Genomic DNA, 461,373 nt, shown 5'->3' with positions numbered 1-461,373 from the left:
TTCCCAGACGATGGGATTGAGATGGAGGTGAAAACGGGTGAAAACTTCGCTGTCGATCAGCAGCAGGGTCATGCCGACAGTGGCGAGAATTGCGGATAAAAACCGCATCAGCCTCTGCGACATCACGATAAACGTCAGAGGGAACAGAATCAGCAGATAGGTGGCGAAGACCAAAAAGCTAAAGTGCCCGACAACGCTTATCCAGGAGTAAATGCGCCCGGTTAAGGTCGTCGGCCAGTCGGCCACTAACAGATAACGGCTGCCGAGAACCATGGCCAACAGAATGTTGAACAAGGCAAACCAGTGCCCCCAGCTAACCATCTGGGAGACTTTTTCACGGTAGCGCTGACGATTCGTCACCATAGACTGTCGTTCGTTTCCCTTAATGCGCCTGGTCGTCGCTGACGGATGACTGCAACGCGTGGGCGAATGATTTTGCGATCGCCTGACGTTGGGCCGGAGCAACGCTGGTATTGATAAGGTTGGTGACCATATTTCCCAGAACCATCAGGGAGAGATCGGTCGGCGTTTTATGTTTTTCAAGTACGTTGACCAGCTCACTGAGCAGTTGTTCAACGTGTTCATCACTATAGCGGGAATGTTGTGGCATAAATCGAAATCAGTTTGTTGATGAGAGGGCAACATATTACCGTAGCAACAGCTTTTTTTCCCCTTTTTTATCTTCTATTGCACACATGCGTGGGTGGTGGTTGAATACCGCCCGGTCTTAAAGGAGAGTTTATCATGAGTCTGGATATCAACCAGATTGCCTTGCACCAGCTTATCAAGCGTGATGAGCAAACCCTGGAGCTGGTGCTTCGCGATTCGTTACTGGAACCAACGCCTACCGTTACGGAAATGATGGCGGAGCTACACCGCGTCTACAGCGCTAAAAATAAAGCCTATGGCATGTTCAACGACGAGAGTGAGCTGGCCGAAAGCCTGCGTCTGCAACGCCAGGGCGAAGAGGATTTTCTGGCGTTTAGCCGCGCGGCAACCGGGCGTCTGCGTGACGAGCTGGCAAAATATCCGTTCGCAGACGGCGGTATCGTACTGTTTTGTCAGTACCGCTATCTCGCCGTGGAGTACCTGCTGGTCACGGTGCTCAGCAATCTGAGCAGCATGCGTGTCAACGAGCAGATGGATATCAGCTCCACACATTATCTGGATATCAACCACGCCGATATCGTGGCGCGAATCGATCTGACCGAATGGGAAACCAACCCGGAATCGACGCGATATCTGACGTTCCTGAAAGGGCGCGTGGGCCGCAAAGTCGCCGATTTCTTCATGGACTTCCTCGGCGCCAGCGAAGGTCTGAACGCGAAAGCGCAGAACAAAGGGCTGCTGCAGGCCGTGGATGATTTCACCGCAGAAGCGCAGCTCGATAAATCCGAGCGTCAGAACGTGCGTCAGCAGGTTTACAGCTACTGCAACGAACAGCTGCAGGCGGGCGAAGAGATTGAACTGGAGTCGCTGTCGAAAGAGCTTTCTGGCGTCAGCGAGGTCAGCTTCCATGAGTTTACGGCGGATAAAGGCTACGAGCTGGAAGAGAGCTTCCCGGCGGATCGCAGCACCCTGCGTCAGCTCACCAAATTTGCCGGTAGCGGCGGCGGGTTAACGGTGAACTTCGATGCCATGCTGCTCGGCGAGCGCATTTTCTGGGACCCGGCGACGGACACCTTAACCATCAAAGGTACACCGCCGAACCTGCGCGACCAGCTGCAACGCCGTACGTCTGGCGGTAAATAACAGCCATAAAAAAACCCCGCAATGCGGGGTTTTTCTCAACTTGTTGGCGATTAAGCGCGAACGAAGTCGACGTGAGACAGTTTTGGCTTGAACGGGTGACGCTGAACAGCCTGAACTTTCACTTTTTCTTCTTTGCCATCGATAACGATAGTCAGAACTTCGGTGTAGAAACCTTCTTTAGTCTGCTGGTTCCAGACTTTGTCCTGGTCCATCTCGATTGCTACTGGAGCAGCATCTCCACCATAGATGATAGCCGGGAATTTGTTAGCTGCGCGCAGGCGGCGGCTCGCACCCTTACCCTGCACAGAACGTACTTCTGCATTGATAGTAAACATTGATTTCTCTCTGTAAATAAGTCCTGCTACAGGCGACCCAGCAGCAGGTGAGTGTTCTGCCTCACGGATGTGAAGCGGGCGGCATTTTATACTCAAACGCCCGTCACATCAATCAAAAGTGCCCTTAACCGCGCAATTCATTGGCCCGACGGAAACGCCCTTCGTAATCGAAGACCTTCTCGCGCACCTGCCAGAATTGGCCTTTTTTGCGCGCGACGACAAAATCCGGATGGCGCAACAATACCTGCTGATGGACGATGTCGGCGACCGTTATCCAGCGCAACGGCACGCCTGGCGTGCGGGTATGCGGGCGAATAAACAGCTGTTCAAAAGCCGTGCGCTGGGCGGGCGTATGCAGACGAAAACGCTCGCTGACGTCCGCACCGTCCTCATCGTAATAGGTGATTTTCAGCCATTCGCCTTTCTCGTCGGCGCCGGGTTGCAGCGCCATGCCCGAGCAGCGTAGCACCAGCGCGTCTTTCAGCTTCAGCGCGGCTTTCAGCATGTCATCAGGATCGACCAGCACCGTGTCACATTCGCGACAGCGCCGCGCAGCAATATCATTTTCGGCGTTACACTGCGGGCAGTTTTTAAAGCGAAAGCGGTAATCGCACTGCTCGCGATGACCGTCATCATCCTCAAACCAGCCCTGACAGCGGCGGCCAAAATGCTCGATCAGGGTTCCGTCGGCAGTGGTTTTCCCCCAGAAGGTATTGGCGAAACCGCAGCCAGGACAGAAAACCTGCACCGGGACGTTCCCGCTTTTGCCCTTTGGCGTACCCACTTCCGGTGAATAGAGATCGTGCGGGTTCCCCGCGTAATCAAGAATCAGACAGTCGGTCTTGCCGGGAGACAGCCGCAGCCCACGGCCGACAATCTGCTGATACAGGCTGACGGATTCGGTCGGGCGCAAAATCGCAATCAGATCCACGTGCGGGGCGTCAAACCCGGTGGTCAGCACCGAGACATTCACCAGATAGCGGAACTGCTGTGCTTTAAAGGCGTCGATCAGCGTGTCGCGCTCGGGCCCTGGCGTTTCACCGGTGATCAGTGCCGCGTCTTCGGCCGGAAGCAGGCCGGTTATCTCTCTGGCGTGCTCGACGGTGGCCGCGAAAATCATCACCCCTTTGCGCGTCTGGGCGAACTCTTCGATCTGGCTGATGATATGCGGGGTGATGCGCTGCTGTTTTTTCAGCTCCTGGTTCATATCCGCTTCGCTAAACAGCCCGTTACTCTGGGCCTGCAAGCGGCTGAAATCATACTGCACGACCGGCATATCCAGCCGCTCGGGTGGTGTCAGATAACCGTGCTTAATCATGTAGCGCAGGGGCAGCTCATAGATGCAATCGCGGAACAGGGCTTTTTCGTCGCCACGCACCATGCCGTGATAATGGAACTGATAGATCCAGCCTTTGCCGAGGCGGAAGGGCGTAGCGGTCAGCCCCAGCAGGCGAACCTGCGGGTTTACCGTTTTCAGATGATTAAGGATTTGCTGATACTGGCTCTCATCGTCATCGCTGATCCGATGACACTCGTCGACAATCAATAGTGAGAATTCACTGCGAAAATGCGCCAGGTTTCGTGCGACCGACTGCACGCTGCCAAACACCACTTTGCCGTGGCTCTCTTTGCGTTTCAGCCCGGCGGCGAAGATATCGGCCTCAAGACCCAGAGCACAGTATTTGGCATGGTTTTGCGCTACCAGCTCTTTGACGTGGGCCAGTACCAACACCCGGCCACGCGCCAGCCGTGCCAGTTCGGCAATTACCAGGCTTTTGCCCGCTCCGGTGGGCAGGACGATGGCGGCAGGTTCAGTGTGCTTGCGAAACCAGGCGAGGGTGGCGTCAACGGCTTCCTGCTGATAGGGGCGAAGTGTAAAAGTCATGAGCTCTCGATTTTGTTATCACGCACATAGTATGCCACGAAACTTTTTCCCTTGAGTGGCGCAACCAGACCGCTATACTGGACCGTTCTTGACTGCTTATTTTTCGGACATGTTGTCCGACTTCCAGCACCATAAAGGCTATAAGATTTCATGCGACTTGATAAGTTTATCGCTCAGCAACTCGGCGTAAGCCGCGCTATTGCCGGGCGTGAAATTCGCGCCAGCCGCGTTACCGTGGATGGCGATATTGTGAAAGAGAGCGCTTTCAAACTCCAGCCAGAACATGAGGTGGAGTACGACGGCAACACGCTGACCCAGCAGAATGGCCCGCGCTATTTCATGCTCAATAAGCCGGAAGGGTACGTGTGCTCGACGGATGACCCGGATCACCCGACGGTGCTCTATTTCCTGGATGAACCTGTCGCGCACAAGCTGCATGCGGCGGGGCGTCTGGATATTGATACCACCGGTCTGGTGCTGATGACCGACGACGGCCAGTGGTCGCACCGCATTACGTCTCCGCGTCATCACTGCGAAAAGACCTATCTGGTTACGCTCGAATCACCGGTGTCTGACGATACCGCCGAGCAGTTTACCAAAGGCGTGCAGCTGCATAATGAAAAAGATCTGACCAAACCCGCGCAGCTGGACGTGATCACCCCGACCGAAGTGCGTCTGACCATTAGCGAAGGCCGTTACCATCAGGTGAAGCGAATGTTCGCCGCCGTCGGCAACCGTGTGGTTGGGCTGCACCGCGAACGTATTGGTGAAATCGCCCTCGATCCCGAGCTTGAACCCGGTGAATACCGCCCGTTGACGGAAGAAGAGATTGCCAGCGTTGGCATGCCTTCCCGCTAATTTCAGGAGCACACTGTGACCACCAGGCCACACTCGTCAATTAGCATCGTATTTATTCTTGGCCTGCTGGCCATGCTGATGCCGCTGTCGATCGATATGTACCTGCCCGCACTGCCGGTGATTTCCGCGCAGTTTGGCGTTCCGGCAGGCAGCGCGCAAATGACGCTCAGTACCTATATCCTCGGTTTCGCTGTCGGGCAGTTATTGTACGGCCCGATGGCAGACAGCATTGGCCGCAAGCCGGTGATCCTCGGGGGAACGCTGGTGTTTGCAGGGGCGGCGGTGGCCTGTGCGCTGGCGCAGACCATCGATCATCTGATTATCATGCGATTCTTCCACGGCCTGGCGGCAGCGGCGGCGAGCGTGGTGATTAACGCCCTGATGCGCGATATCTATCCGAAAGAAGAGTTCTCGCGCATGATGTCCTTCGTCATGCTGGTCACTACCATTGCGCCACTGCTGGCGCCGATGATCGGTGGCGCAGTGCTGGTGTGGTTTAGCTGGCACGCCATCTTCTGGATCCTGGCGATCGCGGCGCTGCTGGCGTCGGCGATGATCTTCTTCTTTATTGACGAAACCTTGCCGGTGGAACGTCGGCAGAAGTTTCATATTCGCACCACCATCGGCAACTTCGCCTCACTGTTCCGCCATAAACGTGTGCTGAGCTATATGCTGGCGAGCGGTTTCAGCTTTGCGGGGATGTTCTCATTCCTGAGCGCCGGGCCGTTTGTTTACATCGAGATCAACCACGTTTCGCCGCAGCATTTTGGCTACTACTTCGCCCTGAACATCGTGTTCCTGTTTGTGATGACCATCATTAACAGCCGCTTTGTTCGCCGGGCAGGGGCGCTGAATATGTTCCGCGCCGGGCTGTGGATCCAGTTTGTGATGGCTGTCTGGATGGTGCTCAGCGCCTTCTTTGGCGTCGGTTTCTGGGCGCTGGTGGTCGGCGTGGCGGCGTTTGTTGGCTGCGTGTCAATGGTGTCATCCAATGCGATGGCCGTTATCCTTGATGAGTTTCCGCATATGGCGGGGACGGCCTCATCGCTGGCGGGAACCTTCCGCTTCGGGATTGGTGCGATTGTCGGGGCACTGCTCTCCATGGCGACCTTTAACACCGCCTGGCCGATGATTTGGTCAATCGCGTTTTGCGCGACCTGCTCCATTCTCTTCTATCTTTACGCCAGCCGGCCGCGAAAAACGGCAAGCTGATAACAGAAAAGGGGCCAATGCGGCCCCTTTTTTTGATACGCGTCAACCAAACCTGCGTTTGTTTACCCCTTGTTTGTTTCTTTTATGTAAAATCTATTTATGTAAAAAGTCACATCGTTGTAGTTAAAAAGGTTGAGTTAGATCGCAGAAACGGGTACATATACCGCCAAAGCGAGCCTGTAACTCACTAAATAATGCCCTGAAAAATGAGACGCTAAAGCCCGTAACATACGGCTGTGAACGGTTTTTCAGGAAAATAACGGCAGGTTAGCAACGATGTGTTACTATAAATGTAAATAAATTGTGAAGACTTTTTTGGCTTCCGGGGAAAGAACGTGAATACATTACAACTCTCCATAGTCCATCGCTTGCCCCAGAGCTATCGCTGGTCGGCGGGTTTTGCAGGTTCGAAAGTTGAACCGATTCCGCAAAGTGGAAAAGAGGGCGATAACTGTCTGGTGGCGCTGAAATTGCTCAGCCCGGACGATGAAAACGCATGGCCGGTGATGGAGCGTTTGAGCCAGGCACTGACCGATATCGAAGTCGTCAGCTCCGTGCTGGAGTGTGAAGGCGAACCCTGCCTGTTTGTGAACAGCCAGGATGAATTTGCGGCGACCTGCCGCCTGAAAAACTTTGGCGTCGCGATCGCCGAGCCGTTCTCCGGCCAGCATCCTTTCTGAGCGTCAGCGCAGCGCTAACAGCTGACGCGTGTAGTCATGCGTCGGCGCGGCAAACACGCGCTGACAATCCCCTTGCTCGACCACCTCTCCCTGTCGCAGCACTATCACCTGATGGCATAACGCCCGCACCACCTGCAGATCGTGGCTGATAAAAATATAGGCCAGGCGATGCTTTTCCTGGAGTCCCTTCAATAGCGCCAGAATCTGCGCCTGCACGGTGCGGTCCAGGGACGATGTCGGCTCATCCAGAATAATCAGTTCCGGTTTCAGGATCAGGGCCCTGGAGATGGCGATGCGCTGGCGTTGACCACCGGAAAAAGCCGCCGGGTAGCGATAGCGCGTTTCCGGATCCAGCCCCACCTCCTGCATCACCCGAATCACTTCCTCTTCCCGCTGGCGGGCGCTCAGCGCAGGCTGATGAACGCGCAACCCCTCCTCGATGATTTGCAGCACGTTCAGCCGGGGATTGAGAGACGAGTTCGGGTCCTGAAACACCACCTGCATCCGTGGGCGAACGGGCAGCATCTGGCGACGGTTCCAGCTGTGCAACGGTTTGCCGTCGAACAGAATCATCCCCTGAGAATTAATCAGGCGTAACAGCGCCAGACCGGTAGTGCTTTTCCCCGAACCCGATTCCCCCACCAGCCCCAGCGTTTCGCCTGGACGCAGAGAAAAGCTGACGTTCTTCAGCACCGTATTCTCCGCCACCACGCGTCGGAAAATGCCTTTACGCACCGGGAACGCGACGGCCAGGTTTTCGACGTTCAGCAGCGGTTTGCTGCCAGCGGTCAGCGGGACGGGATCGCCCGACGGCTCGCTGTCGAGCAAACGCTGGGTGTAAGGGTGCTGCGGCGCGTGGAACAGGGCGGTCGCCGTGTTCTGCTCCACACAGCGACCGTTTTGCATCACCGCCACGTTATCCGCGAGTTTCTTCACGATGCTGAGGTTATGAGTGATAAACAGCAGGCTCATATTCAGCTCTTCGCGCAGTTCGCGCAAAAGCTGCAGGATTTGCGCCTGCACGGTGACATCCAGAGCAGTCGTCGGCTCATCGGCAATCAGCAGCTCCGGGCGCGTCAGCAGCGCCATCGCAATCATCACACGCTGGCGCTCACCGCCCGACAGCTGATGCGGGAAATCGGTCAGGCGTCTGGCGGCGTTGCGGATCCCGGTACGCTCAAGGCAGTCCAGAATCTCGCCGCGTGCGGCCTCTTTGCGCATTCCCCGGTGCAGGGAAAGCACCTCGTAGAGCTGTTTTTCCAGAGTATGCAGCGGGTTGAGGGAGACCATCGGCTCCTGGAAAATCATCGCGATTTTATTCCCGCGCACGCCGCGAAGAGTGTGTTCATCGGCGTGAAGCAGTGACTGGCCGTGAAACAGAATATCGCCTTGCGGATAGACCACCGGCGGGGAGGGGAGCAGGCGCAGAACAGACAGTGCCGAGACGCTTTTGCCAGAGCCGGATTCGCCCACCAGCGCCAGCGTCTCGCCCGCCTGGATTTGCAGGGATAAATCGCTTACCACTTCGCGCGTTTCACCTTGCTGAGTGAACGCGATGGAGAGATTTTCGATGCTAAGCAGAGGCTGCGTCATCTTATACCGCCTTATTAGGATCAAAGGCATCGCGGACCGCTTCGCCAATAAAAATCAGTAACGAGAGCAGTATGGCCACCGACAGAAACGCCGTAATGCCAAGCCAGGGCGCCTGAAGATTGTTTTTCCCCTGCAGCAACAGCTCGCCCAGTGACGGTGAACCAAGCGGCAAGCCGAAACCGAGAAAATCAAGAGAGGTGAGGGTGGTGATCGAACTGCACAGAATAAAGGGCAGGAAGGTCAGGGTCGCGACCACCGCGTTGGGCAGCATGTGGCGGAAAATGATGCTGCGATCGCTCACCCCCAGCGCCTGCGCCGCACGAATGTAATCAAAGTTACGGGTGCGCAAAAACTCGGCGCGCACCACGCCCACCAGCGCCATCCAGCCAAACAGCACAGTGATACCGAGCAGCCACCAGAAGTTGGGCTGTAACACGCTTGAGAGCAAGATAATCAAAAACAGCGTCGGCATGCCCGACCAGACCTCGATAAAACGCTGGCCCCACAGATCGATTTTACCGCCGTAATAACCCTGCACCGCGCCCGCGACAACTCCCATTACGCTCGAAAACAGCGTTAGCATCAGGCCGAAGAGAATAGATATCCGCGTGCCGTAGAGGATGCGTGCCAGCACATCGCCGCCGTTGGCATCCGTCCCCAGCCAGTTTTGCGCGGAGGGCGCAGAAGGGAAGGGGGTTGAGGTGGAGAAGTTGATACTGTTCGCGCCAAAGCGAATGGGCGCCCACAGCACCCAGCCGTGGTTGTCGAGCTGATCGCGCAGCCACGGGTCCTGATAGTCAGCCGGTGTGGCAAAGGGCCCGCCAAAATCACTTTCGCTGTAGTTGGTGAGTACCGGCGTGTACCAGCGATCGTTGAAATGCACCAGCAGCGGTTTGTCGTTGGCAATCAGCTCTGAACAGAGGCTCAGGATAAACAGGACGGCGAAGATCCACAGCGACCAGTAGCCGCGACGATTGTGGCGAAAACGTGCCCAGCGGGCCTGGTTGACGGGGCTTAAATGCGGCATCAGCGGCCCTCAAAATCAATGCGAGGATCGACCAGCGTATAGCTGATATCGCTGACAATATTCAGCAGCAGGCCAATCAGGGTGAAAATGTAGAGTGTGCCAAACATCACGGGATAGTCGCGCGACACGGTGGCTTCATAGCCGAGCAGGCCGAGGCCATTGAGGGAGAACATCACCTCAATCAGCAGCGAGCCGGTGAAAAACATGCTGATAAAAGTGGCCGGGAAGCCGGCGATAACCAGCAGCATGGCGTTGCGGAACACATGTTTCCACATGATCTGTTTTTCGCTCACCCCTTTAGCCCGCGCGGTGACCACGTACTGTTTGCGGATCTCATCCAGAAAGGCGTTTTTGGTCAGCATCGTCAGGGCGGCAAACCCGCCAATCACCGTCGCCAGCACCGGCAGGGTGATATGCCAGAGATAATCGGTGATTTTCTGATACCAGGGCAGCGAGCTGAAATCAGCTGACACCAGCCCACGCAAAGGGAAGAGGTCGAAATAGCTGCCGCCAGCGAAAAAGACAATTAACAGCACGGCGAACAGAAACGCCGGGATCGCGTACCCGATAATGATAAAGGTGCTACTCCAGATATCGAAGCGGCTGCCGTTGTGCACCGCTTTGCGGATCCCAAGCGGAATCGACACCAGGTAGATAATCAGCGTCCCCCACAATCCGAGGGTGATCGACACCGGCAGGCTGTCTTTAATAAGCTGGATCACCGAGGCGCTGCGGAACAGGCTGTCGCCGAAATCGAAGCGGATATAGTCCCAGAGCATTTTGAAATAGCGCTCGTGAATGGGTTTGTCGAAACCGTAGCGGTGAGTGATCTCTGCGATCACCTCAGGATCTAATCCGCGCCCCCCGCGATAATGGCTTTCACTGATATTTCCTGTGCCGGTTTGTGCGTGGCTGGCGCGCAGGCCTTCGCCTCCGCCGCCCGGTAGGCCGCTGCTGTTACCAAACTCAATGGCGGCAATGGCCTGATCGACCGGGCCGCCCGGCGCAATCTGCACAATGAAAAAGTTAATGGTGATAATCGCCCACAGGGTGGGGATTATCAGCAGTAAACGGCGAATCAGGTAAGCACCCATCTGTATTCCTTAACGCCGTTCAGCGGGCAGTTTGGCGGCTTTATTGACGTCATACCACCAGTTATCTAGCCCCAGGGAATAGATCGGGCGAATGGATGGCTGAGAGAATTTGTCCCAGTAGGCCAGCCGGTCTTCCCCCATAAACCACATCGGCAGCATGTAGTAGTTCCAGGTCAGGACGCGATCGAGCGCACGGCCCAGAGGGACCAGCTTCGTCTTATCGCCCTGCGCGGCAATGATTTGGTTTATCAGGTTGTCGATGACCGGGCTTTTAACGCCCGGCGCGTTGTAGGTCGAGTTGATGTATTCCGACGCCCACGAGATGCGCAGATTGGTGTTTGGCCACGGCTGTGCCTGCCAGACGCGCGGCATCATGTCGTAATCGCGGTTGCGCATTCGGTTGGTGATTTGCGCGTTATCGACCTGGCGAATCTCCACGGTGACGCCCAAACGCTCCAGATTGTGCTGGAACGGCAGTACCCACTGATTATTACCGGCGGAGGAGAGCAGCAGCTCAAAGCTGAGGGGTTTACCGGTCTGCGTATTCACCCGTTTCTGATTTTTAAGCACCCAGCCCGCGTCGTCGAGCAGTTTGCTGGCTTTAAGCAAGTTGTCACGGTCGTAGCCATCCCCTTTTGAGGTTGGTGGCTCAAAGATGCTGGTGAAAACTTCCGGCGGCACTTCAGCTTTCAGCGGCGCAAGCAGGGTCAGCTCGGCGGCATCGGGATACTGGCGAGCTGCGTATTCCGTATTCTGGAAATAGCTGTTGGTGCGGCTGTAAGCCCCGTAAAACAGCGCCTTGTTCATCCACTCAAAGTCAAACGCCAGCGTGATTGCCTGACGCACGCGCCTGTCGGCAAAGACCGGACGCTGAATATTAAATGCGAGCCAGCGCGTATCTTGCGCGGATTCATTTTTTTGCTCGTCTTTGACGATGAAATGGTTAGAAAAATTCTTGCCTATATAGCGCGTCGCCCAGTTTTTCGGGCTGACTTCTGCACGCAGGTCAAACGCCCCGGCCTTGAAGGCTTCGAAGGCGACATTGTCGTCCAGATAGTAGTCGTAGCGAATCGTATCGAAATTCCAGCGCCCCCGGTTGACCGGCAAATTGGCCGCCCAGTAGTCTTTGACGCGGGAATAGACCAGATATTGCCCCATTTTCCAGTGGGTGATGCGGTAAGGGCCACCCGCCAGCGGAGGCGTGGCGATCGGTTCGCTCAGCTTATGATTTTTCCAGAACGATTCAGGCATTACCGGGAGTGAGAAAAGACTCAGCATGCTCTCTTTACCCGGCTCTGCCAGCTCGATGCGCACGGTCAGCGGAGCGATGGCTTTGACGGTCGCGCCCTTGAATACCAGGCGGAACTGCGGCACCCCTTCGGTCATAAACTTGTGGAAGGTAAAGGCCACATCGCTGGCTTTTACCGGGGAACCGTCGTGAAAACGGGCGCGTGGGTTGAGGGTGACTTCCGCCCAGGAAAAATCATCCGCATAGCGCGCGGAATCGGCGATCAGCGGGTAGTAACTGCCTGGCTCATCATCTGAAGTGACAAACAGCGTGTCATACAGGGCATCGGTGCGTTCGGCGGCGACACCGCGCAGGGCGAAACGGTTAAAGTTGTCAAACGTCCCGAGGGCGGAGAGGGTGAGGGTTCCGCCTTTGGGAGCCGCAGGATTGACGTAATCGAAGTGGGTAAAGTTCGCTTCATACTTCGGCTCGCCGAGCACGGCGAACGCGTAGCTCTCTTTAATACTCTGCGCCTGGCAGGTCACGCTGAATAACGCCATTAACAGCAAAACAAAGCGCATAGTCATTGGCAGCGTATCCCTCTTTTATTCTGGCTCACCCATAGTGAGGCGTCTGGTGTAGCTGAATCATAAGTGACGAAACGGTCATTGTGAAATTATTCACTGTCCTTGACGAAATCGGGCTGCCATTTCAGGAATTGTGCCAGCGGCATTGGGCGGCTGATCCAGTAGCCCTGCAGGTAGTTTACCCCATGCTGGCGTAGCCAGGCGGCCTGCTCCGGCGTTTCAACACCTTCAGCAACGGTGACCATGTTCAGCCGTCGGGCGAGCGTCAGCACGGCATCCAGCACCGGAGACGTGACCGTTTCCGTACCAATGGCGTTCACAAAACCGCGATCGATTTTCAGGTAATCCATCGTGAACCGCTCCAGATAAATCAGCGCGCTGTGGCCAGTACCAAAATCATCTATCGCGATTTCAAAGCCTTCATGATGCAACCATTCGAATAACGGGGCCGCTTCGAGCTGATTAATCATGTCGCGTTCGGTAATTTCCAGAACCACCTGGAAGTGGTCTGGCGGCAGCGACGCCGCGAAGTTGCGCATGTCATCTTTAAAACTGTCCGAATGCAGATGGCCCGGTGCGATGTTAATGCCCAGCTTGGCGCCCGGCGGCAGCACGGTTTGCAGCAGCGCCGCGTCGCGGATGATCAGATCGAAAAGGTGCAGCGTCAGCGGGACAATCAGCCTTTGCGCTTCAGCGAAATTGATAAAGGCATCCGGCGGTATTTCACCCATCGTCGGGTGTTTCCAGCGCATCAGCACTTCGCAGCCCTGCATCTTCAGCTCTTTTGTATCAACAACCGGCTGATACACCACATAGAACTGACCGTGCTTGATGGCTGAAAGGATCTCTTTCCCGGGATGCAAACGGATGGTGAGAATATAAAAAGAGAGGGTTCCCGCCGCAATACCGCATATCAGGCCGAAGAGCAGGGCGAACAGAATTTCATAGGGCGTCCACTTTTGCGCATACACCTTGATGGTGAGCGGAACCGTTTTCAGCATAGCGGTGCGGATAGCGGTTTCATGCATATCCTGAACGTTCAGCAGATGGTTCGAGAAGGTGGATAACGCCTTATTGCCAATCATCACCGCAATACCGGCAAACTCATCCTGACGTGAGGTATAGAGCAGATAGGGCGTTAAATTGATGTTGATTGACGTAAATACCCCGTCGTCTTTGACCAGCGGGTTTTGATACCAGATGGCGATAGCGGGCTTGTCTGGCAGCATTGGCGTACCGGGCAGCAGCACCATATCAACGGATTTGGTGGTATCCAGATCGGGTATCAGCTCCTTCATCGTGACACGCATTGGCCCGGTAGCGGAAGAACAAAATGCGGTGTTATCGCGGACCAGTAAAAATGCGCGCACGTTAACGCTAAAGGCGGCGCGGGACGTTAGCTCCGCACTCACATCCTGGCAACTGCTCAGCGTGAAGGGTTGGAGGGTATCAATCGAGGTTTTCAGCTCAGAGAAATAGCTCTCCATGTAGACCCGAAGGTCAACGATCAGGGTATCGAATTTCGCTTCCCGCTTATGATAGCTCAGAAAAAACTGCAACATTCCGCAGAGTAGGGCAACGATAATGCCCGCGAGGATGCTGCCTGTCAGAACTTTGCGGCTGGTGGAAAAGAAACGAGTGAGCATAAACGTCATTGTTCCTGGATCGTCGTGATTCCGGCAGGACGACTAATCTTACGTATTTACAAGACTATAGCCTGGTTTTTTGCAACCAGTCATCTGTGAAGGCAGAGCGCACGGGGTTAAACGGGCAAAAAAAAACACTGCCGAAGCAGTGCTTATTTTTTATTGTGTTGCCAGCCAAGGGATAACCAACAACACAACAGATTAACTGCGACTCAGTACCCGGCGCGCTTCGTTGTAGCGCTTCTTCCAGTAGGGTTCATTCATGCTGGAAATCGTGACACCGCTGCTGGTGGAAGCATGAACAAACTGGTCGTTGCCGATGTAGATACCCACGTGTCGGCCCGTAGAACCTGCACGGAACAGAACCAAATCACCGGTACGCAATTTTGTACGCGAGATGGATTTACCCATTTCCTGCTGTTCGTAAGTCGAACGAGGCAGATCTAAACCAAACTGCTCGCGGAATGTACGCTGTACAAAACCGGAACAATCGATACCTTTTTTGGTGCTGCCGCCAAGGCGATAGCGCACACCTTTCCAGTCAGCATACTGGTCCATAATGCGGGACTTCACGTCCAGATTACGTACCATGTTCTCAAATTCATCCTGAGAGGCTTGCAGTGACGAGGCATCTTCCATGCCCACAACACGCGTCTCAGGATGCATATTCTTCGCGGTGTTTGTCGAACTACATGCAGACAGCAGTACCGCAACTGCTATTGCCGGGATTCCCCGCAAGATATATCTCAAAATCGGTTGAGATTTGACCATTTTGATTATTTTCCCTTGAAGTCCTTAACGATAAATATCGTTATAAAAATGCCAAACGTGACGAGACTAAATACCTGCGCACAATGAGACAATTCTTTATGGTCAAATCTGTGCTCTAACGCACAAACTTATTCACCCTGAGAATAATTATCTCTGTGAGGCAAAACGAGTTCGAGATTACCCGATCGCCTTAGTCAATGCGAGCAAAAATATCCGATTTTTTATAAGAAATTGTGATAGAGAAAGTGATTAATCGGGATTGCTTAAAATAGCGGCAGTTTAGGTTAAAACTCACGCAACGCATTCATTTAGCTGATGAATGATATTACGAGAAGATGACAAAATAGGGCGGCGGTGGCGGGAAAAACATCAGGGATCGAAAATGATCCCTGATGGATGATGTTAATTTAGGTTGGTTATTTGTTTTCTGTTTGTTGCATTTTGCCCGGAAGATAGCGATCAAATAGCGCAATCAGACGGTCGCTGAGTGGTGTCATTAAGACCCACGGTACACCAATCAGCACAGCAGAAAGTGAACCGACGACAATATCCGTTAGCCAGTGAGCGCCGATCATTACGCGCGGGAAGGCAAAAACCACAACAATAATCAGGGCAACCGCAAAGGCTTTTTTGCCAAAATAGCGCAGCATGAAAGAGGCAAAAATAAGCAGCATCATTCCGTGATCGCCCGGGAAACTGTCTTTCGATGCGTCTTTGGTCGAGATATTCAGTAATTCACTCACCCGATGAATATTTGGGAAGAAGAGTGAAGGGCTGGAACGCTTGACCGGCATCAGCCCTTGCGCCAGCTGGTTAATCACCACGGCGGTGAGCAGCATCACCAGGCCAATCAGGATGATTCGGCGGCGTCCTGTCGCATCTTCTTTCAGCCAGAATGAGAGCATTAAGCAGCCCATCGCCAGCAGAGAACAGCCATCGAAGGCGCGATTGTTGGTGATTGCCACCAGCCACAGGATCACCTTGCTCTTCACCAGCTGTTCATTGAAGAAGTGGAAAATACCGGAATCCACCGGGAACCAGAAACCATGGTTCACTGGCAAATACCAGGATAAGAAGAGCGCCAGACCGGCGGCGTTAAGCAGTAATATCAGGGAGATTTTTTTAATCATCGTCATATGCATAGCAGTTAAGTCCCGGCAACGTTAGTGGCTCGAACTTAAACGAAGCTTCAACAAGCTGGCCTGAAGTGCGTTCCAGTCCGTATTAACCGCACTAATTAACTCTATTCGACTGTCGGGCGGGGCGACATTTTGCGTTTCAATGAAAAAATCGGCGCCCTGACGGTTAATGCGCACCAGCCCGTCCGGTGTGCGCATCACGCCTTTCACGCGATCCACCGGCGCGAGGCGTGCCCATTCCAGAATGCCAATGGTGTCAAAGCAGGTATCGGCATCAAAAATCCAGCCACAGGCCTGATAACCTTGCCCGCTGTTGAGGCTGCGACGCCAGCGCTGATGTTCCGGCAGGCTCAGGGCTGCCAGCCCTTTTTGCGCCACATGCGCGTGTGAGTGCGCGGCACTGGCAGGCAGTTCGGTCAAATTCCGACGCGGCAAGTCTAGCAGGGCATTATCAATTTTCCCCTGGGTGGCCAGCACGAACTGGCGATCGTGACCAAAATTCTGCCACCAGAAGTCAAAGGCATCACGGCTCTCCTGTGATGCGCGATCCTCTTTATTCGCCACAATGACATCGGCGGCAGCCAGCTGGTCACGGAAGTTTTCATTGCGTACCACTTTCTCGTCCAGTAGCTGGCGTGGGTCGAGGATACACAGCGTTGCACGCAGATCGATCCAGGGCTCATACACCGGAGCGGTAAGCAGATCGAGAATTTGTTTGGGATGGCCTAAACCGGTCGGCTCAATGATTAAGCGGTCCGGTTTGCCCTGACGCAGCAGGGTGTTGAGACCGACCTGCATCGGCAAGCCGTTGACGCAGCACATGCATCCGCCGGGGATCTCTTTGACCAGCGCGCCCGAGTCAGCCAGCAGCGCGCCGTCAATCCCAATCTCGCCGAATTCGTTAACCAGTATGGCCCATTTCTCCGCGGGATTTTTGTTAGCCAGCAGATGAAGGATTGAGGTGGTTTTACCGCTGCCGAGAAAGCCGGTTACCAGGTTAGTTTTGGTCACGTGAACTCCAGGAGATAATCATCATGCACGAACAATGATTATTATCCTGGCGAAAAAAGAGAGTATTGGGAAGGGCAGGAGCGAACGGAGTGTCCCCCGTCCGCTTTAAGCGCATGATCGGTTAAATCATCACGGCGTCAATCACAGCCTGGCGCGCTCCGTGCTGAGCAATATGTTGATACGCCTGACGAATGGCCTCGACGAACTGCGGATGCTGGGGCAGATCGGTGCCAAAAATTTCACCCAACGTCAGCAGGGCGTTGACGCGCTCCTCTTCGCTACTGGTTTCTACGAGTGCACGAATTTTATCGCTGAGAGGATCGCGAATATCAATGGCGTTGCCGTTGTCATCCACACCGCTGACGTAGCGCATCCAGCCCGCGATACCCAGCGCCAGCAGCGGCCAGGCGCTCTCACGTGCTAAATGAACCCGTACGCCTTCAAGCATACGTTGAGGCAATTTCTGGCTGCCATCCATCGCGATCTGCCAGGTGCGATGCTGCAGAGCAGGATTGGCAAAGCGGTCGATCAGGCTGTCGGCATATCCCGTCAGGTCAACGTCAGTAATCCGCAGAGTGGGTGCCTGTTCATCCAGCATCAGGCGGCGCGCGGCTTCGCGGAGCGCGTCGTCCTCCATACACTCATTAATGTGAGCATAACCGGCAAGATAACCGAGATACGCCAGGAACGAGTGGCTGCCGTTAAGCATACGCAGCTTCATCTGTTCCCAGGGTAAAACGTCCTGCACCATCTGCACGCCCGCCAGTTCCCACTCCGGACGACCGGCAACGAAGTTATCTTCCACCACCCACTGGATAAACGGCTCGCAGCTGATGGCGCAAGGGTCTTCCACGCCGAGTTCCTGGGTGATTTCAGCCAGCGATGTGTCGGTGGCGGCAGGAACAATGCGGTCAACCATGGTACCGGGGAAGCTGACGTGCTCAGCAATCCAGGCGGCAAGTTCAGGCGAGCGTTTCTCCGCCATCCCCAGCACCGCGTTTTTCACGACATGACCGTTGTCCGGAATATTGTCGCAAGAGAGCACGGTAAAGGGTGCCAGCCCGCGCGCGTGGCGACGGTATAAGGCTTCAACCAGAATCCCCGGCGCCGAGTGCGGCTCAGACGGATTTTCCAGATCGTGAACGATGCGCGCATTTTGCGTATCCAGTCGGCCCGTCGCCGGATCGATGCAATAGCCTTTTTCGGTGATGGTGAGCGACACAATCGCCACCTGCGGCTCGCAGAACTTTTCAATAATGGCTGCCAGCGAATCGAGTTTTGCATTGAGGCACTCATGCACCGCCCCGACGATAATCGGGTGATTACCCTCGGCCCCTTTCTCCAGCACCGTAAACAGATGATCCTGGGCGCGCAGCTGGCTCATCAGCGTATCGCCGCTGAACAGGCTAATTTCACAGATCCCCCAGTCGCCCCCTTTGGCGTTAAGCACGCGGTTTGTTAACAACGCCTGATGCGCGCGATGGAAGGCACCAAAACCGAAATGAACGATGCGGGAGCGCAGCTGGTGACGATCGAACTGCGGCAGTTGCACATATGAGGGGAGCGCGGTGGAGGCAATTGTCTTCATGAAATACACACCTGATTAACCATTAATTAACAATGGCAGTGTAAAGTTATATGACAGCAAATTGAATTGGTAAGCCGTAAATATCCAGATTCTGTGAGTTCGATCAATCAATGCTGCAGCCTGTATTGACCGTCTAAAACAAACATGTATGGTAGTCGTCATTGCAATAATCATATTGGTATAACAACTTTAGAGGGTGAGGCAATGGAACAAACCTGGCGTTGGTACGGGCCGAATGATCCGGTTTCTCTTGATGATGTGCGTCAGGCTGGCGCAACGGGTGTTGTCACGGCACTGCACCATATTCCGAACGGTCAGGTCTGGCCGCTGGAAGAGATTAATAAACGCCAGGCTTTGCTGGCGGAAAAAGGGCTGACCTGGTCAGTCGTTGAAAGTATCCCGGTGCACGAAGACATCAAAACCCATTCCGGCGAGTTTGACACCTGGATTGCCAACTATCAGCAAAGCATCCGCAATCTGGCGGCCTGCGGTATTGATACCGTGTGCTACAACTTTATGCCGATTCTGGACTGGACGCGCACCGACCTTGAGTACCAGATGCCAGACGGCTCTAAAGCCCTGCGTTTCGACCAGATTGCTTTTGCCGCTTTTGAGCTGCACATCCTCAAGCGTCCTGGCGCCGACGCGGACTATTCCGCCGAAGAGCAGCACCAGGCGCTGAAATGGTTTAACGAGGCGACGGAAGCGGATATTGAGAAGCTGACCCGCAATATCATTGCCGGCCTGCCGGGTGCGGAAGAGGGTTACACGCTGGATCAGTTCCGCGCACGTCTGGCGGAATACGGCGACATCGACAAAAATCAGCTGCGCGAAAACATGGCCTACTTCCTGCGCGCGATTGTGCCGGTGGCGGAAGCCTGCGGTTTACGCCTGGCGGTTCATCCGGACGATCCACCGCGCCCAATCCTCGGCCTGCCGCGCATCGTGTCTACTATTGAAGATATGCAATGGCTGAAAGAGACCGTCGACAGCATTAACAATGGTTTCACCATGTGCACCGGTTCTTACGGCGTACGCGCGGATAACGATCTGGTACGTATGATTGAAACCTTCGGCGACCGCATTCACTTCACCCACTTGCGCGCGACCTGTCGCGAAGATAACCCGAAAACCTTCCACGAAGCGGCGCATCTCGGCGGTGACGTGAATATGGTGGCGGTGGTTGATGCGATTCTGGGTGAAGAGCAGCGTCGTAAGAAAGCGGGTGATTTGCGTCCGATTCCGTTCCGTCCAGACCACGGACATCAGATGCTGGACGATCTGCGTAAGAAAACCAACCCAGGCTATTCGGCGATTGGTCGCCTGAAAGGCATGGCGGAAGTGCGCGGCGTGGAGCTGGCGCTGAAGATGACGAAGTACCCTGAGCTGTTGTAACTGGCATTAATGCCCGGCGGCGCTACGCTGAACGGGCCTACAAAAAAACCGGCGAATTCGCCGGTTTTTTTATGCGTTTTTTATGTGAGCCGGATAAGACAAAGCCGCCATCCGGCAAAACAGAATTAGTCAGCACGACCCATATAACGTTTTTCTTCGATATGGATGCGGATCTTCTCGCCGGCAGACAGATATTCCGGAACCTGCACCACCAGACCCGTAGTCAGCGTCGCAGGTTTGTTACGTGCGCTGGCAGAGGCCCCTTTAATGCCCGGTGACGTTTCCACGATTTCGAGATCCACGGTCTGCGGCAGTTCGAGTGCCAGCAGCTGGCCATCCCAGGTCAGAACCTGCATATCCGGCATACCGCCTTCAGGAATAAACTGCAGCTCGTCTTCAATCTGGTCTTTGGTGAAGATATACGGCGTGTAGTCTTCTTTATCCATGAACACGTATTCGTTGCCGTCGATGTAGGAGAAATCAACGAAACGGCGGGTCAGGGTCACGGTATCAACGATATCATCGCCTTTAAAACGCTCTTCGACTTTCAGACCGGTACGCACATCGGCAAAGCGCATTTTGTACAGTGTGGCTGCGCCACGGGCGCTTGGGGACTGAACATCGATATCTTTCACAATCAGCAGTTTGCTGTTGTAGTTCAGTACCATACCTTTCTTAATTTCGTTCGCTCTTGGCATTGCAATAATCCTGTCTACTGGGAGGTAAAAAATATCGCGCCAAATTACTCGCGCGCAGCCTTTCAGGCAAGCGGAATTAGTGGCTTTTGCTATCAATACACAAAAGGTGTTACTGTGCGCGCCACGCCCGACCATACGGGCATCCGCCACTGACAGAGAGGGTTTATGGATTGTCGTCCAGACTGTGGCGCGTGCTGCACCGCGCCGTCCATTTCAAGCCCGATCCCAGGCATGCCAGAGGGCAAGCCTGCCAACACCCGCTGTGTTCAGCTTTCTGACACCAATCTATGCAATATCTTTGGCTCGCCGCTGCGCCCGAAAGTCTGCGGTGCGCTTCAGCCGTTAAAAGAGATGTGCGGCAGCACGCGCGAGCAGGCGATGATCTATTTGATTGAGCTGGAAGCGCTCACCGCGCCCTAGACATCTTTAATTCGCGTCAGACAGCCGGTGGTAATGATGCACATCACCAGCGCAATCCAGAACACTGTGTGATAGCTCCAGATTTCCGCCACAACCCCCGCCAGCGAGCCCGCAATGATCCAGCCCACGCGGGTGGTATTAGTATAAAGTGTCGTTGCTGCCCCTGCCTGGCGAGGCATTAAGTCCTGGAAATAGAGCATGCCGATCCCTGCGAGAATGCCAATATAAATGGCGTTCAGCAGCTGCAATGCCAGCAGCAACGCCGGGGTGTGCACTGTCAGCATTCCGATGTAAAACAGCAAACCAGCCACGGCCGCAATCCGCATCAAAAAACGCTTTCCGAAACGTTTCGCGTAATAACCGGCGATCAGCATTGTCGGGATTTCCAGGCCTGCCGCTGTACCCATCATGATGCCTGCCAGTTTTTCCGGCAGATGCAGCTCGTCAATAATAAACAGCGGCATATTGATGATATAGAGGCTGTTGGTGCCCCACATCAGCGTGCAGACAATAAACAGAAGAAGGGCGTCGCGGCGGTTGCGACGCGGCGCTTCCAGCGTGCCGGTCGACAGTTTTGGCTCCTTGCGCATGGTGGGCAGGAAAAACCAGACCATAATCCCACACACGACAAACGCCACGGCGGCGCTCAGATACATCACCGTGAAACCAAAGCCCATCGCCAGCGCGTAAGCCAGCGGCGGGCCGATCACCCACGCCAGCGACACCTGGGCGCGCAGTATCGAGCTGAACATTACCGCTTCGCGCCCCGTGTGATCCGCGTGTTCCCGTGCAAGGGCAAACATCTGCGGGTTCGCGGTGGAACCAAAGCTACTCAAGAACACGCCGACAAACAGCAGGATAAAATAGTTGCGGTTCCAGGCGAACAGCACGCAGGCAAACACGCCGAGCAGGCAGCAGAAAACAATCAGGCTTTTGCGATCGCCTTTTCGGTCGGAGCGGCCTGCCAGAAACTGGCTGACGAGAATGCCGATAATGGCACTGCCGGTAAAGAAGAAGCCAACCATCGCCGGACGGGCATGAACTTCGTTGGTCAGGAACAGGCTCAGCGTTGGCGTCTGTAACGCACCGGCGATACCGGTGAGAAATGCAACAATCAAAAACGCCGATGACGTCAAATCAAAGGGTTTTGGTGAGGCGGCAGCGGGGGAGTTGTGCATGGTTCGCTATCGGTAATGTGAAGAGTCGCGGAGTTTACGCCGCTTGTCAGAAAATAAACAGGTGGTGCGGTCAAATTCCCCACGAAAAATCAAAATGGCATTTCAAAATCATTGTGGCTGAAGTGTGCTGAAGCTGAAGGATGTACGTGCCTGTCACGTCAGCAAATGTGGGAGAAATGTGCTGCACTTCTAAATTCTGAAACAGGAAACACGACTTTTCTTGCAAGGCTGAACATTAAGCGTAAGACTTCTTGAAACGTTTCAGCGCTATCTTGTTTTAACTGACGGAGCAGGTTAGCGCATTTTTTCTCATTAAGGCTGAAACGATTCAATTCAGCGAGAGAGGAGAACTATGTTCCAGTTATCAGTGCAAGATATTCATCCGGGCGAACAGGCCGGTAATAAAGAAGAGGCCATTCGCAAGATTGCCGCTGCCCTCGTGCAGGCAGGCAACGTGGCGGACGGTTATGTAGACGGCATGCTGGCGCGTGAACAGCAAACCTCCACCTTCCTCGGCAATGGCATTGCCATTCCGCACGGTACAACGGATACCCGCGACCAGGTGCTGAAAACCGGCGTTCAGGTTTATCAGTTCCCGCAGGGGATTTTGTGGGGCGAAGGGCAGGTGGCTTACGTTGCCATCGGGATTGCCGCCAGCAGCGATGAGCATCTGGGCCTGCTGCGTCAGCTGACGCACGTGCTGAGCGATGACTCCGTGGCTGAACAGCTGCAATCTGCCACCACCGCAGAAGAGCTGCGTGCGCTACTGATGGGTGAAAAACAGAGCGACGCGCTGAAGCTGGATAACGACACGCTGACGCTGGACGTGGTGGCCACCGATCTGGTGACCCTGCAGGCGTTGAACGCCGGTCGTCTGAAAGAGGCGGGTGCTGTTGACACCGCCTTCGTTGCCCGCGTGATTAATGATAAGCCGCTGAACCTGGGTCAGGGCGTCTGGCTGAACGACAGTGCGGAAGGTAACCTGCGCAGTGCGATTGCTGTAAGCCGTGCCGCGAGCGCATTTGAAGCCGATGGTGAACACGCCGCGCTGCTGGTCACTGTTGCGATGGCCGATGAACAGCCAGTTGCCGTGCTGAAGCGCCTGAGCGATCTGCTGCTGAACAACAAAGCTGAACATTTGCTGAAAGCGGATGCCGCCACGTTGCTGGCGCTGCTGACCAGTGATGACGCACTGACCGACGACCTGCTGAGCGCTGAGTTTGTGGTGCGTAACGAACATGGCCTGCACGCCCGTCCTGGCACTCTGCTGGTCAACACCATCAAGCAATTCGAAAGTGATATTACCGTGACCAACCTCGATGGGTCCGGCAAACCCGCCAATGGCCGCAGCCTGATGAAAGTCGTCGCGCTGGGTGTGAAAAAAGGCCACCGCCTGCGCTTTACCGCTCAGGGTGCGGATGCTGAACAGGCGCTGAAAGCGATTGGCGAAGCCATCGCGGCAGGTCTGGGGGAGGGCGCATAATGAGCAGACGTGTCGCCACTATTACGCTGAACCCGGCTTACGATCTCGTCGGTTTTTGCCCTGAAATTGAGCGCGGTGAGGTCAACCTCGTGCGCACCACCGGCCTGCACGCAGCCGGTAAAGGCATCAACGTTGCGAAAGTGCTGAAAGACTTAGGCATTGACGTGACCGTGGGTGGTTTCCTTGGGAAAGACAACCAGGACGGTTTTCAGCAGCTGTTCAGCGAGCTGGGCATCGCCAACCGTTTCCAGGTCGTTCAGGGCCGTACCCGTATTAACGTCAAGCTGACGGAAAAAGACGGCGAAGTTACCGATCTGAACTTCTCCGGTTTTGAAGTCACGGGCGCGGATTGGGAGCGTTTCGTGAATGACTCTCTGAGCTGGCTGGGTCAGTTCGACATGGTCTGCGTCAGCGGCAGTCTGCCGTCAGGCGTCAGCCCGGAAGCCTTCACCGACTGGATGCTGCGTCTGCGTAGCCAGTGCCCGTGCATTATTTTCGACAGCAGCCGTGAAGCGCTGGTGGCGGGTCTGAAAGCCTCTCCGTGGCTGGTGAAACCAAATCGCCGCGAACTGGAGATCTGGGCGGGCCGTAAGCTGCCAGAATTGAAAGATGTGATTGAAGCGGCCCATGCGCTGCGTGAACAGGGTATCGCTCACGTGGTGATTTCGCTGGGTGCAGAAGGCGCGCTGTGGGTTAACGCGTCTGGCGAATGGATCGCCAAGCCACCGTCGGTGGAAGTGGTCAGCACCGTAGGTGCCGGGGATTCAATGGTGGGCGGTCTGATCTACGGCCTGCTGATGCGTGAATCCAGTGAGCATACCTTACGTCTTGCTACCGCTGTTGCCGCCCTGGCCGTGAGTCAGAGCAATGTTGGAATTACCGAACGTACCCAGTTGGCCGCGATGATGGCGCGCGTTGACTTAAAACCTTTTAACTAACAGCAGGAGAGGCATAATGAAAACGCTGCTGATCATTGATTCCGGACTTGGACAAGCTCGCGCCTATATGGCGAAGACCTTGCTGGGCGCGGCGGCACACAAAGCGCATGTTGAACTCGTCGACAACCCAAATGACGCCGAACTGGCGATTGTTCTGGGTGATAAAGTCCCGGCTGACAGTGCGCTGAACGGCAAAAAAGTGTGGCTGGGCGATATCAATCGCGCGGTGGCACATCCCGAACTGTTCCTGAGCGAAGCGAAAGGCCACGCAACTGTTTACAGCGCACCTGTTGCTACCGCAGCAGTGGCGACGGCAACCGGCCCGAAACGCATCGTGGCGATTACTGCCTGCCCGACGGGCGTGGCGCACACCTTTATGGCGGCTGAAGCCATCGAAACCGAAGCGAAAAAACGCGGCTGGTGGGTGAAGGTCGAAACCCGTGGTTCCGTGGGCGCAGGCAATGCGATCACCCCGGAAGAGGTGGCGGAAGCGGATCTGGTCATGGTGGCGGCAGATATTGAAGTGGACCTGGCGAAATTCGCCGGTAAGCCGATGTATCGCACCTCTACCGGCCTGGCGCTGAAGAAAACGGCGCAGGAATTTGATAAAGCACTGGCTGAAGCGAAACCTTATCAGCCAACGGGCAAATCAGAGTCCACCGCCAGCGAAGGCAAAAAAGAGTCTGCGGGCGCTTATCGTCACCTGCTGACCGGCGTGTCTTACATGCTGCCGATGGTGGTTGCGGGTGGTCTGTGTATCGCACTCTCCTTCGCTTTCGGTATCGAAGCCTTTAAAGAGCCAGGTACGCTGGCGGCGGCGTTGATGCAGATTGGTGGTGGCTCGGCGTTCGCGCTGATGGTGCCTGTTCTGGCAGGTTATATTGCGTTCTCCATTGCTGATCGTCCGGGCCTGACGCCGGGTCTTATCGGCGGTATGCTGGCCGTGAGCACTGGCTCGGGCTTTATCGGCGGTATCATCGCCGGTTTCCTGGCCGGTTACGTCGCGAAGGCCATCAGCTCGAAGCTGAAGCTGCCGCAAAGTATGGAAGCACTGAAACCGATCCTGATCATTCCACTGATCTCAAGCCTGGTGGTTGGCCTGGGTATGATTTACCTGATTGGTAAGCCGGTTGCGGGTATCCTGGAAGGTCTGACCCACTGGCTGCAAACCATGGGTACGGCGAACGCGGTACTGCTGGGCGCAATCCTTGGCGGCATGATGTGTACTGATATGGGTGGTCCGGTCAACAAAGCGGCTTACGCGTTTGGTGTTGGTCTGCTGAGTACTCAGACGTATGCCCCGATGGCCGCTATCATGGCTGCCGGTATGGTGCCACCGCTGGCGCTGGGTCTGGCGACCATTATTGCACGCCGTAAGTTCGATAAGGCGCAGCAAGAGGGCGGTAAAGCGGCGCTGGTACTGGGACTGTGCTTCATCACCGAAGGTGCGATTCCGTTCGCAGCGCGTGATCCGATGCGTGTTCTGCCTTGCTGTATCGCAGGCGGCGCGGTAACTGGTGCTATCTCTATGGCGATTGGCGCGAAACTGATGGCGCCGCACGGCGGTCTGTTTGTTCTGCTGATTCCTGGCGCGATTACCCCGGTACTGGGTTATCTGTTCGCGATTATCGCCGGTACGCTGGTGGCGGGTCTGTCTTACGCGGTGCTGAAACGCCCGGAAGCAGAAGTGGTTGCGAAAGTAGCGTAAACGTCTTGTCGGGTGGCGCTTCGCTTACCCGACCGACAAAGTAAAAAGCCGGGTGCTTACGCGACCCGGCTTTTTTTATGCGGCTTGTTCAGCCGTTTGCTGTGCTTTCAGCCAGGCGATCTCTTCCGCCCAGATATCCGGATTCACCGTTTCAAGCACCATTGGGATGTCGTCAAAGCGGGCGTCCTGCATGATAAAGCGGAACGCGTCGTGGCCAATATTGCCCTCACCCAAACTGTGATGGCGGTCGACGCGGCTGCCGAACGCGCTTTTGGCATCGTTCAAATGCATGCCGCGCAAATACTTAAAGCCGACAATACGTTCAAACTCCGCGAAGGTTTTCTCGCACTTTTCAACGGTGCGCAGGTCATACCCGGCGGCAAAGGCGTGGCAGGTATCAATGCAGACGCCGACGCGGGATTTATCTTCCACACCGTCGATAATCGCCGCCAGATGCTCAAACTTGAATCCCAGATTGCTGCCCTGGCCTGCGGTGTTTTCGATTACCGCGGTGACGCCGGTGGTCTGCGCCAGCGCAATATTGATGGATTCGGCGATCCGTGCCAGACACGCATCTTCCTCGATTTGCATCAGATGGCTACCAGGATGGAAGTTCAGCAGCGTCAGGCCAAGCTGTTCGCAGCGCTGAAGTTCATCCAGAAACGCCTCGCGCGATTTATCCACCGCCTCCTGAACCGGATGGCCCAGGTTGATGAGGTAACTGTCATGCGGAAGGATCTGGCCCGGCCCGAAGTGATACTTCTCGCAGGCGGCTTTGAAATCATCAATCACTTCAGTGGTGAGCGGCGCAGCGCGCCACTGGCGCTGATTTTTGGTGAACAGGGCGAAAGCGGTCGCCTCGATTTCGGCGGCGCGAATGGCGGCATTCGCAAGACCACCTGCTGCGCTCACGTGCGCTCCAACGTATTTCATAAGGGACTCCTGTTAACCCGAAACGCTTATGATAGCGGGTTAACAGATTTTTTACGCCCCCCAACAAGAAGATCTTAGTAGCCGCCAGACCCTCGTTGCTTACATATCTCTTTGCTTTTGGCATAGCGACTGCCGGAGGAAATAATGCTTGTCGAGTGGCACTTAGAGTAGTCAGTGCCGAGAGGGTGAAAGAAGATAATAAAACAGTCGCTCCTACCTGCCCGGTTGGGACGGTAAAAAATGAAAAACTGCCGCCTTCAAAGAAGACGGCAGTTCAACATGGTTACCCGAGCAAAACTGAGAGTGGTTTACGAGATAGTCGCAATTCAGAATTTATTTATATTCATCAAATGGATGCATTAAGCTAACGCATAATGTACCGCCAGGTTGATCGCCCCGCCGCCCACAATCAGCCAGACAAACAGTACCAGTGCCATCAGTAGCGGTTTGGCCCCGGCTTTTTTCAGCGCGCTGACGTGGGTGGTGACGCCCAGAGCGGCCATCGCCATCGCCAGCATGACGGTATCCAGTGTAATCAGCATATCGACCACTGCTTTTGGCAGCAGATGGAACGAGTTAAACACCGCCACCACAATAAACAGAACGGCGAACCAGGGAATGGTGATTTTGCTTTTCTCGCCTTTGCCTGCTGGCGAAAGTTGTTTTACGCGTGCCGCCAGAATAATCAGGAACGGGGCCAGCATCATCACGCGCAGCATTTTGGCAATCACCGCCGCATTTTCGGCATCCGGGTTGATGGCATGACCGGCCGCCACAACCTGCGCCACTTCATGCATGGTCGAACCAATATAGATCCCGTAGGCCTCCGGCGTGAACCAGTGCGCCAGCAGCGGGTACATGGCCGGATAAAGGAATATCGCCAGCGTACCGAAGATCACCACCGTCGCCACCGCAACGGTCACTTTACTCGACTCGGCTTTCACCACTGGTTCTGTTGCCAGCACGGCCGCGGCCCCACAAATACTGCTCCCCGCGCCAATCAGCCAGCTGGTTTGTTTGTCGAGGCCAAAGACCTTTTGCCCGATAAAGCAGGCCAGCATAAAGGTGCTGGTCAGCGTTAACACGTCGATGGCAATGCCGCTCACGCCGACGTCGGCAATCTGCGCAAAGGTGAGGCGAAAACCATAAAGAATGATGCCCAGGCGCAGCAAATGTTGTTTGGCAAACAGCACCCCCCCGTCGCAGGCGGACCAGATTTTTGGGTAGACCGTATTGCCGACCACCATCCCAAGCAGGATCGCCAGCGTCAATGCGCTAAATCCTGCCCCGGCGACGGCCGGAATACTGCCACCCCATAATGCCACCCCGGTGATCAATGCACTTAGCGCAAGCCCAGGAACGTAATGCCACAGTGTTCGATGATGATGCACAGTGAGTTCAGTCATAGCCTTCTCCTTTCAATGGTTAAAAGGTTACGGCGCTCTGGCTTAAAAATAAAATTGATTATATATTTATAATTAATCTTTATAAGTGGTAAGCGGCGCGCTTACCGGGTGGAAGGCCACGATGCACATAACATTACGTCAACTGGAAGTTTTCGCCGAAGTGCTGAAAAGCGGGTCGACCACCCAGGCTTCGCAGCGGCTGGCCTTGTCTCAGTCGGCGGTCAGCGCCGCGCTGACGGATCTAGAAGGGCAGCTCGGGGTGCAGCTTTTCGACAGGGTAGGGAAGCGGCTGGTGGTGAACGAACACGGACGTCTGCTTTACCCGCGCGCGCTGGCGCTACTGGAGCAGGCTGTCGAAATTGAACAGCTGTTCCGGGAAGACAACGGGGCGATCCGTGTGTATGCCAGCAGCACCATTGGCAACTATATTCTTCCGGAAGTGATTGCCCGCTATCGCCGCGATTTCCCGGCATTGCCGCTGGAGATGAGCGTCGGCAACAGCCAGGATGTGATTAATGCGATTATTGATTTCCGCGTGGACATCGGGCTTATCGAAGGGCCGTGCCATAACGTGGATATCATTGCGGAACCCTGGCTGGAAGATGAGCTGGTGGTATTTGCCTCTCCCGCCTCTTCCTTATTACAGGGCGAGGTGACGCTGGAACGCCTGGCGCAGGCGCCGTGGATTTTACGCGAGCACGGTTCAGGCACGCGCGAAATCGTCGATTATCTTTTGCTCTCGCATTTGCCGCAGTTTCAGCTGGGCATGGAGCTGGGTAATTCCGAGGCGATTAAACACGCCGTGCGGCACGGTCTTGGGATCAGCTGTCTCTCCCGTCGCGTCATCGCCGAGCAGCTCGAAAGCGGTTCCTTGATTGAAATTCCGGTTCCACTGCCGAAGCTGGTGCGCACCCTGTGGTGTATTCATCACCGCCAAAAACACCTTTCGAATTCGTTGCAGCGGTTTTTGCGCTATTGCGAAATCTAGTCCAGGCTCTGCTTTACTTATAATTCCGGAGCCGTCATGAAGCTCTCTTATAACAGAGCATTTCTGCCGGAAGGTTCGCGGATCGTCTGCTACAATCTCGCCTCATTTTTTGAATGGACAGCATTTTCATATGGTTTCCGAAACTAAAACCACAGAAGCGCCCGCGCTACGCCGCGAACTCAAGGCGCGTCACCTGACGATGATCGCCATTGGCGGTTCTATCGGTACAGGTCTTTTTGTTGCCTCTGGTGCAACTATTTCAGCGGCAGGCCCGGGTGGCGCGCTGTTTTCTTACATGCTGATTGGCCTGATGGTGTACTTCCTGATGACCAGTCTGGGCGAACTGGCAGCTTACATGCCGGTATCCGGCTCTTTCTCCACTTACGGCCAAAAATACGTTGAAGAAGGCTTCGGCTTCGCGCTGGGCTGGAACTACTGGTACAACTGGGCGGTGACCATCGCCGTTGACCTCGTGGCCGCACAGCTGGTCATGAACTGGTGGTTCCCGGACACGCCAGGCTGGATCTGGAGCGCGCTCTTCCTGGCCGTTATTTTCCTGCTGAACTACATCTCCGTGCGCGGTTTTGGCGAAGCGGAGTACTGGTTCTCACTGATTAAAGTCGCGACCGTTATCATCTTTATCGTCGTCGGTGTGGCGATGATTGTCGGCATCTTCAAAGGGGCGCAGCCAGCGGGTTGGAGCAACTGGCAGATTGGCGAAGCGCCGTTCGCCGGTGGTTTTGCGGCAATGATCGGTGTGGCGATGATTGTCGGCTTCTCCTTCCAGGGCACCGAGCTGATTGGTATCGCGGCGGGTGAATCTGAAGATCCAGAGAAAAACATTCCGCGTGCCGTGCGTCAGGTGTTCTGGCGTATCCTGCTGTTCTATGTGTTCGCGATCCTGATTATCAGCCTGATTATTCCTTACACCGATCCAAGCCTGCTGCGTAACGATGTCAAAGACATCAGCGTCAGCCCGTTCACGCTGGTCTTCCAGCATGCCGGTCTGCTCTCTGCGGCAGCGGTGATGAACGCGGTGATCCTGACGGCGGTGCTGTCGGCGGGGAACTCAGGGATGTACGCTTCAACGCGTATGCTCTACACCCTGGCCTGCGACGGTAAAGCGCCACGTATTTTCTCTAAACTGTCTCGCGGCGGTGTACCGCGCAACGCGCTGTATGCAACCACGGTGGTGGCGGGCCTGTGCTTCCTGACGTCGATGTTCGGCAACCAGACGGTTTACCTGTGGCTGCTGAACACCTCCGGTATGACCGGCTTTATCGCCTGGCTGGGGATTGCGATTAGCCACTATCGTTTCCGCCGCGGCTATGTGAAGCAGGGGCATGATATTAACGATCTGCCGTACCGCTCTGGTTTCTTCCCGTTAGGGCCAATCTTCGCCTTCATTCTGTGCCTGATCATCACGCTCGGCCAGAACTACGAAGCCTTCCTGTCAGACACCATCGACTGGGGCGGCGTCATGGCGACGTACATTGGTATCCCTCTGTTCCTGATCATCTGGTTTGGTTACAAACTGACGAAAGGAACCCGATTCGTCCGCTACAGCGAAATGGAATTCCCTGGACGAATCAAACAATAATTGCACTTCCTCTCTTTTAGCCCGCTCATTCGAGCGGGTTTTTTTATCCCCACAGTATGCATAAATGACATAATTGTTAACAATTGAATTGATAATAATTATCGTTTGTTTTATCGTTATCGCCGTTATCAAAAGGATGAAGGAGTCAGCGTCGCGTTTTTGAAAGGACGATGACGTTACTGCCACACCTGCAAAGAAACACACAGCCGACTGGCCAAAGAAGCCGGCGGTATGCAATGCACTGTGAGCAATAATTATTTGATATTGTTGTGTTTACCTCATGGAGATATGGAATGTTTAGGTTAAATCCCTTCGTACGGGGAGGACTCTGTGCGTCTGCACTGTCCCTGGCGTTACCGGTTATTGCGGCTGAGTCCGGCGATACCCTGGTTGTCACGGCGTCTGCCACTGAACAAAACCTCAAAGATGCACCGGCCAGTATCAGCGTCATTACTCAGGAAGATCTGCAGCGTAAACCCGTTCAGAACCTGAAAGATGTGTTACAGGACGTGCCAGGTGTGCAACTCACCAACGAAGGGGATAACCGTAAAGGGGTCAGTATCCGTGGGCTGGATAGCAGCTACACCCTGATTCTGGTGGACGGTAAGCGCGTCAACTCCCGCAACGCCGTCTTCCGCCATAACGATTTCGATCTCAACTGGGTTCCGGTCGATGCCATCGAGCGTATCGAGGTGGTGCGCGGCCCGATGTCATCGCTGTACGGGTCCGATGCGCTGGGCGGGGTGGTAAACATCATCACCAAAAAAATCGGCCAGAAATGGACCGGCACCTTGACCGCCGACACCACGATTCAGGAACATCGCGATCGCGGTGACACCTACAACGGTCAGTTCTTTACCAGCGGTCCGCTGGTGGATGGCGTGCTGGGGCTGAAAGCCTACGGTAGCCTCTCTAAACGCGAAAAAGATGACCAGCAGGAATCCTCAACCTCTGCGACGGGCGAAACGCCGCGCATTGAAGGGTTCACCAGCCGCGACGCTAACGTCGAATTCGTCTGGACGCCGAATCAAAACCACGATTTCACCGCAGGCTACGGTTTCGACCGTCAGGACCGCGATTCAGACTCTCTCGATCAGAACCGCCTCGAGCGCCAGAACTACTCCCTGAGCCACAACGGGCGCTGGGATGTCGGCAACAGCGAGCTGAAATTCTACGGCGAGAAAGTCGATAACAAAAATCCTGGCAACCGCAGCCCGATTACCTCCGAAAGCAACAGTATCGACGGGAAATATGTCCTGCCGCTTGGTGAAATTAACCAGCTGCTGACCTTCGGCGGCGAATGGCGACACGATAAACTGAAAGATCCGGTGAACCTGACCGGCGGCTCCAGCAGCAACACCTCTGCCAGCCAGTACGCGCTGTTTATTGAAAACGAATGGCGTATTTTTGAACCGCTGGCGTTGACCACTGGCGTGCGTATGGACGATCACGAAACCTACGGCGACCACTGGAGCCCGCGTGCGTATCTGGTCTATAGCGCAACCGACACCGTGACGGTGAAAGGCGGCTGGGCGACGGCCTTCAAAGCTCCCTCCTTACTGCAGTTAAGCCCGGACTGGACCACCGGCTCGTGCCGTGGTGCCTGTGAAATTGTCGGTAGCCCGGATCTGAAACCAGAAACCAGCGAAAGCTTCGAGCTGGGTCTTTACTATGCCGGGGAAGAGGGCTGGTTAGAGGGCGTTCAGGCCAGTATTACCACCTTCCAGAACGATGTGGATGACCGTATCAGCATCCTCCGCACCGCAAACGTAAATCAGGCGCAGAACTATCCAAACTACGTTGGACTGAATGCCGATGGTGAGCCGATTTTCCGCTACTACAACGTCAACAAAGCGCGTATTCGCGGCGTGGAAACCGAGCTGAAATTCCCGCTGGCCGAAGACTGGAAAGTGACGCTGAATTACACCTACAACGACGGACGTGATATCAGCAACGGCGGCAACAAACCGCTCTCCGAGCTGCCATTCCATACCGCGAACGGAACCGTGGACTGGCAGGCAACGCAGGACTGGTCCTTCTATATGCAGGGTAACTACTCTGGCGAAAAACGTGCCATCACCGCCGGCGATGCAACGCCAGGGGGGTATGTTGTCTGGAATACCGGTGCAGCGTGGCAGGCAACGAAAAATGTCAAACTGCGTGCAGGCGTGCAAAACCTGCTGGATAAAGATCTCAGCCGCGACGATTACAGCTATACGGAAGATGGCCGCCGTTACTTTATGGCAGTGGATTACCGCTTCTGATAGCGAGCTGGCCGGGTGAAGGTTATGCCTTTCCCGGCCAACGCTTGCGCTCAGTATTGGCCCGGTTTGCGTAGCTCACCGGGCAACAGGCTGGGTTATTTCAGTAAATACTCTGCATGGAAGCGGAGATGATCTTCGATAAACGAGGCAATAAAGTAATAGCTATGATCGTGCCCCGGCTGGATACGCAGGGTCAAAGGCCAGCTTTTCTGTCGCGCCACTTCCGCCAGCACTGCGGGCTGCAGTTGATCGGCGAGGAACTGATCGGCATCACCCTGATCGATAAGCGTCGGGATCGCCTGTTCCGGAAGGCTTGCCTGCATCAGCGCACAGCTATCCCATTCCTGCCATGTGGTGACATCATCGCCCAGATAATTCGAAAACGCTTTCTGCCCCCAGGGTACCTGAGTCGGGTTCACAATCGGCGCAAAGGCGGAGACGCTGGTGAATTGACCCGGATTTTTAAGCGCCATAATTAACGCGCCGTGTCCGCCCATCGAATGCCCGCTGATGGCCGCGCGGTCACTCACGGCAAACTGCGCCTGGATTAGAGCAGGCAGCTCGTCGCGAATGTAATCGTACATCCGGTAGTGGCTCGCCCAGGGCTGTTGGGTCGCATTCAGATAAAAACCCGCGCCTTTACCCAGATCGTATCCGGCGTCGTCAGCGACATCATCGCCGCGCGGGCTGGTGTCGGGCATCACCAGCGCAATGCCTAATTCAGCCGCAACGCGCTGTGCACCCGCTTTAGTGGTGAAGTTCTCATCGTTGCAGGTCAGGCCGGAGAGCCAGTACAGCACCGGTGGCTTAACGTTACCGGTGACCGGTGGCAGAAAGATGCTGAACGTCATCGCGCAGTTCAGCGTGGTGGAGTCGTGCCGCCAGCGCTGCTGCCGACCTTCAAAACAACGGTGCTCTTCGAGCAGTTCCATGCAAGGCTCCTGATTTTGTGTCGATATTCACTCAATCCATAATACAGATTATTCATTCACCTGTGAGCAACTTTCACTTCCGCATTAAGTCGATATGTTGCATCATGAATTAACTAAATTTTAACAATTGGGGCGATCATGGCGCTGCGTATCGCGCTCAGCGGATTTGTGGTTTTGGTGGTGGCGATGGGGATAGGGCGCTTTGCTTTTACGCCTCAGGTTCCGCTGATGATTTCGGCCGGACAGCTGACGCTGACCAGCGCCGGGCTGGTGGCCGCCATGAACTATCTGGGCTATTTAGTTGGCGCGTGGGATGCCATGCGGGCGCACCGGTTTGTTGAAGGGCGTCTCTATCTCGGGATCTTCGGCGCGGTAGCGCTGACGCTGCTGTCAGCCGTCGCGGATAACGCCATCATTCACGGCCTGATTCGTTTCGCGATCGGCTGCATGAGCGGCTGGTCGATGGTGCTGATTGCCGCCTGGACCAACGAACGGCTGGCTCATTTTGGTAAGCCGGGGCTTAGCGCGGCGGTCTTTGCCGGGCCGGGGGCGGGCATTGCCTTAAGCGGCCTGCTGGCGGTCTATATTCAGGCACGCTCGCTTTCAGCAGGCGCGGCGTGGCAGATTTATGGCGTGCTGGCGCTGATTCTCATCGTGCTGGTGGCGCGCTATCTTCCGCGCGGCGGGCAGTTGCATCGGCCGGGAACGGCGCCGGAGCCGCTGGTGCTGACCACCGATTTACGTCGCCTGGTCTGGAGCTACAGCCTGGCAGGGTTTGGCTACATTCTTCCGGCTACCTTTTTATCGCAAATGGCGGCCGTGCGTTTCCCTGGCAGCCTGTTTGCGCAGTTTGTCTGGCCCGTCTTTGGCGCGGCGTCTGTCATCGGGATTGCGCTGAGCATCGCCCTGCGCCACGTCTCGACATCGAACCGCCGTCTGTCGATTGTCCTGTGGTTGCAGGGGCTGGGCGTGTTTGCCGCCTGGTTGATGCCAGGGATCGGTGGCCTGATAACGGGCGCACTGCTGGTGGGCGGTGGGTTCCTCTGTGCCGTGCAGCTCTCCCTGCTGTGCGGCCGCGAACTGGCCCCGAACCACACCCGTTATATGGCCGGTTTACTGACTACGGGGTATGCGCTCGGTCAATTGGTTGGGCCGGTCACGTCGGCACTCTCGACCTGGCTTACCCATCAGCTTGAGCCGGCGCTGGGCCTTGCAGGGCTGGCGTTGTTTGTCGGCGGAGCACTGGTCTGGGATCGTCAGGCCGAAAGGCAGCAGCAATTGCAATAATTATCGCTGTGAATACTGGATTATGTGCGCCACCTCACGCACAATGAGCGCACACTTTTGCTTCAAAGAGGGCAAAAGGCAGCCACACCTGCAGGAGAAAAATAATGCCATCACTCAGTAAAGAAGCCGCTCTCGTTCACGAAGCTTTAGTCGCGCGTGGTCTTGAAACCCCGCTGCGTCCGCCTGTTAATGAACTGGACAACGAAACACGCAAACGTCTTATTTCCGGGCACATGACCGAGATCATGCAGTTGCTGAATCTCGACCTGAGCGACGACAGCCTGATGGAAACTCCGAATCGCATCGCCAAGATGTATGTCGATGAGATTTTTTCCGGTCTCGATTACGCCAATTTCCCAAAAATCACCGTCATCGAAAATAAAATGAAAGTCGATGAAATGGTGACTGTGCGTGATATCACTCTGACCAGCACCTGCGAACACCATTTCGTGACTATCGACGGCAAAGCGACCGTGGCCTATATCCCGAAAGATACGGTGATTGGTCTGTCCAAGATCAACCGCATTGTGCAGTTCTTTGCCCAGCGTCCGCAGGTACAAGAGCGCTTAACGCAGCAGATTCTGACGGCGCTGCAAACGCTGCTTGGCACCAACAATGTGGCTGTATCTATTGATGCCGTCCATTATTGCGTCAAAGCGCGCGGCGTTCGCGATGCAACCAGCGCGACCACCACCACGTCGCTGGGTGGCCTGTTTAAATCCAGCCAGAACACCCGCCAGGAGTTCCTGCGCGCCGTGCGTCACCACAACTAACCACAGGGCAGGATAGATGGAGCGTAATGTCACGCTGGATTTTGTACGTGGCGTTGCCATTCTCGGTATCCTGCTACTGAATATCGCCGCTTTTGGACTGCCCAAAGCGGCGTATCTCAATCCCGCCTGGTATGGCGATATTACCCGCAGCGACGCCTGGACATGGGCGATTCTCGATCTTTTCGCGCAGGTTAAATTCCTCACGCTCTTTGCGCTCCTCTTCGGCGCAGGGCTGCAGCTGCTCCTCAAACGTGGCAAACGCTGGATACAGTCGCGGCTGACGCTGCTGGTACTGCTCGGCTTTATCCATGGCCTGTTTTTCTGGGATGGCGATATTCTGCTGGCCTATGGATTAGTCGGACTGATTTGCTGGCGGATGATCCGCGATGCCCACGACGTAAAAAACCTGTTCAATACGGGGGCGATCCTCTACCTGATTGGCATCGGCGTACTGTTGCTGCTGGGAATGATCTCTGGCGGGTCGACCAACCGCTCATGGATCCCGGATGCAGCGAATCTGCAGTATGAACAGTTCTGGAAGCTGAAAGGCGGCGTGGAGGCGATCAGCAATCGCGCGGATATGCTCGGCGATAACCTGATCGCCCTCGGCGCGCAGTACGGCTGGCAGCTGGCGGGAATGATGCTGATGGGCGCGGCACTAATGCGCACCGGCTGGCTGAAAGGGGAATTTAGTCTCGCTCATTACCGCCGGACCGGGTGTGCGCTGGTGCTGACTGGCGTCATCATCAATCTGCCCGCAATTGTCGCGCAGTGGATGCTGGGCTGGGATTACCGCTGGTGCGCGTTCCTGTTACAGGCCCCGCGTGAGCTGAGCGCCCCGTTCCAGACCATCGGCTACGCGGCGTTGATTTACGGCTTCTGGCCGCAAATGGTCCGTTTCCGACTGGCGGCTGCCGTGGCCTGCGTTGGCCGGATGGCGCTGAGCAATTATCTGCTGCAAACCCTGATCTGCACCACGCTGTTCTATCATTTCGGCCTGTTTATGAAATTCGACCGCCTTCATCTGCTGGCGTTTGTTATTCCGGTCTGGGCAGTGAATCTGGTGTTTTCGGTCATCTGGCTGCGTTTCTTCCGCCAGGGACCGCTGGAATGGTTGTGGCGTCAATTAACCGTACGTGCTGCAGGTGTATCATTGACTAATACATCCAGATAACGATCTGGATCACAATCATTAACAAAACGGATGTAAACGTTTTCATCTGTGTGAGCTTCTTCACGTAGTCCCCTCCTTGTCACTGCCAGAATAGCCTCCTTGCTAAACACAGGGGGTGTCTGTGAGTTGCTGCAATCCTTTTAAGGATGGTGAATATGATCACCATTCGTGACGTAGCCCGCATCGCGGGTGTTTCTGTTGCTACCGTCTCCCGCGTGCTGAATAACAGCGCGCTGGTCAGCCCTGAAACGCGTGAAACCGTGATGAAAGCGGTGACGCAGCTCGGCTATCGGCCCAACGCCAATGCGCAGGCCCTCGCCACCCAGGTGAGCGACACCATTGGCGTGGTGGTGATGGATGTATCGGATGCCTTCTTTGGTGCGCTGGTTAAAGCCGTGGACGTTGTCGCCCAGCAGCACCACAAATATGTGCTGATCGGTAACAGCTACCACGAGGCTGAAAAAGAGCGTCACGCCATTGAGGTGTTGATCCGCCAGCGATGTAACGCCCTGATTGTCCACTCAAAAGCCTTGAGCGATGAGGAGCTGGCGGGGTTTATGGATCAAATCCCAGGCATGGTTCTCATCAACCGCGTGGTGCCGGGGTACGCCCACCGCTGTGTCACGCTGGACAACGTCAGCGGGGCGATGATGGCGACGCGCATGCTGCTCAATAACGGCCATCAGCGCATCGGTTATCTCGCCTCCAGCCACCATATTGAAGATGACGATATGCGACGGGAAGGCTGGCAAAACGCCCTGAAAGAAGCCGGGATTGTGCCGTCAGACAGCTGGATTGGCACCGGTTCGCCGGATATGCCGGGAGGGGAGGCCGCGATGGTCGAACTGCTCGGACGGAATCTGCAACTGACCGCCGTCTTTGCCTACAACGACAGTATGGCCGCCGGGGCGCTCACTGCGCTGAAAGACAACGGCATTGCGGTGCCGCAGCATCTGTCGTTGATTGGTTTTGATGATATTCCGATTGCCCGTTACACGGACCCGCAGCTCACAACCGTGCGCTATCCGATTGCGTCCATGGCCCGTCTGGCAACGGAGCTGGCGTTACAGGGCGCCGCAGGGCAGCAGGATTTGAGCGCAACACACTGTTTCATGCCGACTTTAGTACGCCGCCATTCTGTGGCTGTTAAACAAATTGTGGCTCCGATCACTAACTGATTACGTCAGGTGATGTAACCGTTTTCAATCTGTGAGTAAATTCACAGTATCTTAACAAGCCGCTGACTATGATGTCAGCGTTTTAGGAGCTGAAACGCTATGTAACGGTGATTAATCACTTTCACTATAGCCAAAGTGCCCCAAACGACAAATAAAACGCATTACTGGAGCGTTACCGAACACGGAAGATAGAAATTTTATAAGTGAACTTCGGCTGTCAGTAACGTTTTTCTAACATCTGCCCGCCGACCGTTATTCACAAGAACTACCCTGCATAAAAAAAACCGGAGATACCATGAATAAGAAGGTGTTGACTCTGTCTGCTGTTATGGCAAGCATGCTTTTTGGTGCAGCTGCGCACGCTGCGGATACCCGTATTGGTGTGACAATCTATAAATACGACGACAACTTTATGTCTGTTGTTCGTAAAGCTATCGAGAAAGATGCTAAAGCAGCGCCAGACGTTCAGCTGCTGATGAATGACTCCCAGAACGACCAGTCCAAACAGAACGACCAGATCGACGTTCTGCTGGCGAAAGGCGTGAAAGCCCTGGCCATCAACCTGGTTGACCCGGCAGCTGCAGGCACCGTTATTGAAAAAGCACGTGGCCAGAATGTGCCTATCGTCTTCTTCAACAAAGAGCCTTCCCGCAAAGCGCTGGACAGCTATGACAAAGCCTTCTATGTCGGTACTGACTCTAAAGAGTCCGGTATTATTCAGGGCGATCTGATCGCGAAACACTGGGCTGCGAACCCGAACTGGGACCTGAACAAAGACGGTCAGATTCAGTTCGTTCTGCTGAAAGGCGAGCCGGGCCACCCGGATGCTGAAGCACGTACCACGTATGTGATCAAAGAGCTTAACGACAAAGGTCTGAAAACCCAGCAGCTGGCGTTAGATACCGCGATGTGGGATACCGCTCAGGCGAAAGATAAGATGGACGCATGGCTGTCTGGTCCGAACGCTAACAAAATCGAAGTGGTTATCGCCAACAACGATGCGATGGCAATGGGTGCTGTTGAAGCACTGAAAGCCCACAACAAATCGTCTATCCCTGTCTTCGGCGTGGATGCCCTGCCAGAAGCGCTGGCACTGGTTAAGTCTGGCGCAATGGCCGGTACCGTTCTGAACGATGCGAATAACCAAGCTAAAGCAACCTTCGATCTGGCGAAAAACCTGGCCGATGGCAAAGGTGCGGCTGATGGCACCAACTGGAAAATCGAGAACAAAATCGTTCGCGTTCCTTACGTGGGCGTAGACCAGTCAAACCTGGCTGAGTTTATCGGTAAATAAGTTAGAGATTGCATGTTCTCACAGGGCGCAATTCGTTGCGCCCTTTTATAACGCGATATGCGAGGCCGTCAAGGTATAATTATGGTCAGCACAAATACTCAGTCGTCAGGCGAATTCTTGTTAGAAATGAGCAATATTAACAAGTCTTTTCCCGGCGTTAAGGCTCTCGACAATGTTAATTTAAAAGTACGTCCTCACTCTATTCATGCGTTGATGGGGGAGAATGGTGCGGGTAAATCAACATTATTAAAATGCCTTTTTGGGATCTATCAAAAAGATTCTGGTAGCATTCTTTTTCAGGGGAAAGAGATCGACTTCCATTCCGCCAAGGAAGCACTGGAGAATGGTATTTCGATGGTTCACCAGGAATTAAACCTGGTGCTTCAGCGTTCTGTTATGGACAATATGTGGCTGGGTCGTTACCCAACCAAAGGCGTATTTGTCGATCAGGACAAAATGTATCGCGACACCAAAGCGATTTTTGATGAACTGGATATTGATATTGACCCGCGCGCCCGCGTAGGCACCTTATCCGTTTCACAAATGCAGATGATTGAAATTGCCAAGGCTTTCTCCTATAACGCGAAAATCGTGATTATGGATGAGCCAACGTCATCCCTGACGGAAAAAGAGGTGAACCACCTTTTCACCATTATCCGTAAGCTGAAAGAGCGTGGCTGTGGCATCGTCTATATCTCGCATAAAATGGAAGAGATCTTCCAGCTGTGCGATGAAATCACCATTCTGCGTGACGGCCAGTGGATCACCACTCAGCCTCTCGAAGGGCTGGATATGGACAAGATCATCGCCATGATGGTCGGCCGCTCCCTGAACCAGCGCTTCCCGGACAAAGAGAACAAGCCGGGCGAAGTGATTCTGGAAGTTCGCAACCTTACGTCTTTGCGCCAGCCCTCTATCCGCGATGTCTCCTTCGACCTGCATAAGGGCGAAATTCTGGGTATCGCAGGCCTGGTTGGTGCGAAACGTACCGATATCGTGGAAACCTTATTTGGTATCCGTGAAAAATCGGACGGCACCATTACGCTGCACGGTAAGCGCATTAATAACCATAACGCCAACGAAGCGATTAACCATGGCTTTGCCCTGGTGACCGAAGAGCGTCGTTCGACGGGGATTTATGCTTATCTGGATATTAACTTCAACTCGTTAATCTCCAATATTCGTAACTATAAAAATAAAATGGGCCTACTGGATACTTCCCGCATGAAAAGCGATACCCAGTGGGTTATCGACTCGATGCGTGTAAAAACCCCAGGGCACCAGACGCAAATCGGTTCACTTTCCGGCGGTAACCAGCAGAAGGTTATTATTGGTCGCTGGTTATTAACGCAGCCAGAAATTTTAATGCTTGATGAACCGACGCGCGGTATTGACGTAGGTGCAAAATTTGAAATCTATCAGCTGATTGCTGAACTGGCTAAAAAGAATAAAGGGATCATTATTATTTCTTCCGAAATGCCGGAATTGTTAGGGATCACAGATCGTATTCTGGTTATGAGCAATGGTCTCGTTGCCGGAATTGTTGACACCAAAACGACAACGCAAAACGAAATTCTCCGTCTTGCGTCTTTGCACCTTTAAGATCAGGGGCTCCTCATGAGTGCGTTAAATAAAAAAAGTTTTCTCACTTATCTGAAAGAGGGCGGTATTTACGTCGTTCTTTTAGTATTACTGGCCATTATTATTTTCCAGGACCCTACGTTCTTAAGTTTGCTTAACTTGAGTAACATTTTGACCCAGTCCTCCGTGCGTATCATCATCGCGCTGGGCGTGGCGGGGCTGATTGTGACTCAGGGTACGGACCTGTCAGCAGGGCGCCAGGTAGGTCTGGCGGCGGTTGTGGCCGCCACGCTGTTGCAGTCGATGGAAAACGCCAACAAGGTGTTCCCGGAGATGGCCACCATGCCAATTATCGTGGTGGTGCTGATTGTCTGTGTGGTGGGTGCCATCATCGGTCTGATCAACGGTATTATCATCGCCTATCTCAACGTGACGCCGTTTATCACCACGCTGGGTACGATGATTATCGTTTACGGTATCAACTCCCTGTACTACGACTTCGTGGGCGCATCCCCGATTTCTGGTTTCGACAGCGGCTTCTCGACCTTCGCGCAGGGCTTTGTGGCGCTGGGCAGTTTCCGTCTCTCCTACATCACCTTCTACGCGCTGATCGCCGTGGCCTTTGTCTGGGTGCTGTGGAACAAAACGCGCTTCGGTAAAAACATCTTCGCTATCGGCGGCAACCCGGAAGCAGCAAAAGTGTCCGGCGTTAACGTGGCCCTGAACCTGCTGATGATTTATGCCCTGTCCGGCGTGTTCTATGCCTTCGGCGGTTTGCTGGAAGCGGGTCGTATCGGCTCAGCGACGAACAACCTCGGCTTCATGTACGAACTGGATGCTATCGCAGCCTGTGTGGTAGGCGGCGTCTCCTTCAGCGGCGGTGTAGGTACGGTCGTCGGCGTGGTGACGGGTGTAATCATCTTTACCGTTATCAACTACGGATTGACCTATATCGGTGTGAACCCGTACTGGCAGTACATCATCAAAGGTGCGATTATCATCTTTGCGGTGGCGTTGGATTCCCTGAAATACGCCCGTAAGAAGTAATCTTTCCAAAACGAAAAACCCGCTCACGAGCGGGTTTTTTTTATTTCTTCTCTTTCTTCTGCAATTCCAGCAGTTGGTCCGGGGTAACCGCCGGATAATCCTGCGCATCCTCAGGCACCTGATGCATCTCCGGAATCGGCACCAGCGGGCCTAAAAAGCGCGGTTCACGTTTGAAGAGATAGAGATCCGCCAGCGCGCCAAAGCGTGCGCCAAACTCACGCACACGAACGCTCCACATATCTTTCGGAGAAGGGACCGCGTAGCACTGCGCCTGAATCCCCATATGCAGGGCAATAAACAGCGCGCGCTCGCAGTGGAAGCGCTGGGTAATGATAATAAAATCGTTAGTATCAAAGACTTTACGCGTACGCACAATGGAGTCCAGGGTGCGGAATCCGGCATAGTCGAGAACGATATCCGCCGGATCGACGCCTGCGGCAATCAAATCTTTGCGCATGGTCATCGGCTCGTTATAGCTTTGCTGGGCGTTATCGCCGCTTAGCAGCAGGTAATTGACCTTGCCGCTGTTGTAGGCGTTTAGCGCCCCCTGAATGCGGTAGCGGTAGTACTGATTAATCACGCCGGTGCGATAATACTTGGCCGTCCCCAGCACCACACCCACCTGGCGATAAGGCAAATCCTGCAGATCGTCAAAGATATAGGGGGCGGTTTTCCAGCTCATCCAGCGGTCGAGGCCGAGCACAGTCAACAGCAGAATGCCGACCAGGACACACAGGCTGTAAAACACGCGCTTTAACATGAAGATGGCTCGTTCCGTGGAGGGAAATTTCACTCAGGCTACTTTACCCGCCTGGTAATCGCAAGAAACAGCGGTTTGATTGGGGGGAATTTCATCAGCAGGCGGGCATTTCTGCCCGCACAGTTCAATTACGCCAGCAGCGTACGGTCGATACTGGTACAGCCGAGTGCCTTGAGGGTGGCGGCGGTGGCGTCCCACTGGATCAGCGGCGCATCGGCTTTTTCTGCCAGAATCGCACGCTGAATATCCGGATAGTCGTACCCGTTGAGGCTCAGCAGGTTCAGGGCGCCTTGCAGCGGTGGCAGCGTTGGGTTGAATGCCGCGTTTTCGGCATAGCTGCCGCTGAAGATTTTGCCATCACGCAGCTCCAGCGCCACGCCGCTCGGCGACTTGCTGTACGGCGTATGACTTTTGTTTGCCGCGGCAATGGCCGCTTGCGCCAGTTCATCGCCCGCTAACGCATAGCCATGATCCTGGTCGTCCATCAGCAGGGTTTTAATATCCAGGTCTTTCGGACCAAAGGCATCCGGCAGGTAATCGCCCAGCGTATGCGGCTCACGGCCTGGCAGGTTGATGCGCAGTTGCAGACCGCTGTTCAGCTCATTCATAAACTGACGGCAGTGACCGCAAGGGGTGTAGTTCACGGTGATAGCCTGCAGCGCTTTCTCACCACGCAGCCAGGCATGGCTGATGGCGCTCTGTTCTGCATGGACGGTCTGTTGCATGGTCGCACCAAGGAACTCCATGTTCCCGCCGAAATACCAGGTCCCGCTCACGCCGCGCGCAATCGCGCCAACGTTAAAGTGGGAGAGATCGGCTCTGGCGCAGGCGGCAGCCAGCGGCAGTAGTGCGAAAGCCAGCGCGTCTTCGTCCAGTCCCGTAGCCTGTTTAAGCGTCGTGACCTGCTCCGCAGTCAGCAGGGCGGGGAAGTGCGTATCCGCCAGAACCGGAGCCAGGGCTGATTGCAAATTCTCTGCGAGCTGGGCAAAAGCAGTTTGAAAACGTGGGTGCATGGCAATGCCTCATAAAGGTTAATGGATCGGTAGTGTACGGAGCCAATAGCGCTTTATATGTGATCTAGTTCTCATTATGTTTGCAACTTATGAAAACAAAATGAAATTTGCGCGACGCATCGCAAATTTTAGCCCATTACCGCCAGAATAATTGGGAACAGGAACGGAGCGATCAGCGAGGTCATGATCCCGCAAATCACCAGCGCCAGCGAACTGAACGCGCCTTCCTGATAGTCCAGCTCGGCGCAGCGCGCAGTGCCGAGGGCGTGGGAGGCCGTACCCATCGCCAGCCCGCGGGCGGCTTTGGTACGGATACGCATGACATTGAGCAACGTATGGCCAAACACCGCACCCAGGATCCCGACAAAAATCACGCACATGGCGCTAATGGCCGGGATACCACCGATGCTGCCGCCCACGGCCATCGCAATCGGCGTGGTCACGGATTTCGGCAGAATAGAGGCGGCGATTTGCGGCGACGCCCCCATCAGCAGCGCCACTGACGTCCCCGTTACCATGGCGACGACGCTACCAATCAGACAGATGGTAATGATCGATTTCCAGCGCGCGCGGATCTGATGCAGCTGCTCATAAAGCGGAAACGCCAGCGCCACGACGGCAGGCTGGAGCAGATCGTTTAAAATTTTGCTGCCCGCAAAATAGCGTTCGTAAGGAATGCCGGTGAGCAGCAGGAACGGAATAATCACCACCATCGCCACCAGCAGCGGGTTGAGAAGCGGCATCTTGAAACGCGCGGCAAGTTTACGTGCGGCGAAAAATACCACCAGTGTTAGTGGCAGAGACCACCAGATATTGGCCATCATTTTTTACTTCCTTTCTGCCCAACGACTTTGCGTTCGCCATGTACCAGATGCGAACTCCAGCTCACGACCAGGAACACGACCAGCGTACTCACCGCGCAGGAGACCAGAATCGGGCCGTACTGGGCTTTAAGCAGATCGTAATATTGCATCACGCCCACGCCTATCGGCACAAACAGCAGCGCCATATAGCGGATCAGCACGAAGCAGCCAGGGTTGACCCACTTCGCGGGCAGAATTTGCAGCGCCAGCAGCAGAAAAAGAATCAGCATGCCGATAATGCTGCCGGGAATGGTGATCGGTAGCAGGGACGAAATGAAAATCCCGGCATACAGGCAGGCATAGATCAGAATAAAAGCACGCAGATACTGCCAGAGGGTATTCAGAGTTTTGATCATGGTGAAAGTCCTTGATGGAACGCATTCATCATACAATTAAACATAGAAACGTGCTACGGATCACATCATGATTTTTGAGCATACCAGACATTCCTATTTGGAACGTTAGGCAATTCCCCAGCATTCATAGCAAAAGCCATACAAAACAGTGTAGTTGCGGTGACTATTTTTGAAGCAGTGATATGATAAAAGCCATTCCCGCGATCAGGAGATTCTAATGTCAGAATTCATTTTTTTCCGGAAAGGGACACAGATTTTCGCCGTGGAGAAGGGCAATGCGGAAGGTTCATCGCACCTGGAAGCACAGGGCTATGAGCAGGAGTTTGAAGAGATCACGGCGCCCGATGCCCAAAGTGCGCTGGCGCGTTACAACGATATCAAAAAAGAAGATGAGCTGAACGTCTACGCCTTCGCGCTGGGCCCGACATTCACGCTGCTCATCGTGGTCGTTCTGACGGCGGTGGCCTACGTCGTAATGAAATAGACGCGCGTTAAGCCCTTTGCACCTTTATAGAGAGCGGCTACTATAGCGGGTCTTTTTCCACAGGGTTTTAGAATGCGTGTTTTACTGGCGCCGATGGAAGGCGTGCTCGACTCATTAGTGCGCGAGCTGCTGACTGAGGTAAATGATTACGATCTCTGCGTCACCGAGTTTTTGCGGGTGGTCGATATGCTGTTGCCAGTAAAGTCGTTTTACCGACTCTGCCCGGAGCTGCATCGTCAGAGCCGGACCACCTCCGGTACGTTGGTGCGTATCCAGCTGCTGGGGCAATACCCGGAATGGCTGGCGGAGAACGCGGCCCGTGCGGTAGAACTGGGTTCCTACGGTGTCGATCTCAACTGCGGCTGTCCGTCGAAAATGGTCAACGGCAGCGGCGGGGGCGCAACGTTGCTAAAAGATCCTGAGCTGATCTATCGCGGCGCGAAAGCGATGCGTGAGGCGGTGCCAGCCCATCTCCCGGTGACGGTAAAAGTGCGTCTGGGCTGGGACAGTCACGACCGCCAGTTTGAGATTGCCGATGCGGTGCAGCAGGCCGGGGCGACGGAGCTGGTGGTTCACGGGCGCACCAAAGACGACGGCTATAAAGCAGATCGCATCAACTGGCAGGCGATTGGGGAAATCCGCAAGCGTCTGTCGATTCCGGTGATCGCGAATGGCGAAATCTGGGACTACGAAAGTGCGCAGGCCTGTATAAAAGAGACGGGCTGCGATTCGGTGATGATTGGGCGCGGGGCGCTGAACGTGCCTAACCTGAGCCGGGTGGTGAAGTACAACGAGCCTCGTATGCCGTGGCCGGATGTGGTCACGCTGCTGCAAAAATATTCGCGTCTGGAAAAGCAGGGCGACACCGGGTTATACCATGTGGCACGTATCAAACAGTGGCTGAGCTATTTACGCAAAGAATATGACGAAGCGCTGGGGTTATTTCAGGAAATTCGGACTCTGCAAACATCAGCCGACATTGCGCGGGTCATTCAGGCCAAATAATAGCGTCGGGATCGTCGCGTTACTGCCCTCGCAGGCTTTCATAGGGCATAAAAATTTCACTAAAGGCGATGTGCGCTACGTTTAGCGATATGTTCCGCTGGCGCAAGGGAGTTGGGTGGCGGAACTGAAAACCGCCTCAATAACGATCTGTATCACGTTTTTACGCGTAGTACATTGAGGCTGCGATTGAAACTGATAGAGTGCAAAAACTGGATTGTTACTGCTGCGGCAGGCAAAACCTGATTTTCTGGCATCTGCCGGAGGTCAGGTTTTTTTGTTTCTGGGGTTCTGATGAAAATCGCCAAAATTCTCAATAATAATGTGGTGGTTGTTCTGGATGAGCACATGCGCGAACAGGTCGTGATGGGGCGCGGGCTGGCCTTCCAGAAACGCATCGGTGACGATCTTGACGCTGAGAAAGTGGAAAAGGTTTTCGCACTGCAAAGCGATGAGCTGGCGCGTCGATTAGGGGAATTACTCAGTCAGATCCCCCTTGAGGTAATGACCACCTGCGACCGCATTATTGGGCTGGCGGCGCAGCGGCTGGGGAAATTGCAGGACAGCCTCTACATCACCTTGACCGACCACTGCCATTTTGCCATCGAACGGCAAAAGAAAGGCCTGGCGATCAAAAACGTGCTGTTGTGGGAGATCAAACGTCTGTACCCGAAGGAGTTTGAGCTGGGGCAGGAAGCAAGGGCGATTATCGCCAGCAGGCTGGGGGTGGAGCTTGCCGAAGATGAGGCGGGGTTTATCGCGCTTCACCTGGTCACGGCGCAACTGAACAGCGAAATGCCCGAAGTGATGCATGTCACCCGCGTTATGCAGGAGATCCTGCAACTGGTGAAGTATCAGCTTCAGCTGGAATATGACGAAGAGTCGCTTAGCTATCAGCGCTTTGTCACCCACCTGAAGTTCTTTGCTCAACGGATGCTGACCCGCACCGTGGTGGAAGATGACGATGTGACGCTGCATACGGCGGTATAAAGATAACTACGCGAAAGCCTGGATTTGCGCCGAGAAAATCGCGCAGTATCTGCAGAAAAGTTATCAGCGCGAGCTGACGACGGAAGAAATTATGTTTCTCACCATTCATATTGAGCGAGTGAGAAAAGAGGGGCGTTAAGCTCCAAAATCTGGATTGTTACTGCATAACGCAGGCAAAACCTGAGCGCGGCATCTGAAGAGATGCCGTTCTCGGGTTTTTTTTATTTTTAAACTCAGTCACCAGATGTCTGCGGGCATCGAAGAAAGGAAATCGAGATGGAATATCAAGCTTTGGCGAAGGATATTCTCGGCCACGTAGGGGGCAAAGAGAACATCATCAGTCTGGTTCATTGCGCCACCCGGCTTCGCTTCAAACTGAAAGAAAATCAAAAAGCGGATGCCGAAGGGCTGAAGAAAAATCCGGGCGTGATCATGGTCGTCGAAAGCGGCGGGCAGTTTCAGGTGGTGATTGGAAACCATGTAAATGATGTCTGGAAAGCGGTGCGGGCTGAAGCCGGTTTGCATGACGATACGCCAGTGGCAGCAGACGAGAACGGAGACAAGAGTCATCTTCTCGGACGCTTGATTGACGTTGTCTCCGGCATTTTTACGCCGTTTATTGGCATTCTGGCGGCATCCGGTATTTTGAAAGGATTGCTGGCGCTGGCCGTGGTTTGCGGCTGGCTCAGCCCCGACAGCGGAACCTACAAAATCTGGTTTGCGGCAAGCGATGCCTTGTTCTTCTTCTTTCCGCTGGTGCTGGGCTACACGGCCGGGAAGAAATTTGGCGGCAATCCGTTTATCACCATGGTCATCGGTGGCGCACTGACCCATCCGATGATGATTCAGGCGTTTGAGGCCAGCCAACAAGCCGGGGCCGTAACGGACGCGTTTCTCGGTATTCCGGTCACCTGGTTCAACTACAGCGCATCGGTTATCCCGATTATTCTCGCGGCGTGGGTCAGCTGCTGGCTGGAAAACAAGAGCGGCAAACTGCTGCCGTCGTCGATGAAAAACTTCTTTACGCCGCTGATCTGTTTAGCGGTTACCGTCCCGCTAACCTTCCTGGTGATTGGGCCGGTAGCGACCTGGCTGAGCCAGCTGCTGGCTAACGGATATCAGGTGATTTATGTCCTGGCCCCGTGGCTGGCGGGCGCCGCGATGGGTGCGCTGTGGCAGGTGTGCGTGATCTTCGGCCTGCACTGGGGGCTGGTGCCGCTGATGATCAATAACCTGGCGGTACTGGGGCATGACTCAATGCTGCCGATGCTGCTGCCTGCGGTGATGGGGCAGGTGGGTGCCGCGCTGGGGGTCTTCCTGCGCACTCACGATGCGCGTCTGAAAATGCTGGCGGGCTCATCGGTAACAGCGGGGATTTTTGGCATCACCGAGCCTGCGGTGTATGGCGTGAACTTGCCGCTGCGTCGACCGTTCATCTTTGGCTGCGTGGCCGGGTCGATTGGCGGGGCCATTGTGGGCCTGAGCCAGACCTACGTCTACTCCTTCGGGTTCGCCAATATCTTTACCATTGCGCAGATGATCCCGCCGGGCGGCATTGATGCTTCGCTGTGGGGGGGCATTATCGGAACCGTAGTTGCCCTGATGTTGAGTTGCGTGCTGACGCTGGTTGCAGGGATGCCGGGGCGCGCAGTTGAGACGACGCCGGTCACGGTCACCGCAGGCGAAGACGAGGTACTTTCGCCAATGAGCGGAACGGTGCTGGCCCTGAGTCAGGTGCCGGATGCCACCTTCGCGAGCGGTCTTCTCGGTCACGGCGCGGCCATTATCCCGTCCGACAACAACGTTTTCGCCCCGTTTGCGGGTGAGGTTGCCTCACTATTCCAGACCAAACACGCGATTGGCCTGCTAAGCGAGAGCGGCATTGAAGTGCTGATCCACGTCGGTATCGACACCGTCAAGCTCGACGGCAAGCATTTCACCGCTCACGTGAACGTGGGCGATAAAGTGAAGCCTGGCGATCTGCTGCTGGAATTCGACAGACAGGCCATTCTTGACGCCGGATACGATCTGGCCACCCCGATTATTATCAGTAACAGCGACAGTTATGCAGAGGTGATCACCGTGGCGGCCAGCGCCGTCAACGCCGGTTCGCCGCTGCTGACCGTAAGCCATCAATAACAGGAGAACGTGATGAAAACTTTCCCGGATACATTTTTATGGGGCGGCGCGGTTGCTGCTAACCAGGTAGAAGGCGCTTACCTTGAAGATGGCAAAGGCCTGTCAACGTCGGACGTCCAGCCGAAAGGGGTATTTGGCCCGGTGGTAGAGCGCGTACCGGGCGACAGCGGAATTAAGGATGTGGCGATCGATTTTTATCATCGCTACCCGGACGATATTAAGCTGTTTGCTGAAATGGGATTTAGCTGCCTGCGCGTCTCTATCGCCTGGACGCGTATTTTCCCGAACGGGGATGAGCCGCAGCCGAATGAAGCGGGTCTGGCGTTTTACGACAAACTCTTTGACGAACTGGCCGCGCACAACATCACTCCACTGGTAACGCTGTCGCACTATGAGATGCCGTGGGGCCTGGTGAAACAGTATGGTGGCTGGGGCAGCCGTCAGGTGATTGGCTTCTTCGAGCGGTATGCGCGCACGGTGTTTACCCGCTACAAAGAGAAAGTGAAGCTGTGGCTGACATTTAACGAAATCAATATGTCCCTGCATGCGCCAATGACGGGCGTCGGCCTGCCGGAAACCAGCAGTAAAGCGGAAGTCTATCAGGCAATCCATCATCAGCTGGTGGCCAGCGCATTGGCGGTTAACGCCTGTCATGAGATTGTCCCGGAAGGCAAAATTGGCAATATGCTGCTGGGAGGGCTGGTCTATCCGCTGACCTGCAAGCCGGACGATGTGCTGGAAGCGTTGCAGGAGAACCGTGCATGGCAGTTCTTCGGTGATGTGCAGTGTCGTGGCGCTTATCCGGGCTACATGTTGCGTTTCTTCCGTGATAACGGTATCCAGCTTGACGTAACCGATGCCGATCGCGAGGCGCTGAAATCGACCGTAGATTTTATCTCTTTCAGCTATTACATGACCGGTTGTGTGACCACGGATGAAGAGCTAAACCAGCAGGCGCGCGGCAACATTTTAAGCATGGTGCCAAACCCGCATCTCGCAAGCTCAGAGTGGGGCTGGCAGATTGACCCGGTCGGCCTGCGTACTCTGCTGAATGTGCTGTGGGATCGCTATCAGAAGCCGCTGTTTATTGTCGAAAATGGTCTGGGTGCGAAAGATAAACCCGATGCCAAGGGTGTCGTGCAGGATGACTACCGTATTGCCTATCTCAACGATCATCTGGTGCAGGTGCGTGAAGCAATGGAAGACGGTGTCGAGGTGATGGGCTACACCAGTTGGGGACCTATCGATCTGGTGAGCGCGTCGAAAGCTGAGTTGTCCAAACGCTACGGCTTTATTTACGTCGATCGCGACGACAGCGGTAATGGCACGCTGGCCCGCAGCCGTAAGAAAAGCTTCTACTGGTACAAAGAGGTCATTTCGACCAAAGGCGCTTCGCTAAAAGCGTAATGGAACGACGCTTTGCCCGACCGGCAAAAATCGGTCGGGCAAATCATCAGAAAATCATTTTAAATACGCCCGTCACCACCAGTAAACCAATTAAGAAAATAATCAAAATAACCCACAGTAATATTTTCATTCCCTTCTCCTTCAACTTTGCTATTGGGCTTACGTCTATTTAAGTGTAGCAGCCGCTTCAAATGCTTAATCAATAAGTGCTGTGAATGAATGTAATTATCTAATTCATAAGGGGAATATTTTTCTGAGTGTGTGAATATATGACAAAGTAAGGGTTGCCACGCGTTACTAAAAAAAAGAGAAGCAGCAGGCGTAATTTGCCCCTTTCTTTTTTGTGTGAATGGCGTAATGAAACGTTCAATTATTTTCTCTTTTAGCTTACCTCTCTCTTTATTGCTGGTGGCCTGTGCGCCGGGCCACGATACGGCGGCGTCTCTGCATCAGCAGGCTCCCGAGGCGAAAATCAACACTCAGCTGGCCCACACCCAGTGGCCGAAAAATGAGTGGTGGAAAGAGTTCCACGATCCGGAGCTGAACGCCCTGATTGCCAAAGCGCTGGCCGATGCACCGGATATGCAGATTGCCCACCAGCGTATCGCCCTCGCGGAAGCTCAGGCCAAAATGGCTGTGGCTGCGGGGGGTCCGCAGATTGATTTTTCGGCGGACGCCGAGCGGCAAAAAATGTCGGCAGAAGGGCTGATGGGACCGTTCGCCGAGACCGATCCTGCGGCGGGCACCACCGGGCCGTGGTACACCAACGGCACCTTCGGTCTGACGGCGGGATGGGATCTGGATTTGTGGGGGAAAAACCGCTCCCAGGTCGAGGCCCGGATCGGCAAAGTCAATGCGCAGAAAGCGGAGATGGAACAGACCCGCCAGCTTCTCGCCAGCAGCGTGGCGCGCCTGTACTGGGAGTGGCAAACGCAGGCCGAGATTGGTCATGTGCTGACGGACATCAAACAGGAACAAGAGTCGATTATTGCCGTCGATCGTGAACTCTACCAGCACGGCATTACCTCCTCCGTAGAAGGTGTCGTCACCGATATCAATGCCAGCAAAACGCAGGAACAGAGGGCGGAAGTCAGTGGCAAAATGAAAGCCATTGAGGCGCGGCTGCAGGCGCTGACCAATACCACCTTAGTGACGCTCACACCGCACCCGCTGCCGAAAATCGACGCTTCGCTACCGCCGACGCTGGGCTATGACCTGCTGGCCCGTCGTCCCGATCTTCAGGAGGCGCACTGGTACATTGAGGCGTCCATGAATGACGTGGATGCAGCGAAAGCCGCGTTTTATCCGGATGTTAATCTGATGGCTTTTCTGCAACAGGACGCCCTGCATTTAAGCGATCTGTTCCGCTCATCGGCCCAGCAGATCGGGGTCACTGCCGGACTGACGCTGCCGATCTTCGACAGCGGTCGCCTCAATGCGAATCTCGACATCGCCCAGGCACAGAGCAATCTGTCCGTCGCGAACTACAACAAAGCGGTTGTCGATGCAGTGAATCAGGTGGCGCGCACGGCCAGCGAAGTGGAGACGCTGATGAACAAAAATCAGCAACAGCAGCAGGTTGAAGCCGATACCGCACGGGTGGTGGCCCAGGCGCAGGCCCGTTTTCGTGCGGGGATCATCGCCGGCTCACGCGTGAGCGAAGCGAAAATTCCGGCGTTGCAGGAGCACATCGCGAGTCTGACGCTTCAGGGGCAATATGTGGACGCCACCCTGCAGCTGACCTCCGCCCTGGGCGGCGGGTATCACCACGGTTAACAGGACGTTATCTATACTTACCTTTTTGCGTTATGGCGGAGGTAGGTATGGCATCAGTTCAGCGCGTGGCCATTGTTACGGCATCAGATTCCGGAATCGGTAAAACAACGGCGCTACTTCTGGCTGAGCGCGGGTTTGATATTGGCGTGACCTGGCATTCGGATGAAGAGGGGGCACTCCAGACCTGTCATGAAATCGAAGCCCTGGGGCGCCGCGCCGAGGCGATACAGCTGGATCTCAGCCACCTGCCCGAGGGGGCGAAAGCCATTGAGACGCTTATCGCCCGCTTTGGTCGGCTGGATGCGCTGGTCAACAACGCCGGCGCCATGGCCAAAGCCCCGTTTCTTGATATGACGTTTGACGACTGGCGCGGGATTTTTACCGTGGATGTGGATGGCGCGTTTCTCTGTTCACAACTTGCCGCCCGGCAGATGGTGAAGCAGGGGCAGGGTGGACGGATTGTGAATATTACCTCGGTGCATGAGCATACACCGCTACCGGAGGCCAGCGCCTATACCGCAGCAAAACACGCGCTGGGCGGCCTGACAAAATCGATGGCCCTTGAGCTGGTGCAGCATAAGATCCTGGTCAATGCGGTTGCCCCTGGCGCTATCGCCACGCCGATGAACGGCATGGATGACAGCGAAGTCGAAGAAGGCTCCATGCCCGAGATCCCCCTCGGTCGGCCTGGGCAAACCCATGAGATCGCAAGCCTTGTCGCGTGGCTGTGCGACACGGACGCCAGCTACACCACGGGGCAATCGTTTATTGTCGACGGTGGCTTTATGCTGGCGAATCCGCAGTTTAAACCGGCGGAATAACGACGCTAGTCGCGATCGTTTTCCCGATGCTTGCGCCACAGTCGCCAGATAATGACGCCTGCCACCACCAGTACCAGCCAGATCCAGTGCTTCAGATGCTGGTCGAGGTTGTGCAGCCAGGGGCCAATCACTTCGCCGCCCACATAGCCGAGCGAAGTGAATATCAGCGCCCAGGCGATGGCACCAATGATGTTTAGCGGCAGAAAGATTTTCGGCGGCAGGCGGCTGGCGCCAATCAGCAGCGGGCCGATAATGCGAAAGCCGTACATAAACCGGGTACCGATCACAAACAGATAAGGGTGACGCTGAATCAGCCGCTGCGCGCGGTTGATTTTTTTCTGATGCCGGGCAAAACGTTTGAGCAGCGTTGGGCCAAAGCGCAATCCCAGCAGATAGAGCAACTGATCGCCAATCATCCCACCCAGCGCTACCGCGGCGACCACCAGCGGGAAACGAAGCAGCCCCTGATGTGCGGCCACCCCGCCTAGCAGGGTGATGGTTTCCCCTTCCGCCACGCTCCCTATCACCAGCGCCGCATATCCGTACTGTTCAATCAGACTGTTGATATCCATGAGTTCAGCGGTGTCTCCCTGTGTAAACCTTCCTTAAGCATACACCCTGTGAATCAATGGTGTGGCAACCAGGACGATTTCCCCGAAGCGGCAATTTTGCCGCTGGTCATAAAATAATCTAAAGCTGCATTATACTTACAGTATCGCCTTGCGGGCCGACAATGAGGGGGCTGTATGAACCATGTCTGGGGGCTGTTTTCCCATCCCGATCGTGAGATGCATGTCATCAGAAGCGAGAACGAAACGGTCGCGCATCACTACACGCACCATGTCCTGCTCATGGCTGCCGTACCGGTGATCTGCGCGTTTATTGGCACAACACAAATCGGCTGGAATTTTGGCGATGGCAACGTCGTGACGCTCTCATGGATGACGGGGCTGGCACTGGCGGTGGTCTTCTACGGTTTAATGCTGGCAGGCGTCGCGGTGATGGGGCGGGTGATCTACTGGATGGCGCGAAACTATCCTCAGCGTCCCTCGCTCACCCTGTGCATGGTTTTTGCCGGATACGTGGCAACACCGCTGTTTATGAGCGGCATCGTGGCGCTCTATCCGCTGGTCTGGCTGTGTGCGCTGGTCGGTACCATCGCGCTGTTTTACACCGGTTATCTGCTTTACGTGGGTATTCCGACCTTCCTCAACATTAACAAAGAAGAAGGCTTAAGTTTCTCCAGTTCAACCCTCGCGATTGGCGTGCTGGTGCTGGAGGCGCTGCTGGCGCTTACGGTGATCCTGTGGGGCTACGGCTATCGTCTCTTCTGAGGTAAATGCATTGCTGGCGTAAATGCCAGCAATGCAGCATCTGTTCACGATTCTCCGCTGGCGACAACTCAGCAGGGCAGCTATGATGCCTTTGCCAGCCTGTTTCGCTCGTTGTAACGGGAGGCGTACGTCATCACGTGCATGAATAATTATCAGAAGTCTCACCATGCTGAAATTCCGAGTTTCTTTACTTAGCCTTGCGCTGATTCTGGCTGTGCCCGTTGCCGCGCCAGCAATTGCCAAAACAACCGCAGTGACCACTGCCGCTCAGCCGGAAATCGCCTCCGGAAGCGCGATGATTGTCGATCTGAATACCAACAAGGTGATCTATTCCAGTCACCCGGATCTGGTGCGTCCGATCGCGTCGATTACCAAATTAATGACCGCGATGGTGGTGCTCGATGCACGACTGCCGCTGGATGAGAAACTGAAAGTCGATATCAGCCAGACGCCAGAGATGAAAGGGATATACTCCCGCGTGCGTCTGAACAGCGAAATCAGCCGTAAAAATATGCTGCTGCTGGCGCTGATGTCCTCGGAAAACCGGGCTGCCGCGAGCCTCGCGCACCATTATCCAGGCGGATACAACGCATTTATCCGGGCGATGAATGCCAAAGCCAAATCCCTTGGCATGACCAACACCCGTTTTGTCGAGCCAACCGGGCTGTCGATTCACAACGTCTCCACCGCACGCGACCTGACCCACCTGCTGATCGCCAGCAAACAGTACCCGCTGATCGGTCAGCTGAGTACCACGCGTGAAGAGATGGCGACCTTTGCGAATCCGGCGTACACCTTACCGTTCCGCAATACTAACCATCTGGTGTATCGCGAAAACTGGAATATCCAGCTGACGAAAACAGGCTTTACCAATGCGGCTGGTCACTGTCTGGTGATGCGTACCGTGTTTAACGGCAAACCGGTGGCGCTGGTGGTGATGGATGCGTTTGGCAAATACACTCACTTCGCTGATGCCAGCCGTTTGCGTACCTGGATTGAAACCGGAAAAGTGATGCCAGTTCCGGCGGCGGCGTTGAGCTATAAAAAACAAAAAGCGGCGCAGATGGAAACCGCGCAGAACGACTGATCGCGTGGCAGGTGAATCCACGGTTTGCAGGCCGGGCAGGCGCAGTGCCGCCCGGCAAAACGTTTTGCCTCGCGAATTACTCCGGCAGCGTCCAGTCACCGTCGTTCAGGGGGCGCTGCATAATCAGCGTATCCCGCCAGTTTCCCTTCTTATAGCCCACGCTTCTTAACTGCCCGGCCACCTCGAATCCATGCTTTTTATGCAGCCGAATCGAACCGGCATTGTTATGCCCGTCGCCGACCACGGCAATCATCTGCCGCCACGGACCCTGCTCACAACGTTCAATCAGGGCATCCATCAGCGAGCTGCCAAAACCGCGTCCGGTGGCGCTGGCATCCACATAGATCGACTCTTCAAGCGTATAGCGATAGGCAGGGCGCGCGCGATACAGCGCCGCATAGCAGTATCCCACCACCACGCCGCGATAGAGCGCCACCAGCCACGGCAAACCGTCGGCGGCAATCGTGCTCATGCGCTGGCGCATCTCTTCGATGGTGGGGGGAACTTCTTCAAACGATGCACGCCCGTTAAGCACATGCCAGGCATAGATCGCGGCAATGGCATGTACGTCGTCAGGTTGGGCGTCGCGCACCTCGACTTCGGAAGCGGACAGGATATCAACGGCCGACATGATGAGCGGGCTCCTCAGGAAAAAAAAGCCGGAGAAGCGGTTCTCCGGCGGGGTGAGATTACTCTAGTACGATTGTTACTGGCTTAACAATAATTTCAGTGTGGCTATAGTGTTTGATCAGAGGGTTGCGTCTCGTCGCGCTCTGTCTGTACCGCTTCTTTCCAGTATTTATGCTTCGTCGTCTTACCAATGCCGGGATTCATGCTGTTTGTCGGGTCATTCTCGCGATAAAAACGTTTAAGCGTTTCTGGCGCTTCATACAGGTGCCCGACGTTATGTTCGGCCGGGTATTGTGCCCCGCGCGCGCGCAGCAGTTCGAGCATCTGCTCCTTCAGGGCATGCGCATCAACGCCTTTTTTAACGATGTAATCCTGGTGGAAAACGTGGCACATAAAGTGGCCGTAGTAGAGCTTATGCACCAGCTTACTGTCGATTTCCGGCGGCAGGTGTTCAAACCACTCCGTATCGTTACGACGCAGGGCGATATCCAGCGCCAGAATATCTTCCACTTCGTCGGCGTGAACCGCCTGATAGCGAATCGCGGCACCCGCTGCGGCGAAGCGGTGTAAGAACGCCTTGTTGCCTTCTTCCGGCGTACAGGCAAAGAAATCGCCCTCGGCTGTTTTAAAGTATTCCGCCAGCCAGGTTTGCGCCTCGGCAATCCCGTCGCCCGACATTTTGAGCAGCAGGTGGTGTTCGTACTTATCGCGCCAGCTCTTCATGCGCGGCGGCAGGTGCGGCGGGAAAGCCGTGCCCAGCTTCTGCATAAAGCGATCGGTGAAGTGCGGTTTGAACAGGGACACTTTGCCGAGCATGGCGTCGGCGCGGCCTTTCATCGTAAAGAAGAACGGCATTTTGTCGGTGCCGAGCTTATCGATCATCAGGAAGGTGTCTTTGCCGTAGCGCTCGGCGATATCGTAAATATCGCGATGCATATACTCACCCGCGACCGGCAGATTTGTGAACTCGCCCAGAATATGACGACGGATCTCGGTCAGCACCTCCGGCTGGTTGGTACCGATATAAAAGACCTGCTGATTTTTCTGCGCCGGGAAGGTGTCCAGACGTACGGCAAACACCGCCAGTTTGCCCGCGCAGCCGGAAGATTCAAACAGACGATCCGGATCGGCGTTGTAGCGCGCCGGGGTATCGGCTTCAATGTCGCGCACACGTTCGACGTAATCGTGATCGTGGGCGTGACGGCCATCGTGCTGCACATCGGCGTCGTTCACGCGCTCGTCGTCAAGCTTGCTCAGGATCTGCTCCGGCGTGACACCCAGGTTAATCCCCAGATGATTCACCAGCTGTAATTTTCCGTTCTCATCAATGCGTGCAAACAGGGACATTTCCGTATACGCCGGGCCGCGCTGCACCAGCGATCCGCCGGAGTTGTTGCAGATCCCGCCGATCACCGACGCGCCAATGCAGGAGGAGCCAATCACCGAGTGCGGCTCGCGACCCAGCGGCTTGAGCGCTTTTTCCAGCGAATAAAGGGTCGTGCCAGGATAGGCCAGCACCTGCTCACCTTTGTCCAGCAGATGCAGTTTATCGAGACGCAGGGTGCTGATAATGACGATATCCCGGTCGTAGTCATTGCCGTTTGGCGTCGAGCCTTCCGTCAGGCCGGTATTGGCCGCCTGCATCAGAATGATTTTGTCGGCGTTGACGCAGGCGCTCAGTACACGCCACAGCTCCAGCAGCGTGCCGGGGAAGACTACCGCCAGCGCTTCACCCTGGCCGGAACGGAAGCCCTTGCGATAGCGGGCGGTTTTTTCCGGGTCCGTCAGCAGGTGTGAGTGACCGACCAGGCGAGACAGTTCGTTAATAAAAGTGTTGTTATTTTGTGTGCGAACAGAAGTCATCTTCCACTCCTTGTGGTGGGGCAAATTTCTCGCTGTAAAGCATAGCGCGATTAACTGTTAAGCGAACAAGTATTCATGAGAAAAATCAGAGAATAACCCTGCAAGGTTGAAAGGGTTTGTGGCACACTGCGCTTTTCGCACGGTCTGGCCGAGTTTTCCGGCGGTTGATGATGAGAGAGTACAACACATGAAATGGCTTTGTTCTGTAGCTGTCGCAGTAAGCCTGGCGCTGCAACCCGCGCTGGCTGAAGATCTGTTTGGCAACCACCCATTAACCCCGGAAGCCCGCGACGCCTTCGTCACGGACTTGCTCACCAAAATGACGGTCGATGAAAAAATCGGCCAGCTGCGTCTCATCAGCGTCGGGCCGGATAACCCGAAAGAGGCGATCCGCGAGATGATCAAGGAGAGCCAGGTCGGGGCGATTTTTAACACCGTCACCCGCGAAGATATCCGCAAAATGCAGGACCAGGTGATGCAGCTCAGCCGCCTGAAAATTCCGCTTTTCTTCGCCTACGACGTGGTCCACGGCCAGCGTACCGTCTTCCCGATTAGCCTCGGTTTAGCCTCTTCCTTTAACCTGGATGCGGTCAGAACCGTCGGGCGCATTTCGGCCTATGAAGCCGCCGATGACGGTCTGAACATGACCTGGGCGCCGATGGTCGACGTCTCGCGCGATCCGCGCTGGGGCCGTGCTTCAGAAGGCTTTGGTGAAGACACCTATTTAACCGCCACCCTTGGCAAAACCATGGTCGAAGCGATGCAGGGCAAAAGTCCGGCGGATCGCTATTCGGTGATGACCAGCGTCAAACACTTTGCCGCCTACGGCGCGGTAGAGGGCGGGAAAGAGTACAACACTGTTGACATGAGCTCGCAGCGCCTGTTCAACGACTATATGCCGCCGTACAAAGCCGGGCTGGATGCAGGCAGCGGTGCGGTGATGGTGGCCCTGAACTCCCTCAACGGCACCCCGGCGACCTCCGATTCCTGGCTGCTGAAAGATGTATTGCGCGACCAGTGGGGCTTCAAAGGCATTACCGTGTCCGATCACGGCGCGATTAAAGAGCTGATCAAACACGGCACCGCCTCCGATCCGGAAGACGCCGTGCGCGTGGCGCTCAAAGCCGGTATCAACATGAGCATGAGCGACGAGTATTACAGCAAATACCTGCCTGACCTGGTGAAAACCGGCAAAGTGACCATGGCAGAGCTGGACGACGCCACACGCCATGTGCTGAACGTGAAATATGACATGGGGCTGTTTAACGATCCGTACAGCCACTTAGGGCCGAAAGAGTCCGACCCGGCGGATACCAATGCCGAAAGCCGTCTGCATCGTAAAGAGGCCCGTGAAGTGGCGCGCGAAAGTCTCGTGCTGCTGAAAAACCGTCTCGAAACGCTGCCGCTGAAAAAATCCGGCACCCTCGCCGTGGTTGGCCCACTGGCTGACAGCAAGCGTGACGTGATGGGCAGTTGGTCCGCTGCGGGCGTGGCCGATCAGTCCGTCACCGTACTCACGGGCATCAAAAATGCGCTGGGTGAAAAGGGCAAAGTGATTTACGCCAAAGGCGCTAACGTCACTAACGACAACGATATCGTCACCTTCCTGAACCAGTACGAAGAGGCGGTGAAGGTTGATCCGCGTTCGGCGAAAGAGATGATCGACGAAGCGGTCAACGCGGCGAAACAGGCTGATGTGGTGGTGGCGGTCGTCGGTGAAGCGCAGGGCATGGCCCATGAAGCGTCGAGCCGTACCGATATCACCCTCCCGCAGAGCCAGCGCGATCTGATCAGCGCCCTGAAAGCGACGGGTAAACCGCTGGTGCTGGTGCTGATGAACGGCCGCCCGCTGGCGCTGGTGAAAGAGGATCAGCAGGCTGATGCCCTGCTCGAAACCTGGTTCGCCGGGACCGAGGGCGGTAACGCCATTGCCGATGTACTGTTTGGTGATTACAACCCGTCCGGCAAACTGCCGATGTCCTTCCCGCGCTCAGTCGGCCAAATTCCGGTTTACTACAGCCACCTGAACACCGGTCGCCCGTACAACGCCGATAAGCCGAACAAGTACACCTCACGCTATTTCGATGAAGCCAATGGCCCGCTTTATCCGTTTGGTTATGGGCTGAGCTACACCACCTTCAAGGTTTCTGACGTGAAAATGTCTGCACCCACCCTGAAGCGTGACGGCAAAGTCACCGCCAGCGTGGAAGTGACCAACACCGGTAAACGTGACGGTGCCACGGTCATTCAGATGTACGTGCAGGATGTAACGGCCTCCATGAGCCGCCCGGTGAAACAGCTGCGCGGCTTCGAGAAGGTTGATCTGAAGCCTGGCGAGACCAAAACCGTTAGCTTCCCGATTGACGTCGATGCGCTGAAGTTCTGGAACCAGCAGATGAAATATGACGCGGAACCAGGGAAGTTTAACGTCTTTATCGGCGTAGACTCTGCGCGAGTGAATAAAGGCGAGTTCGACCTGCTTTAACGACAAGAGACGAAACCCGCCGTTGTGCGGGTTTCGTGACGCATCCCGCAAGGTTTCGCGCCTTTCCTGCCTGATTGCTTTGATTCCCTCTTTTCTCGTCTCTTACTCGCCGTTAAATGTGACCTTTTTCACACTTCATTTTTATCCCGCAGATGAAATCGTGAGGACGATCAAAACTCACTCCCGCTACACCCGGCAGGCGTGACTCTCTTCACTCTTCGCGAAAAAGCCCGGTAAACACGCCACAAACACGCCGCAGAAAAGCCGTGTAATGCCTGTCACATCACAGCTGACAGGTAATCACATGAAGCTCTCATTAGAAAACATCTCCCTCGATCGAAGCGGGTCGACCCCCGTCACCACCGCGCTGCAGGAACTCATCGATACGCTTGCCGTGAACGGAGGAGGCACGCTGGTGGTCACGCCAGGCATCTACCTGACCGGAACGCTGGTGCTGCCGTCGAATTTCACCCTGCATCTGGAAGCGGGCGCGCGCCTGCTCGCCAGCCAGAATGTGGATGATTACCGCGCCGCAGAAACCCAAAGCACAGCCGAGCTGTCGCGCATGGCGCTCATCTACGCCCGCGATGCGCGCAACCTGACGCTCAGCGGCGCGGGCTGCATCGACGGCAACGCCACGGCCTGGTTTGCCGCAGAGATGGATGACCAGGGTTATCGCCAGCCGAAACCCCAGCGCCCACGCCTGCTGGTGCTGGAAGGGTGCGAACAGGTACGCCTGACGGATATCACCCTGTGCGACTCGCCAATGTGGACCGCGCATCTGGTGAGCTGCAACCATGTTTTCATCCGCAATATCACCATTGATAACGATCTGGCGCTGGCTAACACCGACGCGCTGGACATCGACAGCTGCCAGCACGTGCTCATCAGCGACAGCTACTTCAGCGCCGCCGACGACGGCATCTGCCTGAAGACCACGGCCAAAGCGCCCGAACTCCAGCAGCCTATCTACAACGTCACGATCAGTAACTGCATCATTCGCTCCAAAAGCTGCGCAATTAAAGTCGGGACCGAAACCTTCGCCGACATCACCCATCTGGCGGTCAGCAACTGCGTGATTTTCGACTCCAATCGCGGCATCGGCCTGATCTCCCGCGACGGCGGCCATTTCAGCAAGATGAGCTTTAACAACATTCTCTTCGACTGCCGCCACGGCCATCCGTGTCACTGGGGCAAAGCCGACCCGGTGTTTATCTCTGTGCGTCATCGCGCGCCGGACATCACGCCAGGCACGATCAGCCAGATCACCTTCTCGGGCCTGAACGGGACGGGAGAGGGGGCGATAAATCTGCACAGCGAAACGCCCGGTGCGATCCGCGATATCACCTTCAACGGCCTGGCGTTCAGCCAGCTTGCCTCCCGATCCGATGAACAGGGCTGCTACGACGTGCGCCCGCCGTGTAACCCAGAGCGCCCGACCGGAATGGGGCTGGACAACGCCTATCGCGTGAATACGCAAACCGGGCGCGCTCACGGCGTGGAGTTATATCCGCACGGGCTGCCGGCCCTTTACGCCTGCGGCGTCGAAGGGTTGCATCTGCATGCCATCACCATTACGCGCCCGTCGCCGCTGCCTGCGGGCTGGGATACTGAAAAAATCCGGAGTGCAAAATGATCAAAAAAGTGCGGGAAATAAAGCTGCGGAACTACGTGTGCTACGGGCTGGCGGATGTGATTGGCTCGGGGGCCTTTACCCTGGTCAGCGCCTGGCTGCTGTTTTTCTTAACCACCTTTTGTGGCCTGACGCCGATCCAGGCCGGGTCCCTGTTTGCGGTGGCGAGAATTGTCGATGTGATCATGTGTCCGGTGATCGGCTACGTTTCTGATAACTTCCACAAAACGCGCCTGGGGCGCCGCTTTGGCCGTCGCCGTTTCTTCCTGCTGGCCAGTATTCCGCTGGTGTCGGTCTACAGCCTGCTGTGGGTGGAAGGGTTCAACTACTGGATGTACCTGCTGTTCTACATCCTGTTTGAAATCGTCTACACCATGATCATTATTCCGTACGACACGCTCTCGGCTGAGATGACGTCGGATTTCAAAAAGCGCTCAAAACTGACCAGCGCACGTATGTATATCGCCCAGCTCGCAGGCTTTGCGGCGGCGTTCCTGCCGGGGCGTCTGGTAGCGTACTTCGGCCCGGACTCTTCCGACTCCTTCTTCTATACCGGGGCGATTTTCACCGTCTCCTTTATGATTGTGCTGTTCTTTGTCTATTTCGGCACCTGGGAGCGCTCGCTGGAAGAGATCCAGCAGAATGAGCACCACGACGAAGACGACGAAAAAGAGCCGTTCGCCACGCGCGCATACCATATCTATTACGATTTCGTCTCAACGTTAAAAATCAAAACCTTCCGCTCGCATCTGGGGATGTATCTCGGCGGCTCGGTGGCGCAGGACATTTTTAACTCGGTCTTTACCTACTTTGTGGTCTTCGCCCTGATGACCTCGTCTGTGATGGCCTCCAATCTGCTGGGCGTCGTAAACGGGCTGCAGTTCTTTGGCGTGGGAATTGCCACCTGGCTGACCCTGCGCTACTCCCCGTCGCGCGCCTTTGCGACCCAGGCCACGATGGCGCTGGTGGCGTTTGCCCTGTTTGTGTCCGCGTACTTCAGCGGCACCGGCGGGATGACCCTGCTGTACGTCGGTGCGGCGGTCGCCGGGCTGGCGCGCGGCGGTATCTACGCTATTCCGTGGAATAACTACACCTTTGTCGCCGACGTGGATGAGATCCTCACCTGCCGTCGCCGCGAGGGGATTTTCGCGGGCTTTATGAGCCTGCTGCGTAAGGCGTCGCAGGCCCTGTCGATTTTCCTCGTCGGCGTGGCCCTGCAGATGTCCGGGTTTGTCTCCGGACAAAATGCCCAGCCGCAGTCGGCCATCAACATGATTTTAATCATCATGATTGTGCTGCCGGTCGCACTGACGCTGTGGGGGATCTGGTCGGCGTTCCAGTTTAAGGTCAACAGCCGTACCCACGCGATTCTGAACGAAGAAGTGGCGCGTCTGAAACAGGGCGGCAGCAAGGCGACCGTCAGCGCGGAAAACAAAGCGGTGATCGAAAGCCTCACCGGTATGCCGTACGACCACTGCTGGGGGGAAAACAGCGTCGGCTATCTGAATCGTAAACGCATGAATGTGCGCGCACTGCGAGACAAAATGGCATGACGGAGCAGAGCGTATTTATCCAGCAGGGCCTGTGGGCCCGGCTGGGATTGCCTCGTGAACTGTGCTGGGGCTTTGTCGGGATTTTCCTGTTTATCACCGGCGCCACCATCGAGCAAAGCTGGCTGGCGTCGATGCTTCAGCATCGCGGTTTTGATGCCATGCACATCAGCCTGCTGTCGTCGGTGTTTGGGCTGTGTGTCGCGGCGGTATCGTGGTTTTCCGGAATAGGGGCGGGCGTACTCGGCCTGCGCCGCCTGATGTGGGCGGCGACGCTGTTCTACTTTATCGGTTCAATTCCCTTTATCGCTTACGCGCTGCCGCAGGGCAATTATCCCCTGATGGTGGCGAGCTACGCCCTGCGCGGCGTGGCGTATCCGCTGTTCGCCTATTCGTTTCTGGTGTGGATTAACCAACGCTGCGCGCCGGCTATTCTCGGGCGCGCCGTCTCCTGGTTCTGGATTGCGTTTGGCGTGGGCATGACCATCGTCGGACCGTGGTACTCAAGCCTGATGCTGCCCCTGATCGGCGAAACCTCGACGCTGCTGAGCGGGTTTATCTTTGTGGCACTCGGTGCATTCTGCGCGCTGGTGCTCAACCGCGATCGCCCGCACGTTCAAAGCAATGGGCATCTCGGCGCAGCCTTTGCCGAAGGGATGATGGTGCTGGTGCGCGAGCCGAAAATGCGTCTGGCGGTAATCGTCAAAACCATCAACGATATCGGCAAGTTTTCGCTGGTGATCCTGATGCCGGTCTACCTGCCGCGTTTCGGATTTAGCATCGCCGAGTGGCTGACTATCTGGGGGCTGGTGAATGTGGTCAATCTCTTCGCCAGCTACTTCTTTGGCTGGCTCGGCGATACCATCGGCTGGCGCAAGACGGTGGTCTGGTTCTCCGGCACCCTGTGCGGTCTGGCGATGCTGGCGGTGTGCTACGCGCCGGTACTGTTTGGTGACAGCGAAACGGCGCTGTTTCTGGCTCTGGCCCTGTACGCCATCGGGCTGGGTGCTTTTGGCCCGCTGAGCGCGCTGATTCCGTCCCTGCTGCCGGAGAACAAAGGCGCTGCCATCTCCTGCCTGAATCTCGGGTCGGGGCTGAGCAATTTTGCCGGTCCGCTTATCGTCACGCTCTGCGTTTCGCCGTTTGGCGTGGAGGGGACGTTGTGGGTGATCGCGCTGCTCTATTTTGCCGCCAGCCTGCTAACCGTTCCGCTGAGGTTGCCGGAAGAAGGATGATTCCTCAATTTTAGGCTACGCTTTTCTCTCAAGCCCCTGATAAAGGCGGCAAATTAATGAGGAAAGCAGAATGACAATCACAAAGGGGATATGGGGTTCAGCGGCGTTACTGGCGGCGCTGAGCCTGCCTTTACAGGCGGCAGAGCCGGTAAAGGTGGGGTCTAAGATCGATACGGAAGGGGCGTTGCTCGGCAATATCATCCTGCAGGTGCTGGAAAGCCACGGGGTGAAAACAGTCAATAAAGTCCAGCTGGGTACCACGCCCGTGGTGCGCGGAGCCATCACCTCCGGCGAGCTGGATATCTACCCGGAATACACCGGTAATGGCGCGTTTTTCTTTAAAGATGAAAACGATGCGGCATGGAAAAACGCCAGCGCAGGCTACGAGAAAGTGAAAAAACTCGACGCCGAGCAGAACAAGCTTATCTGGCTGACCCCTGCGCCCGCCAACAACACCTGGACCATCGCCGTGCGCAAGGATATCGCTGAGAAAGGCAAACTGACCTCTCTTGACGATCTGAGTCGCTATCTGAAAGATAAGGGCGATTTCAAACTGGCGGCCTCGGCGGAATTTATCGAACGTCCGGACGCGCTTCCGGCCTTTGAAAAAGCCTACGATTTTAAACTCGACCAGAGCCAGCTGCTGTCGCTCGCGGGCGGTGATACAGCGGTGACGATCAAAGCTGCGGCTCAGAAAACCTCCGGCGTAAATGCGGCGATGGCCTACGGTACTGACGGCCCGGTGGCGGCGCTCGGTCTGCAAACCCTGACCGATCCGAAAGGCGTTCAGCCGATCTATGCCCCTACGCCTGTGGTGCGTGAAGCGGTGCTGAAAGCCTATCCGCAGATCGGCGACTGGCTAAAGCCGGTGTTTGAAACTCTCGATGAGAAAACCCTGCAACAGCTCAATGCGAGCATTGCGGTGGAAGGGCTGGATGCCAAAAAAGTGGCGGCAGATTATCTGAAGCAAAAAGGACTTGTGAAGTAACAGGATAATGCTGTGCCGATAACCTGTCATAACCGCGTACTGCTGCTGCTCGCGTTTGTCGCGCTGGCGGCGTGCGCGCTTCCGTTTGTGAATTTTGCCCCTAATCGGCTGGTGTCCGGCGAGGGGCTGTCCGTCTGGCAGGTGTGGGCGTTTTCGCCTCTCCTGCTGGCCCTGTCCCTTCTACTGGCTGCGGTGCTGGCGTTTTGCCGTGGGCGCTTGCCGCTCATTTTCACGCTGATCCTCTGCGAAGCGTTAGTTGTGCTGCTGACCTGGAGTGCCGGGCAGGCGGCGACGCATCTCGCCACCGCCGAAACACCGCTGGCGCGCACCTCGGCAGGCAGCGGGCTGTGGCTGTGGATGGCCCTGTGCCTGCTCGCCTGTAGCGATGTAATCCGCCGTCTGACGCAACACCCGCTCTGGCGCTGGCTGCTCCACGCGCAGATCTGGGTTCTACCGCTGGCGCTGCTGTTTAGCGGCGAACTGAATACCCTTTCTCTGCTCAAAGAGTACGCTAACCGGCAGGAAATTTTTAACGATGCGCTGTTGCAACATCTGACGATCCTGTTTGGCACGCTGGTGCCTGCGCTGCTTATCGGCGTGCCCATCGGCCTGTGGTGCTACCGCCACCCCACGCGTCAGGGACCGGTATTTACCGTGCTGAACGTGATTCAGACGATCCCTTCCGTGGCGCTGTTCGGCTTGCTGATCGCGCCGCTTGCCGGGCTGGTGAAAAGCTTTCCTGCGCTCGCCTCGCTCGGTATCGCCGGAACCGGATTGACGCCCGCGCTCATTGCGCTGGTGCTGTACGCGCTGCTGCCTCTGGCGCGCGGCGTGCTGGCGGGGCTAAGCCAGGTCTCTCCGGAGGTGCTGGAGAGCGCCAGCGCGATGGGGATGAGCGCCCGCCAGCGATTCTGGAAAATCCAGCTGCCGCTGGCACTGCCGCTGCTGCTGCGCAGCCTGCGGGTGGTGGCAGTGCAAACCGTCGGCATGGCGGTGATTGCGGCGCTGATCGGCGCTGGCGGCTTTGGGGCACTGGTATTCCAGGGCTTGCTGAGCAGTGCCCTGGATTTGGTCTTACTCGGTGTGATCCCTACCATCGCGCTGGCGGTGGTGGTGGATGCGCTTTTTGCCCTGTGGCTGGCCCTGCTGAAGGGGAAAAATGATGATTGAATTTCACGATGTGAACAAAAAATTTGCCGGGCAGATGGCTGTCAGCAACCTGAATCTGCGTTTTGAAGAAGGGGCCTTTTCGGTGCTGATCGGCACTTCCGGCTCGGGAAAATCGACCACCCTGAAGATGATAAACCGGCTGGTGGAGCATGACAGTGGGCTGATTCGTTTTGCCGGCGAGGAGATCCGCAGCCTGCCGGTGCTGGAACTGCGCCGCCGGATGGGGTACGCCATTCAGTCCATCGGCCTGTTCCCGCACTGGACGGTGGCGCAGAATATCGCCACCGTGCCGCAGCTGCAAAAATGGTCGCGGCAGAAGATTGCGGATCGCGTGGACGAACTGATGGCGCTGCTGGGGCTGGAGCCTGCCCTGCGCGAGCGCTATCCGCATCAGCTTTCCGGCGGGCAACAGCAGCGCGTCGGCGTGGCGCGCGCGCTGGCTGCGAATCCTGAAGTGCTGCTGATGGATGAGCCTTTTGGCGCGCTGGACCCGGTTACTCGCAGCGCGCTGCAAACGGAGATGATCCGTATCCACCGCATTCTGGGGCGCACGATTATTCTGGTGACTCACGATATCGACGAAGCCCTGCGCCTCGCCGACCGCCTGGTTTTGATGGACAACGGCGAAGTGGTGCAGCAGGGGACGCCGCTGGAGCTGTTAACCCATCCGGCGACGGATTTTGTGCGCGAATTCTTTGGCCGCAGCGAACTGGGCGTACGCCTGCTGTCGCTGCGCACGGTCGGGGAGTATCTGCGCCGCGAAGATCCTGCCGTTAACGGCGAACCCCTTCAGGCGCAAATGAGCCTGCGCGATGCGCTCTCTGCGTTTGTCGCGCGGCAGTGCGAGGTGTTACCGGTGGTCGATGAGCACGGCGCGCCCTGCGGCACCCTGCATTTTCGCGATTTACTGGCAGGGGAGGTGGAACGTGAAATGGCTACGTGATCCGCTCCTGTGGCTGGTGCTGCTGTTTGTCGCGCTGCTGTGGCTGATGCCCTACAGCGGCGGGCTGTTTGGCGCGTTGTTTCCAGGCCTTCCGCGTCCCGTTTATCTGCAGGAGAGTTTTATCAGCCTGACGCTGGCCCATTTCTGGCTGGTGGGGGTTTCAAGCGCTGTGGCGATTGTGATCGGCGTCGGGGCCGGGATTGCGGTGACGCGCCCGGCGGGCCGAGAGTTTCGCCCGCTGGTGGAGACCATTGCCGCTATCGGGCAGACGTTCCCGCCGGTGGCGGTGCTGGCGATTGCGGTGCCGGTGATCGGTTTTGGTCAGGAGCCGGCGATCATTGCATTGATTCTGTACGGCGTCCTGCCGATTTTACAGGCGACACTGGCCGGGCTGACAGCGGTTCCGGCGGCGGTGAGCAGCGTGGCGGAAGGCATGGGGATGAGTGCGGGGCAGCGTCTGCGTAAAGTTGAGCTGCCGCTTGCCGCGCCGGTGATTCTGGCGGGTGTGCGCACGTCGGTAATTATCAATATCGGGACGGCGACCATTGCCTCAACGGTCGGGGCCAATACCTTAGGCACGCCGATCATTATCGGCCTGAGCGGGTTTAACTCGGCTTATATTGTGCAGGGTGCGGTGCTGGTTGCGCTGGCGGCGATCGTGGTTGATCGCGGATTTGAACGGCTGGCGCAGTATCTCAGCCGACACCGCCACGTACGATAAATGAGTAGCCAGCCAGCATAACGCCGCCAATGCCGCTGATAGCCATTAAGGCGAAGAGGGTAATTACGGCCACTTTGGTTGCCTTCATAATGTGCTCCTTTTGTTAACCGCCCAATTATACGGTGAAGCACACCTGTTAATGAACCATTAAATGCCGTTAAGACATTTACGGACCGAGGGTAATGACGGGGTAGCCGTGTTCGCGCCATTCGCTCAGAAGCTGCTGTTGGGCGGCAGTGGGGATTTCTCCGCACCAGACCAGCAGGGTTTGCCCTTCGAAAAGCTCCGGGCGAAACTGCGCTAATGAATGTGCCAGCACGTCAACTCGCCAGCCTTGCTGCGTGGCGATCCAGGCTTCGAGCCATAAGCGGGTGGTGTCGTGAATATTCCAGCCGACCACCAGCGCGTCCTTTCCGCTCTTCTTGCGTGCCGTCGACAGGCACACGGAAATGTAATTGATTAACGCGCCATCCAGCATGCTTAGCAGCGTCTGTAATGCCGGCTGCTGAGACTGCAGACGGCGGCGAAGCGGTATAAACAGATGAGCAATTAACGTCTGGGCGGGATAATCCCGACCCTGCTCCTTGATCCAGGTTCGCAGACGTTGAAAGTTACCGGCCTGCAACAGGCGAAGCAGGGTTTCCTGATGTTCGCGCCACTCGGCCAGGCTGTCGGGATCGTGTTCGCATAAGAGCGATTTGACCTTACTGACCTGCACACCGTTGTCGATCCAGCTTTTGATTTCGCGAATGCGATCGATATCCGCCTCGTTAAACAGGCGGTGCCCTCCGTCCGTTCGCTGAGGTTTAAGCAGCTCGTACCGCCGCTGCCATGCCCGCAGCGTCACAGGATTGATATCACAAAGCAGTGCCACTTCACCTATCGTGTAAAGCGCCATGTTCGCCCCCTGGCTTGCGCATCCCCAGAGTAACTGTAGTCGTTGATTCGCGAACCAGGAAGAATCGACCGTTTTTTGAACAAATAATGCGAAGGGTGGAATATCTTGCGCTAAACGATGTGATGACGGGCACGAATTGCAGCTTTTTTGGAATGCTTCAAAGAAAGTTAATGTGTATCAGTGTATGTTACGCGTTTTTAGAAAGTGCGGTTTGCGGTCATGTACGAATTTAATCTGGTGTTGCTGCTGCTTCAGCAGATGTGCGTTTTTCTGGTCATCGCGTGGCTGATGAGCAAAACGCGGCTGTTCATTCCGCTGATGCAGGTGACGGTACGCCTGCCGCACAAGCTTCTCTGCTACGTCACCTTCTCGATTTTCTGCATTCTCGGCACCTATTTTGGTCTGCACATTGAAGACTCGATCGCCAATACGCGCGCCATCGGTGCGGTGATGGGCGGGCTGCTGGGTGGCCCGGTGGTCGGCGGTTTAGTCGGGTTAACGGGCGGATTGCATCGATACTCCATGGGCGGCATGACGGCCCTGAGCTGCATGATCTCGACGATTGTCGAAGGGCTGCTCGGCGGCCTGGTTCACAGCTACATGATTAAGCGTGGCCGCCCGGATAAAGTCTTTAGCCCGCTCACCGCCGGGGCAATAACTCTGGTGGCAGAGCTGGCGCAAATGCTGATTATTCTGCTGATTGCGCGTCCCTTTGAAGATGCCCTGCATCTGGTGAGCAGCATCGCCGCACCGATGATGGTCACCAATACCGTCGGCGCGGCGCTGTTTATGCGCATCCTGCTAGATAAACGCGCGATGTTTGAAAAATACACCTCGGCGTTCTCGGCCACGGCGCTTAAGGTCGCCGCCTCGACGGAAGGCATTCTGCGCCAGGGCTTTAACGAAGAGAACAGCATGAAAGTGGCTCAGGTGCTCTATCAGGAGCTGGATATCGGCGCGGTGGCGATCACCGATCGCGAACGGCTGCTGGCGTTTACCGGCACCGGTGACGATCACCATCTGCCCGGCAAACCGATCTCTTCGACGTATACGCTGCGCGCCATTGAAACGGGCGAAGTGGTGTATGCCGACGGGAATGAAGTGCCGTACCGCTGCTCGCTGCACCCGCAGTGCAAACTCGGTTCGACGCTGGTGATCCCGCTGCGCGGTGAGAATCAGCGGGTGATGGGGACGATCAAGCTCTACGAAGCCAAAAACCGGTTGTTCAGCTCCATTAACCGCACGCTGGGGGAGGGGATCGCCCAGCTGCTGTCGGCGCAAATTCTGGCGGGGCAGTACGAGCGGCAAAAGGCGCTGCTGACCCAGTCGGAAATCAAACTCCTGCACGCCCAGGTGAATCCGCATTTTCTGTTTAATGCGCTGAACACGCTCAAGGCAGTGATCCGCCACGACAGCGATCAGGCGACGCAGCTGGTGCAGTTTCTGTCGACCTTTTTCCGCAAAAACCTGAAGCGCCCTTCAGAGATTGTGACCCTCGCCGATGAGATCGAACATGTGAATGCCTATCTGCAAATCGAAAAGGCGCGATTCCAGTCGAGACTGCAGGTGTCACTGTTCGTGCCGGACGAACTGGCGCATCAGCATCTTCCGGCGTTTACCCTGCAGCCGATTGTGGAAAACGCCATTAAACACGGCACCTCGCAGCTGCTGGGCACCGGCGAAATCCATATTTCTGCCAGCCGTTTTAATCACCATCTGGTGCTGGACATTGAAGATAACGCCGGGCTTTATCAGCCTGGCGCCGAATCGGGCGGGCTGGGGATGAGCCTCGTCGACAAACGTCTGCGCGCGCATTTCGGTGATGATTGCGGTATCACCGTCGACTGCGAGCCGGACAGTTTTACCCGTATTACCTTACGATTGCCCCTGGAGGAAAACGCATGCTAAGAGTGCTGATTGTCGATGATGAGCCGTTAGCGCGGGAAAACCTGCGGGTTCTGTTGCAGGAACAGAGCGACATTGAGGTGGTGGGCGAGTGCGCCAACGCCATCGAAGCCATTGGTGCGGTACATAAATTGCGCCCGGACGTGCTGTTTCTCGATATCCAGATGCCGCGCATTAGCGGCCTGGAGATGGTCGGTATGCTCGACCCGGAGCATCGTCCGTACATCGTTTTTCTGACGGCGTTTGATGAATATGCGGTGAAAGCGTTTGAAGAGCATGCGTTCGATTATCTGCTAAAACCCATCGAAGAGAAGCGGCTGGAGAAAACCCTCAACCGCCTGCGCCAGGAGCGCAGCGTGCAGGACGTTTCGCTTCTGCCGGAAAACCAGCAGGCGCTAAAATTTATCCCCTGTACCGGCCATAGCCGCATCTACCTGTTGCAGATGGACGACGTGGCGTTTGTCAGTAGCCGCATGAGCGGGGTGTTCGTCACCAGCGCTGAAGGCAAGGAGGGCTTTACGGAGCTGACGCTGCGCACGCTGGAGAGCCGTACGCCGCTGATCCGCTGTCACCGCCAGTATCTGGTGAACATGGCGCATCTGAAAGAAATTCGTCTGGAAGAGAACGGTCAGGCGGAGCTGGTGCTGCGTGCCGGGCAGACGGTGCCGGTGAGTCGGCGCTATCTGAAGAGCCTGAAAGAGGCGATTGGATTGTAAAACTGGTACACTGCGCCCCATCGCATCACCGACAGCTGAAGGCTCTATGTTAAGTAACGATATTCTTCGTAGCGTGCGCTACATCCTGAAATCCAACAATAACGATTTGGTTCGTATTCTGGCGCTGGCCGAGGTCGAGACCACGCCGGCGAATATCGCCAGCTGGATCACCAAAGAGGACGAAGAGGGCTTTGTTCGCTGCCCGGATATCATTCTCTCTTCGTTTTTAAATGGGCTGATTTACGATAAACGCGGCAAGGATGAGTCTGCCCCGGTGCTGTCGCCTGAGCGTCGCGTGAATAACAACATCGTACTGAAAAAACTGCGTATCGCATTTTCCCTCAAATCTGACGATGTGCTGGCGATCATGACCGAGCAAAAATTCCGCGTGTCGATGCCGGAAATCACCGCCATGATGCGCGCGCCGGATCATAAGAACTACCGTGAGTGCGGCGATCAGTTTATGCGCTACTTCCTGCGCGGGCTGACTCACCGTGTGCATAGCGCGAAGCCGTCAGCCTGAGTTTGTTGGCGCTACGCTACGCTTTGTAGGCCGGGAACCGGTAAACAAGGCATAAAAAAAGCCGGAGAACGCTCCGGCTTTTTTGTTTATTTCACCTGCTGACCCGGTTTCGCCCCGTCGTCCGGGCTTAACAGGAAGATATCCTTCCCGCCAGGACCGGCGGCCATCACCATCCCTTCCGAGATGCCGAAGCGCATTTTGCGCGGCGCAAGGTTGGCGACCATCACCGTCTGGCGACCGATCAGCACCTGCGGGTCCGGATACGCAGAGCGAATGCCAGAGAAGACGTTACGTTTCTCACCGCCCAGATCCAGCGTCAGGCGCAGCAGTTTGTCAGAGCCTTCGACGAATTCCGCGTTTTCAATCAGCGCAACGCGCATATCAACTTTGGCGAAGTCATCAAAAGTGATGGTTTCCTGAATCGGATCGTCTGCCAGCGGGCCAGTGACTGGCGCAGCGGCGGCTTTCACCTCTTCTTTCGACGCTTCAACCAGCGCTTCAACCTGTTTCATCTCAATGCGGTTATACAGCGCTTTGAAGGTGTTCACTTTATGGCTGAGCAGCGGCTGCTGGATAGCATCCCAGGTCAGCTCGGTGTTCAGGAAGGCTTCTGCACGTTCCGTCAGCTGCGGCAGAACCGGCTTCAGGTAGGTCATCAGCACGCGGAACAGGTTGATGCCCATGGAGCAGATCGCTTGCAGATCCGCATCGCGGCCTTCCTGCTTCGCGACGACCCACGGTGCCTGCTCATCCACATAGCGGTTCGCCAGATCGGCCAGAGCCATGATTTCGCGCACTGCTTTACCGAACTCGCGTGCTTCCCACGCGTCGCCGATAGTGGCGGCCGCGTCGGTAAAGGTTTTATACAGTTCTGGATCGGCCAGTTCAGCTGCCATCACGCCGTCGAAACGCTTGGCGATAAAGCCCGCGTTACGGGACGCCAGGTTGACCACTTTATTCACGATGTCTGCGTTCACGCGCTGCACGAAATCTTCCAGATTCAGGTCGATATCATCGATGCGGGAAGAGAGCTTCGCGGTGTAGTAGTAGCGCAGGCTGTCGGCGTCGAAGTGGTTCAGCCAGGTGCTGGCTTTAATGAAGGTGCCGCGTGATTTGGACATCTTCGCGCCGTTCACCGTCACGTAGCCGTGAACAAACAGGTTGGTTGGCTTACGGAAACCGCTGCCTTCCAGCATCGCAGGCCAGAACAGGCTGTGGAAATAGACGATGTCTTTGCCGATGAAGTGGTACAGCTCTGCGTCGGAATCTTTTTTCCAGTACTCTTCGAAGCTCTGGGTGTCGCCGCGCTTGTCGCACAGGTTCTTGAAGGAACCCATGTAGCCGATTGGCGCATCCAGCCAGACGTAGAAATATTTGCCCGGCGCGTTCGGGATTTCGAAACCGAAGTACGGCGCATCGCGGGAGATATCCCACTGCTGCAGACCGGATTCGAACCACTCCTGCATTTTATTCGCCACCTGCTCCTGCAGCGCGCCGCTGCGGGTCCACGCCTGCAGCATTTCGCTGAAGGACGGCAGATCGAAGAAGAAGTGTTCAGAATCGCGCATGACAGGTGTCGCGCCGGACACCACGGATTTCGGCTCGATAAGCTCGGTCGGGCTGTAGGTCGCGCCGCACACTTCGCAGTTATCGCCGTACTGATCCGGGGATTTACACTTCGGACAGGTGCCTTTCACAAAACGGTCCGGCAGGAACATGCCTTTTTCCGGATCGTACAGCTGAGAGATAGTGCGGTTTTTGATAAAACCGTTCTCTTTCAGGCGGGTGTAGATAAGCTCCGACAGCTCGCGGTTCTCGTCGCTGTGCGTCGAGTGATAGTTGTCGTAGCTGATGTCAAAGCCAGCAAAATCAGTCTGATGCTCCTGACTCATCTCGGTAATCATCTGCTCCGGGGAGATCCCCAGCTGCTGTGCTTTCAGCATGATTGGCGTGCCGTGAGCATCGTCCGCGCAGATGAAGTTTACCTGGTGGCCGCGCATTCGCTGGTAACGGACCCAGACATCAGCCTGGATATGCTCCAGCATGTGGCCGAGGTGGATTGAACCGTTTGCGTACGGCAGAGCGCACGTTACCAGAATTTTTTTCGCGACTTGAGTCATAGTGGGCATTACTTCTTTAACAGTAAAAAGGGTTTTTGATAGTAACAAAAGGGCCATTATTAAGTAAGCACAAACCACGGCCTTTCAGGTAAACTTGTTCAACTAAGGTCTTATTCACAAGAACAAAGGAGTCGGGATGAGTTCTCAATCCCAGGCCAAATCACCGGAAGCCTTACGAGCAATGGTTGCCGGGACGCTGGCTAATTTTCAGCATCCAACCCTGAAGCACAATCTGACCACGCTAAAAGCGCTGCACCACGTGGCATGGCTGGATGACACGCTGCACGTTGAACTGCAGATGCCGTTTGTCTGGACCAGCGCCTTCGAAACCCTGAAAGAGCAGTGCAGTTCCGATCTGCTGCGTATTACCGGGGCGAAGGCGATTGACTGGAAGCTGACGCACACTATCGCCACGCTCAAACGCGTGAAAAATCAGCCGGGCATTAACGGCGTGAAGAATATTATTGCCATCAGCTCCGGCAAGGGTGGGGTGGGGAAATCCTCCACCGCCGTGAACCTTGCGCTGGCGCTGGCCGCAGAAGGGGCTAAAGTCGGAATTCTGGATGCCGATATTTACGGTCCGTCGATTCCCAATATGCTGGGTGCGGAAAACCAACGTCCAACCTCCCCAGACGGCACCCACATGGCGCCAATCATGGCCTACGGCCTGGCGACTAACTCCATTGGCTATCTGGTGACGGACGATAACGCGATGGTCTGGCGTGGCCCGATGGCCAGCAAGGCGCTGCTGCAGATGCTGCAGGAGACCATGTGGCCGGATCTCGATTACCTGGTGCTGGATATGCCGCCAGGCACGGGCGATATCCAGCTGACGCTGGCGCAAAATATCCCGGTGACGGGGGCGGTTGTGGTTACTACCCCGCAGGATATCGCGCTGATCGACGCCAAAAAAGGCATCGTGATGTTCGAGAAAGTGGACGTGCCGGTGCTCGGCGTGGTCGAGAACATGAGCGTGCATATTTGCAGCAACTGCGGTCATCACGAGCCGATTTTTGGCACCGGTGGCGCAGAGAAACTGGCGGCGCAGTATCACACTCAGCTGCTGGGGCAGATGCCGCTGCATATCACGCTGCGTGAAGATCTCGACCGTGGCAAGCCGACCGTGGTGGGCCGTCCGGAGAGTGAATTTGCGGGAATGTACCGCCAGCTGGCAGGGCGCGTGGCCGCGCAGCTGTACTGGCAGGGTGAAGTGATTCCGAGCGAGATCGCGTTCCGCGCAGTCTAAGCATTAGCCGTAATGGGCCGGGGGCACTCGCTTACCCGGCCTGCAACAGGCTGTTCCGTGAGCCTGCGCAAGCGCAGCGCCTGCGGGCAATTACCGCAAAACGTAATGCATCAGGTAATACTCTCCGTCCGGAGAATCTCCCGTCGCCTCAATATGCCAGCCGTGTCGCTGGTAAAATGCCACCGCACGTTCATTTCTGACCAGACACTTCAGCGAACCGGTGCTGGTGAATGTTTCCTGCACATGTTTGAGCAACAGGCTGCCAGCGCCCGCACGCTGATACTGCGGGTCAACAAACAGATTGTGCAGAAAATTATCGTTGCTCCAGACCGACGCAAACCCGACGCGATGGCCGTCTTGCATCGCCACCCAGATTTGCTCGTCACGCGTTGCCGCGTCGAAATCTTCTAGCTGCCAGTCGCTGCTGTCCAGCCACGGCCAGGCTTCACGCCGGGCGTGTAAGTAGAGGGTGCGCAGGAAAGGGCGATCGCTTTCCTGCCAGGCCCGGACGATGAGGGGATCAGCGGTGATAGAAGATATCTCCGTTGTAGGCTTTACGGATTTTACCGTCGGCATCACCAATCAGAACGTAGTTCTCACCCATGTAAGTCCAGTGTGTACCCGCGTCAGGCGCAGGGAGGTTACGCAGCTGGTACTGTTTAATGGTGTATTCAGGCGTTTGATACTGAGCTGGTGCGGTGTCGCCAATTTTGAATTTGGTGAAATCGGCAATGAACTCTTGTTCTTCGTATGCCTGGATACCAGAAGGGGCAGCGGCAGGCTGCGGCGCGGCGTATACGGCACCCGCCAGTGACATCAACACACCCAGAAGCAGCAATTTACTCTTAGCCATTTTTTCTCCAGTTAAACCGTTTTGCTGATACTTCAGCCCGCTGTGGCGTCACAGCGTGGCAAGCAGCCCATTTTAGGGGGCACAGTCCCACTTGTTTGAAAAAAAAATGTAACAAATCTGAACAGCTTTGCCCACGAATTCTTAACCACGTCGCTCAATGACGTATCGCATCTCAATATTCAGAGAAAATAACGAATTAGAGGTGTGCGAATTTATGGGTAAGCTGGTCGGGGAAAATCGCAGTGGCAAAGGAAAAAGCGGAATAGCAAAATTGTCCCCGCACCAGAGGGTGCGGGGAGCAAGGACTTACTTCGCCAGAATCTCGTACGCGGTGCGTTCAACCAGCGACAGCAGGACTTTCACGTCGTCCAGCGTCACCGTTGGGTTCAGCAGCGTCAGTTTCAGGCAAGTCACGCCGTTGTGCTCGGTCACGCCGACGTTTGCACGGCCAGAGTCGAGCAGGGCGTCACCAATTTTCTGGTTCAGCAGCGCGATATCCGCATCGTTCAGCGCCTGCTCAGGGTGGAAGCGGAACAGCACGCTCGCCAGCTGAGGCTGCATTACCAGCTCCAGCACCGCCTGATCTTTCACGTACGCGGCAACGTCCTGCGCCAGCGTCACACCGTGATCGATAATGGCCGCATATTGCTCCTGACCCAGTGCTTCCAGGCTCATCCACAGCTTCAGCGCGTCGAAACGGCGCGTAGTCTGCAGTGATTTGGAGACCAGATTCGGCACGCCCGCTTCTTCGTCAAACTCAGAGTTCAGGTAGGCCGCCTGGTAGCGCATCAGCTCGTAATGGCGCGCTTCTTTCAGCAGGAATGCGCCGCAGCTGATGGTCTGGAAGAACTGCTTGTGGAAGTCCAGGGTGATGGAATCCACCAGTTCGATGCCGTCCAGGTAGTCGCGATACTTATCGGACATCAGCAGTGCGCCGCCCCAGGCCGCATCCACGTGCACCCAAATCTGCTGCTCTGCGGCCATCTCTGCGATAGCGCGCAGCGGATCGATCGCACCCGCGTCGGTGGTCCCGGCGGTGGCAACGATCGCCAGAATCTGCTCACCGTTGGCATTGCACTGGGCAATTTTCGCCGCCAGATCGTTCAGATCCATGCGTGAGCACTCGTCGGTTTTCACCTGAATGACCGACTGGTAGCCCAGACCGAGCAGCGCCATGTTCTTCTGCACGGAGAAGTGCGCGTTTTCAGAACAGAGTACGCGGATCTTACGCAGATCACCGATCAGACCATCCTGCTGGATGGAGTGGCCCTGACGCGCGAAGAACGCGTCACGTGCCAGCATCAGGCCCATCAGATTGCTCTGGGTGCCACCGCTGGTGAACACGCCCGCATCCCCGGCCTGATAACCCACGCGGGTACGCAGCCAGTCGATCAGCTTCATCTCAATGATGGTTGCTGACGGGCTTTGATCCCAGGAGTCCATGCTCTGGTTGGTGGCGTTGATCAGCACTTCCGCCGCCTGGCTCACAACCAGGCTCGGGCAGTGCAGGTGCGCCACACACTGCGGGTGGTGAACCGACAGGCTGTCTTTCAGGAAGTACTCGACCGCGCGGGCAATCGCCGCTTCGTTGCCGAGGCCTTTCTGACCGAAGTTCAGGGAGATATTCTCGCGCAGCTCGGCGACGGTTTTCCCCTGATACATCTCAGACTGCTGCAGCCACTGCATCACCGCCTGAGAGCTTTGCTCGATGGCCTGCTGATAGGCCTCGATGCTTTGCGCCGACGACGACAGAATTGGGTTTGACTCAGACATCTTTTTCCTAACTCCGTTAGACCGGGCGAACGCCCGCAGCAAGCAGCGCCTGCTCGAATTTATCCAGGAAGACTTTCAGTTCCTGATCGCTAATCAGCAGGGATGGCAGCAGACGCAGAACCACGCCGTTACGACCACCGCGCTCCAGAATCAGGCCTGCTTCGAAGCATTTCTTCTGGATCAGGGCAGAGAGATCGCCGTCGCCTGGGAAACAGCCCATGTGATCTGCCGCTTCGTTCGGTTTCACGATCTCGATACCGATCATCAGGCCCAGACCGCGCACGTGGCCGATCACCGGATAACGCTGCTGCAGCTCAACCAGCTGGCCTTTCAGCCATTCGCCCTGAGCGGCCACTTTGTCAGCGATATTCTGATCTTTCAGAATTTTCAGCGTGGTCAGGCCGGTTGCCATCGCCAGCTGGTTGCCACGGAAGGTGCCGGTGTGATGACCTGGTGCCCAGGCATCAAACTGCTTTTTAATGCCGAGAACAGCCAGTGGCAGACCACCGCCGACAGCTTTAGACATCACGATGATGTCTGGCTCGATACCCGCGTGTTCGAAGGCAAACTGCTTGCCGGTACGGCAGAAGCCAGCCTGAACTTCGTCGAGGATCAGCAGAATGCCGTGTTCCTGAGTCACTTTACGAATGCGCTGCAGCCACTCAGCCGGAGCCGGGTTCACGCCGCCTTCGCCCTGAACCGCTTCCAGAATCACGGCTGCAGGTTTACGCACGCCGCTTTCGACGTCGTTGATCAGGTTATCAAAGTAGTAGGTCAGCGCTTTCACGCCCGCGTCACCGCCGATACCCAGCGGGCAGCGGTACTGGTGTGGGTAAGGCATGAACTGCACTTCTGGCATCATGTTATCGACCGCTTCTTTCGGCGACAGGTTACCTGTCACAGAGAGCGCGCCGTGGGTCATCCCGTGATAGCCGCCGGAGAAGCTGATAATGCTGCTGCGACCGGTGACTTTTTTCGCCAGTTTCAGCGCGGCTTCTACCGCATCGGCACCGGATGGGCCGGTGAACTGCAGGCAATATTCTTTGCCCTGGCCTGGCAGCAGGGAGAGCAGATACTCAGAGAACTCGTCTTTCAACGGTGTTGTCAGATCGAGGGTATGTAACGGCAAGCCGCTGGTAATGACATTTTGGATGCTTTTCAGCACATCAGGATGGTTATGGCCAAGCGCGAGGGTGCCAGCGCCGGCAAGACAGTCAAGGTATTCTTTATTATCTGCATCGGTAATCCACACGCCATCTGCTTTAGCGATCGCTAAAGGCAGTTTGCGAGGATAACTCCTGACGTTCGATTCAAACTCGGCCTGACGGGCCAGATAGGTTTCGTTGCTTTTGCGGGCATCTGCGGTGTCAATACGGACTTTATCCGTCATCATATCACTCCCACAACCGGGGCAGCCTTATGCGCCTCGATTGAATAAATAGTTAGTAAAGGATAGGGCGAGTAAAAAACGCGGCCAATATAGAGCCTTTTGGCGCGTGGCTCAATGGTTAATTTGTTTACTGTTTTGTTACAAAAGAGGGGGGTTAAAGAGCGTTCAATAACCCGATGTTTTTGATAACAAAAATCTGCCGCTTCGACGCGAAAAGCCCTCACCCCGCGCAATACAAAAAAGGCGGCACGTTAGCCGCCTTAACATTACTTCTGCGTGAACTGCAATAAGCCATGATCGCGGCCATGGGTTTTATTCCATGACGCATCGGTAATACCGTCTTCATCAAGGGTGATGGAGAGTACGTAACCCGCGCCTTTAATCTCATAACTATTCGCATTAAAACGCTTTATCGTCGCCTGCTTACCGTTGATTTTGGCGGTGAAAAAGCCGTTGCTGACGCTGGCTTTGATCCCGTTTGCCGTGAACGAGGCTTCACGCAGCGGGTCATGCACTTTGGCGCTCTGACCGTGCTGCACGGCGTTGGCGGCATTTTCAAGCGCCTGTTTTTCGGCCACGGCGTTCATCGTCGTGGTGCGGTTTTGCTCCGCTAAATAACAGGTATCGCGGCTGACGCCTTGCGCTTCACACTTCGCCATACGCTCAGCCGGAGAGGAACAGGCCGAAAGCGCAGAGACAGCAATGGCGACCATCATTAATTTCTTCATTTAATAACCTCTAACACATTGGATACAATTTAAAGATGAGATGAGATCGCGACAGGAGAAATAATCTCTGTACATCGTCCCGAGCCAAAATCCGGTCAGTATTAATAAAATATAAAGCACAGCTGAAAATATTATTATTTTTATCATGATGGCTATCATCAACAGGTACAAAATCACTCTTTAATAACGATGAGCAGATTTATCAGAAGCCAATTCCGATACCCGCGCCCATCGCGAAATCGTTGTTGGTAGAATCACTGACACCCGCTTTAATCACCGTTGCGTCGCCTGCATGGAATGATGCGCCCACGCTCAGCGCCTGCTCATTTTTGAATGTCCCGACGCCTGCGGAAAACATCACCTGCTGGCCCACCTGCACCTGAGGCATCGATGCAATAGCGATGGCAGATGCCGCCCCGCTGCGGGATTCTTTCTTGTTATCGTCCACTTCATCTTTCAGGTTTTTGAACTGACTATTGCTGGCGGACTGCTGTTGAGCAAACGACTGTTTCGCGTCTTGCAGGTCTTTCTCGACGCTCGCCGACTGCTGGGCAGCGGCACTCTGCAGATGGTTAATCTGCTGATTCACATCCTGTTTAGTCTGCTGAAGATCTTTATTCAGGCTGGCCGACTGCTGCGTGCTGGCGTTCTTCACCGTCGAAATCTGCTGATTCACATCCTGCTTAGTCTGCTGAAGATCTTTTTCAATATTGGTTGTTTGCTGCGTGGTGGTATTTGTTACCGTCGTAATCTGGTTAGTGATGTTCGTGTTTGTCTGCTGAAGCGCATTATCGATGTCGATTTTCTGCTGAGTGACCGCATTATTCGTATTATCAATTTGCGTGTTTAAATCTGTTCGCGTCTGCTGGAGATCATAGTTGACCACAAGTACCGCATCTTTAGTGCTATTCAGATCGTCATCTACACTACTGATACGCGTATTCAGTCCCTGAATTGCCTGTTCGCTATCGACTTTATTTTGGGTGATCTGGTCCTGATGCTCGTTCAGAAGATCAATAGCCCCCTGGTTAGCGGTTTCAACGGTATGTCCCCACGCTTGAGAATAATCTATTGGTGCAGCAAATACACTTCCGGCGCAGATCAGCGTCAACGTAAATACAGCGACAGGGGTTTTACGAGTAAGCATTAATTTCACGGTCTCAATCTCAACAATAAATGCAAAAATTCTTAGATATAACGCAGCTAAAAACCGACGCGAAAAATCGAGTCGAGTAAGTCTGCTCCAGAGGGTGTATTTCTTCGATGGTCACAATCTTATTAACTGGGCTGAACTATCGTCTAACTGACGCGCGTGAACTTTGACGCAGATCACGTGCAGTGCATATATCTAAGTTGCTGAAAGTAAACATTAATTTTGCATAAAGCGTTGTTTTTATTTGTATTGTTACCCTGGTTTGCGAGGTGGTAGTTCGAAGAGAAGCGGAGAGTTAAAAACATTAAATCTGAATAATCAAAGAGATTAAATGTATACACAGTAAATGAATGTTGAGGCTATTTTTTTAATATTTTTGGCCTGACGCGCGACAGAAATCGGCTCGCGAAGGCTTGCCTGAGGCGATGGCTTGCTCTACCCTGCTAAAATTACTGAACTGCTCAGTAAGTTGACTCGGGGTGCCCTTCTTTGTGAAGGCTGAGAAATACCCGTACCACCTGATCTGGATAATGCCAGCGTAGGGAAGTCAGATGCCCCTCACGGCTATCGCTTCTTGACGCAAGGCAGGAGCGAAACCATGCAGCCTGACCTGCTCGATTTACACGTCTTACACCACTTCCGTACCCGTTCTCCGCTTACTCACTGCATGACTAACGATGTAGTGCAGGCCTTTACCGCGAACGTTTTACTGGCCCTCGGGGCCTCTCCGGCGATGGTTATCGAAGCCGAAGAGGCGGAGCAGTTTGCCGGGATAGCCGATGCGCTGTTAATCAATGTCGGTACGCTCACCTCGCCGCGCGCGCAGGCCATGCGCCGGGCAATTGAACGTGCGGTTGCCGCAGGCAAGCCCTGGACGCTCGATCCGGTGGCGGTCGGTGCGCTGGCGTTTCGCACCCGCTTTTGCCAGCAAATTCTCACTCTGAAACCCGCCGCCATCCGTGGGAATGCCTCAGAAATCCTTGCCCTTGCCGGCATGAGCGCGGGTGGTCGCGGGGTAGACACCACCGATACCGCTGCCAGCGCGTTGTCCGCAGCCCAGGCACTGGCACGCCAGACCAACGCCATTGTTGCGGTCACGGGGGAGGTGGATTACGTCACCGACGGGCAGCGAACGAAAACCATCGCTGGCGGCGATCCGATGATGACACGCGTGGTCGGCACCGGCTGTGCCCTGTCGGCGGTGGTTGCGGCAAGCTGCTCGCTGCCGGGCGATCGGCTGGATAATGTGGCTGCCGCCTGTGGATGGATGAAGCGCGCGGGAGGCGTAGCCGCCGCACACAGCGCCGGGCCGGGCAGTTTTGCCAGCGCCTTTATCGACGCCCTCTGGAATCTGGAGGCGCAGGCATGAAACGCATCAACGCATTAACTATCGCAGGCACCGATCCGAGCGGCGGCGCGGGTATTCAGGCCGATCTCAAAACGTTCTCCGCTCTCGGGGCTTATGGCTGTTCGGTCATCACCGCGCTGGTGGCGCAAAATACCCGTGGCGTGCAGTCGGTCTATCGCATTGAGCCAGATTTTGTCGCGGCTCAGCTCGATTCCGTGTTCAGCGACGTACGCATTGATACCACCAAAATCGGCATGCTGGCCGAAACCGATATCGTTGAAGCGGTGGCCGAGCGGCTGAAGCGTTATCAGGTGCAAAACGTGGTGCTTGATACGGTGATGCTGGCAAAAAGCGGCGATCCGCTGCTTTCAACGTCTGCCGTTGAAACCCTGCGTAAAAAGCTGTTGCCGCAGGTTTCGCTCATCACGCCGAATCTGCCGGAAGCGGCGGCGCTGCTCGATGCGCCGCACGCCCGCAGCGAACAGGAGATGAAAGAGCAGGGCCGTGCATTACTGGCGCTGGGCTGTGAAGCGGTGCTGATGAAGGGCGGTCATCTGGACGATGCCGAAAGCCCGGACTGGCTCTTTACCCGCGACGGTGCGCAGCGATTTACCGCCCCGCGCGTCATCACCAAAAACACCCACGGCACCGGCTGCACCCTGTCGGCGGCACTGGCGGCGCTGCGCCCGCGCCATGAAAACTGGGCCGATACGGTGCAGGATGCCAAAGCCTGGCTCTCACTGGCGCTCGCCAAAGCCGATACTCTGGAAGTCGGTCACGGCATTGGCCCGGTTCACCATTTTCATGCATGGTGGTAAAGCGCTGAAGGAGTATACTGAATAAGGACTTTCTGCCAGGAAAACAGAGATGGAACAAGCGCATACCCGGTTAATTGCTCAACTGAATGAACGGTTTGCGGCGGTAGATAATACCCCGCTTTATCTGAGATTCGCCGAGACGGTAAAAAACGCCGTGCGCAGCGGAATGCTGGAGCATGGCAACATTTTGCCGGGCGAGCGCGATCTGAGCCAGTTGACCGGGGTGTCGCGCATTACCGTGCGCAAAGCGTTGCAGGCGCTGGAAGAGGAGGGCGTGGTGACGCGATCTCAGGGCTATGGCACGCAGATTAATAACATCTTTGAGTATTCCCTCAAGGAGGCGCGCGGGTTTTCTCAGCAGGTGGTCCTGCGCGGCAAAAAGCCTGACACTCTGTGGGTGAACAAACGGATCGTCAAATGCCCGGATGAAGTGGCGTCGGAGCTATCAATCGCACCGCAAAGCGATGTGTTTATGCTCAAACGCATTCGTTACGTCGACGACGACGCCGTGTCGATTGAAGAGTCCTGGGTGCCGGTTGGGCTGATCCACGACCCCGATGCCATCGGTATTTCTCTGTACGACTATTTCCGCAGCCAGAACATTTTCCCGCAGCGTACCCGCTCGCGCGTCAGCGCCCGGATGCCGGACAGCGAATTCCAGATGCACATCAAAATGGACGAAAAAATACCGGTGCTGGTGATCAAGCAAGTCGCGCTTGACCAGCAAGACCGGCCGATTGAGTACAGTATTAGCTACTGCCGTAGCGATTTATACGTCTTTGTGTGCGAGGAGTAGTTCCTCGCGCGTCGGCGCACAGTCGCCGCCGCGATGGCTGACTACCCACGCGGCTACCGCATTACCGAGTAATACCGCATCTGGCAGCGCCCAGCCCGCCGCCAGCCCGGCCAGCGTTCCACCTGCGTGGCTGTCGCCTGCACCAATGGTATCCACCACCGTGGCGGGAAATGCCGGAACATGCCCGGCATTTTCACCGTCGTAATACTCTGCGCCGTCTTTATCGTGCCGCACAATCAGCGGGCAGCCGTAATGCGCCTGCCACGCCTTGCCGAGCGCTTCCACGGGCACATCAAGACGCTCCGCCGCAATAACGGCTTCCTGGCGATTCAGCGACACAATCGGTTTGCATGCCATGATACGTGCCATCAATGCATCAGGAATATCTGCGATGCGTGGCCCAAAATCGATAAACGCCGTTACGTCTCTAAGCCCTTCCAGCCAGTGCGTCAGCAGGTCTCCGCACGGCGAGGCCAGCTGGTAGCCTGAGAGCGATACCAGGCTGTGAGGCGGCACCACAAGCGCGTCCAGCCAGCTCTGCTGCCACTGGTTTTCCACGCCGCTGAAAGACATAAATGTGCGCTCGCCGTCCGGCTCCACCAGCGCCAGGCACCAGCCGTTATCACCGCTTTCGGCTTCCACCGCGCTGTGCAGATCCTGCTTTGTCATGGCGTTACGAATGATATCGGCCCACACGCCGTGCCCGACCGGCAGCGCGTTTTGCGCCGTGATCCCGAGGCGTTTCAGGGCGATAGCGATGTTCAGCGCACAGCCGCCAATGTTCACGCCCTGCTGTTTTAATTCGATATCACACCCGCGCCAGGGCAGGGCGTAGGCATCGGCGATCACGTCGATGACCGCCGCACCCAGTACCGTTACCGGACGCTGGGCCGTTAAGGTTTCAAGCTGGTGAGAAAGTTTGGTTCTCATGCGCCCTCTCTTTCTTCCCGATAGTGCAGCAGATGCTCGCAGTAGTAGCCAAAGTCCAGCTGATTCACCGCATCCAGCTCGGCTTTCAGGGCCGGATCAATCGCCTGCACGCCGTGCAGCGCGCCGCAAATCGCGGTCGCCATCGCACCGATAGTGTCCGTATCCCCGCCGAGATTCGCGCATAAAATTGCGCAGCGGTTCGGGTCTGTCCCGGCCAATTCCACCATCGCAATCGCCGCCGGAACGGACTCAATGGTGCTGGTGCCTGCGCCGACGAGCTGGTAAATCTGCTCGCTGGCGGAGTCGATGCCGTTGGCCTCGCGCACGGTTTTAAGGGCCAGCTCCAGACGCGCAGCCAGAGAAGCGCTGAACGTGGTGGATCTGGACTCCTGGGCATAACGCGCGATGCCGGGCAGGGCGTCGACGATGTTCTGCCAGCTTTCCCCGTCAATGGCGCGGGAGATTGCCCAGGCGATCACTACCGCACCGGCAATCGCCAGATCCGATTTGTGCGTCGGACTTGAAGCGAGCGCCACCTGCTCAACAAAATGCTCAAGGCGAGTGGCCGGGAGCAGGCAGCCGAGCGGTGAGGCGCGCATCGCCGCGCCGTTGGTGACGCCATTATTTTCCAGCTCGCTCACCGGTTTACCGCTGCGGATGGCGTTCAGGGCAATTTTTGACGTTGGGCCGAGCACGTTCTTATTAAAAGCATCAAACTCTTCGGCCCACAGCAGGATATGCCTGCCGATGGCGTCGGGATCAATCTGCCCGTCGCATTCGATAATGGCATCCGCCAGGCTCAGGGCCATGGAGGTATCATCCGTAAACTCCGCCCGGCCAAAATAACAGGCGGCATTATTCTCTACCGGGCCGGGCAAAAAGCGGTCGATCCAGCCAAAATGGGCCTTCACGCGGCTTCTTGGCCACAGCTCTGACGGCATGCCCATCGCATCCCCCAACATCTGCCCGTACAGGGCACCGAGAATACGTTCTGCTTTCATTTTACTTCCCCTCGTGTCAGCGCAGTATCGGCATCATCCACCTCAATGGCGGTGATCTCTTTATCCGATTCGCGGAAAAACAGCATAAACAGCACGGCGATAACGGCGATCATAATGCCGCCGAACGCCCACATTCCGGCCCAGTTGAAGGTCAACCCGTTCACAGGCTCTTTATAGGCAAACATTTTTTCCATCATCACGCCGCCCAGACGGTAGCCCAGCAGGCTGCCAAAGCCCTGGCAGCAGAGTGTGATCAGCCCTTGCGCTGCGGTACGCATATGCACAGGCGCTTTTTTGTCCACGTAGATATACGCGGTGACGTAATAGAAGTCGTAGCTTACGCCGTGGAGCAAAATGCCCAGGAACAGCAGGGCATAGGTGAAGTACTGGTCTGCGCCACCGAAGACAAAGAAGCCGTAGCGGATGGCGGCGGTGATCAGGCCCAGCAGCAGGACCTTTTTAATACCAAAGCGCTTGGTGAAGAAAGGCAGCGCCAGCATAAAGAAGATTTCAGAGAACTGGCCTAGGGTCATCCAGCCGGTGGCGTTTTTCATGCCTACTTCCGTGAGATAACCGTTCGCAAAGATGTAGTAGAACGCCAGCGGCATCGCGAACAGGAACGAGCAGAAGAAGAACACGAGGAAGTTTTTATCGCGCAGTAAAATGAGCGCATCCAGCCCCAGCATCACTTTGATATCCAGCTTGCCGGTGCTCTTCGGCGGTGTATTCGGCAGGAACAGGGCAAACACACCCAGTAGCGCAGAGCTGGCCGCCGTCATCAGCAGGGGAATATTGGTGTCAGAAATATCGTTGTAGCCGAGCATTTGCGGCAGGAATCCGCAGGCCAGGCCCGAGGCGATCCAGCCAATCGTCCCCATCACGCGGATGCGCGGAAAATCGGCCTCCACGTCGTCGACGTTCGCAAAGGCAATGCTGTTGGTCAGGGCGATGGTCGGCATGTAGGTCAGAGAGTAGAGCAGCAGCAACGGGAAGAAGGCGCTGAACTGCGTTTGCTGAGCGGCAAAGTACATCAGAATTGCCCCGGCAAACATCAGCACCGCCAGCACTTTTTGCGCGGCAAAGAAGCGGTCTGTCAGCGAGCCAACGAGGATCGGCGAGAGGATCGCGGCGATAGCGGTACAGGCATACGACCAGCCAATTTCCCCGGCGGTAAAGCCGCTTTTACTCAGCCACAGCCACAGCGGCACAAACCACGCGCCCCAGATAAACCATTCAACAAACATCATGAATGACAGTTGGACTTTCGTTTTCATTGTTTAATCCTGCATGTCAGAGAGGGTACGCCTTTAACATACCACTCAATAATACCTTTTAAATACCTTTGCGGTGAATGTTTGATCAATGTAACAGTTTTGTTGTACACGAAACGAGCCAGCAGATTGTGCTGAAAAAAATGACTCAGGCTGGAAAATAGGCTAAGACGGGTCCAGGCTTAGTCTGCTCACAAAAATGTGGGTATGGATATCACGCTCCGACACGATGTCGGAACTTACGGGAGCATCGCTATGACTGATATTGCGCAGCTGCTTGGCAAAGACGCCGACAGCCTTTTACAGCATCGTTGTATGACTATTCCAGCCGATCAGCTCTACCTGCCGGGCCACGACTACGTTGATCGGGTGATGATTGATAACAATCGCCCGCCTGCGGTTCTGCGAAACATGCAGACGCTTTACAACACCGGGCGCCTCGCCGGAACAGGCTATCTGTCCATTCTGCCCGTTGATCAGGGCGTCGAGCACTCTGCGGGAGCGTCTTTTGCCGCCAATCCGCTCTATTTTGATCCGAAGAATATTGTTGAGCTGGCGATTGAAGCCGGCTGTAACTGCGTGGCGTCAACTTACGGCGTGCTGGCCTCCGTGTCGCGCCGCTACGCGCACCGCATTCCCTTCCTCGTAAAACTGAACCATAACGAAACCCTGAGCTACCCAACCGAATACGACCAGACACTGTACGCCAGCGTCGAGCAGGCGTTTAACATGGGCGCGGTGGCGGTAGGGGCGACGATTTACTTCGGCTCCGAACAGTCCCGTCGTCAGATTGAGGAGATCTCTGCGGCGTTCGAGCGTGCCCACGAGCTGGGGATGGTCACGGTGCTGTGGGCCTATCTGCGTAACAACGCCTTTAAGAAAGATGGCGTGGATTACCACGTTTCTGCGGATCTCACCGGCCAGGCGAACCATCTGGCGGCGACCATTGGCGCGGATATCGTGAAGCAGAAAATGGCCGAAAATAACGGCGGCTATAAGGCGGTAAACTTTGGTTACACCGACGACCGTGTCTACAGCAAACTGACCAGCGAGAACCCGATTGATCTGGTGCGCTACCAGCTCGCCAACTGCTACATGGGCCGCGCGGGGCTGATTAACTCCGGCGGTGCGGCAGGCGGCGAAACGGATCTGACCGATGCGGTGCGCACGGCGGTGATCAATAAACGCGCGGGCGGTATGGGCCTGATTCTGGGCCGTAAGGCGTTTAAAAAATCGATGACCGAAGGCGTTAAGCTGATCAACGCGGTGCAGGACGTGTATCTGGATACCAAAGTCACTATCGCGTAGGTTTACTGCAATCCCTTCTCCGAACGGAGAGGGGATTTATCAGAGCCGCTAATTTCCCTCTCATTTCTATGGGAAAAGAGATAACCCAAAACCCCGTTTCATTTCAGCCAAACCCTTATCCCGATCAACTTCACATTTCCCCTCTCTTTTGTGAAAACTGTCACTCCTCACCGTGCATATGCCCAATAAATGGTCGATGCTTAGCGGAATTTGTCTAAGGCAGCGGACGAATTTTGCGCTTAAAGTTACTTTCGAAACAGCTTTTCAAATTACGAAGTCGCTGAACCTCTGTTGTTTTAAGGACTGATAATGAAAATTGAATCTGTAAACGTCACCGTCTTCCAGTACCCGACGCGCCGGGTCTCCGACAGCGCCGGGCACTCGCACCCTGGCCCGGAAAGTATGGCCAAAATGGCGATGCTCTCGATCACGGCAGACGATGGCACCAAAGGGTACTCTTTCGCGCCGCCGGAAGTGGTGCGCCCCTTTGTGGTCAATACCTTCTTTCGCAAAGTGCTGGTCGGCCAGGATGCGTTCAATCGCGAGAAAATCTGGCAGGAGCTGGCGCACTGGCAGCGTGGAAGCGCGCACCAGCTCACCGAGCGCGCGCTTGGGTTCGTCGAGCAGGCGCTGTGGGATCTGATTGGCCGCAAACTGAATATGCCGGTCTGGAAACTGCTTGGCGGCTATCGCGATAAAGTTCCGGCCTACGGCAGTACCATGTGTGGCGACGATCTGCCAGGCGGCCTGTCGACGCCGGATGAGTACGCGAGCTTCGCTGAAACCCTGGTGGCGCGCGGATACAAAGCCATCAAACTTCACACCTGGATGCCGCCCGTCTCGTTTGCGCCGAACCCGAAAATGGACGTCAAAGCCTGCGCCGCCGTGCGTGAAGCGGTCGGGCCGGATATCGATCTGATGATCGACGGCTATCACTGGTACAGCCGTACTGAAGCGTTGTACATCGGCAAAGAACTGGAAAAACTCAACTTCGCCTGGTTCGAAGAGCCGATGGAAGAGGAGAGCATGGCCTCCTACGCCTGGCTTGCGGAAAACCTGTCGATCCCGATTATCGGCCCGGAAAGCCTGGGCGGAAAACACCACAGCCGCGCCGACTGGGTGAAAGCGGGGGCGTGCGACATTCTGCGCGCGGGCGCTAACGGCGTGGGCGGGATCTCACCGACGCTGAAAGTGGCGAACCTTGCGGAGTCCTTCGGCATGGACTGTGAAATACACGGTAACGGCGCGGCAAGCCTCGCGGTGATTGGCGCCATTAAAAACTGCCGCTGGTATGAGCGCGGCCTGCTGCACCCGTTCCTTGATTACGACCAACCGGCGGCGTATCTCCACAGCCTGGTCGACCCGATGGATGAACATGGCATGGTCAGCCTGCCGAATCGCCCTGGACTCGGCGAAGACATTAATTTTGCGTATATCGAAGCCAATATCGTCAGCCACGACTGACACATAAAAACGTACCCTACAGGCGATATATACATGAAACAAACTCCGCTGTGCAGAGCGTGTGTACTCGCGCTCTCGCTGATGATGGGGAGCGGTGCGGCGTACGCGAAAACGCCGCCCGACCAGCTCATCATCGGCATGAACATGAACAACCTGCTGACCCTCGACCCGGCGGCGATGACCGGCAACGAAGTGGTTGGCATCGTGGTGAATCTCTACGATTCGCTGGTGGAGCTGGATCCGAACGAACTCACACACGTCAGGCCCGCGCTGGCGAAATCCTGGGATATTGCGCCAGACGGCAAAACCCTGACTTTCCATCTGCGCGATAACGTCAAATTCCACTCGGGCAACCCGCTCACGGCGCAGGATGTGGTGTGGTCGATGCGCCGTCTGCTGCACCTCAATCTGGCGCAGGCGTCCGTCTGGAAATCCTACGGCTTTTCGAAGAAAAACATCGACCAGCAAATCCGCGCGACCGACGACTACACCGTGCAGATCGTGCTGCCTAAGCCTAACGATCCGCAGCTGGTGATTTACTCTCTCGGGGCGCTCGGCAATCTGGGCGTGCTCGACAGCAAAACGGTGCAGTCCCATGAGGTGAATAACGACTGGGGTAACCGCTGGCTGACCACCAACGAGGCCGGTTCTGGCCCGTTTATGCTGGAAACCTGGCAGGCGAAAGATGTGCTGCGCATGCAGCGCAACCCGCACTACTGGCGCGATGAACCGAAAATGAACCGCGTCGTGCTGCGCCACTTCCAGGAATCACAAACCCTGCGCCTGATGATTGAGAAAGGCGATCTGGATATTGCCAGTAACATGGCGGTATCGGATATCAACGCCCTGCGCAAAGACCCCCAGCTTACGGTTGAAGCCGTGCAGAAGGGGACGGTCTATTACGTGGCGATGAGCATGAAAGAGGCGCACTTCGCCAACCCGAAAGTGCGCGAAGCGGTGCGCTATCTGATTGATTATCAGGGCATCAACAAAGCCCTGATGCCGGGCTACGGTGTGCTGCATCAGCGCCCAATCAAAGCCGGTATGCCGTCGACGCTCCCTGATCCGGGCTACCGGCTGGATATTCCGCGCGCCAAAAAGCTGCTGGCAGAGGCGGGCTATCCGGAGGGTTTCGACACCACCCTGCGCGTGCTGGCGGATCAGCCGTTCCTCAATATTGCCATCGCGGTGCAGTCGACGCTGATGCAGGCGGGAATCAACGCCAAAATCATCACCGGTACCGGCAATCAGATCTACGGCGCCATGCGCGAGCGTAAGTTCGACATGCTGGTCGGGCGCGGCGGGAGCGGCGTCGAACCGCACCCGCACTCCAGCCTGCGTGCGCTGGTCTATAACCCGGACAACAGTGACGAAGCGCGGCTCACCAACTTCCAGGGCTGGCGCACCAGTTTCTACGACAAGCCGCTGAACGAGATGATCGACAAAGCGCTGCTGGAGCGCGATCCGCAGAAGCAAGTGGCGGATTATCAGCAAATCCAGGTGCGCTACGACGAACTCATTCCGGCGATGGTCCCGCTGTCGCAGATGGTGGATTCCGTTGTCGTGCGTAATGAAGTGAAAAACTTCCAGTCGCACCCGTCGGCCACCACTTTCCTGCGTGAAGTCTACAAAACCGGAGGTGAAAAATGAGCGTCGCGATCCTCTCTCCCGGCTCCCGGACCCGCCGTTTCTCAAAGCGACTGACGCAGGTGCTGGTGACGCTGTTTGGCCTGCTGCTGCTGACGTTCTTTATTGGCCGCGTGATGCCGGTCGATCCGGTGCTGGCGATTGTCGGCCCGGATGCCGACCACAGCACCTATCAGCAGGTGTATCACCAGTTGGGTTTTGACCAGTCGTTGCTGACGCAGTTTGGCATCTATCTGAACAACCTGCTGCACGGCGATCTGGGTAACGCGCTGCTGACGGGTAAACCGGTCACAGACGATATTCTGCGCGTCTTCCCGGCAACGCTGGAGCTGGCGACGATGGCGATTATCGTCGGCGCGGGGTTAGGCATTCCGCTTGGCGTGCTGGCGGCGGCGCGTCGCAACAGTCTTTCCGATTACGTGGTGCGCATTATCAGCCTTGCGGGCTACTCCACGCCGATCTTTTGGGTCGGGATGATGGGGCTGCTGCTGTTCTACGCCTGGCTCGGCTGGGTGGGCGGCGCGGGACGGCTCGATTTAGGGCTGGACGGTATTGTGCCGCGTCGGACCGGGCTTATGACCATCGATGCGCTGCTGGCCGGAAACAGCGCCGTGTTCTGGAATGCGATCAACCACCTGGTCCTGCCCGCGTCGTTACTGGGCTTCCATTCGCTGGCCTATATCAGCCGCATGACGCGCAGCTTTATGCTGGCGCAGCTCTCCCAGGAGTTCATCATCACCGCGCGGGTGAAAGGCTTAACCGAGCGTCAGGTGATCTGGAATCACGCGTTTCGCAATATCCTCGTGCAGCTGTTAACCGTCGTGGCGCTGGCCTATGGCTCGCTGCTGGAAGGGGCGGTGCTGATTGAAACCGTCTTCTCCTGGCCGGGCTTTGGCTCCTATCTCACCGGCAGCCTGCTGCTCGGCGACATGAATGCGGTGATGGGCTGTGTGCTGCTGGTGGGGCTGATCTTCGTGATGCTCAACCTGCTCTCCGACATGCTGTATCAACTCTTCGACCCGAGGACGAAATCATGACCGTTTCTCTGGATTCGCCGCTGGGGGCGCGCAACAGCGAAAGCCGCCAGCGTATTAAACGCACCCTGAACCGGGCGGGCGGTTTTGTCGGCAAAATGGCGCGCAATCCGCTGACCGCCATCGGCGGCGGAATTGTTCTGCTACTGCTGATCGTGGCCGCCTTTGCGCCGCTGATTGCGCCCTACAACCCGCTGGTGCAGGACCTCAACAATGCGCTGGTCGCGCCGAATGCGCAGCACTGGTTCGGCACCGACGAGTTTGGCCGCGATATTTTCAGCCGCCTGGTGTACGGCTCGCGCATCACGCTCTATATCGTGCTGCTGGTGTCGGTCACCGTCGGGCCGCTCGGTTTGCTGCTGGGCGTCACCGCCGGGTATTTCGGTGGCAAAGTGGATGCGGTGCTGATGCGGGTGACGGATATCTTTATCTCGTTCCCGAGCCTGGTGCTGGCGCTGGCGTTCGTGGCGGCGCTCGGTCCGGGGCTGGAGCACGTGGTGATTGCCATTACGCTTACCGCCTGGCCGCCGATAGCGCGCCTGGCGCGTGCGGAAACGCTCTCTCTGCGTCAGGCCGATTTTATCTCGGCGGTACGCCTGCAGGGCGCGTCCCCCGTCCGCGTGCTGTGGCGTCATATCGTGCCGCTGTGTCTGCCGTCGGTGATTATCCGTATCACCATGAACATGGCGGGGATCATCCTGACCGCTGCCGGTCTGGGCTTCCTCGGCCTGGGCGCGCAGCCGCCGGAGCCGGAGTGGGGCGCGATGATCTCCAGCGGGCGCACTTACATGATGGAGTGCTGGTGGGTAGTGACTATTCCGGGGCTGGCGATTCTGATCAACAGCCTGGCGTTCAACTTCTTAGGAGATGGCCTACGTGACATCCTCGATCCTCGCAGCGAATAACGCTCCACTGCTCGATGTGCGCGATCTGCACGTCGATTTTATCAACGGCGGCGCGGTGACCCATGCCGTGCGCGGCGTCTCCTTCCAGCTAGGACGCGAAAAGCTGGCGATTGTCGGTGAGTCCGGCTCCGGGAAATCCACCGTCGGGCGCGCGCTATTACGCCTGCACCCGGCAAAAGCGCGGATCAGCGCAACCAGGATGCAGTTTGGTGATGTCGATCTGCGCAGCGTCAGCGAAGCGCAAATGCGCGGCATTCGCGGCAAGCGCATCTCAATGATCATGCAGGACCCGAAATACTCTCTCAATCCGGTCGTCTGCGTGGGCGATCAGATTGCTGAAGCCTGGCTGTCGCACCATCCTGGGCGCAAAGCCGAGGCCAAAGCCAAAGTGCTGGAGATGCTCGACGTGGTGCGCATTCGCCAGCCGGAGCGGGTCTATCACCTCTATCCACATGAAATTTCCGGCGGCCAAGGGCAACGCATCATGATCGCCATGATGCTGATCACCGATCCCGAGCTTGTGATCGCCGATGAACCGACCTCCGCACTGGACGTCTCTGTGCGTTTGCAGGTGCTGGGATTGCTGGACGATCTGGTGAAATCCCGCGGACTGGGGCTAATTTTTATCAGCCACGATATCAACCTGGTGCGCAGTTTCTGTGACCGGGTGCTGGTGATGTACGCCGGTCGGGTGGTGGAATCCATCGCCGCCTGCGATCTGCACAAAGCGCAGCATCCTTATACCCAGGGGTTAATCAGTGCCCTGCCGGAACTTAACCACCGCCGTCCGGTGCTGCCGGTATTGCAGCGTCAGGCCAGCTGGCTTACGGAGTAAGGAGCCGAGATGATCGAGATTAACAACCTCAACCTGGCCTTTGGCGAGGGTGAAAAGCGCAATCAGGTGCTGAGCGATGTGAATATTCACGTCGGCGAAGGGGAAATTTACGGGCTGGTGGGGGAGTCGGGTTCCGGCAAAACCACGGTGCTGAAATGTCTGGCCGGGCTGTTCACCCACTGGGACGGCGAACTTGCCATCGCCGGGAAACCGCTGGGGCGAAAGATTAACGCTGAGCGATGCCGTCGCGTGCAGATGGTCTTTCAGGACCCGTACGGATCGCTGCATCCGCGTCATACTATTGGCGATATTCTGGAAGAGCCGCTGCAAATCCACGGCATTCAGGATCGCGACCGGCGTATCCACGGTTTGCTGGATAAAGTGGGGCTGAACCAGGCGTTTCGCGATCGCTATCCGCATCAGCTGTCCGGTGGGCAGCGTCAGCGCGTGGCCATCGCCAGAGCACTGATTCTGGAGCCGCAGGTGTTGCTGCTGGATGAACCGACATCGGCGCTGGACGTGTCAGTGCAGGCGGAGATCCTGAATTTACTGGCGGAACTCCAGCGCGAATCGAATCTCACCTATTTAATGGTGACGCACGATCTGGGCGTGATTGCGCACCTGTGCCAGAAAGTGGCGGTGATGCAGTACGGCAAGATCCTGGAGACCCTGAGCGTGGATGAACTGGTCGCCGGAAACGCCAAAACCGACTATACGCGGATGCTGGTCAATGCCAGCCAGCAGTACAGCCGGGAGATGGCGCGCGAGGTGGCGGCGTATTGAGTGGCGTGGGTGCCGGGTGGTAGCTGCGCCTTTGCGGGCCTACGGGTGTGCAGGCTCGTGCAAGGAAAGCGCCGCCTGGCAAAACAGTCACCGCAGAAGCGCACAATCCGGCGGCAAACGGCACTCCAGCGCACCGGGAAGCAGGGAAATACGGAAATGCTCCCCGCTGAGCGGCTCGCCGTCGAGATTAAAGGTCATGCCGTGTGGGGCGATAATTTCAAACCACGCGGACTGTCCGTCGAGCACATTCGGGCTCTCTTCCGGGCGGGTCAGTGTGGTGAACAGGGCAGGCAGCATGCCATCGCTGGTAAAGATACGCAGCTGTAACAGCCCATCGTTGATCAACGCGTCCGGACACAGCTGCTGTCCGCCGCCCGCCTGACGCCCGTTTCCGATACCGATCACCAGCGCATCGCCCTGCCAGTGGAAGTTTTCTCCGTTAATTTCGCAGCGATCGGGCTTGAGCATATCCATGCGCATCAGACCGTGAATCAGATACGACACACCGCCAAGGGCGGCTTTCAGTTTTTCCGGCGTTTCGCTGGTAATGCGCGTACCAAATCCGCCCGTCGCCATATTGATAAAACAGGTTTTATCATTCACCTGGGCAATATCCACCGCTGCCGGTTTCCCGACAATAGCCAGCTGGAGCGCCTTGTCCAGCGTCTCCGGAATGCCTGCGCTGGTGGCGAAATCATTGGCGGTACCGAGCGGTAAAATGCCCATTACCGGGCGCTGAGCACTATCGTGTTCAATCAGCGCCGTCGCGACTTCGTTAATGGTGCCATCGCCGCCCCCGGCGATCACCGTCGCCACCCCAAGCCGACAGGCTTCGTCGATATACCGCGCGGCATCGCCTTTTTCCCAGGTCACACGAACGTGAATGTTCGCGCCAGTATCACGCAGGTCGGCAATCGCCTGGCGCAGAAGGTCGTTGCCTGCACTTTTGCCGTTGAGGATCAATAAACTATCCGGATATGTCGCCATTCAGCGTTGCTCCCTTTTTTAGCACTAACAAGAGTGTATCCCAGCGAGGGAAAAAGCGGGTAAGAACAGGATGAAAGGGCAAAAAATAAGCCTGCGTAAGGGAGATTACGCAGGCTAAGGAGGTGGTTCCTGGTACAGCTAGCATTTATGGGTTATGTTTTTCAGCGCAGGGGATAATACCCGTATTGAACGAAGCGGTATGTGATCCGATTCTAAGAATTATCCCATGCTGAAAAAATCCCGACAGTTGACTATTTACTGTGCGGATTACGGGTGCTTTCGCCAGCAAAATTGCGCATCAGCAGCGCGTATTCCAGCTCCACCTCTTCCGGTACCGGCAGCCACACGGTGTGACCATCCCCAGGGGCGACGGTGATTGCTTCGCCTTTGCCGTTTTCCAGATGCTCCAGCGTGAAGTTGATATTGCCCTGCGGGGTCATCAGCTCCAGGCTGTCGCCTTTGGTGAATTTGTTCTTCACTGCCACTGCCGCCAGCGGGCCTTTGCGCGCGCCGGTAAAGTCGCCGACAAACTGCTGGCGCTCGGAGATGGAGTAGCCGTGCTCGTAGTTCTGATAATCGTCATGAGTATGACGACGCAGGAAGCCTTCGGTGTAGCCGCGATGGGCCAGGCCTTCCAGGGTTTCCAGCAGGCTGGTATCAAACGGTTTTCCCGCTGCGGCGTCGTCGATGGCTTTTCGGTACACCTGGGCGGTACGGGCGCAGTAGTAGTAAGACTTGGTGCGGCCTTCGATTTTCAGCGAGTGCACGCCCATCTGCGTCAGACGCTCGACGTGCGCAATCGCGCGCAGGTCTTTGGAGTTCATGATGTAGGTGCCGTGTTCGTCTTCAAACGCCGTCATGTATTCGCCCGGACGTTTGGCCTCTTCAATCATAAACACGCTGTCGGTTGGTGCGCCCACGCCCAGCGTCGGCTCCACGGTTTTCACCGGAATAGGTTCATGCTTGTGCACGATGTTGCCCACATCATCTTCTTTCCCTTCCTGGACGTTATATTCCCAGCGGCAGGCGTTGGTGCAGGTTCCCTGGTTCGGGTCGCGCTTGTTGATGTAGCCGGAGAGCAGGCAGCGGCCAGAGTAGGCCATGCACAGGGCGCCGTGAACGAAGATTTCGAGTTCCATTTCCGGCACCTGGGTGCGGATCTCTTCGATCTCTTCAAGAGACAGCTCGCGCGACAGAATCACACGCGTCAGGCCCATCTGTTTCCAGAATTTGACCGTCGCCCAGTTGACGGCGTTGGCCTGCACGGAAAGATGGATATCCATTTCCGGGAAGTTCTCACGTACCAGCATGATTAAACCGGGATCGGACATAATCAGCGCATCAGGACCCATTTCCACAACCGGCTTCAGATCGCGAATAAACGTTTTCAGCTTGGCGTTGTGCGGCGCGATGTTCACGACCACGTAGAATTTTTTGCCCAGGGCATGCGCTTCGTTGATGCCGAGCTGTAAATTCTCGTGGTTGAATTCGTTATTACGCACGCGCAGAGAGTAACGCGGCTGGCCCGCATACACCGCATCGGCACCGTAAGCGAAAGCGTAACGCATATTCTGCAGCGTTCCCGCCGGGGAAAGGAGTTCTGGTTTAAACATGTTTGTTCTCGTTCTGATGACAGGTCAGATCCGCGTGCACCTGGTGCAGCGGTAAGGGGAGATCCCCTACTTTAAGGGCGGGCATTGTAGCGCTGCGGGGGAGGGAGGTAAAGCGCCGGTTGGCTGCAAAGCCTGCCCGGCGGGTCTGGCGGGTCAGGTTAAATCTTTCACCGTCTGGCTGGTGCCATTATTTTTCACCGAGGCAATACCACTTTCCCGCGTCTGCTCGGAAGCATAAAGCTGGCTTGAACCGATCACCTGGTGGTTTGCCGCCTTAAGGTTGAAGTGATATTTCCCGTTGGTCGCCGTTTTTTTCTCATAGCGCTCGTCGTGCGGGCTATTGGTACGCACGGAGGCAATGCCGTTTTCTGCTGCGGATTTGGTGGTGTACAGCTCACTGGTGAGGATAATTTCTCCGTTTCCTGCTTTCAGAACAAATCTGAACTGCCCGTCACTGCTTTTGCTTAGTTCGAACCAACCAGCCATAAAACACTCCTTGAGGAAAGTTAACGAGAAACAGGCGACAGCTAAACGCACCGACAAGAAGAGTATGGATGATAATGTGAGACTTTCTAGTGAAGAAAAACCCGCCAGCGGGCGGGTCAGATTTGATGGGGGAAATTCTTTTACGCGATCCGACAGGCATCCGCCTCCCAGCGATACCCCACGCCGTACACCGCGCGGATAAACGACTGATCGGCGTCGAGCGCTTCCAGTTTACGGCGCAGGTTCTTGATATGGCTGTCGATGGTGCGGTCCGTCACCACGCGGTAATCGTCATAGAGATGATTCAGCAGCTGTTCGCGGGAGAACACTTTCCCCGGCTCGTGAGAGAGGGTTTTCAGCAAGCGGAATTCCGCCGGCGTCAGGTCCAACAGTTTGCTACGCCAGCTTGCCTGGAAGCGGCTCTCATCGACAATCAGCGGGCTTTCGGCGTCGAGCACCTGAAGTTCGCGCTGTGGACGGCAGCGGCGCAGAATCGTTTTCACGCGGGCGACCACTTCACGCGGGCTGTAGGGTTTGCAGATGTAATCATCGGCACCGATTTCCAGCCCCAGCAGGCGATCGATCTCTTCGATTTTCGCCGTCACCATCACAATCGGTACGTCGGAAAAACGGCGGATTTCGCGGCACAGCGTCAGGCCGTCGGTGCCTGGGAGCATGAGATCCAGCAGAATCAGATGCGGCGGCGTCTGGCGCACATAGGGCAGCACCTGATCGCCGTGATTAATCAGCGTGGGGGCATAGCTTGCCGCGCGTAAATAGTCGATCAATAACTGCCCAAGCTTAGGCTCGTCCTCCACGATCAGAATGCGTGGCGTGTTTTCGTCAATGGGTAACTCAGTCATACTTCTCTCGATAAATCGCGTTCCAGCGGTAACTCTACTGTAATGCTAACCCCGCCAAAAGGCGAATGGGCGGCGCGGATAGTGCCGCCGTGCGCCTCGACGATGTTAACGCAAATCGCCAGCCCCAGACCCGAACCGCCGCTGGCACGGTTGCGCGAACCTTCGGTGCGGTAAAAGCGCTCGAACAGTTTCTCCAGCTGCGCGTCCTGCACTCCCGGCGCGGAATCGGCAAAGGTAAGGGCGAAGCGCCCGTCTTCGACGCGACCAGAAATGCGCAGTGCGCCGCCGCCGTCCGTATAGCGCAGGCTGTTTTCCAGCAGGTTATTAAACAGCTGCATCAGACGGTCCGGATCGCCGAAGACCACGGCGCTATCCGGCAGGGAGAGTTCAATTTTCAGATTCCGGCTGGCGAAGCGTTCGCGGAACGCGCCGCTGACCACCTCCAGAATATTGATCACATCGACAGGCGCTTTTTGATAGGCCAGCGCGCCCTCATCGGACATGGAAAGCTGATGCAGATCGTCCACCAGCTTGGTCAGGGTGCCCACTTCTGCCTGCAACGAGGTGACGGATTCGGGCGTAAACTGACGCACGCCGTCCTGAATGGCTTCCAGTTCACCGCGCAGCACCGCCAGCGGCGTGCGCAGCTCGTGGGAAATATCAGCCATAAAATCGCGGCGCATCTGCTGGTTTTTCTCAAGCGTACTGGCGAGCTGGTTGAAGTCCTGTGCCAGTTTGCCCAGTTCGTCCTGGCTACGGGTATCCACGCGGGTGGTAAAGTCTCCTGCCGCCAGCTTGTGCGTGCCTTCCACCAGCCGTTTGACGGGGGCCAGCAGGCCGCGCGCCAGCGGGAACGTCGCCAGTGCCGCAAGCAGGGTGGAGAGGGCGACAATCAGCCAGCTGGTCTGGCGTTGCTGGCGATCAAAGTTGATATCCGTGTTGCGCGTCAGCCGTTCGACCGGCGAGGCGATCACCCAACCGACAGTGGCACCGTTAAACATAATGGCCCGCCGCGTGCCGTCTGGTGGAACCGGCGCGCGAGGCCCAACCAGCACGTATTTATCCTCGTCGATCACCCAGAACTGCGTGCGCCAGCCGTGCGGCGGCATACCCGGTCCCGGACGATCGTCGTCGTTATCATGCTCAAGCGATTTGAGGATCTGGAATACAAAGCGGTCGTTATTGCGCAAGAAACGCCAGTTGCCGTGCAGGGCGTACTGATCGGCCAGCGCGTCGCTCAAGCCCTGCAGTCGCTGTTCGTTCCCGCGCTTAATGTAGTCGATAAAACCCCGTTCGAAGCTGACCCGCACGGCCCAGTGCATGGTGATGAGCAGCACGATACAGGTGGCGAAAATCGCCAGAAACAGTTTTCCAGTAATGCCGGGGCGCCAGAATTTCATGACTCACTCCTTTTACGTCGGCTGATGACGACGTTCTTGCTGGTATCATCCGGGACCCGGGCGAAAATTAAGGCGGGCAGGGCGATAATCACCGCCATGCTGAGATAGGTGTAAAAGAAGACCTGATGCGCGCCGGCGGTGTCTGCGCCCAGATGATGCTGACCGTACATGCCGAGCAGCAAGCCCGCGACGGTCACCCCCACGCTCATGGAGAGCTGCATGATCATCGACAGCAAACTGTTGCCGCTGCTCGCCAGTTCGTCGGGCAGATCCTTCAGCGTCAGGGTGTTCATCGACGAGAAACGCGTGGAGTTAATCACCCCCTGGAAGAACAGCACCAGCGGCAGGGCGTAGTACCAGCCCATCAGCGCCACGGCCATAAACAGCAGGCTGATCAGCGCCAGTCCCAGCGTTGCGGCGACCAGCACCCGGCGATAACCAAAGCGGTTAACCACCTGCACCACAATGCGTTTCATGCCCATGCTGCCAAGCACCATCGGGATCATCATCAAACCGGCGTGGAACGGCGAAAAGCCCAGTCCAATCTGCAGGAACACCGGCGTCATAAACGGCAACATGCCGCTGCCAAGACGCCCGGCGAAGCTGCCGAGCAGCCCGAGGCGGAAGGTGTGATTGCGAAACAGCGACAGGCTGAACAGCGCCTGGTCGTTATCCCTGGCGTGCCACAGATACCACAGCACCGACAGAACGCCGATAGTCACCAGCAGCGCCAGCGTGAGGGTGGAAATCCCCAGCCCCTTTTGCCCGTCCAGCGCCAGGGTCAGCGTCGCCATGCCCGCTGCCAGCAGCACAAAACCGAAGAGATCAAAGCGCCGCGTCTGCATTTTGTAGTTTGGCATCAGCCACAGCGTGGCGATTGCGCCGACAACCCCGACCGGAAGATTAATCAGGAAAATCCAGTGCCAGGAGGCGTACTCCACCAGAATCCCGCCGAGGGCAGGGCCGAGCAATGGCCCGACCTGACCGGGCAGCGTCACGAAGGTCATCGCCGCCATATACTGCTCGCGCGGCACGATTTTCATCACCGTCAGTCTGCCGACGGGCACCATCATCGCTCCGCCGACGCCCTGCAACACGCGCGCCATCACCAGCTCGTTCAGCGTGTCGGCCTGCGCGCAAAACAGCGAGCCGAGGGTGAACAGAATAATGGCGGTGAAGAAGATATTGCGCACCCCAACTTTGTCCGCCAGCCAGCCGCTGGCGGGCAGCATCACCGCCACCGTCAGCACATAGGAGACGATGACCATGTGCATATGCAGCGGACTCTCCCCCAGGCTTTTCGCCATCGAGGGGAGGGCGGTGTTAACAATGGTGGTATCCAGCGACTGCATAAAGAAGCCGAAGGCGACAATCCACAGTTGCCAGCGAACATTGTTGGGCAGATCAGTCATTTACTCGCTTACCGTTTCTCTGTTTTTACGTGAAAAACGCACCCGCAGGCGGTCGAAGAACAGATACACCACCGGTGTGGTATAGAGCGTCAATAGCTGGCTCATCACCAGCCCGCCGACGATGGTGATCCCCAGCGGCTGGCGCAGTTCAGAGCCATCACCGCCGGAAATCACCAGCGGCAGTGCGCCAAACAGCGCCGCCAGCGTGGTCATCATAATCGGGCGGAAGCGCAGCAGGCAGGCCTGGAAAATGGCGTCCTGCGGCGACATATTGCCGTTGCGCTGCGCGTCGAGGGCGAAATCGACCATCATGATCGCGTTTTTCTTCACGATGCCTATTAATAACATGATCCCGATAAGCGCAATGAGGCTAAAGGGTGCGCCGAATAACTCCAGCGCCAGCAGCGCGCCGACGCCCGCCGACGGCAAGGTGGAGAGGATCGTCAGCGGATGGACGTAGCTTTCGTACAGAATGCCGAGCACGATATAGACCGTCGCAATTGCCGCCAGAATCAAAATCACCTGTGAGTTCATCGTCTCCTGAAACACCTGCGCGGTGCCTGCAAAGCTGCCGCGCACGGTCGACGGCACGCCAAGCTGGGTCATGGCGCGGTTAATCGCATCGCTGGCCTCAGAAAGCGACGAGCCGGTTGGCAGGTTAAATGACACCGTTGACGCCGCCGACAGCCCCTGATGGTTTACCGACAGCGGCGCGTTGGCGGGCTGCCAGCTGGCGAAGTAGGAGAGGGGGATCGATTTACCGTCGTTGTTGATAACGTACATCTTATCCAGCGCGCTGATGTCCTGGGTGTAGCGCGGATCGACCTCCATCACCACTTTGTACTGGTTCATCGGCTGGTAGATGGTGGAAATCTGGCGCTGACCAAAGGCGTTATTGAGCAAACTGTTGGCCGCTTCAACGTTAATGCCGAGCCGCGCCATGGTTTCGCGGTCATAGGTCAGGTTCATCTCCGCGCCGTTATCCTGCTGGTCCGAGTTCACATCGGCCAGCTCCGGCAGGGCCGCCAGCGCTTTACGGATTTTCGGCTCCCACTCGCGCAGGGCGGCCAGATCGTCTGACAAAAGGGTGTACTGATAGCTGGCGTTAGCCTGACGTCCACCGACGCGGATATCCTGAACGGCCATCAAAAACAGATTCGCGCCCGGCTCTTTGGCGAGCTTCACGCGCAGGCGGTCGATCACCTGCTGCGCCGTTTCGTTGCGCTCGCCGCGTGCTTTCAGGGTGATAAACATCATCCCGCTGTTAACGCGCGAACCGCCGGTAAAGCCCGTCACGTTATCGACGGCAGGATCTTCCCGGATGATCTTCATGAAATCCTGCAGCTTCACGCGCATCGCCTGGAACGAAATGCTCTGGTCAGCCTGAATCCCGCCCATCAGCACGCCTGTGTCCTGCTCGGGGAAAAAAGTTTTCGGAATGCTGATGTACATCCAGACGTTGAGCGCGATGGTACCCACCAGCACAAAACCGACGATTCGCGTATGGTTCAGCACCCATTTCAGTGACTTGCCGTAACCCTCCTGCATCGCCACCAGCAGGCGACCAACGCCTTTTTTACGCGGCTGGGAATGGGGCTTGCTGCGCTTAAGCATCCAGCCGCACATCATCGGCGTCAGGGTCAGGGAGATCACCAGCGAAATACCAATGGCGACAGAAAGCGTGACGGCGAACTCGCGCAATAACCGCCCCGGCAGTCCGCCCATCAGCAGCAGCGGCAGAAATACCGCCACCAGCGACAGGCTCATGGAGAGCACCGTAAAGCCCACTTCGCGCGTCCCCTGAAGCGCGGCCTGCAACGGTTTCATCCCCGCTTCCAGATGGCGCGAAATATTTTCCAGCACCACAATGGCGTCATCGACCACGAATCCGGTGGCGATAGTCAGGGCCATCAGCGACAGGTTGTTAAGACTAAATCCGCACAGGTACATGGCGGCGAAAGTGCCAATCAGCGATACGGGCACCGCCACGGCGGGGATTAGCGTCGCGCGACCGGAGCGCAGGAACAGGAACACCACCAGGATAACCAGCCCGACGGAGATAATCAGCGTCTGCTCGACCTCTTCCAGCGAGTCGCGGATGGTCGGGGAGCGATCCTGGGCGATTTGCAGATCGATCGCCGCCGGAATTGTCTCCTGCAGTTCCGGCAGGCGCTCGCGAATGCTGTTCACCGTCTGGATGATATTGGCTTCCGGCAGTTTGCGGATCATCAGCAAAATCGCCGGTTTGGCGTTCGTCATCCCGGCGTTACGCACGTCCTGCACCGAGTCGGTGACACTTGCCACATCGCTTAAACGCACCGCCGCGCCGTTGTTGTAGTGAATAATCAGCGGCTGATATTCCGCCGCGGTTTTTAGCTCGTCGTTGGTCTGGATCTGCCAGCGATGGCTGCTGTCCTCAATCGCTCCCTGCGGCCTACGCACGTTTGCATTGCTGATGGCGCTGCGCACATCATCCAGCGAGACCCCCTGGTTAAACAGCGCTTGCGGGTTCAGACCCACGCGCACGGCGGGCAGGGAGCTGCCGCCGACATCGACGTCGCCGACGCCGTCGATCTGGGCGATGGTCTGTGCCAGCTGCGTCGAGGCGAAATCGTACAGTTCGCCTTGGGAGTAGGTGTCTGATGTCAGCGTCAGAATCATGATCGGCGCATCGGACGGGTTGGCTTTGCGATAGGTTGGCCGGCTCGGCATGCCGCTGGGCAGCAGGCTTTGCGCGGCGTTGATGGCGGCCTGTACGTCGCGGGCGGCGCCATTGATATCGCGATCAAAGTTGAATTCCAGAATGATTCGCGTGCTGCCGAGGGAACTGCTGGAGGTCATTTCACTGACGCCCGCAATGCGCCCGAGAGAGCGCTCAAGCGGCGTGGCCACCGACGAGGCCATTGTTTCTGGCGACGCGCCGGGCAGGGAGGCGCTGATCATGATCACCGGGAAATCCACCTGCGGCAGTGGGGCCACCGGCAGCAGCCGGAAGCCGAGCACGCCGCACAGGGTGATGGCGAGGGAGATCAAAATCGTTGCCACCGGGCGGTAAATGAAGAGGGCGAAAAACTTCACTTACGCCTCCTCTTCACGTTTCGGGAAGCGCGCTTTGAGCCTCAGCGCCAGGCTGTCAAACAGCAGGTAAATCACCGGCGTGGTGAACAGCGTCAGCACCTGGCTTACCAGCAAACCGCCGACCATACCAATCCCCAGCGGACGACGCAATTCCGCACCGACGCCGGTACTGAGCATCAGCGGCAGTGCGCCAAGCAGGGCGGCCATGGTGGTCATCAGGATCGGGCGAAAACGCAGCAGGCAGGCCTGGAAAATGGCCTCGCGCGGGGCCATGCCCTGTTCGCGCTCGGCGGCAAGGGCGAAGTCGATCATCATGATGGCGTTTTTCTTGACGATGCCGATCAGCAAAATAATGCCGATAATCGCGATCACATCCAGCTCACTGCCCGACAGCATCAGCGCCAGCAGCGCGCCCACGCCCGCCGTGGGCAGGGTGGAGAGGATCGTCACCGGATGGATAAAGCTCTCGTACAGTACGCCGAGCACGATATACATCGCCACCACCGCCGCCACGATAAGCCAGATGGTATTGCCGAGTGCGGCCTGGAACGCCAGAGTGCTGCCCTGGAACTGGGTCTGGATATCCGTCGGGAAGCTAAGGGTTTTCTCGGCGTTGAGAATGGACTCCACCGCTTCCCCGAGGGAGTAATTGTCCGGCACGTTAAACGAAATGGTGGTGGACGGGAACTGATCGAGATGGTTGATCGAGAGCGGCGTAAAGCGCTGCTCGACGGTGGCAATTGCGTTCAGAGGCACCATCCCGCCGTCTTTACTGGTCAGGCGAATCGAATCCAGCGCCGCAAGGCCCGGCGTCTGTTCGGTGTTATGCTCCAGCACCACGCGATACTGGTTGGCCTGGGTGTAGATCGTGGAGATCAGGCGCTGGCCGAAGGCGTTGTACAGCGCGTTATCCACATCGGCCATGGAAATGCCCAGACGGCTGGCGGTGTCACGGTTAACGTTGACGTAGGCCGCCAGCCCCTGATCCTGCCAGTCGCTGCTCACGTCCGACAGTTGCGGCAGTTCCTGGAGCTTACTGACCAGTTGTGGAACCCAGGTGCTGAGCGCCTCCAGGCTGGTAGCCTGCAGGGTGAACTGGTACTGGGTGCGGCTGACGGTGGTATCGATGGTCAAATCCTGAGTCGGCTGCAGATACAGCTCGACGCCCGGCACTCTCGCCACCGCAGTTTGCAGCCGTTCGATCACGGTATTCACGCGATCGTCGCGGTCGTCCAGCGGTTTGAGATTGATCTGCAGGCGAGCGCTGTTCAGCGACGGATTGGTGCCGTCGACGCCGACAAACGACGTCAGGCTCTCGACCGCCGGATCTTTCATGATCACCTCGGACACCTGCTGCTGGCGCTGGGCCATGCTGGCGAAGGAGACGGACTGCGGTGCCTGCAGCGTACCCTGAATAATGCCGTTATCCTGAATCGGGAAGAATCCTTTCGGGATCATCACCCACAGCAGCACGCTCAGGGCCAGTGTCCCCAGCGCGACGCTCAACGTCGCCCACGGGTGATTGAGCACTTTGGTCAGCATTCGGCCATAGGCCGCAATCACGCGTTCAAACAGGCGCTCGGAGGCGCGAGAAAAACGGTTTTGCTTGCGCAGGGACTCCGCGCTCAGCATGCGGGCGCACATCATCGGCGTCAGCGTCAGGGAGACCACGGCGGAGATGAGAATCGCCACTGCCAGAGTGACGGCAAATTCGCGGAACAGACGGCCAACGATATCGCCCATAAACAGCAGCGGGATCAGTACCGCAATCAGCGAGAAGGTGAGGGAGATAATGGTAAAGCCGATCTCGCCTGCGCCTTTTAGCGCTGCGGCCAGCGGCTTCTCGCCTTTTTCGATATAGCGCGAAATGTTCTCGATGACCACGATTGCATCATCAACCACGAACCCGGTGGCGATGGTGAGCGCCATCAGGGTGAGGTTGTTGATGGAGAAATCGAGGAACACCATCACCGCAAAGGTCCCGACAAGCGACAGCGGAACGGCGACGGCAGGGATAATGGTCGCCGGAACATTACGCAGGAAGACGTAAATAATCATCACCACCAGCGCAATCGCCAGCATCAGCTCGAACTGAGTGTCGCTGACGGAGGCGCGGATATTGGTGGTGCGATCCGACAGGACCTTGACGCTCACCGATTTCGGCAGGCTTTCGATCAGCTGCGGCAACATAGTGCGAATGCTGTCAGCGGTGTCGATAATGTTCGCGCCCGGCTGGCGCTGGACGTTCATCACAATCGCCTGCTGTTTGTTGGCCCATGCGCCGAGCCAGCTGTTTTCTGCGCCTTGCTCTACGGTGGCCACATCACCGAGGCGAATGGGGGCGCCGTTCTGGTATGCCACAATCAACTGACGATACTCGTCGGCGGACTGCATCTGGTCGTTAGCCGAGAGCGTGACGGCGCGCGTTGGGCCGTCCAGCGAGCCTTTTGCCGAGTTGACGTTGGCGCTGCTGATGGCGGAGCGGATGGTTTCGCTGGTCAATCCGAGGGCGGCAATCGCCTGGGCGTTCAGTTTCACGCGTACGGCCGGACGCTGACCACCGGAGAGCGTCACCAGCCCGACGCCGGAGACCTGAGAGATTTTCTGTGCCACGCGCGTTTCCACCATATCTTCCACCTGTGTCATCGGCATGGCGGAGGAGGTGACGGCGAGGGTCATGATCGGCGGATCCGCGGGATTGACCTTGCTGTAAACCGGTGGATTGGGCAGGTCGGAGGGCAGCAGATTGGTGGCTGCGTTAATCGCCGCCTGCACTTCCTGCTCGGCCACGTCGAGGGGGAGGGTGAGCTGGAACTGTAGCGTCACCACCGACGCGCCGCCGGAGCTTTGCGATGACATCTGTTTCAGGCCCGACATCTGCCCAAACTGGCGCTCCAGCGGGGCAGTGATCGCCGACGTCACCACATCCGGGCTGGCACCTGGATAGAGGGTGATGACCTGAATCGTTGGGTAATCCACTTCGGGCAGGGCCGACACGGGCAGGAAGCGATAGCCGATAATCCCTGCCAGCAGGATCGCCACCATCAGCAGCGTGGTGGCGACGGGGCGCAAAATGAACAGGCGTGATGGCCCACCTGTGGAGCTGGGTGGCAATACCTGCATCAGGACGCCGCTCCCTGTTTCACGTGTTCACGTTTAGCCGGTTTTTCGCTGGTGGCCGTATCCGTGTGTGCTTCAACGACTTCGACTTTGGCCCCTTCGGTCAGACGGTCGATCCCGTCCGTTACCACACGATCGCCTGCGGAAAGGCCCGCGCTGATGACCACCGTCTGGCTGTCCTGAATGCCCGGTTTCACCAGATGTTTGCTGACTTTATTGTCACTGTTCAGCACCCAAACAAAGTTGCCTTCGTTGCCCATTTGCAGCGCCGCCGTTGGGATCACCACCGCATTCTCTTCGGTAGCGACCAGCATGCGCGCGTTGACGAACTGGTTCGGGAACAGGGCGTCATCCTGATTGGTAAAGCGGGCTTTAAGCTTAATGGTGCCGGTGGTGGTATCGATCTGGTTATCCAGGCTCAGCAGCTGGCCGTCGCTCAGCTTGGCTTTGTTCGCACGATCCCAGGCTTCTACCGCCAGCGTCTGGCCGTTTTTTTGCGCCTGTACGACGGTGGCGATTTCGCTTTCCGGCAGGGTGAAGACGAGATCAATCGGATGCGTTTGGGTGAGCACCACGATGCCGGTGGTATCGCCACTGGAGATCTGGTTGCCGATATCGACCTGTTTCAGGCCGACGCGTCCGTCAATCGGCGCGGTAATGCGACTCCAGTCGAGCTGCAATTGTGCGCTGGCGACGGCGGCTTCATCCGCTTTAATGGTCCCCTGGGCTTCGCTCACCAGCGACTGCTGCGTGTCCAGCTCCTGACGGGAAACGAGGTTGGTTTTTACCAGTTGCTGATAACGCGCCAGATCGCGCTGGGCGTTGGCAAGCGTTGCTTTATCTTTGGCGAGCTGGCCTTGCGCCTGCGCGAGGGCCACTTTGAACTGGCTTGGATCGATTTCAGCCAGCAGATCGCCAGCTCTGACCTGTTGGCCTTCCTGGAAGTGGATCGCCATCAGCTGTCCATCGACGCGGCTGCGCACGGTTACTGTGTTTGCGGCGGTGACCGTCCCAAGACCGGTGAGATAACGAGGAACCGATTTGCTGACAGCGGTCGCGGCCTGTACCGGGGCAAGCGCGCCACCGCGCATGCCGTGGCGTCCACCGCCCGCAGGGCGTTGTGTCTGGCCGTTAGCGCCTGCCGGAGCGGCACTCTGCGCCGATTGATTGTGCCAGTACCACGCGGCGGCAAGGGCCACCACAATGACACCGACGGCGATTGCCCAGCGGAATTTTTTGCTGCCTTTCATCGTTATACGTTCTCTTCCTGAAACACTTCGGGGAATGATACTAGTTTAGTCAGGCAACGCAGTGGAATAATGGAGGAAATATGAAAGACTGTCTGGATTTGTCTGAGAGATAAAAGCAAAACGGCAACCTGAGCTGCCGTTTTGAGGATTTCTCGCTCTTACCGGGAGAGCGCGGGGGGAGGGCATCAACCCACACAGACCCCGACAAATATCAGCTGAACATCACCTTCGCCCAGCGTGCCAGCCCGGCGGTGACGGAGCCAAAATCATCGCCACCGGCAATCGGAATGCCCGGCAACTGTTCTGCCAGCGCTTTCTTGATCAGTGGTGAACGTGCGCTACCGCCCGTCAGATAGATCACATCCGGCTTCTCGTGACCGTTTTCCAGCGCCAGTTGGACCTGCTCCAGAATGCGCTGCAGCGGCTGCGACAGCGCTGTCTCAAGCCCATGCTGAGAAATGGCGGTCGCCAGTTCATTGCTGATAAACGGCAGAGTGACGGCGTGCTCGGTCGCATCGGAGAGGGCAATTTTGCTCTCTTCCGCACTGCGCACAACACGGTAGCTCAGACGTTGACGCCAGACTTTATGCAGCAGGGCCACTTTGTCGCCGTCCTGGGCGTCACGCACCAGGTCGTTCAGGAAGCGTCCGTTAGCTGTACTGTAGAAATCGCTCTGCGCCGGAACGTCGTTAATCGCGACGGCATTCCACCACGGCAGAATCGGCAGGGCGGTCCCTTTTTCCGTTTGCCCGCCCATACCGAGTAGCGGCATCAGGCTTTTAAATGCCAAGGCGATATCCAGATCGTTACCGCCTACGCGGCAACCGCTGTGCCCTAACAGGCTGTTTTCGCGGTCGCGGCGCTGGTGCCATTGTGGCCCCATCAGCAGCAGGGAGCAGTCAGTAGTCCCCCCACCGATATCCACCACCAGCACACGTTTCTCTTCGCGCAGCGTCGCTTCAAAATCCAGACCCGCAGCGACCGGCTCATACTGAAACACAACGTCGCGGAAACCGGCGCGATAGGCCGCGCGCTCAAGAATACCCTGCGCCTGCTGGTTGGCTTCATCGCCGCCCAGCCCCTGGAAGTTAATCGGGCGGCCAATGACGGCCTGGGTGATCGCGTCCGACACCTGCGTCTGCGCCTGATTGCGAATGTGCAGCATCATCGCGCACACCAGATCTTCAAACAGGGCTACCTGCTGCGGCTTAAGCCCGCTGGCACCGAGGAAGGATTTGGGGGATTTAACGAAGTAAACTTCTTCCGGATCTTCAATGTACTGCGCCAGAGAGGACAAGCCGAACTGTACGCTGGACGGCGTGACGTCGATATCTTCGTCGCGGTTGAAATTCACGGCACGACGCAGTAACGCCTGCGTCTCTGTGGCAGTCGCCGGAACCTGATGGTGGCGATACAGCCATTCGCTCACGGCTTCGCGCGTCGGCGCACACAGCATCGACGGCAGCAGCGAGCTCTCTTTTTCCATTTTCAGCAGACGTGGCGTGTTGTCATCCATCACCGCCACAGAGCAGTTTGCCGTACCGTAGTCAAAACCAATAAACACTGACGTAATCCCCATGCCGTTGAGAAGGGGCGAGACTTTAGCGAAATGTCTCGCTCACGACAACAGGAATATGAAAGCAAGGCACGCCGCGTAAGGTCGGGTTATGCTGTGAAGACAACAAAAGGAGCGATGATGTACACCCTGAACTGGCAACCCCCCTACGACTGGCAATGGATGTTTGGCTTTCTTGGCGCGCGTGCGGTCGTGGGCGTGGAGACCGTGACGGATACCTATTACGAGCGCAGTTTCACCTGCGACGGCCATCAGGGGCTGTTTCGGGTCACGCCATCGCTGGCGGATTGCACCCTGCAGGTCACGCTCAGTGAAGGGCTGGTGCCGGTCGCGCAGAACTGCCTGGCGCGTATCGAACGCCTGTTCGATCTCTCCTGCAATCCGCAGCACATCGCTGCTACGCTGGGTGAGCTGGGCGCAGCACGTCCAGGATTACGCCTGCCGGGGGCGATGGATGCGTACGAACAGGGTGTGCGGGCGATTCTAGGGCAGCTGGTGAGCGTGTCGATGGCGGCGAAACTCGCGGCGCGCGTGGTCGCGCTGTGCGGCGAACCGCTGAAGGGATTCCCGGATTACACCTGCTTTCCGACCCCGGCGGCACTGGCTGCTGCCGATCCGCTGGCGCTCAAGGCGCTGGGGATGCCGGTGAAACGCGCGGAGTCGCTGATTCACCTTGCGCAGTCGGTCGTTGACGGCACTTTTCCGCTCCAGCCGCCGGAAGATATTGAGAGCGGAATGAAGGCGCTTCAGGCGCGGCCCGGGATCGGGCGCTGGACGGCTAACTACTTAGCCCTGCGCGGCTGGCAGGCGAAAGATGTGTTCTTGCCGGATGACTATCTGATCAAACAGCGCTTCGCCGGCATGACGCCGGCACAGATCCGCAAGTATGCGCTGCGCTGGCAGCCGTGGCGGTCTTATGCGCTGCTCCATATCTGGTATACGGAAAACTGGGCACCCTCAGTTGATAGCGAAATAACTGGTGTTGAGCAGTAGCTCCAGCGGCTGCGGTTCGGCAATGGAATCGCCATAGATGAAGTCGATGCCAATGCCGGAAAGGGTATCCATCATCAGCGGCTGATTGCTCGGCCCGGCAATGGTTTTCATCCCCAGCCGCTGGGCGTGGCCCTGGATAATGGTCACCATCATTTCGTCCATCAGATTGCCGTGGACGTTAGTCACCAGCTCCGGGTCCAGCAGCAGGTAATCCGCCATGTGGGCGCTGAGGTGGTTAAAGATGTCCATATCGCGCCCGACCTGGCTCAAAATAATGCGGCAGCCGGCCTGACGCAGTTTTTGCAGCCCGTCCTGAATCGTCGCATCCTGGTTTTGCAGGGTTTCGACCGGGATCACCAGATGCAGCAGGCGCCCTGGCAGTGGGCTTTTCTCTAGCAAATCGAGCAGTTCATTCACCAGCGTCGAGCTGGTCATCCCTTCCGGTGAGAGCGGCAGCGCCACACCCATCCCTTTATTCGCTACCTGAACGGCAAAGGCGCGGAAAAATTCCTGGAAAATACGACGATCGAGGGCGTGCAGCAGATCCGGCTCTGCCAGCCCCGAGCGGAACGCGTGTTCTTCGAGCACTTCGCCCTGACTGGTCCACAGCCGCAGGGAGATCAGCCAGAAGTTGCTGCTCTCCGGAATGCGCGGCGACGCGACGCTGCGGCCAATCATCAGCAGATGGTTGTCTTTGATCATGTGCCATTGCTCATCCAGCGACATCATGCTGCGCGCGCTGTGAATTCTCTCCTGCTGCGGTTCGTACACCGTTACCACGCCGCGACCGTTGTTTTTCGAGGCGTAGCAGGCGATATCGGCCTGAGACATGACTTCTGCGGCCAGGCTGTTGGTGTCGTCAATCAGCGTGATCCCGGCGCTGGCACCGATGCGGTGCAGGCGACCTTCCCACATGAAGTGGTAATCGTTGATGGCATGAATAATTCGACTCGCGATATAGCGTGCGCTCTCAACGTTACAGTCCGGCAGCAGCAGGCCAAATTCATCGCCGCCCAGTCGCGCCAGCACGTCGCTTGAGCGCAGCATACTCAGCATCAGAGACGACAGTTCGCGCAGCAGGGCGTCGCCTGCCGCGTGGCCTGCGGTGTCGTTCACCGCTTTGAAGCGGTCGAGATCGATAAAGACCAGCGCGTGGCGCTGATGGGTGTCATGCACGGTTTGCAGCAGACGCTTGAGATGGTTTTCAAAGCTGACGCGGTTCGCCAGATGGGTGAGGGCGTCGTGAGAGGCGCTGTAGCTTAGCTGACGCAGCATTTTGCGCGACTCGGTGACGTCCTGAATGACCAGCACCGAGCCGATATTCTGCCCGTCAAGGGTGCTCAGCGGCGTGATGCTGTAGTGAATATCGAAGCTGCCGCTATTGCGGCTGTGCAGGACCACATCCTGATTAATGTCAGAACGCGACATATCGCCGCTGTGAATATTTTCCATCGGCGGGCCGTTCTCGCCGAAGGTAATGTGCAGCACGTTGAGGATGGGCTGTCCCATCGCTTCCTGCTGCGTCCAGCCGCTCATTTTCTCCGCGACCGGGTTCATAAAGGTGACGTGCATATCGATATCGGTACACAGTACCGCCTCGCCGATAGAGTCGAGGGTGATATGCAGACGCTCTTTTTCCTGGAACAGGGCTTCGTTAAGTTCTTTAACTTCGGTCATGTCCATATTGATGCCCAGCAGGCGTTCGACTTCGCCCTGCTTGTTGAGCACCCGATTCGCCAGCGAGCGGATATGACGTACACCCTCTTTGACGCGTATGCGGAATTCGAGCTTAAACGGCACGCGCGCCATCAGGGCATCGCGGATCACCTGTTCGGCATGCTCGCGATCCTCCGGAAGCATGCTCTCGTGCCACAGCTGCCAGGTCGGTTTGATATGCGACGGGATCTCGTACATCTCGAACATACGTTTGTCCCAGCTGATCACATCCGGCTGTAAATCCCACTCCCAGATACCGATGCCGCCCGCTTCGTTCGCCAGCGTAATACGCTCCATCAGGCGCTTATTGACCCACTCGGTGTGCTTGAGGTCGTTGATATCTTCGATTTGCGCGATGAAATAGAGCGGGGAGCCGTCCGTATGACGCACCACGGAGACCGTCAGCAGCGCCCAGACCACCTCGCCGTTGCGGGTGTAGTAGCGCTTTTCCATTGAATAGCTGTTGATGTCGCCACGTACCAGATCTTCCAGGCTTTTCAGGTCGGAATTTAAATCTTCCGGCCAGGTCAATTGCTGGAAAGTCAGGGCCTGCAGCTCAGGCTGAGAGTAGCCAAGGAACTGGCACAGCGCCTTGTTTGCCTGCAGCCACTGCCCTTCAATGCCCACCAGCGCCATGCCGATGGCGGAATACTCCATCGCATTACGAAAGCGTTCTTCACTCTCCGTGATGTGCTTGCGCTCGGCGCGAAAGGCGTACATCACCATGGTCATCACGTTCGCCGGCAGGAGCATCATCAGGAAGGGCAGCCAGGGAGCGTTGAGCATCACGTCGGTATTCTGGGGCGTGAGCAGCGCCGGTTTGGTCGCAATCATCAGCGACACCATCATCACCGTCACCAGAAAGACGAGGAACGCCTCCATGCGCGGCAGACGCACCGCGCTCCACATCAGTAACACAATTACGCAGGTAAACGGCCAGGGCAGGAAAGTGATCGACACCCAGCACAGCACCAGCGTGACCGCCATAGTGAGCAGGGTTTCCAGCAGCAGTTTCGGGTTACGGTGGCGCAGTAAATAGTGCGGTTTAAACAGCAGACCGAGTGGGACCAGCGCCAGCGCGCCAATAGATTCTGAAAGCACCCACACAAAAAAGTTACGCAGCGGCTCGGCGCTGGGGACCAGCAGCCAGGCCAGAACGCCGCCTAACAGCGGCGGTACAACGGCGCTGCCTATCGCCAGACGAATCCAGTCGCTAAGATTTTTAAGCGGGTTATACCAGGGCAATAATTTACGCAGCAGCAGCGCGCCGACGCACGCTTCGATCACGTTGATGGCCGTGTACCAGAAACTGAGGGTTTCCCAGGAAAACAGCATCCACGAGGCAAGAATGTTACCAAACGAGCATGCGAGGGCGATTCCCGGCCACATCTTCCCTGCGTGGCGGTAGAAGGCGACCATCATGATCGATGTCGGGAACCATAACGGTGCCAGTAAAGTACCGAAACGCGTCAGCTCGAGCGAGAAAAGGGTGAAGATGAAGGTCACCAGACCAAGACTGACAAGCCGTAGTAAAGGATGTGGGGTAGTCACCAAAACATGCTGGTATTGTTTATTCATTACCGCTTTATCCAGAGACGCCATGCTGCCAGGAACAAGGTCCGCACGAATGAGAATTTTAATTTGGATTATGCTAGTACAAACAATTTACAATTCATATGCCGACTGCTCATAATTTGTCATCATAGAGTTATTAAATACTTAGTCTGCAGAAATTTCAGGTTTAACGCGTTAAAAATGACCGTTAAAATTTCGGTCAGGGCGAAAAGAGGGATTTGGAATGACTCTCGCATTACCTGCCCTTTCCACTAGTATCAGGCACGCGAAATCCCTATAATTGCCGCGTTTGACGCTCAGGCGTCGTCCTTCCTTTACATCCAGGTTAATCAGGTCGCTAAATTTATGACTGATAAGTCTCATCAGTGCGTCATCATAGGCATCGCCGGCGCATCAGCTTCAGGTAAAAGTCTTATTGCCAGTACGCTTTATCGCGAACTGCGCGAACAAGTTGGTGATGAGCACATCGGCGTCATTCCCGAAGACAGCTACTATAAAGATCAATCCCATCTGTCGATGGAAGAACGCGTAAAAACGAATTACGACCATCCTAATGCCATGGATCACAGCCTGCTGTTCCAGCATTTGCAAATGATCAAAAGCGGCACGCCTATCGATCTGCCGGTCTATAGCTATGTCGACCACACGCGTACGCAAGAAACGATTCACATTGAACCGAAAAAGGTCATCATTCTGGAAGGCATCCTGCTGCTGACCGATGCGCGCTTGCGCGAAGCGATGAACTTCTCGATTTTCGTCGACACGCCGCTGGACATCTGTCTGATGCGTCGTATCAAGCGCGACGTGAACGAGCGTGGTCGTTCGATGGACTCTGTGATGGCGCAGTATCAGAAAACCGTACGTCCGATGTTCCTGCAGTTTATCGAACCGTCCAAACAGTACGCTGATATCATTGTGCCGCGCGGGGGTAAAAACCGCATTGCTATCGATATCCTGAAAGCGAAAATTAGCCAGTTTTTTGAATAATACGCCCGAATTGTGTACCGTTCAGAGATAATCGGGTTTGCCCTGAAGCCAGTGCGGTTTCAGGGTTTGATGCACGAAAGGAGAAAGTGTCATGCGTCTTTGTGACCGAGATATAGAAGCCTGGCTGGATGAAGGGCGTCTGTCTATCACCCCGCGTCCGCCAGTAGAACGCATTAACGGTGTCACCGTTGATGTGCGTTTGGGCAATAAATTCCGTACTTTCAGCGGCCACACCGCACCTTTTATTGATTTGAGCGGACCGAAAGACGAAGTCAGCGCCGCGCTCGATCGCGTCATGAGCGATGAAATTGTGCTGGCGGAAGGCGACGCTTTCTATCTGCACCCGGGCGAACTTGCGCTGGCGGTGACCTATGAATCCGTGACGCTGCCTGCCGATCTGGTCGGCTGGCTCGATGGCCGCTCGTCTCTGGCGCGTCTGGGGCTGATGGTGCACGTCACCGCGCACCGTATCGATCCCGGCTGGTCTGGCCGTATCGTGCTTGAGTTCTTTAATGCCGGTAAATTACCGCTGGCGTTGCGCCCAGGCATGATGATTGGTGCGCTGAGCTTCGAGCCGCTGACCGGCCCGGCTGAGCGCCCTTACAACCGCCGTCAGGACGCGAAGTACCGCGACCAGCAGGGTGCGGTTGCCAGTCGTATTGATAAAGACTGATTTAGGCTTCATCGAGGATGCCATGAGAAGAGTTCTTACAACGCTGATGATTTTGCTGGTGGTGCTGGTTGCTGGCCTTTCAGCGTTGGTTCTGCTGGTTAACCCCAATGATTTCCGCGCCTACATGGTCCGCCAGGTCGAAGCACGAAGCGGGTATGAACTGAAGCTGGATGGGCCTCTTCGCTGGCACGTCTGGCCGCAGCTCAGCATTCTGTCTGGCCGCATGTCACTGACTGCTCCGGGCGCCGCTTTGCCGGTGGTCTCTGCCGACAATATGCGTCTGGACGTCGCCTTAATGCCGCTGCTTTCGCACCAGCTACAGGTGCGTCAGGTGATGCTGAAAGGTGCCGTCATTCAACTGACGCCGCAAACAGAAGCCGTCCGTAAACCGGGTGAGCCTGTCGCCCCTCGCGCTAATTCACTCCCCGACGTCCCCGAAGATGCGGGCTGGTCATTTGATATCGCCAGTCTGAAAGTGGCGGACAGTGTGCTGGTCTTCCAGCATGAGGATGACGACCAGGTCACCGTGCGCAATATTAATCTGACGATGGAACAGGACCCGCATCATCTGGCGACGGTCGATTTTTCAGGTCGCATTAATCGCAATCAGCGTGACCTGACTCTGTCGCTAAATGCTCGCGTCAACGCGTCGGACTACCCGCATCAGCTCACCGCCGATATTCAACAGCTGAACTGGCAACTCGCTGGCGCCGATCTCCCGACGCAAGGGATCACCGGCCAGGGCACGCTGCAGGCGATGTGGCGTGAAGAGCAAAAACAGCTCGAGCTGAATAATCTCAACCTGCAGGCAAATGACAGTGCATTAAAAGGTCGTGCCAGCGTGCTGCTGGGCGAAGAGCCGAAATGGGTCTTTGATCTTCAGTTCGACAAGCTCAACCTGGAAAATCTGTTGCCTCCGCAGCCGGTCCCGGCGAAAGAGGGTGACGACGCTCAGGCACCCGGACTGCCGAAACAGATGCGACCGGTTATTGCGTCAAACGTCGACGCGCCAGACTACAACGGGCTGCGCAGCTTTACGGCGGATATTCTGCTTAAAGCCAACGCAGTGCGCTGGCGGGGCATCGACTTCACGAACGTCAGTAGTCAGATGCTGAACCACAACGGTTTACTGGTCATTTCCGAGCTAAGCGGTCAGATGGGGGCGGGGCATATTTCGCTGCCTGGCATGCTGGACGTGCGTAAGGATATGGCGAAGGCCGAGTTCCAGCCGCGTCTTGAGAACATCGAGATTGGCACTATCCTTAAAGCCTTCGATTACCCTATCGCGCTGACCGGTAATCTGACCATGGCGGGGGATTTCTCCGGCGATAAGATTGACGCTGACGCCTTCCGTCACAGCTGGCAGGGGCAGGCGCACGTTGACCTCGCCAACAGCCGCATGGAAGGGCTGAACTTCCAGCAGCTGGTGCAGCAGGCCGTCGAGCGCAGCAGTAATGTCAAAGCCAAAGAGAACTTCGACAGCGCGACGAAACTCGACACCTTTACCACCGATCTGACGCTGGACAACGGGCAGCTCACGCTTGATGACATGCAGGGGCAATCCTCGATGCTGGCGGTCACGGGCAAAGGCACGCTGGATCTGGTGAAAGAGACGACGGATACGCGCTTTAACGTCCGCGTGATGTCTGGCTGGGAAGGCGAAGGCCCACTGATTGATGTCCTGAAAGAGACGGCTATCCCACTCAACGTTTACGGCAGATGGCAGGAGCTGAATTACAGTCTTCAGGTTGACCAGATCCTGCGTAAACATCTGCAGGATGAAGCGAAACGCCGTCTGAATGAGTGGGCGGATAAGAATAAAGATTCGCAGAACAGCAAAGATGTGAAGAAGCTTTTAGATAAGCTCTGATCCAATCATCCCCCTCTCCTTGAACGAGAGAGGGGGATGAGAGGAGATCAAACCTCAAAATCCAAATCATCCTCCCCGCGCAGGGGTATCAGCTGCACTTTCTGCACGCGATGACTCTCCACCTGCAGCGTCTTCAGCACATATTCCCCTACCTGAACCTCTTCACCCGGCTGCGGAATGCGCTGTAAGTATTCCATCAGCAGACCGGCGATCGTGTGGTATTCGCGCTTCTCATCCAGCGGCAATGGAACGTACTGCACCAGATCTTCCAGCGGCATATGACCGTTGGCAGTCCAGGACCCATCGGCATTTTTCTGGATGTCGTGGCGGGCGTCGATCTCATCCACTTCGTTAGGCAAATTACCGGCGATGGTTTCCATCACGTCGCTCAGCGTCACCAGACCTTCAACGGAGCCAAACTCATCGACCACAAAGGCAAAGTGGGTGCGCGCGTTGCGGAACTGTTCCAGTGCCGAAAGCAGCGGCAGGGTTTCCGGGAACACCAGCGGCTGGCGGATCAGCGCTCGTAAATCCAGTGGCTCACCGCGCAGGGACTGCTGGAGCAGGTCAATGACGTGCACCACCCCAAGCAGACCTTCCTCATCATCACCCCCGGTCACCACCACGCGGGTGTGCTGGTTTTTATCCAGCAGGGCGCGGATCTGCGCTTCCGGCGAATTCAGGTCGATATGTTCGATATCGTGGCGCGACGTCATGATGCTGCTGACCGAGCGCTGGTTAAGATTGAGCACGCGCTCAATCATCCGCCGTTCCTGGGGGTTAAAGATCTGGCTGTCGTCGTGATCGGCAAGCAGTGACGCTGACTCTGCATCCAGCTCGGCGTCCTCTTTCTTACCGCTGAGCAGGCGCAGAACGGTCTCCGCCGTGCGCTGACGCAAGGTCTGATTGGCAGAGAGAAAACGGCGGCGGTTGAAAATCGCCAGCTGGTTCAGGGATTCAATAATCACCGAGAAACCGATCGCCGCGTACAGATAGCCTTTTGGAATATGGAAGCCAAAGCCGTCTGCGACCAGGCTAAAGCCGATCATCAGCAGGAAGCTCAGACACAAAATCACAATCGTTGGATGGCTGTTCACAAAGCGCGTCAGGGCCTTGCTCGCCATCACCATCAGCGTGATGGCAATAATCACCGCCGCCATCATGACGGGCAGATGATCGACCATCCCCACGGCGGTAATCACGGAATCCAGCGAGAAGACCGCGTCCAGCACCACGATTTGCGCGACCACGGGCCAGAACTTCGCCCCTCGACGCTGGGTGGGGTTCTCGCTGTCTTTCCCTTCGAGCCGTTCGTTCAGCTCAACGGTGGCTTTGAACAGCAGGAACAGGCCGCCAAACAGCATGATCACGTCACGGGCGCTAAAGCTCAGGCCGTGGAACGAGAAGAGGGGAGTGGTCAGGGTGACCAGCCAGGATATCGAAGCCAGTAACAGCAAACGCATCACCATCGCCAACAGCAAACCGGTAACGCGTGCGCGGTCGCGCTGCGCCGGGGGCAATTTTTCGGCGAGGATGGCAATAAAGACCAGGTTATCGATGCCAAGCACTAATTCGATGACGACCAGCGTCACCAGCCCGGCCCAGATTGATGGATCGGCAATCCATTCCATAGTAATAGCAGTACCTCTGAAGATATGACATTTGTCACACTTCGATCATGGATAAAGCTGGCTAAAATTGCAATGACTGCTTGAGATTTCTCTTAATGAAAGCGCGGCAAATAGCCACGGCGAATAACCCTGTTATTTCTATATGAAAGTGAAATTATCCGGTTAGGTGGATAATTAGGAAATATCGCATGAAATGTTTTATGTCCGTATTTTGTCAATATAAAGAAATTCCTAAAACCATAAAACTTTGCGCTTAATATTATTCTTAAAAACCAATAATAGGACAGTTGTCTCCTTGCCTGCTATTAGGTTAGCTGCAACAATTCTCCAGGCATCAAATGTTAAATCTTCTTGCTGCTATTTATGTAACGGTCTTAAGAGCGAACATTCATTACCGCTCAGGCATTGAAAATGCCGGATATATTTATCCTGCAAGACCTAATTTTAGAGGGTGTCTATCCATAATACATTGTTTCGTCAGTGGATTGGTAACTGAAAGCCAAGGGCGGTAGCGTGCCTGAAAGCGTGTGAATCAGCCTCGATTATTCTGTCAATAGCCAATGGATGAATAAGCGTTTTTTAGGATTGATGCCAGTTATATTTCTATTTTATTAACTGCATTCTGATTGCCTAATCAACCCGCGCTTATTTAAATTGCACAGGATAATTACTCTGCCAAAGTGATAAATAATCAATGATGAAATCCAAAATGAAATTGATGCCATTATTGGTGTCTGTGACCTTGATGAGTGGTTGTACGGTCTTTCCCGGCAGCAATATGTCAACAATGGGCAAGGATGTGATCAAGCAACAGGATGCTGATTTTGATCTCGACAAAATGGTGAATGTTTATCCATTAACGCCGCGTATCGTCGAACAATTACGCCCGCGTCCGAATGTTGCACAGCCGAATATGTCTCTGGATCAGGAAATTGCCTCTTATCAATACCGCGTGGGGCCGGGCGACGTTGTGAGCGTCACCGTCTGGGATCACCCGGAACTGACCACTCCCGCAGGGCAATACCGCAGCTCCAGCGACACCGGTAACTGGGTGCAGCCTGATGGCACCATGTTCTATCCCTACATCGGTAAAGTGCACGTCGTGGGGAAAACCCTCGCAGAAATTCGTAGTGATATTACCGGCCGTTTAGCGCAGTACATCGCTGACCCGCAGGTGGACGTTAATATCGCCGCATTCCGTTCGCAGAAAGCCTACGTCTCCGGCCAGGTCAATAAATCAGGCCAGCAGGCGATCACCAACGTGCCGCTGACCATTCTCGACGCCATCAACACCGCGGGCGGGTTAACGGACGCGGCCGACTGGCGCAACGTGGTGCTGACGCACAACGGCAAAGAGGAGCGCATTTCACTCCAGGCGCTGATGCAGAACGGCGATTTGAGCCAAAACCGTCTGCTCTATCCGGGCGACATTCTGTTTGTGCCGCGCAACGACGATCTGAAAGTGTTCGTGATGGGCGAAGTTAAAAAACAGAGCACCCTCAAAATGGACTTCAGCGGCATGACCCTGACCGAAGCGCTGGGGAATGCGGAAGGTCTGGATCTCACGTCGTCTAACGCCAGCGGCATCTTCGTGATCCGTCCGCTGAAAGGCGAAGGCAGTGCGAAAGGCAAGATTGCCAACATCTACCAGCTGGATATGTCCGATGCGACGTCCCTGGTGATGGCGACGGAATTCCGTCTGCAGCCATACGATGTGGTCTATGTCACTACCGCGCCAGTCACACGCTGGAACCGTCTGATCAACCAGTTGCTGCCTACCATCAGTGGCGTTCGCTACATGACGGACACGGCGCGCGACATTCATACCTGGTAACCCGCGATGTTTAACAAAATTCTGGTGGTGTGCGTGGGGAACATTTGCCGTTCCCCCACGGCTGAACGGTTGCTGAAAAATTATCAGCCCGATCTGGTGGTGGACTCCGCAGGGCTGGGGGCGCTGGTGGGGAAGGGGGCGGATGAGCGCGCAACGAGCGTGGCGAAGTCGCATAACCTCTCCCTGGACGGGCATGTGGCCCGTCAGGTCTCTGGCCGGATGTGCCGGGAGTACGATCTGATCCTCGCGATGGAAAAACGCCACATTAGTGCGCTGTGCGAAATCGCACCGGAGATGCGCGGCAAAGTGATGCTGTTTGGTCACTGGGACAGTGAGCGCGAAATTCCCGATCCGTATCGCAAGAGCCGTGAGGCATTTGAGGCGGTTTATACCTTACTAGACCAGTCTGCCCAACAGTGGGCGCAGGCACTGAAAGCTCAGCAGGGATAACAATGACAGAAAAAACAAAACCTTCTGCCGCCCCGATCTCGGGCAGTGATGAAATTGATATTGGCCGTCTGATCGGGACGGTGGTCGAGGCGCGCTGGTGGGTGCTGGGCATTACCGCGGTTTTTGCGATCGCCGCCGTGATCTACACCCTGTTTGCTACACCTATCTACAGTGCCGATGCGCTGGTGCAGATCGAGCAAAACTCCGGTAACTCACTGGTGCAGGATATCGGTTCGGCGCTGGCGAATAAGCCACCGGCGTCCGATGCGGAAATCCAGCTGATTCAGTCGCGCATGGTCCTCGGTAAAACCGTTGATGATCTCGACCTGGATATCGCCGTCAGCAAAAACACCTTCCCGGTGTTTGGTGCCGGTTGGGATCGACTGATGGGGCGTCAAAACGATACCGTTAAAGTCACCACCTTTACCCTGCCAAAAGGTTCGGCGGATCAAGTGTTCACCCTGACGGTGCTCGGCCCCAAACAGTATGAACTGACCAGCGATGCGGGCTTTAGCGCACGCGGCGAAGTAGGGCAGTTGCTGTCTAAAAACGGTGTCACCATGATGGTCAGCGCCATTCAGGCGGCCGAGGGCGGTGAATTTACCGTCAGCAAATTCTCGACGCTTGGCATGATCAACAATCTGCAAAACAACCTGACCGTCACCGAAAATGGCAAAGACACGGGCGTGCTGAGCCTGAGCTTTACCGGTGAAGATAAGGAGATGATCCGCAACGTCCTGAACAGCATTACCCGCAACTACCTTGAGCAGAACGTGGAGCGCAAGTCGGAAGAGGCGGCGAAGAGTCTCGCTTTCCTCGCGAAACAGCTGCCGGAAGTGCGTACCCGTCTGGATGACGCGGAGAACAAACTTAACGCCTATCGCCAGCAGAAAGACTCTGTCGATCTGCCGCTGGAAGCGAAATCGGTGCTCGATTCGATGGTTAACATCGATGCTCAGTTAAACGAGCTGACCTTCAAAGAAGCGGAAATCTCCAAGCTTTACACCAAACGCCACCCGGCTTACCGCACGCTGCTGGAAAAACGCCAGGCGCTGGAAGATGAGAAATCGAAACTCAACAACCGCGTCACCGCGATGCCGAAAACCCAGCAGGAAATTGTGCGTCTGACGCGCGATGTGGAGTCGGGCCAGCAGGTGTACATGCAACTGCTGAATAAACAGCAGGAGCTGAAAATCACCGAAGCCAGTACCGTCGGTGACGTGCGAATCGTTGACTCCGCTATCACCCAGCCTGGCGTGCTGAAACCGAAGAAAGCGCTGATCATTTTCGGCAGCATTATTCTCGGCCTGATGCTCTCCATCGTCGGTGTGCTGCTGCGCTCCCTGTTCAACCGCGGTATCGAAAGCCCGCAGGTCCTCGAAGAGAACGGTATCAGCGTCTATGCCAGCATTCCGCTGTCGGAATGGCAGAAGTCGCGCGATAGCGTCAAAACGGTCAAAGGGGTCAAGCGTTACAAACAGAGCCAGCTGCTGGCCGTGGGTAACCCAACGGATCTGGCGATTGAAGCGGTGCGCAGCCTGCGTACCAGCCTGCACTTCGCCATGATGCAGGCCAAAAATAACGTCCTGATGCTCACCGGGGTCAGCCCGTCGATTGGTAAAACCTTCGTGTGTGCCAACCTCGCGGCGGTAATCAGTCAGACCAACAAACGCGTGCTGCTGATCGACTGCGATATGCGCAAGGGTTACACCCACGAACTGCTTGGCACCAACAACGTCAACGGTCTGTCGGAAATTCTGCTCGGCAAAGGGGAGATCAGCCAGTGCGCCAAGCCGACCTCCATTACCAATTTTGACCTTGTGCCGCGCGGCCAGGTGCCACCGAATCCGTCCGAACTGCTGATGAGCGAACGTTTCGCACAGCTGGTGAAATGGGCGAGTGAACACTACGACCTGGTGCTGATTGATACACCGCCAATTCTGGCCGTAACAGACGCCGCGATTGTGGGCCGCCACGCCGGGACCACCCTGATGGTGGCGCGCTATGCGGTGAACACCCTGAAAGAGGTGGAAACCAGCCTGAGTCGCTTCGAGCAGAACGGCATCGAAGTGAAAGGGGTGATTCTGAACTCCATCTTCCGCCGCGCAACCGGGTACCAGGATTACGGGTATTACGAGTACGAATATAAGTCTGACAGTAAATAATCGTTTTCCCTCACCCTAACCTTAATTCCCTCTTCCAGTGGGAGAGGGCAGGGGTGAGGGCAACAAGCCATCCGGGGAATAAAATGACAACACCACGCCCTTTGATCTCCATCTATATGCCAACCTGGAATCGTCAGCAGCTGGCGATCCGCGCGATTAAATCGGTTTTACGTCAGGACTACGACCACTGGGAATTGATCATCGTGGATGATTGCTCGTCATCCTTCGAGCAGTTGCAAAAATTTGTCACCGAGCTGAACGACCCGCGTGTGATGTATACCCACAACGCCATCAACTCCGGGGCGTGCGCGGTGCGCAACCAGGCGATTTTGCAGGCGAAAGGGGAGTTCCTGACCGGAATCGATGACGACGACGAGTGGACGCCCAACCGTCTGTCGACCTTTCTGGCGCATAAACATCAGCTGGTCACCCACGCGTTTCTGTATGCCAACGACTATGTCTGCCAGGGCGAAGTTTACTCCCAGCCCGCCAGCCTGCCGCTGTACCCGAAATCACCGTACTCGCGCCGTCTGTTTTACAAACGCAATATCATCGGTAACCAGGTCTTTACCTGGGCATGGCGCTTCAAAGAGTGCCTGTTCGATACGGAACTGAAAGCGGCGCAGGACTACGACATTTTCCTGCGCATGGTGGTGGAGTATGGCGAACCCTGGAAAGTGGATGACGCCACGCAAATTCTGCACATCAATCACGGTGAAATGCAGATCACCTCATCACCGAAAAAATTCTCCGGCTACTTCCACTTTTATCGCAAGCACAAGGACAAGTTCGACCGTGCCAGCCGTAAATATCAGCTGTTTACCCTCTATCAGATCCGCAATAAGCGTATGAACTGGCGCACGCTGCTGACGCTCTTTTCCGTGCGAAACACCAAGCGTCTGGCCGACGGGCTGCGGGGGAAATAATGATTCTGGAAGATTGCCGCGCAAACAGCTGGAGCCTGCGCCCGTGCTGCATGGTTCTGGCGTATCGCATCGCCCATTTCTGCTCCGTCTGGCGCAAGAAGAATGTGCTCAATAACCTGTGGGCAGCGCCGGTTCTGGTGCTGTACCGCATCATCACCGAATGCCTGTTTGGCTATGAAATCCAGGCGGCGGCCACCATCGGACGACGTTTTACCATCCACCACGGCTACGCGATCGTTATCAATAAATTCGTGGTCGCGGGTGATGATTTCACCGTTCGCCACGGCGTCACTATCGGTAACCGTGGCCCGGACAGCCTGGCCTGCCCGGTGATTGGCAACAACGTCGAGCTGGGGGCCAATGTGGTGATGATTGGTGAGATTACCGTTGGCAACAACGTCACCGTTGGCGCGGGGAGCGTGGTGCTGGACAGCATCCCGGATAACGCGCTGGTGGTGGGTGAAAAAGCCCGCGTGAAGGTGTTGAAATGAATATTCTGCAATTTAACGTCCGTCTTGCCGAAGGCGGGGCGGCCGGTGTGGCGCTGGATCTGCATCAGCGTGCGCTGCAAAAAGGGTTCAAGTCCCGCTTTGTGTATGGCTACGGCAAGGGCGGTAAAAAAAGCGTTAGTCATGATAACTATCCGCACGTCCTGAAGCAGACCCCGCGTCTGACATCGGTGGCCAACATCGCGCTGTTTCGTCTGTTCAACCGCGATCTGTTCGGCAATCTGAATAACCTCTACCGCACCGTGACGCGCACTCCTGGCCCGGTGGTTCTGCATTTCCACGTTATGCACAGCTACTGGCTGAAACTCGAAGAGGTGGTTGCTTTTTGTGAAAACGTGCAGGCGCACAAGCCGGACACCACGTTTGTCTGGACCCTGCACGATCACTGGAGCGTTACCGGACGCTGCGCGTTCACCGATGGCTGCGAAGGCTGGAAAACGAACTGCCAGAAATGCCCGACGCTCAGCAACTATCCGCCGGTGAAAGTGGATCGCGCGCACCAGCTGGTGGCAGGAAAACGTCAGCTGTTCCGCGACATGATGGCCCTTGGATGCCACTTTATCTCCCCGAGCCAGCACGTGGCGGATGCCTTTAACAGCCTGTATGGCGTCGGGCGCTGCAAAATTATCAATAACGGCATTGATGTGGCGACCGAAGACATTCTGGCGGAACTCACGCCGGTGGCAGTGACGCCGGGTAAGCCGAAAATTGCGGTGGTTGCGCACGATCTGCGCTACGACGGCAAAACCAATCAACAGCTGGTGCGCGACATGATGGCGCTCGGCGACAAAATTGAGCTGCACACCTTCGGCAAATTCTCGCCGTTTGAAGGGCCGAACGTGATTAATCACGGCTTTGAGACGGATAAACGCAAGCTAATGAGCGCCCTGAACGGTATGGACGCGCTGGTGTTTAGTTCTCGCGTGGACAACTACCCACTGATTTTGTGCGAAGCGCTCTCCATCGGCGTGCCGGTGATCGCCACCCACAGCGACGCCGCGCGCGAAGTGCTGGAGAAATCAGGCGGCAAAACCTTCAGCGAGCACGAGGTGCTGCAGCTGGTGCAACGGCCAAAAGCCGAGATCGCGCAGGCTGTTTTTAACACCAGCCTGGAATCGTTCCGCAACCGCAGCCGCAAGGCTTACAGCGGTGAACAGATGCTGGAGGAGTATGTCTCGTTCTATCAGAATCTGTAGCTACCTGCTGTTGCCGCTGATCTATCTGCTGGTTAACGTCAAAATTGCCCAACTGGGCGAAAGCTTCCCGATCACCATCGTGACTTTCTTACCGCTTTTGTTGCTGCTCTATGTCGACAAAATTAGCGTGAAGAAACTGATGATTGCCCTGGGGCTGGGGTTTGGCTTAACGGCATTTAACTACATCTTTGGTCAGTCGCTGGATGCCAGCAAGTACGTCACCTCCACCATGTTATTTGTCTATATCGTCATTATTATTGGCATGGTGTGGAGTATTCGTTTTAAAACTATTTCGCCGCACAATTATCGGAAAATCCTTAGATTCTTTTATATTGCCGTTGCGTTCATTGTTATGCTTGCTGCGATGGAAATGGCGCAAATTATTTTGACCGGCGGCAGTAGCCTGATGGAGATGATTTCGAAATATCTGATTTACAGTAATAGCTATGTTCTGAACTTCATTAAATTTGGTGGCAAACGCACCACTGCGCTTTATTTTGAACCGGCGTTTTTTGCTCTGGCACTAATCTCAATTTGGCTCAGCATCAAACAGTTTGGTATCAAAACCCCTAAGACCGATGCTATGATTCTTGCAGGGATTGTTCTGTCAGGCTCTTTCTCCGGGGTAATGACATTTATCTTGTTTTACCTGCTGGAGTGGGCCTTTCAGTACCTGAATAAAGACGCGATTAAGAAAAAACTACCCCTGGCTATCATTTCATTAGCCGTATTTTTAGTGGGTATTGTTTTTGCATTCCCCTACATCGCCACGCGTCTCGGTGATTTAGGTACGGAAGGTTCGTCATCATATTATCGTATCATTGGGCCACTGGTGATGGTGGGGTATTCATTAACCCATATTGATGGCGTAGTCAGATTTGGCTCACTTTACGAATATGTTGCATCATTCGGAATCTTTAACGGTGCGGATGTCGGTAAAACCATAGACAATGGGCTGTATCTGTTAATTATTTACTTTTCCTGGTTCGCCGTGCTGTTAACAGCATGGTACCTGTTTAAAGTGTTCAAAATGATGATTAACGCGTTTGGTGATAATCAGAATTTCCGTGTGCAGCTTTATCTTTTTACGCCGGTGTCGCTGTTTTTTACCGGGTCAATATTTAGCCCGGAATATGCATTCTTAATTGTCTGTCCGTTTATTCTGCGCAAAGCGCTTAATATTACGAACGTATGACGAAACGAGGTGGTTTATGTTTCTTAGCGTCATTACAGTCGCTTTTCGCAATCACGAAGGGGTCGTCAAAACCTGGCGCTCGCTGCGCAATCTGGCTCGCGATCCCAGCCTCACGTTTGAATGGATTGTGGTCGACGGCGGCTCTGACGATGGCACTGCGGAGTTTCTGGAAAAACTCAACGGTGAGTTCAACTTACGTTACATCAGCGAGAAAGATAAAGGCATTTACGATGCGATGAATAAAGGCATCGACATGGCGCAAGGGCGCTATGCGATCTTCCTCAATTCCGGTGATGTTTTCCACGACGATGTGGCATTGTTTGCCCGTCAGCTGTCGCGCCAGAAAGAAGAAGCCATGTTTATCGGTGATGCGCTGCTCGATTTCGGCGATGGCACAAAAATTCGTCGTAGCGCCAAAAGCGGCTGGTATATCTACCACAGTTTGCCTGCCAGCCATCAGGCGATTTTCTTCCCGACGGCGGGCCTGAAAAAACATCCGTACGATTTGCAATATAAAGTGTCATCTGATTATGCACTGGCCGCCAGTCTGTATAAATCCGGTTATCCGTTCCGTCGAATTAAAGGGCTGGTATCGGAATTCTCGATGGGTGGTGTGTCAACCTCGAACAATCTGGAATTATGCCAGGATGCTAAAAAAGTCCAGCGCAACATATTGCGCGTACCCGGCTTCTGGGCGGAATTATCCTATTTATTACGTCTGAAAACGACGGGCAAAACGAAAGCCTTATATAACAAAGCCTGAATATAAGGAAAGGTGATGCAGGATCTCAGTGGTTTTACCGTCCCGAAAGGTTTTCGCGGTGGAAATGGAATAAAAGTGCAGCTGTGGTGGGCGGTACAGGCAACATTATTTGCCTGGTCACCGCAGGTGCTGTATCGCTGGCGAGCCTTTTTGCTGCGTTTATTTGGCGCAAAAATTGGCAAAAATGTGGTTATTCGCCCGTCTGTGAAAATTACTTATCCCTGGAAATTAACCCTTGGTGATTATGCCTGGGTGGGTGATGACGCGGTGTTATATACCCTGGGCGATATTACGATTGGCGCCCACTCTGTGGTGTCACAAAAGTGTTATTTGTGCACCGGCAGTCACGATTTTATGAGTCAGCATTTCGATATTAACGCCACGCCTATTGTGATTGGCGAAAAATGCTGGCTGGCGACAGATGTTTTTGTTGCACCTGGTGTGTCTGTTGGCGATGGCACCGTTATTGGCGCCCGCAGCAGCGTTTTTAAATCGCTACCGGCAAATAAGATTTGCCGTGGCAACCCCGCAGTGGTGATACGCGAACGCGTTGAAACTGATTAAATTCGATAAGTAGAGGAATATAAACATGTCTAAAGTCGCTCTCATCACCGGCGTTACCGGGCAGGATGGTTCTTATCTGGCGGAGTTTCTGCTGGAGAAAGGGTATGAAGTTCACGGCATTAAACGCCGCGCTTCTTCTTTCAACACCGAGCGTGTGGACCACATCTATCAGGATCCGCATGCTGCAAACCCGAAATTCCATCTGCACTACGGCGACCTGACCGACAGCTCCAACCTGACCCGTATCCTGCAGGAAGTGCAGCCGGATGAAGTGTACAACCTGGGCGCAATGAGCCACGTGGCTGTCTCCTTCGAATCCCCGGAATACACCGCAGACGTCGATGGCATGGGCACGCTGCGCCTGCTGGAAGCCATCCGCTTCCTGGGTCTGGAAAAGAAAACCCGTTTCTACCAGGCATCCACCTCTGAGCTGTACGGCCTGGTGCAGGAAATCCCACAGAAAGAGACCACGCCGTTCTACCCGCGCTCTCCTTACGCTGTCGCCAAACTCTACGCTTACTGGATCACCGTGAACTACCGCGAATCCTACGGCATGTACGCCTGTAACGGCATTCTGTTCAACCACGAATCCCCACGCCGTGGCGAAACCTTCGTAACCCGTAAAATCACCCGTGCGATCGCTAACATCGCGCAGGGCCTGGAATCCTGCCTGCACCTCGGCAACATGGACTCCCTGCGTGACTGGGGCCATGCGAAAGACTACGTGAAAATGCAGTGGATGATGCTGCAGCAGGACAAACCGGAAGATTTCGTGATTGCCACCGGCGTGCAGTACTCCGTGCGTCAGTTCGTTGAAATGGCAGCCGCACAGCTCGGTATCAAACTGCGCTTTGAAGGCACCGGCGTTGAAGAGCGTGGTGTGGTGGTTTCTGTGACCGGTCACGATGCACCGGGCGTGAAACCGGGCGACGTGATTGTTCAGGTTGACCCGCGTTACTTCCGTCCTGCTGAAGTGGAAACCCTGCTCGGCGACCCAACCAAAGCGCACGAAAAACTGGGCTGGAAACCGGAAATCACTCTGCAGGAGATGGTCTCTGAAATGGTTGCCCACGATCTCGAAGCAGCGAAAAAACACTCCCTGCTGAAGTCCCATGGCTACGAGGTTGCCATCGCGCTGGAGTCCTGAGTCATGACCAAACAACGTATTTTTGTCGCCGGTCATCGTGGAATGGTGGGATCGGCCATCGTTCGCCAGCTGGAACAGCGCGGCGATGCAGAGCTGATTCTTCGCACCCGCGACGAGCTGAACCTGCTGGACAGCCAGGCGGTGCAGCAGTTCTTTGCTAACGAACGCATTGACCAGGTGTATCTGGCGGCGGCGAAAGTGGGCGGCATTGTCGCCAACAACAGCTACCCGGCGGATTTCATCTACGAAAACATGATGATCGAGAGCAACATCATTCACGCGGCGCATCTGCACAACGTGAATAAGCTGCTGTTCCTCGGCTCATCCTGTATCTACCCGAAGCTGGCCAAACAGCCGATCGCTGAGAGCGAGCTGCTGCAGGGCACGCTGGAAGCGACGAACGAGCCGTATGCCATCGCCAAGATTGCCGGGATCAAACTGTGCGAGTCCTATAACCGCCAGTACGGTCGCGACTATCGCTCGGTGATGCCGACCAATCTGTACGGCCCGCACGATAATTTCCACCCGAGTAACTCGCACGTGATCCCGGCGCTGCTGCGCCGCTTCCACGAAGCGACTGCCGCCAACACGCCTGATGTGGTGGTGTGGGGCAGCGGGACGCCGATGCGCGAATTCCTGCATGTGGATGACATGGCTGCCGCCAGCATTCACGTGATGGAACTGGATCGCGAGGTGTGGGCTGAAAACACCCAGCCGATGCTGTCGCACATCAACGTTGGCACCGGCGTGGATTGCACCATTCGCGAACTGGCGCAGACCATTGCCCAGGTGGTGGGCTACAAAGGCCGCGTGGTGTTCGACGCCACTAAGCCCGACGGCACACCGCGTAAATTGCTGGACGTGACGCGTCTGCACCAGCTCGGCTGGTATCACGAAGTGTCGCTCGAACAGGGACTGGCCAGTACGTACCAGTGGTTCCTGGAAAACCAGCATCGCTTCCGGGGGTAATCATGTTTTTAAGTCAGGAAGATTTTGCCACGGTAGTCCGCTCCACTCCGCTGATCTCCATCGATTTGATCGTGGAGAACGAACGCGGTGAGTTTCTGCTCGGTAAACGCACCAATCGCCCGGCACAAGGGTTCTGGTTTGTTCCGGGAGGACGCGTGCAAAAGGATGAGACGTTAGACACTGCGTTTGAACGTCTCACCCTGGCGGAGCTGGGGCTGCGTCTGCCGATGGCGGCAGGCCAGTTTTACGGGGTTTGGCAGCACTTCTATGACGATAACTTTTCCGGCACCGGTTTTAGCACCCATTACGTGGTGCTCGGTTTTCGCCTGAAGGTGAGTGAGGCAGACCTGCGTCTGCCTGATTCTCAGCACGACGATTACCGCTGGCTGGAACAGGCCGCGCTGCTGGCCAGTGACAACGTTCACGACAACAGTCGCGCCTACTTCCTGGCGGAACGTCAGGCTGAGGTGCCGGGACTATGAAGATTTTGGTCTACGGCATCAACTACTCGCCGGAGCTAACCGGTATCGGTAAGTACACCGGTGAGATGGTCGAATGGATGACCCGTCAGGGTCATGAGGTGCGGGTCATTACGGCCCCGCCTTACTACCCGGAATGGAAAGTTGGCGAGCGCTACTCCAGCTGGCGCTATCGCCGCGAGCAGGGTGATGCGACCGTCTGGCGCTGCCCGCTGTATGTGCCGAAACAGCCCTCGACGCTAAAACGCCTGCTGCATTTGGGAAGCTTTGCTCTGAGCAGTTTCTTCCCGCTGATGGCCCAGCGTCGCTGGAAGCCGGACCGCATTATTGGCGTGGTGCCGACGCTGTTTTGCACGCCAGGCATGCGCCTGCTGGGCAAACTCTCTGGCGCACGCACTCTGCTGCACATTCAGGATTATGAAGTCGACGCCATGCTCGGCCTCGGTATGGCCGGGAAAGGCAAAGGCGGGAAAGTCGCGAAACTGGCCAGCGCCTTTGAGCGCAGCGGCCTGCATAACGTCGATTACGTCTCAACCATCTCGCGCTCGATGATGAACAAAGCGCAGGAGAAGGGCGTCCCGGCGCAGAAAGTGATCTTTTTCCCGAACTGGTCCGAAGTGGCGCGTTTTCGCGATGTAACAGAGAGCGATGCGCTGGCGTTACGTTCCCAGCTCGGTCTGCCTTCTGATCAAAAAATCATTCTTTACTCAGGCAACATCGGGGAAAAACAGGGGCTGGAGAGCGTTATCGACGCCGCGCAGCAGCTTCGCAATCACCCGTGGATGTTTGTGATTGTCGGGCAGGGCGGTGGCAAAGCCCGGCTTGAGAAAATGGTCAGCGAACGCGGCCTGAACAACGTGAAGTTTTTCCCGCTTCAGTCTTATGAGGCGCTGCCAGCCCTGCTGAAGATGGGCGACTGCCACCTGGTCGTGCAAAAGCGCGGCGCCGCAGATGCGGTTCTGCCCTCCAAGCTGACCAATATTTTGGCCGTCGGCGGCAATGCGGTGATCACCGCCGAGCCGGAGACCGAGTTAGGCCAGCTGTGCGACAGCTATCCGGGGATCGCCGTTTGCGTTGAGCCGGAGTCGGTAACGGCGCTGGTCGCCGGAATTGAACAGGCTCTCGCCATGCCAAAAGAGAACACGGTGGCACGTGATTATGCCGAACGCACGCTCGAAAAAGAGAACGTGCTTAGCCAATTTATTGCAGATATACGGGGATGAATAATGAGTCAGAATAAATTGTACCCGGTCGTGATGGCGGGTGGCTCCGGTAGTCGGTTGTGGCCGCTGTCCCGCGTGCTCTATCCCAAGCAGTTCCTCTGCCTGAAAGGGGAACTCACCATGCTGCAAACGACGGTTTCTCGTCTGAACGGCGTGGAGTGCGAAAGTCCGGTGGTGATTTGCAACGAGCAGCACCGCTTTATTGTCGCCGAACAGCTGCGTCAGCTGAACAAGCTGACGGAGAACATCATTCTGGAACCGGCAGGCCGTAATACCGCCCCGGCGATCGCCCTGGCGGCACTGGCCGCGCGACGCAGCAGCCACGATTGCGATCCGCTGATGCTGGTGCTGGCGGCTGACCATGTGATTCAGCAGGAAGACGCCTTCCGTAACGCGGTGCGCGCCGCGATTCCTTACGCCGAAAGCGGCAAACTGGTGACCTTCGGCATCGTGCCGGATCTCCCGGAAACCGGCTACGGCTATATCCGTCGCGGCGATGTAACAACCGGAGAAGGCGACAGCGTGGCCTTTAACGTGGCGCAGTTTGTCGAAAAACCGAATCTGGAAACCGCTCAGGCCTATGTCGGCAGCGGCGAATACTACTGGAACAGCGGGATGTTCCTGTTCCGCGCCGGGCGTTATCTGGAAGAGCTGGAAAAATATCGCCCGGATATTCTCCGCGCCTGCGAAAAAGCGATGGCGGTGGTAGACCCGGATCTCGACTTTATCCGCGTGGATGAAGCGGCGTTCCTCGCCTGTCCGGAAGAGTCCGTGGATTACGCGGTAATGGAACGCACGGCGGACGCGGTGGTGGTGCCGATGGATGCGGGCTGGAGCGATGTCGGCTCCTGGTCCTCTCTGTGGGAAATCAGCGCCCATACGGCGGAAGGCAACGTCCATCATGGCGATGTTATCAGCCATAAAACCGAAAACAGCTATGTCTATGCGGAATCCGGCCTGGTCACCACGGTTGGCGTCAAAGATCTGGTGGTTGTACAGACTAAAGACGCGGTGCTGATTGCCGACCGTAACTCCGTCCAGGACGTCAAAAAAGTCGTTGAGCAGATTAAAGCCGATGGCCGTCATGAGCATCATATTCACCGCGAAGTGTACCGTCCGTGGGGCAAATATGACTCCATCGACGCGGGCGATCGCTATCAGGTGAAGCGCATTACCGTGAAACCGGGCGAGGGGCTTTCTGTGCAGATGCATCATCATCGCGCCGAACACTGGGTGGTGGTCGCGGGGACAGCGAAAGTCACCATTGATGGCGAGATCAAACTGCTTGGCGAAAACGAATCTATCTATATTCCGCTGGGCGCGACGCACTGTCTGGAAAACCCAGGAAAAATTCCTCTCGATCTGATCGAAGTGCGATCCGGCTCCTATCTGGAAGAGGACGATATTGTCCGGTTCCAGGATCGGTACGGGCGGGTTTAGCACCGGTTAACAATGCCCGGTGGCAATGCGCCATCCGGCAAATAACGACAACGATAATTTTTGGCCACTTTCTGGTCAGGGCCGACTGTTGCCTGAAGAAGGGTAAAAACATGAATAAGTTAACCTGTTTCAAAGCCTACGATATTCGCGGAAAATTGGGTGAAGAGCTGAATGAAGATATCGCGTGGCGCATTGGCCGCGCGTACGGCGAATACCTGAAACCGAAAACCATTGTGCTCGGCGGCGATGTGCGTCTCACCAGTGAAGCGCTGAAACTGGCGCTGGCGAAGGGGCTGCAGGACGCCGGTGTGGATGTGCTTGATATCGGCCTGTCCGGCACCGAAGAGATCTATTTCGCCACTTTCCACCTGGGCGTGGACGGCGGCATCGAAGTCACGGCCAGCCATAATCCGATGGATTACAACGGCATGAAGCTGGTGCGCGAAGGCGCGCGTCCGATCAGCGGCGACACCGGGCTTCGCGACGTGCAGCGTCTGGCGGAAGCCAACGACTTCCCGCCGGTGAACGAGGCCGCGCGCGGCAGCTATCAGCAGATTGATCTGCGCAACGCGTATATCGACCATCTGCTGGGGTATATCAACGTGGCAAACTTCAAGCCGCTGAAGCTGGTGATTAACTCCGGCAACGGCGCGGCGGGTCCGGTGGTGGACGCCCTTGAAGCCCGCTTTAAGGCGCTGAACGTGCCGGTCACCTTTGTGAAAGTCCACAACACCCCGGATGGCAACTTCCCGAACGGGATCCCGAACCCGCTGCTGCCAGAGTGCCGCGACGATACCCGCAACGCGGTAATCGAGCACGGCGCGGATATGGGGATTGCCTTTGACGGTGATTTCGACCGCTGCTTCCTGTTCGATGAAAAAGGCCAGTTTATCGAGGGCTATTACATTGTCGGCCTGCTGGCTGAAGCCTTCCTTGAGAAAAACCCGGGGGCGAAAATCATTCATGACCCGCGTCTCTCCTGGAACACCGTCGATGTGGTCAGCGCTGCGGGCGGCACGCCGGTGATGTCGAAGACCGGTCATGCGTTCATTAAAGAGCGCATGCGCGAAGAAGATGCCATCTACGGCGGCGAGATGAGCGCCCATCACTACTTCCGTGATTTTGCCTACTGCGACAGCGGGATGATCCCGTGGCTGCTGGTGACCGAGCTGCTGTGCCTGAAGGGGCAAACCCTGGGCGAACTGGTGCGCGACCGCATGGCGGCGTTCCCGGCGAGCGGCGAAATCAACAGCAAGCTGGAACAGCCAGCCGAGTCTATCGCCCGCGTCGAGCAGCATTTTGCCCTGCACGCCCTCGAAATCGATCGTACGGACGGGATCAGCATGTCGTTCCCGCAGTGGCGCTTTAATTTGCGCTCGTCGAACACCGAGCCGGTGGTACGCCTGAACGTGGAGTCGCGTGCCGACGTTCCGCTGATGGAGGCACGAACGCAGGACATTCTGGCGCTGTTGAAACAGTGATCATTGCCCTCTCCCGATGGGAGAGGGAACCCGATAACAGGAACAACGATGACAAATCTAAAAAAGCGCGAGCGAGCCAAAACGAATGCATCGTTAATCTCTATGGTGCAGCGTTTTTCTGATATCACCATCATGTTCGGTGGGCTGTGGGTGGTGTGTCAGCTAAGCGACCTGTCGTTTTTATACATGCATCTGTTGATGGCGCTGCTGGCGCTGGTGGTCTTTCAGATGATCGGCGGGATGACCGATTTTTATCGCTCTTACCGTGGCGTCAAAATCACCACCGAGCTGATGTTACTTCTGCAAAACTGGACCTTAAGCCTGATTTTCAGCGCCGGGCTGGTGGCATTCAGCAGCGACTTTGATAACAGCCTGAAAACCTATCTTTGCTGGTACGCGTTAACCAGCGTCGGGATGGTGGTCTGCCGTTCCCTGATCCGCTTTATCGCAGGCTGGCTGCGTAACCGCGGCTATAACAAGCGTTACGTGGCGGTGGCCGGGGATCTGCCAGTGGGGCAGGCGCTGCTGGACAGTTTTCGCAAAGAGCCTTGGCTGGGCTTCGACGTGGTGGGGGTGTATCACGATGCCAAACCGGGCGGCGTGACGTCGGACTGGGCGGGTAACTACGACCAGCTGATCGAAGATGCGCGCGCGGGCAAAATTCACAACGTCTATCTCGCCCTCAAAATGAGCGAAGAGTCCTGTATCAAACACCTGATGCGTGAGCTGGCCGACACCACCTGCTCGGTGATCCTGATCCCTGACGTGTTTACCTTCAACATTCTGCACTCGCGTATTGAAGAAGTGAACGGCGTGCCGGTGGTACCGCTGTATGACACGCCGCTCTCCGGGATCAACCGTCTGCTCAAGCGCGCAGAAGATATCGTGCTCTCCTCTTTGATTTTGCTGCTGATCTCCCCGGTGCTGTGCGGCATTGCGCTGGCGGTCAAAATCACCTCGCCAGGCCCGGTGATCTTCCGCCAGACCCGCTACGGGATGGACGGCAAGCCGATCATGGTGTGGAAATTCCGCTCGATGAAGGTGATGGAAAACGACAGGGTCGTGACTCAGGCCACGCAGAACGATCCGCGCGTCACCCGCGTGGGCAACTTCCTGCGCCGCACGTCCCTCGACGAACTGCCGCAGTTTATCAACGTGCTGACCGGCGGAATGTCGATTGTCGGGCCACGTCCGCATGCGGTGGCGCATAACGAGCAGTACCGTGCGCTGATCGAGGGCTACATGCTGCGTCACAAAGTGAAGCCAGGCATTACCGGCTGGGCGCAAATCAACGGCTGGCGCGGCGAAACCGACACGCTGGAAAAAATGGAAAAACGCATTGAGTTCGATCTGGAATACATCCGCGAGTGGAGCGTCTGGTTCGATATCAAAATCGTGTTTCTGACCATCTTTAAGGGCTTTGTCAATAAAGCCGCGTACTAAGTGCCTGATGGAACAGGCTTAAAGGAGTGGTCATGAGTTTACGTGAAAAAACCATCAGCGGGGCCAAGTGGTCGGCGATGGCCACCATCATCATCATCGGCCTCGGGCTGGTGCAGATGACGGTGCTGGCGCGGATTATTGATAATCACCAGTTCGGCCTGCTGACGGTCTCGCTGGTGATTATCGCGCTGGCGGATACCCTGTCGGACTTCGGCATTGCCAACTCGATTATTCAGCGCAAAGAGATCAGTCATCTTGAACTCACGACCCTTTACTGGCTGAACGTCGGGCTGGGGATTGCGGTGTTTGTGGCGGTGTTTCTGCTGAGTGACGTTATCGGCGATGTGCTGAATAACCCGGATCTCGCGCCGCTTATCCGCACCTTGTCGTTTGCCTTTGTGGTGATCCCGCACGGTCAGCAGTTCCGCGCGCTGATGCAAAAAGAGCTGGAGTTCAACAAGATCGGCATGATCGAGACTACCTCGGTGCTGGCAGGTTTTACCTTCACCGTGGTCAGCGCCCATTTCTGGCCGCTGGCGATGACGGCGATCCTCGGGTATCTGGTCAATACGGCGGTGCGTACGTTGCTGTTCGGCTTCTTTGGCCGAAAGATTTACCGTCCCGGTTTTCACTTTTCGCTGGCGTCTGTCTCCTCCAATCTGCGTTTCGGCGCGTGGCTGACTGCCGACAGCATTATCAACTACGTGAATACCAATCTCTCCACGCTGGTGCTGGCACGTATTCTCGGTGCCAGCGTCGCGGGTGGCTATAACCTGGCGTACAACGTGGCGGTTGTTCCGCCGATGAAACTCAATCCGATCATTACTCGCGTGCTGTTTCCGGCGTTTGCCAAAATTCAGGACGACACGGACAAGCTGCGTGTGAACTTCTACAAGCTGCTGTCGGTGGTGGGGATTATTAACTTCCCAGCGCTGCTCGGGCTGATGGTGGTCTCCAATAATTTTGTTCCGCTGGTGTTTGGCGAGAAGTGGAGCGGGATTATCCCGATCCTGCAGCTGTTGTGCGTGGTGGGCCTGCTGCGTTCTGTCGGTAACCCGATTGGTTCCCTGCTGATGGCCAAAGCGCGCGTCGATATCAGCTTCAAATTCAACGTCTTTAAAACGTTCCTGTTTATTCCGGCGATTATCGTCGGTGGGCACATGGCGGGCGCGATTGGCGTAACGCTTGGCTTCCTGCTGGTGCAGATAATCAACACCGTGCTGAGCTACTTCGTGATGATTAAACCGGTGCTTGGCTCCAGCTATCGCCAGTACATCCTGAGCCTGTGGCTGCCGTTTTATCTGTCGCTGCCGACGCTGGCTGTGAGCTACGGATTAGGATTTGTACTCAACGGACATCTGCCGCTGGGCGCGTTGCTGGCGGTACAGATCGCCGCAGGTGCGCTGGCGTTTGTGGTGATGATTGTGCTGTCCCGTAATGCGCTGGTGGTTGAGATGAAGCGCCAGTTTTGTCGCAGCGAAAAAATGAAAACATTGCTTCGTGCAGGCTGATTTTTTTTAAGAGGTCATTATGAAATTACTGATTCTGGGCAACCATACCTGCGGCAACCGTGGCGACAGCGCCATTCTGCGCGGCCTGCTGGATGCCATTAACACACTCGAGCCTGAGACAGAAGTGGATGTGATGAGCCGCTATCCGGTGAGCTCGTCGTGGTTACTCAACCGCCCGGTGATGGGCGATCCGCTCTACAGCCAGATGAAACAGCACAACACCGCCGCAGGCGTTGTGGGCCGCGTGAAAAAAGTGCTGCGTCGCCGTTATCAGCATCAGGTGTTGCTGTCGCGTGTCACCGACACCGGCAAGCTGCGCAACATTGCTATCGCCCAGGGTTTTACCGATTTTGTGCGCCTGCTGTCGGGCTATGACGCCATTATTCAGGTTGGCGGGTCGTTCTTTGTCGATCTCTACGGCGTGCCGCAGTTCGAGCATGCGCTCTGCACCTTTATGGCGAAAAAGCCGCTGTTTATGATTGGCCACAGCGTCGGGCCATTCCAGGACCCGCAGTTTAACCAGCTGGCGAACTATGTGTTTGGCCACTGCGATGCGCTGATCCTGCGTGAATCCGTGAGTCTGGATCTGATGAAGCGCAGTGAAATTGATACCTCGAAAGTTGAGCACGGGGTGGATACGGCCTGGCTGGTGGATCATCAGAACGATAACTTTGAGGCCAGCTATGCGGTTCAGCACTGGCTGAACATGGCGGCGAAACAGAAAACCGTGGCTATTACCCTGCGTGAACTGGCGCCGTTCGATAAGCGTCTGGGCACCACTCAGGCGGCTTACGAGCAGGCGTTCGCCGACGTGGTGAACCGCGTGCTCGACAGCGGCTATCAGGTGCTGGCGCTTTCCACCTGTACGGGCATCGACAGCTACAACAAAGATGACCGGATGGTGGCGCTGAACCTGCGCAACCTCGTGAACGATCCGTCGCGCTACCACGTGGTGATGGATGAGCTTAACGATCTGGAGATGGGCAAGCTGCTTTCGGCCTGCGACCTGACGGTGGGCACGCGCCTGCACTCAGCGATCATCTCCATGAACTTTGGCACGCCAGCTATCGCCATCAACTATGAACACAAATCGGCGGGCATTATGCAGCAGCTGGGCATGCCGGAGATGGCGGTGGATATTCGCCATCTGCTGGACGGTTCCCTGGGCGCGATGGTGGGCGATACGCTCGGCCAGCTTCCGGCAATTAATGAACGTCTGGCGCACGCGGTGAAAGCCGAGCGGGAAAACGGGATTAGTATGGTCAAATCCGTCCTCGATCGCATCGGGGAGGGCAAATGAAGGTTGGTTTCTTCTTGCTGAAATTCCCGCTCTCGTCGGAGACCTTTGTGCTGAACCAAATCACCGCGTTTATCGATATGGGACATGACGTGGAGATTGTCGCCCTGCAAAAGGGCGATACGCAGAATACCCATGCGGCCTGGACGCAGTATGATCTTGCGGCGAAAACCCGCTGGCTGCAGGATGAGCCACAGGGCCGCCTGGCGAAGCTGCGCTACCGTGCAGGCCAGACGTTGCGCGGGCTGCATCGCACATCAACCTGGCGGGCGCTCAACGTTTCCCGCTACGGCGCTGAAGCGCGCAACCTGATCCTCTCCTCGATTCGCGGGCAAACGGCCCGTCCATTTCGCGCTGATGTGTTTATAGCCCACTTTGGCCCGGCAGGCGTGACGGCAGCAAAACTGCGCGAGCTGGGGGTGATTGACGGCAAAATCGCGACCATTTTCCACGGGATCGACATCTCCAGCCATGAGGTGTTGAACCATTACACCGGTGAATATCAGCAGCTGTTTCGTCGCGGCGACATGATGCTGCCGATCAGCGAACTCTGGGCCGGACGGCTGAAAAACATGGGCTGTCCGTCCGATAAAATCACCGTGTCGCGGATGGGCGTGAACATGGAGCGCTTTACCCAGCGCCCGGTGAAAGTGCCGGGTAAACCGCTGCAAATTATCTCTGTGGCGCGTCTCACCGAGAAAAAAGGGCTGCACGTGGCGATTGAAGCCTGCCGTCAGCTCAGGGCGCGTGGGGTGGATTTTCACTATCGCATTCTCGGGATTGGCCCGTGGGAGCGCCGCCTGCGCACGTTGATCGAGCAATACCAGCTGGAAGGTTTTGTTGAGATGCCGGGCTTTAAGCCGAGTCATGAAGTCAAAGCCATGCTCGACGACGCCGATGTGTTCCTGCTGCCGTCCGTGACTGGCGCAGATGGCGATATGGAGGGAATTCCTGTGGCCTTGATGGAGGCGATGGCGGTGGGTATTCCGGTGGTCTCCACCGTGCACAGCGGCATCCCGGAGCTGATCGAGCCTGGCCATTCCGGCTGGCTGGTGCCGGAAAATAACGCGGTCGCGCTTGCCGACAGGCTGGCCGCGTTCAGCGATATCGACCAGCAGGAGCTGGCGCCCGTGCTGCATAACGCGCGGCAAAAAGTCGAAACCGAATTTAATCAGCAGGTAATAAATCGTCAGTTAGCGAGCCTGTTACAAACGCTATAAGCCGAGGTGGTATGCTGAAAAAAATAACCCGACGCAACTTTGTGACCGCCTGCTCGCTGCTGGTCGCGACGCCGTTGCTCACGACACGTCTCGCACGCGCGGCGGGCAGCGGCACGGTCGATATCAGCCAGTACAATCGCAAGGACTGGATCGCTGCTTTTAAGCAGGCTTTTGTCGACGGCGATACGGTGGTGGTTCCGGTGGGACTCACCTGCGAGAACATCAACACCGGGATATTTATCCCCGATGGTAAAACCCTGCTGATTCGCGGGGCGCTCACCGGCAACGGGCGCGGGCGCTTTGTGTTACAGGAAGGCAGCAAAGTGATCGGCGAAGGGAAGGGCCGCACGGAAAACATCACCCTGGATGTGCGCGGCTCTGACTGCGTGATCCAGGGGCTGGCAATGAGCGGCTTTGGCCCGGTGACGCAGATTTACATCGGCGGTAAAAAACCGCGGGTGATGCGGAATTTGCTGATCGATAACATCAGCGTGTCGCAGGCCAACTACGCCATTCTGCGTCAGGGATTCCATAATCAGGTCGATGGCGCGCGGATCACGAACAGCCGTTTCAGCCATTTGCAGGGCGATGCGATCGAATGGAACGTCGCCATTAACGACCGCAATATCCTGATCTCCGACCATGTGATCGACAATATCAACTGTACCAACGGCAAGATTAACTGGGGCATCGGCATTGGCCTCGCCGGGAGTACCTACGATAACGACTACCCGGAAAAGCAGACCGTGAAGAACTTTGTGGTGGCGAACATTACGGGCAGTAACTGTCGGCAACTGGTGCATGTGGAAAACGGTAAGCACTTTATTATTCGTAATGTGAAAGCCAAAAACATCACCCCGGATTTCAGTAAAAAAGCCGGGATTGATAACGCCACGGTGGCGATTTATGGCTGCGATAACTTTGTCATCGATAATGTTGATATGGTCAACAGCGCCGGGATGCTGATCGGTTACGGGGTGGTTAAGGGCGATTACCTGTCGATTCCGCAAAACTTCAGACTCAACAATATCCGCCTGGATAATCGACAGCTGGCGTACAAATTGCGCGGCATACAGATTTCATCGGGCAACGCGACCTCGTTTGTCGCCATCACCAACGTGGAGATGCAGCGCGCGACGCTTGAGTTGCACAACAAACCGCAGCACCTGTTTTTACGCAACATAAACGTGATGCAGCAGGCGACAGTCGGGCCCGCGCTGAAGATGAATTTTGACCTGCGCAAAGACGTGCGCGGCAAGTTTATGGCGAAAGATGAAACCTTGCTCTCACTGGCGAATATCCATGCGGTGAATGAAAAAGGGCAGAGTTCGGTGGATATCGACCGGGTGGATCAGCAGGTGGTGAATGTGGAGAGGCTGAACTTCAAACTGCCCCACAGATAGAGTCTGCGTCAGCCATTTTGCGATTATTCTGTGTCAAAACTGTGACGTATTCGGACAACAACTACTGTAATTTGTGGGTCTAAAGCGTACCATCAAGTCCTGAATTACCGTAAAACATGCTGGCGAAAACGGGTTTAACAGCTATAATTCGGCAACCATTTTAAGGTGGAAGAAATAATGATTAATTTGAAAGCAGTCATTCCGGTAGCGGGCTTGGGCATGCATATGCTGCCAGCCACAAAAGCGATTCCTAAAGAGATGCTGCCGATCGTTGACAAGCCGATGATTCAGTACATCGTCGACGAGATTGTTGCTGCAGGGATCAAAGAAATCGTTCTGGTGACTCACTCTTCCAAGAATGCGGTAGAGAACCACTTCGACACCTCTTATGAACTCGAAGCGCTGCTTGAGCAGCGCGTTAAGCGTCAGCTTCTGGCCGAAGTGCAGTCTATCTGCCCGCCAGGGGTGACCATCATGAACGTGCGCCAGGCACAGCCGCTGGGTCTTGGGCATTCCATTCTCTGCGCGCGTCCGGTTGTCGGTGACAACCCGTTTATCGTGGTGTTGCCAGACATCATTCTGGACAATGCTTCAGCCGATCCGCTGCGCTATAACCTCGCCGCTATGGTGGCGCGTTTCAATGAAACGGGCCGTAGCCAGGTGCTGGCGAAACGCATGAAAGGCGATCTGTCTGAGTACTCTGTGATTAAAACCAAAGAGCCGCTGGATTCAGAAGGGCAGGTGAGCCGTATTGTTGAATTCATCGAAAAACCCGATCAGCCGCAGACACTGGCTTCTGACCTGATGGCGGTGGGCCGCTACGTGCTGAACGCTGATATCTGGGCCGAGCTGGAAAAAACGGAACCCGGTGCCTGGGACCGTATTCAGCTGACGGATGCCATTGCAGAACTGGCGAAAAAACAGTCGGTGGATGCAATGCTGATGACCGGTGACAGCTACGACTGCGGTAAGAAAATGGGCTATATGCAGGCGTTTGTGAACTATGGACTGCGCAACCTGAAGGAAGGGGCGAAGTTCCGTAAGAGCATTGAGAAACTGCTGACGAGCGAGTGATTCTACAGGCCTCGTAAGCGCGCAGCACGAAAGTAGCGGCAACCGATCATTCTGAGTGAAGGCAAATCCTCAAGAATGCTCGTTGCCGTTTTTTGTTTTTAAAGTTCTCACATTACAATAAGTTAGCTGTTGTTTTTTTGGGCGACTTGATAAGGATTTCTACTTGTTTCTGTCGTCGATAAGGACGACAATTAACAGACTTCTATGGTTGTCCAGTTACGCCTAACGTCCGAAAAATGACCATAAGTGAACACATCTTGCGAATGTACTCAGTGCACTGGTAGCTGTTAAGCCAGGGGCGGTAGCGTGCATATTTTCTGTTTTCGCTCATATTATTCTGAATTCAGAACATCAATATCCCGATATATTCAATCAACGGAATAGCTAACGTGAAAATTCTTGTTACTGGCGGTGCTGGTTTTATTGGCTCTGCAGTTGTGCGGCATATTATTAAAAATACCCAGGATGAAGTGGTTAACGTTGATAAGTTGACCTATGCCGGTAACCTGGAATCACTTGCAGAAGTGAGTGACAGCAAGCGTTACGCATTTGAGCAGGCAGACATCTGCGATAAAGCGGCGATGGAGCGCATTTTTGCTGCGCACAAACCTGATGCTGTCATGCATTTGGCTGCTGAAAGCCACGTGGATCGTTCCATTACGGGGCCTGCGGCATTTATCGAAACCAATATAGTCGGGACTTATGTACTGCTGGAAGCCGCGCGCGCATACTGGTCTGCGTTGAATGAAGATGTAAAAGCCGCATTCCGCTTCCATCATATTTCGACTGACGAAGTGTATGGCGATCTGCCCCATCCTGATGATCACCCGGCTTCAACCGAGCTGCCGCTGTTCACTGAAACAACGGCTTATGCGCCGAGCAGCCCGTATTCCGCGTCCAAAGCGTCAAGCGATCATCTGGTTCGCGCATGGCTGCGTACTTATGGTTTCCCAACCATTGTGACTAACTGTTCTAACAACTACGGTCCCTATCATTTCCCGGAAAAACTGATCCCGCTGGTTATCCTCAACGCTCTGGACGGTAAAGCATTGCCGATTTATGGCAAAGGCGATCAGATTCGTGACTGGCTATATGTTGAAGATCATGCCCGTGCTCTCTATACCGTAGCCACTCAAGGTAAGCCGGGTGAGACGTACAACATTGGCGGCCATAACGAGAAACAAAACCTTGATGTGGTTCATACCATCTGCGATCTGTTGGATGAAATCGTACCGAAAGACGGCTCCTATCGCGATCAGATCACTTATGTGACCGACCGTCCGGGACACGACCGCCGCTATGCAATCGATGCACATAAAATTGGTCAAGAACTGGGCTGGCAACCGCAAGAGACGTTTGAGAGCGGGATCCGCAAAACAGTTGAGTGGTATCTCAGCAATCAGGATTGGGTGAATAACGTTAAAAGTGGCGCTTATAAAACCTGGATTGAGCAGAATTATGGAGAGCGCCAGTAATGAACATTCTCCTGTTTGGTAAAACAGGGCAGGTGGGTTGGGAATTACAGCGCGCCCTCGCTCCCCTAGGCAATCTCATCGCCCTGGATGTCCAGTCCAAAGACTATTGCGGTGACTTTAGCAACCCTGAAGGTATTGCCGAGACGGTGCGTGCGATTAAGCCTAATGTGATCGTCAACGCAGCCGCACATACCGCGGTGGACAAGGCCGAATCCGAGCGAGATTTCGCTGAGCTACTGAATGCAACAAGTGTTGAAGCGATTGCAAAAGAAGCTGCCAAGATTGGTGCCTGGGTTGTTCACTACTCCACCGATTACGTCTTTCCAGGCGACGGCGAGACGCCCTGGCAGGAAACCGATGCAACGGAACCGCTGAACGTTTATGGTCAGACTAAACTCAACGGCGAAAATGCGCTGCAGGCGAATTGTGCTAAGCATCTGATTTTCCGCACCAGCTGGGTATACGCCGGTAAAGGGAACAACTTTGCTAAAACGATGCTGCGCCTGGCAAAAGAGCGGACTGAGCTATCAGTGATCAACGATCAGATTGGCGCCCCTACGGGAGCTGAGCTGTTAGCTGATTGTACCGCGCACGCTATTCGTGTGGCGCTGGCAAAACCCGAAGTGGCGGGGCTATATCACCTTGTGGCATCAAATACCACCACCTGGTACGACTACGCCGCACTGGTGTTGGAACAAGCTCGAGAAGCGGGTATTGAATTGGCAATCGAAAAATTGAATGCCGTTCCGACATCAGCGTATCCGACTCCGGCAAAACGACCGCAAAATTCACGCCTGAACACCGAAAAGTTCCAACGGAACTTTGATCTGGTATTGCCGTCCTGGGATATTGGCGTGAAACGTATGCTCGCTGAGCTATTTACCGCTCAATCTATTTAATTATTTTAAATGCCCTTTAGAGGGCATTTTGCGTTTATAGAGAAAAATGATGACTACGCGTAAAGGTATTATTCTGGCTGGTGGTTCTGGCACTCGTCTTTATCCTGTGACAATGGCGGTAAGTAAACAATTGCTGCCTATCTATGATAAACCGATGATTTATTATCCATTGTCGACACTGATGTTGGCTGGAATTAAAGATATTCTGATCATCAGTACACCGCAGGATACGCCGCGCTTTGAGCAACTGCTCGGCGATGGCAGCCAGTGGGGGCTGAACCTGCAATATAAAGTGCAGCCTAGTCCTGATGGTCTGGCGCAGGCCTTTATTATTGGAGAAGAGTTCATTGGTGACGATAGCTGCGCGCTGGTGCTGGGCGACAATATTTTCTATGGCCACGATCTGCCTAAACAGCTCGAAGCAGCCCTGAATAAAGATGATGGTGCGACGGTATTTGCCTATCACGTTAACGACCCTGAACGCTATGGCGTTGTGGAGTTTGATAAAAACGGTAAGGCTATCAGCCTGGAAGAAAAGCCGCTGGAGCCTAAGAGTAACTATGCCGTAACGGGTCTCTATTTCTACGATAACGATGTTGTAGAAATGGCTAAAAACCTGAAACCTTCTGCGCGCGGTGAGTTGGAAATCACGGATATCAACCGTATGTATCTGGAGCAGGGGCGTCTTTCAGTTGCCATGATGGGACGCGGTTATGCCTGGCTTGATACCGGTACACATCAGAGCCTGATAGAAGCGAGCAATTTCATTGCCACCATAGAAGAGCGTCAGGGACTGAAAGTTTCCTGCCCGGAAGAAATTGCGTATCGTAAAGGTTTTATCGACGCTGATCAGGTTAAGAAACTGGCAGAGCCGTTGAAGAAAAATGCATACGGTCAGTACCTGCTGAAAATGATTAAAGGCTATTAAGCAATGAATGTGATTAAGACTGATATTCCAGATGTTTTGATTTTTGAACCGAAAGTATTTGGTGATGATCGTGGTTTTTTCTTTGAAAGCTTCAGCCAGAAAGTGTTTGAAGAGGCGGTAGGTCGCAAGGTGGAATTCGTTCAAGACAATCATTCCAAATCCAGTAAAGGAGTATTGCGCGGACTGCACTATCAACTGGAGCCACATGCGCAGGGTAAACTTGTGCGTTGCGTTGCTGGGGAAGTTTTTGATGTGGCTGTTGATATTCGCAAAAGCTCACCGACTTTTGGAAAGTGGGTGGGAGTGTATCTTTCCGCTGAGAATAAAAGACAGTTATGGATTCCTGAGGGGTTTGCTCATGGGTTTGTTACGATAAGTGAAGAAGCCGAATTTGTCTATAAAACCACGAATTATTATTCACCTCAGCATGAAAGAGGTATTATTTGGAATGATTCTTCAGTGAATATAAACTGGCCAATTGAAACCTCTCAATTAATTTTATCTGAAAAAGATAAGGTTGCTAGACAAATCCAATCCGTAGAATTTTAGCTTTTACGAGAAATTATATGGAAAGGTCGATTCTAAAAAATATTTTTTCAATGTTCAGCATCCAGGGTGTTAATTATTTAATACCTTTGATTACGGTTCCTTATCTTGTTCGTACGCTGGGACTTGATGGATTTGGAACTTATAGTATCATATTGGCTGTTATACAGTATCTTGTTATCCTGACAGACTATGGATTCAATCTTTCAGCAAGCAGGCAGATAGCATTGAATGTTGAGAATAAAGATAAAGTTTCACAAATATTTTGCGCGATAATTTGTTGTAAAATCATCATTGCAATAATATCATTCTCAATGTTGCTTATTTTTGTTCTTAATAATGTTAATTATAAGGATAACGTTTGGCTATTCATTAATGGAATGGGTATTGTTATTGGTACTTCTTTCTTTCCAGTATGGTTATTCCAGGGATATGAAAGAATGCACTGGATTGCTATCAGTAATTTAATAGCCAAACTTCTCGGGTTGGCACTAATATTTATTTTGGTTCACAAAAAATCTGATATTAATTTGGCGATAATGGTTCAGAGTTATACAGGTTTAATTGCAGCTACTTTTGCATTTTCGAAAGCAAGATTTGGCGGGTTTATATACTTTGTTTTTCCAACACTAATTGAAATGAAGAAACAGTTAAAGCTTGGATGGAGCATATTTTTATCTACTTTTTTCGTCAGCATGTACACGACCAGTATTCCGCTTATCCTCGGGTTTAATGCGGGGGCTGAAGCAGTAGGGATTTACAATGCAGCAGATAAATTGAAACAAGCATTGCAAGGTTTAATTGGGCCTGTTTCTCAGGCTATATATCCAAGATCGAATCGTTTGATTGCTGAATCATTATCGAAGGGTGTTATATTTGTTAGGCGAGTATCAGTATTTCTTTGTGCCTTCATGATCTTAGGTAGCACAGTTAGTTACTTTTTAGCTGATCATATTATTAACCTTGCATTCGGTCCTGATCATTTAGAATCTGCAGCAGTTTTAAAAGTACTTGTTTGGATTCCCTCAATAGTCGCGATAGCAAATATGCTGGGTGTTCAAATTATGCTGCCATTGGGTCTAAGTAAAGTTTTTGGACTTACTTATGTTCTTATAGGTAGTTTGGGGTTACCACTAATGTTCATTGCATCATACTATGGTTCATATTTGGGAGTTTCGTATGCTGCGTTAGTGATCGAAATAATTATTACATTGATATTCTGTTATGTTGTTATCAAACAAGTTAAAGGGAAAGTATGATTTATTTATCAATATGCATACCGACAAAAAATAGACTGGATTATATTAAAACTACAATTAATTCTATAATAGATGATGATGTTGATAATTCGCTGTTTCAAATCATAATTTCCGATAATTCCGATAATGACCATACTGAAAAATATGCAAAAGAGTTACAAGCAAACGGATATAATATAAAGTATTATAGAAATCCTGTGAGCGGTTTCTATAATTCTATTCAAGCACTAAGACTCGGTGATGGGGAATTGTTAAAATTACATAACGATTACTCAGCATTTAAACGTGGAAAATTTAAGTCTTTGCTTGAATATGCTGTTAAACATGTTGAAATAAAGCCAATTCTTTTTTTTACAAACGGTGAGTTAAAATTTTCAAAAAAAACGATATGTTGTGACAGCCTTGATGATTTTGTTAGTCATGCCAGTTATTTGATAACATGGAGTTCATCATTTGCAATCTGGAGAGAGCAATTACAAAAACTTCGGTCAGAACCGCAAGATGTTGATGAAATGTTCCCGCACACAAGTGTTCTTCTTCAGACTAATAACAAGAAATATTGCATTGTCGATGAAATAATGTTTGAGAACATCAATGTTAATAAGAAAGGCGGATACAACATATTTTATAATTTTTGCATTTTATTTCTTAACATTCTTTATGAGAAAGTTAAAGAAAATACAATTACAAAAAAAACTTTTCAAAAAGTCAAAAGAGATATGTATTATCGTTTTGTGATTATTTGGTATTATCGAACTATTATTGATAAAAAAAGAAATTATACATTTGATAATACTAATGCCAATCAAAATATTAAAAAAGCGTATGGATTAGTAGGGTTGCTAGGCGTGAAGTGTATCTCGAATGCAAAGTTTATCATTTCAAATTTCAGGAATGTTTTATCAAAATAGCAAATCCTTTCAGAGTTGAGCTAACATAATGCGATCCAGGATAAATATCTCGAGTATTATTGGGTTATGGTTGATTTTATTTACTATATTCGGTGGTGCATATAAAACTCCATTTGGAACTTTAAGTACTTCACATATATCTTTCGCATGGGGGGCTTGCTTACTTATTATTTATATGTCACAGCATCAATTATCAAGGTTTGGACATCTAATTCAAATAACAAAAAAATACTATATATATTTGTCTTTGATGATTGCGTTATTTTTTCTCTCTTTGATGCAATATACGTTTGCTAATATAGGTGATGCGCTCTTTATCGATCTACAATTTAAAAGGGTAATTCAAGCTGCGATATCTTTTATTTTTTTTGCGATAACAGTTGACTATATAGCAAGTCGGTTGTCAGCAGAAAAATTATTTTTTGGAGTAATGATATTTCTTACAGGAGTATTGCTACTTAGCTTATTTCAAATGATGAATGATTCATTTCGAATGTGGTATTTGGATCTTACAGCAACAGATGGCTATTGGTATGAATGGGCTCAAAAAAGTAACAGAGCTATTGGGCTAAAAGCAATGTCTATTTGGGATACATCTGTTTCATATGCATTATTAATATTTTTAGCATTTGCAGTGTTTTTTCAGGGAAGAACAACACGATCAAAATCATGGCTGTATTTATTCATTGGCTTGCTCTTTTTACTTGTAGTAATTAGTGGACGTACTGGCCTATTCTTTTTAATAGCCTTTTTTATTCTTTTGTCAATTTTTAATAAACAATATGGCTTGCTCGTTAACTTTGCAATCTTAGCCATAACTGGAATTATCATGGTGCTGACTTTCACTGATAGTGAGTTGATAGTGCGAGTTATCAGTTTTGCATTCGAATTAATTGTCAATGTGTTTCAGGGTCGAGTTGAAACTAATTCAACTGATGATCTTATTAATAACCACCTCTTCATTCCTCACATAAGTAACATATTATTTGGTGATAACTTCTTTATAGGTGATGGAGATGAAGTCACGTCCCAAATTGGGCGCTCTTCGGATTCTGCGTTTGTAATTAACTATGTAGCCTATGGATTGCTAGGAGTATGCATAACCAGTATTTTGGCTGTGATTACAGGTCGTATTTTTTTCGATTATTTCAGTCTTGATAAAAAGAACTATTTTTATTACTTTGTATTGTTGATTTGTCTTTTACTGTCTTTTGGACTGTATTTGAAAATTTTAATCTATGTGAGTGCTACCATCTTGAAAGCTATGATTTTTATGACAATTTGTTTGAAACATATTGAATTAAAAAAACGGAAAGAATTCAGGAACGTATATGCGAAATGAAAAATTAGCTATCTTGCTTTTGCGAGGTATTCCCTCGGTATATCGACGCATAAGAAGCAAAATTTATAGCTTTATATTTAATACAAAAAATTTAAACATTGGGCGAAATGTAACTCTCTCTGGAACTAATAATTTTGTTATTGGAAACAGAGTGCTTATTGGAAACCAGTCATGGATTGATGCTATAGGTGATGGAAAAATAATTATTGGTGACGAAGTTTCACTAAGCCAGAATGTACATGTCGCTGCAAAATTATCTGTAAAAATAGGAAATGGATGTCTAATTGGAAGCGATGTTTTAATTACCGATCATAATCATGGATATGGTATTGAATATAAAAATATTGTGCCAAAAAAACGAGAGTTAGTAATAAAAGGGCATACAGAAATTGGCGATAATTGCTGGATTGGTGATAACGCAAAAATCCTTTCAGGTGTAACACTAGGTTGCAATGTTATCGTTGGGGCAAATTCCGTTGTGACTAAGAGTTTTCCTTCCAATTGTATTGTAGGTGGTATTCCTGCGCAGTTAATAAAATCGCTCTAAATACAAGAGGCTTTCCTTTCATGATTGTTGATGTGATCGTTGCAACATACAATGGCGAAAAATATATAAAAGAACAGGTGTGTTCCATCTTAAATCAGACTTATAGAGATATTCGAGTTTTAGTCCGTGATGACGGTTCCACGGACAATACAAAAAGTGTTATATTAGAACTCCAAAAAAAAGATAATCGTCTTCACTTAATAGAAGACGATTATTCATCCAACGGTGTTGGTGAAAATTTTAAAAGACTACTCGAACAATGTTCATCGGAGTATGTTTTCATCGCTGACCAAGATGATGTTTGGGAAGTTAATAAAATAGAAGAGTTAGTCTCTTATGCAAATAAAACCTTCCCTGCTAATATTCCATGTATTGCTTATGCCCCTGGTTTGGTTGTTGATCAAAATTTGTTATCTTCGGAAATTAAGTTCACAAACAATAGTATTAAAGTAAGAAATCTTGAAGACATGATACTGATGAATGGTGGTGTCCAGGGATGCGCTATGATAATCAATCGCAATTTATATGAAAAAGCACTTCGGAGTGATTTTTATTGGTATATGCATGATCAGGTATTAAGCCTTTATGCCATATGCTATGGGAAAATATTCTTCTATAATAAACCATTATTTAAGTACAGACAGCACCAAAACAATGTGCTTGGATTTAACGGTAACACCTTTATATCACGATTAAAAAAATATATTGTTTTTGATGGGAAATCTTTTTTAATTAATAAACATACCGATCAACTATTTGTTGATTTTTGGCATTCCGAAAATAAAACTATTTCTGCCAAGGACAAAAAAATATTTATTGATTATTTCTCAGTCAGAGAGAACAAATTAAAGTTTTTCTTATTTGTTGTAAAAAATCGCATTTGCATACGAAAAAAATTATCAACATCATTAGTGAAAATGTTGTTAATAAAAAATCTAATAGAAAAATAAAATTTATATTAAATGAGCAGACTATACTAATGAAAGTAATCTTTTCGGCAAATACGAGTTGGTACTTATACAATTTCAGGAAAAACACAATAAAGAGATTTATCGAACTTGGTCATGAAGTTCATATTATTGCGCCTGATGATGCTTACACAAATAAATTGATTGATTTAGGGGTGCGAAAACATCATCTCTTTTTGCATAGTAATTCTTTGAATCCTCTGCAGGATATGGTTACCATACTACATTTATTATATCTATATATCACTATAAAACCTGATGTTGTCTATAATTTTACACCGAAAATAAATATTTATGGGGCGTTCGTATCCTATCTCTTACCTTCGTTGAGGGTTGTTAATAATATTGCTGGTCTCGGTACTGCGTTTGTTGACGATGGTTTAAAAAAGAAAATCCTTCATTTTCTTTATAAATTTTCTCAGAAACGAGCTGATATAGTTTTCTTCCAGAATGAAGAAGATATGCTTCTTTTTACTAAAAGTAATTTAGTAAAAAAGGAAAAATCTCGCCGAATACTTGGGTCTGGTGTCAACCTTGAAGCATTCAATACAACTAGAATGACTAAAGAGAAAGACATTAAATTTATCTTGGTCGCCAGATTAATTGAGCAGAAAGGAGTCAAACTGTACGCCGAAGCGGCCCGAATCATCCGTGAAAAATATCCTACAGCAGAATTTGCTCTCCTGGGACCTATATTAGATTCTAACCCATCTGCTATACATCGAGATGAAATATCTAAATGGGTAGACGCAGGGCTATTAAATTACCTCGGGCACTCCGATAATGTTGCAAGTGTTCTTGCTGAATATGATTGCGTGGTTCTCCCTTCGTTCTATCGCGAAGGCGTTCCAAAGTCTCTTTTGGAAGCGGCTGCTTGTGGAAAAATTGTTATAACCACTAATAATATCGGATGTAAAGATGCTGTGATTGATGGGATAACTGGCTTTCTTTGCGAACCTAAATCCCTCGAAGCTTTGGTCAATGCTTTAGAAAAAGTTATTCAAATGAATCCTGAATCATTTATAAAAATGAAAAAATCAGCTCGCTGTTTAGCTATGAATAAGTTTGATGAAAATATTATTATTGATGAGTACCTCGCGACCATTAAAAATTAATATAGAAAAGATATTTTAATATTGTACTTTCTTCAAGAGGTTAGTTTTGAATATTATACTCTGCTCATTATATTACGAAACAAAAAGAGTAACAGGCGCTAATAAACGGTTTGACTATTTTGGGAAAACCCTTTTGGAACAAAAAGACATCTCTTTGACAGTGATTGTTAGGGCAGGTGAAAATCCTGATTGGACTTCTAATGTTATTACCTTGCCACGTTACGATAATATACCAGCATCAATTCGCAGAGTGTTGTATTGCTTTCATCTGACATATATTTTCTTAAAATCTAAAGGCGTAATTATTAACGATTTTATGCCTGTGCCTCTATGGTTTTCCAATAAAAATAAATATTTCCAACTTGTCCATGACATTCGTAATTTTACCGACTACAACCGTGCTGTTTTAAAGAAAATAGCAAGCTATATTCAGCGGGCTCAGTGGAAAAATGTACCTAATATTCTAACCGTTAGTCATTTTACTAAAAAACAATTGGTTGAATATTGTAATATCAATCCAAATAAAATTTCTGTTTCCTATAATGGTATTGAAGTTACGACACGGGAACACAAGCAGAGAGATATTGATTTTTTATACATCGCTACTTATGAAAAAAGAAAAAACCACATTAATCTGGTTCAAGCATTTTCAGAGTATATAAAGCATATTAATTCCAATGCATCTCTTTATCTTGTTGGGCGTGATTTAGGTTATAGGCAGAGTATTGAAAAGCTAGTTGTTGAGCTTGGACTAATGGACTCAGTGGTTTTCATTGAGACAATTACAGAAGAAGAACTCAAAGATATTTATGAACGAACTTATTGTTTTGTTAGCCCTTCTTTTTACGAAGGCTTTGGAATGCCAATAATCGAAGCAATGTATTTTGGATGTAATGTTGCTTGTAGTAACATCGAAGTCTTTAAAGAAATTGCAGAAGAACATGCATTTTATTTTGAACCAAATGATGTTAAAAGTATTTTGTATGGAATGCATTTAGCAAGGAGCAGTGAGAATAATAATGTTAATAATATTTCATATGTTGAATCTAAATTTACATGGGATTCAATAACTGCTGCATTTTTAGGTCTCGTAGGTAAATAAAATGATTCAACCGATAATTATCGCTGGAGGCTCAGGTTCCAGACTCTGGCCTCTTTCAAGAAATCAACATCCCAAACAATTCCTATCATTAATTAACGATAACAGTTTACTGCAAAATACAATTATTCGCCTTGATGATGTCCCGCATGCGCCACCTATTATCGTGTGTAATCAGGAACATCGTTTTTTAGTCGCGGAACAGTTACGAGAAAAATGCATTGAACCTGGAGGCATCATTTTAGAGCCTTCAGGAAAAAATACAGCTCCTGCTGTTGCATTATCAGCTTTTTACGCAATGAATAAGCTTTTACATTCAGATGAAGATCCGATATTACTTGTTCTGGCTGCCGATCATGTAATCAAGAGCGTTGATAGCTTTATATCAGCTATTAATATAGCGTTACCGTTGGCTGAAAAAGGGCAATTAGTTACTTTTGGAGTAATACCAACTCATCCTGAAATTGGCTACGGGTATATCCAAGCTGGAGATACGATCACCGATAATGCATTTGAAATTGCTGAGTTTAAAGAAAAGCCCACGCTCGAAAAGGCTCAAGAATACATTGCAGACAAGAGATATTTATGGAACAGCGGTATGTTTATGTTCCGTGCTTCCACATATCTTGAGGAATTAAAGAAATACAGGAACGATATTCACGATTTCTGTCATGAAGCAATGAGTTTTGGACGTACTGATTTAGATTTCATGCGAGTAGATCCTGAACTTTTTTCACAGTGTCCATCTGAATCTATCGATTATGCTGTAATGGAAAAAACGCACAAAGGGGTTGTGGTTTCTCTTGATGCTGGTTGGAGTGATGTTGGTTCCTGGTCTTCTCTCTGGGAAATCAATGATAAAGACTCTAATAATAATGTTCTTCATGGAGACGTTATAAGCCACAGTTCTGAAAACTGCTATATATTGGCTGAATCAGCGCTCGTCACCACCATAGGTGTTAAAGACATTATTGTAGTTCAGACTAAAGATGCAGTTCTTATTGCAGACCGTTTATCATGCCAGGGCGTTAAAGATGTAGTTGAAGAATTGAAAGCAACAGGTCGTCAGGAACATCATGTTCATCGCGAGGTTTACAGGCCCTGGGGCAAATGCGACTCAATCGATACAGGAACGAGATACCAAGTTAAACATATAACCGTTAAGCCTGGTGAAGGATTGTCGTTACAAATGCACTACCATCGTGCTGAACATTGGATTATTGTTTCTGGTACTGCGAAAGTGACGATAAACGATCAAATCAAGTTTGTTGGCGAAAATGAATCTATCTTTATTCCCCTTGGAGCCAAACATTGCCTGGAGAATCCTGGTAAAATCCCTCTCGATCTGATTGAAGTTAGATCAGGTGCGTATTTAGGCGAGGATGATATTGTACGTTTCGCTGATCGTTATGGACGAATCTGAATATGGAAAAATTAACCTGTTTCAAAGCCTACGATATTCGCGGCAAATTGGGTGAAGAGCTGAATGAAGATATCGCGTGGCGCATTGGCCGCGCGTATGGCGAATACCTGAAACCGAAAACCATTGTGCTCGGCGGCGATGTGCGTCTCACCAGTGAAGCGCTGAAACTGGCGCTGGCTAAAGGGCTGCAGGACGCCGGTGTGGATGTGCTTGATATCGGCCTGTCCGGCACCGAAGAGATCTATTTCGCCACTTTCCACCTGGGCGTGGACGGCGGCATCGAAGTCACGGCCAGCCATAATCCGATGGATTACAACGGCATGAAGCTGGTGCGCGAAGGCGCGCGCCCGATCAGCGGCGACACCGGGCTGCGCGACGTGCAGCGTCTGGCGGAAGCCAACGACTTCCCGCCGGTGAACGAGGCCGCGCGCGGCAGCTATCAGCAGATTGATCTGCGCAACGCGTATATCGACCATCTGCTGGGGTATATCAACGTGGCAAACCTCAAGCCGCTGAAGCTGGTGATTAACTCCGGCAACGGCGCGGCCGGTCCGGTGGTGGACGCCCTTGAAGCCCGCTTTAAGGCGCTGAACGTGCCGGTCACCTTTGTGAAAGTCCACAACACCCCGGATGGCAACTTCCCGAACGGGATCCCGAACCCGCTGCTGCCAGAGTGCCGCGACGATACCCGCAACGCGGTAATCGAGCACGGCGCGGATATGGGGATTGCCTTTGACGGCGATTTCGACCGCTGCTTCCTCTTCGATGAAAAAGGCCAGTTTATCGAGGGCTATTACATTGTCGGCCTGCTGGCTGAAGCCTTCCTTGAGAAAAACCCGGGGGCGAAAATCATTCACGACCCGCGTCTCTCCTGGAACACCGTCGATGTGGTCAGCGCTGCGGGCGGCACGCCGGTGATGTCGAAGACCGGTCACGCGTTCATTAAAGAGCGCATGCGCGAAGAAGACGCCATTTACGGCGGCGAGATGAGCGCCCATCACTACTTCCGTGATTTTGCCTACTGCGACAGCGGGATGATCCCGTGGCTGCTGGTGACCGAGCTGCTGTGCCTCAAGGGGCAGACCCTGGGCGAACTGGTGCGCGACCGCATGGCGGCGTTCCCGGCGAGCGGCGAAATCAACAGCAAACTTGCGGCACCGGCAGAGGCCATTGCCCGTGTGGAAGCGTATTTCGCCCCAAACGCGCAGGAGATTGATCATACAGACGGAATCAGCATGGCATTCCCTGAGTGGAGGTTCAATTTGCGTTCGTCCAATACCGAGCCGGTGGTACGCCTGAACGTCGAATCTCGTGCGGATGTAACGCTAATGCAAGAAAAAACAGAAGAGATTCTGGCATTGCTCAGAAAGTGACAGGTTGAGGTCAAAATAGACGCCTGGTGATCATTTCTGGATTGTGCATTCAGTGTGACATAGATCGACAAAAGCTATTTATTTTGGCCAGTACTGGGTTAACATCATAAACACATTCAAGCCGCGCATAAGTCGCGGTGACCACACCTGACAGGAGTATGTAATGTCCAAACAACAGATCGGCGTTGTCGGTATGGCAGTGATGGGGCGCAACCTGGCGCTCAACATCGAAAGCCGTGGTTATACCGTCTCCGTTTTCAACCGTTCCCGTGAAAAAACCGAAGAAGTGATTGCCGAGAACCCTGGCAAGAAGCTGGTTCCCTTCTATACGGTGCAGGAGTTTGTTGAATCCCTGGAAACGCCGCGTCGTATCCTGTTAATGGTGAAAGCTGGCGCGGGTACTGATGCTGCTATCGACTCCCTGAAGCCTTATCTGGATAAAGGCGACATCATCATTGATGGCGGTAATACCTTCTTCCACGACACCATTCGTCGTAATCGTGAGCTTTCTGCGGAAGGTTTCAACTTCATCGGTACCGGCGTATCTGGCGGTGAAGAGGGCGCCCTGAAAGGCCCATCTATCATGCCTGGCGGTCAGAAAGAAGCGTATGAGCTGGTCGCGCCTATCCTGACTAAAATTGCCGCTGTTGCAGAAGATGGCGAACCGTGCGTGACCTATATTGGTCCAGACGGTGCGGGTCACTATGTGAAAATGGTTCACAACGGTATCGAATACGGCGACATGCAGCTGATTGCTGAAGCCTACTCGTTGCTGAAAGGCGGCCTAAATATGTCTAACGAAGAGCTGGCGCAGACTTTCACTGAGTGGAACACCGGCGAGCTGAACAGCTACCTGATCGACATCACCAAAGACATCTTCACTAAGAAAGACGAAGAGGGGAAATACCTGGTTGATGTGATTCTGGACGAAGCGGCGAACAAAGGTACCGGTAAATGGACCAGCCAGAGCTCTCTAGATCTTGGTGAGCCACTGTCTCTGATTACTGAGTCCGTGTTTGCACGTTATATCTCTTCTCTGAAAGAGCAGCGCGTTGCAGCGTCTAAAGTGCTGTCTGGCCCACAGGCTAAACCTGCCGCTGACAAAGTTGAGTTCATCGAGAAAGTTCGTCGTGCTCTGTACTTGGGCAAAATCGTCTCTTACGCACAAGGCTTCTCTCAGCTGCGTGCTGCATCTGACGAGAACAACTGGGATCTGAACTACGGTGAGATCGCCAAGATCTTCCGCGCCGGTTGCATCATCCGCGCCCAGTTCCTGCAGAAAATCACCGATGCTTACGCGGAAAACGCAGGCATTGCTAACCTGCTGCTGGCACCGTACTTCAAGAAAATTGCTGACGACTACCAGCAAGCACTGCGTGATGTTGTTGCATACGCGGTCCAGAACGGTATTCCGGTTCCGACTTTCTCAGCAGCAGTTGCGTATTACGACAGCTACCGTGCGGCGGTGTTGCCTGCGAACCTGATTCAGGCGCAGCGTGACTACTTCGGTGCACACACGTATAAGCGTACTGACAAAGAGGGTGTGTTCCACACCGAATGGCTGGATTAATCTGATTTAACTCAGTCTGATAGCAAGGCCCGGTTATCGTTACCGGGCTTTTTTATTGTTCCTTTCCCCGTGTCTCCTCGCTTTGCACAGTCTCATGCGAAAATTGCCGAATGATTGACGCTGTTATCCCGCTACGGTAGCAAGGTCTTTGCCTTGACAGTGCATAAACATAAGAGGTAAAAACCTCAACAGTTGTTTACAGCGGTGGCACTGTAGAGGCCTCCTGACACTCATACTTGAAGAAGTAGAACGAATGAAAATTACAATCTCCGGAACAGGCTATGTCGGTCTATCTAACGGTATTCTGATCGCACAAAATCATGAAGTGGTGGCGCTGGATATCGTACAGGCCAAAGTGGATATGCTTAACCAGAAGATCTCCCCGATTGCTGACAAAGAAATCGAGGAATACCTGGCTAACAAGCCGCTCAACTTCCGCGCAACAACCGATAAAGAAGACGCATACCGCGGTGCAGATTATGTGATTATCGCCACTCCAACGGATTATGATCCTAAGACCAACTACTTCAACACCTCCAGCGTAGAAGCAGTGATTAAAGATGTAGTGGCATTGAATCCTGAAGCCGTGATGATCATCAAATCGACTATCCCAGTCGGGTTCACCCAGTCAATTAAAGAGAAACTGGGCATCGATAACGTGATCTTCTCTCCAGAATTCCTGCGTGAAGGTAAGGCTCTTTACGACAATCTGTATCCATCGCGTATTGTTATTGGTGAGCGTTCTGCACGTGCCGAGCGCTTTGCGGCGCTGTTGCAGGAGGGGGCGATCAAGAAAGATATTGATGTGCTGTTCACCGACACCACTGAAGCTGAGGCTATCAAGCTTTTCGCCAATACCTACCTGGCGATGCGTGTTGCCTTCTTCAACGAGCTGGACAGCTACGCGGAAAGCCTGGGCCTGAACACCAAACAGATCATTGAAGGTGTCTGTCTGGACCCGCGCATTGGCAACCACTATAACAATCCGTCATTCGGTTACGGCGGTTACTGTCTGCCAAAAGATACCAAACAGCTGCTCGCAAACTACCAGACGGTGCCAAACAACCTGATTTCCGCGATTGTGGAAGCAAACCGTACGCGTAAAGATTTCATCTCTGACTCCATTCTGGCGCGTCAGCCGAAAGTGGTGGGGGTGTATCGTCTGATCATGAAGAGCGGGTCAGATAACTTCCGCGCATCCTCCATCCAGGGGATCATGAAGCGTATTAAGGCGAAAGGCGTGCAAGTGATTATTTATGAACCGGCGATGAAAGAAGACGAGTTCTTCCATTCACGGGTCATTCGCGATCTGGACGCATTCAAGAAAGATGCCGATGTAATTATTTCAAACCGTATGGCAGAAGAGCTGGCGGATGTGGCGGATAAAGTCTATACCCGCGATCTGTTCGGAAGTGATTAATCTTTGTTGCTAAACGCATCGAGAAAATGCCCGGCACTGCCGGGCATTGTTGTTTTTAATCCTTGTAGAAGTCACGGTACCAGTCGACGAAATTCTTCACGCCTTCTTTGACAGACGTCTGAGGTTTGAAGCCAATCACCTCGTACAGCGCTTTGGTATCCGCGCTGGTCTCCAGTACATCACCCGGCTGAATCGGCATCATATTCTTATCTGCTTCAATGCCTAACGCTTCTTCCAGCGCTGTAATGTAATCCATCAGTTCAACAGGCGAGCTATTACCGATGTTGTAGACGCGATAGGGAGCGGAGCTGGTTGCTGGCGTGCCTGCTTCAACGGTCCAGCTTTCATCCGCCTGTGGAATAACATCCTGCAGACGAATAATGGCTTCGGCAATGTCGTCAATGTAGGTGAAATCACGCTTCATCTTGCCGTAGTTGTACACATCAATGCTTTTGCCTTCAAGCATCGCTTTGGTGAACTTAAACAGCGCCATATCCGGACGGCCCCACGGCCCGTACACCGTAAAGAAGCGCAGGCCGGTGGTAGGCAAGTTATAGAGATGCGAATAGGTATGCGACATCAGCTCGTTGGCTTTTTTGGTCGCAGCGTAAAGTGATACCGGATGGTCTACCGAATCATCGGTCGAGAAGGGCATTTTACGGTTAAGGCCATAAACCGAACTCGAGGAGGCGTACAGCAGGTGCTGAACCTTATTATGGCGACAACCTTCCAGTACGTTCAGATGTCCGGTAAGGTTGGCATCAGCATACGCATGCGGGTTTTCCAGCGAGTAACGCACGCCTGCCTGAGCGGCAAGATGGATGACGCGGTCAAACTTCTCGTCGGCAAACAGGGCTGCCATGCCTTCGCGGTCGGCCAGATCGAGTTTGTGAAAGCTGAAATTCCCGGATGTCAGCAGATCCAGGCGCGCCTGCTTCAGGTTGACATCGTAGTAGTCGTTGAGATTGTCGATACCGACAACCTGATGCCCTGCGTCTAAAAGACGCTTACTGACGTGTGAGCCGATAAAACCCGCTGCACCAGTGACCAGAAATTTCATATCCATCCTCTTTAGAATCAAAACTGCTATCTGTTAAGCGTAAAACCTATGGCGCACATCATACCTCTAAGCGTGGAGTAAGCAAAACTTCACCAGTCGGCAGATTCTCATCGGATTCTTATAGAAAAATTATCAGTTCACGATAGACTAGCTAGATATTTTTTTGCGCTAATTTTACCGTTAAGGATTGTATGTCTCCGAACAGCAATTACGAGGTCATTCACCGGAATGACCCTGAGCAGATTGATTTCATAGATTTAGTCATGCAGCTTTGGCGTGGGAAGTGGATAATTGCTGCATTTGTTGCTATCGCTATTGTACTCGCTGTCGCTTATTTGACCTTTGCAAAGGAGAAATGGACCTCTACAGCGATTATCACTCAGCCCGATGCAGCGCAAATTGCCAGCTATACCACAGCTCTGAACATTCTTTACGGTGCTGCTGCGCCAACAATGTTAGATACTCAGTTACGTGTAGTGGGTCGTTTCAACTCGGCATTCGCTGCGTTAGCCCAATCTCTTGATAATCAAGAAGATCCTGAGAAGTTAACGATTGACGCGGCAGTGAAAGGTCAGACACTACCACTCAATGTCACTTACGTTGGATCTTCCGCTGAAGCTGCACAGAAACAACTATCTCAGTATATTCAACAGGTTGATGAGCAAACGGCGAAAGAACTGGAAGTCGATCTTAAAGACAACATTAAACAGCAAATTGCTACACTTAACGACTCCCTGCAAAACCAAGAGAAAGTGGCTCAGGAACAAAAAGACCTGCGTATCAAACAGATTGTGGAAGCATTGAAATTTGCTCAAGCTGCCAAAATTACAGCACCACAGATTCAACAAACTCAGGATGTGACTCAAGACACTATGTTCCTGTTGGGTAGCGAAGCGTTGAATTCAATGATTCAGCATGAATCGACCCGCCCTCTGGTCTTTTCTCAAGCCTATTATCAGACTAAACAGAACCTGTTAGATATTCAGAATCTTAATGTTGATCCTTCGACTATTCACGCCTATCGCTATGTGATGAAACCCAATCTACCTCTTTACCGTGACAGCCCGAGGAAATCTATTGCTTTAATTCTGGCCGTTCTGCTGGGCGGCATTATCGGTTCTGGCGTTGTGTTAGGGCGCAACGCGCTGCGCAACTACAAACCAAAAGCTTGATAACCAAACAAAATAAGACCGGGTTTCCCCGGTCTTTTTTTATTTATGCCGTTTTCGCAAATTCTCAATCACCGCCGTTAAATCCAGCTCCTGATCCTGCAGCAACACCAGCAGGTGATACATCAAATCTGAGGCCTCGTTGGTGAGTTCATCGCGGTCGTTTACAGTTGCGGCCAGTGCCGTTTCCACGCCTTCTTCACCCACTTTCTGGGCGATACGCTTGGTGCCGCTCGCGTAAAGTTTTGCCGTATACGAGCTTTCCGGATCGGCGGTTTTACGCGCGGCGAGCAGTTGTTCGAGCTGATACAGGAACAGCCATTGATGGCTGGCATCGCCAAAACAGCTGCTGGTGCCCAGATGGCAGGTTGGCCCGATAGGGTTTGCGAGTACCAGCAGGGTGTCGTTATCGCAGTCAGGGGTAATGCTCACCACATTGAGGAAATGACCGGAGGATTCGCCTTTGGTCCACAGACGCTGTTTAGTGCGCGAGAAAAAGGTGACTTTCCCGCTCTCAAGCGTCGTGCTCAGTGCATCCTGGTTCATATAGCCCAGCATCAGGACTTCGCCTGACACGGCGTGCTGCACAACCACCGGCAATAATCCGTCCGTTTTTTCCCAGTCCAGCTGAGCCCGTTGTTGTTCTGTTAACATACCCTAATCTCCACGCCCTGGTTAATCAGGAACGTTTTTAACTCGCCAATATTGATAATCTGCTTGTGGAACACCGACGCAGCAAGCGCGCCGTCGACATCCGCGTCGCGGAAGGTTTCCAGAAAGTGTTCCATCGTTCCAGCACCACCAGAGGCAATCATCGGCACGCGGCACACGGCACGCACTTTTTTGAGCTGCTCCAGGTCATAGCCATTACGCACGCCATCCTGGTTCATCATGTTCAGTACGATTTCACCTGCGCCGCGTTTTTGCACTTCCTGCACCCAGTCCAGCGTTTCCCATTGCGTCACGCGGGTGCGGTTTTCATCGCCCGTATATTGATTTACGTGATACTTGCCGGTTGCCGCGTCGTACCAGGTATCAATCCCCACCACGATACACTGTACGCCAAAGCGATCCGCCAGCCGGGTAATCAGCTCCGGATCTGCCAGGGCAGGGGAGTTGATGGAAATTTTGTCTGCGCCGAAGGAGAGGATCTGCGCAGCGTCTTCCGCCGATTTAATTCCACCCGCCACGCAAAATGGAATATCGATCACTTCCGCTACGCGCTCGACCCAGCTTTTATCGACCACTCGGCCATCGCTGGAGGCGGTGATATCGTAAAAGACCAGTTCGTCTGCGCCTTCATCGGCGTAGCGTTTTGCGAGAGGGACGATGTCGCCGATGATTTCGTGATTGCGGAATTGCACGCCTTTCACCACCTGGCCATCTCGCACGTCCAGACACGGGATTATCCGTTTTGCCAGCATTGAATCGCCTCCGTCACAGTAAACTTCTCTTCCAGTAAAGCGCGCCCCACGATGACGCCGCGCACGCCGGTGCCGCGCAGAGCGGCGACATCCGCTAAATCGCCAATACCGCCCGATGACTGGAAAGCCACCTGCGGATAGCGGGCGCACACTTCCTGATACAGCGAGACGTTAGAACCAGCCAGCGTCCCGTCGCGGGAGATATCCGTGCAAAGGACATGTTTCAGCCCTACGGGGAGATAAATTTCAACCAGCTCTTCCAGCGTCACGCCGGAATTTTCCTGCCAGCCGCTGACCGCTACCTGTTTGTTACCCTGCTCATCAATGCGCACATCCAGCGCCAGCACCAGCGCGTCGGGGCCAAAGCGGCGGAACCAGCCTTTAACCTGCTCCGGGTTTTTGACTGCCGTCGAGCCGACCACCACCCGCGCCACACCGGCTTCGAGCAGGGCGGCAACATCCTCTTCAGAACGCACACCACCGCCCACCTGCACGGGAACGTTAACGCCCGCGACCAGGGTTTTCAGCAGTGGAATCTGACGTTTCGCCGGGTCTTTTGCGCCCGTGAGATCGACCAGGTGCAGCACTTCTGCGCCCTGCGCCGCATAATCCTGCAAACGCGGCAGGGGATCGTTGCCGTAGTCGCGCTGCTGGCCGTAATCGCCCTGATGGAGACGGACAACGGTGCCGTCAATTAAATCTAATGCGGGAATAATCATCACATCTCCAGGAAATTTTTCAGCAACTGCGCACCCGCAGCACCCGAACGTTCCGGGTGGAACTGCACGCCAAAGAAATTATCTTTGTTGACCGCTGCCGTGAATGGCTCGCCGTAATTGCACTGGGCGATGGTGTACGGGTTCAGCGGCATGGCGTAGCTGTGCACAAAGTAGAAATAGGCCCCGTCTTCGATACCGCGAAACAGCCGGTCACCCGCTTTCGGGTAAACGCGGTTCCAGCCCATGTGCGGCAGCGGCAGGCCAAAGTCGGTCATCTTTGGCACATCTTCTTCGATGATGCCCAGCAGGTCCACGCCATTGCTCTCTTCGCTGCGACGCCCCAGGATCTGCATCCCCAGGCAAATGCCCAGCACCGGCTGGGTGCAGGCTTTAATCAGCTCGACCAGCTCACGCTCGTGGATCTGATCCATCGCCGCCTGCGCCGTTCCGACGCCCGGTAAAAAGAGTTTGTCGGCGCGCAGCACCACGTCCGGATCGCGGCTGACCACCGGATCATAGCCGTGGCGCGCGATGGCCGATTTCACCGAGTTGAGATTCGCGCAACCGGTATCCAGAATGACCACGTTCATCACAACACCCCTTTCGATGAAGGCAGCGTATCGCCCTCCACGCGGATCGCCTGGCGCAGCGTGCGGCCAAAGACTTTAAACAGGCTCTCGACGCGGTGGTGATCGTTTTTACCTTTGGTTTTCAGGTGCAGCGTCACGCCCATGGTGTAGGAGAGCGAGCGGAAGAAGTGCTCAACCATCTCGGTGCTCAGATCGCCGACGCGCTGATAGGTAAAGTCGGCTTTATATTCCAGGTGCGGACGGCCGGAGATATCCAGCGCGCAGCGGGCCAGACATTCGTCCATCGGCAGCACAAAACCAAAACGGTTAATGCCGCGCTTATCGCCGAGCGCCAGCTTCAGGGCTTCGCCCAATGCCAGGCCGGTATCTTCAACGGTGTGGTGATCGTCGATATACAGATCGCCCTTCACGTTGATCTCCATGCGGAATCCGCCATGGGTCGAAATCTGATCCAGCATGTGATCGAAGAAACCGACGCCGGTGTGAATTTTGCTGCCGCCTTCGCGGTCCAGCCACACTTTTACGTCAATCTGCGTCTCTTTCGTGTTGCGCTCGACGTGGGAGTAACGGTCACGCTTGGTGAGCTGATCGCCAATCGTCGCCCAGTTCAGCTCATTGTGGTTAAAACGCAGCCCCTGAATGCCCATGTTTTCGGCAAGCTGGATATCGGTTGCGCGATCGCCAATCACATAGCTATTCGCTTTATCCAGCACGCCTTCGGCAAGATAGCGCTCAACCAGCTTCACTTTCGGTTTGCGGCAGTCGCAATTATCCGCTGGCAGGTGCGGGCAGATCAGCACGTCATCGAAGGTAATACCCTGCGAGGTGAGGATCTGCATCATCAGGTTGTGCGGGCCATCGAAATCGGCCTGCGGGAAGCTGTCGGTGCCCAGTCCGTCCTGGTTGGTGATCATCACCAGCTTATAGCCCGCTTTTTGCAGCTTAAGCAGAACCGGGATCACGTCAGCTTCAAAAGCCAGTTTGTCGAATCGATCGACCTGATAATCACTTGGTGGCTCAGCAATAATAGTGCCGTCGCGATCGATAAAAAGGGTCTTCTGGCTCATACTTTCTCCGCTTTCAGGGCGTCAATCACGCGCTGACTCTCTTCCCGGGTGCCCACGGTAATGCGCAGACAGCCGCTCAGGGAAGGTTGTTTGTTTTGGTCTCGTAAGATAATGCCCTGATCCCACAAAGATTTAAATATGGCGCTGGAGGCAGTGAAGCGCACCAGGATGTAATTGGTTTCCGAGTCAAAAACCTGCTCCACGCAGGGCAGCGTTTTCAGGGCAGAGACGAGATACTGACGCTCCACCAGAATCTGCGCTACGCGCTCACGCATGGCGTTGATGCCCTGGGGTGCCAGCGCCTGCGCGGCGATATCGGCGACCGGCGTTGACAGCGGGTAAGGGGCGATCACTTTCATCAGCAGATCGATGACCTCTTTATTGGCCAGCGTAAATCCGCAGCGCAGACCGGCCAGTGCGAAGGCTTTCGACAGCGTACGCAGCACCACCAGATTTGGATACTCTTCCAGCCAGCCCGCCAGCGTCGCCTGAGGACAAAATTCGATATAGGCCTCATCGGCAACAACCAGCGCTTTGCCGCGCGTCATCTCAAGCAGGGTGCGGATATCCTGCGGTTTAATGAGTTGGCCGGTTGGGTTATTTGGGCTGCAGACGAAAATCACTTTCACGCCGTCAAGATTCTCGGCGATGGTCGGGAGATCAAGCTGCCAGTCATCCAGCGCCAGCACGTTGCGACACGCCACGCCAAACGTTTCGGCGCTAACGCTGTACATGCCGTAAGTCGGCTGGCAATAGAGCACCGCGTCTTTGCCCGGCTCGCAGAAGGCGCGGATCAGCAGTTCGATACCTTCATCAGCCCCACGGCTGACCAGCACCTGCTCCGGCTTCACGCCCGCGTACTGGGCGTAATTCTCAATCACCGCCTTTGGCTGGCACTCCGGATAACGGTTCAGCGTCTGCTGGGAAAGCTCGAACGCGACTGCCGTCGGGAATTCATTGGCATTCAGCCAGACATCACCATTCCCCCCCAGGCGACGAGCAGATTGATAGGGTGTCAGTCGACGAACGTTTTCGCGGGCTAATTCTTCAATGCTCATGCTTGCTCCTTCAGGGCGGCAACGCGCAGCGTCACGGCGTTTTTGTGGGCGGTCAGGCGCTCGGCGGCAGCCAGCGTTTCAATCGTGGAGGCGAGGGCGGCAAAACCTTCACGGGACAACTCCTGCACGGTCATGCGTTTCTGGAAATCAGCCAGCCCCAGGCTTGAACAGGTCGCGGTGTAGCCGTAGGTTGGCAGCACGTGGTTAGTGCCAGAGGCGTAATCGCCTGCGGATTCAGGCGACCAGTCACCGAGGAACACGGAACCGGCGCTGGTGATGCCATCGACCAGAGAACGGGCGTCGCGGGTTTGAATGATCAGGTGCTCCGGGCCGTACTGGTTAGAGATGGCGATGCACTGCTCGAGCGAGTTCGCCACGATCAGGCGGCTGGCGGAGAGCGCCTGACGCGCCGTGTCGGCACGCGGCAGCTCTGCCAGTTGGCGTTCAACCGCTTCGCCCACGCGCTGTGCCATGTCGGCGTCCTGCGTCAGCAAAATCACCTGGGAATCGGGACCGTGTTCGGCCTGAGAGAGCAGGTCTGAGGCCACAAAGTCCGGCGTCGCGCCGCTGTCGGCAATCACCAGCACTTCCGACGGGCCTGCAGGCATGTCAATCGCCGCACCGTCCAGACGCTGGCTGACCTGGCGTTTGGCTTCAGTGACGTAGGCATTCCCCGGCCCAAAAATCTTATCGACTTTCGGCACGGATTCGGTGCCAAACGCGAGGGCGGAGATGGCCTGCGCACCGCCTACTTTAAAGACGTCCTGCACGCCGCACAGTTTTGCCGCGTAGAGGATCTCATCGGCAATCGGCGGCGGCGAGCAGAGCACCACTTTCTGACAACCAGCGATACGCGCCGGCGTGGCGAGCATCAAGACGGTGGAAAACAGTGGGGCGGAGCCACCGGGAATGTAGAGTCCGACGGAGGCCACCGGGCGCGTCACCTGCTGGCAGCGCACGCCGGGCAGGGTTTCGACGTCCACCACCTGCAGTTTCTGCGCGGTGTGGAAGGTGTCGATGTTTTTGACCGCCACGGCCATCGCCTGCTTGATGTCATCGCCAAGACGGTTGCAGGCGTCATCAATTTCTTGCGCCGTCACTTTCAGCGCACCGACGTCGGTTTTGTCAAACCTTGCGCTGTATTCGCGCAGTGCGTCGTCGCCGCGGGCTTTCACGTTATCCAGGATTTCCGCCACGGTGCGGGTGATGCTGTCCGAAGCCGAAATGGCCGGGCGCGTCAGCAGTTCACGCTGTTGTTCAGTGCTGCAGGTATTCCAGTCGATGATTGTATTAAAGCTCATATCACTTTCCTTTTGCCGGATGCGCGAACGCTGACCGGGCACTGTTCGCGGAATTATTCCATCATCTTCTCAATCGGCAGCACCAGAATGGAGCTGGCACCCAGGGCTTTCAGTTTTTCCATGGTTTCCCAGAACAGGGTTTCGCTGCTGACCATATGCATCGCTACGCGCTGCTGATCGCCCGCCAGCGGCAGAATGGTTGGGCGTTCCGCGCCTGGCAACAGAGCAATTACTTCATCCAGACGTTCGGTTGGCGCATGCATCATGATGTATTTCGATTCGCGGGCCTGAATCACACCCTGAATACGGGTCAGCAGGCGGTCAATCAGCTGCTGCTTGGCATCCGGCATGTCGCCATCGCGCTGGATCAGGCAGGCTTTCGAGCGGTAAATCACTTCCACTTCGCGCAGGCCGTTTGCTTCGAGGGTCGCGCCGGTAGAGACCAGGTCGCAAATGGCGTCCGCCAGTCCGGCGCGTGGGGCCACTTCGACGGAACCGTTTAACAGACAGGATTTAAACTGCACGCCTTTCTGATCGAGGTAGCGTTTCAGCAGGTGAGGGTAAGAGGTGGCAATGCGCTTGCCGTTCAGCCCAGCCGGGCCGTCCCAGGCCTCATCCACTGCGGTGGCGAGGGAGAGACGGCAACCGCCAAAGTCCAGACGACGCAGGGTGAAATAGCGCGGGTCTTCGCCCTGCGCGCGGCGGGTCAGCAGCTCTTCTTCCAGCACGTTTTCGCCGATGATGCCAAGATCAACCACGCCGTCCATCACCAGGCCCGGAATATCGTCATCGCGAACGCGCAGGATATCGATCGGCATATTTTCAGCGAGGGCAATCAGGCGCTGCGTGTGCAGGTTAATTTTGATCCCGCAGCGGGAGAGTAATTCGCGTGAATCGTCGCTCAGGCGGCCTGATTTTTGAATAGCTATGCGTAAACGTGAGTTATCTAACATTCTGTTGTCCTTATTACCCTGTCTGGATACGGTCCAAAAAAAAGCCCCCGGAAGATGATCTTCCGGGGGCTCTCTCTTGCGTTCTCGCACCACTGGAAGATCTGAATGTCTTCCAGCACACATCGCCTGAAAGACTAGTCAGGATGATGGTGATGATGGTGGTTTTTAAAAGGAACGCGTGTCATATAAATTCTCTATGAATGCTTATGCATCTGATGTCTTTTAACCTAAACCACATTCACGGTGTAAAGCAAGGGCTTTTTTTAATCATTAATTCATTTCATATTGATGCTATGAATTGTCAGTTCCTCAGCGCTGGCGTAGCCTTAAGTCAGACGCGTGCAAGCCAGGAGAAAACGCATGAAAAAGGTCGCAATTGTCGGTTTAGGATGGTTAGGCATGCCGCTGGCGATGTCGTTAACGGCGCGAGGCTGGCAGGTGACCGGCAGCAAAACCACGGTGGACGGCGTTGAGGCCGCGCGAATGTGCGGCATTGAGGGCGTCGAGTTACGCCTGGAACCGGAGCTGGTGTGCGATACGGACGATCTCGACAGCTTGATGAATGTGGATGCGCTGGTGATCACGCTGCCCGCACGCCGCAGCGGGCCGGGCGAGGAGTTTTATCATCAGGCCGTGCAGGAGATTGTCGACAGCGCCCTGGCGCATCACATTCCGCGCATTATTTTCACCAGCTCAACGTCGGTGTACGGCGATGTGGAATGCACGGTGAAAGAGAGTACTGAGCGCAAGCCCGTCACCGCCAGTGGGCGCGTGCTGAAAGAGCTGGAAGACTGGCTGCACAATTTACCGGGTACCCAGGTGGACATTTTACGCCTCGCCGGTTTAGTCGGGCCAGAACGTCATCCGGGGCGCTTCTTTGCCGGGAAAACGGCACCGAACGGGCAACATGGCGTCAATCTTGTTCATCTTGAAGACGTGATCGGCGCAATTACGCTCCTGTTACAGGCCCCGAAGGGCGGTCACATCTATAATATATGTGCGCCCTCTCATCCGGCGCGAAGTCAGTTTTATCCCGTGATGGCCCGACAGCTTGGGCTTGAGCCGCCGCAATTTCGCGACGCATCTGGGGAAGGGCAAGGCAAAGTGATTGATGGCAATCGTATTTGTCGTGAACTGGGATTTGAGTATCAATATCCCGATCCGCTGGTGATGCCAATGGAATAACCCTGCCAGCGGGTTTGATCGCACACCGTTTTGGGGGCGACATGAAACCGCTGCTGGATGTTCTCATTATCCTCGATGCACTCGAAAAAGAGGGGAGCTTTGCTGCCGCGTCAGCGAAGCTCTTCAAAACTCCCTCGGCGTTAAGCTACACCGTCCACAAGCTCGAAAGTGACCTCAATATTCAGCTGCTCGATCGCAGCGGTCACCGCGCGCGTTTCACCCGAACAGGGCAGATGCTGCTCGAGAAGGGGCGCGAGGTGCTTCACACGGTGCGCGAGCTGGAAAAACAGGCGATCAAGCTTCATCAGGGCTGGGAGAACGAGCTTATCATCGGCGTGGATGATACGTTTCCCTTCTCGTTACTCTCTCCGCTGATCGAAGCGTTTTATCAGCGTCACAGCGTCACCCGACTCAAATTTATCAACGGCGTGCTGGGCGGCTCCTGGGAGGCACTCACTCAGGGGAGGGCGGATATCATCGTCGGTGCCTTGCGCGATCCACCCCAGTCGAGCGATTTTGGGTTTGCGCGTATCGGTACCCTTGAACAGGTTTTCGTGGTCGCTCCGCATCATCCTCTTGCTCAGGAGCCGGAGCCGATTCCGCGACGCGTCATTAAAGGCTGTCGCGCAATCGTCGTCGGCGACAGCTCGCTGCCCGAATGCGCCGCCTCTTCGCAACTGCTCGACGATCAGGAAGCAATTACCGTTTTCGACTTTAAAACCAAGCTGGAGCTGCAAATCAGCGGCCTGGGCTGCGGGTATTTACCGCGTTATCTCGCTCAGCGATTCATTGAAAGTGGAGCGCTGGTTGAGAAGCAAGTGCTGGCGCAAACCAACAGCGAATCGGTGTGGGTGGGGTGGAATGAACAGACGGCTGGGCTTGCCAGCGCATGGTGGCGGGATGAGATTTTAGCAAATAGTGCTATCGCTGCCGTTTACACTTTACCTGAGGGCGGAATATCAACCGCTTAGTAAAAAGAAAATCGCGAAGGGGTTCTGAATCTATTGCCTTTTATGCCAAAGATGGGGCAAAATGCGCCGCTGCAAAAAAATGAGATTAACCGACGATATAAAAGGCGTCGGTTATTTTTTTTGCATGTAACAAACGCCATTTAAAAACAAAGAGGCCGGGCTTCGTACCGGATAGATACTTACTAAAATCCGACAGTTGTTGTCGCTGAGGAATCCAGAAAATGGGGCAATCTTTTGCTTACGTGGCGGTTTTCACCGTAAAGGAGAATAACCATGTCGCATAACGCTACTCCAAAAACCTCTCGCGTGGAATTACGTAAAACACTTACGTTGATTCCGGTTGTCATGATGGGCCTCGCCTATATGCAGCCGATGACGCTGTTCGATACGTTTGGTATCGTTTCAGGCCTCACTGACGGTCACGTTGCAACGGCTTACGCCTTTGCGCTGGTCGCTATTCTCTTTACTGCGTTGAGCTACGGCAAACTGGTTCGCCGTTTCCCGTCCGCTGGCTCTGCGTACACCTATGCTCAGAAATCCATTAGCCCGGCTGTTGGCTTTATGGTGGGCTGGTCATCTCTGCTGGACTACCTGTTCATGCCGATGATCAACATTCTGCTGGCAAAAATTTACTTTGAAGCGCTGGTGCCTTCCGTACCGTCGTGGATCTTCGTTGTCGCGCTGGTAGCCTTTATGACAATCTCTAACCTGCGCAGCATCAAGACCGTGGCTAACTTCAATACCCTGATTGTTATTCTGCAGATGGGCATCGTGGCGGTTATCGTCGGCATGATCATCTACGGTGTGGCACACGGTGAAGGCGCAGGTACGCTGACCAGCACCCGTCCGTTCTGGTCTGAAGGCGCACACGTGGTGCCGATGATTACTGGCGCGACAATTCTGTGCTTCTCGTTCCTCGGCTTTGACGGCATCTCTTCTCTGTCTGAAGAGACCAAAGACGCAGAGCGTGTCATTCCGCGCGCGATTCTGCTGACTGCGCTGCTGGGCGGCATGGTGTTTATCGGTGCCTCTTACTTCCTGCAGCTGTACTTCCCGGATATCTCTCGCTTTAAAGATCCGGATGCGTCTCAGCCTGAAATCATGTTGTACGTGGCGGGTAAAACCTTCCAGTGGGGCGTGCTGATCTTCTCAAGCGTCACCGTACTGGCCTCCGGCATGGCCGCTCACGCAGGCGTTTCTCGTCTGATGTACGTGATGGGGCGCGACGGCGTGTTCCCGACTCGCTTCTTCGGCTACATTCATCCGAAATGGCGTACCCCGGCATGGAACGTGCTGCTGGTAGGCGCTATCGCGCTGCTGGCGATTAAATTTGACCTGGTAACCGCAACGGCGCTGATTAACTTCGGTGCGCTGGTGGCCTTTACCTTTGTTAACCTCTCCGTGATCTCTCAGTTCTGGATCCGTGAGAAGCGCAACAAAACGCTGAAAGACCACTTCAACTACCTGTTCTTGCCGATGTGTGGTGCGATGACGGTGGGTGCGCTGTGGATTAACCTGGAAGAAAGCTCAATGATTCTGGGCCTGATCTGGGGTGGTATCGGTCTGGTGTACCTGGCTTGCGTGACCAAAAGCTTCCGCAACCCGGTTCCACAGTACGAAGATATCGCCTGATCCTGAGCGATGACGAAAAAAACCGGAGCACATGTCTCCGGTTTTTTTATGCCTGAAACCCTCAGACAATCTCCTGCGCGTACTGGTACAGCGCTTTAAGCAGCGCCTGTTTCTCCGCGTTCCCTTCATACTGCGTATACAGCATTTCCAGCTCCTCGGCGTACTGCTGCAAAAACTCCGGCGTAAAGACGTTACGACGGTGCTGCAACCAGCGCTCCTGCTCGGCTTCATCGAGGGTGCCAGGGAAGTTACGTGCCCGATAGTTAAACATCAGCTTCTCGATACGCTTATCGGCAAAGGTGATATCCAGCGCCGGTAAATTTTGTGGATCTGTCTGCAATACGATATTCATGGCAGCGCGGTCGGCATCGCTGAAAAAACCGTTATAGAGCTGCGCATCGACGTTATCCGACGGCACAAAAGGCTCGGCTTCAGCAAAGATCGCCACGACTTTTTCACGCACCTGCGGGTTGTCGCGCAGCACTTTCAGGTTATCGAGGCAACGCTGGCGGTTCACACCCAGCCTGTCGGCATCTTCCGGGCGCAGCGTATTCGCCTGCGCCAGCACCGGGCATTTGTTGATATGCACCAGCTTAACCGGAACGGCGGCGTTATCGCCCAGCTCACTCTTCGGCGTATATAAACGTTCGCGCAGGGCGTCGCTGTCCAGTTCAAGCAGAGGTGAAATATCGCCCGCCAGATCGACCATAATCACCGCATTGCGATTATCAGGGTGCCACGCCAGCGGCGCGACCCAACTGGTATTTCCACGCCATGCGCCGAACATGCCAGAGATATGCACCAGCGGTTTCATCTGCGGGACGTCAATCAGGGTCATCAGTTTCTGCTTGCTGCGATGGCTGAGCAAATAGTCGAACAGTTTAGGTTGCGCGGTTTTCACCAGCTTCGCCATGGCGATGGTGGCGTACACATCGGCCATTGCATCGTGCGCATTGCTGTGCTCAATGCCGTTGGCACGGGTCAGATGCTCAAGACGGAAGCTGGGTAACCCGTCGTCATTCTCAGGCCAGTTGATCCCCTCAGGGCGCAAAGCGTAGCAGGCACGCATCACGTCCAGCAGGTCCCAGCGCGAATTGCGGTTCTGCCAGCTCCAGGCGTACGGGTCGTAGAAATTGCGGTAGAGGATATTGCGCGTAACTTCATCATCGAAACGGATGTTGTTATAGCCCACCACGCAGGTATTCGGCACGGTAAACAGGTCATGAACGCGACGGGCAAACTCGGCTTCGTTCACGCCTTTCTCACGCGCTTCCTGTGGCGTAATGCCGGTCACCATCACGGCGCCGGGCTGGGGCAGGTAGTCATCGGCAGGCTTACAGTAAAAAACGTCCGGCTCGCCAATGATGTTGAAATCAGCGTCGGTGCGGATCGCCGCGAACTGCGAAGGCCTGTCCAGCGACGGGCTGGTGCCAAAGGTTTCGTAATCGTGAAAGAGAAATGTGGGAAGCGCGGCGGAATCAGACACCAGTAATACCATCCTGTTAAAAAGTGACACTGCTATGGTAAACGATCGGCGGCGACACGCCGAATAAAAAGCGTTTTTCAGCCCCAGAAATGCGCGCGGCCTTCCGCTAAATCTCTGCGTTACGTCACATTTTTTTGCAATTTAAACAGGTAATGGAGCGAGAACTTCCGTAAAAAGGGCAACGATTTTAAATGACCTGAGGAAATTTCGTTGAAACGCCGTCTGTTTATTGCTGTTTCTTTACTCGCTTCGAGTATTACGTCTGCCCTGGCTGCCGATCCCATGGACTACTCGCCGCAGCCGCCGGCCATTCAGGCAGGCTCCTGGGTGCTGATGGATTACACTACTGGTCAAATTTTAACAGCGGGCAATGAGCACCAACAGCGTAATCCGGCCAGCCTTACCAAGCTAATGACGGGCTATGTGGTAGACCGCGCGATCGACAGCCATCGTATTACCCCCGATGACATCGTGACCGTCGGGCGCGACGCGTGGGCGAAAGGCAATCCGGTGTTCGACGGATCGTCGCTGATGTTCCTGAAAGCGGGGGATCGCGTCACCGTTCGCGATCTGAGCCGTGGCCTGATTGTGGATTCCGGTAACGACGCCTGTGTCGCCTTAGCCGACCACGTCGCAGGCGGCCAGCCGCAGTTCGTCAACATGATGAATGACTACGTGCAAAAGCTGAATCTGCGTGATACGCACTTTGAAACCGTGCATGGCCTGGACGCTCCGGGTCAGCACAGTTCGGCTTACGATCTGGCGGTGCTGTCGCGGGCGATTATTCACGGTGAGCCGGATTTCTACCATATGTACAGTGAAAAGAGTCTCACCTGGAACGGGATCACCCAGCAAAACCGTAACGGGCTGCTGTGGGATAAAACCATGAATGTGGACGGGCTAAAGACCGGGCACACTTCCGGGGCGGGCTTTAACCTGATTGCGTCGGCGGTGGACGGTCAGCGTCGCCTGATTGCCGTGGTGATGGGGGCAGACAGCCCGAAGGGGCGCGAAGATCAGGCCCGCAAGCTGCTCCACTGGGGTCAGCAAAACTTCGATACCGTGCAGATTCTGCGCAGTGGAAAACAGGTCGGCACGGAGCGCATCTGGTACGGCGATAAAGAGCAGATTTCCCTCGGAACGGATCAGGATTTCTGGCTGGCGCTGCCAAAATCAGAAGTGGCGAACATCAAAGCCAAATATGTACTCGATAAAAAAGAGCTGGAAGCGCCTATCGCCGCGCATCAGCGCGTGGGTGAAATTGAGCTGTATGACCGCGATAAAGTCGTTGCACACTGGCCGCTGGTGACGCTGGAGAAGGTCAATAAGGGCGGTCTTTTCTCACGTCTGAGCGACTATCTGCACCACAAAGCCTGACGGCCCAAAGAGCAGACTGGCACTCCTGCGAGTCTGCTCACATAATAAACATCTCGCATTTGCCGGACATAACGAATCTGCTTTATAGTGTATAAATATACAGTAATAAACGGAGGCAGTATGGACTACAGCATCAAGCAGCAACCGAAACGTAAAATCGCTGGTTTTCATATGGTTGGCCCGTGGGAGCAAACGGTCAAACAGGGTTTTGAACAGCTGGCGATGTGGGTCGATGGCAACCACATCCAGCCCCTCGAATGGGTGGCGGTCTATTACGACAATCCCGATGAAGTCCCCGCGGAAAAACTGCGCTGCGATACGGCGGTGACGGTCCCGGAAGATTTTCAGATCCCAGCGAACAGTGAAGGGGTGCTCCTCACGGAAATCGCCGCAGGCGACTATGCCGTCGCCGTTGCGCGTGTCGAAAACCACGATTTTGCCACGCCGTGGTATAGCTTTTTCAACAGTCTTCTTGAAGATCACCATTACCAGATCGCTCCCAAGCCGTGCTTTGAGCGCTATCTGAACGATGGCAATGTCGATGGTTACTGGGATATCGAAATGTACGTCGCGGTGCAAAATAAAGTGGGTTGAGCAGCAATCCTGTTATTTGTGTGGTTTTTCTGTCGAACGTGATGCGTCCGGCAGAAAACACAGTACAATTGTGATTTGCCGTGTAGCTGGAGAGCGGGTGTGCGTCCCGACAAATCATTAACTCCTTTTGAAATCCGTTTATACCGACACTATCGCGTTGTGCATGGTTGTCGTATTGCGCTGGCGTTTATTCTCACTTTCCTGCTGGTGAGACTGCTGCACATCCCTGAAGGGACCTGGCCGTTAATCACGCTGGTGGTGATCATGGGGCCAATCTCTTTTTGGGGAAACGTGGTTCCGCGCGCCTTTGAGCGTATTGGCGGCACCATTTTTGGCTCTGCGCTTGGGTTGATTGCGTTAAAACTGGAGCTGATTTCACTTCCCGTGATGTTGCTGTGGTGCGCAGGGGCGATGTTCCTGTGCGGCTGGCTGGCGCTCGGTAAAAAGCCTTATCAGGCGCTGCTTATCGGCATCACCCTTTCGGTGGTCGTTGGCGCCCCGGCGGGGGATATGGCCACTGCGCTCTGGCGAAGCGGTGACGTCATCCTGGGATCGCTTCTGGCAATGCTGTTCACCGGCATCTGGCCGCAGCGTGCATTCCTGCACTGGCGTATTCAGATGGCGAACTACGTGACCGCCGTCAACCGTGTCTATCAGGCGGGTTTTTCCCCGAATCTGGTGGAACGACCACGCCTCGAAAAGCATCTGCAAAAAATTCTCAACGATATCGTCAAAATGCGCGGGATTATTGCCCCCGCCAGCAAAGAGACGCATATTCAAAAGTCTATCTTTGAGGCGATTCAAACGGTCAGTCGTAATCTGGTGTGTATGCTCGAATTGCAGATCAATGCGCACTGGGCCTCGCGCGCCAGCCACTTTGTGCTGCTGAATGCCCATACGCTCAAGGAAACGCAGCAGATGACGCAGCAAACGCTGCTGACTATCGCTCACGCGCTGTATGAGGGGAACCCGCAGCCGATTCTCGCCAACAGCGAGCGGTTGAATGAGATCACCGCCGAGTTAAGAGAGCTGATCAACGAGCATCAGGGTGACGGCGTGGCGGAAACGCCTATCCACGGCTATGTATGGTTGAGCATGGAAATGGCGCGACAGCTGGAGCTTTTGTCGCATCTTATCTGCCGGGCGCTGCGCAAATAAAAAGCAGCTATCTCCCGTTGTGACGCCTGCTGCTTCGATTCAGCAGCGATTGGGGTTATGATAGGATCAAACGATATAGTCATTGTCATTCGCAGCGGCTGTCAGTAAGGTTATCTGCACAGTGGTTGCTTAAACGAATCCGAATCTTACATTAGCAGGGGTATCAAAATGGAAACTACTAAGCCTTCGTTCCAGGATGTTCTGGAATTCGTCCGCCTGTTCCGCCGCAAAAACAAACTGCAGCGTGAAATCCAGGACGTTGAGAAGAAGATCCGTGACAACCAGAAACGCGTTCTGCTGCTTGATAACCTGAGCGACTACATCAAGCCAGGTATGAGCGTTGAAGCCATTCAGGGCATTATCGCCAGCATGAAAACCGACTACGAAGATCGCGTAGACGACTACATCATCAAAAATGCTGAGCTGTCCAAAGAGCGTCGTGACATCTCCAAGAAGCTGAAAGTGATTGGCGAAATCAAAAACGGCGAAGCGAAAAGCGAGTAACTGTCGCGAAGATTGATATGGCCTCTCTGCGAAAGCAGGGGGGCTTTTTTTTGGGGGTATTTTACAGACACAGAAAAGCAAAAAGCCTGCTTTAAAAGCAGGCTTTTCAAATTTGGCTCCTCTGACTGGACTCGAACCAGTGACATACGGATTAACAGTCCGCCGTTCTACCGACTGAACTACAGAGGAATCGGTTAGGAGGCTTATCTTAGCGGCGAAAAAACTTTTGTCAAACCTGATCTTACACTCAATGGCTCAACTGCTGATTCTGTCGACAGTTTGTCGTCATTCTCTACAATTTTTTGTGGAAAATACTTTGCAGGATTAGCGTTTCTCCCTCATTATTTGAAATGGAGTTTCAACTTTCTCTCGTTAAGGTCCATTTTGAACGTCACTTCCGCTCTGCGCCATGCCGTCATGCGTACGCCCTGGTATGCCAAACGTAAAAGCTATCGTGTACTGTTCTGGCGTGAAATCACCCCTCTTGCTGTGCCTATCTTTCTGGAAAACACCTGCGTCCTGCTGATGGGCGTCCTCAGCACGTTCCTCGTGAGCTGGCTGGGTAAAGAGGCGATGGCGGGCGTGGGTCTTGCGGACAGTTTTAACATGGTCGTGATGTCATTCTTTGCGGCCATCGATCTCGGTACCACGGTAGTGGTGGCCTTTAGTCTCGGTAAACTCGACCCGAAACGCGCGCGCGAGGCGGCGAGACAATCCCTGATGATCATGACCATCTTCTCGATCATCCTGGCGGCGGTGATCCACTATTTCGGTAAAGAAATTATCGATATCGTGGCGGGGGAGGCGACCAGTGAAGTGAAAGGCCTGGCGCTGACGTACCTCGAAATGACGGTGCTGAGCTATCCGGCGGCGGCCATTACGCTGATTGGCAGCGGCGCGCTGCGTGGTGCAGGCAACACCAAAATTCCGCTGCTCATTAACGGCGGGATGAACATCCTCAATATCATCATTAGCAGCATTTTGATTTACGGGCTTTTCTCCTGGGATGGTATGGGATTTGTCGGTGCCGGGCTGGGGCTGACTATCTCCCGCTACATCGGTGCAGCCGCGATTGTTGCGGTGCTGATGATTGGTCTTAATCCCGCGCTGCGTATTTCATTGAAAAGCTACTTCCGCCCGCTGAATTTCGCCATTATCTGGGAAGTGATGGGAATCGGTATTCCTGCCAGCATTGAGTCGGTGCTGTTTAACGGCGGGAAACTGCTGACCCAGATGTTTGTCGCCGGAATGGGCACCGATGTCATCGCCGGTAACTTCATCGCGTTTTCAATCGCCTCGCTGATTAACCTGCCGGGGAACGCCCTCGGTTCGGCCTCCACGATCATCACCGGTAAACGGCTCGGCAAAGGGCAGATTGCTCAGGCGGAGCGCCAGCTGCGCCACGTGTTCTGGCTGTCAACGATTGGCCTGACGATTATCGCATGGGGAACCGCGCCGTTCGCAGGGCTGATGGCCTCGTTCTATACCCATGAGGATGACGTTAAAGAGGTGGTTAAAATCCTCATCTGGCTGAACGCGGCCTTTATGCCGATTTGGGCGGCCTCCTGGGTGCTTCCTGCGGGGCTGAAAGGGGCGCGTGATGCGCGCTTTGCGATGTGGGTGTCGATGCTGGGCATGTGGGGCTGTCGCGTGGTGGCGGGCTATGGACTCGGGATTATGCTCGGGATGGGCGTGGTGGGCGTCTGGCTGGGGATGTTCCTCGACTGGGCGGTGCGCGGCGCACTGTTCTACTGGCGAATGGTCAGCGGCCGCTGGCTATGGAAATATCCACGAATCAAGACCACGAATGCTGCTCCTGAGGTGTCAGAACGGATTACAAATGTGCGAACTGAGGAATAAAGCAGCAATCGAACGATTTTCTGCAATCTGTCTTTGACAACGAAAGGTGGCGTCGATAATATGCGCCCCGTTCACACGATTCCTCTGTAGTTCAGTCGGTAGAACGGCGGACTGTTAATCCGTATGTCACTGGTTCGAGTCCAGTCAGAGGAGCCAAATTTGAAAAGCCTGCTTTTACAGCAGGCTTTTTGCTTTTCTGCGTTCAGGGAAATTGCCCGATAGCGACTTCGCTTACCGGGCAACACGACGCGCTATCGGTTCACGCGAATCGGAGCCGTCGCTTCAAACAGCCACGGACGCGCATCGCTGTTCACCCGTGGCGATAACACATCCCGCACCTGCTGATGGTAATCATCCAGCCACTGCTTCTCTTGCTCGGTCAGGAGCGCGAGTTCCACCTGGCTCAAATCAATCGGGATCAGTGTCAGCGAGGCAAACTTGCAGAAGCCTGGCATGCTCTCCACGATCTCCACCTGATTCTCAATGCGAATACCGTGACTGTCGGCCTGATAATACCCTGGCTCGATAGTAATAATATTCCCGGCCACCAGCGGCCACGGATTCACTTTTTTGGCGATACGCTGCGGATTTTCATGGATCAGCAGCTGATGCCCCACGCCGTGGCCGGTACCGTGATCGTAATCCAGCCCCAGCTCCCACAGCGGACGGCGGGCGAACGCATCGAGCTGATGCCCCTGCGTGCCCGACGGGAATTGCAGTGAAATCAGGGATAAAAAGCCTTTCAGCACGGCGGTATAGTGCAGGCGCTGCTGCGGATCCAGCTTGCTGTACGCAAGCGTGCGGGTCGCATCGGTGGTGCCGTTCTGATACTGGCCGCCCGAATCATTGAGGTAGAAATGCCCGCTGGTGATCGCTTTGTTTGATGCTGCGCTGGAGTGGTAATGACACATCGCGGCGTTACTGGCGGAGGCCGAAATCGTCTCGAAGCTCTGCTCGATAAAACCAGGCTGCTGTTCGCGGAAGACCAACTGCTGCGCCTGCGCTTCCAGCTCGGTCAGCGGCTTGCCCGTGGCCTCGCGCTGAGGGACTTCGTGAGACAGCCAGGCGAGGAAATTCACCCAGGCGGCGCCGTCCTGCTGGTGGCATTCGCGATAGCCTTCCAGTTCGACCGGATTTTTATTCGCCTTCATCAGCGTCACCGGATCGGCCTGCCAGAGGATCTCTCCCTGCGGCTCAATCGCAAAACGCAGCGCGACGGGCGCGGAATCCGCATCCAGCCACACGCGCTTGCCTTCACCCAGCTGCTTGCAGCGAGGCACAAAATCATCCTGCGGCGAGACGACAATCCCCTCCAGGGCTGAGGCGGGCAGATCGCGGATTTTGTCACCATTAACGAACCATTCCACGTCGCCCGTGCGGCTCAACAGCGCAAACGAAAGCGGAACCGGGCTGGTGGGGATGTCGCAGCCACGCACGTTCAACAGCCAGGCGATGTTATCTGGCATGGTTACTGCCAGATAATCCGCGCCGTTATCCTGTAGCAACTGCGCCACACGACCACGTTTTTCGACGCTGCTTTCACCGCTGATTGCCACCGGCATTTCGCGGATCAAGCCTGCCGGAGCGGCAGGGCGGTCGGTCCAGAGCGTGTCGAAAGGCGATGTCTCAAGCGGGACAAATTCACAGGCGGTGGCGGCAAGCTGCTGATACTCGTTATGGGTCATCAGCAGGGGATCAAAGGCGATGCGCACGCCTGCGCTCGCGTTGTTTTCCAGCCACTGGGCCAGCGGTTCGTTGTGCAGATGATGGATCGCAAAATCATCCATATTGACCTGCACACGGGCCTGCACCTGATAGCGGCCATCGACGAACAGCAGGGCGCGATCTTTAAGGACCAGCGCCAGCCCCGCAGAGCCGTCAAAGCCGGTCAGCCACGCCAGTTTTTCGAAATGCGGTGCGCAGTATTCGCTCTGCCACGCATCCGTGCGCGGCACGATCATGCCGTCGAGGTTGTTTTCCAGTAGCCACTGGCGAAGCGCCGTAAGGGGTGATGAGGTGTGCATGAGTAATCCTTGTTTTTAGCGGAACGGCGGCTCGTTAAAGGTACGCAGTTTGCGCGAATGCAGCTTGTCGCCCTCCGCACGCAGTAAATCAATCGCGCGGATACCGATTTGCAGATGCTCGGAAATCGCCCCCTCGTAGAAGCGGTTGGCCTGGCCCGGAAGTTTAATCTCACCGTGCAGCGGTTTATCGGAAACGCACAGCAGCGTGCCGTACGGAACGCGGAAACGGTAGCCCTGGGCGGCAATGGTGGCGCTTTCCATGTCGATCGCCACCGCGCGGCTCAAGTTAAAGCGCAGGGAGGAGGCGGAGTAACGCAACTCCCAGTTACGGTCATCGGTCGTCACCACGGTCCCGGTGCGCAGGCGCTGTTTGACCTCTTCACCCGGCATTCCGCTCACCTGTTTGGTGGCGTCATACAGGGCGCGCTGGACTTCGGCGATGCTTGGAATGGGGATATCAGGCGGCAGCACGGCGTCGAGAACATGGTCGTCGCGCAGATACGCGTGTGCCAGCACGTAGTCGCCAATCAGCTGGCTTTCACGCAGCCCACCGCAGTGGCCGATCATCAGCCACACGTCCGGGCGCAGCACTGCCAGATGGTCGCAAATGGTTTTAGCATTCGACGGGCCGACGCCGATGTTGATCAGGGTAATCCCCTGGCCGTCAGCGGTGATCAGGTGCCAGGCGGGCATCTGGTGCTTTTTCCACGCCAGATCGGAAATCGCCATTTCAGGCGCTTCGGTCTCGGCGGTGATCCAGATCCCGCCCGCGCAGGAGAGCGCCACGTACGGGCTGTCCGGGTCGAGGATCTGGCTGCAGCCCCAGTGCACAAACTCATCTACATAGCGGGTGTAGTTGGTGAACAGCACAAAGGGCTGGAAATGTTCAACCGGGGTCCCGGTATAGTGACGCAGGCGTGCCAGGGAGAAATCGACGCGTCGGGCATCGAAGTGCGACAGCGGAGAAAACTCCGCAGGATGGTAAATCCCGTCGGCGGTCTCATCGCCAATCTGCGACAGCTCGGTGGTCGGGAAATGGCGCGTCAGCCCGGCGCTCATGGAACGGTCCAGCGTCAGCGCTGAGCCGTCGATGACGTACGGGTAAGGAATTTCATGCAGCGACGGCTCTACGGCGATATGGGCGCCGTAATCCTGATACAGCAGCGTCAGTTGCTCTTCCAGATAAGGGCGGAACAGGGAAGGGCGGGTAACGGTGGTGGAGTAGCATCCTGAATGGGTAAAGCGTGCGTAGGCGCGGGTTTTTGGCGTGGTGGTGGTGCCGCCGTCCCAGGTCACCGAAAGCGAGGGATAAACAAAAAGGCCATCGATTCTGGCCTTTTCATCAGGAAGCGTTCCGTTTTCAATATACTCGCTAATGGCGTTGCGCAGGGCGTTAACCGATTGATCGTACAACGCCTCCAGCTTTTCCAGAGCCTGAGCAGGTGTCAGGCTTAAGCCCTTATTATTCATGTCTGTCTCCTTGATCCACAGATGTGCGACGTCACTCGATAGTATGTCACCCACATGTGAAAAAAAAGTCAGGACATCATTCGTGAGACTCTTTCATCAGCAGCGCCGTCATCGCGGAGATCAGGCAGCCCGCCAGCAGATAGACCGCCACGCTCTGCCAGTTTCCGCCGGAGAAGGTCACGAGGGCGGCGGCGATAAACGGCGTAAATCCGCCGCCCACCACGCTCGCCACCTGATAGCCGACGCCCGCACCGCTATAGCGATAGCTTGCGCCAAACATCTCGGTAAACATCGGTTGCTGCACGCACACCACCATGTCATGGGCGACATTGGCCAGCATAATGGCGAAGAACACAATCCAGAACATTGACTGGGCTTCCAGCGCCATAAAGAACGGCCAGGCGCTGAGGCTGCCAATCAGCGCCCCGGTGATGTACACGCGGCGACGACCAAAGCGATCCGCCAGCCAGGCAAAACAGGGGATCGTCAGACAGCTGATTCCGCCGACCAGCAGACCAATATTCAGAAAAAGCTCGCGCGGCAGGCCGAGGTTTTGTGTCGAATAATTGAGGGCAAAGGCGGTGACGATATACATCGTCAGTAGTTCGCACAGGCGCAGGGCGATAATTTTCATGAAGGCGCCGGGATGCTGCAGCAACGCTTCCATCACCGGCAGGCGTTTTTTCGCCACCGGCGGTTCGCTCTTCTGCTTTTCAAATTCGGCGGACTCTTCCATGCCGTTGCGGATCCACAGGGCGGCCAGCACCAGCACAATGCTGAACAGGAACGGAATGCGCCAGCCCCAGCTCAGGAACTGCTCGTCGGTGGTGAGCGAACTGATGAGTGACACCAGCCCTGTTGAGAGCAACAGGCCAACGCCATACCCCACCTGCACGCCGCTGCTGTAAAAGGCTTTTCTATGTTTCGGCGCGCTTTCGACGGACAACAGCGCCGCACCGCCCCATTCGCCGCCCACGGCAAAGCCCTGAATCGCGCGCAGGGTCACCAGCAATACCGGTGCCCACCAGCCAATGGTGTCGAAGGAGGGCAGAATGCCGATCAGCGCGGTGGCGATGCCCATCATCCAGACCGTGAGCATTAACATCCGTTTGCGGCCCAGCTTGTCACCGAAGTGGCCGAAAATCACACCGCCTAACGGACGGAACAGGAAGCCGACGCCAAAGGTGGCAAACGCGGCGAGCGTGCCCATCGCCGGGCTGACCTGGGGAAAAAATTCGCGGTTAAACACCAGAGCGGCAGTGATGCCGTAGAGCAGAAAGTCATACCAGTCGACGACGGCACCGGCGAAGCTTCCAAGAGCAGCGCGTCGGGCGCGATTAAGCGATGGTGTCTCCTCGTTGGGGCGTTCGGAGATGAGGGTGGAGTCCATTTTTTGTCCTGTCAGTACCAAATTTCTAATTATTAGTATGCTAAAAGGTTGCTCACATCGTCCCCGTCAGAGAGACGGGAACAATGAGACTACCCCGACAGGCAGCAGGCGAAAACAATTTTATCCCTCCTGGGCGGTAAAATTTCCAAAACGCGGCGAAGGAGTTTCCAGAAAGGGGTTACAGTAATACTTATCGCAGAACGATTTTGCTGAGGGAATGATGATGCACCCGATTCGGATTGTCTTACTCATTATGCTGATGTGGTTTGTGGCTCCCCTGTATGCTGAACCGGGCGTTTACGGGGAACAGCGCATTACCGGCTGGTGGAACAATCTTACCAGCGATGTCTCCCAGACGTGGAACGACCCGCAAAACTACGATCTCTATCTGCCCTTTTTGAGCTGGCATGCGCGCTTTATGTACGATAAAGAGAAAACCGATAAATACAATGAAACGCCGTGGGGCGGCGGGTTTGGCGTGTCCCGTTATAACGAAGCGGGGAACTGGAGTTCCCTCTACGCGATGATGTTTAAAGACTCTCATAACGAATGGCAGCCGATTATCGGCTACGGCTGGGAGAAAGGCTGGTATCTCGATAATGCGCGCGATTTTCGCCTCGGACTGGGCGTGACGGCGGGGATCACCGCCCGCCAGGATTTTGCCAACTATGTGCCGCTGCCGATTGTTTTGCCGCTGTTCTCGGCCGGGTATAAACGGCTAAACGTGCAGTTCACCTATATTCCCGGTACCTATAACAACGGCAACGTGCTGTTTGCCTGGTTGCGTTACGGGTTTTAGCTGCGAGGCGCAGCGCCACCACTGATTAAAGGGTGATGATCTTTTTCACCACCGAGTTTGACAGGGCCAGCATTGAAATCAGCACCGAGGCGATAAACGTCAGCGCAATCAGCAGCAGTTTGGTGGTGAGTGACGTCACCGGGATCAGCGAGGTGAGCAGATGAAACACGGAGTAGTGAAGAATATACACCCCGGTCATCGTTTTGCTGACGGCGGCTAAAATGGCCTCTTTGAATTCGATATTTTTCCGAAAACGCACGCCGTTAGCGGCAATCACCAGCGCCACAATCAGGATATAAATCTGGGAGCCGGTCAGAATGAACGCGTTTCGATCCGCCTTGAACAGGGCGAAAAAGAAGTGCTGCTCATAAAACCAGGTGAACAGATAAATCACCGGAATGGCCGCAATGGCCGTTTTCACGACCTTACCCTTGCTGATCCAGGCGGAAATAACCGGGTCGAAGAAGATCTGGCCGGTGAGATAGAACAGCAGCCAGGTCCAGAGCCGGTACTGCGGGGGCAGCGAGAGCAAATGTTTGTCCGGGTAGAGTGCCGACAGCAAATCATAGCTATAGGCAAAGATTAGCAGGGCGAAGGTCACGCCAATCAACAGGTTGCGCCGCTGGCTTAGCCACTCGATCAGCGGATGGAAGGTGTAAATCACGATAAAGGTGAAAACAAACCACGGCTGAATTAAATACCCGCGCTGATACGGCTCCCACAAATAATAGACCGTCATCCAGAACAGAAAAACCATCACCACGGCTTTGATTTTATCGAGCTGCCAGCGCGAGCCGTGGCGCGACTGGGCATCCAGATATCCCGCCACCACAAAAAACAGCGGGGTGGCGATGGTTGAGATAAAGGTGAGAAAGCCAAGGATCCAGTGGTAATCGTAATCGTAGCGATCCCAGGTGTGGTACAGCGTGAAAAACGTTACCGCCGTCATGCATCCCAGCGTTTTAATGATGTTCAGCCCTGTGGGGTTCATTGGGGTCGTTCCCTCTCCGTGGGGTGGAAACAGGCATAAATAACCGGAAGGACCAGCAGGGTCAAGATGGTTGCAAAGCCCAGGCCGAACATAATCACCACCGCCATGCTCTGGAAGAAGACATCGCGCAGCAGCGGAGCGAGGCCCAGCACCGTGGTGAAAGCGGTGAGCAGGATAGGGCGCAAACGTGATGTAGCGGCATCAACAATCGCCTGGTACTGCGCTTTGTGCTCTTTCTGCTGCTCGATCTCTTCCACCAGTACGATGCCGTTACGAATGAGCATCCCGCTCAGACTCAGCAGACCTATGAGCGCCATAAAGCCAAAGGGAATGCCGGTGAGTAAAAAGCCCGGCGTCACGCCAATCAGTGCCAGCGGCACCGTCAGCCAGATCGCCACCGCGTTTTTCACCGAGCTAAACATCAGAATGGTGATAATAAACATCACCATGAAACCCAGCGGCAGCGTGGTGAAAATACCTTGCTGCGCCTCGCTGGAGTTTTCCGCGTCGCCGCCCCACTCGATGCTATAGCCGTGCGGCAGCGGCAGGGCGTCAATGTCAGGTTTTACCCGCGCCAGAATATCGCCGGAGGTCTCCTGACTGAGCGGGTCGGGATCGGTCTGCACTGTCAGCACCCGGCTGCGGTCCCGGCGCAGGATCAGCGGGTCTTCCCACTCAAGGGCAAAGCCGCTCACCACGTTGCTCAGGGGAATATACTGCTGACGGTTTTGACTCCAGACCAGCACGTTGTTCAGATGGTTTGCGTCCTGGCGCTCGCTTTCCGGCGGGCGCACGACGACCGGCAGCAGATCGGAGCCTTCCCGATACAGCCCGACGCGGCTGCCGGAGAAATTCATCTCCAGTGCGTTGTCGATATCCTGTTTATCCACCCCCAGCTCGCGCCCGGATGCCGCAACGTACTGAGGGCGAATCACTTTGCTGCGGTTTTGCCAGTCATTGCGCACGCTGTCGGTGGCCGGATCGCGTGCGAGAATCGCATCCACCTGGCTTGCGATCAGGCGCAGCCGGTCCGGGTCCGGCCCTTTGATGCGCACTTCGATGGCGCTGTCGCCGGACGGGCCAAACATCACCCGTTTGGTACTGGCGTTAATTTCGGGATAGTGCCGGGCAATATCGTCGTCAACGTGGCGCGTGAGGGCGGCGATATTTCTCTGATCGTCCATGCGCACCATGATCTGCGCGTAATTGCTGTACTGGCGCTGGCCGCTGTAGGTCAGAATAAAACGCATGCTCCCCTGACCAATCGTTGAGACGGTGGTCACCACGCCGGGCTGGCCATTGATCGAGTTTTCAATTTCGCTTGTGATCTTTTCGGTCTGCGCGATATCCGTGCCGTAGGGAAGCCACAGGTCGACAAAGAAAATGGGCGTATTCGACGACGGGAAGAAGTTTTGCCGGACTGCACCAAACCCCCAAATAGCGGCCGCCAGCAGAACCACCATCAGCGCCAGAGTAATGGCTTTGCGCTGCAACAGGGCGTTGAGCATATGCTGATACAGGCGGTAAAACCGCTGATTATAGGGATCGGCATCCGCAGGGGCGTCAGCGGTTTTCTGCCCCTTAAACAGCCACCACTTGATCATCACCGGCGTGATGGTGAGCGCCGAGAACCAACTCAGCAGCAGGGAGATCAGCAGCACCTGGAACAGGGATTTACAGTATTCGCCTGTGGAATCCTGGGATAAGCCAATCGGCGCAAAGGCGAGAATGGCGATTACCGTCGCGCCCAGCAGGGGCAGGGCGGAGCGGCGAATGACGTAGTTAATGGCGGTCATCAGCGTGGAGCCGCGCTGGCGTGCAATCAGCACCCCTTCGACGATCACAATCGCATTATCGACCAGCATACTCAGGGCAATAATCAGCGCGCCCAGGGAAATTCGCTGTAGCTCAATACCCCAGAGGTACATGATCAGCAACGTGCCCAGCACGTTCAGGGCCAGCGAGAGGGCGATAATGATGCCGCTGCGTAATCCCATAAAAATCAGCAGCACGCCGATCACAATCGCCAGCGCCATGAGAAAGTTAATGATAAAACCGTTCACCGAGTGGCCCACTTCGGCGGCCTGATCGTAAAACAGATCGATGTTGATGCCCGCCGGTTTTTCCGCTGACATCTGCTGCAGTTTGGCCTCCAGCGCGTGGCCCACGTCGATCACATTGACGCCCGGAATGAAGGAAACGCCCATGGTCACGGCCTGGCGGCCATTGGCATGGTAAATACTCGACGGCGACACCGTCAGCCCGCGAGAAAGGGTGGCGATATCGCGCAGGCGCGTCGCGGCCCCGACGCCGGGCGGGGTGATAATCATGTCGCCGAGTTCGTCGAGATTTTCAAATTCGCCCGTCGGGTGCAGGCGAATGGATTCGCTGCCGGAGAGGATCTCCCCGGCGTTGGCGACGCTGTTTACCCGCCCCAGCAGGGTTGAAATCTGTCCGAGAGTGATTCCGCGCGCCGCCATTTTGGGGAGCGAAATGTCGACGTTAATTTGCTGCGGAACCGCACCGCCAATCGCCACTTTCCCGACGCCGGGGATGAGCACCAGCTCGCGGCGCAGCTGATCGGCATACTGGGCCAGCTCAGGGTTGGTAAAATTATCGCCGGAGAGGGCAAAGAAAAAACCAAACACATCGCCGAAGTCGTCATTGACGAACGGTGTTACCACGCCCGGTGGAAACTGGCGCGAGGCGTCGCCCACCCGGCGGCGCAGCTCATCCCAGATTTGCGGCAGTTCGTTGGAGTGGTAGCGCGAGGCGATATTCACGGTGATCTGCGACAGCCCGTTTGACGAGATCGAGCTGATGTTATCGAGGTAGGGCAACTGTTGCAGGGCATTTTCCAGGGGAAGCGTGACCTCTTCTTCCACCTGCTGGGCCGAGGCGCCGGGATAGTGGGTGATGACAACCGCCGTTTTGATAGCAAACGTGGGATCTTCCAGGCGACCAATGTTCAGCAGCGCAAAAATACCGCCGACGCCCAGCAGCAGAACCGTCAGCCAGACGCGAATGGGGTTATCGATAAACTGGCGAGAGATATCCATTACAGGCCTCGCTCGCGGGTCCAGATCCGCACCGGCTGTTGGGCGTGAAGTTCGCCGACGCCCGCAGCCACCACGCGCTCTCCGGCCTTCAGCCCGTCGGTAATGATAATTCCCTGAGCGGTAACTTGTCCGACCGCGACTTTGCGGTCTTCCAGCTGCAACGTATCCCCCTCGCCTTTGACCACCCATACGTGCGGCTCGTTGCGCGGGCTGTTATCCGGATTGAACACCGCTTCCACCGGCACAACCAGCGCAATGCGCCCCGCGCCCGCCGGAAGATTCGCCAGATTGACCGTCACGGTGCCGCTAACGCCGCCGACAGCCGGGAAATCATCCGGGCGCGGCATGGTTAAAATCACCTGCCAGGTGAGGGTATTACTGTCACTGCTGCCCGTATGCTCTTTATAGACCGCGCTGAATTCGCGCCCCGGCAGGGCGTTAATTTTCACCAGCGGGCGGTAATCAGCGTTACGGATATCCAGGGTTTTGAACAGGTTTTCGGGAATGCTAAACACCACGTCGAGCAGATCCGTTCGGGTCAGGGTCACGATCGGCTGTCCGGCAGCAACCACCTGATGATTACGTACCTGAACGCTTGCCGCGGTGCCTGCAAAAGGGGCGGTGAGCGTCATTTGGCTCAGCTCTTCCTGGGCGATTTTTAGGGCGGCATTGGCGGAATCATGGGTAGCGCGCTGCACGTCCATCTCGGCTTTGGAGATCGCCTGGCGTCCGGCCAGCGTCTGAAAACGATCGAACTGGCGCTGGGCAAGCGTGGCCGAGGTCTGGCGGTCTCTTACCCGTTGCTGGGCTTCGCGCGCATTGAGGCTCGCCAGCTGCTGGCCCTGTTTCACAGGGGTGCCCTGGCGAATATCGAGCGTTTCAATCTGTCCGCCGCGCTTAAAGGAGAGGTCGGTGGCATCGCCGGACTCAATTCTTGCCGGAAAGACGCGCTGTTGCGCCTGGCCTGCATCCATCACCGTGGCGACTTTCACCATTCTCGGCTGAGGCGGAACATCTGGCGCTTTTTGATCGCAGGCGGTGATACCAAGAATAAGGGCCGGTATAAGCGAAACGTAACGATTCACACTATTCCCCTAATAAATAAAAACGCCATTTATTACGAATACTTACCTTGAACGGTTTTATTCGGCGAAGGCGGATACCATTAGATACGTAAAGAGTCCTACGGCTGCGCTGGACACAATGGCCAGCACAATAAACAACGCGAGGCGAATCAGGCTATATCCAAACATCATTCCTCCCAGGATCTCAACGCCGGTAAGCCAGTGCGGCTCATGCAGCGTCAGTCGCGGATGTTTAAGCAAAGCATAGCCTGTGAAGCGGGAAAAGGTTAAACAGCGCCTAAAATTGGCAGGCAGATGAAATTGCTACCTTTGAATGAGATATGCGAAAGAACTCAACGTTAATTTATTATTTTTCATGAGATTAGTCAGTCGTCAGAAAATACCGAGTGTCCTGTGCTACGTTTAATAGCATCCCGTTCATTTCTTTGTACCCGGTTGTGGTGCTTATTCCCCTGTGTGTCATGACCCGTAGCGTTATTCATTACATATTCTATTGGTAATTAAAGGATGCTCACTATGTACAGAAATATTCTGGTCCCGGTCGATGTCTATGAAATCGGGCTGGCCGATAAGGCGCTGGCTCACGCACAGTTTCTCGCCGAGGCGGCTTCCGCTGATATCCATTTACTGCATGTGATTCCAAAATTCTCGCCGGAACTGACGCGCGGGTTTATTTCCGACGCGCGAAAGATGGACGACTATATGATTAATAACGCAAAAGAAAAACTCACTGCTCTGGCGCAGAAAACCGCTTTCGCAGCCGATCGGCTCCATTTTCACGTGCGCAGCGGCAACGTGCGCGATGAGGTGACGAAGCTCGCCGACGAGCTGATGGCAGAGGTGATCATTATCGGTTCGCGCAACCCGAATATTCAGACCCATTTGCTCGGCTCGGATGCGGCCAATATTGTTCGCTATGCCCACGTGCCGGTTTTTGTCGTGCGCTGAGAACGAAAGTGACAGTGTGCGTTTTTCGTTGCAGGACTTGAGGACGGAAGAATGAATACAGAAAAACCGGTCCAGCCCTTTTACCGGCTCTCCGTAGAAGAAACCCTGGCACAAACAAACAGTACCCCAGATGGCATCAGCGGGGCGGACGCGACGGCGCGCCTGTCGCAGTACGGTGAAAATGCCCTGCCGCAGAAACCCGGCAAACCCGCCTGGCTGCGCTTTTTAGCGCACTTTAAAGATGTCCTGATCTATGTCCTGCTGGCGGCAGCGCTGCTGACCGCCGTAATGGGGCATTGGGTTGATACGCTGGTGATTCTGGGCGTGGCGGTAATCAACGCCCTCATCGGCCACATTCAGGAAAGTAATGCGGAAAAATCCCTGCAGAGCATTCGCAATATGCTCTCCAGCGAAGCGGTGGTGGTTCGTCACGGCAATCATGAAACGGTCCCGACCACTGCACTGGTGCCGGGGGATATCGTGGTGATCCGCGCGGGCGATCGAATTCCTGCCGATTTAAGGCTGCTTGAAGCGCACAACCTGCGGGTGGAGGAGGCGATTCTGACGGGGGAGTCTACCGTCGTGGAAAAAAGCACCGAGAGGCTGGAAGGGGAGCTGCCGCTGGGGGATCGCACCAATCTGCTGTTCTCCGGGACCACGGTCAGCGCCGGTGGCGGCAAAGGCATTGTGGTGGCGACGGGCGGCGACACGGAGCTGGGTCATATCAACCAGATGATGGCGGATATTGAACAGCACCGCACGCCGCTGCTGGTGCAGATGGATAAGCTCGGCAAAGCCATTTTCATTATTATCCTGGTAATGATGGCGGCGCTGTTCGTCTTCAGCCTGCTGTTCCGCGATATGCCGGTTTCCGAGCTGATGCTATCGCTCATCAGCCTGGCGGTGGCGTCGGTCCCGGAAGGTCTGCCTGCGATTATCTCGATTATTCTCTCCCTGGGTGTACAGACCATGGCGCGGCAGAAAGCGATTATCCGCAAACTGCCGACGGTCGAAACCCTGGGGGCGATGACGGTAATCTGCTCAGATAAAACCGGCACCCTGACCATGAATGAGATGACGGTGAAAGCGGTGATCACGGCGGAGAAAATCTATCGTGTCGAAGGTGATAGCTATGAGCCGGTGGGGAATATTCACCCGATTGACGACCCGACACCGGTGGTGGTGACTCACGGCTCGCTGCTTGAGCGCTATCTGCGCACGATCGATCTCTGCAATGACAGCCAGCTGATGAAAGACGAACAGGGGCTGTGGAAAATTACCGGTGGCCCTACAGAAGGGGCGCTGAAGGTGCTCGCCGCCAAAGTGCCGCTGCCGCCTTTGCAGACTGAGCTGCGCAGCAAAATCCCGTTTGATTCCCAGTATAAATACATGTCGACCCTCCATCGCATCGGCGATGAAGAGATGATCCTGATTACCGGTGCGCCGGACGTGCTGTTCAGGCTGTGCCAGCATCAGCAGACGGAAAGCGGGCTGCAACCGCTGAATCAACCTTACTGGGAAGCGCAGATTGAAGAGTATGCGCGGGAAGGTTTACGTATGGTGGCGGCAGCCTGGAAGCCGGCAGGTGTTGATCAAACGACGCTGGACCATCCGGATTTGCAGCAGGGGGTGATTCTGCTCGGTATTGCCGGAATGATGGACCCGCCGCGTCCGGAAGCCATTACCGCTATTGGCGAATGCCTTCAGGCGGGCATTCGCGTGAAAATGATTACCGGCGACCACCCGCAAACGGCAATGAGCATCGGCAAAATGCTGGGAATTGGCAATGCCGGGAACGCGATTACCGGACGTGAGCTGGAGGTCATGGATGACCAGCAGTTGAGCGAAGCGGCGCAGAGCTATGATATTTTTGCCCGTACCAGCCCGGAGGATAAATTCCGCCTGGTGCAGGCGCTGCAAAGTAAGAAAGAGGTGGTCGGGATGACCGGCGATGGGGTTAACGATGCGCCTGCGCTGAAACAGGCTGACGTCGGTATCGCCATGGGTATCAAAGGGACGGAGGTGACCAAAGAAGCGGCGGATATGGTGCTCACGGATGATAACTTCGCCACCATCGCCAGCGCGGTTCGCGAAGGCCGTCGGGTTTACGATAACCTGAAAAAAACCATTCTCTTTATTATGCCCACCAACCTGGCGCAGGGCTTACTGATTATCATCGCTCTGCTTGCCGGGAACTTAATTCCGCTGACGCCGGTGCTGATCCTGTGGATGAACATGGCGACATCCGCCACGCTGTCGTTTGGCCTGGCGTTTGAGGCGGGGGAGCGGAATATCATGAAACGCCCACCGCGTAACCCGAACCTGCATGTCATGGACGGATTTGCTATCTGGCGCGTGGTGTTTGTCGGCTCGATGATCGCCGTGAGTGCCTTTGTGCTGGAAGCCTGGCTACAACCGCGCGGCTATTCACCGGAGTTTATTCGCACCGTCCTGTTGCAGACCCTGGTGACCGCCCAGTGGTTCTACATGCTGAACTGCCGTGTCTCCGACGGCTTCTCCCTGAGTAAAGGCCTGCTGGCCAATCGCGGGATCTGGATAGTCAGCGGGGTGCTGCTGGTACTTCAACTGCTGATTATCTACGCGCCGTTTATGCAGATGCTGTTCGGCACCGAGTCACTTCCGTTCCGCTATTGGGTCATTACCTTTATTATCGGCTTCGCGATGTTCCTGATTGTCGAAATTGAAAAACCGTTGACCCGTAGATGGCGGGTGGATGCGACGCAAGAGAATTAACAGTAATAAAAAGGCCTGTCATTATGCAGGCCTTTTATTTTCCAAAGTATGAGAAAGTCCCAACCGTGTGTTGGATAAATAAATTTGACCTTAAATATCTTCATTATATTTAAGGCATTTCAGGCGATCTCACTCACGACCAACTATAAGAATAGCGGGAGTTAACATGTGAGGTTTTATGAAGGCGTTCATTTTTACGGATTCCCAAAAATTACTCCTTGCGGGTGTGCTAGTTATTTCACTCCCTGACGGCTGGGCTGCCACTAATCTGCCGACCTCTTCTTCAACCCTGACCCTCCAAAATCTCTCCTCAACCGAAACGTCATTCATTCTGGCGGATACTGCAGCCGTCACCACTTCTCAGGGGAATGGTGTGAATGGTGACGGGTCGAGAAACTGGCAATTAACCATTCAGGGCGTGGTGGACGCGGCGGGCAGTGGCGTTAGTTTGTCATCGCTGGATGGGCAAACGACGATCAATAATCTCGGCGGCATTACCGGGCATGCCGGTGGTGCGAGTAATGGCGGAGTGGTGCTGTTAAACGGCGGAAAGCTGGTGAAAAACTCGGGTGCTACCGTTACGGGGAGCATTGGCTTTAACGCCGTCAATGGTCATTCGACACTGGATAATGCCGGGATAATCACCGGTACTGAAGGAACCGCGGTTCAGCTCAGCGGAGGTAGCAACAGCGTGACTCTGCGCTCAGGAACTACCCTCAACGGCAGTATGATGAGCAACAGTCCCGGCAATACGCTGAGGCTGGAGGGGATTGGACGGGTCACGGGCGATGTCGGGGGCACAACGGGGTTTAATGAAATCGCTGTGTCAGGGAAGCTCTGGGAGCTTGGCGGCAATGTGATGCTCAGCGGTAACACAGGATCGTCACTGGATATAGCGGCTGGCAGCGATCTCATCTTTCCAGGCATTCTTGATAGCCGTAACCGCAATAACTCCATGGTGAATATTGCGAAAGGCGGACAACTTGAGATTGGTGTGGGAAGCACAAGCGGGAATGTTTTGATTCCCGTTGTTAACAACGGAAAGCTGACGTTTTACCGCTCAGATACGGTACTGAAACTGACGACGCCGGTATCCGGTAGCGGTGAAATCATGTTTAAAGGCACCGGAGTCAATGGTCAGTCTTCCTACGACATCAGCCTCCCCGTGGATGGTTTTGTCGGTACTGTCACCGTCGGTAATGGTGCGCGGCTGCACCTCAATCCCACGACATTTGCCCCTAAGGCCCTTTTTGCCGTCAATGACGGCGGTACGCTCTGGCTTGGCAGCGGGGCTGATTATGGAGCGCCCGTAACGCTTAAGGGATTAGGCTGGAAAGAGATCTCCGGCATTCAGTACGGCGCGTTGAGAATGGACAGCAACCCTGTGCTGTCCGGCACTGTGCTGTTGACGGGCGATGCCCGCATGACCGCGATTTTTAGTGATTACAGCGGCACTATCTCAGGTGTGATCACCGACAACGGCAAGGGGTATCAGCTCGAAAAATACGGGGAAGGGCTGATCACACTCTCTGGTGACAATACCTGGACTGGCGGCATGTTGCTCACGGGCGGAACATTAGCAGTCAGCAAAGACAGTAATCTTGGCGCTGACAGCGGTACGCTTGTCTTCAACGGCGGTACCTTGTCGATGACAGATAGCTTTGCCAGTCAGCGCGCGCTGAGGGTGAATTCCGCAGGAGGGACCACCATCGCTACAGGCACCAATACCTTTGCAGGGGGGATTAGCGGCATCGGTCCGTTAACCATCAGCAGTGGAAAACTGGTTCTGGCGGGCAATGATACACGCATGGGGACCACGACGATTGCCAGCGGTGCCCAGCTGCAAATAGGCTCCAATGACATTGCCAACGCCGGTCAGGGAACCTTAAGCGGTAAGGTAACTAATAACGGCACGCTGACGTTCAATCGCACCGGAAGTTCGACCTCAACCGCTGTTCTGTCAGGCTCAGGCGCGCTAATTAAGGAGCAGACTGGGCTTGTGAATCTTACCGGCGCGGGGGCGAGCCAGGGAAGTGTGACGGTCAATGGCGGCACGCTGATGTTCTCCCCGCAGGGGGCGTTCACTGTCAGCAATAATCTTATCACCGCCGCCGGAGGAAAAACGTCGGTGGGGGCCAGTAGCCAGCTCAATATAGGCGGGACGCTCATCCAGCAGGCGGGCTCGGCGTTTGAAGTGGCGGTGAATGCGCAACAACCTGCCGCCGTCGCACCAACGCTCGCGCTGGCAGGAGCCCTGAACGTACTTGGCGCGCCGGTTTCCGCCAGTTCTATTACCAGTAAAAATATCAACATTCTGCACAGTACTCATGCAGGCGGGATTTCCGGGGATTTCAGCTCCCTGAGCTTCACAAATCCCGCCGATTATCTGTACGTCACCGGCAGTAAGTTAAATGGCAATCAGGATTACAATCTGACGTTTGGTATGACCTGGTTTGCAGATCCGTCGCGAGGTAACGGGGCTTTTACTCTGCTGGACCCGACAGAGACCTTCAATGTTGACGTGCTGCTGCCCGATCGCACAGGACCGTTTACCAGCGGATGGGACGGACAAAGCCTGACCAAAGCTGGCCAGGGCACTTTAATCCTTTCTGAACAGAACAGTTATACCGGCAACACGCGTATTAATGGCGGTACTGTGCAAACCAACGTGGAGAATGCTTTTGCCCGTTCATCAGCGGTTTCTGTGGCTGCTGGCGCTACCCTTAATCTCAACGATTTTTCCCAGTCAGCCAATAATTTGTCGGGTGCTGGCGCGGTCAAACTGGGCAGTGCGACGCTGACGGCGAACAATTCACAGGACACCCTTTTTTCAGGCGCGATAACGGGCAGTGGAAAGCTGGTGAAAGAGGGGGGGAACGCGCTGACCCTGTCAGGGACAAATACCTTTAGTGGTGGTGCCAGCATTAACGCAGGCACCATGACCGCCCTCACGGGCGCGGCGCTCGGCAGCGGAACCATCACCAATAATTCTAATATGACGCTAGCTTTTGACGGGAATAGTTCGGTTGTCAATCTGCTGGTCGGGAACGGGACGCTGAATAAAGAGGGCAACGGAGGTGCCGTGCTTTTGCAAACGGGCTCTACCGCAGGCGAAGTGAATGTTAACGCGGGCGGGCTCGATCTGGGGTCGCATGTGACGATGAATGTCACCGGCGATTACACTATCGCCCCCAATGCGATTACTCGCGTAGCGAAAGAAAGCACTTTACTCGTCGGAGATGAATTTAATGTGGGTGGACGGCTTTCAGTTATGGCGGGTGGTCACGAACCGGTGGTTACGGCCAACACGGCTGTGCTGGGGACATCGTCAACCCTGAATGTGGCGGGGATGAATGTGGCTGATGGGCCTGGGTTTACGGACTATGTGAAAACATTCCAGGTCATTAGCACCTCAGCGCCGGGCAATATGAGCGGTGATTTTTCTGCTGTCCACCTTGGGGGCGCGACATCACCTGTCGACTATGCCAGCGTAGCTAGGCTACAAAGGCCTGCTGGATCGGAACTATTATGTCGATGTTCGTCTCAACTGGTATGCGCAGCAGTCCAGCACGCCTGAGATAGCCAACGGGGTATTTACCCTCACTCAGGCGGTGGAAAGTTTTGATCTGGTGAGAACCCTAATTAACCAAAATCCTAATCCGGTGACGGGCTGGGACGGCAAAACGCTGACCAAAGCCGGGCTCGGCACGTTAACGCTGAGTCATCATAACCTTTATACCGGCGATACCCTTATCCAGGGCGGCACCTTGCAGACCGGCATCGACAATGCTTTCGCTGAAAGCCGCGCGGTTCATATTGCAAGTGGTGCGCTGTTGGCACTGGATGGTTTTGATCAGCGCATCAATAACCTGTCTGGCAGCGGGGACGTGGCACTCGGTAGCGCAATGCTGACGCTAAACAACACGGCAGATACCCTGTTTGCAGGTACCCTCAGCGGCGAGGGCAGTCTGACCAAAACCGGAAGTGAAACGCTGATTTTCACTGGCGATCAGCGCTATACCGGGGTAACAACCATCAGCGAAGGCACGCTACAGCTGGGGGCGGGGGGCGAAACGGGAAGTGTCGTAGGTGATATTGTCGATAATGCGAGCCTGGTTTTTGACCATTCGCAGGATCTGGCATTTAACAAAACAATCAGCGGTACAGGGAACGTCAGCCAGAACGGTGATGGCGCCCTCCAGTTCCTGGCGAACCAGACCTGGACGGGAACCACAACTATCAGCTCCGGAAGCCTGATTCTGGGCACCCCGTCATCGCCAGTAAGTTTAGCCACGCGTCAGGTGAACATCACCTCGGGTGCACTGATGGGAGGCTATGGCAGTGTCGCCGGGAGCGTACTGAATCAGGGAACCCTTGCGGTGGCCGATGCGGTGGCGCGTTTCACGAACGCACCGGCTGGCAGCCTGCTAATTGGCGGGGATTTAGTGAACAGCGGAAACATGGTTATGGCAAGCCCGGTGCCTGCCAGTACGCTGGTGGTGAACGGTAATTATACGGGCAACAATGGCCTGCTGACCCTTAGTACGACGCTTGGAGATGATAAATCTGCGACGGATAAACTGATTGTGCATGGAGACACGCGTGGTGATACACGGGTTAAAATCAATAACGCCGGAGGAAGTGGCGCTTCGACGATCAATGGCATCGAAATTATTCATGTTGATGGCGATTCTGCCGGGAAGTTTGCGCTCCTGGGCCGCGTAGCAGCAGGAGCGTACGACTATTTCCTGCAGCAGGGGTTGCCAAATCAGGCGAACGGCAACTGGTATTTACGTAACACACTTCCGACGCCACCGAATCCGCCGACACCTCCAGCATCGGTTCTCAGACCTGAGGCCGGAAGTTATCTTGCCAACCGACGTATCGCCCAGGAGCTGTTTAATCAGCGTCTCGAGGATCGCACAGGACAGGCGGAGGATTCCTCTCTCTGGCTGCGTCAGACAGGATCGCATCAGGGCGAGTATGACAGCACCGGGCAGCTCAAAACCACCAGCAACAGCTATTTGATTCAGGGCGGCGGGGAGATCGCGCAGGGTCATTTTACCGCGAAAGATTATCTGGGTATTGGCGTCATGCTGGGCTATGGCAATGCCCACAGCAGCACCAATGCGAACCGCAGCGGCTATCGCGCGAAAGGCTCGGTAGATGGCTACAGCGGTGGGGTCTATGCCACCTGGTTTCAGGATGCCGAGACGCAAGAGGGAACTTATGTTGACAGCTGGGTGCAATATGGCCGGTTTAACGGGCAGGTCAAAGGCGACGATCTGGCTGCGGAAAATTATCATATTGACGGGCTTAGCGGCTCGCTCGAGACGGGCTATCGCCTTTATCTGAGAAAAGCGGAAACGACCAGTATTTATGTGACGCCACAGGCGCAGCTTATCTGGAATGGCCTTAACGCTGATGCGTTAACGGAAGATAACGGGACCAGGGTGGACTATCCCAGCGGCGACAGTCTTCAGAGCCGCATTGGTATTCGATTATCGCGTGAAGGCGTCTCCGGGCGCGACAAAGCCAGCGGGAAGCTTTTCACGATTTACGCAGAAACGAACTGGCTACATAACAGCAATGACCCTGCAGTTACCCTTGATAGTGAAAAAGTCACCCTGGCCGGTACGCGGGATAGCGGTGAGTTGAAACTGGGTATCGAGGGGAAACTGACGGCAGATCTTAATCTGTGGGGGAACGTGTCTCAGCAGATGGGGAACAGCGGCTACAGCGCCACATCCGGGGTTATGGGCGTGCGCTACCGTTTTTAACAGCCGAGCGCAGAAAAGCAAAAAGCCTGCTGTAAAAGCAGGCTTTTCAAATTTGGCTCCTCTGACTGGACTCGAACCAGTGACATACGGATTAACAGTCCGCCGTTCTACCGACTGAACTACAGAGGAATCGTGTGAACGGGGCGCATATTATCGACCCCAATAACGCTTGTCAAAGGGGAGATCGATCCCTTGTGATCGTTTGCTGACAAATTCAGCAAAGTGCTTTCTTTCCCAACAAAATGCACACTTCTGGTGCAGGCTTACCCCTTATGGGGCAGATCGTAAACCGCTGTTTCAGTAATAAAACGGTGCAGGGTGATTAGATTTCCTTATTTTCAGCCGCTTAGCGTACTCATCCGTCCTCTTTTAAAAACTGGCATCCATATTGCAAAAACTCTTTCAACAATGAGCGCCAGTACCGGCACTGTATTTTAACAGGGGGCAAAATGAACTTAAGACGACTGAAATACTTCGTAAAAATCGTCGATATCGGTAGCCTGACCCAGGCCGCGGAAGTGTTGCATATCGCGCAGCCTGCGCTGAGCCAGCAGGTGGCCACTCTGGAAGGTGAACTGGACCAGCAGCTGTTGATCCGCACCAAGCGTGGCGTGACGCCAACCGAAGCCGGTAAGATTCTCTACACCCATGCGCGCACTATTCTGCGCCAGTGCGAACAAGCGCAGCTGGCCGTATGTAACGTCGGACACACCCTGAGCGGACAGGTGTCGATTGGCCTTGCGCCAGGCACCGCCGCGTCTTCCATCACCATGCCGCTGCTGCAGGCCGTTCGCGCCGAGCTGCCGGAGGTGCTTGTCTATCTGCATGAAAACAGCGGGTCGGTTCTTAACGATAAACTGCTCAACGGTCAGCTCGACATGGCGGTCCTGTACGATCGCTCACCGATTGCGGGGATCACCAGCCAGCCGTTGCTGAAAGAAGATCTCTACCTGGTAGGGACGCGCGATTGTCCGGGCCAGAGCATTGATTTAACCGCTGTGGCAGAGATGAATCTGTTCCTGCCACGCGATTACAGCGCCGTGCGTCTGCGCGTTGATGAAGCTTTCTCTCTGCGTCGCCTGACGGCAAAAATCATCGGTGAGATCGACTCTATCTCGACGCTGACCGCCGCGATTGCCAGCGGAATGGGCGTCACAGTGCTGCCGGAATCCGCTGCGCGCTCTCTTTGCAGCGCCGCGAACGGCTGGATGGCGCGGATAACCACGCCATCCATGAGCCTGCCGCTGTCTCTGAATATGTCTGCTCGCGGCTCTCTGTCGCCGCAGGCGCAGGCGGTGAAAGAGATCCTGATGTCGCTGGTCAGCCGTCCATCGCTGGAGAATCGTGAACTGCAGCTAGTGAGCTGATATTCCATAAAGGAATAAGATGCTGGTTTTTATTATTTGTTCTGCAGGTCTGCTGACTCTAACAATAGGGCTATGTCAGATGCGCCGGAGTGAATCGTGAATTTCCAGCAACTTAAAATTATCCGTGAGGCGGCCAGGCGGGACTACAACCTGACCGAAGTCGCCAACATGCTTTACACCTCTCAGTCAGGCGTCAGCCGCCACATCCGCGAGCTGGAAGAAGAGCTGGGCATTGAGATTTTCATCCGTCGCGGCAAACGCCTGCTGGGGATGACGGAGCCAGGTAAAGCGTTACTGACCATCGCTGAGCGCATTCTCAACGAAGCCAGCAACGTTCGACGCCTGGCAGATCTCTTTACTAACGACGCGTCCGGGGTGCTGACAATCGCCACCACCCATACGCAGGCGCGCTACAGTTTACCGCCGGTGATCAAGGCGTTCCGCGAGCTGTTTCCGGACGTCCGGCTGGAGCTGATTCAGGGCACACCGCAGGAGATCGAAGTGCTGCTGCAAAACGGCGGGGCGGATATCGGTATTGCCAGTGAACGCCTGAGTAACGATCCACTGCTGGTGGCGTTCCCCTGGTTCCGCTGGCATCACAGCCTGCTATTGCCCGTCGACCATCCACTTCATCAGGTTTTGCCCCTCACGCTCGAAGACATTGTCAAATGGCCGCTGATTACCTATCGGCAGGGCATTACCGGCCGTTCGCGTATCGACGAAGCCTTTAATCGCAAAGGGCTGACGCCGGATATCGTGCTGAGTGCACAGGATTCGGATGTGATCAAAACCTATGTAGAGCTGGGGCTTGGCATCGGTCTGGTGGCGGAACAGTCTGGCGGCGAGCGCGAGCTGGGAGATTTGGTGCGCCTGGATACCCGCCATCTGTTTGATGCCAACACCGTCTGGCTGGGACTTAAACGCGGACAGCTGCAACGCAACTATGTCTGGCGCTTTATCGAGCTGTGCAATGCCGGGCTGTCGGTGGATGAAATTAAGCGCCAGGTAATGGAAACGGAAGAAGTGGCGATTGATTATCAGATTTGAGGGTGGAATGCGGAAAAGCAAAAAGCCTGCTGTAAAAGCAGGCTTTTCAAATTTGGCTCCTCTGACTGGGATCGCCTTTGCCAGTAACTGGCTAATTATTAAGCTAAATCAGAAATCCCCTTCTGTCAAGACCACCAGAGTGACCACCAATGACACAGGTGACATAAAACTAGTTTGAGTTCCCCACTCTGAATGTGGTGAATCGCCAAGGATTATCTATTCATCATTACTGCTCTCAAACTCAATAACAACGGAGGGGGCATCAAGTAACCCACCTAATCTGACCCCATTAGTAGGGATTACGTTGGCACAATTAACAGGATCAATTATGAGCCTGATTTCATCCGACTGACCTGTTTCAAGTCCTGACACAAGAGCCAGAATAAAGTTGCTTCCACGTTCCTTAGCGCGTAAGTACTCATTGTTAGACATCTCTATCTGGTTCTGGGGACCACGGCCAGTGGCTTTCATTTCGATAAACTGTTTCCAGTCAATAACGGCATCGGCACCCACACCATGATTGCGTCTGAAATCAATAATCCTCTGATCGTCGGTTGTGTCCAGAGCTTGGGAAAGTAGCTCCCAAGCTCTCTGCTCAAGATCTGCGTTGGTATAGGCAACCGGTGCGGGAACTGATGAACTTGGACCTCGTTGGGGCACTGGCGGGGTATTTTTCAGTCCTCGGGATCCTCCACGGGTGGCTGTAGATTTTGAGGGTGCAGCCTTGGTCTGCAGCGAAGCTCCGACCATAGCACCTACCGATGGCTTCAGTGTTCTTGGCTTCGCTCCAACTGATCGGCTCTTCGGTGGAGTAACGTTAATTTTGTGTTTTACCGAACCGTTAATATTGGTGATTATATCTTCCATGGCTTCAGTACGAGCCTCGTCACTCGCAAGGCGGATTGCTTCTGCCGCTGAGTGACAGCTTTTTTGCCAAGCAAGAACCCATTCGCCATCAATTCGCCGACGTTCTTTTGCAGGAAACAGAGAAGCAATAAGCCATCCTCCAGAATCACGATTGCCGATTGCGTCATTATAAAAATGGAAGACTTCGGATTGGTTCAAACTCACGGCATTAAGAGCAACTTCAATAAATCCAGCAGGGAACTCTGAAGACAATGCACGCACTGTGATGGGGTGCTCGTAAATATAGAGCTGAGTATTCCTAAGAGTATCCCAGCTTATAACGAGTTTTTCACGTAATTCAGGGGTACTTCTGGCAAGCTCATTTGACAGGTGTTCAACAGCATGCCCAAAACGTAATCTTTCCTGGTCACCACGCTCTTTAGCGTAGGAATTATTACCGAGAATCTGAAGTTCAGGATTCAGTTCTTTTACTCTAAGTGCTTTAACCAGTCTAGGGAAATCCTGTATATCACAAGGCGGTATCCAGCAATGAAGGGTAGGAAGCCTCTTACTTAATTGCTGCCGAAGCTCTGGATTGTCCACGTAGTGAATTGGGCGTTGAGTTACCCAGCCAGTCGAGCAGAACAGTGGTAGTACCCGTAACTTATCTTTATGGTAGCGCTCTGCATGCTCCAGCAATTTCTCCATGTAACGATAAACATCCATAAGCTGAGATTCTATTCTTGAATCATACTGTTCACGAGTCAGTTCCCGACAGCATTGGATACAGTCATCAATGCCTGGTTCGGGGATATTCAGTGTACGCCAAAGGTTTTGGCAATTTGACGACGAGCCTCCAGGCACAAAAAGTCGCTGGCCATGGAAAATATCTAGCCCTCTAAGTAATTCGTTTGGTTTAGCCCATCCTTTTGAGGGCACATAAACGAGTCCTTTTCCCTCTAGAAAGCGACTCCTGAGCTCCTGGATAGTGAGTTCGCCCACTTTCGATGAAAAATATGACTCGGAAGAAGGACAGCGTTTTGCAATTGCACGGTAAATCGACTGTGTTTGAGTCTGATCTACCATTCTCGGGCTGTCACGTAAGGCCTTAAGTTGAGTTAGTAGGTCACTGATTCTGACATCAGTAATGATGCCTAATGCGGTTAAAAAATCGAGATCAATATCCTTGGCATTTACCCCGCAGATGAAGGTCTGGTAAAGCGTTTGAGTCTCTGGGGTCTTCAACACAGCAATATTAGAAAAAACAGTTTCTCCTTTACCGACCGCAACCCAATCGACACTTCTTAGTGTATTCAGCCACGCAGCTGTGACATTTCCCTTTTTATAAAAGTACTTAATCGCTTTGTGAAGGGAGGGGACCATTGAGACATGGGCATACAGGCGATGCCAGTTTTTGGAAAGGGTATGGACCAGCGCAGGACTTCGCTGTTTCGCGTGCTGCTTAGTGGCTTCCTTGATATTTTGAATGACATGCTCAAGATCTGGTGATTCATAGTCGTAATCAACCAGCTCAGCTCCATGTTCCCTGAGTTCTTTTTTACGGAGCTCTGTTCCCCAATAGAGGTTTTCATTCACTTTCTCTATACGAGGTGATGATTCAACCCCAAGCAGGAATAGAAACTTTCTGGCTCCCCGAGATTGTGTTCCATCCTCGCGTTTGCGTTTTGCTCCTTTGGTGATGTTAGTTTTCAAAATGGCTTCATATTTGGCTCCAACCCATTGAATACCATCTGTTTTCCCGGCGGCATCAGGCCACGTTGAGTTTTCACCATCTAGGGTTTTACACAGATAGCTTTCTGAGAGGCGCACTTTTTGTCGGAGCATCCGAACACCATCATAGACATATCCATCCAGTTTGAGAATAGTGCCAATTTTAGTCCCTATAACCTTTGCTTCGGTGTCCCGTAGATAATCAAATTTGTCCCGAAGTAAGCGGAGCTCATCTTCAGATATTTCAATGCTGCTTTTTTCGAATTTCTCTGCAAAGGCATTCAGTTCGATAGCTGTGTCGGTTTGGCTGACAAAAGCGGCGTGGTTATCCAGCCATGCAATGACTGGTTCGCCAGTACTCTTATCAGCATAATCTGAATGCAGTCGTTCCATCAGCCCCCAGTGTAAAGAAAAATCAGAAGGGCTGTTCAAAACCAGAGGGATTGAAGTTTGCGCTTTCGGTTTGCAGGAAACTGGTTCATTAAGATGAGAAAGCAGGAAGGGACGTTCAAATAATTCGGTATTTTCATGATTCTCAACAAGGCATGCCCCTGCATTGACCCACCATGCCGCAGGTTTAAAATTGAATATCCGGTTTTCCATGGCATCAAGTAATTCACCTGTATCGACAAGTCTTGACACATTGAGTTCATCCATAACACTACGCCAGCGATCCTGGCTATCCCGGGTACTTCTATGTAAAGCATGCAAACCTTTATGAATGAGTTCGACATCCTCTTCGGTCAGAAAACCAGTTAGTATGTCTTCTTCGTAACTGAGATCAGAAAAAGGATAATTACCTAAAGGTAGTTGTATCAGGGCATGCTGAGATAACCATGTTCTGGTTGTTTTTAGCGCGGCTAAAAAACGCTTGTTAAGAATTGAGCTACGGCCTGGATCTACGCCCTCAATAGAGAGTGGAATGAGATTCCATGCCGTTTTGGGGCTGGTAATTAGCATCCCAGCGGCTATATTTCCAACGACTTCTGCAGTTCGATCTATTAACCATCGATTCCAGTCATTTTCTATAATGGACTCACGTGACGTACTAGGATCGAATTGTGCATCTAATGAAAAAGGGAGCGTTGAGGGAATATCGGTACGAAAGCCAATGAAGATTCCTGAGTTAACCGGCTGTGACGAAATGGCGATTGAAATATCTGTTTCTTCACTACGTGTTTTATGAGCTGGGTGTAAATGTTCAGGAACGGCTACCGATGCTCGCCAGACAGTCCAGTCATCTTCTTTACTTTTAGCGTATCGATATTGCAGCTTTCTGATTCCCGGGTGTTGCAGCTCATAACCAGTATCCTTCCAGCTTGAAAAATCCAGCGAGCGTTCGCTTTTTATACTGCCATCCAGTTCACACCATTTTAATTGGCTTACCGAACTTAGAAACAGTAATCCTTCATGGCGCCATGAATCAAACCATTCAATGAGCTCAGCATCATCAAAGGCTGAATTAAGATCTGCGACAATCAGCGTATGGTGTCCCGGGTCATAAAAACCAGGAAGAGCTGGTTCAGGTGGCAAGCGGTTAAAATCTAGTTGATTACATGAAAAATGGTAAGGCGCAGAGTGTACGGAAATTGAGTCGGCAATGCGCAAAAGAGTTTTCATCCCGATCCCAAATCGGCCACGTTGGTCTATTCTATTGGTCTTGGAAGTTTGGTAAGGAAGAACCATCCCAAGAACGTTGAGGCAGGTTACTGGAGTGCCATTGTGGACAAGCAGTAGCTGTTTACCTGCTTCAGTTGATCTTAGTCCAAACCATACCTTAGTCGCCCTTACATCATCTGCGTTCTGAATAATTTCGATGATACCCTGGAAGGTTGCCACCGCTAGATCTTCTGCGCTTGCAGCCGCACCCTTAACCATTTTTTTGAGTATACCGGCGGCGTTTTTAAGTTCGCCTGCAGCAGTGTCGATCATGGCATCTGCAAACTCGATGGTTCTGGGATCATGGATATGAACTGCTGCGGGATCATTATCAATGATAAGCCGGGCGGCATTTTGACCTTTAAGAGTATCTGAAATGTCTGGTGTATTACTGGTGTCTTGCGGAAGGGACATATAGAAAAAGGCTCGCTGAAATTGAAAACAAAGGCGGTTATCCTGCTAGTAGGCTAACCGCCATACCTGTTTTGTTAAGATGATGGGGCAGTTGTTCACTATCACTTCGCTCTATCCACATTGTACAGCACTTTTTTTGAGCAAGGGGCTCACCATGCCCCAGTTACGTAACCACGGGTTACAACCACGGAGGTGAAGGCGTCAGGAAAGAAGACTGGACATGTCATTGGTCGTTCCTGTGTATTGAGCTCCATGGCAAGTACTAGCGTGCAGACCCGGATCTGGAAGGCGGTCGGTAGGCGTCGGGATACAGAAGTATGGCGATAGCCAATCCTATTATGGATGAGCAAACAGCGAACTTAGAGCTGCGCGATCTGCAAAGCTGAGACGCAATGATTTATTTCGTCTATTATCCATTTGTATAAATGACTGCATTCGGCAAAAAGCGGTTAACTTGTGTTCACGACTGCTGGGTGATTCAATCGAAATATTGCTTTTACCTGGACTATTGAGAGCAGCATAAAGTGACAATAAATATTGCAGATGACCTGCCAATGACTTCTATTAGGAATAGCGCTGTAGTATTAGCAGGTTTTGCATGTGTTGTCTTGATTGGCTGAGCTGATGTCCGATTTCTGCAAATCTTCTCGCAATGCAAGGATGTCATGATGAGTATTACTAGCCTATCTGATGCAGGTGGGCCTGCGGCAAGGCAAGGCTTCAAGTATCAGGATCACGTAGCTGTTAGTTTCATCTTCAAGATGCTCCGAGACAGCAACTACTCTCAAGTGGAATGCGAGACAGCGGATGATATCGTGGCTGTATTCCAATGCGAGGGCCAGATTCTAAATGAATACATTCAGGTCAAAACAACCGAAAGTGATGGCAAATGGAACTTGAAAGAGATAACGGCGTTAGATGGCAGCAAGGCTAATTCTTCGCTTCTGCATAAATCGCTGAAATGCGATGTACGTCCAGGTATTGCCCGTTTCCGAATCGTGACCAAGCGCGACGTCGCAAAAATTCTTGAAGGATTCAAGAAAGAGATAGATAAGCGTGTTCTGCCTGACATAACCACGACCCGAGGTATGGCACTGTGCAAGACGTTTAAAACTTTTGTCTCACCTCAAAAAAGGAACTTTTTGTACTGGGCGGAAAACTTTGTCTGGCAGGTGTACGGTGATGTTGAGGCGTTGGAGGCCGTCAATATAAAGGCTTTGTCCCAGCTTGCGGAGGTGCTTGGAAATCGTCCCAACTTCACGCAACTAAAGGCAATTTACGAAGAATTTTTAGAGATTGCTGACAAAGCGGCCACGGCTAGCGTGAAGACAGCTGCAGCATCTAAGATCATCCTTCGAGATCCGACGCTGGCTTACCTCAGAAAATTATTAGACGAGGCTGATGACAAGTCAACAGCCACATCCAAACCATATAAAAAGCGTCCGGATCCGTTCTTGGTCGAGTTTCACGCCAACACTAAAGAGGGCTTATTGCACTCATTTTCTGGTTTTGACGTGCGCTATGCACTTAAGAAATGGCGGCACGAAAATTACGCAAAGCATCTCATCGAATGGCTACCTGAGTTTTCCCTAAAGGCCAGTGAAATCGTAAACATCCTCGCGCATAACGCCAAAGCGATCCTGGCTAGGTCAATCAGTACCTTCAGCGACAGTGAGCTTCCGCGCGATAGGCTCATTGCAGAACTAATTCTGCACTCCATCCTGCGCAGTCGCCAAGACAGCGAGCCCGTTGCGTGCAAAGTATTCTACAAATCTGCTGACAAGCTTTCAGAATTTGGCAATGCTCACATCGTTCAGATGCCTGATCAGGATGATCAGTTGTGGCTAGGTCTTGCCCGCTTGATCAAAGCAAATGATATGGATACAACCCTAGAGCAAATTCGCGAAATTCTTGACGAAACGATCTCAGAAACCGTGCTGTCGGCAGAGCGAGAAATCATTATTTCTTTACGCGAACCTTTACATCACCAGCCAAAAGCAGATTCCTTCAACCAAGCTCTGCATCGAAATTCTCCTGTCGATGACATGCTGAATATTCTCTGCTTCCCTATCTTGTTGACCTACGATAGTGCAGCGCTTTCGTCAGGCTGGCTCACTGATTACGTAGACAACCTCAAGATAGAGATCGAAACCCACTTCAGAACGTTCACCTCGGAACTGCCGGAGAACATCAAACAAGTGAAGGTGCACATCTTTTTGGTGCCTATGGAAAGCATTGAACATCTGACCAAGGCTTTCAACTCTTACTGCGAAAAGCTGGAAGAATTATAGGCATAACTGATACATGCTCTCCGGATTACGGAGCAGAAGGTATACGAGGATGAAGATATCCCGGGCAGGTCACTCTGCCGCAGATGTCTCAAGGAACAAAGCGGCTATGAATTACGAAAAAATCAAGAACATCCTGGCGAAACTGGGTGAAGAAAGCGCATCGACGGTCGATGTGCTTCTCGCCATCAACACCATTGTCAACAGAAGCAATTCAGAGTGGGAGGGCCGCGATTTGGTGATCCGAGCACTCGACAAATTTAAGCTTTTTGACTCTGTCGAACAGTCGCTCCTGCTAAACATGGTACGAGCTGTCGGACTATTCCCCTATATCACTCCTCACCTCAGCAGCATGGCGATTTCTGATCGCTTGGCTTATGAAGCTCACAGGGTCGAGGGAGTAGAACAGGGCATGGTGTTTCATCACCTGCAGGCTCATGTTTTCAGCTTGATCATGCAAGGCCGAAACGTTGTACTCAGTGCTTCTACAAGCGTCGGAAAAAGTCTAGTAATTGACGCTGTGCTGGCACAGAGACGATTCAAAAAGGTGGTGGTGATCGTTCCGACCATTGCGCTGATCGACGAAACCCGCCGTCGTCTGGTCAAACGCTTTAAGGACTTCAACCTGATTACGCATCCGAGCCAGGAATCTGTGAGCGAGACAACCAATGTCTACTTGCTCACCCAAGAGCGTGTCATCCAGCGTCCTGATCTTGCTGATGTGGAGTTCTTCGTCTTGGACGAGTTCTACAAAATCGATCTGGGGAATGCCACAGACGAAAGCACGCGCGCTGTTGACCTGAGCTTGGCCTTTCACAAGCTCGCAAAGACTGGTGCTCAGTTCTACATGCTCGGGCCTCACATTCAGAAGATCTCTGGTTTGGATGACTATGAGTACCACTTCATCCCATCCGACTACAGCACTGTCGCGGTCGACATCCAGAATTTCAATCTGGAGATGCGATCCGAAGAGCGAAAGGAAAAATTGCTCGAGTTGGTCACAACCCTAGACTCGCCTACCTTAATATACTGTCAGGCACCACCTAGTGCGAACAGGGTCGCAGAGTATTTGATTCAGGAAGCTGGGCTGACACCAGTACCAGAGACGCAGGAAATAGCAGCATGGATCTCTAAACACTACCACCCTGAATGGAACGTTGCTAAGGCAATATCTCTGGGTATCGGGATTCACCATGGCGGAGTGCCACGTGCATTGCAGCAGTACATCGTCAAGTTGTTCAACGAGGGCATCATCAAGCGAATCATCTGTACATCTACGATGATTGAAGGTGTCAACACATCGGCAGAGAACGTGATCATTTACGACCGCCGCCTGAAGAATTCAACGTTCGATTACTTCACCTACAAGAATATTTCCGGTCGCGCAGGCCGCATGAATAAGTACTTCATTGGAAAAGTCTTCATGCTCGAAGCGCCTCCCCTTGAGCAGGGCCTCACAGTCGAATACCCCATCGGCCATCAGGATGAAAACTCCCCAATGGGACTCCTCATGCAACTGGAGAACGAATACCTTACCGATATTTCACGTGGCCGGCTGCAAGATGCATACGCCAACCCGGTATTGTCGCCGACAACCCTGATAGAGAATCGGCACGTTCCGATTGAGCGGCAAATCGAGGTAGCAGAAGCGATCATTCGTGACTTACTGCTCAGCAGCAAGCTTCTGGACTGGAAAGGCATTCCTGAGCCGAACCAACTAAATTACTTATGTGAGCTGGTTTACATTCTGGAGGGCGGTAACCTTATGGATTATGGTATCTCGTCCAGCTCGCAATTGGTGTGGCACATCAATGAGCTCCGAACTCAGAAAAACCTGCCTGCTTACCTAAGAGACGCGGTGGAGAATCGACGACCGGAACACACATCCAGCGAAGCGATCAATCTGCGCCTGAAATTCATTAGAAACATGGTGTGTTTCCGATTGCCTCGGGACATCATGGCCGTAAATAAAATTCAGGCCGATGTGCTGGCGAAAGAAGGGAGCGAGCCGGGAGATTTCAGCTTCTTTGCTGAGCAGCTTGAAAATATGTTCCTCGACCCGCTACTTACTGCGTTGGACGAATACGGAATTCCCACTCAGATCTCGACTCAGATCAAGAACCTCATCTTGCCATCGGAACATCTGAACGATCTGCTGGCGAAACTTCGGACCCTAGCACCCAGAGTAGAGCACCTTCAACTGACTGGCTTTGAGAAAAGCTTAATGCGTTGGGCTGTGTCCGAAATGTAGCGAGTTTGGCTGTGTGCAGCACCTTAAATAGCTATATGAACGTACTTCCCAACCCCCTTTCACTGCTGCGGTCTAAGGGGCGCTACGCCCGCCTATGCTGTGTCAGTTTTTTCTCCGTGTGACTTCCGTTCTCGTATCAGCTTCCGGTTAATCGTTTCCCAACACAACCCATCCCGCAAGGGTAAATGGCACGCATTCTGCGCCCTTGCTGGCCGGAATGATGTCGGGAAAGCGAACCGTCAGGCGATACGAAGACGAAAATCACACCACTGACGGAGAAAAAACATGACCATTTCCCTGCATACCCAGACTAGCGCCCCTAACACCGCAGCGGCGACCAGCGTATCCCCGCTGGAGCAGTCAGGCTCCTCAAAAACGAAATTTTCTAAAGCCAAAACCGATATTTATCAGACTGTCACCAACAACATCATTGCAACGCTTGAAGCCGGTGTAAAACCGTGGTCTTGCCCGTGGAAACGAGTGCCGGGCATGTCTGGGTTGCCTTCCAACTTCGCAACCGGTATCGCGTATAGCGGAATGAATATCATGCTGTTGTGGTGCAGCGCGTCAAAACAGGGCTTTGGTGATTCACGCTGGATGACCTACAAACAGGCGCAGGCAATAGGCGGGCAGGTTCGAAAAGGTGAACACGGTACGGCAGCCATTTTCTATAAAACCTTAGAGAAAGAAAACGAAGACGGTGACATCGACCAGATCCCAATGCTGAAAACCTTCAATGTGTTCAACGTTGAACAAATTGATGGCCTTCCTCTGACAACTGAAATAGTCAGCCCAGAAGCAATCTTTGACCCGTTGCCGGAGGCTGAAAATCTGTTCCAAAAGAGTGGCGCAAACATCATTGAGAAAGGACAAAATGCCTTTTTCCAACCCTCAACTGATGAGGTCTGGCTACCAGAGCGTCACCTTTTTTCCGCTGCTGCTAATTTCTACGCTACTGGCCTGCATGAGCTGGTTCACTGGAGCGGTGGTAAAAAAAGGCTTAACCGTGAAATGAAAGGGAAATTTGGCAGCGCAGATTATGCGGAGGAGGAATTAGTGGCTGAGCTGGGAAGTGCTTTTCTGATGGCGGATTTGGGTATTGTTGGAGAGGTGCAGCACGAAAGCTATATTGCTTCTTGGCTGAAAGCACTGAAAAACGATAAGCGCTATGTTTTCAAAGCTGCTAGTGAGGCATCAAAAGCGCATCGTTATTTAATGGATAAAGCCTGAGGGCAGGGGCAAGAAGTCGCAAAGGAATGTGGCTTTGACAATATATTCTTGTGGGCAGAGTCGTGGTGGTGTTAAAGGTATAACCTCCCTACGAATTTTTCGTGGCACAGTGTGTCAGGAAAAATTCGCAGGCTGCGGGGGCGGGCGGCAAAGAGCCCGCTCATAACTTTAGGTGTATTGGCTCAGACTTGATCTGGCCGTGTTCTTTATTAGAACACGATTCAGCGTGACAGTCGGCAACGAGCGAGGAGCGGAAGTTCGATATTGTTATCAAAATGGAATAACGCATGATGAAAAACTCAGTGCAATATAAGGCTGGTCAGCTGTATACTATTTCAACTGTAGTGCGGTAGATTTTTACTCGTACAATCAAGTGCTTGGAATCTAATATGGCTATTCGGAAAAGTATCCCAAACGAAACCAAATTGCGGCTGTTTTCGGCGTCCGCAGGTCATTGTCAGAAACCAGACTGCCTTAAGCCGCTTTTCCCAGCAGAGATAGGCGGTGATAAGCATATTGCTGAAATGGCACATGTCATTCCTCATGGTGATACTGGGCCCCGCCACGAAGAGAGACCTGCTGAGGAGTTTGAAGCAGACTCATTTGAAAACCTCATACTGCTATGTCCAACTTGCCACACCATTATCGATAAAGCGCCTGAGTCCTTTTCAAGAAGCATGATTTTAGAGTGGAAGAGCAACCATCTTGCAGCCTTAGCGCACAAGCAAGGTAATATTCGTTATGAAGATAGAAGACAAGCGAGAGAGGCTGTCGTAGCAGCTATGGATGAAAATAAGGCTATATGGAAAGAGTTCGCTCCTGTTGAAGGGGCAAGGTCTGACTTCAATCCTGAGTCTGAAACGGCCCAAATATGGTCGCAAAGGATGAAAAGTGTCATTTTACCTAATCACTTCCGCATTCAGGCGATCATAAGCATGAATTTATGCCATCTGACAGCCGAAGAGCGGGAAACCTTTGCACAATACAAAGAACATGTTCGCGGGCTTTCTGAGCGACATGTTTGTGGTGTTTCTGGAAGGGCCATTCGTTACCCTCAAGATATGGATGGGATATTTGCATGAACTGGCAAGTTAAATATGCACTTGAAAATATAAATAACCACTTTAAAAGAACAGGTTCTGCAGAACACGTTGCTGACGATGCTATCAGAATTTCTATCCACGACAGACCTGACACATTAGTTATTATTTCCGCATCATATGAGATCACTCTTGAGATAGCTAAGCAGTATCATGAAAAATTCCCTGATTTGGATTTTCTATGTGGTTACAGGAAAGAGTGTGTGTGGACAGGTGAGGCTATCAACTACTTAAGTAACGCAAAAGTAGGATGGGGTAATGCAGGTACCTTATATTCTGCCCTTTCAGACAATAATGTTAATATTGCTTCTCACAAAGATTATTTTTTCTCATATCGGCTTATAACTCAAATGGGAGTTGTAAAAAGTATAGAGAGGGAATTTGATCGCGTATTCAATATTCATTTAGCCAATGGTCGCAAGCTGAGGGTGGGAATGCTACTTGAATACGAGCCTACAGCTGATGCCGTGCGATCATTTTGGGAAAAGTTTGGTCCGGTTGATGTCATGTGGAACATTAATCCTAACGGAGATCCTACTAATAATGCCGTTGTAGCAGGGCGTGAACTTGGTTGCGGAATCATGAAATGGTCAGAATTCAAGGAATTAATTCTTCGTCGTTGATGTCGGTAAACGATGTGGCATGCCACCTTTTAAAAACGTGCAATTCATTGAAGTTTTTTGAATGTTTTATGTTTGGTTCGTCGCTTTTGGGGGTTGGCACTGATTACGATATTTTGGTTATAGGCCCTGCAGGAGAAGCATTAATCCAGCTCAAAGCAGAGCTGAAGATTGCAGGGGCTGAATTGCCGTTGGATATTTTATACATGCTTCCAAAAGAGGCGGAAGAAACCGATTTTATTGTAAAGCAAAAATGTGTATCCCTTAGCCATTTAGTGACACTGGATTCACTGGTTGTGTAACTTTAAGAATCCCCGTTTTGTTTGCAGAATTTTGAAATACAAACTTCCACTTTTGGCACAGGGCTGCTGTTGCAGCCCTGACAACCTTAGACTTCAATCGATTCAGAGATCTCTAACGCATCATCGACTTCAATGCCCAGATAACGGACTGTGCTTTCCAGTTTCTTATGACCCAACAGAAGTTGGATCACCCGGAGATTCTTGGTTTTCTTGTAGATCAGGTAAGGTTTTGTTCTTCTCATGGAATGTGTGCTGTAAAGCGAATCTTCGAGACCAAGCTTTTCTACCCACCCATGAAAGATTCGGTTGTATTGCCGGGTTGAAATGTGCTGGTTAGTTCCGACCCTAGACCGAAACAAGCAGTCTTTACTGTGCAAATTGCTAAGCTGTATCAATGCAGCAACAGCTTCTCTTGTCCCTTTGGTTATCTCAAATTGCACAGGGCTACCGGTTTTCTGTTGCAACACCGTTGCTCTGCTTGAAACAGAGCTACCATATGCAACATCAGATACTTTGAGTTTGACCAGATCACAGCCTCGAAGCTTACTGTCCAGGGCCATGTTGAACAGAGCTAAATCGCGCGTTTTACCTTCCAGTTCAAGTCGGATTCGGATACCCCAGATATGAGATATCTGAAGTGGTCTTTTTTGGCCGATGATACGGTCTTTGTTCCACGGTGACGTGTTCATACTCAAATCTCCTGCAATGTGGGAGATTTGAGTATGGTTGTCCCTTATGAGCGAAAAGCGGACGCTGGTGTTATTTAGATAAATTCGACTTCTGTGCTTGTGCACTAATCCAGGGAAGAGAAATATTGCGTCGGTGATTTACCCAGCGCTTTTCTGAACATCGTAATAAACGCACTTACCGAATCATACCCTAGAGTTCCGGCTACGCGCTGCACGGGCTGACCTTCAGACAGATGGCTTAGTGCAATCATCAAATGCAGCTGCTGACGCCAGCGGCCAAAGCTCATTCCTGTCGCCTCTTTTATCAGCCTAGCCAGAGATCGCTCGCTGATGGCCAGATGAGCAGCCCATTGCTTTAACGTTCGCCGGTCATCTGGCTCATTAAAGAGTGCCTCAGCCATAATCCGGATTTTAGGATGATCTGATACAGGAAGATGGAGTGCTTCGACCGGCACATCCGGAATATGCTCCAGCAGCACCGCTGCAAGCCTGGCGGTTTTACTGTCAGGAGAATAAGTATGTTCCTGCTCTGCAAGATACAGAACAAGCTCGCGGACCAGAGGTGTAACCGCTATGGTACAGCAAATTTCCGGCATCGCTGCTGCGCCGGGCTCGATGAATAAAAAGCACGTATCTGCATTCTTCGTGATCCGGCAACGGTGCGGGATCTCTCCCGGAACCCAGACGGCATGCCCCGGTGGAACAAGCCACAGCGCATCGTCAACCTCACAGCGCACTGCACCGCGCATAGAGAGAATAAGTTGCCCCTTGCGATGAGCGTGCGGACGCTGCCCGGCATACTCGCCTGACGATGATACATGCAGGGCGATAGCGGCCTGACTGAAATCATCGGAATTAAACTCTTCCGGTGAGGTCACCGGTTTTTTATTAACTGGCATGATTTAGCTATATGTTGTCAGATTATCTATATTCTGTAACTCATGCGTCCTTTAAAGTCTTTCTTTTTTTCAGAGAAAGCAAAACTTATGTCCCACACGACGAACAAGTGGTCTTCAATCATACTTGTGATCGGCATTCTTTTTATTGCCATTAACCTGCGTGTTCCTTTTACCGCTATCGCACCCGTTTTAGAGTCCATTCGCCATGATTTTGGGCTGAGTATCACAGCCGTTGGGTTGCTTAACTCGCTGCCTTTACTGGCCTTTGCCGCCTTTTCTCCACTGAGCGCATCGATTTCCCGCAAGTATGGCCTGGAACGCACCCTTTTTGGTGCCCTGGTCGTGATTTCAGCGGGGATTGTGCTTCGCTCAACAGACAGCGTCTGGGCGCTTTATGGCGGAACAGTATTAATTGGTATCGGGATTGCCCTGGGCAATGTCCTGCTGCCTGGCCTGATTAAACGTGACTTTTCCGGAAACGTGGCTTCCGTGACGGGAGCATATTCCATCACCATGGGCACCGCTGGCGCCATCGGCTCTACCATTGTCATTCCTCTGACGCAGAGCTGGGGCTGGAACATCGCGTTAGCCATGTTGGTTATTGCACCGCTCCTTGCGATGCTTTTATGGTTGCCGCAGTTGAAGAAAAAGCATCAATTGCCAGTAGCAGGTGAGAAAAAAGCAGCGACCGTTGCGGTCTGGCGCTCGTCTCTGGCGTGGCAGGTCACCATGTTTATGGGCTTGAATGCGATGCCCTTTTATGTTGCGGTCGGCTGGCTGCCAGTCATTCTGACAGGCAGTGGGCTATCCTCAGCTCAGGCTGGTGAGGTACATGGCATCCTTCAGCTCACCACCGCTATTCCCGGCTTAATTCTGGCAGCCACGCTGCGTCGTCTTAACGATCAGAAATTAGCCGCTGCTGGTGTCAGCCTTTTAACCGCAGTATCCTTTATTGGCATCCTTTATTTGCCAAATCTGGCGATGCTGTGGGCTGCACTCCTCGGCTTCGGCTCGGGTGCCAGCATGATGCTGGGTCTGACCTTCATCGGGTTGCGCACTACAAACGCTGGTGATGCTGCCGCGCTGTCAGGCATGGCGCAGAGTATCGGTTATCTGATGGCGGCGATGGGACCGCTATTGCTGGGAAAAGTACAGGAGTTGTCCGGAGGCTGGACCGTACCATTACTGATGACCACAGCAATCTCAGTTGCAGGAGCCTGCACCGGAATGGCTGCCGGACGAGATGTACACCTGGAACCTTTACAGCAGCCGGGCTGAATGGGCTTACACAGGAGGGTACCAGCTGAACTTCTAAAGCGGATGCTTTCCATTGAGGTTCTGAAGCGTCTTAATAGTACCGGAGCCATCTGTACTATCCCGATGAGCGGATTTTTCGGTGAAAAGGCCGTTCAGGGCGAGCGCTGTCAGTAATAATATAATAAGCAAGCCTCAGGACTGTTTGGCAACGATGAATCGCTTTTCATCACCCATAAAGGCTTTTTCACTGGCGGGTGAAAGGATAGCACCGAAATTCATGTGCGCGCGGAGTTTCAATGATGGAGGAACATTCCACTCAGTGCGAATATCTTCATCGATCAGAGGATTATAATGCTGCAGATTGGCACCAATTCCTTTTTCAGCCAGCGCCAGCCAGACCGCATACTGAGCGATAGCTGTGCTGTGCCGGGAAAATGTCCGCATAGGCCGCAAACTGCTCCTGTAGTGACTTGACAACATACTGATCCTCGAAAAAAGTATTGAGCCGGCAGCCGCTGCAAACCCGTCTATTTTATCTGAGGTGCCGGAGAAACGTTCTAAAGGAACTTGAAAGCAGGCATCTTGTTACGCGCACTGTCTTTCGTGAAGTACCGCCCAAAGTCGAATATGCACTCACGGAGCTGGGAACGTCCCTCTGGCAGGCAGCAAATGAACTCAACCGGTGGGTAGAACAAAACTGTCACTTTCTGGTTAAAGACACAGATCCTTCTCTTTGATATGCCATTGTTCATTGATGAGTGCTGCGGGCTGACAGGAGCATATAGGAAGGCAGGCTGCAGGCGTCGAAAAGCGGCTTCCCCTTCTGGCTCAGAGGCAACATCGCCTGCTGCTGGTCATGAGAGAAAAGAAAAGCATTTTAACAACCAGCCCCTGCAGTTTGTTGTACCAGTACAAAAAGCACTCGTGTATCAGTCTTTGCCCGGACCATGGTCAAAGCGGGTTCCTTTGCCGATGGCATAAAACTGCCCCCCGGCGACATAGTGTATGGTTCGTAATTCGTCTGGTGCTTCATCAAATATCCAGTGCCCATTGCGAAAAACCCGATCGTCACTCCACGCCCCGGCAATTTCTCCCATGAACAGATTATGTTCCAGCTCGTATTCCGCATTTGGCATTACCTTACATACAAGCCAGCCAGCACAGCCCTCTACCAGCGGAATATCGAACTCTTTCATGTAGAACATCGGTATTTTATGATTCTTTTCAGGCCTGTCACGGTAGCTGTGCTCACCTGCGTACAAAACGGTTTCCATCTGGCTGACTACGGGTATCTGTACGGCAAACAGACCACTTTCTTCCACCAATCTACGGGTGTAAGCCTGCGGACTGATATACGCCATGACTTTATTGATCCCCACCAGACTCACCCATGCGGCGGCCATTACATTGGCATTACCATTATGTTTAGCGGAAATCATTGTAGTTGGGCCGACTTGCAATAATCGGTATGCTTTATTCAGTTCAACTGGCTGTAAAGACACAGGATTTCTCCTTCCCATAGATAAAAATGTGCCGTTAACGGCAACGGCACATTTGAGGGCGTTTTAAAACACTGATGGTCGCCCGAAAGTAATCAGGCTAATACCGTTTTATATTGTTCGACCTGAGCTGCGATTTCTTCGTCAGTTATCGTCGCGCTTCCGCCTGTAATAAACGGCTTGATGTAGTTCATACCCAGATACCCGGAGATGGTTTCAAAAGACAGCAGGTACTCGCCTACCGTATGTCCGGCAGCGCCATCAGGCTGATAGGCAGACTCTGCACCACCCAGCGAAACGGCCAGCATGAGTTGCTTACCGCGCAGCGCCTGTGTTTCTCCACCATGTGACCAGCCGTACGTCAGTACATCGTCAAGCCACTGTTTAAGAAGTGGCGGCGTGCTGTACCACTGCATAGGAAATTGCAGCACGATACGATCCGTCTTTTCCAGTGCAGCCTGTTCAGCGGCCACGTCGATTTTGCCATCCGGATACAGGTCATACAGATAACGCACTTCAACGTCGGTCAGTGATGCTGCACCTTTTGCCAGGGCTGAGTTTACCCGTGACTGATTAATGTTGGGGTGGGTAACAAATACAGTTGTTTTCATGTCGATCTCTTATTCTTCAGAAGAATGTTTCGTCAATTTCAAGCCGGGATAAAGCTTCATTGATATCATTTAATTCAGCGTCACTGAGCTGAATATTTGCGGCGTGAAAATTCTCTTCGAGCCGGTGTAATTTCGTTGTTCCCGGGATCGGTACGATGTAAGGCTTCTGAGCCAGCTCCCAGGCAAGAACAATCTGTGCTGAAGTTGCGTTGTTTCTTTCCGCGATTTGAGCAATCAAATCCAGTAGCGCCTGGTTATTTTCCATTACTTCAGGTTTGAAGCGCCCCATCATGCCCCGGTAATCGCCTTCCCCGTAAGTTGTATCAGCGGTAACCTGACCACTCAGGAATCCATTACCCAGCGGGCTGTAGGCCATAAAGCCAATATCAAGTTCATCGCAGACTTTGAACAAATCCTGCTCAGGTTTACGCCACATCATTGAATACTGGTCTTCGACCGCGGTGACCGGGCAGATCGCATGAGCCCGGCGTATGTAAGATACGGGCGCATTGGATAAGCCCCAGTACTTAATTTTCCCCTCCGCGATTAGCTCTTTCATTAATCCCGCCACCACTTCCGGCTCAACTTTTGGATCGACACGATGCTGATAAAACAGGTCGATATGGTCGGTTTGCAGACGACTGAGTGAACCTTCCAGTTGCTCTCTGACAGACGCCGGACGGCTGTCTAATACCGGCACCAGCTGTCCATCAATGTTTTCCATTCCGGTCACGCCGAATTTGGTCGCGATGATAACGTTGTCCCTGTGTTTGCTGAGCGCAACACCCAGCAGTTCTTCGTTTTCAAATCCGTAAATGGGGGCAGTGTCGAAAAGGTTGCAGCCCAGTTCTACAGCCTTGTCTATCAGCTTTGTTCGCTCACGGATTTCAACTGAATAGCCGTAGCCATGGTCCATGCCCATACACCCCAGCCCCATTTCCGAGACATGAAGTCCCTGGCTACCTAACCTTCTCATTTTCATGATTATCTAACCCTTTTTTAAAGCATTTCTGATTCTGAGACGTTAAGTATACGGCTGGATTTGTTGCTGAAAAATTGTTAATTTAGAAAGTCAGAATTGCTAAAATCACAATAATGATGAATAAACTTGATGCGCTGAAATTTTTTGTTGCCGCTGCAGAAACGATGAACTTTCGTGAAGCAGCAGTCAGACTGGCCATTTCCCCTTCAGTGGTGACGCGGACTATTGCCGAACTGGAAAATCAGCTCGGCGAGCCACTTTTTAAGCGGAATACCCGATCAATTGTGCTGACCAGCTTTGGTGAGCTTTTCCTGCCGAAGGCCATGCGGCTACTTGAAGATTCAGAGGCCCTTTTTCAGACGGCCCGAGATGACAATGACATGAAGGGCGTTGTGAGGATCACGTTATTCCGGTTTCCCGGCCACGAGCAGGTGTTATATGAGCTTCTTACCTCCCTCGATCCTTATCCTGAGCTGTTTATAGACTGGCGGTTAGACATGATGAAGCTGGATACTGTTCAGAACCGCATTGACATGGGGATCCGTATAGAGCGGGAGCCAAACCCGAATTTTATCGTCAGGCCCATTACGCTGGTTCATCACGCGCTGATGACATCACCCGGGCTCATTGAGAAGCTGGGCGCGCCGAAAAATTTCGACGATCTGCGCCAGCGCTACCCTTTCAGTGGCCTGCTGAATCCTGAAACCGGAAAAGTATTCGAATATATGCTCGATGGCGTTGATACTTTTGTACCGCGCCATCTGGAGTTTTTTACCACCGACTCCCAGTCGGAGATCCAGGCTGCGTTAGCCGGTAAAGCTGTCATTCAGTCGAGTAATCTGGCCTGCAGGGAATACCTTGAAGACGGCAGGCTGGTCAATGTCCTGCCCGAACTGAAACTGGAAACCTGGCAGCTTTATCTTTACAGGCCCTATCAGACCCTGGTACCGCAGCGCATCAGGACCGTTTTTCACATCCTTGAAAGTATTTTACTCAGACACTTCAGTTGAAAGCGGGCCCGGATATTGCTGGCGCTCTTAGCTGGCATCCTCCATAAACCGGAGATGTGAATTATTGAGTAGTGCCTTTCTCCGGGAAGTCGCTGCTCCGGGAGGATCTTACCCGCAGAAACAAAGTCTGCCGCTCGTTCAGGGGCCCTGAATACTGGCGACTTTTAATGTGCAACGGGGAGCTGTGACAGGCGTATCAACTGAATATTTCACCTATCCAGTCTGCAAATGCACGTACAGCAGGGGAAAGAAAACGTTGATGAGGATAAAGTAGCGTGACAGGAACAGACGGCGGCTGCCAGTCGGCCAGAACTTCAACCAACGTTCCTTTCTCCAGGTGTTCTGCTACAACATTTTCAGCAAGCTGCGCCAGTCCGAACCCTTCAAGGCACATTTTTATATAAAGCCCCGTCTCGTTGACGGCTGCCTGCCCACTGACGGATACGGACAGCGTTTCTGTTCCCTTTACAAAACGCAATTCGTCTGTACGCCGGCTTTGTCCGGAAAAATAATGAATAGCCCGATGATGAGACAGATCTTCAGGTGACTGCGGAATACCGTACTCCCTGAGATAGTCGGGAGAGGCGCAGGTTATCCAGCGAAATTCTCCGAGCGGACGAGCTACAAGCGTGGAGTTAAGTAACTCTCCGGTTCTGATCACGCAGTCTACACCCTCCTGAACCAGGTCAACCTGCCGGTCGCTGACGCCGGTCATCAGGTAAATGTCAGGATAACGGCTGTAGAACTCTTTCAGGTTTGGCATGACGATGAAGTGCGCTATACCGCCGGGCATATCAACGCGTAAACGGCCACGGGGGCGCCTGTTCAAATCGGCCAGACTGGCTTCCGTATGTTCAACTAAGGCCAGAATTTCCCGGCACTGCGCCAGATACTGCAGACCTTCCGGAGTAAGGCTGACACGTCTTGTGGTCCGGTTCAGCAGACGCACCTGCAGATATTTCTCCAGGTTTTTGATGGTGCTGGTAACAGTAGAAGAAGGCAGGGAAAGTGTTTCCGCGGCCCGGACGAAGCTTCCGGCCTCAGCCACCCTTATAAAAACCTGCATAGCCTGAATACGATCCACCTGACTGCACTCCTGAATAGCATGTAACGGTGATAATGCTCATTATTCGTAAATTCTGAATGATGAAAACAAGTTAGTCATCTTTTTCAGTTTAAAAAGGAGGCGTATTGTTTCCATTCTGAACCTGAAAGAGACACTTAAAATGACCGATTACATCAGAAATATTGTTAATAATCAGACGGAAAATGCGCCGGTAACCCTGATCCGCGGTGCAACCATACTGAGTATGGATGAGAATGTTGGTAACCATGAACGTGGCGATATTCTTGTCACAGGTTCAACCATCACCGCAATCGGCAAGGACCTGAACGCCGAGGGTGCTCAAGTCATTGATGCCACAAATATGATTGCCATGCCGGGGATGGTCGATTCTCATCGTCACGCCTGGGAAGGTCAGCTGCGCCGCATCAACCCCAACGCCACCTGTCTGGACGACTACAGCAATGCCACGCATTTCTCGTTCGCGAAATATTACCGGCCTGCCGATATCTATGTTGGCAACCTGCTGACGGCGCTGGGCGCGATTGATGCGGGTATCACTACCATGATCGATAACTCGCACAACAGCCGTACCGCAGCGCATTCAGACGCCGCCGTTGAAGCCCTGCTTGATGCCGGTATTCGCGCTATTCATGCGTCCGGTGCGCCGGTAGCAGGCGAATGGGATAAAGCGCACTGGCCTGGCAACTGGCAGCGTCTGCAGGAAAAATATTTCAGGGATAATCCTGATAGTCTTGTGACGCTCGGCGTCATGGCCCAGCTGGAGCCGGAATTGTGGGCCGAGGCCCGCAGGCTGGGGCTGCCAATCGTGACCGAGTTCTTTGGTGCTGAGATGGCCTCCGAGCTTGAATCGCTGCATCAGCAGGGCCTGTTGGGTCCGGACAATATCTTTAACCACTGTACCGCGCTGCCTGATGAGGGCTGGGAAATCCTGCGTGAAGCCGGCGTGCGGGTAAACGTCTGCCCGCGCTCAGATTCGCACTACGGTATTGAAAGCGGGATGTTTGCTATTGAGGCTGCGCAGCGTCATGGCATTACACCGGGTCTGAGCGTGGATAACGAAACGTCTTACAGCACCGACATGTTTATGGAAATGCGCGTGGCGTTTTATCTGCAGCGCGTAATGGGTATGCATAAGCAGCACTGCTGTGATTCAGATCATTCTTTGACAACGATCCCGGCAGCGCAGCTGCTTAAATCGGCAACGGTCGATGGTGCATTTTGTGCCGGTCTGCAGGATAAAGTAGGCAGCCTGACGCCGGGCAAACAGGCCGATCTGATCCTGATTAACGCGGCTGACCTCAACCTTTACCCGAACGGAAATGCATTCGGAACGGTGGTACATGCAGCTGAACGCAGCAACATCGATACCGTGATGATCGGCGGGCGCATCGTCAAGCAGAACGGCAAAGTGCTGGGTGTGGACAGTGAGCGCCTTCGCGCCGCCATTGATGAGTCACGCGAGCATCTATTTGCGGCAGCAGGGTATGAGCCAGACATCTTTGCGGAAAAATTCCTGCCGCTGGTCCAGGCAAACTGACAGGGAATAACAGCATGAGCGCGATTTATTACGTAATAGCTTTTGCAGCGGGCCTGGGTATTACCCTTCAGACGACACTGAACAGTCAGCTCGCAAAAGGGCTCGGCGGAGATCCGGTCACCGCCGCGTTCTTTTCCTTTACGGCCGGGGCGTTGAGCCTCGGGATTTACTCGCTGCTACGTGGAGGGTTATTTACCTCTCTCGCTGCTATTCCTTCGCAGCCTGCGTGGAGTCTGGCGGGCGGCCTGATCGGTGCCTGTGCGTTGTTCAGCTACGTGGTGCTGGCACCGAAAATCGGTTTTTCAGCTCTGCTAGGGCTGGCAATCGTTGGGCAATTACTCTCGTCGCAAATGATTGACCATTTCGGTCTGCTGGGTGCTGTTAGGCGACCGGTTTCGCTGCTCAAACTGGGGGGCATGCTGGTCATGCTGGCAGGTCTCGCCATCATGCTTTTTGGTGACAAACTTTCAGCGCGTTTTTTGCCCTGACAGGGTGAGAATTACTCCTTACGGCGCTCTGCCATAGTGCAGATGGCCGTAAGTTTTTGGTCAGGCGATGCGAAACTTTTATATGCGGGAGAAATAACATGTTTTCAGTGGCTGCTGATGCCAGAAATTTGCTGGGAGAGTGCCCAATCTGGTGCGAGAGGACACGCAGGATTTACTGGACTGACATTGAAGGCAGCGAACTGCTTGCCCTTGAAGAAGACACCAGTGTTGTGATGCGCTGGTCCCTGCCGGAGCGCCTCGGTTCGTTTGCACTTACTGAAAATCCTGACGTTTTACTGATGGGGCTGGCATCCAGATTCGCCTTCTGCGATCTGAATACAGGTACCTTTATGCCGATAGTGGCGTCACCAGGAGGACCGGGAACACGGACAGGGGATGGTCGGTGCGACCGTGAGGGTAATTTCGTCTTCGGGACCATGGATGACGGGTACCCCGCGAAAGTCATAGGAAGATTTCACAGGCTAAATGCAGCGACACTCAGCATTGAGACTCTACCCCTGCCTGAGGTGGCCATCCCGAACAGCATCTGCTTCAGTCCGGACGGCAGCACGATGTATTACTGTGACTCGATGCAGGGCCGTATAATGTGCTGTGATTACCCCTCTATGAATAACCAGCGCGTGTTCACTGTAACAGAAGGAAAGGGGGCGCCTGACGGCTCCTGCGTGGACGCAATGGGCTATATCTGGAATGCCGAATGGGGAGGAAGCCGTGTTGTACGTTATCGTCCGGACGGAACGACGGACCGTATACTGCCCTCTCCAGGAATTCAGAGCACTTGTCCGACACTCGCGGGAGAAGCATTCACAACGCTGTATTGTACCAGTGCCAGCGTGGGTCTTTCTGTGCCGTCAAGGCATGATGGAGCGCTGCTGAGAGCGAAATCAGCCGTATTCCCCGGTTTACCGGAGAGCCGGTTTTCAGCGCACACAGCATAACCGCTTTGCTATCAGTGCCAACAGGGGGAACAGAGTCTTTCTCATCACCGTATTCGGATAGGCAGGAGAAAGACTCTGGTATTTATTACAGCAGCTTAAATACGTTTATAGCGAGCTGCCCGGGGCCAGGTTTGCATTAATCCAGGCTGCCACATCGGTGACCCGAATGTTATGGCGTTCATTGAATGTCTGCTTTTTATCCCATGCAACTCCCCGCCCCTGCGCAAAAACGGCACGATACTTAGACATCATGTCTTGTGGGTTGAGCGCCAGTTTATCTATCAGATATTCTTCGCTCCATACCGTGCAGTCGAAAGGGCGGCCAAGCGCTGATTGCAGCTTATCTGCAACCTCTGCGTAGGTCAGTGTATCACCGGCGATATACACAATTTCATTACGGATGCGAGGAGTTGTAAATACGATCGCTGCCGTCAGCACCCCGATATCATCAGGTGTTGTCAGCGTCATGGTGTTGTCAATGCTGCCGAGTGCGTGAACAGTATCGTTCTGCAGATCGACCACACCGAAGTCTGGTTCGAACAAATAGCTCATGAAGATGCCGGTCGAAATGATGACCCACTCAGTTTCATGCTGGCTGCGTAGTAAATCACGCACGTCAATCTGCGCGTCGAAGATGTCTTGTGGACTGCCACGTCCGATGGCATCAAAATCGGCACCAAACTGCCATGGAAAATAGCGTGGAATTCGCGCCTGCAGGGCCGCCTGCGCCAGTTTCATTGGTGTATTTATTCCGGCCGCGTACCCCGTGCAGCCAACGACTGTGTCAAATTGCGCAAAGAGGCTGGCCAAATCGTCGACAGAACTCATGACGAGATCGCCCGTGACTATATTAATACCGAGGTTTCTGATTTCCGTGATAACTAATTTTTTTACAGGTTCATCTGACGTTACGGTACTTTCGCGCAGCAGTACGCTGATTTTCGTTCCCTCCACATCTTTTGCCCGAAGGGCAAGATTTCGCAGAACGGGGAGGCCCAGCTCACCGGCACCGAGCACGAGGATTTTCTCAGACGTAGCGTTAAGATCAGTTTTGTTCATAATCTGGCCTTACATGAATTGTTGCGCCACTCTAGCAATTCATAACAGGCTAAAAAAGAAGGTACACGTATGATACCGGGAATCTGTGAAATGGATCGGGACGAAATTCTTCAGTATTCGCAGGCTGTTTGTAAGGGTCTGAGAGACGATGATGATGGCTTGCGGCGGGAGGTACTGGCTCATGCAGGCAGTCGATGGTCACTGGGTATCGTCAACACGCTTGGCGTTTATGGCAGACTACGTCACGCCGAAATTGGCAGGCGTATGCACGGAGTGACTCAGCGCATGCTGACACGTACATTACGACAGCTTGAGCGCGACGGACTGGTTATTCGCCATGATTTCAGTGAAATCCCGCCACGAGTCGAATACGAGCTGTCCGATACAGGTATGGAGTTACTTGTGCGAATGATCCCGCTGTGGACCTGGATTGTCGATAATGCTGATCGCTTTCGTGAAGACCGGTTGAGATATGAAAAAAATAACAATAACCCAAGGGCGTAACTGGCTATGAATATAAATATCACTTTTTGTGATTTGTAGATAATACAAGTGTTTGAATTGATGAGCCTTTCGATATGTATGTATACAGTAGTCATCCGGAGACAGAACCGATTTCACCAAGCTTGGTCGGGATGGTGTAATTACAGAGGATTATATTTTACGTATGTCTGACATCAATGTTAGTCTGTACATATTTCAAATGGGTGTTAAAGCGAATTTTATTTTTTGCTACCATTAATTCGGCCTTGAAAATTATCTGACAGGATGGCCTACCCTTTCAGAATTATAGATGGGCTGGTGAAACAATATTTAAAAACTGGTGTTTTTTTATGATTTCTAAAGAAAACAATGAAATATCTTCTAATTATCATGATCTTCCTGGTTATGTTCATGGGGCGAAAATTATCCAAGTCGCCTTGACTAAAACCCCTATAGATAATATTAGTGATGTGGTTTATGAGACAGTAAAAAAAACTCGTTCTGTCAGGCAATTGCATATGTCTTTTCTTGTTCCTCGTACCAACATTTTGAAACCAGGTATCATTTATTTTCCTGGGGGTGGGTTTATGACCGCTGAACACAACAAATTTGTGGAGATGCGCATGGCTTTAGCGGAGGCTGGCTTTGTTGTTGCAGCGGCAGAATACAGGACAATTCCTGATACTTTCCCTGCGCCAGTGATAGATGCTAAAGCAGCAGTAAGATACCTTCGTCAACATGCCCATGATTATGGCATTGACCCCTCACGAATTGGTGTAATTGGCGATTCTGCTGGAGGCTGGCTGGCGCAGATGCTTGGTACCACTAATGGCGATAAGTCATTCGATCACGGCGATTTTCTCAGCCAGTCCGCTGATGTGCAGGCTGTCGCTACGCTTTACGGAATATCAGATCTGCGTAACATAGGTGACGGTTTTCCGGATCTCCGACAAAAAGTGCATCAGTCTCCTGCAGTCACGGAGTCACTGCTAATTAATGGTGTGGCTTTCAAGAATTTTGCAGGTGCCTCAATCAGTTCTGTACCTGAAAAAGCGATAAATGCAAGCCCCATAGGGCGTCTCAAGGGATGTAAACCTCCGTTCCTAATAATGCATGGAAGTAAGGATACATTAGTATCACCTAAACAGAGCGCAACGCTTTACAAAGCCCTTTTGGAATCGGGAAACAAAGCGGACTACGTCCTTATCGAAGGCGCAGAACACGGTGATGATCACTGGTATCAACCCGTTGTCATAAATAGGGTTGTTGACTGGTTCCGCGTGCATCTTTGTCCTGAAAATATATGACGACTGACGCTTTGCTGAATCACTCAGACTGTTTGGTAGCAACGTCCGCTTTTGGCACAAAGCTGTCTGTCAAGTTAGGTTATGGCCTTGAGCCATAAAAATGTTAGCTCAAATCTTCGCTAACATTTTTAGAGGCATTTTACCCGAATTCAATTGTCAATGTGTATTCCTGCATCACCAGAACGAGCTGCGGTACTCCGTGCTGCCGCAATACGCCCGCGAGCAATTTCCACATAATCCGCTTCCCGCTCAATACCGATGAAACAGAAACCTTCCATCGCCGCAGCTTTGCCGGTGCTTCCACTCCCCATAAAGGGATCAAGTACAGTGCCGCCTGGAGGGGTAACCAGGCGGCAGAGGTAACGCATCAGTTCGGTGGGCTTTACACACATATGATTGTTACGCTCACCACGATCTTTTTTGCTGGCTTTCGCACAATAAAAAAACCGACTGGCGCTGCTAATTTCTGCCTGTTGAGGAGTATCCGGGAACATAGCAAGTACTTCATCACTGCCATCATGGATAAGATTGGCAGGCCATCGGCCATCGGGGTTTCCTTGCCTGGCGATACCCCCGTCACCTTTATTTCTGCCTCGCCACATGTGGTTAGGATCGGAACCTCCCGGTCCATTTGGATAATCATAGGGGGATTCCCCCTCTGCCAGAGGGATCCTGCATTCTCTGACATTCAGAACGCCGGTACCATAAACGAGAACGTTCGATGCCATGGATCCCCTGAATGGCTTACGGGCAAGGGTAATAGGCTCCAGAGCCGGTTTCAACGCGTTATGAGATTTAGGAAAACCCGAGCCGTATACCCATCCCAGCATTCCGTCATGTCCGAATGCCGCATCCAGCAATTTGAGCTGATCCGACGATAAACTTTCAATGAGGACCTGAGCAGCAGTGCTGGTCTCGTAGAGAAATACGATCATGTCACGTATTTCAAATCCTGCATCCTCAATACGCGCTGCCATCCTGTGTTGAGTACGGGATCCCGCGAAGGACAGCAGATGACCACCGGGTTTAAGTAAGCGCAGACATTCTTCCCAGATGGCTTGTGAAGGAACATCATAGTCCCATGCCTTACCCATGAATTTAATACCATAGGGCGGGTCGGTCACGATGCTGTCCACCGAGTTGCCCGGCATACTGCGCAGTACGTCAAGGCAGTCGCCATGGGTCAGAACGTCATGCATGGTATTCCCTCCCGTCATCGCCATGAGCTGATGAAGAAGGGGCTTCCTGTTTATCATTGATACTCTCTTCCAGTTCATCAATTGTGCGGAACAGAAACATCTCGCGGTTTTTCGCATCAAACGGAACGGGCACAATGTTTCTCATCACCGTCCTGATGCTGGCAAACAGCCTGATCAGCGACTCCTTGGTTTTATCATCCGGCATCACATACATCGCATAGTGCCAGCGCCCGGCGTCGCTGGCGGCCAGATGACTGTTAATGATGCTGAGGTAACGGGCACGTGTTTTCATCGTTCGCTCTGTTTCCACCGCAACGATGGCGCCGCTGCTTAAGGTAATAATGCCGTCTGGTCGGTGTCGGACACCCGGATATCGCGCTATAAACTCTCCCCGATCGCCGTTAAGCCAGCCCGTACCGCCTTTTTCCTCTAGTGCGATCCTGACCCGCTGGTTTAACAGGCGATGCTCCAGCGTCCAGTGTCTGAGTTTGCCCGGCTCAAAATAGGCAGGGAAAACCTTGTCATTAGCGCTAACCACCATTGCCAGTCCCTGCATGGTGATCCCCCACAATGATTTTTTTCCGGTCAATACCGGGTATTTATGTTTATTCAAGAAGCCCATCGCAACCGCTTTATTAAGCAGGTTATACATCGCATGGTTATGTTTCCCTTTATAGCCGACAACTTTTTTTAAGGTCCGGAAATCAGAAAATGTTTCTTCTTTGAGAAAATACAACAATGCCCGCATTCTCTTTTTTGCGGTTTCATTTCTTTCAGCAACGTTATGAATAAGCATAGATAGCCTCACAGGTTAATGGAGGGTTTGTGGTTCTGGCTTTCTTTTTCGGTGTGCGAAGGGTTTTTATGCTCAAATGAAAACAGGTCGATATATTTCTTTTTCACAGGTATGTGGGATAGTTTGGTTGCCTTCGCTAGGTCATTCTGGGTAAAAACAAAACCAACAAATTGGGGGAGGTTAAGCAACATATTGCTGTCTATATAATATCGTTCAGCCTGGCGGATCATCCTGTCTGTTTCCATTTTCTCCGTCAGGGAAATATCCGTTTTAACTTTCCTCATTTCATCGTCAACCAGTATAGAGCCTGTCATTCTGGCGACCCAGTCGGCAGTATCCGGATCGCGAAGGCGATAAACCAGCATAAACTTGCAATTCTCAATCACCGAACCGGCAACGGCATCACCCTCCAGATCTGCCGGACAGTCATATAAATCTTTTACCGACTGGTGAGCCATGATGATATGCACACCTTTATCCCTCGCTGCGCCAAGTCCTTCAAGCGCAGGGCGGGACAGGTGATACTTGAGTTCATCAAGGAAAATAGCGACAGGACGAGGTTTGCCTTTTATCCGATCACGCGTTTCGGCTATCTGAATCAGGCGAGTTAAAATCATTCGCTGAGCCGATATGATTTTCTGGTTACGCATCGAGCCGATGATGTAGCAGCATCCGCCTTCATCAAAAATGGTCTTTAAGGAAAATCCGTTGCGGGCATTAATGGAATTCACTAAAGCGATTTCCTCAAGCTCGCCATAAAAAGCAGGCACATCTTCACTGAGAGATTTCACAAAGTCAGTGTTGAATAAATCACGTAATGTCATGCCATTTTCATAAATAGCAGCCGTGTTTCTCGCTGCACGGCGATCGGCAATACGATAAAAGTCAGCACCTTCGCCTTTTTTACCCAGGCTGAAACCGGCATTAAACAGTTCTTCCAGTTGTTCATGAGAAATATCAGCCAGTAAATCAAGCTGGAAATTAAGGTCGTTCAGGTTAATAAGAACAAATTTTTTTCCAGCTTTCTGACAGGCTTCCCGCATAACATGTGGTGCCCACTCATCATTTTTGGGATCTTCGACAAACACGCCTTCACCTGCAAGTATTGCCTGATAAAGCAGAACACAGACGCTCACCCCTTTACCGGAGCCTGTGGTGCCGATAAGGTCGGCATGTTGGGTCTGAAATTCTTCGGGGGTGATATATTGCGGCTGATTATCTTTATCCAGTCCGATAAAGATACCGTTATTGAGGTCAATATAATCCAGCGGATTATATGCAATGCTGTCAGGTAACATGTCTCTGACTTCACGAACATCCGTTCTGACATTTCTTTCCAGCTTGCTTTTTTTAATCATCCGATGTTTCAGACTGTCGACTTCTCCGACCAGAAGCCTTCGGGCAGTAATATGAAAAGCCAGACCAGCAAGGGTAAATCCGACAGTCAGTATCCAGAGTGATAATCTGAGCAGAATGTTATTGTCGAGTACTTTAAAGAAAAAACTCAGCCCCTGAATGGTCAGCGGTGACAGGGTGCCAAATATGAAAAAGAAGGTGGATATACCCGCCACCGATTTTAACCAGAAGGGGGCGTTTTTTCTTTCTTCACGTGGCAGATGAAAGATGAATGGCAGCGTCAGCCCGGCAAATATGGATAATATTACCGGGTTGTGTTGCAGCCACAGCAGAAAAAAAGAAAAGGCATCCGAAAAGGCATTCAGCCTTTGCATCAGATGAGTTCCCATTGCAGTGATCTCCGGTCTGATTTCGGTGTGACGGCGCATCACATGGGCGTCACCAATGGACGTCACACCCCACGCCCATACGCGACGCCTATTGATGACGCCCATAAAAGAATGAAAAGCATTGAACGTCTCCGACGCTCATGCCCGTGATCCGCGCTTTCAGAAAACAGCCGACCAGTGGTCGTCCGTCTCCTGAAACGCCCGAATGACGGGCAACGGCGTGTGACATTACGCTCGGGCTGGACGCTCTCACTGCATGTCACATGGGGGTAATGTCGCATCTGGACGCCGCGCCAAAACCCCCAGGGTCAACGGCGGCACACCGTCGCACGCTACGCGCGACCACCCCCTTTAAGACGGTCGCTTTCGCCTTTTTCTTCCCTTTACTCGTTCCTCGTAGCGGGAATAAAAGGGAAGCTGACCTTTAAAGAGGGTGGTCGCGCCACGCTACCGGCTTTTGGCCGGAGACTTATCTGCGACGGTGTGCGGGGCGATGCCCCCCAAATAAACCGCTGTCGTGGGCGACAGCTTTTCGCTCGCTGGGGCGGCGAAATTTATCCGGCTCCCCCCGGCCTGCAAAATCCGCGTGGGCGCGGCTGTTTGCAGGTGAGGCGCGGTGCCTGAATTATTTTCGCTCCTTAACCCGTGAAAATATTTCTGTCCGCTGCCTCATTTTTACGGCCCCTGTTTCTTCGCTCCTTAATCCGCGAAAAACAGAAGCCATAAAAACCTGAAAACCGTCACGCTCTCCGCCCGTCTCGCCAGTATTAACCACGAACGCGGCCATATTTACTGATGACCTGACTGATAGCCGCCGGGTCTGCCGAAACACATTCAAGTAAAAACGATTTTCTGGCATCGGCCGTATGGTCAGGAAGAAAACCGTGTTTATTCTCTTTCACGATATTAAAGAATGCCCGTTCAGCGGAATGACATTCACTGCTGCCGCTGTTTCCCGTTGTTTTACCGTACATGCATAAAACCACTTCGCAGGCTTCAGCGGTCGTTGCGGATGTTGAACATGACGCCATAACGCCGAGAAATAATAAGGAGAGTATGACTTTCTTCATTTCAGTCACCGGTATGATTAATGAAAGGTTGCGTATTTAGGGTAATGTTATTTGCCAGAGTTATTGTCTGAATGCCTCTTTCATGCTTTTTAAATGAACTGGCTTAAAGTAAATATCACTCATCCGGCGCACATCGCCGTGTATGTCAATACTGACGATGACATCAATGCTTTTAAGTACCTTGCGTAACAGCACATCAAAAGGAATATTCCGGCAGTCGGGGTTTTCATAGCAGCGGTCAATGATCCCTTCAATACATTCTTCCGGGCTGCCTGCATGCAGGGAGGTGATTAATCCCTCATGCCCGGAACCAATAATTTTAAGCGCGTCCCATGCCTCCCGCCCACGAATTTCCGCCAGTAATATCCGGTCAGGGTTCATCCGATAATTAGCACGGATCAGCCTGCCGGGGGTGACAATGGCATTATCCCCGCCATCCGCCGGGTAAAAAAGATGCACATAATTGGCGTGGTGATAAAAATGGATTTCGGGATTATCTTCGATTGTGGTCAGCCGAAGATGCAGTGGAATATAATGCAGCAGCGTTTTCATATAGGTGGTTTTACCGGAGCCGGTTTCACCCACAATAAAAATCGTTTTGCCATATTCCACGGCCTTTTCCATAAAACGGGGGATATTCCCGCTGTGATATAACTGAACCAGTGCATCATCCTGGCTTTCCGTTTTCTCCTGACCAGCCACACGCTGATAAAATCCTGCATCAATCCATGACTGATGTGTTTTCTGCTCAAACGAAGGCTTGCGCAGCGTAATGGATACCGTATTACGCTCACAGGCCGGGGGAATAATCGCCTGAATACGTTCGCCGGATCTTAATGTTGCAGAAAGGATGGGTGATGTATCGTCAATATTGTCGTCTTGCCAGGATGCCAGCGCCCTGGCAAAGGCATGACACTGACGCAGCGTGATCGGGGATGCCTGTTTTTGCCAATTCCCCCGGATTTTCGTATGCAGTTCGCCCGGTCGGTTAACGGCAATTTCTGTCAGGCCATCCTGCGCAAGAAAATCACCAAAGAGCCGGTTTTTCATAAAGTCCAGTGACAGGTTTTCAGCGTTCATACCATTTCTTTTTCAGCCGTAGTTGATAAACAGAGGAAAAATCAATATCCGTGCCGGTCATGATGCCGATCACATCGCCCTGGTTCAGGTACATCGTGGGCGGGATACTGATGCTGTTTTCCAGCGTCGTTTTCGCCATTTCCGCCGTGGCGGCGCGGGTATTTTCGGTATAGTCGGTATTGCGGTCTTTACCCGGCGCGGCATCTGATGCCGCTGCTGCCACGTCCTGTACGGTACTCAGCATCAGGGCGTTGCCGAAACGCTCCCAGAAATGGCTGTCGATCCAGCCTGCGATCCCTGCCTCACCAAGCGGGCCGGTGGCCTGCGTATCGGTGAGCGGGATTTGCAGGCTGCCGGGCTCCGGTGTGCGCAGCTCCGTCCACAGCACAAACATCCGGCTGCGCCCGTGTTGCAGTGCGCCGGTGCGGTAGACGCCACGGGCGACCGTTCCTGCCGGGATCAGCTTCACATGGTTACTGGCGCTCCAGACATTCTCACCGATCAGGCAGGAGATATGACCGCCAACATCGGATACGAAGCGCCGCATCATCGAACACGGAATATAGTGATCTACCGGGATATAGAGATCGGGATCAAGGCCCAGCCGCCTGACACCGGTGACGCGGGCAACGCCCGGATTGTCGTTGTTATTGCTGCCTGCCGGTGCTGTCGTATCCGGGCAGCGCAGGCGTCCATCTTCGCCACTGACCAGTACCGACTGACAGGATGTGTACGCCGTGGAGGCTGACTGGCTGCCCGACGTTTCCGTGTTGCTGCGCAAACCGCTTCGGGACGAGCGTGTATTGTCGCCTGACCCTGTACTGCCGCTGTTCAGCCCGTCTGTCAGTGCTGCCGCCTTGTTCAGGGCGGGTGGTCCAGGCGGCAGAGCTGGAGTGGCCGGGGCGCTCTGACTGGCAGGGCCTGCGCTTTCCTGCCTCCCTGGCCCGAACAGGCCAAACGGGTTACTGTCCATGCCCAGATTCTTACGCTCCTGCTGCACCGCCCCGGAAGAGGGCGGCGGCGCGGTGTCAGATTTTTTCTCACCATCCCTTTTCAGGGCGCTGAGAAGACGATCGCCACCGGATGCCAGCGCGATGACCAGGACCAGACTCAGCAGGCTGACGATCAGTGTGCGGCGACCGGACGCCTTACGGAAACGGGTCACTTCCGGCTGGCCGGGCGGCTTTTTCTGCTCCGGCTCCTGATATGTCATTGCCGCGCGGGCGCGTTCACGGGCTTCCGCTTCCCGCTCTGCGGTGGTTTTTTCCGGTTCGTCCGGGAAAGATTTTTCGGTCATTTTGCCTCCAGCGTAACGGACGGCGAAACGGTGCCACTGTTGGTCAGCGGGATACGCCCGAATCCGTCGTTTTCGATCCCCACCACCGAGGTGCCGTAACGCAGAACCAGCTGCGGTGATGCCGGAACCACCATCACGGTGTGGTTGCCCCGTTTAACCGTTCCGGGCGTGACCGCCTGCTCCTGGCCGTTAATCACCCGGAAGACAGAAGGCAGGGTTTTCGTGGGGGAAAAACCGATATACGCGAAACGACCGTCATCCCAGGTAAAGTCCGGGGCGATGAAGGCTGAGCCAGCTGCCACCCGTTTTGTATAGCGCCAGTTGCGCGGCGTGGTGGCCTTCCCGAATGCCGCCGATATCCGCTGCCGGTCCAGTGCTTCCTGCTGATGTTGCTGACGGGCGGCGCTGGCAACTGCAGTCTTTTTTCGCAGTTCGTCGGGATAGCGGTAGCGGATAACAAAGGCCTGAGCGGGCGAGTCGCGGTCCAGCACGTTCAGCTCCAGGCTGTAATCGCGCTTCGAGGTCACCACGAACAGATTGGTTTTCCAGTCTTTTGCCGTCGGCAGAAAGACCTGGCTGATGTTGTTGCCGCTGGCATCCGTGACTGGCTGGGCGATGGGATTCGGGCTGACACCCACCCGGTTATCGCTTTTCGTCACGGTCCAGCCTCTGGGAAAACCCGCCTGCGCATCGATGACTGTTTCATCGTCATCAAATACCAGCATGGTGACGTAGCCGGGTCGGGTACTGACGACCGTGACGTTCTGGCTGTTGTACGTGACGTTCTGCATCCGGCTGTCATACGCGCTGCCGCGCGGTGTCGCCGAGCTCCATGCCACGCATGACGCCAGTAAACCCGTGAGGAGCAGAATGTGTTTCAGCATCATTCCCCCCTCAGCTCTTTGTCGCGCTGGTAGCTGGTGACGATAAAGCCCAGCGGGTTCACTTCGCGCTGGCTGTCGGTCAGTTGCCGGTGCGGGACGTAGCGGTATGTGAGGCGGATATTCCAGACATCCGTTTTCACGGAATTATCAGCAATACGGCGGATAGTGCGCTTGATACGCAGGGTTGCCAGATTATCCGGCCCGGTGGCAGGCGCATGCACATTGGAAATAATGTCGATATCAACAATATATTCCGCCTTGTTAAAAATCACGTCCGGTGCCTGGTCGCCGTTAAACCCGTCCAGATAGTCCCGGTTCACGCTGTCGCTGTTAAATAACTGCACGTCGTCATAATCACGCTGGAGGGAGAAATAATTATATCCTTCGCGAAGTCTGACATAGTGTGCTGCCAGTGAATGTGCCAGCGCTTTTTCAGCAGCAATATCCCGCTCCTTCACGCGGGTCATATATTCATAGCGACCGGTCTGTTTATCCACTGACCATAATTCAGTGTCGGTGGTTTTCAGCGGCAGCAGAATAATAATGGCCGCAATCGCCATTGCGGCCAGAACCAGTCCGGCAGCGGCCACCCGCCAGGCGGTTTTTCGGGACCGCTCTTCCTTTTCCAGCAGGATGGATTCAAAAGAGCGGGAAACATTAACAATGTTCTGAATATTAGACATGGTGAGCCAGCTCCTGAATGATGGCGGGGGAATTCACCGGCTCGGGTTCGCCGGATACCGGCGGTAGGTCGCCCTGATGCTGTGCGCAGCCCGTGAGCGCGCACAGCATCAGAAGGAAGATGCTGAATTTCATGGAAGCCCCTTATCGAATGGATGCAGGAATGCCGTACCGGTGGCGCAGGCCACCGCGTGACGGGGAAAGGAAATTAAGGGTCGGGAGGATTAACGGTGACGCTGCCGGTGCAGGCGTTTCATGCTTTCGATGGCGGCGGCGCGTTTCTGCCAGGCGCTCACGGTTTTACCCGCGCCTGCGCCGGTCGCCGCGGCGACGGCCATGCCGCCTTTCACAGCCAGGCGGGCACCACCCTTTACACCCGGACCGGTAAGGTCGGCGGATTTATTCGCCAGTCCGCTCAGACCACTCATGGCTGCCCCCTGCAGCACCGCCTGTACGGCGGCCCCGCTGAGTGCGCTGGCCAGCTTCGCGGAGAACCAGACCACCACACCTGCCGCAATCCCGGCCAGCAGGCACTGTGCCGCCAGCGTGACCATATTGGTTTCAGCGGATGTTTTTGTTGCAGCATCCAGTATTTTATTCAGGTAATTAATGGCGATACGGATGGATAAGGCAGAAAACATGATCGTTAATATTGCCGCGAAAATCGTTTTCAGCCAGTTATCAAACATCGGCTTAAGAAAACCGTACAGTAGGCAGAAAATAAAGAGCGGCGCGGTGGTCGTCATTAACAGGATGGTGATTTCGGCGAGCAGGTTGGCAAAGGTTGCAGCCAGTAGCAAGACGATTGCGCCACCCCATACTAGGACTTCAGCAAGGCCGCCATTCAGTTTGACGTAAGTTGAGGTGTCCATATTAAATAACTTTTGCCCCAGCGCCTGTGCCTTTTCCCAGACGGTATCGAGCAGCGCCCAGACGTTATGATCGCCGCTGATACCGTCTTTGAGTCCCTGGATAGCCGCTACCGCCAAATCCAGCCAGCCATCCCGGTTTAATGCAAAGGTGGTGATCAGCAACATTCGCCCCACATCCCAGGCGACATCTTCTACCGGGGTCCGGAGTTTGCCAGCCAACGTCTGATAACCGCGATAGAGAATAAATAAGGTAAAAGAGCTGACGATGATGACGCTGATCATCGTGCCGTAAGTGGAAGACTGGCCTTCCAGTACGGCATTCAGTCCATCCATGATGTTTTTGTCCATACCCACAAAAATACCACCGGACATGGTGCCTCACCTGATATATAAAGAAAGGAAATAGAAAACAGGGAGGATTCCCTGTTTTGCTGGAGGAGAAATTACTGTGTCACTGCATTTCGTTTTTCAGCTTCCTGCTGAAATATCGCCCCGAATTTCTCCTTAACCCCGGTCTGGCCTTCCTGTGCAAACATAAGTGCTGCCCGGTGGGCAAATTCGCAGTTATCGCTTGCCTCGCCATCCTTCAGGCATTGCATATAAACCGCATAAGTTTCGTCAGGATGCTGCTTATACCAGGCTTCGGATTTGGTTTCCTTGCAGCCGGACAGTAATATCACGCCTGAGAGTGTGCATAAGGTGAATAAGGATCTGAGCACGAATAACCTCCTTAAAAATTATTAAGGTCAGCAACAGGTGCCGTTAGCTGCTGCTGTTCAAAGGCTTTCTGTCTTTGCTGTTCCAGCAATGTCGTTCGCTGTTCAGCCTGTCTGACAGACATCTCCCACTGATTCGTCAGCGCATTTAACTGTACGCTTTTCGCCGCAATGGCGTTAGCCAGATCCTGAGACTCTTTCGAGTCCTGCGCATTCGATATACGGTCAGATAAGTCTGATATATCGCTGAGTGTGCTGTTGATCCTGTTTTCAACGTCAGTGGTATTCTCAATCGCCATTGCCTGATTAAGGATTATCTGTTTGCAACTTTCGGCCAGGGCCTGAGACTTTATTCCTTCCTGTTCCTCGCTGCATACGCTGAACGATTTGTATTTGCTGTAAAGGTTTTGCAGTTCAGCAGAATATGAACTGTTTTTCGTGGTCAGCAGATCATCCAGTGAAATACCGCTCTTACGGAGATTATCAATATCGGTTTTCAGGCTCCGGGCATCACTGAGAAAACCCTGAATATCCCGTACGCCGGTTGCAGTGGCTAACTGTTTTTTATACGCATCAAGTTCACTTTTATAATGGGTAACCGTATCCTCCCATTGCTGTAATTTCTGCATCCACTGGTTAATGGATTCGGTATTCTGCACGGCGTCGAAAACCGGTATTCCGGCACTGAACGCCTGCGTCGAGAAAAATAACGATAATGCCAGAAGGTGATCCCGGGTACGCATTAATATTACCTCCGGTCTACTGTCAGATGGCCCGCTCAAGGAAAGCGTCTTTCCATTCATCAGGTCGCATACCGTCCTGATAAATGGCATCGAATATTTTCAGGTTGTCCTCACTGCCGCTGAGAAGCCGGGTGAGTTTACCCAGTCCGGACAAATCCATTTTCGCCATTGCCACAAACGGGCGGGTTTCTCCGGCCTGCAACGGTGTTTTCAGGATGACCATATAATGCTCGCCCGGATCAAGGTTTCGGACCGTCTCATAAACGCTGTCCGGCACTTTCATTTTCTCCACGTAATTCGCATAGCTGGCTTTCGGATTGGCGAGGAAAATCTGGGTACCGCACTGCTCAATAATCGCCGGGGCGATGGGGTGTCTGACGATTTCATCCGGTGACTGTGTTGCCGGGATGAAGATACCGTTCAGCTTGCGGATGACTTTCAGCATATTGAGTGAGAAGCGGGAAAATTCGACATCGGACAGCCAGCGCCAGAACTCATCCATAAACATCACCAGGCGGCGACCGTCCAGCAGGCTGGTCACGCGATACAGCAGGTAAAAGGTCACGGGGCCGCGAATATCGTCATCATCCAGAAATTCGGTGCCGTCGATACCAACGTTATCGACATCGCTGATGGTGAAAGTATCAGCCTCGTTATCAAACACCCAGCCGAACTCGCCCCCCTGTGCCCACTGTTTCAGGCGGATACGCAGCCCGTTGGTGCGGGCGTCTGTGGTCGGCGGCTCCGGCAGCACTTCCAGCAGCCGGGTGATCCCGAACCGGCGGTACTCCGGCGGATAGTCCAGCATGATGGTGTCAACGGCGGCACTGATCCGCTCCTCATCGCGCGGATCGAGCGGCTTACCGTTGCGGCGGCACAGCATGCGCACCAGCCGTTTGATGAAACTGATGTTCCGGCGGGTTGGCTCCAGCGCAAACGGGTTGAAGCCGGTGGGCTCGCCGGTACGGATGCGGAAATAACGCCCGCCCGCCTGGCGGATCGCCATCTCCGCCGCCCGGTCCTTATCGAAATACACCGTGGTCAGCCGTTTGAGGGTGGCAGAAGGCGCAAACGACGCCGGGTTACGGTACTTCTGCATCAGTTGTTGCAGGATGGTCATCAGCAGGGTTTTGCCGGAGCCGGTTTTCCCGATAATCGCCGTATTTCCCGGCGTTTTCTCACCGGTGTCATCCCGTCCGGCCTGGCTGTCGTGAAGGTTCAGGTAATACCCGCCACCGCCGGGCGATGTGAGGATGGCGATGGCTTCCCCCCACGGATTGCCGCTGCGTTTGTGGGGATGGAAGTTATGCAGGCAGGCCATATCGGCAAAATTCTGGCTGCTGACGGCCACCAGTCGGGGACGCAGCGTATAGACGCCCGGCAGTTGCGCCAGATATGCGGCGGGCAGTGACAGGGTGGAGAGCGTCGTCATAATACCCAGATCGGCGAAGGGCTGGGCCAGAACGTTAGTGTCCTTCACCACCTGCCCGGCACTGTCTGAGGAGATCAGCAGGGAAAAGTGGAATTTACCGCACGACACATGCCCGGACTGGAGCAGGTCGCGCAGGACAATCAGCTCTTCGCGCTGGGAAATCGCGTCGTCGTCCGCTGAGTTCAGCCGTTTTTCCGCCAGCCGGATATGATCCTGCGCTTCATCCCGTGCCATGCAGGTAAAGGACTGCGTCAGAACATACTCGCTTTCGGCGTACAGCAGCGCATCCAGCATACCAGTATGGGTTTCCGGGGAATAATCCTTAATCTCAAGGCTGCGGAAGAAGCGGGAACCGCTGACCGTCTGGCATTCACCAGTGTCGGTGGTGAAAAACACGTCCGGCGTGCTTAACGTTTCATAAAATGGTGAGCGCGTTACGGCCACTTTCTGCCACTGGCCGGTAAGCAGACGATGAAAGAACGCCAGTTGTGAGGAATACACCCGCTCGTTTTCTTCATATATCCCCAGCGGCATTGCCATATAGCGGGATAACGCAGACTCCAGCGCGTCGCGGTATTCCAGCATGATTTTGAGCGCGTCCTCCAGTGCTGGCTGGCGTTTACCGGGCGGCTGCGCTTTCATGGTTTTTTTCTCAATCGCAGAGAACGGCGCGTAGCAGACGGTAAAAAACAGCCGGTGCCGCCAGAACGGTTTTTCTTTTACCGGCTGGTAATACCGCCGTGTTACCTCATCGGAAAAGGGAATACCCGAACGGGCTTCAAAAGTATCATGGTATTTTTCACGGAGCCGGTGAATATAGAATGTTACCGGCAGCCCCTCATACGAACGAATAACGTTATTCAGGTGCGTGGCCATCAGGGTCAGGTGATGTTCGTCTTCACATTCAAAGACTGTGCCGCCCAGCTCCCAGGTGGCAACAAAATCACGGTGACGATTTCTGATGACGTAGGGGTGAATATGGGAGGAATACGGAATATATTTATCCAGCGTAATACGCTCGTTTAATTTCATTTTCTGAATAAACTCCGAGACATCAACATTATCGTACTGGTTTGCCAGAAGGGCATTCGCGCCAAAATGGGTATTGGTGAAAAGCCGTCCACGGGTTTTAAACGCCAGCCAGAGCAGGCTGAAATAATGAATATCCTTTCGGGCTTTATTTTTCATTTCCGCCCAGGCAGGAATGAGCAGAACCGCCAGGTAATAGCTGACATAGACCGCCAGCAGGACGATGGCCCCGCTGACAAGAACGAACGGCACAAGAGGAATACCCATAATGGCGGCAGGCCGCGTAAGCGCTTTATTCAGCGTAGCCATCGTTGCCTCCCTTATGACGCCCAGTAGGCACCGAAGCCGGATGCACCGACAATCAGGATCGCGCCGATGATGACGTTACGCATGTCGTGCAGGCTCTTGCCGTCGAACAGCACCTTGTAGCCCACCCACATGGTCGCCAGCGTGATGGTGACGGCGGCCAGTCCCAGCAGGCCGGTCGAGGTATTGCTCAGTGTTTCATTGGCCTTGTTAAAACCACTGTCCGCCGCCAGCACCGGGGAAGACAGCAGCACGGAAACAACAGCGGAGTAACGGCGTTTACGCATGATCATTTCTCCTCATCAGGGATAACAGGGATAGCGCCGCGAATGACGGAACCGGGATAATGCAGGGAAGTCAGGATCGGCGCAGTGGCACCGGCAGGCTCGCCGCGCAGCACAACGGCGGGATAACGGACAGACGGCTGTGCGTTCCGGTCAGGGGCACGCTGCCGGTCTTTCCGCGTGGACGGGACGACATAGCCAATGCGCTGCACGTAGCTGGTCTGGTTAAAGGCGGATTCCGGCCGCTGGCCGGTTTCAAAGTTGCCGGAGTAGTAACAACTGAGCGCCCGTTTCAGTGTTCCGCCGCGCCGGTAACAGTCGGCGAGAATGCGCTCAAATACCGACAGATTGATGCAAGGGTTAAGCAGGTCGCTGGCCGTGACGCCGTAATGGCGGAAATTGATGCTGGTGATTTGCATCAGGCCGACCGAATAGCGTCGGCCCTGTGCAGCCAGCTGTCTGGTAAGGAGGATCGCCTCCGGCAGGCTCGAGGGGAAATGTGAAATCACGCCCCGGCTGTCTGGCAGGATTTCAGCAATGGCGTAGGGGTGGAAGCCGGATTCGACCCGTGCGACATCAAGTGACGTGGACGGGTGAATACTGGCGGCGCACTGCACCGCCAGTGCCAGAAAGGCAGTGGTGGAAAGCATGCTGGCCTCGCAACAGAGAGACCGGCGGCTTACAGAAAAGTACGCCGCCGGGTGAGAAGAAGAGAAAATGGATTAAGTGGCAGCGGCATCCTGTGAAATGTCGCTTTCTTCTCTCGGTTCGAGCAGTACCAGCCTGCCGGAAACCGCAATACCAGGTATCAGCACGATATTCAGACCGGGTTTGCCGTTGTGCGCGAAGGCCACACCAACCTTTGTCCAGTACGTGTTTTTGTCACCCTGAGCATCGGGCTGACTTTCCTGGGTGACAAACACGTGATAAACGGGTTTTCTCATGGAATTTCCTTTGATCAAAAACAGTAAATGAAATAAACCAGTCACATCCCGGTTCTGCATTCCGGTTTTAACGGGTCAGCGAGAACATTCAGCGGCACCCTGAATTGTGGTTACGTGACAGCCCGATCCATTTTGTTAAAGAGCAATACCCTGTCAGGACGAATTAATGTCCATAGGGGCGACTAATGCTGTAATGGCGTTCTCAGATTCGAATATCTGGTGAGGGATATAAATGAGAAACTCAAAACAAAAAGAAGAGAGAAAAATAGTGGAGTATTTAAGATGCAGTGAGAATAATGAGGATTTAAAAAACACGAGAGAGTGGTATTAACATTCACCGTGAATAATAAAGACATGCAGAGATATAACATCTCTACACGTCCTTTTTATCCTGTCAGCGGCTACTACGTTCAAGTTTTTCCTGACATTCCGTACAGGTGGTTACACCCGGCAGTGCTTGCCGTCGCTTTTCTGGAATGGGTTTACCACATACACGACAGTGAAATAATGATGGTGTCGACCCCGGCTTAAAACGACTCTGTTCAATCATCTCCTCCAGGCGCTGCTCATTAAATTCCTGATCGCGATCGATCTCATCCGGCATGTGGTGCCCTCCTGTTAGCGGCAACTTCCTTTTCACAAAGCGTGATACGTCTCCATACCATGGTGAGTGATAGTCCCAGGGAACTTGGTAGCAGGAGTTCAGTAACCTGCATCATGGCCATCAGCGCGTCGGGGGATTCAAGGCTTTCCACCCGGCACTTCTGCCATTGCCGCCAGATCTCGGCATCTGTCTCTTCATCCGGCTCAGGTGTACGTCCATATGGCACGCTGACACCAAGCAGCCGTCGGCGAAGGCAGACATCATTAGACGTCAAGCCAAAGTAGTGGTTGAGCAACGCGATAGAACCGCCCAGCCGGATAGCCCGGTTAATCTGCTGCTGTTGTCGGTATTCCTGTCGGGCCTGCGCCAGTAAATGATGCAGGACATCATGGCGGACACTGACCGAAACAAAGGGAGCCGTCGCCCGGCTGACAGCAAACAGTTCATCGAGTGATAACTGATTAAGAGCATTCATTTCGTCGAAAGTGAATCCGAGGGACTCGCAGTGACGAATATCCCCAACTTTCAGAGCGTGCAACGCATCAGTTAAGATGGTGTAATTAATTAATGGAATCATTCTGTTATCTCCTCAATCTATATGGAAAAGTTGAGCAAATAAACGGACATTTTTAACTGTTTGAACGTCCGGCCAATTTAAGGCTGATCCATTCATCAATTTCCGATTCGAGCCAGGCCACACTGGCCGGGCCAATTTTTATTGAACGTGGAAAGGTTCCATTTTTCATATACAGGTAAATTTGAGAGCGTTTCAAACCGGTTTTTTCTTCGACCTGTTTTAAACGTAATAACTGATGTGATGTCATTGTATTCTCCTATTGTGGAATGACTGGTGCATGTCCAGAGAAAATAAAAGAACACAGCAGTAAGCTTAGGAAAAGCCGATAGCACCTTATTACTGATGGGAAGATCCTTAGTACGGTTTTGTAGTGAATAAATAATAAGTTATTAGTTGTATAAGGATGTGGAGAAGGATAGTTGTGCTGCTGTGTAGTTTTCAGCGTTTCGCTGGTGCAATGGTGTCATGACTTAGCGTGATAATGAGGACAATAAAAAGATGCGGTTAAATACATTCATTGTGAATTTCAGTCAGGGGGGGCGTTACCACTCTGGCGGTAATGCGCTATGAAGCATCGCCATAGAAGTGTTCTGTGTGGTCGAAACATATATGCTCAACTACTTCCTTAACACAATGCTGAATTGATTGTGCTTCCCGATCATGTATAGACCGATCCAACAGATATAATAAAGTCCTTTGATTCTTGTTATCGTTAAGGCGGCTGAGGCAATATAGTCTTGGCTGGAGGTTCCATGCCGTAAAGATTCTGTAGTGTGATCCCCCGCACAGGGAGACGGATATGGCAGCTCTATGACTCACCTATGGTTTTTTGGATAACCTGATGTCGCTAAATATCGGTTAAGTGTGCGCTTGTTTTCCGTTCGGCAAAATAGTGCGCGGGTGTACTTCCCATTGTTTTTTTGAACATGGTGATAAACGCATTAACCGATTCATACCCCAGATTAGCTGCAACATTCTGAACCGAAACGCCGCTAGCCAGTTCCCGGAGAGCAATTATCAGTTGCAGTTGCTGACGCCAGCGTCCGAACGTCAACCCGGTTTCGCGCAGCATTAAACGCGCGAGAGAACGCTCGCTAAGCGCCAGTCTTTTTGCCCATGTTTTGAATGTGCTTCGGTCATCAGGTTGACTGACCAGAGCATCGGCCATGGCGCGGATTTTAGGATGCGACGACACAGGGAGGCTCAGTTTCTGCTGAGGCATGGTGGCTAATTCATCAAGTGTTACTCTGGTCAGTCTGGCGAGATGGCTTTCTGGTGGGTATCCGACGCCCTCGCGGGTTAAACGGGCAACAAGTTCTTTAATCAGACTGGAAATTGCCAGAGTACAGCATCGCTCCGGCAACGCGGCGGCTCCGGGTTCGATAAACAGATAGTTGAGATGCGCATTCCAGGTAGCTTTGGCGCTGTGCGGCACTCCCCCAGGGATCCAGACGGCACAATCAGGCGGCACGATCCAGATATCATTTTCGGCGCGACAAATGACCGCCCCATAGAGGGCAATAATCAATTGCCCTTTGCGGTGCGTATGCACAGGCACTTCGGCCGCGTAATCGACAAAATCCAGATGACGCGCGACTGCGGGACAGGGGGTGGCATCCGGATCAAACAGCGTATTGGCGAGTGGGGGTAACATAGATTGGCAACATTTAGGTGTTTTTTGACAGAATAGAGTATTTAAGTGGATATGCAAGCCGGTAATAATTTCCGGCATGAAAAAAATTAACGCGAGTTACTTTCATTTTTTACACACGATATGCCAACGTCTTCGCGGTATGGCTTCTCCTTCACTACTGAATGATGCGAACGCTCTGCTCTATTCCGCGAAGAGTTTTGCCGCAGCGATGCTCGCATACTACATTGCACTGTCAATTGGCCTGGAGCGGCCTTCCTGGGCAATTATCACCGTGTATATTGTTTCCCAAACCTCCGTCGGAGCATCGCTGAGCAGAAGTCTGTATCGTCTGGTGGGAACGGTAGTCGGCGCGGGCATAACGGTATTAATTGTACCCACGTTCGCGAATTCCTCCGTATTTTGCAGCGTGATATTGACAGGCTGGATTACCTTCTGCCTCTATTTATCCTTGCTGGAACGCACGCCCCGGGCCTATGGTTTTGTCCTGGCTGGTTACACTGCGAGTCTGATTGGCTTCCCTGCGGTATCCGATCCTGGCGCGATTTTTGACATCGCTATCACTCGGATACAGGAAATCATGATCGGTATCTTCTGCGCGGCACTTATTCATCGCTATGTATTGCCCGCGCGCATCTCAGGCCAGTTCAACAGTAAATTGTCGCAGACGCTACTCGCGGCGCGACAGCGTATCGCAGAGACTTTAGCAGGCAAACCCGACGCTGCTTCCGGGCCGCTGCATATGGCACTGGCATTACAGTTCCTGCAGGGTATCAGCCATCATGTCCCTTATGATTTTGCGTTCTCTGTACCGGTCCGGCAAGCGAGAAAAAGGCTTCATGACAGGCTTGCGCGATTAGTCATTGTTAACTGTGAGTTACGCGACCGTTTAGCGCTGATAGCGACGATACCTGTCGATGTGCAAATTCTGCTGGGTGATGTTGAGGTCTGGTTGGCCTGCAAAGATGAAGGAAAATTCAAAAGCGAGGGTGAAGCGCTCAAAAAAAGCAGTGAAAAATTACTGCAGCGCTATTCAGTGTATGAGCTGACGCTTGAAGAAGCGCTGCGTGTAAGTTTTATGCGCTACCTGTTAGAGGCCATTGTCCTTGTGCAGCAGTGCTATCGTCTTTCGGACGCCATTCATCACGCGAAGCAGACGCCTGCGCAATCGGAAAAGAATACCGTGAGAGGGTATGTATTCCACCGCGATTCTCTCACTGCTGCCCGCACCGCTCTGGGCGCTTTCACCATCATTCTGAGCGGCTGCATGGTGTGGATTTTCTCGGCATGGCCTGATGGCGGTACGGCGGTTTCTATCCTTGGCGTTTGTTGCACACTGTTTGGCGGCTTCGATACGCCTGCCCCGCATATTGTGAAATACATTATCGGCTCCTTCTGGGGCGTTGTGATAAGCCTGATCTACAGTTTCGTTCTACTACCACAAGTCAGTGATTTTATCGTGCTGGTAACGGTTTTAGCTCCGATCTATCTGCTGGCTGGATCGCTCCAGGCCAGACCGCCTACCACGTTTATGGCGATGGGGATCACACTGACGCTGCCTATTTTGTGCGAGCTGGGTGCCCACTACAGCGGGGATTTTGCCGTGGCGGTGAATACCGCAATCGCACTATTTTCTGCAACTGGCTTTGCGGTATTCAGCATGGGCTTTCTGCAAACTGTACAGGCAGATGCGGCAATAAATCGCCTGCTTCAATTATGTCAGCGCGATATTAACCGCAGCGTGAAAGGTGTGCTGAATACTGATGAAACTCTCTGGATCAACCTGATGATCGATCGGGCTGCGTTGATACTGCCGCGTTTGCAGCGCAGCGGACAGTCACCGGAACGGGCACATCATTTGTTGTACGCCCTGCGTATAGGGCTGTGTGTAATGCGATTACGCCGATGTGATGCGCATGCGAACAAAGAAATAAAAGAAGTACTCACCCTTCTTACACACTCGACAGATATTGACACCTTACTTCAACGGATCGCCATTCTGACTGAGCGCAGCTTGAGCGTAACAGATGAACTATCGCGACATTATGTCGATCAACTGGTTGATCTTTACTGCGCATTAAGCGTTCAGAAAATGGAGCCTGCTAATGATCAATGATTTCAATATTGAGGGCGTTTTTGTACCCGGTCTGTTGGTAATTGCCCTCATTGCACTGACATGTACGCTATTTATCGTACATATCTTGTCATTCAGCAAGGGTTACCGCCGCTTGCCCTTTAGACCGATGATCGATTTTTCCGTCTTCATTATTACTTTTTACCTGCTGCTGCAGGGGCTGACCGAACTGGGGTTTTTTAAATGAAATCGTTACTTTCTCTACTGGGCCGCTACGTGCTGACGCTCAGCGCTGTGGCGGTGGCTACGCTTTTGGCTTTTATTCTCTGGAAACATTATGCGCAAACCCCCTGGACCCGCGATGGTCGAGTTCGTGCGGATGTGGTACAGATTGCGCCGGATGTCTCCGGACCGGTGCTGAATGTGGCCGTCCGCGATAATCAGTGGGTTAATCGGGGCGATGTGCTCTATTCCATTGACCCGCACTGGTTGAGGTTGGCCGTGGTCAGCGCACAGGCTGATGTTGAGGCGAAACGTCATGAAATGCTGATGCGCCAGGATGCGGCGAGACGACGCTCTCAGATTAAAGGGGTAATTTCCAGCGAGGATTTACAACAAACAGCCAGCGCAGCCAGCGTCGCTGCGGCTAATTACCACGGTGCACTGGCTGCGCTGGACCTTGCAGAGCTTAACTTATCGCATGCTATTGTTCGGTCTCCGGTTACGGGCTATGTCACACATTTGCGGCTTCGCCCTGGTGACTATGCCACAGCGGGAGAAACTAAAGTTTCCATCATTGATGCCCATAGTTTTTGGGTGGTTGGCTATTTTGAAGAGACTAAGTTGCAACATATCCGCACGGGAAATACTGCACACATTACGCTGATGGGATTTAAGCCGGTGATCACGGGTCATGTTGAGAGCATCGGACGCGGAATAGATGATAACAATGACGAGACCGGGGGGCTTGGCCTGCCTAATGTCGAGCCAACCTTTAGCTGGGTGCGGCTCGCGCAGCGTATCCCGGTTCGGATTCATATTGACAGATTGCCGGAGGGAATTGAATTGGTGGCTGGACTGTCTGCGAGTATATCCATCACACCATAATAAAAAGTATGGTCTCTATTGAGGATTTATGCAGAACTTAGGGATTGTCAGCTCTTGATCTATATGCCTGATGAGAATGTGTTTCTGTTAGAGTAATTCTGAGGTTTCGGTTATGAAAAACAGGAAAGATTTTGTAAATGACTTAATTGTTTGGATAAACAAAAATATAGAGATGCCACTAAAAATTGATGATGTGGCTATCAAGTCCGGATATTCAAAATGGCATTTGCAGAGATTGTTTTTTTCTGAAACAGGGCAGAGTCTAGGAGGTTTTATCAGAGAGAAAAAATTATGTCTTATTTTAGAAGCTGTTATCACAACAAATGAATCTTTGATAAACATCGCGATGCGATTTGGCTTTGACTCTCAGCAATCATTAACCAGGGCATTTCGAAAAAGATATAATGTCCCACCACACCGGTATAGAAAAAATGCCGTAAATATTAAAAGCAAGTCTTCTTTGGAGTAAGGTAATTACTCGTATCATAAGGTGAGCTTTTAAATCTTTAGTAACTATCTGGATTATGGACGGGGTTCATCTGGTAATCATGGTCTTAGTACCTCAGTTATAGATTTATTGAACGAAATGAAATCACTCATTTATTTCATTGAAAAGAATCTAAGTCTTCCTGTGCAATGTATGCTTTCGTGTTTTTGCATGTGTAATGTATTGGTAAGTAAATTCGTATTCATTAATTGGAATATAATTACGAGCCCATGTATGTATTTAATGATTGGATAAATTAAGGTTAATCTATTTCGTGCATTTTGGATTCGATCGAACCTATGCAATTCGACTAAACCCTCCTTTAATAAGGAGTGGCTTTAATGTATATGCGTGGTTGCGAGCATTTAAGTACTGTTTTGCTTTTACTTTTCTAATGCTTGATAATTGATGATATGTATTGATACCAGTAGTACAGAAATACAATGTCCCTTGAGGTGACAAGGAAAAAAGAGTCAAAAAAACTAATTATGTCCGTATTACTGATTTTAGAGTCCTTAATACGGACATTTGGGTTTGGTAAAATTCACTTGCGTCAATCCGACATTGATGTGGGGGAACCGCGTACGAGTGCAGTTTTTAACGTATCACCACTGAGCCTGTCGGTAATGCCTTCGTCAGATGCCCATTGTTCGAAAATAGATAGTAGTTTGTACGGTTTACTAATTAATGGACGGATGACTTCATTGTTTTTACAGGCCAGCCAGAAAAAACGAGATAGTGGTGTTGATATTCGCGTTGCAGATAATGAGGGCACTCTGCTATTGGTTATGATGTCAATGACTTTATCAAGTTCAGCATGTCGAATAACAAACCAGGCATCCCGAGGTAAAATATGAGCCGGGAAATACTCTTTCCCCAGGTAATTATTTATCCTCTTTGAGAATATCTCTTTATGTACATATGGTGAAATGTTTTTAGGGAGTTGCATAATTTTTTGTGTTATTCTTTCTTCCCATGTCATTTTATCGAATAGTTGAAATGGTTCTCCTTGTAAGCTAACTGTTATGCCATGATTAAAATCAATAGCTCCTGTTACAGGTAATGGTATTTTAAGAGATTGGGAAAGTAATTTTTGCACTAGAACATATTCATATCCAATCAATAGAGTGTCAATCACTCTCTCTGTGGGAATGATATATTTGCCAGTAGTGCTAACAATAAAATTATGTCCTTCAATAAACGCTTTTTTGTCAAGAAGGCATAAACGATTTATTGATGACATATCACATGGTCTGAGCCTTACTTTGTAGCTCGATCTCTGTATTTTTCGTAATGTAATTGGCGACTGAAAGTAAATAGAGAGATGAATGCTGCCATGTAATGCATGCCTGTAAATGTCACTTTTTTTTAATTTTCAGTCCTTTTTTATTTATCACTTCGACTGCTTCACGGATAGTCAGCCAGTCAGGCGAACTATAGTTTGTATTTGATAGTGTTTGTTTTTTTGACATAGTGATTTTCCTCTATTTCTGTTTTTTAAAAAAAATACCATGAATTTTCCAGTGAAATTAATTTCATGGTGCGGGATCTATTACGTTATAATATTTGGATTATATTGATACGGGGGCTTCTTAGCGTTTCAGTCCCCCATATCCGGCCTCATATTTCGCAGTGATTGAAAAGAAGAACAAATATCAGGTTAAACTAATTCAATTCTCAAACATTATTTAAGTTGAATGGAAGACATTACATAAATCTGTCTGCTCCGCCTGATGCTTCAATTGTCTGTCCAGTAACAAACTGATTCCTCCCAGAAAGTAGGAACGTAGCAATTGCAGCAATATCTTCAGGAAGTCCAAAGCGGCCCACAGGCGTTTTCTCTTTACCCAGTAATGCCATTACCTCTTCGTCTGTTCTGTCAGCCAGTTCAGGACGACGATTGCGAACATTCGGTAGCATGTTCTGCGCCCAGTTATCCGTCGCGACAGCACCCACTCCGATCGCATTGACCAGAATGCCATCCGGAGCCACGCTAAGTGCTAAACTACGGGTCAGGTTGTTGATAGCGGCGCTCAGTGCGTGTGAGACGGTAAGTTGCGGATTAGGGTAGATACCGCCAATGGATGAGATATTGACAATACGCCCCCAGTTTCGTCTCTGCATCCCGGGGATGATTACCTTACAAAAACGTCGCATGGCGGAGAATTTGGTCTCAGTCATTATCTGCCAGTCTTCTTCCGAAGTGGTTAACAGCGTGCCCGCATGGGCTCTTCCGGCATTGTTCACCAGTAAATCAATACGCTGAAAAACTTTTTCCGCTTGTTCAACCACTAAAGAAGGTAGTTTGGGATCAGTCACATCCCCGGCAATAGGCAGCACCGAAACACCGTATTTCTCTGAAATTTTTTTCGCAGCAAGAATCAGCTCAGGTTCTCGTCTGGCCACCATGACTAAATGCACACCATTCACGGCCAATTCTTCACAAATGCTGAAACCAATTCCGGTATGGGCTCCAGTTACCAGAGCCACTTTTCCAGTCAGTTTTAAATCCATTTGTTGCTCCTCAAGTTAAGCACAGTCAATAACATGAGCAGTATTAGTAACAAATCTCTTTTTCAGGAGCTTGTGCATCAGAATTCAGATGTCTGAAAAAAGCGGTCAAAGAGTTGGGTGTCGCCTTTGCTTATACTCCAGACAATATTGAGTTTAGTGCCAGGAGTGGTCAATGCGTTCGGACAATCACGAGCTTTCTTCTACCAGGATTCTTATGCTGGGGATTATTTGTTGTATTGTTGTGGCTAATATTTATTTTAATCAATCTGTCCTGAATTTAATTGCCGGATCCTTTCCCAATGAATGGGGAGCTGTTTCTTTGATCCCCATGGTCACCCAGGTAGGCTATGCGGTGGGCTTATTCTTTCTGATCCCCCTTGGCGATTATATTGAACGTCAGCGGCTTATCCTGCGTCAAGCGCAGGTGCTTTTCCTGGCAATGATCGGCATGATGTTATCCCCAACGGCGACAGTGTTGGTGTTCTTCTCCTTCCTTACCGGGATGGCTGCAACAGTAGCTCAACAGATAGTGCCGCTTGCCGCCTCGCTCTCAAGAACTTCTGCACGAGGTAAAACCGTTGGTACGGTGATGAGCGGTGTCCTGGCAGGTATCCTTGCTGGCCGGGCTATCGGAGGCCTTATTGGTCAGTATTTCGGCTGGCGTGGCGTCTTTTTATCCGGCGCGATCATGACATTGCTGGCTATATTTTTCATCTTACGCATTTTGCCTACTCAGTCGTTGTCAACGCCAAAGTTTAACTATCTGGCGGTATTACGTTCATTAGGACTGCTGTGGAAAAACGAGCCGCAGGTGCGTGGTGCAACTCTTACACAAGCAATGCTGTTTGCCTCCTTCAGCGTGCTGTGGACCGTGCTCCCTTTCTGGTTAGCTCATCGCTACGATTACGGTGCAGGGATAACCGGCGCCCTAGCTGCTTTGGGGTTAATCGGTATTCTGTGTGCGCCTCTGGCGGGAAGTTTCAGCGATCGTCAGGGACCATTCCGAATGGTTGTTTTTGGTGTGATACTCATGCTGCTAGCCTGGACTGTTTTTTGGAGATGGAACAGTATTGTGGGTATGGTGGTGGGCATTCTACTACTGGATGCGGGTGAGCAATGTGTACTGATAGCTAATCAGCACACGATTTATTCTTTGCGTCCGGATGCCAGAAACCGTCTTAATACATTATTTATGTGCGTTATGTTTATTGGCGGAGCATGTGGCTCACTGACTGCCACCTGGTTATGGGAGACAACTCATAGCTGGGCGCTGATTTCTTCAGCAGGGGGCGGACTCGTGATCATGGGGATGTTGATAGCCGTAAAACGTAAATATTCAGGCCCCTATTCGGGCACATAGCGCAATAGCACTTCTTACATCCGTCGCATTGTCTGAGTCATCAACATCATGTAAAGCGTCCTGTATCAATTGTTTAGCAGCCCATTTTTCCCCGGCTTCAGCCTGCAATGTCGCCAATGAATAAGCAATACGGAGGGCCCAGCCATGAGCCTGTTGCTGACGCGCTTTGTCCAGGGCCTTCTCCAACAGCAGGCGTTGCTTCTGAGGAGGTAATTGAGTGGCAGAAAGACGCATCAGCTCAGGCGTGCACCAGTTTTCATGATCCTGGCGGGTGGCTCTCAGCGATAACCCGGTATCAATTTCTGACAACAAGGGGGAATATTGCCAATCTAATCCCATCGCCCGCAACGAGCTAAACAGTGTGGTTTGACTAACATCGGTATGACTGAACTGTTTGGCCCAAACAAGAAACAGCTCGCCGTATGTCTTCCAGAAATATAAATCATGCCTTTTTGCCAGATGAATAAGCCAGTTTGCGGCCTTTATAACCCAACGCGGATTACGATCCAGTGCTGCTGTCATACAAGCGCCTTCAGCCAGTGCACAGCAAAGAGAACAGACATGCTGCAAACGAGCGGCTTTTTTAACACCGCGCCATGCCATCTGTTTCGCGGCCTTATACTCACCCTGTAACCAGAGTAAACGAGACAGAAAGGCCTGACCGGCGCTCTCTTGATCAAGACCAAAACGGAAAGAGTGACTTAATTCGCCATGTTCATACCAGTCAAGAGATTGCTGGAGATAATCACGCCCGACATAATGACGCCCCAAAAAATGCAGGGATACACCGAGAATACGCAGCCCGGTTGCCATCGCCTCCTCGTCACTAATGGACCGTGCCAGCTCGCACATAGATTGCGCATGCTCAAGCGCTTTATCCAACTCGCCAGTACGCAGATAATACAACCATAATCCGTAATGAGCCTGTAAACGTATTTCTTTGTCGTCGAGCTTTTCTGCAAGTGCAAGCGCGGTTTTCCAGGCTGAATGTGTTTCAGGCGTAGGGCCTTTTGCCCAGGTTGACGCCTTACCTGCTACAGCGCTGAGATTCATTCTCTGGCGTAGCGTTAATACTACCCGAGAAGTATTTTCATAAAGCAAAGGATAGATATGGCGCTGACATTCATCGTAGAGTGAATATTCAATCCAAAAAGGGGTCATCGCTTGTAAGATCTCAAGCCCCTTAGAGGGAGCGGCCCCTTCAGCCAACGTTTGCTGTAATATGCTCCGCAAATCATTAAGCATATGGCTATAACGTTCACGCCACTGTCCCGTTGGCAGCATAAACCAATCACCTTGGGCCTCTTCTACCAGAACTTTATAATAACCGGTAAAACGGGCTTCAAGAACAGTATATTCACCCTGTTGCCTGAGTTTATCGCATGCGAACTGGCGCATGGTTTCCAGCAGGCGGAAACGGGTCTCTGGTACCTGAGTACTGACCTGAATCAGGGATAAAGACAGCAATCTTTGCAGATCGTCAACAACCTGCCAGCGATGCTTGTCTTTAATCAGCAGAAGGTCACTTACTGATTTCACACTGAACATATCGGTATAGATCCCCAGAGAGCAAAATAATCTTTGTTCACGAGTGTTGAGTAACTGATAAGTCCACTCCAGCGTGGTCAGTATTTTCTGATGTCTGGGCACCAGAGAGCTGTGCGTATTGCTCAATAGCTGGAAACGGTCTTCCAGTCGGCTATAGATCTCTTTGACACTCATGACTGGCAGACGGGAGGCCGCAAGTTCAATCGCCAACGGCAGACCGTCAAGATGACGGCATAACTCGCCAATCAACGACAGTTCGCTGGCTGATGGATGGAAATTATGTCGGTTGGCCTGCCCACGTTCGATAAAGAGGCGGACACTGTCAAAAGTCAGTAACTCGTGGGTATCAGCCTCTTCGCTCTCAGGAACTTGTAATGGCGGTAGTAGATATTGTTGCTCGCCGGCAACCTGTAACGCTACCTGGCTGGTCAACAACAGTTTTATATGGGGAGCCAGGCGCAGGAGCAACGTAATCACTGGTTCCAGTTCACTAATTACATGTTCACAGTTATCAATCAGCAGTAAACATCGACGCCGTGCAAGCTGTTGCCGTAAATCGGCATCATTATGAATGGCAGCTAATGGAAGATGGAGCGCTTGTGAAATAACAGATAGCAAGCTGGATGCTTCGGTGATATGCGCCAGTTCAGCCACACATATTCCATCAGGAAAATGCGAGTGTGTAAGGCTGACGACTTCCCATGCCAAACGAGTCTTACCCACGCCCCCTGAGCCTGTAACCGTCACCAGACGGTATTGATCCAATAAGGTGCATAATTCCTGCACAGCTTTATCACGCCCCAGAATCGATGCGAGAAAAGGGGTAACAGCGGGCTCAGGTATTTCTGATTTAGAGAGCGGTTCAGTTGGCAATTTGTTGATATTAAAGCGATAACCACAACCAAATTCAGTAATCAGTAGATGGCGGTCATGTCCCAGTATGCGGCGTATAGCAGAAATTTGTGCCTGAAGATTATTTTCTTCGACGATTTCATTTCCCCACACTTGAGTAAGTAAAGATTCTTTACTTACCGCTTTACCTCCAGCACTCACCAGAACAACCAGAACATCAAAAGCTCTGGCAGAAATTCTTACTGGCTTACCCCGATGTAACAGAATCCTTAGCTGTGGCCAGATTTGCCAGTCAGCAAAGTGAATCTCATCAATTGATATCATGGTGTTGAGATCTTCTGTTTTGAGCATCACGAACTCTCGGTATGGAGTAAGCCATTTCTAACGAAAGTGGTCATCAGAATCAGGCTACATGTTGAATGTGCTGCATCGGCGTATAACTATTCAATACCACTTTTACCGTTAATGATTATAAAGCCAATAGTGCTATGTGGCATAGCTTTGCGATCAAGCTGGTGATGAAAACTGAACTTCGACGAACGATCCACGCTGACAATAAGACGACGATTGGCATCCAACGAAGCGATCAAAGGCTAATTATTGCGATGCCGGTCAGCACCACCACTGCACCGGCAATCCGGCGTGCCAGATGATTTTCACGAAAAAGCCAGTACGAAAGAAGGGAGCCGACAATAATGGATGTTTCCCTGAGAGGAGCGACGAGTGCCAGTGGCATGCTCTGCATGGCTGTCAGTACAAGGATATAGGCAAGGGGAGAGCATACAGCAATGATAAGGATTGGGATGATATCCACACGTACAGCAGTTGGAATGCGATTTCGTCGCCGCATCGCACCAGGGGTAAGAATCAGACTCTGTAGCAGGAGTGTGCTGGCGTAGTAGCGCACTGGATCCAGGTGCAGAGAGATTACCGAATAACCGTCCCAGAGTGTATAGCCAGCGATGGCGGTGCCTGTCGCTGCCCCCCAAAGCATTCCCTGTAGTGGTCGGCTTCCGCTCCTGAACGGATTGCCGGTGACAACGAAAATACCAGCGATAACGATAAAAGCGCCGAGTAAAGCGCCTGGTGAAATCCGTTCTCCCATGAGAAGGGTTGCAAACAGTATCGTCAGAACTGGTCCACTTCCTCGGGCAATCGGATAAACAACACCCAGTTCGGCGCGCTCGTAGCCAGCCTGCAAGATTAGAGAATAAGCGATATGAAGTGCAGACGAGATAACTGCGCCGACAGCGAGTCTCCAGTCGAGTTCCTGTTGTCCCTCAACTATCAGAATGAGGCTGAACGGGACCCACAGCAATGATGAGGCACAGCTGTACGCCCAGACGAACACAAGAGTGTCTTCCCTCTTGTATTTTGAGGCTATATTCCATACTGCATGAGCTACCGCAGCAGTAAGAATCATTGCTACCGTGCTGAACTGCATCAGGACATATCGGGCAAATCAATACCCGCCCGTTCAGCCCGGCGACTTTGTTCTTTATCCCGCAGAGTGAGAGCAGCGACCAGCGTATCAATAACGACGAGCTGGGCCAGTCGACTCCCGGCAGCGGCCATCTGTGCCGGGAGTGGCATTCCGCCAACAACGAGCGAAACGTTGGCGAGTGTCGCCAGTGGGGTATCGTACTGGTTAGTTATTGCAATAAGCGATGCTCCTGCCGAGGATGCTGCATCAGCGATGGAGAGTGTGGATGATGTGCGCCCTGTTGAACTGACGACGATGATGACATCGCCTGGACCGAGTAGACGAGCAGCAATCATCGCTGATAAATAATCCTGGATACTGACGGTTATCACACCCGCCGTCCGCAAACGAAAGACCGCATCAGCGGCAACCGTCGCAGAGGGACCAGCACCAAATGCAAATACCTGGCGTGCGCTCTGGATTAAATCGACCGCCTCATCAAGTGCGGAGATTTCGATAGCACCGCTGAGCGCAGTCAGTGCGTCTACACCAGCACGAATTGATGTTTCCAGCACTGATGCCAGCGTCGCATCCGCTGTAAGAACTTCAGGCGGGGCAAAGAATTGGGCAGTGCCACGAGCCCGGGCAATCTCTATCTTAAGTTCAGTGAACCCGGTGAACCCGATCGCTCGTGCAGCGCGTATTACTGTCGGCGGTGATACACCAGCACGGGTGGCAACCTGTGCTGCCGTGCTTGTACCGACAAATAAAGGATCGACAAGCAGGAGATCGACAACTTTAGCCTCACTTGCAGCGAGGTCGCCGCTTCGGGCGTGAATGCTGCCAAGCCATTGCTGTAACCGCTGCTCACCTTCTGAAATTCTATTACCATTTTCTTTATTCATATGTAATATATTACATGTCCTTTGGGAAGGGCACAACCACCACGTAATTAGATTCTGTTGCAAGGAGTCCACATTCATGAACACTGAAATCAATACAGTTGTTGCTGTTTTAGGTCCAGGTGCCATCGGCACAACAGTCGCGGCGGCGTTACACGAAGTCGGCCGCACACCATTGCTGTGTGGACGTACTCCCCGCGATCGCCTGACCTTGCAAGATGGCAACCGCTTTATCACCGTACCCGGTCCGGTACAGACGAATCCGGCACAAATCACTCGCACGGTTGATCTTATCTTTCTGGCAGTCAAGTCCACACAAATCGACGCGGCAGCAGAATGGCTCAGGGCGTTGACTGGCCCGGAGACGGTTATATGCGTGCTCCAGAATGGGGTCGAACAGTTGGACAGGCTCGCTACGTACTCTCTGCCCGGACAGATCGTTCCCGCTGTCGTGTGGTTCCCTGCTCAAGCGCAGTCCGATGGCTCGGTACGCTTGCGTGGTGAGGCGCGCCTCAGCGTGCCAGACGCACCAGCTTCCCGTGTAGTGGCCGCAGCGCTGCAAGGCACGTGGTGCTCCGTAGATCTGGCCGCGAATTTCAGCTCCCTGGCCTGGCGCAAGCTGATGCAGAATGCGGTGGCTGGACTCATGGCACTCACGCACCGCCGCTCAGGCATGTTTGGCCGTGCTGATATCGCCAGGCTTACGCTGGCTTATCTGCAGGAATGCCTGGCCGTGGCACGTGCAGAGGGCGCTGAACTCGGAGACGAAGTGCCGCAGGAGATCCTCGATAAGTTCCGGGCGGCTCCTGCAGACATGAGCACCTCCATTCTCACGGATCGAGAAGCTGGCCGACCGCTTGAATGGGATATCCGCAACGGCGTCATTGCGCGTCGCGGCCGGGTTCACAGCATTCCAACGCCGATCAGCGACATCCTGGTACCGCTTCTTGCGGCTTCGAGCGATGGCCCTGGTTGATCTTAAAGCCGATGATTGCACTCTTACTTCTCTTCTTCGTCGCTCTCGGTGCCGGAGTACTCAGCGGTGTCGTCGGCACTGGCTCGTCGTTAATCATGCTGCCCGTCCTCGTCGCCACGTACGGGCCACGGATTGCTGTGCCTGTTATGGCGATCGCCTCCCTTTTCGGCAACATCGGACGGGTGATTGTCTGGTGGCATGAGATTCGTTGGCGACCGGTGTTTGCCTATTCGTTGGCGGGAGTTCCTGCGGCTGTTCTCGGGGCGCACACGTTACTTACGATTTCTCCTGGCACAGTGGAGGTATTCCTGGCAGCTTTCTTCCTTGCGATGATCCCGCTGCGCCGTCTCATCAGACGATCGAACCTCCACTTGAATCTCTGGCACATGAGTTTTGCCGGGGCGATTGTCGGGTTTCTGACCGGATTCGTGCTGTCCACCGGGCCGCTCAGCGTGCCGGTATTTACCGGGTACGGAATGAGTGGAGGCGTATTTTTGGGATCAGAGGCGGCAAGCGCAATCCTGCTCTACGCTGGCAAGCTAGCTACGTTCGGTATATCGGGCGCACTCGCGCAGCCTGTCCTCACACATGGACTTGCCATCGGCATCGCATTGTTCGTCGGTTCGATGATTGCGAAACGTCTCGTCCAGAAACTCCAGACGCATACGTTCGAGCTTCTCATTGATACCGTTCTCGTCGCTGGGGCAGTAGGGATGATCCTTGCTCTCAAATGAAATGGCACGCCAGGGCTGACGGCGCAAGCGTGTTGTTGTTGTGTAACAGCTTTCTACAGGCAGCGACGGGTCGGGGTGGAGGGGTTGGCAAGCCATCAGAAATGAATAAAGCCGTACCAGGGTATGCTGATACAGCTTTTTGTTATTGGTCATGCAGCTTCGTTGTTTTTATCCCGCCCTGTGTTAAAAGGTGGTACGTATGCGACCCGGCATGTATCGATATAATCTGACCACCACTGCATCATCGCCTTGCGGGCTTCCAGATGCTCAGCCTTATGAATGTAAGCCAGACGCACGGTGTTGCGCTCCTGGTGACTCATCTGGCGTTCCACTGCATCCTGCGACCATAAGCCAGACTCCATCAGGGCACTGCATGCCATTGCCCGAAAGCCATGTCCGCAGATGTCCTGTTTCGTGTCGAATCCCATAAGGCGCAGTGCTTTATTAACCGCGTTTTCGCACATCGGCCTGTACGGGTTATGGTCGCCGGGGAAGACCAGTTCGTAAGCCCCGGATATTTCCTTAATCCGTTTCAGAATAGCTATAGCCTGCTGTGAGAGGGGCACGATATGAGCAGTGCGCATTTTTGCACCGCGCCCTGAATAACGCACACCCACAATGGCTTCGCGTGTGGCGGGTATCGTCCAAATTCTGTTTATGAAATCAATTTCTGACCAGCGTGCAAAGCGCAGCTCACTGGAGCGAATGAACAGATGCAGCGTCAGCAGGACAGCAAGCCGGGTCAGTTCACGGCCCTGATGATATGCTTCAATGTGTTCAATCAATTCAGGCAGCCGCTCCAGCGGCAGGGCGGGATAGTGGTGTCTCATGGGGGGAGCCGTCACGCCATCAAGATTTGCTGCCGGGTTGGTGTCGATAAATCCCTGATGGACCGCATGGCGCATGATGTTACTGAGGTGCTGCCGCGTGCGGGACGCGACTTCCAGCAGGCCCTTTTCCTCAATACCTTTCAGCAGGTCAATGAAATGATGGGGTTTAAGCTCCGTGACGGACAGATGACCAATTACAGGAAAGATATGGTTGTTCATGCTGGCAAGCAGACGGTCAGCGGTGTTCTGCGACCACTTTTTATTGTTTTTATGCCATGCCAGCGCCACTGTTTTAAACACCTTCTCTGGTGTGCAGGCTCTGCGTTCAGCAGCCCTCTGCTGTGCCGGGTTGATGTTCAGCGCCAGCATCTTACGGATACCTTCGCGCTGCTGGCGGGCATCAGACAGGGAGACGGCAGGATAGGCACCCAGTGCAATGCGGGATTCTTTGCCGTTTATACGATATTTAAGATACCAGTGACGTGAGCCGCCTGGTTTGATAAGAAGGTACAGACCGTTAGAATCAGAAACTTTGAAGGGTTTTGCGGATGGTTTTAAGTTGCGGATTTTTGAGTCGTTAAGGGACATTTGGGGGTCACTCCGTCATCGAACTAACCTGACCCCAGATTTGACCACCAATTTTTCCCGATGCGGAGGGTAAAATCAAAATGCACCGGGAAGAGTTTTCACGCTAACCTCTTGAATCAATATCAGATAAGGATTCGCAAAGATGCATGCAAACAGGAAATTGGCTCCTCTGACTGGGTCGCATTTGCGAGCATGGGGCTATTACAAAAACCAATATGACTAACTAGCAGTAATCCTTAGTTCTCGGGCGGAAGACGAAATGTCATGCTGTTTCGGCAGCAATCCATATAGATTCATAAATTGACATTTTAGCCTCCACGTCGGCAGCGGTGTTGGGAGCAGAGGTTCTACATCTTAAACTGAAGCATTTAAGAAACATTGGCTTCTGGCTGAGTCATTGCCACCGATAAATACCACAATGAGTAGCTACGCTACTTGTGACGTTTTCTACCCCCCAGGCTTCAACGCATAACGGTAGTCGCGTTACACCCATGGTTATGTCTATCTACAGAAGGGCGAACTGAAGCTTAAATTTTAGAATAACAATGTAGCTCTTAACTATGGCGCAAATATTGCATATTAAAATTAGATAGAATGAGACTATTTAGAATGTTAACGCGAAGATATTTTATAAAGGTTTTTTCATGACACATTTCACACTCAAGCAACTTAAATATTTCGTCACTGTGGTTGAGACCGAAAGCATCGCCGAAGCGTCACGCCAGCTGCATATCGCCCAGCCTTCGATTTCGGTCGCCATCAAAAACCTTGAGGACGCTTTTGAACAGCAGCTGTTCATTCGCCATCATGCACAGGGCGTATCGCTCACCTCCAGTGGGAGACGGTTCTACGAAAAAGCAAAGGAGTTGCTGCGGTTGTCCTATGAGTTTGAGCAAAGTTCACGCGCAGAAAATGAGCTGGTTTGCGGCACCATCGCCGTGGGTTGTTTTGAATCGGCGGCTCCGCTGTATATGCCCAAGCTGATTGCAGGTTTCAAAAAACTCTATCCGGAAATCAATATTCAGCTGTACGACGGTGAACAGCATGAGCTGATGCACGGTTTACATCGTGGCCGTTTTGACATGGCATTTCTCTACGATCTTGACCTGGACAACGCGATTCAGAAAGAACCGCTGAATGCGCCGCATAAACCCTATGCGCTGCTACCGGCGGCGCATCCGCTGGCGAAAAAAAGTGCGGTGACATTACAGGAACTGGCAAGCGAACCGATGATCCTGTTGGATGCGGTACCCAGCAAAAATTACTTTATCAGCATTTTCAAAGAGAATGGTTATTACCCTGAAGTGGCCTATAGCTCTCCGTCAATTGAAATGGTGCGGTGCATGGTCGGGCAGGGGCTGGGCTTTTCGGTGCTGGTGACCCGGCCCTGTTCGGATATGACATACGATGGGCAGCGCTTGGTGCAACTGGATATTATCGATGAAATGGCGGCATCGACGCTGATTATGGCTTATCTGCAAAATAATGAACCCACGCGGCCCACGCGGTTATTTATGGATTATTGCCGCAGTGTTGAATTAACTCCGGCCGTCAGCAGCCATTAAATTGTTACTCTACCCGTTGCGGGTAGAGCAAACGTCAGTTGTATTTAACGTAATTCAAGCCAGGTGGTTTTTAATTTGGTGAATTTATCAAAGGCATGTAAAGACAGGTCGCGGCCAAAACCCGATTGCTGATTGCCACCAAAAGGAACGGTCACATCCAGCGCATCAACGGTGTTGACCGACACCGTTCCGGCGTTCAGTTTGCGCGCCACACGATGTGCCTGATTCAGGTCGTCCGACCATACAGACGCAGCAAGGGCGTAAATATGATTATTCGCCAGTTCGATGGCTTCCGACTCATCATCAAAGACTTTTACCGCGAGCACCGGACCGAATACTTCATCACGCCATAAGTTAACGTTTTCGCTTTCAATCTCAATCACCGTCGGCAGGATGTAGTTAGCGACTGTCTCGATTTCGCGTTGCTCGCCACCCGCGCGCACAATACCGCCCTGAGTCACTGCGGTCTGAATAAAATCCATCACCTTATCTTTATGCGCAGTCGAAACCATCGCGCCCATCCTCGCATTGGGGTTAAGCGGGTGGTCAGGTTGCCAGCCGTGCAACTTCGTGATCAACTTCGCCATAAAGTCGGGATAGATCTTACGCTCAACTAATAATCTGGAGTTAGCTGAACAAACTTCACCCTGGTTGAAACAGATACCGAAGGCGGCTTTTTCGGCGGCTAAATCGAGATCCTGGCAATTGGCAAAAATAATGTTGGCGCTTTTGCCACCACATTCCAGCCACACCTGCTTCAAATTGGATTGGCCGGAATAGGCCATAAAGGCTTTGCCCACCGCGGTTGAACCGGTAAAGGTCAGCACATCAACATCGTTATGCTGGCCCAGCGCAGCACCGGCTTCGATCCCCAGCCCGGTAACAACGTTTAACACCCCGGCGGGCAACCCGGCCTCCAGCGCTAGTTCTGCCAGTTTCAGTGCGGTGAAAGGCGAATTCTCCGAGGGTTTCAGGATCACACTATTTCCGGCTGCCAGCGCTGGGCCAATTTTCCAGGCGGCAATATCGAGGGGAAAATTCCACGGCACAATGGCGGCAACCACGCCGACAGGTTCACGGGTGATGGTTGCCAGGGTACCCGGACGGGTGGGGGCAACCTCGTCATAAATCTTATCGATACTTTCTGCGTACCAGGCCATCACATGAGCAGCACCAGGCACATCAACGTTATAGGCATCGAGCACCGGTTTCCCCATGCTTGCGCTTTCCAGCAGCGCCAGTTCTTCCCGGTGCTCCAGCATCAGCTCCGCCAGCCTGCGCAGCACGGCTTTGCGTTGCGCTAAAGGACATTCAGACCAGATACCAGAGGTAAATGCCTGGCGTGCTGAACGCACCGCAGCGTCAATATCCTCAGCCTGGCAAGCGGTGACGTCCGCTAACACTGCATTGGTGGCGGGATTCACCACCGCCCAGGTTTTCTCCGCTTTGGCGAAGTAAGGTTTACCCCCGATAAGGGCATGCGTGCTAAAGCGTTGTTGGTTCAGCAGACCTTGCCAGTAATCACGATTATGCATAAGCGTTCTCCTTATTCGTCTCGGTCTCAGCTACCGGCGTTCCTTGCAGGATCATGCTTGCCGCACGTTCGCCAATCATAATTGAAGGCGCATTGGTGTTGCCGCTGATAAGCGTCGGCATAATTGATGCATCTGCCACGCGCAAATTTTCCACGCCATATACCTTGAGAGTGTCCGGTGCGACAACACTCATTTCATCCCGCCCCATCTTGCAGGTGCCAACCGGATGGAAAACCGTGGCGCAATATTCTTTGACGTATTGATGCAGCTGTTCGTCAGTCTGGATATGTTTGCCCGGCAGCATCTCTTCGCCACGCAATGCATTGAATTCCGGCTGAGCCAGAATATTCCTTGCCACTTTTATCCCTTCCACCAGCACGCTGGCGTCATAAGGATCGGCGAGGAAATTAAAATCAATAGCGATCTGCCCATCACGCTTTAACTGCAACGCGCCGATCGACCGCGGACGTAAAACGCAGGTGTGAATCGCATAGCCGTGGCCCCATTCAAATAAACGGCCACGATGGCTGCGATAACCCGGCACAAAATGGAACTGAATATCGGGTTCATCGCTACTGAGTTTTGTCGCGGCAAAGCCACCGGCTTCAACATAATTGGTGGTTAGCCAACCTTTGCGACGAAAGAGATACTGGAAGGGGGATGTCAGGATCGGTTTCCAGGCGGCGAGGGAAAAACCAAGCGTCAGAGGGTTTCTGGAACGCACGGTGACCAGACCATCCAGATGGTCCTGAAGATTTTTGCCCACCCCGGGAAGAGGGTGCACCAGCGGAATACCTGCGGCCTCAAGTTCGGCAGCAGGCCCGATACCTGATTTCAGCAGAATATGCGGTGAGCCGATCGAGCCGGCCGAAAGGATGACTTCATGGCGGCAGAGAATTGACGTGGGTTGATCGCGGCCATGCTCAGTTATTCGCACGCCTTTGACCGCTTTGTCTTCAATGATCAACGTTTGCACGGTGCAGTCAGTCATCACGGTCAAATTGCTGCGCCCAATATGGGGATGCAAAAATGCACGATAGCTTGATAACCGTTTGCCATCCTTTTGCGTGACGTTGTAAATGCCGACCCCCGCCAGCGATTTACCGTTAAAGTCGGTGTTCTCCGCTAATCCGACCCGCTTGCCCGCCGCGACAAACAGCGCTGATACCGGATTGGGATCGCGCGGTTTATCGACCAGTAATTCGCCGTTAAAACCATGATATGCCGGGTCCTGAGACAGCAGATTCTTTTCCGATCGTTTGAACCAGGGCAGGACATTATTCCAGCCCCAGCCCTCACAACCTTGCTGTTCCCAGCGGTCATAATCAGAAGGTAATCCGCGAATATAAATCATGCTGTTCATGGATGAGGAACCACCCAGCGCCTTGCCGCGCGGGACGTGGATTTGCCGTCCCCCCAGGCTTTTTTGTGGCGTTGAATAAAAGTTCCAGCTGAACTTTTTGCTTTTATACAGGGTGATGGTGCCCGCAGGCGTCTGGATACGCGGGGTTTCATCACGGCTACCGGCCTCGATAAGGCAGATCTTGAGATCTGCCTGCTCTGCAAGCCGGGCGGCCAGTACTGAACCTGCGGAACCACCACCAATAATGATGTAGTCATAGGTCTTGCTATTGTTCATAGTCATTCCGGTGATTATTTAGCAACAGAGGTTTGCGCCACTGCCTGAGTACGGCAGAGGAAATAATAAACAGGTGAGACGATGGCTAAACCAATAATCCAGGAGATGTCGGCACCACCTAACATATTTGCTGCCGGGCCGGTATAGATGGCGGTAGACATAAAGGGAATCTCGACGATGATGCCCAGCAGATAACAGAAAATGGCTTTTGAATTGAAGTAACCGTATATGCCACCGTCGCGACGGAAGAATGAAGCGACATCATAATTACCGTGGGCCACCAGATAGTAATCAACCAGGTTAATTGCCGTCCACGGCACCAGCACATACAGCAGCATCAGAATAAAGTTGGTGTAATTGACCAGAAAGTTTTCCTGACCATAAATCGCAATCAGCACTTCGATAAGGATGGTGACAATCGAAACCACAATGCGGGCGCCAGAAAGTGGCGACCATTTAGGCAGGAATGTCTGGCCGAGCGTCAGGGTGCAGAGCACGCCGCAATAGAGGTTCATTGCATTGGTCGCGGCAATGCCTAAGGCAAACACAATAATTACGGTGGAGGATAATCCGCCGGTCATATTCACAATGCCGGTGATTAAATCACCATCCACGATGCAAATAGAAACCAGAATGCCAAGAATCATCGGGAACAATGAACCCAGTACGCATCCCAGGTAGCTACACCAGAAGACACTTTTTTCGCTGATATCTTTTGGCATGTAGCGGGAATAATCGGATACATAAGGCGCATAGGCCAGCTGCCATAACGCGGCGATGGAAATGGCACCGAGGAATCCGCTGAGATTAAAGCCATTACGTGCGAGAAAATCAGTCGGCAGACCATGCACGAAAACAATCCACGCAAAGGCCGCGAGCAAAATAATACCGGATACCCACGACATCACCTTGGTGTAGGCATGAATCAGGTTATAACCGAAGGCACAGGCGACCAGGCTGAGTACCGCAGAAACCAGGATGCCGGTATCGGTAGAAACCGGTGCGTAGATGGCGTGCAGTGACTGACCGCCCAGCACCAGGTTCGATGCCAGAAAGCCGATATACATGATGACGACTAACGCCACCACCAGCACGGAACCATAAGAACCAAACTGGCCGCGGGTTTGCACCATCTGCGGCACACCTAATTGTGGCCCCTGCGCGGAATGCAATGCCATAAACAGCCCACCGGCAAGGTTACCAATCAATACGGCGAGGGTGGCCCACATAAAAGATAAGTGGAAAATACTCACCGCCAGCGCACCGGTAATCACGGTAAGCAACATGATGTTTGAACCAAACCAGATGGTAAAAAGATCCCGTGGCTTGCCATGACGTTCATGCGCGGGAATGGGCTGGATGGTGCTCAACTCTATTGTGGTTGCAACAGCATTATCTTTTGGGTTGTTTGTCATCATAGTTATCTCAACAAAGTCATTTGCAGGCTTGCCGCATGGCTGCGATTATAACCACCCAAAAAATTGGGAGGGGTGAAAATAACGTTGATGGGATGTTGCAACAGTTGGCTATAGAGAGAAATGAAGAAAAATATAGCCAACTAATATAAAAAAAAGATGCAATCTCGCTTATGGATTGGCTGCCCCAAATTGGAACGTTAAAGAATGACAGGTGAGATATTTTTGAATCTAATTAACTATTTGATTATTAACATCTAAAATGCCACGTTCTGGCTGAATGCCTTATTTTGGTGCGCGTCTGCTCGTCACTGAAGCATCGTTGGCAATATTAAATATCGTCAATTTTGCAAAATTAATAAGTAAAAATGTTGTCTGTGAATCGCGTTAATTTGATTTATCTCAGCACCTTTTTATCTTGCCTGTGCAGAGCGGATGCGGCTTTAACAGGGCTTTGTATTTTATTTCGGCGGACAAGGTTGCCAGCAGGTTAAATATTTTCTATCCAGACGCTCACTTTATAATATTTTACCGCCTGCACGTGCTCCAATAGTCTTGGGTCCTTCTTAAGTGGTTAATCCCCTGCGTGATGCGGGATGAAGGACGTTGAAATGACATCATTAAAAACTGAAACAGATACGCTGATTATTGGCGCGGGTCAGGCGGGGGTTGCCATGAGCGAACACCTGACGCGTCTGGGCATTCCGCATCTGGTAGTGGAGAAAAATCGGATTGCCGAATCCTGGCGTAGTCGTCGCTGGGATTCGCTGGTTGCCAACGGTCCGGCCTGGCATGACCGCTTTCCGGGGATGGAGTTTCCCGGCTGCTCACCTGACAGCTTCGTGGCGAAAGAACAGGTTGCCGATTATTTTGTCAGCTACGCCGCAATGAACCAGTCACCGATTCATACTGGCGTCGAAGTGTTAAGCGCTGAACGCAATCAGGGGCGCAGTGGTTTCACCGTCACCACCTCCGCAGGCGTGATCAATGTGCAGCGTATCGTGGCCGCTACCGGTCCTTTCCAGCGTCCGGTCATCCCGGCGATTGCTCCTCAGCATAGCCAGGTACAACAGCTGCACTCGGCAGACTATAAAAATCCGCAGCAGCTGCCGCAGGGGGGCGTGCTGGTGGTTGGTGCCGGTTCTTCCGGCGTGCAGATTGCTGATGAGCTGCAACGTGCCGGTAAGCCCGTATGGCTGTCGGTGGGACCGCACGATCGTCCACCACGTTCCTACCGTGGCCGGGACTTCTGCTGGTGGCTTGGGGTACTCGGTCTGTGGGATGCCGCAGCCAGCCAGCCGGGCAAAGAGCATGTCACCATCGCCGTCAGTGGCGCACGCGGTGGGCATACCGTCGATTTCCGTCGTCTGGCGGCGCAGGGCGTTAACCTCGTTGGCCTGACTGAAAGTTTCACCGCTAACACCGTACGTTTTCAGGATGACCTGGCGGTGAATATTGCGCGCGGCGATGCTAATTATCTCGCATTGCTGGATGCTGCTGACGCGTATATCGACCGTAACGGTCTTGATTTACCGCCTGAACCGCAAGCACGTGAGTTCCTGCCAGACCCCGCCTGCGTAACCCATCCGCAGCTGTCACTTAATCTGGCCGAAGCTGGCATCACCAGCATTATCTGGGCGACGGGCTACGTGGCCGATTACAGCTGGCTGAAGGTTAATGCCTTTAATGACCAGGGCAGACCGCAGCATCATCGTGGTGTTTCCAGCGAGCCTGGCGTCTATTTTCTCGGCTTGCCGTGGTTGTCACGTCGTGGTTCCACCTTTATCTGGGGCGTCTGGCACGATGCCAAATTTATTGCTGACCAGATCGCTATCCAGCGCCAGTACCAGCATTACCGCGCTCCCTCTGACTCGCTTTAAGGAACTGTTATGCCTACTCATCAACGTATTCGTATGTTCAACACCAAAGAAACCTATCCGAATCAGACGCTGGACAACGATCTCTGCCAGGCGGTACGCGCTGGTAATACCGTCTACGTGCGCGGCCAGGTCGGTACCGATTTTGCAGGCAATCTGGTCGGGCTGGGCGATCCCCGCGCTCAAACCGAACAGGCGATGAAAAACCTCAAACAGCTGCTGGAAGAAGCCGGTAGCGACCTGAGCCATATCGTGAAAACCACCACCTATCTTACCGATCCACGCTATCGCGAGCCGGTTTACCAGGAAGTGGGCAAATGGCTGAAAGGGGTGTTTCCGATTTCAACTGGTCTGGTGGTTTCGGCGCTGGCACAGCCGCAGTGGCTGATGGAAATTGATGTGATTGCGGTGATCCCGGATGACTGGGAGGCGAAATGACGCTTTCGATTGCCGCACGCTGTGCGGAGTCCGGCCAACTCGGTATCGCCATTAGCTCGTCGAGCATTGCCGTCGGCGCGCGTTGCCCGTGGCTGGTGGCCGGAGTGGGGGCGGTATCCAGCCAGAACATTACATTACCGGCACTGGGGCAGCAGATTCTGGCGCGGCTGGAGGCGGGGTTAGCGCCGGAACAGGCACTGAAAAGCGCGCTGGCAGAAGATCGCTTTAGCGAGTATCGCCAGGTGACTGTCATTGACGCCAGCGGTCGCAGCGCCGCCTTTAGCGGTGACAAGACGCTGGGTATTTATCATGTGGTGCAGGGCAAAGAATGCGTGGCCGCAGGCAATATGCTGGCGGAGCAAGCGGTGATCGCCGCAATGGTGACGGCTTTTGAAGCCACCACCGGGGAACTCACCAGTCGTCTGATTACGGCGTTGCAGGCGGGGATCGACGCTGGTGGTGAGGCGGGGCCGGTGCATTCTGCTGCCGTGAAAGTAGTCGATGATTACACCTGGCCGCTGGTGGACCTGCGCGTCGATTGGGCAGAAGAAAACCCATTGGCAGAGCTGCACAAGTTGTGGCTGGCGTATGAACCGCAGATGCAGGCTTACGTCACCCGGGCACTGGATCCACGCGATGCCCCGAGCTATGGCGTACCCGGCGATGAGTAACGCGGTACGCGACATCCTCGCGGCACTGCTGGCGTTTGATACCACCAGCCGCGAATCCAATCTGGCGTTGATTGCCTGGATTGAAGATTTTCTGGCGCAACGGGGTATCGCGTCGCAACGCATCATGGATGACAGCGGGCGCAAAGCCAATCTGTATGCCCGGCTGGGACCGGGCGGTGACGGCGGGGTGATGTTGTCCGGTCATACCGATGTGGTGCCGGTCGATGGTCAGCAATGGACGCTGCCGCCGTTTGCCCTGACACAACAGGAAGGGCGCTACTATGGCCGTGGCAGTGCCGACATGAAGGGCTTTCTGGCCTGCGTGCTGGCATCGCTGGATAACTTTCTGACCCAGCCGTTGCGCCTGCCGCTGCATCTGGCTTTTTCCTATGATGAGGAAGTGGGCTGCCTCGGGGTGCGCAGCATGGTGGACTATCTGCGCGCGTCTGCGGAAAAACCCGCCATGTGTATCATCGGCGAGCCGACAGAAATGCGCCCGGTGTATGGACACAAAGGCAAGGTGGCGATGCGTTGTCAGGTGCATGGCCGCGCCTGTCACTCGGCCTATGCACCCTCTGGCGTCAATGCCATCGAATACGCGGCCAGGCTTATCAACCAGCTGGGCGCAGCGGCGCAGCAACTGAAGCAGATCGAGGATGCGCGTTTTGATCCCCCCTATAGCACGCTCCAGACCGGTATGATTCAGGGCGGCAGCGCGCTGAACATCGTGCCGCAGGATTGTCAGTTTGATTTTGAAATCCGCTATCTGCCGGGCGCTAATGTTCAGGGTGTGATGACCGAGGTCGAGCTGTTCTCGCAACAGCAATTGTTACCGCAAATGCAGGCGGTGGCAGCCGAGAGCGCGATCCGTTTTCAGCCGCTGAGCTACTATCCTAGCCTGCTCACCGATCCGCAATCGCAATTCGCGCAGTGGCTGGCGCAATGGAGTGGCAGCAATGATTTCTCAACCGTGGCGTTTGGCACCGAAGGGGGATTGTTTGATGAAGCGGGGATTGCCACCCTGATTTGCGGGCCAGGCAGCATGGCGCAGGGGCATAAGCCGGATGAGTTTATTGCTATTGAACAAGTAGAACACTGCATGAGTATGCTGGTAAATTTATGTAAATGGATGCGTACAGTTCCTTTAAAATGAAACAGTCAATAGTTAGTTAAACCTAATGAAGCTAACCGTAAAAACGGCTCTGGTAAAAAAGACCTCAAAACACCGACCGGTAGTTTTGAACTGGCACCACCGCGTGATCGCAACGGCACGTTTGAACCGCAACTGGTAAAAAAGCACCGGACCAAACTCTCCAACGGGATAGAACGTAAGATCATCCGCCTGTTCGCTCTGGGGATGAGCTATCAGGATATCGGCCGGGAAATTGAGGATTTATAAGCGTTAAGCGTGTCCAGCGCCACTATCAGTGCGGTCACCGATAAAGATATCCCCGAATTTAAACAGTGGCAGCAGCGACCCCTTGTGAAGGTCTATCCTTTTGTCTGGTTGGATGCCAGTCACTACAAAATCCGCGAAGAAAGCCATTACCAGAGCTAGGCTGTATATACCGTTCTGGCACTGAATCTGGAAGGCAAAAAAGAAGTATTGGACCTGTATCTGTCGGAAAGTGAAGGCGCTAACTTCTGGTTATCCATACTGAGTGGCATGCAAAACCGTGGCGTTGAAGATATCCTGATCGATTGCGTGGACGGACTGACCGGCTTCCCTGAGGCGATTAACAGCATTTATCCACAGACTGAAGTGTAACTGTGCGTTATTCATCAGATACGCAACTCGATCAAAGACGTGGCATCGAAGTATCACAAAGCGTTTATGGCCGATCTGAAGCCAGTGTACCGGGCTGTGTCAAAGAGGCCGCAGAGACGGCACTGGATCAACTGGAGTCAGCAGTATCCGGTGGTGCTCCTGTCGTGGCGTCGTAAATGGGAAAAACTGTCAGCGTACCTGCCTTACCCAAGCATCATATCCATCTGAAATCGTCCACCGTGGCAAGTCAGGCTCCCCAAGTGTCCTGTTTTTTATTCATATTGCAAGTGGAGTCTTTAGCTTTAAGCTCCTCTTTTCGTTTAAGGCAGACTGTTGATTTAAAACAAGCTGATACACATTCTGGGTAATAATGCGGTCTATATGTGACGCTTACTGATATGGCTCAAGCGGTATTATTAAAATGGAATACATCTTAAACAGCCATATGAGTCTGAGCGCTAACAACAGTACCAAAGTACGTAGATATCTTCCCGCAGACTGGAACTATTTCAGATGAAAATCTTAATACAGCTATCCATAGCAGTGTAAATGCCGCATATATCACTGTAATCGCTTACACAGAGAGCCGCTTCGTATGAGAATTGTCTTACGTGTTCTTAACGATTACTGGGATAAATGATGAAAGTAAGTCGCAGAACTGCCTGGATTATTATGTTAATTTTTTGCTGTCTGGTATGGGGTGGTATTTTCGCCGCGGTCGTTTATGGAGCAGAGCCTGATAAAAGAAAACCATCACAGCCCGCAGACAAAAGCAGTGAAAGCATCCAGGAAAAAGTAAAATCGCTTGATTTGAATGATAAACAGCGAAAGTTTCTGGAGTCACTCATCGAAAGTAACAAGAAGGATTGACAGTTCTGTCTTGCAAAGACCCTGCATGACACACGAATTGGCTCCGTACCTGATGCGCAACCTTCCTTGGTGAGGGAAAACACTATCCGAATAGTGTAATCGGTTACATGTAAGTTAAATAATTAGAGTGTAAGGACAAAAAAAATGTTCTTTTTTCACAATGAGGCCTGATTTATCAAGAGCTAGAAGAATGCTTTTGAATGCCCGGATTAAAAGACCTACACAGCTTAAGCTGACATCTGGTTCGATTTGTTATTTCACAGAGATGAGCGTCTTCACAACGTGGCCAGATCACCTTGACGCCGTGATGGTATCAGAAACAGCTATAACCAGCAGGCACTGGTGGCCCTGCAGTATCTTTTTATGATGGCATAAAAAAAGCTCTAATGACATCAGTCTCAGAGCTGAACTGAGTTTCATTAGTCACTAAATTGTCGGAGTGGCATGAAATCATCCTCACAGTGTGCCCCCTTTTGACCATGGCGTTCAGGACGATCAGGAGTTTAAGCATGCAGGCAACCAGCGCCACCTTTTTCGCCTTTCCGGCTTCAACTAACCTGACATAAAAGCCCCTGATTGCCGGGTTAAACTGAATGGCGGTTATCACCGCCATGTAAAGCGTGCACCCTACGCCCGCCCTTCCGCCAAAAATAGTTCGTCTTCCCCGCATTTTTCCTGAGTCCCTGTAAACGGGGGCGACACCGACAAGTGCGCTGATTTCCCTGCTGGGCAGGGTGCCCAGCTCCGGCGGTTCGGCCAGCAGGGTGGCGGCAGTGATTTCCGCCACGCCATTGACGCTGGTCAGCAGGCGGGCCTGCTCCCGGAAATGTTGCCTAGCCTGACGATTCATCATGCGGGTCACAAGGGCAAGCTCTGCCTCGAAGGCCGTCATGACACGGCTGAAACTTTCACGGCTATAAGAAATCCATGAGTTCGGATGATGGAGTAGCATTGCTTAACTAGGCCCTTCAAGGGCATGGGATTGCACTCCGTGAATCATGGATTATAAAAAATATATTTCCTCAGGGAAGCTTATTAACATTCTTCCCGAGTGGCATGAACCGATTAGCCCTATACAGATTGTACGAACCAGTCGGAATTCAATTTCGATAAGAATTTCAATGTTTTCAAATTTTCTGATTGAATTTTGTCGGATGAATTAAACAGATAGGATTAAGACCGGGAGTAAAATCCCGGCTGAATATAAGATTGAGATAGAATGTTACTGGACTAATGTTGTGACAGTCATTCGCAGTGCACTTTCCAAATGCCGTACAGAATTTAATGATAGAACTATGCATTATCACTCCATAGAAGACCTGTCCTTTGGAGAATGATATGCCGTTTGCGTTGTTAGCGTTGGCTATTAGCGCTTTTGCGATTGGTACAACACAGTTTATTACTACAGGATTACTGCAAGATATTGCAAATGATCTCCATGTGTCTATTCCGCAAGCCGGATATCTGACCTCTGGAAGAGGCTGGGCGTATATTCATTCGCAACGAGCGTTCGACGTCTCTATTAGGTCGAATGGCAAGCGCAGAGGAAGTAGCTAATTTGATCGTTTATCTCAGCTCCGATAGGGCTTCTGCCACTACAGGTACTGCCGTGCGAGTAGATGGGGGGAGTTTTGCGCGGTGTTATCTGAACCTCCGAGTGATCTTGTCAGAGAAATCGCTCCAGCAAACCAAATAAGGTTATTAAAAAAGCAGATCCTAAAGGGATAGGATCTGCTTATCCTTTTATTCTCCTAGTGATTCATTACTGGATTAGGCAGCATGATTATTTTTCTGACTGCTCCAATTATAGGGGGGAACATATTTTTCCCTGCATTCATCTATATAATCTGACCACCATTGCATCATTGCTTTACGCGCTTCCAGGTGCTCCGCTTTATGTATGTACGCTGCTCGCACGCTGTTACGCTCCTGATGACTCATCTGCCTTTCAATGGCATCCTCTGACCACAGGCCGGACTCAATCAGGGCGCTACAGGCCATTGCCCGGAATCCGTGGCCGCAGACATCCTCTTTAGTATCATAATCCATTAGCCGTAAAGCCTTATTAATCGTATTTTCACTCATTGGTTTATACGGATCACGAATGCTGGGGAATATCAGTACCTGATCACCAGAGATTTCTCTGATCTGTTTGAGAATGTCGATGGCCTGTTGGGAAAGTGGCACAATATGCTGCGCACGCATTTTTGCACCTCGCCCAGAGTTGCGAACATTGGGAATTGTTTCTCGGGTAGCGGGGATAGTCCAGAGCCTGTTTCTGAAATTAATCTCCGGCCAACGGGCAAAACGCAGTTCACTGGAACGGATAAACACATGAAGAGATAGCATGATTGCCAACTGAGTTAACTCCCGTCCCTGTTTGTAGTCGTCAATGCGTTTCAGCAGTTCCGGCAGACGTTCCAGGGGCAGGGCAGGATAGTGACGTTTGATGGGCGGAACGGTGACGCCTTTCAAGTCTGCAGCCGGGTTGTGTTCAATCAACCCCTGATGTAAGGCGTGCCGCATAATGCTGCTTATGTATTGTCGGGTACGAGAAGCTATTTCCAGCAAACCTTTATTCTCAACGCCTTTCAGCAGATTGATGAAGTGCTGAACTTTCAGTTCTGTTACCGTCAGATGACCAATTATCGGGAAAATGTGGTTGTTCATACGGCCAAGCACGCGATTGGCGTGATCTTCCGACCAGGTTTTATTGCTTTTATGCCAGTTCAGAGCTACGGCTTTGAAGGCTTTTTCCGGTGACCGGGCTGCCTTTTCAGTGAGACGCTGTTGTGCCGGGTTTATCTTCTGTGCAAGTAGCTTACGGATGTCGTCACGCTGTTGCCGGGCGTCGGTCAGAGAAACATTAGGATAAGCACCTAAACCGAGGCGAGATTCTTTACCATTAATACGGTACTTGAGATACCAGTGACGTGAGCCGCCCGGTTTGACAAGAAGATACAGACCGTGAGAATCGGAGACTTTAAAGGGTTTATCAGAAGGTTTGAGGGTGCGGATTTTCGCATCGGTAAGGGACATATGGGGGTCACTCCATTATCGAACAAACCTGACCCCAGATTTGACCACCAATTTTTCCCGATGCGGAGAATTAAATGAAAATACACCGGGAAGAATTTTCACGCTAACCTCTTGAATCAATACCAGATAAAGACTCGCAAGGAGGCATGAAAACAGGAAATTGGCTCCTCTGACTGGACTCGAACCAGTGACATACGGATTAACAGTCCGCCGTTCTACCGACTGAACTACAGAGGAATCGTGTGAACGAGGCGCATGTTAATGGCCTCGCTATTTTGTGTCAACACTAAATTCAACTTGCTGATTCAAATGATTAATTAAGAGCCAACCTGCTGTTTTAGTGTACTTGGGAGGACGAATGTCCACCAGGTCCCGCATTTTCACGTAGACGCTGCAGCGGATCTTGCTGGTAAAAATGGCAAAAACGCTGCCACAGCGCCGGGAAACGGGGAGCGAACAGTTCGGGTGCGCTGAAGAAATATTCCGATAACACCGCAAAACACTCTGCCGGATCGGTCGCTGCGTAGGCATCAATGCTGGCTGCGCTTTCACCCACCAGATCGATCTCATCCTGGATATTATTCATTGCCGCGTGCAGATCGTGCTCCCAGCTCGCAACTTCCCGCAGAGGGATAAATGGCACGCCGCTGGCGCGATCGCCGTTGCGGGTATCCAGCTTATGGGCGACTTCGTGAATAATCAGATTAAAACCGGAGGCGTCAAAGGAGTCCTGAATATCCAGCCAGTTGAGGATAATCGGGCCTTGCTGCCAGCTTTGTCCGGACTGCACGACGCGCTGATTATGCACCAGCCCAATGTCATCTTCCCATTCGTCGTCCACCACGAATGGCGCCGGGTAGATCAGCACTTCATGGAAGCCGTCAAGCCACTCAAAGCCCAACTCCAGCACAGGCAAACAGAAGAGCAGGGCGATACGCGCGCTTTTGAGGGCGTCCAGCTCAAAACCCTGAAGCGGGACGAGGCGTTTTTGCTGTAAAAAACGATCGGCTAACTGAACCAGTCGGGTTTGCTCATCGGGGTCGAGACTGGCGAGTACCGGAATAGCCAGCGCCTCTTCCCACGGAAAAGTCGTGTTCGGTGCGGTTTCGTTCGATTTCCAGGGCCACTTAATCATCGCTTCGCTCGCAAACTCATCACTTGAACAAAAATGCAGGATAAGGATCTGTTAAAATGCCAAATTACCTGGCATCATGGCAACCACTATAACGGAGAGATGCCGGAGCGGCTGAACGGACTAGTCTCGAAAACTAGAGTAGGGGCAACTCTACCGGGGGTTCAAATCCCCCTCTCTCCGCCACTTCACTGCTTTATCGTTATCATTACTCATCGTACTCCTTCCAGCGCCCTCATTCTGACTGAGGTCAGCATCAAGATGCACCTGAAGTTCGCAGGAGTCTAGCCTTAGTGCTTTTTCAAGTCATTGATGTTTTATGCAACTTGAGAGAGATATCTAGATTTTGGTCTATTTTAGTAATAATTTTTGAAGGCTTCTACCCCCAGCTATACCAAAGCTACCAACTTTAAATTATTTCAGCACGCCACGCCATAGCCTCTGGATAGTGTGATTATGCCGATAACTAACGTGAAGAGCTAAGTGCGCCAGTGTATTTGTTAATGTAAAGATTAAGACTGAGCTGTATTCCATTAATCGTGCTTTTTTCGAAATCATGTCATCGTCAAAGGACTGCTAAGTGGGATGGGTAAAATACCAAGAAGCATTGAACGTTAGAGTTAGCGCCGTTGGTTATCCAGTGAGGTCATACCCGATGCACTTGTTCAGGGGCGGTTACTGCCAGAGCTGTCAGTCGAACAGTGATGGAACTCTATTGAGTCTGATGATATTTAAAACCAAATAGTTGTCGATGGACTCAGCTGACGCTGATGTGGTAGAAGTTTTAACCTTGAGATAGATAAAGAGGTTTTATTATATCGCTCAGTAATAATAAAGATCATGCCTATCTGGTTCAGTCCTTGAAAGAGGATCAGAAAGGATACGATAAAAATATCTCCCTAATTCTGAGGTCAGCTTTATTGAAAATCAGTTCGGGCGGGAAGGAAACTGTGCATTGTTGTTTTAAACGGGAAGTCGCCTCAGGATTTAGGGCTGGTATACTGGCTTTGGATTTAGGAAACACCGCGACGATGAAGTAGCAGACTGAATCAATTTCAGACGGAGAGAAAGGCTATCTCTACTCGTGGGTTCTACCAAGTTAGTCGAATGAAGTGGCAAGGTAAAGTGTGCTCAGAAACTGAATGCAAGCCCGAGAATGGCATGGGAGTTGAAATTTTTAACTTATAAGTGAAAAGGAGGCGCTTAGGTCTCAAGAAAATGTAGTTGTGCCCTCCTATACAGATTTCTGTACCTATCAGCTCACAGGGAAGATTGCTGCGAAGACAAATGTGACAGTTAAGTACGAGCGGAGAACTTTACCCTTATCTCAATTTAAGCTTTTCAATCAAAAGGATAGTAATTTTATCAATGACATATCAAGAAATGTTGATTATACCTCCCAAAATGTTTACATTAATCAAATATAAATATTTTCGCTGCGAGTTTTTATGTTGGTTTTTTCACAAAACGTTGTAACCATCTGGATGGTAATCGCAACTCTGTTCGTCATATTACTCTTTAACACTCGTTTTTTTGCATTTCTTGATGCCGAAAACAAAGGGCAGGAAGTTAATCTCGAACTCATTGGTCTGCGTTTTTTTCTCGCTCTAGGAGTTGTATTTCATCATTATATTTTTAGTTATAAATTTAGTGTAAGCGGATTGTGGGAAACTCGAGGTTTTGATCTTAACTGTTTTTTAGGTCCTTTTGGTGTAGGAATGTTCTTTGTAATTTCTGGGTATCTTTTTTACACAAAAATAAGTAGTGACACAAATTGGTCTAAATTATTTTTAAATCGATTTTTCCGAATTGTTCCGCTCTGCTTCGTTTCATCATTAGTCTGTATTATTATTGCGATAGGAATGGGCGGGTGGCATGTTACCGGTGATAATATCAGAGATATGATTTATTGGTTCGATGGGGGAATATACAATAATAGGCCAAATGTATCATCGTATAAAAATGCGAGCTTGATTAATGCAGGCGTTACATGGACTTTATACTGGGAGTGGTTGTTTTACTTCTCTTTACCTGTTCTAAGTATTATAATTAAAAAAGAGAGCAAGCTACCTCTAGTGATCAGTTTGCTAATATTGTCATATTATATATTGCCTTCCTCTAATTATAATTATGCAATTTACGCCGCATTGTTTTCCTTTGGCTTTTTAGCAAAGGAGCTATCACTTAATATTAACAATAAAATAGTTCTAAACTTTGGTCCTATTGTTATTTTTGGCGGGTTATTATGGTTTTTAGGGCTGAATGTGGTAGATAATAAATTCCTGACTCTCCCGGCACTGCCTTTTATGGCTTTACTCTTTATGATCTTAGTAAATAAAGATAGTTTATTTGGATTGTTAAGGTTTAAGGGAGTTGTAAGGCTTGGTGAAATTAGTTACTCAATCTATCTTTTGCACGGTATTGTATGGTTTTGTTTTAATCAGTTTGTCGATGCGAAAACACTTAATGTAATTACTTATCTTACCGAGTCTACAATGGTATTAATACTGATTATGTTGATAAGTTCATTAACATACAAATATATAGAGATACCCTTTAATAATTATGGGAAAAGATTAAAAGACAAGATCTAATTTGGTGATAAAACACCGCTTTCGCGGTGTTTTATTAGGCGATTTTTCGAAGGTAAGGTATTTTGGATATGATATATGAAAAAACAAAGGCAGACATCAGTGAAAATGACCAAATAATACCTAAACAAAGATATGGTTTACTTTGAATATCAGGTTTGGCAATTTCCATAATCAGGAAGATAAATACCGGATGTACTAAGAATACTCCCATGGATAGCGGTGCTAAAGAATCCCAAAACTGGCTATTGCGAATGATTTTATTAGTTTTTGAAAATAATATAAATACTGCTATTGATAAGATAATTATTAAAGGTGAGGTCGGGTCGTAAAAAAATTCATACTTAGTATTGTTAGAAATGTTTATAATGTATGATCCGAAAATTGTTGTTGCCAATGAAATAAGGCCTACTAATGCTGCGAGATAAGTTGGGATCTTGTTGGAAATAATCAACCTCCCTGCTAAGAAATATGGAGCATAAAGTATAAACCAAGTTATCCAGTATGTATTTCTGATTGGATAAAAATTGATGGCTATTGTGTAAGCGCTTGAAAGTATAAACCACATCGTTATTATGTAGAATTTCTTCTTATCATTATACCTGTCAAATAAAGTATCAAATAACGGTGTTGCGAGATACATTCCTATAAGCATAAATAAAAACCACATGTGTGAATAGGGTCTGCCAGTGACAATTTTATCTATTGCCTCTGAGAGGCCGAAAGAGGGCGCTCCTTTTAATATGGCATATTTAAAAAATAAGACATAAAAAATCGACCATATCAATGTAGGTATTGCTATCCTTGAGGCTCTTTTAAGGTAAAATTCTTTTAAGTTTTGAGTTTTACCTCTTGCCACAATCAAATAACCACTGATCATGATAAAAACAGGAACTGCCCAGCGGGCTGCAGAATTAAAAATGTTTCCAATCCACCACGCTTTACTACCAACAGGGAAAGTATAAAAGTAAAAGCTTGTTGAGTGTATTAATACGATAGCCGCTACTGCCACGACGCGACAAAAATTTACCCAATTCGTCATGAGAAGGTTCCATCAATAAATAAAATCAGTAAATTATACTAATGTATACATTTATGGAAATTATTTTTTGGAGCGAAGACAACTTAATGATGGGGGTGGGAGTAAGGTATGACAACAAAGTAAACAAAAAAATAGGCCAGTTACACACCTGGCCTGACAAGATTTACTCATTCAACGCTGCGCGCAACCCGCGCACTGCTTGTTCTGAATCTGCTGGAAGAAGTCATTCCCTTTATCATCCACCAGGATAAACGCCGGGAAGTTTTCTACTTCGATTTTCCAGATAGCTTCCATACCCAGTTCAGGCCAGGCGACACACTCCAGACTCTTAATGCTGTTTTGCGCCAGCACAGCAGCCGGGCCGCCGATGCTGCCCAGGTAGAAACCGCCGTGCTTGTGGCAGGCATCCGTGACCTGCTGGCTGCGGTTACCTTTCGCCAGCATGACCATACTTGCACCGTGCGATTGCAGTAAATCCACATACGAGTCCATACGACCGGCCGTGGTTGGGCCTAACGAGCCAGAAGCATACCCCTCCGGTGTCTTCGCCGGGCCGGCGTAATAGATCGGGTGATCTTTGACGTACTGCGGCAGTTCTTCACCGTTATCCAGCAGCTCTTTCAGCTTGGCATGAGCGATATCACGGGCCACGATAATGGTGCCGTTCAGGGACAGACGGGTCGAAACCGGATGGGCTGAGAGCTGTGCCAGGATCTCGTGCATTGGCTGGTTCAGGTTAATGCTGACTACCTCGCCTTCACCTTGCTGACGCAGGGATTCCGGAATGTACTGACCTGGATTGTGTTCCAGTTTCTCAATCCAGATCCCGTCGCGGTTGATTTTCGCTTTGATGTTACGGTCAGCTGAGCACGACACGCCCATGCCGACAGGGCAGGAGGCGCCGTGGCGCGGCAAGCGGATCACGCGAATATCGTGGGCGAAATATTTCCCGCCGAACTGAGCGCCCAGACCAAGATTTTGCGCTTCCAGCAGCAGTTCCTGCTCCAGCTGAACATCGCGGAACGCCTGGCCGTGTTCGTTACCTTCTGTCGGCAGGCCGTCGTAGTAGCGGGTTGATGCCAGTTTCACGGTTTTCAGGGTGCTTTCAGCAGAGGTTCCGCCAATCACAAAGGCGATATGGTAAGGCGGGCAGGCCGCCGTACCCAGGGAACGCATCTTCTCGACCAGGTAATTTTTCAGTTTAGCCGGGGTGATGAGCGCTTTGGTTTCCTGATACAGATAGGTTTTGTTGGCGGAACCGCCGCCTTTCGCCATGCACAGGAACTTGTACTCATCGCCGTCGACGCTGTAGAGGTCGATCTGCGCGGGCAGGTTGGTGCCGGTATTCACCTCTTTATACATATCCAACGCGGCGTTCTGGGAGTAGCGCAGGTTATCTTCGATGTAAGTGTTGTACACACCCTGGCTCAGCGCGGCTTCGTCGCCACCGCCGGTCCAGACACGCTGGCCTTTTTTGCCCATGATGATCGCCGTCCCCGTATCCTGGCAGGTCGGCAGCACGCCTTTGGCCGCGATTTCAGAGTTGCGCAGGAACTGCAGGGCGACATATTTATCGTTTTCGCTGGCTTCCGGGTCGTTGAGGATCGCCGCAACCTGTTTCTGGTGCGACGGGCGCAGCATAAAGGCCGCATCGTGGAACGCCTGCTGAGCGAGCAGAGTCAGGGCCTCTGGCTCGACCTGGAGAATCTCCTGGCCGTTAAATTCCGCCACGGAGACGTGCTCTTTGGTCAGCAGATAATATTCGGTGTCGTCATGTGCGAGAGGGAAGGGATTCTGATAGTAAAAGGTTTTGTTCGACATTGCGTATCACTCCATAAAATTAAACCGCCGGAGGGTGCCCTCCGGCGGTTATGAATCAGAACATCATGGACATCCACGGATAACCAATCAGCAGCAGGGCCGCCAGGAAGATGGCGCCAAAGATGGTGCCGAGGCGCCAGTAGTCTTTGGTTGGCAGGTAGCCGCTCCCGTAGTAAATCGGGCTTGGGCCGGTGCCGTATGGGGTGATGATCCCCATGATACCCAGAGAGGTCACCATCAGCAGGACGAACACTTCCATGTTAATACCCGGAATGGTGGCGGCGATGGTCAGCATCGCAGGCAGCAGCGCTGTGGTGTGCGCGGTGGTGCTGGCAAACAGGTAGTGCAGCAGGTAGAACGCCAGCAGCAGGACCACCGTTGCGACACCCGGCGAGATACCACTCATCAGCAGGCCGCCTTCTTTACCCAGCCAGGCGATGAAACCGGTGGAAGAGAGGCCGTCTGCAAGGGCCACCAAAGTGGCGAACCAGACAAAGGTGTTCCACGCGGCTTTGTTGCCGGTGATATCGTTCCACTCCAGCACGCCGGTCCACAGCATCAGGCCAACAATCAGCAGGGCGGCCAGCGCAGGTTCAATCCACGCGGCGGCGAAAATCCACATCATCAGCGCACAGCAGACAAAGACCAGCAGCAGAATTTCATTGCGCGACAGTATGCCCAGTTTCTCCAGCTCACGACACGCCCACAGCGGCACTTCGTCGTTGATTTTCACTTCTGGCGGATAAAACCAGTAGGCCAGCAGCGGCATCACCAGAATCAGCAGCACACCCACCGGCAGGAAGGCAATGAACCAGGTGCCCCAGGAGATGTTGATCCCGACGATGCTTTTCACCAGTGCCAGAGCGAGCAGGTTTGGCGCCAGCGCAGAGAGGAACATGGAGCTGGTGATACAGGCGGCGGTGATGGCCACCCACATCAGGTAGGAGCCAATTTTACGCGCACTTGGGTCGTTCGGTTTTGAACCATACAGCGGCGGCAGGTTAGCGATGATCGGGTAGATAGTCCCGCCGCTACGCGCCGTGTTAGACGGTGTGAACGGGGCCAGCAGCAGGTCCGCGAAGGTGATTGCATAACCCAGCGTCAGGCTGCGGCGGCCAAGATATTTCACCAGAATCAGCGCCAGACGGCGGCCAAAACGGGTTTTATCGTAGCCCGCGGCAAACATAAAGGCACCGAAAATCAGCCAGACAGTGGAGTTACCGAAGCCGCTCACCGCCCATTTAAAGGAGGCACCTGCCAGCTTGAATTTCGGGTCAGCCAGCTGTTCCGGGCTGAACAGCACCCACTGGCTGCACAGGGCGATGGCGACGACCCCGGTGAGGCCAATCACGGCGCCTGGCAGCGGTTCGAAGATCAGACCAACGATCACCCCAACGAAGATAGCGAAGTAGTGCCAGGCATAAGGCGGTAACCCTTCAGGAACCGGCACAAACAGGAGGAGCACTGCGACAATAATGGGCAGTGCCATCATCAGCAGACGTTTGTTGCTTCCGTCTTTTGGCTTGCTCGCCACTGGGGGCGTTACAGCTGTTTTATCATTCATAGGTTTGCTTCTTAAGTTGTCAAAAATTCGGTTTAGCAGAAATAACATCGCGACTTTTTTAATTACTTTGCTTTCTTTAGTTATTTAAAGTGCTTTCAAGTTATTTCTTGAATAGCTATTTAGCGCGCTTTTGGAGGCGTTAAATTAAAAATTGATGATGTTTATATAGTGCGCCTTTAGAGGCCAGTGGAATTGATCGCGATCAATAAAATAGAATTGCAGTGTTATTTTTATCCATATTTTAATAACCCTATTGAGTTATGTGGATATTATCCGTTTGATAGGTTTTATTTGACGGGGTTGATATTTTACGCAAACGATATTCAATTAAAAAGTACATATAAATCATATGCTTATTTGATCCATCCTCCCGCAAGTAAAGTAATGAAAACGTTAACGGAATTGATATTATTGTGAACGCGGTATCCTAATATCAATAACACCAATGTAGTAATAATGTTATTGCAGGGATTAAATAGTTTATTAACTAACGTAATAACTTTAGTAACTAAAAATAGCGTTATATTAATACCATGACATCGGCAAAAAAATTAACCAGAACATAATCCGATAAAGAATTCTCAGATTTCAATTTTAAAAGTTTGGAGTTTCTATTATGAGCACTAACGAACGAATTCTTAGTCCTTTCACCTTACCGAATGGTACCGAACTCAAAAACCGTCTGTTGATGGCGCCGATGACCACCTGCACCGGTTATTACGACGGCACGGTGACCAGCGAGCTGGTGGAATACTACCGCGCGCGCTCCGGCAGCATCGGCACCATCATTGTTGAGTGCTGTTTTGTTGACGATCTGGGTCTGGCTTTCCCCGGCGCCATCGGTATCGACAACGACGAGAAAATCGCCGGGCTGGCAAAAATTGCCGAGGCCATCAAATCCAAAGGCTCTAAAGCGCTGCTGCAGATCTACCACGGCGGCCGCATGGTGGACCCGAAACTGATTGGTGGCCGTACCCCTGTCGGCCCAAGCGCCGTGGCCGCACCGCGTGAAGGTGCCGCGACCCCGGTAGCATTAACCGGCGAAGAAGTCGAAGGCATGATCGGGAAATTCGGTGAAGCGGTTCGTCGTGCGATTCAGGCGGGCTTCGACGGCGTCGAAATTCACGGTGCAAACACCTATCTGATCCAGCAGTTTTACTCCCCGAACTCCAACCAGCGCGACGACGAGTGGGGCGGCAGCCGTGACAACCGCGCCAGATTCCCGCTGGCGGTCCTGGATATCACCCATAAAATGGTCCGTCAGTACGCCGACGACGCTTTTATTATCGGCTATCGCTTCTCGCCGGAAGAGATGGAAGTTCCGGGCATCCGTTTTGACGACACGTTGTACCTGCTGGAAAAACTGGCCGCCCGTGGCCTGGATTACCTGCACTTCTCCGTGGGTGCAACGCTGCGTCCGTCCATCGTAGATACGCAAGACCCAACCCCTTTGATCGAGAAATACCACGCCATGCGTTCCGAAACGCTCGCGCAAATTCCGGTGATGGGTGTGGGTGGTGTTGTGAACGCCGCAGACGTTAACGAGGCGCTGGACCACGGTTACGATCTGATTGCTGTGGGTCGCGCGACCATCGCCTATCCGGACTGGACCGACCGCATCCGTGACGGCGAAACTCTGGAGCTGTTTATGGACAGCACCCAGCGTGAAGCGCTGCATATCCCTGAGCCGCTGTGGCGCTTCTCACTGGTGGAAGCGATGATTCGCGACATGAGCATGGGCGAATCAAAATTCAAAGCGGGTGTGTTTGTCGAAACGGTGCAGGATGACACCAACGAACTGGTGATTAACGTCAGCCTCGAAACCGACCGTATTGCCGACATCGAACTGGCGTCTGGCCCAACGCAGGACGTTGAGTTCATCTCTAGCTTCGAAGAGATCCGCAGCCGCATTCTCGACGCGAACACTCCGCACGTGGACGCCATCACCGGCGCGACCAGCCAGAGTGAAGCCGTGAAAAAAGCGGTATCTAAAGCGATGGTCAAATCGAGTAAAGTGCTGGCGGCAGAAGAGGGCGTCGACCCGAACGCTGCCAAAGCATTTGACGTGGTGGTTGTCGGCAGCGGGGGTGCCGGTCTGGCGGCGGCGATTCAGGCTCACGACGAAGGGGCAAGCGTCCTGATTGTCGAGAAAATGCCGACCATCGGCGGGAACACCATTAAAGCTTCTGCCGGGATGAACGCCGCAGAAACCCGCTTCCAGCGCGTAAAAGGCATCCAGGACAGCAAAGAACTGTTTTACCAGGAATCCCTGAAAGGCGGCCATAACAAGAACAACCCGGAACTGCTGCGTCGCTTTGTCGAAAACGCACCAGAGGCGATCGAATGGCTGGCAACGCGCGGGATCATGCTGAATGACATCACCACCACGGGTGGGATGAGCATCGACCGTACCCACCGTCCAAAAGATGGTTCTGCGGTGGGTGGCTACCTGATTAGCGGCCTGGTGCGTAATGTCAACAAACGCCACATCGAGGTGATGCTCGATACCTCCGTGAGTGACATTATCGTGGAAAATGGCGAAGTGACCGGCGTACGTCTGACCACCGAAGAGAACGAAACCCTGACCGTGGCCACCCGCAGCATTGTGATGGCGACCGGCGGTTTCAGCGCCAACAGCAGCATGGTCGTGAAATATCGTCCGGATCTGGACGGTTTCGTTACCACCAACCATAAAGGGGCTACCGGTGGCGGTATCGCGCTGCTGGAACGTATTGGCGCAGGCACCGTCGATATGGGCGAAATTCAGATTCACCCGACCGTTGAGCAAAACACCTCGTACCTGATTTCCGAATCTATCCGTGGTGGCGGCGCTATCCTGGTGAGCCAGAAGGGCAGCCGTTTCTTCAACGAAATGGAGACTCGCGATAAAGTCTCGGCGCAGATTATCGCGCTGCCTGAGAAATACGCTTACATCGTCTTTGATGAGCATGTTCGCGCGAAAAACAAAGCGGCGGATGAGTACATTGCCAAAGGCCTGGTGACCAGCGCCAGCTCGCCAAAAGCGCTGGCCGAAACCCTCGGGATGGATTACCACACCTTCCTCGACACCCTGGAGCGCTACAACGGCTTTGTGGAAAAACAGCACGACGATGATTTTGGTCGCACCACTGCGCTGCGCGCCCCGATCAACGAAGGCCCGTTCCATGCCATTCGTATCGCACCGGGCGTGCACCACACCATGGGCGGCGTGACCATCAACACCGAAACTTGCGTGCTGAACGGCGAACACCAGGTCATTCCGGGTGCCTTCGCGGCGGGTGAAGTGGTCGGCGGTATCCACGGCGGCAACCGTATCGGCGGTAACGCAGTGGCAGATATCATTATTTTTGGTACCCTTGCCGGACACCACGCCGCGATGCGCGCAAAACAGTAGTCTCAATGCCCGGTGGCGCTTGCGCTTGCCGGGCACGGTTTTGTCGGCCGGATACGCGCAGCGCCATCCGGCACTCTAACCGAGGAGCGATTCCATGTCTGACGACCATCGTGTCTACAGCTATTCCGCCACACTCATGGGCTCCCCCATTCTTTTGAAGCTCTTTTCGAATAACGAAGCCCTCGCATCTCGCGTATTTCGCCTCATCAAACAGTACGAAGATCTCCTGACCGTCAACCGCGCACCGTCGCAGGTGATGGACATCAACCAGGCTGCCGGGAAACACCCCGTCAGCGTCAGCCGTGCGGTGTATGAGCTGATCCGCGTCGCGAAGGCCGCAAGCACACTGGAAAACAGCGCCTTCAATCTGGCCATCGGCCCGCTGGTGAAACGCTGGAAGATTGGGTTTCAGGGCGACAGCGTGCCGCCCGCAGAGGAGATCGCAGCGCTGATGGTGCTGACCGATCCGGCTGATGTTTTACTCGACGATACGGCCAGCAGCGTATTCCTGACCAAATCGGGCATGGAGATCGATCTCGGGGCCATCGCCAAAGGCTACATTGCCGACAGGGTGCGCGATTACCTGCGCAAAGAGGGGGAAACCCTCGGCCTGATTAACCTCGGCGGCAATATTCAGACGCTCGGCGCGCCGGAAGGGGGCTGGACCCTCGGCATCAAAACGCCTTTCGGCGGGGCCGATGAGCTGGTCGGTACACTGACGGTGGAGAATAAGTCGGTGGTGACATCGGGTACCTACGAACGCTTCTTCGAATGCGACGGCAAGCGCTACCACCATATTTTGAACCCGCGCACGGGCTATCCGCTGGATAACGAACTCGATAGCGTCACCATTATCTCGACGAACTCCATCGACGGGGATATCTGGACCACGCTGATTTACGGGATGGGCGTGGAGAAGGGCTGTGCCGCGCTGCGCGCGCGGCCTGATATTGAAGCGGTGTTTGTCACCAAAACGAAAGAGGTGGTGCTCTCCTCCATGAAGCATTTCCGCTTCACGCTTCTGGACAATCGCTATCGCCTTACTGGCAATATTGTTTGAGCAGACCCGCCTGCTCCGGCTGCAGCCGGTAGCGATACACCGGACGCCCCGTCGCACCATAGTGAATGCTGGTGAACAGAATATTAATCTGCGCCAGCCAGATCAGATATTTACGGCACGAAACGCGGGAAATACCCACTGAGTTCGCCAGATCGTCGGTGGAAAACTCGGTGTCGGGATGGGCTTCAATCCACTGGCAAATGGTGCGCAGCGTCTGCGGGGTTAAGCCCTTCGGCAGACGCTTGCTGTCTGCCAGCTCCGGCGCGCCGCCGTGCAGCAAACGATCCACATCGGCCTGCTCATAATACTGATGCGAGCCCATCAGCTGCTTCTTCTCCTTCCAGCCGTTCAGCGCCTCTTCAAAACGCGGGAACTGGAAAGGTTTGATCAGATAATCCACCACGCCGTAGTGCATCGACGTCTGAATGGTCGTGGCATCAGACGCCGACGAAATCATGATCACATCAATCGGGCGGCCAGAAGCGCGAATCACCGGCAGCAGGTCGAGACCGTTGTCCTGCTGCATATAGACATCCAGCAGAACCAGATCGACAGGCTGTGCAGGATTATTAATCACCGCTTCGGCCTGATTCAGCGTAGAGGCTACGCCGCAGCAGCTAAACCCCTCAACCCGGTTAACGTACAGACGGTTCAGGTCGGCCACCATGGCATCATCATCGACAATTAAGACATTTATCACGCGATTTTCCTCTCGCTATCCCAGGGGATCTGTACAAAAAATTGAGTAAATACGCCAGGCTCGGATTCGACGGCAATCTCACCGCCCAGTTTTTCGAGCTGCTGGCGAACAAGGAAAAGCCCCACGCCGCGATTTTCACCCTTCGTGGAAAAGCCCTTCGTAAAAATATGTTCCAGCTGCGCAGGATCGATACCCGGCCCGTCATCGCTGATTTCACAGCTGAGCCAGCCATGTTGATAATGCATCAGCAGACCCACTTCGCCCTCAGGCTGGCCGGTCATCGCATCCAGTGCGTTTTCGATCAAATTACCCAGCACGGTAATCAGCACCGTCACCTGTTCCGTATTCGGCGTGTCCGGCACCTGACACTCGTCGGCCAGCGTCAGGGTAAACCCCGCTTCCTTGGCGCGGTTGATTTTACCGAGCAGGAACCCGGCGATGACCGGTGATTTAATTTTATGCTGAATAGCGCCGATATCGGTCTGATAATTCTGCGCGGTCTGAATGACGTACTCTTCGAGCTTGTCGTAGCGCTTCATGTGCAGCAGGCCGAGGATCACGTGCAGCTTATTCATAAACTCATGGGAGTGCGTGCGCAGGGCGTCGACATAGCTCACCATGCCATCCATGCGCTGCATCAGCTCGCGAACCTCGGTCTTGTCGCGAAAGGTGCTGATCGCCCCAATCACTGAATTCTGGCTTCTGACCGGAAAGGTGTTACACAGCAGCAGACGTCCGTTGCAGTCGATCTCCTGATCCTGCAGGGCTTTTCCGGTTTGCGACACCCGGCGCAGGGAGGCGAGCATCGGCATGTGGCGCGGCTCATCGGTGCTGCTGGCGGGCAGGAGCAGGATTTGGCGGGCGGCGTGGTTAATCATGGTCACGCGCCCTTGACTGTCGACGGCAATCACCCCCTCTTTCAGAGACTGGAGCATCGCCTGACGCTGTTCAAACAGGGCGGAGATTTCATAGGGTTCCAGCCCAAACAAAATCCGCTTGAGCAGATGGACCAGCCCCCAGGTGCCGAGCGTACCCATTAGCGCGCTGAAGAGCACCGTCCAGATCGCCCCCCAGCGGCTGCGGCTTATCTGTTCATCGACTTTGTTGAGGGAAATCCCGACAGCGACCACGCCAATCTGCTGGTGATTATCGTCGTACACCGGCGTGAATACGCGCAGCGCTTCGGCCAGCACGCCGTGGTTGACCGAGACGTTCTCCTTCCCTTCCAGCGCGGGTTTGATGTCGTCGCCGATAAAGCGTTTGCCGAGCAGGGTGTTGTTCGGGTGAGAGTAGCGTACGCCCTGCATGTTGGTGACAACCGCGAAAAGCAAATCGTTGCGGCGAGTGATCGCATCAGAGACGGACTGGATGGGGCTGTTTTCCGGCGAGTGTTGCAGGCCGCGTTTCACATCCGGGCTGTCGGCGAGGGTACGGGCGATGGCCAGCGCGGTATCTTTGACGCCGTCGCGCGTGGCGCGGGTGACCTGCATAAAGTAGAGCGCGAACGTCACCAGCAATACCGACCCAATCACGCTGCACACCATCAGCGTGACCAGGGTATTGAGCTTCATCGGGCGCTTGCGCGTCATGGCTAAAGGCTGCAAATCGCTCATCGAAACCCCGTGGATAATTATAAAGGGGTAATTATCGCTGATGACGGCGCTTTCTTAAAGCGATGTAAAAGCTGACGAATGCTCGCCTTTTCGTGACCCCCCTCGCAGGTCATCCATATAAAACACTTTATAGTGTGGGGGAATTCATAAATAAGGAGCAGTTTATGAGCGTTAAGCTGAACGGTTTGGTCACGGAAAGACGCCACGCGGATACGGCGGATATCGACAGGTTGTCGACCCTGGACATGCTGAATGTGATTCATCAGGATGATAAGTGCATTACCGATTCTATTACTCCCTTCTTACCCGTCATTGCCCGTGTGGTCGATAACGCGGCGGCTACACTGAGCCACGGCGGACGGCTGTTTATTGTCGGTGCCGGGGCCTCCGGCCGTGCGGCGCTGCATGCGGCGCTGGAGTTTGCGCCGGGCAAACACCCGGTGATGGGTCTTGATGCCGGAGACGGCGCGGGAAACTACGATCGCGGTGTGGCCGATCTGCAGGCGATGAATTTTGGCGATCACGACATGATGCTGGCGCTCTCTGTCAGCGGCAAAACGCCGTGGGTCTGGGGGGCGATGCGCCACGCCTGGTCACTGGGATCGCCGGTCGCCATCATTACGCATGACGCACAAAGCGAAGCGGCACAGCTGGCGAGTATGGTCATTGCGCCGCAAACCGGGCCAGACGCGGTAGCGGGCTTTACGAATGCCAAAGCGGGGATGGCGCAAAAACTGATCCTCAATATGATTGCGACGGGATTAGCCGTTCGCACGGGCCGGGTTTACAGCAATATGCGCGTGGATCTGGAAGCAAAAAGCACCAAATGGGCCGAACGACAAATTGCGATTGTGATGGAAGCGGGTGGCGGCACGCGTGCCGTCGCTAAAGCGGCGCTGGAGAGCTGCAATCACCACTGTAAGACCGCCGTGCTGATGGTATTGACCGGTCTGGACGCCTGGCAGGCCCGTGAATTGCTCGAACAGAACAATGGATTTATTCGCGTGGCGTTGCAGGAAGCGCCGTAAATCCTGAGGTGGTGAACAAAAAGGTCGCAGATGCGGCCTTTTATGTTTTTGAGATTCTGATGATTAATTGCGTGCGATCAACTTAAGGTAAATCCCTTCACCTTTACCGTCGCCTGACGACAAAAACAGTGCCAAAATGTGACTTTATTCACACTTTTGAACGTGCAATGTGAAAGCAGTAACGTCGTTACCGCTGCAGTAAAGGTTAAACATGGAACAAAACACGACTCGAGGCCTGGGAGGCAAGCTCGCCCTGTGGGCGTTTTACGCATTTTGCGGGTACTTTGCCTGGGCAATGCTCCGCTATTTATGGGTGGTCAGCAAAATTCCGTCTGCGCCGGATATGGTTGTCGAGGGCGATTTAGGTTCAACCAGCGGGAAGTGGATCGGTGCGTTTCTCGGTTTTCTGGTGCTCGGGGCGGTGGGCCTGATACTGGGCGGGATCGCCTGGTACACGCGCCCGCGCGGCGACAACGAGTGAATGGCCGACGGAAAATTGTTAAGGTGAGCGTTTTGTGAAGGAGAGAGCATGGAACTTGCCCACTGGCCCCAACGCTACGAAACCTGGTTAACGGAACACCACGCCACGGATGATGCGGCCCATGACATTTCGCATTTCCGCCGCGTGTGGATGACGGCGCAGCGCATGATGGTGGGGCAACCCGTCGACGCGCTGGTCGTCCTGACGGCCTGTTATTTCCATGACATTGTCAGCCTGCCGAAAAATCATCCGGAACGCAGCCACTCCTCGCGGCTGGCGGCGCGCAAAACCCGGCAAATCCTCACTGATTTTTTCCCGGATTTCCCGGCGGATCGCTTTCCCGCCCTGGAACATGCCATCGAAGCCCACAGCTTCAGCGCCGGGATTGCGCCGCAAACCCTTGAAGCCAAAATTGTTCAGGACGCCGACCGGCTGGAAGCACTCGGTGCGATTGGTCTGGCGCGCGTCTTTGCCGTTTCGGGAGCGCTTGGCGTGGCGCTGTTTGATGCCGACGATCCCTTTGCGGATGAGCGCGAACTTAACGACAAACAGTTTGCCCTCGACCATTTCCAGACCAAACTGCTGCGTCTGCCAGAGACCATGCAAACCGAAATGGGGCGCGAACTGGCGAATCATAACGCGCACTTTTTGGTGCAGTTTATGGCGAAACTCAGCGCGGAGCTGCAGGGCGATTGTCTCGGCAGCGATGCGCAGGTGCTGAGCCGATTCCAGCGCAGTCTGTAGCGTCGAACTATGGTAATCTGTCCCCAGTCTCTTTTGCCCGGTTAAAGGTATGCAGGAAAAACGATCAGTGATACCGCCCGCACTTCTGCTGGCAGAGAAATCCACGGCCACGGTGCAGGCGTTATTAAGCAAACTGCTGACCATCTATGATGCGAAAACGCTGGTCAATGACCTGAATGCGCAAGGTGAAAGCCACTGGAGTCCTGCGATCCTGAAGCGACTGGTCACCAGCGAGCGGGCAGGGCACCGTCTTAGCGAGCGGGAATTCAGCTACCTGCAAAATCTGCTGCCGCGCCCGCCAGCCATTCATCCCAATTATGCTTTCCGCTTTGTCGACCTGTTCGCCGGTATCGGCGGGATCCGCAACGGATTCGAGGCCATCGGCGGTCAGTGTGTCTTTACCAGCGAATGGAACAAACACGCGGTACGCACCTATAAAGCCAACTGGTACTGCGATCCGCATGCCCACCATTTTAACGAAGACATTCGCGATGTGACCTTAAGCCACAAAGCGGGCGTCAGCGATGCAGAGGCGGCGGAGCATATCCGACAAAATATTCCTCAGCATGATGTGTTGCTGGCTGGCTTCCCTTGCCAGCCGTTTTCGCTGGCTGGCGTGTCGAAAAAGAATGCCCTTGGGCGGGCACACGGTTTTGCCTGCGATACGCAGGGCACGCTGTTTTTTGATGTTGTGCGGATTATCGATGCCCGTCGTCCGCCGATTTTTGTGCTGGAAAACGTCAAGAACCTGAAAAGCCACGACGGCGGAAAAACCTTCCGCATTATCATGCAAACGCTGGATGAACTGGGCTACGACGTGGCGGATGCACAGGATATGGGTGCCGATGATCCCAAGATTATCGACGGCAAATACTTCCTGCCGCAGCACCGCGAGCGCATTGTGCTGGTGGGCTTTCGCCGCGACCTGAACCTGAAAGGCAACTTTACGCTGCGCGATATTCCGTCGCGCTATCCGGCGCATCGTCCTTCCGTGGCCGAACTGCTGGAGCCGGTGGTGGACGCCAAATTTATCCTCACGCCGGTACTGTGGAAATATCTCTACCGCTATGCCAAAAAGCATCAGGCGAAAGGCAACGGCTTTGGTTTCGGCATGGTCGACCCGACCAATCCGCACAGCGTCACCCGCACGCTGTCGGCCCGTTATTACAAGGACGGAGCCGAGATCCTGATCGATCGCGGCTGGGATAAAGCGCTCGGAGAAGTGAATTTTGACGACCCGGAGAACCAGCGCCATCGTCCGCGCCGCTTAACGCCGCGCGAATGCGCGCGCCTGATGGGCTTCGAATCGCCTCAGGGTTACCGCTTCCGCATTCCGGTTTCTGATACCCAGGCCTATCGCCAGTTCGGTAACTCCGTGGTGGTGCCTGCGTTTGCGGCGGTGGCAAAACTGCTCGAGTCGCGAATTCAACTGGCTGTCAAATTACGCCTGAGCGAGGCCGTCAATGACGGATGTGCACAATAAGGCGACGCGCAGCAAAAACATGCGTGCCATTGGCACGCGTGACACCGCGATTGAAAAACGGCTGGCAGGGCTTTTAACCCACAGCGGCTTTGCATATCGCGTGCAGGATGCGGCCCTGGCAGGCCGCCCTGATTTCGTCCTCGACGATTATCAATGCATTATCTTTACCCACGGCTGTTTTTGGCACCATCACGACTGTTATCTGTTTAAAGTCCCGGCGACGCGCACCGAATTCTGGCTGACCAAAATCGGCAAGAACGTGGCGCGTGACCAGCGTGATATCACTACGCTGATGGCGCAGGGCTGGCGCGTGTTGATTGTCTGGGAATGTGCCCTGCGGGGCAGATTGAAACTCGATGATGCCGCGCTGACCGAGCGGCTGGAGGAGTGGATCTGCGGCGGCGGTCAAACCGCGCAGATCGACACAAAAGGCATTCACGCGTTTACTGCTTTTCCACCTCACACGGGGTAACGGTCGGTTTCGCCGGGAACAGGTATTTTCCGAGCGTCACCAGTACCACCGCCATAATAATCACCCCCAGCGCTATCCATTCGACGGATGAGAGCACTTCTCCCGCAAAGGTCGTCCCCAGCAATACGGCTACCACCGGGTTGACGTAGGCGTAGCTGGTCGCAACGGCAGGGCTGACGTTGCGGATCAGGAACATGTATGAGTTGATCGCGATAATCGAGCCAAAAATTGCCAGATAACCGACCGCCAGGAAACCGGACAGCGTCGGCATCGTAGTCAGTTTTTCACCGCTCACGGTGGAGACGAAAAGCAGCGCAATGCCCGCCGCCAGCATCTCTATGGCACCGGCCATCATGCCGGAAGGCAGTTCCACTCGTGAACCCAGAACGGAGCCAAATGCCCAGCTCAGGGAGCCAATCAGAATCAGCACCGCGCCCCACGGATTACCGCTCAGGTTCCCGCCGCTGTTGAGCAGAACAATGCCCGCCAGACCTATGGCGATCCCCATCCACTCCAGCTTGCGGGTGCGGATGCCGAACAGTCGGCTAAAGCAGAGGGTAAACAGCGGCACCGTGGCGACCACTACCGCCGCAATACCGGAGGGGACGTTCTGGTGCTCGGCCACCGTCACACCGCCGTTACCGACGGCCAGCAGCAGCAGGCCGATCAGTGCGGCGTTTAACATCGGGCGCAGCGGTGGGAGTTTATGCCCGCGCAGCAGGAGAAATGTCAAAAGCAGCACACCGGCAGAGAGAAAACGCACGCCAGCCATCATCAGCGGTGGCCAACTCTCCACGCCGATACGAATCACAAAATAGGTCGAACCCCAGATGATGTAGAGCGAAAACAGCGCTCCTATAAGGGGTAATAATTGCCGAAAACGCATAATCCTTCACCGCGATATAAAAAGGTCGCATACAGTAAACGTGAAAACTATCGGGCTGGCGAGTCCTTTAATTGTGTCTCTGATGTGAATTATTTGTTGACTTGAGCTGCCTGTTTCAGGGTTTCGCTTTTTGCTCCATACTATTCACTTAATTATCAAAATAAGAAGGATCAGATTTTGGCAGGAAGTAGCTTATTAACATTGCTTGATGATATTGCCACCTTGCTGGATGACATTTCAGTGATGGGAAAACTGGCCGCGAAGAAAACGGCTGGGGTGCTGGGGGATGATTTATCTCTTAACGCGCAGCAGGTGACGGGCGTGCGCGCCAACCGTGAGCTGCCGGTGGTGTGGAGCGTGGCGAAAGGGTCCTTTATCAATAAAGTGATTCTGGTGCCGCTGGCTCTGCTGATCAGCGCCTTTATCCCCTGGGCCATTACGCCGCTGCTGATGATTGGCGGGGCGTTCCTCTGTTACGAAGGCGTCGAGAAAGTGCTGCACTCCTTCGGTTCCCATAAAGACGCAGAGACCCCGCAGGCGCGTCAGCAGCGCCTGGAAGCGCTCGCGGCGAAGGACCCGCAAGCTTTCGAGCGCGATAAGGTGAAAGGGGCCATTCGCACGGACTTTATCCTCTCGGCTGAAATCGTGGCGATCACCCTTGGGATCGTGTCGGAATCGCCGCTGCTTAACCAGGTGCTGGTTCTTTCCGGTATCGCGATTCTGGTCACCGTAGGCGTGTATGGCCTGGTGGGTGTGATCGTGAAACTGGACGACATGGGCTATTGGCTTGAGCAAAAATCCAACGCGCTGGCAAAAGCGGTAGGTAAGGGTCTGCTGGTACTGGCGCCATGGCTGATGAAATCACTCACCATTATCGGCACCCTGGCGATGTTCCTCGTCGGCGGTGGGATTGTGGTACACGGTATTCCACCGCTGCATCACGCCATTGAACATTTCTCCGCTGAATACGGAGCGGTGGTGGCAGCGATAGCACCGATGATCGCTAACCTGGTGATTGGCTTCATTATTGGCGCCATCGTGATTGCCGCCGTGAAGGGCATCGAAAAGCTGCGCGGGGTTTCGCACTAATTGTTCCCTGCGTCACTATGCAAAAATGCCATTCCTCGTCTAGATTGAAACAGTTTCACCCTGATACAGGAGGCGGGTATGGTCTTTGTGGTCAGTGATGAAGTTAAGTCAAAAAAGGGTGGTCCACCAATGATTGTCACCGGCTATTCCAGCGGTATGGTGGAGTGCCGGTGGTACGACGGGTACGGCATCAAGCGGGAAGCGTTTCGTGAAGACGAGCTTCTGCCTGGTGACGGACGACAGCGTCGCGACACGGCTTAATCACGCAACGCCCGGCATGTCCGGGCGTTTTTGTTGACTATCGTCCTGCGCAGTGCTTGTCTTAAGATATCGAACCGCGGCGTTGGGTTATAAGCGGATGATGCAAGATTTCAGCAGGGAGTGTCTGTGCAGCGCGATGTCTATAAAGCAAAAAAGCAATTTCTGGAACGGTTACGCCATCATCCGGGAAAAATTGTTAATCTCTGTTTTTTGGTTGTCCTCATTTTTTCTACGATCCTGACCTGGCGCGAAGTGGTGGTGCTTGAAGAGGCGTACATCTCAAGCCAGCAAAACCATCTGGAAAATGTCGCCAACTCCCTCGACCGACAGCTTCAGTTCAGCATTGATAAACTGCTCTTTTTTCGTCACAGCATGGGCGATGCGCTGCAAACGCCGCTCGGCTTTCGCGTGTTGCACGATGCGGTAACCAGCTTCAACCGCCTGCGCACCGACCCCTTCTGGCAGCTGGATGTCGACCAGCAGCGCACCTTGCCCATTAGCGGCGTCTCAGACGCGACGGTGGCGCGCACGACTTTGCTGGCGCGGGATAATCAGCGCATCGGCAACGAACTCTCCGCCGCGCTGGAGGTGGGGTATTTACTGCGTCTCGCCACCTCGACCACCGGTAAAGAGCGGCGCGTCTCGTACGTCTCGCGGGCGGGGTTTTTCCTCTCAACAGATCCCTCACCGCTCAATCACACCCTGATCTCGCGTTATTACGAGCTGGTGACGCGCCCGTGGTTTACCGAGCAGACCGAGCGGCAAAACCGCGCGCGCGGCGTGCGCTGGTTTATGGCGCCGGTATCCGGGGCGCAGGAAGAGCGGGTGATCACCGCCAGCCTGCCGGTCTATCTGGACCACTACTGGTACGGCGTGCTGGCGATGGATTTCACCCTCCCGACCATGAAGCAACTGCTGACGGAAGCCGTCGATAAGCGCACGGACGGCGAGTATCAGCTTTACGACAGCCGCCTCAACCTGATCACCACCTCCGAGCCGCCGGACGGCCTGGTGAATCAGTTTGACGAGCGCGAGCGGGCGCAAATTGCCCACGCCATCGAAGGCGACACGGAAGGGGGGATTCGACTGAATTCGCGCTATGTCAGCTGGGAGCGCCTCGATCATTTTGATGGCGTGGTGCTGCGGGTTCATACCCTGCAGGAGGGCGTTAACGGTGAGTTCGGTAGCATCAGCATTGCGCTGGCCCTGCTGTGGGCGCTCTTTACGGCGATGCTGCTGATTTCCTGGCTGGTGATTCGCCGGATGGTCAGCAACATGTACCGGATGCAACATTCCCTGCAGTGGCAGGCGTGGCACGACCCGCTGACGCGCCTGAACAATCGCGGTGCTTTGTTCGAACGGGCGAAGGTGCTGGCCGAAGAGTGCCGCCAGCAGAAATTGCCGTTCTCCGTGATTCAGATCGATCTGGACCATTTCAAAAGCATTAACGACAGATTCGGCCACCAGGCGGGCGATAAAGTGTTGTGCCACGCAGCCGGGCTGATCGCCAGCGCGTTACGCACCAGCGACGTGGCCGGGCGTGTCGGTGGCGAAGAGTTTTGCGTGGTGCTGCCAGGGGCCACGACGCAGGAGGCGGCAAATGTCGCCGAGCGTATTCGCGCCTGTATCAATCGCAAAGAGATTCTGGTGATGAAGAGTACCACCACGCGGATCAGCGCCTCGCTCGGGGTGAGCAGTACGGAGGAGAACGGTAATTACGACTTCCCGCAGCTGCAATCCATTGCTGATATGCGCCTCTACCTGGCGAAGCAGCAGGGGAGAAATCAGGTGATGTGGCGCGATGCCGATAAGAAATGATCGAGTCCTTCACTCCAGCCATCCGGTCCTGGTTGGGTGGTATGATAGACCCGCTCAGGAATGTCATCCTGCAGCTGAATGCCGAAACGGTTAATGCCTTTTACCACCACGGCGTAATCGACGTTATCGAGCAGCGGGGCGTCATTCGGGCCATCTCCCAGCCCGATGGTGGTGGGAACAAATCCCTCGCGTTTGCGGTACTCGTCGATCAGCCAGTTCACCGCCTGATCTTTACCGCCGCGCGCGTCCAGAATGTGCCAGAACCGTGCTCCCTGCACGAACTTCAGGCCGAGCTGGACCAGTTCGGCTTCAAACTGCGTCATACGCTCATCGCTGTCGCGCCAGATAAGGGTAATCGAGGCTTCATGCAGTCGCGCCAGCGCTGAGCGCTCGCGGTTAAGCCCGGTCCATTCCCCGATGACCCGTTCATCGACATCATCGAAGGTAGTGAATTTATACCCGGTGCGCTCACGTATCGGATCAATCAGACGGCGAATCTCAGTGTGTGGTGTCCCGTTAATCAGGCGCGGCGCGTCGGGGTGATCGTCCCAGCGTACGTCGAGCTGAATAACCGCGCCGTTTTCGGCGATAAAGGGCAACCCTTCCAGCCCCAAATCCTGCTGAATTTCGAGCGTTTCGGCAGCCGTTTTGCTGCTGCATAAAATGACCGGAATCTGATGGTCCTGCAATTTATTCAGCCAGGACGTGGCGGGGCGCCAGTCATAGGTATGAATATCCAGCAGCGTACCGTCGAGGTCGGTAAAAATCAGCAGCGTCTCCTTAAATAGGGACATAGCATCTCCTGAAAGGTGTTGTGCCTGAGATTAATCCTAAAACAAATTTTGCATAAGCAGTCCCGATTCCGGAACCGATCCCGCCGACCCGCATGGAGCAAGGGCCGCGATTCATAATCAAAACTGACAGTTACCGCAAATAGCATTTATGAAAGGAATATATCCTTGTCATGCAATTTTATTGGGGATAAGGTAAATCCCACATCAGATTTCCTGGTGTAACGAATTTACAAGTGCTTCTTGCATAAGCAAGTTTGATCCCGGTCATCCCCATGACCGGGATTTTTTTCGCCTCACCGATTCACTTCGCTGACACTGAAATCATGAATGTCTAATTCGAACGCCTCGGCCAGCTCACGGTAGGTGTGATAATCCCGTCCGTCGATGCTCACGCGCGTAGGGTCATCTTCCGCACGCTTCACTTCGCTCTCACTGATTTCGTTAATCGCGGCCAGCAGGGCATCGACATCGACGTTCACCTCACGTTTCGCCGTGTCGCTGTACTCTTTCGCGGTCTTCATTCTTCATACCTCATTTCGCCGTTCCCAGCGTTAAGTATAGACTGCCCACAAAAGCGCCATTCACTCTTGCAACCGCTGCCAGTTGCTGCGTTTTGTTCTAAACTGGCTCAAAACCACAGGAGGATTTTATGAAGGTCAACGATCGGGTCACCGTCAAGACGGACGGCGGACCGCGCCGCCCAGGCGTAGTACTGGCAGTGGAACAGTTCAACGAAGGCATCATGTATCTGGTGTCGCTGGAAGATTACCCGCTCGGCATCTGGTTCTTTAACGAGATTGGCCACTCTGACGGAATCTTTGTGGAAAAAGCAGAATCTGAGTAAGACGGTGTCGGGTGAGGAGAACTCGCCCGGCCCAAAACGAAAAATCTCTGGCCAGGCCAGAGATTGATATGTGTGAAGAGTGAAATTATCAGCGCATATTGACAAAAATACCGTTAGTCACATTATCTGTCAGACGAACAACATGATAGATGACCTGTTTATTATGCGTTTTTATTTTCCTTTTAATATTACCCTTATGTGACGATACCGTTTTTGCTTTGATATTCATCTGGTCAGAGATTTGAATTGTGCCTTGTCCCGCCATCCACATTCTCAGCATACTCGATTCAGTACGGCTTAATGATAACGTGGGTAAGTTAAACTCAGCTACACTCTTTGTCTCTTTATTCAAATAATCACCCAAAATGTCATCCAGCGACTCGGGCTTAATTGATTTAGAACTGATTAAAAGGTTTTTACGCACTAGCAAATATTCATCGAAATGGATATTTGCAATGGCCATAAAAACAATAAACAGGGTTTTAGGATGTTGATTAATGATCTGCTTAATGTGCTGACTGTTGGCTGGATCGTGAATGAAACAGTCCTCATTAATAAACACCACGCCAGGCTTGTAAGTATCACAAGCGGCTGCAAGTTCGCCAACATCATGAACATCGTTGATGTCTCGCTTTTTAACCCCTCTGCTGGTCAGATACCCGGTTAGCCCTAGCCGGGTGTAACTGCATAAATCCATAATGATCGTTGACATGGCATACCCTCACTCAATGCGTAACGATAATTCACCATCTGCCTGAGAGCTCATAAACAGCCATACGGGATGGAATAAAAGGTATAAACCTGTGAGCAATACAAAGACTTTCAGGCGAACTCACTATCCCGTAAAGTTACGTATAATTTGCCAGGAATCATCTTAAAGTAAAGTAAATGTTGAGTAATGTGAAGGGCATAAAAACAAATAAACCGCACCAGATATATCCTGGTAGATGTTTTTCATGTTTTATTTTAAGAATATCCTTAGAGAGACAATATAAACATCAAGGATTAATATTCTTGGGTAGCTCGTGAACAATATCGGCCAGAAGATTAAACAGTTCGCCAAATAAATGTTCACAGAAGGGGGCGATAAGTGGCATTAACAAGCCCATCAATATCAGGCCGACGGTTAAGGTGATCGGGAAGCCAATGACAAATACCGACAGCTGCGGCGCCATACGGTTCAGTAACCCGAGCGCGAGGTTTACGGTCAGGAGAAGCGTAATGACCGGCAGCGCCAGCATCAGGCCGTTGAGGAAAATCAGCCCGGCCGCACGGACCAGCGCCATAAACGCATTGCTGTTCACCGGGTTTCCGCCGATCGGCAGCGTGTGGAAGGTATCCACCAGCATCGAAATCAGCCACAGGTGGCCATTGAAGGTTAAGAACAGCAGCAGCGCCAGCATATCGATGATACGAGCCAGCACCGGCATGTTGAGGTGGCTACCCGGGTCAATGAACGTGGCGAAGGACAGACCCATCTGCAGGCCGATCAGCTCACCGGCGGTACGGATGGCCGCAAACGCCAGCTGCATGGTAAAGCCAATCGCCACGCCAATCAGCACCTGCTGTAGCGCAAGCCAGACGGCCTGCGGGGAGAAAATCGCGACATTGACCGGCGGCAGATTAGGGGCAATCACAAAGGTAATCAGCATCCCCAGCCCAATTTTGACGCGCTTGGGGATCGATTTTTCGCTCAGCACAGGGGCGGTCATGATCAGCGCCATCACGCGCAGCAGCGGCCAGAAATAGAGTCCGAGCCACTGTACAAACTGGTCGCTGGTGAAATGTAGCATTCAGCCGATCAGCCGATGATGTACGGCAGATTGGTAAACAGGTTGCGCATGTAGTCGAGCAACAGGTTTAACATCCACGGCCCGGCGATGATAATCGCCACGAAAACCGCGATGATTTTCGGAATGAAGGAGAGCGTCATTTCGTTAATCTGCGTCGCGGCCTGCAAAATACTGATGACCAGACCGGTGACCAGCGCCACCAGCAGCAGAGGGGCGGCCACGGAAATGGCGACTTTCATCGCTTCCGTGCCCATCATCATGACCGATTCGGGTGTCATTCGGCGTGCCTCAACTGTAGAAACTCTGCGCCAGCGATCCGACCAGCAGTTGCCAGCCGTCGACCAGCACAAAGAGCATGATCTTAAAGGGCAGGGCAATGGTGGCGGGGGGCACCATCATCATCCCGAGCGCCATCAGCACGCTGGCGATCACCAGGTCGATAATCAGGAACGGGATAAAAATGGTGAAGCCAATCTGGAACGCGGTTTTCAGCTCGCTGGTCACGTAAGCCGGCAGCAGAATGCGCATTGGCACCGCTTCAGGTCCCTGAATCGGGCCGGTGTTCGCCAGGCGAGCAAACAACGCTAAATCCGCTTCACGGGTCTGGCGCAGCATAAATTCTCGCAGCGGCTGAGCGCCTTTTTCGAGCGCCACCTGCATGGAAATTTTGTCTTCACTGAACGGCTGATAGGCGTCGGCGTATATCTTGTCGATCACCGGCGACATAATAAAAAAGGTCAGAAACAGGGCTAATCCGAGCAGCACCTGGTTCGGCGGCGCGGAGGGCGTACCAAGCGCATTTCGCAGCAAACCAAAGACGATGATGATACGGGTGAAGCTGGTCATCATCAGTAGAACGGCCGGGATAAAGGTCAGGGCGGTGATAAACACCAGCGTCTGAACCGGCAGGGACCAGCTTTGACCACCACCAGCAATGGGGGTCGAAATCAGACCGGGTAATTGGGCATAGACCGCGGGAGTAAACAGGGCGAGGCCTGCCAGCGTAAGGGACAACAAACGGCGCATCAGGATCTCCCGGAACGCTTAAGCAAACTCTTCATAACGGACTGAAAATCCGCTGGACTCTCTGCGTTCTCTGGCACCGTTTCCGGCGCAGGAGGCAGTTTATGCAGCACAGTAATTTGTGATGCCGTCACGCCCAATACCAGGCGCGCATCTTCTACTTCAACGATCACCACGCGCTCGCGGGGGCCGAGCGACGTACTGGCGCTCACTTTAAGACCGCGCGCGTGGGCGGTTTTACCCGCCAGGCCAAAACGTTTAGCCAGCCACGCGACGATCAAAATAAAGGCAATAATACCGAACAGCGCGCCGCTCACCTGAAGCAGCGGCGAGCCGGGAACCGCAGAGGGCTGTGATACCGTTGCCTGAGTTTTCATGCTTAACGGCTCAGACGACGCATGCGTTCGGATGGGGTGATGATGTCGGTGATACGCACGCCGTATTTATCGGCCACCACTACCACTTCGCCCTGAGCAATCAGATAACCGTTGATCAGAATATCCAGCGGCTCACCGGCAAGCCCTTCCAGCGCCACCACGGAACCCTGCGTCAGGCGCAGCAGCTCTTTGATGGTCATACGGCTACGGCCCAGCTCCACGGTCAGCTTGACCGGGATATCCATAATCAGATCGATATCCTGCAGCGTACCGCTGACGTCGCCGCCGCCTATCTGCTGAAAGACCGCGTCCGCCGCGCTTTTGCTCGGGGTTGCCTGTTGCTCGTTTAACGCATCAGCCCACAGATCGTCCAGTGCTCCGCTGTTTTCATCGGACGGATTGTTTATGTCACTCATTTGGGCTGTTCCTCATTCAGCGAATTCAATATCGGATTGATCAAGTGCTCAACGCGTAGCGCGTATTGACCGTTAACGGTGCCGTACTGACTGGTCAATACCGGTACGCCATCCACATGGGCAATTATGCGGTCGGGTTTTTCTATCGGCAGAACGTCGCCGGGTTGTAATTTCAGGATCTGGGACAGGCGCAGCGGGATATCCGCAAAGCTCGCCACCAGTTCAAGCTGTGAGTGCTGAACCTGACGCACCAGATTCTCGCGCCAGTTCTGATCTTCATTGCGCGAGTTTTCCAGCGGTGGGTTTACCAGCACTTCACGCAGAGGTTCAATCATGCTGAAGGGCAGACAAATATTAAATTCGCCGGTCAGGTTGCCGATTTCGACGTGGAACGGCGTATTGACGACGATATCGTTCGGCGACGTGGTGATGTTGGTGAATTTGACCTGCATCTCCGAACGGACGTACTCCACTTCCAGCGGGTTAATCGCTTTCCATGCGTCGCTGTAGGATTCCAGCGCCAGCTTCAGCATGCGGTTAATGACACGCTGCTCGGTATGGGTAAATTCGCGCCCTTCGACCTTCGTCGGGAAACGACCGTCACCACCAAACAGGTTATCCACCGCGATAAAGACCAGGCTCGGTGAAAACACGAACAGCCCGGTGCCACGCAGTGGTTTCAGGTGGATAAGGTTAAGGTTGGTTGGCACCGGCAGGTTGCGGGCAAACTCATGATACGGCTGAATGCGAATCGCCCCGACGGTGATGTCCGGGCTACGACGCAACAGGTTAAACAGCCCCATACGGAACTGACGCGCAAAACGTTCGTTGATGATCTCCAGCGCCTGCAGGCGCTCGCGCACCACGCGACGCTGGGTATTCGGGTCATAGGGGCGAATATCAGGTTCGCCGCCCAGTCCCGGTATTGGTTCATCACTCTTATCGCTGTCGCCATTGAGCAGCGCATCGATTTCCGCTTGAGAAAGAATACTATCGCCCATGTCTTTACCGCAGGATAAATGCTGTGTACAGAACGTCAGTGACTTCCTGCTTAGGTTGACCTGCTACCAGTGGCGCTGCCAGCGTTTGTTTGATGGCCTCGACCAGCTTTTGCTTCCCGTCATCGGTGGCAAGCCCGGAGGCGTCCTGACGAGAGAAAAGCAGTAACAGGCGGCTGCGCACTTCTGGCAGGTATTCGCTCAGACGGGTGCGAGTTGCGTCATCTTTCAGGCGCAGGGTAATGCCGACGTACAGCACGCGATCCGCATCACCGAGGTTAACGGTGAACGTATCCAGTGCGAAAAAGACCGGGGCCGGAGGCGGCGGGGGTTCGGCAACGGCAGCTGCTGACGGCGCCTGCTGTGAACGCCAGTAACTATAGCCAGCGGTCGCACAAGCGGCGAGCGTAATTAACACCAGCAGCGGGACCCAGATGGAGCGCTTGCTTTTTTTGGTGATAGCGGAGTCAGTCATCTGATTCGAGCATCCTGTTTCGGTACAGCTAATACAGTGATTATCCCGTGTCCTGCTTTGGTCAAAGCGTGGAAAAGACGGGGATAATCACGTTACCTCTGGCGTTTAGGCAAAGATGTCTACGGCGCCATTTCCACGTGCTGCGGACTGCAGTGCAGCAGGCGTGACCAGCAATTCATCGTTGTCGTCGTTAAATCCACCCTGCTGACCAGAGCGCGAAGCCTGCTGTTGCTGCTGGGAAGAGGACTGCTGCTGACCGGCAAAGCTCTCACTACTGATGTTGCTTTGCGACAGCTGAATGCCGTTCTCCGCCAGCTGCGTGCGCAGCATAGGCAGCGCTGCTTCCAGCGCCGCACGTACGTTGCTGTGGGCAGAAACCATCTGTAACTGTGCCTGGTTATCTTCAAGTTTAAGCGAAATTTGCACTTGTCCCAGATCTTCTGGATGCAGGCGCAGTTCAGCGCTTTGCTGACCCTGTTTCGTGAACAGCGTGACGTGCTGACTGACGGCCTGCTGCCATTCGTGTGTCCCCAGCGGCTGGCTGATAACCGGCGCGGGAGCGGCGGCTGCGGCAGGCGGGGCGGTAATATTGCTGGCGAGAATTGGCGCAAGCGTGGAGGTTGGCGCCGTCGCCGAACCGGCACTCGCGACTTCCTGCTTCGCGGCAGAGGCTGCGGCTGCCGGTGTTAACGGCTGCGCGCTGGCTGGAAGAGGGTTGCTGTCCGCATCGGCGCTGTTTTCCTGAGTTTTACCGCGAAGCGAAAAATCAGCGACATCCATCAGTGAACTGCGTCCTGAAGCAGGCTGTGCCGCTGTCGGCTGCGTTGCCACTGTATTGGTATCAACTGCCTGGGCAACGGCCGCCGTCGCCGTTTGCTGATGCGGTAACATCGCCATCAGCGCACTCAGCCCGGCCAGCTCTTCGTCGTTCAGATCTGTTTTGAGGTCATCTTTTTGCGCGTTCGCCGTCAGCGCTTTCAGTGCATCGCCGTGGGTGGCAGGAATTAACCCGGACACCAGCGTTTGCAGAGGGGCGTCCTGCGCCGTGTCATCGGCCACGAGCTGATCCTGACGTGCCAGCAGAGTGGCGAGTTTCGTCTGGAGAGCGCTATCGCCGTCCTTGAGGATCGCCTCTTTCGACAGCTTGCTGGTGGCGGCTTTCAGGGACGCCAGCGTAATGGGCGCGTCTTTACCCTGGCCTGCGGTGTCGCTTAACGCACCCGCCAGCAGGGAGAGAAAATCATGCGCGCCTTCTGCGCCTTTTCCAGTCTGCGTACCGCCGGACAGGTCAGTGTCGGTCATCAGCAGTTGTTGCAGTGTGATCATTCCGGTTTCCTCGTTGATGCGCGCTGGGCAAACTCATCCATTTTTTTCTGATCAAGGCGGTTCTCGGCAAGCAGGGTGGCGGCGGTTTGTCGGTCCTGTAACGTAGTCCAGGCCTGGAGCCGCTGCTTTTTCTCTCGCCAGAAATTCAGTGCCTTATCGACTTTCTGGTCCCACTGGGACAACTGCTGGCGATGCTGCTCGATCGCCTTTTCCAGCGTCTGAATAAACTGCTGATAGTTAATCCAGCGCTGGCTGCCAATGCCCTGTGTCATATCGGTATTGAGGTTGGTGCGATATTCATGCTGATAGTCGATTAACATCGTCAACTGTTCTTCAGCCTGCTGATATCCGCGTCGCATTGCGCCAAGCTGCAGTGCGGCATCATCAACTTCTTTTTCAGCCAGATCTTTTAGCGTAGCTAATGCGCTGTTTTGCGCCATGATCTTCGCCCTCCACCTGTGTTACACCTGCGGGAATATCAGTTCCAGAGCCTGGATTGAGTCTTCCCAGTCGGCGCGTTCAAAAATACCTTGTTGCAAGAACGCTTCCAGTTGCGGCCAAAGCGTAATCGCCTTGTCCAGCATCGGGTCGCTGCCTTTGGCATATGCCCCCACGCTTACCAGATCGCGGTTGCGCTGGAAGCTTGAGAGCAGTTGTTTAAAGTTACGCACGCGGGCGTAATGTTTTTCGCTGATCAGCGCGGTCATCGCACGGCTGATCGACGCTTCAATATCAATCGCCGGATAGTGGCCCGCTTCGGCCAGACGACGCGAGAGCACGATGTGACCGTCGAGGATCGCACGCGCCGAGTCGGCAATCGGGTCCTGCTGGTCGTCGCCTTCGGTCAGAACCGTGTAAAACGCCGTCACCGAGCCGCCGCCGCTAATGCCGTTACCCGCGCGTTCAACCAGCGCAGGCAGTTTGGCAAACACCGAAGGCGGATAGCCTTTGGTCGCCGGTGGTTCGCCGATCGCCAGCGCGATCTCACGCTGCGCCATCGCGTAGCGGGTGAGGGAGTCCATAATCAGCAGCACGTGCTGGCCGCGATCGCGAAAATCCTCGGCAATACGGGTGGCGTACGCCGCGCCCTGCATACGCAGCAGCGGGGAGACATCTGCCGGTGCGGCGATGACCACGGAACGTGCGCGGCCTTCAGCACCGAGAATGTTCTCGATAAAATCTTTTACTTCGCGGCCACGCTCGCCAATCAGCCCGACGACAATCACGTCGGCCTGGGTGTAACGCGCCATCATGCCGAGCAGCACCGACTTACCGACGCCGGAACCGGCGAACAGGCCCATACGCTGGCCGCGACCGACCGTGAGCAGGGCGTTGATCGGGCGCACGCCCGTATCCAGCACGTGTTCAATGGCGGTACGTTGCAGCGGGTTAAACGGCTGGGTGATCAGCGCACCGGTTTCGGTGGTATCCGGAGCCGGCAGGCCGTCGAGCGGTTTACCTGCGCCATCGAGGACACGGCCTAACAGCGCCGGACCGAGCGGCAACTGCTTACCGCTGTGCAGCCCGTCGCCGGCATTATTTTTCGCATACACGCGCGCGCCGGGCAGAATGCCTTCCACCTCTTCCAGCGGCATCAAAAACAGTCGCTGGCCGTTAAAACCGACGACTTCGCTTTCCACTTCGCGCGTTTCATTGGCGTCCTGACGTTCAATCACGCAGGTCGCGCCGAGAGGCAACTGCAAGCCGGTGGCTTCCAGAACCAGCCCGGTTGCGCGGGTCAGACGCCCGTAACGACGAACCGATGGCAGTTGCGCCATCTTGGTTTCAAAATTGTCGAGCGTGTTGAGCCAGCGCGTGAGACGGGCGGTCATCAGACAACTCCCGGTGCAGCCAGGCGGCACAGTTCTTGCCAGCGCGTGGCGACGCTGGCATCCAGATCGCCTTCGTCGGCAGAGACTTTACAGCCGCCGTGATGTAGCGACGGATCGCCGCGCAGACGCCAGCCGTGCAGGCTCAGCGTCGCGCCCAGCATCTCTTCAACACGCTGGAGATCGTCAGGGTGTACGCGCAGCTGAGGTTTACCGCTGAACAGCGGCTCCTGCTGGAGCAGACCCTGGATCTGTTTTATCAGCGCCGAGTTATCCACCACCGGCGTATGACCGATAACCTGACGTGCCGCTTCCAGCGCCATCTGCATCAGGCGCGAGGCGATCACGCTATCCAGCGCGTCGAGGGTATTCTGAAATTCGCTCACCAGCTGCTGCATCCGCGCATGGATCGGCGCCTGCTGCTGGCGAGACTGCTCAAGACCTTGCTCCAGGCCCTGCGCTTTGCCTTCTTCATAGCCCTGCTGGTGGCCCTGATGGCGACCTTCGCTCAGACCGGCGTTATAGCCTTGCTCATGCGCCTGCATTTGCAGCTGCGCCAGCATCTGCGCACGCTGCTCTTCTTCGCTCAGCTCTGGCGCCTCTTCATCTGGCTCTTCCGTGAGGGAAGGGGCCAGCGCGGGCATAAACTCCGTCATCGGAGGAGCCAGATCGTCAGGAGTCCAGCGCTTCCATGGCAGCTCCTTAGACATACGCATCGTCTCCGCTGCCAATCACCATCTCGCCGGTTTCGGCCAGACGACGAACGATAAGCAGGATCGCTTTCTGCTCGTTTTCCACCTGAGACAGACGAACCGGGCCACGGTTGGCAAGGTCGTCGCGCAGGATATCCGCCGCACGCTGGGACATGTTGCGCAGGAATTTCTCGCGCAGCGGCTGCTCGGCACCTTTGAGGGCGATAAGCAGGGATTCGGAATCCACTTCCTGGAGCAGGCGCTGAACGCTGCGATCGTCGACCTCGACCAGGTTTTCGAACAGGAACATTTCGTCGATAATTTTCTGTGCCAGCTCGCCGTCGAATTCGCGAACGGCGGTAATAACGGCTTCTTCCTGCTGGGTTTTCATCAGGTTGATGATTTCCGCTGCAGTTCTCACGCCGCCCATTTTGCTGCGCTTGAGGTTCTGGCCATCGAGCAGGCTGTTCAGCACTTCGGTCAGTTCCGCCAGCGCGGCCGGCTGGACACCCCCGAAGGTGGCGATACGCAGCATCACGTCGTGACGCAGGCGCTCGTCGAACAGGGCCAGAATATCTGCCGCCTGACCCCGTTTGAGGTGGACCAGAATGGTAGCGATAATCTGCGGGTGCTCGTCGCGAATCAGGTCGGCGGCGCTCTGCGGCTCCATAAAGTTGAGCGTTTCGATGCCGCTGGCGGTATCGCGCGTCTCGAGAATGTCTTCCAGCAGGCTGGCAGCACGCTCCTCGCCCAGGGCTTTGACCAGGACGGAACGCAGGTAGTCGTTGGCGTTGACGTTGAGGGCAGCAAACTGTTCTGCTTCCTGCTCAAACTCCGCCAGCACTTCGGTCAGCTGTTTGTTAGAGATCTGACGTACGTTCGCCATCGCCGCACTGAGCAACTGCACTTCACGCTGGGAGAGGTGTTTGAACACCTCTGCCGCACGATCTTCACCGATGGTCATCAGCAGGATGACGCTTTTATCTTTACCGCTTAGATTACTCATCTTCGTTACCCATCCACTGGCGAATCACCAGCGCGACGACGCGTGGATCGTTATCGGACATTTCGCGAATACGCTGGCTCATGACCTCAGCGCCCATGCGCTGGTTGGCACGGCGTTGCTGCATCTGCTCGTCTTTGCTCAGGCGAACTTCAACGGCATCTTCCGTTTCCTGACGCGAATTCATGCTTTCTTGTGCGGCTTTCAGCTGCTCTGCGCGACGGTTGAGCTGTGGACGAATACCTTTACGCCACAGCAGCCACGCCACAATCAGTACCAGTAACCAGCGGCCTGCAGACATCAGCTGATCGATAAACGACTGCTGTTGCCAGAATGGCAGCTCGCCACCCGTTTCGTCGGTCGCCGTGAACGGAGAGTTCACTACGTTCAGGGTATCACCGCGTTTCTCGGAGTAACCCATCGCTTCGCGGGTCAGGTCTTCGATCTGCTTCATCTGATCGGTGGTCAGCGGCAGCGGTTTCCCGTCCGGCAGCGTTTTGTAGTTCACCACCACGGCAACGGAGAGACGCTGTACATCGCCGACGTTCATTTTGGTGTGGCGAATGGTACGGTCGACTTCGTAGTTGGTGGTCTCGTTACGGCTGGAGTTACGTGGACCCGTGCTGGCCGCCGTCGAGGTGGTCTGCTGTGCATTATTCTGCTGACCGTTCTGCTGGTTCGCCGGAGGCGTCGAAATCGGCGCCGCGTTAGCCGGGGCAGGGGTATTCGAGAGCGCACCCGGTACACCGCCCGGATTCTGGCCGCCGATCTGCTCGGTGGTGTTCAGCTGACGGGAACGCATCACCGCCTGAGCCGCATCGCCGTTCGGGCTGTACTGCTCTTCCGTCTGCTCTTTATTGGCAAAATCGATCTGTGCAGTAACCTGCGCGTGGACGTTGCCGGTGCCAACGATAGGACCGAGGATCGCTTCGATACGGCGCTGGACGCGGCCTTCCACGTCGGTTGCATACTTCAGTTGGGCGTCGTTCAGATCACGGCTGCTGGTGTTGGACTGGGTCAGCAGATGGCCACCCTGATCGACCACGGTCACGTTACCCGGCGGCAAACCAGCTACGGCGCTGGAGACCAGATGGGTAATGGCGCTGATCTGTCCTTCGTCCAGCGCTCGGCCGGGTTCGAGAGTGGCGGTTACCGAGGCGGTTGGCGATTTTTGCTCGCGCACGAAGAGGGACGGTTTTGGCATCGCCAGGTGTACACGGGCCGTTTTAACCGGGCCGAGCGTTTCGATGGTGCGGGCCAGCTCACCTTCCAGCGCACGCTGGTAGTTGATCTGCTCGCTAAACTGACTGATACCGAATTTTTCCTGATCCAGCAGTTCGAAACCGACGGCGCCACCTTTCGGCAGACCTTGCTGGGCAAGACGTAAACGCAGTTCGTGGACTTTGTCCGCAGGAACTTCCAGGGCACCGCCGTTATCGGCGAAGCGATAAGGGATGTTCATCTGGGTCAGTTGGGTGACGATAGCCCCGCCGTCCTGATCGGACAGGTTACTATAAAGGGTGCGATAGTCCGGGCTTTTCGCCCACAGGACCATCGCCACGAGAATCGCAATAGCGGCAGCGCCTGCCACGATCAACGGGATTTTAGGGTTCGCGCGCAGGCGGTTCATCCACTCGAGCGATTTATTTTGCGGTGCTGCCGATGCTGTCGCAGTCATAGCGCACCTCGTGGCTCGTTGTGGATAACGTTATTCGTGTAGTGAAACAAAACTGACTCCCGGGTCGGCAAACACGACAAAAGGTCCATATTGATGGCCCTGCCATTATTTGATGATTCGGGATTTTCTATTCGTCAAATAACCTGGTTTTTTAACGCTATTTACCGCCATTATCTCATTGACAAGGTGCTAGTCTTGACCCCGTAAAAAACCATCCAGGGGAGAGTCATGGCAATACAAGGCATTGAAGGGGTGATCAGCCAGTTGCAGGCAACGGCGATGACAGCCCGTAATCAGGACGTTACGGACACACAATCGACGGTCAGCTTTGCAGGGCAGCTGCACGCCGCTCTCGATCGCATCAGCGACACGCAAAACGCGGCACGCGCGCAGGCAGAGAAGTTCTCCCTCGGCGAACCGGGTGTGGCGCTGAACGACGTGATGACCGATTTGCAAAAATCATCGGTCTCTTTGCAGATGGGTATTCAGGTGCGTAATAAGCTGGTTTCGGCTTATCAGGAAGTGATGTCGATGCAGGTCTAGGTTTTTAGCCTGTTGAGTACGTCTTCTTAATTTCATCAGATCCAAATGTGAGGCATGGGCGGGGTAAATATGTCTATCTTCCCATGCCAGAAAGAAGAGAGTGCAATAATGCACACCTGGTAACGTCCAATAACCGCATTCATTTTATCTACTGGTGATATTTCACCTGTCGGTAGCAAACTTGTGGATATTGTCAGTTAATCACATATAGCCCTTTGGGCGGTTGCATCGCAGTGCTGAGCCTGTAAAGCAGCAAATCAACCTGCCGAGAGAGACCCTTAAGTCTTTTCTCTAAGTTTCTCTTCGAGTTCAAGCAGTGTCATTTTTCGTTTTTTCAGACGTCTGGCGGGTGATCCAAAATAGACTGACCATGCCTCCGCATTTTTAGAGACCAGTGAATTTGCACCCACTGCGCAACCCTCGCCGAGCGTAACCCCAGGCAAAATAATACTTTGCGAACCAACAATGGCATGTTTACCGATCTGAACGGGCGCGCGTATGACACCGGTAAACTCCTGCGGGACAGTGGGGTTGGTCATCACGGAGCCATCATAATTGTCGCTGGTGGTGTAGATTTTAACGCCCTGGGATAGCCCGCTAAAGTCCTGCAGCGCCACGCCTGCGCCCGCGAAAATCGCGCTGTAACCTCCGATATGCACCCAGGAACCGATGTGTAAAAAGCCGGGGGCGGCGGCGATAATGGTGCTGAAACCGTCGATGCGAACATTATCGCCAATGGAGATATTTTCTAATCCAATGAGAGTGCAGTTTTTTGCGATGAGGACGTTTTTTCCTACAGAGCCGATGCCGAAGTCCTTAAGTTCATTCTCATTGTAGTAGCCAGGATCGAAGGGATTTTGGCGCAAGATGAAGTTCTCCAGTGGGTATTCGATTGCAGGTAATAATTGTCAGTCTGAGCATAACCGCTTAAGGAATCAAACAATCGCATGAGCAGGTGGGAGGGTTCATCTTTGATTGCGCATTTACCGATGTGACACGACTTCAGTGAGCAGAAAGTCTGGCGACATCATGCCTTTAATGCCACAATCTTTTTTTCTTCGCAGGCAGGAAAGATGATGAAAAAAATGATCATGGCTGGCGCGTTGCTGGCATTAACGGGATGTGTGCAGGTTGATAATTATCAGGACGTGATTAAGCATCCTGTTCCCTCAAATCTGGCGGGCTACTGGCAGACCAAAGGGCCGCAAAGCAAAATGGTGAGTCCGGAAGCGATCGCCACGCTGGTGGTGACAGAGCAGGGCGATACCCTCGATTGCCGGCAGTGGCAGCGCGTGATTGCGGTGCCGGGTAAAATCATGCTGCGTTCAGATGATTATTACAACGTCACCAGCAAGCTGGATATCTATCCGCTCGAACGCGATGGCAATACGCTGGAATATGATGGAATGGAGTTGCAGCGCGTCGACCGTCCAACGGTGGAGTGCGCAGATTACCTGACCAAAAATCCGCTTGAGAGCCAGGTGAAGTGAGTGTTTGCCGGGTAAGCGAGAGCGCCACCCGGCAAGCCATCCCCGTTACAGCACATCCTCCATCACCCAGATACTTACGCTGCCGCCATTGCAGGTGAATGTCCCTTCGCCCTCGGCGCTGGTGGTGATCGTCTCTTCGCGATTGCCGAGGAAATCTTTCCAGTTCTTGTTGCCGTAATTATCCCCAAGATTAATCACTTTTTCGCCGTCGTCTCCGTTGGAGAGCACCACGACGCAGCCCGGATCCTCATCCGTCCCGCTGCGGCTGAACGCAATGCAATTAGGATGATCGAACCACAATGTCTGCACGCCGTGGGCGAAACGCTGGCGGGCCAGGATCAGCTCGTGAAGCTGTTCGATTATCGGCATGTCGATGTGGTAGGTTTCGCCGTCGCCGCCGGTGTCGTCGTAGCTCGCCCCGAACAGATCCGGATAGAACACGCTCGGTACGCCGTTTTCGCGCAGTAAAATCAGCGCGTAGGCCAGCGGTTTAAACCAGGCTTCGACCGGCGCTTCCAGCGCCTGCAACGGCTGAGTGTCATGGTTGGCCACAAGCGTGACGGCATGGAACGGGTCGGCTTCAACCAGCGTGCCGGTGAAGATCTGGCTCATGTCATAGTCGCGGCCCTGGCGGGACGCTTCGTGGAATTTCATCTGCAGCGGGGCGTCGAACAGCATGGTTTTGCCCTCCACCTGATCGATATAGTGCTGCAGTTTGTCGACTTCGTGGGACCAGTATTCGGCCACGATAAACAGCGGTTTGGGGGCCACTTCCTGGACGTGTTCGATCCACTCTTTATAGAACCAGGCCGGAATGTGCTTCACCGCGTCGAGACGAAAACCGTCGCAATGGGTTTGCTCCATCACCCAGCGGGCCCAATATTTTATCTCTTCCGTGACGGCGTGATTGCGGAAATCGATGTTTTCGCCCATCAGATAATCGAAATTCCCCATCTCATCATCGACCTGATCGTTCCAGCCTTCGCCGGTGTAATCATTGACGATCTTAAAGATGCTGTCCTCGTTGGGGTTTTCGATATGGTCGATACCGCTGAAGCATTTGTAGTCCCAGATAAACTCGGAATACTGCCCGGCGCGAACGGGGAAGGTGTAGCGGGTCCAGGCTTCGCATTCGATGATTTCATCGTCAATCTGGGTGCGATCCTGCTCGTTCACACGCTGCACGCGGATAGGCTCTTTCTCATCCGCGCCCATTTTGTGGTTCACCACCACGTCCAGCAGTACCGCGATCTCATTGCTTTTTAAGGCATTGATGGCTTCGAGCAGCTGGGCTTTATCACCGTATTTGGTGGCGACGGAGCCTTTCTGGTCAAACTCACCGAGATCGAAAAGATCGTAAGAATCGTATCCGACGGAATACCCGCCCGATGCGCCTTTGTAAGCCGGAGGCAGCCAAATCATGTTTATGCCGATCTCGTTGAGATTGGGCGCCAGTGCAGTGACTTCCTGCCACAGCTCACCGCCTGTGGGGTAATACCAGTGAAAACATTGTAATAGAGTGGGGTTTTTCATCTTCCGTGCTCCAGAATGAGGACACAGAGAGTATGGTCGAGAAGAAAAGAATTAGCGGGTGAAATACGAAATTTCATTCACCCGCCAGGGCCACCGTCAATCTAGAGATCGTTGGGGAAAAGGATATTGCCTGATAGACGTCCATAGGTCGCATTAAGATTATGTTGTCGGGAGGTTTGCCCAACCAGAGCTTTTAACTCTTCCATACGCTGATGCAATAACGCTTTGAGTTCCACCTCATTGCTGAGGATCTGTTTCAGAATAGGGCGAATTTGTGCCTGAAGCTGGGGCGCAATTTCGCTTGCATCCTGGTAACGGGTAAGTTTTTCTACGGCCGAAAGGTAATCGACTTCGTAAGCAATAAGTTCATCCCAACGCCCAGATTTTGTCAGCACCAGCATCGCGGTGCTGGTGGCTAACAACTGCTGATAATGCTGGAGCAACCCGAGATTGGCATCCATTAGTAATTGTCCCGCACGTTTTGAGAATGTGGGCCTATCTCTTTCCAGGCGTCAGCGATGTTATTCAGTAACTCCACCACTTCATTGATGGCATTAATGTCATTATGAAGATTGGCCTGTAAAAGGCGCCTTGTCATATAGTCGTAAAGACTATCAAGGTTTGTCGCCAGTTCTCCACCAACTTCATGGTTGATCCCGGACTGCAAACCGTTACTGATAATATTAATTGCTTTGCTCAGCGCCTGCCCTTTACCGGGAATATCCCCTTGCTCAATCAGTATCATGGCTTTTTTCATGGCGCTTAACGCGCCATCAAAAAGGAGTACCACTAACTGATGCGGGCTGGCGCTCAGGACGGCGCTCTCCACGCCAACCTGGGCATATGCCTGAATCCCCGATTTTGTATACATGGTAAAACCTCAACTCATCATTGATTAACTGTTCATGGCGTTGAACTGTTGAGTCAGATAGCTACCGGTGGAATCCATCTGAGAAACAAGCTGGCTCAAGCTGGTAAATTGCGTTTTATAACGTGCCATGGTGGCGGTAATTTGGTCGTTGACGCGATCGTATTGATCCGAAAGCTGTTTCAACGTTTTGTTAATGCCGTCGGTGGCGTTTTTAACGGAACCGTCGGTACCTAAGATACTTTTCAGCAAGTTGCTGGTTTCGGTCGCGAAGCCCGTTGTCTTGCCATCACCCGACAGGAACGAAATCACATCGGCCGATTTCTCGGTGAGCGCTTTATTCAGCTTGGTGCTATCAACGGTCAATTTACCGGTGATGTCCTGCGTAATCCCCAGCTGAGACAGAGTGGCTAAATCGCCGCTACCCTGAGGCGCAGAGAGTTTTGAACGCAGCTGAGTCTGAATACTGCGCAGCGTACCATCGCCCAACAGATCGCCGTTGCTGGTGTCCTGCGCGCCATTACCCTGATCAACCTTGGTATATTTCGTCTGGTTACCAATGGTGGTTTGCAGCGAGTTATATGCATCCACAAAGGCCTGAACCGCGTCGAGCATCGGCTGGTTATCTTTCACCACCGTCAGCGTTTCTGGGCTGCCTTTATTGGTTTTGGTCAGGTTAAGCGTTACGCCTTCTGGCGCATCGGTAATGGTGTTGCTGCTACGGGTAATTTCAATCCCGTTAATTTTTACGACCGCATCGGAAGCCGCAACCTGCTCGGTCATGACATTGCTTGATCCTGCCGGATCGTAGCTCACGAATTTAGCCAGTTCAGCGTCATCCGTGGTGACGGTCATTTTATTCGTCGTACCGCTATCACGAGACGTCAGTGCCAGATAATAGCTGTTGTCGTCTGCTTTAATAATACTGGCGGTCACGCTGCCCTGTTTGGCGTTAATCGCGTCACGCACATCAGAAAGGCTGGTTTTATCGCTAGCCAGTGTGACGGTCAGCGGATCTTTCTGGCCCGGCTGAGTGATCGTGATCGTGCGCGAACTCATGCTGCTGTCGCCAAGATCGGTATCTTTGCTGGCCACTTTCGGGCTGAGCAAGGATTGTGAAGCGGCTAAAGAACTGACTTCAACTGAATAAGTGCCTGCTGTTGCGCTAGTGGAAAGCGTGGCGCTAAATGCTGAGTTGGTGGTGGACACCTTTGCCTGAGCAATAGCCGAGGTATTTTTTAACGCGTCAGAAGCCGTCTGTAATTTGGTTAACGAAGCCTGAACCACGTTCCACGCAGTGAGTTTTGCTTTATAAGAGGTTTGCTGCGTAGTAATCGGTGTCAGTTTGGTCTGCTCAGCAGTCTGTAAATTGTCATACAACGTACTGAGTCCCAGATTGGTACCTGCGCCGAGCGAACTGATACTTGCCATAACACTTCATCCTTTATTGAGACAATCACTGGATGCTCTATCGGCAGAAACGCAAAAAAGATTAGCGTTAATTTAAAAAAACAATGCGCAAATAAAGGAGGCAAATAATGGGTAGTTTGCGCCTTTAAAAAAATGATCTTTTTTCTAAAGGTTGAGAAAGCGGTGTCGATAATCACATTGACGGCGAGAAAGCCGTAGGCAGACGCCTAAATCTGACAACTAATTCAAAGGAATACACTATGGCTGTTATTAATACTAACACCCTTTCTCTGATGACTCAGAACAACCTGAGCAAATCCCAGTCATCTCTGGGCACCGCCATTGAGCGTCTGTCCTCCGGTCTGCGTATCAACAGCGCAAAAGACGATGCTGCGGGTCAGGCGATTGCTAACCGTTTCACCTCTAACATCAACGGTCTGGGTGTTGCTGCACGTAACGCCAACGACGGTATCTCTCTGGCACAGACCGCTGAAGGCGCGCTGGGCGAGATCAACAACAACTTGCAGCGTATCCGTGACCTGACCGTTCAGGCGCAGAACAGCTCTAACTCTGCATCTGACATCGACTCCATCCAGGCTGAAGTTAACCAGCGTATGGAAGAAATCAACCGCGTTACCACGCAGACCGACTTCAACGGCATCAAAGTGCTGAACACCGGTACCGGTTCAAGCAGCTACAGCTTCCAGGTAGGTTCTAAAGATAACGAAACTATCGCTATCAACCTGACCAGCTCTGACAGCTTCAACCTGTACAACGCCACTGGCGCAACCTTTGATACCTCTGGTCAGACAATTAACGGTACTGCACGTACCACCAAAGCTGAAGGCTTTGACGTGCTGAGCGGTACAGTGAACTCTACCGGTGGCGTAGATGGCGGCCCACTGGCAGACATCGATGCGGCAATCAAATCTGTTGATAACCAGCGCAGCCTGCTGGGTGCGTCTCAGAACCGTTTCGAGTCCACCATCACCAACCTGAACAACACCGTAAACAACCTGTCTGCAGCGCGCAGCCGTATTCAGGATTCTGATTACGCAACGGAAGTGTCCAACATGTCTCGTTCGCAGATCCTGCAACAGGCTGGTTCTTCTGTTCTGGCCCAGGCCAACCAGGTTCCGCAGACCATGCTGTCCCTGCTGCGTTAATACCCTTATTGATGCAAAAAAAGCGCCGCTTGTCGGCGCTTTTTTCTTTTAGAATCAAATCAAAAACAATAAATAGTTTTAAAACCTAAAGTTTAAAAATGTGGTGTCGATAATCTTTATACAGGCGATGAAGCCGTTGGCACTATGCCAAGCACATGACTCAATTTTGAAGGATACTTACCATGGCTGTGATTAATACCAACACCCTTTCTCTGATGACTCAAAACAACCTGAGCAAATCACAGTCTTCTTTAGGGACTGCGATTGAGCGTCTGTCTTCTGGTCTGCGCATCAACAGCGCAAAAGACGATGCTGCAGGTCAGGCGATTGCTAACCGTTTCACCTCTAACATCAACGGTCTGGGTGTTGCTGCACGTAACGCCAACGACGGTATCTCTCTGGCACAGACCGCTGAAGGCGCGCTGGGCGAGATCAACAACAACTTGCAGCGTATCCGTGACCTGACCGTTCAGGCGCAGAACAGCTCTAACTCTGCATCTGACATCGACTCCATCCAGGCTGAAGTTAACCAGCGTATGGAAGAAATTAACCGCGTTACCACGCAGACCGACTTCAACGGCATCAAAGTGCTGAACACCGGTACTGGTTCAAGCAGCTACAGCTTCCAGGTGGGTTCTAAAGATAACGAAACTATCGCTATCAACCTGACCAGCTCTGACAGCTTCAACCTGTACAACGCCACAGGCGCAACCTTTGATACCTCTGGTCAGACAATTAACGGTACTGCGCGTACCACTAAAGCTGAAGGCTTTGACGTGCTGAGCGGCACTGTGGATGCTTCCGGTGCGGTAGATGGCGGCCCACTGGCAGACATCGATGCGGCAATCAAATCTGTTGATAACCAGCGCAGCCTGCTGGGTGCGTCTCAGAACCGTTTCGAGTCCACCATCACCAACCTGAACAACACCGTAAACAACCTGTCTGCAGCGCGCAGCCGTATTCAGGATTCTGATTACGCAACGGAAGTGTCTAACATGTCTCGTGCGCAGATCCTGCAACAGGCTGGCTCTTCTGTTCTGGCCCAGGCCAACCAGGTTCCGCAGACCATGCTGTCCCTGCTGCGTTAATACCCTTATTGATGCAAAAAAAGCGCCGCTTGTCGGCGCTTTTTTCTTTTAGAATCAATCAACAAGAATTAAATATTTTTAAAATCTCTAAAGTTTAAAAACCTGTTGTCGATAATGTTTATGTAGGCGATGAAGCCACTGGCGGCATGCCAAACCCATGACTCACTTTGAAGGATACTTACCATGGCTGTGATTAATACTAACACCCTGTCGCTGACGACTCAGAACAACCTGAGCAAATCTCAGTCTTCTCTGGGTACCGCAATCGAGCGTCTGTCTTCTGGTCTGCGCATCAACAGCGCAAAAGACGATGCCGCTGGTCAGGCAATCGCGAACCGTTTCACCTCTAACATCAACGGCCTGGGTGTTGCTGCACGTAACGCCAACGACGGTATCTCCCTGGCGCAGACCGCTGAAGGCGCGCTGGGCGAAATCAACAACAACTTGCAGCGTATCCGTGACCTGACCGTTCAGGCGCAGAACAGCTCTAACTCTGCATCTGACATCGACTCCATCCAGGCTGAAGTTAACCAGCGTATGGAAGAAGTTAACCGTGTTACTCAGCAGACTGACTTCAACGGCATCAAAGTGCTGAACACCGGTACCGGTTCAAGCAGCTACAGCTTCCAGGTTGGCTCTAAAGATAACGAAACTATCGCTATCACCCTGAGCAGCTCTGACAGCTACAACCTGTTCAGCACCGCAGGCGCAACTGGCGCAACTGGCGGTATGGTGAACGGGAATGCCCGTACCACTTCTGCTGAAGGTTTCGACGTACTGAGCGGTACCGTCACTTCTGGTGGTACTACCGATGGCAGCCCACTGGCAGACATCGATGCGGCAATCAAATCTGTTGATAACCAGCGCAGCCTGCTGGGTGCGTCTCAGAACCGTTTCGAGTCCACCATCACCAACCTGAACAACACCGTAAACAACCTGTCTGCTGCGCGCAGCCGTATTCAGGATTCTGATTACGCGACTGAAGTGTCCAACATGTCTCGTTCGCAGATCCTGCAACAGGCTGGCTCTTCTGTTCTGGCTCAGGCCAACCAGGTTCCGCAGACCATGCTGTCCCTGCTGCGTTAATTTTCAGACGCGATTCAAAGGCATCTTCGGATGCCTTTTTTTTTTGCAATCGAAAGAGATAGCCGCTTTTCTGCCAGCTGTTTTTCGCCTCACATTCCCTCCGGTCACGCACAATAACCTGTTTTCATTTCTGTCTTCTGAACGTTGTGACGTGCAGGCATAAAAAGGAACCAGGATGCAAAGTTACTTACTCAGTGTTGATAAATTCGACGCTTATACCCCCTATACCGTTGAGGTTCTCGACCTGGTCGATTTCTGGTTGTCACAAGGCGCTCGAATTGATCTGTGCACACAATCCGCCGGCAAGGCAATGAAGAGCAAGCTCGATGAGCTGAACGCGACAGGGCGCTTTCGTGTCATCACCGAAGACGAGGGTGGCATTGATCCGGCTTATGACAGAATCATTATCTGGCGCGGCTTCTTTTGCCAGAAGCTGATGGCCGGGCTGCAGGCGCAGCGTCTGAGCGGCCCGCTGGTCTTCCGCCATTTCAGCGATTATAACGATCTCTATATTCCCTACGGTGTGCAGCTTGAGAATGAGTTGGCCTCTCTGACCTTGGGCCTCTCCGAACTGACCTGCGAACAGCTCAAACTGACCGGGATCCTTGAAGATCAGCTGGCGCTAATGCCCTGGCTCGTTCCCGCACGTTTTATTGACTACCCGAGCGCAACGCGCCCGCCCGAATTAAAACAGGCCTTGTACGTGGCGCCTGAAATGACTGCAGAGGTGTATGAACTTCAGCAAAAGGCAGCGGATAAGGGGATCACGCTGCACTGGCTGGATGAGAAACTGCAGCTAAACCTCGTTGAACCCGAGTGGTTATCGCAGTATGACGCGGTTATTGGCAACGAGTCTTTGGCTACCAAAACGCTGGCACTGGGTATCCCGCTCTTCTTGGCCGTAAATGGCTATGTGGATGATTACCTTAACGCCGATAACATGGCCGTGCATGAGCATAACCATTTTAGCGGTATGTCACTGCGCAACTGCCCGGACAGTGATGAATGGCTGTCACTGCTGCAAACGGGCTATCCGTCAGCGGCACGCTGGGCGCGAGACAACCGCGCGCAATGTGCGCAAAAGTGGGGCGTTGAAGCGGTGATGGGGCGCATTTTTGCGCAGCCTCTGGCCGTAAAATCACCCGTATTAGATGAAAAATCATCTTATGCCCTGACCTTGCACAGAAAAGCTCTCCTCGCGCATCAGTCACTGAAATACTCTATCAGCCGCTGGCTGGAAGACCGGAAAATCAGCCCGGCCCGCCGGGAAGCGCTTTTGGCTATATCCGGTGATGTTCCGGCAGCTGCACGTCTCGGCGTGGTGGTGATTTCACGCGATGGGGATGCACAGGCCTGCGAGCGGACCGTTGCCTCTCTGTCAGCGCAATCTCTTCCGGCCTTGAGTGTGGATGTCATTGATGAGGCGGAAGGCCTGAATTCACTGTTGAGTGAGCGAGACGCCGACGCACTGCTGGTGATCCCCGCCGGTTTTACTCTGATTGACGATGCGCTGCTGCACTTCGCGGCCCATCGCGTTAAAAACCAGACGGCGTTAGCCCTTTATTGCGATGAGATGATGGTTTCGCCCAATGAAGAGCCGCGCCTGACGCTTCGTCCGGGCACCAATATCGATCTTCTGCGGGCTACGCCTTATACAGGGCAAACCTGGCTTATCAACCGTGAGGCCGCGCTGCAGGTGGGCGGAATTCAGGGGCGTTTTCAGGAGATGGCGTTGGTTGATCTGGCCTGGCGCTTTGTTGAAGCGGCGGGACCGGGTGCAATTGACAGGGTGGCTGAAGTCCTGGTTTCAACTGATCGGTTGCCTAAAACATGGCAAAACGCTGCGAGAGTCATGGCTGAGCACAAGCAGATCGTCACAGAGCATCTTGCGCGTCTGGGCATTGCAGCCACCGTTGAGGAGGGGGAGACTTCCGTTGCGCGCATTCGCTACCAGTGGGTGGAGAAGCCACTGATCTCGATAATCATCCCGACGCGCGACCACGTAGCCTTGCTGCGTCGGTGCATTGAAAGCCTGATGGAGAAAACCCGCTACGCGCATTATGAACTGCTAATTGTCGACAATCAGTCTATGGACGCGGATGCGTGCGATTTCCTCCAGCAGCTTGAACGGCTGGGTCTCGATCAAGTTCGGATTCTGCGTCACGATGCGCCGTTTAACTTTGCGCAAATCAACAATCTGGCTTCGCAGTATGCACGCGGCGAGATCCTGGTTTTCCTCAATAACGACTGTGAAATTATTGATGGCGACTGGCTGGATGCCATGGTTGAACATGCCCTGCGCCCGGAAATCGCGATGGTCGGCGCACGTCTGGAATATGCGGATGGTCGTGTACAGCACGGGGGGTATCTCGCCGGTGTTCAGCAGGGGGTTGGGGTCGCTTTTGAGGGCGCTGAAGGTGATAGCGCTGGTTTTGAAAATTACCTTAAAACGCCGCACAACCTGAGTGCCGTGAGCGCCTCCTGCATGATGGTGAGAAAAGAGGTGTTCTTCGCGCTCAATGGCTTCACAGAAGAGAAATTCCCGCTCTATTTTGCGGACGTGGATCTCTGTTTACGCGCGCAGTCTCTGGGATATCTTAATGTCTGGACGCCTTATGCCCGAGTCAAACATATGGGTGGGGCCACCCGTTTACTCAGCCAGAAGTTCCACGTTCAGGAGCGCCCGTTAGGAGGCGATTACGCAAGGCTCAATCAGGAGTGGGGTCAACGATTACTGGCCGATCCGTCGTACCATCCGCTGCTGCAAAAATCAGGAGCACCTTTCACCCTGAGTGAGAGCACGGCACGTTTCCACGAACCGCTGCCGGGTCGTCCATTACCTGTGGTGCTCGCGCATCATATTAACTGGCAGGGCAATGGACACCATCGCGTGTTACAGCCGTTCAAGGCCATGGAACGTCATACGCTGCTCGAAGGAGGGCTGATAAATTCCGTACCTGGGCTAATGGAAGTGGCGCAACTCCAGCCGGATGTGGTGCTGCTCGAGCTTCCTACAGGAAGTCGTTTCCCGGATGTGATGCAGCAGATGCGCAGTCTCTCTGGTGCGAAAATCGTCGTTGAATACGATGATTACCTCCTGAACCTGCCAATGAAAAATGGCAATAACAGCAAGTTCCCGCAGCACATGGTTAAGAGCCTGCGCAAAATTATGGACAATGCGGACTGGGTTGTGGTGTCGACGGAACCGCTGGCAGAAGCGTATAGCCGTTTCCACTCTGATATTCGTATTGCGCAAAACCGTCTGGCGCCAGACCAGTGGGGGCATTTGCAAAGTCAGCGCGGCACTGGCAAGAAGATCCGCGTAGGCTGGGCGGGAGGAAGCTCGCATGCGGGCGATCTGGAGATCCTGTTGCCGATCATTAAAGCGCTGGAGAATGAGGTGGAGTGGGTGTTTATGGGCATGAAACCTAAACATGTCCGCTGTGAGTTCCACCCCGGTGTGCCATTCGAAATGTATCCAGAAAAACTGGCGAGCCTGAATCTGGATTTGGCACTGGTACCTCTTGAAGTGAACCACTTCAATGAGTGTAAGAGCAACCTGAGGCTTCTGGAGATTGGTACCTGCGGCGTACCGATTATTGCCACTGATCTAGTGCCGTATCGCTGCGGTCTGCCCGTGACGCTGGTAGAAAACCGCTTTAAAAACTGGATGAGCGCGATTCGGGCGCACATCAATGATGCGCAGTACCTGGCCTCCCAGGGGGATGCACTGCGTGAAGCTATTCATCGTGACTGGTATCTGCGTGGTCAGGGGCTTGATGACTGGCGTGAAGCCTGGTTGAGGGATCGGAAGTAACAAAAAAGGCACCCGTAAGGGTGCCTTTTGTTTAAGCGTCAGGGTAGCCAGTCACCCACAAACGTTTCCAAATCATCTCGCCGCAACATTCCCTTGCGTTGAACCTGATCCCTTAACCCATCTCCGGCATTCTCGCGTGCCTGCGGGTCCTCCAGGTAGGCTGAGATCGCCTCAAGCCAGGCATTCGTGCTGTTTTTCACGCGAGTCACAAGATACTCATTACGCATACTGACATTATCACTGCAAATGACCGGATAACCGCATGCGCCGAACTCCAGCAAACGAATGACGCTGCGATGGCGGTTGTACTGATTATCCGCAAGCGGTTCAAGAACCAGATCAAGATTCAAGGACGCCAGCTTTTGCGGGTAGTGTTCCACATTCACGGCTGCGTGATATTCAGAAACATGAGATCTCAGCGACGGCGGGCAGTATCCCATCAGAACCCATTCCACCCGGTCGGATAATTGCACGATGACTTTATGAATGATTTCAAGATCCGCACTATTTTCGCCATCGCATACCCAGCCAACGCGTGGCTTGTGACCATATCTGCGTTCAATCACCAGATTCCCCCACTGTGCAGACGATACACGAGGCTCGATGAAACGAACGTCGTGATGCCACGATGCACAGGTTTCTGCCAGCATTGCTGAACTGACAATCAGGCGATCCGTATGACGCAGAGTAGCCTGCAGGGCCGCCGTGATTTCCGCAGGCAACGTATCACGCAGAAGGGATTTTGCCGGCAGGGCAGGCAGATAATTATCCAGCGTAAAGACGGTGAACTGAGATGTCGCTTTACGCAGGCGCGCCAGCCATTCCTGCGCTGCGGGTGTGATCGTTTCCTGCAAGATCAGACTTGCAGGGGAGATGCGCGCCATTTCACCGATAGAAGGCGGAACGAAGGGGAGCAACGTCTCAGCGATGGCTTGATCGTGGAGTGACGTCAGCCGATCGAGGAAGTGTCGCTGATGGTGATGCGTCCGATCGGCGGTGATCGCAAGGAGTGTCGGCAGTGGATTCCAGTGCAAGGGTTTCCAGGTTCCCGGCGCATCGACCTGCAGCTGAAAACCGGTGTTATTCAGGGATAAATTAGGGTTGTAAGCCGGATCGTTGGCAATCACCGGTAGCCATTTCTGATACATGGCATCTTGCTCACCCGTAAATCGCTGACGCTTTTTCTCCTGAGTCGCTTTGTCCACGGATTTCTGGCTGACACTGCCCTCATGCATCACGATGGAATAGGGTGTCCAGACGGTCAGATAGCCCGCTTCACGCACCTTCAGACAGAAATCAACATCGTTGTAGGAGACGCGGAACTGATCCTCGTCCAATCCACCGACCTGCTCGTAAACCGATTTTCGCACCAGAAGGCAAGCGGCTGTCACCACGTTGTAGTTTTGATCGCAGTGTAGACGGTTCATATAACCGGATTTTTCGCTGCTGCTGTCAATAAACGGATGGTCCGCCGGGCCGCGCAACCCCATTACCACGCCCGCATGCTGAATATTCCCGGTTGGATATAACAATTTAGCGCCGGTAATGCCCACTTCTGGGCGTAATCCATGATTGAGCAGATGATCCAGCCAGTTATTCTCAATTACCCCGGTGTCGTTATTCAGCAAGACCAGATACTCCCCACGCGCCTCACGAGCGGCCATGTTATTGATTGCGGAGTAGTTAAACGGATGCGGGTAACGTAAAACGCGAATACGCTGTGGATCAATAGTGGAAACACCGTTGAGCCATTCCAGCGCTTCGGGCGTCTCGCTGTTATTATCGACGATCAGCACTTCATAATTCGGATATCGCGTTTTTTCCAAAAGCGTAGTGACGCAGTGAACCAGCACCGGTAATTGATCTTTGGTCGGGATAATAATAGACACCAGCGGCTGCTGGTCGTGATGATAACGTAATGCGTAAATGCCTGGTCGCGGGGATTCTACCTCCCCCTGAGAATAACCGCGTTGAATAAGATGATGACGCAGAATATTTTTTTCTTCCTCAACAGCGACGTTGAGCTGGCTATGAGCCACGACCAAAGGTTCAGGAATATGTCCCGCAAACTGAATCCCTTTTTGCTCGATCAGGCGCACGATATAGTCAAATTGCCATGCCTGACGGTATGTCTTATTAAAGCCACCGAGGGAGAGTAGCGTGGTGCGTTTAAAGATCCAGTGGCGTGCCATTTCAGAGGGGTTGCTGAGCAGTAAATCGAGGTTAAAGTCCGGGCGCAGGGTGGTACTGGTGATTCGGCTGCCGTCGAAATTCACTTCATCGCAATAGACAGCATCACAGCCTGAAGCCCCCTCAAGGGCCAAATCGAAGGATAACAATCCGCTGGCCAGCAGCTGTTCGCCTGCGTCAAGCACCATAACCCAGTCGTGTGGGCTGATGTAGAGATAATCATTGATACGGGCAACGGTGTTAAACACGGTGGCGTCTATGGCGGTCGCCGGGAAGCGGCTTTGAGAAACCATATTGCCGACCACAACAGGGTGGACTGTCAGCCCAAAACCCTGCCAGGCTGCCACGCTTTCCAGGGTCCGATCCAGAGCATCGGCTCGTCCCGTGTCACGGATCAAGATACAAAGTGACTGGCTAACCGCTCGTGATGCCTGGTAAGTGGAGGCCAGTTCTCTGTGCTGCGGAAGTAACGTTCTGCTCTCAAGCCACTGAGCAATTTGCGTGTTCTGGTAATCCAGTGCGCTGTTATGCATCGCCTGGCGTAGTGCCTGCACAAGATTCACCTGATGCCACTCTTCAGGCGAGGATGTCGCGGCAATCAAAACGTGCTGATTCTCCTCTTTCGACCCCTTGTACCACCCCAGTTTTTTAATGAGCTGCGGCATCAAGGAATACGTTCTGGCGACCTGTTCCTGCTGTGATTTTGCCATCTGGCTGGTTTGGCCCGCCGAAATTCTAAATGAGGAAAGCGGTTCGCTGATAAAGGCAAGATCGCCTTTGCGCAATAGTTTGATCATCAATGCGACATCGGCAAAATAGGGCATCTCTTCATGATCGATATTAAATAACTGGTCGCCTAAGGCCAGAAGATCGTCGCGATAACAGAGGAAAACACTCGGCTCACCAATAAAATTAACCTGGTAATCGCAGAGGAAAGAGATGAGGTCATTTCCGTTGAGGAGCGTATCGCCACCGAAAGGGAATGCTGTTGCAACAATGTCAGGTAAGATATTACCAGACTCATCAATACGCGTACGGCGTGAAGAGGCTAATACACAGTTCTTATTATCCTCCAGTGCTTTCACTAAGCGCGAGATACAGTTTGGAGCAATAAGATCATCGTCATACAAAAATTTGACGTATTTCCCTTTAGCATGGCTCAAGCAGTGAAGAACGTTTCCCATCTCTAGTAAGCGATCGGCATTTTTATGATAAATAATGGGCTTCTTTAGGTGTGGCGATGCTTTCGCGCACGTCACTCGGATAGCGTCATTATCACTGTCATCACAGACGATAATTTCAATGTTCGGCCAGTCTTGTTCAATGGCGCTTTGCAGAGCCTGTTCGAAAAAATCGGCTTTGTAAGCCGGGATGAGAATGCTGACTAATTCATGCTGAGACATATTATTTCTCGTTGTGATTATCATTTCTTCGATGAGATATGCGCGTTTCTAATGCGGGGGCCGTAATCACCTGAGAGGCCAAAATGTTGAGATGAGTCAGGATTGTCAGCGATGATGAGTTGCCCGCACTGAGAGTTTTGCTCATTTTAGCGATGCTGTGCCGCTCTCCATGACGGAAACAGCAGGGCGTTTTGGAGTCTTTTTACCCTATTGGGCCTTTTGGACGGGTAATTAGAATACAAATTGGCGTGTGTTCGAACGATCGTTCCTGTTGCCGCCTTATAAGATATTCATTTCATGACTTATATGCGACACCAGAAATGAACAACAAAATATTTGTGACAAGTCCTCTGCTGCCTCCCCTGGAGGAGTTCATACCCTACCTGGAAAAAATGTGGTCCAGCAGAACGCTCACAAATGGAGGGAGTTTCCACCAGGAGCTGGAGACATCCCTGGCGAGTTATCTCGGCGTTAAGTATGTCAGTTTGTTTTCCAATGGTACGCTGGCTTTATTGACTGCGCTGCAGGCATTACGCGTGACGGGCGAGGTGATAACCACACCCTATTCCTTCGTGGCAACGTCGCACACACTATTATGGAATGGGCTCACGCCCGTTTTCGCCGATATCGATCCTTTAACATTTAACATTGACCCGGATAAAATAGAGGCGCTGATCACACCTCAGACCACGGCTATTTTACCGGTTCATTGTTACGGTATTCCTTGTGAGGTCGATAAAATTCAGCAAATCGCCGATATTTATGGCCTTAGAGTCATTTATGACGCAGCGCATGCTTTTGGTGTTAAAAATAGTGAAGGAAGTGTGCTGAATAACGGCGATTTATCCGTGCTGAGTTTCCATGCGACGAAAGTGTTTAACACCTTTGAAGGCGGGGCGATCATCTCCCACGATTTGAAAACAAAACAACGCATTGATTATCTTAAAAACTTTGGGTTTGCAGGTGAAACCAAAGTGGTTGCACCGGGCATTAACGCCAAAATGAGCGAAGTGAATGCCGCCTTTGGTCTGCTTCAGTTAAAGCATATTGACCGCGCCCTGCTGGCAAGAGAGCAAATTTATCAGCGCTATATGCGTGAGTTGCCATCGGCACCCGGTCTGTCCTGCTATGAATTTACCGGGGAGTATGAGTGGAACTACGCGTACTTCCCGCTGCTGGTGGAAGAAGCATTTCCACTCACTCGTGACGAACTCTATGAAATGCTTAAGGAAGAGGATATTTATGCGAGACGCTATTTTTATCCTCTAATAAGTTCTTTCTCAATGTACCGTCATTTACCGTCGGCAGGACCTGATGAATTGCCGGTGGCAAATCAAATTGCGGAAAAAATCCTGTGCTTGCCGATCTTTCCCGATCTCACTGACGAAGAGCAGGGGAGAATTATTGCGGCACTGCAACGTTTAAGTCGGTCTAAATGTTCTGACGATGTAAACGAAAAAAATGTTAACCTGGGTGAATTAGCAATTAATGCATAACAAATCAGACGGTTGACTAAATTATACGCGTCATATTTTGCACCAGCCTTCGTCCAGGGCGCGGCCTGCCTCAAAAGCACAATATGACGCGGCAAAGTGAATAAACCCATTTGTCTAAATAACCCCTCATTTCACCCACTATTCATCCGATTAAAACCCCTCCAGAATCGGATAATAATGCCGATAACTCAATTAACGCAGGGCTGTTTATCGTGAATTCACTCTATACCGCTGAAGGTGTAATGGATAAACACTCGCTATGGCAGCGTTATGTCCCGCTGGTGCGTCACGAAGCATTGCGCCTCCAGGTGCGATTGCCGGCGAGTGTGGAACTGGACGACCTGCTACAGGCGGGCGGAATCGGGTTACTGAATGCAGTAGACCGATACGACGCTCTGCAAGGAACGGCATTTACGACTTACGCAGTACAGCGTATTCGTGGTGCGATGCTGGACGAACTGCGCAGCCGTGACTGGGTGCCGCGAAGTGTTCGCCGCAATGCCCGCGAAGTGGCACATGCTATAGGACAGCTTGAGCAGGAACTGGGACGCAACGCGACGGAAACCGAAGTGGCGGAGCGGCTTGGCATTGCTGTGGCTGATTATCGCCAGATGTTGCTTGATACCAATAACAGCCAGCTCTTCTCTTATGATGAGTGGCGTGAAGAGCATGGCGATAGCATCGAGCTGGTGACTGATGAAAATCAGAATGAAAACCCGTTACACCATTTACTGGAAAGTAATTTACGCCATCGCGTAATGGAAGCTATTGAAGCTTTACCGGAACGCGAACAGCTGGTGTTAACCCTTTATTACCAGGAAGAGCTGAATCTTAAGGAGATCGGCGCGGTTCTGGAAGTGGGGGAGTCTCGGGTGAGCCAATTGCATAGCCAGGCCATTAAACGCTTACGAACCAAACTGGGTAAGTTATAGGCGATGTATCGCCCGAAAAGTGCCGCACAACGTATTGACAACCAGGAGTTATCATGACGGTGCAGCAATCTAAAAGACGGCCTTTAAGCCGCTACCTAAAAGACTTTAAACACAGTCAGACGCATTGCGCCCATTGCAATAAGTTACTTGACCGTATCACGCTGGTACGTCGCGGCGAAATCGTGAATAAGATCGCGATATCACGCCTCGACACCCTGATGGATGAATCCGCGTGGCAGGAAGAGCAGCAGGAGTGGGTGGCCTTATGTCGGTTCTGTGGCGATCTGCATTGCAAAGAGCAAAGCGACTTTTTTGACATCATCGGCTTTAAACAATTCCTGTTTGAGCAAACCGAGATGAGCCACGGAACCGTGCGCGAATACGTTGTTCGTCTGCGTCGTCTGGGCCAGCATCTAACGGTGCAAAACATCTCCCGCGATCTGCTGAAAACCGGCTATCTGGATGAAAATCTGGAGCCGTGGCTGCCGGCTACCAGCACCAACAACTACCGCATCGCCCTGCGTAAGTACGCGCAATATAAAGCGCAAATGCCAGGTGTGATTAAGCAGAAAGTCTACGCCGGGACAACTTCTGATATATATTAAAATTGAATAAGATGTAGCGGACTCGTGTTTGACGTTATAAACGAAATCCCTACACTACTCAAAAAACCACTATATCGGGGTAACTATGAAATTAGCACTTCTGGGTCGTCAGGCACTGATGGGCGTCATGGCTGTGGCGCTGGTCGCAGGGATGAGCGTGAAAACGTTCGCCGCTGAAAATCTGCTGAATAAAGTGAAAGAGCGCGGCACGCTGCTGGTGGGACTGGAAGGGACGTATCCGCCGTTCAGCTTCCAGGGTGATGATGGCAAACTGACCGGTTTTGAAGTTGAGTTTGCAGAAGAGCTGGCGAAGCATCTGGGCGTGAAAGCGTCTCTGAAGCCGACCAAATGGGACGGTATGCTGGCGTCGCTGGACTCTAAACGTATCGACGTGGTCATCAACCAGGTCACCATCTCTGATGAGCGTAAGAAGAAATATGATTTCTCTACGCCGTACACCGTCTCCGGTATTCAGGCGCTGGTGAAGAAAGGCAACGAAGGCACGATTAAATCGGCCGCCGATCTGAAAGGCAAAAAAGTGGGCGTCGGTCTGGGCACCAACTATGAAGAGTGGCTGCGCCAGAACGTACAGGGCGTGGATATTCGCACCTATGATGATGACCCGACCAAATACCAGGATCTGCGCGTCGGCCGTATCGATGCCATTCTGGTTGACCGTCTGGCCGCGCTGGATCTGGTGAAGAAAACCAACGATACCCTGGCCGTAGCCGGTGACGCGTTCTCGCGTCAGGAAGCCGGTGTGGCGATCCGCAAAGGTAACGAGGACCTGGTGAAAGCTGTCGACGGTGCTATTGCCGAGATGCAGAAAGACGGCAGCCTCAAGGCGCTCTCCGAGAAGTGGTTCGGGGCAGACGTCACCAAATAAGTCTTTCCCTGAAAAAAAGGCGCTTTTAAAAGCGCCTTTTTCATTTCTGGCACTTCAGCGTGCATAATAAAAATAATAAACAAAAACAGCGTTACCGGAGGATCCATGTCACTGCAAAATTTAACGCGTTTTCCGCGCCTCGAGTTTATCGGCGCGCCAACGCCACTGGAGTACTTACCGCGTTTTTCTGACTATTTAGGGCGCGATATCTTTATCAAACGTGACGACGTGACCCCTATGGCGATGGGCGGGAACAAGCTGCGTAAGCTGGAGTTTCTCGCGGCGGATGCGCTGCGTGAGGGAGCGGATACACTGATCACCGCCGGTGCCATTCAGTCTAACCACGTGCGCCAGACGGCGGCAGTGGCGGCGAAACTGGGGCTGAACTGCGTAGCGTTGCTGGAAAATCCCATCGGGACGCGGGCGGAAAACTATCTCACGAACGGCAACCGCCTGCTGCTGGATCTGTTCAACGTGCAGATCGAAATGTGCGATGCCTTAACGGATCCGGCGGCTCAGCTGGAAGAACTGGCAACCCGCGTTGAAGCGCAGGGTTTTCGTCCGTATGTGATCCCGGTCGGCGGATCTAATGCCCTGGGTGCGCTGGGCTATGTGGAAAGCGCGCTGGAAATTGCCCAGCAGTGCGAAGGGGCGGTGAGCCTCTCCTCTGTGGTGGTGGCATCCGGTAGCGCCGGGACGCATGCCGGGCTGGCGGTCGGGCTGGAGCAGCTCATGCCGGATGTCGAACTTATCGGGGTGACCGTCTCCCGCAGCATAGCGGATCAGAAGCCGAAAGTCGTCACCCTACAGCAGGCAGTTGCGCAGCAGCTCGACGTGCAGGCGAAAGCCGATATTTTGCTGTGGGATGACTATTTTGCGCCAGGCTATGGCACGCCAAACGAAGAAGGGGTGGAAGCGATAAAACTGCTGGCGCGTCTGGAAGGCATCCTGTTAGATCCGGTTTACACGGGTAAAGCGATGGCCGGGCTTATCGACGGCATTACCCAGAAGCGCTTTAAGGATGAAGGGCCGATTCTGTTTGTCCATACCGGCGGAGCGCCCGCGCTGTTTGCTTATCATCCTCACGTTTGAATCACGGGTCGAAAATAATAATGCAAGAAAGTATTCAACTGGTTATTGATTCATTGCCGTACCTGCTGAAAGGGGCGGTGTTTACGCTGCAGCTCAGTCTCGGAGGGATGTTCTTTGGGCTGGTGTTGGGCTTTATCCTCGCGTTGATGCGCATGTCGTCGATCCTGCCGGTACGCTGGCTGGCGCGTTTTTACATCTCCGTGTTTCGCGGTACGCCGCTGATCGCCCAGCTTTTCATGATCTACTACGGTCTGCCGCAGTTCGGCATTGAGCTGGACCCGATCCCGGCGGCGATGATTGGTTTGTCGCTGAATACCGCGGCGTACACCTCTGAAACGCTGCGCGCGGCGATCTCCTCCATCGATAAGGGCCAATGGGAAGCGGCGGCCAGTATCGGGATGACGCCGTGGCAGACCCTGCGTCGCGCGATCCTGCCGCAGGCTGCACGCGTGGCGCTTCCCCCGCTCAGCAATAGTTTTATTAGCCTGGTCAAGGACACGTCCCTTGCGGCGACAATCCAGGTGCCGGAGCTGTTCCGTCAGGCGCAGCTTATCACCTCGCGCACGCTGGAAGTTTTCACCATGTACCTGGCGGCTTCGCTGATTTACTGGATCATGGCGACGGTGCTTTCCGCACTGCAAAACTATTTTGAAAACCAGCTTAACCGCCAGGAGCGAGATCCGAAATGAGTGCTATCGACGTCAAAAACCTGGTCAAAAAATTTCACGGACAGACCGTACTGCACGGTATCGACCTGGAGGTGCAAGAGGGCGAAGTGGTCGCGATTATCGGGCCGAGCGGCTCGGGTAAAACCACGCTGCTGCGCAGCATCAATTTGCTGGAGCATCCGGAAGGGGGCACCATTCGGGTCGGTGATATTACTATCGATACCGGTAAGTCTCTCGGGCCGCAAAAAGGGCTGATTCGCCGTCTTCGCCAGCATGTGGGCTTTGTATTCCAGAGCTTTAATCTGTTTCCGCATCGCACGGTGCTGGAGAACATTATTGAGGGGCCGGTCATCGTAAAAGGTGAACCGAAAGAAGAGGCCATTGCGCGTGGGCGGGAGCTGCTGGCGAAAGTCGGGCTTTCCGGGAAGGAGACCAGTTATCCACGCCGTCTGTCGGGCGGGCAGCAGCAGCGTGTGGCCATTGCCCGTGCGCTGGCGATGCGCCCGGACGTGATCCTCTTTGATGAACCGACTTCTGCGCTCGATCCAGAGCTGGTGGGCGAGGTGCTGAACACCATTCGCCAGCTGGCGCAGGAGAAACGCACGCTGGTTATCGTCACCCACGAGATGAGTTTTGCCAGAGATGTGGCTGACAGGGCGATTTTCATGGACCAGGGTCGCATTGTCGAACAGGGCCCCGCAAAAGAATTGTTTACGCATCCCCAACAACCTCGCACCCGTCAGTTCCTGGAAAAGTTCCTGACACGGTAGAGATTCTCCTGACTGATTTGCTCCAGAAGGACGTTCTGGAGCAAATTATTCTCCAGATTTGCCTGTTTATAGATGCTTATATTCTATTTATCGACACTGAAAGTGAGGAACATGAAAGTTATTCTCACTTGGGTCGATATTTTATACATATAAATAAGATTTATGTGTTAGGTTATATTCACCATAATAATGATTATCTTTTTCAGGGGCTTCATTCAGTAAGTATGAGGGATACAGACTTTTTCACCTGGCGACGGAATTGCTTCCTGCGATTCCAGCAAATGGGGACGGCGGACGAGGTTTATCAGGAACTTCAGCAACAAACACAGGATCTTGAATTCGATTATTACTCACTCTGTGTTCGCCATCCGGTTCCGTTTACGCGCCCTAAAATTACAGTTCATTCGAGCTATCCGGCTGAATGGATGTCGCAATATCAGTCAGAAAATTATTTCGCCATTGACCCGGTATTAAAGCGGGAGAATTTCATTCAGGGACACCTTCCCTGGACGGATGCGTTATTTTCTGAGGCACAGCCGCTATGGGACGGCGCGCGCGACCACGGTATTCGCAAGGGAATTACGCAGTGTCTGATGCTGCCTAATCACGCGCTCGGTTTTCTCTCCGTTTCTCGCGCCAGTCAGTTTGGCAAAATGATGGACAGCGATGAAATAGAGCTGCGTCTGCAAATGTTAGTGCAAATGGCATTGACGTCGTTGCTGCGCTTTGAGCATGACATGGTGATGCCGCCAGAGATGAAATTCAGCAAGCGCGAGAAGGAAATTCTGAAGTGGACGGCTGAGGGCAAAACGTCGGCTGAAATCGCGATTATTTTGTCGATCTCAGAGAATACGGTGAACTTCCATCAGAAGAATATGCAGAAGAAATTCAATGCGCCGAATAAGACGCAGATTGCCTGCTACGCGGCGGCAACGGGATTCATCTGACCACACATTAGTTGTTCTGCGTGCCAGACACGAAAACGGCTGAATGCAATGCGTTCAGCCGTTCTTTTTTTACTGGCGGTAAGCCTGTTTAATTTGCTTAACCGTATCGGCAAATACATCTGCCTGGCCCTGATCTTCCATCTGGGCGATCTGCTTTTCCATCTTAATGATCACACGGCCCGCGTCAGCCTGGCCCATCGCCTGCAGCATAAGTGCCAGCAGTGCTTTCAGACAGGATACTTCCTGCGCCAGTTCTTGGTTATTTTCGGCGGTGGCGAATTCAGGTGTGCTCATTGTTATTCCTCATTACAAAACGGCGCTAGAGCGCGACGATGAAAGTTATGGCGGCGGAGTATACCACAACAGAGAGGAAAAAAAGCAGTGGTTATTTTTTGTTCAATCGTGCGCTTTGTTTATTTAAGTAAACACGTTTTAAGTGTAATCACTATAATGTTTTAACCAGCCTAAATTGTTTATAGCCCGTTCTCTTGCTGTTAATTATTGTTACAAAAATATAAGAGCCGTACTTTCCTGGCGCAGAGGGGCGATCTTTTCGTAACTTTTTGAATACAGCGGCTTAAAAATAACGGTATTTGACTTTTTAAATCCGATTCTCTTTCCACTTGCTGTACAGGCTAATTTCCAAAAACGAGAACGAAATCGAATGACATGCTTTTTAGCGTTTTAAACTTGGGCAGAAAACCGTTAATATAAGCCAAATTAGTAGTCAGTAGCGTTATCCCTATTTCTGGAGACATTCCTTTGATCAACGTTCTACTTGTTGATGACCACGAACTCGTGCGCGCAGGGATACGACGCATACTTGAAGATATAAAGGGTATTAAAGTCGCCGGTGAAGTTTGCTGCGGCGAAGACGCCGTGAAATGGTGCCGTACCCACTCAGCCGATGTAGTCCTGATGGACATGAACATGCCTGGTATTGGCGGCCTTGAAGCCACGCGTAAAATCGCGCGTGCTTACGTGGACACCAAAGTCATCATGCTGACCGTCCACACGGAGAACCCATTGCCCGCGAAAGTGATGCAGGCCGGGGCCGCAGGCTATCTCACCAAAGGCGCTGCACCACAGGAAGTGGTTAATGCTATTCGTTCAGTGTTCGCCGGCCAGCGCTATATCGCGTCGGATATCGCTCAACAGATGGCGTTAAGTCAGATTGAACCGGAAAAAACCGGATCGCCATTTGCCAGTTTGTCTGAGCGTGAATTGCAGATTATGCTGATGATCACCAAAGGCCAAAAGGTGAATGAGATTTCTGAGCAGCTGAATCTCAGTCCGAAAACGGTGAACAGCTACCGCTACCGTATGTTCAGTAAACTGAACATTCACGGCGATGTCGAACTCACTCACCTGGCCATTCGTCATGGTCTGTGTAATGCAGAGACCCTAACAAGTCAGTGAGTAATGTGTTCGATTCAAAATCTTTCCTGAAAACCGTAACCAGCCAGCCTGGCGTATATCGAATGTATGACGCTGGCGGTACGGTTATCTATGTTGGCAAAGCCAAAGACCTTAAAAAACGTCTTTCCAGCTATTTCCGCACCAATCTGGCCTCCCGTAAGACGGAAGCGCTGGTGGCGCTGATTCAGCAGATCGACGTCACCGTGACGCACACGGAAACGGAAGCGCTGCTGCTCGAACATAACTACATTAAGCTCTATCAGCCGCGCTATAACGTATTGTTGCGCGATGATAAGTCATACCCGTTCATTTTCCTCAGCAGCGACACCCACCCGCGTCTGGCCATGCATCGCGGGGCGAAACATGCGAAAGGGGAGTATTTCGGTCCTTTCCCTAACGGGTACGCCGTGCGTGAAACCCTGGCGTTGCTGCAGAAAATCTTTCCGGTTCGCCAGTGCGAAAACAGCGTCTATCGCAACCGCTCCCGCCCTTGTCTGCAATACCAGATTGGCCGCTGTCTTGGCCCATGCGTAGCGGGACTGGTCAGCGAAGAGGAGTACGCGCAACAGGTTGACTATGTGCGTCTGTTCCTGGCGGGTAAAGACGATCAGGTCTTAACGCAGCTGATTGCGCGAATGGAAAAAGCCAGCCAGGCGCTGGCGTTCGAAGAGGCCGCACGTATCCGCGATCAAATTCAGGCGGTGCGGCGCGTTACGGAAAAACAGTTTGTGTCGAATACCGGCGACGATCTGGACGTCATTGGCGTTTCCTTCGATGCCGGGCTGGCCTGCGTTCATGTTCTTTTTATACGTCAGGGCAAAGTCCTGGGCAGCCGCAGCTATTTCCCGAAAGTGCCGGGCGGTACTGAGCTGGGTGAAGTGGTTGAAACTTTTGTCGGTCAGTTCTATTTGCAGGGCAGCCAGATGCGCACGTTGCCATCGGAGATCCTGCTCGATTTTAATCTTGATGATAAAACTTTGCTGGCGGACTCCCTTTCCGAGCTGGCAGGGCGTCGCGTTAACGTTCAGACCAAACCGCGCGGCGATCGCGCGCGCTATCTGAAGCTGGCGCGGACCAACGCCGCGACGGCGCTGACGACGAAGCTTTCTCAGCAATCGACCGTTCACCAGCGCCTGGCGGCGTTGGCTACGCTGCTGAAACTGCCGGAAGTGAAGCGGATGGAGTGTTTCGACATCAGCCATACAATGGGTGAGCAAACCGTCGCCTCCTGCGTGGTGTTTGATGCCAACGGGCCGGTGCGCGCGGAATATCGTCGCTACAACATCACCGGGATTACGCCGGGTGATGACTATGCGGCGATGAATCAGGTGCTCCGCCGTCGCTATGGTAAAGCTATTGAAGAGGCCAAAATCCCGGATGTCATTTTGATCGACGGCGGGAAAGGGCAGCTGGGCCAGGCGAAAGCCGTTTTCGCTGAGCTCGATGTGCCGTGGGATAAACATCATCCTTTACTGCTTGGCGTGGCAAAAGGGACCGATCGTAAGGCCGGTCTGGAAACACTCTTCTTCGAACCGGAAGGTGAAGGCTTCAGTCTGCCGCCGGATTCCCCTGCGCTGCATGTGATCCAGCATATTCGTGATGAGTCGCACGACCATGCCATCGGCGGACACCGTAAAAAACGCGCTAAAGTGAAAAACACCAGTACGCTTGAGACAATCGAGGGCGTCGGGCCAAAACGTCGACAGATGTTGTTGAAGTACATGGGTGGATTGCAAGGATTACTCAACGCCAGCGTGGAGGAAATTGCAAAAGTGCCGGGTATTTCGCAAGGGCTGGCAGAAAAGATCTACTACTCGTTGAAACATTGAGGGCTCTGTAGCAACATAGAGCTAAATTTTACTGACAACAGACAGTTACCGTCACTATGCGATTTAACATCCCTACGTTGCTCACGCTTTTTCGCGTCGTCCTTATCCCCTTCTTTGTGTTGGCTTTTTACATGCCTTTCACGTGGGCTCCTTTCGCATGTGCGCTGATCTTCCTGGTGGCTGCGGTGACGGACTGGTTTGACGGCTATCTGGCCCGTCGCTGGAATCAAAGCACGCGGTTCGGTGCGTTCCTCGATCCGGTTGCCGATAAGGTGATGGTTGCCATTGCGATGGTGCTGGTGGCAGAGCATTACCACACCTGGTGGGTGACGTTACCTGCGGCGACCATGATCGCCCGTGAGATCATCATCTCCGCCCTGCGCGAGTGGATGGCTGAGCTGGGTAAACGCAGCAGCGTGGCGGTCTCCTGGATTGGTAAAGTGAAAACTACCGCGCAGATGGCGTCGCTGGTGTGGATGCTGTGGCGTCCAAACGCGTGGGTCGAGTGGGCGGGTATCGGCCTGCTGTGGGTTGCAGCGGTGCTGACGCTGTGGTCAATGCTGCAGTACCTGAACGCCGCACGCGGCGATTTGCTTGAACAGTGATCGTTTCGGCGCAATTTTCAGCAAACGATCCTGGGATGCAAAAATAACGTTGACTCACATCGTCATATAAGTAGAATGCAACGCATCGAACGGCGGCACAGTCAGCCGGACGATAATGAAATCAAGTGATTACAAATGACTTGGTGACATGCGGGAATAGCTCAGTTGGTAGAGCACGACCTTGCCAAGGTCGGGGTCGCGAGTTCGAGTCTCGTTTCCCGCTCCAAATTAAAAGCATCGGCAGTTGCGGGTGCTGGTCGAAAGACAACAGATTTACGGCGCGTTAGCAAAGCGGTTATGTAGCGGATTGCAAATCCGTCTAGTCCGGTTCGACTCCGGAACGCGCCTCCAATTTCTTCCCGAGCCCGGATGGTGGAATCGGTAGACACAAGGGATTTAAAATCCCTCGGCGTTCGCGCTGTGCGAGTTCAAGTCTCGCTCCGGGTACCATGGGAAAGCCAAGAATAATCAAAGCAATAAGCAGTGTCGTGAAACCACCCTCGGGTGGTTTTTTTGTTTTTGTCCCTCGCCATCTTCACGCTTCTTACTTGCCTCTATTTTCATTCTGGCTGGTGAGCCGAAATATGCCCGGAGATATACAGGATGAGAAATAAATCCGTGTACGACCCCCGGCTAAAACGTGCTTAAAGAGAGGAGAAGGTTTGAGCATTAAGAATACAGTGAAGAAACAAAGGACCTTCCATGATAGAACCCCGAAAACGTTATATTTAAGCATTGATGAAATGCTAGTTTAGTATGGGTAATTTATAACCTCTAAACAAATACTCTCTGCTTCAATTATCCGTCCTTCATTCTTTTAATGCGCAGGCATAATATTCATCGGCAATTTTATTGGGGACGATATTTGACCGGATAATTTCACCGCAGAATTTCGGGGTCAGAGTCTGGTATGTTGTGCTCAAACCCTGCCTCTCACCATGTGCATAACGCACTGCCTGGCTCAGTGTTCTGCCCGCCGGGCACCGGCATTTAAAGAGTCCTCGCCCGAAGTGTGGTAAGCTCCTTTTCTTTTTTTCAGGAGTATCAGTAATGACTGAAGGCCCATTAAATGAAAACGAAATGGAGTGGCTGGAAGAGACATTAATCTCTCACGGTCATGACGATGCGTCTGTGCTTGACGTTTCCGAACTCGACGGCATGCTAACCGCAGTGCTGTCCGGTCCTCTTGTGGTGGAACCCGACACCTGGCTGGTGGCGATCTGGGGCGGTGAAAAACATATACCGCGCTGGAAAAACGATCGTGAAATGCACCGTTTTATCGATCTTTGCTTTAAGCATATGAACGACATCGCCGAGCGCCTGAGCGACTATCCCGACCAGTTTGAGCCAGTCTTTGGTGAGAACGATGTCGAGGGGACCACCTATACCGTGGTGGAAGAGTGGTGTTACGGCTACATGCGCGGAATGGCACTGACCGACTGGTCTACCTTGCCGGAAGAGCTGAAACCCGATCTGGCGGTGATCGCTCTGCATGGTTCGGAAGAGAACGTTGATCGCGTTGAAGCAATGACGGAAGAAGAGTATCAGGCGAGCGTGGACAGCATCCGTCCGGCGGCGATTCGTTTATATAACTACTGGCTGGCGAATCCACAGCAGCCGGAGGCCAAAAAGCCGATCGTCAACGGGACCAAAGTGGGGCGCAACGATCCGTGCCCGTGCGGAAGCGGGAAGAAATTTAAAAGCTGCTGTTTGCATTAATAAAAAAGGGCTCGCAATGAGCCCTTTAATTACCGCCGAGTGCCTGCAACTCGTCAGTTTATCCCACCTCCGGCAACAGCCCCGCAGCAATCGAAAACTGCACCAGAATCACCACAATCCCACAGATAAATACCAGCCCTAACAGCGGTTTTCCGCCCCACACCCGGTAACCCGAATCAGGGTGCTGCTGACGGCTTTTCCACGCCAGCAGGGAAGGGAGCAAAAGAGCCAAGACGGCCAGCGCTACACCCGCGTAGCCCAGCGCCATCACAAACCCACGCGGATAGAACAGTGCGAAGGCCAGCGGCGGAAGGAAGGTAATCAGGCCCGTCTGGATGCGTCCGCTGACGGAGCGTTTGCGCTGGAACAGATCTGCCAGATAGTCGAACAACCCGAGGGCTACGCCGAGGAAAGAGGTCGCCAGCGCCAGATCGGCAAACAGATGCACTGCCAGCTCAACGTGCGGCGAAGCCACCACTTCACGCAGCGCCTGCAAGAATCCGTTCAGACCTGAATGATCGGCCATTAAGCCAATAAACGTTGACGAATCAATGCTGCCCAGAGTCACCAGTTGCCAGAAGATATAGGCAATGAGAGGGATCGCGCTGCCGATAATGAACACGCGGCGCAGTTTACGAATATCGCCATTCATATAGCTGACGATACTCGGCACGCTGCCGTGGAAGCCGAACGAGGTGAAAATCACCGGAATAGCAGAAAGCGCCAGCCCCTGTTGCAGTGGCAGGGTGAGCAAATTCACTTTGTGAACGTGCGGAGCCAGCAGTGCGAGCATCACCACCAGGAAAACAATCTTGGCGCTGAAGAGAAAGCGGTTAAACAGATCGACCAGCGACGTTCCCACGCATACCACGCCCCCGCCAATCAGCGTAAAGAAGATCACGCCGGTCGCCGGAGAAATAGCAGAGCCAAACCAGTCGTTGACGCTTGACGCGATCAGCTCGCCTGCGCCGCTCATGTAGGCCGCTGTCAGGGCATACATCAGAAACATCATGCTAAATCCCGTAATCCACTGACCGTAGCGGCCAAGATAGCGGGCGGCCAGCGAGCCAAGACCCGTATCGGCAGGAACGTGCTGATAAACTTCAAGCAGCAGTAATGCGGTATAGCACATCAGCGCCCACAGGCAGGCCAGAAGCACTAGCGTGACGCTAAATCCGACGCCCGCAGCGGCCAAGGGCATCGCCAGCATTCCTGCGCCAATCGTCGTGCCAGCGACGATAAAAATACTTCCCAGAGTTCTGTTCTTCACGCTTTCCTCTACCACAACCGCTAATCGCAACCTAATCTGCGGCGCAGAGTAAGACAAAAGTCGTTACTCGTCAAATCACCGTTACAACCGGTGTAATTATATTTTTACAGTTACAAACCTGTGCCAGCGCAAGGCAGCAGGGCGCATACCTGTTTAGACTGTGGCTTTGATTTGGAGGGGTTATGCCATCGATTCACGGACATGATGTGCTCAATATGATGATTGAGTCGGGTGAGCAGTACACGGAGCAAAGCCTGGTTCAGGCGATTGATTCCCGTTTTGGCAATAATGCGCGCTTTCATACTTGCTCGGCAGAGAATATGACAGCGGCGGAGCTGGTGGCATTTCTGGCGGCGCGGGGGAAATTTATTCCGGCAGACGAGGGGTTTTCAACGCACGTAAGTAAAATCTGTCGCCATTAAAAAAAAGGGGAGCCAGAAGGCTCCCGAAACTTTATTTCTGCGTGTCGAGAGTCGACAGCTCTTTATCAATAAAGTACAAACCTTCGCCTGATTTACCCGCCAGCGATAATTTATCGAGTACGGATTTAAACAGTTTCTCTTCTTCGTGCTGTTCTGCAACATACCACTGCAGGAAATTAAAGGTCGGATAATCCTGGCCAATCATCGCCGCGTGAGTCAGTTCGTTAATTTTCTGGGTGATCAGCTGCTCGTGTTCGTAAGTGGCGCGGAACAGTTCGTCCAGTGACGCATACTCAGCGAACGGAGATGCCACTGGATTAATGCGTGGCAGGCTGCCGGTGTCAGCGAGATAATCGAACAGACGCTGCATGTGCGTCATCTCTTCCTGGGCGTGGCGACGCAGGAACGCGGCCGCGCCTTCAAAGCTGTGGTAGCTGCACCAGGCACTCATTTGTTGATAAAGCAGGGATGAAAAAAGCTCGAGGTTCATTTGTTCGTTGAGCTTATCGATCATTTCAGTTTTCAGCATAGTGCAGCTCCATGGAATTATTTATTAGTCAGTCAGGGCGTCACTATAATTTGTTATTTAATTATTTGCAAAAGGTAAAATAAAAGATTAATTATTCAAAATACGAATGGGAATAAAACGCATTGGCAGTTGTTTATATATATTAATGAGAATGGTTTCGCTTCGTATTAAATAGACTGCCAGTGGAAACTGGCAGTCTATTATTATTGCCAGGTTTGCGTGGCTGCGGGATTTACCGCATACCCCATGCATTTGTACTGGATAGTGACGGTCTGGTTGAGGCAAACCGACCCGCTGAACAAGCTGCAGGTTTTTATCGGCTGACCATAGAAAGAGGCGGTCGCGAAGCCCATGCTCTGGCACTCGCGCGTGGCCGTCCCGTTGGTGACATAGTCATCGTAACGGGCATTCTGGAAAATCGCCTGACCGTAATCCAGTCGCACAACGCCGCCTGGCGCATCGGCGTTACTCACCTGCGCCTGACGAGTGACCGTGCAGCCCGCGAGGAGCAGAAATAAACCGGCAACGAATAATCTCTTCATATTTCGCTCTGATTCAGTGTAAACACGCTATTTTACCGCCTGCCAGAACGGTCAATGCCGCGAATAGCCGGACGAATTTCCCTCTCTCTTTTCAACGACATGATTTGGTGGGAGAGCCTGTCGAAGATTATGCAAAACCCCAGTGATGATGGCGGCACGGGGCAAAAGCGGCGCTGGCCCGGGAAAGTATCCGCAAAAGGGATGCGAGGCGTCCGGCAGCTCCTCGCAGGACGTGTGTTCCCCAAAGGTTTTTTACTGTCTTTCAAAAGCAGTCTAGCCAACGGCTGGATTAATGAGCAGGTATTTCTTAACGTTGAGTAACCGCATCTCATTTCTTCTCCATTGCCTGATTATGTGAAGCGGCTTTCGTTTTTTAAAACATTTTTTCAGTTAATTTGAAAGTGCGTTTGTTAGATAGTAAGGTTGTCTGGATTCGCTATCTTTGGCGGCAACACCCGCAACGTATTCAGGAGATGAAGAATGAAAATTGCACTGATGATGGAAAACAGCCAGGCTGGCAAAAACGCCACTATCCTCAACGAATTGAAAACCGTCGTTGATGAGAAAGGTTTCCCGGTCTACAACGTCGGGATGAGTGACGAGAACGATCACCATCTGACTTACATCCACCTGGGTATCATGGCCAGCATCCTGTTAAATTCTAAGGCGGTGGACTTTGTGGTCACCGGTTGCGGGACAGGCCAGGGCGCGCTGATGTCGCTGAACATCCACCCGGGCGTGATTTGCGGTTACTGTATCGACCCGGCAGATGCGTTCCTGTTTGCCCAGATCAACAACGGTAACGCGCTCTCTCTGCCATTCGCCAAAGGCTTCGGCTGGGGTGCTGAGCTGAACGTGCGCTTTATCTTTGAAAAAGCGTTTACTGGCCGCAAAGGCGAAGGGTATCCGCCAGAGCGTAAAGAGCCACAGGTGCGTAACGCCGGTATTCTGAACCAGGTGAAAGCCGCCGTAGTGAAAGAGAACTATCTGGATACCCTGCGTGCAATCGATCCTGAGCTGGTGAAAACCGCCGTTTCCGGTCAGCGCTTCCAGCAGTGCTTCTTCGAAAACTGCCAGGACAAAGAGATCGAAGCATTTGTTCGCGGTATCGTAGGCTAAACCGCTATCTGAATGAAAAGCCAGCTGCGCTGGCTTTTTTTATGCCTTGTTCGACACCGCGCTCCCCGCATCTTTCGTCAGCCGCAGAGTATCCACCATCCCCACCAGGCAAATCAGCGCGATAGCGACAAAGGCCAGTCGAAAGCTGATCCCCGGCACGCTTGCCATGCCCAGCAAATCGCCCATTTTCTCGCCAATCCGGATTCCAATCGCCCCGAGAGTGATCCCAAGCCCGACCGCCAGCTGCGTCGCCGTGGAAAACAGCGTATTGGCGTAGCTCATTTGTGCCGATGGCACATCCGCAAAGGCCAGCGTACTGACCGCCGTAAACTGAATCGAACGGAACACCCCGCCCAGATAAAGGATCAACATAATCAGCCAGACCGGCGTCTGCGGTGAGATAAACGCGCAGGCCAGCAGGGACAATACGTTTAGCGCTCCATTTATTAGCAGCAGTTTTCGGAAACCCAGGCGACGGATCAGAGGCGTGGTGGCAGGTTTAATCGTCAGGTTACCGACAAATACTGCCAGCACCAGCAGACCAGAGTGAAAAGCATCCATCCCAAAGCCTACCTGGAACATCAGGGGGAGCAGGAAAGGAACCGCGCTTATGGAGGCGCGAAACAGTGAGCCGCCGTACATCGTTACTCGAAACGTCGGAACCTGCATGGCGTCGAGGCGAATCATCGGCCACTGGGTGCGCTGGAAATGGCGCAGAGCGTAGATAAGCGTGACCGCCCCTACAACCAAAAGTGCCAGGGTGAGCACCCCTTGTGAATGCTGTGCACCCATCGACTCCATGGCGTACACCAGGCTCACCATCGCAATCGTGGTGGCGATAAAGCCCGGCGTATCGAAGGGACGACGTTCATCGTCGTGCAGATCGGGAATGATGCGCAGCGCCAGAATAATCGCCACGATCCCGAGGGGTACATTAATAAAGAAGATCCAGCGCCAGTCGGCGTAGCTGGTAATAAAGCCGCCGAGGGGCGGCCCGATAATGGGTGCCACCAGCGCGGGCCAGGTGAGGGTGGCGATAGCGGTGATCAGCTGATGTTTAGGCGTCGTGCGCAAGACCGCCAGCCGCCCGACCGGGACCATCAGCGCACCGCCCATGCCCTGTAGCACGCGCATAGCGACAAACTGATCCACCGTGGTGGATAGGCCGCAAAAGACGGAAGCGAGGGTGAAGATCGCCAGCGCCACGGCAAACACTTTGCGTGCGCCAAAGCGGTCGGCGATCCAGCCGCTGGCGGGGATTAAGACTGCCAGCGTAATCAGGTAGGCGCTGATGCCGATATTCAAATCCACGGCCTGTACGCCAAAGCTTTTCGCCATATCGGGAAGCGCGGTGGCAATCACGGTTCCGTCGAGAAACTCCATAAAGAATGCCCCGGCAACCAGCAGTGCCGCTGGCGACAGCCCGCGGTTCTCCTTCCCGGTGATGTTGTCAGTCATCGTTACCCTGCCATATCAAAAAAATTTATAAAAATTTACTGGAACTTATCGGTTTCTAAGCTGCGGATTTGTCATGGATTTTTGTAACAATCCCGCAGCATTGCTGATTTTGTAACCGTGATTTGCGTCACATAATCATTGATTTTTGTGACGCTGGTCATATTATATGCGCATAGACAATAACACCTGCATAACACATTACCGGAGCATCAAATGAAACTGCGCAAAATCCTGAAAAGCATGTGGGCTAACTACTGCAATACGTTTAAAGACGTACCGCCAGGCGCAATGTTCTGATGAAAAAAACCTGCTTCGGCAGGTTTTTTTATGCCTGCGTTCGACGAGAGGGAAGATGAAAGGGCTATCGTTTTGCTACTATGGCGCTCTTTATGTAAGGAGCTTCCTATGTCTCAAAATCTGAGCGCCGATCAGGAACTGGTATCTGACGTCGTCGCATGCCAGTTGGTCATCAAACAAATCCTGGATGTGTTAGACATTATCGCGCCGATTGAAGTGCGTGAAAAAATGTCCACCCAACTGAAAAACATCGATTTCACCAGCCATCCTGCTGCGGCGGACCCCGTTACGCTTCGCGCCATTCAAAAAGCCATCGCGCTTATCGAACTCAAGTTCACACCGCAGGGTGAGTCACACTAAAATAAACCGATGTTTTGAATTTAGAAACAAGTTTATGCGAAAGGGCGACAGCAATGTCGCCCTTTTGACGTTCAGAAGAAGGTCTGCACCAGCAGATAGCTGGCGGCACAGGCACAGCTGACGCCGATAAGTCCCGGCAGAATAAAGCTGTGGTTGATGATGAATTTGCCAATTCGGGTAGTACCGGAGCGGTCGAAACCGATACAGGCCAGATCGCTCGGGTAGGTGGGCAGCACGAAGTAACCGTAGGAGGCCGGGAAGAAAGCAATCAGCATTTTTGGCTCAATCCCCAGCATCAGGCCCATCGGTGCGACGGCGGTCAGTGCTGCGGCCTGGCTGTTTACCAGTTTGGAGACCAGGAACAACACGATGGCGTAAGTCCACGGATGGCTTTTTACTACCCCTTCCAGCGCCATTTTCAGCTCGTCGAGGTGCGCCTGGAAGAAGGTATCGCTCATCCACGCAACCCCGAAGACCGAGAAAATCGCCACCATCCCGGCCTTAAACACCGCACCGTTCGAAATGGCAGAGGCGTTAACCTTACAGGCAATCAGCATCACGGCACCGGCAATCAGCATCATCATCTGGATGACGAGATTCATGGAAAGCGCTGTCATTTTGCCTTTGATTTCAAAGGCAGGGCGCAGCTCGGGCAACGCCCCCAGCAGCACCACGACAGCAATGCCGGCGAAGAAAATCCACGTCGACCAGTATGCCTGCTTCGGAAAACGCTGGTTCATCAGCGTTTCGGTGGTGCCATAGATAAATTCGCGCTGTTTCGGGTCGCTGAGTTTTTCCTGGAATTCCGCATCGTCAGCCAGATCTTTTCCGCGACGCAGGCTCCAGAGCGCGGCAATCATCACCCCAAACAGCGAAGCGGGTACGGAGACGGCCAGAATCTCGAGGATCCCCCACGCCTGACCGATACCGTGCTGGGCGCCAATAATTGACACCAGTGATACCACGGCAACAGAGACCGGGGACGCCGTAATCGCCATCTGCGAGGCAACAGAAGCAACGGCCATTGGGCGTTCCGGGCGAATACCTTTTTTTAGCGCGATGTCGGCGATAATCGGAAACATGGTGTACACCACATGGCCGGTCCCGCAGAGAAACGTCAGCATCCAGGTGGTAAAGGGAGCGAGGAGGGTGATGTGCTGCGGATGTTTTCTCAGCAGGCGCTCAGCAAACTGCATCATGACATTCAGGCCACCCGCGGTCTGCAGGGTCGCCGCGCAGCCAATCACGGCAAGGATCGTCAGCATGACGTCCACCGGCGGTTTACCGGGCTGGAGTCCAAACACAAAACTTAAAATGAAAAGACCGATACCGCTTATCAGCCCAAGGCCCATCCCGCCGAACCGCGTTCCTACCAGCAGGCAGAGGATAATGACAATAAACTCGATGGTGATCATGAAGCTCCCTCGTCAATCAAAGTGAAATGAAATAAATCATTTCACTTTGTAAGGTTATTGGCTGGGAGCCAGATCTGATTTGTTAAATTTCAATAAAAGCAGTTACTTGGTAACCATTATTTAACAATTGTGGATAACTTGCCGGGTATCAGTGGCCCTGACAGTTCACCAGATTAAGCAGATGCTGGTCAGTCTGCGTCATGCACAGCCCGGCACGCTTCGCGCTGCGCACCTCATCCAGAATGGTTTTCAGCAATAACCCATCCTGCTGCTGTTCTTTTCTCATATCACGTAAGAAATCGAGCGTGGTGTCATCATTCAGCGCTTTGGCTTCTCCGGCGAGCGTTTTCAGCATGGTACAGCGCTGCTCGTACTCGTCGAGGGTTTTCTGGAATATCTCTTCCAGCGATGAACAGGCGTCATCGGAGATCACACGCGCTTTGACAATCGGGTTAGCCCCGGCCTGTTTCATATAGTCAAAGACCCGCATCATGTGGGTGATATTGCATTGCGCCTGGGTGCGCAGAAAGGTGGCGGTTCCGTTGAGGCTGTGCTCTGAACACCAGTCGCTCAACTGCAAATAGAGATTGGAGGCGTTGAACTCGAGGTTCATCTGGGTGTTGAGTTTCTGAATCATTCCTGAAGTTGTCATTATAATATCCTTATTTAGAGGAGGGATGATTAACAACAGAATAAAGCCGTTCTGTACCGTCGTTATGTGACCCACTTTTCATTTCCCGTCATGCAATTAGGAATAATGCCCGTAATTTGTAAAAAGAATGAACTGTGATCCACGCACAGGTTTGACGGATGACTTCTTGTAAAATGAAACGATGTTTTATCTATTTCATTTATGAGGATCAAAATGGCCAGAGTGGCGGTATTGTTGGCACCAGGATTTGAAGAAGCGGAAGCAATTATCACGATTGATATCTTGCGCCGTATGCATATTGACGTCGAAACGCTGGCCTGCGCGGAGTCGCGCGCGGTGGTGAGTTATCACAACATCCCGATGGTGGCAGACAGCACGCTCACCGAGCGCGCCGATACGCTGTACGACGCAGTGGTACTGCCGGGCGGGCCGCAGGGTAGCGTGAATCTGGCTGCCAGCCAGGAAGTGGTTCGTTTTGTTAAGGCACATGACGACGCGGGCAAATTGATCTGCCCAATCTGCTCTGCCGCGGCGCGCGTGTTGGGCGGCAACGGCCTGCTGAAAGGGCGTCGCTATGTCTGCTCAGGCGATTTATGGGAAACGGTCAACGACGGGGAATACGTCGATGCGCCAGTGGTAGAGGATCAGAATCTCCTCAGCGGCAAAGGCCTCGGCCACGCGTTTGATTTTGCTCTGACCCTGGCCGCCCGTTTACAGGGGGATGAAGCACCGGTTCGCGATCACGCGGATCATATTTACTACGCCTGGTAAATTCTTACGCGGACGCTACGGCGTCCGTATTGCAGGGACGTCTTAGCTGACCTTATGGATAATTCTGCTTAATCCCCTCCAATTTGTCCGACAATACCCGCCTTTTTTATGTCATTTATCGCTGAATATATGTACGCAATTACTGTAATTCTGCGGTGTGATGCCGCTCTCTTATGGATGATTAATTTCCCGCTAAAACTATCTCCAGCACCATCACTTATTCAAGGGTGAGCGCTAATACCTTGTTTTACGTCCGATTAAATAAAAAGCACGACACTATACCCTACATATAAGAATGCTAATGCTGGAGTTAACCATGCACAAATTTACTAAAACGCTGGCGGCCATCGGCCTGGCTGCCGTTATGTCACAATCCGCTATGGCAGAGAATTTAAAGCTCGGTTTTCTGGTGAAACAGCCTGAAGAACCTTGGTTCCAGACCGAATGGAAATTTGCGGATAAAGCCGGGAAAGATCTCGGCTTTGATGTCATCAAAATTGCCGTACCCGATGGTGAAAAAACACTGAACGCCATCGACAGCCTGGCGGCCAGCGGCGCGAAAGGTTTTGTCATTTGTACGCCAGATCCGAAACTCGGTTCGGCCATTGTGGCAAAAGCGCGGGGTTACGGCATGAAGGTAATTGCGGTTGACGATCAGTTCGTCAACGCCAAAGGCAAACCGATGGATACCGTTCCGCTGGTAATGATGGCGGCCACCAAAATTGGTGAGCGTCAGGGCCAGGAACTTTATAAAGAGATGCAAAAACGCGGCTGGGATGTGAAAGAAACAGCCGTTATGGCGATCACCGCGGATGAACTGGATACCGCGCGTCGCCGCACGTCCGGTTCGATGGACGCGCTGAAAGCGGCCGGGTTCCCGGAAAAACAGATCTATAAAGTCCCGACGAAATCGAATGATATTCCAGGCGCCTTCGACGCCGCAAACTCCATGCTGGTGCAGCACCCTGAAGTTAAACACTGGCTGGTGGTCGGCATGAACGATAACACCGTGCTGGGCGGCGTGCGCGCGACAGAAGGTCAGGGCTTTAAAGCGGCGGATGTCATCGGCGTCGGCATTAATGGCGTGGATGCGGTGAGCGAGCTGTCTAAAGCGCAGGCGACCGGCTTCTACGGCTCGCTGCTACCAAGCCCGGATGTGCATGGCTATAAATCCAGCGAAATGCTCTACAACTGGGTGACGAAAGACGCTGAGCCTCCGAAGTTCACCGAGGTGACGGATGTGGTGCTGATCACCCGCGACAACTTCAAAGAGGAACTGGCGAAAAAAGGGCTGGGCGGTAAGTAATTTGTTGTGATTGCGCCCCTCGATGCGGAGGGGCCAGACGTACACTACTCGAATCACGGAGACGTTATGCAACAGTCTGACCCGTATCTCTCTTTTCGCGGCATCGGGAAAACGTTCCCCGGTGTAAACGCGCTGACCGATATCAGTTTCGACTGCTATCCCGGTCAGGTCCACGCCCTGATGGGGGAGAATGGCGCAGGGAAATCCACGCTGCTAAAAATCCTCAGCGGAAACTACGCCCCGACGACCGGCACGCTGGCGATTCGCGGCGAAGAGATGGTGTTTGCCGATACCACGGCAGCGCTGAATGCTGGCGTCGCTATCATTTATCAGGAGCTGCATCTGGTACCTGAAATGACGGTGGCGGAAAACATCTATCTGGGACAATTGCCTCACAAGAGCGGGATCGTCAATCGCTCGCTCCTCAATTATGAAGCCGGACTGCAGCTGCAGCATCTCGGGCTGGATATCGACCCGCAAACGCCGCTGAAATATCTGTCAATAGGCCAATGGCAGATGGTGGAAATTGCCAAGGCGCTCGCGCGCAACGCAAAAATTATCGCCTTTGATGAGCCGACAAGTTCGCTCTCGGCGCGTGAGATCGACAACCTGTTCCGGGTGATCCGCGAGCTGCGCAAAGAAGGGCGCATCATTTTATATGTTTCGCACCGTATGGAAGAGATTTTTGCCCTTAGCGACGCCATCACCGTGTTCAAAGATGGCCGCTACGTGCGCACCTTCACCGATATGCAGCAGGTCAATCATGACCAGCTGGTGCAGGCGATGGTCGGACGTGAACTGGGGGATATCTATCACTGGCAGCCGCGAGAATACGCTGCCGAGCGTTTGCGTCTGGAGAGCGTAAAAGCGCCAGGTGTGCGTACGCCAATCTCCCTGTCGGTGCGCAGCGGCGAAATCGTCGGTCTGTTCGGGCTGGTGGGGGCAGGGCGCAGCGAGCTGATGAAAGGGCTGTTCGGCGGCACGCGGATCACCGCAGGCCAGGTGTATATCGACGGTCAGCCGGTGGATATTCAGAAACCGGCTCACGCGATCCGCGCGGGGATGATGCTCTGTCCGGAAGATCGTAAAGCCGACGGGATTATTCCGGTCCACTCTGTGCGCGACAACATTAACATTTCGGCACGCCGAAAATTCATTCGTGCCGGATGCCTGATCAACGACAGCTGGGAAAACATTAACGCCGATTACCATATTCGCTCCCTGAATATTAAAACCCCCGGTGCTGAACAGCTCATCATGAATCTTTCCGGCGGGAACCAGCAAAAGGCCATTCTGGGCCGCTGGCTGTCGGAAGAGATGAAAGTCATTTTGCTGGATGAACCGACGCGCGGCATCGACGTCGGGGCTAAGCACGAAATCTATAACGTCATCTATGAGCTGGCAAAACGCGGCGTGGCGGTGTTATTCGCCTCCAGCGATCTGCCCGAAGTGCTGGGCGTTGCTGACCGCATCATCGTGATGCGCGAAGGGGATATCGCCGGTGAATTGCTACATGAACAGGCGAATGAACAACAGGCGTTGAGCCTCGCCATGCCTAAAGTCAGCCAGGCTGTCGCCTGAGCAAGGAGTGAATGATGTCCTCTGTAACTACCTCTCGCGCACCGAAATCGGCTTTTAGCCTGGGGCGCATCTGGGATCAATACGGGATGCTGGTGGTCTTTGCCGTCCTGTTCCTGGGCTGTGCGATCTTCGTGCCGAATTTCGCCAGCTTCGTCAACATGAAAGGGCTGGGACTGGCGATCTCTATGTCCGGTATGGTCGCCTGCGGGATGCTGTTCTGTCTGGCATCCGGCGACTTTGACCTCTCCGTTGCGTCGGTCATCGCCTGCGCAGGGGTGACGGCGGCGGTGGTGATCAACCTGACGGAAAGCCTGTGGATAGGGGTTTTTGCCGGGCTGATGCTGGGTGTGCTCAGCGGGCTGGTGAATGGTTTTGTCATTGCCCGCCTGAAGATTAACGCCCTGATCACCACGCTTGCCACCATGCAAATTGTGCGCGGCCTGGCCTATATTATCTCTGACGGTAAAGCGGTGGGGATTGAAGACGAGCGCTTCTTTACCCTCGGCTACGCCAACTGGCTGGGCCTGCCTGCGCCTATCTGGCTGACGGTGGGCTGTCTGATTATATTTGGCTTCCTGCTCAACAGAACCACCTTTGGCCGCAATACGCTGGCGATCGGTGGGAATGAAGAGGCTGCGCGCCTGGCCGGTGTCCCGGTGGTGCGTACCAAGATTATTATCTTTGTGCTCTCCGGTCTGGTATCGGCGGCGGCGGGGATTATTCTGGCTTCGCGTATGACCAGCGGCCAGCCGATGACCTCGATTGGCTATGAGCTGATTGTGATTTCTGCCTGCGTATTGGGTGGGGTTTCGCTAAAAGGCGGCATCGGAAAAATCTCATATGTGGTGGCCGGTATCCTTATCCTCGGCACTGTTGAGAACGCCATGAACCTGCTGAATATTTCCCCCTTCTCGCAGTACGTCGTACGTGGCCTAATCCTGCTGGCAGCAGTGATCTTCGACCGTTACAAGCAAAAAGCGAAGCGCACCGTTTGAGCAAAATCTGGCCCAACTTTTAAGTCTAGTCCTACCTCCCTGCCGCCTGCCAGCAATGCTGGCAGGCGGTTTGCTAAATGGCGAGCAGCGTCACACTGTCTATACTTACATGGCTACTGAGATGTTAAATGTCTGACATCTCGAAAACCGTAAGGAGGATAAGGGTGGCAGACTCGTTAAACGTACCGCCTGCACTGAACGGAGAATTCGCATTCTTTTTCGATCTCGACGGGACTCTCGCCGACATCAAACCGCACCCCGATCAGGTGGTGATACCTGCCGATATTCTCCGGGTGTTACATCAGCTCTCCAGCATCAATCATGGGGCACTGGCATTGATATCAGGGCGCTCAATGGCCGAGCTGGATCAGCTTGCCAGGCCTTACCGCTTTCCGCTTGCCGGTGTGCACGGAGCGGAGCGCCGCGACATCCATGGCAATGCGCATATCGTCTCTCTTCCCGATTCACTGATTCAGTCGCTCACGGTACAACTGACCGCGGCGCTCGAGCATCTGCCGGGAACGGAGCTGGAAGCGAAAGGGATGGCCTTTGCGCTGCACTATCGTCAGGGGCCGCAGCACGAAGCTGCCATCACGGCGCTGGCAACCTCCATCGTCGCGGCACACCCTCAGCTTGCGCTGCAGCCGGGCAAATGTGTGGTGGAGATAAAACCGAGGGGCACTAATAAAGGAGAGGCGATCAAGGCCTTCATGACCGAGGCGCCTTTTGCGGGCAGAACGCCGGTGTTTATCGGCGACGACCTGACGGACGAAAGCGGTTTTAGCGCCGTCAATCAGGCCGGAGGGGTATCAATTAAAGTCGGACAGGGTGAAACCTGCGCCGAATGGCGACTGGCGAATGTCGCCAGCGTCTGGCAATGGGTCACCGAAGTCGCTAACCAGCAACAAGAAGAAAAAATAGCGCATAACAACAGGAGAAAACATGATGGGTCGCTTAGTCGTAGTCTCTAACCGAATTGCGCCACCGGACGATAAAAAATCCAGCGCGGGTGGTCTGGCGGTAGGGATTTTGGGTGCCTTAAAAACAGCTGGCGGTTTGTGGTTTGGCTGGAGCGGTGACGTCGGTAATGAAGACCAGCCGCTAAAAAAGGTGACACGGGGCAACATCACGTGGGCATCGTTTAATCTGGGTGAGAAGGACTACGAAGAGTATTACTCGCAGTTCTCGAATGCCGTGCTATGGCCGGCGTTTCACTATCGTCTGGACCTGGTTAAATTCGAGCGCGATTCGTGGGAAGGGTACACACGTGTCAATGCGCTGCTGGCGGATAAACTGCTGCCGTTAATCGAGGAAGACGATATTTTATGGATCCACGATTATCACCTGATTCCGTTCGCCAGCGAGCTGCGCAAACGTGGGGTGAATAACCGGATCGGCTTCTTCCTGCATATCCCGTTCCCGACGCCGGAGATTTTCACCGCATTGCCGCCGCATGAAGAACTGCTGGAAGGGCTGTGCGATTACGATCTGCTTGGCTTCCAGACGGAAAACGACCGCGTGGCGTTTCTCGATAGCGTCTCCGGTAAAACGCGCGTGACCACCCGCAGCGGCAAGTCTCATACCGCGTGGGGCAAGACTTTCGAGACCGAAGTCTATCCTATCGGTATTGAACCTGATGAAATCGCTGCTGACGCCTCTGGCCCGCTGCCGCCGAAACTGGCGCAGCTCAAAAGCGAGCTGAAAAACGTCAAAAACATCTTCTCCGTGGAGCGTCTTGATTACTCGAAAGGGCTGCCGGAACGCTTCCAGGCCTATGAGAGACTGCTGGAAAAATTCCCGCAGCATCACGGTAAAATCCGCTATACGCAGATTGCCCCGACCTCACGTGGTGAGGTGCAGGCCTATCAGGATATCCGGCATCAGCTGGAAACCGAGGCCGGGCGCATTAACGGTCGCTACGGGCAGCTGGGCTGGACGCCGCTTTATTATCTCAACCAGCATTTTGAGCGCAAAATTCTGATGAAGGTATTCCGCTATGCGGAAGTGGGGCTGGTAACGCCTCTGCGCGACGGGATGAACCTGGTGGCAAAAGAGTATGTTGCCGCGCAGGACCCGAAAGACCCTGGCGTGCTGGTGCTTTCACAGTTTGCGGGGGCGGCAAACGAGCTGACTTCTGCACTGATCGTCAATCCCTACGACAGCGATGATGTGGCAAATGCCCTCGACAGGGCGCTGACCATGCCGCTGACTGAGCGTATCTCGCGCCATGCGGAGATGATGAAAGTGATTCGCGAGAACGATATTAATCACTGGCAGGAGCATTTTATTCGCGATCTTGAGCGGATCACTCCCCGTAGCCGGGAGAGCAATCTGCAAAAAAAGGTCGCAACCTTCCCTAAACTGGCTTAACGAGTCTCCCCTCGGCGGCATCAGTTGCCGAGGGGAACCAGCAGCACGTCCACCTGACTTGAGCTGACAATTGCTTTGGCGGAGCAGGCGGCGCGTGAGAAGAAGCTGTGGTTATGGTTACCGCAGATCACCAAATCGGCCTGCTCTTTGCGGCAAATATCCAGAATATGTTCGCTCAGTTCGCCGGTGGCGATAAAGGTCCGCGCGATAGGATACTGGGCTTTATCCTCCAGCTCCTGCAAAAACTGCTGCGTCTCTTCCTGCAACAGCCCACGAATATCTTCAAGCATCGGTGCTGCCAACTGGTTATACATTTCCGGCTCGGCCGCCAGCGTAACCAGACTAATCCGCGCATTGAGCGGGCGGGCGATCGAGACCGCTCGCGCCAGCAGCTGATGGCTTTCCGGGGTAACAGCAACGCATACCAGAATGTGTGAGTAACTCATCGCTCACTCCTTTGATGTCCAGAGACAGAGGATTCATCACCATTAGCGCGATTCGTACCGCTTCGCAAGAGGGCAATACGACATTGGTGTGACGCTTATCATAATTATTCATTAATTATTCTTATAAAACGAATAGTGTCATAACCGAGCTTATCAACGTAAAAGCGTTACTTAACCAAAACATCCCCTTTTTAATATTGAACCCGTCATCAGATATCCGCCGTTTTTGACCAGCAAGTTATCGTCACGAACGGAAATTTGTTACATTTTTTAATTTTATAACTTCATGATTTTAAATGAAATTAATGATGTGTTACTGACTATGGCTTAATATGTTAAGCAAAAGATCATTAAGGATAATGCTCTCTGACGAGGAGTGAGCTGGTCGGATAAGCCACTGCATGAGTATTCGTCCATTCAGAATAGAAAAGAGCCTCATTTGGCTAAAAATTAACCAACTTACAAGTCGCGCTGATGGATTAATCCCTGTTTATCGCTCAATTTTTGTGACGCAGATCACATTTTTTTTAAAATTTGGGCGGGGCTGCATTGTATGTGGGAAAACGGACGAGTAGAGTTGCCTCGAATTAGGAAAAATCTTAGTTATTTGTAAGTAATGATAAGACGCTATGGTCAGGGATCACCATTTAAAAACCGCGCGTTTTATCCAGTTTAACCTTAATTCGACTATGCATTTTCGCCTTTTCTTTTTTTTTACCGGGGTTTTCTCGGCGACATCACGGGGTGCGGTCTTACCGCATAAAAAATTATAGTTGGTTATTCTGGATGGGAAAAATGCATACATCCGAGATGCTTAAACACGTCTATGACATCAATTTGTCATACTTATTACTTGCACAGCGTTTGATTAGTCAGGACAAACCGTCCGCCATGTTCCGCCTGGGTATCAGCGAAGAAATGGCAACAACGCTCGGTGGATTAACTCTCCCTCAGATGGTCAAACTGGCGGAAACCAATCAGCTGGTATGTCAGTTCCGCTTCGACAGTCATCAGACCATTACGCGTCTGACTCAGGATTCACGCGTTGACGATCTGCAACAGATCCACACCGGGATTTTGCTTTCAACCCGCCTTCTCACCGAAATCAGCCAGCCTGACGACGTGGCCCGCAAGAAAAGGGCTTAATGATGAGCGAAAAAAGCATTGTTCAGGAAGCTCGCGACATTCAGTTGGCAATGGAACTGATCACGTTGGGTGCTCGCTTACAAATGCTGGAAAGCGAGACTCAGCTGAGCCGCGGTCGACTTATCAAACTGTATAAAGAATTACGCGGTAGCCCGCCTCCGAAAGGGATGCTGCCCTTTTCCACGGACTGGTTTATGACCTGGGAGCAAAACATCCACGCATCGATGTTTTGCAATGCCTGGCAGTTTCTCTTGAAAACTGGCTTGTGCAGTGGCGTGGATGCTGTCATCAAAGCCTATAAACTCTACCTTGAACAATGTCCGCAGCCGGAAGAGGGGCCACTTTTGGCGCTGACCCGCGCATGGACGCTGGTGCGCTTCGTTGAGAGTGGATTGCTGCAATTGTCGCGCTGTAACTGCTGCGACGGCAACTTTATCACCCATGCTCATCAGCCAGTAGGTAGCTTCGCCTGCAGTTTATGCCAGCCGCCGTCCCGTGCGGTAAAAAGACGTAAACTTTCCCCGGAAGCTGCCGATATTAATCCACAACTGCTGGATGAACAGATCGAACAAGCTGTTTAACCCGAACGTGTGGGACAGATTCCAGCAGCGGTAAGAAATTACCGCTGCTTTTTTTTACCCCGCTTTCCGGTAACGCCTTCGAACTCAACATCCTGTCATGGTCTCTAGCGGAAGGATGATGTCGTGCTTATCTTATTAGGTTACCTGGTTGTTATCGGTACAGTTTTCGGCGGTTATATGATGACCGGCGGGCACCTGGGAGCACTCTATCAACCGGCTGAACTGATTATTATCGGCGGCGCAGGGGTAGGTGCTTTTATCGTTGGCAACAACGGTAAATCGATTAAAGGAACGCTCAAAGCGCTCCCATTACTGTTTCGTCGTTCAAAATACACCAAAAGTATGTATATGGACCTGCTGGCGCTGCTCTATCGTCTGATGGCAAAGTCGCGTCAACAGGGCATGTTCTCGTTGGAACGTGATATTGAGAACCCGAAAGAGAGCGAAATTTTCGCCAGTTATCCACGTATTCTCGCTGACGCGATGATGCTGGATTTTATCGTCGATTATCTTCGACTCATCATCAGCGGCAACATGAACACCTTCGAGATCGAAGCGCTGATGGACGAAGAGATCGAAACTCACGAAAGCGAATCCGAAGTGCCGGCTAACGCCCTGGCGCTGGTGGGGGATTCACTGCCGGCATTCGGTATCGTCGCGGCGGTGATGGGCGTGGTACACGCACTGGCCTCCGCCGACCGACCGGCCGCAGAGCTGGGGGCACTGATTGCCCACGCAATGGTTGGGACATTCCTCGGTATTCTTCTCGCCTACGGTTTTATCTCGCCGCTGGCAAGCGTGCTACGCCAGAAGAGTGCGGAAACTACCAAGATGATGCAGTGCGTGAAGATCACCCTGCTGTCAAACCTGAACGGCTACGCACCGCCAATCGCGGTGGAATTCGGGCGTAAAACCCTGTACTCCAGCGAGCGTCCATCGTTTGTCGAGCTTGAAGAACACGTCCGCGCTGTGAAGAACCCTAACCAACAGACGACGACTGAGGACGCATGAAAAATCAGTCCCATCCCATCGTCATAGTTAAAAAGCGCAAACACAAAGGCCATGGGGGCGGTTCCCATGGCTCGTGGAAAATCGCTTACGCGGACTTTATGACCGCAATGATGGCGTTTTTCCTGGTGATGTGGCTGATTTCCATCTCCAGCCCGAAAGAGCTGATTCAGATCGCGGAGTATTTCAGAACACCGCTGGCGACGGCGGTGACGGGCGGGCAGCGAATTGCGAACAGCGACAGCCCAATCCCTGGCGGGGGTGATGATTACACCCAGCAAAAGGGTGAAGTGAAGAAAGAGCCGAATATCGACGAGTTGAAAAAGCGCATGGAGCAGGCGCGGTTGAAAAAACTGCGTGGCGACCTCGACCAGCTCATCGAAGCTGACCCGAAACTGCGCGCGCTGCGTCCACATTTGAAAATCGATCTGGTGCAGGAAGGGTTACGCATCCAGATTATTGATAGCCAGAACCGCCCAATGTTCAAAACCGGCAGCGCGGAAGTTGAGCCTTACATGCGCGATATTTTGCGCGGTATTGCGCCGGTGCTGAACGGTATTCCGAACCGCATCAGTCTCTCTGGTCATACGGATGATTTCCCGTATGCCAACGGCGAAAAGGGATACAGCAACTGGGAGCTTTCTGCCGATCGTGCCAACGCCTCGCGTCGCGAGCTGGTGGTGGGTGGGCTTGATGAAGGCAAAGTCCTGCGCGTCGTCGGAATGGCCGCCACCATGCGGGTGACCGACCGCGGCCCGGACGATGCCATTAACCGTCGTATCAGTCTTTTAGTGCTCAATCAGCAGGCGGAGCAGACCATTCTGCACGAAAACGCCGAAAGCCAGAATGAGTCACTGGATGATTTAAAACAGCCAGGGGCAGTGCCTTCGGCTGCCGTTCCAACATCGCCACCAGCCAATCCGAGGTGATAGCGTGAGCATGGATATTAGCGATTTTTACCAGACGTTTTTTGATGAAGCCGACGAGTTGTTGGCGGACATGGAGCAGCATCTGCTGGATTTAGTGCCTGAGGCACCGGATTCAGAACAGCTCAATGCCATTTTCCGTGCGGCACATTCCATTAAAGGTGGCGCCGGAACATTTGGTTTTACCATTTTGCAGGAAACTACCCATTTAATGGAGAACCTGCTGGATGAAGCTCGTCGCGGTGAGATGCAGCTCAACACCGACATTATTAACCTGTTTTTGGAAACCAAAGATATTATGCAGGAACAGCTCGACGCCTATAAAAGCTCGCAAGAGCCAGATGCTGCAAGCTTTGAATACATCTGCAACGCTCTGCGCCAGTTAGCTCTGGAAGCGAAGGGCGAAGTCGCTGCACCTGCGGTCAGCGCGGCAAAATTAAGCGTGGTTGATGCACTGGCGTCAGAAGACGCGACCCCGCCTGCAGCCGAAGCAAAGCTGCGCGTGGTGCTCTCTCGTCTGAAAGAGAGTGAAGTGAATCTGCTGGAAGAAGAGCTGGGTAACCTGGCGACCCTGAGCAACATCGTTAAAGGCCCCGATAGTCTGGCAGCTACCATCGATGGCGGTATCGGTCAGGATGATATCGTCGCGGTGCTGTGCTTCGTGATCGAAGCCGACCAGATCACCTTTGAAACTGAAACAGCGGCTGCAGAAGCCCCCGTTGAGGTCGCGGAAGTGGTGGCAGCGCCTGACGTGAGCGTGCCAGCGGTGGTTGCCCCGACGCCCGTTCTGAAGGCCGTTCCTGGCGAATCGGCTGCGCCTAACCGCGCTGAACGTGAAAAACCGGCGGCCCGCAGCAGTGAATCCACCAGTATCCGCGTGGCGGTAGAGAAGGTTGATCAACTGATTAACCTGGTGGGCGAACTGGTGATCACCCAGTCCATGCTGGCGCAACGTTCGAACGAACTGGACCCGGTCACCCACGGCGATCTGATTACCAGCATGGGTCAGTTACAACGTAACGCCCGCGATCTGCAGGAATCGGTGATGTCCATCCGTATGATGCCGATGGAGTACGTCTTCAGCCGCTTCCCGCGTCTGGTCCGCGACCTGGCGAGCAAGCTCAATAAACAGATTGAACTGACCCAACTGGGGAGTTCAACCGAGCTGGATAAGAGCCTGATTGAGCGCATTATCGATCCGCTAACGCACCTGGTGCGTAACAGCCTCGATCACGGCATTGAATCCCCGGAAAACCGTATTGCGGCAGGGAAATCCCCGGTCGGTAACCTGATTTTGTCCGCAGAACATCAGGGCGGCAACATCTGCATTGAAGTCACCGATGACGGCGCAGGCCTGAACCGCGAGCGCATTCTGGCGAAAGCTCTTTCACAGGGCATGCAGGTGAATGAGAACATGACCGATGAAGAGGTCGGCATGCTGATCTTCGCCCCTGGCTTCTCGACTGCCGAGCAGGTGACTGATGTGTCGGGCCGTGGCGTGGGCATGGACGTGGTGAAACGTAACATCCAGGAGATGGGCGGCCACGTTGAGATCAAGTCTAAGCAAGGCTCTGGCACCACTATCCGTATCCTGCTGCCACTGACGCTGGCGATCCTCGACGGGATGTCCGTGAAGGTCGCCGACGAAGTATTTATTCTTCCGCTGAATGCGGTGATGGAATCCCTGCAGCCGCGTGATGAAGATCTGCATCCGCTGGCCGGTGGCGAGCGCGTACTGGAAGTGCGTGGCGAGTATCTGCCGCTGGTGGAACTGTGGAAAGTGTTTGAAGTCGACGGCGCGAAGACTGAAGCGACTCAGGGCATCGTGGTTATTCTGCAAAGCGCGGGGCGCCGCTATGCGCTGCTGGTTGATCAGCTGATTGGTCAGCACCAGGTGGTGGTCAAAAACCTCGAAAGCAACTACCGCAAAGTGCCAGGAATTTCAGCTGCCACCATCCTTGGCGATGGCAGCGTCGCACTGATCGTCGATGTGTCGGCGCTTCAGGGTTTAAATCGTGAACAACGTGTGGCGTACACAGCCGCCTGATTAGTTAAGAAGGTATAAACATGACCGGTATGAGTAATGTAACGAAACTGGCCGGCGAGCCATCAGGGCAGGAATTCCTGGTTTTCACTTTAGGCGATGAAGAGTACGGCATCGATATTCTTAAAGTGCAGGAGATTCGCGGCTACGATCAGGTGACTCGCATTGCCAACACACCTTCCTTTATCAAAGGTGTGACCAACCTGCGTGGTGTTATTGTCCCTATCGTCGATCTGCGCGTGAAGTTTAGCCAGGGTGACGTGGAGTATAACGACAACACCGTGGTAATCGTCCTGAACCTGGGCCAGCGCGTTGTGGGTATCGTGGTCGATGGCGTGTCTGACGTGCTGTCGCTGACCGCCGACCAGATCCGCCCGGCACCGGAATTTGCGGTAACCCTGTCCACCGAATACCTGACCGGTCTGGGCGCGCTGGGCGACCGTATGCTGATTCTGGTGAACATCGAGAAACTGCTGAACAGCGACGAGATGGCCCTGCTGGATATCGCGGCGAGTCACGTGGCGTGATGTGATGCCGGGGGGACCCGGCAGAGGATGGCATTAACTGAGAAAGCCGGGTGAGCATCAGCGCTACCCGGCTTTTTTACCTCTTACGCTTCCTGCTCAATGAGTTCCGGCTCTTCTTCCAGCAGCCCTTCGTTTTGCGCCAGCATCGCCGTTGCAATTCCGTTGCCCAGCACATTAATCGCTGAACGCCCCATATCGAGGAAATGGTCGATCCCCATCAGCAGCAAGATCCCTGCGACAGGAATGTTGAAGCTTGGGATGGTCGCGGCTAATACCACCAGCGCGGAACGTGGCACGCCTGCGATACCCTTGGAAGCTAGCATCAGCGTCAGCATCAGAACGGTGACTTCGGCGAAACTCAGATGAATATTGTAAGCCTGCGCGATAAACATCGACGCAAAGGAGCAGTACACCATCGAGCCGACCAGGTTAAAAGAGTAACCAATCGGCAGAACGAAGGAGACGATATTGCGGGAACAGCCGAAGCGGGTGAGCTGCTCCAGGGTTTTCGGGTAGGCCGCTTCGGAGCTGCTGGTGGTAAACGCGACCAGCACCGGATCTTTCAGCATGCTGACCAGGCGGAAAACCTCTTTTTTCAGCACCATGTATCCTACCGCCAGCAGCACCAGGCAGGTGAGCATAATCGCCACGTAATATCCGCCGATAAAGGAAGCGTAGTTGAGCAAAATCCCCAGCCCCTGAGTGGCGATGACTGACGAGATGGCTGCGAAAATCGCCAGCGGCGCAACGTACATCACATAGCCCGTGACTTTCAGCATGATGTGAGACACCACATCCAGCGCAGCGACGAGTGGGGCATTGAACTTCTCGCCCAGAGACGCGCCGCCGATGCCAAAGAACATCGAGAAAACGACGATTTGCAGGATTTCGTTATTCGCCATCGCCCCGACAATGCTGGTCGGAATGGTGTGCGACAGGAAGCCCTTGAGTGACATCCCGCTCACTGCCAGCCCGGTCTCGACAGAACCGGCGGGAATCGTCAGATTCAGGCCCGTACCCGGCTGTTCGAGAGTGACAATAAACAAGCCGACCAGAATCGACAGCACGGAGGAGCTGATAAACCACACCATCGCTTTACCGCCCACGCGGCCAATGGTGGAGGTTTCGCCAAGCTTCATAATGCCCACCGTCAGCGTACTAAACACCAGCGGCGCGATAACCATTTTGATCAGTCGGAGGAAAATATCGGTGAGGAGTGTGATGTTGTCTGCCCAGGTCGCGATCGCGTCGGCAGACGCGTACTCGTGAATGGCTGCCCCTGAAAGAATACCCGCCAGCATGAAAATCACGATGAACAGCGTGAGTTTGTTTGCACTTGCCACGAAAAAAGACCCTCTGTTATGCGCTTAAGTTTCATCAGTGCGCTGAGTCATATAATTTTTTAATTTCAGCGCACAAATACATTCATCGCATAAATTGAAGTAAAGCGGATACAGATACAACTATTTTTTAAGTTTTATTGATTTTGTTATCTATATGTGACCGATATATTGTGACCTAAATCACAGTATTATGAATATATCCTCCTGATGCCCACTTTTAAACCTGCCCGGAAATTAATAACTGTCTGTTTTATATGATAATAAAGTGTCAATACCGCAAAGGCATGAGGCGAAGCGGAGCAGGTGGTTGAACCCCGATCCATAAACTAAATTCACAATGAGTGCTCATTGGGAAGGTTAAGTGCTGCTAACGGATTGAGTACTCTCAATAAAATACGAAAAAACGAAGGGCACACTTCCTGGAGGGCTGTAAATGAAAAGTAAACTCCTTCTGATCTGTACGGGCGGCATGCTGGCGTTAGCGGCACATCAGGCGATAGCGGTGACCAGTAGCGGAACCATCGGCGCTACCCTGACGCTAACCAACGGTTGCCTGATCAACGGCTCTCCGACGCAAAACGGTATTAATTTCGGTAGCCTCGACTTCGGGACGCATCCCGCAACCTTCTCAACTCTGACTACCCAGCTTGCGGGGGCCAGCGGCGGGAATACCTTCACCATTCAGTGTACGACCGCCAGTTATACGGTGGCGATCACCGGAAACACTAACTCCACTGCGCCAGGCACCGTCGTCGGTACGCCTGGCACGCCCGCACGTTATCTGGTGAATACCGCCAACACCGCGCAGGGTGTGGCCTATAGCCTGTTTAGCGACAGCGGATTTAATAACATCATTGCCAACAACGCACCGCTCCCGGTGGCTTCCACCGCAGGCGGCGTCGACAGTTACACCCTGTATGGCCGCATCACAGGGGGCGGAAACAGCGTCACCGTGGTACCGGGAACCTATACGGACACCATTAACGTCAGTGTGACCTACTAGTTCAAGCGCCGGAAATGACCGAAGTCATCGCACGTCTGCGAAAAATCGCAGAGGGAAAACTGCGCCTTTTTTTTGCTCTCTGCGCCGGGTTAGTGACGGCGGGAACGGCGCACGCGGTCACCTCGCAGTCGTTTCAGGTGTCGGCGACGATAACGCCCGGCTGCTCGGTGACGACAGGCACCGGTGGGGTGCTCGGTACGCTCAACTTCGGTACGCGATCGGGCGTCGCCACCGGGCAAGTTAGCACCAGTTTTGTGCCGAACGGATCTTTGTCGATCGCCTGCACACCGAATGTTGCGCTGAGTATGAGTATCGACGGGGGGCAACATTATTCTTCCGTACGCCGAATGCAGCGCGCCAGCGGCACGGAAATGGTGGCCTACCGGCTGTACAGCAGCAGTTCGCTGGCGGCAAACAGTGAGATCGGGGTCAATCAGGCGGTGCCGGTGACCTATACCAATAGCAACAATATTGCGCTGCCGCTGTTTGGTGTGGCGCTTTTGACAGGGTTTAGCCCTGCCGGAACCTATTCAGATCAACTCACCGTGACGTTGTCATGGTGAAACAGGGAGAAGGGCAATGAAGGCACCAATGATTCGCTATGGCGTACTGGGGATGTGGGCGATGCTGGCCATGATGTCGGGACGGGCCAATGCGGCGGCGACCATTTTGCTCTGGCCGATTGACCCCTGGCTTTCGGCCGACACCAAAGCCACCGAGCTGTGGATCCAGAACCAGGGGAACAGCGCCACCACCATGCAGGTGCGAATTATGCGCTGGAAACAGGAGAACGGATTTGAGCGCTACACCGCTCAGCAGGATGTGGTTGCCAGCCCGCCGATTGTCACTATCGGCAAAGACGGCAAGCAGCTGATTCGCCTGATCAAACAGGGCAACGTTCCGATGGGCGTTGAACAAGCCTACCGCATAATCGTCGATGAAATTCCCCAGCCTGCTGACAAATCTCAGCCTGAAATTGGCCTGAAAATCCAGATGCGCTACTCCATTCCGCTGTTCGTTTACGGACAAGGCATCCCAACAATAAAAGAGGGGGCGCATCACGCGCTGGCCGATACGCAAAATCTGAGCTGGAAGATTATTCAGGAAGGAGGAAAACCCGCGCTGCAGGTGCGTAATCGGGGGGACGTTCACGTCCGTTTAAGCCAGGTGGTGCTGGATAAACGCACCATCGCTGACGGTCTGCTCGGCTATGTTCTCCCAGACAGCACCCGCAGCTGGCCGCTTCCGGCGGGCGTGCATCAGGCAAGCCAGATGAGTGCGCAAATTAATGCCGGGAATACGCAATGGCAGTCGGCGCCCGTCCACTGAAACCGGCGATGATTATCCTGCTTTGTGTCTCGACCAGCGCCTGGGCTGAATCTGGCGATGACAGTTTACCGCCCCCGCCAGATGCGCAGGCGATAAATAGCGAAGCAGTGTTTCAGCTCTCGGTGGTGATCAACCACTATGACACTGGACTGGTGGTCCCCGTCACGCAGCGCAACGGGACCTTTTTTATCTCCAGTGCGGATCTGCTGCGCGCGGGTTTGCCGCCAGAGCAGGTGCCCAACGGTGAGGTCGATCTCTCCCGTCTCTCAAAGGTGCGCGTTGAATATGACAGCGCTGCCCAGCGCCTGCTGCTTAACGTCCCCCGCGACTGGATATCGGCCCGCGTTACCCCCTTTAGCGGGCAGCCGACCCAAAGCAAACCGCAGTACGGCAAAGGGGCGCTGCTCAATTACGATCTCTACACCAACCACACGGAGCATATTGGCGGCCAGGCGTCGCTCTGGCATGAGTTCCGCTATTTCAATGAAAACGGATCGCTCTCTTCAACGGGGTATACCCGCAAAAGTTTTGCCGGTGACACGGGCCAGCAGGAAGGGTACGTACGTTACGACACCACGGTGATGATCACCAACGAAGACGACGCCACAACCTGGACGGTCGGAGATGTGATCAGCGATGCCCTGAGCTGGAGCAGCAGCGTGCGCATGGGCGGGATCAGCTACGGACGCGACTTCTCCCTGCGCCCGGATCTCGTCACCTGGCCGCTGCCGGAGTTTTCCGGTGAAGCGGCGGTGCCGACCTCCGTGGATCTGTTTATCAACGGCTACCGCTCCGGCTCCACGCAGCTCCAGCCTGGCCCGTTCACTCTGACCAATCTGCCCTACATCAATGGCGCAGGGGACGCCGTGCTGATCACCACCGATGCGCTCGGGCGTCAGGTCAGCACTACGATGCCGTTTTATGTCACCAGCGATCTGCTCAAACAGGGGCTGAGCGACGGGGCGGTGACGCTCGGCAGCCTGCGCCGCAACTACGGTATTGAGAATTTTGACTACGGCCCGGCGGCGGGCAGCGGCTCCTATCGCTACGGCTTAACCGACTGGCTGACGCTGGAAGGGCATGGCGAGGCCGCCGAGGAGCTGGCGCTGGGCGGCGCAGGAACCGTGGTGAAACTCGGGCGCTACGGCGTGGTGAATTCTTCGTATACCCACAGCCGGATGCGCGGAGACGATGGCGGGCAGATCAACTGGGGCTATCAGTACAGTACCAGCGCGTTCAGTCTGGCGACGCAGCACTCCCGACGCGATCGCGGCTACGGCAACCTGGCGCTGTACGATCAGCCCACGATCTATGATGAACACGACCAGCCGATCGCCAGCCTCAGTCGCAACACGGATCAATATTCCCTGACCTTTAATCTCGGGGAGTACGGCAATATCGGCGCGGCGTGGATTGGCGTCGAGAGTTTTGATAGCCAAAAAACCGAGCTGCTGAACTTGTCGTGGAGCCGCAACCTGTGGGGAAGCAGCAGCATCTATCTCGCCGCCAGCCGCGATCAGCAGCGCGGCGACTGGACGGTGGCAATGTCCTTGCAAATTCCGATTGGCGAACGCGACAGCGCCGCCGTTACCCTCGAAAACACACCGGATTCCGGCAGCACCCAGCGCATAAACTACAACCACTCCATGCCGTCCGACGGCGGGCTGAGCTGGAACATGGCGTGGGCTAATCAGTCAAAATCACGCAACTACCAGCAAGGGACGCTGGGCTGGCGCAACAACAATATTGAAGTGCAGGGCGGCGGTTACGGCGAACAGGACATGATGACCTGGTGGGGCGAGGCGATGGGGTCCATCGTGCTGATGGACAACGAGCTGTTTGCCGCCAACAAAATCAACGATGCCTTTGTGGTGATCAGCACCGATGGTCACCCGGATGTACCGGTCAATTATGAAAACCAGCCGGTCGGGAAAACCAACCGCAATGGCTACTTGCTGGTGAGCGGCGTCTCGGCCTACTACCCGGCGAGTTACAGCATCAATACCCTGAATCTGCCCGCCGATACGCGGCTTAAGGAGACAGAACGTCGGGTGGCGATTCGCCGTCATAGCGGTTTTCTGGTGGATTTCCCGATGGAGCAGGAGCGGGTGGCGAGCGTGATTTTGCACGATCCGCAGGGGCTGGCAATTCCCGTTGGCAGCCAGGTGCGGCGCGCCTCGCGCAGCACGGCGGTGGTCGGCTATGACGGTATCGCCTGGCTGGAAAATCTGACCGATGTGAACCCGCTGGAAGTGATTTTGCCGGAGGGGAAACGTTGCTACGCCACGCTGACGGTGGGCGCCAATCCGGAGCATAAACTGCAAACTTTCGGGCCGCTGATCTGCCGGGAGGCTCCGTGAAACGTCTGCTGATCGCCCTGGTGCTCCTGATGCTCTCGGGCGGAAGTTGGGCGGCCTGTACCGTCAGCACCGTCAACGCCTCGTTTGGCAGCGTGACTTCGTTTGCGCTCAGCGGAACGGGCGAAGTTGAAACCACCGGCACGCTGGTGGTGAGCTGCGATGCGATCCTGAATTTACTCACCAATGACTCGGTCACCCTGAACTACACGGCGGCGACCGTCTCGGCCAATAGCCGCGCGACAATGAAACGCACGGACAATGCGGCCATCACTGACGTCATCCCCACGCGGCTGTGTGGGCTGTCGGGCTGTTCCGGCAGCAGCGAAGTGCAGATCGCCAAAGCCTACACCTGGAGCGGCAGCACGCTGTTAAATCTGCTGGGTGCCAAGCAGTACAACATTCCGCTCTATTTTCGCACGGTGGCGGGGCAAAACGTGACGGCGGGACCTTATCAGGTGGTGCTGACTTTCAGCATTAACTACAACGTCTGCTCCGTGGGGGCCGTGGGTTTATGCCTTACGCCACAAACCGGTACGGCGACGACCAGCATTACGCTGAACATGAACGTCACCAACAACTGTAGTGCGATGACCACGCCCAACGTCAACTTTAACAGCGCGCCGCTGGTGCAAAATTTCCCCACCGTCTCGCAGGCCATTGCTGTCACCTGCACCAAGGGCAGCGTCTATACCATCGGCATCAACAACGGGGCGAACGCCCTCAACGGCGTGCGGCGGATGGTGAGCGGCAGCAACTACATGAGCTACGACATCTATAAAGAGGCGACCACCAACCGCTGGGGAGGCAGCGGCACCGAGCGCTGGACCAGCGCCACCTCATCGCTGCTGAGCGCTGACGGGCTTTTGCGTACCTATAACTACACCGCCAAAGTGCTGACCAGCCAGACTACGCCCCCCGCCGGAACCTATAACGACACGTTGATCGTCGACGTCGCATTCTGAATTGACGCTTTTCCCTTTCGCAAATGTAAAGTTCCCTCAGCCTTTGCCGATAACACCGTTAATAAATCTTAGAGAAGGTGTTGTATGTTGAACCGTATCCGCGTTGTCACAATGCTGATGATGGTGCTGGTCATTTTCGCACTTCTTCAGCTTATTTCCGGTGGGCTGTTTTTCTCATCCTTAAAAAATAATCAGCAGAGCTTTGCTGTTTCGAACGATTTACGCCTCCAGCAAAGTGAACTGACGTCGACCTGGGATCTGATGCTGCAAACGCGCATCAACCTGAGCCGTTCTTCTGCGCGCATGATGATGGACCCGAACAACCAGCAAAGCAGCGCGAAAACGGATCTGTTGAAAAACGCCCGCGCCACCCTGGCTGACGCCGCAAAACATTACGACGCCTTCAAAAAGATTACGCCGCTGCCTTCGATGGTAGAGGTGAGCGAGAACATTGACGAAAAATACACCGCCTATGCGGCCGGGCTGACGGAGCTTATCCAGTTCCTTGAGAGCGGAAACATGGACGCCTATTTCGCCCAGCCGACGCAGGGGATGCAAAATGCCCTCGGTAAAGCGCTGGGGGAATACGCCTCGGCCAGCAGCGAGCAGTATCACACCGCCTTTAACGAAAGTAAGGACGACTACCGCTTTGCCAAATGGCAAATGGCGATCCTCGCGCTGGCGCTGGTGATCGTGCTGGTGGGTGTCTGGTACGGCATTCGCGCGATTCTGCTGAATCCGCTGGGCCGGGTGATTGGTCACATTCGTGAGATTGCCAGCGGCGATCTGACAAAAACGCTGGTGATCTCCGGTCGCAACGAAATCACCGAGCTGGCGAGCAGCGTGGATCACATGCAGCGCTCTCTGACCGATACGGTGACGAATGTGCGTCAGGGTTCGGACGCGATTTACACCGGTACCAGCGAAATCGCCATGGGTAACAACGATCTCTCCTCGCGTACTGAAGAGCAGGCCTCTGCGCTTGAAGAGACTGCCGCCAGCATGGAAGAGCTGACTGCTACCGTGAAGCAAAACGCCGATAACGCCCGTCAGGCGGCACATCTGGCTGAAAGCGCCTCCGAAACTGCCCAGCGCGGCGGCAAGGTGGTCGATGGTGTGGTGAAAACCATGCATGAGATTGCCGGTAGCTCGAAAAAAATCGCCGATATTATCAGCGTGATCGACGGAATTGCCTTCCAGACAAATATCCTCGCCCTCAACGCCGCTGTCGAAGCCGCACGAGCGGGCGAGCAGGGGCGCGGATTTGCGGTGGTGGCCGGTGAAGTGCGTAACCTGGCGAGCCGCAGTGCCAACGCGGCAAAAGAGATTAAATCCCTGATTGAAGATTCCGTGGCGCGCGTTGATACCGGCTCGGTGCTGGTGGAGAGCGCCGGGGAAACCATGACCGACATCGTCAACGCGGTCACGCGCGTGACTGACATCATGGCGGAGATCGCCTCAGCATCTGATGAACAGAGCCGCGGGATTGACCAGGTGGCACTGGCGGTCTCGGAAATGGATCGTGTGACACAACAAAACGCCGCGCTGGTGCAGGAGTCCGCTGCGGCGGCCGCTGCGCTGGAAGACCAGGCGAGCCGTCTGAAGATGGCCGTCTCGGCGTTTCGCCTTACCTCTACACCTCAAAATACGGTGGCGTCCAGAGCAGCACCTGCCGGGACCGCGCCTGCCGCAAGGGTAAAACACACTCGTGCGTCGGCAGCCGGACAAGAAGAAAACTGGGAAACATTTTGACTGATAGTTAACCGCGGCTGCTGGCCGCTTGATGGGAGCGTGGATGTTAAATCGTATTCGTATCTCGACCACACTGTTTTTGATTCTGATCCTTTGCGGTGTGTTGCAGGTTGGCAGTAATGGATTGTCTTTCTGGGCTTTTCGCGATGGCTATCAGAACTTACAGGAAGTTGAGACGAGTAATCAGCAGCGTTCCACGCTTGCACAAACGCGCGCAGTGCTTCTGCAGGCCAGCACTGCGCTGAACAAAGCGGGCACATTAACGGCATTGAGCTACCCGCCAGATGATATTAAAGCGCTGATGACCACCGCGCGGGACAGCCTCAAGCAGGCCGACGCGCAGTTTAAAGCCTTCAGCGCGCAGGAAGCGGTAAGCGATAAAGGGAAAGCGCTGAAAGCCGAAATGCAGAAAGGCTATGCCCAGTGGCACAGCGATCTGGATCATCAGGCGACCTGGCTTGAGAACAACCAGCTGTCAGACTTTCTGACCGCGCCGGTGCAGGACTCGCAGGCCGCGTTTGATAAAGGTTTTAACGCCTGGCAGCAGGATATCAATCTGTTCGTCGAAGAGGCGAGCAGCGACAGCCGGGCCAGCTACCACATGTCGGGCGTGGTTTTCGCCACCATGGTGATTCTGGCGGCACTGTTGACCGGCGGGGCGTTGCTCTGGTCGCGCAAGATGATCGTATTGCCGCTGGCAATCATCAGCAGCCACTTTGACAGTATCGCTAAAGGCAACCTGGCGCGCCCGGTGGCGGTGTTCGGGAAAAACGAAATTTCTGCCATTTTTGCCAGCCTGAAAGCAATGCAAGGCTCGCTGCGTGAAACGGTGACCGATGTGCGTCAGGGCAGTTATGCCATGCACACCGGGATTTCTGAAATCGCGGCCGGGAACAATGATTTGTCGTCACGCACCGAACAGCAGGCGGCCTCTCTGGCGCAAACGGCGGCCAGCATGGAACAGTTAACGGCGACCGTCAGCCAGAACGCCGACAACGCCCGTCAGGCGTCGGACCTGGCAAAACAGGCTGCGCTGACGGCGAAAAAGGGGGGCGATCAGGCCTCTAACGTCGCCACCACGATGCAGCAAATCGCCACCAGTTCGCAGAAAATTGGCGACATTATCAGCGTGATTGACGGTATCGCGTTCCAGACGAACATTCTGGCGCTGAACGCCGCGGTCGAAGCGGCACGGGCCGGTGAGCAGGGGCGTGGATTTGCCGTCGTGGCGGGTGAAGTACGTAATCTCGCCAGCCGCAGCGCCAACGCCGCGAAAGAGATTAAGGTGTTGATTGAAGAGTCCGTTTCCCGCGTACAGCAGGGATCGGAGCTGGTTGATACCGCCGCTCACACCATGACGGAGATTGTCACTTCCGTAACGCGTGTGAACGACATTATGGGCGAAATTGCTTCCGCCTCAGACGAACAGCGTCGCGGCATTGAGCAGGTTGCTCAGGCTGTCACGCAGATGGATCAGGTAACGCAACAGAACGCTTCTCTTGTTGAAGAAGCGGCTGCCGCTACTGACCAGCTCGCCAGTCAGGCCGATCATTTGACCAGCCTGGTGGCAGTTTTTAACGTGAAAGAGCAAGTCGAAACAGTAGCAGAAGTCGGGCGGTCGCAGGCCGTGCCAGTTGTATCCTGAAAGTGAATTAAGAAGGCGCTATGACCTCACCAAACCCCTCGGGGCAATCGTCATTATTGCAGCAAATGACCCAGCGCCTCGCGCTGTCCGACGCGCATTTTCGTCGGATATGTCAGTTGATTTACCAGCGTGCGGGGATTGTGCTTGCCGATCATAAGCGAGACATGGTCTACAACCGGTTAGTCCGGCGCTTGCGCACGCTGGAGCTGGATGATTTTGGCCGATATCTGGGCATGCTGGAGGCCAATCCCAACAGCGCAGAGTGGCAGGCGTTTATCAACTCCCTGACCACTAACCTGACAGCGTTTTTCCGTGAAGGTCACCACTTCCCGGTGCTGGCGGAACATGCCCGCCGTCGTAGCGGGGAATACCGCGTCTGGAGCGCAGCGGCGTCGACCGGAGAGGAGCCGTATTCGCTGGCGATTACCCTTGCCGATACGCTGGGCATGGCGCCCGGTCGCTGGAAGGTCTACGCCAGCGACATCGACACCGAAGTGCTGGAGAAAGCGCGTAACGGCGTCTATCGCCAGGACGAACTGAAAACCCTGTCGCCTCAACAGCTACAGCGGTACTTCATGCGCGGGACGGGCCCGCACGAAGGGCTGGTGCGCGTGCGCCAGGAGCTGGCAAATTGCGTGGAATTTGCTCCGGTGAATCTGCTTGATAAGCAGTACAACGTGCCAGGTCCTTTTGATGCAATTTTTTGCCGTAACGTGATGATTTATTTTGATAAAACGACGCAGCAGGAGATTCTGCGCCGTTTTGCTCCGCTGCTTAAGCCTGACGGCTTACTGTTTGCCGGGCATTCGGAGAACTTCAGCAACCTGGCCCGCGAATTTGTGCTGCGCGGGCAGACGGTTTATGCGCTGAGTAAGGAAAAAGCATGAGTAAGATCAGGGTGTTGTCTGTCGATGATTCCGCGTTGATGCGCCAGATCATGACTGAAATTATCAATAGTCATAGCGACATGGAAATGGTGGCGACAGCCCCGGATCCCCTGGTCGCGCGGGATTTAATCAAAAAATTTAACCCCGATGTGCTGACGCTGGACGTGGAGATGCCGCGCATGGACGGCATTGATTTCCTTGAGAAATTAATGCGCCTGCGTCCGATGCCAGTGGTGATGGTCTCCTCGCTGACCGGTAAAGGGTCAGAGATTACCCTGCGTGCGCTGGAGCTAGGGGCGGTGGATTTTGTCACCAAACCGCAGCTGGGCATTCGCGAGGGGATGCTCGCTTACAGTGAGATGATCGCCGAGAAGATCCGCACCGCGTCACGGGCGAAGCTGGCGGCGCATAAACCCGCAGGCGTGCCTGCCACGCTCAAAGCCGGGCCGCTGCTCAGTTCGGAAAAACTGCTGGTGATTGGGGCCTCAACGGGAGGAACAGAGGCAATTCGCCATGTACTCCAGCCATTGCCGCTCTCAAGCCCAGGTATTCTTATTACTCAGCATATGCCGCCGGGCTTTACCCGCTCATTCGCCGAACGTCTGAACAAGCTGTGTCAGATTAGCGTGAAAGAGGCAGAGGACGGCGAACGCGTCCTGCCGGGGCATGCCTATATCGCGCCGGGTGATAAGCATATGGAGCTGGCGCGCAGTGGCGCGAACTATCAAATCAAAATTCATGACGGTCCGCCGGTTAACCGGCACCGTCCGTCAGTGGATGTGCTGTTTCATTCGGTGGCGAAACACGCGGGGCGCAACGCCGTTGGGGTGATCCTGACGGGGATGGGTAACGACGGGGCCGCCGGAATGCTCGCAATGCACCAGGCTGGCGCCTGGACGATTGCGCAGAATGAAGCAAGTTGTGTGGTGTTCGGCATGCCGCGCGAGGCCATCAATATGGGTGGCGTGAGCGAAGTGGTCGATCTTAGCCAGGTTAGCCAGCAGATGCTGGCGAAAATCAGTGCCGGACAGGCAATACGTATTTAATGAGGAGTAGTTTTTTATGGCGGACAAAGAGCTCAGATTTCTGGTTGTGGATGACTTTTCCACCATGCGTCGTATCGTACGCAACCTGCTGAAAGAGCTGGGTTTTAATAACGTTGAAGAAGCAGAAGATGGCGTTGATGCCCTGAACAAACTGCAGGCCGGTGGCTTTGGTTTTGTTATCTCTGACTGGAACATGCCTAACATGGATGGTCTGGAGCTGCTCAAAACAATTCGCGCTGATGGCAATATGTCCTCTCTTCCGGTTCTGATGGTGACTGCAGAAGCGAAGAAAGAGAACATTATTGCGGCAGCACAGGCGGGCGCAAGCGGTTATGTGGTGAAACCATTTACGGCGGCGACTCTGGAAGAGAAGCTCGGCAAGATCTTCGAGAAACTCGGCATGTGAGGTGCTGGTGATGATGCAACCTGCTATGAAACCGGTTGAAGAACATTCAGCCAACGAGATTATTGCCCGCATCGGCAGCCTGACGCGTATGCTGCGCGACAGCCTGCGCGAGCTGGGACTCGACCAGGCGATTGCCGAAGCGGCGGAAGCGATTCCTGATGCGCGCGATCGTCTGGACTACGTTGTGCAGATGACCGCACAGGCAGCAGAGCGCGCCCTGAACAGCGTGGAAGCCTCTCAACCGCATCAGGATGAGATGGAAAAGGGCGCAAAAGCCCTGAGCAAACGCTGGGATGAGTGGTTCGAGAATCCGATCGAACTGGCCGATGCCCGCGAGCTGGTCACGGATACTCGGCAGTATCTGGGCGATGTCCCTGGACACACCAGCTTCACCAACGCGCAGCTGCTGGACATCATGATGGCGCAGGATTTCCAGGACCTGACAGGTCAGGTTATCAAGCGCATGATGGATGTGATTCAGGAAATCGAACGTCAGCTGCTGATGGTTTTGCTGGAAAACATGCCAGAGCCTGCTGCGCGTCCGAAACGTGAGAATGAAAGCCTGCTCAATGGCCCGCAGCTCGACACTTCCAAGGCGGGCGTTGTCGCAAGCCAGGATCAGGTGGACGATCTGCTGGACAGTCTCGGCTTCTAATCGCGACGGTTTTTCTCAGGCTGCAGCTGCAGCCTGAGAATCACTCAGCGCAAATCCATTTTTACCGTCACGTTCCCTTCAAATTTACCGGGTGCCGGCGTGGCATTTGTGGTGCTTACCGGTGCGGCTTTGATCTTCACTGACCCATTACCCTGCTCATCCATCGTCACCGGAAACGCGTAGCTGCCGTCGAGCTGGACGTCTTTGTTGTCGTCCGTGAAGACCCTGACGCCGACATCATCTCGGTTAAGCATTTTCGCGATCAGCGGATCGCTACTGTCGAGCACCCCCTGATCGGCGCTGAGGGTCATTCTGATGCGATCGTCGTTGCCAACCGCGTTATCGTCGCAGTGATAGGTGATATCCACATTTTTCAACGCATAGTTCATCGGCGGCTGACCTTTTGCCCGAAACTGCTTACTGACAATATTGCCTAGATCAACCTCAATGGTGCTGCCTTCATTGATGGTGCAACTGAGTGGGGCGGAGAGTGAACCACTGAGCCAGATAGTGGAGACCTGCTGGGCATCACCGGGATCACAGTTCCCTGTGCCGAAATAGAGACAGGCATAGTTCTGCACCACGGCGGTAGGGGGGATGATCTCTTTGCCAAGAATCGGCTTTTTGACATGAAATATCACGCCGATAACGTTCCAGCGGAACTGGCGTTTAACCGGAGTGGAATCCTCAGGTCTCGTGCTCTCGCTGCAGACGCTCGCGGTGCCTTCAGTCGCTTTGAATTTCTCTATCGTTTTTGACATCGAGCTCTGAGGCGTCGGGTACTCATTTATTGGAAGCCCCTCCAGGCCGGACCCGTCCGGGGAATTACTCGCATCGACATACCCCTTCACGTTAATGTCCAGTTTATCAGTGAGAGCACCGTAGCCACTCGTGCCCTGTGGAAGCGGACTGCCTGCCAGGGTTAATTCATAAATCGTCGTCGATTCCATCATGTTTTTAGGGCAATCACAGTTGGCTTCCATGACTGTACTTTCCCCGACCAGGTGGTCAGGAATATCCACATCCAGACCCGCTTTATTGTCGCTGGCGTTGAGATCGCCGTCATAAGCAACGTGATAATCCTGAGGGACAAAACAGTCGCGCAAAATGGTCGAAGCCTGCGTGGTGACAGGGGCGGACAGGCACAGCAGTACCCAGAGGGATTTGGAATTAATTAACATGTTTTTCTTCCTGCTTACAAAGCGCGCTAACGGAGCGGATACCCGCCGGGTTGGACGTGGCTCCTCTCGTGCTAATCGGGACGCTGGCAGTACATTGCTGATCCGCACCCTCGCCCCATCTCACATTCAACTGAACGGTGTCCGAGACCCCGGCGAGATAAACGGTGCCCGTATCATCGACAATGCCGCTGATGACCGGTGACACAGCGGTGGCGATAGCGGCAAAAGGCACTGTGCTGCCATCGGGGCGCGTGAGGGTAATCAGCGCGCGATAGCCGACATGGGCATCAAAGCTTGCTGTTACGGCGGCGTTACGGGAGGGAATGACCGTGACGGCGGTTTCGCTGGTATCGACATCCTCCGGCAGGCTGGTGGTATCGACGCGGATGCTGTTTTCCTGATAGGGGGTGAGCGATGGGATCACGGCATTTCCCTGCCAGTCAGTCTGAATACCGCGCTGGTTCTGGAAACGCACGCCAGAAGCATGGTTAGCATTGACGATGGCAAACTGGCTACCCAGCGGCTGAGCCAGGGTAATTCCATGAGGGTGGGCGACCACCGCACCGCTCATGCCGTAGCTCAACTGCTGCGATTTATCGGATGAATGGTAATACCCGGCGTTCAGATTGGCGTACTGCGAGCGATAGCTGCCGTACAGGCTGCTGGTGTCATCACCGTCATGGTTGGAATGACTTTGCTGCAGCGAATAGTTCAGACGTTCGTCATCCAGCAGCGTCCCGTTTAGCCCGATGTTTTGCCGCGTGTACCCGTGTTTGCTGTTGCTCAGGTTGTAGCTGCTCCAGGCGCGCGGCAGCCATTTGCTCAGCGGGACGCTAAAGCCAAGGGAGACCATCTGATCGCTCTCGTCTTCCTCGGTTTTGCTGTAGGTATAGGCCAGGTGAATGCTGATGCTTTCCACCACGGTATTGAGACCCGCTGAGAGGCTGCGCTCTTTCTGGGACGTCTGCCAGTAGTCCTGCTGATAACCATTGAGATAAAAACTGATGCCAGCAATATTCTGGCTGATGCTGGCCTGAATGCGGTTACGTTTGTTGTACTGGAAGAGCAGATCGTTTTCATGCTGATCGTATTTCTGGTTGGCGTCGGCAAAGCTGTAGTAGCCGCTGGTGGAGTAGCGATAGCTGGCGAGGGTGAAGTTGGTGTCGGTGGTATCAATTTTGCCTGAGTAGAGCAGGCGGTATGACTGCCCGGAACGCTCAGTGTGATTATCGAGCTGGGTTTTCGCCGTCGTCACATCCGCCGACACCGTACCGAAACGTCCCAGCGCAACCCCTGCACCGGTATTGACCGCCTGATAGTCCTCTGACGCCGTAACTCCGCCAAACAGCGTCATGCTGTTGTTCACACCATAGATCGCGCTTCCCTGCACAAACAGCGGTTCATTCTGATCGCTCCCGCTGTCAGCGCGATAGCGTGCGGCGGTGAATTCATATTTCAGATGTCCAGGTCGCTGCATGACGGCGATGCTGGAGTAGGGCAGGGTGAAGTGGTGCTCGGTGCCATCGGCCTCTTTGACGGTGACATCAAGATCGCCGCTGTTGGTGGTGGAGTAGAGGTCGTTGATTTCAAACGCGCCGGGGGCAACGTTCTGCTGATAGATCAGATAACCGTTCTGGCGCACCGACACTTCGGCATTGGAGCTGGCGATACCGCGGATAACCGGGGCGAAGCCGCGCTGGCTGTATGGCAGCATCTCTTCATCCGACGCGACGTTAACGCCGCGATACTGCAGGCTGTCGAATACCTCGCCCTGGGTGCTGCTTTCGCCGCCCGTAAACTGTGCTTTCAGGGCATCGAGATCGTGCTGCACGAAGGTGTTAACCGTATCCCAGCTGTTGTCGTCGTCGGTTTTGCTCCAGGTGGAATAGTTACGCACGCGCCAGCCGCCCAGGTTCGCGCCGCTGCGCATATTGAGGTACTGATTGCTGGTCGTGTTTTTGTCGCCGTCTTGATTTTGCGAGCCGGAAAACGCGTAATCCGTGAACGCCACCGGCACGCCATCATCCCAGCGGGAAGGGGCGATGTAGTCTCTGCCATTAGCCGCAATGGCGGCCTGCGGAATGCTCAGATGCAGCGTCATGGCGGAAAAGTCGAACGTCGCCGAGGCCTGTGGAATGTATTCTCCTAAAGGCTTAGGGAGCGCAGACGACGCATCCAAAACCGTCAGCGCCGGAAACTTATCAATATCGACGCCCCATTTTCGCAGCATATCAGGGGTCAGCTGCGCCACCAGTTCACCCCTTTTACCGCCAAGATAAGTAATACTGGCGTCGCCCACACGCAGATCGTTGAGCAGAATGCGGGAAGGGTAAACGCCGGGCAGTTGGGTGTTCGAGTGTGAAAAGAGTGACAGGTCGATATCCTGCTGCGGCAGCTGATCGCCTTCCAGGGCGGAAGGTGAAAAATGGTACTCTCGGGTATGTGCGGCGGTTGAAAGCATCAACGCCACGCCGCCAAGGCAACGTACGAGCGCATTTATGCGCCAGGCGCGCTGCCTGGAAATAGAAACGAATCCTTTGGCCATGGCGTTTCCTATCCCTGACCCAAGGTCGCAATGTATTTGGCGGAAGCGTTGCCGTAATCGGTGATGCATCGCCAACTGACCTGGCTGCCTGTCGCACTCTCAGGCACGGGGATCTCCACGCTCGACTGAGGCGCGACCATATCGGCTTTCTCAAGCGTTGCGTTACCCAGTTTCAGGTTGTCAAAGGTGATGTGAAAAGCCCCCTCGTTGATCACCGTCAGCTGCTTGCCGTGACGGGAAAAACGCAGGTTTTTGCAGGTTTCATCAGGGTCGCCCTTCAGCCCTTTTGGACGCCAGAACAGCTTGATACGCGTTTTGTAGATCAGGCGTAACACATTCTTATCGTCGTCCTCCGCCGCGGTGGCAGGAATGGTACGAACGTTCATATAAAACAACGACTCTTTGTTCTCGGGGATTGCTGTTCCGTTCCAGGCGATCCTCAGACTTTGTTCTTTCTGGGGCTCAAGACGAAATAACGGCGGGGTGACGATAAAAGGCCCGCGAGTTTTACCGTTTCCCGTATCCGTCCAGGATTGAATCAACCAGGGAAGTTCAGTTTCTTTATTTGTCAGCGGAAGTGAAACCTCCTTTTTACCGGCATCGTAGACGATCCTCGTACGCCCAACCTGGATGCCTGCCGCATGGCTGAATGAAGAAAATATAACAGGTGTCAGTAATAGAATTAGCGGATAAATACGCATGCGTAATATTTGTCCTGATCTAAAATAATGGCTCAGAAGTATGGAGTGAGTTAGGTATTTCTTATAAATGCCCATTCGAGAATATACTTCTTTGCGGAAGTATTGATATCAGGAATGGGCTGGTCGGACGATTAACGATAAATAATATTAACCGTCATATCCGCATCGGCAGGGCCGGGTGTGACCTTTTCAGCAAACGATCGATAGCGCGCATTGAAATTGGCGCTAATTGTGTCGGTGGTTTTGGTAGGAAGTTCGATATAGACCTGATCTTCCGCTCCGTCCATTGTGATAAGGTCTTCATCCGCGCCATCAAGGCTCACAGCGATACCCACACCCGTAGCGGCTGTTGCCCCCGCTGTCGTTATCTTGCTGACATCAAGCAGGTTTTTCGTCTTTGTCAGGGTGGTGGCACCGGTAAAGGTCAGTTGAATAGACGGAAGGCCATCACTTTTCAACGGACAATCTTTCAGGGTTATTTTGAAGGGAGTCAAGGGTGACTCAACACCAGGTGCTGTAAATAAAGTCGTGGTATAGGTGCCCAGGGGAACGGTACTGTCTGTACCATCATCGCCGTCAATGACACAACTTGGTTCAATAATTTCCCCTGTGAAATGAATCTTTCCTGCATTCATTTCTGCAGCGAATGTACTTACTGAAGTCAGCGCCATCAATGCGCCACAAATAATAGGGTACCTGAGTTTCATAATCAGAACGTCCTTAACAATAAATTCCATGTTGAGATTACTGGTGAAAGTGAACTTAATAAATAACGTTATTTCACACGCCAGTATAAAAGGTATTTGATTCGGACGGAAGTATGGCTTAATTGATATTATATAGGGTAATTTATTCGAACTTGACTGTAAAGTATTCACCAGTTTGTGTTTTAAATAATTCTCAGTTTAATAATGTTAAGCATGATGACCATTATAAACGTGTTGATATTTATTGTTATTTTGGTGTTATGAGTGCTTTGTGGTTAATCGAGGTAAAGCGTTTGCAAGACGGGTTTAAACAACAGGAAAGACGTTTATTTCATTTTATAAACCACATTAACCGAGCGCTGAAAAGTCTAAAATTAGACACAAAATTTTTAAGCCTGGTGAGTTTTGGCCGTTAAACAGGCTAAAAACGGCAAGTTATACAGGCTTTTCCATCCATTGAGTTGGGTGTGCTCTGGCATGATACGCGTGACGAAATGGGCAGAGAGCGCGCACTGTGGCAGAAGACAGCGACGACAAAACAGAAGCCCCCACACCCCACCGACTAGACAAAGCGCGTGAGGAAGGGCAAATCCCCCGATCCCGAGAGCTGACATCCCTGCTGATTTTAATCGTAGGTGTATGCATTATCTGGATGGGTGGGGAGTCGTTTGCCCGCAGACTGGCGGGAATGCTCTCGGCCGGGCTGCGTTTCGACCACAGTATGGTGAATGATCCCAACCTGATCCTCAGCCAAATCATTCTGCTGATTAAAGACGCGATGATCGCGCTGCTGCCGTTGATTACCGGGGTGGTGATTGTGGCCCTGGTCTCGCCCGTTATGCTGGGCGGTCTGGTGTTCAGCACGAAGTCTCTGCAGCCCAAATTTTCCAAACTCAATCCGTTTCCCGGCATTGCCAAAATGTTTTCGGCGCAAACGGGGGCGGAGCTGCTCAAAGCGATTCTGAAATCCGTTCTGATGGGGAGCACCGCCGGGTTTTACCTCTGGCACCACTGGCCCGATATGATGCGCCTGATCAGCGAATCCCCTTTGACGGCCATGAGCAACGCCATGAATCTGGTCGGGCTGTGCGCGGTGCTGGTGGTGCTCAGCATTATTCCGATGGTGGGATTTGACGTCTTCTTCCAGATTTACAGCCATATCAAAAAATTACGTATGTCGCGGCAGGATCTTCGTGACGAATACAAACAGATGGAAGGCGACCCGCATGTGAAGGGGCGTATTCGTCAGATGCAGCGCGCGGCCGCGCGTCGTCGCATGATGGAAGATGTTCCGAAAGCGGACGTGATCGTCACCAACCCGACCCACTACTCCGTGGCGCTGAAGTACGACGAAAACAAAATGAGTGCGCCAAAAGTGGTGGCGAAAGGGGCGGGGCTTATCGCCCTGCGCATCCGTGAAATTGGCGCTGAACACCGCGTGCCGGTACTGGAAGCCCCGCCGCTGGCGCGTGCTCTGTATCGTCATGCTGAAATTGGACAGCAAATTCCTGGTCAGCTCTACGCCGCTGTGGCGGAAGTGCTGGCCTGGGTCTGGCAGCTGAAACGCTGGCGTTTGGCAGGCGGTCAACGACCTGTGAAACCTGAAAATCTGCCGGTGCCTGAGGCACTGGATTTTATGAACGAGAAGGACACTGATGGCTAATCTGGTGGCAATGTTGCGCCTGCCCAGCAACATGAAATCGACGCAATGGCAGATCCTTGCCGGGCCGATTCTCATCCTGCTAATTTTGTCGATGATGGTGCTGCCGTTGCCAGCATTTATCCTCGACCTGCTTTTCACATTCAACATTGCGCTCTCGATTATGGTGCTGCTGGTGGCGATGTTCACCCAGCGTACCCTTGAGTTTGCGGCGTTTCCGACCATCCTGCTGTTCACCACCTTGCTGCGCCTGGCGCTGAACGTGGCGTCAACGCGTATCATTCTGATGGAAGGGCATACGGGCGGTGCAGCAGCGGGTAAAGTGGTTGAGGCCTTTGGTCACTTCCTCGTCGGCGGCAACTTTGCTATTGGTATCGTGGTGTTCGTTATCCTCGTTATCATTAACTTCATGGTTATCACCAAAGGTGCGGGACGTATCGCTGAAGTCGGCGCCCGTTTTGTTCTCGACGGGATGCCGGGCAAACAGATGGCGATTGACGCCGATCTCAACGCCGGGCTGATTGGCGAAGATGAAGCGAAAAAGCGCCGTTCCGATGTTACTCAGGAAGCGGACTTCTACGGTTCGATGGACGGTGCGAGTAAATTCGTGCGCGGGGATGCCATCGCCGGGATCCTGATCATGGTGATTAACATCGTCGGCGGTCTGCTGGTGGGTGTACTCCAGCATGGCATGGACATGGGCCATGCGGCGGAAAGCTATACGCTGCTGACGATCGGTGACGGTCTGGTGGCGCAGATCCCGGCGCTGGTGATCTCGACCGCGGCGGGTGTGATCGTGACCCGCGTAAGCACCGACGAAGACGTCGGTCAGCAGATGGTCAGCCAGCTGTTCACTAACCCGAACGTGCTGATGCTCTCTGCGGCGGTACTGGGCCTGCTGGGCCTTGTCCCGGGCATGCCAAACTTTGTTTTCCTGCTGTTTACCGCAGCTCTGCTGGGGCTTGCCTGGTGGCTGCGTGGACGCGAAACCAAACCGGCAGCTGAACCGACACCGGTTAAAATGCCGGAAAATAACCAGTCGGTGGAAGCCACCTGGAACGACGTCCAGCTGGAAGATTCCCTCGGGATGGAAGTGGGCTATCGTCTGATCCCGATGGTTGATTTCCAGCAGGACGGCGAACTGCTGGGCCGTATCCGCAGTATCCGTAAAAAATTCGCCCAGGATATGGGCTTCCTGCCGCCGGTAGTGCACATCCGCGACAACATGGATCTGCCGCCTGCGCGCTATCGCATCTTAATGAAAGGTGTGGAGATCGGCAGCGGCGATGCCTATCCGGGGCGCTGGCTGGCGATTAACCCAGGCACAGCGGCGGGTACGCTGCCGGGCGAACAGACCATCGATCCGGCCTTTGGCCTGGCGGCAATCTGGATTGAAAGTGCGCTGAAAGAGCAGGCGCAGATCCAGGGCTATACGGTGGTGGAAGCCAGTACCGTCGTGGCGACACACCTGAACCACCTGATTGGGCAGTTCTCGGCAGAGCTGTTTGGCCGTCAGGAAGCGCAGCAGTTGCTCGACCGCGTCACCCAGGAGATGCCGAAGCTGACAGAAGATCTGGTGCCGGGCGTGGTGACGTTAACCACGCTGCACAAAGTGCTGCAAAACCTGCTCGACGAAAAAGTGCCGATCCGCGATATGCGCACCATTCTGGAAACCCTTGCGGAACATGCGCCATTGCAGAGCGATCCGCACGAGCTCACCGCCGTGGTGCGTGTGGCGCTGGGCCGTGCCATCACCCAACTGTGGTTCCCTGGCTCCGGCGAAGTGCAGGTGATTGGTCTCGACACGCCGCTTGAGCGTCTGCTGCTGCAGGCGTTGCAGGGCGGTGGCGGCCTGGAGCCGGGTCTGGCAGACCGTCTGCTGGCGCAAACGCAAGAGGCACTGGCGCGTCAGGAGATGCTTGGCGCTCCGCCGGTTCTGCTGGTGAATCACGCGCTGCGTCCGCTGCTCTCTCGCTTCCTGCGCCGCAGTCTGACGCAGCTGGTGGTGCTGTCGAATCTGGAACTGTCGGATAACCGTCATATTCGTATGACGGCGACCATCGGAGGCAAATAATGCGTCACTGGCTGTGGATTTTACTGTTCCCGATGCTGGCTCAGGCCGCCGGGGAAGGCACCTGGCAGGCGAGCAGTATTGGTATCACCCTGAGCAATCGCGGGGTATCGGCCTCCTCACGACCGCTTTTCGCCTCAGAACCGGCCTCCGGGCTGATGACGCTGGTGGTGTGGCGTTATCAGCTGATTGGCCCGACGCCTGCGGGCCTGCGTGTACGCCTGTGCTCGCAGACGCGCTGCACTGAACTGGACGGTGAAAGTGGCACCACGCACGCCTTCAATGGCGTGCCTGCCGTTGAGCCGCTGCGTTTTGTCTGGGAAGTCCCGGGCGGAGGACGTCTGATCCCCGCACTTAAAGTTCAAAGTAACGAAGTGATTGTGAATTACCGCTAATTGCCTGCCTTTTCACCAGCCGTCAGCAGAAACTGACGGCTGGCTCCCAAAAAATGACCCCGCCTTTTGATGCAAAAGAAACGCTGTTTTATAAATCAGTGACACGCGTACGGAATCTCTTTGCATTATTGCCATTCGCCCTCAGGCAGTGGCAGAAACAGAAAGGTATCAATAGAACGATACTTTTACTGTAGCCGTGTAAAAACTCCCGGACGAGGTTTGCATACAGGGAGTCTCCCAACATTCAAAGGGTTGACGGCAATGAAAACACGTAAAATTGGACTCGCAAATTACCTCGCCTACGGGTCAGGCGATTTTCTTGGGGCAGGCACAACCGCGCTGACGGCGGCCTGGCTGTTATATTTTTATACGACGTTCTGTGGGCTTTCGCCGATTGAGGCGACCTTTATTTTTGCGGCCGCCAGGGTGCTGGACGCGGTGGTCAGCCCGTTAATGGGCTTCCTGACCGATAACTTTGGTACCACCTGGCTCGGCAAACGCTTTGGCCGCCGTAAGTTCTTTATCCTGCTCGGTATTCCCTGCGTTTTCAGCTACTCAATGATGTGGGTAGGGGATATGGGCTTCTGGTACTACCTGGTCACCTATCTGATCTTCGATATCGTGTACACCATGATTCTGGTGCCTTACGAAACCTTAGTCCCGGAAATGACGGACGATTTCAAACAGAAAACGAAATTCTCCGGCGCGCGTATCTCTATGGCGCAGATGTCGGCGATTCTGGCCTCTTTCCTGCCGGGTATCCTGCTGACTCACTTCGGTAAAGACAACGCGATCTCCTTCTTCTACGCGAGCCTGGTCTTCTCCGTGCTGTGCGCAATGATGCTGACTTTCGTCTGGATCTTTACCTGGGAGCGCCCGCGTGAAGAGTGGTCTGAAGCGGCACTGCGCGCAGAAGAAGAGAAGAAAAAACTCAATCTGAGCCAGAGCCTGAACCGTCTGTTTGTCGAGTTAAGCTCAACCCTGCGAGTGAAAATTTTCCGCCAGCATCTTGGGATGTATCTGGGCGGCTATATCGCGCAGGACGTCTTCAACGCGGTGTTCACCTATTACGTGGTATTTGTGCTGATGCAGGAAGCGTCGATGGCGTCGAACTTGCTGGGCACGATGGCCATCTTCCAGTTCATCGCCGTGATCGCCATGATCCCGCTGTGCATCCGCTTTGGACCGGCCCCGTCGTACCGCATGGTGGTCGTGCTGTTTGGTCTGGCTTCTATCTCCTACGCGGTGCTCTATTACGCCGGGCTGAGCGACGTCTATTCGCTGTTGCTGCTGATCTCTGCTGTGGCAGGTTTGGGTCGCGGGGGCATCAACTACGTTCCATGGAATATCTACACCTATATTGCTGACGTGGATGAAGTGATCACCGGCCAGCGCCGCGAAGGGATTTTCGCCGGGATTATGACCCTGACGCGTAAAGCCTCGCAGGCCGGAGCCATCATGCTGGTGGGGATTGTGATGCAGATGTCCGGCTTTGTCAGCGGCCAGAAAACCCAGCCAGCAGAAGTGAGCCACACCATTCTGATGATCCTGAGTGTGGGCACCATTCTGGTGCTGGCCTGCGGTTTCCTGGTCTCCCTGCGCTTTAAACTGAACCTGGAAACTCACAGCACCCTGCGTGAAGAGACCGCCAAAATGCGCGAGTCCGGACACGCGATGCCGGAAACGGCGACCCCACAGGCTCGCGCCACCGTTGAGCTGCTTGCCGGGATGCCGTACGAATCCTTGTGGGGCAACAACAATATTGGTTATCTGAATCGCAATAAACCGGCGGCACCTTCCCTGAAGGATCGCGCGGTACTGAATTCGACATATCACAGAGGTTAAGATTATGAAGGTTTGGCCTGTCAAACATAGCCCGTTACTGCGTCAGCCTGAGCATTTTATTGCCAGGGATGAACTGAAATCACTGATTGAAAAGGTGACGCACAATCTGGTGAACATCCACGATAAAACCGGCGAATTTTTGCTGCGGCTGGACGACGGGCGCGTGATCGACACCAAAGGCTGGGCGGGATGGGAGTGGACGCACGGCGTGGGCTTATACGGCATCTGGCAGTATTACTGCCAGACCGGTGACAGCCACATGCGTGACATCATAGACGGCTGGTTTGCCGACCGCTTTGCCGAAGGCGCGACCACCAAAAACGTCAATACCATGGCCCCGTTCCTGACCCTGGCGTACCGCTTTGAGGAGACGCAAAACGCCACCTATTTGCCATGGCTGGAGAGCTGGGCTGAGTGGGCGATGAACGACATGCCGCGCACGGCGCACGGCGGCATGCAGCACATCACCCTGGCGGAAGAGAATCATCAGCAAATGTGGGACGACACGCTGATGATGACCGTCCTGCCGCTGGCGAAAATAGGCAAATTGCTCAATCGCCCGGAGTATGTGGAAGAGGCGGTGTATCAGTTCCTGCTGCACGTTCAGAACCTGATGGATCGCGAAACCGGGCTGTGGTTCCACGGCTGGAACTACGACGGGCAGCACAATTTTGCCAAAGCCCGCTGGGCGCGCGGAAACAGCTGGCTGACGATTGTCATCCCCGACTTCCTTGAGCTGGTGGATTTGCCGGAGAACAACGCGGTGCGCCGTTATCTGGTGCAGGTTCTGAATGCGCAAATCGCCGCGCTGGCAAAATGTCAGGATGAGAGCGGCCTATGGCATACGCTGCTTGACGATCCCAAGTCGTATCTGGAAGCATCCGCCACGGCAGGCTTTGCCTACGGGATCTTAAAAGCGGTGCGCAAGCGTTACGTTGGCGCGGAATATGCTGAAGTGGCGGAGAAAGCGATTCGGGGGATTGTGAACAACATTTCGCCGGAAGGGGAGTTGCTGCAAACGTCGTTTGGCACGGGGATGGGCAGCGATCTGGAGTTTTATCGCCAGATCCCGCTGACCTCGATGCCGTACGGTCAGGCGATGGCGATTTTGTGTCTGACGGAGTATTTGCGTAAATACTTCTGATAATAAAAAACCCGGCAATTGCCGGGTTTTTTGTTTCTGTATTACATACGCTCTACGGTTTCGATCCCGAGGGTATCCAGCCCCAGCTTCAGCGTCTTCGCGGTCAGCTGCGCCAGTTTCAGACGGCTGTTGCGGATCGCTTCGCTTTCGGCGGAGAGGATAGGGCAGTGCTCGTAGAAGCCAGAGAACAGGCCCGCCAGATCGTACAGGTACGCACACATGACGTGCGGCGTGCCTTCACGGGCAACCACCGCCAGCGTCTCTTCAAACTGCAGCAGACGGGCAGCCAGCTGCGCTTCGCGGTCTTCATTGATCACCACGGTAGCATTCGCCAGCGCGCTTTCATCAATGTCGGCTTTACGGAACACAGACAGCACGCGGGTATAGGCATACTGCATGTATGGCGCCGTGTTGCCTTCGAAGGCCAGCATGTTGTCCCAGTCGAAGATGTAATCGGTGGTACGGTTTTTGGACAGATCCGCGTATTTCACCGCGCCGATACCGACGGCGGTCGCCAGTTTTTCCAGCTCGTCGGCTGGCATATCCGGATTCTTATCGGCCACCAGGCGGCGCGCGCGTTCCAGCGCTTCATCCAGCAGATCGGAGAGTTTAACGGTCCCCCCGGCGCGGGTTTTGAACGGCTTGCCGTCTTTACCCAGCATCATGCCGAACATGTGGTGTTCCAGCGGAACCGAATCAGGCACATAACCGGCTTTACGCACGATGGTCCACGCCTGCATCAGGTGCTGGTGCTGACGGGAATCGATGTAGTACAGCACGCGATCCGCATGCAGCGTTTCGTAACGGTATTTCGCGCAGGCGATATCCGTTGTGGTGTAGAGATAGCCGCCATCCTTTTTCTGGATGATCACGCCCATCGGTTCCCCTTCCTTGTTTTTATACTCATCAAGGAATACAACCGTTGCGCCTTCGCTCTCGACCGCCAGATTTTTGGCTTTCAGATCGGCCACGATGCCCGGCAACATGGGGTTATAAAGGCTTTCGCCCATCACGTCGTCGCGGGTCAGGGTGACGTTCAGACGGTCATAGGTGATCTGGTTTTGGGACATAGTAATGTCAACCAGCTTGCGCCACATTTCGCGGAAGTAGGCGTTGCCGCCCTGCAGTTTCACCACATAGCTACGTGCGCGCTCGGCGAAAGCTTCATCTTCGTCGTAATGTTTTTTGGCTTCACGGTAGAAACCTTCCAGGTCTGCCAGCGCCATTTCGCCCGCATTTTCCTGCTGCTGCTTTTCAAGATAGGCAATCAGCATTCCGAACTGGGTACCCCAGTCGCCAACGTGGTTCGCGCGAATCACTTTATGGCCCAGGAACTCCAGGGTGCGCACAGCGGCATCGCCGATGATGGTGGAGCGCAGGTGACCGACGTGCATCTCTTTTGCCACGTTTGGCGCAGAGTAATCGACAACGATGGTTTGCGCTTGCGGCTGAGTCACACCCAGACGGTCAGATTTCAGCGCCGCGTCAATGTGACCGGCGAGGAAGGCCGGATCGAGGAAAATGTTGATAAAGCCTGGACCTGCAATCTCAACCTTGTTGGCAATGCCGTTGAGGTCCAGATGAGTCAGTACCAGCTCAGCGAGTTGTCGCGGCGGCATGCCCAGTTTTTTAGCCACTGCCATCACGCCATTAGCCTGATAGTCGCCAAACTGTACTTTTGCTGACTGACGAACCTGCGGTTCGCAATCCGCAGGCGCACCTGCGGCAATCAGTGCCTGACTGACTTTTTCGGAGAGAAGAGCCTGAATATTCACCTGGATACCTTACTTTTTTGCTGCGGGGGAGTTGCAACCCGCACCAGTTTGAGAATTTAGGGCCGGAGTATACTGCAAATGCCCTCTGGCGTCAGCATTGCGCAGGCTGAAGAGCGCTCAGAAAACAGGCGATGAAATAGTGCATAAGCATGCAGCAGGAAAATCGTGAAATCTGCGGTTGGTTGCAGGCATCCAACAGAGTAAATTAGCGGCTTTGCGACAGGATAAGAGAACCGCTGATGACGAACTGGCACTCCATTGATGAACTGCATGATATTTCCGCAGATTTACCGCGTTTCACCCAGGCGTTCACAGAACTTGCCACCCGTCTGGGGCTGGATATTGCGCCGCTCGACGCCGATCACATTTCCCTGCGCTGCCATCAGAATGCGACGGCGGAGCGCTGGCGTCGTGGATTTGAGCAGTGCGGTGAACTGCTGTCCGAAAACGTGATCAACGGGCGTCCCATTTGTCTGTTTAAACTCCATCAGCCGGTCTGCGTGGCGCACTGGCAGTTCAGCGTGGTCGAATTACCCTGGCCTGGCGAAAAACGCTATCCCATTGAGGGCTGGGAGCACATCGAAATCGTGCTGCCGGGCGATCCGGAAACCCTGAATGCGCGCGCACTGGCGCTGCTGTCTGACGACGGCCTGAGCCAGCCGGGTATTTTCGTGAAAACCAGCTCACCTAAAGGGGAGCGCGAACGTCTGCCAAATCCGACGCTGGCGGTCACCGACGGCAAAGTGACGGTGAAATTCCATCCCTGGACGATCGAGCAAATTGTCGCCAGCGAAGAGTAAGCCGCAAAAGAGTGTGAACTCACGCTAAGTCCGCCCTCTGGCGGCGTGGCATGATGGTCTATTACCGTGAATTTTAGGAGGAAGTGTGGCGCTACTGGAGATCTGTTGTTACAGCATGGAGTGTGCTGTGACTGCGCAACAAAACGGGGCCGATCGCGTTGAACTGTGCGCGGCACCGAAAGAGGGCGGATTAACCCCGTCATACGGTGTGCTGAAGTCCGTTCGCGAGGCGGTGACGATCCCCGTTCACCCCATCATTCGCCCACGCGGCGGTGATTTTTGTTATTCAGCGGGTGAGTTTGACGCCATGCTGGAAGACGTCGTCCGGGTTCGCGAGCTGGGCTTCCCAGGTCTGGTGATCGGTTTGCTTGATGAAGACGCAAATGTCGATATGCCGCGTATGCGACAGATTATGGCGGCAGCAAAAGGGATGGCGGTGACTTTCCATCGTGCGTTTGATATGTGTAAAAATCCCATTCAAGCTTTTGAAAATTTAGCAGAATTAGGCGTTGCACGTATCCTGACATCCGGCCAGCAATCAACGGCGGAAAAAGGACTGCAATTAATTATGGAACTAAAAGGGCATTCCGGTGTTCCAATAATAATGGCAGGTGCTGGTGTTCGAGCCAGCAATCTGAAAACATTTTTAAACGCAGGGGTAGAAGAGCTTCACAGCTCAGCAGGCAAGTGGACGCCTTCGCCTATGCGATATCGCAATACAGGATTGTCAATGTCGACAGATGCAGAAGCGGATGAGTACTCCCGCTACAGCGTAGATGGAGAGTCGGTTGCGGTAATGAAATCCATGATTGACCAGTTTCACGTGTAGCAACGATTTTTACCGCGCATCATGTCGCCCAATATGATGCTTGCTTGTACCAGGCCCCTGCAATTTCAACAGGGGCCTTTTTTTCACTTTTATATTTTAAGCCCAGCGGCGCTGCCGGGCCTTGAACTGTGTCTTGAGGAAAGGTACTGCACCTGTTTCGCCAGGGACATTACGGCTTCGTTGCGATCAAGACTGCACGTATCGGCGCGGGATACCCTTCGATGGTTTTGCTGCTGTCGTTCGGGTCGAGGAATTCTGCCAGCGACTCGGTGGTCAGCCATTCGGTGCGACGCTGCTCTTCGGTGGAGGTCACGCACACATCCACAATGCGGATATCGACAAAGCCACACTTCGCCAGCCAGTTCTTCAGCGCCAGCGCGGACGGAATGAAATAGACGTTACGCATCTGCGCGTAACGATCGCCCGGCACCAGTACCGCGTTTTCGTCACCCTCGATTACCAGCGTCTCCAGCACCAGTTCGCCACCGCTGACCAGCTGATCTTTCAGCTGCCACAGATGCTCCAGCGGCGAGCGGCGGTGATACAGCACGCCCATCGAGAAGACGGTATCAAACGCGTTCAGGGCAGGAAGTTGCTCAATGCCCAGTGGCAGAACGTGCGCGCGCTGATCGTTGCCCAGCAATTTGCGCACCGCTTCAAACTGACAGAGGAACAGCTGCATCGGATCGATACCGACCGCCAGATGTGCCCCGGCGCCAATCATGCGCCACAGGTGATAGCCACTCCCGCAGCCCACATCCAGAATAGTGCGACCGGTCAAATCAGACAGATGGGGCAGAACGCGATCCCACTTCCAGTCAGAACGCCATTCGGTATTAATGTTCAGACCATAAAGGGAGAAGGGGCCTTTACGCCATGGCATCAGATTGCGCATCAGCTTTTCAAGACGCAGCAGCTGTCCTTCGCTCAATGGCTCGGCGCTTTCAGCCGTCACGCTGTGCAGCAGATCCAGTTTGTAGGGCGTCATGTCCGGCAAAAACTCAACGGCATTGCTCCACTGCTTAAACTGACCGTGCAGGGAGTCACGCTGCCAGGCGGCCACCTGTGCAGGCAGGGTTTCCAGCCAGTGGGAGAGATGGTTTTTGGCGATAAGCTGATAAAAATTACTGAAGTCGATCATGCGTTGTCCCCTTTCAGTGCCACCAGGGAACCAAAGTTAAAGCACTGGAACCACAGCTCGCTGTGCTCAAAACCGGCGTTATGCAGGCGCGCTTTGTGTGCTTCGACGGAGTCGGTGAGCATTACGTTTTCCAGCATGCTGCGCTTTTGACTGATTTCCAGCTCGCTGTAGCCGTTAGCGCGTTTAAAGTCGTGATGCATGTTGAACAGCAGCTCGCCGACCTTTGCGTCTTCAAAACTGAATTTTTCCGACAACACCAGCGCACCGCCGGGATTCAGCCCCTTGTAAATTTTGTCCAGCAACAACTGGCGATCTTCGGGCACCAGGAACTGCAGGGTAAAATTCAGTACCACCATGGAGGCGTTTTCGATCTCGATATCGCGAATATCGCCTTCGATGACGTCAACGGGCGTGGGCGCTTTATAGGCATCAAGGTGACGACGGCAGCGTTCCACCATCGCGGGGGAGTTATCGACGGCAATGATTTTGCAGCCTTCGTGATGCACATTACGGCGAACGGACAGCGTCGCGGCGCCCAGTGAACAACCCAGGTCATAGACCTGCGTACCGGGTTGAACGAAGCGTTCAGCCAGCATGCCGATCATAGAGATAATATTGGAATAACCTGGAACAGAGCGCTGGATCATATCCGGGAAGACTTCGGCTACCCGTTCATCAAAGGTCCAGTCGCCCAGACTGGCGATAGGCGCGGAAAAAAGCGTGTCGCGATCAGACATAACGTAAAAATCCGGGAAAAATAAAGTGGCGTATTGTGCGCTAATGGAAAGAGAAAACCAACTCCCACGGCATATACCAAAGGTTAGCCAGCACCATCAGCAAAAGCGAACACCAGGTTGCGCTCATGCCGGAACGACGCCAGCGGAACAGGCGGTGGTGAAAACCGTAATAATGCATCAGGCGTCCGGCAATCAGCAGTAAGCCGCAGACGTGAACCATCCAGGTTTCCGCGCCGTCCATCTCCATCAACAGCAGCAGGATCAGTGCAATGGGGATATATTCCACCGCATTACCATGAATGCGGATGGCGCTTTGTAACTCTGAAAACCCACCGTCACCGTAAGAGACGCGGTACTGCATTCTCAGGCGCACAACATCAAACGAAAACTTAATCAGTAATAATGCACCTAACACCGCGTACAGTGCGCTGACCATACAAACTCCCTGTTTTTGGCAGATGGCACTTCTATGATAGGGGCTGATGTCAGAAAAGAGAAGATTGTTGTGGGATGGAAGGCGCAGGGCCGAGGGACGGAACCGCAGCCTGTAAGGCTTGCCAAAGAACATCGACCAGTTCAGGCGTCTGGGCGATATCCGGCGTATGCAGGAAAAGATAGGGTGTCGTCGTTTGCTCCCACTTTGGCAATGTTTGCAGCCACACGGCGAACATCTCGCGATTTTGCTGCATGTTGTCGCTGCCGATAAACCGCACCATCGGGTTGTTCGCCGTGACCACCGCATGCACCGGCACTTTCGGTTTTTTGCGCTGGGCATCGATTATGGCTTCGCTGTGCGGGACGGCGCTATGAACAGGGCGGCTGTCGAGGATCACCCGATTCACACCGCGCGCATGCAGCCCACGGTTGAGGGCTTTTTCCGCCTCGCCCTTGCTGAAAAATTCCGGATGACGGACTTCCACACCGTAGGTGAACTCACGCGGCAGGGCATCGAGAAAATGCCACAGCGCAGGCAGGTCGCGCGGGCCGAAGGTGGCCGGGAGTTGCAGCCAGTACTGACCGATGCGGTTGTCCAGCGGCGACATCCGCTCGAAAAACTCTTCGGTTAAATCCCCACACTGGCGCAGCGCCGCCTGGTGAGAGATGGTGGACGGGAATTTAAAGCAAAAGCGGAAATCGTCGGTGGTCTGCTCGCGCCAGCGCGCGACGATTTCCGCGCGAGGCAGGGCATACAGCGTGGTATTGCCCTCCACGCAGTTAAAATGGCGGGCATACTCTTCAAGGCTGGTAATGCCAAGGCGCACCCATTTCGGGTGCGACCATTGGGGAAGACCCAGATAGATCATAACGCGTGTAAAATCTCGTCGGTGCTGCGCACGCGACCAATACGCGGGAAGATATGGGTCATGCTGCCCTGATGCTGATCCGCGGAAGCAGCACTGCATGCGTCTTCGGCAATGACCAGGTTAAAGCCCAGTTCCCATGCATTACGCGCGGTGGATTCCACGCCGATGTTCGTGGAAATACCGCACAGGATAATGGTGTCGATCCCGCGACGGCGTAGCTGCAACTCAAGATCGGTGCCGTAAAATGCGCCCCACTGGCGTTTGGTGACTTCGATATCGCTATCCTGTTTGCCAAGCGTTTCAGGGTAGGTCCACCAGTTTGCAGGCAGCGCGGCGGCAGGGGCTGTCGCATCCACAGGCTGTTTTAGCGCTTCGGCGAAGTCGGCTGACCAGCCAACGCGCACCATCACCACCGGCGATCCGCTGGCGCGACATTTATCCGCAAGACGGGCGCTGCGGCTGACCACATCTGCCGCGGTGTGCGGGCCACCGGCGAACGGCAGGATACCTTCCTGTAAATCGATCACAACAAGCGCGGTTTTGGTGGCATCAAGTGTTAACATCGTTACTCCAGTCAAAAATTAGCGTCCGTTACACCTTACGATGATAAAGGCAGGTCAGATCGGACAATTTTGTTAATTTTTGTGAGAATGCGCAATAAGAGCGCAGCAATCGCGCGTCTGGCAAGCTTCTCTCTTATCGTACGGCGGAATTTCCAGTATAATAGCCGCCTTTTTTCATCCAGTTGTGACATACAGAAAGCTGCGACATAGTAGCCTGTAAACCAGGCGACATTTAGCCTGCGGCTAAATTAAGGGATATCTCATGCGTACAGAATATTGCGGGCAGTTGCGTCAGTCCCACGTTGGACAGCAGGTGACCCTGTGTGGTTGGGTCAACCGCCGTCGTGATCTTGGTAGCCTTATCTTCATCGATTTGCGTGACCGTGAAGGCATCGTGCAGGTGTTCTTCGATCCGGATCGTGCGGACGCGTTAAAGCTGGCCTCCGAACTGCGTAATGAGTTCTGCATCCAGGTCACCGGCACCGTGCGTGCGCGTGACGAAAAAAATATCAACGCCGATATGGCGACGGGCGCCATTGAAGTGCTGGCGTCCGACCTGACTATCATCAACCGTTCAGAATCGCTGCCGCTTGACTCCAACCACGTCAACACTGAAGAAGCGCGTCTGAAATATCGCTATCTGGATCTGCGTCGCCCGGAAATGGCTCAGCGCCTGAAAACCCGCGCCAAGATCACAAGCCTGGTGCGTCGTTTCATGGACGACCACGGTTTCCTCGATATCGAAACCCCGATGCTGACCAAAGCCACGCCGGAAGGCGCGCGCGATTACCTGGTTCCGTCTCGTGTACATAAAGGCAAATTCTACGCGCTGCCACAGTCTCCTCAGCTGTTCAAACAGCTGCTGATGATGTCTGGCTTCGATCGCTACTATCAGATCGTTAAATGCTTCCGCGACGAAGACCTGCGCGCTGACCGTCAGCCTGAATTCACCCAGATCGACGTCGAGACCTCCTTCATGACCGCACCTCAGGTGCGCGAAATTATGGAAGCGCTGGTTCGTGGTCTGTGGCAGGACGTGAAGGGCGTGGATCTGGGCGAGTTCCCGATCATGACCTTCGCAGAAGCAGAACGTCGCTACGGTTCTGACAAACCAGATCTGCGTAACCCGATGGAGCTGGTGGACGTCGCGGACCTGCTGAAAGCGGTTGAGTTTGCGGTCTTCTCTGGCCCGGCTAACGATCCGAAAGGCCGTGTGGCTGCCCTGCGTGTTCCTGGTGGCGCACAGCTCAGCCGTAAACAAATTGATGACTACGGCAATTTCGTGAAAATCTACGGTGCGAAAGGCCTGGCTTATATTAAAGTCACCGAACGTGCGAAAGGCATCGAAGGCATCACCAGCCCTGTTGCGAAATTCCTGAACGCTGAGATCGTAGAAGCAATCCTTGAGCGCACCGGCGCGCAGGATGGCGACATGATCTTCTTCGGCGCGGACAACAAAAAAGTGGTGGCCGATGCGCTCGGTGCACTGCGTCTCAAACTGGGTAAAGATCTGAACCTGACTGACGAAGCCAAATGGGCTCCGCTGTGGGTGATCGACTTCCCAATGTTTGAAGATGACGGTGAAGGCGGCCTGACGGCGATGCACCACCCGTTCACCGCACCGAAAGACATGACGGCGAGCGAGCTGAATGCGGCACCGGAAGAGGCAGTGGCCAACGCCTACGATATGGTGATCAACGGCTACGAAGTGGGCGGCGGTTCCGTACGTATCCACAGCGGCGAAATGCAGCAGACCGTATTCGGGATTCTGGGCATTAACGAGCAAGAGCAGCGCGAGAAGTTCGGTTTCCTGCTGGATGCCCTGAAGTACGGCACTCCACCGCACGCGGGCCTGGCGTTTGGTCTGGATCGTCTGACCATGCTGCTGACCGGTACTGATAACATTCGCGATGTGATTGCCTTCCCGAAAACCACCGCCGCTGCGTGTCTGATGACCGAAGCGCCAAGCTTTGCTAACCCGGCCTCTCTGTCTGAGCTGGGTATCGATGTGGTGAAAAAGGAAGAGAAAAACTGATATGGCATATAAGCGTCCCGTTTCTGTTCTGGTTGTCATTTATGCAGAAGACACGAAGCGGGTGCTGATGTTGCAGCGTCGCGACGATCCCGATTTCTGGCAGTCGGTTACCGGCAGTCTGGAAGAGGGAGAAACCGCGTCGCAGGCCGCCGCGCGCGAAGTAAATGAAGAGGTCACCATTAATGTTGCTCAGGAGCAACTGACCCTGAAGGACTGTCAGCGCACGGTGGATTTTGAAATTTTTAGCCATTTACGTCATCGTTATGCGCCGGGAATTGAGCGCAATACGGAATCGTGGTTCTGTCTTGCGCTCCCCCATGAACGGCAGATCGAGTTCACCGAGCATTTGACCTACCGCTGGGTTGATGCGGCCGAAGCGGCTGCCTTAACCAAGTCGTGGAGCAACCGGCAGGCGATTGAAGAATTTGTAATTCATGCCGTCTGAATTGACGGTTTATTGGAGATATTTTTATGGCAGGTCATAGTAAGTGGGCCAACACCAAACACCGTAAAGCGGCACAGGATGCCAAACGCGGTAAAATTTTCACCAAAATCATTCGCGAGCTGGTTACTGCAGCCCGTCTGGGCGGCGGCGACGCGGGTTCTAACCCACGTCTGCGCGCAGCGATTGATAAAGCACTGTCAAACAACATGACGCGTGACACCCTGAACCGTGCAATCGCACGTGGCGTGGGCGGCGATGACGACGCGAACATGGAAACTATCATTTATGAAGGTTACGGCCCTGGTGGTACTGCGGTCATGGTTGAGTGTCTGTCCGACAACCGCAACCGTACCGTGGCTGAAGTGCGCCATGCGTTCACTAAAACCGGCGGCAACCTGGGTACTGACGGTTCCGTGGCATACCTGTTCAGCAAGAAAGGGGTGATCTCTTTCGAAGCGGGCGACGAAGACGCGATCATGGAAGCTGCGCTGGAAGCCGGTGCTGAAGACGTTGTGACCTTCGACGACGGTGCGATTGACGTTTACACCGCGTGGGAAGAGATGGGCGCAGTGCGTGATGCGCTCGAAGCTGCCGGTCTGAAAGCCGACAACGCGGAAGTGTCGATGATTCCATCGACCAAAGCAGACATGGATGCAGAAACTGCACCAAAACTGCTGCGTCTGATCGACATGCTCGAAGACTGCGATGACGTTCAGGAAGTTTATCATAACGGTGAGATCTCTGATGAGGTCGCAGCGACGCTCTAATGAGCGCGTTTGAACCTCTAACCGGAGACGCGTGATGTCGATTATTCTCGGTATAGACCCCGGCTCACGCATTACCGGTTACGGCGTTATCCGCCAGGTGGGTCGCCAGTTGACCTACCTGGGCAGCGGCTGTATTCGCACCAAAGTTGATGATTTGCCTTCGCGTCTGAAATTAATTTACGCAGGCGTGTCGGAAATCATTACCCAGTTTCAGCCCGACTTTTTTGCTATCGAGCAGGTCTTTATGGCGAAAAATGCTGACTCGGCGTTAAAACTGGGCCAGGCGCGCGGCGTGGCGATTGTCGCGGCGGTGAACCAGGATTTACCGGTGTTCGAATACGCCGCGCGTCAGGTTAAACAGACGGTGGTGGGCATTGGTAGCGCGGAGAAAAGTCAGGTGCAGCACATGGTGCGAACCCTGCTTAAGCTCCCGGCAAACCCACAGGCGGATGCCGCCGATGCGCTGGCCATTGCGATAACGCACTGCCATGTGAGCCAAAACGCCATGCAGATGAGCGAATCGAGGCTCAATCTGGCGCGAGGTCGGTTACGATAATCACAAATCAGGCTGGATAAACATCCAGCCTTTTTTTATGATGGCGGAAGTTAATTTAGCATCTCACGCAGGAGCATCATGTGATTGGCAGACTCAGAGGCATCATCATTGAAAAACAACCCCCGTTAGTTCTGCTGGAAGCGGGAGGCGTGGGGTATGAAGTCCATATGCCGATGACCTGTTTCTATGAACTTCCGGAGTCCGGCAAAGAGGCGATTGTCTTTACCCAGTTCGTGGTGCGTGAAGATGCCCAGCTTCTGTATGGCTTTAACAATAAGCAGGAACGCATGCTGTTCCGCGAGCTGATTAAAACCAATGGCGTAGGGCCTAAGCTTGCGCTGGCGATTCTGTCCGGCATGTCGGCACAACAGTTTGTGAATGCCGTTGAGCGCGAAGATCCCGCTGCGCTGGTCAAGCTGCCAGGCATCGGCAAAAAAACTGCAGAACGTCTGATTGTGGAAATGAAAGACCGCTTTAAAGGGCTGCACGGGGATCTGTTTACGCCGGCGTCCGATCTGGTGCTGACGTCACCGAACGGCCCGACGGATGACGACGCAGAGCAAGAAGCGGTGGCTGCGCTGGTGGCGCTGGGCTATAAACCACAGGAAGCCAGCCGGATGGTGAGTAAAATCGCCAAACCGGATGCCAGCAGTGAAACCCTGATTCGTGAAGCGCTCCGCGCGGCATTGTGAGGTAGAGGATGATTGAAGCAGACCGCCTGATTTCGGCAGCCAGCAATGTTCCAGAGGATGTGGTGGATCGTGCGATCCGCCCGAAACTGCTGGAGGAGTATATCGGCCAGCCGCAGGTTCGCTCACAGATGGAAATTTTTATCCAGGCGGCGAAACTGCGCGGGGATGCGCTCGATCATCTGCTGATTTTTGGCCCTCCTGGTCTCGGTAAAACGACGCTTGCCAATATCGTGGCGAATGAAATGGGCGTGAACCTGCGCACCACGTCAGGCCCGGTGCTTGAGAAAGCGGGCGATCTGGCGGCGATGCTGACCAACCTTGAGCCGCACGACGTGCTGTTTATCGATGAGATCCACCGTCTGTCACCGGTAGTGGAAGAGGTGCTTTATCCGGCGATGGAAGACTATCAGCTGGATATCATGATCGGAGAAGGCCCGGCAGCGCGCTCAATTAAAATCGATCTGCCGCCCTTTACCCTGATTGGCGCCACTACGCGTGCCGGGTCACTCACGTCACCCCTTCGCGATCGCTTCGGGATTGTGCAGCGCCTCGAGTTCTATCAGGTCGCGGATCTGCAGTACATCGTTGGCCGCAGCGCGCGCTTTATGGGGCTTGAATTGAGCGATGAGGGGGCCTTTGAAGTGGCCAAGCGTTCGCGCGGTACGCCACGCATTGCTAACCGTCTGCTGCGCCGTGTGCGTGACTTTGCGGAAGTGAAGCACGATGGCACCATTTCGCTGGATATCGCCTCGCAGGCGCTGGATATGCTTAACGTCGATGCTGAAGGGTTTGACTATATGGACCGCAAGCTGCTGCTCGCGATTCTGGATAAATTCTTTGGCGGGCCGGTTGGGCTGGATAACCTCGCTGCAGCGATTGGCGAAGAGCGTGAAACCATCGAGGACGTGCTGGAACCCTATCTGATTCAGCAGGGCTTTTTGCAACGCACTCCGCGCGGGCGAATGGCGACGGTACGGGCGTGGAATCACTTCGGGATAACACCACCGGAAATGCCGTAGTACGCGACCGGGTTAAGTGCCGGATAGCGCCAGGCGTGATCCGGCCTACAACGATTCTGATGTTTCCCCGGTAAGCGCAGCGCGCCACCGGGGGAAATGTTCAACTGGCCGGTTTCTTCATCATACTGAAGATAAACATCAGCGCCGCACACAGCACCACCGACGGGCCGGCTGGCGTGTCGTAAAACGCCGAGAAGGTGAGCCCGCCTGTGACGGCGATAATACCGACTACTACTGCCACACCCGCCATCTGTTCAGGCGTACGGGCAAAACGGCGTGCAGTAGCGGCCGGAATAATCAGCAGTGAGGTGATAATCAGCGCACCCACAAACTTCATCGCCACCCCAATCGTCAATGCGGTCACCAGCATCAACAGCAACTTCACGCGCTGCAGTTTAACGCCATCGACAAAGGCCAAATCGGCACTGACGGTCATCGCCAGCAGATTGCGCCACTGCCACAGTAAAATTCCGAGAACGATCACCACGCCAATGGCGATTGAGATCAGGTCTTCCGGCGTCACCGCCAGCAAATCGCCAAACAGATACGCCATTAAATCGACGCGAATGTTCGACATCAGGCTCACCACCACCAGGCCAAGCGACAGCGCGCTGTGCGCCATAATCCCGAGCAACGTATCTACCGCGAGGTGAGGGCGCTTCTCAAGCCAAACCAGACCGGCTGCAAGCAGCAGCGTCACGGCAATCACTGCGTAAAACGGGTTCACGTCGAGCAATAAGCCAAAGGCCACGCCCAGTAAGGAGGCGTGCGCCAGCGTATCGCCAAAATAGGACATTCTTCGCCAGACGACAAAAGAGCCCAGCGGACCCGCGGCGCAGGCAAGCATAACCCCGGCAAACCAGCCGGGTAATAACAGTTCAATCATGAGTGTCCATTTCCCCGACGCAGGACAATTCGTCCCTGTAAATCATGGCGATGATTATGGTTATGGCGATAAATGCCCAGCTGTTCTGCTCCACGAGAGCCGAACATAGAGATAAATTCCGGGTGCATCGACACCACTTCAGGCGTGCCGGAGCAGCAGATATGGTGATTCAGACACAGCACTTCGTCGGTTTTCGCCATCACCAGATGCAGGTCATGCGAGACCATCAGGACGGCGCAGTCCAGCTCACGACGCAGCTGATCGATGAGATCGTAAAGGGCAACCTGGCCGTTCACATCCACGCCCTGAGTCGGCTCATCGAGAACCAGCAGCTGTGGCTTACTCAACAACGCGCGTGCCAGCAGAACGCGCTGGGTTTCACCCCCGGAAAGTTTCTGCATAGGGGCTTCGACCAGATGGCCTGCCTGAACACGTTTCAGAGCGGGGAGAATATCGTCTTTACGCGTGCCTGGACGCAGTCGCAGGAAACGGCCTACCGTTAAGGGCAGCGTGGCGTCAAGATGTATTTTTTGCGGGACGTAGCCGATTCTTAACTTGTCGTCGCGCTTGATGACGCCTGCATCAGGTGCTACCAGCCCGAGAACCACCCGAACCAGCGTCGATTTGCCCGCGCCGTTTGGGCCGAGCAACGTTAAAATTTTACCGGGTTTCAGGACCAGCGATACGTCAGAGAGGACGCGGCGCTGACCAAAAGATACCGAGATATTTTCAAGAGAAACTAAATTCGTCATGTCAATTTAAGCTTGCAGAAGTCAACGGATGTTATAATATCACATTCCACGCATTCATTACGATCATAAGTTGCATTATGTTACATAAAAATACGCTTCTTTTCGCAGCATTATCCGCTGGCCTTTGGGGTTCAGCAGCACAAGATGTTAACGCCGCCGTTGTCGCTTCGCTTAAACCACTGGGATTCATCGCCTCGGCCATCGCCGATGGTGTCACAGAAACCCAGGTTTTACTGCCTGACGGGGCATCTGAGCACGACTATTCGTTGCGCCCATCTGATGTAAAACGCTTACAGAACGCGGACTTAGTGGTCTGGATCGGTCCAGAGATGGAAGCGTTCATGCAAAAATCCGCAAGTAAAGTTCCGCCGCAAAAACAGGTCACCATTGCCGAACTGGCAGGCGTGAAACCGCTGCTCATGAAAGGGACTGACGACGACGAGCACGAAAGTGACCATGACCATGCCAATAGCGAAAAAGGTGACGACCATCACCATCATGGCGAGTACAACATGCATCTTTGGCTCTCGCCAGAGATAGCGCGGCTCTCAGCGGTTGCAATCCATGACAAATTAGTGGAACTTATGCCGCAAAGTCGAGCCAAACTAGACGCCAACCTGAAAGATTTTGAGGCACAATTAGCCGCAACCGATAAGCAGGTTGGTAACGAGCTGGCACCGTTGAAAGGTAAAGGGTATTTCGTTTTTCATGATGCCTATGGCTACTATGAAAAACACTACGGGCTGACCCCGCTGGGTCATTTCACCGTCAACCCGGAAATTCAACCTGGTGCGCAGCGTTTACATGAAATCAGAACACAGTTGGTTGAGCAAAAAGCAACATGCGTTTTTGCTGAGCCACAGTTCAGGCCAGCGGTCGTTGAAGCCGTGGCCAGGGGAACGTCCGTGCGCATGGGAACCCTGGACCCGCTTGGAACCAATATTCAGTTGAGCAAGGCGAGTTATTCGCAGTTCCTCAGCCAATTGGCGAACCAGTATTCGAGCTGCCTGAAAGGAGATTAACGAGGAAGTGAACACGTGCAACAGATAGCCCGCTCTGTCGCCCTGGCATTTAATAATCTGCCTCGACCCCATCGCGTTATGCTGGGGTCCCTTACAGTTCTTACCTTAGCGGTCGCCGTCTGGCGGCCCTATGTGTATCACCCACATTCAGCCCCCATCATTAAAACCATCGAACTGGAAAAGAGTGAAATTCGCTCCTTGCTGCCCGATGCCAGTGAACCTATCGATCAGGCCGCCCAGGAAGACGAAGCGATTCCTCAGGATGAGCTGGATGACAAAACCGCCAATGAGGCGGGTATTCACGAATACGTTGTCTCCACGGGCGATACGCTGAGCAGCGTGCTCAATCAGTATGGTATTGAGATGGGGGATATCAGCCAGCTTGCCGCATCAGACAAAGAGCTGCGTAACCTCAAGATTGGTCAACAGCTGTCCTGGACGCTTACCAACGATGGCGATTTGCAACGTCTGACCTGGGAAGTCTCCCGTCGCGAAACCCGTACCTACGATCGTACCGAAAACGGTTTCAAGATGACCAGCGAAATGCAGCAGGGCGACTGGGTTAACAATGTGCTGAAAGGCAAAGTTGGCGCCAGCTTTGTCGCCAGCGCGCGCGACGCGGGTTTGACCAGCGGCGAAATCAGCTCAGTGATCAAAGCCATGCAGTGGCAGATGGACTTCCGCAAACTGAAAAAAGGCGACGAATTCTCGATCCTGATGTCCCGCGAAATGCTGGACGGCAAGCGTGAGCAAAGCCAACTGATGGGCGTGCGTCTGCGCTCCGAAGGCAAAGATTACTACGCCATCCGCGCGGAAGACGGTAAGTTCTACGACCGCAACGGTACGGGCCTGGCGAAAGGCTTCCTGCGCTTCCCGACGGCGAAACAGTTCCGCGTTTCATCCAACTTTAACCCGCGTCGTCTGAACCCGGTCACTGGCCGTGTCGCGCCGCACCGTGGCGTTGACTTTGCGATGCCGCAGGGCACGCCAGTGCTCTCTGTCGGTGACGGTGAAGTGGTGATTGCTAAACGCAGCGGCGCGGCAGGGTATTACGTTGCCGTTCGTCACGGTCGCACCTATACCACCCGCTATATGCACCTGCGTAAGCTGCTGGTCCAGCCGGGGCAGAAAGTGAAACGCGGCGACCGCATTGCGCTCTCTGGAAACACCGGGCGCTCCACCGGCCCGCATCTGCACTATGAAGTGTGGATTAACCAGCAGGCGGTGAACCCGTTGACGGCGAAACTGCCGCGTACCGAAGGTCTGACCGGCAAAGATCGCACCGATTATCTGGCCCAGGTCAAAGAGGTCATGCCGCAACTGCGCTTCGACTAGATTTTTGTCATCTAAAAGCCGGTGCAGAGATGCGCCGGCTTTTTCTTTTGTGCGATACACTCTGCCTCGCTACACTATCTCAAGATTATTTTTTGCTTCACCAGACCCTGGAACCCGCATGGAAACCCAAAAAAACAACAGTGAATACATTCCCGAGTTTGATAAATCTTTTCGCCATCCGCGTAACTGGGGCGCCTGGCTGGGTGTCTACGCATTTGCGGGCCTTGCGCTGCTTCCGGCATCCGTTCGCGATCCTGTCCTCGGTAAAATTGGCCTGATTGCCGGACGACTCGGCAAAAGTGCGCGCCGCCGTGCGCAGATCAATCTGTTCTACTGTTTTCCGGAAAAAAGCGACGCGGAACGTGAAGCGATTATCGACGCTATGTTTACCACCGCACCGCAGGCGATGGCGATGATGGGCGAGCTGGCGCTGCGCGGGCCAGAGAAGGTCAAAAATCGCGTGGACTGGAAAGGGCTGGAGATTATCGATGAGATGCGTCGTAACAACGAGAAAGTCATTTTTCTCGTGCCGCACGGCTGGGGTGTGGATATTCCGGCGATGCTGATGGCGTCGAAAGGCCAGAAGATGGCGGCCATGTTCCATAATCAGGGCAATAAAATCTTCGACTACGTCTGGAACACCGTCCGCCGCCGTTTTGGTGGACGTCTGCATGCGCGTAACGACGGTATCAAACCTTTTATTAAGTCAGTTCGCGAAGGTTACTGGGGTTATTACCTGCCGGATCAGGACCACGGTGCCGAGCACAGCGAATTCGTGGATTTCTTTGCGACTTACAAAGCGACACTACCTGCGATTGGCCGCCTGATGAAAGTTTGCCGCGCCCGCGTGGTTCCGCTGTTTCCGATTTACGATGGCAAAACCCATCGTCTGACCATTGAAGTACGTCCACCGATGGACGATCTGCTGGAAGCCGACGATCACACTATCGCGCGCCGCATGAACGAAGAGGTCGAAATCCTCGTCGGACCGCACGCCGAGCAGTACACCTGGATTCTGAAACTGCTCAAAACCCGCAAACCCGGCGAGAAAGAGCCGTATAAGCGAAAAGAGTTATTCCCGAAGAGATAATTTTTGTTACCCATCAGATAACGTTCGGTTTACGCGTACAGGAGGAGTCTTTCTGTACGCGTTGTTGCGTCAGTGAGTAGCTCAGGATTTTCCATTCTCACCAGTCGCCGTAAGGGTAGGTTTTACCTTTGATAAATTCAGGTGTTTCACCAAAGTAGGCATATCCATTCGGATGTTGTGTGATTCCTTTACACCCGTCCAGCTTATCCCCAGACAACGTCGTTATCTTTTTCGGCTCCACAGGTAAATTATCCCCGCTACCGCTGTTTTGCAGCCAGATTCGAACCTTTCCTCCTGGAGCAAGACCAAACAGTAATGAATTATACCAGGCTTTGTTTCCCTGTCTGTCTACCCCTGTGGATGTGCTCATTTTTTCCCTGAGAGAGTCTGAAAAAATAATCCTTGTTTCGTAACTCCTTTTATCGATGACCGAGTCCCAGCAAAAAAGAAAAGCAACAGGAGGGTGGCGAGCTTTATTGAACTGCGCGTGTCTTCCCACTTTATTATTCCATGTTCCCACTGTGAGATAGCTGTCTTCGACATTATCAAGGGTTCTAAATGAGTAGAGGATTTTTTTATCATCGATAATGCCAACATAGGTAACATCGGCTGGTAAAGCTTTAGGGGTGAAAAATGAAAACTCCCACATCCCGTATGGCATTGCGCCTGTTTCTTCTGGCGATGTTGCTCCACCATTATGACAACCTGACATGGTGAGTAGTAATGAGAATAGAGGCCACTTCGCGCATTTCATATTTTATTGCCGTCCATATCGTATGTTGTCCGTAGCCATTTTTCGTCGGGCCTGTTTACGAAGCCAATCGTCTCAGAAATTGACGCCCCGCCATGAAACCTTCCATTACGATCAAGCGTAATACTGTTCCAGTTTGCCGAGCAGTGGATATAGTTTTTAGCAATAAAGTCAGCTTCTGATGCCGTGAAGAAAGACGTCGATTTACTTAAACGCGTCGCTTTACTGAATGTAATAGCTCTATCACAAAGGGGCATAAGTTCTACAGGAAGAGCGTATTCAGGTTTAGTTGAATCGATCGGCTTAAACACCACACCCGCATCCTGCGCAGCATCGATCATTACCCGCAGCACCACCTTCGACCAGTCGTTCTTCACTATCCGTTTTTTCATTGTTAGAGCAGCAAATGCGCGCTTCTGCATCCCGTCTCTTGGATGGACGGGCATTCTCGTGTCCTCCCAGGCGTCAGCTGTAATGTCATTAGTGCGAATGAGCGGAGCCGCGACCGCAGAGGATTCGAGTATCGGTAACTGTTCCATGGCATGTCTGTAAGTTCGCGTATCCGCCAGCGGGGTATCCAGCGGCACTGTGACTGCTTCCGGTCGGGTCAGGTAGATGTTTTCCCGTGTTGCAGGCAGGTAGCCGCCGCCAATATCGGAATGCGCGCCGGGCAGAGCCAGCTCCGGCCACGCGGGTTGCACGCTGTTCAGGGCGAAGTTAAAGCGGCACTCGTGCTGCGCCGTGATATGGAAGACTTTCTCCGCCACGCCGGGACGCAACACGATATTCACGTCACCGGTATTCGCTGTGTGCGGGTTGAGACCATTTTGCGGTGTTCCAATGGCGGCGACGGTATCGAAAATACCGATAAATCGCGTTTTCCCGGCCGGTGCGCCAGCATACTCGACATCATTCATTCCGTAGCGAATCGCATTGATAATGTCCCGATCTTCCGTCTGAATGCGATTGGCAAAGTGGCGTGCCGCCGCTGCGCCGCGACTAAATCCGAAGATATCGAATCGGAGTTCAGTCACTTTAAGTGAGGGTACGGACACAGTCTTAGCAACTTCAACGAAAAACTTATTTATCGCCTCTGCAATCTGCTTCACCGCAAGGTCCGTTTTCGCGATCACCCCCGTATCGGCCACGCCTAAACTCAGGCCAATCATGCTGTCCGGTCTGCCGGCTTCGGTGCCGATCCCCTCCACATAAATGGCCGCCTGCGCCTGCCCTGATTCAATGGGGAGATCTGTTTTGTACAACGTATTTAACCAGTGAATATTGGTATACCCGCCGGTATAGCTGGTGGCCCCTGTGCCGGAGACGCCCATCTGCTCCTGCGCCATGCGGGCAAGGATGCTTTCTGCATCCGGATCAGAAATGTCAAAGTGCGCGGCGGTACAGGCCGCGAGCATGTTTTGCGTGTTCACGGCGTTATTACCGGTTCCATCAAAAAAAACACCGAGCGTCAGGGTAATATTGCGTTTTTCAGGTTGTTTTATTTCATCGGGTGGAAACAGTTGGTTATAGGCGTCAGGCAGGAGCAGATTGCTGAACTCTGTATTCGCAATAAGATGTTTACTGCGAATATATTCATAACTGACAGTGATACTTTCCGTATCCAGACTGTCTTTCTTATGCGAGCTGGATATCCCCTGAATCGACGCCCCGCGCAGTTCGATATGATAATATTTTTCCTGACGGCCGAAGCGGTTAGTACGGTAATAATCAAAACTGAGCCGCAGTTTTTCATTCTCATTAATGGCGGTGGTCAGGAGTGGCGAGCTTTTGTCGGTGGGTTTGGTGAAGCGCAGGCCCTGGTGATGCACGCCGCCAGCGGTGCTGACGCTGCTGGAGGAGAGCTGATAAACCAGAATTTCGTTTTCATGGCGGTACTGAAAGCGATTACCAATAGATTTTTCTGTTCCACAACCTGCGGATATTTCCCCCTGACGCTCACCCGTCAGCGTTAAATAGATAACGTTGCTCACTTAATGATGTCCTTATCATTATTTAAAAAAATATATTGCGACAATTAATAATGTGGGTGAGAAGTGTAGTCTTTTAATTAATTCAATATCACTGTTGATGTCATGGAATCAGAAAATAATTATCACTTGATTGAGTGAGATAAAAATGCGGAGCAAGAAGAGGAAAAAACTGTCGGGAGCGAATCCCCCGACAGTATGGCGAGAATGCAGTTACTCGACAGTCATCACACGCGTAGTGTTCGTTGAGCCGATGGTGCTCATTACATCGCCCTGAGTGACAATCACGATATCACCAGAGACCAGATAGCCTTTATCGCGCAGCAGATTGACGGCATCGTTGGCGGCGGCAACGCCGTCATTGGTGCTGTCGAAGTACACAGGCGTCACGCCACGGTACAGGGCTGTCAGGTTCAGAGTGCGCTCATGACGCGACATAGCGAAGATTGGCAGGCCGGAGCTGATACGGGATGTCATCAGCGCGGTGCGACCAGATTCGGTCATGGTGATGATCGCGGTGACACCTTTCAGGTGGTTCGCCGCATACATGGCAGACATGGAAATCGCTTCTTCCACGTTATCGAACTGAATGTCCAGACGATGTTTAGAGACGTTAATGCTTGGGATCTTCTCAGCGCCCAGACACACGCGCGCCATCGCCGCAACGGTTTCAGCAGGATATTGGCCCGCTGCCGTTTCAGCAGAGAGCATTACCGCATCGGTACCGTCCAGCACGGCGTTTGCCACGTCCATCACTTCCGCACGGGTTGGCATTGGGTTGGTGATCATCGACTCCATCATCTGAGTCGCAGTGATCACGGAGCGGTTCAGTTGACGTGCACGACGGATCAGCGCTTTCTGAATGCCGACCAGTTCCGGGTCACCGATTTCAACCCCCAGATCGCCACGGGCAACCATCACCACATCTGACGCGAGAATCACATCGTCCATCGCTTCCTGGCTGCAGACGGCCTCTGCACGCTCAACTTTCGCGACAATGCTCGCGTCGCAGCCTGCATCACGCGCCAGACGGCGAGCGTAGTTCAGGTCTTCGCCGCAGCGCGGGAAGGAAACGGCCAGATAGTCGACGCCAATCTGCGCGGCAGTGATGATGTCGGCTTTGTCTTTTTCGGTCAGGGCTTCAGCGGAGAGGCCACCGCCAAGTTTATTGATGCCTTTATTGTTGGAGAGCGGGCCGCCAACGGTCACTTCGGTGAACACTTTCATGCCCTGAACTTCAAGCACTTTCAGCTGTACGCGACCATCATCAAGCAGCAGGATATCGCCCGTTACCACGTCAGCAGGCAGACCTTTATAGTCAATACCCACACGCTCTTTATCGCCTTCGCCTTTACCCAGGTTGGCGTCGAGGAGGAATTTATCACCGATGTTAAGGAAAACTTTGCCTTCTTTAAACGTCGAGACGCGGATCTTAGGACCCTGCAGGTCGCCGAGGATAGCCACGTGACGTCCCAGTTTTGCCGCGATCTCACGGACCTTGTCTGCACGTAATTTGTGATCTTCTGGCGTCCCGTGAGAGAAGTTCATGCGTACCACGTTGGCGCCCGCGGCGATAATTTTCTCGAGGTTATTATCGCGGTCAGTTGCCGGACCTAAGGTGGTAACGATCTTGGTTCTGCGAAGCCTTCTGGACATGTAATACTCCGTTGACTGAAACAACTTTGGTGTTGCGTGAACATAGATTCGGTGCTGTGTAGAAATTACCGAATACCGAAAAAAGTAACAACCTTATAACAACATTTAGGGTACATCGCCCTTAATGAGCAATTCTTTATCAAAACGCGATTCCTTGAGCGCTTCTTTGACACGCTTCAAGTTATCTCTGAATTTCGCGCCACGACGCAGCGTAAAACCCGTGGCCAGCACGTCGATGACGGTTAATTGCGCAAGCCGCGACACCATCGGCATATACATGTCGGTATCTTCCGGCACATCCAGCGTGATAGCGAGCGTTGATTCTCGCGCCAGCGGCGTGCCCGCGGTGGTGATCGCAATCACCATGGCATCGTTTTCACGCGCCAGCTGCGCCAGTTCCACCAGGCTTTTGGTCCGACCGGTGTGAGAGATCAGCACTACCACGTCATCTTCGTTACAATTCATACAGCTCATGCGTTGCAGCACAATGTCATCAGAGTAGATGACCGGGACATTGAAGCGGAAAAATTTGTTCATCGCATCGTGGGCAACCGCGGCGGAAGAACCCAGCCCGAAGAAGGCGATTTTTTTCGCCTGGGTCAGCAAATCGACAGCGCGATTGAGTGATGCTTTATCCAGCGATTGCCGCACATGGTCGAGCGTCGCCATTGCCGATTCAAAAATTTTGCCGGTATAGGCCTCTACGCTGTCGTCTTCATCGACATTGCGATTTACATAGGGCGTGCCGTTTGCCAGACTCTGGGCCAGATGCAGTTTAAAATCGGGAAAACCGCGCGTCTCAAGACTGCGACAGAACCGGTTGACGGTAGGTTCACTGACCCCCGACTCCTGCGCCAGAGCGGCGATGCTGGAATGGATGGCCTGAGTGGGCGAGGCGAGAATTACTTCAGCCACTTTACGCTCGGATTTGCTAAGGTGTTCCAGTTGAAACTGGATTTTTTCCAGCATGTTCATGATGACAAGACACTCATGGGTGGAAGCGATTTCATAAATTGATGAAATCGTGATTCGAATTAGGAAGAATATACCCCTCTGACCTGGTCAAAGGGTAATGAACAACAGCAAATGTTGTTGTTTTTTTTCATTACTTGATCGCGGTCGGGTTTTGACAACGACCCGGCGGCACAAAGAATCAACGAATTTGTGGTCATTGCTGTCACTGAAGCGTGCAATCATCGAAAAATCGCGTTATCGCACGCGACGTTAAGCGCTAATGGTTTCGGGAATGACGTAAAAGCAGTACAGTGCATTGTAATAAAATTACAACGATATTCTGGCAAAAGCACCAGGATATCCAACTGAGGAGAATGACATGGCGGTAACGCAAACAGCCCAGGCATGTGACCTGGTCATTTTCGGCGCGAAAGGCGATCTTGCACGCCGTAAATTGCTGCCTTCCCTGTATCAACTGGAAAAAGCAGGCCAGATCCACCCGGACACTCGCATCCTGGGTGTGGGCCGCGCTGACTGGGATAAAGACGGCTACACCAAAGTGGTGCGTGAAGCGCTCGAAACGTTCATGAAAGAGAAAATTGATGAAAGTTTGTGGGATGCGCTGAGCGGTCGTCTTGATTTCTGCAACCTGGATGTTAACGACACCTCTGCGTTTGGTCGTCTCGGCGAGATGCTGGACCAGAAAAACCGTGTGACCATTAACTATTTCGCGATGCCGCCAAGCACCTTCGGCGCCATCTGTAAGGGCCTTGGCGAAGCCAAACTCAACGCCAAACCGGCGCGCGTAGTGATGGAAAAGCCGCTGGGCACCTCGCTTGCGACCTCTCGTGAAATTAACGACCAGGTGGGCGAATACTTCGAAGAGTGCCAGGTCTACCGTATCGACCACTATCTCGGTAAAGAGACGGTACTGAACCTTCTGGCGCTGCGTTTTGCGAACTCCCTGTTTGCCAACAACTGGGACAACCGCACCATCGATCACGTGGAAATTACCGTGGCCGAGGAAGTGGGCATCGAAGGCCGCTGGGGTTACTTTGACCAGGCCGGTCAGATGCGCGACATGATCCAGAACCACCTGCTGCAAATTCTCTGCATGATCGCCATGTCTCCGCCGTCTGATCTCTCAGCGGATAACATTCGCGACGAGAAAGTGAAAGTGCTGAAATCTCTGCGCCGTATCGATCGCTCGAATGTGCGTGAGAAAACTGTCCGCGGTCAGTACACCTCCGGTTTCGCGCAGGGCAAAAAAGTCCCTGGCTATCTGGAAGAAGAGGGCGCGAACAAGTCCAGCAACACCGAGACTTTCGTGGCGATCCGTGTCGATATCGACAACTGGCGTTGGGCGGGAGTGCCGTTCTATCTGCGCACCGGTAAACGTCTGCCGACCAAATGCTCTGAAGTTGTGGTCTATTTCAAGAACCCGGAGCTGAACCTCTTTAAAGAATCCTGGCAGGAGCTGCCACAGAACAAGCTGACGATCCGTCTGCAGCCTGATGAGGGCGTGGATATTCAGGTGCTGAATAAAGTGCCGGGCCTGGATCACAAGCACAACCTGCAAACCACCAAACTGGATCTGAGCTACTCCGAAACCTTCAACGAAACGCACCTGGCCGATGCTTACGAGCGTCTGCTGCTGGAAACCATGCGTGGGATTCAGGCGCTGTTCGTACGCCGCGACGAAGTGGAAGAAGCCTGGAAGTGGGTCGACTCCATTACTGAAGCCTGGGCTGCCGATCAGGATGCGCCAAAACCGTATCAGGCAGGTACCTGGGGACCGGTTGCGTCCGTGGCGATGATCACCCGCGATGGCCGTTCATGGAACGAGTTCGAGTAAACCAGTAGCTAATCCAAACGGGTTATTTTACCGGTAACATGATCTAACACAGATTGTGGCACAATTTTTAATCATTTAAGCTCCACGTGGATTCACCCGTGGAGCTTTTTTTATTACACTGGCTGAAGCGATTTTGCCCCCGAGCTACGGACTGCAAGCGTTTCAGCCTTGTTAATACAAGCGATTCATCTTGTTAACTCCCGAGCCTGGACAGATAAATTAGAGGAGCTTTTATGAATCCTGTATTGTTACGCGTAACGCAACGCATTGTTGAGCGCTCAAAAGAGACACGTTCTGCCTACCTCGCCCGCATCCAGCAGGCGAAGACCGACACGGTACATCGTTCGCAGCTCGCCTGCGGTAACCTGGCCCACGGTTTCGCCGCCTGCCAGCCGGACGATAAAGCCTCGCTGAAAAGCATGCTGCGTAACAATATTGCGATCATCACCTCCTACAACGACATGCTCTCCGCACACCAGCCGTACGAACACTACCCGGAAATTATTCGCAAAGCGCTGCACAGCGCTAACGCGGTCGGGCAGGTGGCGGGTGGCGTACCCGCCATGTGCGACGGCGTAACCCAGGGCCAGGATGGAATGGAACTCTCTCTGCTGAGCCGCGAAGTGATCGCCATGTCTGCAGCCGTGGGCCTGTCCCATAACATGTTTGACGGCGCCCTGTACCTCGGCGTGTGTGACAAAATTGTCCCGGGCCTGGCGATGGCTGCGCTCTCCTTTGGTCATCTGCCTGCGATTTTTGTGCCGTCAGGCCCAATGGCGAGCGGTCTGCCAAATAAAGAAAAAGTCCGTATCCGCCAGCTGTATGCCGAAGGCAAAGTGGATCGTATTGCCCTGCTGGAAGCCGAAGCCGCGTCGTATCACGCCGCGGGAACCTGTACGTTCTACGGCACCGCCAACACCAACCAGATGGTGGTGGAATTCATGGGCATGCAGCTTCCGGGTTCCTCTTTCGTACAGCCAGATGCTCCGCTGCGCCAGGCGCTGACCGAAGCCGCTGCGCGTCAGGTCACGCGTTTGACCGGCAACGGCAACGAGTGGATGCCGCTCGGCAAAATGGTGGACGAAAAAGTGGTGGTGAACGGGATTGTTGCCCTGCTGGCAACTGGCGGTTCAACTAACCACACCATGCACCTGGTGGCGATGGCACGCGCGGCCGGTATTCTGATTAACTGGGATGATTTCTCTGAGCTGTCTGAAATTGTGCCGCTGATGGCGCGTCTCTATCCGAACGGCCCGGCGGATATCAACCACTTCCAGGCGGCGGGCGGTGTGCCCGTGCTTATCCGTGAGCTGCTGAAAGGCGGCCTGCTGCACGAAGACGTCAACACCGTAGCCGGTTTTGGCCTGCAGCGTTACACCCTGGAGCCATGGCTGAACGACGGCCAGCTCGACTGGCGCGAAGGCGCGCAGAGTTCTCTCGACGCACAGGTTATCGCCACGTTTGCGAAGCCATTCTCACATCACGGCGGCACCAAAGTGCTGAGCGGCAACCTGGGTCGCGCGGTGATGAAAACCTCCGCTGTGCCTGTTGAAAACCAGATTGTAGAAGCCCCTGCGGTGATTTTTGAAAGCCAGCACGACGTGCTGCCTGCGTTCGAGGCTGGCCTGCTGGACAAAGACTGCGTCGTCGTGGTTCGTCATCAGGGACCAAAAGCGAACGGCATGCCAGAATTACATAAACTTATGCCACCACTTGGTGTATTATTGGACCGCTGTTTCAAAATTGCGTTGGTCACCGATGGACGACTCTCTGGCGCATCAGGTAAAGTGCCATCAGCGATTCACGTCACCCCCGAAGCCTATGACGGTGGGTTACTGGCGAAAGTACGCGATGGCGATATCATCCGCGTCAACGGCCAGACAGGCGAGCTGACCCTGCTGGTGGATGAAGCCGAACTGGAAGCCCGTAAGCCGCATATTCCTGACCTGAGCGCGTCGCGTGTGGGAACAGGGCGCGAAATGTTCAGTGCACTGCGCGAGAAACTCTCCGGTGCTGAGCAGGGCGCAACCTGTATTACGTTTTAAGACGACAAGAATTATCGATCTGGCGAGAGAAAAACACTGATGAAAAACTGGAAAACAAGTGCAGAAGCAATCCTGACAACTGGCCCGGTAGTGCCGGTTATCGTGGTGAATAAACTGGAGCACGCTGTCCCAATGGCGAAAGCGCTGGTTGCAGGTGGAGTTCGTGTGCTGGAAGTGACGCTGCGTACCGCCTGCGCGATGGACGCGATTCGCGCTATCGCAAAAGAAGTGCCGGAAGCGATTATCGGTGCCGGTACCGTGCTGAACCCACAGCAGCTGGCGGAAGTGACCGAAGCGGGTGCACAGTTCGCAATCAGCCCAGGCCTGACTGAGCCACTGCTGAAAGCGGCAACCGAAGGCACCATTCCGTTAATCCCGGGTATCAGCACCGTGTCTGAACTGATGCTGGGTATGGATTACGGCCTGAAAGAGTTCAAATTCTTCCCGGCTGAAGCTAACGGCGGCACCAAAGCTCTGCAGGCGATTGCAGGTCCGTTCTCTCAGGTGCGTTTCTGCCCGACTGGCGGTATCTCTCCGGCGAACTACCGTGACTACCTGGCACTGAAAAGCGTGCTGTGTATCGGTGGCTCGTGGCTGGTTCCGGCCGATGCGCTGGAAGCGGGCGACTGGGATCGCATTACTAAGCTGGCGCGCGAAGCTGTGGAAGGCGCGAAGTAATTTTTGCAGTGGCGGGTGTGAACCCGCCCGACAAAACCGAAAATACTGGCCGGGCAAACATGTGTTGCCCGGCTTTTTTTATGCTTTCACACTCACGGCTTGCGCCGCACTGACCGCCCGCTCAACCGCTGTTTCCACGCTATCGCCGGTGGCTAACGCCACGCCCAGACGACGGGTTCCGTCGATTTCGGGTTTACCAAACAGGCGCAGTTGCAGACCCGCACCGACAGCGGCATCCACATTACCAAACGTGACATTCTGGCTGGTCAGCTTGGGCAAAATCACCGCAGAGGCCGCCGGACCATACTGACGAATCCCGCCCACCGGCAGCCCCAGAAACGCGCGAACGTGCAGGGCGAACTCCGAGAGATCCTGGGAAATCAGCGTCACCATCCCGGTGTCGTGAGGACGCGGAGAGACTTCGCTGAAAATAACCTCATCGCCGCAGACGAACAGTTCCACGCCAAACAGACCGTAACCGTCCAGCGCCAGCACCACTTTGCGGGCAATCTCCTGCGCGCGCTCCAGCGCCAGCGCGCTCATCTGCTGCGGCTGCCAGGATTCACGGTAATCGCCGTCTTCCTGACGATGGCCAATGGGATCACAGAAGTGAACACCGTCAACGGCGCTGACTGTCAGCAGGGTGATTTCGAAATCAAACTTCACGACGCCTTCGACGATGACGCGCCCGGCGCCCGCGCGGCCACCCTGTTGAGCATAGTCCCACGCCTTATCAAGCGTGGTTTCGTCGCGGATAAAGCTCTGGCCTTTACCGGAGGAGCTCATCACCGGCTTAATGATGCACGGGTAACCAATTTGTTCGACGGCTTGCAGGAAATCCGTTTTTCCATCGGCAAAACGATAGCTGGAAGTCGGTAGCGCCAGCTCTTCGGCCGCCAGGCGACGAATGCCTTCGCGGTTCATGGTCAGTTTGGCTGCGCGGGCACAAGGCACCACACGCTGACCTTCCTGCTCAAGGGCGATAAGCGTGTCGGTGGCAATCGCTTCGATTTCCGGGACCACAAAGTCAGGCTTTTCCTGTGCAATCAGCGCGCGAAGTGCGTCGCCATCGAGCATATTGATGACATGCGCGCGGTGCGCGACGTGCATTGCCGGTGCATTCGCATAACGATCGACGGCAATCACTTCAATGCCGAGACGCTGGCACTCAATGGCCACTTCTTTTCCCAGCTCGCCAGAACCCAACAGCATGACGCGCGTCGCAGATGGACGCAAAGCAGTTCCTAAAAGAGTCATCATATCCCCCCTAAAAAAGTTGCGCGCAGTATAAACGAAAACGTTTGCGTCTGTCTTCCACCAGGCGCAGATGTCCTGAGCGCAGGGGGAAATTTGCGCTTCTTTAGTGCGGGCAGACATTTCCTGACATCGCCTCGCATAGGCTGTAACCATAACGAACCGTAGAGTGAGGAATATTATGTCAGGCTGGTTGAATCAACTGCAGTCCATGTTAGGTCAGAAAGCGTCGTCGTCCAGTGAGCAAGGACTGAGCAAGCTGTTGGTGCCGGGGGCGCTCGGCGGGCTGGCGGGTCTGCTGGTCGCCAATAAATCCTCCCGCAAACTGCTGGCGAAATACGGCACCGGCGCACTGCTGGCGGGCGGCGGGGCAATCGCCGGAACGGTTTTGTGGAACAAGTATAAAGACAGAGTACGCACTGCCCATCAGGACGAGCCGCAGTTTGGTCAACAGGCCTCGTCGCTGGATGTGCGCACTGAACGGCTGATCCTGGCGCTGGTGTTTGCCGCCAAAAGTGACGGTCATATCGACGATAATGAACGCGCCGCCATCGAACAGCAGATGCGGGAAGCGGGCGTCGAGGCGCAGGGGCGGGCGCTGGTGGCGCAGGCGATTGAACAACCGCTCGACCCGATGCGTCTGGCGCAGAGCGTGAAAAACGAGGAAGAGGCGCTGGAGCTCTATTTCCTGAGCTGTGCGGCCATCGATATCGATCACTTTATGGAGCGCAGCTATCTGAACGCGCTCGGCGACGCGCTGAAAATTCCGCAGGACGTACGCGACGGGATTGAACAGGATATTAAGCAGCAAAAACAGGCATTACCGGGCTAGTAATATTCGGCGGTTGTCACGTTTCGCTTGCATCGTGCGTGTGTTTTGCCACCCTTATAGGGTGTAAAACCAAAAAGAAAAACTGACATGCTGCCAAAAGCCCGACGCATTCCCAAAGCGATCACCACCCATGGTGATACGCGCATCGATAATTACTACTGGCTGCGGGACGACGATCGCTCGCAGCCAGAAGTGCTTGATTACCTGCATCAGGAAAATGACTACGGTCGAAAGGTGATGTCTTCACAGCAGGCGCTTCAGGACAGCCTTCTCGGTGAAATGGTGGCGCGCGTGCCACAGCGCGATATTTCCGCCCCCTGGACTAAAAACGGCTACCGCTATCGCCATCTCTACGAGCCGGGCAGTGAGTATGCGATTTACCAGCGTCAATCGGTGCTTAGCGCCGAATGGGATGAGTGGGAGACGCTGCTCGATGCCAATCAGCGCGCGGCGCACAGTGAGTTCTATACGCTCGGTGGGCTAGGTATTTCGCCTGATAACACCATTATGGCGCTGGCAGAGGATTATCTGTCACGCCGCCAGTACGGTCTGCGGTTTCGTAATCTGGAAAGCGGAAACTGGTATCCGGAAATGCTGGATAACGTCTCGTCTGATTTTGTCTGGGCGAACGACTCCGAAACCGTCTATTACGTTAAAAAGCATGCCTCAACGCTGCTGCCTTATCAGGTATGGCGGCACACGGTGGGCACATCTTCAGGCAACGATGAGCTGGTGTACGAGGAAAAAGACGAAACCTTCTACGTCAGCCTGCATAAAACCACTTCGCGCCACTATGTGATTATCTCGCTGGCCAGTGCGACGACCACCGAAGTCTTGCTGCTGGACGCGGAACTGCCCGACGCGCAGCCGCTCTGTTTCCTGCCGCGCCGCAAAGATCACGAGTACAGCCTCGACCATTTCCAGCACACCTTCTACCTGCGCTCTAACCGCGAGGGCAAAAACTTTGGCCTGTATAAAACCAAAGTGCGCGATGAACGCAAATGGGAAATGCTGATCCCGGCGCGCGAGCAGGTGATGCTCGAAGGTTTCACCCTGTTCACCGACTGGCTGGTGGTGGAAGAACGCCAGCGAGGGCTGACCAGTATTCGCCAGATCAACCGCAAAACCCGCGAAGTGGTGGGCATAGCCTTTGACGATCCGGCCTATGTCACCTGGATTGGCTACAACCCGGAGCCGGAGTCGTCGCGGCTGCGCTACGGCTATTCGTCGATGACCACTCCCGACACGCTGTTTGAACTCGATATGAATACTGGGCAGCGGCGCGTGCTGAAACAGGCTGAAGTGGCAGGTTTCGATGCCAGCTGCTATCGCAGCGAACACCTGTGGATCACCGCGCGCGACGGCGTGGAAGTGCCGGTGTCGCTGGTGTATCACAAAGATCATTTCCACAAGAGTAAAAATCCGATGCTGGTGTACGGCTACGGCTCGTACGGTGCCAGCATGGACGCAGATTTCAGCAGCAGCCGGCTGAGCCTGCTCGACAGGGGATTTGTCTTCGCCATTGCCCATGTGCGCGGCGGCGGCGAGCTGGGGCAGCACTGGTACGAAGAGGGGAAATTCCTGAAGAAGAAAAATACCTTTAACGACTATCTCGACGTGTGCGACGGGCTGATTGCGCAGGGTTACGGCGATCCGCACCTGTGCTTTGGCATGGGCGGCAGCGCAGGCGGCATGCTGATGGGGGCGGTTATTAACCAGCGTCCCGAGCTGTTTAAAGGCATCGTCGCGCAGGTGCCGTTTGTCGACGTCGTCACGACCATGCTCGACGAATCCATTCCGTTAACCACAGGTGAATTTGAAGAGTGGGGCAATCCGCAGGACGAAACCTATTACCGCTATATGAAGGAATACAGCCCCTACGACAACGTCGAAGAGAAAGCCTATCCGCACATGCTGGTGACGACGGGCCTGCACGATTCGCAGGTGCAGTACTGGGAACCGGCAAAATGGGTGGCAAAACTGCGGGAGCTGAAAACGGACGATAATCTGCTGCTGCTGTGTACGGATATGGATTCCGGCCACGGCGGGAAATCGGGGCGATTTAAATCTTATGAAGGGGTGGCGCTGGAGTATGCCTTTCTGATTGGCCTGGCGCAGGAGACGCTGCCAGGCCATGTTGCGACTGATTAAGCGTCGTCGAGGTAGTGACGAAGCGTAAGGCGCAGCTCCGGGCTCATGCGGTCGAGGTTATTGTATAACCAGCGCAGATAGCCCGGATCGCGCTCAGCCACTTCGGACACCGGTTTGCCGCGGTATTTACCAAAGGTAAACGTGGTCAGCAGCGCCGGACGGCCGGTAATGGTCGCCATATCATCCGGCGTCCAGCCGGTGGTATTCATGATATCAATGAGCAACGCCGCCGTGATATAGCAGTCATACAGGGCACGGTGGTGGTGCAAACCTTCCGGCGTTTTCACACTGAGCTTACGGGATTTATACAGCGCCATATTGCTGTATTTAATCCCCGGCCACGCCCGACGCGCCAGTTTCATGGTGCAAATCCACTCGCCTGGCATCTCCGGCAGCACGCGCCGGTCGAAACTGGCGTTATGTGCCACGTACCACTGGCTGCCGAAATAGTTCGGGATGACATCCTCAATCCAGGGTTTGTCGGCCACCATCGATTCTGTGATGCGGTGGATAGCCATCGCCTGCGCGCTGATAGGGCGGTCAGGCCGAACCAGATGGCTCATGGGATTGACGATCTGTCCGTCAATAACGTCAACAGACGCCACCTCTACAATCCCGCCCTGAAGGTCACAGGTTTCGGTGTCGATTACACGCAGCATGGCTCACTCCTGGCCGTAAAAACGTTAGCGTAATGGAATGATATCACCTTGCCAACCCTGCTTACCCCATGTTCCGGTTAATAACAGCTCGCCCCGATCCGCGCGAACAATGAGCTGGCCGCTCGAATCCCACAGCGCGCTGTGCCCGTCTGAATTCGCCATCAGTACCGTGATCGCATATTTATGGGCAAAGCGTTGCAGGCGGTTGATAGCGTCTCGCCAGCGCGTTTCGCCTACCGCCTGGCTGCAGGTATACAGCGCAGCCAGCGGATCGATATTCAGCAGCTCCGTTTTCCCCTCAACAATCGTCAGCTGCGGATCGCCGGGGATCAGACACGCGCCGCTGCCCTGCGGGTAACGCATGGGCTGGCGTTGATTAGGGCAAAAGAGCGCCAGACCTTTCTTACGTGCGCCGTCGGTATCAAGGGTAATACCTGCAATCACCGTGATTGCCAGGGCGTGCGCGGCGTCAACTAGTGGCAGCAGGGCCTGTTCGCTGGGCGGTTCGGGTAAGGTGGTGTTATCTGTGGCAGGGCCGGTCAGTGAAAGCTCAGGGAAAACCAGCAGATTGCACTGCTGGCGGGCAGCAGCGTCGATAAAGCGAAGATGATGCTGCATGTGGGCATCGATGCAATTATGCCGGGAGGCATACTGCGCGGCGGCAATATTCCATTGGGACATCGTGACTTCCTTATACACTAGTCGCAGGGTTATTGATAATACACCTGAATACTTCAGGGTTTTCTTATCCTGCCATAATCCATGTAAGGAAATGTAACGACGCGCCGGGTTTACTTAACTTTAGGTTCGTACGGCAAACGCGACAGGGTCACGGATTTCAGGCGATGGGCGATCAAGCGCTCGCGAAACCAGTCGCGCAAATGAGGGGGTTGTTCGCGCTCAACCACTTCGGCGATCACCGGCATGTTATAGCGCTCTTTAAATGCCACGCCCGCAGCGGCGAGATCGACATTCACTTTGTCCATCTCATCCTGGGGGAGGGTAGCCAGATTAATGTTCATTGCCTTCTCCTGTTTATGCGGCGCCAACGTTACCGCGGTTACCCTGCGTTGACAAGCCTGCGCAGGATCGTCCTCGACTCCGATATTATACAGCGTTATCCTCTGTCATATAGACATAACCAAAAGGAATGATTGATATGGTATTCACCGCATCCCGCGCGGCTTGCGCTCTGGCATTTCTGCTTTCCGTCGCAACGGCTCCTGCTGCACTGGCTCATGCCCACCTGAAACATCAGTATCCGGCCGCCGATGCGGCGGTGACGGCTGCGCCGCAGGCGTTGACGCTCAATTTCTCGGAAGGCATCGAACCGAAATTTAGCGGCGTGTCGATCACCGGCGATAAACAGCAGGTCGTTAAAACCGGTGTCGTGAAGCGCGCAGAGAATGACAATACCCAGCTGATTGTTCCCCTCGAACAGGCATTAACGCCGGGGACCTATTCCGTGGACTGGCATGTCGTTTCGGTCGACGGCCACAAAACCAAAGGCAGTTATCACTTTAGCGTGAAATAACATGCTGGCGTTCAGTTACGTCGCCCTGCGCTTTATCCATTTTGCGGCGCTGATGCTGATTTTTGGCAATGCGTTTTACAGCGCGTGGCTGGCTCCCTTTTCCCTGCAACGGCTGATGACGCGCCGCTTCCAGTGGCAGCAAAAGATCGCGGCGCTGGTGAGTTTGTCGGCGGCGCTGCTGATGCTGGCTGTGCAGGGCGGGCTGATGGGCGACGGCTGGGGCGATGTTATCCAGCCGCAGATCTGGCACGCAGTGGCCAGCACCCGCTTTGGCGGCGTCTGGCTGTGGCAAATCGTCTTTGCGGTCCTGACCGCTTGCGCGGCCTGGATCGCACCCGCGAAAAGCGCGCGCCTGCTGCTGTTGCTTGCTATCGGCCAGTTTATTTTGCTGGCGGGAGTCGGCCATGCGGCGATGCGTGATGGAGTTGCGGGGATCGTGCAGCGCCTGAACCACGCAGTCCATCTGCTCAGCGCAGCCACCTGGGTGGGCGCATTACTGCCACTCGTCTTTTGTATGCGGCTGGCGAAAGGGCGCTGGCGCGTTCCGGCTATCTATACCATGATGCGTTTTTCCCGCGTGGGACATTATGCTGTGGCGAGTGTGATCCTGACCGGGGTCATCAATATGCTGCTGATCCTCGGGCTGAACTGGCCGTGGCGCACGGAATACGGGCAACTGCTGTTGTTGAAATGTGCGCTGGTGGCGATGATGGTGGTAATTGCGCTGCTGAATCGGTATTTTCTGGTGCCACGATTTCGTCCTGAATCGGGGCGCGAACAACAATTCTTTATCTGGATGACACAGGCTGAGGTGGTTCTGGGCGCGCTGGTGCTGGCAATCGTCAGTCTTTTCGCGACCTGGGAGCCTTTCTGACAAGGTTTAAAACGTATGAAAAAAACAGTCCTTTCTCTCGTATTGCTGGCGTGCGCCGGTTCCGCGTTTGCCGCCCCGCAGGTGATTACCGTGAGTCGCTTCGAGGTGGGTAAAGACAAATGGGCCTTTAACCGTGAAGAGGTGATGCTGACCTGCCGTCCGGGCCATGCGCTGTACGCCATCAACCCGAGCACGCTGGTGCAGTATCCGCTGAATGACGTCGCCGAGAAGCAGGTCGCCAGCGGCAAAAGCAACGGTCAGCCTATCAGTATCATCCAGATTGACGACCCGCAAAACCCGAGCCAGAAGATGAGTCTTGCACCCTTTATCGAGCGAGCTGAGACGCTGTGCTAGTCTCTGCTTTCCAATAAAAAAACCGCAGTCTTCTTACAGGAAGTACTGCGGTTTTTTCGTTTCAGGATGCTCGAACGTGAAATTTTCTGGCCACTTTTGCTGCGGACTGGAAAACCTGGCGTCGTCATCTATTCTTAAAGTGTCAGGCGACTTGAGCCTGCATTAATGCCAACTTTTAGCGCACGGCTCTCTCCCAAGAGCCATTTCCCTGGACCGAATACAGGAATCGTATTCGGTCTCTTTTTATCTGCATGAAAGTAAAAGTCTTTTCCTGCTCTCACTCATGACAGATGAGGAACGTCCTGCGCCTCTGATTTAACCATACCACAATCAGACGGGCGAAAGTCCAGCGCTTTTTGGCGGTTTTGTTAAATTTTTGTGCGAAGGCGAACGCCACCACACAGATTAAAAGCGAGCGTTAATCGCATCGGCAATTTCATCCAGCAGGCCAAAACGGCGGCGATATTCTGCGCGTTTTTTGCTGGCAATCTCTTCCAGAGATTTACGCTCCATCTGCAGCGGCAACTGCCAGCGGAAGCTGGAGACTTTCTGTCCGTCGATAGAGGCCCAGAATTCGTCGTAGCTGGCGTGGAAATGACGGCCTTTGCTCAGGCGATAGCGCAGGGCGCGGAAGACGTGCCCTTCGTCGCTGACGCCGTAAATGGATTTTATATCGCTATGAGCGGCGAGGTTAAAAATGACCTCCATCAGCACCCGTTTCGGGAACAGGCCGTGGCAGGCGCGGGTCGCTTTCTTGATCGTTTCACGCGTCACTCCGCGACGTGGGCCTTGCAGTCCACCAACGACCAGCGCCGAATGCTCGCCCTCAGGAACCACGCTGAAGGTCAGGCTTGCCAGCAGGGTGTCCTCTTCATCACGCAGCCACAGCGTGCTTTCACCTTCGCGCTCCGCTTTGCTGGCGGATGAGGCATAAACGCTGTAGCGCGCGTCATCTTTGGCCTGGAAGTGAACCACCGGCTGAGCCACCGGATGAGTGAACGCATTGGCCAGACGGGTATCCGGCAGGGCATCGATCCACTCATAGTGGCGGACGATCGCCTCGGCACGCTGATTAGCATTTATCCCGCGCGTCAGGTACTGACGATGGGTTTTGCTCGGCAGGGTGACCTGCGCTGCCAGCAAACGGTCAAAATCGGCGCGATGAGCCAGCGCACTTAGCATGCGGTTTGTCGAAGACCAGAACAGCAGTGAGCGCAGAAAGAACTTAATCCGATAATCGCGCTTTCTCCAGATTGGGCCAGGGATAAGCTGACCCGTTGTCAGAGAGGAAATAATATTGGCAGGCTGTGCCTCTGGCACATCAATTTGCAGGCTGGTGTTCGACACGATGGTGACCTCTTAAGAATTCTGATTCTATTCTAAGGGCCAGGATGTAACGATTTAAGAGTTGCTAAACCTTTATTTCGGCTTCGTTTAATTTCGATTGAAGTTAGCAACATTATGACGCCAGATCCCGAAAATCGGGTATTCGCTATACTTCTTTATGGAGGGGCTATGTACCAAATACTTGATGGTCAACAGTGGCGTCATATCTGGGTCGTGAGCGACATTCATGGTTGCTACCACCCGCTTATGGATGAATTAAAACAGCGCCATTTTAATCCCTATGAGGATTTACTTATTTCGGTGGGCGACCTGATTGATCGCGGGCCGGAGAGCGTTAAATCTCTGCAACTCATACGCGAAAAATGGTTTCGCGCGGTGCGGGGGAATCATGAGCAAATGGCGATTGACGCGCTCAGTAATAACGATTTTGCTCTCTGGACCCTCAATGGGGGTATATGGTTTTCCCGTCTGACGAACCCGCAAAAATTAGACGCCATTGCATTGCTCGATGCGTGCCGGCAATTACCACTAATTATTGAAATAATCTGCACCCGCGGGATAAATGTGGTGGCTCATGCCGATTACCCAGCGGACACTTATCTTCGCGGTAAGCCCGTCAGTCAGCACCGTGTGCTGTGGGATCGCTCGCGGTTAACGGGCCTGATGGCGGGCAAAGGTGAAGGGATTAGCGGCGCGGATCATTTCTGGTTTGGTCACACGCCGCTTGCGAAGCGCTGTGATTTCGACAATATGCACTATATCGACACCGGCGCCGTGTTTGGCGGCACGCTGACGCTCGCCCAGCTCCAGTAGCTAAAAGTCACTGTACTCCTGAGCCGGTGTCCAGAAGCTATCGATAAACTCCTCGACAGGGTAACAACCGCCGTGACGAATTCGCTGCTCTTTTTTCGAGGCAACACACTGCATCTCGGTGTTGTAGACATCAATCACGATGTCGTCGCAGCCGCCGTCCAGGTAACAAACAAACAGTACCAGTGCGAACATCTCATCCTCTGAATCTGGCTTCCGAATGGTTAGTGTAGGGGAGGATTTGTCGCAGGGGAAATCGAGGGGCATAAATAACCCGCCTTCGGGCGGGTTCTATTGGCATCAGGCAAGGCGCATGACCCAGGCATCGGACTGCTGATCGTAATGTTCACGGTATAGCACGGAATGTTCGCCATCCAGGATAGCCGGAATGCTGGTGTCAGCGTCCCAGGCATCAAGCTGCATACATAAATCGGGATCGGATTTACAGGGAATGGTTAACGTTCGATCGCCCTGATTATCGCCGCGCAATTCTGCATCGTCGATCTCAAAAGCGCCAATACGCACGCTGGTTTTCGTCATAATGCTCTCCGCAGGTTTGCTGAAAATCTGGTACGACCAGTGTTGTCGCCCATTTTTCAGCGTAGTGCAGGAGAGCAAAAGTGCCAGTGAAAATGTGCTGTTTTTTAATCGCTGAGATCGTTACCGGTAAACAGGCGACCATCGCGAACCAGTTCACGCGGGTAGCTGTTCTTCAGGCGTGAGCCGACTTTCTTCGCCAGACCCAGCGGGAAGCCCTGATAAGTGACGATCATTTCGTCAGTCGGTGGCGTCTGTTCCGGATAGACGTCGCGGCCGCGATACCACTCTTCTGCCTCTTTGTGGGTCAGTTCAAACGTATTGTCGCTACCGGCGAGGGCGATAACGGCCTCATGCTGCCAGCGATAGCCTTTGTTATGCACTTCGGCCAGGCGCATGCCGATACGGGAGAAGCGCACTTTGCCAATCAGCGGTTCGATCTCGACCGGGAAGAGCCAGATCTCTTTGTCGCGCTGCCACAGGCGAAGGTTTTCCTCCCAGTGAAGGCCGACTTTTTGTGCCGCTTCGGTAATCTGCGCGGTTTCACGGCCCTTCAGCGGGGCGAACGGGAAATTGCCAACTTTAAATTTAGGTGCCGGTAAGGCGTCGATCGCCGCTGTTTTACGCAGTCGCGCGACGAAAAACCCTTCGCAGTCGAAAATCTGCGGGAACACGTGCAGGAAACCTTCGGGAGTCAGCGCCGCTTTGGCATCCTCGAAAAGCGCATTCAGCGGCAGGAATTCGACGGCCTGCGGATACTGCTCTTTTAGCCACAGGCACACGGATTCGTTTTCATCGCGGTTCAGGGTGCAGGTGGAGTAAATCAGTGTTCCGCCCGGGCGCAGAGCATGAAAGGCGCTGTCAATCAGCTCGCGCTGGGTGGCGGCGATCTCAAGATTGCTGGCGACAGACCAGTTTTTAAGCGCATCGGGATCTTTACGCACCACGCCTTCGCCCGAGCACGGGGCGTCCAGCAGGATGGCATCGAAAGATTCTGGCACGGCGGCACCAAAGACACGGCCATCGAAGTGGGTCAGGGCGACGTTGCTGATCCCACAGCGGCTGATATTCGCGTGCAGAACTTTTACCCTGCTCGCCGAAAACTCATTGGCGAGAATTGCGCCCTGATTACCCATGCGGGCGGCGATCTGTGTGGTTTTAGACCCTGGTGCGGCCGCCACGTCCATCACGCGCAGTGGCTGATTTTCGTCGGCAAACAGCGCGGCAACGGGCAGCATAGAGCTGGCTTCCTGAATATAAAACAGCCCGCTTAGATGTTCGGCGGTGCTTCCCAGCGGCAGGGCATCTTCGTCATCACGCTCAATCCAGAATCCTTCCGCACACCAGGGCACCGGCGTCAGTTGCCAGCGGTAGGGCGAAACCAGTGCCAGGAAATCGGCCACGCTGATTTTAAGCGTATTGACGCGGATGCTGCGACGCAGCGGACGCTGGCAGGCGGCGATAAAATCATCCATTGAGAGATGAGCGGGAAGTGCCTCGCGCATTTGCGCCAGGAATTCGTCAGGAAGAAAAGCAGAATGTTGAGCCACGGGCGTACCACAGGGAGTAGATAAGGCGCGCAGTGTACCATAAAGGCTCCGGTGCGTTGACACCGGAGCTGATGATTAACGTGGCAGCGCGGTGCCCCATTCACGCCACTCTTTCGGTTCGCTTTCGAGCAACAGGAAGTGTTTGCCCGGCTGCGCTTTCGGTGCGAGCGGTGTGCCTGGTGGAGTCGCAAAGGCGATCCCGCCGCGAATGAACTGATTAAAGGTCCCGGTTTTCACCACGCCGCCGGTCAGACCGAAATCGAGGGAATATCCCGATGCCAGCCAGAAGACGGAGTTGTTGCGCACCAGATGCTGGTAGCGCTCGCTGATGCGCAGACCCACCATCACGCGATCTGACAGAGTTCCCAGCGTCAGGCCGGTGACGGTACCCACCTCAATTCCACGGAACAGCACCGGCGTGCCGATACTCATTGAGCCAGCTTCCGGGACTTCGACCACAATGCTCAGCCCGTCCAGATAGCGCGAGTCAGTGATGGTCGCTTCCTGCAGCTCAAAGTCGCGGCGCACGTTACCGTTTCCCGGCTCGACGTTAATGTACGGCTGGAGAATGGTATCGAGATGCTCAACGCCGGCGGCAGAGATCTGCGGTGTCACCACCGAGAAGCGCGTGCCGTTGCGGGCAAAGTTTTGCATGTACTCCGGATACAGCACCGCAGTGGCCTGCACTTCGTTACGCGCGGTAATCAGGGTCAGCTTCTGGAGCTGCCCGATATCAATGCCCAGATAGCGAATCGGCATCCCTTCAGAGAGTTTGCCTGCATCAAAGGCGTGGAGCGTAATCTGGCCGCCCACTGCGCGCGCCGCCGTTTCTGATGGATAGAGAATGCGTTTATCGCCTTTGCGCTGATTGGCCCCTGCACCGCTTAAATTATCGAAGCTAATGGCACCCCGCAGCGCGCGGGAGAGGGGAGAGGCCTGCACGGTCAGGCCGCTGCCGTTAAGCTGCACTTTCGCGCCACCTTCGGCCCAGAAGACGCTGTTGGCGGTCAGCAGATTGCGGTACTCCGGTTTAATATGCAGTTCGATATCAAACGCGTCGGCGCGTGGGCGCACGGTGATCACTTCGCCCACTTCAAACTTGCGGTACAGCACCACGGACCCGGCCTGCACGTCCGGCAGCGTGTCGGCGCGCAGGGTGAGGGTGGTGGTCGGCATATCGCTTAAGCTGTTTTCAATTGCTTTGTCCAGATTGGCGTACAGCGGATAGCTGTCGCGCATCTCACCTTTCTGGCCAGGCAGAATACGAACGCCGCCGTTGATCCATTCGCTGGCGCTGGCCCCGAGGAACTCGACGCCGTCCAGCCCGACTTTAACGTCTACCCGGCTGTTAACCACAAATTTGCTGTCGCCGTGTACCAGATCCCGGTATTGCGGATCGATGGCGACGGAGAAGGTGACACCTTTTTCCGTCAGCTTGCGTTCCAGAACCTGGCCGACCTGCACGCCGTGCAGAATCAGCGGCTGACCGGCTTCGATACCGTAGCTTTCAGGTGCCGTCAGGGTCAGTGTCATTACGCCGGGTTTTTGCAGTAAGGCTTTATCGGCGGGGGCGATAACGAAATTGTTGTTAGGCTGGCCTTCCCCTGGGATCAACTCAAAGGTGCTGCCCGTCAGCAGGCTGCTGATGCTGGCGTCACTCAACGAGATTTTCGGGTTCCGCAACTCGATGCGCGTTTTTTCACGCAGAAGGTCGACCACGCTCGGGTCCACCGTCATTTCGCCGGTCACGGAGCCGCCAGGGTTCAGCGTCAGTTTGGTGAGCTGGCCCACCTGCAACCCCTGATACATTAACGGCGTTGAACCGGCGTTCAGCCCTTTGGCGTCGGAGAGGGCCAGTTTGACAATGACGCCGCGCTGGCTGTGGGCCAGATCGGCGTACAGCCCGAAGTTATCATCGGCAGTGGCTGCATCAGAGTTCTCCGGTGAGTCGAAGGCGATAGCCCCATTAACCAGCGCCGCCAGGCTTTCGAGCTTCACTTTCGCGCCGCTGAAACTGACGTCGGCATCCACGCCTGACACATTCCAGAAGCGGCTGCCTTTTTTCACCAGGCCGGTGAAGCGCCGCTCGATCAGGACGTCGATAGTCACGCCCTGTTTGTTGGGGTTAATGGCGTAGTCATACACGCGCCCAACCGGAATTTTACGGAAGTAGACGATCGATCCGCTGTTGAGTGAGCCTAAATCCGGCGAATGCAGATGGATCATCAGATCGCCATTGTTCAGACGGTATTTTGGCTGGGTGTCCAGCGCGGTGAAATGGTCCTGCGGCTCACCTTTACCGGGCATCATGCCGATATAGTTCCCGCCGACCAGCGCGTCCAGCCCGGAAACGCCCGCCAGAGAGGCTTTAGGTGTCACCAGCCAGAACTGCGTATCACTGCGCAGGGAGTCTTGCATATCGGCTTTAATACTGGCGCGAACCTGAATTTTGTTCAGATCTTTACCGAGCCGGATATCCTCGACGGTTCCCACTTCGACGCCCTGGAAGCGCACAGGGGTACGCCCTGCGACGATGCCGTCCGCCGTCTGGAAGTCAATGGTGATGGTATTGCCGCGATCCTGATAGCTCGTCCAGATCAGCCAGCCCGCAATCATCAATGCGATGACGGGCAGCAACCAGAATGGCGAAATGCGGCGTTTTGTTTTAATTCTCGCTTCAGTCGTCGAAGCGGGCGTTTCCTGACTCATGTGCATCCCAAAGTAAGCGGCTATCCAGCCATTCCACTGCAAGAATAGTCAATATCACCGCAGAGCCGAAATAAAAAGCCGCGGGTCCCATGGTAAAAGCGAGTAACTGATCGCGATTGATCAGCGACATCATCAACGAAATAACAAACAGATCGAGCATCGACCAGCGGCCAATCCAGGTCACAAACCGCAGTAACAGGATCCGCGTGCGTAACCCTTGCTCACACTTAAACTGAATGCTGATGAGCAAGGTGAACATAACCAGAACTTTGGTAAAGGGCACAAGGATACTGGCAATAAAGACCACTCCCGCCACGGCAAAGTTACTGCTCGCCAGTGACACAATCCCCGACATGATAGTGTCTTCCTGCCGCGCACCGTTAACGTAAATGATCGAAATCGGTAACAGGTTAGCGGGAAGCAGCAGCACGATGGAGGCAATCAGTGCGGCCCAGCATTTTTGCAGGCTTTGCTTACGGCGCAGACGTAACGGAATGTGACAGCGCGGGCAGCGACCCCGTGCGTCGGGCAGGCCGGTAAAATGGCAGCCGAGGCAGACGCGCAGACTGGGATCAGGCCGCGTCGCCGGGCGCTGAGGATAAAAGCGCTCCCAGAGTTGTTCCACATTCAGATGGATCAGCGTCATGATGCTCAGTAATACCAGCGCGACAAAGGCAAACAGGCCGATGCCGGGCTGTAAAAAAGCGTAGTCCTGTACCTTAATCGACGCCACGCCGATGCCGACCAGATAGATATCCAGCATCACCCACTCTTTGAGCTTCTCGAGCATCAGCAGGACCGGGCGGAGATTCATGCCCAGAATATTGCCAAACCAGAGATAGGCAATGGCAGCCACCAGCACTAACGGCGCGCCGACGGTGCAAAACAGCACCATTGCGCCGGTCAGAGGATCGCCCTGCTGGGTCATTTGCCAGATCCCCATCAGCAGGTTGGCGTCGATACGCACGCCGAGCAGGTACAATTTGAGCAGCGGTTCGCCCCAGGCGAAGGGCATCAGCAGGAGCATGGTGACGGCCATCGCCGCCAGACGGGTGAGAGACCAGTCGCGTCCATCGCGAATTTTAGCGTCGCAGCGCGGGCAATACGCACTCTGATGCGATTTCATCTTCGGCAACATAAAAAGCGTATCGCACTGCGGACAACGCTGATAATGTTCACGAGGCAGCGCATCGCTGACCGAGTGGACAGTGATCTTTTTTGCCGGCGTAATTCTTGGAGTATTGAGTGCCATCAGTCGCGCATTAAAGGATTAATTAACGTTATATTAACTCATCTTGGGATTCATCTTGAGAATGAGCGCATTTAATGTTTATTTTATTAGGCTATGCTCTCTTTTTTGTACGACAACCAAGTGATTGATTAATGAACAAAACAGAATTCTACGCGGATTTGAACCGCGATTTCCAGGCATTGATGACAGGTGAGACCAGTTTTTTAGCGACACTGGCCAACACCAGTGCGCTGCTGTTTGAGCGTCTGTCGGATGTGAACTGGGCTGGTTTCTACCTTCTGGAAGGGGAAACGCTGGTGCTCGGACCCTTCCAGGGCAAGCTTGCCTGCGTGCGGATCCCTGTGGGGCGTGGTGTTTGTGGAACTGCGGTGGCGCAAAATCAGGTTCAGCGTGTTGAAGATGTGCATGCCTTCGACGGGCACATTGCGTGCGATTCGGCGAGTAACTCCGAAATCGTTCTGCCGCTGACCGTGAAAAATCAGATTATTGGCGTACTGGATATCGACAGCACGGTCTTTGGACGCTTTAGCGCCGAGGACGAACAAGGGCTGCGCGAACTGGTCGCTAATCTCGAAAACGTATTAAACGCGACCGATTATCAAAAATTCTTTGCGAGCGTCGCAGGATAATCAACGGATAACGTAGCATTTACTGATGGCGTCATTATAATGTCGCCTGTTCATGCCTGCGGCTAGTTGGCAACGTCCGTTGTAATCAGGAAATTTCATGGAAAATCAACCTAAGTTGAACAGTAGTAAAGAAGTCATTGCCTTTCTGGCTGAGCGTTTCCCACAGTGTTTCACTGCTGAAGGCGAAGCTCGTCCCCTGAAAATTGGTATTTTTCAGGATCTGGTAGCGCGCGTTGAGGGTGAGATGAATCTCAGCAAAACTCAACTGCGTTCTGCCTTACGTCTTTATACTTCAAGCTGGCGTTACCTTTACGGTATCAAGCTGGGCGCGACCCGTGTCGATCTCGACGGCAACCCTTGCGGTGAGCTGGACGAGCAGCACGTTGAGCACGCACGTAAGCAGCTTGAAGAGGCCAAAGCGCGTGTTCAGGCACAGCGTGCTGAGCAGCAGGCGAAAAAACGCGAAGCTGCTGCGGCAAATGGCCAAGAAGAAGCGCCTCGCCGTGAGCGTAAACCGCGTCCTGCTCCACGTCGTAGTGAGAACAGCGATCGCAAACCGCGTGCTGATAAACCAGCCGCTAAAGCACAGCGTGCGCCTCGCGAAGAACAACGCCACACTCCAGTTTCTGACATCAACGCCCTGAGCGTCGGTCAGGCTCTGAAGGTGAAAGCGGGTAACAATGCGATGGACGCCACCGTACTCGAAATCACCAAAGATGGCGTTCGTGTACAGCTGACTTCTGGTATGTCAATGATTGTACGCGCAGAACACCTGGTGTTCTGAAACGGAGGCCAAGCCTGGCATGAACACTCTTTTTAAGATCACCGCGCTGGCTGGCCTGTTTGCAATAACAGGCCACGCCTTCGCAGTGGACGATATAACGCGTGCGGATCAAATCCCGGTTTTAAAGGAAGAGACCCAGCACGCAACGGTCAGTGAGCGCGTCACTTCGCGCTTCACCCGTTCACATTATCGTCAGTTCGATCTCGATCAGGCCTTTTCGGCTAAGATTTTCGATCGGTATCTGAACCTGCTGGATTACAGCCACAACGTGCTGCTGGCCAGTGATATTGAACAGTTCGCTAAACGTAAAACCGACGTGGGCGATGAGCTGCGCAGCGGTAAACTCGACCTGTTCTACGATCTCTACAACCTATCCCAGAAGCGTCGTTTTGAACGTTATCAATACGCGCTGAAAGTGCTGGAACGTCCAATGGACTTTACCGGCAACGACAACTTTAATCTTGACCGCAGCAAAGCGCCCTGGCCGAAAGACGAAGCCGAGCTGAATGCGCTGTGGGACGGCAAAGTGAAATTCGATGAGCTGAGCCTCAAACTCACCGGTAAAGATGAGAAAGAGATCCGCGAAACGCTGACCCGTCGTTACAAATCAGCCATTCGTCGTCTGGCACAGACCAACAGTGAAGACGTGTTCTCCCTGGCGATGACCGCCTTTGCTCACGAAATCGACCCGCACACGAACTACCTCTCCCCACGCAACACTGAACAATTCAATACCGAGATGAGCCTGTCTCTGGAAGGGATTGGTGCGGTGCTGCAAATGGATGAAGACTATACGGTCATCAACTCCATGGTGGCAGGCGGCCCGGCGTCGAAAAGTAAAGCGATTAGCGTAGGCGATCGTATCGTCGGCGTCGGTCAAACGGGCCAGAACATGGTTGATGTGATCGGCTGGCGTCTGGATGACGTGGTCGCGCAGATCAAAGGCCCGAAAGGCAGCAAGGTTCGCCTTGAGATCCTGCCTGCGGGTAAAGGCACCAAAACCCGTATCGTGACCCTGACGCGTGAGCGCATTCGTCTTGAAGATCGCGCTGTGAAAATGTCCGTGAAAACCGTCGGCAAAGAAAAAGTCGGCGTGCTTGATATTCCGGGCTTCTACGTTGGCCTGACAGACGATGTCAAAGTCCAGTTGCAGAAGCTTGAAAAGCAGAATGTCAGCAGCGTGATTATCGACCTGCGTACCAACGGCGGTGGGGCACTGACCGAAGCGGTTTCGCTTTCTGGCCTGTTTATCCCATCTGGTCCGGTTGTTCAGGTTCGCGATAACAACGGTAAAGTGCGTGAAGACGCCGATACCGATGGTGTCGTGTACTACAAAGGTCCGCTGGTGGTGCTGGTCGATCGCTTTAGCGCCTCAGCATCAGAAATCTTTGCCGCGGCGATGCAGGACTATGGTCGTGCGCTGATTGTGGGTGAACCAACCTTCGGTAAAGGCACGGTGCAGCAGTACCGTTCCCTTAACCGTATTTACGATCAGATGCTGCGTCCTGAGTGGCCTGCGCTGGGTTCCGTACAGTACACCATTCAGAAGTTCTATCGCGTGAATGGCGGCAGTACGCAACGTAAAGGCGTGACCCCGGACATCATGATGCCGACCGGTACCGAAGAGACGGAAACGGGCGAGAAGTTTGAAGATAACGCGTTGCCGTGGGACAGCATTAATGCTGCCACCTTCGTAAAAGCGGGCGACATGACCCAGTTTGGTCCTGAGCTGCTGAAAGCGCATAACGATCGCATCGCGAAAGATCCGGAATTCCAGTACATCATGAAGGACATTGCTCGCTTTAATGCCCTGAAAGAAAAACGGAATATCGTCTCGCTTAACTTCGCTCAGCGTGAAAAAGAGAACAACGAAGATGATGCCACGCGTCTGGCACGCATCAACGATCGCTTTAAACGTGAAGGCAAGCCGTTACTGAAAAACCTGGATGACCTGCCGAAGGATTACCAGGAGCCCGATCCGTATCTGGATGAGACGGTGCATATCGCTCTCGACCTGGCAAACCAGGAAAAGAGCAAGCCCGCCGTTCAGCCCGCTCCGGCAAAATAACACCTCAACAGGCACAAGAAATTGTGCCTGTTTTTTTTAGTTCTGCATCCTCCCGTCAGCAAGCCCATAAACAATGTAAAGTTGTGTCTTTCTGGTGACTTACGCCCCCTGAATCCTTGAAAATGGCCACAATACCCATACGATGTGGGTAATCGCATAGTGCGTTTTGTTAAACAGAGGTTAAAAGAAAATTATGATGCGAATCGCGCTCTTCCTGGTCACCAACCTTGCGGTTATGGTGGTTTTCGGGCTTGTGCTAAGCCTGACAGGGATCCAATCGAGCAGCGTTCAAGGTCTGCTGATTATGGCGCTGCTGTTCGGTTTTGGTGGATCGTTTATTTCGCTGCTGATGTCCAAGTGGATGGCACTGAAATCGGTCGGTGGGGAAGTGATCGAGCAGCCACGTAACGATATGGAACAGTGGCTGATGAATACGGTGGCACAACAGTCTCGCCAGGCGGGTATTGCTATGCCGCAGGTGGCGATTTACCACGCGCCGGACATTAACGCCTTTGCTACCGGTGCGCGCCGCGATGCCTCGCTGGTGGCCGTGAGCACCGGTCTGTTGCAGAACATGAGCCGTGACGAAGCGGAAGCAGTTATTGCCCATGAAATCAGCCACATCGCCAACGGTGACATGGTCACCATGACCTTGATTCAGGGCGTGGTAAACACCTTCGTTATCTTCATCTCTCGTATCCTGGCGCAGATTGCTGCCGGATTTATGGGCGGAAATCGTGATGAAGGTGAAGAGAGCAACGGCAACCCGCTGATTTACTTCGCTGTCGCGACAGTGCTGGAGCTGGTGTTCGGTATTCTGGCGAGCATTATTACCATGTGGTTCTCCCGTCATCGTGAGTTCCATGCGGATGCGGGCTCGGCAAAACTGGTAGGCCGCGAGAAGATGATTGCTGCGCTTCAGCGTCTGAAAACCAGCTACGAACCGCAGGAAGCGACCAGCATGATGGCATTCTGCATCAATGGTAAATCGAAATCGCTGAGCGAACTGTTCATGACTCACCCGCCGCTGGATAAACGTATCGAAGCGCTGCGCAGTGGGGAATACATCAAGTAAGCGAGCAGTATGAGAAAGAAGCCGGGTTGAGCAGACATTGCCGCCCGGCTTTTTTTATGCCTGAGCTCGGGGTTGCGTCACGCGCAGACCGCTGATAATGGCGGCGATAGTCGCCAACGTTCCGGCGGTAAACAGGGCCAGATGTGTGCCATTCTGCCCGGCAAGGTTAAACATCAGCGCCACCAGTGCGGCACCAGAGCTTTGACCTAACAGGCGCGCGGTGCCGAGCATTCCACTGGCGCCGCCGCTGCGATGGCGCGGTGCGGCAGTAATGATGGTGTGGTTGTTCGGTGACTGGAACAGACCAAAACCGGCTCCGCACAGTACCATTCGCCAGATAATATCCAGATCCGTTGGCGCAGAAGGCAACATCGCCAGCGCGAATAGCCCGGTTGCCATCACCACCAGTCCTAGCGCACCCAGTAAACCCGCATGAACGCGTTCAATGAGATAGCCCGCAAGCGGGGCCATCACCATGGTTGCCAGCGGCCAGGGGGTCAGCAGCAGCCCGGTCTCCACTTCCGTTCGTCCAATCACCCCTTGCAAGAAAAAGGGCAGCGAAACCAGCGCCAGCATCTGGGCGCAGAACGAGCAGATGGACGTCCCGATGGAAAGAGAAAAGAGCGGAATACGCAGCAGATCAACAGGCAAAAGAGGGACGGGCAACGCCAGCTGACGGCGCACGAAAAAGTAGCCGATGATCAGCATCGCGACGATTTCAGCCGCAATGAGCGTGAGTGATTGTCCCTGAGCAAATCCGCTCAGCGCCGTGATCAGGAGACCAAAGGTCAGGGCATTCATCACTGCACTGGGAAGATCGAAACGCGGCATCGCGCTCTTAGCACTGTTTTCAGGCAAATAGCGCAGAGCAAAGAGCAGGGCGATAATCCCCAGCGGAACGTTAATCAGGAACAGCCACTGCCACGACGCCACCGAGAGAATCGCTGCCGCGATAGTCGGCCCGGCGGCAGACGAGACTGCGACAATGAAAGAGTTAATCCCCATCCCGCGCCCAAGCTGGCGCTGAGGGTATATCAGGCGGATCAGCGCGGTATTGACGCTCATCAGCGCTGCCCCGCCAAACCCCTGCGCAATACGCGCAAATGTCAGGGTGTGCAGCGAGTCAGACAGAGCGCAAAAAAGAGAGGTCAGGGTAAAGACGACCAGCCCGCACTGGTAGACGCGGCGATAGCCGAACATGTCGCCGAGAAACGAGAATGAAAGCAGTGAAACTACGATGGCGATCTGGTAAGCATTGACCACCCAAATGGAGCTGGCGGGAGACGCGTGCAGGTCGCTGGCGATGGTCGGGAGCGCCACGTTGGCTATGGCACCATCAAGCACCGCCATTGAAATACCAATGATAATGGTCGCGATCGCGCCGTACCGTTGCGGTAAGGGCAAGCCATCAGAGGACAGTTTTTCCATGGGAAATGAAACGCTCAGAGTGATATTATTATCAGAATCACTATTTTAGCACTGTTATTTCGGTTTTATGTCGCAGATTTGTAACGAAGTAAACGCAGATTGATTGCAGCATCTCGGTCACGAATTTATAATAAAAACCGGTTCTGATTTTTATAAAACACTCTCAATGAGGTGATAAATGGCAATCGCAGATTTGGATAAGCAGCCAGATTCTGTTTCTTCCGTGCTGAAGGTGTTTGGCATCTTACAGGCGCTGGGTGAAGAGCGCGAAATTGGTATTACAGAGTTATCGCAGCGTGTGATGATGTCAAAAAGCACCGTTTATCGCTTTCTGCAAACCATGAAATCCCTGGGTTATGTCGCACAGGAAGGTGAATCAGAGAAATATTCTCTGACCCTGAAACTGTTCGAACTCGGTGCCCGCGCGCTGCAAAACGTCGATCTGATCCGCAGCGCGGACATTCAGATGCGCGAGCTTTCACGCTTAACGAAAGAGACCGTCCACCTGGGCGCGCTGGATGAAGACAGCATTGTCTACATCCATAAAATCGACTCTATGTACAACCTGCGCATGTATTCGCGCATTGGTCGTCGTAACCCGCTCTACAGTACCGCCATCGGTAAAGTGCTGTTGGCGTGGCGCGATCGCGAGGAAGTCAAAGAGATCCTTGAAGGTGTGGAATACAAACGAAGCACCGAGCGCACTATCACCAGCACTGAAGAGTTGCTGGCCGTGCTGGATCACGTGCGTGAGCAGGGTTACGGCGAAGACAATCAGGAGCAGGAAGAGGGGCTGCGTTGTATCGGCGTTCCAGTGTTTGACCGCTTCGGTGTCGTCATTGCAGGCCTGAGCATTTCATTCCCGACGCTGCGCTTCTCTGAAGAGCGTCTGCACGAGTATGTTGCCATGCTGCACACCGCAGCACGCAAGATTTCAGAACAAATGGGTTACAACGACTATCCGTTCTGAATTCAACAATAAAAAACGCCGCTGAAAATGCGGCGTTTCTGTATCCGTGAGTCAATCGACTTATCCGTTGTCGATCACTGTCTCGCTTTTGCGCAGAACCGGGCAGTTTGATAAACCAATAATTCCGCTGTCGCTGTGGAGATATTGCGCGGTACTGGTGCCTCGGGCAGTCAGATATTTACACTGAATCCCCAGTCCTGCCGCATTTTCTGTGCTTCCCACCAGCACGCCGTATCCCGTCAGTAATAAACCAATCCATAAAATGGCCAGGACAATAATTGTCCGAATAATGATGCGCATGAATGCCTCATTTTTTTGCTAATAATGCTATTAAGCGTAATAGTTTTACTCTATGAAACAAGTGCATGATTCCGAAAATTTTCTGATGCAGGTACAGTTAGCCCTTGTTTAAGATAACCGTGATAACCTGGTCATATCAGGTCAAAAGACGGAGTGTGGAGTGAAAAAGTTTCGCTGGGTAATTCTGGTTGTTGTACTGATTGCCTGTGTCATTTTGTGGACACAGACGATCAATGTCATGTGCGATCAGGATGTACAGTTTTTTAGCGGCATTTGCGCAATAAATCAATTCATCCCCTGGTAGTATTCATTTTTCTAACAGATGGTACCCTTCCTCTGCGTCAGTGCTAAAATGGCGTTTTTATTGAGGTGGTAAAATGGGTGAGTTACTGAATTCGGGGCTACTGAACGTAGCCTCACTGGCGATCTCTCTGGTCGTGATGATTATCGGCCTGGCGCTGTGGTTCTTTGTGAATCGCGCCAGTTCTCGCACGGATGAGCAGATTGAACTGCTGGAAGCCTTGCTTGATCAGCAGAAACGCCAGAATGCGTTGCTGCGTCGTCTGTGCGAAGCTAACGAGCCGGAAGAGAAAGAAGTCCCAAAAGCCGCTGAAGCAGTGGTAAACGAAGACGAAGATGATTTCATTCGTCTGGTGGCTGAACGCTAACGGATGAGCGGGGGAGGTGGCTGTGGTCTGGAAAAATCCCTGGTATAACCCCTCCCTGAAACATCATGCTCCCGATGGGTTTCGCAACCTCGACTTTACTGGCCATCAGCCCGGTGACGTTGAACGGTGGCGCAAGGAGCGCAAAGCGGCGGGATTACCCAAACCGCCCACGCCGGGTTATGACGAATTTATCCGCCAGTGGTGGCAGCCTGCCGAACTGAACGACCGGCCAGAAGATGGCGTCTGGTGGCTGGGACATGCCAGTGTGCTGCTGCGTTTAAGCGGGCAATATTTGCTGACCGATCCTGTTTTTTCCCGACGCGCCTCGCCGCTCCCTTTTCTTGGACCGCAACGCAAGACACCCCCGGTTTTAACCGTCGACACGCTTCCACACATTGATGCGTTGGTGATTTCCCACAACCATTACGATCATCTCGATTCCGCTACTGTCCGCCACCTGTTGCGGCGTTTCCCTGAACTCACTGTATTTGTGCCGCTGGGCCTCGGCGACTGGTTTCGTCGTCGCGGTGCTAAAAATATTCTTGAGCTGGACTGGTGGCAGAGCGCTGTGTTTCAGGGGATTACGCTGACCGCCGTTCCGGCCCAGCACTGGAGTATGCGCACTTTCTGGGACAGAAATCGCTCATTGTGGTGCGGCTGGGTATTTGAAGGGGCAGATCAGCGTTTTTGGTTTAGCGGTGATACGGGTTATACACCAGAGCTGCTCGCCATCCCGCAGCGCTTGGGGCAGATTACCGCCGCTGCACTGCCCGCCGGGGCGTATGCACCACGCTGGTTCATGTCGGCCCACCATATGGATCCGCAATCTGCCATCAAGCTCTGGCAGCAAATGGGAATGCCGCTCGCATTTCCGATTCACTGGGGTGTGTTCGAGCTGGCCGACGAGTCCCTCGACGAGCCGGTGCTGGAGCTTACTCAGGCGCTGGAAAATGAAGCGGGGATTAACGACAAGTTTAGAATATTGAAAATTGGTCAATATTTATCCCTGTGATCTAATACCGCCTCGCTGAATATATTCTCTATTCCAACCCTGTCCCTCAGATGTATTTCCATCGAAACGTTTTTCTTGCTTTCTTTTGCACCAGGATGAAAGACGTTTCATTATTTTGGTGCAATACACCAAACTGTCATCTCCGACATATATGATGAAGCCGCACAATTTATAGCCGGTTTATTTCAGTGTAAAACTCAAACCCTTACGTTGATTTCAGCATAACTTTTCGCAAATTGTTCTAACTCAATCATTGCATTCATTAAACTTTCGGCGCTGGCTGGATCTATATCAAAGATTGAGCTAAGGTAAAATTGCTTTAGATTACAGGCGCTACGCTGGCGCCTGTCTTGCGGTTCGCTTTGGTCTGGCGGCGGCAGTGCGCGCAAGCAGTTATGCATAATGTCGCAGGCTGAGATCGGAGTTTGTGCGGCGGATCTAGACACGTTTAAAAATGGCTTGCCATAATTATCGTTGTATGTAATAACACGTTTTGGGTCAAACGAGGTACAGTTCTGTTTATGTGTGGCATTTTCAGTAAAGAAGTCCTGAGTAAACACGTTGTCGTTGAATACCGCTTCTCTGCCGAACCTTATATTAGTGCCTCAAGCAGTAATGTCTCAGTTTTATCTATGTCAATGCCTGCGGGCTAAGAAAACAATCTAAGGAATTTTGCAAATGGCAAAGATTAAAGGTCAAGTTAAGTGGTTCAACGAGTCTAAAGGTTTTGGTTTCATTACTCCTGCTGACGGCAGCAAAGATGTGTTCGTACACTTCTCTGCAATCCAGGGTAACGGCTTCAAAACTCTGGCTGAAGGCCAGAACGTTGAGTTCGAAATTCAGGACGGCCAGAAAGGTCCGGCTGCTGTTAACGTAACCGCTATCTGATCGAATCCCTGCTGACTTAGAAGCGCTACGGCGCCTCACACTCAGACATCAAGCCTCGCGTATGCGGGGCTTTTTTAATCCTCTTTTTTCAAAATGTTACCCCGTTCGCTTCTGTTCGTAGTTTGTTGCAAAGCTGCGAGATTAGAAGCATTGTTTTCGCACCTAATGTCACGTTTTTCCCGTTAAATCAGGGCGTTGTTAATCTGACCTGGAGTCCGGGTGAAAAAGAAAACCTCTGATCCTGCCGGAAACTTCACCCCGGCGCGTTTTGTCCTGCTGTGTATCGCCATTCTAGGTAGTCTTGCCTTTCTGCTGGGCCGCGTCGCATGGCTGCAAATCATCAAGCCTGACAACCTGGTAAAACAGGAAGATATGCGATCTCTGCGCGAAGTGGCGATTAACGCCCCGCGTGGGATGATCACCGATCGCGAAGGCCGTCCGCTGGCGGTGAGTGTGCCGGTACAGGCAGTCTGGGCCGATCCGAAAACGGTTCTTGCGAAAGGCGGCGTCGGCTTTGATGACCGCTGGCAGGCGCTTGCCAGTGCGCTGCATATTTCGCTGAGCAGCCTGGCTGCGCGGATCAACAGCACCCCTCAGGGGCGCTTTATTTACCTTGCCCGTCAGGTTGACCCTTCTCAGGCGCAGTGGATCGATAAGCTCAACCTGCCGGGGATCAATCTGCGCGACGAATCGCGCCGTTTTTATCCCGCCGGGCATGTGGCGGCCAATTTGCTCGGATTCACTAACATCGACGGGCAGGGGATTGAAGGCGTAGAAAAGAGTTTCAACGCGCAGCTGACCGGTAAACCTGGCGTGCGGCGGGTGAGGGAAGATCGCTACGGTCACGTGATCGAGAATCTGACGGAGGTCTCGCCGGTTCCTGCGCACAATATCCAGCTGAGCATCGACGAGCGACTCCAGACCATCACCGAAGACGCGCTGGACAACGCCGTCGCGTGGAACAAAGCTGAGTCGGGCGCGGCGGTGCTGATCAACGTACAAACCGGGGAAATTCTCTCAATGGCGAGTTTCCCGGATTTCAATCCGAATAACAGGGAAGGGGCCACGCTGAATGATTTCCGTAATCGGGCGATCAGCGACACCTTCGAACCTGGCTCAACCGTCAAACCGCTGGTTTTGATGACCGCGCTCCAGCAGGGCCTCGTCCAGCCCGACAGCGTGATTGATACCCATCCCTATACGCTCGACGGCCACCGCATTCGCGACGTCGGCTACTATCCGGAGCTGTCCCTCACCGGCATCCTGCAAAAATCGAGCGATACGGGCGTCTCCCGCCTGTCACTGGCGATGCCAATTCAGCATCTGCTGGATACCTATCAGGGCTTCGGTTTTGGGACGTCTACCGGACTGGGGCTGACCGGGGAGAGCAGCGGCCTGTTACCGCAACGTAAATTTTGGAGTCAGCTCGATCGTGCCACCTTCGCGTTTGGCTATGGTCTGATGGTCACGCCGCTGCAGCTGGCGCATGTGTATGCCACTATCGGCAGCTATGGCCTGGAGCGGCCGCTGTCGATCACGCGAATCGATCCACCGGTTATGGGGCACCAGGTGATGCCGGAAGAGATTGTGCATCAGGTGGAACATATGATGGAGAGCGTCGCGCTGCCGGGCGGTGGCGGAATTAAAGCGGCGGTACGCGATTATCGGGTGGCCATAAAAACAGGTACCGCGAAAAAGATTGGTGATGACGGAAAGTATGTCGACAAATATGTCGCTTACACGGCAGGCGTGGCGCCAGCCAGTCATCCGATGTTTGCCCTGGCTGTGGTGATTAACGATCCGCAAAACGGCAGTTATTACGGCGGGGCGGTCTCTGCACCGGTATTCAGCCAGATTATGGGAGATGTTTTGCGCATTGAGAACGTTGAGCCGGACGGTTTACCGCCTGATTCGAACCATCTTATCGTGATGCGTTAAGCCAGGCGTTTTATACCAGGGCGAATAGCGGTACACTTTCGCCCTTTGATATTGTCTGGAGTTACCATGTCATTCAGTTGTCCCTTATGCCACGCGCTGCTGACGCACGACGAAAATAGCTATACCTGTCCGCAGGGGCACCGGTTTGACAAGGCGAAAGAAGGGTATGTGAATTTGCTGCCCGTTCAGCACAAACGCTCCCGCGATCCGGGTGATTCCGCTGAGATGATGCAGGCGCGCCGCGCGTTTCTCGACGCCGGGCATTATCAGCCGCTGCGCGATGCTGTCGCTGAGTGGCTCACCACATTGCTTGAGCAGAACGCCACTTCTGTGCTCGATATTGGCTGCGGAGAAGGCTACTACACGGCGGCATTTGCCCAGGTAGCCAGCGAAAAAGGCGCGCAAACAGTCGGCCTGGATGTGTCGAAATCAGCGATCCGTGCGGCGGCGAAGCGCTATCCGCAGGTCACTTTCTGCGTCGCCTCCAGCCATCGTCTGCCGTTTGAAGATGCCAGCCAGGACGCTATAATCCGTATTTACGCCCCGTGCAAGGCAGAAGAGCTGGCGCGAGTGGTTAAACCGGGCGGATGGGTCATCACGGTAACGCCAGGGCCGAAACACCTGATGGAAATGAAAGGGCTGATTTACGATGAGGTTCGCCTGCATGCGCCGCATTCTGAACAGCTTAGCGGTTTTACGCTGCGCCAGGCGCAGTCATTGGGCTATGAAATGAGCCTGACGGGTGAAGAGGCAGTGGCGCTGTTACAGATGACGCCATTTGCGTGGCGGGCTAAACCGGAAGTGTGGGAAACCTTAGGAAAACAAGACGTGTTCCGCTGCCAGACAGATTTTGGTCTTCATTGCTGGCAGCGCGAGAGTTAACCGTAGAAGTGCGACCAGAGAATCTGACCGCCAATCCCGATTAAAACAATACCGCCCAGAATTTCGGCTCGCTTACCTAACAGCGGGCCGATAAATCGCCCGACCATCATTCCCAGCGTCGACATAATCAACGTCGCGCAGCCGATAGCCAGCGCCGTGGCGATAATATTGACCTGCAAGAATGCCAGACCGACACCGACCGCCATCGCATCCAGACTGGTGGCGATCGCGGTGGTGACCAGCAGCCAGAAGCCGTGGCGATGGATCGGCGCGTCATCTTCATCGGCATTACCGCGACAGCCTTCGATAACCATTCGCCCGCCGAGGAACGCCAGCAGAATAAAGGCAATCCAGTGGTTCCATTCCAGCACAAACTGACTGGCGAGCATGCCAAGTGCCCAGCCGATCAACGGGGTGAGGGTTTCGATAGCGCCAAAGATAAGACCTGTACGAAGGGCTTCTGAGAATTTAGGTTTGTGGAGTGTGGCACCTTTACCGATGGAAGCAGCGAAAGCGTCCATGGACATGCCGAAAGCGAGAAGGATCGTTGCAGAGATATTCATTTAAAGCGTCCAGACCGGGGATATCCATATGACACATCACTGCCCCCAGTAAACAGCAGTTGATGTCTCAATGGTCTCGCCTGATCTCAGTGCACATGAACTGACTGTGCAGAAAGCGATCCGTACGCACCACGTCTTTCAACGAGTATGTTGACACGTACATTTCCCAGGGACGGGAAATCGGCTACTCCCCAACGACGGCGCAACCTTAACATATTTTGAGAATATAAAACAACAACAGGAAGGTATTATTCTATTAACCAATTGATAACGATTTTCATTTAGATTTATTGGTGAGAATAACGTTAAGGAATATAAGTTAATTCTGAAGGGAATATAGCTGTGGCTATATATTGTTCGGGTGAGTCGGAGACAATATATAGCCATTGCTATAATGATAACCTATTGAGTTTTAACCATTAGTTTGTATATTTTCTCAAGGTCATCAATATTTTTCACCCGAATGAGTAATCGTCGCTGTTCTAATTGCATTACCAGTACGCCGTCCTCGGATAAATTCATCTCTTTAATACGGTTATATTCTATCCATACATTGGCGAAGAAAAAGCCATGATTTTTGAAGAGGATCTTTGGCACTCTGATCCAGAAGAGATAAATCGCCATTAATGCCAGCGCACATAATAACCATGTGGTTAATAAAGCACCGTGGCTCATCGCATTGTTGTAAATCAGAATGGCGAGCAGACCGGCGAAGATAAACGCATCAACCCGACCGCGACGCAGAAGAGGGATGGCAAGCAGTGTCTCGCCGTGGCGGCGCGGCATGATGAATTCGTCGTAAATGGCGTATGCCAGAAGGGCAACAATAAACAGAACCAGTACGATGTCCGTAACCGTCATTCGTCCTCCAGAATAAAAAACCGGGGGCAAGCCCCCGGCGGATAAAGCAAAAACTTACAGACCCAACAGGCCGATAGCGTAGCCCACGATACCGATGACGAAGAAGCCAACGATAATCCACAGGGCGTTCACTTTCTTACGCAGCAGCCACATACAGGCGAAGGTCAGCAGCAGCGGCACCAGGCCCGGCATCAACTGGTCAAGGATGGTCTGCACGGTAGTCACACGCGTTTGTCCGTCCTGACCGGTAATGGTCGAGACGACAAGCGGGATGTTAACGTGCGTCCACTTGTTAACCAGTGCCCCCATGACAAACAGGCCGAGAATTGACGCCCCCTCGGTCAGTTTTTGCAGGAAGCCGCCGCCCATATCAGAAACGATATCGACACCTTTGCGATAGCCGTAAGCGACGCCGTAGTAACGGGTAGCCAGACGAACGGCGTTAAACAGAATGAAGAACAGCAGTGGACCGAGCAGGCTGCCGCTCATCGCGATGCCCGCGCCGAGTGCTGCGAAGACCGGACGCACGGTACCCCAGAAGATTGGGTCGCCCACGCCTGCCAGCGGCCCCATCAAACCGACTTTGATACCGTTAATGGCACCATCGTCAATCTCTGCGCCGTTTGCACGCTGCTCTTCCATTGCCAGCGTCACGCCCAGAACCGGAGCTGCAACGTAAGGATGGGTGTTAAAGAATTCCAGGTGACGTTTAATCGCCTGGCGACGCGCTTCGTTATTTTCCGGATACAGGCGTTTGATGGCCGGTACCATGGAGAAGCAGAAGCCCAGCGCCTGCATACGTTCGAAGTTCCATGACCCCTGGAACAGGTTAGAACGCAGGAATACGCCACGAATATCACCCGGAGTGAGTTTTTTCTCAGTGGTAGTTTTTGTCATATCAACCATTTCGCTCACCTGCTAGTCCAGTTCGTTATCGAGATCGTTGTTACCAGCAGCCTGCGCTGGTGCACCCGCGACGCGGTTATATTTCGGGCTCAGCTGGATGTACAGAATCGCCATCACCGCACCAATCACACCCAGAGCAACTAGGTTGAAGTTAGTGAACGCCGCAGTAACAAAGCCGAGGTAGAAGAACGGCATCAGGTAGCCTGCGCGCATCATGTTGATGACCATCGCGTAACCGACTACCACGATCATGCCACCCGCGATGTTCAGACCGCCGGTCACGACTTCTGGAATCGCGTTCAGCATGCTCTGGACTTCGCTGGTACCTACAGAGATCGCCACGATAACCGCCGGGATAGCAATACGCATGGCCTGCAGGAACAGAGAGGAAACGTGGATCCACGAGAGGGCCGTCAGGTTGCCATTATCGGCCGCCTTATCCGCCGCATGCTGGAAGGCCACGGTGATAGTACGAACGATGATGGTCAGAACCTGGCCTGCTGCTGCCAGTGGGATAGCCAGTGCGATACCGGCACCGATGCTTTGGTGACCGGCAATAACCAGAACCGTTGAGATGATAGATGCCAGCGCGGCATCAGGTGCAACCGCCGCACCGATGTTCATCCAGCCCAGGGCGATCATTTCCAGCGTACCACCGATGATAATACCGGTTTTCATATCGCCAAGAACGGCGCCAATCAACGTACAGGCCACCAGAGGGCGGTGGAACTGAAATTCATCAAGTACGGATTCCATACCCGCAATACACGCGACGATGAACACCAGCACAATCTGAAGAGTGGTAATCTCCATTGTACTTCTCCTATAACATAAGCTTTATGTGAAAAATCAGCGCCTGGGTTATTTCCCAACTTTGCCGATCAAATCCATCATTTTCAGTTTCTGATCCGTGGAAACCTTACGGGCTTCCAGCTCAATACCGCGTGCATTCAGCTTATTGAAGGCTTCGATATCTTTTTCATCGACTGAAATCGCGTTATTCACCTGCGTTTTGCCCTGACGGAACGCCATACCGCCAATGTTGACGGAGGTGATCTTCACGCCGCCTTCAACAATGCGCTCGACGTCTGTCGGGTTGGTGAACAGGAGCATCACACGCTCGCCCGCATATTTCGGGTTGTTATACACGCGGATCATCTTGGCGACGTCCACGACGTGTGCGGTAACGCCCGGAGGAGCAACCTGGGTGAGAAGGGTTTTACGCACGTGATCGGCAGCCACTTCGTCGCTGACGACGATAATGCGTTTCACGTTGGTCTCTTTGGTCCAGCGTGTTGCCACCTGGCCGTGGATTAAACGGTCATCGATACGCGCAAGCCCGATCACCATGTAATCGTTCGCGCCCATCGGTTTTGTCGGGACCGCTGCTTTCACTGCCGCTGCGACCGGAGCCGGTTTCTCAACCGGTTGTGCTTTCAGCGCTTTCACGCCTTCGCGACCGGTTTCGACTGCCAGAGCGACCAGTTCGTCAAAGCTCGGGTTATCATCGCGGGCCATCAGCGTTTCCACCAGCATCGGGATGTTTACGCCAGCGACAACTTCATGATGCTCTTTATCGACGACAATGCGGCTGGCGGCGTTAAACGGACTGCCACCCCATGTATCAACGAGAAACAGCACGCCTTTGCTGGTATCCAGTTTCTCCAGCTGAGCAGTGTATTTTTCAATCAGCGTTTCAGCGTTTTCGCCAGGGACGAAATCGATCCAGCCAACGTTTTCCTGCTCACCCAACAGCATTTCTGCGGTTTTGAGTAACTGCTCTGCAGCCCAACCATGTGTGCCTATCACAATAGCAATGGTCACTTGCTACCTCCTTTTATTATCATGAATACATCTGCCAGGCAGATGTACTGAGAATCTTCCCCAGCGTACCGAATCGATTCAGATAAAGGGTTAGAGTTAAATTAACGAAGACTTCCGTGAATTATTTTAGATAGTGAAAAAATAATTTATGTGATGAAGATCCGTAATTTAGCTTCACAGAGGAGATTTATCCCAAATGAAAATCGACTCTGTTACAGATCTTTGCAAAGGAAAGTAAATCTTTGCTAAAAAGCCATTGTCTCTGATATGTTTAGCCTCCGTTTAATAACCAGGAGTATAGGGCTACAGCCCACTGTATGGACCGTCACCGACGTCAGTCATCTTCCAGGCCATTTTGCGCCTCGCACGCCGGCGATCCTCGCCACTCGTTGAACATGTCTACCGCCATTTCGCCCACGCTTTCCGGGGCGCCGTTTTGTCATTCCTTTAGCAGGAGCTTGTCATGGAATTCTTAATGGACCCGTCAATCTGGGTGGGATTACTCACGCTGGTTGTTCTCGAGATTGTTCTTGGTATCGACAACCTGGTGTTTATCGCCATCCTTGCGGATAAGCTGCCACCTAAACAGCGCGACAAAGCGCGTTTAATCGGTCTTTCGCTGGCGCTGATCATGCGTCTTGCGCTGCTGTCCGTTATTTCGTGGATGGTTACCCTGACCAAACCGCTGTTTACCGTCTGGGATTTCACCTTCTCCGGTCGTGATTTGATCATGCTGGTGGGGGGGCTATTCCTGCTGTTCAAGGCCACCACTGAGTTGCATGAACGGCTGGAGAACCGCCAGCACGACGATGGGCACGGTAAAGGCTATGCGAGTTTCTGGGTTGTTGTCGCACAGATCGTGGTGCTCGATGCCGTGTTCTCCCTGGACGCGGTAATTACCGCCGTCGGTATGGTGAACCACCTGCCGGTGATGATGGCTGCGGTTGTTATTGCGATGGCCGTGATGCTGTTGGCCTCGAAGCCACTGACTCGCTTTGTGAACGAACATCCAACGGTGGTGGTGCTGTGTCTTAGCTTCCTGCTGATGATTGGTCTGAGCCTGGTCGCAGAAGGTTTCGGCTTCCATATTCCGAAAGGCTACCTGTACGCCGCGATTGGCTTCTCGATCATTATCGAACTGTTTAACCAGATTGCGCGTCGCAACTTCATTAAGCAGCAGTCAAATCAGCCGCTGCGCGCCCGTACCGCTGACGCCATCCTGCGTCTGATGGGCGGTCGCCGCCAGACGACCGTCCAGCCGGAAAACGCGAACCATAACCCGGTGCCGGTTCCGGAAGGGGCGTTCGTTGAAGAAGAGCGCTACATGATTAACGGCGTGCTGTCACTGGCCTCCCGCTCATTGCGCGGCATTATGACGCCACGCGGTGAAATCAGCTGGGTCGATGCCAACCTGAGCGTCGATGAAATCCGCCAGCAGCTGCTCTCCTCGCCGCACAGCCTGTTCCCGGTGTGTCGCGGTGAGCTGGATGAAATCATCGGTGTCGTGCGTGCCAAAGAGTTGCTGGTGGCGCTGGAAGAGGGCGTTAACGTCGAAGCGATTGCGGCGGCCTCACCGGCGATTGTGGTTCCGGAGACGCTGGACCCGATCAACCTGCTGGGCGTGCTGCGTCGTGCGCGCGGTAGCTTTGTGATTGTCACTAACGAATTTGGCGTAGTACAAGGCCTTGTCACGCCGCTGGACGTGCTGGAAGCCATTGCCGGTGAATTCCCGGACGCCGATGAAACGCCAGAAATCGTGGCGGATGGCGACGGCTGGCTGGTCAAAGGGACAACCGATCTGCACGCTCTGCAGCACACGCTGGGTCTCGATAACGTCATCAACGATGAAGAAGATATCGCGACCGTTGCCGGATTAGTGATTGCCGTGAACGGCCAGATCCCGCGCGTTGGCGATATCATTGAGCTGCCGCCGCTGCAAATCACCATCATGCAGGCAAATGATTATCGCGTAGACCTGGTGCGTATTGTTAAAGAGCAGTCCGCCCACGACGAAGAAGAGTAATCAGGCTCAGCGTAAGGGCATAATCGGAACGATATGCCCATTCCGCGGTGCTGGTGGAGGCGAGCTTTCCGCCAGCCACCGCGGAAAATCTTTCAGCGGCATCGGCCGCGCATACAAAAATCCCTGCAAAATCGTCACGCCGTGATCGCGCAAATAGCGCGCCTGCTCCTGCGTCTCCACCCCTTCCGCCACCAGTTCAAGATTCAGCCGCTGGCCCAGGGCGATAATCATATCCGTCACCGTCGAATTCACCGCATCTGTCCCGAGCGCCGTGGTGAAAGACTTATCGATTTTCAGCACGTCAGGGCGCAGTTTCTCCAGCCAGGAGAGCGAACTGCTGCCGGTGCCAAAATCATCAATCGCCAGTTTGACCTCTTTGCGATGCAGCTCCCGCACAATGCGATAATCCATATCCAGCAGGGCATCCCGCTCGGTGAGTTCAACAATCAGCTGTTGTTTGGGATGCGCGCTGAACCAGTAGCGGTTCAAATCCTGTAACAGCATCCCGTTGCGAAAATGGCTGGCCGCCACGTTAATCCCGATATGAAAGCCTTTATTAGCGGGAAAATAGCCAATCTGACGGACGGTTTCTGCGATCACATAGCGCGTCAGAGGAACAATCAGATTGTGTTCCTCCGCCAGCGGAATAAAAACATCCGGGGAGATCCACCCCTGACGGGGGTTATTCCAGCGCAGCAAGATCTCCACGCCGACGCATTTCTGCGTGCGGGCATTGAGTAACGGCTGGCAAAACAGCTCGAACTCGCGTGCAGCCAGGCCGAGATTAAGCTCCCATGTGAAGCTCATGCGACTGGCGGTGGCAAGCCAGGCGATATAGCCCAGCAGCAGGCTCAACAGCACCGCCAGTGGGAGCTGGGAGGGCAGATTTTTCAGCGCCAGTTGGCTCGCGCCAGGCCCGCTGACGGTAATGGTGAAGGGGAAATGGGCCGAAGACTGACGCAGGATCATCGCGTCATCGGTATAGGTGAGCGTGTCGGTAACATTCTGACCGTAGCGAAGAAATTTATTGCCCGCGCTTAAGCTCACGTCAGTGATCAGCGGAGGCTGCGGCTCAAGCATCATGCGGGTGATAAGCTCGATATTCACAACCTGCATCACGCCGTCTTCGCCGCTGTCAGAGACTGGATACCACTGGATTAAAATCGGGCTGCCTTTCAGCAGCGATTTATCCGTCGACAGCACCAGCTGCGGCTGGCTTGAGGGTAATGCCGGTTGTATCTGACGGATCGGCACGTCGCGGATACCAAAAATACTGGAGCAGTAGAGGATCCCGTCTTTGATCAACCCAATAGAGCGCACGGTTTGCAGAGTTGCAGCCTGTTTTCGTAACGACAGATGGATATCAACGCAGGGGGCACCCACCAGGGATTGCAGTTTTTCGCGGCCACTCTCAAGGGGAATAAGGATACTGTCCAGTGCATTCACAGAGTGGTTTGCAAAGGCGTGAATACGGTCCTGATTTACATTACGCTGTGAAATAAACCGAAAGCTCAGGGTCAAAAAGAGCGTAAAAAGCGCCACCAGCACACAGACAATAATGCGGTTTCGGCGATAGCTTTTAATGATCCTTTGCGCAGTTTGCATGAAAAGGACGCTCGATAAGCCGCCAGCACCAGGCGCCGGGGCAACACAGAAAGTGTAGTGGGGAAATGTTAAGGTGACGAGACAGCGGAGAAAATTCGCCCATCCGTTGCAGATGGGCATATCCCCGTCATACTTCACGCCGTTTTAAACGTCCTGCGGCGTGACGTATTCAGGGGACAGTCGAACTGGTTAGTCGCACTGCACCTTGATCGCCAGGCCGCCGCGAGAGGTTTCACGGTATTTGGCGTTCATGTCTTTGCCGGTTTCGTACATGGTCTCGATGACCTTATCCAGCGACACACGCGGCTCGCTGGTGCGGCGCATGGCCATACGCGAGGCGTTGATCGCTTTCACGGAGGCGATGGCGTTACGCTCGATGCACGGTACCTGCACCTGGCCTGCGACCGGGTCGCACGTCAGACCAAGGTTATGTTCCATCCCGATTTCCGCTGCCACGCAAACCTGTTCCGGGCTGGCACCCAGCAGTTCAGACAGGCCCGCCGCCGCCATGGAACAGGCTACGCCCACTTCACCCTGACAGCCCACTTCAGCACCGGAGATAGACGCATTCATTTTGTACAATGCGCCCACGGCACCCGCTGCGAGGAAATAGCGGATGTAAATGTCAGGCGTCACCGGCTCGATAAAGTGATCGTAATAGGCCAGCACCGCCGGAACGATACCGCATGCGCCGTTAGTGGGTGCCGTCACCACGCGGCCACCGGCGGCGTTCTCTTCGTTCACCGCCAGCGCAAACATATTCACCCAGTCGACCACGTTCATCGGGTCGTTGGAGAATTTATCAGTCGTCACCAGCATACGGCGCAGGGCAGAGGCACGACGCGGTACGCGCAGTGGCCCAGGCAGAACGCCCTCGGTGTTGATCCCACGGTCGATACAGGCCTGCATGGTCTGCCACACGTTAGCAAAATAGTCTTCGATCTCTTTTTTGCTGTGCAGCGCCAGTTCGTTTTGCATCACCATGCCGGAGAGCGACAGGCCGGTCTGTTTGCAGTAGTCGAGCATTTCCTGCGCAGACTTAAACGGATAAGGGACGTTAACGTCGCCCGCCGTGTCTTTGCCAAAGTGCTCTTCGTCGACGATAAAACCGCCGCCGATGGAGTAATAGGTTTTGCTGTAGATCACTTTGTCGCCGTTAAAGGCGTGGATCTGCATGCCGTTTTCGTGCAGTGACAGGTTATCACTGCGAAAACGCATGCCGTCGTCGTGGGGGAAATCCACTTCATGCTTGCCGTTAGCCAGCAGCAGGCGACCGCGTGTTTCAGTGTCACGGATAAACGCCGGAATGGCGTCAATATCCACGGTGTCCGGCATGTTACCTGCCAGACCCATAATAATGGCGATATCGGTGTGGTGGCCCTTACCCGTTAAAGAGAGTGAACCGTAAACGTCAACGGCTACACGGGTAGTGCTTTCCAGTAATCCTTTTTCGACCAGATCATCGACGAACTGTTTACCGGCCTTCATCGGCCCTACAGTGTGGGAAGAAGACGGGCCAATCCCCACTTTGAACATGTCGAATATACTAATCACTTTCTTACTCCTGACAGGGTTACCGGGGTTCCAGTAACGATGTTATAACTGCGCATAGTGTAAGAGGGAAGTTACAGGTCGGCTGAACTATTCACATGAATTAAACTAATGAATAACCCCTGTTTTGCTAATGGTGCGACGCCCCTCGCAAACCCGAAGAAAAATTCAGAATGTAAAGTATAGTCAAGGCTTCAGGCCGATTTGCAGTGCCAGCTCACGAATAATGCCCGCCGTCATGCCCCAGACAAAATAATGCTGATACCACGACAGCCACACTCGGTGATCGTGTCCACGCCGTTGAATATCCAGCGGATGATATCGGCTCAGTCGAAGGGCTTCCGCCAGCGGCATTTCGAACACCGCCGCCACTTCATCTTCGCTGGCGTGATAGCGCAGATTGGGCGGGATAATCCCGACGACCGGCGTTACCTGAAAGCCGGTCACGCTGTCCACCGGCGGTAACACGCCAATCACCTCAACGGATTCTGGCGGGATCGCCACCTCTTCCTGGGCTTCGCGCAGGGCAGCGGCAATCAGTGAGGCATCGGAGGCATCGACTGCCCCCCCGGGAAACGCCACCTGACCTGCGTGCTTACGTAAATGCGACGAGCGTTTGGTCAGCAACAATCCTGGCTGCTCGCGGCGTACCACCGGGATTAACACCGCGGCCTGGCGGCTGTTCAGCGCATCACGATTCACCTGCGGGCGCAAAAGCTGAAAGCGCGACAGAAAATCATCCAGGGTCAGATCGTGGGTATCCAAATGTTAGCTCTCCAGTTGATGCAGGATGCGGTTCACTTTATCAAACGTTTCCTGATATTCCGCGTTTGCCTGGCTGTCGGCCACAATCCCGCCGCCTGCCGAACAGTAGAGCTGCCCGTCGCTGGCGGTCAGGGTGCGGATGGTTATGCTGGTATCCATCGTGCCACACCGGCTCAGATAGCCAATGCTGCCGCACCAGGCGTTACGGCGTTGCGGTTCCAGTTCGTCAATGATCTGCATGGCGCGCACTTTCGGCGCGCCGGTGATCGACCCGCCAGGAAACGCCGCACGTAGGAGATCGCAGGCAGAACGGCTTGCCGGGAGACGCGCGGTAATCGTGCTCACCAGATGATGCACCGCCGGAAATGGCTCCACCACGAACAGCTCGGGAACGCGCACGCTGCCCGGCTCCGCGACGCGACCAATATCATTACGCATCAGATCGACAATCATCAGATTCTCGGCGCGATCTTTTGGCGAGGCAGCGAGTTTCTCCGCCTGCAGCCGATCGGCGTCAGGGTCCGTGAGGCGCGGCAGGGTGCCTTTAATCGGGCGCGTCTGGATAGTGCCATCGGCGAGATGAATAAAACGCTCCGGTGAGAGGCTCAGGACTGCGCCCTGTTCCAGACGCAGGAAGGCGCTGAACGGCGCGCGATTACTGGCGTTCAGGCGCGTAAACG

At 53.7% G+C, this 461,373-nt stretch carries 410 protein-coding genes, 8 tRNA genes, 7 pseudogenes, 1 riboswitch and 1 other annotated feature (2 of these 427 running past the window's edge); of the genes and pseudogenes, 240 read left to right on the top strand and 185 right to left on the bottom strand.

Going from position 1 to position 461,373, the window contains the following annotated elements:
* Positions 1–363 carry the start of an LPS biosynthesis-modulating metalloenzyme YejM gene (yejM, locus tag ABIE11_RS06715; protein WP_107703207.1) on the bottom strand. It extends 1,398 nt beyond the left edge of the window, so 363 of the gene's 1,761 nt are visible here — the first part of the coding sequence; its start codon is at positions 361–363; its stop codon lies off the left edge, out of view.
* Between the two features lie 19 nt (positions 364–382).
* Positions 383–610 (bottom strand): YejL family protein, encoded by a 228-nt coding sequence (locus ABIE11_RS06710; protein WP_100779494.1) that lies wholly within the window; start codon positions 608–610, stop codon positions 383–385.
* Positions 611–744: 134 nt separating this feature from the next.
* Between ABIE11_RS06710 and yejK the strand changes: the two genes are divergently transcribed.
* The gene (yejK, locus tag ABIE11_RS06705) at positions 745–1,752 is read left to right on the top strand and encodes a nucleoid-associated protein YejK (protein WP_100779495.1); all 1,008 of its coding nucleotides are present in this window, start codon (positions 745–747) and stop codon (positions 1,750–1,752) included.
* Positions 1,753–1,802: 50 nt separating this feature from the next.
* Here the strand turns inward: yejK and rplY are convergent, their stop codons facing one another.
* Both rplY and ABIE11_RS06695 read right to left on the bottom strand, forming a co-directional pair.
* Positions 1,803–2,087, bottom strand: a complete 285-nt coding sequence (rplY, locus tag ABIE11_RS06700; RefSeq protein WP_100779496.1) for a 50S ribosomal protein L25 — start codon at positions 2,085–2,087, stop codon at positions 1,803–1,805.
* A gap of 124 nt (positions 2,088–2,211) precedes the next feature.
* Positions 2,212–3,972: a DEAD/DEAH box helicase gene (locus ABIE11_RS06695; protein WP_429184177.1), complete on the bottom strand. Its 1,761-nt coding sequence runs from the start codon at positions 3,970–3,972 to the stop codon at positions 2,212–2,214.
* A 150-nt stretch (positions 3,973–4,122) separates the two neighbouring features.
* On the opposite strand from ABIE11_RS06695, the gene rsuA reads away from it, so the two are divergent.
* The 3 genes from rsuA to ABIE11_RS06680 all read left to right on the top strand — a co-directional run bounded on the left by rsuA (position 4,123) and on the right by ABIE11_RS06680 (position 6,722).
* Positions 4,123–4,830 (top strand): 16S rRNA pseudouridine(516) synthase RsuA, encoded by a 708-nt coding sequence (gene rsuA, locus ABIE11_RS06690; RefSeq protein WP_102104877.1) that lies wholly within the window; start codon positions 4,123–4,125, stop codon positions 4,828–4,830.
* Between the two features lie 15 nt (positions 4,831–4,845).
* Positions 4,846–6,042 carry a Bcr/CflA family multidrug efflux MFS transporter gene (locus tag ABIE11_RS06685; protein WP_100779499.1) on the top strand — a complete coding sequence of 399 codons (1,197 nt, stop codon included), beginning with the start codon at positions 4,846–4,848 and terminating at the stop codon, positions 6,040–6,042.
* Between the two features lie 335 nt (positions 6,043–6,377).
* Positions 6,378–6,722, top strand: coding sequence for a YejG family protein (locus ABIE11_RS06680; protein ID WP_100779500.1), 345 nt, complete (start codon positions 6,378–6,380; stop codon positions 6,720–6,722).
* Between the two features lie 3 nt (positions 6,723–6,725).
* Here the strand turns inward: ABIE11_RS06680 and yejF are convergent, their stop codons facing one another.
* The 9 genes from yejF to ABIE11_RS06635 all read right to left on the bottom strand — a co-directional run bounded on the left by yejF (position 6,726) and on the right by ABIE11_RS06635 (position 18,406).
* A complete protein-coding gene (yejF, locus tag ABIE11_RS06675; RefSeq protein WP_429184176.1) occupies positions 6,726–8,315 on the bottom strand; it encodes a microcin C ABC transporter ATP-binding protein YejF in 1,590 nt (529 codons plus the stop codon).
* Position 8,316: 1 nt separating this feature from the next.
* Positions 8,317–9,342 carry an ABC transporter permease gene (locus tag ABIE11_RS06670; protein ID WP_123427260.1) on the bottom strand — a complete coding sequence of 342 codons (1,026 nt, stop codon included), beginning with the start codon at positions 9,340–9,342 and terminating at the stop codon, positions 8,317–8,319.
* Positions 9,342–10,436 carry a microcin C ABC transporter permease YejB gene (locus tag ABIE11_RS06665; RefSeq protein WP_100779503.1) on the bottom strand — a complete coding sequence of 365 codons (1,095 nt, stop codon included), beginning with the start codon at positions 10,434–10,436 and terminating at the stop codon, positions 9,342–9,344. Before ABIE11_RS06665 ends, ABIE11_RS06670 begins: the two co-directional genes overlap by 1 nt.
* Before the next feature lie 9 nt (positions 10,437–10,445).
* Positions 10,446–12,251: an extracellular solute-binding protein gene (locus ABIE11_RS06660; RefSeq protein ID WP_429184175.1), complete on the bottom strand. Its 1,806-nt coding sequence runs from the start codon at positions 12,249–12,251 to the stop codon at positions 10,446–10,448.
* Between the two features lie 89 nt (positions 12,252–12,340).
* A complete protein-coding gene (locus tag ABIE11_RS06655; RefSeq protein WP_429184174.1) occupies positions 12,341–13,897 on the bottom strand; it encodes a cyclic di-GMP phosphodiesterase in 1,557 nt (518 codons plus the stop codon).
* Positions 13,898–14,098: 201 nt separating this feature from the next.
* Positions 14,099–14,668 (bottom strand): bifunctional murein DD-endopeptidase/murein LD-carboxypeptidase, encoded by a 570-nt coding sequence (mepS, locus tag ABIE11_RS06650; protein ID WP_100779505.1) that lies wholly within the window; start codon positions 14,666–14,668, stop codon positions 14,099–14,101.
* 416 nt (positions 14,669–15,084) lie between these two features.
* On the bottom strand, positions 15,085–15,798 hold the full coding sequence (locus tag ABIE11_RS06645) for a phosphatase PAP2 family protein (protein ID WP_429184280.1): 714 nt from the start codon (positions 15,796–15,798) through the stop codon (positions 15,085–15,087).
* 33 nt (positions 15,799–15,831) lie between these two features.
* The gene (locus ABIE11_RS06640) at positions 15,832–16,818 is read right to left on the bottom strand and encodes a CobW family GTP-binding protein (protein WP_312068774.1); all 987 of its coding nucleotides are present in this window, start codon (positions 16,816–16,818) and stop codon (positions 15,832–15,834) included.
* Positions 16,819–16,939: 121 nt separating this feature from the next.
* A complete protein-coding gene (locus ABIE11_RS06635; RefSeq protein WP_429184173.1) occupies positions 16,940–18,406 on the bottom strand; it encodes a mannitol dehydrogenase family protein in 1,467 nt (488 codons plus the stop codon).
* Positions 18,407–18,610: 204 nt separating this feature from the next.
* On the opposite strand from ABIE11_RS06635, the gene uxuA reads away from it, so the two are divergent.
* Positions 18,611–19,801: a mannonate dehydratase gene (uxuA, locus tag ABIE11_RS06630; RefSeq protein WP_429184172.1), complete on the top strand. Its 1,191-nt coding sequence runs from the start codon at positions 18,611–18,613 to the stop codon at positions 19,799–19,801.
* A gap of 125 nt (positions 19,802–19,926) precedes the next feature.
* On the opposite strand, the gene yeiP is transcribed toward uxuA, so the two are convergent.
* On the bottom strand, positions 19,927–20,499 hold the full coding sequence (gene yeiP, locus ABIE11_RS06625) for an elongation factor P-like protein YeiP (RefSeq protein WP_095282688.1): 573 nt from the start codon (positions 20,497–20,499) through the stop codon (positions 19,927–19,929).
* A 165-nt stretch (positions 20,500–20,664) separates the two neighbouring features.
* Between yeiP and ABIE11_RS06620 the strand changes: the two genes are divergently transcribed.
* Entirely contained in the window at positions 20,665–20,919 is a 255-nt protein-coding gene (locus tag ABIE11_RS06620; protein WP_100779509.1) for a YkgJ family cysteine cluster protein, read from the top strand.
* Here the strand turns inward: ABIE11_RS06620 and setB are convergent.
* The gene (gene setB, locus ABIE11_RS06615) at positions 20,916–22,097 is read right to left on the bottom strand and encodes a sugar efflux transporter SetB (protein ID WP_429184171.1); all 1,182 of its coding nucleotides are present in this window, start codon (positions 22,095–22,097) and stop codon (positions 20,916–20,918) included. The two genes, ABIE11_RS06620 and setB, sit on opposite strands and share 4 nt — an antisense overlap.
* 352 nt (positions 22,098–22,449) lie before the next feature.
* Between setB and fruB the strand changes: the two genes are divergently transcribed.
* Genes fruB through fruA form a run of 3 tightly spaced genes read left to right on the top strand, consistent with a single transcriptional unit; the run spans position 22,450 to position 26,226 of the window.
* Positions 22,450–23,580, top strand: coding sequence for a fused PTS fructose transporter subunit IIA/HPr protein (gene fruB / locus ABIE11_RS06610; RefSeq protein WP_129036022.1), 1,131 nt, complete (start codon positions 22,450–22,452; stop codon positions 23,578–23,580).
* Positions 23,580–24,518 (top strand): 1-phosphofructokinase, encoded by a 939-nt coding sequence (gene fruK, locus ABIE11_RS06605; RefSeq protein WP_100779512.1) that lies wholly within the window; start codon positions 23,580–23,582, stop codon positions 24,516–24,518. Before fruB ends, fruK begins: the two co-directional genes overlap by 1 nt.
* Positions 24,519–24,534: 16 nt before the next feature.
* Positions 24,535–26,226 (top strand): PTS fructose transporter subunit IIBC, encoded by a 1,692-nt coding sequence (gene fruA, locus ABIE11_RS06600; RefSeq protein WP_100779513.1) that lies wholly within the window; start codon positions 24,535–24,537, stop codon positions 26,224–26,226.
* Between the two features lie 75 nt (positions 26,227–26,301).
* On the opposite strand, the gene nfo is transcribed toward fruA, so the two are convergent.
* Positions 26,302–27,159 (bottom strand): deoxyribonuclease IV, encoded by an 858-nt coding sequence (gene nfo / locus ABIE11_RS06595; RefSeq protein ID WP_429184170.1) that lies wholly within the window; start codon positions 27,157–27,159, stop codon positions 26,302–26,304.
* A 359-nt stretch (positions 27,160–27,518) separates the two neighbouring features.
* Complete coding sequence (locus tag ABIE11_RS06590) at positions 27,519–28,565, bottom strand: YeiH family protein (RefSeq protein ID WP_102104866.1); 1,047 nt, start codon at positions 28,563–28,565, stop codon at positions 27,519–27,521.
* Between the two features lie 121 nt (positions 28,566–28,686).
* On the opposite strand from ABIE11_RS06590, the gene yieE reads away from it, so the two are divergent.
* The 3 genes from yieE to cirA all read left to right on the top strand — a co-directional run bounded on the left by yieE (position 28,687) and on the right by cirA (position 33,417).
* Positions 28,687–29,553: a DNA-binding transcriptional regulator YeiE gene (gene yieE / locus ABIE11_RS06585; protein ID WP_100779516.1), complete on the top strand. Its 867-nt coding sequence runs from the start codon at positions 28,687–28,689 to the stop codon at positions 29,551–29,553.
* 130 nt (positions 29,554–29,683) lie between these two features.
* Positions 29,684–31,153, top strand: coding sequence for a lysine-specific permease (gene lysP / locus ABIE11_RS06580; RefSeq protein ID WP_100779517.1), 1,470 nt, complete (start codon positions 29,684–29,686; stop codon positions 31,151–31,153).
* 293 nt (positions 31,154–31,446) lie between these two features.
* Positions 31,447–33,417 carry a catecholate siderophore receptor CirA gene (gene cirA / locus ABIE11_RS06575; RefSeq protein WP_429184169.1) on the top strand — a complete coding sequence of 657 codons (1,971 nt, stop codon included), beginning with the start codon at positions 31,447–31,449 and terminating at the stop codon, positions 33,415–33,417.
* A gap of 95 nt (positions 33,418–33,512) precedes the next feature.
* Here the strand turns inward: cirA and fghA are convergent, their stop codons facing one another.
* Positions 33,513–34,349 carry an S-formylglutathione hydrolase gene (fghA, locus tag ABIE11_RS06570; RefSeq protein WP_100779519.1) on the bottom strand — a complete coding sequence of 279 codons (837 nt, stop codon included), beginning with the start codon at positions 34,347–34,349 and terminating at the stop codon, positions 33,513–33,515.
* 138 nt (positions 34,350–34,487) lie between these two features.
* On the opposite strand from fghA, the gene ABIE11_RS06565 reads away from it, so the two are divergent.
* The 7 genes from ABIE11_RS06565 (at position 34,488) to mglC (ending at position 42,683) form a co-directional block, all read left to right on the top strand.
* The gene (locus tag ABIE11_RS06565; RefSeq protein WP_102104862.1) at positions 34,488–35,636 is read left to right on the top strand and encodes a YbfB/YjiJ family MFS transporter; all 1,149 of its coding nucleotides are present in this window, start codon (positions 34,488–34,490) and stop codon (positions 35,634–35,636) included.
* A 104-nt stretch (positions 35,637–35,740) separates the two neighbouring features.
* Positions 35,741–36,409 carry a GTP cyclohydrolase I FolE gene (folE, locus tag ABIE11_RS06560; protein ID WP_100779522.1) on the top strand — a complete coding sequence of 223 codons (669 nt, stop codon included), beginning with the start codon at positions 35,741–35,743 and terminating at the stop codon, positions 36,407–36,409.
* Positions 36,410–36,425: 16 nt separating this feature from the next.
* A complete protein-coding gene (gene yeiB, locus ABIE11_RS06555; RefSeq protein ID WP_429184168.1) occupies positions 36,426–37,583 on the top strand; it encodes a DUF418 domain-containing protein YeiB in 1,158 nt (385 codons plus the stop codon).
* A 155-nt stretch (positions 37,584–37,738) separates the two neighbouring features.
* Entirely contained in the window at positions 37,739–38,761 is a 1,023-nt protein-coding gene (gene galS, locus ABIE11_RS06550; protein ID WP_100779524.1) for an HTH-type transcriptional regulator GalS, read from the top strand.
* A gap of 295 nt (positions 38,762–39,056) precedes the next feature.
* On the top strand, positions 39,057–40,055 hold the full coding sequence (gene mglB / locus ABIE11_RS06545; protein WP_063143782.1) for a galactose/glucose ABC transporter substrate-binding protein MglB: 999 nt from the start codon (positions 39,057–39,059) through the stop codon (positions 40,053–40,055).
* Between the two features lie 81 nt (positions 40,056–40,136).
* Positions 40,137–41,657, top strand: a complete 1,521-nt coding sequence (mglA, locus tag ABIE11_RS06540; protein WP_100779525.1) for a galactose/methyl galactoside ABC transporter ATP-binding protein MglA — start codon at positions 40,137–40,139, stop codon at positions 41,655–41,657.
* Between the two features lie 15 nt (positions 41,658–41,672).
* Positions 41,673–42,683 carry a galactose/methyl galactoside ABC transporter permease MglC gene (gene mglC, locus ABIE11_RS06535; RefSeq protein ID WP_100779526.1) on the top strand — a complete coding sequence of 337 codons (1,011 nt, stop codon included), beginning with the start codon at positions 41,673–41,675 and terminating at the stop codon, positions 42,681–42,683.
* A gap of 40 nt (positions 42,684–42,723) precedes the next feature.
* Here the strand turns inward: mglC and sanA are convergent, their stop codons facing one another.
* The 4 genes from sanA to ABIE11_RS06515 form a co-directional block, all read right to left on the bottom strand.
* Positions 42,724–43,443: an outer membrane permeability protein SanA gene (sanA, locus tag ABIE11_RS06530; protein WP_100779527.1), complete on the bottom strand. Its 720-nt coding sequence runs from the start codon at positions 43,441–43,443 to the stop codon at positions 42,724–42,726.
* A 128-nt stretch (positions 43,444–43,571) separates the two neighbouring features.
* On the bottom strand, positions 43,572–44,456 hold the full coding sequence (gene cdd, locus ABIE11_RS06525) for a cytidine deaminase (RefSeq protein WP_102104859.1): 885 nt from the start codon (positions 44,454–44,456) through the stop codon (positions 43,572–43,574).
* A 128-nt stretch (positions 44,457–44,584) separates the two neighbouring features.
* Positions 44,585–45,280 carry a CidB/LrgB family autolysis modulator gene (locus tag ABIE11_RS06520; RefSeq protein ID WP_429184167.1) on the bottom strand — a complete coding sequence of 232 codons (696 nt, stop codon included), beginning with the start codon at positions 45,278–45,280 and terminating at the stop codon, positions 44,585–44,587.
* Complete coding sequence (locus tag ABIE11_RS06515) at positions 45,277–45,675, bottom strand: CidA/LrgA family protein (RefSeq protein WP_100779530.1); 399 nt, start codon at positions 45,673–45,675, stop codon at positions 45,277–45,279. Before ABIE11_RS06515 ends, ABIE11_RS06520 begins: the two co-directional genes overlap by 4 nt.
* 217 nt (positions 45,676–45,892) lie before the next feature.
* Here ABIE11_RS06515 and ABIE11_RS06510 point away from each other — a divergent pair, with 217 nt between their 5' ends.
* The 7 genes and pseudogenes from ABIE11_RS06510 (at position 45,893) to ABIE11_RS06480 (ending at position 54,294) form a co-directional block, all read left to right on the top strand.
* Entirely contained in the window at positions 45,893–46,159 is a 267-nt protein-coding gene (locus tag ABIE11_RS06510; RefSeq protein WP_100779531.1) for a hypothetical protein, read from the top strand.
* Between the two features lie 72 nt (positions 46,160–46,231).
* On the top strand, positions 46,232–47,164 hold the full coding sequence (gene dusC / locus ABIE11_RS06505) for a tRNA dihydrouridine(16) synthase DusC (RefSeq protein WP_102104858.1): 933 nt from the start codon (positions 46,232–46,234) through the stop codon (positions 47,162–47,164).
* A 291-nt stretch (positions 47,165–47,455) separates the two neighbouring features.
* Positions 47,456–48,290: pseudogene (licT, locus tag ABIE11_RS06500) on the top strand (BglG family transcription antiterminator LicT).
* 137 nt (positions 48,291–48,427) lie between these two features.
* Positions 48,428–50,290: a PTS beta-glucoside transporter subunit IIABC gene (gene bglF / locus ABIE11_RS06495; RefSeq protein WP_429184166.1), complete on the top strand. Its 1,863-nt coding sequence runs from the start codon at positions 48,428–48,430 to the stop codon at positions 50,288–50,290.
* A 12-nt stretch (positions 50,291–50,302) separates the two neighbouring features.
* Positions 50,303–51,697 (top strand): glycoside hydrolase family 1 protein, encoded by a 1,395-nt coding sequence (locus tag ABIE11_RS06490; RefSeq protein WP_429184165.1) that lies wholly within the window; start codon positions 50,303–50,305, stop codon positions 51,695–51,697.
* A gap of 357 nt (positions 51,698–52,054) precedes the next feature.
* On the top strand, positions 52,055–53,473 hold the full coding sequence (mdtQ, locus tag ABIE11_RS06485; protein WP_429184164.1) for a multidrug resistance outer membrane protein MdtQ: 1,419 nt from the start codon (positions 52,055–52,057) through the stop codon (positions 53,471–53,473).
* 47 nt (positions 53,474–53,520) lie between these two features.
* Positions 53,521–54,294, top strand: a complete 774-nt coding sequence (locus ABIE11_RS06480) for an SDR family oxidoreductase (protein ID WP_429184163.1) — start codon at positions 53,521–53,523, stop codon at positions 54,292–54,294.
* 5 nt (positions 54,295–54,299) lie between these two features.
* On the opposite strand, the gene ABIE11_RS06475 is transcribed toward ABIE11_RS06480, so the two are convergent.
* A complete protein-coding gene (locus ABIE11_RS06475) occupies positions 54,300–54,866 on the bottom strand; it encodes a DedA family protein (protein WP_100779538.1) in 567 nt (188 codons plus the stop codon).
* A gap of 174 nt (positions 54,867–55,040) precedes the next feature.
* Here ABIE11_RS06475 and ABIE11_RS06470 point away from each other — a divergent pair, with 174 nt between their 5' ends.
* Both ABIE11_RS06470 and pbpG read left to right on the top strand, forming a co-directional pair.
* A complete protein-coding gene (locus ABIE11_RS06470) occupies positions 55,041–55,628 on the top strand; it encodes a Yip1 family protein (RefSeq protein WP_100779539.1) in 588 nt (195 codons plus the stop codon).
* Between the two features lie 166 nt (positions 55,629–55,794).
* Entirely contained in the window at positions 55,795–56,715 is a 921-nt protein-coding gene (pbpG, locus tag ABIE11_RS06465; RefSeq protein ID WP_100779540.1) for a D-alanyl-D-alanine endopeptidase, read from the top strand.
* A 76-nt stretch (positions 56,716–56,791) separates the two neighbouring features.
* Here the strand turns inward: pbpG and ABIE11_RS06460 are convergent, their stop codons facing one another.
* Positions 56,792–57,346 (bottom strand): GNAT family N-acetyltransferase, encoded by a 555-nt coding sequence (locus ABIE11_RS06460; RefSeq protein WP_100779541.1) that lies wholly within the window; start codon positions 57,344–57,346, stop codon positions 56,792–56,794.
* Between the two features lie 104 nt (positions 57,347–57,450).
* Entirely contained in the window at positions 57,451–59,208 is a 1,758-nt protein-coding gene (gene dld / locus ABIE11_RS06455) for a D-lactate dehydrogenase (RefSeq protein WP_429184162.1), read from the bottom strand.
* Between the two features lie 187 nt (positions 59,209–59,395).
* Here dld and bglX point away from each other — a divergent pair, with 187 nt between their 5' ends.
* The 8 genes from bglX to ABIE11_RS06415 all read left to right on the top strand — a co-directional run bounded on the left by bglX (position 59,396) and on the right by ABIE11_RS06415 (position 69,933).
* Positions 59,396–61,693, top strand: coding sequence for a beta-glucosidase BglX (bglX, locus tag ABIE11_RS06450; protein WP_429184161.1), 2,298 nt, complete (start codon positions 59,396–59,398; stop codon positions 61,691–61,693).
* A 304-nt stretch (positions 61,694–61,997) separates the two neighbouring features.
* Entirely contained in the window at positions 61,998–63,329 is a 1,332-nt protein-coding gene (locus tag ABIE11_RS06445; protein WP_429184160.1) for a glycoside hydrolase family 28 protein, read from the top strand.
* A complete protein-coding gene (locus ABIE11_RS06440) occupies positions 63,326–64,879 on the top strand; it encodes an MFS transporter (RefSeq protein WP_102104122.1) in 1,554 nt (517 codons plus the stop codon). Before ABIE11_RS06445 ends, ABIE11_RS06440 begins: the two co-directional genes overlap by 4 nt.
* The gene (locus ABIE11_RS06435; RefSeq protein WP_429184159.1) at positions 64,876–66,111 is read left to right on the top strand and encodes an MFS transporter; all 1,236 of its coding nucleotides are present in this window, start codon (positions 64,876–64,878) and stop codon (positions 66,109–66,111) included. The genes ABIE11_RS06440 and ABIE11_RS06435 overlap by 4 nt, the downstream gene beginning before the upstream one ends.
* A 70-nt stretch (positions 66,112–66,181) precedes the next feature.
* Complete coding sequence (gene osmF, locus ABIE11_RS06430) at positions 66,182–67,099, top strand: glycine betaine ABC transporter substrate-binding protein OsmF (RefSeq protein WP_429184158.1); 918 nt, start codon at positions 66,182–66,184, stop codon at positions 67,097–67,099.
* Between the two features lie 12 nt (positions 67,100–67,111).
* Positions 67,112–68,269, top strand: coding sequence for an ABC transporter permease (locus ABIE11_RS06425; RefSeq protein ID WP_319418162.1), 1,158 nt, complete (start codon positions 67,112–67,114; stop codon positions 68,267–68,269).
* A complete protein-coding gene (locus ABIE11_RS06420; protein ID WP_429184279.1) occupies positions 68,262–69,212 on the top strand; it encodes an ABC transporter ATP-binding protein in 951 nt (316 codons plus the stop codon). Before ABIE11_RS06425 ends, ABIE11_RS06420 begins: the two co-directional genes overlap by 8 nt.
* The gene (locus ABIE11_RS06415) at positions 69,196–69,933 is read left to right on the top strand and encodes an ABC transporter permease (RefSeq protein ID WP_231276667.1); all 738 of its coding nucleotides are present in this window, start codon (positions 69,196–69,198) and stop codon (positions 69,931–69,933) included. The genes ABIE11_RS06420 and ABIE11_RS06415 overlap by 17 nt, the downstream gene beginning before the upstream one ends.
* Here ABIE11_RS06415 and ABIE11_RS06410 read toward each other — a convergent pair.
* Positions 69,908–70,021: a protein YohO gene (locus ABIE11_RS06410; protein ID WP_100779551.1), complete on the bottom strand. Its 114-nt coding sequence runs from the start codon at positions 70,019–70,021 to the stop codon at positions 69,908–69,910. The genes ABIE11_RS06415 and ABIE11_RS06410 overlap by 26 nt on opposite strands.
* Before the next feature lie 78 nt (positions 70,022–70,099).
* A complete protein-coding gene (mlrA, locus tag ABIE11_RS06405) occupies positions 70,100–70,831 on the bottom strand; it encodes an HTH-type transcriptional regulator MlrA (protein WP_100779552.1) in 732 nt (243 codons plus the stop codon).
* Between the two features lie 219 nt (positions 70,832–71,050).
* On the opposite strand from mlrA, the gene ABIE11_RS06400 reads away from it, so the two are divergent.
* From ABIE11_RS06400 to ABIE11_RS06390, 3 genes are read left to right on the top strand one after another with little or no spacing between them, the layout of a single operon-like run.
* Positions 71,051–72,739, top strand: coding sequence for a sensor histidine kinase (locus tag ABIE11_RS06400; protein ID WP_100779553.1), 1,689 nt, complete (start codon positions 71,051–71,053; stop codon positions 72,737–72,739).
* Positions 72,733–73,452: a two-component system response regulator BtsR gene (gene btsR, locus ABIE11_RS06395; RefSeq protein WP_100779554.1), complete on the top strand. Its 720-nt coding sequence runs from the start codon at positions 72,733–72,735 to the stop codon at positions 73,450–73,452. The genes ABIE11_RS06400 and btsR overlap by 7 nt, the downstream gene beginning before the upstream one ends.
* A gap of 46 nt (positions 73,453–73,498) precedes the next feature.
* Entirely contained in the window at positions 73,499–73,975 is a 477-nt protein-coding gene (locus tag ABIE11_RS06390; protein WP_100779555.1) for a DUF1456 family protein, read from the top strand.
* Between the two features lie 86 nt (positions 73,976–74,061).
* Here ABIE11_RS06390 and metG read toward each other — a convergent pair whose 3' ends face one another.
* Positions 74,062–76,095 carry a methionine--tRNA ligase gene (gene metG, locus ABIE11_RS06385; RefSeq protein WP_312154635.1) on the bottom strand — a complete coding sequence of 678 codons (2,034 nt, stop codon included), beginning with the start codon at positions 76,093–76,095 and terminating at the stop codon, positions 74,062–74,064.
* Between the two features lie 136 nt (positions 76,096–76,231).
* Between metG and apbC the strand changes: the two genes are divergently transcribed.
* Positions 76,232–77,341, top strand: coding sequence for an iron-sulfur cluster carrier protein ApbC (apbC, locus tag ABIE11_RS06380; protein WP_107703243.1), 1,110 nt, complete (start codon positions 76,232–76,234; stop codon positions 77,339–77,341).
* Positions 77,342–77,431: 90 nt separating this feature from the next.
* Here the strand turns inward: apbC and ABIE11_RS06375 are convergent, their stop codons facing one another.
* The 6 genes from ABIE11_RS06375 to ABIE11_RS06350 all read right to left on the bottom strand — a co-directional run bounded on the left by ABIE11_RS06375 (position 77,432) and on the right by ABIE11_RS06350 (position 83,232).
* Complete coding sequence (locus ABIE11_RS06375; RefSeq protein WP_429184157.1) at positions 77,432–77,917, bottom strand: GNAT family N-acetyltransferase; 486 nt, start codon at positions 77,915–77,917, stop codon at positions 77,432–77,434.
* On the bottom strand, positions 77,862–78,194 hold the full coding sequence (locus ABIE11_RS06370; RefSeq protein WP_100779559.1) for an RcnB family protein: 333 nt from the start codon (positions 78,192–78,194) through the stop codon (positions 77,862–77,864). The genes ABIE11_RS06375 and ABIE11_RS06370 overlap by 56 nt, the downstream gene beginning before the upstream one ends.
* Positions 78,195–78,500: 306 nt before the next feature.
* Complete coding sequence (locus ABIE11_RS06365) at positions 78,501–79,967, bottom strand: pyridoxal phosphate-dependent decarboxylase family protein (RefSeq protein WP_429184156.1); 1,467 nt, start codon at positions 79,965–79,967, stop codon at positions 78,501–78,503.
* A 16-nt stretch (positions 79,968–79,983) separates the two neighbouring features.
* Positions 79,984–81,360 (bottom strand): diaminobutyrate--2-oxoglutarate transaminase, encoded by a 1,377-nt coding sequence (locus ABIE11_RS06360; protein ID WP_102104115.1) that lies wholly within the window; start codon positions 81,358–81,360, stop codon positions 79,984–79,986.
* A gap of 263 nt (positions 81,361–81,623) precedes the next feature.
* A complete protein-coding gene (locus tag ABIE11_RS06355; RefSeq protein WP_100779562.1) occupies positions 81,624–82,085 on the bottom strand; it encodes a hypothetical protein in 462 nt (153 codons plus the stop codon).
* A gap of 202 nt (positions 82,086–82,287) precedes the next feature.
* On the bottom strand, positions 82,288–83,232 hold the full coding sequence (locus ABIE11_RS06350) for a YadA C-terminal domain-containing protein (protein ID WP_429184155.1): 945 nt from the start codon (positions 83,230–83,232) through the stop codon (positions 82,288–82,290).
* Between the two features lie 471 nt (positions 83,233–83,703).
* Positions 83,704–83,800: riboswitch (TPP riboswitch) on the top strand.
* Positions 83,801–83,836: 36 nt separating this feature from the next.
* On the opposite strand from ABIE11_RS06350, the gene thiM reads away from it, so the two are divergent.
* The 3 genes from thiM to ABIE11_RS06335 are packed head-to-tail and all read left to right on the top strand — an operon-like array spanning position 83,837 to position 86,200.
* A complete protein-coding gene (gene thiM, locus ABIE11_RS06345; RefSeq protein WP_429184154.1) occupies positions 83,837–84,607 on the top strand; it encodes a hydroxyethylthiazole kinase in 771 nt (256 codons plus the stop codon).
* Positions 84,604–85,404: a bifunctional hydroxymethylpyrimidine kinase/phosphomethylpyrimidine kinase gene (gene thiD / locus ABIE11_RS06340; protein ID WP_100779577.1), complete on the top strand. Its 801-nt coding sequence runs from the start codon at positions 84,604–84,606 to the stop codon at positions 85,402–85,404. The genes thiM and thiD overlap by 4 nt, the downstream gene beginning before the upstream one ends.
* Positions 85,405–85,453: 49 nt before the next feature.
* Positions 85,454–86,200 (top strand): GntR family transcriptional regulator, encoded by a 747-nt coding sequence (locus tag ABIE11_RS06335; protein WP_429184153.1) that lies wholly within the window; start codon positions 85,454–85,456, stop codon positions 86,198–86,200.
* Here ABIE11_RS06335 and ABIE11_RS06330 read toward each other — a convergent pair.
* The 3 genes from ABIE11_RS06330 to ABIE11_RS06320 are packed head-to-tail and all read right to left on the bottom strand — an operon-like array spanning position 86,174 to position 89,405.
* Complete coding sequence (locus ABIE11_RS06330; protein ID WP_429184152.1) at positions 86,174–87,130, bottom strand: PfkB family carbohydrate kinase; 957 nt, start codon at positions 87,128–87,130, stop codon at positions 86,174–86,176. The genes ABIE11_RS06335 and ABIE11_RS06330 overlap by 27 nt on opposite strands.
* Positions 87,127–88,131, bottom strand: coding sequence for an ADP-ribosylglycohydrolase family protein (locus tag ABIE11_RS06325; RefSeq protein ID WP_429184151.1), 1,005 nt, complete (start codon positions 88,129–88,131; stop codon positions 87,127–87,129). The genes ABIE11_RS06330 and ABIE11_RS06325 overlap by 4 nt, the downstream gene beginning before the upstream one ends.
* Complete coding sequence (locus tag ABIE11_RS06320) at positions 88,128–89,405, bottom strand: nucleoside permease (RefSeq protein WP_100779581.1); 1,278 nt, start codon at positions 89,403–89,405, stop codon at positions 88,128–88,130. Before ABIE11_RS06320 ends, ABIE11_RS06325 begins: the two co-directional genes overlap by 4 nt.
* A 252-nt stretch (positions 89,406–89,657) precedes the next feature.
* Between ABIE11_RS06320 and fbaB the strand changes: the two genes are divergently transcribed.
* From fbaB to ABIE11_RS06285, 7 genes are all read left to right on the top strand, one after another.
* Positions 89,658–90,710, top strand: coding sequence for a class I fructose-bisphosphate aldolase (gene fbaB, locus ABIE11_RS06315; RefSeq protein ID WP_123427334.1), 1,053 nt, complete (start codon positions 89,658–89,660; stop codon positions 90,708–90,710).
* A 309-nt stretch (positions 90,711–91,019) separates the two neighbouring features.
* A complete protein-coding gene (locus tag ABIE11_RS06310; RefSeq protein WP_194512990.1) occupies positions 91,020–92,174 on the top strand; it encodes a mandelate racemase family protein in 1,155 nt (384 codons plus the stop codon).
* A 33-nt stretch (positions 92,175–92,207) separates the two neighbouring features.
* Positions 92,208–93,824, top strand: a complete 1,617-nt coding sequence (locus ABIE11_RS06305) for an ABC transporter substrate-binding protein (protein WP_100779584.1) — start codon at positions 92,208–92,210, stop codon at positions 93,822–93,824.
* Positions 93,821–94,858, top strand: a complete 1,038-nt coding sequence (locus tag ABIE11_RS06300) for an ABC transporter permease (protein ID WP_107703253.1) — start codon at positions 93,821–93,823, stop codon at positions 94,856–94,858. Before ABIE11_RS06305 ends, ABIE11_RS06300 begins: the two co-directional genes overlap by 4 nt.
* A complete protein-coding gene (locus ABIE11_RS06295) occupies positions 94,855–95,760 on the top strand; it encodes an ABC transporter permease (protein WP_123427338.1) in 906 nt (301 codons plus the stop codon). The genes ABIE11_RS06300 and ABIE11_RS06295 overlap by 4 nt, the downstream gene beginning before the upstream one ends.
* Positions 95,732–96,595, top strand: a complete 864-nt coding sequence (locus ABIE11_RS06290; RefSeq protein WP_409255339.1) for an ABC transporter ATP-binding protein — start codon at positions 95,732–95,734, stop codon at positions 96,593–96,595. Before ABIE11_RS06295 ends, ABIE11_RS06290 begins: the two co-directional genes overlap by 29 nt.
* A 9-nt stretch (positions 96,596–96,604) precedes the next feature.
* Positions 96,605–97,378, top strand: a complete 774-nt coding sequence (locus tag ABIE11_RS06285; RefSeq protein ID WP_429184150.1) for an ABC transporter ATP-binding protein — start codon at positions 96,605–96,607, stop codon at positions 97,376–97,378.
* 87 nt (positions 97,379–97,465) lie between these two features.
* On the opposite strand, the gene yegS is transcribed toward ABIE11_RS06285, so the two are convergent.
* From yegS to yegD, 10 genes are all read right to left on the bottom strand, one after another.
* A complete protein-coding gene (yegS, locus tag ABIE11_RS06280) occupies positions 97,466–98,365 on the bottom strand; it encodes a lipid kinase YegS (protein WP_100779589.1) in 900 nt (299 codons plus the stop codon).
* A 251-nt stretch (positions 98,366–98,616) separates the two neighbouring features.
* Positions 98,617–99,978 carry a tRNA 5-hydroxyuridine modification protein YegQ gene (yegQ, locus tag ABIE11_RS06275; protein ID WP_100779590.1) on the bottom strand — a complete coding sequence of 454 codons (1,362 nt, stop codon included), beginning with the start codon at positions 99,976–99,978 and terminating at the stop codon, positions 98,617–98,619.
* Between the two features lie 153 nt (positions 99,979–100,131).
* Positions 100,132–100,464 carry a YegP family protein gene (locus ABIE11_RS06270; RefSeq protein WP_100779591.1) on the bottom strand — a complete coding sequence of 111 codons (333 nt, stop codon included), beginning with the start codon at positions 100,462–100,464 and terminating at the stop codon, positions 100,132–100,134.
* Positions 100,465–100,604: 140 nt separating this feature from the next.
* Positions 100,605–101,327: a two-component system response regulator BaeR gene (gene baeR, locus ABIE11_RS06265; RefSeq protein WP_100779592.1), complete on the bottom strand. Its 723-nt coding sequence runs from the start codon at positions 101,325–101,327 to the stop codon at positions 100,605–100,607.
* On the bottom strand, positions 101,324–102,727 hold the full coding sequence (gene baeS / locus ABIE11_RS06260; protein ID WP_429184149.1) for a two-component system sensor histidine kinase BaeS: 1,404 nt from the start codon (positions 102,725–102,727) through the stop codon (positions 101,324–101,326). The genes baeR and baeS overlap by 4 nt, the downstream gene beginning before the upstream one ends.
* Positions 102,724–104,139 (bottom strand): MFS transporter, encoded by a 1,416-nt coding sequence (locus ABIE11_RS06255; protein WP_429184148.1) that lies wholly within the window; start codon positions 104,137–104,139, stop codon positions 102,724–102,726. The genes baeS and ABIE11_RS06255 overlap by 4 nt, the downstream gene beginning before the upstream one ends.
* The gene (gene mdtC, locus ABIE11_RS06250) at positions 104,140–107,217 is read right to left on the bottom strand and encodes a multidrug efflux RND transporter permease subunit MdtC (RefSeq protein ID WP_429184147.1); all 3,078 of its coding nucleotides are present in this window, start codon (positions 107,215–107,217) and stop codon (positions 104,140–104,142) included. It lies immediately after the preceding gene.
* On the bottom strand, positions 107,218–110,340 hold the full coding sequence (locus ABIE11_RS06245) for an MdtB/MuxB family multidrug efflux RND transporter permease subunit (RefSeq protein WP_371972886.1): 3,123 nt from the start codon (positions 110,338–110,340) through the stop codon (positions 107,218–107,220).
* Positions 110,340–111,587 carry an MdtA/MuxA family multidrug efflux RND transporter periplasmic adaptor subunit gene (locus tag ABIE11_RS06240; RefSeq protein WP_319418188.1) on the bottom strand — a complete coding sequence of 416 codons (1,248 nt, stop codon included), beginning with the start codon at positions 111,585–111,587 and terminating at the stop codon, positions 110,340–110,342. The genes ABIE11_RS06245 and ABIE11_RS06240 overlap by 1 nt, the downstream gene beginning before the upstream one ends.
* 211 nt (positions 111,588–111,798) lie before the next feature.
* Complete coding sequence (gene yegD / locus ABIE11_RS06235; protein WP_429184146.1) at positions 111,799–113,151, bottom strand: molecular chaperone; 1,353 nt, start codon at positions 113,149–113,151, stop codon at positions 111,799–111,801.
* A 132-nt stretch (positions 113,152–113,283) separates the two neighbouring features.
* Between yegD and alkA the strand changes: the two genes are divergently transcribed.
* A complete protein-coding gene (alkA, locus tag ABIE11_RS06230; protein ID WP_429184278.1) occupies positions 113,284–114,156 on the top strand; it encodes a DNA-3-methyladenine glycosylase 2 in 873 nt (290 codons plus the stop codon).
* Here alkA and ABIE11_RS06225 read toward each other — a convergent pair.
* Positions 114,121–117,450 carry a diguanylate cyclase gene (locus ABIE11_RS06225; protein ID WP_429184145.1) on the bottom strand — a complete coding sequence of 1,110 codons (3,330 nt, stop codon included), beginning with the start codon at positions 117,448–117,450 and terminating at the stop codon, positions 114,121–114,123. The two genes, alkA and ABIE11_RS06225, sit on opposite strands and share 36 nt — an antisense overlap.
* A gap of 342 nt (positions 117,451–117,792) precedes the next feature.
* Here ABIE11_RS06225 and udk point away from each other — a divergent pair, with 342 nt between their 5' ends.
* The 3 genes from udk to asmA all read left to right on the top strand — a co-directional run bounded on the left by udk (position 117,793) and on the right by asmA (position 120,977).
* The gene (udk, locus tag ABIE11_RS06220) at positions 117,793–118,434 is read left to right on the top strand and encodes a uridine kinase (protein ID WP_100779601.1); all 642 of its coding nucleotides are present in this window, start codon (positions 117,793–117,795) and stop codon (positions 118,432–118,434) included.
* 91 nt (positions 118,435–118,525) lie between these two features.
* Positions 118,526–119,107 carry a dCTP deaminase gene (gene dcd, locus ABIE11_RS06215; protein ID WP_100779602.1) on the top strand — a complete coding sequence of 194 codons (582 nt, stop codon included), beginning with the start codon at positions 118,526–118,528 and terminating at the stop codon, positions 119,105–119,107.
* A 22-nt stretch (positions 119,108–119,129) separates the two neighbouring features.
* Positions 119,130–120,977, top strand: a complete 1,848-nt coding sequence (gene asmA / locus ABIE11_RS06210) for an outer membrane assembly protein AsmA (protein ID WP_429184144.1) — start codon at positions 119,130–119,132, stop codon at positions 120,975–120,977.
* 47 nt (positions 120,978–121,024) lie between these two features.
* On the opposite strand, the gene ABIE11_RS06205 is transcribed toward asmA, so the two are convergent.
* A complete protein-coding gene (locus ABIE11_RS06205; RefSeq protein ID WP_100779604.1) occupies positions 121,025–122,608 on the bottom strand; it encodes a TerC family protein in 1,584 nt (527 codons plus the stop codon).
* Between the two features lie 694 nt (positions 122,609–123,302).
* Between ABIE11_RS06205 and ABIE11_RS06200 the strand changes: the two genes are divergently transcribed.
* From ABIE11_RS06200 to ugd, 36 genes are all read left to right on the top strand, one after another.
* Positions 123,303–124,442: a polysaccharide export protein gene (locus ABIE11_RS06200; protein ID WP_100779605.1), complete on the top strand. Its 1,140-nt coding sequence runs from the start codon at positions 123,303–123,305 to the stop codon at positions 124,440–124,442.
* Positions 124,443–124,448: 6 nt separating this feature from the next.
* On the top strand, positions 124,449–124,892 hold the full coding sequence (gene wzb / locus ABIE11_RS06195; RefSeq protein ID WP_100779606.1) for a low molecular weight protein-tyrosine-phosphatase Wzb: 444 nt from the start codon (positions 124,449–124,451) through the stop codon (positions 124,890–124,892).
* A gap of 2 nt (positions 124,893–124,894) precedes the next feature.
* The gene (gene wzc / locus ABIE11_RS06190) at positions 124,895–127,057 is read left to right on the top strand and encodes a tyrosine-protein kinase Wzc (protein WP_100779607.1); all 2,163 of its coding nucleotides are present in this window, start codon (positions 124,895–124,897) and stop codon (positions 127,055–127,057) included.
* 83 nt (positions 127,058–127,140) lie between these two features.
* The gene (gene wcaA / locus ABIE11_RS06185; protein WP_100779608.1) at positions 127,141–127,983 is read left to right on the top strand and encodes a colanic acid biosynthesis glycosyltransferase WcaA; all 843 of its coding nucleotides are present in this window, start codon (positions 127,141–127,143) and stop codon (positions 127,981–127,983) included.
* Between the two features lie 2 nt (positions 127,984–127,985).
* On the top strand, positions 127,986–128,474 hold the full coding sequence (gene wcaB / locus ABIE11_RS06180) for a colanic acid biosynthesis acetyltransferase WcaB (RefSeq protein WP_100780848.1): 489 nt from the start codon (positions 127,986–127,988) through the stop codon (positions 128,472–128,474).
* Positions 128,471–129,688 (top strand): colanic acid biosynthesis glycosyltransferase WcaC, encoded by a 1,218-nt coding sequence (wcaC, locus tag ABIE11_RS06175; protein WP_429184143.1) that lies wholly within the window; start codon positions 128,471–128,473, stop codon positions 129,686–129,688. The genes wcaB and wcaC overlap by 4 nt, the downstream gene beginning before the upstream one ends.
* Complete coding sequence (gene wcaD, locus ABIE11_RS06170) at positions 129,663–130,883, top strand: colanic acid polymerase WcaD (protein ID WP_100779610.1); 1,221 nt, start codon at positions 129,663–129,665, stop codon at positions 130,881–130,883. The genes wcaC and wcaD overlap by 26 nt, the downstream gene beginning before the upstream one ends.
* A 16-nt stretch (positions 130,884–130,899) precedes the next feature.
* Positions 130,900–131,646 (top strand): colanic acid biosynthesis glycosyltransferase WcaE, encoded by a 747-nt coding sequence (gene wcaE, locus ABIE11_RS06165; protein WP_100779611.1) that lies wholly within the window; start codon positions 130,900–130,902, stop codon positions 131,644–131,646.
* 15 nt (positions 131,647–131,661) lie between these two features.
* Entirely contained in the window at positions 131,662–132,210 is a 549-nt protein-coding gene (wcaF, locus tag ABIE11_RS06160) for a colanic acid biosynthesis acetyltransferase WcaF (protein WP_102104095.1), read from the top strand.
* 25 nt (positions 132,211–132,235) lie between these two features.
* Positions 132,236–133,357: a GDP-mannose 4,6-dehydratase gene (gmd, locus tag ABIE11_RS06155; RefSeq protein WP_100779613.1), complete on the top strand. Its 1,122-nt coding sequence runs from the start codon at positions 132,236–132,238 to the stop codon at positions 133,355–133,357.
* A gap of 3 nt (positions 133,358–133,360) precedes the next feature.
* Positions 133,361–134,326: a GDP-L-fucose synthase gene (gene fcl / locus ABIE11_RS06150; protein ID WP_231275898.1), complete on the top strand. Its 966-nt coding sequence runs from the start codon at positions 133,361–133,363 to the stop codon at positions 134,324–134,326.
* 2 nt (positions 134,327–134,328) lie between these two features.
* Positions 134,329–134,808, top strand: coding sequence for a GDP-mannose mannosyl hydrolase (locus tag ABIE11_RS06145; protein WP_107703266.1), 480 nt, complete (start codon positions 134,329–134,331; stop codon positions 134,806–134,808).
* A complete protein-coding gene (gene wcaI, locus ABIE11_RS06140; protein ID WP_429184142.1) occupies positions 134,805–136,028 on the top strand; it encodes a colanic acid biosynthesis fucosyltransferase WcaI in 1,224 nt (407 codons plus the stop codon). Before ABIE11_RS06145 ends, wcaI begins: the two co-directional genes overlap by 4 nt.
* A 3-nt stretch (positions 136,029–136,031) precedes the next feature.
* Positions 136,032–137,468 carry a mannose-1-phosphate guanyltransferase gene (gene cpsB / locus ABIE11_RS06135; RefSeq protein ID WP_429184141.1) on the top strand — a complete coding sequence of 479 codons (1,437 nt, stop codon included), beginning with the start codon at positions 136,032–136,034 and terminating at the stop codon, positions 137,466–137,468.
* Between the two features lie 110 nt (positions 137,469–137,578).
* Complete coding sequence (cpsG, locus tag ABIE11_RS06130; protein WP_429184140.1) at positions 137,579–138,949, top strand: colanic acid biosynthesis phosphomannomutase CpsG; 1,371 nt, start codon at positions 137,579–137,581, stop codon at positions 138,947–138,949.
* A gap of 48 nt (positions 138,950–138,997) precedes the next feature.
* Positions 138,998–140,392 carry an undecaprenyl-phosphate glucose phosphotransferase gene (gene wcaJ / locus ABIE11_RS06125; protein WP_100779619.1) on the top strand — a complete coding sequence of 465 codons (1,395 nt, stop codon included), beginning with the start codon at positions 138,998–139,000 and terminating at the stop codon, positions 140,390–140,392.
* A gap of 32 nt (positions 140,393–140,424) precedes the next feature.
* Positions 140,425–141,903: a colanic acid undecaprenyl disphosphate flippase WzxC gene (wzxC, locus tag ABIE11_RS06120; RefSeq protein ID WP_420171027.1), complete on the top strand. Its 1,479-nt coding sequence runs from the start codon at positions 140,425–140,427 to the stop codon at positions 141,901–141,903.
* 19 nt (positions 141,904–141,922) lie between these two features.
* Complete coding sequence (gene wcaK / locus ABIE11_RS06115) at positions 141,923–143,203, top strand: colanic acid biosynthesis pyruvyl transferase WcaK (RefSeq protein ID WP_429184139.1); 1,281 nt, start codon at positions 141,923–141,925, stop codon at positions 143,201–143,203.
* Positions 143,200–144,420, top strand: a complete 1,221-nt coding sequence (wcaL, locus tag ABIE11_RS06110; RefSeq protein WP_429184138.1) for a colanic acid biosynthesis glycosyltransferase WcaL — start codon at positions 143,200–143,202, stop codon at positions 144,418–144,420. The genes wcaK and wcaL overlap by 4 nt, the downstream gene beginning before the upstream one ends.
* A gap of 11 nt (positions 144,421–144,431) precedes the next feature.
* Positions 144,432–145,823, top strand: coding sequence for a colanic acid biosynthesis protein WcaM (wcaM, locus tag ABIE11_RS06105; RefSeq protein ID WP_429184137.1), 1,392 nt, complete (start codon positions 144,432–144,434; stop codon positions 145,821–145,823).
* A gap of 177 nt (positions 145,824–146,000) precedes the next feature.
* The gene (galF, locus tag ABIE11_RS06100) at positions 146,001–146,897 is read left to right on the top strand and encodes a GalU regulator GalF (RefSeq protein WP_102104084.1); all 897 of its coding nucleotides are present in this window, start codon (positions 146,001–146,003) and stop codon (positions 146,895–146,897) included.
* Between the two features lie 389 nt (positions 146,898–147,286).
* The gene (gene rfbB, locus ABIE11_RS06095; RefSeq protein ID WP_429184136.1) at positions 147,287–148,372 is read left to right on the top strand and encodes a dTDP-glucose 4,6-dehydratase; all 1,086 of its coding nucleotides are present in this window, start codon (positions 147,287–147,289) and stop codon (positions 148,370–148,372) included.
* On the top strand, positions 148,372–149,271 hold the full coding sequence (gene rfbD, locus ABIE11_RS06090) for a dTDP-4-dehydrorhamnose reductase (RefSeq protein WP_429184135.1): 900 nt from the start codon (positions 148,372–148,374) through the stop codon (positions 149,269–149,271). Before rfbB ends, rfbD begins: the two co-directional genes overlap by 1 nt.
* Before the next feature lie 49 nt (positions 149,272–149,320).
* Entirely contained in the window at positions 149,321–150,199 is an 879-nt protein-coding gene (gene rfbA, locus ABIE11_RS06085) for a glucose-1-phosphate thymidylyltransferase RfbA (protein ID WP_429184277.1), read from the top strand.
* A gap of 3 nt (positions 150,200–150,202) precedes the next feature.
* A complete protein-coding gene (gene rfbC, locus ABIE11_RS06080) occupies positions 150,203–150,748 on the top strand; it encodes a dTDP-4-dehydrorhamnose 3,5-epimerase (protein ID WP_429184134.1) in 546 nt (181 codons plus the stop codon).
* 17 nt (positions 150,749–150,765) lie between these two features.
* Positions 150,766–152,004: a flippase gene (locus ABIE11_RS06075; protein WP_123427448.1), complete on the top strand. Its 1,239-nt coding sequence runs from the start codon at positions 150,766–150,768 to the stop codon at positions 152,002–152,004.
* Positions 152,001–152,915 (top strand): glycosyltransferase, encoded by a 915-nt coding sequence (locus ABIE11_RS06070; RefSeq protein WP_429184133.1) that lies wholly within the window; start codon positions 152,001–152,003, stop codon positions 152,913–152,915. The genes ABIE11_RS06075 and ABIE11_RS06070 overlap by 4 nt, the downstream gene beginning before the upstream one ends.
* 70 nt (positions 152,916–152,985) lie before the next feature.
* On the top strand, positions 152,986–154,257 hold the full coding sequence (locus tag ABIE11_RS06065; RefSeq protein WP_429184132.1) for a hypothetical protein: 1,272 nt from the start codon (positions 152,986–152,988) through the stop codon (positions 154,255–154,257).
* Positions 154,247–154,804: an acyltransferase gene (locus tag ABIE11_RS06060; protein WP_123427451.1), complete on the top strand. Its 558-nt coding sequence runs from the start codon at positions 154,247–154,249 to the stop codon at positions 154,802–154,804. The genes ABIE11_RS06065 and ABIE11_RS06060 overlap by 11 nt, the downstream gene beginning before the upstream one ends.
* A 20-nt stretch (positions 154,805–154,824) precedes the next feature.
* Positions 154,825–155,754, top strand: coding sequence for a glycosyltransferase (locus tag ABIE11_RS06055; protein ID WP_248858955.1), 930 nt, complete (start codon positions 154,825–154,827; stop codon positions 155,752–155,754).
* Positions 155,755–155,783: 29 nt separating this feature from the next.
* The gene (locus tag ABIE11_RS06050; RefSeq protein ID WP_429184131.1) at positions 155,784–156,887 is read left to right on the top strand and encodes a glycosyltransferase family 4 protein; all 1,104 of its coding nucleotides are present in this window, start codon (positions 155,784–155,786) and stop codon (positions 156,885–156,887) included.
* Positions 156,888–156,933: 46 nt separating this feature from the next.
* Positions 156,934–157,989, top strand: coding sequence for a glycosyltransferase family 4 protein (locus ABIE11_RS06045; RefSeq protein WP_429184130.1), 1,056 nt, complete (start codon positions 156,934–156,936; stop codon positions 157,987–157,989).
* Position 157,990: 1 nt separating this feature from the next.
* Entirely contained in the window at positions 157,991–159,409 is a 1,419-nt protein-coding gene (locus tag ABIE11_RS06040; protein WP_429184129.1) for a mannose-1-phosphate guanylyltransferase/mannose-6-phosphate isomerase, read from the top strand.
* A gap of 2 nt (positions 159,410–159,411) precedes the next feature.
* Positions 159,412–160,782 (top strand): colanic acid biosynthesis phosphomannomutase CpsG, encoded by a 1,371-nt coding sequence (cpsG, locus tag ABIE11_RS06035; RefSeq protein WP_429184128.1) that lies wholly within the window; start codon positions 159,412–159,414, stop codon positions 160,780–160,782.
* A gap of 163 nt (positions 160,783–160,945) precedes the next feature.
* A complete protein-coding gene (gndA, locus tag ABIE11_RS06030) occupies positions 160,946–162,352 on the top strand; it encodes an NADP-dependent phosphogluconate dehydrogenase (RefSeq protein ID WP_429184127.1) in 1,407 nt (468 codons plus the stop codon).
* A gap of 253 nt (positions 162,353–162,605) precedes the next feature.
* Positions 162,606–163,772 (top strand): UDP-glucose 6-dehydrogenase, encoded by a 1,167-nt coding sequence (gene ugd, locus ABIE11_RS06025; protein ID WP_102104071.1) that lies wholly within the window; start codon positions 162,606–162,608, stop codon positions 163,770–163,772.
* Between the two features lie 55 nt (positions 163,773–163,827).
* Here ugd and ABIE11_RS06020 read toward each other — a convergent pair whose 3' ends face one another.
* A complete protein-coding gene (locus ABIE11_RS06020; RefSeq protein WP_429184126.1) occupies positions 163,828–164,832 on the bottom strand; it encodes an NAD-dependent epimerase in 1,005 nt (334 codons plus the stop codon).
* 191 nt (positions 164,833–165,023) lie between these two features.
* Between ABIE11_RS06020 and wzzB the strand changes: the two genes are divergently transcribed.
* Entirely contained in the window at positions 165,024–166,004 is a 981-nt protein-coding gene (gene wzzB / locus ABIE11_RS06015) for an LPS O-antigen chain length determinant protein WzzB (RefSeq protein WP_123427465.1), read from the top strand.
* A 39-nt stretch (positions 166,005–166,043) separates the two neighbouring features.
* Here wzzB and hisIE read toward each other — a convergent pair whose 3' ends face one another.
* The 9 genes from hisIE to hisL all read right to left on the bottom strand — a co-directional run bounded on the left by hisIE (position 166,044) and on the right by hisL (position 173,298).
* Positions 166,044–166,655, bottom strand: a complete 612-nt coding sequence (hisIE, locus tag ABIE11_RS06010) for a bifunctional phosphoribosyl-AMP cyclohydrolase/phosphoribosyl-ATP diphosphatase HisIE (RefSeq protein WP_129035961.1) — start codon at positions 166,653–166,655, stop codon at positions 166,044–166,046.
* Positions 166,649–167,425, bottom strand: coding sequence for an imidazole glycerol phosphate synthase subunit HisF (gene hisF / locus ABIE11_RS06005; RefSeq protein WP_429184125.1), 777 nt, complete (start codon positions 167,423–167,425; stop codon positions 166,649–166,651). The genes hisIE and hisF overlap by 7 nt, the downstream gene beginning before the upstream one ends.
* Positions 167,407–168,144, bottom strand: coding sequence for a 1-(5-phosphoribosyl)-5-[(5-phosphoribosylamino)methylideneamino]imidazole-4-carboxamide isomerase (hisA, locus tag ABIE11_RS06000; RefSeq protein WP_129035959.1), 738 nt, complete (start codon positions 168,142–168,144; stop codon positions 167,407–167,409). The genes hisF and hisA overlap by 19 nt, the downstream gene beginning before the upstream one ends.
* Positions 168,144–168,734, bottom strand: a complete 591-nt coding sequence (gene hisH, locus ABIE11_RS05995; RefSeq protein ID WP_107703291.1) for an imidazole glycerol phosphate synthase subunit HisH — start codon at positions 168,732–168,734, stop codon at positions 168,144–168,146. The genes hisA and hisH overlap by 1 nt, the downstream gene beginning before the upstream one ends.
* Positions 168,734–169,801: a bifunctional histidinol-phosphatase/imidazoleglycerol-phosphate dehydratase HisB gene (hisB, locus tag ABIE11_RS05990; RefSeq protein ID WP_429184124.1), complete on the bottom strand. Its 1,068-nt coding sequence runs from the start codon at positions 169,799–169,801 to the stop codon at positions 168,734–168,736. Before hisB ends, hisH begins: the two co-directional genes overlap by 1 nt.
* Positions 169,798–170,859 carry a histidinol-phosphate transaminase gene (gene hisC / locus ABIE11_RS05985; protein ID WP_429184123.1) on the bottom strand — a complete coding sequence of 354 codons (1,062 nt, stop codon included), beginning with the start codon at positions 170,857–170,859 and terminating at the stop codon, positions 169,798–169,800. Before hisC ends, hisB begins: the two co-directional genes overlap by 4 nt.
* On the bottom strand, positions 170,856–172,160 hold the full coding sequence (hisD, locus tag ABIE11_RS05980; protein WP_429184122.1) for a histidinol dehydrogenase: 1,305 nt from the start codon (positions 172,158–172,160) through the stop codon (positions 170,856–170,858). The genes hisC and hisD overlap by 4 nt, the downstream gene beginning before the upstream one ends.
* A 53-nt stretch (positions 172,161–172,213) precedes the next feature.
* Positions 172,214–173,113, bottom strand: a complete 900-nt coding sequence (gene hisG, locus ABIE11_RS05975; RefSeq protein WP_100779649.1) for an ATP phosphoribosyltransferase — start codon at positions 173,111–173,113, stop codon at positions 172,214–172,216.
* A 35-nt stretch (positions 173,114–173,148) separates the two neighbouring features.
* Positions 173,149–173,272, bottom strand: a sequence feature (His leader region).
* Positions 173,248–173,298 carry a his operon leader peptide gene (hisL, locus tag ABIE11_RS05970; RefSeq protein ID WP_099516347.1) on the bottom strand — a complete coding sequence of 17 codons (51 nt, stop codon included), beginning with the start codon at positions 173,296–173,298 and terminating at the stop codon, positions 173,248–173,250. (Overlaps the previous feature by 25 nt.)
* A 175-nt stretch (positions 173,299–173,473) precedes the next feature.
* On the opposite strand from hisL, the gene ABIE11_RS05965 reads away from it, so the two are divergent.
* From ABIE11_RS05965 to ABIE11_RS05950, 4 genes are all read left to right on the top strand, one after another.
* Positions 173,474–174,298 carry an SDR family oxidoreductase gene (locus ABIE11_RS05965; protein ID WP_429184121.1) on the top strand — a complete coding sequence of 275 codons (825 nt, stop codon included), beginning with the start codon at positions 173,474–173,476 and terminating at the stop codon, positions 174,296–174,298.
* Positions 174,299–174,339: 41 nt separating this feature from the next.
* A complete protein-coding gene (locus tag ABIE11_RS05960; protein ID WP_100780849.1) occupies positions 174,340–175,269 on the top strand; it encodes a LysR substrate-binding domain-containing protein in 930 nt (309 codons plus the stop codon).
* A gap of 221 nt (positions 175,270–175,490) precedes the next feature.
* On the top strand, positions 175,491–175,553 hold the full coding sequence (gene yoeI / locus ABIE11_RS05955) for a membrane protein YoeI (RefSeq protein WP_100780850.1): 63 nt from the start codon (positions 175,491–175,493) through the stop codon (positions 175,551–175,553).
* Positions 175,543–176,901, top strand: a complete 1,359-nt coding sequence (locus tag ABIE11_RS05950; protein ID WP_181826542.1) for an APC family permease — start codon at positions 175,543–175,545, stop codon at positions 176,899–176,901. The genes yoeI and ABIE11_RS05950 overlap by 11 nt, the downstream gene beginning before the upstream one ends.
* 61 nt (positions 176,902–176,962) lie before the next feature.
* On the opposite strand, the gene sbcB is transcribed toward ABIE11_RS05950, so the two are convergent.
* A complete protein-coding gene (gene sbcB, locus ABIE11_RS05945) occupies positions 176,963–178,399 on the bottom strand; it encodes an exodeoxyribonuclease I (protein WP_429184276.1) in 1,437 nt (478 codons plus the stop codon).
* A 198-nt stretch (positions 178,400–178,597) separates the two neighbouring features.
* Here sbcB and dacD point away from each other — a divergent pair, with 198 nt between their 5' ends.
* The 4 genes from dacD (at position 178,598) to ABIE11_RS05925 (ending at position 182,020) form a co-directional block, all read left to right on the top strand.
* Positions 178,598–179,764, top strand: coding sequence for a serine-type D-Ala-D-Ala carboxypeptidase DacD (gene dacD, locus ABIE11_RS05940; protein ID WP_100779654.1), 1,167 nt, complete (start codon positions 178,598–178,600; stop codon positions 179,762–179,764).
* Between the two features lie 120 nt (positions 179,765–179,884).
* Complete coding sequence (gene sbmC, locus ABIE11_RS05935; RefSeq protein ID WP_429184120.1) at positions 179,885–180,358, top strand: DNA gyrase inhibitor SbmC; 474 nt, start codon at positions 179,885–179,887, stop codon at positions 180,356–180,358.
* Positions 180,359–180,457: 99 nt separating this feature from the next.
* Positions 180,458–181,516 carry an FUSC family protein gene (locus ABIE11_RS05930; protein ID WP_100779656.1) on the top strand — a complete coding sequence of 353 codons (1,059 nt, stop codon included), beginning with the start codon at positions 180,458–180,460 and terminating at the stop codon, positions 181,514–181,516.
* 168 nt (positions 181,517–181,684) lie between these two features.
* Complete coding sequence (locus ABIE11_RS05925; RefSeq protein WP_095282548.1) at positions 181,685–182,020, top strand: DUF496 family protein; 336 nt, start codon at positions 181,685–181,687, stop codon at positions 182,018–182,020.
* 113 nt (positions 182,021–182,133) lie between these two features.
* On the opposite strand, the gene ABIE11_RS05920 is transcribed toward ABIE11_RS05925, so the two are convergent.
* A tRNA-Asn gene (locus tag ABIE11_RS05920) sits at positions 182,134–182,209 on the bottom strand.
* 21 nt (positions 182,210–182,230) lie between these two features.
* Between ABIE11_RS05920 and ABIE11_RS05915 the strand changes: the two are divergent.
* The 3 genes and pseudogenes from ABIE11_RS05915 to ABIE11_RS05905 all read left to right on the top strand — a co-directional run.
* Positions 182,231–182,311, top strand: a pseudogene (locus tag ABIE11_RS05915) (DUF5951 family protein); the annotation flags it as partial.
* A gap of 126 nt (positions 182,312–182,437) precedes the next feature.
* Positions 182,438–183,880, top strand: coding sequence for a multidrug efflux MATE transporter EmmdR (gene emmdR / locus ABIE11_RS05910; RefSeq protein WP_429184275.1), 1,443 nt, complete (start codon positions 182,438–182,440; stop codon positions 183,878–183,880).
* 80 nt (positions 183,881–183,960) lie between these two features.
* A tRNA-Asn gene (locus tag ABIE11_RS05905) sits at positions 183,961–184,036 on the top strand.
* 95 nt (positions 184,037–184,131) lie between these two features.
* Here the strand turns inward: ABIE11_RS05905 and ABIE11_RS05900 are convergent.
* From ABIE11_RS05900 to shiA, 3 genes are all read right to left on the bottom strand, one after another.
* Positions 184,132–185,904 (bottom strand): aminopeptidase P family protein, encoded by a 1,773-nt coding sequence (locus ABIE11_RS05900; protein ID WP_429184119.1) that lies wholly within the window; start codon positions 185,902–185,904, stop codon positions 184,132–184,134.
* Positions 185,905–185,919: 15 nt separating this feature from the next.
* Entirely contained in the window at positions 185,920–187,374 is a 1,455-nt protein-coding gene (locus tag ABIE11_RS05895) for an AMP nucleosidase (protein WP_429184118.1), read from the bottom strand.
* A 76-nt stretch (positions 187,375–187,450) separates the two neighbouring features.
* The gene (gene shiA / locus ABIE11_RS05890; protein ID WP_429184117.1) at positions 187,451–188,764 is read right to left on the bottom strand and encodes a shikimate transporter; all 1,314 of its coding nucleotides are present in this window, start codon (positions 188,762–188,764) and stop codon (positions 187,451–187,453) included.
* A 223-nt stretch (positions 188,765–188,987) separates the two neighbouring features.
* Between shiA and pagP the strand changes: the two genes are divergently transcribed.
* Positions 188,988–189,563, top strand: coding sequence for a lipid IV(A) palmitoyltransferase PagP (gene pagP / locus ABIE11_RS05885; protein ID WP_376747757.1), 576 nt, complete (start codon positions 188,988–188,990; stop codon positions 189,561–189,563).
* A 25-nt stretch (positions 189,564–189,588) separates the two neighbouring features.
* Here the strand turns inward: pagP and ABIE11_RS05880 are convergent, their stop codons facing one another.
* Genes ABIE11_RS05880 through ABIE11_RS05865 form a run of 4 tightly spaced genes read right to left on the bottom strand, consistent with a single transcriptional unit; the run spans position 189,589 to position 194,938 of the window.
* Positions 189,589–190,512 carry an acyltransferase gene (locus ABIE11_RS05880; RefSeq protein WP_429184274.1) on the bottom strand — a complete coding sequence of 308 codons (924 nt, stop codon included), beginning with the start codon at positions 190,510–190,512 and terminating at the stop codon, positions 189,589–189,591.
* A 38-nt stretch (positions 190,513–190,550) separates the two neighbouring features.
* Entirely contained in the window at positions 190,551–193,613 is a 3,063-nt protein-coding gene (locus ABIE11_RS05875) for an efflux RND transporter permease subunit (RefSeq protein ID WP_429184116.1), read from the bottom strand.
* Positions 193,613–194,698, bottom strand: a complete 1,086-nt coding sequence (locus ABIE11_RS05870) for an efflux RND transporter periplasmic adaptor subunit (protein WP_429184115.1) — start codon at positions 194,696–194,698, stop codon at positions 193,613–193,615. Before ABIE11_RS05870 ends, ABIE11_RS05875 begins: the two co-directional genes overlap by 1 nt.
* A gap of 57 nt (positions 194,699–194,755) precedes the next feature.
* Entirely contained in the window at positions 194,756–194,938 is a 183-nt protein-coding gene (locus ABIE11_RS05865; protein ID WP_429184114.1) for a hypothetical protein, read from the bottom strand.
* 276 nt (positions 194,939–195,214) lie between these two features.
* Here ABIE11_RS05865 and ABIE11_RS05860 point away from each other — a divergent pair, with 276 nt between their 5' ends.
* From ABIE11_RS05860 to ABIE11_RS05845, 4 genes are all read left to right on the top strand, one after another.
* Entirely contained in the window at positions 195,215–195,646 is a 432-nt protein-coding gene (locus ABIE11_RS05860) for a universal stress protein (RefSeq protein ID WP_409255277.1), read from the top strand.
* Between the two features lie 51 nt (positions 195,647–195,697).
* On the top strand, positions 195,698–198,400 hold the full coding sequence (locus tag ABIE11_RS05855; RefSeq protein ID WP_429184113.1) for a cation-transporting P-type ATPase: 2,703 nt from the start codon (positions 195,698–195,700) through the stop codon (positions 198,398–198,400).
* Between the two features lie 178 nt (positions 198,401–198,578).
* On the top strand, positions 198,579–201,977 hold the full coding sequence (locus ABIE11_RS05850) for an autotransporter-associated beta strand repeat-containing protein (RefSeq protein ID WP_429184112.1): 3,399 nt from the start codon (positions 198,579–198,581) through the stop codon (positions 201,975–201,977).
* Between the two features lie 52 nt (positions 201,978–202,029).
* Complete coding sequence (locus ABIE11_RS05845; protein ID WP_429184111.1) at positions 202,030–204,180, top strand: autotransporter outer membrane beta-barrel domain-containing protein; 2,151 nt, start codon at positions 202,030–202,032, stop codon at positions 204,178–204,180.
* A 53-nt stretch (positions 204,181–204,233) separates the two neighbouring features.
* Here ABIE11_RS05845 and ABIE11_RS05840 read toward each other — a convergent pair.
* A tRNA-Asn gene (locus ABIE11_RS05840) sits at positions 204,234–204,309 on the bottom strand.
* A 320-nt stretch (positions 204,310–204,629) separates the two neighbouring features.
* On the opposite strand from ABIE11_RS05840, the gene nac reads away from it, so the two are divergent.
* Positions 204,630–205,547 (top strand): nitrogen assimilation transcriptional regulator NAC, encoded by a 918-nt coding sequence (gene nac, locus ABIE11_RS05835; protein ID WP_095282537.1) that lies wholly within the window; start codon positions 204,630–204,632, stop codon positions 205,545–205,547.
* Between the two features lie 96 nt (positions 205,548–205,643).
* Positions 205,644–206,594, top strand: a complete 951-nt coding sequence (gene cbl, locus ABIE11_RS05830; RefSeq protein WP_429184110.1) for an HTH-type transcriptional regulator Cbl — start codon at positions 205,644–205,646, stop codon at positions 206,592–206,594.
* A gap of 216 nt (positions 206,595–206,810) precedes the next feature.
* On the opposite strand, the gene ABIE11_RS05825 is transcribed toward cbl, so the two are convergent.
* The gene (locus ABIE11_RS05825) at positions 206,811–211,244 is read right to left on the bottom strand and encodes a sacsin N-terminal ATP-binding-like domain-containing protein (RefSeq protein ID WP_050887871.1); all 4,434 of its coding nucleotides are present in this window, start codon (positions 211,242–211,244) and stop codon (positions 206,811–206,813) included.
* 665 nt (positions 211,245–211,909) lie between these two features.
* On the opposite strand from ABIE11_RS05825, the gene ABIE11_RS05820 reads away from it, so the two are divergent.
* From ABIE11_RS05820 to ABIE11_RS05795, 6 genes are all read left to right on the top strand, one after another.
* The gene (locus tag ABIE11_RS05820) at positions 211,910–213,535 is read left to right on the top strand and encodes a HamA C-terminal domain-containing protein (RefSeq protein ID WP_224375512.1); all 1,626 of its coding nucleotides are present in this window, start codon (positions 211,910–211,912) and stop codon (positions 213,533–213,535) included.
* 106 nt (positions 213,536–213,641) lie between these two features.
* Positions 213,642–215,783 (top strand): DEAD/DEAH box helicase, encoded by a 2,142-nt coding sequence (locus ABIE11_RS05815; protein WP_116403509.1) that lies wholly within the window; start codon positions 213,642–213,644, stop codon positions 215,781–215,783.
* 285 nt (positions 215,784–216,068) lie between these two features.
* On the top strand, positions 216,069–217,013 hold the full coding sequence (locus ABIE11_RS05810) for an ArdC family protein (protein ID WP_032754888.1): 945 nt from the start codon (positions 216,069–216,071) through the stop codon (positions 217,011–217,013).
* Positions 217,014–217,402: 389 nt separating this feature from the next.
* Complete coding sequence (locus ABIE11_RS05805; protein ID WP_032754885.1) at positions 217,403–218,095, top strand: HNH endonuclease signature motif containing protein; 693 nt, start codon at positions 217,403–217,405, stop codon at positions 218,093–218,095.
* Positions 218,092–218,736 (top strand): hypothetical protein, encoded by a 645-nt coding sequence (locus ABIE11_RS05800; RefSeq protein ID WP_032754882.1) that lies wholly within the window; start codon positions 218,092–218,094, stop codon positions 218,734–218,736. The genes ABIE11_RS05805 and ABIE11_RS05800 overlap by 4 nt, the downstream gene beginning before the upstream one ends.
* The gene (locus ABIE11_RS05795; protein ID WP_429184109.1) at positions 218,700–219,035 is read left to right on the top strand and encodes a hypothetical protein; all 336 of its coding nucleotides are present in this window, start codon (positions 218,700–218,702) and stop codon (positions 219,033–219,035) included. The genes ABIE11_RS05800 and ABIE11_RS05795 overlap by 37 nt, the downstream gene beginning before the upstream one ends.
* An 86-nt stretch (positions 219,036–219,121) precedes the next feature.
* Here ABIE11_RS05795 and ABIE11_RS05790 read toward each other — a convergent pair whose 3' ends face one another.
* Positions 219,122–219,724 (bottom strand): site-specific integrase, encoded by a 603-nt coding sequence (locus ABIE11_RS05790; protein ID WP_032754877.1) that lies wholly within the window; start codon positions 219,722–219,724, stop codon positions 219,122–219,124.
* 104 nt (positions 219,725–219,828) lie between these two features.
* Positions 219,829–220,623, bottom strand: coding sequence for an AraC family transcriptional regulator (locus ABIE11_RS05785; protein WP_116403510.1), 795 nt, complete (start codon positions 220,621–220,623; stop codon positions 219,829–219,831).
* Positions 220,624–220,710: 87 nt separating this feature from the next.
* On the opposite strand from ABIE11_RS05785, the gene ABIE11_RS05780 reads away from it, so the two are divergent.
* A complete protein-coding gene (locus ABIE11_RS05780) occupies positions 220,711–221,901 on the top strand; it encodes a CynX/NimT family MFS transporter (RefSeq protein WP_004136868.1) in 1,191 nt (396 codons plus the stop codon).
* A gap of 171 nt (positions 221,902–222,072) precedes the next feature.
* Here ABIE11_RS05780 and ABIE11_RS05775 read toward each other — a convergent pair whose 3' ends face one another.
* Entirely contained in the window at positions 222,073–222,411 is a 339-nt protein-coding gene (locus ABIE11_RS05775; RefSeq protein WP_323092569.1) for a nitroreductase family protein, read from the bottom strand.
* On the opposite strand from ABIE11_RS05775, the gene ABIE11_RS05770 reads away from it, so the two are divergent.
* Positions 222,381–222,617: a winged helix-turn-helix transcriptional regulator gene (locus ABIE11_RS05770; RefSeq protein WP_072123626.1), complete on the top strand. Its 237-nt coding sequence runs from the start codon at positions 222,381–222,383 to the stop codon at positions 222,615–222,617. The genes ABIE11_RS05775 and ABIE11_RS05770 overlap by 31 nt on opposite strands.
* 192 nt (positions 222,618–222,809) lie before the next feature.
* On the opposite strand, the gene ABIE11_RS05765 is transcribed toward ABIE11_RS05770, so the two are convergent.
* The 3 genes from ABIE11_RS05765 to ABIE11_RS05755 all read right to left on the bottom strand — a co-directional run bounded on the left by ABIE11_RS05765 (position 222,810) and on the right by ABIE11_RS05755 (position 224,972).
* Positions 222,810–223,382, bottom strand: a complete 573-nt coding sequence (locus ABIE11_RS05765; RefSeq protein WP_116403511.1) for a flavin reductase family protein — start codon at positions 223,380–223,382, stop codon at positions 222,810–222,812.
* Positions 223,383–223,474: 92 nt separating this feature from the next.
* The gene (locus ABIE11_RS05760) at positions 223,475–223,990 is read right to left on the bottom strand and encodes an NAD(P)H-dependent oxidoreductase (RefSeq protein ID WP_032754872.1); all 516 of its coding nucleotides are present in this window, start codon (positions 223,988–223,990) and stop codon (positions 223,475–223,477) included.
* Positions 223,991–224,006: 16 nt separating this feature from the next.
* Positions 224,007–224,972, bottom strand: coding sequence for an aldo/keto reductase (locus ABIE11_RS05755; protein ID WP_032754870.1), 966 nt, complete (start codon positions 224,970–224,972; stop codon positions 224,007–224,009).
* A gap of 116 nt (positions 224,973–225,088) precedes the next feature.
* On the opposite strand from ABIE11_RS05755, the gene ABIE11_RS05750 reads away from it, so the two are divergent.
* Entirely contained in the window at positions 225,089–225,982 is an 894-nt protein-coding gene (locus ABIE11_RS05750) for a LysR family transcriptional regulator (protein ID WP_032700859.1), read from the top strand.
* A gap of 196 nt (positions 225,983–226,178) precedes the next feature.
* Here ABIE11_RS05750 and ABIE11_RS05745 read toward each other — a convergent pair whose 3' ends face one another.
* Complete coding sequence (locus tag ABIE11_RS05745) at positions 226,179–227,066, bottom strand: LysR family transcriptional regulator (protein ID WP_032700793.1); 888 nt, start codon at positions 227,064–227,066, stop codon at positions 226,179–226,181.
* A gap of 142 nt (positions 227,067–227,208) precedes the next feature.
* Here ABIE11_RS05745 and ABIE11_RS05740 point away from each other — a divergent pair, with 142 nt between their 5' ends.
* The 3 genes from ABIE11_RS05740 (at position 227,209) to ABIE11_RS05730 (ending at position 230,053) form a co-directional block, all read left to right on the top strand.
* Positions 227,209–228,606, top strand: coding sequence for an amidohydrolase family protein (locus ABIE11_RS05740; RefSeq protein ID WP_032700794.1), 1,398 nt, complete (start codon positions 227,209–227,211; stop codon positions 228,604–228,606).
* A 14-nt stretch (positions 228,607–228,620) separates the two neighbouring features.
* Complete coding sequence (locus tag ABIE11_RS05735) at positions 228,621–229,094, top strand: DMT family transporter (RefSeq protein ID WP_046622862.1); 474 nt, start codon at positions 228,621–228,623, stop codon at positions 229,092–229,094.
* A 98-nt stretch (positions 229,095–229,192) separates the two neighbouring features.
* Positions 229,193–230,053: an SMP-30/gluconolactonase/LRE family protein gene (locus ABIE11_RS05730; RefSeq protein WP_012540029.1), complete on the top strand. Its 861-nt coding sequence runs from the start codon at positions 229,193–229,195 to the stop codon at positions 230,051–230,053.
* A 105-nt stretch (positions 230,054–230,158) separates the two neighbouring features.
* On the opposite strand, the gene ABIE11_RS05725 is transcribed toward ABIE11_RS05730, so the two are convergent.
* Complete coding sequence (locus ABIE11_RS05725) at positions 230,159–231,112, bottom strand: aromatic alcohol reductase (RefSeq protein WP_032754864.1); 954 nt, start codon at positions 231,110–231,112, stop codon at positions 230,159–230,161.
* A gap of 69 nt (positions 231,113–231,181) precedes the next feature.
* Between ABIE11_RS05725 and ABIE11_RS05720 the strand changes: the two genes are divergently transcribed.
* Both ABIE11_RS05720 and ABIE11_RS05715 read left to right on the top strand, forming a co-directional pair.
* The gene (locus ABIE11_RS05720; protein WP_012539944.1) at positions 231,182–231,616 is read left to right on the top strand and encodes a winged helix-turn-helix transcriptional regulator; all 435 of its coding nucleotides are present in this window, start codon (positions 231,182–231,184) and stop codon (positions 231,614–231,616) included.
* Positions 231,617–231,945: 329 nt separating this feature from the next.
* Positions 231,946–232,902: an alpha/beta hydrolase gene (locus ABIE11_RS05715; RefSeq protein WP_012539955.1), complete on the top strand. Its 957-nt coding sequence runs from the start codon at positions 231,946–231,948 to the stop codon at positions 232,900–232,902.
* Between the two features lie 149 nt (positions 232,903–233,051).
* Here ABIE11_RS05715 and ABIE11_RS05710 read toward each other — a convergent pair whose 3' ends face one another.
* The 20 genes from ABIE11_RS05710 to ABIE11_RS05615 all read right to left on the bottom strand — a co-directional run bounded on the left by ABIE11_RS05710 (position 233,052) and on the right by ABIE11_RS05615 (position 250,815).
* Positions 233,052–234,101, bottom strand: coding sequence for a DNA-methyltransferase (locus ABIE11_RS05710; protein ID WP_032755702.1), 1,050 nt, complete (start codon positions 234,099–234,101; stop codon positions 233,052–233,054).
* Positions 234,094–234,897 carry a MobC family replication-relaxation protein gene (gene mobC, locus ABIE11_RS05705; protein WP_032754861.1) on the bottom strand — a complete coding sequence of 268 codons (804 nt, stop codon included), beginning with the start codon at positions 234,895–234,897 and terminating at the stop codon, positions 234,094–234,096. The genes ABIE11_RS05710 and mobC overlap by 8 nt, the downstream gene beginning before the upstream one ends.
* A gap of 8 nt (positions 234,898–234,905) precedes the next feature.
* Complete coding sequence (locus tag ABIE11_RS05700) at positions 234,906–236,642, bottom strand: type IV secretory system conjugative DNA transfer family protein (protein WP_049082426.1); 1,737 nt, start codon at positions 236,640–236,642, stop codon at positions 234,906–234,908.
* A gap of 767 nt (positions 236,643–237,409) precedes the next feature.
* Complete coding sequence (locus ABIE11_RS05695; RefSeq protein WP_072032071.1) at positions 237,410–237,712, bottom strand: TrbM/KikA/MpfK family conjugal transfer protein; 303 nt, start codon at positions 237,710–237,712, stop codon at positions 237,410–237,412.
* A gap of 60 nt (positions 237,713–237,772) precedes the next feature.
* Positions 237,773–238,792, bottom strand: a complete 1,020-nt coding sequence (gene virB11 / locus ABIE11_RS05690) for a P-type DNA transfer ATPase VirB11 (protein ID WP_032754854.1) — start codon at positions 238,790–238,792, stop codon at positions 237,773–237,775.
* Positions 238,782–240,089, bottom strand: coding sequence for a VirB10/TraB/TrbI family type IV secretion system protein (virB10, locus tag ABIE11_RS05685; protein ID WP_032754851.1), 1,308 nt, complete (start codon positions 240,087–240,089; stop codon positions 238,782–238,784). Before virB10 ends, virB11 begins: the two co-directional genes overlap by 11 nt.
* Entirely contained in the window at positions 240,086–240,976 is an 891-nt protein-coding gene (virB9, locus tag ABIE11_RS05680) for a P-type conjugative transfer protein VirB9 (protein WP_176518970.1), read from the bottom strand. Before virB9 ends, virB10 begins: the two co-directional genes overlap by 4 nt.
* The gene (locus tag ABIE11_RS05675; protein WP_032754846.1) at positions 240,973–241,656 is read right to left on the bottom strand and encodes a virB8 family protein; all 684 of its coding nucleotides are present in this window, start codon (positions 241,654–241,656) and stop codon (positions 240,973–240,975) included. The genes virB9 and ABIE11_RS05675 overlap by 4 nt, the downstream gene beginning before the upstream one ends.
* The gene (locus tag ABIE11_RS05670; protein WP_032754842.1) at positions 241,649–241,789 is read right to left on the bottom strand and encodes a hypothetical protein; all 141 of its coding nucleotides are present in this window, start codon (positions 241,787–241,789) and stop codon (positions 241,649–241,651) included. The genes ABIE11_RS05675 and ABIE11_RS05670 overlap by 8 nt, the downstream gene beginning before the upstream one ends.
* A gap of 89 nt (positions 241,790–241,878) precedes the next feature.
* Positions 241,879–242,898 carry a type IV secretion system protein gene (locus ABIE11_RS05665; RefSeq protein ID WP_032754840.1) on the bottom strand — a complete coding sequence of 340 codons (1,020 nt, stop codon included), beginning with the start codon at positions 242,896–242,898 and terminating at the stop codon, positions 241,879–241,881.
* A gap of 71 nt (positions 242,899–242,969) precedes the next feature.
* Positions 242,970–243,245, bottom strand: coding sequence for an EexN family lipoprotein (locus ABIE11_RS05660; RefSeq protein ID WP_032754838.1), 276 nt, complete (start codon positions 243,243–243,245; stop codon positions 242,970–242,972).
* Positions 243,246–243,256: 11 nt separating this feature from the next.
* Complete coding sequence (locus tag ABIE11_RS05655) at positions 243,257–243,985, bottom strand: type IV secretion system protein (RefSeq protein WP_116403512.1); 729 nt, start codon at positions 243,983–243,985, stop codon at positions 243,257–243,259.
* Positions 243,986–244,007: 22 nt separating this feature from the next.
* Entirely contained in the window at positions 244,008–246,755 is a 2,748-nt protein-coding gene (locus tag ABIE11_RS05650) for a VirB3 family type IV secretion system protein (RefSeq protein WP_049082429.1), read from the bottom strand.
* A gap of 11 nt (positions 246,756–246,766) precedes the next feature.
* Positions 246,767–247,045 carry a TrbC/VirB2 family protein gene (locus tag ABIE11_RS05645; RefSeq protein ID WP_032754832.1) on the bottom strand — a complete coding sequence of 93 codons (279 nt, stop codon included), beginning with the start codon at positions 247,043–247,045 and terminating at the stop codon, positions 246,767–246,769.
* Complete coding sequence (locus tag ABIE11_RS05640) at positions 247,042–247,686, bottom strand: lytic transglycosylase domain-containing protein (protein WP_032754830.1); 645 nt, start codon at positions 247,684–247,686, stop codon at positions 247,042–247,044. Before ABIE11_RS05640 ends, ABIE11_RS05645 begins: the two co-directional genes overlap by 4 nt.
* Positions 247,687–247,758: 72 nt before the next feature.
* Entirely contained in the window at positions 247,759–247,980 is a 222-nt protein-coding gene (locus ABIE11_RS05635) for a hypothetical protein (protein WP_032754827.1), read from the bottom strand.
* Positions 247,981–248,374: 394 nt separating this feature from the next.
* Complete coding sequence (locus ABIE11_RS05630) at positions 248,375–248,584, bottom strand: TraR/DksA family transcriptional regulator (RefSeq protein ID WP_022065314.1); 210 nt, start codon at positions 248,582–248,584, stop codon at positions 248,375–248,377.
* Entirely contained in the window at positions 248,574–249,161 is a 588-nt protein-coding gene (locus ABIE11_RS05625; protein WP_032754824.1) for a DUF2857 domain-containing protein, read from the bottom strand. The genes ABIE11_RS05630 and ABIE11_RS05625 overlap by 11 nt, the downstream gene beginning before the upstream one ends.
* 52 nt (positions 249,162–249,213) lie before the next feature.
* A complete protein-coding gene (locus ABIE11_RS05620; protein ID WP_032754823.1) occupies positions 249,214–249,408 on the bottom strand; it encodes an AlpA family transcriptional regulator in 195 nt (64 codons plus the stop codon).
* Between the two features lie 600 nt (positions 249,409–250,008).
* Positions 250,009–250,815 (bottom strand): AraC family transcriptional regulator, encoded by an 807-nt coding sequence (locus ABIE11_RS05615; protein WP_032754820.1) that lies wholly within the window; start codon positions 250,813–250,815, stop codon positions 250,009–250,011.
* 76 nt (positions 250,816–250,891) lie between these two features.
* Between ABIE11_RS05615 and ABIE11_RS05610 the strand changes: the two genes are divergently transcribed.
* The 4 genes from ABIE11_RS05610 to ABIE11_RS05595 all read left to right on the top strand — a co-directional run bounded on the left by ABIE11_RS05610 (position 250,892) and on the right by ABIE11_RS05595 (position 254,462).
* Positions 250,892–252,928 (top strand): FUSC family protein, encoded by a 2,037-nt coding sequence (locus tag ABIE11_RS05610; protein ID WP_032754817.1) that lies wholly within the window; start codon positions 250,892–250,894, stop codon positions 252,926–252,928.
* A complete protein-coding gene (locus ABIE11_RS05605) occupies positions 252,918–253,133 on the top strand; it encodes a DUF1656 domain-containing protein (RefSeq protein WP_032754814.1) in 216 nt (71 codons plus the stop codon). The genes ABIE11_RS05610 and ABIE11_RS05605 overlap by 11 nt, the downstream gene beginning before the upstream one ends.
* A complete protein-coding gene (locus tag ABIE11_RS05600; RefSeq protein ID WP_032754812.1) occupies positions 253,130–253,993 on the top strand; it encodes an efflux RND transporter periplasmic adaptor subunit in 864 nt (287 codons plus the stop codon). Before ABIE11_RS05605 ends, ABIE11_RS05600 begins: the two co-directional genes overlap by 4 nt.
* Positions 253,994–254,105: 112 nt before the next feature.
* Positions 254,106–254,462, top strand: a complete 357-nt coding sequence (locus tag ABIE11_RS05595) for a helix-turn-helix domain-containing protein (protein WP_049082431.1) — start codon at positions 254,106–254,108, stop codon at positions 254,460–254,462.
* 571 nt (positions 254,463–255,033) lie between these two features.
* On the opposite strand, the pseudogene ABIE11_RS05590 reads toward ABIE11_RS05595, so the two are convergent.
* Positions 255,034–255,952 (bottom strand): annotated as a pseudogene (locus tag ABIE11_RS05590) (hypothetical protein).
* 235 nt (positions 255,953–256,187) lie between these two features.
* Positions 256,188–256,994, bottom strand: coding sequence for an SDR family NAD(P)-dependent oxidoreductase (locus ABIE11_RS05585; protein WP_016530710.1), 807 nt, complete (start codon positions 256,992–256,994; stop codon positions 256,188–256,190).
* Between the two features lie 172 nt (positions 256,995–257,166).
* Between ABIE11_RS05585 and ABIE11_RS05580 the strand changes: the two genes are divergently transcribed.
* Positions 257,167–258,354: an MFS transporter gene (locus tag ABIE11_RS05580; protein WP_049082432.1), complete on the top strand. Its 1,188-nt coding sequence runs from the start codon at positions 257,167–257,169 to the stop codon at positions 258,352–258,354.
* On the opposite strand, the gene ABIE11_RS05575 is transcribed toward ABIE11_RS05580, so the two are convergent.
* From ABIE11_RS05575 to ABIE11_RS05565, 3 genes are all read right to left on the bottom strand, one after another.
* Positions 258,331–261,105, bottom strand: a complete 2,775-nt coding sequence (locus ABIE11_RS05575) for a winged helix-turn-helix domain-containing protein (protein ID WP_032754804.1) — start codon at positions 261,103–261,105, stop codon at positions 258,331–258,333. The genes ABIE11_RS05580 and ABIE11_RS05575 overlap by 24 nt on opposite strands.
* Before the next feature lie 235 nt (positions 261,106–261,340).
* Positions 261,341–262,198, bottom strand: coding sequence for a DMT family transporter (locus ABIE11_RS05570; RefSeq protein ID WP_032754802.1), 858 nt, complete (start codon positions 262,196–262,198; stop codon positions 261,341–261,343).
* Positions 262,198–263,082 (bottom strand): MurR/RpiR family transcriptional regulator, encoded by an 885-nt coding sequence (locus tag ABIE11_RS05565; protein ID WP_004899254.1) that lies wholly within the window; start codon positions 263,080–263,082, stop codon positions 262,198–262,200. The genes ABIE11_RS05570 and ABIE11_RS05565 overlap by 1 nt, the downstream gene beginning before the upstream one ends.
* Positions 263,083–263,158: 76 nt before the next feature.
* On the opposite strand from ABIE11_RS05565, the gene ABIE11_RS05560 reads away from it, so the two are divergent.
* Entirely contained in the window at positions 263,159–264,055 is an 897-nt protein-coding gene (locus ABIE11_RS05560) for an oxidoreductase (RefSeq protein WP_032754800.1), read from the top strand.
* Between the two features lie 11 nt (positions 264,056–264,066).
* Positions 264,067–264,789: a sulfite exporter TauE/SafE family protein gene (locus ABIE11_RS05555; protein ID WP_032755699.1), complete on the top strand. Its 723-nt coding sequence runs from the start codon at positions 264,067–264,069 to the stop codon at positions 264,787–264,789.
* 149 nt (positions 264,790–264,938) lie between these two features.
* Here ABIE11_RS05555 and ABIE11_RS05550 read toward each other — a convergent pair whose 3' ends face one another.
* A complete protein-coding gene (locus ABIE11_RS05550; RefSeq protein WP_040206034.1) occupies positions 264,939–266,207 on the bottom strand; it encodes a tyrosine-type recombinase/integrase in 1,269 nt (422 codons plus the stop codon).
* 644 nt (positions 266,208–266,851) lie between these two features.
* On the opposite strand from ABIE11_RS05550, the gene ABIE11_RS05545 reads away from it, so the two are divergent.
* Positions 266,852–267,772 (top strand): LysR substrate-binding domain-containing protein, encoded by a 921-nt coding sequence (locus ABIE11_RS05545; RefSeq protein WP_040206036.1) that lies wholly within the window; start codon positions 266,852–266,854, stop codon positions 267,770–267,772.
* Positions 267,773–267,816: 44 nt separating this feature from the next.
* Here ABIE11_RS05545 and ABIE11_RS05540 read toward each other — a convergent pair whose 3' ends face one another.
* From ABIE11_RS05540 to ABIE11_RS05530, 3 genes are read right to left on the bottom strand one after another with little or no spacing between them, the layout of a single operon-like run.
* Positions 267,817–269,307, bottom strand: a complete 1,491-nt coding sequence (locus tag ABIE11_RS05540; RefSeq protein ID WP_012541186.1) for an aldehyde dehydrogenase — start codon at positions 269,305–269,307, stop codon at positions 267,817–267,819.
* Positions 269,300–270,946 carry a GMC family oxidoreductase gene (locus tag ABIE11_RS05535; protein ID WP_032754791.1) on the bottom strand — a complete coding sequence of 549 codons (1,647 nt, stop codon included), beginning with the start codon at positions 270,944–270,946 and terminating at the stop codon, positions 269,300–269,302. The genes ABIE11_RS05540 and ABIE11_RS05535 overlap by 8 nt, the downstream gene beginning before the upstream one ends.
* A gap of 14 nt (positions 270,947–270,960) precedes the next feature.
* Entirely contained in the window at positions 270,961–272,364 is a 1,404-nt protein-coding gene (locus ABIE11_RS05530; RefSeq protein WP_012541188.1) for a purine-cytosine permease family protein, read from the bottom strand.
* Between the two features lie 608 nt (positions 272,365–272,972).
* Between ABIE11_RS05530 and ABIE11_RS05525 the strand changes: the two genes are divergently transcribed.
* The 6 genes and pseudogenes from ABIE11_RS05525 (at position 272,973) to ABIE11_RS05500 (ending at position 277,985) form a co-directional block, all read left to right on the top strand.
* Positions 272,973–274,241: a flavin-containing monooxygenase gene (locus ABIE11_RS05525; RefSeq protein WP_012541189.1), complete on the top strand. Its 1,269-nt coding sequence runs from the start codon at positions 272,973–272,975 to the stop codon at positions 274,239–274,241.
* Between the two features lie 9 nt (positions 274,242–274,250).
* Complete coding sequence (locus tag ABIE11_RS05520) at positions 274,251–274,676, top strand: RidA family protein (protein ID WP_012541190.1); 426 nt, start codon at positions 274,251–274,253, stop codon at positions 274,674–274,676.
* Positions 274,673–275,347, top strand: a complete 675-nt coding sequence (locus ABIE11_RS05515) for a DUF1028 domain-containing protein (RefSeq protein WP_012541191.1) — start codon at positions 274,673–274,675, stop codon at positions 275,345–275,347. The genes ABIE11_RS05520 and ABIE11_RS05515 overlap by 4 nt, the downstream gene beginning before the upstream one ends.
* Complete coding sequence (gene argE, locus ABIE11_RS05510; protein WP_012541192.1) at positions 275,340–276,500, top strand: acetylornithine deacetylase; 1,161 nt, start codon at positions 275,340–275,342, stop codon at positions 276,498–276,500. The genes ABIE11_RS05515 and argE overlap by 8 nt, the downstream gene beginning before the upstream one ends.
* Before the next feature lie 12 nt (positions 276,501–276,512).
* Positions 276,513–277,334, top strand: a pseudogene (locus ABIE11_RS05505) (IS256 family transposase); the annotation flags it as partial.
* Positions 277,335–277,751: 417 nt separating this feature from the next.
* The gene (locus tag ABIE11_RS05500; protein WP_123809086.1) at positions 277,752–277,985 is read left to right on the top strand and encodes a hypothetical protein; all 234 of its coding nucleotides are present in this window, start codon (positions 277,752–277,754) and stop codon (positions 277,983–277,985) included.
* Positions 277,986–278,451: 466 nt separating this feature from the next.
* Here the strand turns inward: ABIE11_RS05500 and ABIE11_RS05495 are convergent.
* A pseudogene (locus ABIE11_RS05495) lies at positions 278,452–278,811 on the bottom strand (transposase); the annotation flags it as partial.
* A 512-nt stretch (positions 278,812–279,323) separates the two neighbouring features.
* Here ABIE11_RS05495 and ABIE11_RS05490 point away from each other — a divergent pair.
* Both ABIE11_RS05490 and ABIE11_RS05485 read left to right on the top strand, forming a co-directional pair.
* A pseudogene (locus ABIE11_RS05490) lies at positions 279,324–279,461 on the top strand (MFS transporter); the annotation flags it as partial.
* Complete coding sequence (locus tag ABIE11_RS05485) at positions 279,457–279,681, top strand: SDR family oxidoreductase (protein ID WP_116403514.1); 225 nt, start codon at positions 279,457–279,459, stop codon at positions 279,679–279,681. The pseudogene ABIE11_RS05490 and the gene ABIE11_RS05485, both read left to right, overlap by 5 nt.
* Positions 279,682–279,755: 74 nt before the next feature.
* Here the strand turns inward: ABIE11_RS05485 and ABIE11_RS05480 are convergent, their stop codons facing one another.
* The 3 genes from ABIE11_RS05480 to mtfA form a co-directional block, all read right to left on the bottom strand.
* On the bottom strand, positions 279,756–281,024 hold the full coding sequence (locus tag ABIE11_RS05480; protein WP_032754788.1) for a tyrosine-type recombinase/integrase: 1,269 nt from the start codon (positions 281,022–281,024) through the stop codon (positions 279,756–279,758).
* 161 nt (positions 281,025–281,185) lie between these two features.
* Positions 281,186–281,261, bottom strand: a tRNA-Asn gene (locus ABIE11_RS05475).
* A gap of 100 nt (positions 281,262–281,361) precedes the next feature.
* Entirely contained in the window at positions 281,362–282,159 is a 798-nt protein-coding gene (gene mtfA / locus ABIE11_RS05470) for a DgsA anti-repressor MtfA (protein WP_107703307.1), read from the bottom strand.
* A 93-nt stretch (positions 282,160–282,252) separates the two neighbouring features.
* Here mtfA and ABIE11_RS05465 point away from each other — a divergent pair.
* Together ABIE11_RS05465 and ABIE11_RS05460 are read left to right on the top strand one after the other, a co-directional pair.
* Positions 282,253–282,342, top strand: a tRNA-Ser gene (locus ABIE11_RS05465).
* Between the two features lie 1,262 nt (positions 282,343–283,604).
* Complete coding sequence (locus ABIE11_RS05460) at positions 283,605–284,750, top strand: acyltransferase family protein (RefSeq protein ID WP_429184108.1); 1,146 nt, start codon at positions 283,605–283,607, stop codon at positions 284,748–284,750.
* 34 nt (positions 284,751–284,784) lie between these two features.
* On the opposite strand, the gene ABIE11_RS05455 is transcribed toward ABIE11_RS05460, so the two are convergent.
* From ABIE11_RS05455 to ABIE11_RS05445, 3 genes are all read right to left on the bottom strand, one after another.
* Complete coding sequence (locus tag ABIE11_RS05455) at positions 284,785–285,789, bottom strand: acyltransferase (RefSeq protein ID WP_123427496.1); 1,005 nt, start codon at positions 285,787–285,789, stop codon at positions 284,785–284,787.
* 171 nt (positions 285,790–285,960) lie between these two features.
* Positions 285,961–287,610, bottom strand: a complete 1,650-nt coding sequence (gene fumA, locus ABIE11_RS05450; RefSeq protein WP_102104043.1) for a class I fumarate hydratase FumA — start codon at positions 287,608–287,610, stop codon at positions 285,961–285,963.
* Between the two features lie 55 nt (positions 287,611–287,665).
* Entirely contained in the window at positions 287,666–289,174 is a 1,509-nt protein-coding gene (locus ABIE11_RS05445) for an anion permease (protein ID WP_429184107.1), read from the bottom strand.
* A gap of 616 nt (positions 289,175–289,790) precedes the next feature.
* Between ABIE11_RS05445 and ABIE11_RS05440 the strand changes: the two genes are divergently transcribed.
* Positions 289,791–292,568, top strand: a complete 2,778-nt coding sequence (locus ABIE11_RS05440; RefSeq protein WP_102104042.1) for a flavocytochrome c — start codon at positions 289,791–289,793, stop codon at positions 292,566–292,568.
* Positions 292,569–292,662: 94 nt separating this feature from the next.
* The gene (locus ABIE11_RS05435; protein WP_429184106.1) at positions 292,663–293,628 is read left to right on the top strand and encodes an FAD:protein FMN transferase; all 966 of its coding nucleotides are present in this window, start codon (positions 292,663–292,665) and stop codon (positions 293,626–293,628) included.
* On the opposite strand, the gene dcuR is transcribed toward ABIE11_RS05435, so the two are convergent.
* On the bottom strand, positions 293,609–294,328 hold the full coding sequence (gene dcuR, locus ABIE11_RS05430; RefSeq protein WP_100779675.1) for a two-component system response regulator DcuR: 720 nt from the start codon (positions 294,326–294,328) through the stop codon (positions 293,609–293,611). The two genes, ABIE11_RS05435 and dcuR, sit on opposite strands and share 20 nt — an antisense overlap.
* Positions 294,325–295,941: a sensor histidine kinase gene (locus tag ABIE11_RS05425; protein WP_102104040.1), complete on the bottom strand. Its 1,617-nt coding sequence runs from the start codon at positions 295,939–295,941 to the stop codon at positions 294,325–294,327. Before ABIE11_RS05425 ends, dcuR begins: the two co-directional genes overlap by 4 nt.
* A 164-nt stretch (positions 295,942–296,105) precedes the next feature.
* Here ABIE11_RS05425 and ABIE11_RS05420 point away from each other — a divergent pair, with 164 nt between their 5' ends.
* From ABIE11_RS05420 to ABIE11_RS05400, 5 genes are all read left to right on the top strand, one after another.
* Positions 296,106–296,969, top strand: a complete 864-nt coding sequence (locus ABIE11_RS05420) for an N-acetylmuramic acid 6-phosphate etherase (RefSeq protein WP_429184105.1) — start codon at positions 296,106–296,108, stop codon at positions 296,967–296,969.
* Between the two features lie 211 nt (positions 296,970–297,180).
* Positions 297,181–297,450: a cell division protein DrpB gene (gene drpB, locus ABIE11_RS05415; RefSeq protein WP_102104038.1), complete on the top strand. Its 270-nt coding sequence runs from the start codon at positions 297,181–297,183 to the stop codon at positions 297,448–297,450.
* A gap of 48 nt (positions 297,451–297,498) precedes the next feature.
* A complete protein-coding gene (locus ABIE11_RS05410) occupies positions 297,499–298,194 on the top strand; it encodes a phosphohydrolase (protein WP_100779679.1) in 696 nt (231 codons plus the stop codon).
* Positions 298,195–298,243: 49 nt separating this feature from the next.
* Positions 298,244–299,677, top strand: a complete 1,434-nt coding sequence (locus ABIE11_RS05405; RefSeq protein ID WP_429184104.1) for a DNA cytosine methyltransferase — start codon at positions 298,244–298,246, stop codon at positions 299,675–299,677.
* Positions 299,658–300,149 carry a very short patch repair endonuclease gene (locus ABIE11_RS05400; protein WP_194512952.1) on the top strand — a complete coding sequence of 164 codons (492 nt, stop codon included), beginning with the start codon at positions 299,658–299,660 and terminating at the stop codon, positions 300,147–300,149. Before ABIE11_RS05405 ends, ABIE11_RS05400 begins: the two co-directional genes overlap by 20 nt.
* On the opposite strand, the gene yedA is transcribed toward ABIE11_RS05400, so the two are convergent.
* Entirely contained in the window at positions 300,121–301,035 is a 915-nt protein-coding gene (gene yedA / locus ABIE11_RS05395) for a drug/metabolite exporter YedA (RefSeq protein ID WP_429184103.1), read from the bottom strand. The two genes, ABIE11_RS05400 and yedA, sit on opposite strands and share 29 nt — an antisense overlap.
* 177 nt (positions 301,036–301,212) lie before the next feature.
* Here yedA and ABIE11_RS05390 point away from each other — a divergent pair, with 177 nt between their 5' ends.
* From ABIE11_RS05390 to dgcQ, 3 genes are all read left to right on the top strand, one after another.
* Positions 301,213–302,124, top strand: a complete 912-nt coding sequence (locus tag ABIE11_RS05390) for a DUF808 domain-containing protein (protein WP_100779682.1) — start codon at positions 301,213–301,215, stop codon at positions 302,122–302,124.
* 78 nt (positions 302,125–302,202) lie between these two features.
* The gene (locus ABIE11_RS05385; RefSeq protein ID WP_102104034.1) at positions 302,203–302,385 is read left to right on the top strand and encodes a YodC family protein; all 183 of its coding nucleotides are present in this window, start codon (positions 302,203–302,205) and stop codon (positions 302,383–302,385) included.
* Between the two features lie 126 nt (positions 302,386–302,511).
* Positions 302,512–304,203, top strand: a complete 1,692-nt coding sequence (dgcQ, locus tag ABIE11_RS05380) for a cellulose biosynthesis regulator diguanylate cyclase DgcQ (protein ID WP_312154500.1) — start codon at positions 302,512–302,514, stop codon at positions 304,201–304,203.
* Here dgcQ and ABIE11_RS05375 read toward each other — a convergent pair.
* Both ABIE11_RS05375 and yodD read right to left on the bottom strand, forming a co-directional pair.
* A complete protein-coding gene (locus ABIE11_RS05375) occupies positions 304,170–304,997 on the bottom strand; it encodes a mannosyl-3-phosphoglycerate phosphatase-related protein (RefSeq protein WP_429184102.1) in 828 nt (275 codons plus the stop codon). The genes dgcQ and ABIE11_RS05375 overlap by 34 nt on opposite strands.
* 293 nt (positions 304,998–305,290) lie before the next feature.
* Complete coding sequence (yodD, locus tag ABIE11_RS05370) at positions 305,291–305,518, bottom strand: YodD family peroxide/acid resistance protein (protein ID WP_100779685.1); 228 nt, start codon at positions 305,516–305,518, stop codon at positions 305,291–305,293.
* 128 nt (positions 305,519–305,646) lie between these two features.
* Here yodD and dsrB point away from each other — a divergent pair, with 128 nt between their 5' ends.
* Complete coding sequence (dsrB, locus tag ABIE11_RS05365) at positions 305,647–305,841, top strand: protein DsrB (protein WP_181826524.1); 195 nt, start codon at positions 305,647–305,649, stop codon at positions 305,839–305,841.
* Positions 305,842–305,929: 88 nt separating this feature from the next.
* On the opposite strand, the gene rcsA is transcribed toward dsrB, so the two are convergent.
* The 14 genes from rcsA to fliF all read right to left on the bottom strand — a co-directional run bounded on the left by rcsA (position 305,930) and on the right by fliF (position 317,451).
* Entirely contained in the window at positions 305,930–306,553 is a 624-nt protein-coding gene (rcsA, locus tag ABIE11_RS05360) for a transcriptional regulator RcsA (RefSeq protein WP_100779687.1), read from the bottom strand.
* 286 nt (positions 306,554–306,839) lie between these two features.
* Complete coding sequence (gene fliR / locus ABIE11_RS05355) at positions 306,840–307,634, bottom strand: flagellar biosynthetic protein FliR (protein WP_429184101.1); 795 nt, start codon at positions 307,632–307,634, stop codon at positions 306,840–306,842.
* A gap of 8 nt (positions 307,635–307,642) precedes the next feature.
* Complete coding sequence (fliQ, locus tag ABIE11_RS05350) at positions 307,643–307,912, bottom strand: flagellar biosynthesis protein FliQ (protein WP_039032550.1); 270 nt, start codon at positions 307,910–307,912, stop codon at positions 307,643–307,645.
* Between the two features lie 10 nt (positions 307,913–307,922).
* The gene (gene fliP / locus ABIE11_RS05345; protein ID WP_231275932.1) at positions 307,923–308,660 is read right to left on the bottom strand and encodes a flagellar type III secretion system pore protein FliP; all 738 of its coding nucleotides are present in this window, start codon (positions 308,658–308,660) and stop codon (positions 307,923–307,925) included.
* A complete protein-coding gene (fliO, locus tag ABIE11_RS05340) occupies positions 308,660–309,034 on the bottom strand; it encodes a flagellar biosynthetic protein FliO (RefSeq protein WP_107703322.1) in 375 nt (124 codons plus the stop codon). The genes fliP and fliO overlap by 1 nt, the downstream gene beginning before the upstream one ends.
* A 2-nt stretch (positions 309,035–309,036) precedes the next feature.
* Complete coding sequence (fliN, locus tag ABIE11_RS05335) at positions 309,037–309,450, bottom strand: flagellar motor switch protein FliN (protein WP_100779691.1); 414 nt, start codon at positions 309,448–309,450, stop codon at positions 309,037–309,039.
* A complete protein-coding gene (fliM, locus tag ABIE11_RS05330) occupies positions 309,447–310,451 on the bottom strand; it encodes a flagellar motor switch protein FliM (protein ID WP_107703323.1) in 1,005 nt (334 codons plus the stop codon). The genes fliN and fliM overlap by 4 nt, the downstream gene beginning before the upstream one ends.
* A gap of 4 nt (positions 310,452–310,455) precedes the next feature.
* A complete protein-coding gene (gene fliL, locus ABIE11_RS05325) occupies positions 310,456–310,923 on the bottom strand; it encodes a flagellar basal body-associated protein FliL (protein WP_100779693.1) in 468 nt (155 codons plus the stop codon).
* A 105-nt stretch (positions 310,924–311,028) separates the two neighbouring features.
* Positions 311,029–312,249 (bottom strand): flagellar hook length control protein FliK, encoded by a 1,221-nt coding sequence (fliK, locus tag ABIE11_RS05320; protein ID WP_429184100.1) that lies wholly within the window; start codon positions 312,247–312,249, stop codon positions 311,029–311,031.
* Positions 312,246–312,689: a flagellar export protein FliJ gene (gene fliJ, locus ABIE11_RS05315; protein WP_100779695.1), complete on the bottom strand. Its 444-nt coding sequence runs from the start codon at positions 312,687–312,689 to the stop codon at positions 312,246–312,248. The genes fliK and fliJ overlap by 4 nt, the downstream gene beginning before the upstream one ends.
* A gap of 21 nt (positions 312,690–312,710) precedes the next feature.
* Positions 312,711–314,081, bottom strand: a complete 1,371-nt coding sequence (gene fliI / locus ABIE11_RS05310; protein WP_100779696.1) for a flagellar protein export ATPase FliI — start codon at positions 314,079–314,081, stop codon at positions 312,711–312,713.
* Positions 314,081–314,788, bottom strand: a complete 708-nt coding sequence (fliH, locus tag ABIE11_RS05305) for a flagellar assembly protein FliH (protein WP_100779697.1) — start codon at positions 314,786–314,788, stop codon at positions 314,081–314,083. Before fliH ends, fliI begins: the two co-directional genes overlap by 1 nt.
* On the bottom strand, positions 314,781–315,776 hold the full coding sequence (gene fliG, locus ABIE11_RS05300; protein ID WP_100779698.1) for a flagellar motor switch protein FliG: 996 nt from the start codon (positions 315,774–315,776) through the stop codon (positions 314,781–314,783). The genes fliH and fliG overlap by 8 nt, the downstream gene beginning before the upstream one ends.
* Entirely contained in the window at positions 315,769–317,451 is a 1,683-nt protein-coding gene (fliF, locus tag ABIE11_RS05295; protein ID WP_100779699.1) for a flagellar basal-body MS-ring/collar protein FliF, read from the bottom strand. The genes fliG and fliF overlap by 8 nt, the downstream gene beginning before the upstream one ends.
* A gap of 228 nt (positions 317,452–317,679) precedes the next feature.
* Between fliF and fliE the strand changes: the two genes are divergently transcribed.
* On the top strand, positions 317,680–317,994 hold the full coding sequence (gene fliE / locus ABIE11_RS05290; RefSeq protein ID WP_107703325.1) for a flagellar hook-basal body complex protein FliE: 315 nt from the start codon (positions 317,680–317,682) through the stop codon (positions 317,992–317,994).
* Between the two features lie 278 nt (positions 317,995–318,272).
* On the opposite strand, the gene ABIE11_RS05285 is transcribed toward fliE, so the two are convergent.
* On the bottom strand, positions 318,273–318,860 hold the full coding sequence (locus ABIE11_RS05285) for an acyltransferase (RefSeq protein ID WP_429184099.1): 588 nt from the start codon (positions 318,858–318,860) through the stop codon (positions 318,273–318,275).
* Positions 318,861–319,070: 210 nt separating this feature from the next.
* On the opposite strand from ABIE11_RS05285, the gene yedD reads away from it, so the two are divergent.
* On the top strand, positions 319,071–319,484 hold the full coding sequence (gene yedD, locus ABIE11_RS05280) for a lipoprotein YedD (protein ID WP_100779702.1): 414 nt from the start codon (positions 319,071–319,073) through the stop codon (positions 319,482–319,484).
* A gap of 45 nt (positions 319,485–319,529) precedes the next feature.
* On the opposite strand, the gene amyA is transcribed toward yedD, so the two are convergent.
* The 4 genes from amyA to fliD all read right to left on the bottom strand — a co-directional run bounded on the left by amyA (position 319,530) and on the right by fliD (position 323,316).
* Positions 319,530–321,017 carry an alpha-amylase gene (gene amyA, locus ABIE11_RS05275; RefSeq protein ID WP_429184098.1) on the bottom strand — a complete coding sequence of 496 codons (1,488 nt, stop codon included), beginning with the start codon at positions 321,015–321,017 and terminating at the stop codon, positions 319,530–319,532.
* Between the two features lie 101 nt (positions 321,018–321,118).
* Positions 321,119–321,478 (bottom strand): flagella biosynthesis regulatory protein FliT, encoded by a 360-nt coding sequence (gene fliT / locus ABIE11_RS05270; protein WP_102104022.1) that lies wholly within the window; start codon positions 321,476–321,478, stop codon positions 321,119–321,121.
* A complete protein-coding gene (gene fliS / locus ABIE11_RS05265; protein ID WP_102104021.1) occupies positions 321,478–321,888 on the bottom strand; it encodes a flagellar export chaperone FliS in 411 nt (136 codons plus the stop codon). The genes fliT and fliS overlap by 1 nt, the downstream gene beginning before the upstream one ends.
* 24 nt (positions 321,889–321,912) lie before the next feature.
* Complete coding sequence (fliD, locus tag ABIE11_RS05260; protein ID WP_102104020.1) at positions 321,913–323,316, bottom strand: flagellar filament capping protein FliD; 1,404 nt, start codon at positions 323,314–323,316, stop codon at positions 321,913–321,915.
* A 239-nt stretch (positions 323,317–323,555) separates the two neighbouring features.
* On the opposite strand from fliD, the gene ABIE11_RS05255 reads away from it, so the two are divergent.
* The 4 genes from ABIE11_RS05255 (at position 323,556) to ABIE11_RS05240 (ending at position 330,452) form a co-directional block, all read left to right on the top strand.
* Complete coding sequence (locus ABIE11_RS05255; RefSeq protein ID WP_102104019.1) at positions 323,556–324,461, top strand: flagellin; 906 nt, start codon at positions 323,556–323,558, stop codon at positions 324,459–324,461.
* Positions 324,462–324,643: 182 nt separating this feature from the next.
* Positions 324,644–325,549 carry a flagellin gene (locus ABIE11_RS05250; protein WP_429184097.1) on the top strand — a complete coding sequence of 302 codons (906 nt, stop codon included), beginning with the start codon at positions 324,644–324,646 and terminating at the stop codon, positions 325,547–325,549.
* A gap of 183 nt (positions 325,550–325,732) precedes the next feature.
* Positions 325,733–326,635, top strand: a complete 903-nt coding sequence (locus tag ABIE11_RS05245; RefSeq protein ID WP_102104017.1) for a flagellin — start codon at positions 325,733–325,735, stop codon at positions 326,633–326,635.
* Positions 326,636–326,810: 175 nt separating this feature from the next.
* On the top strand, positions 326,811–330,452 hold the full coding sequence (locus ABIE11_RS05240; RefSeq protein WP_429184096.1) for a glycosyltransferase: 3,642 nt from the start codon (positions 326,811–326,813) through the stop codon (positions 330,450–330,452).
* A 38-nt stretch (positions 330,453–330,490) separates the two neighbouring features.
* Here ABIE11_RS05240 and ABIE11_RS05235 read toward each other — a convergent pair whose 3' ends face one another.
* Positions 330,491–334,045 (bottom strand): glycosyltransferase, encoded by a 3,555-nt coding sequence (locus ABIE11_RS05235; RefSeq protein ID WP_429184095.1) that lies wholly within the window; start codon positions 334,043–334,045, stop codon positions 330,491–330,493.
* 320 nt (positions 334,046–334,365) lie between these two features.
* On the opposite strand from ABIE11_RS05235, the gene ABIE11_RS05230 reads away from it, so the two are divergent.
* The 8 genes from ABIE11_RS05230 to sdiA all read left to right on the top strand — a co-directional run bounded on the left by ABIE11_RS05230 (position 334,366) and on the right by sdiA (position 341,441).
* A complete protein-coding gene (locus tag ABIE11_RS05230) occupies positions 334,366–335,541 on the top strand; it encodes a DegT/DnrJ/EryC1/StrS family aminotransferase (RefSeq protein ID WP_429184094.1) in 1,176 nt (391 codons plus the stop codon).
* Positions 335,542–335,753: 212 nt separating this feature from the next.
* Complete coding sequence (fliA, locus tag ABIE11_RS05225) at positions 335,754–336,473, top strand: RNA polymerase sigma factor FliA (RefSeq protein ID WP_100779721.1); 720 nt, start codon at positions 335,754–335,756, stop codon at positions 336,471–336,473.
* A gap of 53 nt (positions 336,474–336,526) precedes the next feature.
* The gene (gene fliZ, locus ABIE11_RS05220; RefSeq protein WP_100779722.1) at positions 336,527–337,078 is read left to right on the top strand and encodes a flagella biosynthesis regulatory protein FliZ; all 552 of its coding nucleotides are present in this window, start codon (positions 336,527–336,529) and stop codon (positions 337,076–337,078) included.
* A gap of 85 nt (positions 337,079–337,163) precedes the next feature.
* A complete protein-coding gene (tcyJ, locus tag ABIE11_RS05215; RefSeq protein WP_100779723.1) occupies positions 337,164–337,964 on the top strand; it encodes a cystine ABC transporter substrate-binding protein in 801 nt (266 codons plus the stop codon).
* A 105-nt stretch (positions 337,965–338,069) separates the two neighbouring features.
* Positions 338,070–339,056 (top strand): D-cysteine desulfhydrase, encoded by a 987-nt coding sequence (dcyD, locus tag ABIE11_RS05210; RefSeq protein ID WP_429184093.1) that lies wholly within the window; start codon positions 338,070–338,072, stop codon positions 339,054–339,056.
* Between the two features lie 20 nt (positions 339,057–339,076).
* Entirely contained in the window at positions 339,077–339,745 is a 669-nt protein-coding gene (gene tcyL, locus ABIE11_RS05205; protein ID WP_100779725.1) for a cystine ABC transporter permease, read from the top strand.
* A complete protein-coding gene (tcyN, locus tag ABIE11_RS05200) occupies positions 339,742–340,494 on the top strand; it encodes an L-cystine ABC transporter ATP-binding protein TcyN (protein ID WP_107703333.1) in 753 nt (250 codons plus the stop codon). Before tcyL ends, tcyN begins: the two co-directional genes overlap by 4 nt.
* A 224-nt stretch (positions 340,495–340,718) precedes the next feature.
* Complete coding sequence (gene sdiA / locus ABIE11_RS05195) at positions 340,719–341,441, top strand: transcriptional regulator SdiA (protein WP_100780854.1); 723 nt, start codon at positions 340,719–340,721, stop codon at positions 341,439–341,441.
* A gap of 69 nt (positions 341,442–341,510) precedes the next feature.
* Here the strand turns inward: sdiA and ABIE11_RS05190 are convergent, their stop codons facing one another.
* Positions 341,511–341,735 (bottom strand): DUF2594 family protein, encoded by a 225-nt coding sequence (locus ABIE11_RS05190; protein WP_100779727.1) that lies wholly within the window; start codon positions 341,733–341,735, stop codon positions 341,511–341,513.
* Positions 341,736–342,203: 468 nt separating this feature from the next.
* Between ABIE11_RS05190 and uvrY the strand changes: the two genes are divergently transcribed.
* The 7 genes from uvrY (at position 342,204) to ABIE11_RS05155 (ending at position 347,013) form a co-directional block, all read left to right on the top strand.
* Positions 342,204–342,860, top strand: coding sequence for a UvrY/SirA/GacA family response regulator transcription factor (gene uvrY, locus ABIE11_RS05185; protein WP_100779728.1), 657 nt, complete (start codon positions 342,204–342,206; stop codon positions 342,858–342,860).
* Positions 342,857–344,689 (top strand): excinuclease ABC subunit UvrC, encoded by a 1,833-nt coding sequence (gene uvrC / locus ABIE11_RS05180; RefSeq protein WP_100779729.1) that lies wholly within the window; start codon positions 342,857–342,859, stop codon positions 344,687–344,689. The genes uvrY and uvrC overlap by 4 nt, the downstream gene beginning before the upstream one ends.
* Positions 344,690–344,745: 56 nt before the next feature.
* The gene (pgsA, locus tag ABIE11_RS05175) at positions 344,746–345,294 is read left to right on the top strand and encodes a CDP-diacylglycerol--glycerol-3-phosphate 3-phosphatidyltransferase (RefSeq protein WP_100779730.1); all 549 of its coding nucleotides are present in this window, start codon (positions 344,746–344,748) and stop codon (positions 345,292–345,294) included.
* Positions 345,295–345,444: 150 nt separating this feature from the next.
* Positions 345,445–345,520, top strand: a tRNA-Gly gene (locus ABIE11_RS05170).
* Between the two features lie 51 nt (positions 345,521–345,571).
* A tRNA-Cys gene (locus ABIE11_RS05165) sits at positions 345,572–345,645 on the top strand.
* A gap of 12 nt (positions 345,646–345,657) precedes the next feature.
* A tRNA-Leu gene (locus ABIE11_RS05160) sits at positions 345,658–345,744 on the top strand.
* A gap of 600 nt (positions 345,745–346,344) precedes the next feature.
* Positions 346,345–347,013: a YecA family protein gene (locus ABIE11_RS05155; protein ID WP_100779731.1), complete on the top strand. Its 669-nt coding sequence runs from the start codon at positions 346,345–346,347 to the stop codon at positions 347,011–347,013.
* 58 nt (positions 347,014–347,071) lie between these two features.
* Here the strand turns inward: ABIE11_RS05155 and tyrP are convergent, their stop codons facing one another.
* Entirely contained in the window at positions 347,072–348,283 is a 1,212-nt protein-coding gene (gene tyrP, locus ABIE11_RS05150) for a tyrosine transporter TyrP (protein ID WP_129036089.1), read from the bottom strand.
* Positions 348,284–348,465: 182 nt separating this feature from the next.
* Between tyrP and ABIE11_RS05145 the strand changes: the two genes are divergently transcribed.
* Positions 348,466–348,705: a YecH family metal-binding protein gene (locus ABIE11_RS05145; protein WP_429184092.1), complete on the top strand. Its 240-nt coding sequence runs from the start codon at positions 348,466–348,468 to the stop codon at positions 348,703–348,705.
* Positions 348,706–348,736: 31 nt separating this feature from the next.
* Here ABIE11_RS05145 and ftnA read toward each other — a convergent pair whose 3' ends face one another.
* Together ftnA and yecR are read right to left on the bottom strand one after the other, a co-directional pair.
* Positions 348,737–349,234 carry a non-heme ferritin gene (gene ftnA, locus ABIE11_RS05140; protein ID WP_100779734.1) on the bottom strand — a complete coding sequence of 166 codons (498 nt, stop codon included), beginning with the start codon at positions 349,232–349,234 and terminating at the stop codon, positions 348,737–348,739.
* Positions 349,235–349,437: 203 nt separating this feature from the next.
* Positions 349,438–349,776, bottom strand: coding sequence for a YecR family lipoprotein (yecR, locus tag ABIE11_RS05135; protein WP_429184091.1), 339 nt, complete (start codon positions 349,774–349,776; stop codon positions 349,438–349,440).
* 54 nt (positions 349,777–349,830) lie between these two features.
* Between yecR and ABIE11_RS05130 the strand changes: the two genes are divergently transcribed.
* Together ABIE11_RS05130 and ABIE11_RS05125 are read left to right on the top strand one after the other, a co-directional pair.
* Entirely contained in the window at positions 349,831–350,097 is a 267-nt protein-coding gene (locus ABIE11_RS05130) for a hypothetical protein (RefSeq protein ID WP_429184090.1), read from the top strand.
* A 159-nt stretch (positions 350,098–350,256) separates the two neighbouring features.
* Positions 350,257–350,895: an RpiB/LacA/LacB family sugar-phosphate isomerase gene (locus ABIE11_RS05125; protein ID WP_100779736.1), complete on the top strand. Its 639-nt coding sequence runs from the start codon at positions 350,257–350,259 to the stop codon at positions 350,893–350,895.
* 39 nt (positions 350,896–350,934) lie between these two features.
* Here ABIE11_RS05125 and ABIE11_RS05120 read toward each other — a convergent pair whose 3' ends face one another.
* Positions 350,935–352,353 carry an MFS transporter gene (locus ABIE11_RS05120; RefSeq protein ID WP_429184089.1) on the bottom strand — a complete coding sequence of 473 codons (1,419 nt, stop codon included), beginning with the start codon at positions 352,351–352,353 and terminating at the stop codon, positions 350,935–350,937.
* Between the two features lie 213 nt (positions 352,354–352,566).
* Between ABIE11_RS05120 and azuC the strand changes: the two genes are divergently transcribed.
* The gene (gene azuC / locus ABIE11_RS05115; protein ID WP_014832437.1) at positions 352,567–352,650 is read left to right on the top strand and encodes a stress response protein AzuC; all 84 of its coding nucleotides are present in this window, start codon (positions 352,567–352,569) and stop codon (positions 352,648–352,650) included.
* Positions 352,651–352,758: 108 nt separating this feature from the next.
* Complete coding sequence (locus tag ABIE11_RS05110) at positions 352,759–353,010, top strand: DUF2766 family protein (protein ID WP_015959482.1); 252 nt, start codon at positions 352,759–352,761, stop codon at positions 353,008–353,010.
* A gap of 71 nt (positions 353,011–353,081) precedes the next feature.
* Here ABIE11_RS05110 and ABIE11_RS05105 read toward each other — a convergent pair whose 3' ends face one another.
* Complete coding sequence (locus ABIE11_RS05105; RefSeq protein ID WP_429184088.1) at positions 353,082–354,425, bottom strand: anaerobic C4-dicarboxylate transporter; 1,344 nt, start codon at positions 354,423–354,425, stop codon at positions 353,082–353,084.
* Between the two features lie 148 nt (positions 354,426–354,573).
* Positions 354,574–355,077, bottom strand: a complete 504-nt coding sequence (locus ABIE11_RS05100) for a non-heme ferritin-like protein (protein ID WP_429184087.1) — start codon at positions 355,075–355,077, stop codon at positions 354,574–354,576.
* Between the two features lie 213 nt (positions 355,078–355,290).
* Here ABIE11_RS05100 and ABIE11_RS05095 point away from each other — a divergent pair, with 213 nt between their 5' ends.
* From ABIE11_RS05095 to otsA, 6 genes are all read left to right on the top strand, one after another.
* The gene (locus ABIE11_RS05095; protein ID WP_429184086.1) at positions 355,291–355,848 is read left to right on the top strand and encodes a DJ-1 family glyoxalase III; all 558 of its coding nucleotides are present in this window, start codon (positions 355,291–355,293) and stop codon (positions 355,846–355,848) included.
* Between the two features lie 316 nt (positions 355,849–356,164).
* On the top strand, positions 356,165–357,154 hold the full coding sequence (gene araF, locus ABIE11_RS05090) for an arabinose ABC transporter substrate-binding protein AraF (RefSeq protein ID WP_100780856.1): 990 nt from the start codon (positions 356,165–356,167) through the stop codon (positions 357,152–357,154).
* A gap of 66 nt (positions 357,155–357,220) precedes the next feature.
* Positions 357,221–358,735: an L-arabinose ABC transporter ATP-binding protein AraG gene (araG, locus tag ABIE11_RS05085; RefSeq protein WP_100779740.1), complete on the top strand. Its 1,515-nt coding sequence runs from the start codon at positions 357,221–357,223 to the stop codon at positions 358,733–358,735.
* An 11-nt stretch (positions 358,736–358,746) separates the two neighbouring features.
* On the top strand, positions 358,747–359,730 hold the full coding sequence (gene araH, locus ABIE11_RS05080) for an L-arabinose ABC transporter permease AraH (RefSeq protein ID WP_181826512.1): 984 nt from the start codon (positions 358,747–358,749) through the stop codon (positions 359,728–359,730).
* A 164-nt stretch (positions 359,731–359,894) separates the two neighbouring features.
* The gene (gene otsB, locus ABIE11_RS05075) at positions 359,895–360,701 is read left to right on the top strand and encodes a trehalose-phosphatase (protein WP_429184085.1); all 807 of its coding nucleotides are present in this window, start codon (positions 359,895–359,897) and stop codon (positions 360,699–360,701) included.
* A complete protein-coding gene (otsA, locus tag ABIE11_RS05070; protein WP_102104142.1) occupies positions 360,676–362,100 on the top strand; it encodes an alpha,alpha-trehalose-phosphate synthase in 1,425 nt (474 codons plus the stop codon). The genes otsB and otsA overlap by 26 nt, the downstream gene beginning before the upstream one ends.
* 20 nt (positions 362,101–362,120) lie before the next feature.
* On the opposite strand, the gene uspC is transcribed toward otsA, so the two are convergent.
* Positions 362,121–362,546, bottom strand: a complete 426-nt coding sequence (uspC, locus tag ABIE11_RS05065) for a universal stress protein UspC (protein ID WP_100779743.1) — start codon at positions 362,544–362,546, stop codon at positions 362,121–362,123.
* A 795-nt stretch (positions 362,547–363,341) separates the two neighbouring features.
* On the opposite strand from uspC, the gene flhD reads away from it, so the two are divergent.
* The 6 genes from flhD to cheW all read left to right on the top strand — a co-directional run bounded on the left by flhD (position 363,342) and on the right by cheW (position 368,778).
* Positions 363,342–363,692 carry a flagellar transcriptional regulator FlhD gene (flhD, locus tag ABIE11_RS05060; protein ID WP_181826511.1) on the top strand — a complete coding sequence of 117 codons (351 nt, stop codon included), beginning with the start codon at positions 363,342–363,344 and terminating at the stop codon, positions 363,690–363,692.
* Between the two features lie 2 nt (positions 363,693–363,694).
* Positions 363,695–364,273, top strand: coding sequence for a flagellar transcriptional regulator FlhC (flhC, locus tag ABIE11_RS05055; protein WP_100780858.1), 579 nt, complete (start codon positions 363,695–363,697; stop codon positions 364,271–364,273).
* A gap of 123 nt (positions 364,274–364,396) precedes the next feature.
* Complete coding sequence (gene motA / locus ABIE11_RS05050; protein WP_100779745.1) at positions 364,397–365,284, top strand: flagellar motor stator protein MotA; 888 nt, start codon at positions 364,397–364,399, stop codon at positions 365,282–365,284.
* The gene (gene motB, locus ABIE11_RS05045) at positions 365,281–366,210 is read left to right on the top strand and encodes a flagellar motor protein MotB (protein ID WP_102104001.1); all 930 of its coding nucleotides are present in this window, start codon (positions 365,281–365,283) and stop codon (positions 366,208–366,210) included. Before motA ends, motB begins: the two co-directional genes overlap by 4 nt.
* Before the next feature lie 4 nt (positions 366,211–366,214).
* On the top strand, positions 366,215–368,254 hold the full coding sequence (cheA, locus tag ABIE11_RS05040) for a chemotaxis protein CheA (RefSeq protein WP_102104000.1): 2,040 nt from the start codon (positions 366,215–366,217) through the stop codon (positions 368,252–368,254).
* 20 nt (positions 368,255–368,274) lie between these two features.
* Positions 368,275–368,778 carry a chemotaxis protein CheW gene (gene cheW, locus ABIE11_RS05035; RefSeq protein ID WP_095282421.1) on the top strand — a complete coding sequence of 168 codons (504 nt, stop codon included), beginning with the start codon at positions 368,275–368,277 and terminating at the stop codon, positions 368,776–368,778.
* A gap of 83 nt (positions 368,779–368,861) precedes the next feature.
* On the opposite strand, the gene ABIE11_RS05030 is transcribed toward cheW, so the two are convergent.
* Positions 368,862–370,121 (bottom strand): dicarboxylate/amino acid:cation symporter, encoded by a 1,260-nt coding sequence (locus ABIE11_RS05030; protein WP_420170956.1) that lies wholly within the window; start codon positions 370,119–370,121, stop codon positions 368,862–368,864.
* A gap of 433 nt (positions 370,122–370,554) precedes the next feature.
* Here ABIE11_RS05030 and ABIE11_RS05025 point away from each other — a divergent pair, with 433 nt between their 5' ends.
* The 11 genes from ABIE11_RS05025 (at position 370,555) to cheZ (ending at position 382,166) form a co-directional block, all read left to right on the top strand.
* Positions 370,555–371,124, top strand: a complete 570-nt coding sequence (locus ABIE11_RS05025) for a Csu type fimbrial protein (protein WP_100779749.1) — start codon at positions 370,555–370,557, stop codon at positions 371,122–371,124.
* 14 nt (positions 371,125–371,138) lie between these two features.
* Positions 371,139–371,687, top strand: a complete 549-nt coding sequence (locus tag ABIE11_RS05020; protein ID WP_100779750.1) for a Csu type fimbrial protein — start codon at positions 371,139–371,141, stop codon at positions 371,685–371,687.
* Between the two features lie 16 nt (positions 371,688–371,703).
* A complete protein-coding gene (locus ABIE11_RS05015) occupies positions 371,704–372,453 on the top strand; it encodes a fimbrial biogenesis chaperone (RefSeq protein WP_100779751.1) in 750 nt (249 codons plus the stop codon).
* Entirely contained in the window at positions 372,429–374,813 is a 2,385-nt protein-coding gene (locus ABIE11_RS05010) for a fimbria/pilus outer membrane usher protein (RefSeq protein WP_429184084.1), read from the top strand. The genes ABIE11_RS05015 and ABIE11_RS05010 overlap by 25 nt, the downstream gene beginning before the upstream one ends.
* A gap of 29 nt (positions 374,814–374,842) precedes the next feature.
* Complete coding sequence (locus tag ABIE11_RS05005) at positions 374,843–375,775, top strand: Csu type fimbrial protein (protein WP_228483588.1); 933 nt, start codon at positions 374,843–374,845, stop codon at positions 375,773–375,775.
* Positions 375,776–375,859: 84 nt separating this feature from the next.
* Positions 375,860–377,527 carry a methyl-accepting chemotaxis protein II gene (gene tar, locus ABIE11_RS05000; RefSeq protein ID WP_100779754.1) on the top strand — a complete coding sequence of 556 codons (1,668 nt, stop codon included), beginning with the start codon at positions 375,860–375,862 and terminating at the stop codon, positions 377,525–377,527.
* 43 nt (positions 377,528–377,570) lie between these two features.
* Entirely contained in the window at positions 377,571–379,172 is a 1,602-nt protein-coding gene (gene tap / locus ABIE11_RS04995; protein WP_429184083.1) for a methyl-accepting chemotaxis protein IV, read from the top strand.
* Between the two features lie 20 nt (positions 379,173–379,192).
* Positions 379,193–380,059, top strand: a complete 867-nt coding sequence (gene cheR, locus ABIE11_RS04990; protein ID WP_100779756.1) for a protein-glutamate O-methyltransferase CheR — start codon at positions 379,193–379,195, stop codon at positions 380,057–380,059.
* Positions 380,056–381,105 carry a protein-glutamate methylesterase/protein-glutamine glutaminase gene (locus ABIE11_RS04985; RefSeq protein ID WP_100779757.1) on the top strand — a complete coding sequence of 350 codons (1,050 nt, stop codon included), beginning with the start codon at positions 380,056–380,058 and terminating at the stop codon, positions 381,103–381,105. Before cheR ends, ABIE11_RS04985 begins: the two co-directional genes overlap by 4 nt.
* Before the next feature lie 16 nt (positions 381,106–381,121).
* Positions 381,122–381,511: a chemotaxis response regulator CheY gene (gene cheY / locus ABIE11_RS04980; RefSeq protein WP_095282410.1), complete on the top strand. Its 390-nt coding sequence runs from the start codon at positions 381,122–381,124 to the stop codon at positions 381,509–381,511.
* A 10-nt stretch (positions 381,512–381,521) separates the two neighbouring features.
* A complete protein-coding gene (gene cheZ / locus ABIE11_RS04975) occupies positions 381,522–382,166 on the top strand; it encodes a protein phosphatase CheZ (RefSeq protein ID WP_100780859.1) in 645 nt (214 codons plus the stop codon).
* Positions 382,167–382,210: 44 nt separating this feature from the next.
* Here the strand turns inward: cheZ and ABIE11_RS04970 are convergent, their stop codons facing one another.
* The 4 genes from ABIE11_RS04970 to ABIE11_RS04955 form a co-directional block, all read right to left on the bottom strand.
* Positions 382,211–383,347: a fimbrial protein gene (locus ABIE11_RS04970; protein ID WP_429184082.1), complete on the bottom strand. Its 1,137-nt coding sequence runs from the start codon at positions 383,345–383,347 to the stop codon at positions 382,211–382,213.
* Positions 383,337–385,892: a fimbria/pilus outer membrane usher protein gene (locus ABIE11_RS04965; RefSeq protein ID WP_429184081.1), complete on the bottom strand. Its 2,556-nt coding sequence runs from the start codon at positions 385,890–385,892 to the stop codon at positions 383,337–383,339. Before ABIE11_RS04965 ends, ABIE11_RS04970 begins: the two co-directional genes overlap by 11 nt.
* 8 nt (positions 385,893–385,900) lie before the next feature.
* Entirely contained in the window at positions 385,901–386,593 is a 693-nt protein-coding gene (locus ABIE11_RS04960) for a fimbrial biogenesis chaperone (RefSeq protein WP_429184080.1), read from the bottom strand.
* A gap of 131 nt (positions 386,594–386,724) precedes the next feature.
* Positions 386,725–387,330, bottom strand: a complete 606-nt coding sequence (locus ABIE11_RS04955; protein ID WP_429184079.1) for a fimbrial protein — start codon at positions 387,328–387,330, stop codon at positions 386,725–386,727.
* A 484-nt stretch (positions 387,331–387,814) separates the two neighbouring features.
* Here ABIE11_RS04955 and flhB point away from each other — a divergent pair, with 484 nt between their 5' ends.
* The 5 genes from flhB to ABIE11_RS04930 all read left to right on the top strand — a co-directional run bounded on the left by flhB (position 387,815) and on the right by ABIE11_RS04930 (position 394,415).
* Positions 387,815–388,963 (top strand): flagellar biosynthesis protein FlhB, encoded by a 1,149-nt coding sequence (gene flhB, locus ABIE11_RS04950; protein WP_100779762.1) that lies wholly within the window; start codon positions 387,815–387,817, stop codon positions 388,961–388,963.
* Positions 388,956–391,034, top strand: coding sequence for a flagellar biosynthesis protein FlhA (gene flhA, locus ABIE11_RS04945; protein WP_429184078.1), 2,079 nt, complete (start codon positions 388,956–388,958; stop codon positions 391,032–391,034). The genes flhB and flhA overlap by 8 nt, the downstream gene beginning before the upstream one ends.
* A complete protein-coding gene (gene flhE, locus ABIE11_RS04940) occupies positions 391,034–391,426 on the top strand; it encodes a flagellar protein FlhE (protein WP_429184077.1) in 393 nt (130 codons plus the stop codon). Before flhA ends, flhE begins: the two co-directional genes overlap by 1 nt.
* A 261-nt stretch (positions 391,427–391,687) precedes the next feature.
* Positions 391,688–393,271: an MFS transporter gene (locus ABIE11_RS04935; RefSeq protein WP_100779765.1), complete on the top strand. Its 1,584-nt coding sequence runs from the start codon at positions 391,688–391,690 to the stop codon at positions 393,269–393,271.
* Between the two features lie 4 nt (positions 393,272–393,275).
* Positions 393,276–394,415 carry a glycoside hydrolase family 88/105 protein gene (locus tag ABIE11_RS04930; RefSeq protein ID WP_420170948.1) on the top strand — a complete coding sequence of 380 codons (1,140 nt, stop codon included), beginning with the start codon at positions 393,276–393,278 and terminating at the stop codon, positions 394,413–394,415.
* Between the two features lie 41 nt (positions 394,416–394,456).
* Here the strand turns inward: ABIE11_RS04930 and argS are convergent, their stop codons facing one another.
* Positions 394,457–396,190, bottom strand: coding sequence for an arginine--tRNA ligase (gene argS / locus ABIE11_RS04925; protein WP_429184076.1), 1,734 nt, complete (start codon positions 396,188–396,190; stop codon positions 394,457–394,459).
* A 239-nt stretch (positions 396,191–396,429) separates the two neighbouring features.
* Here argS and ABIE11_RS04920 point away from each other — a divergent pair, with 239 nt between their 5' ends.
* Together ABIE11_RS04920 and cutC are read left to right on the top strand one after the other, a co-directional pair.
* Positions 396,430–396,990: a VOC family protein gene (locus tag ABIE11_RS04920; protein ID WP_102103989.1), complete on the top strand. Its 561-nt coding sequence runs from the start codon at positions 396,430–396,432 to the stop codon at positions 396,988–396,990.
* Between the two features lie 85 nt (positions 396,991–397,075).
* Positions 397,076–397,819, top strand: coding sequence for a copper homeostasis protein CutC (cutC, locus tag ABIE11_RS04915; RefSeq protein ID WP_102103988.1), 744 nt, complete (start codon positions 397,076–397,078; stop codon positions 397,817–397,819).
* 169 nt (positions 397,820–397,988) lie between these two features.
* Here the strand turns inward: cutC and cmoB are convergent, their stop codons facing one another.
* The 5 genes from cmoB to ABIE11_RS04890 are packed head-to-tail and all read right to left on the bottom strand — an operon-like array spanning position 397,989 to position 401,564.
* Positions 397,989–398,960, bottom strand: coding sequence for a tRNA 5-methoxyuridine(34)/uridine 5-oxyacetic acid(34) synthase CmoB (cmoB, locus tag ABIE11_RS04910; protein ID WP_429184075.1), 972 nt, complete (start codon positions 398,958–398,960; stop codon positions 397,989–397,991).
* Complete coding sequence (gene cmoA / locus ABIE11_RS04905; RefSeq protein WP_100779771.1) at positions 398,957–399,697, bottom strand: carboxy-S-adenosyl-L-methionine synthase CmoA; 741 nt, start codon at positions 399,695–399,697, stop codon at positions 398,957–398,959. The genes cmoB and cmoA overlap by 4 nt, the downstream gene beginning before the upstream one ends.
* A 40-nt stretch (positions 399,698–399,737) precedes the next feature.
* Entirely contained in the window at positions 399,738–400,133 is a 396-nt protein-coding gene (locus ABIE11_RS04900; protein WP_100779772.1) for an MAPEG family protein, read from the bottom strand.
* A gap of 49 nt (positions 400,134–400,182) precedes the next feature.
* Positions 400,183–401,001 (bottom strand): DUF72 domain-containing protein, encoded by an 819-nt coding sequence (locus tag ABIE11_RS04895; RefSeq protein WP_429184074.1) that lies wholly within the window; start codon positions 400,999–401,001, stop codon positions 400,183–400,185.
* The gene (locus ABIE11_RS04890) at positions 400,998–401,564 is read right to left on the bottom strand and encodes a hydrolase (protein WP_102103986.1); all 567 of its coding nucleotides are present in this window, start codon (positions 401,562–401,564) and stop codon (positions 400,998–401,000) included. The genes ABIE11_RS04895 and ABIE11_RS04890 overlap by 4 nt, the downstream gene beginning before the upstream one ends.
* 262 nt (positions 401,565–401,826) lie before the next feature.
* Between ABIE11_RS04890 and aspS the strand changes: the two genes are divergently transcribed.
* The 6 genes from aspS to ruvB all read left to right on the top strand — a co-directional run bounded on the left by aspS (position 401,827) and on the right by ruvB (position 407,078).
* A complete protein-coding gene (gene aspS, locus ABIE11_RS04885; RefSeq protein ID WP_429184073.1) occupies positions 401,827–403,599 on the top strand; it encodes an aspartate--tRNA ligase in 1,773 nt (590 codons plus the stop codon).
* Between the two features lies 1 nt (position 403,600).
* Entirely contained in the window at positions 403,601–404,044 is a 444-nt protein-coding gene (gene nudB / locus ABIE11_RS04880; RefSeq protein WP_100779776.1) for a dihydroneopterin triphosphate diphosphatase, read from the top strand.
* Between the two features lie 26 nt (positions 404,045–404,070).
* Positions 404,071–404,811 (top strand): YebC/PmpR family DNA-binding transcriptional regulator, encoded by a 741-nt coding sequence (locus tag ABIE11_RS04875; protein WP_100779777.1) that lies wholly within the window; start codon positions 404,071–404,073, stop codon positions 404,809–404,811.
* 34 nt (positions 404,812–404,845) lie between these two features.
* Positions 404,846–405,367, top strand: a complete 522-nt coding sequence (ruvC, locus tag ABIE11_RS04870; RefSeq protein WP_015964021.1) for a crossover junction endodeoxyribonuclease RuvC — start codon at positions 404,846–404,848, stop codon at positions 405,365–405,367.
* An 80-nt stretch (positions 405,368–405,447) separates the two neighbouring features.
* Positions 405,448–406,059, top strand: a complete 612-nt coding sequence (gene ruvA / locus ABIE11_RS04865) for a Holliday junction branch migration protein RuvA (protein WP_102103985.1) — start codon at positions 405,448–405,450, stop codon at positions 406,057–406,059.
* An 8-nt stretch (positions 406,060–406,067) separates the two neighbouring features.
* Complete coding sequence (gene ruvB, locus ABIE11_RS04860) at positions 406,068–407,078, top strand: Holliday junction branch migration DNA helicase RuvB (protein ID WP_100779779.1); 1,011 nt, start codon at positions 406,068–406,070, stop codon at positions 407,076–407,078.
* Positions 407,079–407,178: 100 nt separating this feature from the next.
* On the opposite strand, the gene znuB is transcribed toward ruvB, so the two are convergent.
* Both znuB and znuC read right to left on the bottom strand, forming a co-directional pair.
* Positions 407,179–407,964: a zinc ABC transporter permease subunit ZnuB gene (gene znuB, locus ABIE11_RS04855; RefSeq protein ID WP_102103984.1), complete on the bottom strand. Its 786-nt coding sequence runs from the start codon at positions 407,962–407,964 to the stop codon at positions 407,179–407,181.
* Positions 407,961–408,716, bottom strand: a complete 756-nt coding sequence (gene znuC / locus ABIE11_RS04850; protein WP_100779781.1) for a zinc ABC transporter ATP-binding protein ZnuC — start codon at positions 408,714–408,716, stop codon at positions 407,961–407,963. The genes znuB and znuC overlap by 4 nt, the downstream gene beginning before the upstream one ends.
* Positions 408,717–408,793: 77 nt before the next feature.
* Between znuC and znuA the strand changes: the two genes are divergently transcribed.
* From znuA to lpxM, 3 genes are all read left to right on the top strand, one after another.
* Entirely contained in the window at positions 408,794–409,738 is a 945-nt protein-coding gene (gene znuA / locus ABIE11_RS04845) for a zinc ABC transporter substrate-binding protein ZnuA (protein WP_129036346.1), read from the top strand.
* A 15-nt stretch (positions 409,739–409,753) separates the two neighbouring features.
* Positions 409,754–411,073 (top strand): murein DD-endopeptidase MepM, encoded by a 1,320-nt coding sequence (mepM, locus tag ABIE11_RS04840; protein WP_100779783.1) that lies wholly within the window; start codon positions 409,754–409,756, stop codon positions 411,071–411,073.
* Positions 411,074–411,191: 118 nt separating this feature from the next.
* On the top strand, positions 411,192–412,163 hold the full coding sequence (gene lpxM / locus ABIE11_RS04835) for a lauroyl-Kdo(2)-lipid IV(A) myristoyltransferase (protein WP_102103982.1): 972 nt from the start codon (positions 411,192–411,194) through the stop codon (positions 412,161–412,163).
* A 97-nt stretch (positions 412,164–412,260) separates the two neighbouring features.
* On the opposite strand, the gene ABIE11_RS04830 is transcribed toward lpxM, so the two are convergent.
* The 4 genes from ABIE11_RS04830 to ABIE11_RS04815 all read right to left on the bottom strand — a co-directional run bounded on the left by ABIE11_RS04830 (position 412,261) and on the right by ABIE11_RS04815 (position 417,533).
* On the bottom strand, positions 412,261–412,917 hold the full coding sequence (locus ABIE11_RS04830; RefSeq protein WP_102103981.1) for a DUF2931 family protein: 657 nt from the start codon (positions 412,915–412,917) through the stop codon (positions 412,261–412,263).
* Positions 412,914–414,905 (bottom strand): type VI secretion system tube protein TssD, encoded by a 1,992-nt coding sequence (gene tssD, locus ABIE11_RS04825; protein ID WP_429184072.1) that lies wholly within the window; start codon positions 414,903–414,905, stop codon positions 412,914–412,916. Before tssD ends, ABIE11_RS04830 begins: the two co-directional genes overlap by 4 nt.
* A gap of 210 nt (positions 414,906–415,115) precedes the next feature.
* On the bottom strand, positions 415,116–416,558 hold the full coding sequence (pyk, locus tag ABIE11_RS04820) for a pyruvate kinase (protein ID WP_100779785.1): 1,443 nt from the start codon (positions 416,556–416,558) through the stop codon (positions 415,116–415,118).
* 105 nt (positions 416,559–416,663) lie between these two features.
* Positions 416,664–417,533: a MurR/RpiR family transcriptional regulator gene (locus tag ABIE11_RS04815; protein WP_100779786.1), complete on the bottom strand. Its 870-nt coding sequence runs from the start codon at positions 417,531–417,533 to the stop codon at positions 416,664–416,666.
* Positions 417,534–417,891: 358 nt separating this feature from the next.
* On the opposite strand from ABIE11_RS04815, the gene zwf reads away from it, so the two are divergent.
* The 3 genes from zwf (at position 417,892) to kdgA (ending at position 422,090) form a co-directional block, all read left to right on the top strand.
* Positions 417,892–419,367, top strand: a complete 1,476-nt coding sequence (gene zwf / locus ABIE11_RS04810; RefSeq protein WP_100779787.1) for a glucose-6-phosphate dehydrogenase — start codon at positions 417,892–417,894, stop codon at positions 419,365–419,367.
* Between the two features lie 233 nt (positions 419,368–419,600).
* Entirely contained in the window at positions 419,601–421,412 is a 1,812-nt protein-coding gene (gene edd, locus ABIE11_RS04805; protein WP_100779788.1) for a phosphogluconate dehydratase, read from the top strand.
* A gap of 39 nt (positions 421,413–421,451) precedes the next feature.
* Entirely contained in the window at positions 421,452–422,090 is a 639-nt protein-coding gene (gene kdgA, locus ABIE11_RS04800; protein ID WP_102103979.1) for a bifunctional 4-hydroxy-2-oxoglutarate aldolase/2-dehydro-3-deoxy-phosphogluconate aldolase, read from the top strand.
* A gap of 78 nt (positions 422,091–422,168) precedes the next feature.
* On the opposite strand, the gene purT is transcribed toward kdgA, so the two are convergent.
* Positions 422,169–423,347: a formate-dependent phosphoribosylglycinamide formyltransferase gene (purT, locus tag ABIE11_RS04795; protein ID WP_429184273.1), complete on the bottom strand. Its 1,179-nt coding sequence runs from the start codon at positions 423,345–423,347 to the stop codon at positions 422,169–422,171.
* Between the two features lie 178 nt (positions 423,348–423,525).
* Between purT and ABIE11_RS04790 the strand changes: the two genes are divergently transcribed.
* Positions 423,526–424,176: a tellurite resistance TerB family protein gene (locus ABIE11_RS04790; RefSeq protein ID WP_102103977.1), complete on the top strand. Its 651-nt coding sequence runs from the start codon at positions 423,526–423,528 to the stop codon at positions 424,174–424,176.
* An 87-nt stretch (positions 424,177–424,263) separates the two neighbouring features.
* The gene (ptrB, locus tag ABIE11_RS04785; protein ID WP_429184071.1) at positions 424,264–426,327 is read left to right on the top strand and encodes an oligopeptidase B; all 2,064 of its coding nucleotides are present in this window, start codon (positions 424,264–424,266) and stop codon (positions 426,325–426,327) included.
* Here the strand turns inward: ptrB and exoX are convergent.
* The 3 genes from exoX to ABIE11_RS04770 form a co-directional block, all read right to left on the bottom strand.
* Positions 426,324–426,986 carry an exodeoxyribonuclease X gene (gene exoX / locus ABIE11_RS04780; RefSeq protein WP_100779793.1) on the bottom strand — a complete coding sequence of 221 codons (663 nt, stop codon included), beginning with the start codon at positions 426,984–426,986 and terminating at the stop codon, positions 426,324–426,326. The two genes, ptrB and exoX, sit on opposite strands and share 4 nt — an antisense overlap.
* 24 nt (positions 426,987–427,010) lie before the next feature.
* Positions 427,011–427,667, bottom strand: coding sequence for a nitrilase-related carbon-nitrogen hydrolase (locus ABIE11_RS04775; protein ID WP_429184070.1), 657 nt, complete (start codon positions 427,665–427,667; stop codon positions 427,011–427,013).
* 110 nt (positions 427,668–427,777) lie between these two features.
* Complete coding sequence (locus ABIE11_RS04770) at positions 427,778–428,008, bottom strand: DNA polymerase III subunit theta (protein ID WP_100779795.1); 231 nt, start codon at positions 428,006–428,008, stop codon at positions 427,778–427,780.
* Positions 428,009–428,145: 137 nt separating this feature from the next.
* On the opposite strand from ABIE11_RS04770, the gene yobA reads away from it, so the two are divergent.
* The 3 genes from yobA to ABIE11_RS04755 are packed head-to-tail and all read left to right on the top strand — an operon-like array spanning position 428,146 to position 429,748.
* Positions 428,146–428,520 carry a CopC domain-containing protein YobA gene (gene yobA, locus ABIE11_RS04765; RefSeq protein WP_429184069.1) on the top strand — a complete coding sequence of 125 codons (375 nt, stop codon included), beginning with the start codon at positions 428,146–428,148 and terminating at the stop codon, positions 428,518–428,520.
* 1 nt (position 428,521) lies between these two features.
* A complete protein-coding gene (copD, locus tag ABIE11_RS04760; protein ID WP_429184068.1) occupies positions 428,522–429,394 on the top strand; it encodes a copper homeostasis membrane protein CopD in 873 nt (290 codons plus the stop codon).
* A gap of 15 nt (positions 429,395–429,409) precedes the next feature.
* On the top strand, positions 429,410–429,748 hold the full coding sequence (locus tag ABIE11_RS04755) for a YebY family protein (protein WP_100779798.1): 339 nt from the start codon (positions 429,410–429,412) through the stop codon (positions 429,746–429,748).
* 405 nt (positions 429,749–430,153) lie between these two features.
* Here the strand turns inward: ABIE11_RS04755 and ABIE11_RS04750 are convergent, their stop codons facing one another.
* Entirely contained in the window at positions 430,154–431,095 is a 942-nt protein-coding gene (locus tag ABIE11_RS04750) for a VirK/YbjX family protein (RefSeq protein ID WP_429184067.1), read from the bottom strand.
* Between the two features lie 168 nt (positions 431,096–431,263).
* On the opposite strand from ABIE11_RS04750, the gene pphA reads away from it, so the two are divergent.
* Positions 431,264–431,908, top strand: a complete 645-nt coding sequence (pphA, locus tag ABIE11_RS04745) for a protein-serine/threonine phosphatase (protein ID WP_429184066.1) — start codon at positions 431,264–431,266, stop codon at positions 431,906–431,908.
* Here the strand turns inward: pphA and ABIE11_RS04740 are convergent, their stop codons facing one another.
* The 5 genes from ABIE11_RS04740 to yebS form a co-directional block, all read right to left on the bottom strand.
* Complete coding sequence (locus tag ABIE11_RS04740; RefSeq protein WP_100779801.1) at positions 431,909–432,100, bottom strand: YebW family protein; 192 nt, start codon at positions 432,098–432,100, stop codon at positions 431,909–431,911. It abuts the gene before it with no gap.
* Positions 432,101–432,205: 105 nt separating this feature from the next.
* Positions 432,206–432,445 carry a YebV family protein gene (locus tag ABIE11_RS04735; protein ID WP_100779802.1) on the bottom strand — a complete coding sequence of 80 codons (240 nt, stop codon included), beginning with the start codon at positions 432,443–432,445 and terminating at the stop codon, positions 432,206–432,208.
* Between the two features lie 104 nt (positions 432,446–432,549).
* Positions 432,550–433,992: a 16S rRNA (cytosine(1407)-C(5))-methyltransferase RsmF gene (gene rsmF, locus ABIE11_RS04730; protein ID WP_429184065.1), complete on the bottom strand. Its 1,443-nt coding sequence runs from the start codon at positions 433,990–433,992 to the stop codon at positions 432,550–432,552.
* Between the two features lie 75 nt (positions 433,993–434,067).
* Entirely contained in the window at positions 434,068–436,701 is a 2,634-nt protein-coding gene (locus tag ABIE11_RS04725) for a PqiB family protein (RefSeq protein WP_100779804.1), read from the bottom strand.
* Complete coding sequence (gene yebS, locus ABIE11_RS04720; protein ID WP_100779805.1) at positions 436,670–437,953, bottom strand: membrane integrity lipid transport subunit YebS; 1,284 nt, start codon at positions 437,951–437,953, stop codon at positions 436,670–436,672. The genes ABIE11_RS04725 and yebS overlap by 32 nt, the downstream gene beginning before the upstream one ends.
* A gap of 131 nt (positions 437,954–438,084) precedes the next feature.
* On the opposite strand from yebS, the gene ABIE11_RS04715 reads away from it, so the two are divergent.
* The 4 genes from ABIE11_RS04715 (at position 438,085) to htpX (ending at position 442,509) form a co-directional block, all read left to right on the top strand.
* Positions 438,085–438,582, top strand: coding sequence for a GAF domain-containing protein (locus ABIE11_RS04715; protein ID WP_100779806.1), 498 nt, complete (start codon positions 438,085–438,087; stop codon positions 438,580–438,582).
* A gap of 97 nt (positions 438,583–438,679) precedes the next feature.
* Complete coding sequence (proQ, locus tag ABIE11_RS04710) at positions 438,680–439,366, top strand: RNA chaperone ProQ (protein WP_100779807.1); 687 nt, start codon at positions 438,680–438,682, stop codon at positions 439,364–439,366.
* Between the two features lie 19 nt (positions 439,367–439,385).
* Positions 439,386–441,434, top strand: a complete 2,049-nt coding sequence (prc, locus tag ABIE11_RS04705; protein WP_100779808.1) for a carboxy terminal-processing peptidase — start codon at positions 439,386–439,388, stop codon at positions 441,432–441,434.
* A gap of 193 nt (positions 441,435–441,627) precedes the next feature.
* Positions 441,628–442,509 carry a protease HtpX gene (gene htpX, locus ABIE11_RS04700; RefSeq protein WP_100779809.1) on the top strand — a complete coding sequence of 294 codons (882 nt, stop codon included), beginning with the start codon at positions 441,628–441,630 and terminating at the stop codon, positions 442,507–442,509.
* Between the two features lie 54 nt (positions 442,510–442,563).
* On the opposite strand, the gene ABIE11_RS04695 is transcribed toward htpX, so the two are convergent.
* Positions 442,564–443,937 (bottom strand): MFS transporter, encoded by a 1,374-nt coding sequence (locus ABIE11_RS04695; RefSeq protein ID WP_100779810.1) that lies wholly within the window; start codon positions 443,935–443,937, stop codon positions 442,564–442,566.
* A gap of 178 nt (positions 443,938–444,115) precedes the next feature.
* Between ABIE11_RS04695 and kdgR the strand changes: the two genes are divergently transcribed.
* On the top strand, positions 444,116–444,907 hold the full coding sequence (gene kdgR / locus ABIE11_RS04690; protein ID WP_100779811.1) for a DNA-binding transcriptional regulator KdgR: 792 nt from the start codon (positions 444,116–444,118) through the stop codon (positions 444,905–444,907).
* A 60-nt stretch (positions 444,908–444,967) separates the two neighbouring features.
* Here the strand turns inward: kdgR and ABIE11_RS04685 are convergent, their stop codons facing one another.
* Positions 444,968–445,207 (bottom strand): YobH family protein, encoded by a 240-nt coding sequence (locus ABIE11_RS04685; protein WP_100779812.1) that lies wholly within the window; start codon positions 445,205–445,207, stop codon positions 444,968–444,970.
* 160 nt (positions 445,208–445,367) lie between these two features.
* On the opposite strand from ABIE11_RS04685, the gene mgrB reads away from it, so the two are divergent.
* From mgrB to rlmA, 7 genes and pseudogenes are all read left to right on the top strand, one after another.
* Entirely contained in the window at positions 445,368–445,511 is a 144-nt protein-coding gene (mgrB, locus tag ABIE11_RS04680) for a PhoP/PhoQ regulator MgrB (RefSeq protein WP_100779813.1), read from the top strand.
* Positions 445,512–445,584: 73 nt separating this feature from the next.
* On the top strand, positions 445,585–445,875 hold the full coding sequence (locus tag ABIE11_RS04675) for a YebO family protein (protein WP_107703371.1): 291 nt from the start codon (positions 445,585–445,587) through the stop codon (positions 445,873–445,875).
* Between the two features lie 22 nt (positions 445,876–445,897).
* Positions 445,898–446,887 (top strand): MBL fold metallo-hydrolase, encoded by a 990-nt coding sequence (locus tag ABIE11_RS04670; protein ID WP_429184064.1) that lies wholly within the window; start codon positions 445,898–445,900, stop codon positions 446,885–446,887.
* 521 nt (positions 446,888–447,408) lie between these two features.
* Positions 447,409–447,553: pseudogene (locus ABIE11_RS04665) on the top strand (DUF2627 domain-containing protein).
* Positions 447,554–447,565: 12 nt separating this feature from the next.
* On the top strand, positions 447,566–447,775 hold the full coding sequence (gene cspE / locus ABIE11_RS04660) for a transcription antiterminator/RNA stability regulator CspE (RefSeq protein WP_001062678.1): 210 nt from the start codon (positions 447,566–447,568) through the stop codon (positions 447,773–447,775).
* A 219-nt stretch (positions 447,776–447,994) separates the two neighbouring features.
* Positions 447,995–449,713 carry a peptidoglycan glycosyltransferase FtsI gene (gene ftsI / locus ABIE11_RS04655; RefSeq protein ID WP_181826491.1) on the top strand — a complete coding sequence of 573 codons (1,719 nt, stop codon included), beginning with the start codon at positions 447,995–447,997 and terminating at the stop codon, positions 449,711–449,713.
* A gap of 66 nt (positions 449,714–449,779) precedes the next feature.
* Positions 449,780–450,595 carry a 23S rRNA (guanine(745)-N(1))-methyltransferase gene (gene rlmA, locus ABIE11_RS04650; protein ID WP_429184063.1) on the top strand — a complete coding sequence of 272 codons (816 nt, stop codon included), beginning with the start codon at positions 449,780–449,782 and terminating at the stop codon, positions 450,593–450,595.
* On the opposite strand, the gene mntP is transcribed toward rlmA, so the two are convergent.
* From mntP to manX, 5 genes are all read right to left on the bottom strand, one after another.
* Positions 450,592–451,158, bottom strand: coding sequence for a manganese efflux pump MntP (gene mntP, locus ABIE11_RS04645; RefSeq protein ID WP_194513899.1), 567 nt, complete (start codon positions 451,156–451,158; stop codon positions 450,592–450,594). The genes rlmA and mntP overlap by 4 nt on opposite strands.
* A 402-nt stretch (positions 451,159–451,560) precedes the next feature.
* Entirely contained in the window at positions 451,561–452,019 is a 459-nt protein-coding gene (locus ABIE11_RS04640) for a DUF986 family protein (protein ID WP_429184062.1), read from the bottom strand.
* Between the two features lie 54 nt (positions 452,020–452,073).
* The gene (locus ABIE11_RS04635) at positions 452,074–452,925 is read right to left on the bottom strand and encodes a PTS mannose transporter subunit IID (protein WP_154125742.1); all 852 of its coding nucleotides are present in this window, start codon (positions 452,923–452,925) and stop codon (positions 452,074–452,076) included.
* Between the two features lie 12 nt (positions 452,926–452,937).
* A complete protein-coding gene (manY, locus tag ABIE11_RS04630; protein ID WP_022648448.1) occupies positions 452,938–453,738 on the bottom strand; it encodes a PTS mannose transporter subunit IIC in 801 nt (266 codons plus the stop codon).
* A gap of 48 nt (positions 453,739–453,786) precedes the next feature.
* A complete protein-coding gene (manX, locus tag ABIE11_RS04625; protein ID WP_102103961.1) occupies positions 453,787–454,749 on the bottom strand; it encodes a PTS mannose transporter subunit IIAB in 963 nt (320 codons plus the stop codon).
* Between the two features lie 317 nt (positions 454,750–455,066).
* Between manX and ABIE11_RS04620 the strand changes: the two genes are divergently transcribed.
* Both ABIE11_RS04620 and yoaE read left to right on the top strand, forming a co-directional pair.
* On the top strand, positions 455,067–455,225 hold the full coding sequence (locus ABIE11_RS04620) for a protein YoaL (protein ID WP_371923348.1): 159 nt from the start codon (positions 455,067–455,069) through the stop codon (positions 455,223–455,225).
* Positions 455,213–456,772, top strand: a complete 1,560-nt coding sequence (gene yoaE, locus ABIE11_RS04615) for a CNNM family cation transport protein YoaE (RefSeq protein WP_100779822.1) — start codon at positions 455,213–455,215, stop codon at positions 456,770–456,772. Before ABIE11_RS04620 ends, yoaE begins: the two co-directional genes overlap by 13 nt.
* A gap of 6 nt (positions 456,773–456,778) precedes the next feature.
* On the opposite strand, the gene ABIE11_RS04610 is transcribed toward yoaE, so the two are convergent.
* The 4 genes from ABIE11_RS04610 to pabB all read right to left on the bottom strand — a co-directional run.
* A complete protein-coding gene (locus ABIE11_RS04610) occupies positions 456,779–458,377 on the bottom strand; it encodes an EAL domain-containing protein (RefSeq protein WP_102103959.1) in 1,599 nt (532 codons plus the stop codon).
* Positions 458,378–458,566: 189 nt separating this feature from the next.
* Positions 458,567–459,931: an L-serine ammonia-lyase gene (gene sdaA, locus ABIE11_RS04605; protein ID WP_100779824.1), complete on the bottom strand. Its 1,365-nt coding sequence runs from the start codon at positions 459,929–459,931 to the stop codon at positions 458,567–458,569.
* A 183-nt stretch (positions 459,932–460,114) separates the two neighbouring features.
* Complete coding sequence (locus ABIE11_RS04600; protein ID WP_429184061.1) at positions 460,115–460,693, bottom strand: CoA pyrophosphatase; 579 nt, start codon at positions 460,691–460,693, stop codon at positions 460,115–460,117.
* 3 nt (positions 460,694–460,696) lie between these two features.
* Positions 460,697–461,373, bottom strand: the 3' portion of a protein-coding gene (gene pabB / locus ABIE11_RS04595) for an aminodeoxychorismate synthase component 1 (RefSeq protein WP_429184060.1). It continues 682 nt past the right edge of the window; the window shows 677 of its 1,359 coding nt (coding positions 683–1,359); the start codon falls outside the window, past its right edge; its stop codon occupies positions 460,697–460,699.

The sequence above is a fragment of the Lelliottia sp. 489 genome (assembly GCF_050435885.1).
In the GTDB taxonomy this organism is placed as follows: Bacteria; Pseudomonadota; Gammaproteobacteria; order Enterobacterales; family Enterobacteriaceae; genus Enterobacter; species Enterobacter nimipressuralis.
This window is presented reverse-complemented; position numbering and strand designations above follow the sequence as displayed.

Excerpts from the sequence above, each read along its gene's own strand:
- ABIE11_RS06710 (WP_100779494.1), bottom strand. The coding sequence starts at position 610 with ATGCCACAACATTCCCGCTATAGTGATGAACACGTTGAACAACTGCTC.
- yejK (WP_100779495.1), top strand. The coding sequence starts at position 745 with ATGAGTCTGGATATCAACCAGATTGCCTTGCACCAGCTTATCAAGCGT.
- rplY (WP_100779496.1), bottom strand. The coding sequence starts at position 2,087 with ATGTTTACTATCAATGCAGAAGTACGTTCTGTGCAGGGTAAGGGTGCG.
- ABIE11_RS06695 (WP_429184177.1), bottom strand. The coding sequence starts at position 3,972 with ATGACTTTTACACTTCGCCCCTATCAGCAGGAAGCCGTTGACGCCACC.
- rsuA (WP_102104877.1), top strand. The coding sequence starts at position 4,123 with ATGCGACTTGATAAGTTTATCGCTCAGCAACTCGGCGTAAGCCGCGCT.
- yejF (WP_429184176.1), bottom strand. The coding sequence starts at position 8,315 with ATGACGCAGCCTCTGCTTAGCATCGAAAATCTCTCCATCGCGTTCACT.
- ABIE11_RS06670 (WP_123427260.1), bottom strand. The coding sequence starts at position 9,342 with ATGCCGCATTTAAGCCCCGTCAACCAGGCCCGCTGGGCACGTTTTCGC.
- ABIE11_RS06665 (WP_100779503.1), bottom strand. The coding sequence starts at position 10,436 with ATGGGTGCTTACCTGATTCGCCGTTTACTGCTGATAATCCCCACCCTG.
- ABIE11_RS06660 (WP_429184175.1), bottom strand. The coding sequence starts at position 12,251 with ATGACTATGCGCTTTGTTTTGCTGTTAATGGCGTTATTCAGCGTGACC.
- ABIE11_RS06655 (WP_429184174.1), bottom strand. The coding sequence starts at position 13,897 with ATGCTCACTCGTTTCTTTTCCACCAGCCGCAAAGTTCTGACAGGCAGC.
- mepS (WP_100779505.1), bottom strand. The coding sequence starts at position 14,668 with ATGGTCAAATCTCAACCGATTTTGAGATATATCTTGCGGGGAATCCCG.
- ABIE11_RS06645 (WP_429184280.1), bottom strand. The coding sequence starts at position 15,798 with ATGATTAAAAAAATCTCCCTGATATTACTGCTTAACGCCGCCGGTCTG.
- ABIE11_RS06635 (WP_429184173.1), bottom strand. The coding sequence starts at position 18,406 with ATGAAGACAATTGCCTCCACCGCGCTCCCCTCATATGTGCAACTGCCG.
- uxuA (WP_429184172.1), top strand. The coding sequence starts at position 18,611 with ATGGAACAAACCTGGCGTTGGTACGGGCCGAATGATCCGGTTTCTCTT.
- yeiP (WP_095282688.1), bottom strand. The coding sequence starts at position 20,499 with ATGCCAAGAGCGAACGAAATTAAGAAAGGTATGGTACTGAACTACAAC.
- ABIE11_RS06620 (WP_100779509.1), top strand. The coding sequence starts at position 20,665 with ATGGATTGTCGTCCAGACTGTGGCGCGTGCTGCACCGCGCCGTCCATT.
- setB (WP_429184171.1), bottom strand. The coding sequence starts at position 22,097 with ATGCACAACTCCCCCGCTGCCGCCTCACCAAAACCCTTTGATTTGACG.
- fruB (WP_129036022.1), top strand. The coding sequence starts at position 22,450 with ATGTTCCAGTTATCAGTGCAAGATATTCATCCGGGCGAACAGGCCGGT.
- fruK (WP_100779512.1), top strand. The coding sequence starts at position 23,580 with ATGAGCAGACGTGTCGCCACTATTACGCTGAACCCGGCTTACGATCTC.
- fruA (WP_100779513.1), top strand. The coding sequence starts at position 24,535 with ATGAAAACGCTGCTGATCATTGATTCCGGACTTGGACAAGCTCGCGCC.
- nfo (WP_429184170.1), bottom strand. The coding sequence starts at position 27,159 with ATGAAATACGTTGGAGCGCACGTGAGCGCAGCAGGTGGTCTTGCGAAT.
- ABIE11_RS06590 (WP_102104866.1), bottom strand. The coding sequence starts at position 28,565 with ATGACTGAACTCACTGTGCATCATCATCGAACACTGTGGCATTACGTT.
- yieE (WP_100779516.1), top strand. The coding sequence starts at position 28,687 with ATGCACATAACATTACGTCAACTGGAAGTTTTCGCCGAAGTGCTGAAA.
- lysP (WP_100779517.1), top strand. The coding sequence starts at position 29,684 with ATGGTTTCCGAAACTAAAACCACAGAAGCGCCCGCGCTACGCCGCGAA.
- cirA (WP_429184169.1), top strand. The coding sequence starts at position 31,447 with ATGTTTAGGTTAAATCCCTTCGTACGGGGAGGACTCTGTGCGTCTGCA.
- fghA (WP_100779519.1), bottom strand. The coding sequence starts at position 34,349 with ATGGAACTGCTCGAAGAGCACCGTTGTTTTGAAGGTCGGCAGCAGCGC.
- ABIE11_RS06565 (WP_102104862.1), top strand. The coding sequence starts at position 34,488 with ATGGCGCTGCGTATCGCGCTCAGCGGATTTGTGGTTTTGGTGGTGGCG.
- folE (WP_100779522.1), top strand. The coding sequence starts at position 35,741 with ATGCCATCACTCAGTAAAGAAGCCGCTCTCGTTCACGAAGCTTTAGTC.
- yeiB (WP_429184168.1), top strand. The coding sequence starts at position 36,426 with ATGGAGCGTAATGTCACGCTGGATTTTGTACGTGGCGTTGCCATTCTC.
- galS (WP_100779524.1), top strand. The coding sequence starts at position 37,739 with ATGATCACCATTCGTGACGTAGCCCGCATCGCGGGTGTTTCTGTTGCT.
- mglB (WP_063143782.1), top strand. The coding sequence starts at position 39,057 with ATGAATAAGAAGGTGTTGACTCTGTCTGCTGTTATGGCAAGCATGCTT.
- mglA (WP_100779525.1), top strand. The coding sequence starts at position 40,137 with ATGGTCAGCACAAATACTCAGTCGTCAGGCGAATTCTTGTTAGAAATG.
- mglC (WP_100779526.1), top strand. The coding sequence starts at position 41,673 with ATGAGTGCGTTAAATAAAAAAAGTTTTCTCACTTATCTGAAAGAGGGC.
- sanA (WP_100779527.1), bottom strand. The coding sequence starts at position 43,443 with ATGTTAAAGCGCGTGTTTTACAGCCTGTGTGTCCTGGTCGGCATTCTG.
- cdd (WP_102104859.1), bottom strand. The coding sequence starts at position 44,456 with ATGCACCCACGTTTTCAAACTGCTTTTGCCCAGCTCGCAGAGAATTTG.
- ABIE11_RS06520 (WP_429184167.1), bottom strand. The coding sequence starts at position 45,280 with ATGATGGCCAATATCTGGTGGTCTCTGCCACTAACACTGGTGGTATTT.
- ABIE11_RS06515 (WP_100779530.1), bottom strand. The coding sequence starts at position 45,675 with ATGATCAAAACTCTGAATACCCTCTGGCAGTATCTGCGTGCTTTTATT.
- ABIE11_RS06510 (WP_100779531.1), top strand. The coding sequence starts at position 45,893 with ATGTCAGAATTCATTTTTTTCCGGAAAGGGACACAGATTTTCGCCGTG.
- dusC (WP_102104858.1), top strand. The coding sequence starts at position 46,232 with ATGCGTGTTTTACTGGCGCCGATGGAAGGCGTGCTCGACTCATTAGTG.
- bglF (WP_429184166.1), top strand. The coding sequence starts at position 48,428 with ATGGAATATCAAGCTTTGGCGAAGGATATTCTCGGCCACGTAGGGGGC.
- ABIE11_RS06490 (WP_429184165.1), top strand. The coding sequence starts at position 50,303 with ATGAAAACTTTCCCGGATACATTTTTATGGGGCGGCGCGGTTGCTGCT.
- mdtQ (WP_429184164.1), top strand. The coding sequence starts at position 52,055 with ATGAAACGTTCAATTATTTTCTCTTTTAGCTTACCTCTCTCTTTATTG.
- ABIE11_RS06480 (WP_429184163.1), top strand. The coding sequence starts at position 53,521 with ATGGCATCAGTTCAGCGCGTGGCCATTGTTACGGCATCAGATTCCGGA.
- ABIE11_RS06475 (WP_100779538.1), bottom strand. The coding sequence starts at position 54,866 with ATGGATATCAACAGTCTGATTGAACAGTACGGATATGCGGCGCTGGTG.
- ABIE11_RS06470 (WP_100779539.1), top strand. The coding sequence starts at position 55,041 with ATGAACCATGTCTGGGGGCTGTTTTCCCATCCCGATCGTGAGATGCAT.
- pbpG (WP_100779540.1), top strand. The coding sequence starts at position 55,795 with ATGCTGAAATTCCGAGTTTCTTTACTTAGCCTTGCGCTGATTCTGGCT.
- ABIE11_RS06460 (WP_100779541.1), bottom strand. The coding sequence starts at position 57,346 with ATGTCGGCCGTTGATATCCTGTCCGCTTCCGAAGTCGAGGTGCGCGAC.
- dld (WP_429184162.1), bottom strand. The coding sequence starts at position 59,208 with ATGACTTCTGTTCGCACACAAAATAACAACACTTTTATTAACGAACTG.
- bglX (WP_429184161.1), top strand. The coding sequence starts at position 59,396 with ATGAAATGGCTTTGTTCTGTAGCTGTCGCAGTAAGCCTGGCGCTGCAA.
- ABIE11_RS06445 (WP_429184160.1), top strand. The coding sequence starts at position 61,998 with ATGAAGCTCTCATTAGAAAACATCTCCCTCGATCGAAGCGGGTCGACC.
- ABIE11_RS06440 (WP_102104122.1), top strand. The coding sequence starts at position 63,326 with ATGATCAAAAAAGTGCGGGAAATAAAGCTGCGGAACTACGTGTGCTAC.
- ABIE11_RS06435 (WP_429184159.1), top strand. The coding sequence starts at position 64,876 with ATGACGGAGCAGAGCGTATTTATCCAGCAGGGCCTGTGGGCCCGGCTG.
- osmF (WP_429184158.1), top strand. The coding sequence starts at position 66,182 with ATGACAATCACAAAGGGGATATGGGGTTCAGCGGCGTTACTGGCGGCG.
- ABIE11_RS06420 (WP_429184279.1), top strand. The coding sequence starts at position 68,262 with ATGATTGAATTTCACGATGTGAACAAAAAATTTGCCGGGCAGATGGCT.
- ABIE11_RS06410 (WP_100779551.1), bottom strand. The coding sequence starts at position 70,021 with ATGAAGGCAACCAAAGTGGCCGTAATTACCCTCTTCGCCTTAATGGCT.
- mlrA (WP_100779552.1), bottom strand. The coding sequence starts at position 70,831 with ATGGCGCTTTACACGATAGGTGAAGTGGCACTGCTTTGTGATATCAAT.
- ABIE11_RS06400 (WP_100779553.1), top strand. The coding sequence starts at position 71,051 with ATGTACGAATTTAATCTGGTGTTGCTGCTGCTTCAGCAGATGTGCGTT.
- btsR (WP_100779554.1), top strand. The coding sequence starts at position 72,733 with ATGCTAAGAGTGCTGATTGTCGATGATGAGCCGTTAGCGCGGGAAAAC.
- ABIE11_RS06390 (WP_100779555.1), top strand. The coding sequence starts at position 73,499 with ATGTTAAGTAACGATATTCTTCGTAGCGTGCGCTACATCCTGAAATCC.
- metG (WP_312154635.1), bottom strand. The coding sequence starts at position 76,095 with ATGACTCAAGTCGCGAAAAAAATTCTGGTAACGTGCGCTCTGCCGTAC.
- apbC (WP_107703243.1), top strand. The coding sequence starts at position 76,232 with ATGAGTTCTCAATCCCAGGCCAAATCACCGGAAGCCTTACGAGCAATG.
- ABIE11_RS06375 (WP_429184157.1), bottom strand. The coding sequence starts at position 77,917 with ATGCCGACGGTAAAATCCGTAAAGCCTACAACGGAGATATCTTCTATC.
- ABIE11_RS06370 (WP_100779559.1), bottom strand. The coding sequence starts at position 78,194 with ATGGCTAAGAGTAAATTGCTGCTTCTGGGTGTGTTGATGTCACTGGCG.
- ABIE11_RS06365 (WP_429184156.1), bottom strand. The coding sequence starts at position 79,967 with ATGTCTGAGTCAAACCCAATTCTGTCGTCGTCGGCGCAAAGCATCGAG.
- ABIE11_RS06360 (WP_102104115.1), bottom strand. The coding sequence starts at position 81,360 with ATGATGACGGATAAAGTCCGTATTGACACCGCAGATGCCCGCAAAAGC.
- ABIE11_RS06355 (WP_100779562.1), bottom strand. The coding sequence starts at position 82,085 with ATGAAGAAATTAATGATGGTCGCCATTGCTGTCTCTGCGCTTTCGGCC.
- ABIE11_RS06350 (WP_429184155.1), bottom strand. The coding sequence starts at position 83,232 with ATGCTTACTCGTAAAACCCCTGTCGCTGTATTTACGTTGACGCTGATC.
- thiM (WP_429184154.1), top strand. The coding sequence starts at position 83,837 with ATGCAGCCTGACCTGCTCGATTTACACGTCTTACACCACTTCCGTACC.
- thiD (WP_100779577.1), top strand. The coding sequence starts at position 84,604 with ATGAAACGCATCAACGCATTAACTATCGCAGGCACCGATCCGAGCGGC.
- ABIE11_RS06335 (WP_429184153.1), top strand. The coding sequence starts at position 85,454 with ATGGAACAAGCGCATACCCGGTTAATTGCTCAACTGAATGAACGGTTT.
- ABIE11_RS06330 (WP_429184152.1), bottom strand. The coding sequence starts at position 87,130 with ATGAGAACCAAACTTTCTCACCAGCTTGAAACCTTAACGGCCCAGCGT.
- ABIE11_RS06325 (WP_429184151.1), bottom strand. The coding sequence starts at position 88,131 with ATGAAAGCAGAACGTATTCTCGGTGCCCTGTACGGGCAGATGTTGGGG.
- ABIE11_RS06320 (WP_100779581.1), bottom strand. The coding sequence starts at position 89,405 with ATGAAAACGAAAGTCCAACTGTCATTCATGATGTTTGTTGAATGGTTT.
- fbaB (WP_123427334.1), top strand. The coding sequence starts at position 89,658 with ATGACTGATATTGCGCAGCTGCTTGGCAAAGACGCCGACAGCCTTTTA.
- ABIE11_RS06310 (WP_194512990.1), top strand. The coding sequence starts at position 91,020 with ATGAAAATTGAATCTGTAAACGTCACCGTCTTCCAGTACCCGACGCGC.
- ABIE11_RS06305 (WP_100779584.1), top strand. The coding sequence starts at position 92,208 with ATGAAACAAACTCCGCTGTGCAGAGCGTGTGTACTCGCGCTCTCGCTG.
- ABIE11_RS06300 (WP_107703253.1), top strand. The coding sequence starts at position 93,821 with ATGAGCGTCGCGATCCTCTCTCCCGGCTCCCGGACCCGCCGTTTCTCA.
- ABIE11_RS06295 (WP_123427338.1), top strand. The coding sequence starts at position 94,855 with ATGACCGTTTCTCTGGATTCGCCGCTGGGGGCGCGCAACAGCGAAAGC.
- ABIE11_RS06285 (WP_429184150.1), top strand. The coding sequence starts at position 96,605 with ATGATCGAGATTAACAACCTCAACCTGGCCTTTGGCGAGGGTGAAAAG.
- yegS (WP_100779589.1), bottom strand. The coding sequence starts at position 98,365 with ATGGCGACATATCCGGATAGTTTATTGATCCTCAACGGCAAAAGTGCA.
- yegQ (WP_100779590.1), bottom strand. The coding sequence starts at position 99,978 with ATGTTTAAACCAGAACTCCTTTCCCCGGCGGGAACGCTGCAGAATATG.
- ABIE11_RS06270 (WP_100779591.1), bottom strand. The coding sequence starts at position 100,464 with ATGGCTGGTTGGTTCGAACTAAGCAAAAGCAGTGACGGGCAGTTCAGA.
- baeR (WP_100779592.1), bottom strand. The coding sequence starts at position 101,327 with ATGACTGAGTTACCCATTGACGAAAACACGCCACGCATTCTGATCGTG.
- baeS (WP_429184149.1), bottom strand. The coding sequence starts at position 102,727 with ATGAAATTCTGGCGCCCCGGCATTACTGGAAAACTGTTTCTGGCGATT.
- ABIE11_RS06255 (WP_429184148.1), bottom strand. The coding sequence starts at position 104,139 with ATGACTGATCTGCCCAACAATGTTCGCTGGCAACTGTGGATTGTCGCC.
- ABIE11_RS06245 (WP_371972886.1), bottom strand. The coding sequence starts at position 110,340 with ATGCAGGTATTGCCACCCAGCTCCACAGGTGGGCCATCACGCCTGTTC.
- ABIE11_RS06240 (WP_319418188.1), bottom strand. The coding sequence starts at position 111,587 with ATGAAAGGCAGCAAAAAATTCCGCTGGGCAATCGCCGTCGGTGTCATT.
- alkA (WP_429184278.1), top strand. The coding sequence starts at position 113,284 with ATGTACACCCTGAACTGGCAACCCCCCTACGACTGGCAATGGATGTTT.
- ABIE11_RS06225 (WP_429184145.1), bottom strand. The coding sequence starts at position 117,450 with ATGAATAAACAATACCAGCATGTTTTGGTGACTACCCCACATCCTTTA.
- udk (WP_100779601.1), top strand. The coding sequence starts at position 117,793 with ATGACTGATAAGTCTCATCAGTGCGTCATCATAGGCATCGCCGGCGCA.
- dcd (WP_100779602.1), top strand. The coding sequence starts at position 118,526 with ATGCGTCTTTGTGACCGAGATATAGAAGCCTGGCTGGATGAAGGGCGT.
- asmA (WP_429184144.1), top strand. The coding sequence starts at position 119,130 with ATGAGAAGAGTTCTTACAACGCTGATGATTTTGCTGGTGGTGCTGGTT.
- ABIE11_RS06205 (WP_100779604.1), bottom strand. The coding sequence starts at position 122,608 with ATGGAATGGATTGCCGATCCATCAATCTGGGCCGGGCTGGTGACGCTG.
- ABIE11_RS06200 (WP_100779605.1), top strand. The coding sequence starts at position 123,303 with ATGATGAAATCCAAAATGAAATTGATGCCATTATTGGTGTCTGTGACC.
- wzb (WP_100779606.1), top strand. The coding sequence starts at position 124,449 with ATGTTTAACAAAATTCTGGTGGTGTGCGTGGGGAACATTTGCCGTTCC.
- wzc (WP_100779607.1), top strand. The coding sequence starts at position 124,895 with ATGACAGAAAAAACAAAACCTTCTGCCGCCCCGATCTCGGGCAGTGAT.
- wcaA (WP_100779608.1), top strand. The coding sequence starts at position 127,141 with ATGACAACACCACGCCCTTTGATCTCCATCTATATGCCAACCTGGAAT.
- wcaC (WP_429184143.1), top strand. The coding sequence starts at position 128,471 with ATGAATATTCTGCAATTTAACGTCCGTCTTGCCGAAGGCGGGGCGGCC.
- wcaD (WP_100779610.1), top strand. The coding sequence starts at position 129,663 with ATGTCTCGTTCTATCAGAATCTGTAGCTACCTGCTGTTGCCGCTGATC.
- wcaE (WP_100779611.1), top strand. The coding sequence starts at position 130,900 with ATGTTTCTTAGCGTCATTACAGTCGCTTTTCGCAATCACGAAGGGGTC.
- wcaF (WP_102104095.1), top strand. The coding sequence starts at position 131,662 with ATGCAGGATCTCAGTGGTTTTACCGTCCCGAAAGGTTTTCGCGGTGGA.
- gmd (WP_100779613.1), top strand. The coding sequence starts at position 132,236 with ATGTCTAAAGTCGCTCTCATCACCGGCGTTACCGGGCAGGATGGTTCT.
- fcl (WP_231275898.1), top strand. The coding sequence starts at position 133,361 with ATGACCAAACAACGTATTTTTGTCGCCGGTCATCGTGGAATGGTGGGA.
- ABIE11_RS06145 (WP_107703266.1), top strand. The coding sequence starts at position 134,329 with ATGTTTTTAAGTCAGGAAGATTTTGCCACGGTAGTCCGCTCCACTCCG.
- wcaI (WP_429184142.1), top strand. The coding sequence starts at position 134,805 with ATGAAGATTTTGGTCTACGGCATCAACTACTCGCCGGAGCTAACCGGT.
- cpsB (WP_429184141.1), top strand. The coding sequence starts at position 136,032 with ATGAGTCAGAATAAATTGTACCCGGTCGTGATGGCGGGTGGCTCCGGT.
- cpsG (WP_429184140.1), top strand. The coding sequence starts at position 137,579 with ATGAATAAGTTAACCTGTTTCAAAGCCTACGATATTCGCGGAAAATTG.
- wcaJ (WP_100779619.1), top strand. The coding sequence starts at position 138,998 with ATGACAAATCTAAAAAAGCGCGAGCGAGCCAAAACGAATGCATCGTTA.
- wzxC (WP_420171027.1), top strand. The coding sequence starts at position 140,425 with ATGAGTTTACGTGAAAAAACCATCAGCGGGGCCAAGTGGTCGGCGATG.
- wcaK (WP_429184139.1), top strand. The coding sequence starts at position 141,923 with ATGAAATTACTGATTCTGGGCAACCATACCTGCGGCAACCGTGGCGAC.
- wcaL (WP_429184138.1), top strand. The coding sequence starts at position 143,200 with ATGAAGGTTGGTTTCTTCTTGCTGAAATTCCCGCTCTCGTCGGAGACC.
- wcaM (WP_429184137.1), top strand. The coding sequence starts at position 144,432 with ATGCTGAAAAAAATAACCCGACGCAACTTTGTGACCGCCTGCTCGCTG.
- galF (WP_102104084.1), top strand. The coding sequence starts at position 146,001 with ATGATTAATTTGAAAGCAGTCATTCCGGTAGCGGGCTTGGGCATGCAT.
- rfbD (WP_429184135.1), top strand. The coding sequence starts at position 148,372 with ATGAACATTCTCCTGTTTGGTAAAACAGGGCAGGTGGGTTGGGAATTA.
- rfbA (WP_429184277.1), top strand. The coding sequence starts at position 149,321 with ATGACTACGCGTAAAGGTATTATTCTGGCTGGTGGTTCTGGCACTCGT.
- rfbC (WP_429184134.1), top strand. The coding sequence starts at position 150,203 with ATGAATGTGATTAAGACTGATATTCCAGATGTTTTGATTTTTGAACCG.
- ABIE11_RS06075 (WP_123427448.1), top strand. The coding sequence starts at position 150,766 with ATGGAAAGGTCGATTCTAAAAAATATTTTTTCAATGTTCAGCATCCAG.
- ABIE11_RS06070 (WP_429184133.1), top strand. The coding sequence starts at position 152,001 with ATGATTTATTTATCAATATGCATACCGACAAAAAATAGACTGGATTAT.
- ABIE11_RS06060 (WP_123427451.1), top strand. The coding sequence starts at position 154,247 with ATGCGAAATGAAAAATTAGCTATCTTGCTTTTGCGAGGTATTCCCTCG.
- ABIE11_RS06055 (WP_248858955.1), top strand. The coding sequence starts at position 154,825 with ATGATTGTTGATGTGATCGTTGCAACATACAATGGCGAAAAATATATA.
- ABIE11_RS06050 (WP_429184131.1), top strand. The coding sequence starts at position 155,784 with ATGAAAGTAATCTTTTCGGCAAATACGAGTTGGTACTTATACAATTTC.
- ABIE11_RS06040 (WP_429184129.1), top strand. The coding sequence starts at position 157,991 with ATGATTCAACCGATAATTATCGCTGGAGGCTCAGGTTCCAGACTCTGG.
- cpsG (WP_429184128.1), top strand. The coding sequence starts at position 159,412 with ATGGAAAAATTAACCTGTTTCAAAGCCTACGATATTCGCGGCAAATTG.
- gndA (WP_429184127.1), top strand. The coding sequence starts at position 160,946 with ATGTCCAAACAACAGATCGGCGTTGTCGGTATGGCAGTGATGGGGCGC.
- ugd (WP_102104071.1), top strand. The coding sequence starts at position 162,606 with ATGAAAATTACAATCTCCGGAACAGGCTATGTCGGTCTATCTAACGGT.
- ABIE11_RS06020 (WP_429184126.1), bottom strand. The coding sequence starts at position 164,832 with ATGAAATTTCTGGTCACTGGTGCAGCGGGTTTTATCGGCTCACACGTC.
- wzzB (WP_123427465.1), top strand. The coding sequence starts at position 165,024 with ATGTCTCCGAACAGCAATTACGAGGTCATTCACCGGAATGACCCTGAG.
- hisIE (WP_129035961.1), bottom strand. The coding sequence starts at position 166,655 with ATGTTAACAGAACAACAACGGGCTCAGCTGGACTGGGAAAAAACGGAC.
- hisF (WP_429184125.1), bottom strand. The coding sequence starts at position 167,425 with ATGCTGGCAAAACGGATAATCCCGTGTCTGGACGTGCGAGATGGCCAG.
- hisA (WP_129035959.1), bottom strand. The coding sequence starts at position 168,144 with ATGATTATTCCCGCATTAGATTTAATTGACGGCACCGTTGTCCGTCTC.
- hisH (WP_107703291.1), bottom strand. The coding sequence starts at position 168,734 with ATGAACGTGGTCATTCTGGATACCGGTTGCGCGAATCTCAACTCGGTG.
- hisB (WP_429184124.1), bottom strand. The coding sequence starts at position 169,801 with ATGAGCCAGAAGACCCTTTTTATCGATCGCGACGGCACTATTATTGCT.
- hisC (WP_429184123.1), bottom strand. The coding sequence starts at position 170,859 with ATGAGCATTGAAGAATTAGCCCGCGAAAACGTTCGTCGACTGACACCC.
- hisD (WP_429184122.1), bottom strand. The coding sequence starts at position 172,160 with ATGAGCTTTAATACAATCATCGACTGGAATACCTGCAGCACTGAACAA.
- hisG (WP_100779649.1), bottom strand. The coding sequence starts at position 173,113 with ATGTTAGATAACTCACGTTTACGCATAGCTATTCAAAAATCAGGCCGC.
- ABIE11_RS05965 (WP_429184121.1), top strand. The coding sequence starts at position 173,474 with ATGAAAAAGGTCGCAATTGTCGGTTTAGGATGGTTAGGCATGCCGCTG.
- ABIE11_RS05960 (WP_100780849.1), top strand. The coding sequence starts at position 174,340 with ATGAAACCGCTGCTGGATGTTCTCATTATCCTCGATGCACTCGAAAAA.
- ABIE11_RS05950 (WP_181826542.1), top strand. The coding sequence starts at position 175,543 with ATGTCGCATAACGCTACTCCAAAAACCTCTCGCGTGGAATTACGTAAA.
- sbcB (WP_429184276.1), bottom strand. The coding sequence starts at position 178,399 with ATGGTATTACTGGTGTCTGATTCCGCCGCGCTTCCCACATTTCTCTTT.
- sbmC (WP_429184120.1), top strand. The coding sequence starts at position 179,885 with ATGGACTACAGCATCAAGCAGCAACCGAAACGTAAAATCGCTGGTTTT.
- ABIE11_RS05925 (WP_095282548.1), top strand. The coding sequence starts at position 181,685 with ATGGAAACTACTAAGCCTTCGTTCCAGGATGTTCTGGAATTCGTCCGC.
- emmdR (WP_429184275.1), top strand. The coding sequence starts at position 182,438 with ATGCGTACGCCCTGGTATGCCAAACGTAAAAGCTATCGTGTACTGTTC.
- ABIE11_RS05900 (WP_429184119.1), bottom strand. The coding sequence starts at position 185,904 with ATGCACACCTCATCACCCCTTACGGCGCTTCGCCAGTGGCTACTGGAA.
- ABIE11_RS05895 (WP_429184118.1), bottom strand. The coding sequence starts at position 187,374 with ATGAATAATAAGGGCTTAAGCCTGACACCTGCTCAGGCTCTGGAAAAG.
- shiA (WP_429184117.1), bottom strand. The coding sequence starts at position 188,764 with ATGGACTCCACCCTCATCTCCGAACGCCCCAACGAGGAGACACCATCG.
- pagP (WP_376747757.1), top strand. The coding sequence starts at position 188,988 with ATGCACCCGATTCGGATTGTCTTACTCATTATGCTGATGTGGTTTGTG.
- ABIE11_RS05880 (WP_429184274.1), bottom strand. The coding sequence starts at position 190,512 with ATGACGGCGGTAACGTTTTTCACGCTGTACCACACCTGGGATCGCTAC.
- ABIE11_RS05875 (WP_429184116.1), bottom strand. The coding sequence starts at position 193,613 with ATGGATATCTCTCGCCAGTTTATCGATAACCCCATTCGCGTCTGGCTG.
- ABIE11_RS05860 (WP_409255277.1), top strand. The coding sequence starts at position 195,215 with ATGTACAGAAATATTCTGGTCCCGGTCGATGTCTATGAAATCGGGCTG.
- ABIE11_RS05855 (WP_429184113.1), top strand. The coding sequence starts at position 195,698 with ATGAATACAGAAAAACCGGTCCAGCCCTTTTACCGGCTCTCCGTAGAA.
- ABIE11_RS05850 (WP_429184112.1), top strand. The coding sequence starts at position 198,579 with ATGAAGGCGTTCATTTTTACGGATTCCCAAAAATTACTCCTTGCGGGT.
- nac (WP_095282537.1), top strand. The coding sequence starts at position 204,630 with ATGAACTTAAGACGACTGAAATACTTCGTAAAAATCGTCGATATCGGT.
- ABIE11_RS05825 (WP_050887871.1), bottom strand. The coding sequence starts at position 211,244 with ATGTCCCTTCCGCAAGACACCAGTAATACACCAGACATTTCAGATACT.
- ABIE11_RS05820 (WP_224375512.1), top strand. The coding sequence starts at position 211,910 with ATGATGAGTATTACTAGCCTATCTGATGCAGGTGGGCCTGCGGCAAGG.
- ABIE11_RS05815 (WP_116403509.1), top strand. The coding sequence starts at position 213,642 with ATGAATTACGAAAAAATCAAGAACATCCTGGCGAAACTGGGTGAAGAA.
- ABIE11_RS05810 (WP_032754888.1), top strand. The coding sequence starts at position 216,069 with ATGACCATTTCCCTGCATACCCAGACTAGCGCCCCTAACACCGCAGCG.
- ABIE11_RS05805 (WP_032754885.1), top strand. The coding sequence starts at position 217,403 with ATGGCTATTCGGAAAAGTATCCCAAACGAAACCAAATTGCGGCTGTTT.
- ABIE11_RS05800 (WP_032754882.1), top strand. The coding sequence starts at position 218,092 with ATGAACTGGCAAGTTAAATATGCACTTGAAAATATAAATAACCACTTT.
- ABIE11_RS05795 (WP_429184109.1), top strand. The coding sequence starts at position 218,700 with ATGGTCAGAATTCAAGGAATTAATTCTTCGTCGTTGATGTCGGTAAAC.
- ABIE11_RS05790 (WP_032754877.1), bottom strand. The coding sequence starts at position 219,724 with ATGAACACGTCACCGTGGAACAAAGACCGTATCATCGGCCAAAAAAGA.
- ABIE11_RS05785 (WP_116403510.1), bottom strand. The coding sequence starts at position 220,623 with ATGCCAGTTAATAAAAAACCGGTGACCTCACCGGAAGAGTTTAATTCC.
- ABIE11_RS05780 (WP_004136868.1), top strand. The coding sequence starts at position 220,711 with ATGTCCCACACGACGAACAAGTGGTCTTCAATCATACTTGTGATCGGC.
- ABIE11_RS05760 (WP_032754872.1), bottom strand. The coding sequence starts at position 223,990 with ATGAAAACAACTGTATTTGTTACCCACCCCAACATTAATCAGTCACGG.
- ABIE11_RS05755 (WP_032754870.1), bottom strand. The coding sequence starts at position 224,972 with ATGAAAATGAGAAGGTTAGGTAGCCAGGGACTTCATGTCTCGGAAATG.
- ABIE11_RS05750 (WP_032700859.1), top strand. The coding sequence starts at position 225,089 with ATGAATAAACTTGATGCGCTGAAATTTTTTGTTGCCGCTGCAGAAACG.
- ABIE11_RS05740 (WP_032700794.1), top strand. The coding sequence starts at position 227,209 with ATGACCGATTACATCAGAAATATTGTTAATAATCAGACGGAAAATGCG.
- ABIE11_RS05735 (WP_046622862.1), top strand. The coding sequence starts at position 228,621 with ATGAGCGCGATTTATTACGTAATAGCTTTTGCAGCGGGCCTGGGTATT.
- ABIE11_RS05730 (WP_012540029.1), top strand. The coding sequence starts at position 229,193 with ATGTTTTCAGTGGCTGCTGATGCCAGAAATTTGCTGGGAGAGTGCCCA.
- ABIE11_RS05725 (WP_032754864.1), bottom strand. The coding sequence starts at position 231,112 with ATGAACAAAACTGATCTTAACGCTACGTCTGAGAAAATCCTCGTGCTC.
- ABIE11_RS05720 (WP_012539944.1), top strand. The coding sequence starts at position 231,182 with ATGATACCGGGAATCTGTGAAATGGATCGGGACGAAATTCTTCAGTAT.
- ABIE11_RS05715 (WP_012539955.1), top strand. The coding sequence starts at position 231,946 with ATGATTTCTAAAGAAAACAATGAAATATCTTCTAATTATCATGATCTT.
- ABIE11_RS05710 (WP_032755702.1), bottom strand. The coding sequence starts at position 234,101 with ATGCATGACGTTCTGACCCATGGCGACTGCCTTGACGTACTGCGCAGT.
- mobC (WP_032754861.1), bottom strand. The coding sequence starts at position 234,897 with ATGCTTATTCATAACGTTGCTGAAAGAAATGAAACCGCAAAAAAGAGA.
- ABIE11_RS05700 (WP_049082426.1), bottom strand. The coding sequence starts at position 236,642 with ATGGGAACTCATCTGATGCAAAGGCTGAATGCCTTTTCGGATGCCTTT.
- ABIE11_RS05695 (WP_072032071.1), bottom strand. The coding sequence starts at position 237,712 with ATGAAGAAAGTCATACTCTCCTTATTATTTCTCGGCGTTATGGCGTCA.
- virB11 (WP_032754854.1), bottom strand. The coding sequence starts at position 238,792 with ATGAACGCTGAAAACCTGTCACTGGACTTTATGAAAAACCGGCTCTTT.
- virB10 (WP_032754851.1), bottom strand. The coding sequence starts at position 240,089 with ATGACCGAAAAATCTTTCCCGGACGAACCGGAAAAAACCACCGCAGAG.
- virB9 (WP_176518970.1), bottom strand. The coding sequence starts at position 240,976 with ATGATGCTGAAACACATTCTGCTCCTCACGGGTTTACTGGCGTCATGC.
- ABIE11_RS05675 (WP_032754846.1), bottom strand. The coding sequence starts at position 241,656 with ATGTCTAATATTCAGAACATTGTTAATGTTTCCCGCTCTTTTGAATCC.
- ABIE11_RS05670 (WP_032754842.1), bottom strand. The coding sequence starts at position 241,789 with ATGAAATTCAGCATCTTCCTTCTGATGCTGTGCGCGCTCACGGGCTGC.
- ABIE11_RS05665 (WP_032754840.1), bottom strand. The coding sequence starts at position 242,898 with ATGTCCGGTGGTATTTTTGTGGGTATGGACAAAAACATCATGGATGGA.
- ABIE11_RS05655 (WP_116403512.1), bottom strand. The coding sequence starts at position 243,985 with ATGCGTACCCGGGATCACCTTCTGGCATTATCGTTATTTTTCTCGACG.
- ABIE11_RS05650 (WP_049082429.1), bottom strand. The coding sequence starts at position 246,755 with ATGGCTACGCTGAATAAAGCGCTTACGCGGCCTGCCGCCATTATGGGT.
- ABIE11_RS05645 (WP_032754832.1), bottom strand. The coding sequence starts at position 247,045 with ATGATCATGCGTAAACGCCGTTACTCCGCTGTTGTTTCCGTGCTGCTG.
- ABIE11_RS05640 (WP_032754830.1), bottom strand. The coding sequence starts at position 247,686 with ATGCTTTCCACCACTGCCTTTCTGGCACTGGCGGTGCAGTGCGCCGCC.
- ABIE11_RS05635 (WP_032754827.1), bottom strand. The coding sequence starts at position 247,980 with ATGAGAAAACCCGTTTATCACGTGTTTGTCACCCAGGAAAGTCAGCCC.
- ABIE11_RS05630 (WP_022065314.1), bottom strand. The coding sequence starts at position 248,584 with ATGCCGGATGAGATCGATCGCGATCAGGAATTTAATGAGCAGCGCCTG.
- ABIE11_RS05625 (WP_032754824.1), bottom strand. The coding sequence starts at position 249,161 with ATGATTCCATTAATTAATTACACCATCTTAACTGATGCGTTGCACGCT.
- ABIE11_RS05620 (WP_032754823.1), bottom strand. The coding sequence starts at position 249,408 with ATGACATCACATCAGTTATTACGTTTAAAACAGGTCGAAGAAAAAACC.
- ABIE11_RS05615 (WP_032754820.1), bottom strand. The coding sequence starts at position 250,815 with ATGTTACCCCCACTCGCCAATACGCTGTTTGATCCGGATGCCACCCCC.
- ABIE11_RS05610 (WP_032754817.1), top strand. The coding sequence starts at position 250,892 with ATGAAAAAAATTAACGCGAGTTACTTTCATTTTTTACACACGATATGC.
- ABIE11_RS05605 (WP_032754814.1), top strand. The coding sequence starts at position 252,918 with ATGATCAATGATTTCAATATTGAGGGCGTTTTTGTACCCGGTCTGTTG.
- ABIE11_RS05600 (WP_032754812.1), top strand. The coding sequence starts at position 253,130 with ATGAAATCGTTACTTTCTCTACTGGGCCGCTACGTGCTGACGCTCAGC.
- ABIE11_RS05595 (WP_049082431.1), top strand. The coding sequence starts at position 254,106 with ATGAAAAACAGGAAAGATTTTGTAAATGACTTAATTGTTTGGATAAAC.
- ABIE11_RS05585 (WP_016530710.1), bottom strand. The coding sequence starts at position 256,994 with ATGGATTTAAAACTGACTGGAAAAGTGGCTCTGGTAACTGGAGCCCAT.
- ABIE11_RS05580 (WP_049082432.1), top strand. The coding sequence starts at position 257,167 with ATGCGTTCGGACAATCACGAGCTTTCTTCTACCAGGATTCTTATGCTG.
- ABIE11_RS05575 (WP_032754804.1), bottom strand. The coding sequence starts at position 261,105 with ATGCTCAAAACAGAAGATCTCAACACCATGATATCAATTGATGAGATT.
- ABIE11_RS05570 (WP_032754802.1), bottom strand. The coding sequence starts at position 262,198 with ATGCAGTTCAGCACGGTAGCAATGATTCTTACTGCTGCGGTAGCTCAT.
- ABIE11_RS05565 (WP_004899254.1), bottom strand. The coding sequence starts at position 263,082 with ATGAATAAAGAAAATGGTAATAGAATTTCAGAAGGTGAGCAGCGGTTA.
- ABIE11_RS05560 (WP_032754800.1), top strand. The coding sequence starts at position 263,159 with ATGAACACTGAAATCAATACAGTTGTTGCTGTTTTAGGTCCAGGTGCC.
- ABIE11_RS05555 (WP_032755699.1), top strand. The coding sequence starts at position 264,067 with ATGATTGCACTCTTACTTCTCTTCTTCGTCGCTCTCGGTGCCGGAGTA.
- ABIE11_RS05550 (WP_040206034.1), bottom strand. The coding sequence starts at position 266,207 with ATGTCCCTTAACGACTCAAAAATCCGCAACTTAAAACCATCCGCAAAA.
- ABIE11_RS05545 (WP_040206036.1), top strand. The coding sequence starts at position 266,852 with ATGACACATTTCACACTCAAGCAACTTAAATATTTCGTCACTGTGGTT.
- ABIE11_RS05540 (WP_012541186.1), bottom strand. The coding sequence starts at position 269,307 with ATGCATAATCGTGATTACTGGCAAGGTCTGCTGAACCAACAACGCTTT.
- ABIE11_RS05535 (WP_032754791.1), bottom strand. The coding sequence starts at position 270,946 with ATGAACAATAGCAAGACCTATGACTACATCATTATTGGTGGTGGTTCC.
- ABIE11_RS05530 (WP_012541188.1), bottom strand. The coding sequence starts at position 272,364 with ATGATGACAAACAACCCAAAAGATAATGCTGTTGCAACCACAATAGAG.
- ABIE11_RS05525 (WP_012541189.1), top strand. The coding sequence starts at position 272,973 with ATGACATCATTAAAAACTGAAACAGATACGCTGATTATTGGCGCGGGT.
- ABIE11_RS05520 (WP_012541190.1), top strand. The coding sequence starts at position 274,251 with ATGCCTACTCATCAACGTATTCGTATGTTCAACACCAAAGAAACCTAT.
- ABIE11_RS05515 (WP_012541191.1), top strand. The coding sequence starts at position 274,673 with ATGACGCTTTCGATTGCCGCACGCTGTGCGGAGTCCGGCCAACTCGGT.
- argE (WP_012541192.1), top strand. The coding sequence starts at position 275,340 with ATGAGTAACGCGGTACGCGACATCCTCGCGGCACTGCTGGCGTTTGAT.
- ABIE11_RS05500 (WP_123809086.1), top strand. The coding sequence starts at position 277,752 with ATGATGAAAGTAAGTCGCAGAACTGCCTGGATTATTATGTTAATTTTT.
- ABIE11_RS05480 (WP_032754788.1), bottom strand. The coding sequence starts at position 281,024 with ATGTCCCTTACCGATGCGAAAATCCGCACCCTCAAACCTTCTGATAAA.
- mtfA (WP_107703307.1), bottom strand. The coding sequence starts at position 282,159 with ATGATTAAGTGGCCCTGGAAATCGAACGAAACCGCACCGAACACGACT.
- ABIE11_RS05460 (WP_429184108.1), top strand. The coding sequence starts at position 283,605 with ATGTTGGTTTTTTCACAAAACGTTGTAACCATCTGGATGGTAATCGCA.
- ABIE11_RS05455 (WP_123427496.1), bottom strand. The coding sequence starts at position 285,789 with ATGACGAATTGGGTAAATTTTTGTCGCGTCGTGGCAGTAGCGGCTATC.
- fumA (WP_102104043.1), bottom strand. The coding sequence starts at position 287,610 with ATGTCGAACAAAACCTTTTACTATCAGAATCCCTTCCCTCTCGCACAT.
- ABIE11_RS05445 (WP_429184107.1), bottom strand. The coding sequence starts at position 289,174 with ATGAATGATAAAACAGCTGTAACGCCCCCAGTGGCGAGCAAGCCAAAA.
- ABIE11_RS05440 (WP_102104042.1), top strand. The coding sequence starts at position 289,791 with ATGAGCACTAACGAACGAATTCTTAGTCCTTTCACCTTACCGAATGGT.
- ABIE11_RS05435 (WP_429184106.1), top strand. The coding sequence starts at position 292,663 with ATGTCTGACGACCATCGTGTCTACAGCTATTCCGCCACACTCATGGGC.
- ABIE11_RS05425 (WP_102104040.1), bottom strand. The coding sequence starts at position 295,941 with ATGAGCGATTTGCAGCCTTTAGCCATGACGCGCAAGCGCCCGATGAAG.
- ABIE11_RS05420 (WP_429184105.1), top strand. The coding sequence starts at position 296,106 with ATGAGCGTTAAGCTGAACGGTTTGGTCACGGAAAGACGCCACGCGGAT.
- drpB (WP_102104038.1), top strand. The coding sequence starts at position 297,181 with ATGGAACAAAACACGACTCGAGGCCTGGGAGGCAAGCTCGCCCTGTGG.
- ABIE11_RS05410 (WP_100779679.1), top strand. The coding sequence starts at position 297,499 with ATGGAACTTGCCCACTGGCCCCAACGCTACGAAACCTGGTTAACGGAA.
- ABIE11_RS05405 (WP_429184104.1), top strand. The coding sequence starts at position 298,244 with ATGCAGGAAAAACGATCAGTGATACCGCCCGCACTTCTGCTGGCAGAG.
- ABIE11_RS05400 (WP_194512952.1), top strand. The coding sequence starts at position 299,658 with ATGACGGATGTGCACAATAAGGCGACGCGCAGCAAAAACATGCGTGCC.
- yedA (WP_429184103.1), bottom strand. The coding sequence starts at position 301,035 with ATGCGTTTTCGGCAATTATTACCCCTTATAGGAGCGCTGTTTTCGCTC.
- ABIE11_RS05385 (WP_102104034.1), top strand. The coding sequence starts at position 302,203 with ATGGTCTTTGTGGTCAGTGATGAAGTTAAGTCAAAAAAGGGTGGTCCA.
- ABIE11_RS05375 (WP_429184102.1), bottom strand. The coding sequence starts at position 304,997 with ATGTCCCTATTTAAGGAGACGCTGCTGATTTTTACCGACCTCGACGGT.
- yodD (WP_100779685.1), bottom strand. The coding sequence starts at position 305,518 with ATGAAGACCGCGAAAGAGTACAGCGACACGGCGAAACGTGAGGTGAAC.
- dsrB (WP_181826524.1), top strand. The coding sequence starts at position 305,647 with ATGAAGGTCAACGATCGGGTCACCGTCAAGACGGACGGCGGACCGCGC.
- rcsA (WP_100779687.1), bottom strand. The coding sequence starts at position 306,553 with ATGTCAACGATCATTATGGATTTATGCAGTTACACCCGGCTAGGGCTA.
- fliR (WP_429184101.1), bottom strand. The coding sequence starts at position 307,634 with ATGCTACATTTCACCAGCGACCAGTTTGTACAGTGGCTCGGACTCTAT.
- fliQ (WP_039032550.1), bottom strand. The coding sequence starts at position 307,912 with ATGACACCCGAATCGGTCATGATGATGGGCACGGAAGCGATGAAAGTC.
- fliP (WP_231275932.1), bottom strand. The coding sequence starts at position 308,660 with ATGCGCCGTTTGTTGTCCCTTACGCTGGCAGGCCTCGCCCTGTTTACT.
- fliO (WP_107703322.1), bottom strand. The coding sequence starts at position 309,034 with ATGAAAACTCAGGCAACGGTATCACAGCCCTCTGCGGTTCCCGGCTCG.
- fliN (WP_100779691.1), bottom strand. The coding sequence starts at position 309,450 with ATGAGTGACATAAACAATCCGTCCGATGAAAACAGCGGAGCACTGGAC.
- fliM (WP_107703323.1), bottom strand. The coding sequence starts at position 310,451 with ATGGGCGATAGTATTCTTTCTCAAGCGGAAATCGATGCGCTGCTCAAT.
- fliL (WP_100779693.1), bottom strand. The coding sequence starts at position 310,923 with ATGACTGACTCCGCTATCACCAAAAAAAGCAAGCGCTCCATCTGGGTC.
- fliK (WP_429184100.1), bottom strand. The coding sequence starts at position 312,249 with ATGATCACACTGCAACAACTGCTGATGACCGACACTGACCTGTCCGGC.
- fliJ (WP_100779695.1), bottom strand. The coding sequence starts at position 312,689 with ATGGCGCAAAACAGCGCATTAGCTACGCTAAAAGATCTGGCTGAAAAA.
- fliI (WP_100779696.1), bottom strand. The coding sequence starts at position 314,081 with ATGACCGCCCGTCTCACGCGCTGGCTCAACACGCTCGACAATTTTGAA.
- fliH (WP_100779697.1), bottom strand. The coding sequence starts at position 314,788 with ATGTCTAAGGAGCTGCCATGGAAGCGCTGGACTCCTGACGATCTGGCT.
- fliG (WP_100779698.1), bottom strand. The coding sequence starts at position 315,776 with ATGAGTAATCTAAGCGGTAAAGATAAAAGCGTCATCCTGCTGATGACC.
- fliF (WP_100779699.1), bottom strand. The coding sequence starts at position 317,451 with ATGACTGCGACAGCATCGGCAGCACCGCAAAATAAATCGCTCGAGTGG.
- fliE (WP_107703325.1), top strand. The coding sequence starts at position 317,680 with ATGGCAATACAAGGCATTGAAGGGGTGATCAGCCAGTTGCAGGCAACG.
- yedD (WP_100779702.1), top strand. The coding sequence starts at position 319,071 with ATGAAAAAAATGATCATGGCTGGCGCGTTGCTGGCATTAACGGGATGT.
- amyA (WP_429184098.1), bottom strand. The coding sequence starts at position 321,017 with ATGAAAAACCCCACTCTATTACAATGTTTTCACTGGTATTACCCCACA.
- fliT (WP_102104022.1), bottom strand. The coding sequence starts at position 321,478 with ATGGATGCCAATCTCGGGTTGCTCCAGCATTATCAGCAGTTGTTAGCC.
- fliS (WP_102104021.1), bottom strand. The coding sequence starts at position 321,888 with ATGTATACAAAATCGGGGATTCAGGCATATGCCCAGGTTGGCGTGGAG.
- fliD (WP_102104020.1), bottom strand. The coding sequence starts at position 323,316 with ATGGCAAGTATCAGTTCGCTCGGCGCAGGTACCAATCTGGGACTCAGT.
- ABIE11_RS05255 (WP_102104019.1), top strand. The coding sequence starts at position 323,556 with ATGGCTGTTATTAATACTAACACCCTTTCTCTGATGACTCAGAACAAC.
- ABIE11_RS05250 (WP_429184097.1), top strand. The coding sequence starts at position 324,644 with ATGGCTGTGATTAATACCAACACCCTTTCTCTGATGACTCAAAACAAC.
- ABIE11_RS05245 (WP_102104017.1), top strand. The coding sequence starts at position 325,733 with ATGGCTGTGATTAATACTAACACCCTGTCGCTGACGACTCAGAACAAC.
- ABIE11_RS05240 (WP_429184096.1), top strand. The coding sequence starts at position 326,811 with ATGCAAAGTTACTTACTCAGTGTTGATAAATTCGACGCTTATACCCCC.
- ABIE11_RS05235 (WP_429184095.1), bottom strand. The coding sequence starts at position 334,045 with ATGTCTCAGCATGAATTAGTCAGCATTCTCATCCCGGCTTACAAAGCC.
- ABIE11_RS05230 (WP_429184094.1), top strand. The coding sequence starts at position 334,366 with ATGAACAACAAAATATTTGTGACAAGTCCTCTGCTGCCTCCCCTGGAG.
- fliZ (WP_100779722.1), top strand. The coding sequence starts at position 336,527 with ATGACGGTGCAGCAATCTAAAAGACGGCCTTTAAGCCGCTACCTAAAA.
- tcyJ (WP_100779723.1), top strand. The coding sequence starts at position 337,164 with ATGAAATTAGCACTTCTGGGTCGTCAGGCACTGATGGGCGTCATGGCT.
- dcyD (WP_429184093.1), top strand. The coding sequence starts at position 338,070 with ATGTCACTGCAAAATTTAACGCGTTTTCCGCGCCTCGAGTTTATCGGC.
- tcyL (WP_100779725.1), top strand. The coding sequence starts at position 339,077 with ATGCAAGAAAGTATTCAACTGGTTATTGATTCATTGCCGTACCTGCTG.
- tcyN (WP_107703333.1), top strand. The coding sequence starts at position 339,742 with ATGAGTGCTATCGACGTCAAAAACCTGGTCAAAAAATTTCACGGACAG.
- sdiA (WP_100780854.1), top strand. The coding sequence starts at position 340,719 with ATGAGGGATACAGACTTTTTCACCTGGCGACGGAATTGCTTCCTGCGA.
- ABIE11_RS05190 (WP_100779727.1), bottom strand. The coding sequence starts at position 341,735 with ATGAGCACACCTGAATTCGCCACCGCCGAAAATAACCAAGAACTGGCG.
- pgsA (WP_100779730.1), top strand. The coding sequence starts at position 344,746 with ATGCGATTTAACATCCCTACGTTGCTCACGCTTTTTCGCGTCGTCCTT.
- ABIE11_RS05155 (WP_100779731.1), top strand. The coding sequence starts at position 346,345 with ATGACTGAAGGCCCATTAAATGAAAACGAAATGGAGTGGCTGGAAGAG.
- ABIE11_RS05145 (WP_429184092.1), top strand. The coding sequence starts at position 348,466 with ATGCCATCGATTCACGGACATGATGTGCTCAATATGATGATTGAGTCG.
- ftnA (WP_100779734.1), bottom strand. The coding sequence starts at position 349,234 with ATGCTGAAAACTGAAATGATCGATAAGCTCAACGAACAAATGAACCTC.
- yecR (WP_429184091.1), bottom strand. The coding sequence starts at position 349,776 with ATGAAGAGATTATTCGTTGCCGGTTTATTTCTGCTCCTCGCGGGCTGC.
- ABIE11_RS05130 (WP_429184090.1), top strand. The coding sequence starts at position 349,831 with ATGCCGCGAATAGCCGGACGAATTTCCCTCTCTCTTTTCAACGACATG.
- ABIE11_RS05125 (WP_100779736.1), top strand. The coding sequence starts at position 350,257 with ATGAAAATTGCACTGATGATGGAAAACAGCCAGGCTGGCAAAAACGCC.
- ABIE11_RS05120 (WP_429184089.1), bottom strand. The coding sequence starts at position 352,353 with ATGACTGACAACATCACCGGGAAGGAGAACCGCGGGCTGTCGCCAGCG.
- azuC (WP_014832437.1), top strand. The coding sequence starts at position 352,567 with ATGAAACTGCGCAAAATCCTGAAAAGCATGTGGGCTAACTACTGCAAT.
- ABIE11_RS05110 (WP_015959482.1), top strand. The coding sequence starts at position 352,759 with ATGTCTCAAAATCTGAGCGCCGATCAGGAACTGGTATCTGACGTCGTC.
- ABIE11_RS05105 (WP_429184088.1), bottom strand. The coding sequence starts at position 354,425 with ATGATCACCATCGAGTTTATTGTCATTATCCTCTGCCTGCTGGTAGGA.
- ABIE11_RS05100 (WP_429184087.1), bottom strand. The coding sequence starts at position 355,077 with ATGACAACTTCAGGAATGATTCAGAAACTCAACACCCAGATGAACCTC.
- ABIE11_RS05095 (WP_429184086.1), top strand. The coding sequence starts at position 355,291 with ATGGCCAGAGTGGCGGTATTGTTGGCACCAGGATTTGAAGAAGCGGAA.
- araF (WP_100780856.1), top strand. The coding sequence starts at position 356,165 with ATGCACAAATTTACTAAAACGCTGGCGGCCATCGGCCTGGCTGCCGTT.
- araG (WP_100779740.1), top strand. The coding sequence starts at position 357,221 with ATGCAACAGTCTGACCCGTATCTCTCTTTTCGCGGCATCGGGAAAACG.
- araH (WP_181826512.1), top strand. The coding sequence starts at position 358,747 with ATGATGTCCTCTGTAACTACCTCTCGCGCACCGAAATCGGCTTTTAGC.
- otsA (WP_102104142.1), top strand. The coding sequence starts at position 360,676 with ATGGGTCGCTTAGTCGTAGTCTCTAACCGAATTGCGCCACCGGACGAT.
- uspC (WP_100779743.1), bottom strand. The coding sequence starts at position 362,546 with ATGAGTTACTCACACATTCTGGTATGCGTTGCTGTTACCCCGGAAAGC.
- flhD (WP_181826511.1), top strand. The coding sequence starts at position 363,342 with ATGCATACATCCGAGATGCTTAAACACGTCTATGACATCAATTTGTCA.
- flhC (WP_100780858.1), top strand. The coding sequence starts at position 363,695 with ATGAGCGAAAAAAGCATTGTTCAGGAAGCTCGCGACATTCAGTTGGCA.
- motB (WP_102104001.1), top strand. The coding sequence starts at position 365,281 with ATGAAAAATCAGTCCCATCCCATCGTCATAGTTAAAAAGCGCAAACAC.
- cheW (WP_095282421.1), top strand. The coding sequence starts at position 368,275 with ATGACCGGTATGAGTAATGTAACGAAACTGGCCGGCGAGCCATCAGGG.
- ABIE11_RS05025 (WP_100779749.1), top strand. The coding sequence starts at position 370,555 with ATGAAAAGTAAACTCCTTCTGATCTGTACGGGCGGCATGCTGGCGTTA.
- ABIE11_RS05020 (WP_100779750.1), top strand. The coding sequence starts at position 371,139 with ATGACCGAAGTCATCGCACGTCTGCGAAAAATCGCAGAGGGAAAACTG.
- ABIE11_RS05015 (WP_100779751.1), top strand. The coding sequence starts at position 371,704 with ATGAAGGCACCAATGATTCGCTATGGCGTACTGGGGATGTGGGCGATG.
- ABIE11_RS05010 (WP_429184084.1), top strand. The coding sequence starts at position 372,429 with ATGGCAGTCGGCGCCCGTCCACTGAAACCGGCGATGATTATCCTGCTT.
- ABIE11_RS05005 (WP_228483588.1), top strand. The coding sequence starts at position 374,843 with ATGCTCTCGGGCGGAAGTTGGGCGGCCTGTACCGTCAGCACCGTCAAC.
- tar (WP_100779754.1), top strand. The coding sequence starts at position 375,860 with ATGTTGAACCGTATCCGCGTTGTCACAATGCTGATGATGGTGCTGGTC.
- tap (WP_429184083.1), top strand. The coding sequence starts at position 377,571 with ATGTTAAATCGTATTCGTATCTCGACCACACTGTTTTTGATTCTGATC.
- cheR (WP_100779756.1), top strand. The coding sequence starts at position 379,193 with ATGACCTCACCAAACCCCTCGGGGCAATCGTCATTATTGCAGCAAATG.
- ABIE11_RS04985 (WP_100779757.1), top strand. The coding sequence starts at position 380,056 with ATGAGTAAGATCAGGGTGTTGTCTGTCGATGATTCCGCGTTGATGCGC.
- cheY (WP_095282410.1), top strand. The coding sequence starts at position 381,122 with ATGGCGGACAAAGAGCTCAGATTTCTGGTTGTGGATGACTTTTCCACC.
- cheZ (WP_100780859.1), top strand. The coding sequence starts at position 381,522 with ATGATGCAACCTGCTATGAAACCGGTTGAAGAACATTCAGCCAACGAG.
- ABIE11_RS04970 (WP_429184082.1), bottom strand. The coding sequence starts at position 383,347 with ATGTTAATTAATTCCAAATCCCTCTGGGTACTGCTGTGCCTGTCCGCC.
- ABIE11_RS04965 (WP_429184081.1), bottom strand. The coding sequence starts at position 385,892 with ATGGCCAAAGGATTCGTTTCTATTTCCAGGCAGCGCGCCTGGCGCATA.
- ABIE11_RS04960 (WP_429184080.1), bottom strand. The coding sequence starts at position 386,593 with ATGCGTATTTATCCGCTAATTCTATTACTGACACCTGTTATATTTTCT.
- ABIE11_RS04955 (WP_429184079.1), bottom strand. The coding sequence starts at position 387,330 with ATGGAATTTATTGTTAAGGACGTTCTGATTATGAAACTCAGGTACCCT.
- flhA (WP_429184078.1), top strand. The coding sequence starts at position 388,956 with ATGGCTAATCTGGTGGCAATGTTGCGCCTGCCCAGCAACATGAAATCG.
- flhE (WP_429184077.1), top strand. The coding sequence starts at position 391,034 with ATGCGTCACTGGCTGTGGATTTTACTGTTCCCGATGCTGGCTCAGGCC.
- ABIE11_RS04935 (WP_100779765.1), top strand. The coding sequence starts at position 391,688 with ATGAAAACACGTAAAATTGGACTCGCAAATTACCTCGCCTACGGGTCA.
- ABIE11_RS04930 (WP_420170948.1), top strand. The coding sequence starts at position 393,276 with ATGAAGGTTTGGCCTGTCAAACATAGCCCGTTACTGCGTCAGCCTGAG.
- ABIE11_RS04920 (WP_102103989.1), top strand. The coding sequence starts at position 396,430 with ATGACGAACTGGCACTCCATTGATGAACTGCATGATATTTCCGCAGAT.
- cmoB (WP_429184075.1), bottom strand. The coding sequence starts at position 398,960 with ATGATCGACTTCAGTAATTTTTATCAGCTTATCGCCAAAAACCATCTC.
- cmoA (WP_100779771.1), bottom strand. The coding sequence starts at position 399,697 with ATGTCTGATCGCGACACGCTTTTTTCCGCGCCTATCGCCAGTCTGGGC.
- ABIE11_RS04900 (WP_100779772.1), bottom strand. The coding sequence starts at position 400,133 with ATGGTCAGCGCACTGTACGCGGTGTTAGGTGCATTATTACTGATTAAG.
- ABIE11_RS04895 (WP_429184074.1), bottom strand. The coding sequence starts at position 401,001 with ATGATCTATCTGGGTCTTCCCCAATGGTCGCACCCGAAATGGGTGCGC.
- ABIE11_RS04890 (WP_102103986.1), bottom strand. The coding sequence starts at position 401,564 with ATGTTAACACTTGATGCCACCAAAACCGCGCTTGTTGTGATCGATTTA.
- aspS (WP_429184073.1), top strand. The coding sequence starts at position 401,827 with ATGCGTACAGAATATTGCGGGCAGTTGCGTCAGTCCCACGTTGGACAG.
- nudB (WP_100779776.1), top strand. The coding sequence starts at position 403,601 with ATGGCATATAAGCGTCCCGTTTCTGTTCTGGTTGTCATTTATGCAGAA.
- ABIE11_RS04875 (WP_100779777.1), top strand. The coding sequence starts at position 404,071 with ATGGCAGGTCATAGTAAGTGGGCCAACACCAAACACCGTAAAGCGGCA.
- ruvC (WP_015964021.1), top strand. The coding sequence starts at position 404,846 with ATGTCGATTATTCTCGGTATAGACCCCGGCTCACGCATTACCGGTTAC.
- ruvB (WP_100779779.1), top strand. The coding sequence starts at position 406,068 with ATGATTGAAGCAGACCGCCTGATTTCGGCAGCCAGCAATGTTCCAGAG.
- znuB (WP_102103984.1), bottom strand. The coding sequence starts at position 407,964 with ATGATTGAACTGTTATTACCCGGCTGGTTTGCCGGGGTTATGCTTGCC.
- znuC (WP_100779781.1), bottom strand. The coding sequence starts at position 408,716 with ATGACGAATTTAGTTTCTCTTGAAAATATCTCGGTATCTTTTGGTCAG.
- znuA (WP_129036346.1), top strand. The coding sequence starts at position 408,794 with ATGTTACATAAAAATACGCTTCTTTTCGCAGCATTATCCGCTGGCCTT.
- lpxM (WP_102103982.1), top strand. The coding sequence starts at position 411,192 with ATGGAAACCCAAAAAAACAACAGTGAATACATTCCCGAGTTTGATAAA.
- ABIE11_RS04830 (WP_102103981.1), bottom strand. The coding sequence starts at position 412,917 with ATGAAATGCGCGAAGTGGCCTCTATTCTCATTACTACTCACCATGTCA.
- pyk (WP_100779785.1), bottom strand. The coding sequence starts at position 416,558 with ATGTCCAGAAGGCTTCGCAGAACCAAGATCGTTACCACCTTAGGTCCG.
- ABIE11_RS04815 (WP_100779786.1), bottom strand. The coding sequence starts at position 417,533 with ATGAACATGCTGGAAAAAATCCAGTTTCAACTGGAACACCTTAGCAAA.
- zwf (WP_100779787.1), top strand. The coding sequence starts at position 417,892 with ATGGCGGTAACGCAAACAGCCCAGGCATGTGACCTGGTCATTTTCGGC.
- edd (WP_100779788.1), top strand. The coding sequence starts at position 419,601 with ATGAATCCTGTATTGTTACGCGTAACGCAACGCATTGTTGAGCGCTCA.
- kdgA (WP_102103979.1), top strand. The coding sequence starts at position 421,452 with ATGAAAAACTGGAAAACAAGTGCAGAAGCAATCCTGACAACTGGCCCG.
- purT (WP_429184273.1), bottom strand. The coding sequence starts at position 423,347 with ATGACTCTTTTAGGAACTGCTTTGCGTCCATCTGCGACGCGCGTCATG.
- ABIE11_RS04790 (WP_102103977.1), top strand. The coding sequence starts at position 423,526 with ATGTCAGGCTGGTTGAATCAACTGCAGTCCATGTTAGGTCAGAAAGCG.
- ptrB (WP_429184071.1), top strand. The coding sequence starts at position 424,264 with ATGCTGCCAAAAGCCCGACGCATTCCCAAAGCGATCACCACCCATGGT.
- exoX (WP_100779793.1), bottom strand. The coding sequence starts at position 426,986 with ATGCTGCGTGTAATCGACACCGAAACCTGTGACCTTCAGGGCGGGATT.
- ABIE11_RS04775 (WP_429184070.1), bottom strand. The coding sequence starts at position 427,667 with ATGTCCCAATGGAATATTGCCGCCGCGCAGTATGCCTCCCGGCATAAT.
- ABIE11_RS04770 (WP_100779795.1), bottom strand. The coding sequence starts at position 428,008 with ATGAACATTAATCTGGCTACCCTCCCCCAGGATGAGATGGACAAAGTG.
- yobA (WP_429184069.1), top strand. The coding sequence starts at position 428,146 with ATGGTATTCACCGCATCCCGCGCGGCTTGCGCTCTGGCATTTCTGCTT.
- copD (WP_429184068.1), top strand. The coding sequence starts at position 428,522 with ATGCTGGCGTTCAGTTACGTCGCCCTGCGCTTTATCCATTTTGCGGCG.
- ABIE11_RS04755 (WP_100779798.1), top strand. The coding sequence starts at position 429,410 with ATGAAAAAAACAGTCCTTTCTCTCGTATTGCTGGCGTGCGCCGGTTCC.
- pphA (WP_429184066.1), top strand. The coding sequence starts at position 431,264 with ATGTACCAAATACTTGATGGTCAACAGTGGCGTCATATCTGGGTCGTG.
- ABIE11_RS04740 (WP_100779801.1), bottom strand. The coding sequence starts at position 432,100 with ATGTTCGCACTGGTACTGTTTGTTTGTTACCTGGACGGCGGCTGCGAC.
- ABIE11_RS04735 (WP_100779802.1), bottom strand. The coding sequence starts at position 432,445 with ATGACGAAAACCAGCGTGCGTATTGGCGCTTTTGAGATCGACGATGCA.
- ABIE11_RS04725 (WP_100779804.1), bottom strand. The coding sequence starts at position 436,701 with ATGAGTCAGGAAACGCCCGCTTCGACGACTGAAGCGAGAATTAAAACA.
- yebS (WP_100779805.1), bottom strand. The coding sequence starts at position 437,953 with ATGGCACTCAATACTCCAAGAATTACGCCGGCAAAAAAGATCACTGTC.
- ABIE11_RS04715 (WP_100779806.1), top strand. The coding sequence starts at position 438,085 with ATGAACAAAACAGAATTCTACGCGGATTTGAACCGCGATTTCCAGGCA.
- proQ (WP_100779807.1), top strand. The coding sequence starts at position 438,680 with ATGGAAAATCAACCTAAGTTGAACAGTAGTAAAGAAGTCATTGCCTTT.
- prc (WP_100779808.1), top strand. The coding sequence starts at position 439,386 with ATGAACACTCTTTTTAAGATCACCGCGCTGGCTGGCCTGTTTGCAATA.
- htpX (WP_100779809.1), top strand. The coding sequence starts at position 441,628 with ATGATGCGAATCGCGCTCTTCCTGGTCACCAACCTTGCGGTTATGGTG.
- ABIE11_RS04695 (WP_100779810.1), bottom strand. The coding sequence starts at position 443,937 with ATGGAAAAACTGTCCTCTGATGGCTTGCCCTTACCGCAACGGTACGGC.
- kdgR (WP_100779811.1), top strand. The coding sequence starts at position 444,116 with ATGGCAATCGCAGATTTGGATAAGCAGCCAGATTCTGTTTCTTCCGTG.
- ABIE11_RS04685 (WP_100779812.1), bottom strand. The coding sequence starts at position 445,207 with ATGCGCATCATTATTCGGACAATTATTGTCCTGGCCATTTTATGGATT.
- ABIE11_RS04675 (WP_107703371.1), top strand. The coding sequence starts at position 445,585 with ATGGGTGAGTTACTGAATTCGGGGCTACTGAACGTAGCCTCACTGGCG.
- cspE (WP_001062678.1), top strand. The coding sequence starts at position 447,566 with ATGGCAAAGATTAAAGGTCAAGTTAAGTGGTTCAACGAGTCTAAAGGT.
- rlmA (WP_429184063.1), top strand. The coding sequence starts at position 449,780 with ATGTCATTCAGTTGTCCCTTATGCCACGCGCTGCTGACGCACGACGAA.
- mntP (WP_194513899.1), bottom strand. The coding sequence starts at position 451,158 with ATGAATATCTCTGCAACGATCCTTCTCGCTTTCGGCATGTCCATGGAC.
- ABIE11_RS04640 (WP_429184062.1), bottom strand. The coding sequence starts at position 452,019 with ATGACGGTTACGGACATCGTACTGGTTCTGTTTATTGTTGCCCTTCTG.
- ABIE11_RS04635 (WP_154125742.1), bottom strand. The coding sequence starts at position 452,925 with ATGGTTGATATGACAAAAACTACCACTGAGAAAAAACTCACTCCGGGT.
- manY (WP_022648448.1), bottom strand. The coding sequence starts at position 453,738 with ATGGAGATTACCACTCTTCAGATTGTGCTGGTGTTCATCGTCGCGTGT.
- ABIE11_RS04620 (WP_371923348.1), top strand. The coding sequence starts at position 455,067 with ATGGACCGTCACCGACGTCAGTCATCTTCCAGGCCATTTTGCGCCTCG.
- yoaE (WP_100779822.1), top strand. The coding sequence starts at position 455,213 with ATGGAATTCTTAATGGACCCGTCAATCTGGGTGGGATTACTCACGCTG.
- ABIE11_RS04610 (WP_102103959.1), bottom strand. The coding sequence starts at position 458,377 with ATGCAAACTGCGCAAAGGATCATTAAAAGCTATCGCCGAAACCGCATT.